Here is a 461,373-nt window from a genome sequence, read left to right as displayed (position 1 = left end):
TAAGAAATAAATAAAATAGGATGCAACCAAGCCTAAAAGTAGCAGTAAACGGCGCACCATACCTTTGGTAAATACCGCAATGACACTGATACAAATAATCGTGATTAACGCCATCCAAGAGTCAAACTGATTGGCTGACACACTTTTGATCGCAACTGGTGCGAGGTGTAGCCCAATAATCATCACAATGGCGCCTGTCACAATAGGTGGCATCAACTTTTCAATCCATGCCGTACCAGTGCGTATCACAATTAAGCCAATTAACGCGTACAACACTCCACACGCAATGGTTCCACCCAGTGCTAAAGAAAGATTTGGGTTTGCTCCAACACCTGTATAACCCGTAACAGCGACCACTACTCCAATGAAGGCAAAGCTGGACCCCAAATAACTTGGCATACGTCCACCGGTCATGAGGAAGAAGAGCATCGTACCAATGCCTGTAATGAAGATCGTTAGATTCGGATCAAAGCCCATCAACAATGGGGCAAGTACGGTTGCGCCGAACATGGCAAAAGCATGTTGCAACCCCAAAATAATGCTTTTTCCTGCGGGCAAGTATTCATCTGTTTGCACAGGCGTTGTATCTAAATCGCCTTGATAAGGCTTAAATTTTGGAAACCACGATTCTTTTGTTTGCATGGGTTTCCCCTCCTTGTAAAAGTAGGAATTTTTGAATTAGCACATTGGTAATGGCTCACAGTAACCACGGTTAAAATACATCAGCGCATTTAGTCCATAACTTTGCTTCATGGCTTTGACTTGACAAAACAACACATCGTGACTGCCTACAGACATAGTCTGTACAACTTCACAATCAAAGCTTACCAAGGCATCCTCCAATACTGGTGCATTGGTCAAAAGTGTGGACCATGTTCCTTGAGCAAAACGTTCAGGCATTGGGGTTTTCCCCCCAAACAAATTAGATAAATGTTGTTGCTGACTCGACAACGTGTTTACACATAACACTTGATTGCTTTTAAATGTCTCAAACACAGAGGCTGAACGGTTTAAACACACCAACAACGTTGGCGGTGTATCGGTCACACTGCATACTGCCGATGCAGTAAAGCCTGCCTGACCCGCCCCCCCATCTGTTGTAATCACATTGACAGCAGCTCCTAGATTCGCCATACCTTGACGAAATGTGTGTTGATCCAACATTGCCTCACCCATTGCCTCTGGTGCTTTATGATTCAGCAAGGTTTCAACTTGATCTTGATTCATCAGTTTTGCATTCATCGTATTCTCCATGCCCTAAAAAAATCGTATATCAGGGCATTAAAATTTGATTATTCCACTTAAGCCACATGTGCAACCGAAGCGATTTCAACCAAAGCCTCTGGCTTGACCAGTCCAGTCTGTACGCAATAGCGTGCAGGTTTATCGTTTGGAAAATACTCGGCATATACAGCATTAATCGCGCCATAATCGGCCCAATCTTTCACAAAAACATGATTAAAAGTGACGTCATCCATTGTGCCACCTGCGGTTGCAAGGACTCGTTTAATGGTTTCTAAAATATGTCTAGTCTGTGCTGCTGCATCACCAACGTGAACAACGTTGTTGTGTTCATCAAAGGCCAAGGTGCCTGATACATAGACGATATTGTCAGCCTTAGTTGCAGGTACAAATGGTGCAAGTGGTTTCGCTGTGCCTTCAGGCACAATAATTTCTTTAGGCATGAGGTTTCCTCTATCTTTCGTATGTATGACTTATGCTGTTTTTACCAGTGTTTGACTGCTTGAAGTTTGAAAGGTGTTCACAAAACTTTGTGTATCAGACACCCAACCAAAAAAGGTTTTGATGTTATAGAGACTTGCTTCTTGCGCCTCGATAGGCCCAGCTTGATAGCACGCATCCTTAAGAGCGACCCCAAAATACTCCAAGAAAAAACCATCCCTTAAAGTCGACTCGACACAGACATTGGTCGCAATACCGACAAAAACTAAATTTCGGATTCCTCGCACCCGCAACATACTGTCCAACGCAGTATTAAAGAATCCACTATAGCGAGGCTTTTCTATGACTAAATCTTGTGGTTCAGGCTTGAGTGCATCAATCAACTCAAAATCCCAACCACCTTTTGCCAGTAGCTTTCCCTGCAGCTCTGGATTTTTGCGCATGGTTTTTAAAGCATTCGACTTATGGAAGTTTGGTGAATCACTCCCTCCTGCTTCACGGTACTGGTCATCCCAACCATTTTTAAAGTAAATCACCTGAATGCCAGCTGTATGTGCAGCAGTAATGGCTTTTTGAATGTTTTCAACCACAGGTTTGGTTTTAGATACATCAAACCCAGCCAAGTCCAAATAACCACCTTCTGAGGTATAGGCATTTTGCATATCAATCACAATCAATGCAGTGTGTTCAGGTGCTAAAGCAATCTGTTCGGGTTCTGCTTTTAATGTTTTTGCGTACAGGCTTTGTTTAGTAAATTCTGCACAGACTATAGATTCATTCATGCGCTTTTCTCCAAAACAACGCGTGGCGCATCCGCTTCAACCACGATATGTTCACGGCATTTCATCAAAGGTTGTATACGCTGACCAAAGTCTTCGACCCCTTGAACAAAGTCATCAAAGGTAAGCAAAATACCTTCAGTCCCCTGAATTTCACCAATTTCATCTAACATGTGTGCAACATGTTCAAAAGAACCGACTAACGTTCCCATATTGATATTCACAGGCGAAACCGAAGATGCCATTTGGCGAATATTGGTATCTGTTCCAGATTTGGTATCTTTACCGCCTTGATTCATCAGCCAATTAATCGCCTCCATATCCGCACCAGCGTTATATGTTTGCCATTTCGCATGCGCCTCTTCATCTGTTTCTGCAGCAATCACCATAAACAACACATAGGTTTGTACATCACGCCCTGTTTTATCGGTTTGCTGTTTTAAACGCTCATTGATTTCTGCATAGGCTGTCGGTGTATTCAGCCCTTTACCGAAAACAAAGTTGTAATCGGCATATTTGGCAGAAAACTCAAGCCCTGTATCAGACTGACCCGCACAAATAATTTTCATATCCGCTTGTGGACGTGGGCTCACACGGCAGTCCTGCATAGTAAAATGCTCTCCTTTAAAATCTGAACGACCTGTCGCCCAGAGTTCACGCAAAATTTCTACATATTCAGAAAGATATTCATAGCGCTGTGCAAAATATTCATCTCCTGGCCACATCCCCATTTGTGTATATTCGGGTGCTTGCCAGCCTGTCACGACATTTAAACCAAAACGACCATTTGAAATGGAATCAATGGTTGATGCCATACGTGCCACAATTGCAGGCGGCATCACCAACGTCGCTGCTGTTGCATAGATTTGTATTTTACTGGTCACCGCAGCGAGCCCAGCCATCAAGGTAAATGTTTCTAGGTTATGATCCCAAAACTCTGTTTTCCCGCCAAAGCCACGCAGTTTGATCATCGACAAAGCAAAGTCAAAACCATAATGCTCAGCACGTTGAACAATTTTTTTATTTAGTTCAAATGAAGGCATGTACTGTGGCGCGGTTTCCGAAAGCAGCCAGCCATTATTTCCAATCGGGCAAAATACACCTATTTTCATCTCGTTTATCCTCTACACTTATTTCATTATTTGCAGAACATCAAAGGCTAAATACAGCAAGACTTTTGACCTTTAGTTTGATAAAAAAATATTTGCACAAGCCATGCCAACTATTATTTATTATTATTTTTCAATATATTGAATATTATTACTTAATTTTATTTTTTACCAAAAAGTAAAATTAGTTTTTATTTTATGCACTATCTCTGTGAGGAGTGATCAATGATTGTGCGGTAAATGATCCAAACTAGAGTTTTTATATTTTTAGCCTAAATAAAAAAGGTGTATAGATTTCAAAACCCATACACCTTCAATTTATAAAGCTAAATTAAACAATCGATAATCTAAACTAAACTTTCCAGCACTGTTAAAAAAGCCAACATTTCCTTATTCATCACGACTGTTTCGGTTACAGTCGCTGCATGAGCGCCCTGCTTTAAAAGAGTCAACTGTGCATGCGGAAACAACCGTTTTAGGTTTTGTGAGCGTTGGTAAGGCACAAGGAAATCATCTTGGTTTGCAATCAAATGCATCGGTATATTCTGTAAAGCGGCTCGTATCTCCTCGCTCAGTTGAAAGCCCATTAAAACACTTAGCCGTCGCAATACATTTTCATGCGGTGGAAAGTTTTGAATTTGTAACTGTTCTTGTTTTTGAATACTTTCTATATTTGCTGAAATCCAAGCTGGTGGATATAAAAACAAGGCCTGTGCTTTGACATAAGCCTCAGTGCCAGTGAATGTTAAAAGGTTAATTCGGGTTTCAAAGCATTTATAGGTATGCGCATCTAACGTGTCCCAACCATTTAAAATCGTGATTGACAACATCTGATACTCGGTCGATTTGCACAAGTAAGCCAACTCCGCACCAATAAAACCGCCTAGTGCATGACCGATAAAATGAAAGCGTTGAATATGTTGTTGCTTTAAAATCAGCAAAAGCTGCTGCCCCAAATCGCGTATGCAATAATCTGGTTTTAATAATGTACTGTTTTCATGGCAACCTTCTTGATCGTAAGTTAGGACATGAAATTTGGTTTGTAGGTCTTGAATTTGTGGCTGCCAAAACTGCGCATGTCCACCTAAACCCGACGACAAAACCACATAATCAGCATCTTCTATATGGGATGGAAAAATTTGTACATTCATCTCAAAGTTTACTTTTTGGTCAAAAATATTATCTAGCAATAATTATGCCTTTTAATAAATGTTTGTATTTTTTAAATTTATAATGAATTTTTTAAAAAGCTCTGTAATTATGATTTTAATGCTCTCTATATGATAAAATATTCAAAGCTTATTATAAATAATCATAAAGAATGAGAGTTTGATTTAAAAAATCGGCTTAAATTATATAAATATCTAGAACTTAAGTAACATTTTGAATAACTAATTTTGATGTAAATATTAAGTATATATAACTTTAGCTAATATTTTATTTCACTAAAAGCCATGCATATTGGACTTGAAAAGACAGCATTATGAACGGCTTGGTTTTATACTAAGCGCACAGTTGTTTTGTTTTATGAGTAGGTTTTAAATGAACACAGGACTTGAAATAACGTCTATGCGCGACTCTGCTGAAGTTGTTGTGAGTATTTTAAAATCTCTAGCCAATACTGATCGTTTATTAATTTTGTGTCATTTGTCGCAACAAGAACTTAATGTTTCTCAAATTGAAGAAATTACCGACATCAAACAGCCGACTCTTTCTCAACAATTAATGATGCTACGTAAAAGTGATGTGGTAAATACGCGCCGTGATGGTAAACAAATTTATTACTCCATTAAAGATGAATGCATGATTGAAGTTTTAAATACTTTGTATAGCTTGTACTGCCCAAAACCACGTCTCTAAACCAATCACTGCTATATTTTCTGTGCTATGAAAACGAATGCTAAGACTTCTTAGCATTTTTTATGCATAATATATCTAAATTTGTGATTTAGATTTTTTTATGTCTGATTGGAATCGTCGTCTAAGCCATTATCTACCCGCATGGCAATGGCTTAAGCACTATGACACGCCTACGTTTAAGTCAGATTTACTTGCATCTTTTATCGTCATTGCCATGTTGGTTCCTCAAGGCATGGCCTATGCCATGTTGGCAGGCTTACCGCCAATCACTGGGCTATATGCCAGCATTATCCCAATGATTATTTATGCCATCGTTGGCGGCAGCCCGACGCTTTCTATTGGCCCTGTTGCCATCATTTCGATGATGACCTTTGCGACTTTGAACTCGATGTTTGAAGTTGGTTCACCTGTTTATATACAAGCGGCATGTTTATTAGCCCTAATGGTCGGTGTCATTTCCCTGCTGTTGGGTTTATTTCGCTTTGGTTTCCTCATCCAACTGATTAGCCACCCCGTCATCCAAAGTTTCATTATTGCGTCTGCTTTGCTGATTGCGTTGGGTCAGTTGAAGTTTATTGTCGATCTGCCTTTAAAAGCCAATAATATCCCCGAGTTTGTGGTAAGTGTTTGGCAATACATCAGTTTGACTCATATAGGTACACTGCTGTTTGGACTGTGCGCAATCGTATTTTTAATTTATGTACCAAAGCTGCTGAATACTAATACCTTAAAAGGTTGGTTCGGATCGACCGTATTACTTTCGCGTACCATTCCTTTATTTTTAGTGGTTGCCTCGATTGCCTTGGTCTATTTTTTCCAACTGCAAACGCTTGGAATTAAAACCGTCGGAATCATTCCATCTGGTATGCCTCCACTCGATATTCCGTATTGGAACTGGACTTTAGTTCTGCAACTTTTGCCAGGTGCAACCATGATCGCGATGATCAGTTTTGTTGAATCACTTTCCATTGCTCAAGCCACTGCTTTACAAAACCGAAGTCAACTTAATAGCAACCAAGAACTTATCGCTTTGGGGCTAGCCAATATCAGTGCAGGTTTCAGTTCGGCCTTTCCTGTAACAGGCAGCCTTTCTCGTACTGTTGTAAATGCAGATGCAGGCGCTCAGACCCCTATGGCGGGTGTGCTCTCTTCGCTGTTGATTATTGTAGTGAGCTTATACTTTACAGGTTTCTTTCAGGACCTTCCTTTAGCTATTTTGGCTGCAACGATCATCGTCTCCATATGGAAACTTGTGGACTTTAAACCCTTCATCGAAGCATGGAAGTATTCCAAAGCAGATGGTATCGCGATGTGGATTACCTTTTTTGGTGTTGTCTGTATCGATATTTCAACTGGCCTGATCATTGGCATGATCTCAACCTTTATTTTGTTGCTTTGGCGGATTAGCCGGCCACATATTGCTGTGATTGGCTTGGTCGAGGGGACTCAACATTTTCGCAATGTTGAACGCCATCAAGTTCAGACGACGGCACAAGTACTGTCAATGCGTATAGATGAAAGCCTAACCTTCTTAAATGCCAACATATTGAAAGGTGAACTGATCAATGCCGTGAGCCAACAACCTGAGTTAGCCCATGTGGTGATTAATTGCTCCAGTGTGAGTAGTATCGACTTGAGTGCTTTAGAAATGCTGGAAGATATTAATCTAGAATTGGCCAAGCAAAACATTCAGCTGCATTTGTCCGAAGTTAAAGGCCCTGTGATGGATCGACTGCAAAGCTCAAAACTATTGAAACATTTGAGTGGGAATGTCTTTTTAACTCACTATCAAGCCATTCAGACCCTTTCACCTCAGCTGCTTAAAACTTCATAAGAGACCGAATGTCTGCTTGCACTTTTTCAATATAGTGAGAAATATCAAGCAGGCATTTATGATAAAAATCCATTAAATATGTCATTTTTATGAATTAAAATGAATAATAAAAACTGGAATTACAATAACTTAATTTTTATATCTAAATATTTTTCAGTCAGTTAGCAAATTAGGTATAAAATGGCGCACTTAAAATCCGTATTTTGTCCTCGTAATTTCAACAAGGCGCCTCTATGTTTTCTGTTTTAGCGCGAATGAGTCTAGTTACTCGAATTATTATTGCCATTATTTTGGGTATTGGTGTAGCCCTTGTTTTCCCAGGCGTTGCACCTTATTTGAGCCTGCTAGGCGACTTATTTATTAAAGCGTTAAAATCTGTCGCGCCTGTACTTGTATTTGTCTTGGTTCTTGCTTCTATTGCAAATTTTAAAGTAGGTCATAGTGCGAATCTACGTCCTATCATCATCATGTATGCCGTGGGTATGTTACTGGCTGCTTTTTCAGCAGTTGCTGTCAGCGTCATTTTCCCAAGTACTTTGTTCTTAAATTTACCTGCAAATACTGACTTACAACCACCAAGTAGCTTGATTGAAATCTTTAAGAACCTACTGCTGAGCTTTATTGCTAACCCTGTAACTGCCATTAGTGAAGCAAACTTCATTGGTATTTTAGCGTGGGCTGTGGCCTTGGGTGCTGCATTCCGTCATGCCAAAGACTCAACCAAAGACTTACTCAATGATACTGCACACGCAGTAAATAGCGTGATTCGTTTGGTGATTAACTTTGCGCCTATCGGTATTTTCGGTCTAGTGGCGGTAACCTTTGCAGAAACAGGTTTAAGCACATTAGTAAGCTATGCACACTTATTGGCTGTCTTACTCGGCACAATGGCTTTCGTTGCCTTAGTCATCAACCCACTTATGGTTGCTGTGGTAACACGTAGCAATCCATATCCATTGGTATTTCAATGTTTACGTGAAAGTGGTATCACTGCTTTCTTCACGCGTAGTTCTGCTGCGAACATTCCTGTGAACTTAGATCTTGCCAAACGTTTGGGAGTACCTGAATCTACAGCGAGCGTAGCCATTCCACTCGGTGCGACCATTAACATGGCTGGCGCCTCAGTGACGATTACGGTGCTTACACTGGCAGCAGTCAATACACTAGGTCTTAATGTTGACTTTACCACCATGATGATTTTATCTGTGCTTGCAACAGTTTCAGCTTGTGGTGCTTCTGGTGTTGCAGGTGGTTCTTTGCTGTTGATCCCTGTTGCGTGTGGCCTATTTGGTATTTCATCTGATATTTCAATGCAAGTGGTTGCAATTGGTATGGTGATTAGCGTACTACAAGACTCTACTGAAACCGCATTGAACTCATCAACTGACGTATTATTTACTGCAGCAGTTGACCGCGCTTCAAAATAATATATTGTAGAATCAGTATATTATTTCTTTTTTGAAGTTATGCCATTTCAACACTTACCACTTTGGATTCAACTGGGGGCATTCTTTCTTGCAGTCAATGCAGGAATGATTAATGTCTTAGGACTGGTGACTGTTTTACACCAGTCTGTTTCCCATATGACTGGTAATGTAAGTGTTTTGGCGATGTCACTTGTACATTGGCAACCCGAAAGCATTTTATATTTGCTATTAGTAACTGTCTGCTATGTCATCGGTTCATTTTATAGCGGTGTAATTCTGGGAAATAGTCACTTTCGATTGGGACGCCGCTATGGCGTACCACTCACGTTAGTGGCTTTTTTTATTTTTCTGTGTTGGTTCTTTCTGCCTTATTTTCCACGCTATGCTTTACTCTGGGCCTGCGTCTCAATGGGTGTGCAAAATGCCATGGTGAGCCATTATAAAGGCACTATCATCCGCACCACACATTTATCGGGTGTTCTTACCGATCTCGGCTTAGCACTTGGTTATCGTGTGCGCGGACTCGTGGTTGAGCGTCGGCGTGTAGTTTTACATCTTTTGATTTTAAGTGGCTTTTTAATCGGCGGACTCTGTGCAAGTTGGATGTATCCCTATTTAAAACTCAATTCTTTTTTAGTTCCAACAGCATTAAGCTTGATCCTTAGTGTTGTATATTGGATCATTTACTTTCGTTATCGTCGTTTTTAAACGCAGTTGTGGAATTCGCTATGGTAAAAAATGCATTACAGGCTCAGTTACTCAAAGCCGGTTTAGTTGACAACAAAAAGGCCAAAAAACTTTCTAAACAAGCAGTGCATGAGCAAAGAACAGGTCAAAGCAGTGAAGCTGAGATCAAGGCAAAAATTGCACAAGACAAACAGCAGAAACAGGCCAAAGATCAAGCCATTGAACTTGAAAAGAAAGCGATATTGCAAGAAAAAGAGCTCAAAGCGACGATCATTCAAATGATCACGCAGCATAAAATCCGTGATACCGATGGTGACGTGGCCTATCAGTTTATTGACGATGGCAAAATCAAAAAACAATACATCAATCAACAAATTTATAATGCCTTGGTTGCTGGTAGCCTCGTGATTGCACGCGATAATGAAAGTTATGCCTTCTTACCTAAAGCTTTAGCTGATCGTATTAATGCCAAACTTGAAGGCTTTATTATCGTAAATACCTCAGAGAAAAATGAGGCAGTCACCGATGAGGAAGATCCATACGCTGCGTACGTGATCCCTGATGATCTCATGTGGTAATTTGAACCATCATAAGCTTCCATATAGGAAGCTTCTTTTTTCGAATCTATTAATAAGAATAAATTTACCATTTCATTGGCCTGACATATCCCGCGACCATCAACGATCTATACTTCACGACATCCAAATAATGACTTAAAAGCTGAATCTAAGAGAGTAAATAAACAAGTCGTTGATAACATGTATAAACTTAGTGACACAATTTGCTTAATTCGTATAGCTGATTACACTATTTGCAGTGTTTTAATCAAAAGAAGATCGCATTTTGGATAATTTTCATTTTATACAGAGTTTAAAAGACTGGTCAGATCAGTATCCTTGGATCGAAATGCTGACAGGATTCTGCATACTCATTCTAGTGGCCATACTGGCATATATTATTGCCAAGCATGTTGTCGTTCGTGGTATTCGGCATCTCATCACTAAGCTAAAATTTGCCAATCACGACATCATGTCGCAACATAGCGTAATTCGTCGAATTGCGAACATTGTCCCAGCAATTGTCATTATGAATGGTATCGTTACCGTTCCTCACCTGTCTGCGAAAATGGTCAGCTTTGTCCAAATGGCGGCACAGGCCTTTATTTTCTTAACCATTGCGCTCGCGATTGGTGAATTACTGAATATCTTCAATTTGGTTTATCAACGTAATCCAAAGTCTAGAAATAAGCCCATCAAAGGCTATTTACAGCTGATCAAACTGATTATTTTCATCGTTTGTGGCTTGATGATCTTAGGGACTTTCCTGAAAAAAGATGTCTTTACCTTGCTGGCGGGCTTCGGTGCTATGGCGGCAGTGCTGATGTTGGTCTTCCAAAACACCATTTTGTCTTTGGTGGCTTCTGTTCAGATTTCATCCTATGACATGGTCCGTATTGGAGATTGGATTGAAATGCCATCTCTGAATGCAGACGGTGATGTCATTGATATGTCATTACATACCATCACCGTACAAAACTTTGATAAAACCTTTACCACGATTCCAACCAACAAATTGGTCACTGATACTTTTAAAAACTGGCGTGGTATGTCACAGGCAGGCGTACGTCGTATCAAACGCTCACTTTATATTGACCAAAGTAGCGTTCACTTTATGTCTGAAGCAGAACAAAGCAAACTTAAAGAGTTTTTATTATTAGACCAATATCTAGATCACAAGAGTACAGAGCTGATTGAGTTTAATCAGAAATTGAGCAATACATCTCCTTGTAATCAGCGACGTTTAACCAATATTGGGACCTTCCGTGCGTATGTTGAGCTGTACCTTAATCAGCATCCGAACATTTCAAAACACCAATCTTTAATCGTACGTCAGTTACAACCGACTGAAAAAGGCTTGCCACTGGAAATTTATGCATTTAGCAATCAAATTGCATGGAAAGATTATGAAGCGATTCAGTCGGATATTTTCGATCATTTAATTGCCATTCTTCCCGAATTTGGTCTCAAAATTTATCAAGCACCATCGGGATATGACATGCAAATCGCAATGTCAAACCCGTAATTTTTTCACTTTGGTATGCTAAAAGCGCTCTAGTTTTAGCATATCAAGGTCTTAAAAACGTAGAATAGGCATTTTAATATACGTTCTAAATTACCAACTATAGAATAAAAATTATAAAAATACATAACATTAGTTTCTCAACAACTGTGTTATTTACGTTGTGTATTATGTAAGTTAATTATGTGATTATTTACATGAAACATACCGCAATATCACAATATCAACCTTTTCTCTTCATTAAATTAGCCACTCCTTTTCACTTTGTAAGACTTTCTAAAATGAATACTTTAAATAAATCTTTATGTGCTGCCCTTTTAGCTGTAGCAGCGACATCTTCTTTTGCAGCAGAAACTCAAGCTGTAGAAACCACTCAAGCTGCTGTTGCAACTGAAAATGCAACACCTGCTTCAGAAGCTGCTGCATCTGATGCGGTTGCGACATCAGAAACTCAAGCAAACTAATGCTTTAAGCATCTTGGGGGATTCATTTGCTTGGATTCCCTTTTATCACTCTTCTCTATATCAGACTTTTATATCTATTCATCTACATTTCTTGCTATCAATACTGCTACAACAACGTTTAGTCTCTCTCAATTTACACAGACCACTATGGTCTTTTCATGCTAAAATTTTCAAATTCTACTTATTTATAAAACAAGTCATTACCTCATAAATGACTTATTTTTAGAAGGTTTTATTCATGTTCAAATGGTTTGAAAAACGTGTTGATCCCTATCCAGAAGAAGGTTTAAACCAACCTTTACCGACCACGTTCTTTCCGTTTGTATGGCAGGCCGCTAAAGGTGTACGTGGCTATTTGTTGATTTTGATTTTATTCACGGCTGGTGCTGCTAGCTTTGAAGCCTTGTTTTATGCCAAAATTGGTGACTTAGTAAACTGGCTCAGTAAAAGCCAGCCAGAAACATTTTTAGCAGAACATGGTTCAAATTTAGTCCTGTTATTCTGTATTTTATTGGCCAATATTTTATTTGCCAGTTTACAGTCGATTATTAAACATCAAATATTATTTAGCACTTTTCCGATGCGTCTTCGCTGGCGCTTTCATAATTTACTGCTGAAGCAAAGTCTCGACTTTTTTCACAATGACTTTGCAGGACGCCTCTCCGCAAAAGTCATGCAAACCGCACTGGCGATACGTGAGTTCTGGGTTATTTTGGGTGACATGTTAGCTTATGTGCTGATTTATTTTGTCACGGTCAATTTGGTGCTTGCCGCTATTTCCCCACTCCTAATATTGCCTTTACTGGTCTGGTTGGCGTTGTTTATCTGCGCAGCATATTACTTCATTCCACTTTTGAGCAAAGTTTCAAATGAACAAGCTGATGCCAGAGCTGTGATGACTGGCCGTGTTACCGATGCTTATACCAATATTCAAACAGTGAAGCTTTTTGCCCATGCAGGACGTGAAAGCTTATATGCCAAAGCCTCGATGCAAGAGTTCATGGTCACCGTTTATAAACAAATGCGTTTGGGTGCTAAATATGAAATCAGCATCCTGTTTTTAAACATAGTGCTTTACGCGGGTGTACTGGGCACTGCAGTTTGGTTATGGATGAATGGGCGAGTTGAACTCGGTGTTATTGCTGCTGCAACGGCTATGATTTTAAAACTGAGCAGTATTGCTGAATTTATCATGTGGCAAACCTCAGCACTTTTTGAAAGTGTCGGCACCATTCAAGATGGCATGAAAACTTTAGGTCGTTCGATCACGATTCAAGACAAACCTGATGCCAAAGACCTTGAAGTTAAACAAGGCATGATCGAATTTAAAGACGTCACTTTTGCGTATAACAGTAAAAATGTCATCGACAATTTAAACCTACGCATCCGAGCTGGTGAAAAAATTGGGATCGTAGGTCGCTCTGGTGCAGGCAAATCAACACTGATTCAACTATTGCTACATTTTTATCAATTGAAACAGGGTGAAATTTTAATTGATGGACAGAATATAGAAGATGTCACCCAAGACAGCTTACGTCGTAATATTGCCTTAGTGACTCAAGATACCTCCCTGCTACACCGTAGTGTCGCAGAAAATATCAAATATGGCCGCCCCAATGCCAGTGATGAAGAAATGTATGCTGCTGTACGTAAAGCCAAAGCCGAAGAGTTTATTCCTCAGCTGACTGACTTACGTGGTAAATCAGGTTATGAAGCCTATGTTGGTGAGCGTGGAGTGAAACTTTCAGGTGGCCAACGTCAGCGTATCGCCATTGCTCGTGTTTTCTTGAAAGATGCACCAATCTTAATTTTAGATGAAGCCACCAGTGCCCTAGACTCAGAAGTTGAAGCTGCAATTCAATCTAGCCTTGATGACTTAATGCAAGATAAAACGGTGATTGCGATTGCTCACCGTCTTTCAACCATTGCTCAAATGGATCGTTTGATTGTGCTTGATGAAGGTCGTATTGCAGAACAAGGGACACATGAAGAACTGATTCAAAAAAATGGTATCTATGCGCACCTTTGGCAGCGTCAAACAGGTGGATTTTTAACGGAACAACATCCGATCAAAAAGAAAGAAGCCTAATTTTTCTTTCCATTTTCAGCACGCTTAGATCATTATCATCAATGATTTTAGCGTGCTGATTTTGAAAAGATTTTACTTAATTTCTAGCATCATTTACTAAGTGCTGATTTTTATCGAGAGTGTTATATTTTTGCTCAGAAATTTATGATATTTATAATATCGTTCCACTAATTAAAAAATGAAAAGGATACTGAATTGCTAAGGCTCGGAGTATATTGTCCAACAATATGCTCCATGAATTTAGAATATTCATGCCAATATAACTTCAGTCAGAAAAGAAAGAAAAATGCAATGGATCGCGCATGAAAACAGTTTCACTTCGCCAAGATCAAGGAATTCCTGGTGTTTATGGCTTATTGTTGTTAGATGTAGTGTCTCGTTGGGGCTATAACGCAGAGACCCTATTTTCCCCTTTTCAACTCACGAGCGAACAACTCGCAGAGCCTGAGTTCCGCATACCCGTTCATACTGCCAATGAACTTGTGAAGTTGGCCAGTCGTCTCACTGGTGAGCCTACGCTTGGCTATCATCTGGGCACGCAAATGCGTATTTCAATTCATGGCTTCATTGGCTATGCCATTATGACAACTCATGATATTGGCGAAGCCTTGGTACTCGCTAACCGTTTTATTCAACTGCGCATGCCTTTTTTGCAGCTTTTTTTTTCCACCTTTGGCGAAAAAGCGACTTTACAATTACGCTGTGATGTCGATATAGAACCGTTGCGTACCGATATTGCGATCAGTATTATTTTTGGCATTGTTTCTATGAGTAAGGCGCTCACTGGCATTGAAAATCTGGCTGGGGAAATTGATTTCGATTTTCCAGAACCCGAAGGCTTTGATCGCTATCGTGCAAAGCTACCTAACCATAGTGTTCGCTTTGATCAACCACATTTACTTTTGAGTTTTGATAAGCATTATCTCGGTTTTAAAATGGTCAATGCTGACCCACTTGCAAGCCAAATAGCCATTAATCAATGTGAAGCTGAACTCTCAGCCATGGGTGAACGCCGAAGATTATCGATGCGTGTACGTGACATTTTGACGCGCTCAGAACAACACTATTTAAGCATCGAGCATGTGGCTGACCTCTTACACATGTCTGATCGAACACTGAAGCGCCAATTGGCTGCTGAAAGTACGTCCTTTTCAACCATTGTGGATGAAGTGCGTTACCGTCATGCCACGTCACTTTTGTCACGTACAGACTATAGCTTAGAGCAAATCGCGGATGAACTGGGATATAGTGATGTGGCAAATTTCAGCCGAGCATTTAAGCGTTGGAGTGGACGCAGCCCGAGTAATTGGCGTAAAGATCCGTATTTATAGATCTTTTGTTTTGATAGAAAAGCATGTATAAATCATGCGAAAAATGATTTTTGTATTTTAAGGAGTTATTCATGAATCATCCTTCAGAATTGAAGTATGCGAGTACACATGAATGGGTGCGTATTGAAGGTGATCTTGTTGTAACTGGTATTTCAGACCATGCACAGGATGCTTTAGGCGATTTAGTCTATGTTGAAACACCAGAAGTTGGTCAACAAATCACTGCGGGCGAACAAGCGGGTGTGGTTGAATCTGTAAAAACAGCTTCTGATATTCATGCACCAGTTTCTGGCACCGTGGTAGAAATCAATCCCAATCTGGAAGATGATCCTGACTTCGTCAATGATGACCCCTACGGCAAAGGTTGGATTTATAAAATCAAACCAGACAATATCGCAGATGTAGAACAACTCCTTTCAAGCACAGCCTATGAAGCGGGTCTATAAGCCTAGTATTCATATTTACGGCTCAAAAAATCAGTCTACGGACTGGTTTTTTACATCTATCCTCTTATTTTGATAAATTAAATCAATATTTATAAATTTATCTCGCTTAAACACCAGTATTTATTACTATAATTATACTTTTCACGTGCATTATCTTATAATTTGATTGTTCTAATTTCACAGCCGTGACCTAGCTTCTGCATAAAATAATAACAACAGTTTACGTCCTGTAGCCTCATCTTCGAGCCAAGGGTTCTGCATGTCTGCTCTCAATACATCATCACTATGGAATAAGTCTTTTATTCTTTGCTTAGCGAACAATCTGTTTTTGTTCATCTTTTACTTTGCACAGACCTCAATCCTCCCAATCTATATTTTGAATGATTTGGGTGGAAGCCTTGCACAAGCAGGCTTAGCCATGACTTTGTTCATGGCATCGTCTATCGCAGTTCGTCCTTTTAGCGGACTCATTATTGAAAAATTTGGCAATAAGAAAACGCTTTTTATCGCGAAAGCCCTATTTTCTTTGTTTTCCTTGGCCTATTTATTTGCTGATAATTTACAACTGTTGTTACTGATTCGTTTTCTACATGGCATTTGGTTCAGTATAGTCACTACAGTTGCCGTACCTATCGTCAATGAGTTTATTCCAGAAAAACGTAAAGGCGAAGGCATGGGCTATTTTGTCATGTCGATTAATCTGGGGATTGTACTTGGGCCATTCCTCGGTTTAACCCTGATCCAGTCTGTATCCTATCCAATGGTCGCAGGGATTTTAGCGTTTAGTGTCTGTCTCGGTTTCTTGTTTTGCTTCTTTATCCCAATTCAGCAGACCACTCAAAAATTGACACCCGCCGTGAAGCGCAAGCTCAGTATCCATGACTTTGTTGAAACTAAAGCCTTGAATATTTCAATTATGGGCATGATCGTTTCTTTTTCCTATGCCAGTATCATGTCGTTCATTTCAACTTATGCAGAGTCTAAACATCTGCTGAACTACGCGAGCTTGTTTTTTATCGTCTTTGCGATTTCCATGATGAGTCTACGCCCAATTACAGGCAAAATTTATGACCGTCACGGAGCAAGCTATGTGATTTACCCAGCAATTATATTATTTAGCTTAGGGCTTGTGATTCTCAGTCAGATTCAATCTTTGATGGGTTTATTGGTTGCGGCAGTATGCGTTGGCATGGGCTTTGGTTCTGCACAGCCTTGTCTACAAACTCTCGCTATTCAAGGTGCTGAAAAGCATCGGATTGGCCATGCGACCTCTACATTCTTTACAATGTATGACTTAGGTATTGCTCTTGGCTCTGTATTGTTGGGTCTACTCATTTCTAAGCAAGGTTATAGCTTTACCTATTTATTCTGTGCACTGACAACCGTTTTAAGTTTATTTTTCTATGCCTTTATCGCGAATAGAAAGAAAACCGCTTAAAACATCAATCCGTATGCCCATAGTAATGAACATACGGACTCAGAAAATTAAGCGTCGTCTTTCTCTTCTTCAGCTTCTTTGACCTTTTCAGCAACCGCTTGATCAAAAGACAAAGCACTATTTGAGTTTAACTGTGGGTTAGCACGACTACTTTTTAACTTAATCTGTAGACGTAATTCATTGACCGAGTCTGCATTTCGTAGTGCTTCTTCATAAGCGATTGCACCTTGATTGTATAAATCAAACAAAGCCTGATCAAAAGTCTGCATGCCTAGCTCACGCGACTTTGACATCACTTCTTTGAGTTCATGGAAATTCCCTTTAAGTATCAAGTCTGACATCAACGGCGTATTGAGCATGATTTCCACTGCTGCTCGGCGACCACGCCCATCTTCAGTTCGCACCAGACGCTGTGAAATAATCGCCTTCATATTGGAAGATAAGTCCATCAAAAGTTGATTGCGACGTTCGTCTGGGAAAAAGTTAATAATTCGATCTAAAGCCTGATTTGCATTATTAGCATGTAATGTGCCTAGGCATAAGTGGCCTGTTTCTGCAAAAGCTATGGCATGCTCCATAGTCTCCGTGTCACGAATCTCACCAATTAAAATGACATCAGGTGCTTGGCGCAAAGTATTTTTCAAAGCATTGTGCCAAGAGTGACAGTCCACACCCACTTCCCGATGAGTAATCATCGATTTCTTATGTTTATGTACATACTCCACAGGATCTTCAACCGTAATAATGTGCCCTGCCGAGTTTTCATTTCGATGATCAATCATGGCTGCTAAAGACGTAGATTTACCTGACCCTGTACCACCGACAACGAGTACTAAACCACGTTTTTCCATAATCACGTCTTTTAAAGACGTTGGAAGTTGTAATTTAGTAAAGTTAGGAATTTCCGCTGTAATCGTACGAATCACCATACCTACATGTAGTTGCTGCTGAAAAACATTGACACGAAAACGCGAAACATTGGGAACGCTAATTGCAAAATTACACTCCAGCTCAGTTTCGAACTCTAATCGTTGCTTTTCGTTCATTAAGCTATAAGCAAAGAGCTTAGTCTGATCAGATGGCAAATTTTGTTGACCCAATGGCTTCATAAGGCCCTGATGCTTAATACTTGGCGGAAAGTCTGCAGATACAGATATAAATAAGTCTGAGCCACCATACTCAACCACTTTGCTGAGCATGTGAAACATCATCCGACGGGCTTCTTCTAAAAGTTCTGCAGAATACATAGTGTTCTCTAAAAATTAGTGCAAATAGCTGACTTTAAAAAGCATTTCTTTTATTCAAAATACAATTTTTATCGTGTTGTTTCAGGCTTCTGATTTTGCATAAGTTTATGCTCTAGCTCAACCTAATTTATCGTTTGATAAATAACTTTTAGCTTATTTTTCAATTTATTATCTTCATTTATTGAACTGCATCACAAAAAAAAGACCTTTCATTGAAAGGTCTTTTTGGCTGCGTTGATTAAGCACTACGTTGAACAGCGTGGCTGCGTAATGTATCAGCAACCTCTAAAAGTACTTGCTCGGTTTTTTCCCACCCTAAACAGCCATCGGTAACAGACTGACCATAGACCATATCATCTGAAATTTTCTGATTACCATCAACCAAGTGACTTTCAAGCATGACACCACACACATTGCTTTGCGTGCGTTCTGCAACAATGCTACGCAGTACATTGGGTTGATTAAGTGGATTTTTACTACTGTTCCCATGACTACAGTCAATCACCAAAGCGGGTAATTCACCTTTGACTTTAACTTGCATATGACGAATATCTGCTAAAGCATAGTTAGGCCCTGAGTTTGCCCCACGTAAAATCAAATGTGGCTTCGGATTTCCTTGCGACTGAAGCATACATGCCATGCCTTGCTGCCCAATTCCCATGAACTGGTGAGGGTTTGATGCAGACTGAATCGCATCTAGAGCAATTTGAATTGAACCATCTGTGCCATTTTTGAAACCAATGCTGAATGGCATATGACTCGAAATTTCACGATGAATCTGCGACTCGCTGGTACGCGCACCAATAGCTCCCCATGCCAACAGATCGTCGAAATAAGCAGTCGCCATTGGGCTTAAAATTTCTGTAGCAATCGGCAAACCCGTTTCAATAATCTCTAAATACAATGCTCGAGACTGCTCTAATCCCAACTGCATATTGGAAGATCCATCAAGTAAAGGATCGTATAAAAAACCTTTCCAACCCACTGTTGTCCGTGGTTTTTCAATATAAGCACGCATTACGAAGAAAATCTGATCTGAAACTTTAGTTTGTAATTGTTTTAACTTTTCAGCGTATTCTAAAACCGCAATAGGGTCATGAATGGAACACGGGCCAGTAATGACCATTAAACGATGGTCTTTGCCTTCTAATATATTTTGAATGGTTTGACGCTGTTCAACAATTTGTAGTTTTAATGGCGCTGAAAGTGACAACTGCGCTTTGAGTTGCTGCGGCAAACTTAAAAGTGTTTCTTGAACTGTCGTTTGAGTACTTTGTAGTGCAGTATTTAGAGCATTCATTGGTTTGTATCCTCTGGACTGTGGTCTTCAGTCCGATCTTTTATTTGAGCGTTATGGGTCTAATGGATTGCTGGGCTAAAGTCATAAATTGACTAAAGTAAAACCAATAAAAGTTGCTAAAGTATGAATAGTTAGTTGTTTTCATGAAGTACTCCAAAATTTATTAAAACAGCAGATATAAAAAAACCTGACCAGGGTTGCCGATCAGGTATTAACTAGGTGGGCAACCTTTTGATGCCCGAACGCGTTCAGGCAATTATCTAAATTGCCAAAAGTAATAATTTGCGTTAGAGATTACAGGTTGCTTTAACATTTTTATATCTTCAAAAATATGTTATCTGAAATTTAAAATACGCTGATTTTTTTGCTTTTACAACACTTTTTTATGCAAAAATTCAGTTCTATCCCGTTTAAGCCACTGCCTTCGCCTTTAACTCAATGGCCTAATCATGTTTGAGTTCATGAGAACAATCGCTATATAAAGCCATGCCTAGTGTAGTTTCAGCAACTGCATTCTGCCTGCTGAGCACAAACAGGTGGACTAAATAAATAGCCTTGCCCAATATGGCACCCCATATCTCTTAAAAGCTGCAATTGCGTTTCAGTTTCAATCCCTTCAGCAACGATATCCATTGATAAAATCGGGCCAAGTTTGGCTAACCCTTCGACAATGGCATAAATTGATTTATCATCACTTAAACGTTGCACAAAAGAGCAGTCAACTTTAATAATATCAACAGGATAGTCACGTAAATGAGTAAGAGAAGAATGCCCTGTACCAAAATCATCCAGTGCTATTCGCACACCATTTGCTTTGAGTTTTTTTAAAGCACGAACCACATATTCATAGCCGCGTTCAGCCAAATGATATTCAGTAACCTCAATTTCAACAAATTTTGAGGGTATGCGGTAGGATTTGAGACGTTTTAAAAAGATCTCCGCAAAATTATCACGCATAAACTCAACAGGTGCTGCATTAATTGAAATGGGTACAATGTGTAAGCCTTTTGCCCACCATTCAGTAATCTGCTTGAAAACCTGATGCTGCATAATCTCACCAATACGGCTGGATAACTCATAATCATTAAAAGCTGCTGCGATTCGTGCAGGGCTTTGAATGTTATTTTGATCATCACGCCAGCGTAATAGCGCTTCATAACCAATAATTCGTTCTGAATCTAAACAGACTTTCGGTTGAAAGAAAGCCTCGATGGCAACATTACGAATAATTTGATGCGCACAATTAAGTTGTTCAGATTGCTCCCGTACCGCATTAAACATATCCTGATCAAACATGCGCATACCACCGCGGCCTTGTGCTTTAACATCATTGAGTGCTGTGTCAGCACACTTGAGTAACTCACTGAGGTCATTGGCATCATCTGGATAGAGGCCACATCCAATGCTCATACCACCATTGATGTAGTTACCCGAAAACGTAATGGGGATCTCGAGTTGTTGCAAAATCTGCTGGGCAATTTGATTGAGCTCACCTATATCCTGCACATGTGGAATAATCACACCAAACTCATCCCCACCAAGACGTGCCAAGAAAGCACGTCCTTCTAAAATTTGTTTTAAGCGTTTCGATAAAATTCTTAAAAGGTGGTCACCCGCTGCATAGCCCAGTGTGTCATTGATGGTTTTAAAGTGATCTAAATCCATCAGCATGACGGCTAACTTTTGTTTTTTATCACGTGCGCTGTTATACAGTTTTCTGATTTTTTCTTTAAACGCACGCCGGTTATTTAAACCGGTTAATTCATCACGTTCGCTGCCTTGTTTTAATTTTTGTTCAGTCAAATATTGCAGCGTGATATCACGTGAAACACATAAAATACTCTGGGTCTCTCCGTCAACATCAAGTACAGGTGTCAGAACATTATCCCAATAATAAACTTTACCGTCCGATAAACTCATGCCGTTAAAACGGGAAATTTGGCCTTGGCCTGCATCATGCAATGCTTTTTTGGCTTTTTTACGCACCGCAGGAGGCAAAAGTTCGACCCAAGACATACCAAAGTCCTTAACATCTGCACTTCCCAATAACATGACACATGCCGACTTATTCATATGTGTGACCGTGCCATCTGGCTCAACCGCAATAATGCAGTCTACGCTGGCATTTAACATATCCGAATGCGCACGTAACAGCGCCAAAGACTCGATATAAATTTTCATGCCCTGATGAATATCAGTGCAACTCAGCTGAAATCCAGCTGTCGAGCGATCCATTTCACCTTGGACTAAGAACCAATGATACTGGTCCTGATGATTACGAATCCGACAGGTTTTTTCAAATGTGAGCTCGGCAATTATCGGTTGATGCAAAAATTCATCTAATGCTGGTACATCTTCTGGATGAATATATTCGACCAAATTGAAGCTATCTGCAGATAAATCCATTCCTCCTACATACTGACGTAAGGGTAAATTTATATATTTGCAGAGGTCATTATGAATCCAAAAAAGCTGAGGAATAATATCAATCAGATGGTGGTCTTTTTTTGAAGTAGAACTCATTCCTGCCTGTTGATCATAAGCAATCTTTTTAGATTTATTCTTAGGCTGTGAATGGGTTCGAGACATAATAATTATCTGCAACTTAAACTTGCTGGTTTAGTCCATAACCAGACATATTGTTTAAAAAAGAAATCAAGCAAAGTCATGAAAAACAATGAAAAACAAAAAAGTAAATATAAGTATAATGACGCTGCGTGATTACCATCACAATATGCATCATATACAACTTATATAAGCGTATACCAATGAAAAATTGCAACTATTACACAAATTAGACAAATAACTGAGAGCCGTTTTCAATAGCAAATGAGTATTCATTTGAGCGACATAGCAAAGCTAAACAACTTTCACTGAAAAACCAATATTAACAATAATTTATTTTAAGTAAATACCGACTATTCACATAATGATTAAATTTAATCCGACTTACACAAAGACATCATATAGAGGGGTTTTACGCCCTACTTTTGTGCAAAAAAAAAGCAGAAACCTAATGGGTCAATATTATCCAATAAAGTTTCTGCTCTGGTACATGCTTGTGAGCTATGATTTAAAGATTTTTTTCTTCAATAAACTCAGATTGTGTTTCAGAAAAGACTGTGTAGGGTCACTTTTTTCATAACACTCATTTGGCAGTGAGTATTTAGCCAATTTCACCCAAACAGATGAAAACTGTTTGATAAAACTCGCTTCATTGTAATGAATTCCATACTCTGCGCACAGTGCTTTAATTTTGGGCGCGACTTGTGCGTAGCGATTGGCTGGCATGTCAGGGAAAAGATGATGTTCGATTTGATGACTCAAGTTCCCGCTTAAAATATGCAAGCCCTGTGTCCCACTAAAATTACTTGAGCCTCGAATTTGGCGCAGATACCACTCAGCCCGTGTTTCATTGTCGATATTGTCCATTTCAAAGTTTTCAGCGTCTTCGGTAAAGTGACCATTAAAAATCACCGCGGATGCCCATAAACTACGAATAACATTGGCTACTGCATTTCCTGCAAAGACTGGTAGTGCATTTGGCCCAGCAATGATGGGAAAAAATATATAGTCCTTAATCACTTGGCGTTTCATTTTCTGCCTAAAATCATATGACTCTACCCAGACTTCGCGCCAAGTTTTTGTTTTATAGGCCACCACATCTTCTATATGAAGATTTTGTATACCAACGTACCATTCAAAAAACACCATTAACTGTGCAGCTAAAGGTAGATTCAGTAAAAAGCGAGGTTCCCAGACCTGTGCATCGCTCACACGGACTAAGCCATAGCCGACATCATGGTCCATACCAACAATATTGGTGTAGGTATGGTGGATATAATTATGCGTATGTTTCCAGTCGGGGCCTGTGGCCATAGTGTCCCAGTCATAATTTGTCCCATTGAGACTCGGGTCATTTAACCAATCAAACTGACCATGCATGACATTATGCCCAAGCTCCATATTTTCTACGATTTTAGATACCCCCAATAAACCTGTGCCCAAAAGCCATACTGGAGGCAGCCATCCTGCAAACATAAGCAGCGCTCGTGCGCTTATTTCGCTATAGCGCACAAAATTTCGGATTTTGTAAATATACTCAGCATCTTTTTCATTGAGACTTTCCATCACTTCACGACGGATTGCTTCAACTTTCGCACCAAACTCTTCGACTTGTGCAGGACTTAAATATTTGGATTTACTGCTTTCACTAAAATAAACGGGAAGATTCATATCTATGCCTTCTTAAAGGTTGATCACAACAGGACTAACCGCCTGTGAAATGCATAATTTAATTTGTGTGTTATTGTTTTGATCAAGCTCTCCTGTGAGCAGATTCCGCACCACACCCTGAACTTTGGTACATGAACAAGTATTACAAATGCCCATACGACAACCATGTGCGGGACGTAAACCCGCCTGTTCTGCACTGTCTAATAAATTGCTTTTGGCCTGAAACTGTTGCTGAGAACGTTGAAACGTGACCACTTGAGCACTTTGGGTGTGATCGACAACAATTTGAAAGTATTCGGTATGCAGATAGTCAACTAAGTCTAGAGCCTGATAAATTTCTGTCAGGCTTTGCATCATATTGGCAGCACCACAAGCATAGCATTCACGTTGTTCAAAACCTTCAATCTTTTGGCTAAGCAACTCTTGGCTCAGATGTTGTTTATGAGTCCGTGTATTGACATGATGGTATTTAAACTGCGGATAATGTTCAGTAAGTTGTTGCAGTTCTGCATGAAAGGCATCATCCCGCGTAAAGTAAATTAAATCGATATTGGAAACTGTTTGTGGGCGTTTTAATGCAGCCTTAATCAATGCGTAAATTGCGGTAATACCACTTCCCGAGGCAATCATCAGTGCAGAGTGAGGCTGACTTTTTAAAACAAATTCGCCCTGCGGTTTGGAAATTTCAACTACACTTTTTACAGGCTGTTGAGTGAGTGCATTTGAGACTTTGCCCTGTTGTTTAACAGCAATCACAAGATTGCCATTTTCTATAATCTCGACAATTGAATAGCTGCGCTGCCAACGTACACCAGCAATGAGTACTGTCACTAAGATACTTTGCCCAGCTTGATAGTCGGTTGCTTTAAAATGATGATTTGGCTGTAACTGCATGTACACAAAGTCATCTGACAAGTGATGCTTTGCAACAATCCGCGCTTTGGCTTTTTTCCATGCCCATAGCGGATTTACTTTTTCAGTCAGAAAATCGATGAAATCTTCGCGTACCCATTCGGGACGGTATTCAACATGCTTTCCCATAGTCACCCTCTGCTTTAGTTTATTTTTATACAAGTGTGCATTATTGAGACATCAAGATAAGGTGAGAACCTATTTTCGACTATGTCATAAAAGGACAAAATCTAACGAATTGACATTTTTTATCATTTTTGTCTAACAACATGAACAGTTTTGCCAATTCACTTTTCTTCTAATCAAAAACAAAAAAACCAAGCCGCAGCTTGGTTTTTTAAACATCTTACAGCGAATTAGTCTTCAAAATGAATCACAGTACGGATTGATTTTCCATCATGCATTAAGTCAAAGGCTTCATTGATTTTGTCGAGACCCATGGTATGCGTAACAAATGGAGCTAAACGAATGTCGCCAGTCATTGCTTCTTCAACCATACCAGGCAGTTGCGAACGACCTTTTACACCACCAAAAGCTGTCCCTTTCCAGGTACGGCCAGTGACCAGTTGGAATGGACGCGTTGAAATCTCTTGGCCTGCACCCGCCACGCCAATAATCACAGACTGGCCCCAACCACGGTGTGCACATTCAAGTGCTGAGCGCATGACATTAGTATTACCAATACATTCAAATGAGTGATCAACCCCCCAACCAGTCATTTCAACAATGACTTCTTGTACAGGACGGTCATGATCTTTCGGATTTACAAAATCAGTTGCTCCGAATTCTGCTGCTAATTTATATTTGTCAGGGTTCGTATCAACCGCAATAATACGGCTGGCTTTGGCTTTTTTTGCACCTTGTACAACTGCTAGACCAATACCACCTAAACCAAAGACTGCAACGGTATCACCCTCTTGTACTTTAGCTGTATTTTTGACTGCACCTAAACCAGTGGTCACGCCGCAGCCCAATAGACAGACGTGTTCAGGGTTAGCATCTGGATTGATTTTAGCCAAAGACACTTCTGCGACAACGGTATATTCAGAAAAGGTTGAACAGCCCATATAGTGATAAATCGGTTGCCCATTATAAGAAAAACGCGTTGTACCATCTGGCATCAGACCTTTGCCCTGCGTCGCACGGACTGCAACACATAAATTGGTCTTGCCTGACTGACAGAATAAACACTCGCCACACTCAGCCGTATACAGAGGAATAACATGATCACCCGGCTGAACGCTGGTTACACCTTCACCGACCTGAACTACGATACCCGCACCTTCATGGCCTAAAACTGCTGGAAAAACACCTTCAGGATCATCACCAGATAAAGTAAATGCGTCGGTATGGCATACACCTGTATGGGTAATCTTGACTAAAACTTCACCTTTTTGCGGTGGAGCAACATCAATTTCTACAATTTCCAGAGGTTGTCCAGGTCCAAAGGCAACAGCTGCACGTGATTTCATTTTCGCTATCCTTAACAGGTCTTTAACAGATGCGCTACAGTAACCGCTCTTTATTCTCTGTTTCAACCTATAACATGTGAAATATATAACTTATAAAAATTAGGTCTTTAAAAGAAATATGGCGATACCAACTCATTGTCGACCCCTGATTTTGCTGAGCACCGTTTTAACACTCGCGGGATGCCAGCTCACCCCCAATCAGGCTAAGCCTTCAGCCCCTGTAGAGGTATATGCAGAACATTGGCTCAAGGGTCAAGATGTATCTGCACAGCAAAAACAGGGACTTACGGCTTATTTGGCGTTGGACGAAGCATTTATGAGCATTGCCTCACGCTTACACTTGATACGAGAGGCCAAGCACAGTCTAGATGTCCAATACTATATTTGGGGAGATGACTTTATAGGCCATATGATGTTGCACGAACTGCTGAATGCTGCGGATCGTGGGGTGAAAGTACGTTTATTAATTGATGACCAAAACGGCACGGCACTTGATGAAACTCTCAAAAAACTGAGCGCTCACCCCAATTTTGAAATCAAATTATTTAACCCTTACAAATACCGTCATTTACGTGTGATTGATTATGCTTTTCGCTTCAATCATATTAACCATCGTATGCATAACAAACTGATCATTGCTGATGGTGCAATTGCGGTAACTGGTGGTCGTAACATCAGCAGTGAATACTTTGATGCCAGTGAAAAATTCCAATTTACCGATTTGGACATTTTGTTTTATGGGAAAGCTGTAGAACATGCTAACAGTGTATTTCTAAATTTCTGGAATGATGATCTCAGTTATACAATTCCCCAATTAGTGGGTCTTGGAACAAAAGAAGAACTGGCTCAATTAAAACAGCACTATGAAGCGGATGCCTTAGATAAAAATGTGATTGAACGGAAAATTGATTTGGCTCGGATACAAGTCGATTCAGAACTAACTAAACATCCTGTTAACTGGGCAAAGGCTCATTTCATTGCCGATTCTCCCAATAAAATTCGCGGCGAAGCAAAGCCTGATGAAATCATTGTCAAACAAATGTTCGATTTGATGGGCAAGCCTGAAAAGCATATGGAGTTGGTCTCCGCATATTTTGTTCCAACCACAGCAGGTGTCGACTATCTCTCCAATTTGGCAAAAAATGGAACTCGAGTTCGGGTCTTAACCAATTCGTTATTGGCTAATGATGTTCCCATTGTGCATGCATTTTATAAAAAATATCGCCGTGGCTTGCTCGAAAATGGTGTCAAATTATATGAGTTTAAACCCTATATCGAACGAGAGAAATACACATGGTATGAAGTGGCAACTGGTCATGTGATTCCAGCTAAAGGTCGAAGTTCCTCACGGCTCCATGCCAAATTTTTTGATATAGATGGAAAGGTCTTTGTCGGTTCGTTTAACTTTGACCCGCGCTCAGCCCATTTAAATACAGAAGTGGGCTTAGTGGTGGAGTCAGATCAATTGCAAAATGCAATCTCACACAAGTTAGATGAATTTCTCCCGCATATTGCATATGAGTTAAAACTCAACTCTCAAGGCGATATCATTTGGCTTGAACATCAAAAAGATGGAACTGTCATTGAACATCAAAAAGAACCCGAAACTACAAAATTTCAGCGTTTTATGATGAAAGCCGTGTCATACCTCCCCATTGAATGGATGATGTAATTACAGGTGAATGACATTATCCATGTTCTCTAATACAAGATAGCTTTCTGTTTAGGCTGAGTTGGTTTGTTTTTAGGCTCAGCTTAAAAATGCTTTAGCTATTACTACTCTTAATAAACGCCATTGAATATAAGACTCGAACAAAATAATTGGATTTCATACCTAAATTCATTCAAGGGCTTGAAAGGTTTTACTCAGTACACACTTTGATTTAACATGCAGCCCTTCTTTTTATCTCTCCTTTACAAAGTTTAGTAATGCAATTTTTTGATTTAAGTCGTCAGTTTAATCTCAGCAATATTTTAACCCCCTACAAAACACTAGAAGATCTTGCACGACAAGAATGGTTTCTAAGTAAAGTGCGTGTTGAACATGACTGCTTGAGTGACAATGACATGGTTGAAGGACAAGTTGTTTTAAAATCCAATCAAAATATCCAAATCGAACTGGAGTGGCTTATCCAAGATACAGGCCATGAACTTTTGGTTCAGTTTAAAGGGATCGAAACAGCTGCAAGCGAAGAGACTTTTGTTTTGGTGAAAGGTGCACAATTGATCGATGAATCGCAACAACCACTTTCGGCAGGTGCACTCAGCCTATGGATTGATGGAACATTATTTCCTATGCTGCCACAACTACGTAAACAGATTAAAGCGCGGCTTAATCTCTGGGACTATGTTGAGTACGAAGACTAAAGTAGACCAACCATTTACGAATGCTGGAACATTCAGTTATGTGGATAATCCAAATAGTTACCTAAAGTAAGCCTATTTCAGAAAATAAGTTGTAATAAACCTCGGCTTTTTTCTCTAAAGCCAAAGGATAGGCACGAGAAGAAGATGGCATCCGATAAAGCCTCAGCTCTCGCCCAGCAAAATGTGTCTCGGACTTCATACCAATTTGTGGTTTTAACGTACCCGTAGGCATAGACAACATGAGCGTATCAGTGGCTTTATCGCCAGTGGTCATCACACTATGACATTCGGGCATTTTTTCAAGTAAATGTTGTATATTGGTTGGGGTAACAATATGCAAAAACTTATCTGAAGCATTGCCTTTTTGGCGAATCACTTCATAGGCCGTATCAAAAATCGCAATGCCCCGTTCATTTAAAAATGTACGGATCTTTTGTTCTTTAAATGTCTTCTGTTCGATATTGAGAAAATAATTTTTATCTTGGAAAAAACACAGGCCAAATATTTTCCACATATCATTTTGAAAATTTGGATAGTAAAAGTCCATTTTCCAGCGGGTCTTGGGCGGCGGAAAGCTGCCCAGCATCAATAATTTGGCATTAGCTGGGAGGAACGGTTTAAGTGGATGTTTTTCGATTTCAACTGAATGTGTCATAAGCTATAAAAAATTGTCTTTATTGCATTTTAAAAAGATTGGCGTATTTTTTCAGCCACTTGTTTACCCCAATACTGATAAATTTCTTTGCTGGGGTGGAAACCGTCTTTGGCCATAGCTAAGTTTAAAGCCAAAAACTTCTTTAGATCGTACTCTATCCACTCCATCTGTTTTTGCTGTGCGACAAATTGGCCTAATTCTAGGTTCATCGCTTTGGCATATTGACCGAACAACCATGCAAGTGGGTTTGGAAGTGCAGGAAACTGATCCATCGGCGGTACACCCGATGCAAGTGTTAGTTGTGGACTAAACTTATGTTTGAGTATGTGATAAAGCTGCTTCTGTTTTGCGATCCAAGCCTGCGGCGAAGTGAATTTTGTAATGTCATTTACGCCCACAGAAGTAATGATGACATCAAAATGCTGTGTCTCAAGTGTTTGGATGGACTGAATGACCTGATCTGTGGTGAATCCCGTCGTTGCGTGTAAATAAAATTGAATACTAAACTCAGATGACAGTTCTTTTAAAATTGAACCCAATAAGGCATCATCTTGAACATTTACACCAACACCAGCCGCCGCTGAATCCCCCAAAATGAGCAAGGAAAGCGACTTACCCACGCCTTTTTGTCCAATGCGCTCTCCTTCGGGTTCAGCCAATCTTGGTGTATTTTTTTTGACGGCATAACCTTGAAATAGAATGACTGGAATCAAAGCCAGCGTATAAATTTTTAATCGCATATTCAGTGACTGGGTCTAAGCTAGCTGAAAGATGAAAATAGTATACGTTGAATTGCACCGATACACAGACTTAAATATTCTTCAGAAATAAAGAATTAACGTTGTTCTAGCCATTTTAAGTCTTTATCTTCGGCTATTTTTCTAAGTGACAAATATAATCTACGACTTCACTTGCCATCATACTAAAGCGACTGTTGGCAGGAACATCAAAACTTTCACCTGCATGATACAGCCTCATTTCAGTCTGTAGCCCAATTTTAACTTGGCATTGACCTGAAACAATTTCAATATGCTCCGCAACATGCGTTTCAAAGGTCAGTGGTTGATCTGTAGGCAAAATAACGCCAAGGGTCTTTTGTGAACCATCTTCACATTGAATGACATGACTGATTGAGCGCCCACCAAAATGAACATTGGGCTTTTTTCTGACTGAAACAAAGTCGAATTGTGTGGACATATTGATCACCTTTTTTCTTCAATGCTACCTCGGGTTTATGACCAACTCATGAATACATTCAAATGCTCATTTGAAATAGCAGTTCTTGTTTAGAAGGCACTTGCATAGTTAAAAATAAAAAGGCTGATTCACAGCCTTTTATTTCAATCATTAGCCCAGTTTATTGACCAATTTCAGCGGTAAAATTTTCATTGCTAAACCCAGTGGTAGCCATGGCCATTTAGGAACATAGGCTTTTACAGGAGCTTTTTCAATTTCTGCGGCCAACAGTCGTGAACCTGTTTTTTCATCCACTTCAAAAGGTAGTGGTTTGGCACCCTCATTGATTTCTGTACGAATATAGCCAGGAAAAATAGTCGTGACTTTGATTGGGGTATTGAGCAGTTCTGCACGAATACCTTCGGCCATGTGTGCAACACCGGCTTTACTAGCACCGTACGCGGTCAAATGTTTTGGCATACCGCGGACTGCACTCATAGAAGAGATAACAACCAAATGTCCTGCATTTTGCTCACGGAAAATTTCAACTGCAGCTTCACACTGCGCTAGAGCTGAAATAAAGTTGGTTTCAACCGTGGCTTTATTAATCGCAAAACTGCCTTTGCCAATTCGACGCCCATCTCCAATTCCAGCATTCACAATCACACGGTCTAAATGACCAAATTCTTGTTTAAATGCACGAAAAACTTCAAACACTTGATCGTAATTGGTCACATCTAAAACTTTAGGGATGACTTTTATTCCGTACTTACTCTCAAGTTCCTCTTTTAGGCTTTCAAGGCGATCTAAGCGTCGTGCACAAATTGCCAAGTTATAGCCTTTTTGTGCAAATTCGCGTGCCATACCTGCACCAATACCAGAACTTGCCCCTGTAATTAAAATTGTTTTAGCCATGTCTTAATCCTGTCCTTAGATCCATGTCAGTAAGTTTGAGTTTTCGGCTTTAATAAAATGATGTTCATTGAGACTTAAAAGCTGCGGTTCATTGCCCACCAGTCGTAATGTGGTCATGCTGCTGTTGGCAATAGCCCAATTTAGCGCAAAAGTTTTATTTGGACTTAAACCTAACAACTTACCTGCAACCACTGAAATTACACCGCCTGAAGTAAACACCACAGCATAGCGCGGTTTGCTTTGAGCCAATTCATCACACAAATCTTGTAAAGCGACTTCAATTCGACTTTTAAATTCAGGCCATGATTCATCGTATTCATGGTGATAGTCGCCACCTGTCCAGCGTTCAATTGCCCCTTCAAATATCTTGGCCAAATAAGCACGTGGGTTCGACTCTTTAGCTACATCGGCTTTTAGTAAATGTGGCTCATTAAAACGCGGTTCGTAATGAGCAAAGACTTGCTGATGATTGAACTCATTCCATGCAGAATTTGTTAAAACATCTACTTCAGGAAAGCATTCTGCCAAAGAAATACACGCCGTTTGCTGATGTCGCTGCATAGAGCCTGACACCACCACAGGCGCTTCTTTTAAGATCTGATCAAAATATTGACCTAAAATTTTAGCTTGGAGTTCACCATTGGGAGAAAGTTGATCATAACTTTCTGCACCAAAAGATGCTTGCCCGTGGCGAATGAAATAAATAGTGGTCATTTGCCTAATATTTCCTTCATTTTAACAATGTATTTTTGAGCAACTTCATTGGCTTCAATTTTTTGTAAACCAATCGATTTAAGTGCGCGAATATGGAGAGCATGAATTAAAATCCAAAAATCTTTGAAGGCAGGGTTATTGGTCTGTTTGTGGTGATAGCGATAATAAATTTGCTGGGCAATCACGGCTAAACGGAAAATGCCAAAGACTTCATAAAAGGTCCAATTCTCTACTTCTAAACCCGTTTTTTCTAAATAATAATCGACCACTTCTTTACGTGTGAACATGCCTTTAAGATTTGTCGGTTGACGACGTGTCGCTTTAAAAAGTGCACTATCCGACTCTTCAACCCAATATGCCAAGGCCGAACCTAAGTCCATCAGTGGGTCACCGAGCGTTGCCATTTCCCAGTCTAAAACACCAATAATTTGTGTCGGATGATTCGGATCTAAAATAATATTATCAAAACGCCAATCGTTATGAATTACGCAGGTTTTTGAGTCTGCTGGAATGTTATCCTTCAGCCACTTACGTACATATTTAAATGAAGGGACGTTAATGGTTTTGGCTTTTTCAAAACGAGCGTCCCAACCTTCCACTTGACGACGGCAGTAACCATCACCTTTGCCAAGGTTCTCAAGCCCTGTGCCTTGGTAAGGCACTTGATGAAGTTCGATCAGTTTATCAATCACATTGATACACAACTCACGAACTTGGGCTTCTTTAAAATCTAGCTCTCTCGGTAAGTTGGCACTTGGAATAATGCCTTCTACACGTTTCATCACGTAGAAGTCACAGCCAAGAACAGATTCGTCCTGACACAATGCAACCATTTCGGGAAGTACAGGATAAAAAGGGGTTAAATTCTTTTGCACATGATATTCACGTGCCATGTCATGTGCAGATTTAGCTTTGGTACCTTTGGGGGGGCGGCGTAGAATTAGATCGACATTGTCGTATTTCAATCTATACGTCCAGTTAGACGCACCGCCTGAGTATTGCGTGACTTCAACCTGCCCTTGTAGATCGACACCTTGTGCTTTGAGCCAGTTTTCTACGGCTACAGCATCCAGTTCTTCACCCGCCCGAACTGTTCCACCTACATCAATCGCTGACATTCTTTTTTCCCAAACTATCAATCTTTTCTTTATAACTTAGAAGATCATCTATTCTTATTTCAACACGATGAATTAAAGAGATGATCTTCTCCTCTATTATTTTTTACGACGCGTACTATAGCCGCGTTTTGCCAGTTCTAGTTTTGCAATCATGCCTTTATGGACTTCATCTGGCCCATCGGCCAATCGTAGTGAACGTGCTTGAGCGAAGAAACCTGTCAAAGGCGTATCACGCGACACACCTGCTCCGCCGTGAATTTGAATCGCCATATCGACCACTTTTTCAAGCACACTTGGCGCAACGACTTTAATGGCAGAGATTTCAGTTAACGCTGCCATATTCCCTAAAGTATCCATTTTATACGCAGCATACAAGGTTAATAAACGTGCTTGATCAATTGCAACACGTGCATCAGCCACGCGCTCTAGGTTCCCACCTAATTTTAAAATTTCTTTGCCAAATGCAGTACGACTCATACCACGATCGATCATCAACTCTAAAGATTTTTCCGCAGCACCAATGCAGCGCATACAGTGATGAATACGACCCGGGCCTAAACGACCTTGGGCAATTTCAAAACCTTGACCTGCACCACCAATAAAGTTGGAAACAGGAACACGAACATTACTAAAGCTAATTTCACCGTGACCATGGGGTGCATCGTAGTCACCAAAGACTGGTAACATTCGTTCTATTTTGACTCCAGCCGTTTCAACAGGCACTAAAACCATCGAGTGTTGATGGTGGCGATCTTTGGTTTCATCTGGTGTATGTGCCATAAAAATAATAATTTTGGCATTGGGGTCACCTAAGCCTGAAGACCACCATTTACGGCCATTTAACACAATTTCATCGCCTTCGATCACGGCTGTTGCTTGCATATTGGTCGCATCGGATGAAGCAACAGCTGGTTCTGTCATGCAGAAAACAGAGCGAATTTTTCCATCTAAAAGCTGCGTAAGCCACTCTTGCTTTTGAGCTTCAGAGCCATAACGCCACAATACTTCCATGTTCCCACTGTCAGGCGCATTAGAGTTAAATACGGTCGGCGCAAGAAGACTACGACCTGTGAGTTCTGCAATATGAGCATACTCTTGAACCGATAGACCTTGACCCAATTCAGGACAAGGCAAAAACATATTCCATAAACCCGCAGCTTTTGCTTTGGCTTTTAGCGTTTCAAGTTGTGCGGGCCACCGCCATTTGGTCCAGTCACCACCTTGGTTCAGTTCATGTACCTCATGCCAAAAGTCAGTTTCGATAGGCTCAATTTCGTTTTGAATAAATTGTTTGGTACATTCTACATAATCTTGAGCACGTGCTGAGAGTTCAAACATGGCTACTTCCTTCGATCTATTTTGATATTTTCGCTTTACATCAACATAACCTGAAAACTAATATGAACAAAATGATTTTATTTTATAGATCAGCATGAACAACATTCATAGTAAGTCACCCATTGATATGGGCCTTTTTCATCGCATCGATATCAATTTATACCCGCTTTTTATTGCAATTTATGAGCAAAAAAGTATTTCAAAAGCAGCTCAAATCTTGTCGATTACGCAGTCTGCTGCCAGTCATGCCTTGCAGCGTCTACGTAGCCATTTAAAGGATGATTTATTTGTTCGCTCTGGCAGCCAAATGCTTCCAACACCTTTTGCAGAACAAAATTATCTGATTATTAAAAATGCTTTAATTGCAATCCAAAGTATTTCTATGCAGCAGCAAAGCTTCGACCCGAACATGGTTCAAAGCCTAAAAATTGCGATTCATGATGAAATCGAACCAATTGTTTTCCCAAAGTTAGTCGCTCACTTTCAGAAACTTGGATTAAGTATTCAGTTCATGAGTAGTAAGCTGGACCGTAAAACAGTAGATGCCGATTTAGTTTCTCAACAAATTGATTTTGTGATTGATTTGGAACAAAATTTTGGCGATAAAATTCAATTTGAGAGCTTAGTCAAAGACCAGTTTGTGGCTTGTACTCAGCTCGAGCAAATCAATGCTGAATTGTATTTGGCTGCACCGCATATTGGTGTATCTTCGCGGCGTACTGGTGTTTTGGTTGAAGATGTTCATTTAAATCGTAAGCAACTGTCTAGACAGGTTTTTTTGCGTTGTCAGCACTATTCCACTGCGCTACAAATTTTAGAGCAATATCCAAATGCAATTTTAACGATTCCTCAAAATATTTTGAGCCATTTACATGTTTCCCCTTTACTCAATATTTTTGATGTTCCTGTGAAACTGCCGCAAATGAATATTGGAATTTATTGGCATAAAAATTTAATGGAAAATAAAAGACACCATTTTTTAAGGAGTGAAATTTATAAAATTTTTGCTTAGGCTATTTTTATATCTCATAAATTTGCTTAGGCTATTTCTAAATAAACTAGCTATTTGCTTTTTTTATTTCGCCAGAACTTTGTTCCTGTTTACTTGTTTAATTAAACATCTACTTTCTTATGAAAAATAAACACTTGAGATCACTTAAAGCATTTTAAATAGTGTATCTGCCATACAATGTCTTTTTGATAATTTTATTGTCCATTGCTCTCCTCTATGTTTGATCACCTGTCCAATAGCTGGCTCATCGGTATTGGCTTCGTCCTTTGCCTGATACTGGTATGTACTTTTTATAAAATACAAAATGCTCTCAGCCAATTTCTCCATCCCTTTAAAAAAGGTAAAACCTATTGGTGTCGAATTACGGCTATAAGTGATGGTGATACGCTAACATGTTATCGGTTTAACTTTCGACGCTCAGAAACCAAATTGCGCTTTGCCTATATTGATGCGCCTGAGTCCACTCAAAGCTATGGGCCTGAGTCCAAACGCTTAATCAAAAAAATGGTTTATCGGAAAGTGGTTCGTGTTCGCATTACAGACATTGATCGTTACGGTCGTTGTGTAGGTGAAATCTACCGTTTTCGGAGAAGTATGAATGAAGAGATGGTCAAACGTGGTGCAGCATGGGTCTATGAGGACTATATTAAGGATAAAAAGCATTTGAAACATATGAATGCTTTACAAAGTCATGCGAAAAAGCATAAAAAAGGTTTATGGCGCGGCACCCGCCCTATTCGCCCGAGTGACTACCGAAAAATGAAGAAGTAGCCGATCTGTAAAAACTAAGCCGAAAAAGCCGCTCCATATAAAGCAGCTTTTTCATTGATTATTTGAAGACTTTAAAGCGTACAGCATCATCTACGAAGCCTTTTTCTTTAGCTTCGCCCTCAACTGAACCGAAGACCAGTTGCGCACGCAGCTTCCAACTGACAGGAACATCCCATTCAGCATGGACTTCTTCATCTACAATTGGATTGTAATGCTGTAAAGATGCACCTAAACCTAAAGTATGTAATGTAGTCCAAGTTGCAAACTGCGCTATTGCAGTTGAATGCTCTGCCCATACTGGGAAATTTTCAGCATAAGATGGAAATTGCTCTTGTAGGTTCTGAATTACCTCTAAATCTTCAAAAAATAAAACTGTACCTATACCTGCTGCAAAACTGGCCATTTTTGCAGTTGTTTTAGCCGTGCTTTCTTCATCCTTAGCATAAGACTTCAGTTTTTCAGCCACAAAAGTCCAGAACTTTTCATGTTGCGTATTAAACAAAATCACCGCCCGAGATGACTGTGAATTGAACGATGATGGGCTTTGTTTAATGGCAGTTTGAATCAAATCAGTTAAAAATTCAGGGCTGTGCTCGACCTTTTTACCAATAGCATAAATGGTACGACGCTTTGTGATTAAGTCGATGAACTGATTTGACATATTATAAAATCCTTACGGTTATACGGTGAATGATGACGCAATGTATTAAGCAATATTAATTCCAATATTTGACCAAATAATAAAATTTAGTGCTTTAGATGCAGTTTAAATACTTTCTTGTGCTCGCAAATACATAGTTTTGCTATCGATATAAAAAATCCTCCATTTGGAGGATTTTTAAATGACTTAAAATTTGGCTTCTAAGACTTGAGTGGAAATTTTATTTTCCCATAATTCACGAAGAATAGGTAAATAGAACTTTTCACCCAGTTCGACCAATTCTGCATCGATCAATGCATGAATCTCATGCATAAATAAATAATCAAGTTCAACTGTTTTCAACTGTTGCTGTGCTTTTGCAAAGTCTTTGCGCTTTTGTTGTGCACGTTTCACTAGAGCATCGGCAAAATCTTTATCTTTAAACTGTTTGATCGCGTTTAAACGTAGCTCAATCACGCCCCAACCACTCAACAACAGTTTGAAAAGTTCAAAGTCAGTCGTGGTCGATTCCCATGTCATTTCTTCAAGATTTTCATTTTCAGGTAGAACAGGAAGTAATAACTCCATAACACTTGGGAAAATCTTTTTGAAATTTAAAACAAATTTAACAGGATGTTCACCCGGATAATCGTTAAATTGCACGTTTTTCTGAACATCTGTCAAATAAATATCAAGCATGGTAACTCATCAGCAGTTTATCTTTAGTCGACCATTGTACCGACTTCGCCCAAAGATAAAAACTGCTGATGTTCATTTGCTCTTTAGTTGAGCATCTGGACCAAGGGCTATTTTACATTTGGGGAAATCATTTGCTCTGGACGTACCACTTCATCAAACTGCTCAGCAGTGACCAAGTTCAACTCCACAGCCACTTGTTTTAGGGTTTTGCCTTCTTTATACGCTGTTTTGGCAACTTTCGCTGCATTTTCATAGCCAATCACTGGGTTTAAAGCCGTAACTAACATCAATGAGTCATGTAAGAAGTGGTCAATTTTTTCGCGGTTTGGCTCAATACCCACTGCACAGTGATCATTAAAGCTATTACATGCGTCACCCAAAAGCTGAATCGACTGCAACAAATTAAACGCAATCACTGGCATGAATACATTCAACTCAAAGTTACCCGATGCACCCGCAACATTAATCGTGGTGTCATTGCCTAAGACTTGAGCCACCACCATGGTCATCGCTTCACTTTGAGTCGGGTTCACTTTCCCCGGCATAATACTTGAGCCTGGCTCATTTTCAGGAATACGTAACTCGCCAAAACCACAACGTGGACCACTTGCCAACCAGCGAATGTCATTGGCTATTTTGTTCAAGCTTACCGCAAGCGTTTTTAATGCGCCTGAAGCAAACACTGCTGCATCACGCCCAGCCAATGCTTCAAATTTATTTGGTGCAGTCACAAAAGGCAGTCCTGTCAACTGTGCCAGTTGCTCCGCTGATTTTTCTGCATAATCAGGATGAGCATTCAATCCTGTACCTACAGCGGTTCCACCTAAAGGCAGCTCATACAAGCCTGAAAGTGCTTGTTGTAAACGCTTTAAGCCGTGATCGAGCTGAGAAACATACCCGCTAAATTCTTGGCCTAAGGTTAAGGGTGTCGCATCTTGTAAATGAGTTCGGCCAATTTTGACGATGTCAGCAAATGCTTGAGACTTTGCCTCTAAAGTATCTCGAAGCTGTGTCACCGCAGGAATCAGTAATTCATTGATCTGAATACTTGCTGCGACATGAATCGCCGTTGGGAAGGAGTCATTGGTCGACTGAGCACGGTTCACGTGATCGTTCGGGTGTACAGGTTTTTGTGCACCTAAGGGATTGCCAAGTTTCTGATTGGCGATATTGGCAATCACTTCATTACAGTTCATGTTGCTTTGTGTGCCTGAACCAGTTTGCCATACCACCAAAGGAAACTGACTATCCCACTGCCCTGCAATCACTTCATCCGCAGCACCGACGATGTATTGCGCCAATTCTTGTGGAATTTGGTTGAGCTCAGCATTGGTCAATGCTGCTGCTTTTTTCACTAAGCCCATGGCACGAATCATTGGACGTGGTAGACGTTCACTACCAATTTTAAAGTTTTGCAAACTACGCTGAGTTTGAGCACCCCAAAGTGCTTCACTCGGTACTTCAACTTCGCCCATCGTGTCATGTTCAATACGTGTTTGCATTTTAACCTCTTCCTTTTTAAGTGAATTGCAAAATGATTATTTTGCGCTTGTTTTCCTTATCTTAATGATTAAGCAAAAATATGTAAATGATAATTGTTATCATTAAATTAATTAACGACCATCTAGACTTTGTCGGTAGAAACGCCATCCATCTTCAAGGGTTTGTTCTAAACTGCGCTTCGCTTGCCAGTGTAAAACGTTTTTCGCTTTACTACACTCGGCTGCGACCTGATCTAATTCCACGATGTTCGAATCCTTCACATCGACTGTAGCAATATCACTTTGCGTCACATTTTCAACTTTTTCAACCAACTGCTGTATCGACACACTTTGACCTGCAATATTAAAAGCATCACAAGCAAACTGTTGAGTACTTAACCATTGTAACGAAGCAGCAATCGCATCACAGGCATCGAGTATATGTAAAAAACTACGCTCTACGGTATGATCTGTGGTTTGTGCACTTTTTCTAAGTTCAATATGATCACGCTGTTTTGCAGCGACTTGCATCAACAGTGGGATAATATTTTTCGGTAAAGGCGGAAACAATTCTCCGAGCATCGCATTTTCAAATGCACCAGCAACATTGCCCATTCTTAAAATTGCAATTTTCCATTCATTATCCGTTTTTGCTGTATCTCGAATAATTTCTTCGACCATTTGCTGCGACTTGATATACGGGTTTGGATAGCCGAAATTCAGCTCCAAATCTTCTTCTAAATGTAGGCTGGATTCACCATAGACCGCAAGACTGGAAAGATGAACCAAAGTGCGTACACCTGTGCGCTGCATGGCACGCAGTAAACTCATGATACAACTGACATTGTCATTATAGTATTCCAAAGGCTTCAGTACAGATTCTTCAAGCGATTTAAAACTTGCAGCATGCACTACCGCATCGATGGAATACTGCTCAAAAACTTTGTTTAAGGCAGGGGTATTTCGTATATCAATTTTGACAAAAGGCACGTACATGCCACTAATAAATTCTAATCGTTCAAGAGTTTGTAAGTTCGCATTGGATAAATTGTCTACAATAATGACCTCTTGCCCATGCACCATAAAGCTCAAAGCAATATGAGAGCCTATAAAGCCTAAACCACCAGTCACTAAAATCATTGTATACTACCTTTTTATTATGAAGTCCGAATGTACCAAGCAAGATTTGGACATTCCTCTAGTGAAGTTTGATGAGTACTTTATTACTAATTACCTCCGCACCGAGTTCAATTCATGCATGGCATGCTCTAGGTTTAGCGCAAGCACTGCATGGGAAAAATGACCCCTTTCGAGTGTTTTTCTACCAAGATGCTGTTCAAGTTGCCAATGCCCTGCAATGGGTACCTGACGACCAACGGAATCTATGTTCTGAGTGGCAAAAACTCGCCATTCGCCTACCCGTTTGTGTAAGTGCAGCTTTGGCCCGAGGAATTACCGATGCCGAAAATGCACAGCGTCATCAGTTAGCACAGCATAATCTTGCTACAGGTTTTGACTTGGTAGGCCTAGGGGAACTAGCCGATGCCGTTCAGTCTGCAGAGCGCTTAATTCAATTCTAAGTGTTAAGTTTTCAAGAATTTGTTGCTTTTAAAAGGTATATTGTGTGAAATCTGTACTGGTTATTTTAACCCAAGCCAATTTGAACTCTTTGCAGGTACATGAAAGTCTCTCTGCAACGATGGTTCTTGCGACTTTTGGCTGTGAAGTCAAAGTCTTATTACAAGATGCTGCACTCAGCTTATTAAACAATGCTCAGTCATTTGAACCCTTAAAACATGCGTTTAAACTGGCTTCAAACATGGTTGATAGCTTTGAGTTTTATGACTTAAGCCCAATTTGGATTGAAACCAAGAATCAAGCTTCTGCTTTTGTTCAACAAACTGAGCAAGAAATTGAATGTGTTGAACTCAATGCCAATTTAATCCAGCAGTTTGACCATGTATTGTATTGGTAAGGAGACAGCTATGAGCAAAACACTTTATCTCGTGCAGTCTCCATTTTCCGCGATGGAACAAGCGCTGAGTAAATTACAAAACCTCTATCAATCAGGGGATGATGTGGTTTTAATGGGTGATGCAGCCCTGTATATACAGCATACTTTTATTCAGCAGCTAGCTTGTGTATTTGTGCTTGAACAGGATGCTGAAAATATTGCTGCTATCCATTCGAGTAACCTAGAAACCATCAGCTATGCTAGGTTTGCTGAGCTATGCTTAAACCATAGTCGTTGTATCAGTTTAAAATAATTTTGAGTGTTTAGATGAATTTAGAATTAGACCAAGATGGTCATTTGGTTGATTACACCATTTGGAATCAAGAGGTTGCAAAAGAGTTAGCAAAATCTTTAGAGCTTGAATTAACTGATTGGCACTTTGAAATCCTCATAGCAGTGCGTCAGTTTTACCAACAGTTTGGACACTCACCTGCAACACGTCCACTGATTAAGTTTTTAATGAAGACAGTCCGTGCAGACATCAATAATGCCATACTACAAGAAAAGTTTAATACTGGGCTTGTAGCGCGCCATCTGAGTCGTTTGGCAGGCGTGCCAAAACCTGCAAACTGTTTATAAACTTAAGCTTGTTTAACGTCTGATTGAACAGCTAAAGCATCGACATAAACCTGTGTCGGTATCGCTTTGATGTCTTTGGCATGTATGGCATCACTACATTCGTTACAAACCAAATGTGGCTGAATGCTATGCCCACAGGTTTTATGAATAAATTGCATGGGACGACCTAAGCCCTCGTCCATCCATTGATCGGCCCATGTTGCCATGGACATCAGCACTGGGTATAAAGCCAAACCTTTTTCAGTCAGACAATATTCAAAGCGCTCTTGGCGATCTGTATAGGGTCTTTTCTCCAAAATATCATGTTCAACCAAGCGCTTTAAACGCTCAGAAAGCACATGGCGAGTGACACCTAAGTTTTGTTGAAAACTTTCAAAACGGCGTGCACCCAAGAATGCATTTCGTAAAATCAACATCGTCCACCGATCGCCAATCACTGACAGCGTTCGTGCAATTGAACACGGTTGTTCCCCGATCTCATCCCATTTCATTGTAAAAAACCAAGTCTCTCTTAGGTCTAACGTTAAAAGATTTAAGATCATAAGAAAAGCTCTTTTTACCCAGCTTTTCTTATGTTGTTTTCACATTTTAGTCGGCCCAAAGACATCTGAACTTCATGAAGACCTAAGCACAGCTCATTTCAGTATTTTGAGGCTGGTCAGGGATCATAAAGTCTTCCATTCCCAACTCACCATTTTGATATTCATTGAGACGTTTTTGAATGACATAATACAGCGCCTTTTTGTGTGCTTTTGACAGGTTCATCTGTTGAAGTTGCTGCTTCAGATGCCCTAACAATACATCTATGGGCTGTTCCTCTTCTTCCATCAAATACAAATAGCCAAAGATCGCACCACTTAATAGCGCTTCAAAAGAAAATCCATGTGAAACATTGTATACGACCGATGAAAATACACGTTCAAATGCGCTCAGCTTACGCAATGGATCACGCCCAACCCGACTACATGGATCTTTATAGGCATACTGGCAAGACTGATCAAAACTTCGTGCTAAGCGCGTTAAATCATTTTTGCGTTTTGGCAGGTAATGCGCCAGACCCTGCGTCACTTCTGCAAGCAGTTTTTCAACATAATACTGTACTCGCGAATCGCCCATCGCTACGCCAATGGTTTGATGCCCGAGTAGGCTAGCATACCAGGCAGTCATGGCATGTACTCCATTCCATAAGCGGTTTTTAATGAGCTGAATATCTGAAATTTGATCGACCAAGATCATTTGACGCATTTTACTGAGTAAGGGACTTTTGTTTTCCACGTAGATCGGCATATCCATTTCAGCATTGAAAAGGATTAAATCCATATGCTGTAAAATATGACTCGGTTGGAAATTTTGTCTTAAATCTTCTACATATTCACTGGCACGGCGCTCTTGTTCTGCACTGAGTTTACTGACATCTTCAACCTCAATTTGATTACTCTCGTCATCAAGTTGATATTGCTTAAAAATATTGTATTTAATGCACAATTGACGATAAAGATTTTTATCGCTCAGCTTAGACACCATACGGTTCACTACCGTATCGCAGAAATAGTGTTGCTCTAAAATAAAGTCAGCTACAGCATGGTCTGTTAACTCCACCAATGCTTTACGTACTTGCTCTAGAACCAACTGCTTAGCACCAATTTTATTTAAGATAATTAACAGCGTCAGTGGAGTTTTAACTTGCTCATCTTGCGCCAGATAGCGTGCATAGAGGCCCTGTGCAATGGTTGCAGCTTCACTGGCTAATGCATTTTCAGCTAAACAAATCGCAATTAAACTCGACTCGACGTACATGGCATGCATCTGCTGTAAGTCTTCAGCATCGATAATATGCATATTTTCAATACGCTCATCATAAGACACTTGCCCATAGCGAATACAATACGCCCCAAAAGCGTTTACAGCTGAACGGTATAAACTGTTGCGTGTAGACGCATAGATTTTTTTAGGACGCGTATAGCCATCCCAATGCGACAAGATTTGTGCAATATAGCCTCCGCCAATGGCGCCAAATCCATGAATCCCCACAGTTAGTTGATTTAAAGTTTGAGGAAAGCTTTCTTGTAAATTAGGCATTTCCAGATGCGAGCTATAGATATCTAATTCCGTTAGATAATCATACATATTTTCAAAATAATAATTGGCATGTGCCAACATGCTTGCATTGGGTTCCTTAATATCTTTGAACAGTACACAGATACCACCAGCATCATGTGCCGAACGGATACCATTTTCTGAGTCTTCAAACATGAAACACTGCGCAGGTTCAAGGTTCAGTTTTTGCGCTGCACTTAAGAAAATTTCAGGATGTGGTTTCCCCTTTTCAACCTCATCACCACACACCAAGACGTCAAAAAACTTATAAACATTGGCATTGATTAAATACTCTTCAGCAATCGATCTTCGGCTAGAAGTCGCCACAGCCATACGTAATCCTGCTTTACGTAAGCGTTCTAGAACTTGTACCAAACCTTTTTTAATCGGCACACCATATTGGCGCACTGTTTCTAATTCTAATTCATCTGCCCGTTTACGAATCTCTGCATAGGGAACTTCCTGTCCATATTGCTTTTGTGCCAAGGCTTCTGCACTTCGGGCGCTTAAGCCTAAGCATGCCATAAGGTAGGCATCTGAAAACTCGACCCCAATTAGCTCTTTGGATGCCTGTTTCAAGGTTTGAAACCGTAAACGCTCGGTATCAAACATTGTTCCATCCATGTCAAAAAGCGCACCGTGCACAATATCATTCTTAAATTTAAACATTTAGCCTCCGTTTTTATGTTTGCACTTAGACTATACAAAAATCGGGCACAGAGACTTTGATCTGATTTTATGAAACATTTTTGTTTACTTATTAACCAATAAATTGGTATTTAGACATTTTTTTGTAAGCATAAGGTAACACTAGGTAATCAAAACGTAACCAGAGTGATCATTTTTTAATAAAGCGTGTCTGAAGATAAAACTTCTAAAAATGAATTTGATCTTTATATTCATCAATGATCGATAACCATGCACGTGTTGCAGGATTCATCACCACGGTTGAATTCCATGCCATATTTAAGTTCCAACGTAAGCTGGGTTGTTCCACTAAACTGACACTGAATTTTGCGCGATCTAACTGCTCACAATAAATTTGCGGCAATAAAGCAATACCGACACCTGACTCGACCATTTTGGCAATAAAGTCCCACTGGCTACTTTTGCATAACACTTTGGGTTCAAAACCAGCCGCCATCGCCGCATCTAGAATCACATGGTTTAAAGTAAAGGTGTCTGCATATAGTAAAAACGACTCTTCTTTGAGTTCAGCAAACTGCACCACATCGCGCTTTCTCCACTGTGAATCGTAGTTGGAAAGCAAACACAACGGTGAATCGATAATTTGAATACCTTGAATGCTGGGTTTTAACTCGCCCAATAGAATCCCAACGTCAATTTTTTTGGCCAAAATGGCTTCTTCAATGCCTGTCGCACCGACTTCTAAAAAGTTCAATTCAATGTTGGGGTACAATTTGTGAAATTTAACGATTAAGGAGCTCAACAATACTGAGCCTAAAGGTGGCAAACCCAATCTCAGCACACCTTGTTTCAGCCCACGAATTTGATCTGCTGCTTCAAAGATCTGTTGCTCCTGCTGCAAAATCTGCAGGGCATGCAGATAGACTTGTTCTCCCATATAGGTCAGTTTGACTTCTCGCTTGCGCCCTGCTTCGCCTTTATGAAATAGAGGCAGTCCTATCTCGTCTTCTAACTGTTTTAAAGATTTACTAATAGTGGGTTGAGTCACCGATAGTTCCTCCGCAGCAAGACTAAAACTGTGACTTTTCACCAGCTGCACAAATATTTTTAGCGCTTTAAAATCCAAAATTATTCCAATTATGCATAATTATTAATTTATTATTCATAATTATAAGATCAGGTCAAACTTAAAATAACACCAACAACTTATACCCTGTGGTCTCTTCCAATGCGTTCGTTCAAATTGCCTTATCGTTCTACTCTTCAAGTAGGTTTACTGATTGGGATTTGGTATATCGGAACGCTGATACAAGTCGCCCTGTCTTTACCGATATCAGGTGGGGTCGTGGGTCTAACGCTTTTACTTATTTCTCTGTTAGCGGGTGTATTTAAGCTGGACTGGATTAAGTCAGGTTCGGATCTACTTTTAGCTGAACTGTTGTTGTTTTTTATTCCTTGTATTATTGGCTTAATCAAATACAAACATCTTTTTCTTACCCAAGGTTGGCAACTGGTTTTCTCTATTATCCTTGGAACCATTTGCGTGATGACCTGCACTGCCTACTGTGTTTTCTTGGGCTTTAAGCTTGAAGCCAAGTTTCAAAAAAAGCCGAAGCAATCACATCAGCTGAAAAGTCAAATTTAAGGTACGATCATGCATATTCATTTCGTTGCCTTGATCTGTTTTATCGGAACGGTACTGGCCTATCTTTGGGGTAAAAAGTTTTATCAGAAACACCCGTATGTATTGCTCTCACCAGCGGTTTTTATTCCCTGTCTGATTATTATATGTCTGGTGTTTTTCAACATTCAGTATGACAACTATATGTATTACAGCAAATGGTTAGTCTGGATGTTAGGCCCTGCAACGGTCGCGTTCGCCATCCCGATCTATGAATATCGCAAAGTCATTCAACAACATGCTTTTTCGATTGCTTTGGGCATTATCGTGGGTATGTTGGTTGGCGTAGTCAGCTCTTTTTACTTGGCACGTTTATTCCATTTCGATGCTGCAACCAGTTATAGTTTGATGAGCCGCTCTATCTCTACCCCTTTTGCCATGGAAGTCACTCAAGCCGTCGGAGGCTCAGTCGAGCTAGTGATTTTATTCACTGTGATTACGGGGATCGTTGGTGGACTCTTGGCTAACAGCGTATTACTTGTTCTAAAATTGGATTCTAAATTTGCTCAAGGTGCGTCATTGGGTAGTGCCGCACATGGTTTTGGTACCAGTACTGCGTTCAGACGTCATAAAGAAGAAGGTGTCGCGGCCTGCCTCAGTATGGTTTTGGCCGGTATTTTCATGGTGCTGTTTGGCCCAAGTTTAATTCACGCTGTCGTTTATCTTCTTGGTTAAACACCATCAATAAAGGATCTCATGCCACACTACTGAGATCCTTGTTGGCTTGTATGTGTTTAAAACTAAAGTACAGCATCAGCCCCATCATCAATGCCAATAAAAAATAATAGGGTAAATGTTGATTCCACTGATATAAGCCTGTACTTAGTAAAGGTGCAAAAACGAAACTCAGTGCTTGCGTAGCTGTGCATAAACTAGCAATTTTAGTTTGTAGCGTGGTTGGTGCGGTTTGGGCTGCCCCTGTGGTAAAAGCTGGGATTAAACAGGCCACGGCGATTCCGTAAAAAATATAAGCCGCTTGGAAAGTCCAAATCTGACTGGCACTCAGTGAAAGTATTAAACCCAAAACCATCGTCACAAGACCGACCCAAAGCAATTGTTTAATCGACCACTTAAACCATTTTGAAATCGCCAATTGCATCAAAACGAGCGCTATCCCCACAATCAATGAACACTGAGAAAAATACATTGCACTCTGATAGGTATCGAAATGGAATCGATCTTGGATATAAAAACCAGCAGTTAAATTCAGGGTGACAATAGCGACATATAAGCTAAAGCCCAGCAATAACCAAATCCCTAATTTTGACCATTGCAGCTTTTCTGTCGGGTAGTCTTGTAATTTAGCTGTGGTATCCTCCCGTTCTTGTGTCTGTGATGCTTGCTTCCTTTGAAAGCCCAGTACAATCCAAGCCGCCATAGCCGTTAAAATAGCCACTGCACCCCATAACGGTGTCAACATACTCCATGTCAGCAATAATGTCGTCGCTAAAGGGCCAATCACCACACCTAAGCTGTTCAGCGCGCCAAACTTCGCCATATTCTGACTACGTTCCTGCTCACTTTGAAAAGCCGTCATAACATAACTTTGCAGCGCAATTTGTGGCATCGCCATAAAAAAGCCAGTACTGGCACGGGTCAATATCAGTAAGCTAAACAAAACAGCAAATGAAATGGCATAACTCAGTCCATAGCTGAGTACCGCCGCAAATAAGCCCCAAGTGATTGCCATACCGATAAAACCGATACTTAACAATTGATAAATGCTGAATTTTTGAGTTTGTTTAGAAATATAAATAGCTGAAATGGCCATCACCAAAGCACCAGCCGAAACCAATGCTCCACCTTGCAGTTCCGTCAGCCCCAGTTGCCGAATAAACGGTGCAAGTAAAGGTAAAATCATCGAAAAACAAGCGCCATTGGCAAGGCTGCCTGCAATAAAGATTTTGTTATTGCTATTCATTTTATTATTTAAACCATTTCTTAAAGCGAGATTACAAAGCAAAGAGGTAGCTGAAAGCTACCTCTGGTTGTGCAATTAATATTTTAATGTATAGCTCAGACCATAGGTTCGACCTTGAGCTGCTAAGCTTGAAATGGCGCCATAGGTTGGTGCGACAGCCTGACTAAATACAGTTTTATAGTCTGCATTCCATACGTTATACACACCAAAGCCCACAGTACCAGGACCTGCTTTGGCATTGGCTATAACGTCCATTGTTGCGAAACCTTTGATTTCAGCAGGAAGCGTTGAACCATACTTTACCGCATCTTTTTTGGCTTTATCTGTACCACCGATAGCAAGAGATTGAACGCGCAGGCTCATATCGTTGTTAAACTGCCACTCAGAAAATGCCGTGCCTTTCAGTGGTGCAACACGAATTGCGTCTAGCTCTTGCCATTTTCCTGCGGTATTTTTAAACTGTCCGCGGGTATAAGCCATGGTTCCACCCACTGTCCAATTCGGTTGTAGTCGATAGGATATATTTCCTTCAACCCCATAAACGCGCTCGTCCGTATCAATTACTTCAATGTTGTAGTTTGGAATACCGTTGAACTTAACCACCTTGTCTGAATCATTATAGAAAGCTGTTAGCCCTAAATTCGTACCTGATTCACCTCGAAAACGCCACCCCAACTCATAGTTGTTGACTTTAATCGGCTCAATATTATTGCTCGTTACCACGAAAGTGGCTGGCACATCACGGAGCATGCGTTGTACATCTGGTAAGCTAAAGCCCTGTGAAAAATTCGCAAAGACTTGCTGAGCATCGGTTAAATGGAAAACACCACCGATATTAAATAAAGTTGCATCGTGCTTAATCTTTCCACCTTTTAGAGCCTTAGCATCATAGTCATAACCTAATTCTGCCAAAATATCGGCAGGAATAGCTTCTCGATATGGTGTTGAATCAGAGACTTCACTATCAATTCTTTCATGGCGAATACCTGCTTGCAGGTTGAAGCGATCTGTCAGGTTATAATCACCTTGCAAGTAGAAACCGAGTTTATTATTTTCAAAATCAGGTCCAAATTTATAATCTTTGACTGCGGTATGTTTTAAACCATTGCTATTATAGAAATCATCAAAGTCGTAACGGGTTACATACGCTTTGTTTTTTTCATTTTCATAGTCCACGCCATAATTCAAGTTTAAAATACGGTCATTCAGCGTAAAGTCTTTACTCAACATCAAACGTGTACCAGCAACATCAATTTCATTAGAGGATTGCACTACACCATAGCCATAACGAATTGCATTTAGAAAATCTGGTGACCTTGGGTCTGCATAGTTCGGATAAAGTTGTGCTAATGCACCATTTAAAGAGCTATTACCAAGTGGTGAAACTGTTGGAAACCAACGGCCTTTTTCTTTACGGTAATAGGCCTCTGCATTTAAAGCATGTCCCAAGATATCCTCATTTTGATATTGAGTATTAACACCCCATCTTTCAGTCTGTGGCTGCTCAGATAATTCTAGACCTTTGACTGCTTTTAAAGACGGCGCTGTTCTAAAAATAAGATTGGCTAAATTATAAGGACCGTATGTACCATAGTCTGGCCCATATTCGCTGTCTTGTTCATCTTTAAAATATTGCGCACCAAAACTTAAGCTTTGACTATCTGAAATATTCCACGTCAAACGACCATTGAGGTCTAATGTGTCCGTATCTTGGCGGTCTGTCTGTGCAACCTCAGGTCCTATGCGATTGCCATGGCTATCCTGAATTTCACCGCGAGTGGTGTAACTTGCACCGAAAGCTCCTTGCAATGCACCTTGATTAAATAAGACACTTTGCGATGCTTCATAAGCCATTGCATCTGATTTAAAGTTATTACCCGCCGTCACCCCAACTTTAGTTTCAAAGCTAATTGGGTCTTGACCACCACGTTTGGTAATAATATTAATAATCCCGCCCGTTGCTCCCGAACCATAAATGCTGGTCGACCCCGAGACCACCTCAATACGTTCAATCATAGACGGTTGAATGCTATTTAGTTGGCGTGAACCATCACGTGAACCCGTTTGTGGCACCCCATCAATCATGTACTGCACCACACGACCACGCATGGTCATGCCATAGTTTGAGGTTGTTCCGCTACTCGGTGTAAGGGGTGGAACCAGTGTTCCCAAAATATCGGCAATGCTCTTGCCAGCATTGGCCTGTTTTTCAATTTCAGCTTGATCGATGCTATAAACGGTGCCTGCAATGTCTGCAATACTCTTTGCAGAGCGGGTTGCTGTCACCACAATCGGTGCGAGTTGTGTGGTTTCTTTTTGTTGGGCCTCAACACTGCTCGTCTGACTTACTGAATTTGTTAGAACATCATCTTGAGCATATAACTGTGTACACACAGCCAGTGTTAAACAAGTCAACTGCATAGGTAACATAAAACGGTTCATTTCTTTTTCCTTTTATTAAATTTCTTGATTCAACAGTTTTTGTTGATTTTTTTGATGACGTGCAATGATGTATTGGCTCAGTAGTACACTGACTACAGACGCAACCGCCAACACCACATAAAAACGGCCATAGCCAAGTGATTTGGCTAAAAAGCCCGATGCGGCTCCCCCGATGAAATAAACCAGTAGCTCAAAGCACACTAAAATGGTGAAATCAGTGCCTGCCTGTTCTTTGGAACTGCTTTGCATGAAATAGGCATATAACGAAGTCATCGCGACATAACGAATCGCAAGCATGACAATGACAAATCCCCCCAACAGCAAATGCCACTGGTTTAACCAGCCTAAAATCATGGCTGCACCAATCACCCCATACAACGCTGTTCGGCACCACCCCGCCCAAATGAGCAACTGCGTAGCCTGAATTTTTTTCAATAAAATTGCGGCACTCACAGCCGCCAACAAACCAACACCAGCTCCAATCACAGACATCAGTAGCCCAATTTGGGCAAGCGTCCATTTCTGGTCAATCAGCATTGGATTGAGCATTGCCATTGCTGGTGCTTCCACCACGCGATAACACAGGATCAGTGCCAAGGCAGATAAAATTTCAGGGCGTTTAAAAGCACGGACTAAGCTTGGCGCTTGTTTGACAATATTTACCTGTTCGTTTGCATTTTCTTGAATATAAAAAACAGCAAACATAGTTAAAGCGGTCATGAGTGCTAAACACACCAATGCGCTTTCCCAGCCATAGTACTGGTAGAGCCATAATGTAGCTGCGCCCCCCAACATACTCCCCAAAGCGACCCCTATACTCTGAGCCATACTGCCTAGGCGGTACTCAGACGCTGAAAAGGTTTCTACGGTATAACCATCTATGGCAATGTCTTGGGTCGCCGCAAAGCTTGAAATCCACAAGCCAATCACAACAAACACCACCTGTCCATAAGAGAACTGAGTAAATGCCAAGGCCAATACCCCAAGTGCTAGGGCTACTTGTGTAAAAAGCAGCCATGTTTTTCGTTTCCCTAACTTCTTGATATAGAGTCGGTCAATGAGTGGTGCCCATAAAAACTTAAACGCCCATGGAATATAAAGCAGCGAAAGCATTCCAATCCAACGTAAATCTACCCCCTGATGTCGCAAAATAGCGGGCAATGCCACATTGTAAAAATACAAAGGCAAGGCATGTGCCAGATATAAAACAATGACAACGGCTAAGCTCAAAGCTGAGATTTGGCGTGTTGCTCTTTGTGTATTTAGGTTTTGCATATCCACCTCTGCACTGCCCATTGCAGTGCATCAGAATGATCAAGTGTGACGTAGTAAGGCACCCGCCATGCAGCATGCAGCGAAGGTGTATTCAGTCGTTGTTGATCGGTTGGGTCTTGTGCAATTCGAACCAGACCCAAGCAGTATTGAAAAAAAAGTTGTTTATACTTTTTGTACCAAACCGCTTGCAGTTGACGGTATTCCTCAGGAAATTCCGTACCGATATCGGTTTGCATGACCAAAACAAAGTGCTGTTTCTTTAAGAAAAAACGTTCAACTTGACTGAGCCATTGTTCAAATTCGGCAACAGTGACATGCGCTGAAAAGCGCATGTCCATGATTTGTATATGTTCTGAGCTATAGCTCATGTAAGTTCCTCAGTCCTATTGAGTGGGTTATGGTTTTGCATAAATGCATTTGAATCAGTTAAATACCCTCCAAATTTTTCATAGAATTTTTGTTTAAAGCAGTAATACAACATGGCCGTTTTTTCAGGCATCGGGATCAAGCGCTGTGCCTCATAGCACATTTCTTCGACCACTGCTGCATAGGGTTTAACGGTGTGGTCAGGCTCCCCGACAATTTTGTCTGAAGGTGCATTTTCAAAAATATAGAAACCTAATAGCCGCATCACTGGACGCAAGTAGCCTTTACCGAAAGCCGACTTTTCACCAAACAGTAAGTGCCACCCAAGGTCTAAATCATCACCATCGTAATAACGTCCTAGACGGTCACGCTTACCTTCATAGATTTCGGTATAACCCACATCCTGTCCATCCACCCCAACGATCAACAAACGATGATGGTCATCGGCCAGCATTTTTTCAAAATACACAGCGAGATCAATTTCAGACTTATTCAGCTGCCACTGTGGAATAACATGAGGCTCATGCATCCATTTATGTAACAGTGCTAAGTCCTGCGGATACTGTACTTGGCGCAAGTAAAATTGCGTCTCATTCTCATAATATTGGTAAAAATCGGGAAGTTGCTGTGAAAGTGTTTTCATGTGGAAGCCTGCTAATTTTTGAATGTTTTATGATGCGATACGCTTTGTGGTTGTATCATCAGTTGATTTGGATACCTGCTCTGACCATAGTTTTAAGGTTTCAGGGCTGACAGGATTGGTAATTGGATCTAAAAATACAGGGACAGGACGTTCTGCTTCGTCGTTATAACTGGTGGTAAATAGACGCACTCGGTTTAAACAAATTTTTTCAAATTCGGCTCTAAACATGGCAAATTTTTCAATGCGTTCTGCCAACTCTGGATGCGCCTGATGAAAAGCATCAATGACCGATGAAATGGTTTGCCAAAATTCAACTTCGCTATGCTCAGGGTAGTCTTGTAGGAATACATTACAGATATAGCGGTAATGCACCATAAACAGTCCCGTGAAAATAAAATGGCTGAGTTCATGCGCAGGATGACGCAGTAAAATTTGCCCTTCGATAGGTAAACTTGCTAATTCTGGGAAGTCTTCATCAACCAAATTGATATCATCAATAAAGTCTTTCAGAACCATTTTCTGCGGTACGCCATTGGCATGAATGAGCATGGTATTTTCCCCATGTGGAGAAAAAGCCAAGCCATATTTGTACAAGCAGATTAAGAGTGGAGTGACCGATACCTCGACAAAGCGTTTTAACCACTCTAATGGACTCAAACCCGACGCCTGAATCAACACGGCTAATATCGACTGTCCGTTGATGTCTCGATGTAATAAAGCCGCTTGAGAAAGTGCCTGTTCACCTGTTCCAATCACTGGGTCTACACTTTCACGCCACAAACATCCAAACAATTCTTTAAACTGATACGGCGCACCTTCAATCTCATCAAAACATGGCTGATGAATAGTCAAAGTTGCCACTTCACCTAAGAATGCAACGCCTGACTGTTTCAAGTCTGAATCTTGAGATTGAATCTGCTTTAACCAAGCTGTGACAGCTGGAGCTGCTAAGTTTCGTTTAGACGGTAAGCCTCGATACACCGCAGTATTGAAGATACTGACAGGCAATTTGACATAATGACGCTCAGGCTGACCGATATTGCAAAGCGTGCGAATCGACTGCATAGGTACATAGTCATCTTGCCCAACGCCTAGTTCAATAATACTCTGATCCACGATTTCATTGGCATAGGTTGGCACTAACCATTGATGCCACTGCCATGCATGTACTGGAATGAGGAAATAATCACCACAAGAGCAGCCTCTCTCATGTAACTGTTGTTCAAAGCTCTCTAACTCTTCTGCATCCAACTCATATTGATAAAGTCTCCCTGCTTGCCACTCCTCAGTAGAACGGAACTCTGCCAAATCACGATGCACTGCGAGCCACAGCACTTTGACCGTTGGCGAAAGTTCTGGAGCGGCACTTAAGTAGTCGTCATAACCAAAACCCATACGACCTTTGCTCATAATCAACCACGGATGCCCACGGAGCATACCTTCAATTTCATGATGCGATGCCGTCAATGCTGCTTCACTGCTTAAACGACTTTCATCAAATAAATGCGCCTCGGCTAACCATGTATTGTTCATTTCTTTGATGAGATATGCCTTAGTAAAAGGCTTAACTTCGGTTTGATTTGAAAACGCGCGAATAAAAGTATGTAAGTTCCATGCAGGCAGGTCTTCAGCCACACTCAACTCACGTACTGAACCCTCCTCAATCTGCCAATGTCCCAATAAATAGTTTTGTGCTTTAAAAGTATAGGTTTGATCATCCAACGTCAGCTGGTAACGATTGTCCTTTAAATGGGCCACTTGAATAATTTCTTCATATAAAAATTCAGCAATCGCCATTTCAATTAAGCGCTGTCCTGCCAAACGCCACTGTTTCTGATTCACTTGAAGTTGTGCAAAGCTCATATGATTTTCTCGAATGTATAAGGCTGCATAGAGGGATGTGACCCTGTTTGTATTTTGCGCTGCTCAATATTTTTTGATTTTGAACTAAATGATGCTAAAGCTGCTGTTCGTGTAATAGATGTATCATTCTGCACATACATTTCAGGGTTCTGCTCAGCGCTGAAATGCTGAAATGTCTGTTCATTGCTGTCCAGCTCATACAGCTGATAACCCAGTAGTTGATTGGCAATGGTCGCAGCACGAAATGCGCCTAGGCCTAAATCTGGTGTACCTACGCCATGACTATGCATTTCTTGATTTTGCACATAAATTTCACCCATTGCTGTATGCTGCAAACGATAGTCTTGGCTCACCTTCCACCGCCCCGCTTGATCTGTTGCAATCAAGGGTTTTAAGTATTTAAAAAATGAAAACTCTGGGCTGTAATAACCTGTAGATGCCACTACAAAATCAGCATCTATATAAAAACGTTGCTCGGTTACGGTATGTTCAAGGCTCAAGCGAATCTGCTGACTTTCCACTAACTCAGCATTAAGCAACTGGATTTGTGCATGCAAATGTGTTGCTTGTGTAGCAGAGGCAATACTACGGTGGTAAAGTTTTTGGTAAATCTCACGTATGGTTTTGGCACTAATACCTTTGTACAGCAAGCTTTGATCTTTCAACTGCGCTGCTTTTTGTGTTTCTGAAAGTCTATAAAAATGTTGGGTATAGTTCGGACTAAAATGTTCCAATCCCAAAGGTGCATATTCCATCGGGAAAAAACCATTGGAACGCGTCAGCCAATGCAACTTAAAGTCAGCCGTTGATACACAGTCATGTTGATACTGCTGATCGAACAAATCTAAAAAGACTTCAGCAGAAGACTGTCCTGAGCCTAAAACTACGACATTGCCTTTGAGCTTGTCTTTTTTATGGGTTAAGTACTCTGCTGAATGGATACATTTTTCAGGGACTTGTTGTTGTAACTTACGTAGACATTCAGGTAAATAAGGCTGGTTGCCCGAGCCAATCACCAAGTTTCGACACAAGTAACGAATAAAACGGCCGCCTTGCTCAACAACCACCTCAAAACCTTCGCTTTTGGCATAAATGGCCTTCACCGTTGACTGGTACTGTATATGACCCAGTTGATCTGCCACCCACTGGCAATAATGATTATATTCACGGCGTGGAATATGGGGCTGCTCAAGGAAGTAGAACTTATATAAGCGCTGCTGTGATTTTAGGTAATTCAAAAAACTTAACGGACTGGTCGGATCGACCATCGACACCAAATCCGCCATGAATGGAACTTGCAAGACCGTATTGGGAAGTTGCATACCTGCATGCCAGTCGAACTGCGCTTTTTTTTCAAAAAATAGATAGTGCAAATCAGTCTTTTCATGTAACAAACTGGCTAGGCTTAAGTTAAATGGCCCAAGGCCAATCGCAATAAAATCAAGCATAGAGGGCATCCTCTTGTTTGATATATAGCGGATTGGCTAACTGAATATAGACAGACTGATTTTCAACGGGTGCAATCAATTCATCCAGTTCATATAAACGGGTCAGTAAGTTACCCTTATAAGGCAGCGTCGGTTGATACAACAGACTTTGAATCAAACTACTCTCTGGATATTGCTTCAACAGGTCAAAGAGGTGTTGCTGTAAAACAGACAGTAAATCTTGCTCACTAACAAAACCTGTTGCACCGATGGCATTGATGATGCCAAACAAGGTATTGCCAAAGAAATAATAACTAAAGCGCTCATCGACAAAAGTCTTGGAGCCTACTGCATGGGCTTTATCATGCAGTTCTGGAAATTGTTGTAAAATTTCATCTGCGAATTCTTCGATATAATAAAAACCTTGATTGTCCCGTAGCCATAGCCACTGTGGCCAGCCATCTTTCAATTCAACCAAGACATTTTGCTGATGTGACTCAAAGGCCATACCATAACGATGGTAGACGTACATGAGTGGCCTCAGACTGATGTTTAAAAAGGTCTTAAACCAATCATGAGCGATTTGTGCTTTATCATTTAACTTTTGTTGAGAAGCAATTTGATCAAATAATGCATTAAAACGATTACGTTCTTCTACGGGATGATCCTGACACAATGAAGCAATACACGTGACTTGCTGTTCGGGAATAAAAGGCTGATCACGCACAATACAAATCGTTTCATCGATGATTTCACCATCCAACTGAAGAGCAATCCACGCCGGATCATTCACCGCTTTTAGGCTTGGACATTGTTTTAAAATACTTTGCCCTAACTCACTGTGCCAAAGCCGATGCGTCATTTCACCGCGGTGACATTCTTTTGCTAAATTGACGCGGATAGAGTTGGTAATCATCACTGAAAGCGATGGTTTCAGCATCCACGGCGCGTTAAAACTCGCCAAAGTACGTACAGAAGTGGTTGGTGAAAATATCCATGCTTTTTCGCCCAAATCGATGATTTTTAGTTTAGCCTTTAAACTTTTAAACCATACTTTGCTTTGTAAATAGCGGGCTTGCCATGGATGCAGTGGTAGCAGTTTGTAATGTGCATATGCAGCTAAGATTTCAAGTTCCGATTCAGACAAATGCCATTTGATTTCTTGTTTAAGTTGTATTGAAAAAACCTGCTCAAGCGCTGTTCCTTCTGCAATATATTCAGGTGCCACCAGCCAATAATGCAGCTGGGTCTGACCACAAGCTTCAGGTGAATATTTTTGCCAGTCCTCATGGACAAAACCTGTTCGGCTTTTCGGTGCGGGATGCATGCTATGACCTAAAATCAAAGCCTGTTCAGACGCTATAAAACCTTGCTCAACCTGTACGAGCGCATCAAAATCCTCTGCCCGAATATTTAAAAACTGTTGTAATGCATCACGACTTTGAATCCAACGCTCAACCAAGGATGCAGCATCGACAAGGCCTTCGGATTGTTGCACTAACTCTTCTAGTAACAGACTGACCATGGCTGCTGCGCTAAACTTAAGCTTTTGGCCTTTTTGAAAAATTTGCGGTAAAGCCGCAATACGATGTCGCCCAACACGACTGACATAGCTTAACGGAACAAAAAGTTGTGCTTGGATTAAACTAAGCGGCAAAGATAACAGCGTCAAACCTTGGCTAAACGCGAGTTGAGTTGAATTTTGTTGATACTTCTCAAACAAGCTCGCTTGGCCTGTTTCTTGTGAGTATGCATTGACAAGATGCTGCATCGCCAAGCGATTGGCTAGCTCTTTCATCTGACCATTTCCTCTTTTTAAAGCTTATTCCAAGCTCATTTCATGTAATTATGTTTCTTAAAGATGTTCACGTTGGCCAACGGTGCAAAAAGCATGTTAATGGTAATTATTATCATTTATCTTTGCAATTTTGTTTACTTTTGAAAATATACGCACTATACCAATATATATTATTGTTTTTTAATACTTTTAAAAATTTAATCAGTTTTTCTAATAAAGCATATACGAAATTACACCATAGCTTTAAATGATAGTTTATGAATTTATAATTGATTCGAACTATAAAATTTCCCTATATTTCATAAGGAAAAGCCCATTCAGTCCCCTGAATGGGCTTTCATTTGTGCTCAAATTAATACTCAAAAGAACTCAAGACTAAATTAATATAGATAAAGCAGCGAAGACGTCACTATTCTTTATTCATCCAGTACATCAGCAAAAGTGGCTGAAAGTACTTTTGCTAAATCCTGTGGTTTTAAACCGATATCTAAGCCGCGCTTCCCCCCACTGACATAGAGTTTTTCCAACTGTACTGCGCTTTGGTCTATCACGGTTTTTAACCTTTTTTTCTGTCCAACAGGACTAATCCCACCGACCAAATAACCTGTCAGTCGTTCTGCATCTTTAGGGTCGGACATTTTTAGTTTTTTTGCCCCCACTGCATGTGCAACTTTTTTCAAGTTTAACTGATGGTGTACAGGAAGAATCGCAACAAAATAGTTTTTTTCGTCAGTCACTAACAGTGTTTTAAACACCTCTTCGACACGTAGATTTAATTTTTCTGCGGCTTCAAGCCCAAAGCTTTTTGCATTGGCATCATGTTCATATTCATGAATAGAAAAATCGATTTTATTGGCTTTTAAAAGTTTGGTTGCAGGTGTCATTTCTGTTCAATATATTCACTACATACCCAGCATTATATGCCTATTCAAAAAGAAAGTTTAGCGGTACGCCTATCATGAGCATCGAACTTACAGGCACTCAACGAATCAATGACTGTAAGTTCGATGTCAACTATGTATGCACCTTGTTATCGCTGAAATATCACAGTTTAGTCAGCACTTAATCCAAATTTCTTAAAGATTTGAGCACGGCGTTTTGGCAAAATATTGGCTTTGGTCAAATCACCTTCGTAGTGATCGAACACACGTTGATCCATCATTTTAAACCACAGCTTTGGAATTAACGCTGGAATTAACATGGTGGCATAACCACTCGGTAGCTCTGGGGCTTCATCAAAATGTCTTAAGGCCTGAAATGGGCGGGTTGGATAGGCATGATGATCTGAATGGCGTTGTAACTGGTATAAGAATAAGTTAGTCACAATGTTGTTATTATTCCAGCTGTGTTCTGGCATGGTTCGCGCATAGCTGCCATCTTCTTTTTGGCTACGCTTTAAACCATAGTGTTCGATATAATTAATAATTTCAAACAGACTCACGCCATAAAATGCTTGTGTCACCAGATATGGCGTCACTTTTTTACCAAACAACTTCAACATGGTTGCATGAAAACCAGCACTCATCGCCCATCCATGAAACAGTTCATTTTCTTTAGAGAAGAAAGACAGTCCCTTTCGTTTTAGGCGCTTATGTTCAATTTCAACAGCCGACTTCAACCCACCGAAAACGGTACGCGGCCAAAACTCATAAAAAGTCTCCCCCATTTTCGATGAAGCAGGATCTTCTGGCGTTGCAGCACGTTTATGATGCCCATAAGGGTGCTCAATGCGGAAATGGTTGTAGACCAACGGCGCTAAAGTCATATGTGACCAATAATGATCTGATTTTTTAGGACGGTGGCACAACTCATGTGCTGTATTTACCGCTACTCCATTAATTGCCCCCATGGAAACGCCCAATAATATTTGGTCGAGCATTGATACATTTTGGCGAGTCACCACATAACCTGCAAACAAATTGGCTGCCATTTGTAGCGGAATGAACAATTTCACAATACGGTCATAGTACGGGTCATTTACCAAGACCTTAATTTCATCATCCGAAGGATTATTTTCATCTGCACCGACCAGGCCATCTACCGCAGGAATAATGACATGCAGTAACAGCGGCCCACCCAAAGCGAATATTTTCTTGGTGGGTTTCGGGCCAAAATGATAGCCCGCTAAAATGCCCATGCCAATCACAGGAAGCCCAGGACTCAATAACCAGCCAAAACGCTTTTTATCGATCCCTGCTGCATTTTTGACGACCACGCTAGCATTCGTCATTTTCACTGATGCATTCATTACCATTCTTCCAATTTTTTTGTTATGCCTTTATATTTCTAGAAATGGGACATAAAGAACAGTTGCTAAAGTCCAAGAAAACAGCGTAATCGTCCTTGGCCTGAAATGACTTAAATTGACCCTAAATCAAATATTAAGCCCAAGAAATAAAGACTAGAAATCGTAAAGTATGGATGCTTTAAGTAAAATTTTTGAAGATATACATCTCAACCAATCTGAGTACCTCTACCTTAAACCGCACGGTGAGTGGGCTTTTCGCTACACCGAGCAATCCACCATGATGGCCTATGCGGTACTTCAAGGACAATTCACCATTTGTTTAGATGCTAAACAAATTATTGTTGCTGAAGTCGGAGACTTGATCTTACTCCCTTCGGGGCCAAGTCATGAGTGTCGCTCATCAACCACCGACCAACTGTTAGAAGTATTCGATATTTCTGACTTATTTGCCCAAAACCAACATAAAGAAGTCTCTTTTGGGAGTAATGTGACACAACAAAAAACCGTGATCTTGGCCTTACATGCACATATGGACCCAATTATGGCGCGTCCGTTGGTACAGGCCTTACCCGCGTTTATTCACCTTCAACACCAAGATCTCAGCACGGTTCCTGAATGGTTGCAAATTGGGCTGCAGTTTCTCGCTCTAGAAGTCCAACGCATACGCCCGGGTCGCGACAAAATTTTGGATCATTTGGTGAGTATTTTATTAATTGAATGTGTACGTGATTATATTGACGCGCTGCAAGACTCGAACAATTGGCTGAGTGCTTTATCTCATCCTGAACTCTCCAATGCCCTTGCAAAAATTCATGCGGAACCTGCACAGCCTTGGACAGTTGAGTCCCTTGCAGAACAGTGTTGTATGTCACGTTCTAAATTTGCCACATTGTTTAGCCAAATTTTAGGCACTAGCCCTTTGGCTTATTTGCAACAACACCGTCTGCGTTTAGCCGCCCAATACCTGCGTAATGGACAAGGTAGCATTCAGCAAATAGCACATAGGGTCGGATACAACTCAGAAACGGCTTTTAGCCAAAGCTTTAAACGACAGTACCAAATGAGCCCAAGCCAATATAGAAATAATCCAAACCCAACTTAAAATGCTCGTCCGTAATGGTTTAATAGCAGTCTTCTCTCAGCTTATGTCTTTGTCCATCAAGATAAATACCCTGAACTTGCAGACAAAGATTAGCATCTTGTGAAAATCACACTATAATATCCCGCATCCTTGCTAGAGATGGCTTCAAACCACTGCTTGTTTGTTCTTTTTCGCTCTAGCCACACTTTTTTAAGTCCAGTTTTCATCCGTGATTCGGCTTATTTTTCAATATTTTATCTCTTGTATGTCCATGCTGACATATAAGAAAATTTAGGTGCCAGCATGGAAATCAAGGTTAATTATCTCGATAATCTTCGCCAAGAAGCGAAGTTCGATGATTTTACAGTCATTGCCGATCAACCGATTCGCTACAAAGGTGATGGCTCTGCACCCGGTCCATTTGACTACTTTTTAGCATCTTCTGCGCTTTGTGCAGCTTACTTTGTCAAAGTATATTGTTTAGCACGTGACATCCCAACCGACAACATTCGTTTGTCTCAAAACAACATTGTTGACCCTGAAAACCGCTATAAACAAATTTTCAAAATTCAAGTTGAGCTCCCAGCGGACATTTCAGAAAAAGATCGCCAAGGTATTTTGCGCTCTATCGACCGTTGTACGGTTAAGAAAGTAATCCAAACAGGCCCTGAGTTTATTATTGAAGAAGTAGAAAACATTGATGCTGACGCTCAAGCCCTGCTTATTCCAAGCCTTGCTTCTGAAACCAGCACCATCATTGCGGGTAAAGACCTGCCTTTAGAAGAAACCATTGCCAATATGTCAGGTATTTTGGCTGGTCTAGGCATGAAAATTGAGATTGCCTCTTGGCGTAACATTGTACCAAATGTGTGGTCTTTACATATTCGTGATGCTCAATCGCCCATGTGTTTTACCAACGGTAAAGGCTCAAGCAAAGAAAGTGCATTAGCTTCTGCGCTGGGTGAGTTCATTGAACGTCTGAACTGTAACTTCTTCTATAACGACCAGTTCTGGGGTGAAGACATTGCCAATGCCGAGTTTGTGCATTATCCAGATGAAAAATGGTTCATGCCAGGTCCAAATGGTGAAATGCCAGAAGGTGTACTGGATGAGTACACCCTTGAAATTTATGACCCTGAAGAAGAACTGTTAGGTACGCATTTATACGACACCAACTCAGGGAAAACTGAGCGCGGTATTTGCGCTTTACCTTTTGTTCGCCAGTCTGATGCTGAAGTGGTTTACTTCCCATCAAACTTGATTGAAAACTTATACCTTAGTAACGGGATGAGTGCAGGAAACACCTTAGCTGAAGCACAAGTACAGTGTTTGTCTGAAATTTTTGAGCGTGCGGTAAAACGTGAAATTTTGGAAGGTGAACTGACCCTGCCAGATGTACCGCAAGAGGTTTTAGCAAAATATCCTAGCATTTTAGCGGGCATCCAAGGTTTAGAAGAGCAAGGTTTCCCGGTACTGGTGAAAGATGCCTCTCTAGGCGGTCAATACCCTGTGATGTGTGTGACGTTAATGAACCCACGTACAGGTGGTGTATTCGCCTCTTTCGGTGCACACCCAAGCTTTGAAGTTGCGCTTGAGCGTAGCTTAACTGAGCTACTTCAAGGTCGTAGTTTTGAAGGTCTGAACGACTTACCTCGCCCAACATTTAGCTCAAATGCGGTCACTGAACCCAATAACTTTGTTGAGCACTTCATTGACTCAAGTGGTGTGGTGTCATGGCGTTTCTTTAGTACCAAATCGGACTATGACTTTGTCGAGTGGGACTTTACCAATCAAGGCCAAAACTCAAATGCTGATGAGGCTGATGAACTGTTCGGTATTTTGGAAAATATGGGCAAAGAAGTCTATATGGCCATTTACCAACATTTAGGCGCAACGGCGTGCCGTATCTTGGTACCAGGTTACTCAGAAATTTACTTGGTTGAAGACTTGGTTTGGGACAACACCAACAAAGCACTGCTTTACCGTGAAGACATCCTCAACTTACACCGTTTAGACGACGAACAGCTTCAAGCGCTGGTTGAACGTTTAGAAGAATGTGAGCTAGACGACTATACTGAAATCAAGACTTTGATCGGGATTGAATTTGATGACAATACCGAATGGGGTCAATTGACTCTGCTTGAACTTAAACTACTCATCTATCTTGCATTAGAGCAGTTTGAGGAAGCGAAAGACTTGGTTGAAGCATTCTTACAATACAACACCAATACCGTTGAACGTGGTCTGTTCTACCAATGCATGAATGTCGTACTCGAAGTGATGTTGGATGACGACATGGAACTGGAAGAATATGAAGCCAACTTCCGCCGTATGTTCGGTGATGAACGTATGGATGCGGTAATAGGCACAGTTGAAGGTCGTATTCGTTTCTATGGTTTAACCGAAACCAGTATGAAACTTGAAGGTTTAGACCGTCACTTACGTTTAATCGACAGTTATAAAAAGTTACATGCTGCACGTGCCAAAGCTGTTGGACTAAAACCTTAAAATAAAAAGAAACAACCCAAATACGTTTGGGTTGTTTCTCACTGTACTATTACTATGTTTAAAAAAAAATTAATCTAAGATACTTAAAATCGCCTCAACAGGATTTTCACTATTGCCTGCAAGTAACTGTTTATGCATGGTAATGTGCTGCATGGCTTGAATCTGTGCTGTTTCTATATTCATTAATTTCTCAATTTCAGCCGCCAATTTCTCAGGCGTTGCATCTTTTTGGATTAATTCTTGTATCACTTTCTTGCCTGCAATAATATTCGGCAATGAATAATATTGAATCTTGATCAAGAATTTCACCACATGATAGGTGAACCAATTCAACTTATAGAAGGTCACCATTGGTCGGTGTAACAGCATAGCTTCTAAAGTTGCTGTACCTGAAGCCAAAGCTACAATATTAGCGGCATTCATAACTTGACGCCCAATCTTCGACTCGGTGCCTGAGTTTTCAAGCAAGTCAATTTGATCGACCAATGCTTTTGGATACTGAGTAAGCAAAGCTTCGATTTGTTGCTTACGTGCATCATTGATTGCTGGTATCACAAAGCGATAGTTTGGATATTTGGCGTAGAGCAATTTTGCAGCATCTAAAACCAGTGGACCGAGCTTTTCAATTTCACCACGTCGGCTTCCCGGCAGTAAGGCAATATGCTTTTGGGTCAGATCTAAACCCAATTCTTCTTTGGCTTGTAAAATTGGGTTTTCCAAAGGCAATTGGCTGGCCAAAGGATGTCCTACAAAAGCAGCAGGAACATCCCATTTTTTATAAAATGCTTTTTCAAACGGAAATAAACACAGTACCAAATCAATAGAAGCTTTGATGCCATGAACCCGTCCCTGACGCCATGCCCAAACGGAAGGACTAACATACTGCACGGTTTTTATGGGCAGTTGTTTTTGCTTTAAACTTTTTGAAAGGCGCAGATTAAAGTCTGGTGCATCAATCCCAATAAACACATCGACAGGATGGGCTGTCCACTTCTCTACCAGTCCATCACGTACAGCAAAAAGCTTTTTAATGTCTTTAAGAACCTCAACCAACCCCATAACAGACAAAATATCCATCGGATAAAAGCTCTTGAAACCCTCTGCAATCATTTGCGGGCCACCAATACCCTCAAATTCTGCATCAATTCCTTGCTCACGAAAACTGCGAATAAGTTTAGCACCTAAAGTATCACCCGATACTTCACCCACTACGATTCCAATTTTAAGTTTCCGATTTTGCAAAGCATTATTCCTTATTTTTCAACCCATGCATCATAACATAGCGTCTTTTAGTTTGGCGTGGGTATGTTTAAGCAACAATGATAAAGTGCCGTCAACTTACATCAGTGGCCTTCATGAACTCTTAACCACTTCATATCGCCTCAATCAAAGATAATTTTTGATTTATTTTTTCAATTGTAAATAACTTGTAAAGCACACAAATAAACAATAAACTTATTAATAATTATTCTCATTAGTATTTATTAATGCTCAACATCTCCTCTCGCGGCTTTAAGCTCTCTATCATTAGTTTAGCTATTCTTAGCGCTCAGAATAGTTTTGCGCAAGACACGCAAAACTTAGCAACCATTACCGTACAAGCAAGTGATGATCAAGCAACACAAAGCTCTGAACAGTCTAAATCCTATATTGTTCAACAGTCCATTAGTGCAACTAAACTAAATATCCCACTCAAAGAAACACCTCAAACAGTCAATGTTGTGACACGTCAACAACTTGATGACTTCGCACTAAATAGTACACGTGAGGTTTTGCGTAATATTCCTGGCGTCATTGTGAGTAATCAGGAAACGGATCGTACAACTTATCTTGCACGTGGTTTTGAAATTTCAAATGTGAACCGTACCGGGTTTGTCGGAGATTTTTTTATTTAAGTTAGGCCACCTGACCTAACGGGTTAATCTTATCATAGTACATTGCTTCAAACTCAAAAGGCGATACATAACCCAGTGCACTGTGTACACGCTTTTTATTGAACCAATATACCCAGTTTAGTGTCGCAAGTTGTACATCTGCTAAACCTTGCCAATCTGCTTTTAAATATTCAATCACCTCTGTTTTGTATAAGCCATTCACCGTTTCAGCCAGAGCATTATCGTATGAATCACCAGTTGTACCGACTGATGCTCGTAAATTTGCAGCTTCTAAACGATTGGTATAGCGAATAGAAAGATATTGAACACCTCTATCTGAATGATGAATCACATTCTTAGGCATACCTCGATCGTGCAATGCTTGCTCCAATGCATCGAGCACCATATCTGTATTCATCCGTGTAGATACTTTCCATCCAACAATTGCTCGTGAGAACACATCAATAACAAATGCGGTATATACCCAGCCTGAATGAGTTTGAATATACGTAAAGTCACCCACCCATAGTTGGTTTGGATGATCAGCATTAAAATTACGTTTCACTAAATCATCTGCCCGTTTTTGGTCATCTCGGTTACGAGTAGTTTGTTTATTCTTACCACGCCAAACACCTTGTATACCTAGCTTTTGCATCAATCGAGCAACTGTACAGCGTGCAATAATATAGCCTTCACGTTTTAATTTTTGCCAGACTTTACGTACACCATATCGACCTGAACTTTCCTTCCAAATTCGTTTAATTTGTTCAGCATGATGCAAGTCATGTAAATCTCGTTTCGCTCGATGTTCTGGATTGTCCGCGAGATCTAAAGTCCGGTAATAGGTTGAAGGTGCGATAGGTAAAATTCTACAAATCGCTTCAACACCATATCGATCTTTATTGTTATGGATAAAATCCACCATTATTTGTGTGGGCGGTCGAGCTCCGCCTGGGCGAAAAAAGCGGCTGCTTTGCGTAGAATTTCATTGGCACGTTTTAATTCTTTAATTTCACGTTCCATTTGCTTCATTTTTTCTTGGTCAGATATCTGTTGTACTTTGGCAGGATTTAGTTGATCCAGATGCTTTAAATACCAAACACGCAATGTTTCAGGAGTACAACCGATTTTAGGAGCAATAGCTGTGATTGCTGCCCAAGTAGAAGGATAATCTTTTTCAGATTCAATTAGTAATTGAACCGCTCTTTCTCTGATTTCAGGGGTATATTTTAATTTTGTCATCGGGATAGTTTCTCAGAATATTGACTCTCCGACAAACCCGGTACGGTTCAATGTGCTTGTAGACGGTGTTGGCTTTCCTCTAGAAAGTTATAATTATAATAACGACAACCCAGACAGTTTTTTGTTTGATCGAATTGAAGTGGTAAAAGGTGCAGATGCTTTAAATAATGGCGTAGGTGACCCTAGTGCAACCATTAACATGATCCGTAAACGCCCGACTCAAGACTTACAGGTTTCATTTAATGCCAGTTATGGCTCTTGGAATACGCAACGTTATGAGGCTGATGTGTCATCTGCGCTAACCCAAGATGGTAAAATTCGTGGCCGTGTATTTGGTTATGAGCAAACGGGTGATAGTTATTTAGATAACTATGAACTTGAGAAAAATGGATTTGGTGCAATCATTGAAGCAGATCTCACTGACTCAACTTTATTCACTGCGGGTTATACCGAAACCAACAATAAATCGAATGGTAATAACTGGGGCGCAAACCCACTGATTAATACTGAAGGTGAGCAGTTAGATTATTCAAGAGACTATAACTACAGCCCTGATTGGACCTATTGGGATACCAATATCAAAAATTATTTTGCCGAGTTACAGCAAAAACTTGGTGATGATTGGGTTGCAAAACTGTCTTATGATGAAAAGCATACAACACGGAATTCAAAACTTCTGTTTTTATCGGGTAACCCAAGTGCCGATGGAACTTCAGGGGTATACCTATGGCCTGGTATATATGTAGATGATAATAAAGCTCGCCAAGCCAATCTTAATTTTTCAGGGACTTATCCATTATTTGGACAACGGCATGAAGCCACTGTCGGATATTCATGGTCTGAAAACGACAGTAATGAATTAGGCTATAGTGGTAGTTATGCTAATCACCTCACTACGGACCTAACCAGCTGGACACCTCCTGAACCGACTTGGGATTTTTCTCAAACCAGTGGTGAAATGCATATGAAGCAAAAAAATCAAAGCTATTATGCGGCGACACGTCTGCATTTAAACGATGATTTAAGGCTGCTTTTAGGTGCAAACTATGTGCAAGCTGAAAGCAAAGGCACAAGTTATGGCGCAGACACTATTTATGATGAAAATAAAGTTTTGCCTTATGCAGGCATCACTTATAATTTCACTCCTGAATATACAGGGTACATGAGTTATAGCTCAATTTTCCGCCCACAAACGACTAAAGCTGTAGATGGTGGTATTAATAAACCGATCGAAGGTGAAAGCTATGAGGTTGGTGTAAAAAGTTCGTGGCTAGATGATAAATTGACTGCAACAATGGCTATTTTCCGTACTGAAGAAAGTAACTATCCTTTACGTAATTCAGATGGCTTACCAACAACACGTAAAACTCAAGTCAGTGACTTACGTTCACAAGGTTATGAATTTGGTCTTGCAGGACAGCTCACAGATCATTTAAATCTCAGTTTTGGTTATACCCAATTAAGTTTGAAAGATTTAATTAATGGTGGTGACGCTCGTACCTTTAACCCTACTCAATCTTTTAATTTATTGACAACTTATCAAATCCCACAAATCCCTAAATTAAAATTAGGTTTAGGCATCCAGTGGCAAGATAAAACTTATTTAGATGTTCCTGAAACGACTAATGCTAGCGGCGTTGTGACTCAAAAATCAGGCATTATTCAGCAAGATGCTTATGCTTTAGTCAATGTGATGGCAAGCTATGAAGTGAATAAAAATATCACCTTACAAGCCAATGGCAATAACATCACTGATGAAAAATATTTATTTAATTTCCCAGATGCACAAGGTTTTTATGGTGCACCTGCCAACTATAGTGTTGCTGTAAAATTCAAATATTGATTCAATAGCGCCTTGTTTTCTGTTATTTAACAGCACAGAAACTGAGGCGCTTTTTTCTGGGTTAAATGATTCGTCATGCATAAATTTCAATATCCCCTATCGATCTTATATCGTTTTTTGATCTCATTTGGCTTAGGCTATTTATGTACATTCATGTTATCAGAACTGCTTACCCTTAGTTTTTACCCTCACTTAGCTAAAGCAGAATCCATTTATTTGGCGGCTTTTCTATCTCTTATTTTCTTTATCATTTTTGTCATTTTGAGCTTTTGTGTTCAATCCCTGAAAAAGTTAAGCGCTTCAACTATTTCTCTTTCCCTTTGCTTTTTTCTATTGCTGAAGTTCGTAGGTTAAACCATGCAAAAATCTGTTCGCCAGTCAATGGCATGGCTACACTCTTGGCTTGGACTAACACTGGGATGGTTATTATTTGCCATTTTTTTAACAGGTGCTGCGACCTATTACCGTCATGAAATAAATTTGTGGATGCAACCTCAATTTGCCACCATGCAGGTCAAACAAGACACAGCTATGGAGTCGGCATATCAATACTTACAAAAAAATGCCGCAGATGCGCAAAGTTGGTATATCGGCATAGCTAGTCCTAATTCACCTGTCAATAAAATTTACTGGCAAAAGGCCGATGGTGGCTACGAAAATAAGACTTTGAATGCGAACACAGGTAAAGAAGTCACCTTGTCTGCAACCCAAGGCGGTGAATTTTTTTATGGCTTTCACTACCAGCTGTATGGTGTACCCTATTTTATCGGTAGGCTTTTAGTCACGATTGCGGCCTTCTTAATGTTAATCATCCTCATTTCAGGCATCATCACACACAAAAAGATATTCACCGAATTCTTTATCCTTAGAGCCTTCAAGGGTCAACGCTCGTATCTAGACTTTCACAATGTTACCTCTGTCATTGCTTTACCCTTTTTTCTGACCATTACATTCACTGGTTTAGCCATTTTCTTTTATCTCATTCTTCCCAATGGCATGAAGAAACTTTACCCAGAGCAACCGTTCCAATATTTTGATGAAATTAGAAATATTAGCATCAGCTCTGAGGCTAAACCGACACCTGCTACGATGCGACCAATTGAATACTTCATACAACAATCTGAGCAGCGTTGGGGTAAAACAGAAATTGGCAATATTACGGTCAAACACCCCAATACCAATATCGCTCAAGTGAACTTGGTTGAGTCAACTGACCGAAGCATCACGCGAAACCAAGCCCAACTCAGCTTTAACGGCGAATCTGGTGCCCTGCTCGGTGACACTCGGAATAATAGTGCAATTGCCACACTCAATAATGGAGTGTATGGTTTACATATGGCACACTTTGCGCAGCCTCTATTACGCTTTGCGTTATTTTTCTCAGGGCTTTCAGGCTGTGCCATGATTGCATCTGGGCTTTTACTCTGGAGCTTAAAACGTCAGCTGCAAAATAAGAAACAAAGTTTCCACTTTGGACATTATGTGGTTAACCGCCTAAATACGGCTGCCATCATTGGCTTGCCGATCGCCATGCTCAGCTATCTTTGCACAAACCGTTTACTTCAGTTAGAAGCTGGTCAACCCAACTACGAAATTTACGCATTTTTCGGCACTTGGTTACTCAGCTTAGTCATTGCATTACTCACTCCACAGCAACACCTTTGGAAAACTCAACTGAAAGTCTTCATTTTACTGGCTGTTTCTTTGCCTATTTTCAATCTTTACTATTTAATCAGCCATCAATATGTGCATGACTTACATGAATATTGGTTATTTTTGCGAGTTGATCTTATGATCATCATCCTTGCGATATTGGCTGTTTTCTTACATCAAAAAATCCAGCCCATTCAACAAAAAGCTGTACAAAAAATTCAGAAAAAATATACCAATACTGCAGTTCAGGAGCCCAATTCATGATCTACCTGATTACAGGACTTCTTATCACTTTCGCATGCTATGTGTTATTTCTGGTCAGCGATAAGCAGCGCCCTAAAACCCAAAAGTCACGTTGGGCTAAGTGTGCAGAACATTATCAAATCTGCCGATATTTGGCTTTTGGTGTACTGGCCACGGCATTAACTTTATTGATTCAATGCACGGGTCGCGGTGTGGGAAGTGTCAGTTTATTTGTATTTGCAACCCCGATACTTTTTATACTGATTCTGAGCATCAATGACTTAAAACCCAAAAAAACAGCTCAATCTAAGTAAGTATTTACTCTACAACTCACACACTTTTTTATTTCGATCATGAGCCAAATAAAAAGGTGTGTAAATATATGAGCCAGAACCATCTCAACAGAATTTTAGAGACTGATCAAAATCATTTAAGTTGAAGCGCCGTGAGTTTTTAGTTATAACGCGCTCAATAATAGAACTTTTACACCTCTTTTCTCAGGGCAAACATTGCGTTCAACATTAGCTTGGTTACAACAAGAAATCATTACACCCTTTCAACAGCTCTGCAGTTGGTCGAAGCATCATTTTGGCTGGACACTTTTTATTTCCCTCATTTTCAATTTGCTTGTATTTATTTGTTTCCCAAGCAGCTGGCCCCCCTCTCAAATTCAGAGCAAAACCTTTAATCAAATCACCGCCGAAGTCGGTAAAGGACGAATCAGCACGTTGAAATTTAAACAACAGCATCATTTATGGATCGCAAACTGCGTATTAATGGGAGAACCTATTGAAACACTATGTGACCAGTCATCGCATCGTCACCAATTTACGGCAAAGCAGGTCGAGGTTTACTATTTGGAGCGTATTTTTTGGAACCTAAAAAATACCAAAACGGAGGCATTTATTCATCAGATCACATTAGCTAATCCACGTCAGCAGCACTTAGATATGACCTATAGCTCGACCGCAGCGAATTTTGAGCAATGGAAAAAGCATCAGCTAGCCCCTCTTTATGTTCTACGAACACTCATAAGTCTCAATCTATGGTGGTTACTGATAATTGTGGGCATAAAATAAAAGCGCGCCTACAGCTCAAACAATAACTTCTATATCTCTTTTTAGAATAAGTAAATCAACAATCAAGACAACGACTTATATGAAAACATCATAAGATATGCACGTTTTTTGATATTTTGGCATATAACAATGTTTGGTCCACTCGAATTTATTCTCGCAGGTGTTTTAGTCGGTTTTTGTGTGGGAATTACTGGTGTAGGTGGTGGTTCATTAATGACACCGATCCTCATTAGCCTTTTCAGAATTGAACCTCACATTGCCATTGGTACAGACTTGCTCTATGCCGCAATTTCAAAATTCTGTGGTTCATTTGTACATGCCAAAAAGCTAAATATTGTGTGGCCGATTGTGCTTTGGCTTGCAATTGGCAGTATTCCTGCTTCCTTTGCAACACACTGGGTACTCGACAACTATTTGAGCCAATCTACCCACTATAAAGCCGTGCTCACCATGATTTTAGGCTTCATGTTGACCATTACAGGTTTATCCATTGTCTTCCGTAATCAAATTGAAAAATTTTTCAACAAATTACGTAAAGATGAACTCCCAGACATGACTGAAGACTTAGAAAAAGTTCAGCTTCAAACCAGCAATAAACGTAAGTACATTGTGATGATGGGTGTGGTTCTTGGGGTCTTCGTGACACTATCATCAGTCGGTGCAGGTGCTTTCGGAATCATGGCTTTGGTCATTATGTTCCCCAACCTACCGATGATTCGTATTATTGGTTCTGACGTTGTGCATGCGGTGTTATTAACTTTCGTTGCAGGTATGGGTCATATGACTTCAGGCAACGTGGACTTCCACCTCCTTATGTGGTTATTGGTCGGTTCTATTCCAGCAATTATTATTGGAACACTGATTAGTTCACGCCTTCCTGAAAAGATCATCCGTAAAGTGTTGGGTATTACCCTGTTCGCGCTGGGTGTGAACTTCATGTTGAATCCGATCAAAGCCAAACCTGTGAAGCCTGCCGAAACTGCTCAAGTTGTTCAAATTTCAACAGTTAAGAATGCCTCAGTTTAGGCATTCCGATTTAAAATAAACCTAAGATTCATCACTTTTTTTTCAAAGATTCATTCGACTTTTTTATAACCTTTTATCAGCTAAACCGTGTTATATTCAGCTTATAAAGCAACTTAATACGATCGAACCAGTGACGGCAATGAATACTCTACAGTCAAACTCTATTACCCAAAACGACATCGATGACGTGAATTTACAAAGCATTCATCCGCTAGTTACGCCAGCGGAATTAAAAACTGAATTGCCTCTCACTGAGTCTGCATATCAAACTGTACTTCACGGTCGTGAAACGATTCGCAATATTTTAGATGGTAAAGACAAACGCATTTTTGCGGTGATTGGCCCATGTTCAATTCATGACCCAGTTGCTGCTCACGAATACGCAGACCGTTTAAAAGTTTTAAGCGATAAAATTAAAGACTCAATCTATGTCGTAATGCGTGTTTATTTCGAAAAACCACGTACCACAGTGGGTTGGAAAGGTCTAATCAATGACCCTGACATGAATGACTCATTCAACATTGAAAAAGGTTTACGCATTGGTCGTAAGCTTTTGGTTGAGTTAAATGAAAAAGGCTTGCCGTGCGCGACCGAAGCTCTCGATCCAAACTCGCCACAGTACTACCAAGACTTAATCTCTTGGTCAGCGATTGGTGCACGTACCACTGAAAGCCAAACGCACCGTGAAATGTCTTCTGGTCTTTCTTCACCCGTAGGTTTCAAAAATGGTACAGATGGTGGCTTAACTGTTGCAACCAATGCCATGCAGTCGGTCAAACATGGTCACCACTTCTTGGGTCTAAACAACCAAGGCCAAGTCTCTGTGATTCGTACTTCAGGTAACCCGTATGCACACGTGGTACTTCGTGGTGGTAATGGCAAACCAAACTACGATGCAGGCTCTGTTGCAGAAGCAGAAGCAGCTTTGGCTAAAGCAAAAGTCAGCACCAAAATCATGATTGACACCAGTCATGCAAACTCGAACAAAGACCCGTTCCTTCAACCGCTTGTTCTGAAAAATATTACCGAACAAATTATTGATGGAAATAAATCTATTATCGGCATTATGGTTGAAAGTCACCTTAAAGGTGGTCGTCAGGAAATTCCTGAAAACCTATGCGATCTTGAATACGGCAAGTCTGTAACCGATGGTTGTATTGACTGGGATACCACAGAAAAGGTATTACTAGAGATGCACGAAGCACTCAAAGACGTTTTACCGAACCGTTAAGTTTTTAAAACGCCATCTTCGGATGGCGTTTTTCATTCTAAGATTAAGAAATAATTATGAACGCTATTGAAACACACTTAAGCCAAACACTTAACTTTCAATTTATCCACGAGCATTTGTTTACTTCTGGACAACCGACTGCTGAGCAATTACAGCAAATTAAAGAGTATGGCGTAAACACGGTCATCAATCTTGCGCTCAGTAATAGCAATAACTATTTAGCGAATGAAGATCAAATCTGTTTAGAGCTCGGTTTGAACTATATACATGTGCCGATTTCATGGGATACACCATCTGATGATCAATGTTTATTGGTCTTAGATATGATTGAGCATTTGGTGCAAGAACAAACCATTTGGGTCCATTGTTCAGAAAATTATCGAGTCAGTAGTTTGATGTATTTATATCGTCAATATTATATGAATATCGATATGCCAACCGCACATGAAGCCATGCATCAAATTTGGGAACCGAATGACACATGGACAGGTTTGGCGCATGCTGTTGCCTTACAACTTCAAGGTCGTAAAGCAACACAAGAATTAAAGCTGGCTATGATCAATCCTGATCATTTTGCGTGAGAAATCAGCACTGTAGCTGTAGATAAAATACCTTCCTGACGACCCGTAAAGCCCAGTTTTTCCGTGGTCGTTGCTTTGATGCTAATCTGCGTGATTTCAACATCAAGAACGTCTGCAATGCTTTGGCGCATCGCTAAATTATGCGGTGCCAACTTTGGTCGTTCGCATGCCACAGTAATGTCTGCATTATTTAACTGATAACCACGATCTAAAATAAGCTGATAGACATGTTTGAGTAATACTCGACTGTCTGCTCCTTTAAAGCGAGGATCGGTATCGGGAAAATGCTGACCAATATCCCCTAAAGCCAACGCACCCAATAATGCATCTGTTAAAGCATGCAAAACCACATCACCATCTGAATGTGCTTTTAAGCCGTGTGTATGTGGAATTTGAATACCTGCCAGTGTGACAAATTCACCCTCTTCAAAAGCATGTACATCAAGTCCCTGTCCAATTCGAATATGTGCAACCATGCTCAGTTTCCTTTAAGAAATAAATGATTGAAATCTTGTATTCACGCTTTCTCTTTCGCTATAGTTACAAGCAGCGCAACATAGTGAAAGTATAAGCGATCATGCTGTTGAAAACCGACATAAAACTTATGAAAAAATTTAGTATTTTAGTGTGTCTAAGTTGTCTTTGTACCAGCTTTAGTTATGCTCAAGTCATTAACTGTGATGATCCGACCTCGTCTAGCTTTAAAAAGATCTGTACTGATCAATTCAAGGGCATTCGACAAAAATTAGACACACAATCAATGACTGCTTTTTTAATCAGTGATGCGCCGCAGCGTTTATTGGTCGATACCCATCAGCTATGGCTAAACCGCCTACAACAGTGTAAATCCTTAGCTTGCTATCAGCAGCAGATGGACTTCCGTATTGATGATCTCAACTTCTATACATCGTTAAATCAAAGTTTGACGCAACACTATTTAAAGTTTGAACATGGGGCCATTGCCAAGCAACCTGTGCACCTACAAGTGCATCAGCTGTCTAAAGATAAAATTAAAATCGAAGGTATTGCATATCGTAGTCCCAATAATCGTATAGAAACCCAAACCATTTCATTTTTGGCCTATACCACACCCGATCAAAAGCAAAACATCACGGACAATGAAAACAACTGTCACTACCAGTTCAACTTTCAAAAAGCCATTCTTTCAGTAAAAAGTGAAAGTAAAGCATGTAATCGTTTTGTTGGTGTGTACCGTGTTTATGACTAAGCTGTCAAACAGATCAAAATAATGGACATCGGGAGGCTAAAGTGGTGCAAGTACTCAAGCAATGCTGCAACCTCCTAGAACAGAAAAAATTGACCATTGCCTTTATCGAAAGTGCCAGTTCAGGTTATCTATCCAGTCAATTTTCGATTTATAAGCATAGCGGAGCTGACATTTTACTCGGTGGACTGGTGAGTTATGACCCCAGTATCAAATGTGAAATTTTAAAGATTGATCCTGCACTTATTCAGCAATATTCAGCGGAGTCAATTGAAGTCACTGAAGCTATGGCGCTTCACGGTCATCAACTATTTCGTTATGCCGATATTATTGTCTCTTGTACGGGGCTACTCAAACCTGGTGGAAGTGCGACGCCTGAAAAACCTGAAGGCACCTTTTATATTGCCATTCATTATCAAAACAGTTTAAGTACTTACCATTATTTACTACTGGGCAGTGCGCTCGAGCGACTTGATCAACTTACGAAAAACGTAGCTCAAATGGTCATTGAACGTGTTCAAAATTCTTAAATCTTTACACTAAATTTGATTTTTCTACATTTAGAACCTTTAAACTGAACCATAATCAATAAAAATGTGAAGCGCCTCATGATGATGAAAATAATCCATCCTCTACTTTTCAGCACCTTATTTTTTTCAAGCCACAGTTTTGCAACTGTAGGTGGACCACAAAATATTGAAATTTTAGGACTTGACCAAGCTGATCAAAAAATATATGTGATGCGACATTACTTAGATGGTCGGGGTCGTTTGCCACAATTGTATTATTATCAACTCAACAGCAAAACCCCCTCCAAACTGATTGAAGTGAAATCTTTATATATCAATCCAAAAACTCAAAAAATTGACTATGATCAAGACAGTCAGAAGTTTGACCGTGACATTGCAAAAATAAAAAAACGACTCAAAGCTTTAACGCCGATTCCGCCAAAGCAGGTTAAAATTCAAGTCATCAGTAAAAAGGCTTCAAAAGAACCTTCTTGGTATGATCCTAAACTCTCCATCCTGAAATTTAGCTATCAATATCAAGTGAAATACAGCAATTTGAAAAGTCCCGTACACAAGGCGGTGGACTATAAAAATGGCCTGCACATTTCTCAAAGTTATAAAGTTCCTAATCAACCAAAAGCGCTGGTGACAGTTCAATATCTCGGGATTCCTTTTGAAACAGGTTATAACATTGAAGATCCTGTTTTATTGATGCCTAAAAAATAAAACCTCAGAAGAGGGAAAGCCAGTCAGTTAAGAAGTTGCCTGGCTTTTTTTAAAATTCATGATGTTATTCGATACACGGAAACGTCATCCGCAACTGTTCGAGGCAAAACTATTTTTAAAAAGTAAGTTTTCTGCGATTAATTAATCAATAAAAGGAATTTGGCGAGTTTTGCGGATGACAAATGCTTTTGATTACTTTGGGCTTATCCAAAGTAATAGATGAGCTCCAAGTATATGATTTAAAAATATAAGACTCCCTCGTGCATAACTAAAAAGCTAAGGGCTTTATTTCTAAAACCCTTAACTGACTGGCATTACTCCGAAGAGGCTTTATTACACATTTTTCAATTTAAGCCGCTGAACGTTCTTCAATCGGCACTACTTTACGCAGTTCAGGCCCCGTATAGTCCGCACTTGGGCGAATAATACGGTTGTCTGCACGTTGTTCCATCACATGCGCTGCCCAACCTGTCACACGGCTCATCACAAAGATTGGTGTGAATAACTTGGTCGCAATATCCATGAAGTGGTATGCCGATGCATGGAAGAAGTCTGCGTTACAGAATAATTTCTTCTCACGCCACATCACTTCTTCACAGCGTACTGAAACTGGGTACAGGACCGTGTCACCGACATCTTTGGCTAAGCGCTCTGACCAGATTTTAATGATGCCATTACGTGGGTCATTGTCTTTGTAGATTGCATGTCCAAAGCCCATGATCTTTTCTTTACGTTCTAATTTGCCCAGCATTTCTCGCTCAGCTTCTTCAGGTGACGTCCAGTTTTCAATCATTTCCATCGCAGCTTCGTTTGCTCCACCGTGCAATGGACCACGTAGTGAACCAATTGCACCGGTAATACATGAATGCATATCCGATAATGTTGATGCGCATACACGTGCGGTGAAAGTCGATGCGTTGAATTCATGCTCTGCATAAAGGATCAGTGATACGTTCATCACTTGTTCATGCAGTTCATTTGGCTTTTCACCACGCAGCAGGTGTAAGAATTGAGCACCGATTGAGTCGTCATCGGTATTTTCTTCAATACGTACGCCATCATGGCTAAAGCGGTACCAGTAGCAAATGATCGCTGGGAGGGTTGCAAGAATGCGGTCTGCAACATCTTGTTGTTCTGCAAAAGATTGTTCTGTTTCTAGGTTGCCCAGCATTGATACGCCCGTGCGCATCACATCCATTGGGTGTGAATCTGCTGGGATACGCTCAAGTACTTCTTTGAGTGCTTGTGGCAGTTGGCGCAGTGATTTGAGTTTAGCTTTATACGCGGTGAGCTGTGCTGCTGTTGGTAGTTCACCAAAGAAGATCAGGTAAGCCACTTCTTCAAACTGGCAGTTTTCAGCGAGGTCTTGGACGTCATAACCACGGTAGGTTAGACCTGCTCCGCTTTTACCTACGGTTGATAGTGCTGTCTTTCCTGCGACTTGTCCGCGCAATCCTGCGCCTGTGAGGACTTTTCCTTCAGCCATTTTTAATTCTCCTGTTTAAACAGCTTGTCTAATGTATTTTCAAAGGTGTGGTAATCGAGAAATTCGTAGAGTTCTTTGCGCTGTTGCATTTTGTCGAGGACGTTGACTTGGGTGCCGTCATTGCGAATGGCATGCATGACTTCCAGTGCAGCCTTTTGCATGGCACGAGTCGGTGACAGTGGGTAAAGCACCATCGAGATGCCTTGTTCTGCCAGTTGTTCTTTGGTGTAGTACGGGGTATCGCCAAATTCGGTAATGTTCGCCAGTACTGGAACACCGACTGCATCGCAGACGGTTTTGTACATGGTAATGTCAGTCATTGCTTCAGCAAAGATCGCATCGGCACCGGCTTCTACACAAGCACAGGCACGATCAATTACCGCTTGTAGGCCTTCTTTTTGTAGGGCATCGGTACGTGCCATCACCACAAAGTTTGCATCGGTTTTGGCATCGACTGCAGCTTTTACGCGGTCAACCATTTCTTGTTGGGTGACGATTTCTTTATTTGGGCGGTGGCCACAGCGTTTTTGTGCTACTTGGTCTTCGATGTGCACTGCGGCTGCCCCTGCGGCAATCATTTGTTTCACAGTGCGGGCAATGTTAAATGCCCCACCCCAACCGGTGTCGATATCGACCAGTAACGGAGTGTCTACACGTTCGGTAATGCGGCGTACATCTTCCAAAACATTATCCAGACTGGTCATGCCTAAATCAGGCAATCCATAAGAGTAGTTGGCTACACCAGCACCCGAAAGGTAGATGGCCTTGTAGCCCACCTGTTTCGCCATCATTGCTGCATAAGCATTGACTGTACCGATAATTTGTAATGGTTTTTCCACTTCTAGTGCTTGTCTAAATCTTAAGCCTGCAGATCTTTGTTCTGTCATCGTCCGTTCCTTGAAGCGTTATGAATGAATGCGAAATGTTGTTTATTCCACGGCAAGTAAAATTGAGCCATAGGTCGCTCGTAAATCTTTTTTCAGGACTTTGCCTGTACCACCGACAGGAATACTATCGACAAAAACCACGCGATCAGGAATTTGCCATTTTGCAATTTTGCCCGTGTAATAATCTAAGAGTTCAGCTTCAGACACCTGACTGACTGCGGTCTTTTTAGCAATGAGAATAGGTCTTTCATCCCATTTTGGATGGGTCGCGGCAATAACTGCCACCATGTCAATTTCAGGATGTGCGATGGCAATATTTTCCAGCTCAACCGAGGAAATCCACTCTCCGCCTGATTTGATCAAATCTTTAGAACGGTCACTGATGACCATATAGCCATCTGAATCAATAGTTGCCATATCACCCGTATCGAACCAGCCATCTGCGGTGAGTGCATTGCTAAATTGATCGAAATAAGAATCTACAATCCAGTGCCCTTTAATTTGCAAATGTCCTGTAGTTTGTCCATCAGTAGCCAATTCAGTACTGCCCTTTTCAGCATCACAAATTCGAATGCTGACCCCAAACGGTGGCCGGCCTTGTGCGTAACGTAAGCTCGATTGCGCCGAGTCATCCAACTGCAAATGTTTAGACTTGAGTTGATTCACCACACCCAGAGGGCTGGTTTCCGTCATGCCCCATGCATGAATAGTTTCACACTGAAAATCATCTTTAAATGTTTTCAGCATTGACGGTGGGCAAGCCGCGCCGCCGACCACATTGCGTTTTAAGCTGTCGAGTTTGCTGCCAGATTGCTTCGCTGCTGTAAGCAGCCCTTGCCAAATGGTCGGTACACCTAAAGCTGTCGTCACTTTGTATTGATCAATCAGCTGAACCAAGCTTGCTCCATCTAACATCGGCCCCGGTAGCACCATACTGCAACCAACCATTGCTGCTGCATATGGCGTGCCCCATGCGTTGACATGGAACATGGGAACAACAGGTAAAATGCAATCTTGCGCTGAAAAATTAAATGAATCGGGTAAACAGGTTGCGTAACTATGTAAAATACTTGAACGATGACTGTATAAAACCCCTTTAGGATTCCCAGTCGTACCCGAGGTATAACACAGTGAACTGGCTTTAGTTTCATCCAGTTCAGGCCACTCAAAATGTTCACTTTGCTGTGCGATTAACTCATCATAAAACAGCACTTCAGGTAAAGCTTTTTGAATGTCTTCATCATAAGCATCGAGGCAGATAAAATGCTCTACATAGGGAATGAATGATTTAATTGACAATACTAGATTTAGAAACGTTTTATCAAAAATCAGTGCCTTATCATTCGCATCGTTAATAATATAGCTGAGCTGCTCAGGAAAAAGTCGTGGGTTAATGGTGTGACAAACCAACCCACTGCCTGATATGCCATACCATGTTTCTAAGTGACGATGATTATTCCATGCAATGGTGGCCACACGGTCGCTGACTGCAAAGCCAAACGACTGCAATACATTGGCAAAACGCTTTGAGTTTTTAGCAATTTGTCCCCAGTCTGTATGCAGCATCGACCCATCAGTATTTTTAGAGATAATGGCTGTATCTGCATGATAACGAGCGGCATGTTCAATCAGGCTGCTAATCAACAAAGGTTGAAACATCATATTTCCAATCATCAGAAACTTCCTTTTTAAAATCTTTTTAGACTTATTGTTTAAGATCCGCATATGATCGGTCTTGGTCATTTGTTTGTTAAAATACTGTCTTTTCCGATCTTCATTTTGTCATTTCGTTGTGTTATTTAGTCATTTGGTCACTTATGCACAAAAAACTTAAATCTTCTAATTTATTGTTTTAATTAATTATTTATACAAATATTCAATATTATAAAAAGTGATAATTAAGTCAAAACGAATCTGTGGAACATGCACCTGATTTCATATGATTTTTTAAAACTTGAATAAAAAAACACGCTGAGCAAGGTCAAGCTGGAATAGAGGTACACTCTAGAGAATTCAAGAAAAGACGTCTTATGAGGAATTTAAGGAGATAGTGCAAATGTGGACAGATGGAATGATTTTAAGCACCCATCAAATGCCGAACGCATATTTTAAGAAATAAAAATGAAGCTTAATCTGCACACTTTAAGCATGCAGATTCATCCGTCTCCAACGCCCGGGCGTGATGCCATACCAACGCTTAAATGCGCGGGTGAAATTGGCTTGATCGTCATAACCTACTTGATTGGCCACTTCTATAATCATAAGTTTTTTGTTTTTGAGTAACTCCGCTGCAATTTTCTTGCGCGTGGCTTCAAGCAAGGCTTCAAAACTGGTCTGATGTTTATTCAAATAACGATACAAAGTAAAACGGTGAATCGAGAAATATTCAGCTACACGTTCGACATTACAACTTCGATGGGCTTTGTTGCACAAAGATTTGAAATGCAAAGTGCCCCTAATTGAGCCAAATTTAAGGCGTAACTTGGGTAAGTGGTCGACCTAATTCCGTAAATCTGTTAAGGACTGCTACACGTGCATGGATTTCATTCACTTGGCTATCAAAACTCCTTGCACTGAGTTTATCTCCTAATAATTTGATGCAATGCATCTTAGTTTCAACCAAACTTCGCCGATGATAGCCTGACCATTTTTTCCATAGTGTCCTGCCTAAACGTTTAATTGTTCGAAGTAATTCATTTCGCTCTAGCGAGCTACTCTTTGTATCTTTCCATGGTTTCGCATTTTTTCTAGGTGGAATCACCGCATGCCCTTGCCGATCTGCAATGACCTGACGGCATTGCTTGGTGTCATAAGCTCCATCGGTATAAACAGAGTCAATCCGCTCATCTTGTGGAATCTGATTAAGTAAATCACCAAGCACCTGTGAATCACTGACATTATTGGTTGTAAGCTGAACTGCTCGTATTTGTAGGGTTTTAGCATCTATACCAATATGAAGTTTACGCCATTGGCGACGATATTCAGGTCCATGTTTCTTGCGTTTCCATTCGCCCTCACCTAGAAACTTCATGCCTGTAGAGTCCATGAGTAGATGCAGCCCATCGCTACTTTTTTGGTAGCTGATTACAATATCAATATGCTTTTGTCTTCTACAAAGCGTGGTGTAATCTGGAGCTATCCAATTTAATCCGCAAAGTTTAATCAGACTTTGCACAAAGCCAGTGACCATACGTAAAGACAGACGGAATAAGGATTTAATCATTAAGCAGCATTGGATGGCTGCGTCGGAGTAGGTTTGATTTCGCCCTTGTTTGCCTTTTGATGGCGCATACCATTGCGTAGCAGGATCAAACCAAATGGCAATATTTCCGCGACTCATGAGTGCTCGGTTATATGCGGGCCAATTGGTTGTGCGGTAGATTTTGTGTGTAGGCTTCTTCATTTGAAAATTATATCGCTGAAAAACCCTTTACAGATAGGTTTGTGCAACAAAGCCGGTTCAGGTAAAACATTAACTTCATTCAAAGCCAGTCAATTGATCATACGCTTGCCTGAAGTCGAAAAAGTGCTATTTGTAGTGGATCGTAGTGATCTGGACACACAAACAGTGCGAGAGTTCAATGCTTTCAAAAAGGATAGTGTTGATACCACCAAGAATACCAATACTCTGGTCAATCAATTGGGTCAGAAACATGACAAACTCATTGTAACGACCTTGCAGAAGCTCAATATTGCGATTAGTTCTGATCGCTATGCAGATAAAATTGCCTATCTGAAAGACAAGAAAGTCGTGATTATTTTTGATGAATGTCATCGTAGTCAATTTGGTGATACGCATCGTAATATCAAACGCTTTTTCAACCATGCACAAATGTTTGGCTTTACCGGCACACCTATTTTTGAAACTAACAGCCAACTTAAAATCGATTCCAAGGCTGTTACCACCAATGCCCTATTTGATGAATGCTTGCATAAATATGTGATTACCGATGCAATCCGTGATGGTAATGTATTACCCTTCCAGATTAGCTATCTAGGTAAATACACTACAAACGGTATCGAAACCAGTCACAATTATGAAGAAGATGTTGAAGGTATAGACACCAAAGAACTGTTTGACAATCCAGAACGTCTGGAGATGATCACTCGCTATATTGTCGACAATCACCACATAAAAACCAAGAATCAGAACTTCACTGCCATGTTCTGTGTAAGTTCAGTCGATGTACTGAATCAATATTATGCGCTATTTGAAAAAGTACAGCAGCAGAAGCAACAAGAGGCAGAAGACCAAGGCCGAATCTTTAAGTCTCTCACTGTGGCAACTATATTCTCCTTTGCAGCCAATGAAGAACTCAAAGTTGAAGATAGTAATGGTTTGATTGATGAAGAATCTGCTGATATCCCAACAAGAATCAGTCAATCCAATCGTGACAAGCTCGATGGCTATATTGCGAAATATAATGCTCAATTTGGACAGAATTTTAACTCAGGTGATGAGTTTTATGCCTATTACCGAGATATTGCCAATCGGGTACGCAAAAAAGAAATCGATATTCTCTTGGTCGTGAATATGTTCCTGACAGGTTTTGATTCAAAGACTTTGAATACCTTGTATGTGGATAAAAACCTCAAATATCATGGTCTGATTCAAGCATTTTCACGCACCAATCGCATCCTGAATGCAGACAAGCCATTTGGCAACATTGTCTGCTTCCGCAATCTGAAACAAGCTACGGATAAAGCCCTAGCACTGTTTTCCAACAAGGCTGAAGCAGAGAAAATTGTATTGATTCCAAGCTTTGAAAGCATCAAGGAAAAGTACAACGCTGCTGTTGCTGAATTACTTAAGATTGCCCCTGACCCAGACAAGGTACTGGAACTACCCACAGAAGAGCAGCAATTGCAGTATGTGAAGGCTTTCCGTGAAGTCATGCGGATCAATGCACAACTGGAAAACTTTGTTGAATACGATCAGGATGACACTGACTTGAACAAAGCTGAATTTCAGAAGCATACCTCACAATACAAGTACCTCTATACCAATACTCGTGTCGTACAACCGAAAGACAAAGTTTCGGTACTGAATGATGTGAACTTCCAACTGGAACTCATTCACAAAGATACAATCAATGTCGGCTATATGAACCGTACCGGGTTTGTCGGAGATTTTTTTATTTAAGTTAGGCCACCTGACCTAACGGGTTAATCTTATCATAGTACATTGCTTCAAACTCAAAAGGCGATACATAACCCAGTGCACTGTGTACACGCTTTTTATTGAACCAATATACCCAGTTTAGTGTCGCAAGTTGTACATCTGCTAAACCTTGCCAATCTGCTTTTAAATATTCAATCACCTCTGTTTTGTATAAGCCATTCACCGTTTCAGCCAGAGCATTATCGTATGAATCACCAGTTGTACCGACTGATGCTCGTAAATTTGCAGCTTCTAAACGATTGGTATAGCGAATAGAAAGATATTGAACACCTCTATCTGAATGATGAATCACATTCTTAGGCATACCTCGATCGTGCAATGCTTGCTCCAATGCATCGAGCACCATATCTGTATTCATCCGTGTAGATACTTTCCATCCAACAATTGCTCGTGAGAACACATCAATAACAAATGCGGTATATACCCAGCCTGAATGAGTTTGAATATACGTAAAGTCACCCACCCATAGTTGGTTTGGATGATCAGCATTAAAATTACGTTTCACTAAATCATCTGCCCGTTTTTGGTCATCTCGGTTACGAGTAGTTTGTTTATTCTTACCACGCCAAACACCTTGTATACCTAGCTTTTGCATCAATCGAGCAACTGTACAGCGTGCAATAATATAGCCTTCACGTTTTAATTTTTGCCAGACTTTACGTACACCATATCGACCTGAACTTTCCTTCCAAATTCGTTTAATTTGTTCAGCATGATGCAAGTCATGTAAATCTCGTTTCGCTCGATGTTCTGGATTGTCCGCGAGATCTAAAGTCCGGTAATAGGTTGAAGGTGCGATAGGTAAAATTCTACAAATCGCTTCAACACCATATCGATCTTTATTGTTATGGATAAAATCCACCATTATTTGTGTGGGCGGTCGAGCTCCGCCTGGGCGAAAAAAGCGGCTGCTTTGCGTAGAATTTCATTGGCACGTTTTAATTCTTTAATTTCACGTTCCATTTGCTTCATTTTTTCTTGGTCAGATATCTGTTGTACTTTGGCAGGATTTAGTTGATCCAGATGCTTTAAATACCAAACACGCAATGTTTCAGGAGTACAACCGATTTTAGGAGCAATAGCTGTGATTGCTGCCCAAGTAGAAGGATAATCTTTTTCAGATTCAATTAGTAATTGAACCGCTCTTTCTCTGATTTCAGGGGTATATTTTAATTTTGTCATCGGGATAGTTTCTCAGAATATTGACTCTCCGACAAACCCGGTACGGTTCAATATCCTGAATTTACTGCAATCTGTAGTCAACAACACCGATCAGAAACAAAAGCAAAAATATCGCGCACAGGTGCAAGATCTACTGGCAAATAATCATACGCTGTACAACAAACAGGAACTGATCCAAAAGTTTCTGGATGAAAATATTCCACGCATGATCACTGGGCAAAGTGTAGAAGAAGCGTTTGCACAATTCTGGGATGTAGAAAAGGAACGAGCGATTGATGAGCTTTGTCAAAAAGAAGCAATCAAGCCTGAAGTGTTCAAACAAGTGATCGGTAAATATGAATACACCAAACGTCTGCCAAGTCGTGAAGATGTGAATGATCTACCTATTACTCGCCCCAAGATTTCAGAGCGTAAGACACTCATGAATACGCTAGTGGTCAAGACCAGACAATTCATCGAGAAGTTCTACACTGGACTGTAGTTTCCATTGCCCCTTACTCAATATACATATCTAAGCAAACTCCCCAACCAAAACTGGTTTTAGCCCTATATCATCGGGCTAAGATCAGGTAAGCATAAATTCCCCATTCCCACACTAAAACTCATTTCTCTGCTCATAGCGAAACTTGATGATCAATCTTTATGATCGTTTTTTATTCATCAATTACGATACTTACATCGAAAGTGAGAATATAGTGACATGAAAATAGGCGATGTATTTTCTGATATTTGAGTTTAGCCCATCGGATTATCGAACAAATGGACCACATACGGTCTATGAAAATCCGGTGGTCTGAAATTTTCAGGCAACAAAAAACCTCATAAACCGTAAGCGTCCGCTGAACCCCATGTCTATTTTTTAATTTGAGTTGGATTTCCAGCGGTGTGGTAGCAATTCTTCTATTTGGGTCACTTTATGGGTCGGCAATCTTTTCAGCACATCACTTAAATAGGCATACGGATCCAGCCCATTCAGCTTTGCTGACTGGATTAAAGTCATGATGTTTGCCGCTCGCTGACCACTACGCAGCGAACCTGCAAATAACCAGTTCTTACGTCCCAACGCCCAAGGCCGCACCTGGTTTTCCACCCAATTATTGCAAATCGGTAGATTGCCATCATCCAGATAGCGGCTTAAAGCTGGCCAACGCTTCAGAGTGTAATTGATGGCCTTGGCGGTTGGAGAACTCGATGGCACCGTCAGTTGATGCTGGTTGAGCCATTCATACAGTTGTTGCATCACCGGTTGACTATGCTGTTGTCGGTATTCGCGGCGCTGTTCTGCTGTACCATCGGTCTTTCTCCTGAGTTCTGCTTCTATGGCATACAGTTTCTGAATCAGCACTAAGGCCTGTTCAGCGACCTGACTTTTCTTGGTCACATGCAGTTCATGGAATTTACGACGAGCATGCGCCATGCAGCCCACCTCAATGACTTGGCCTGATTTAAAGCGTGCTTTATAACCACTGTAATCATCACAGACCAGATGGCCCTGCCAGTCTTTCAGGAACGCTTCAGCATGCTGGCCTGCACGACTATCCTGAAAGTCATAGATCACGGCTTGAATTGGATTATATTGGGTTGTTGCATAGGCCCAGACATAACCTTTCTTCGGTTTTTTCTCATCATCACCCATCCGCATGATGGTGACTGGTGTTTCATCTGCATGCAGCACCCGCTGTTGCAGCACCACCTCTTTTAAAGCATTGGCCAGAGGCTCCAGTTCTACACCGCAGCGACCTATCCAGTCAGATAAAGTTGATCTAGAAAGCTCGATTCCCGCCCGCTGATAGATCAGACGTTGACGGTACAGCGGTAAATGATCTGCGTATTTCGAGACCAACACATGGCTCAGTAGTTCAGGACTGGCAATACCTTTATCAATCACATAGGCGGGCATCGCTTGCTGAGTCAGGGTGTCACACTGATCACAGACCCATTTGCCACGCACATGCTGTTCCTTATAGAACTGTGCCGGTCTGAAATGTAGTTTTTCACTGATATCTTCGCCGATACGACGCAAGGTGCAGCCACAAGCACATTGGGTTGATGTTGGTTCATGCTCGATACGGATGGTGTGTAGATGATCGGGCAGCAGTCGACGTTTAGGTTTGTTGACTGTGGCTTTGTGTGTCGCTGCATCAGTTTTATCTGCATTCAGCCGTTCCAGTTCCAGATCAACAGCGGCAATATCTTCTTCGACCGCTTCATCCCACAGATGGATTTGTTTTGCGGTGAGATGTTCGTTTTTACTGCCAAATTTGTGCTGTTTAAATAGTGCGAGCTCATGCTCGTATTTTTGCGTGAGAATGGAAAGATGTTGAACTTGAGCATCTAATTGCAGATTGGATACTTCAAGATGCTGAACTTTGGCATCTAATTGCTGGTTTGATTGTGCCAGAGACTGATGTTGCATTGCCAACTGTCTAGTAAATTCCAGCAGTTGTTCATGGGTCAGTTGGCTTAAATCAGGCAGTGTATTCATGACCGCAGTATGCCTGAGGTCATGAGAAGAATGAAATAGAACGTTTGGAGAATAGCAGAATGGACCAAGCTAGTTTAGAGCATTGTGACCAATTGCTGTCGTCCAATGCGCTGCCAAGGCAAACCCTGGATCAGTGCCTGTAACTGTTCTGGACTGAGTGCCAGGGTTTCACCCTGATGAACTTTAGCCCAGTGAAATTTGCCCTGTTCCAACCGCCGAGCACACAGCCAGATCCCCAGTCCATCATGTACCAGCACTTTCATGCGATGGCCACGTTTATTACAGAACAGGTAAGCACAATGCGGTTTAATGTAGCCAAAGGCTCTCACCACCTGAGCCATGGCCGTATCCATACCTGCACGCATGTCCATGGGCTGGGTAGACAACCAGATTTCATCGATACGGATCATGTTGTAAGTGCCTTGAGTAATTCTGCTAAAGCAGATATTTCTGATACTTGCCATTTCAAGCCAATTTCTGCTTTTGAGTGGGGTAAAGTAATTTGAACCGTTAACATGCCAGTAGAAATAGGATCTAATGGTGCAGAGCAAGATAAGGCAATAAATGCAGGTTTATTCGGTAGTAGTGAGCGATCATTCCCTGGCTTAGCATCAATTAAGCGAATCCATTTGGATACAAGATTTGTATTCAATCCATGTTGCAAAGCGACCGAAGCAATTGAAACCTCCGATGCTTTACACGCCTGAACGATCTGCTGTTTAAATTCAGCACTATATGTTCTTCGTTTTATCGTAAGAGATGCGATGGATGTCTGGTTATTTGTAGTCATAAATTTAAGTTCCCACTTGTTTTTAAGTGAGGACTAAATTAAGGCTTATAGGACGAATTCATAAGGTGTGTTTAGCGGACGCTTACCATAAACCAAAGGTTTACGAGGTTGAATGTGGTGGGCCCAGACAGACTTGAACTGTCGACCAACGGATTATGAGTCCGCTGCTCTAACCAACTGAGCTATAGGCCCTATAAGATTGCAAAGCGATTATATTCAATAGCTTGGCAGTGCTGCAATACTATCTAACATTTTCCTATTGAGCAAGTATTTTTTACTTGTAGTCCTATAGTAGACGCTAGAAATTATTGTGCTATATTGCAAAGTATTGCAATTGGTAGTGATTCTAGCGATGTCATCATCCAGAGTAAAGCTCACAAAGACACTTATTGACCAACTCGAAATGACTCCTGCCATTTATCGTGACATTGAGCTTATTGGTTTTGCTATTCGTGTCAATTCAACCTGTAAAACCTATATCGTTGAAAAGAAGGTTCTTGGTAAGACAGTACGGTCTACAATTGGTCTACATGGCAATCTAACACTTGCTCAGGCGCGAGACATTGCCCGAGATAAGCTTGCTCAAATGACGCAAGGCATCAACCCAAACGAAATGAAACGCAAAGCTATTGCGGATGAAAAAGCTAAAACCGACCTATCAAGAAGCAAACCAACATTAAAAGCAGCTTTTGATAATTACTTATTCCATAAAACCTTAAAACCAAGAAGCATTAAAGATTACACCATCGTGATTGATGACTATTTAAAAGATTGGAATAATTTAAAGCTGGATGATATTTCTCGTACTATGATTCAGGCTAAACATACAGAGCTATCACAACGAAGTAAGGCTCAAGCTAATATGGCCATGCGCGTTTTTCGTGCCATTTATAATTATTCAGTTGAGCATTATCTAGATGAAAATGATAAGCCGATTCTTGATGCTCACAATCCTATTAAAACCCTAAATGCTAAAAATGCTTGGAACAAAATTAGACGACGTAAGACTTATATCAATGAGGATCAAATGCCTGATTGGATTAAAGCTGTATTTCAATATAAAGATCGTGGCCAACAATTAGAAACTAACCGCGATTTTTTACTGACTTTAGTTTTGACTGGCTTTAGACGTGAAGAATGTGAATCCCTCCCTTGGTCAAGTGTTGATTTAAAGTATGGGCGCATAACATCTATAGATCCGAAGAATGGCGAACCTCACACATTGCCAATGGGTAATTTTCTACTTGAATTAATGAAAAAGCGCTACTCACAGGCCACTACAGAATGGGTGTTCCCTTCTGCTAAATCATCTTCGGGACATATTGTTAATATTTCTAAAGTACGACAGAAAATTAATAAATCTTGCGGAATTGAGTTTAGTTTCCATGATCTACGTCGAACATTTGGTTCTATTGCTGAAAACTTGGATTATGGTCGATACACAATTAAGCGCTTACTCAATCATAAGGAAGAAGATGACCGCGATGTAACTGCAGGTTATGTACAAGTTAGTGAAAGAAAATTACGTGAAGCAATGAATGCTATTGAGGACATTGTTTTAGGTGAATATAAATCAACTATTTTCTCAAAGATAGAAAGCTAACGGCCTACATCACCAAAGATGGTAAGTGGCTTGCATATCGAGATGCAACACAAGAAATAACTGAATATGATGATTTTTCAGATATCCAACAGGTCTATCAACCTGAATGGTTTTGGGTTGATGATAAGGATGATGCCAAAGTATTTCATGCTGAAAGTATTGCAAGTTCATTTTTAGTGCGTCGACGTGGGGAGTTTTGGAAAGGTGCTAAGGTTGTGTCGAAATAAAGCCCTCAATAGGGCCTTCTTAATTCACACACTGAACACAAACAGTGACATGCACCTTTGTAGAAATCGAATGTGCTGTGCAGCCCGATAGCAGGATGCACAACAATAATGTTTTGATCATGATATGAACAAAGCTTTTTCTCTAGCGCGACGATTTACAAGCCCTTGCATGCGTTTACCGCCTGCATTCACCCATACATCAAACTGATCTGCAGCACCACGAATATCATTGGCATTCAACTTTTTAACCAACGTCGATTTGCTAAATGCATTAGTCCCAATGTTGTAGGCAAGTGAAACCAAAGCATCAAACTGATTTTGATTAAGAGGCACCTTCACCGTATTATTTACAGCCGATTCAAACTTCTTTAAATCATGCGCCATGTATGCCTTGGCTTGTGCTTCCGTGCAGGTATCACCTTTCTTGACTTTGATGCCGTTCGGATAAACTGTGGTACCGAAACCAATCGTCCACACTCCCACCCCATCGTCATAGGCAGTAAGTCGCTTACCCTCGAAACTATAGATGAGATCTACACCAAAAGGGCTAACGGCCATCTGGTCGATCGCAATACCCAACATATCAGCCACAACAGAATCTGTAGCTGTTGCAATCACTTGATTAGCAGCATCTACCTGTTTTTGAGTAAGTGTCCCGCCGCTGATCTTTCTTAAAAAATCAAATATCTGTTTCATTTCTCACTTACTCACTTAAACATCGCTTTAAAAGCTGACCGAATTTCAAAGATTAATTCACCAATGGTTTTACCGCGTAACAGCTGGATTGCTTGATACCAGATGCCAATTAACAACATTCCGAAAATCGCAAAGATCAACATTACAAAGCCTTGCGTCATATGTGAATAGACATGCCAACCATAATATTCAATAAATGCTGAACCACCATACAGACTAATCGCCACACTAAACGTGAACTTCATAATCACACCCATCGTGATTTTAATTCGTCCCTCAGTGTCGATATCCCCCGATAACGTCAGAGCAAAGATTGCCCCAACCACTGCAGCGATAATTTTAAAAAGCCATGGTAGGCCCTTAATGCTTAACGGGTCATTCATAGACCACTCCTAATTTTTGGCAATAAAAAAGCACCCGAAGGTGCTCTATGTTGTTTTATCCATCAGCCGTGACCTGCGTGATCTCTGCTGAGTAGTTCCATGACGTTTGTTTCCACACGTCGCGTGCAGCCACACGAATGTAGTAAATCGTGGTCGAACTTAGACCAGTGATCATGCAAGCATTCTCGGTACCAGTCCAACGTGCAGCTGTGGTCTCAGGATCAAAACCTTGTGTTGTACTCACCCAAACTTGATAGTCTTTTAAGTCTGGTACTTCACTTGGAATCCATGTCACTGTAATCGATGTTTCTGCAGCTGAGGTATAAACACTGGTCAATGCAGGCGGTGCAGCATTGCTGATATTCAACTCACTGAAACCACTGATGATTGATCCATTCTTACTTGCAACTCGAATCGTGTATGCGCGCTGAACACCGTCAATCTTCGCCTCTTCCATACTGTATGAATAATCAGTATTTGTGGTTTCAACTGTACGCAGCAACACACCACCTGAGTGGATCTGAACTACATATCCAGTTGCACCCGCTGTCGCTTGCCACTGAACCTTAAAACTAGTACCCAAGAAAGCAGATTGAAGAGATAAACCTTTCACGGATGGAGGTGTACCAACTGTGACGGTGTAATCGTATGCAGCTACTTCATCCAATGTTTCTTCTTTTTGCTCCAATCCATTGAAACTGGTGAACTTCAGATAAATCTGTTTCCCAATCATGTTTGGATTGAAATCATACTCGAAGATCGCACGATCGATACGGACAAAAGGTTCACCAGCGTTATGCGTTATCGCTTGCCCATAACGACCACGTAGTGCGCCACTTAAGGTATATAAACCTGAACCATCAAGATTGGCATCTACATAGTTAAAGAACTCTTCACCGACTCGGCAGAGTGTTGCATCCACTTCTGCCTCTTCTAAGGTACCGCTGAATAACTGACTAGAAGTATTCAGTTGAACCTGCATAGAAGATACGCTGGCATTGATTGCAGATACCAAAGTACCGTAACGCGCTGAACCATAGATCGTACCAATGGCTTCATAAGTTTCGTTGTCTAAGCTTACCCATACCGTACAACCACCCCAATTCAGTCCACCAGACGCCGCAATCCAAAGCTGGTTTTTACCCCCAGTCAAGTCAAGCGGTGGTTCAAAAATAACAGGTGCATTGACGTTACCTGGTTCTTCATTGCCACCTTGATAGCCATTCGATGATTGAAGATCATACTCAACTGCAGAACGTGAACCGACTGCAAGCTCTTCAGCTGTAATCGTCAGTAATCCGTCTTCATCTTCCTCTACACGTGTAATGCGTACAGGGAATTGATCAAGACCAAGTGATTCATCAGTAATGGTCACAATGTCCATGGGCTCAAGCAGACAGTATTTCCAACCGAGCTGGAACTCATATTCATTACGAACATATAAACGGCGCTGTAACAGCAACTGAGCTGCATGACGTGCGATTTTGGGCTCACAGAAAAAGTCATACTTAACTGGATCCTGTGTCCGCAGTCCGAACATTTCGATATTTGCCTGATCTTTGGCTTCGACCGTCTCAACGTTGTACTGATTAAAGCGGTTCGCATATTCAATCTGTACATGGTTAAAAGCATCAGTATCACGACTACGGCGTACGCGCACTGGTTCTTCTTTACCAATGAAATCATCATCAGTTAAGTGATAAACCGGTGTGAGATTTGGTGCATAGGTAAGACCATTGCCAGTGACTGCACTGTCACCAAATGAACGGATTTTTAAGCCTTCAGGACTCGGCACCACAGTGCAATTTACTGCTTCAACAATTTCAGCAATGGTTTCATGTGCTGGACGTTGTTCAGTGAATACTGGGCTAATCAGCAGACCGGTTGCAGCACAATAATCCCGAAATTCAGTCAGATCAGCCATATTTAGACCAGGTGCTGCCCCATAGCGAGGATTGGTCACATAGTCTTCAATGACGTCTGCAGGGTTAGCGTCTGGTTTTGGTAGTGCATATTGGGAGTACGCTGTAGCAACTCGGCCTTTCTCAACTTGGATATTTGAAAACCCTATATTTATATTTCTATATAGATCAAATACTACATACTTTGCTCCAACTGGAGGTCTAAACTGAGCAGGCATTCCAGATAAATTGATTAGCCCCAAAGAAGCTGAATTATCTTTATTGTCACCATAAAATGCCATGTATGGACGACTTCTATATCCACTAATGGTATACCAAACACCTGCTTCGACTGGAATAAAATCGGAGCAACCTACACCTGGATTACTTACAACACCATTCGTAGCCACTGATTTATTATGTCTAACCTTTGACACATCGAATAAGTTTTTAGATTGAAATGTAATGTCACTAATTACTTCAAAATTGTGATTCGATAATACTGCGCTGCCTCCCAACTCATAATTAGGACATGCAACATATCCTAAATAAGGATAATGCAATGCCTGGTTTGGATGCTTAGAGACTAAATAACCCCATACAGGATTATAGTCGCCATCGAACAATTCAAAGCCCAGCTGATCAATCGGCTTGATCTGAATACCATTAATTGCTTTTGTGACGATCTGCTCCTTGTCACGCCAGATCGTGCTAATATCTCGAATCTTGTTTTCACAAAGTCCAAGCATCATTGATGCACTATAGGTGTAAGTAGTGGTTTTTGTTTTGACCGAGCCACCACCTTTACCACCTGATTTTTTTGTTGTGGTATGTGCCGTTGCCAGGAAATCACCATACCAAAACATATTAGCAGCTACACGATTTTTACCATATACCAAAGGCTGACAAAGACCGTACGCTGACTGTTGAATCCGCATCGAGTTAATACGTTTGTCTGTAACACTGACCGTGCTACTACCCCCAAAGACTCCACCCATAGTGTTTACTCTTTTAGTCGCTTCATACGAAAAAACCCGGCAATTCGCCGGGCTAAACTTCCTTTTGTGCCATCCTGCAGGATGACGCCGTGGTTGATATAAGAGTGAATGATTGTTGGCCACTCTACGACAATTGCGCCATGGCTGATGCATTTGCCAAAATGATAAAGAACAATGTCACCAGGCTGTGGATCATCGACTTCAAAGCACACTGATTTAACATGCTCTAGGTATTTTTGCCCCATTTGATGAAGGTGCCAGTCAGCTGGGTATGGACGTGGATCTAAATGATCCATCAAGCCCACTTTTTCATAGACTTCACAGATCAACGTTCCACAATCCACGCCCACACCCTTAACACGCCCCTGGTGATGATAAGGAGTACCCAGCCATGTCAAAGCTTCTTGTACTGCAAGTTGACTATTCATAACTTTTCAAAATTATAAAAAAAATGCCTTAATTCTCATGTAAATTAAGGCATCATTCGAATTAACGATCCTGATTATTTTAGCACCAGTAATCACCCATAACTTTCTCTAACTCTTCTCCAAATTCTGGGTTTTTCCCCGAACCTGGTGTAAATGTCATTTCACCAAAGTAAATATTATCTTCAATGATGTACCAGTCGATACGTACATAATCAAAATCATCCATAAGAGCTTTATTGTATGGAAGAATTTTAACTAACGATTTTTTCTCATTTTCTGAAAGCTGATAATTATCTCCGCCATGATGCCAAACACAATTATCAAAGGAGTTTAAATAATATCCTCGTGATTCTGTGCCGAAACGGCCATCCACTACTTGAAGAACATATTTTATCTCACCATCTTTTTGCTTAAAACAATGGAATTTATAATCCTTCGGAACATAGCCAGCAGGTGTGATTTTTTCCTCAACAACTATCCTTGGTTCAATTGAGGCATAGTGCTGCTCATTATTAACTTTTGAAAAGTCTATAGATAGCCACTTATGAGCCTCCAAAATAATCGCCTTCTTCTCCTTCTCACTTGGCTCATTATCTATAAGTTTTACATAGCTTGCGCCATGATTCGGCTTAATTACTATTCCATTCCATTTATCCATTTTCAGAAGATCTTCTGGATTCTTAGTAGTAAATAGTAAAGGTATGAGAACATGCTCGCCCACTTTATCTGCTATATATTTTCTCACTGTGTATTTATCTGATAATTCTGCATATAAAGGATTGTTATCAAAAATAACTCTATGAGTGACTTTTTCATTAAATGTCTTAGGGTTCTTTATATTGGGAAACTTTTTGTACTGCAAAAAATAATTCAGTTTAATTTGCTGAATTACTGGCAATCCCTTAATGGCAGTAAACATAATTTTTCTCATTATCTTCTTTAACATTCTTTATCTCTCTAAAATCAGCGGCTCTAAAACCAAGTGAATATATACTTTTAACATTGAGATTTAAAGAAATCACCCCCTCTTTCCAAAAAAAGAGGGGTAGATAATTAAATTTGCTTCACAGTAATCGTTCCACTTCCTAAATCTAAAGGTACTGTACCTATATTTTTAAAGTTAATACGTACAGTGTTAGCAGCACTGGCAACTGCAGAGACCTCCATCCCAGGATCATATACACTAAATGCTGCTATAACCGGAGTGCCGATAGTCACTCCCGAAAATGTCTGGAATGTCTGGGCGCTTTCTCCAGCAGGAATAGAAGGCGGGTCATAAGAAAAACTAGCTTGTTTAGTCATCATTACTTCAGACCACACTGCGGGGGGCGTAACATTTCCTGCCGCGTCTATTATCGCAGAGGTGGAGCACGTAATTAACTTCGATATAGTCGTATCAAAATAATTAAACCCTGCCTGTGCTCTCTTTGGTCTTTGTGCAGTTGTTCCGCTAAACCGGATTATTTCACCTGCGTTAGTTGCGTCCGTAATTTTTAAGTCTTGAGATTGAACTTTTACGTTAGTTGAGCCTACATTGACCACATGACCTGTAGTAGCATCTGCTAATTTCATGTTTGACCCAATGGTGACATCAGAACTATTAACTACATAAAAAGTACGGTTAGAAGTAATAGGTAGATCCACGTTATCAATCTTTACGTTTTTACAGTTCTGCGCCGTAATAAAATCAGCAATTGTGGTGACCTGGCCAACCTCATCAATATATTTAACTTTAGGAATATATAGATTATTGACACCCTGGAAAAACCCTAATGAAATACGGTTATTGATTAACTTTGCACGAATTTCGATATCTTTGAAATCAAAATCACTGTACCCAAGATCAGATGTAAACGTACTCATTAAAGCAATATTTGAGCTACCCGCATTAGTTAGGATTAACTTGTCGATAGTCAACCCATTGATCGAGCCTTTGGTTAAAGAGGCATTGCCAGGGATATTTATCGCCGTTGTTCCAGCTCCAATAACAGTTAATTCCGCTAGAGTGATATTGATATTGCCAACAGATTTGGCAACACTAGCTGGGTTTAAAGAGATTGGACGCGATGCTTTCGAAATCAGTTTCGTAACCTTTAGCCCGCTTGAGCCGTCGGATACGAATAACCCAGCATGAATCGTACCAGTATTTAAAGGATTCGACCCATAAACCTCAATATCAGCAGTACCAATTTCGGTATCTTGGCACAGGTCTGCAACAGCATAATCCATGTTACCTCGGGCTTTAACATACTCAATCCTGTTTCTATACCCTGTAAAGATGTTGGGTTCACTCAGAACCCCAACAACACCCCATGAATCGCCAGTATCAGATATACCGTCAATATAGTCGATTGATACATCCGAAGATTGAAGCTTAACCAACCGCTTTCCAAACTCCGTACCAGTTACTTTCCCCACGGTTAAGGGGATAGATAGTCCCCCTGTTGCAACATATAATCCCGCAGTATCTTCAATAATAATTTGATCAGATGCATTAATATTATGGAAGTTCTTCACATCAATATTATCAACATTCCCACCAAGCAAGTTGGTTGCCCCGTGAATGTATAATCCGTTCAAAGAACCTGCTGAATCAGTTATAGATCCATTCCCTTTTTTTAAACAATTCTCGAAATATACCCCATCAATATCTAAAAAATTACCTACTGCTGAAACTGATAAAAGCGTTGTTGCACGAGTAGCGTCCACATCTTTAAGGTTTTTAAAAGTCGTGTTTTTGAGCCTAACAGTGCCGCAATTTGGATTATAACACACAGCAGTGAAGCAGCCTTTGCCATCAAAATCGAAACTAAGATTCTCAAATTCTAAATGCGAATAAATATCAAATAAAACCACACCAGCAGCAGTGTCCGGCTTAAAGTATGCACCCTGTTCTAATACGATCTTTTTTGGATGGATTGAATTAATCGTAATTTTTCGACTTAGAATATACTCACCTTTTGGCAAAAAGATTTCGTGAGTTACATCATCATTAAGATAATGTTCAAGTTGTGACGTAACATCTAGGAATGGAACTATCCCTAGTAATTTCCCATTAACTCTAAATATACTTTTGTTTACTACTTGCTGACTAAAACCGCTTTCATCTAGTACAAGATTAGCAAGCCATCCATTCTCTCCTGCACCCGCCGCTGCTAAATCTAACAGTAAGGCATTCATTAAATCAGAAAGTATTCCTTCATTGGCATCAATAACTAATGAATTAATATAGTTTCTTATTAACTCTATATTTTCATGTAGAAGATTCCTTTGACTCTGATCTAATAACTCAACGTATTTTTCCAGACGATCGCCATCATCCTTACTAAGTACATTCTGGACCAACTGTGCTAGTCGCATTTTCATCTGCATATTCGTTGCATTTGGATCTGTTAATTCAGCTGCAGTAGGTAAAGGCATTTTCTCACCCCATAAAAAAACCCAGCATTAGCTGGGTATGGATTAATACAAATTTGGTTAAACTGCTGTTTCTGGTACCGGTATAAATGGCGCACCACGGAAACGGCTGAAGTTATTAAAACGGTTTTGACATGTCTCAAGACGTTTATCACATCCTGGATAAACTTTGATACGCTGACCAGATTGCGGTGCTTCAAGTAGAGGCAAGGTCAGCAACAATGCACCAGACTCGTGAAGCCGTACGGTACGTTTCAAGCCAGCATTCCCACCATCTAGGAATTCAATCACGCCCTGGGTAAACCAACCTTGCGGCTGATTCACCTGACATAAGATTCGAGCTGCAGTACTGCCTGATTCAATTGTCGTTTGCACCATAAAATTTTGACGCAATAAACCGCATGCAGTATCAAATAGTGTATTAGTACAGCTTGGCTGATACAGATTTCGTGGCATTTGTACGTTCAATTCATCCAGATCGGATGCAACACTGGCTTGAATCGTATTTCGATCTAAGTCAGGCTCAATGATTCGACCTTCAAAAAGCTTGATGGCCCCGGCACTGGTGTCCGTTGGCGTATTCATATCCATAAATATGCGCTCCAACTTAAATCGAGCACCATCTAGTTGGCCATTATGAAAGGCTTGAACAACATTAATGCCATTCCATTTGTTATCGTCAATACAATCAATATTGATCGATAAATTATCGACTTCAATACCGAGTGAAAGACTGATTCCATCACGGCTGATAATTGGGCCATCTGAGTTATAAACTTGGCCCGCAACCACCAGGTCAAAATCATAATTCGTGTATCGAAAAACATCGCCCTGCACCGTTGTAATGGTATAGAGATCTGCCATCACAAACTGATCAGCATTAAGTAACGCAATTAATTTTGGAGAAGCTGCTCTCATACTTTATTTCCCAATGAGCCAATCATTTCAACTTTATTGGCTTTCCATAATTTGCTCATGAAGTTGGTGTATTGCTGTTCATCGTCAGCGAAACGACAACGATAGTAATACGTTCCTTTCACCTCAAACTTATAACCTTGTTTCAAAGGCTTTGAAAGCGTAACCATGCCTGACTTGGTGACTTGAGCAGTTGTGTCATCCCAAAAAAGATCATCGTCGTTATCACTCCAAAATTGCTGATTGTCGTTTTCATTCCAAAACGTTGGATCCACTTCAAAAACTGTTTCAGCCTTTGTATGTGCCAAAGGAATCACGGATGTATGCATCTGCTTATACAGCTGGAAACTTGTCGTACTACCATCACCACTGTAAGAACATGTGTAATCGCAATCCTCAGGCATTTTGAATAGAAAGGAATCGAATGCACCACGGCGCTCATAAAAGAAACTTTCGAGTTGCTGTAGTTCATTACGTCCTTTCGACTCACGCAGAAACCCGAATGACAAAGATATTTCATACTTGGGAACAGCCTGGTAACTTGCACGAAGTTCCCGACCGTTCACCGATTCCATGATCTTTGTATTGAAAATGGGTTTCTTGCTCAGATCCCATTCCAGTCCTGGCAATTCAGGAAACAATACATCAGACACGATTTTCTCCCTTATCGACCAAAATTACGGTTGTATCCTTTCAGACCACCAGCCAATTCACGCCCATGCTTTTCCATAAAACGGCGAACGTCTTTTGAATCCCATGCCTGAATCGTGAAATTGTTAAAGGTTTGCGCTGAACTTCCACCGCCTCCACCTATTCCTCCATCGGAGGTTAAGCTTTTACCCAAGGCACGGATCGTATTGGCATGCTGTTTAGGCAAGACCATTTCCTCTTCGTGCAATTGAGTTACTGGATTCACACCTGCAGGAATGTCGTAACCTCCTCGAGCAGATTTGATTTTGCCAGCAAGACCACCGACCAATGCCAATGCTGAAGCACCAGCCGCCACAGCAAGCACTGGACCAATGTAAGGAATGGATACCATGGCTTTAAATGCACCCGCCATCGCTTCCCAGGCATACATCATGATGGACTTGATTGCTTCACCCGCTTTGATAGCCAAACGCGCTAAAGCACCTGTACTGGTTGCCATGGTCTTGGTGGTTTCCCCCGCCACTACGGCGCCAGTCTGTGCAGCTTGACCTGCAACTTCAGCAGCGGTTTCAGTTTTGATGAATCCAAGCTTTACAGCCAATCGAGTGGCTAGGCTTGCAGCGTACTTTTTCATTGGTGCTGTAATCATGTTTTGAACAAACTCAGCAGCCAATTCAGAGAATATGGCATTCATGGCACCTTTCCAGGTAAGTGTGCCATTCAACATAGCTTGGATGCCTTTATCCCAAAGGCTAGACATACGTGAAGTTAAACCACCAAACTTTTCCTCAAAATCAGCTAATTGAGCATCATCCAACTTCTTGGGTTGATTTATATCGGAAAGGCTTTTTTGATGATCTAAAGCACCTAGGTTATTACTGGCTGTAGCAATGCCTTTTGGATCACCTGTCAGTGCACCTAATTGCATCTCAAGATCAAGTCGCTCTTCTAAGCCAATCCGTTTGACTGCAGTCAGCTTATCTTGAAGTTCTTTTTCAAGATTAACCTTGTCAACATTTGAAATTTTTCCAGCATCAAACAGTGCTTGAAGCTGAGCCATTTCAATTTCGTAAATACGATCAGCTAGGATTTCACGTCCTGATATCTCAAGCTCATTCAGGCTTAATCGGTGCTCAAGATTTTCAATATCAATTGCTTTGAGTTTGTCAGAAGCTTGCTGATTGGCCATGACAATTGCATTAATTTGTTCATCACCTGAAAGTGTCGACTTTTCAATTTCTTTAATGTCATTATCAAGATCAATAGCAATCTGCTTTCGTGCATCTGCATATTTATACTGAAGTGCAAGCTTTTGTTTTTCAGCCTCGTCAGCCTTACTAACCTGCTCCTGAAGTGTTTTTTCATACGCGGATGCATCTGTTCCCGCCTCAACACCATTAACGCCAGCCATATAGCCTTTAACATTTTTGACATATTGACGGTTTACTGGACCAATACCGGTACCACGATCAACATTCCCTTCACCTGCGTGATAAGCAGAAATAGCCTTGTTGATATCACCATGCTTATCTAGCAAGAAACGCATGTATTTGGCTGCGCCTTCAGCAGCTTGTTTTGTGTCGAATGGATCAGATACGCCAAAGCGCTTGGCGGTCATATCCAGCATTTGAAAGTTGCCTTTCGCCGTGCCGTATTTAGTCTGAACGCCTTCAACATTTCGACCCTTAGTCTCTTGCATGTTAAGAGCTGATAGCATGCCACTCGGCAAGCCATACTTGGCTTCAAAGCCTGAATAGTTAAACTTTTCAGCATTCGCTTTTACACGCGCATTGACCTGTAAAATCTGTTGCTGTTTTTCAAGCTCCTTAGTTTGACGTTTTTGAGTCTCCTCAGCTTTCTTTTCAGCCTCCTCACGTGCTTCAGCTGCCTGTTTACGCTTCCAGTCAGCTTCTTCAGCCTGTTTAACAGCTTCAGGCATTGCGCCGTCTTTAGCGGTGTATCCCATACCAGCCTTATCACGTGCATCTGCCATGTGCTCAGCACGCTCACGCGACACACCACCAACTTTCATGTTGTGTTGAATATAGCGTTCTCGTTCAGACTGTTTGTTGGATTCACGAACATACTCCATTTGCTTCGCAGTCAAATTGGCTAATGCATTTGCTTTATCATTAATCGAGTCGGTATGTTCCTTATTATCCTTAGTACCTTGTGTCACAACTTGGTTATAAGTCTTTAGAACACCCTGAGCATCAATGACTGCTTTACGCTCTTTATTAACGGCAGCAGCTTTCTCATCAATCCCAGCCTTATGTTTAGACTCAACTGTTCGTAGGTTATTAATACCTGTGGCTAGTTGATCTGCATTCAGCTTGCCTTGAATATATTGATCGTGGAGCTCTTTAGCTGCTTTTTTATCAGCATCTGATGCATCGGAATGATTAACAACCGCACGCACCAACCCAAGTAATGCAATTTCCTGTTTACGGAAACCCTGCTCAGCTTTGGATAGGTCTGCCGTGGCTTGTCGCGTCAATACACGCTGTTGAGCCTTATCAAGCTTTTCATATTCCTCACGGAGTTGAGCAACACTTTTACCTTGTGTGCTGAGTGCTGGCTCTGTCTCATCACTGCTTCGTTTCATATAGAGGAATGCAGCACCTGCCGCCACCCCTTGAACAGCTAACATTGCCAAACCTGCTGGACCACCAAGCAATGCTGACGCACTACGCAGTACACCCATCGCCGTCGCGGTACGCATTGCCTGTCCTTGAAGCGCAGACAATTGCATCTGATATGCCATACCTTGGGCCACGCCGATCACAAACTCTTTAGCCAATATGGCGCATTGAACAACTAATTTGGCTGAAATAGCTGCGCCTAAAGCGATGACTACAGCTTTGATATTGTCAAAGTTCTGTGCAATGGCAGTCACTGCAGGCGTTACTGAATTAATCAGCATTGCCTGGAAGCCTTGGAACTGAAGCTCTAGTGTGTAAAGGTTTTCTTTGGCTTTACCGAGGTTATCCACCATATCTTTAGACATGATAGTGCCAGCATTCTTGGCTTCTTCACCCCATTTTTTAAAGCCTGCACCGCCGTCTTTGAGTAGTGGAATAAGCAAACTGCCATCATTGACGATCTGCTCCATGTAGGTGATAGTTTCAGCATGCGATAAGTTGGCTTTTTCCAACCCATCGTAATATGCCTGGATAACTTCTGGACCACTTAAATCTTTGAACATATCGATGGTCACACCAATCTTAGGCGCAACATTTTCAAAGAAGTCCATCATTTCACCTTCACCACGGCGTGCTTCACCGAGACGATCCAGCGCATCCTTACCCATCATGCCGAACTGTTCTAATGACAATCCAGCTGTTTGAGCACCCTTGGCAAAGTATTGGAAGTCTTCTACCGATTCACCCAGCATGTCAGACATTTTCTGAACTTCTGAAGCGGTGCTAATGGCGTTACGAGTGAAACTGACCAATCCATCTACAGCTAGTGCTGAACCAATACCAGCAGCAATTTTTTTACCCAAGCCCAGCATTTGTGTAGAGATATTGCTTGAGAGATTATCAAAGGTCTTTTGAACACCAGATACGTCAATCTGAAAGTCCACTTTTTTACCTGTGACTTCAATCTCCTGCGCCGTATCTTTAACAATACTTTCGGCTTCATTCATGCCTTTTTTAAGTTCGGAAGTCTTCGCACCAACGTGCACTTCCACTCGATTGTTGCTCATAATTCCTATCTCACAGGCATAAAAAAACCGCCGTGAGGCGGTTGATTTCATAAAACAATTCGTTATTTACGATGCAGATTCTATTGCTGCTGTGTCCGTAACTGGATGATCTACATTTTTAATTGGTTTAGGAGATTCCCATTCTAAGTTAGGTAATTTGAACTTAAATTGTTTATTTCCTTCACGATAGAATGGCAATTCAATAATTAAATTCTTAGAGGTCTTCAACTCAGATATAAATTTATTAACGTCATTCTGATGGCTTATAAACATCACTTCGCTTGAGTGATCTGCACTGCCTGCTAGTTCTATGTTTTGAATTGAACCATCATCAAATTTAACAGATGCAAAACAGCTATCAGTGATGCTATTACAGTGAAACTGACCTTTTGAAATTGCGAACATTACATCACTAGGATTATTGTCATTTTTACGCAATGTAATTTGAAGAAAAGACCCACCGTCATATGGGAAATCAAAATCAACCCGATTATCTGATTTTAAATATGCATACTGAGCCTTAGTACCTCGCATTTCATCTTTCGATTCATCATATTCCCAAGAAGTCATATCCTCAGGTTGAGAAATTTGCGATCTTGCTTTATCTAGGTCTTCAGCTGCTGCTTGTGTTTCTTTTTCCAAAATTTCTGCTTCATTATTTTTAGCACAACCCATAAGAGCTATTGTCATCACCCCAGCAATAAACAAATTTTTCATAATAATTCCAAGTTTTTATAAAGCTTAATCAAACTTTAACCAACTCAAGTATATAAATCAATCAGGGCAGCCTTAACCACCCTGAGGAAAGTTCTGCAGATCCGCAAACAAATCATCTTCATCATCGGTTTGCGGATCGTCTGAACCTGTACTGTCATCAATCCCCATAAATGCCTCAAGGATCCGACACAGACGCTGAATGCCAACATGGCTGGGAGGACACTGCTTGTGATACGCATTCAATGCTTTGACTCTTGGGAAATCCAATTCATTACGCACATAGTCGTAATCCTTGCCCAATGTCAGCACCAAATGCGTGTACAGCTCCTCCCAGTCTATTCCCCCGAATCAGTTGCCTGCTCGTCTTCACCTGTATAAACCAGACCAGAAGCCCCCATGACCGTTTCAAATACGGCGTTCACGTGACCAACATCAAGCAGTTCATCAGCAATAAATTCACGTGTAATGTCAGGATAGTTACGCTTTAAAGAGCCATAAGCAACATCTGCCACTAAAGCAAAGTCACTTGGATCAAAGGTTTTAAGCTTTGGCATCAGCTTTTCAGCAGCACCTAATGACAACGGCGCAAAAATCCAAATCTGGCCATTAATTTTAAGCGGATTACCACGTGGGTTTTCGACCTGGTTAAATTGCATCTGGTATTACTCCGAAGTAGTCCATTTGAAGACACGGCCTAAATCATCGGCCATTGGCTGGAATTCAAACTCAGGTAGATCGTAATCATCCTGTTTTGAGCTGAACGCCAATTTGTTGCTAACACAGCGGAAGAATTCCATTCCAAAGAATTTACCTTTGTAGTCACGGAACAAATCAACACTGAATTCAGGCGTATAACCCATATCCAAGTTGCTTACGATTCCAGACTTGGCACCTGCCACTGTCGCTGTGTATTTAAAGCTGATAAATACCGTTTTACCCACATCAGCTGCTGCAAAGGTATAAACACCTGTCGCTTCATCCACACTGTATTGACCTGCAACCGGTGCACTCGCCACACGCTTTAATGGAATAGCTTTGGCATCAGTCACGCCTAAATCTTTCAAGAATGTACCGCTGTTCGGAACGACTGGTGTTACAGATGCTGCAACGACTTCACCATTGATGGTTTGAGCGACTGCAGTAATACCACCTTCAGTGACCACGCCACCAAAGAAAATGGAATTCAGCAATGCGCCATTGATACGACCCATTGTCGCTTTACACTTAATCGAACCTTTACCGCGTGCGGCATCCACGGCGAACTGACCACGGCCATAGAGTTCTTTTAAGTCATAGCTGATATCAACTGACGTTGACTGCAGTACGCCCACTTCAACTGGTGTGCCGTTGGTGATTGGATTACCGTGCACATCCTGTAATGGTGTGGCAAAGATTTTACCGGCACCAAATAAATATTGAGCCATATCGACCTCTTAAAAATGAGAAAACCGCCGTATTGGCGGTCATGGAATTTATGAATTGCTTTAGATGGTGGTGAGGATCCGAATCGGAATGATGGCAATCCCTTGGTCATAGTGCATATTTTCAGCCGCCTCGTAGACCTCGATTGTGCCCTCAATCCAACAATGCTCGACCAATCCCCCTAGGGTTTGGTATTCGCAGATATCAGGATGATCGGGTGCAAGCTTCGCTCGAAATCGATCAATCATCGTGTTTAATTGACTTGAAGGTGGTTTTGTTGGATCTTCTTCATGCACATAAATATACGCTTCCGCTGAAAGTTCAACGATGGCATCCAAGCCTTTTGTAGGTGCTTCAGATTGATTGCCTTGGGTCACGAATAATGCTGGACGCTCAGTAGGTGCAACGTCATTCCATAAACGAAGTCTACGGCTCATAGTCACAAACCCATCGATACCCGATAGACGATCAAACAATGCCTGGTAAATGACTTCACTATTCACTACTCAATCCTCTTTCAATTGCAGCATCAATATTCTTCGGCACAATCTTCGCCACTTCATCCAATGAATCACGCATAAAACGGCGCTCTTTCATATCCACTTTACGTGAATGCGCAGCAATCATCGTTTGACGTGGCGTAATTGGGCGGCCAAAGACTTTCTTAATCGTACGCAAATGCGCCTTAATCGCCATTGAGCCTTTCAAGCCAAATTCATGTGCAAAGGCATACGGTACCAAAGCACCACCTGCACCGACTGTACCCTCGATCCAGTCTTTATCCTCTTCCACCTTGGATGAAACGGATCCTCTTAAACGTCCAGATTGCACATTCAAACGCTGACCTGTCAGCATGTCTTCCTGAATAGTGCGCTGAAGTTTAAGTGTGAGTGCATTTACCGTGCGCCGTATTTCAGCACGTACACGCTCATTGACCTCGTTAAAATCAACATCAGCATCAACACGGTAATCACTCATACATTACCTACTTTGCAGTAGCAGTTTCCTTTTTAGGTTCTGCTTTGGCTTCAGGTAACACACGTTTAAAACCATGCGGTGCCAAGATGTGCGCAATATCGGCATCCGACTCGATCACACCGTCTTTAACCTTATATGTGGTACCTGCAATTTCAAGCGAAGTCGCTTTGAAATTTTCAGGCGCTTGATACTTAAATGACATGCCTTGCTCCTAAACAACGAAAGCGCCAACACCCAAACGATTGGGATTAGTACCATCATTGCCGATTGGAATTGAATTTTTTAATGCCAGGTAACGCTGGCCATAAATGCTCTGGTTATAAAACGCATCGGTACCCGAACGTGAAAAACTCACGCTCTGACCTGCAATGGTCATACTCGAAGCATCTGAAAAGCTGTTACCTGACTTTGATTTGAGTGCAACCTTGAGAATATGTGCTGCATATAGACCCACAGCACGTTCTTTCAGATCACCAAATTCAAGTGACTTCACAACGAGATCCGCTTCCTCTAATGCATCTGCAATTTCTGCATCGGGTAGATTCATCAGCGCTGTGTCGTACTTAAACTTCAACTTAAAAGCATGTGGGTCCATAGATCACCTTATTCAGTGGCTTGAGCAAGTTTTTCTTGCAGCTGTTCAAGGGTTTCGTCTTCAGCAAAGGTGATTTCAAGATCGGTTAGCGCTTTACGCACATCATCAATCGTGAGCTCAGCAGGTTTGGATTCATCCTTGCCTTTACCATCGTCAGTTTTACCTGATTGAGCGCCTTTACCACGACCTGAAGCAGGTTTTGAATCACCAACTTCTGCAATTTCCTCAATAGCAAGCTCACCTGCATCAATCAGATGCTTGGCAAACTTATTCTTTTGAAGTGCTTTGTGCTGATCGGCTTCCAGTAATACGGCGATACCTGTAGGCAAAGTCGCAATACCCGCAAAAACAAAAGCGGCATTAGAGCCGCTGTATGTGTATGAATATTTAGCCATGTGGTTTTAATCCTTATGCATGGTCAAGGTAACGAAGTGAATCAACACGCTTCAGCCAAACACCTTGGTATTTGTAGTGACCAGGTATCAGCACATCTAAGCCTTTTGGTTGCGCCGTCAAGAATTCAACGCTGTTACCCTTGAACTGGATACATGATGGATCACGGCGATAGATGATCGAACGGTCTGCATTTGCAGTGCCTTTGCCATTACCACGGCCAGAACCACGGATGGTCAATGGCTTGCCTTGAGTAGCAAAAATATTCTTTTCGGTTACCCAGTCAAGGAAAGTTTTACCACCTGAATCAGCCACAATACGGTTGGCAAGATTCGAATATTGATTCGATGCCAAGATGTATGTATCTGGTTCAATTGATGCATCACCATCAAACTGATTGGTTGCATCAGCAAGCGATTTATTGAAGTCTGAAAGGACCTGTTCAATCGTTGCGGTTGCCCAGTTGTATTGCGCTGTCACACCAGTCACACCAGTTTGATTCAGGAAGCCATTGACCTGAGTAAGCTGACCGCTTGCATTCGCTGTGGTGTAGCCATACCAAGCCACATTCGACATGTGTTTTTCAGCAGCCAAATTCGCAGCCTGAACTTTGTCAGCTTCAAGTGTAAGGCTCATTGCCTGAGCCGTTGCCAATTCTACAATTGAGTATTGGTAACCGATCGTGCCAACTTTTACAGGCAATTGCACAGTGTCATATTCCACTTCTGCAAGCGGGATATCATCACCAGTACCTGCATAGTCTTTGCCGATACCCACGCCTTTTTTACGTGAAAGAATTTCGCCACCACCGTACACCGCTTGCACATCCATCACTGGAATGAATTTGGCATAGTCCAGAACCTGCTGAAGCTGTGGAGTAATTTCGTTTTGTTCTTCAAGCTTAATGAAAAGCTGTGCCAATGCGTCCATATTGAACGCATCACCCACCTGTGCCTGAATGGCGTATGAAATCGGCGTTAAACGCGCTTTCATTTTTACTAATTTGCTCATGTTCTATTAAGCTCCACGAAGATTAAGAAGGGCTAAACCATCGGCACCAGTCACAGTTTCCCATGCTGCACCTGGTAATTCGGTACCATCAGTTGCTGAGCTCGACAAAGAACCCAACGGTGCTGCTGTGGTACCGTTTGCAGTTTTTACGTAAACCGCAGCAGTAATGTCAGTGATTGGTGCTGTAGGCTTGACCCAAATTGCACCTTCAAACATCACTGGCACCATATCAGCCGCTTTATGGGCTTCTTTGCCAGCCGCCGTTTTGCCTGATTTACCAACGCCGTGGCGTACCACGACACCAAAACGTGTTGGTGTAGCACCCGCCACAGCCGTTACAGATTTGCCATCAGTCGTGCGGACAACCACATCACCGTCATTGACTAAAGTCAGACCTGAAAGCGGTAATGACAGTACAACTTCTTTGGCAGTTAAACGGCCACGCTGACCGACCACCGCATTTAATTGCTGAACCATGATTCAAGTTCCTCTTAAATTGTTTTGTATGCAGCAGACTTGTCATAACCCTTATTTTCTTTAGGGTCTTGAGCTTGGTTTTGCTGTTGTTGCTGTTGATGTAATGCATCACCGACTGCATTGCCTGGTGTGGTCGACTTCACTGCTGACAGTGCACGGAATACCGTGTCGATCTGCTCAGGTTTAGCATCACCGACGGCGACACCACCGAGTACAGCGGTCACCAATGTGTCACCCGCTTTGGCTGCAATCACATCACGTTTGATTTGCTCACATGAACAGCCTTCAGTTTTGATACCTGGTACCAAGGCAACCGCATCTGCAACCACTGACGCACGTTCAGCTACGACTTGATCAAGTTTTTCAGGTGTAATTTGGTTTTTCTCAAGATCACCGACTTTTTGCTTAAGCTGTGCATTTTCAGTCTGCAAGGTATCAACCACTGCTTGTACAGCTGGTAATTCATCACCAATGGCAAATTGCTTGTCACCGACTTTGAGTTTTGCTGCTTTTAAGTTTTCAAGCTGGTCTTGCTGGATTTTTAAGGCATCCGCTAATGGCTTGTTATCGCCAATGTCAAAGCGAATACCGTTTACTACTACTTCCATTGTTTTCCCCTCTTTTGGGTTTGGGTTTTGGTCACCGACGCGACAATCACCGCCACAGCGACCGTATTTCACCAGCGCCACGTGATTGCCTTTAAAATTGATAAATTTGGCTTGATACGGCGTACCATCTGGCGCCGTGCCTTGTTCAAGGACAAGATCAGCCGCGTAGCCCAATGAGATCTCAACGCGCTCATTGTTTTGAATAGCATTAATACTGTTCTGATCTTTGATGATCAGATCACCCAGCATGAATTCACCCTCTTGGCGCACATTCTCACAATCGCCAATGTGGTAGTCCTTCCAGTTGGACGCATTGATTTCATTTTTAGGCGGGTGATAGTCCGTTGCATCTACGCCGTCGAAGCTCTTGATCACTTCCGGTTTGAATAGATCCTCTGCTGCCACATAGACATTGATGACCTGATCCGCTGAATAGCCTTCCAAATTTGGAAATTCATAAGCGTAGTACTGACGGACTTGAGGTGCTTTGGCCAAACGTACGTTGACGCATTTCAGATACCCTTCTTGTGTAAATGAGCGCGTACTTTCGCTTGGTGCAAAGTCACCAATTTTGAGTTGGTAAATGAGTTTCATAAATTTCGCCCATAAAAAAACCACCTTGCGGTGGTTTTGAACTAGTTAAAATTAGCTAATTATCTTTCGCTTGGGGTTTTTTCGAAAAAATGGCCATCTAAAAGCTGACTTAAATCTATTGAAGCACTAACAACACTCCAATCTATTGTGTTAAGAAATAAGATAGTCCATGTTGCCATTAAAACGAGACCACTTCTGATAGGTACACGACTTACAGAATATTTTTTCAATATCAACATATTGATTATGGAATCCATCCAACCTGAATGTTTATTTATCTTAGCAATTACTTTTGTGCTTTGTTCTTTGTGACTTTCTTGATCATCGAGATTAAAAAGAGGAATGAAAGTCTCAGATCCAATAACACCTTTTAATCGTTCTTCAATCTCACTAGTCTTTAATTCCCACCATTCTTGCCAATATTTTGCTCCCGCTGCTACACCTATTTGATGCCATGAAATAAATATTCCAGCAAAACAAATTACGAACTCTACGAAAGGCTTGCTAGCTTGATTATTAAAAACTGCTGCAAGTAATACACCTTGAAATAACATGAAGAAATTATTTCTGTTAATTAACTGATGAATCTCAAAGTTTCTTGTTTCAATTGCTAATTTATATACCGCTTTTAGCTCTGAAAGCTTTTCAGCATTGTCTTTTTTTGGGTCTATCATAATGATGATCAGTAAAATTATTTAAAAGAATCTTAAAGATAAATTTTAATTTTACAACCCAAATTATAGAATGTCTTTTTATATTAAAAACCCACCGAAGTGGGTCAATAATCAGCATTATTCAAGGCTTTAGATACACTCGGATTGAGTGGCCACCTCGAGCAGCATTATAACTATGTTCAACATCACGCACGGTACCTGAAACTTCGTCGCCGTTTTCAGTCGTACCATTAAATATTTCACCAATTCGAGGTACAACTTCCAAGTCCGCATCCATTGCTAAATGATCGTGATTAATAATTTCAACTTGCATAAGAAAATTCCTATCTAATGAGAATCAACTTTATGAAAGTTATAAAATTTAATCAATCAGGATATCCTCATAATTCGGCAACGCCGTGCATCGGCATCGAACCGGTTGACCTGGATGACCGCCTGAAGGTGGTTCATCCCAACGGAATGTTTGACCATTTTTAATCCGGTGATCTGTTCTTACACGCTCATCTTTTGCTGACTGCCATACATAAGTTTCAACACCCATCGATTCTTGACGCTTCTTATTGATCGCACCGTTGATCTTGCCCATCTGATCAGAAGCAATTAAGCGTGCTCGATAGTCCGTACTATGACCGAGCTTTTTAATTTCCTGAGCCAGTTCCTCATTGGTCTGCCCTGTTTGCAAGGCATTCATCACCAAGGCTTCAAGCTTGTCGGTGTACTGACTTGGAATAGACTTAATCAGCGAAACGTTTACAGCAATCTGAGTATCAATCTCATCCTGAATATCAGCGCCACGGAAAAACGGCGTCAAATCCACACCAAGAATGGTCTTGGTATGACTGGCAATCTGCTTATCCACTTCCTTGCTGGTATCCATCACCACCTTAGTGGCCAAAGATACCGACACTTCCATGGTGTACTTCACCATCTTTTCACGTAACGCCGTGAATAGATCCGTCACCCAGCCATCACCAATGTTCTGCCCTACGGTAGGTAAAACAAAATCCTTGGTTTGTTCTTGGCAATATTTAGATATTTCCAAAAGCTGACGTGTATAGAACAACTCAACACGTCGATTGACCTTAACAGCTTTAGGCTTAGCCTTGCGACCTTTCTTGCGTTTCTTGATCTGCTGAAGCTGAGGCTTAAGAATCTGTAGAATCGTCGTCATTGGCTACCACCATGGTTTCCAGCAATTTGATGTGATCTTCACCAATCACAGAATAAACGCCGTCGATATTAAGCTGACGTGCGATCTGAGGCTCAGTAATGATGCCCATATTGAGATACTTTTCATCACGCTCAGCATTGGCTTTTTCCACCTCTGAACGGACTTTCGCATCCAATTGCCAAAGAGGATTAAACACCACATCAAGCTCAGGAAATTGACGTCCAAACGTAGACTGACAGATCACGGCGAGGAACTTCATTAAGATCGGCTTAAGATCCCATTCCTGCTTAGTGGCAATCGAGTCGTAATAGTTACGCGTGTCATGCTCACCAGTGGCATTCATCCCTGCAGGTGATTGGCCAAACAGAATCGTGTAAGGGATATCTGCAGCTCCGGCCGTCTGAATCGAGAACTCACGCATCATGTCAGGCAAACCGCCAAAACTATACGTTTTGGATTCGTACTTTTCCTCAGCATCAAGGACCAACATGCCGTTTAAGCTCTTCATCAAGCCCACAGACATGAAACGCTCCATTACTCCTTTCATATCCTCTTTGATCTTATCGACCAAGTTAGGCGTTTGAATGACGTCAATCTTCGATTCATGAATCAGACTGGCTGAACCGCGTTTCACACTGGCATGATCAAGCAGATCCTCATAGACTTCTTGCAGGATACTTTGAGGTTCCTCATTCACCACATCAGCATGAGCAATACGAATCAAGCGTGAATGGTGAATGCGCTTCTTCGCCTCATTCCCCATTTTCATGTCGTAAAATTCAGGCTGTTTGAGTAATCCACAACATGCCGACGGCGGCAAATACGAGTTCTTATCTGGTGTGATGTATTTCTTTTTCACGACCGTAAAGAACTCTAATCGACCTTGGCCAAGCTTAGAAATATCTAAAGGCTGGTCTAAATTACCACCATCAGCAGTGCCAAGCAGAATGTACACAACGCCGTAGAGGCGAGAAAGAATCAGGCCTGATAAAAGCACATGCTCTAAGTGAAACGCCTTACACGCTTCCTCAAGCCGTTTTAGATCATCACCTTGAATGCCTTCATAGAACCAACCTGCACGAAGCATGTCCGAAGCAGGACGGTTGACGATACGCCGTGCAAGCCAGTTTTGGTACACCGCTTCAAGCTGTTCATCATCAATGTCTTTACGTACGAACTTTCCAGCACTGGATTTATCGCGCTCAGTACCAATATTCGATACCAAGTTGGTATATGCACCAGCATCACCAATGGCATTCATTGCCTGTTTTACTGCATCTGCCACAAGCGTTTTAATTTTACCGCCTGTATCAGACTTTTTATCTTTAGCCATAAATACCTCTAATCAAATACAGTCGGCTTTTTCGCAAGTGAATCATTAATCGCATCAATTGTTGGATCCCACTGGTCATCATGCTCATGTGACATGCTGGCAGTTAGCCCCTCGATCTCTTCCACATAGTTCAATAGCCACGGCGCACTCACAGGCAACATGACACGACCATCTTCAACGTAGAACACCACGTCCATGGTTCGCGTCAGCTTGTCTGTATCACGCTGGATTGCCTTAATCGGTAATGTGGTATCACGCGAAATATTTTGGATCAGCATCGTGCCAGATGCCTTGTCCTCGATGGCCATGTATCGAAGCTTGCCGATCTTGGTATTGCTCTCCTTATGCTTATTGATGAAAGCCTTAGCTTCCTTAATCAGTTCAGGTGCTTCCCATTTGCCACGGCGCACGTCGATGATGTACAGGCGATTGTCGTGACCAAGACCAGCACATAAGAACACTGAATAGTCGTTATGCTCTTTGGTTTTTTGCGCCGTATCTGCCCAGATCGCACGCCACTTGAGTGGAGGCAATTCGAGATAGCGACCAAACCATTCAGCCTTAACAAGATCACCACCGAGCTTTTTAGGCTCTTGCTGATACTGGCTGCTGAATGTGTAACGCGATACCGTAGCACCGTCTTTGTCCTGTCCACCTTTCTCTAACTGCAGCAATGACTGCAATGATTCTTTCAGTGGCCAATAGCTTTGACGGCCCTTTTCATCACGCTCAACATCTAAAGGCACTTTCTTGCGAATGTGCTCAGGTAGACGTTCTATGTAATCGTCATCGATTAATGCCGGTATCGAGATCTGATGCCATTTCCCTGGCACGTTGCCAGTCATCACAAAGTTAGTCGGATCCTCAACGTGTAAACGCTGCATAATCAGAATAATCGGTGTAGATGATTTGGCTTTACGTGAGTTGACCGTATTCAGAATCTTACGGTTTGCCTTGTTACGTGCCGTCTTACTAAATGCATCTTCAGGCTTGAGCGGATCGTCTAGGATAATCGCACCGGTAAATCCAGCATCTGCCAATGTACCTGCACGGCGGCCTGTAACCTGACCACCCATTGAAGCAGAATAAACGTGCCCTGCTTCATAGCCGTCTACGGTCGTTTTCCAACTTGCCTTAGCATCAGTACTGGTCGAAATTTTCACAGGCCATAAGCCCTGAAAATCGACCGATTTCACGATGTTTCGCGCCGTGGATGACACATCCTCTACAAGTGACTGCGAGAATGACAAATATAAGAATCGTGAACGCTGGTTTCTTGCGATACCACGTGCGATCAGATTAGTCAGTAATTCAGTCTTACCTGAACCAGGTGGAACGTTAATGACTAGGTTTTCAATGCGACCAGCAATGACTTCATCAATTGCCCATGCAATATATTCATGGTGCCAATTGACCGAAAACTTAAAGCCCATTCTTGGCATGAAAAAACGGCGTGTGAAAAACAAATGTTCACGTTCACATTTCTCACGTTCGATCTTTATCTCAAGCGGTCTAGTATTTACTTTCGAGTTCATCTAACACCTGCTTCACTAATTCAGGGCTAGCATCCACGTAGGTAACATTCTCGCTTTGTAATGGTCCGCCACCTGCGCCAGTCAATTCTGTTTTATTGGTGTACTTGCCACCAACATCTTCAGCCACCTGTTTAAGAATGGTCAGCTGTAAAATCGGATTGCGTTTGTTCTGTGGGTTATTCAGCAAGTTCTCATAATGACGTAAGCGCACGGCGAGATTCGCCAAGGGCATTTCATCTGTATTTTTACGGAACTGCTCCCGGGTTTTATAAAACTCGTCAGCTAGTGCTTTACTGAGGTTTTGCCCTGTCCGTTTGGTCGGGTCGTATGCCTCACACTGCTGACGTGAAATAGTGATGCCAAACTCTTGTTGGACAAGCTCAACGGTTTCAGTAGGTGTATTCCACTGCGCTAAGCTACGCACGATAAAGAGTTTGTGCTTTTGATTTAGCGTTGCCATTGCTCTTTATCCGTCCAACTTCGTCCAACTCAATGGACAAAAAAATTTAAACGACCTTCAGAAAGCAAGTACCGCACGCATGGTAAATATCGGCTCTTGAAATTTCAGGTCGCTGTTTCGCTGCATCAATCATGGTTTGAACTTCTTCGCTTGCACCATAACGGCGTACCACACCAGTGAATTCCTCCACGTCATGCCCTTTAATCTCAAGCTTAGGTAAGCCTGTTTCACGGTTAAATTGTGGAATACCCCATTCATCACGCTTATGTGCAATGTGATAAAGCTCATGCTCGACCAGTGCACAAAATGCAATATCATTAGCCACTTGGGCAAATTTGGCATCAATGGTAATGAGATATTCAGGAACTTGACCAAACCATTGCTCAAATTGTTCCTCTTGGCGTGCTTTCTTCCATCCACCCACATTGATCATGACTTTCTCAGCTTGACCAATGACAAAGCGCCCCTGTTTGATAAATCCGCCGTTTGCCCACATCACGGCGATCTGTGGCCAGTAAAATGAGTCCAGATGAATATGATCAGGGTTAAACACTTCGGAATGTTCATTTAGGAATACAGCTTTAATCCATGCCCACAGTTCTGGTGCTGGCATGAAGTTCGGTGTACCTAAATCGAATATTTCTTTTGGTGGGTATGGTCGAACTAGTATGGCTTGCCCGACTTCATTCATAAATTTCGCCCATTAAAAAACCACCCGAAGGTGGTTTAGTTTAAAACAACATCGACATCTGCCCAAACTCATAAATCGTTAATGCAAGGACAAAGGCCGAAACCGAGATTATAAGCACATCTTGTGAAGCCATACTTTTCTCCCTTTATTGTTCTTTTTTTATACTCTCACAATTAAAAAAATTATCAACACTAAAAGAATACATTTCTCACAATTTATAGGGATAGATATGTAAGAAATTATACAATAGTGGTTTATTTGTTAATTAATCGTACAGGCTTGTTCTTAGATTCTTAACCCGCTCTTTCAACTTAATCATGATGCCATCTATCGCCAGCATCTCATCCCGAGTCAAACCCGAACGGCTTAAGTTTTGGTACTTAGACAGTTCAGCACTACAAAATTCTAAGTCTTTTTTCGCTTGTACTTTGTCTGCCATAACACCACCCAATAAGAAAAGAAAAACCCCGCCAATAATGCATATTGAGCGGGGTTTATGTGCCGTAATACGTTCTGCAAAAATGCCACTGGAGTTGTGGCGAGGGTTTATTTATCCATTAAAAAACCACCCGAAGGTGGTTGAAATTATTAACCAATAGTATTAGTTCTAAATTTCATTGAAATAAGAGAGTGATCATCTGTTGGCCCATTTTTTTGTATTCGTTTTAATAAGCTCGTTGAAAAAGCAGTTGGTGAAGACATTGTATTAATTGAAAATTTTGGCTTCTTTTCCCAGAACTCATATGCTCCATCAGACATGATATTTAGCACAATTTCATTATTTTCATCAATTAATTCAGATAGCTCAATAAAGCTAAATTGAAATTCAAGATTGATGTGACTAGATAAAGCAGCCATCAAGATATTTTTACCAGGCATTTTTTTCAATTGACGCTCTGTAAATAGCCCAGCATCCAAAAGCTTTTGATGCTGTGTGTGATCTTTAGTCAGCTGTATAAGCTTTTGTTCCTTTTTTAAATATAATCTACTATCTCCGATATGAACTATATGAAGTCCTTTTTCATCAATATAACCCAATGTTAAAGTTGTAGCTGCTTTATAAAAATTTTGGTCCAATTCTTCAAGTGTACCTAATTTACTATTTAAAGTTTTTAATGTATTTTCTACATCCGAAAAAGGGTAATCATCAGATTTATTAAAATATTCAACGACTAGTTGAGATGCATTACTAGCTCCAGCATACGAGCCAACACCATCAGCGATAGCAAAAGCAAAACCATTTTTCTTTTTTACGGGTAAAAGTAATGAATCTTCATTTACCTTTTCATGTGATTTAGGAAGCGTGAATGCCGCTACAGTAATTAAATCAAGCATTCTGTTCTCCATTAAATATCAGCTTAAATACATCTAATAGCTGACTTACTGTCTGAAATCTATTTGCTGGAACATCTTCTCTACACTTATTAATAATTGGAAGTAGTTTCTCAGTCAAATATTCATCATTGTAACAAACGAATTGCATAAATGATCCAATCGCATAGATGTCTGTTTGATCACTAAAATGACCAAATACAGCTTCTGGGGCAACAAATCCTGGCGTCCCCATTCCTTGTCCAATCGCAGTAAGAGGAACAGAGTTTGGGTTTGGCACTGTATTTTTAACCAGGCCGAAATCAGCAATTTTATACTTATTGTCAACCTTAACCATATTGGAAGGTTTTATATCACGATGTAATAATTTGCGACTATGAATAAACTCCATCCCTAAAAGCAAATCATATATACATTTTAACCTTTCTTGTCTTGGGAAGTTTCCTTCTAAAATCAACTTCTCTACATCAGTTTCTCCCAATTCCATAACAAACCAAGGCTCTGCAGAGGAAAGATTACATATATAAATAGGCACAATATTGGAATGAATACATTTAGACTGTAAATGCCCTTCTCGCATAAAACGCTTGCGGAAATCCTCCGCTTCTCGAGCATCTGACTGCATGGTTTTCATTGCAAATTGCCCACACAAATGCATTTTTCTATTATAGACATTAACCTTATGTACAGCCCCGAATGAACCACCACCCATGTATTCAATCTGCTCAATTAGATAACTGCTATGCTCAATCATTTATGGGCTTCTCTATATTTTTTAGAAAAAAAGTCCAAAGCACTTTATATCTAATTGATTACTAGTGTAAACAACCATCTTAAATTTATTTAACTGTTGCTGTTTTCATCAATCAATAAGATATAAATCACATTTTATCAATATATTGGGGTCTGAAATAAGATTTGCATCTGATATCCACAAAAGCCGTATCATTTGACCGAGCTTTGATGTATGTAAAATCTGGGTGGCGGCATTAAAATTTAAACCACTACGAATAAAGTCAAGCCGCCATAAAAAAAGCCCTACATCACTGTAAGGCTTTTCCCCTTGGTCATGTGCGCTGATTCAAGGAATCGTTGTTTTTATTCACAACAAAATAATTAAATCATTAATCTCACAAAAAATGAAGCAAAAAAAACCTGCAACTTGGGGAAGGTGCAGGTATAAACTGATATTAACTATTCATGGAGAAGCTAATACCGAGCATTCTAGTCAGCTTTATGTGAATTGTCATGTAAGAATTTGTAATTAAAAAAATACCCAGCCTAGAGGAGCCGGGTATATAAACTTGTTTGGTCTCGGATAAACCGTAATACGACCAGTATAGTGAAACTATAGCCTAGATTCCGAAATAATGGAATCCCTAGGCCTTTAATTCCTTGTAAGTATTTTTCTTATACTTTTCAACCGCCTTTGACGCCTCATCAATTGCCGACTCCATAGCCAATGACATTAAGCTCTCATATGATTTCCATGTTTTTCGGTAATTCTCAGCTAGCATCTGAATTGAACTTATACCTGCATAATACAATCGACCTTGTGGGGTAAAATTAGCCTCAAGCTGGGGATCTAAAGAGAAATCTATAACCATGCGTGCAATTAAGTAAGCCAAGTGATTCATAGTAATTTGCTCAGGCTCCCGTTTCTTATCAGCCACGGCATTTTGAAGCATGATATTTACCAGGTGCATACGCACATATTCATAATCACTTTCACACTTACCATCAAAGACAATTAATGAAGTAACCGACTTCGCCAGTTGCGTATCCATTGTAGCAATGGCACCTAAACGATCTTCGTAATTCAAAGGTTTCTCCCCAGTGCCATGAGCTTGTGGCTCAAAGTTTGGTGACTTCGCAGTAATGCCATGAGTCAACCATTCAAATTGTTCAAATTTATCTGCCATAACTGCATTCATCCCAAATCCCCTACCATCTTCTCTATTTGCTCAATCGCTTTGCCGCTTTTCACTTGCTCGGTGCTAAACCGTATTACCTGATAACCCATCATTGTTGCTGCGTTATATTTCTCTAAGTCCCCTAAATACCCCTTACCCCTTGTATGCCTACCATTACTCCAGATCCCACCTTCCACTTCGACCAATATCTTTTTGTCCTTCAAATGAAAATCAGCTCTCCATTTGCGTGTGGGGTGAAACTTAAACTCCTGCTCAAACTCAATTTTTAAAGCTCTCAGAGCATTGGCCAATATCACCTCACCCTCACTCTGTACTTTTTCACCTTTAACCTTTGGGCGCTTAGATCCTCTTTTAGGTTTATTCGCACCGATCATCTTTTTGTATTCAGCAATGGAGTAGCTACTTGTCACCCCTTTACCTCAAATAACTGTTTGGCCTTTTCGGTAGCCTTAAGACTCATAGGGCTCTTGCTGTTTGTCTCCAAATACCCTTCTGCTAAAAGCTGATTTACAAACACATTGGCATTACGTGGTGATATTTCCATCCACTCAGTAACTTCTTTCAAACTGGTTCGCCCAGACTTCTGAATGATTTTCTTTAAAACCAGCACCATGCGTTCGCCTTGTTTCACGGCTTGTTTTGTACTGAATTTCTGCTGCTTCACACTTCGCCCCCAACACGCTCATCTGCCCAATTACACTCAACCACATCCAAACCATCATGCTGAAAACGAGACCAGAGACGATCACCAAGGTCTTGTTCCAATTCATGTGCTGTCATGTTTGAAATCAACATGGTTGGCTTGCCAGCGTCATAACGTGAGTAAAGAACTTTGTGCACCAGCTGGAGACGGTTTTCATGGCGGTCATGCAATCCATATTCATCAAGAATCAATAGATCGTATTCAGTGAAGCGATGAACAGCGTTTACTTCACTATCATCAGCCTTGGTCCATGCATTCGCTATTTCATTGGCCATGTCTTCAGAAGTCACATAGCGGGCATACTTTTGGGTCTCAAGGATGTTTCGAGCCACGGCGCAAGCTAAGTGTGTTTTCCCAGTACCGGTGCGACCAATCATGATCAAATTGCGCTTAATTCCCTTCGTGAAATCCTTCACAAACGTGACGCATTGAGTTTTTGCATTTTGCTGACCGCTATTCGCGACCAAGTATTCTCTGAACCCACTGTTCGCATGACGGGTTGGAAGTTTTGCGCCTTGAAAGTGTTTTTCACGAACCATCGCATTCACGGCGTTGTGGTGTTCTGCTTGAGCTTTGTTAAGCGCTTCCGTTGAGCATTGCTTGCAGAACGATTTACCACGGAAAGAAACCATTTGCGCCTGGTGCAACTGGCAAAATTCTGTTGATTTCTGAATATCAAAACTAAGCGGTGCGATTGCGTTCATAGGAGCCCCCTTGTATCCACATCACCTGTTGCTGGTTCATAGTTCTGAACTCCACCCCAAGGATCATTCACGTTGCGGTTATTTGGTTTTTCAGAAGATTTTTTGCGTGTTGGTTTTCTTCCTTCACGCTCTGTCTTGGTTACTTGCTTCTCAAATTCCTGCACCAACCAAGCTGCGAACTTTCTCGTTTTTTGGTTTTCGGTGAGATGGATTTTGTTTTCCCAGTGCGCATTGAAACTACCCAAGTGAAACTGGAAATCAGGCATGGTTAAAATTTCATTTACGCGATGGCTGAATTTTGTTTGAAGCAAAATTGTGCTTATGAAATTTTGATCAGGTTTCCATGAATCATCCTGAGCTGAATTTTCAGGCAATTCCTGTTGTGTGTTTATATCTGTAGTAATCTCTGTAGTAGTCTCTGTATTTGTCCCCTTTTTGAAATGGGGAGGGTCTGCCTTTTCAAATGGGGAGCCTCCCCCTTTTGAAAGTGGGAGGGTGGTCATTTCAAAAAGTACAGGTGTAATGAGCTCAATAAACAAAACATTGTTGTATTTCTGATTGTTAGCTTCAATTGTTCGGAAGTGACGTTTTAGCACCCCACATTTCTCGAGACGATCAAATGCCTCTTTGACTTGCTGTTTTGAGAAGCCATATTGATCAGAAAAACTCTGGTAAGAACGCTGCAAAAGATCAGATTTAAACTTCTTTTTAACGCGCACAACTTGGCCAGAATATTCATCACGCACCACTGTAGGTCGATGCCAATAAACGATTTCTGAAAGCACAACGATAGCGTTTAAATCGGGTTTTCCACTCTCTAAAACGAAGGTACTAAACCAACTGGTTGGTAAGATGTTACCCTCAAGGTGAACACTACCAACCTGATCCACGACATCATGGCCAGTGCTGAATAAACTCATTTAGCACACTCCAATTTGACTAAGCCGCGCTTTTCCAACTGACGAATAATTCGAGGTTCGACAAATTCGTTGTTGATTTTGTACCTCGTACGTGACTTTTCTTTCACCTGAACAAGTTGGGTACCTTCCTGCATTTGACGACGTATCGCTATGGCTTGCCCCCCCATTTGGGTTGTATGCTCAAGAATGAAATAAGCCTCCTGTGCCTCAATTGCTTTGTTCATGACTGACAAAGGCATAGCTGCAAGCTCTTTGGCTGAATAAATCGTCACTGGATCAAGTAAAGGGATGATTACTTCGATAGGTGCAGGAGCTTGAACATCTTTCTGCCCACGTTTAGCTGAATATCTCACTGAGCACCCCCTTTTTCGATATTTTTAATAAAGCGCCCAAACATAAAAATTCGACCTGCTCGATGCAGACTAGAAATGATTTCACCTGCATACCAAGCTGAAATGCGATGTTCATTGATCAGCATTTCCATAAACTCGTCTCGCGTTACGGCAGCATTCTTTACATCACCTTTGATTTTGCGTAGGTTCGCCCTACGGATCTCCAGCAATCCATCTAACGTGCGTAGTGCTGGCTCGTACCATGATTGAAGCTGCATCATCTGCTTATGCTCAGGCTTCTTTTGAAGAGCTTTGTTAGTAATCATGGAACCTCCGCTAAGGCTTGTTCAGCCTCTGATAAACGGCGTTTGGCTTGTAGTTCTGCTGTAGTGGCAGTACGAACATCATCTTGATGTACCAGTTCACCACCTTCGATCCAGTAGTACTGGCTTGGCTGAAATGCTGAGATTGTTAGGAGTTGTGGATCTGAATTTGGATTCTTTAAAACAACGACATCCCCAATTAGGAAATCTGTATTGTCTTCAAATACTTGTTGTGATACATTCGCGTCGTTCATGAAAGTGTACCCTCTGAATTGAATACTAAAGCCCGATCTCAACTCTCGGGCTTTTTTTTGCCTGTTTGGTGTGTTAGATTCAGATCTATGTTCAATTCCACTAGAATGTTTTTGAACTAGAAAGTCTGAGAGTCGAGCCTCAGGCTTTTTTTTGATTAATACTTGTGTTAAATTTGAATTGTTCATTATTTCCACCTCTAGGGTAATGAATCGAAAAGCCTGATCCCCAAGATCAGGCTTTTTCTTTGTGTGAATTCCCGTGAATCCCTTCCGATCCCTCAAGAAAGCTGACTTCGGTTGACAAGTCCCTTACTAAGGCTGCTAATCCCAAGCGCTCAAAAGATTTTGCTTGTAAATTAAGAACATGCCACTCACCCACGATTTCTTTTTCAAGTAAGAAAGCGAGGTACTGAGCAAGGTCTTTACCCTTAATTTCAGCGAGAGTTTTAGCTCGCTCATGTATTTCAGGAGACAAACGGACATGCGTAGATTTCTTTTCAAGGCTCATACTTTCACCACTTGTGTAGGTAGATCGCTTTGTTTATTCAAGCCAATTTTTAATATTTGCGACTTCGATAGCTCACCATCTGTTAATGCAGAAATTTGCTCCGCATAGTCGGTTTCGCCCTTGTAATCTGTATATGGAAGCGTGTTTCTTGCAATCCATTTATAGATTGCTCTTTCGGTGATGTTTATTGATTTAGCAACCACTTTCACGCCACCAGCGCATGTAATTGCACTTTTTATAGTAAGCATAACCCTAACCATTATTGAACCTATAGTTCAACTTTAACAAGAACTGATAGTTCTTTCAATACTTATTATTATTGAACCATTGGTTCATCGGTAATTTTAATGAATACTTCAACAGATAAAATCAAAGAAGATTTTGCTAAACGATTAAATGAAGCTATGGATCTGAAAGGCTACCCTGTTCGTGGTCGAGCAAGAATTCTCAGCAAAGAGTTTGAGATATCAGATAAAGGGGCTGGCAAGTGGATAAAAGGCGAAGCTATGCCTGAAACGTCAAAATTCCCTCAATTATCCAAATTTCTGGGCGTATCTGCTGAATGGTTACTCAATGGTGATGGAGAGCCCCCAACTCAAACAACGCCAGAATCAAGCTTTGGCAACGTTCGTCCTGATACATCACCTCTACGCAAAATTCCCGTATTGGATTACGTTCAAGCAGGACTGTTTCATGATGTTGGATATGATGGTCTCAATCCCAAAAGTGAGACTTACACTACTTATCAGAGTGCAAAACCTGAGTGTGTATTCTCGCTGGAGGTTTCAGGTGCAAGCATGACGCCAGACTTTAATCCTGGCGACAAATTAGTGGTTGATGCCTCAAAACCACCCTATCCTGGTTGTTATGTAATTGCTCAGAATGGTAGTCATGAAGCCACATTTAAAAAATACCGTGCAATCGGTTATGACGAACATGGGCGGGAGACTTTTGAGTTAGTTCCATTAAACCCTGACTTTCCAACCATGAACTCAACTCAGCAAGAGATTCGCATCATTGGAGTAGTAGTTGAACACCTAAGAAGCTTTAATAAATAAGAATAAACCTAAGCACATCAAAGCTTGGGTTTTAAGCTATTTAAAGCACACAAATATAAGGAAACAAAATACCAAACATGCAAAGAATTGAAGTAAATTCGCGCAATATCAGCTACGTGCTTTATCAGCACTTCTTGTTGACCGTGGTTCTTAGGACTGGTGAGAGATTTATTTATAGACTTCTTGAAGCCAGTACCTTTAACGATTTTATTGAAGCAATTGATAAAGATAAATTCTATAAAAGCCAAATTGATATGAATAAAAAATTTAAACGAATTCAACTTTTTGGGTAGTTGAGATGCTGAAGTTAAAGAAACTAAATTTTATTTTTGTGAGAGGATTTGGTTCTGTAATATAATGTAAATTGTATAAGGTGGAATGTGGTGCGTTTTATGGGTTTTGATGTAGATACTTTGGAGATTTTAAACCCCAAATTAAAGCCAATGAAAAAAGGCAAGCAGTCTAACTCAGCCTTATTTTCTTACTATGCTGGGTTTTCAGAAGAATTTACATTAAATTTACTGGAACAGTTGACCTATAAAAATAAACAATCAACAATTTTTGATCCTTGGAATGGCAGTGGCACTACAACATTTTCAGCGTATAAATTAGGTCAAAATGCAATTGGTAATGACCTAAATCCTGTAATGCTAATTATCGCAAAAGCTAGATTAATTAATATCTTAGACTTAAGCAGCTTAGATGCTATATGTAATACTATTTTTCATAATTCCAGTAGAGATAAAAACCATATACCTTACGAAAGCGACCCTCTTAAAACCTGGTTTTCAGAAAAAAGTTGTACATTAATAAGAAAAATCGAGAATTCAATAAATAAAAACTTTATTTCTTTTAACTCATATTCATCTTTAACAGAAAACAGTTCATTAAATAAATTAAGTACAATTGGTGCTTTTGTATATGTAGTTTTATTTAAAACTATCAAAACTTTATTAAAAGCTTTTATTCCATCTAACCCAACATGGGTAAAAAAACCAAAAAATGAAGAAGAAAAGTTAGAAGTAAGTTATAGCTATATAAAAAATACTTTTTTTAGCCTTCTTGACGATACAGTTAAATCACATGTCTTTAACGATTCCCTCAACACAGATGCAAACGTAAATTTCCATTTAAATAGCTCCACATCTCTGTCACAAACCAATCAAAGCGTAGATATTATACTAACTTCACCTCCATACTGCACCCGTATAGATTACGCTATTGCTACATCTATCGAACTTGCAACTATACGTGTTACGGACATTCGATCATTAAGAGAAAAATTAATAGGAACCTCTACTGTAAAAAAGAAAATTATGACCCCGAACCCTTTATGGGGCGAAACTTGTAATACTTTCCTAAGGAATGTCCAAGATCATACATCAATAGCGTCTTCAACCTATTATTATAAAAATCATTTGCAATATTTCGATGATATTTATAAGTCAATTGAACAAATATCACGAATATTAAAATTAAATGGGTTGTTTATATCTGTAGTTCAAAATTCTTTTTATAAAGAGATTAATAACGATCTCGCTAAAACTCTTAGTGAAATGTCTAAAAATTGCGGGCTAGACTTAATTAGAGAAGATCATTTTGAAACTAAAACAAACATGTCATATATTAATTCAAAATCAAATCGCTACATCTCTAAAAAACAAATCTCTGAATCAGTTTTAATCTTTAAAAATATTGGAAATATACAATGAGTGATAATACCGTTCCTGCTCTTATTAGTGAAATTGATGAGAATCTTAAAAATGTGCATACACAAAGCTTAGATATCTCATTTAATGAGTTATTAGATATGGTCACAAGTTCTGAATTAGATATTTCCCCAGACTACCAAAGAATATTTCGCTGGTCTGCAGGAGCGCAATCTCGTTTCATTGAATCACTTTTATTAGAAATGCCTGTACCCCCAATATATGTTGTTGAAATTGAAGATAATAAAAAGCTACTTATTGATGGTTTACAACGACTCTCCTCTTATCTTCATTTTAGAGGTGAGTTGAATGCCCCTGAAGAACCTGTGTGTATAAATAAGGGGGAAAAACTAACTCTCACCGATTGTGACATTATTGAGTCTCTTAATGGTAAAACGTATGATGATCTAGGAACTGCACTTCAAATTAAATTAAAACGGAGTTTTGTGCGGGTTGAGGTGGTTAGAAAATCTAGTAATCATAAATTCAAATACCATATGTTTAAACGCTTAAATACTGGTGGAACCTTACTCACCGACCAACAAATGAGAAATTGTACAATTAGGCTCCTAGATAATAAATTTAATGATTTTATAATTGCTCTCTCTAAAAATGAAAATTTCAAAATCACTACTGAAAATCTAACACAAGAACAAATTTTCGGTGCTTATGATCAAGAACTTGTTTTACGCTTTTTTACATTTTTAAATAATAGAGATGCCTTTAAGCACGATATACGGGATTTCATGACGGAATATATGGAGCAAGTTTCAGATCCAGATCATAATCGTGAATTTGATTTCATTGCGCAAGAGCAGATTTTTAATAAGACATTTGAAATTCTAGCAAAAGTATTAGGTAATCAAAGCTTTAGTCGGGCAAATATTAATCGTACAAAATTAGCCAGCATGTTTATTGTCTATCAATTTGAATCATTTGCATTAGGAATTCAAGATCATTTAGAGGCAATAGACATTTCTACTGAAAAAAAGTGTGAGAAACTAAAATCTTTTTTTACTGAAATAAAACTTGATGAGGACTATATAAATTTGACTACTGGCGGGGGGAAAAATACTCCAAATGCTTTAAATGCTCGAGTTAATTTTGTCTCTGATAAAATTCGAGGATTTTTGACAAATGGATATTAATGCTTTTAGGACTGAGCTGGAGGAAGATTGGGAATGGCGCTTAGACGAGTTGAGGCTTCTTAAAAATTTAAGTGCACCTTTGGATGATAATAAGGCAAATACTTATAGACGATCTCTTGTTGTATTCCTATATGCACATTTCGAGGGTTTTTTTCAATTTGCACTAAGTCACTATATAAAAACCGTTAATGATCAAAGTATTCCTTGTGCTCAAGCAAATACTCACCTTGTTAGTGCAACAATTCATGATGTGTTCAAAGCGCTGAGAGATGACTCAGCGAAGTGTTCATATTTTAAAGCTCATGCACCAGAAGATACGAAATTACATCGATTCTTTCGAGAAATTCAGTTTGTTGAGAATTCAACAGAGATTTACTCCACTAAAGTTCAAATTAAAATAACTAGTGTCGATTTAGAGTCCAACTTAAGCCCACTGGTTTTTAAGAAGAACCTATATAAATTAGGACTTCCACATGAAATCGACAGGGATATAGAAGTAAACCTAAATAAGTTATTAGGTATTAGAAATAAGATTGTACATGGTGAAAGGCGGGATGGGGTTAATCGAAATGATTATGAAGGCTTTGAGTTATCTGTTGCACAAACTGTGTCTCAAACTATGATCAATCTTACCAAATCATGTGTAGAAAAATTGTTTTTAAAAGAAGAGTTTCGATAAGATTTTAATTGGTTTGTCTGGTATTGTTTTCATCCACCTCAGCGGCGGGTTTCTCATTTCTGCAACATGCCTTTGCTATTATTTAATCAAGGTCACGTCGAAGGATGACCTGTAATAACAAAGAATGGCCTATCTAGCCTCGCATACGCGGGGTTTTCTTTTTACTAAATTTGACTATAATACAACTTCACATAAAAATAAGTACCTAAATATGAAAAGAATTATATTTGTTTCCGTTTTCTTAGCCATTTCTGTTACAGCCTGTCAAAAACAACCAGACTCAACCGATCCTGCTGAGCTAAAACAAGATCCAGCAACCATCAAGCAATTTGACGAAGCGGATACCAAGATCGGTAAATTTATAGATCAGCTAGATAGCCCAAACACATCACTTGAAGTTAAAAAGCAAATTTTATGTGTTGATTACCCAAATGTGTACATTCAGCAGTATGCCCCTGCTCTACTCAAGCTTTCACCAAATGACTACACGCCAGACAAGTTGGATCGTGATTTAGCAATTGCGCTGGATTACTACAAAGATAAATTTAATATCCAATGTCAAAAGTAGTCTTCTAACGCTCAACTAGCCCACCCCAATGGTGGGCTTTCTTTTGTCTATTAAAACACAAAATAAGAACCAATAATTCAATTATGCATATTATTGAACTTTTGGTTCTTGACAATATTGAACCATTAGTTCATATTTATCTCACAGACATTAAAAAAGCACTCAAGACTTCGAACCCTTTGAGTGCTTTTACAGAAACTGCGAGATCAATTATGAACAAAACCTTATCCCCTTTCAATACCATCAAGATATCTCTTGGTGTAGCTGCTGTAACAATAGGTGTGCTTAGCTGCGGGTTTAAAACTGCACCACAGGCTGCTCAACCTCTAGTTGCCAACGTAGCACCTTCTGAATATCAACTCCTTGCATTACGTATGACTGGTGATAACCACGGCGAAGCTGTTATTCGTTTAGATGGTTTCCGCGTTACAGCACGTTTTGAAGTTGAAGCATTTGAAGACAGCTACGGCGTACCAGGTAGTGAATTCACTGCAGTTGATGTGACTAGCCTTGATGAATTGACTGTTTCAGATGCCCTAGGCAATCCATACAACGACTTCACAAACCACATCGACCATCAGAACTTCAATGCCCTCATCAAAGGCTATATCGAGAAACATCGTTTAGTGGAGGCAGGCTAATGACTACTTCTACTAATTCACAGGAAGTTATCAAATTCGGTAAGCATAAAGGCACTGCCCTTATTGATTTGGATCGTGCATACGTACGCTGGTTGCTTAAGTTGGAAAACCTAAATGGTGATTTACGCAAAAGCTTGGAAGCTTTGCCTTGGGTTCAAGAAGAGCTAGGACGTGAGCAGGCTTTCCAACAAAGAAAAACTATGGCTGTTCGCCTTCAAAAGTCACTCACACGCACTTATCCAAAATCATTTAAACGAGCTAAAGGCTCACTGTTCTGGGCATAAGGGGAAATAATCATGGCTATACCTATTATTCCAGCAGACCAAGCGTTAAACGTAAGTGCGATTATTACTTACATTTATGCAGATCCTGGGCTTGGTAAAACGTCTTTAGGATTCACCGCAGATAAAGCCATTTCATTCGACTTTGACCGTGGTGCACACCGTACTGGTGAACTTCGTCGCGGAGCTGTTGTTCCAGTTCAGCAGTGGTCAGATATTGAAAACATTACTGAACAAGACTTAGCACCTTTCAATACTGTTGTTATTGATACCGTGGGCGCAATGCTTGAATCCATCAAGACACATTTGCTCAAAACAGCAAATAACCGTCAGCAAGATGGTGCACTCAAGTTAAAAGCCCAAGGCTTAGCAAACATGAAGTTTAAGCAGTACATCAATACGCTTTTAAGTTTTGGTAAGGATGTCGTGTTTATTGCCCATGCCTCAGAAGACCAAAGCGATGATCGGATCATCTACCGTCCTGAGCTTGGTGGTAAGAATCGTAATGAACTTTACCGTATTGCAGACATCATGGGTTATTTGACCACTGTTACTACTGGTGAAGGTAAAAATGCGAGAGTCATTAACTTCAAGCCATCCCCAACACACCATGCGAAAAATTCAGGTGCTTTAGGTGGTGAGACTGGTGAGGTTTGGGTACCTGATCTTAAGTTACACCCTACTTTTCTTGCAGACTTAATTGCAGATGCGAAGGCTCATATCAACACGCTTACCCCTGCTCAAATTGCATTAAATAAAGCACTTGAGGATTTGGATAACTGGAAACAAAGCTGCGAAGAAGCAGTTTATGCAAGCGACTTAAATCACCTGACCGAAACCCTAAAGTTGGACAAAGAACACACTTATTACCAAAACATGCGTCAAGCGATGCTTGCTCGAGCGAAAGTACTCGGCTGCACATTCGATATACCCCGCGATACATGGATAGAACCTCCTGAATTTAATGGGATATCAGAAGCTCAACGTGATGAGTTGCAAGACCTCCTTGCGCAAGTCGGCATTGATGTTATGACCTATTGTGAAGATCAAGGAATCGATAGCTTATTAGGCATTGAAGCCCAGCATTTTGAAAATGTAAAAGCTCACATCATCAATACCACCCAAGGACAAGGGAGAGCTATTGCATGAGCTACCACTACTCCACTATCACCCGGACACTTACAGTGTTCGGGGCGAAGATGACACACATTTTTAAAAATACCGGTGCTGGTGAAATTGAAGAATTAGTCACTGATGCGAAGTTTAAAGAAGCGACTTGGAGAGCTTGATGGAAATTCAAAAACAGAAGAATCTTTATTTAGCAAAATTGCTTGAACAAGAAGTCATAAAACAGGATGAGTTTGAAGACCTTGTGTTTAAGCTAGAAATCAATGCGTTTCATTCCAACTATCTATCTTCAAGATTTATGGACAACATCAACTTTGGATGGTCAGCATGGCAAGCAGCCAAAACCCAAGCGGTGCCTGAAGGGTTTGTTTTGGTTGATAAGCATCAACTTGCTCAACTTATGGCAAATATGGACAGTTTTGGTAAAAAAGCACTTGGTGACGATTATGTGAGTTTTGCAGATATTGCAGAAGTATTGGATGAAGCACGGGAGCCAGCCAATGACTAACCTCCAACACATCGCCCAAGACCTTGCTGAAGAATTCGCACCACTCGTTATAGGTCAATCAGGCACAACCAAAACATTCACGGCGGAGCAAGCCTCTGCCCTTTATCACATCCTTGTAAGTTTTGGATATAAGGATGAATGCAAGGGCTTGGATACCAAATTACCGTTTGAGTTAATTGATATTAAGAAGGAGGTGTCTTAAATGGCTCGTTTAACTAAAATCGATAAAATGTCCGCATGCGAAAAAAAAGCTGTAATTAAAGATTTTCGTAATGCGCCACCTGAAGCGGATTTTCCACCCGAAGCCATTGCACTAACCTTTCATATTTCACTGGCTTGGCTGCAAAAGAAGAGATGTGAAGGTGGTGGAATACCCTTTTCAAAACCGACAGCTAAAACAGTACTCTATCGAAAAAGTGATGTTTTAGAATTTATGGACAGCAACCGGCTCCAACACACAGCCTAATAAAAAGCCCTCAGTTGAGGGCTTTATTTTTGAATATGATTTTATATTTTAGTAAGTCTACTTAGAGTCTACAAATTGGAACCACAAGTAGACTCATTGTAGACGCTAGAGCTATTTCCGTAGATCGTAATAGATAGTCAGATATTGCAATATGCTGTAAATATAGGTGTTTGAGGATTATTTAAGATGCAGGATATTGCGAAATATTGTATGAAATTGCGAATTTTATAGGAGAATTTAGAATTATGAGTCCGCTGCTCTAACCAACTGAGCTATAGGCCCTAATATGCTGAATTTGTTATATATCAACAAGTTCAGGCGAAATGAATACTATCGAAGATTTTTTCAAAAGACAAGCTTTTTCATACATGGTTGTACACTATCCAAACAATCAGGGGAATTTACATCATCAAACTGACATATCAGGTCTTTCACGATGTTTGAGTTACATACTAAGACTCAAAAGCACTTATAAACACTACAATAATAAAATTTAATTAAATTGGATAAAAACTAAATACCGGCTTTTTCTTTTTTTCGTGACTCAATGAAAAACTCAACAATTGACCAAATAACCACCAAAGAAAAGAGAACGATTGCACATAAAAAAGTCGAAAGATAAGCCATTTTAACAATCCTGAACTTTGTTAAACCAAAGTTAAAGTGTGAAAATGCACACTTTAATCTTAGACCAAAGTCTAATCTTTCATTTCGATTATGAATAGTGGTATTTTCATTTTCACCATATTTATTTTCTATTTGATTAGATTTAAAACATCTTAATGTTCCATTTTCACCCTCCACTTCTTCAACTACTTAGGATTCAAGCCCATTCATAAAAGTGGTAAGTGCAATCAAGTAGGACTTGACTCAAACCGTAAACAAGCAGACATTAGCCTCTTTAAAAAACACTTGTATTTTTATGGTCATGTTAAAAAAATTCATTGGTGAGTCTGCGTTTAAACTCACAGGCTGGAAATATCATGTAGAACCAAACGTTTTGGAAGACAAGCAAGTCATTATTGGATTTGAACATACTTCTATGTTGGATGCTGTCTTGTCACTGGCGATTTTTCAAATCTACGATATGAAAATCCATACCCTGATTAAAAAAGAATTATTCAAAGGGCCAATGAAGCCCATACTCGAAGCCATTGGTGGCATCGCGGTCGATCGTAAGTCAAATAAAGACATTGTGTCTCAAATGGTTGAATACTTTAGCCAAAATGAAAAATTCAATTTAGTCATTGCACCTGAAGCGACACGCGCCAAAACAGGTGAAGTACGTAAACCTATTCGTACTGGGTTTTGGCATATTGCTAAAGCAGCAAATGTCCCTATTGTGCTGATGTACGCGAACTCAAAAACCAAGCAAGGTGGTATTTTTGGAAAAATCTATCCAACAGACCTAGATCATGACTTAGCGCTTATTAAAGCACTTTATAAAGAGCATGTTGGTTTAGCTATTGAGATTCCAGAACCTAAAACTGCTGCACAATAAGGTCTTTTAATTAACCTAAAAGAATGTGAAGACGCTATTCTTTTAGGTCTCTGTGAGAGTTTCCCAACAGTTAATTTTTAAAGTGAACTGCCTCACAGGGTAAATTTTAAATAACTGGCTTTATTTCAAACAATTTTAATTCTTTTTTTGTTTGTTCAGGCGATTTTCAGAAAAACACCTACTTTCGCATAAAAAAGTGCTTATGGTAGAATTTGCACAATTTGATAGGCACAAAGCCAATCTACAAGGAGCATATTTCGCATGGCGGGTCATTCCAAGTGGGCCAATATTAAGCATCGTAAAGCAAAACAAGATGCTAGCCGTGGTAAACTTTTTACCAAATTTATTCGTGAATTAACAACTGCTGCAAAGCTTGGCGGTGGTGATGCTGCAAGCAACCCACGTCTTCGTGCAGTTGTAGAAAAAGCACTTTCTGTAAATATGACACGTGATGTCATCAACCGTGCAATCCAACGTGGTGCTGGTGGCGAAGATAACGATGATTTAAAAGAAATTACCTACGAAGGTTATGGTGTTGGTGGAGTTGCAGTTATTGTAGAAACCATGACTGACAACTTAAACCGTACTGTACCGGATGTCCGTCACTGTTTCTCAAAAACAGATGGTAACTTAGGCACAAACGGTTCAGTTGCTTTCTTGTTCACAAAACGTGGTGAGATCACTTTTGAAGATGTGTCTTTAGAAGATCAAATCATGGACGTGGCACTTGAAGCAGGTGCTGAAGATATCGAAGTCGATGAAGATGAAATCTTAGTCATTACTACACCTGAATCTTTTGGTGATGTGCAAGATGCTTTGACTTCTGCAGGTTTAAAATCGGACAATGCTGAAGTGGTCATGAGCCCTTCAACTAAAGCCGAAATCACCGATATCGATCAAGCCAAAAAGATTATGAAAATGATTGATATGCTTGAAGATTTAGATGATGTACAAAACGTATATACCAACGTTGAATTCTCTGACGCGGTATTGGCAGAATTAGACGCTTAATCTACTGCTTTATAAAAATGCGTTCTCAAACATAACTTTGAGAGCGCATTTTTTATGGCTGATTGAATACACTTTCAATAAATTTGGCTTTTTAAAATCGATATTCATCCATCATTAAATGTTGGCTGTCTTGCTTTAGTTGGTTACACGCCGCCACTAATTTTTGATTTTCCAACAAGCGATCACGAAAGATCAGAAAACTTTACCACGGAGCGTTTTTCACGACCAATTGAATAGTAACATCATCCTGCTGTAGCACCTCTAACATACAGCTCATGTGCTCTTCTGGTACTAGGGCTAAAATTATGGCTGATAATATGCAAACTTTTGAAAGTAGGAAGCCTACTACTCATTAGACTCATACAAGTTCAGCGTGACTTAGACTTTGCTCAACAAACCACTACAGTTAAAAACGTTATATTCTTTAATCACAAAGCTTGAGTGCAGTGCCACCACATGTTCGATTTTACCAATGCGTTTGAGTAAAATATCACTATAGTTTTCCATATCTCTTGCCACAACTTCAACAATAAAGTCTGCCGACTGCCCTGTCACTAAAAAGGCATTGGTTACTTCAGGAATATTTTCTAGCTCTTCCAAGAACTTGGAAAAAGTGTCGGTATCATGTTTACTCAAAGATACTTGTAGCAAAACATGTAGACTAAAACCGAGCTTTTGATAATTAATATCACGCTTAACTTTGGTCATAATGTCGTTATCAATGAGGTGCTTAATACGACGATGTACTGAACTAACCGATAGATTAATACGCTCTGATAATTCGTTTAGATTGATATCTTCATTACTTAAAATTTCTAAAATTTGCTTATCAAAACGATCTAATTCCATTATTTAACTCTCATGACAACTTATGTTTATAGGTGTTTATTTCATATTAAGCATTTCAAATGAAAGATAAAGCTTATTTGCAGTTTTTTTTCATATATTTTCAGATTAATAAAAAGATATCAGCTTTTTTAGACAAAGAGTGCCATGATCTTTTACAAAGTTGCAAATCAACTGAGAAAATTTCTATTCAGCTTCTATAAATCATGATATTGAAAATACAAGAAAGGCAAAGGCTGTCTCTATCACACATCACCTTTGCCTTGTTTGGCTTAAGCTTATTTTAAACGCCGCGCCAGTCGACTCGAGCATTGCGCTCGGTTTGATAGACTCTTAAAACATACTGCCCCAAGGGTAAATTGGTTAAATAGGTTTTATAGGCACTGAATTCTTCAGATAGGCTATCCTCATGGTCTTTTTCCCAAGGAGTCCCTTTAATTTCAAGCACAGGGGCTAACATTGAACACACAGCAATATCCGCCAAACCTAAACGATCTCCCACAAAGTAACGCCCATGATTAGCAATTAACTTTTCATTCAAGACCTCAATTAAACGCTGCATTTCAACTTTCGAATGCTCTATTTTCTCTACATTCAACTCATAGCCTTTCGACATCAAAGTTTTCATTAAAGGTTTGGTGTATTTTTCAAATTTACGTAAATACCCCTTTTCACCCAACATAATCTGTAGCGATTGATCGTTATCGGACAATGCATGCGCCAATCCCCAACGACGCACATGCAATCCCAAATCATTGGCTAACGCATTAACATCTAAAGCCTCTTTACGAAGCTGTGCTTCATTACGTAACAGTCGATGTTCTGGATAACGCTCATCAAGATATAACGCAATCTCGGTGGTATCAGCGACCCATTTGTCCTGATCACGCAAAATAGGCAGTTTATTTTGCCCTGTCTTTAACTGTGCAAAAGCCCGGTGAACCCCAGGCACCACATTTTGTGCGACAAAATCTAGCTCTTTATGATCGAGCAACCAGCGAGCTTTCTCACAAAAATGAGATAAAGGAAACTGGTATAAAGTTCTCATAAATGCTCCACATTTATTTTTCTATTTTGGCTTTTCAGAAAAGCCATCTATTTCAGTTGGATACTTTAGTCACTGTATTTAGGATTTACAATGTACTTTTTACTCAAAACTGCCTAGCAAATGTTCAACAGTCTTTATCAAATTTATACATTTTTTTCTCTACAATATCTCAAATCTTGATAAGTAAGACTTTGATCATCCCATTCAGTCCTCAGTTAAATTGGTTATTCCTTATTTTTCAAATCCTTAACATATCATCTAAATGATTAAACTTAGCATATTTTATTTTTAAATTTTTAGCTGCTAAGTAATTCAAAATCCTTCATTTAATCATTCAAGCAATCCCAAGTAGCGTATAGGCATTAAGTAAAGGTGCTTTTATGTCTCATACACTCTCTAAAAATATTCACGTGATACAAAATGATCAGGATGCGATTAATGCAGCCTATCATGTCGCTGACTTTGCCTTAGAAGGTCGGGATCAACGTGATCAGAACCGTCAGCTTCCTTTTGCTGAAGTCGAGTTATTTAGCCAAAAAGGATTAGGCGGGATTCGTATTCCTCAAGCTTTTGGAGGCGCATTTGTTTCCAACAAAACCTTAGCTCAGGTTTTTCGCATTATTAATAAAGCCGACTCAAGTGTTGGCCAAATTCCACAAAACCAAATTGCGCTGCTCAACATGATTGATATCTTGGGCAGCGAACAACAAAAACAGTTTATTTTTAATGAAATATTAAACGGCAAACGCCTTGCCAATGGCGGCCCCGAACGAAATACCAAAGACACTAAAACCCTGAGTACGACATTAAGTATTGAAAATGGTCGTTACTATGTCGATGGTGAAAAGTTCTACTCTACAGGCAGTAGCTTTGCTCATTGGTTAGCCATTAAAGCCATCCACCCTGAAGGATATGTGGTACTGACGCTTGTTGATGCCACAGCACAAGGCATTGAAGTCATCGATAACTGGAACGGTTTTGGTCAGCGTACAACTTCAAGCGGCACAGTAAAATTACAACGGGTTGAAGTCGATCCACTACTTATCTTTGATGAGCGGAAACTGGCTGAAGATATCAATTATCGCGGTGCTTTCTCGCAGTTAATGCAAGTTGCAATTGATGTCGGCATAGCAGAAGCTGCATTTGAAGACACTTTGTCAGCAGTGAAAAAAGCCCGACCAATTGTCGATGCGCAAGTTGAGAAAGCCAGTTTTGAACATTACACCTTACAAGAAGTCGGCAAATCCGCCGTTCTGTTGGATGCCGCTATCCTACTGCTCGATGAAGCTGCTGAATATTTAGATGAGCTCGACCAACTGAGCGTTGTCAGTGCCGAACAAGCAGCTAAAGCTTCCATTCTAGTCGCCGAAGCTAAGGTCTATGCCAATGATGCTGCACTACAAATTTCTGAAAAACTCCTAGAGCTTGGCGGCAGTCGTTCGAGCCTAAGCCAACATAATTTAGATCAACATTGGCGCAATGCACGTGTGCATACCTTACACGACCCGATCCGCTGGAAGCTGCATGCACTAGGTAACTACTATTTAAACAACACTTTTCCTGCTCGCCACGCTTGGATTTAAGGAGAACGTCATGACTTCATTTCAACCTATTCTTCCACTTCAATCCAAAAATGCAGCGTATGCACATATTATTCAAAGCGATGCCGAAGCCTTAGAGATTGCCAAAAATTTAGCTGAGCAGTTTAAACAACAGGCTATCCAACGTGATGCGGAACGAATTTTGCCTTTTGAGGAAATCGAGACCTATAGCCAATCTGGCCTTTGGGCCATTACTGTACCGAAGGAATTCGGGGGTGCAGATGTTTCCAGCTATACGGTCGCACAAATTATCGCACTGATGAGTGGTGTAGATGGGTCTATTGGTCAAATTCCCCAGAACCATTTCTATGCATTAGAGGTTTTACGCAACAACGGTACTGAACAACAAAAGCGTAAACTCTATGCAGAAGTGCTCAAAGGGGCACGCTTTGGTAATGCCTTGGCAGAGTTTAAAACTAAAAACGCAACACAAAAACAAACTGCACTCAGCCAAACTGAACAAGGCTATGTGGTCAATGGTGAAAAGTTTTATTGCACAGGCAGTCTGTTTGCAGACCGCATCCCCACTTTAGTCAAAGATGCCGATGACAAAGAGTTTCTTGTCTTTATCCCACGGAGTAGCCAAGGACTCGAACTGATAGATGATTGGTCTGGTTTTGGTCAACGCACCACAGGCAGCGGTACAGTCAAATTCAATCATGTCGCTGTAGATGCCGAAGATATTGTTTCTTTCGATACAGCTTTTTCTAGACCGACTTTGGTTGGACCTTTTGCGCAAATTATGCATGCTGCCATTGAAACGGGTATCGCGCGTGCTGCTTTTGAGGAAACACTGGTTCGTGTGCGTCAGGCTCGTCCGTGGATTGACTCTGCTGTTGAACAGGCAACCGATGATCCTTTAACACAGTTTGAACTAGGACGCGTGGTTGCCGATGTACGCGCCAGTGAAGTCTTACTCAAACAAGCAGCTCGCTCAATCGATACAGCACGTCCTAATCCAACCATTGATAGCATTGCAAAAGCTTCTCTCGATGTAGCGAAAGTTCGTGCACATAGCACAGAAACCGCATTAAAAGCCGCTTCGAAATTGATTGAACTGGCAGGCAGTCGTGGTAGTCAGCGTGAAGATGGCCTAGACCGCTTTTGGCGTAATGCACGTGTTCACACGCTACATGATGCGGCACGTTGGAAATATTACTTCATTGCCAATTATCTTCTTAACGGTGTACTTCCTCCACGCAGAGGGACATTGTAATGACACTATCATCTCAAAATAACAAGCCGAAGCAAATCATCCTGAATGCCTTTGATATGAATAGCGTAGGTCATATCAATCACGGTTTGTGGACACACCCACGTGATGAGTCACATCGCTTTAATGAGCTCAGCTATTGGACAGATTTGGCGCAGACCTTAGAGCAAGGTTTATTTGATGGTTTATTTATCGCCGACATTACAGGTGTCTACGATGTTTATCAAAATGGTCTGGATTTAACCCTGAAAGAGTCGATTCAGCTTCCAAGCCACGACCCAAGTACCCTCGTTTCTGCCATGGCTGCCGTTACACAGCACTTAGGGTTTGGTGTCACTGTAAATTTGAGCTATGAGTCGCCTTACCAATTTGCACGACGCTTTGCGAGCCTCGACCATCTAACAAACGGTCGTATTGGGTGGAACATTGTCACGGGTTACTTAGACAGCGCAGAACGGTTAATTGGTCAAAAAGGTTTAAAAGATCACGACTTGCGTTATGAACAAGCTGAAGAGTTTATCGAACTTTGCTATAAATTTTGGGAAGGTTCTTGGGAAGACGATGCCATACAAAAAGATAAATTAAACCGTGTCTTTACCGATCCTTCAAAAGTTTATGCCATACAGCATCAAGGCAAATTCTTCCAAAGTCAGGGCATTTTTCAGGTTTCCCCATCTATACAGCGGACACCTGTACTTTATCAAGCGGGCGCTTCAAGTAAAGGCTTAGCCTTCGCAACTCAACATGCTGAAGCCATGTTTATAGGTGCTGACACGCCTGAAAAACTGAAACAGCAAGTCGATAAGATTCGTGCGCTTGCATTAAGCCATGGGCGTGATGAACAAGCCATTAAACTCTTTGTTGGCATTAGTGTAGTGACTGCAGAAACGGATGAACTCGCACAAGAAAAACTCGCCGAATATATTCGCTATGCCAGTCCAGAAGCAGGTTTGGCGCATTTTTCAAGTTCAGTTGGAATAGATTTATCACAGTTTGCAGATGATGAAGCGATTCCTTATAAACAAACCAATAGCATTGCCTCGGTCAATAACAAATTTAAAGAGCAAAAAGTTACGCGAGCGGATTTAAAAGCCCAGCATGTACTCGGTGGACGCTATCCACTGATTGTCGGGAGTGGAAAAACTGTAGCAGAAAAACTCATTCAGCTCTTAGATGAAACTGGCGTAGATGGCTTTAATCTCACACGAACCGTTGCCCCAGAGTCACATCAAGACTTTATTCGTTGGGTCATCCCAGAGTTACAAGAGCGTAGCCGTTATAAAACCGCCTATGAAACAGGTAGTTTACGCCACAAATTATTCGCTCAAGGTGACCGACTGGCCGCAAACCACCCTGTACAGCAGTATCGATGTCAAAGCTCGTGCTCTCATCCTAAAACACCGCAAAAACAAACCGCATAAATTTTAAAATACGAGAAATATCATGGCTCAAACTGCAAAAACAAAATTTACCGTTATTGGGGTAATTGTCGCTGCCATCGTCATTGCACTGGTGGCGTGGTCTTATCATAAAAAATCGAGTAACTCTGAACTGGTGATTGGGATCAGCCCACCCTTTGCCAGTCCATTAAAGGTGGCTGTGGAAGAGGCGAAACAACAAGGCATTAATGTCAAACTGGTCGAGTTTTCGGATTGGAATACCCCCAATATCACGCTCAACCATGGTGATATTGATGCTAACTATTTTCAGCATCAGCCCTTCTTAGATAACGCTATCAAAGAAACTCAATTTAAACTGAAAGCACTGGATAAAGGCGTCACCACACACGTCGGTTTATATTCAAAAAAATATGACTCGATTGATGCGATTCCTGAAAATGCACGTACAGTTATTCCAAATGATCCAGTAAATCAAGGTCGTGCGCTTTTACTGTTACAACAGGCCAAATTGATTAGCTTAAAAGCCCCAAACAATCATCTATCCAACCTGCAAGATATTGTGAGCAACCCTAAAAAGCTAAAGTTTATTGAAGTTGAAGGTCCACAAACTGCACGTGCCGTTGATGATGCTGACTTGGTCTTTAGCTATCCACATTATTTACGTCTTGCAAAAACCATCGACCCAAATGATGCGCTGATCTTAGATGACAACACCAATACCCTGTATTCGATTTTATTTGTGGTGCGTGACGACTACCAACAGCAACATCCAGAGAAAGCAGCACAGCTTGAAAAATTCATCAAGATTTATCAAACATCTGACAAAGTTAAACAGACTTTGAATAGTGAAATTGGTGAAAAACTTTGGTTCCCAGGTTGGAAGTGAGTATAAGCCATGACGCAATCTTTCACTCAAAATCGAAAAAAATGGCTGATTGGCTTAAGCATCATCATGGCAATTTTTGCTCTAGCGGGTTACCGCTATAGCAAAAGCCATGCGCAAGATGATGTCTTAACGATTGGTATTAGCCCACCTTATGCCGAATTGCTGCAAAGCGTGGCAGATGAAGTAAAAAAGCAAGGCATTCAAGTCAAACTGGTTGAATTCTCGGACTGGCATGCGCCAAATGTTGCTGTGCAAAATGGTGACATTGATGCCAATTTTTTTCAGCAAAGTGTCTTTCTGAGCAATGCGATTCGCGAAACAAATTATGATTTGCATGCATTCGCCACAGGAACAGGAAGTCATGTCGGACTGTATTCAAAAAAATATAAGTCCTTAGATGCACTACCAACTCAAGCACGTGTGGTCATCCCCAATGACCCTGTAAACTCGGCACGTGCTCTAATTTTACTGCATCGTGCAGGTTTGATTCAGCTCAAGGACATTAACAATGAACTGTCTACCGTAAAAGATATTATGAGCAATCCTAAACAGCTTCAGTTTATTGAAGTAGAAGGCCCACAAACTGCACATGCGTTTAATGATGCCGATTTAATTTTTGGCTTCCCTCATTATTTAAAAATGGCCAAGGTCACAGATCCGCATCATACCCTTTTTCTTGATCCGATGGACAAGAAATACGCCATTTTATTTGTGACACGTAAAGACTATCCAGACCAAAACCAAAAACTTGCGACTTTTGTGCAAGCATTCCAAAACTCAAAACACGTTCAAGAGATTTTAGATCGTGATTTTGGCCAAGGTCTGTGGTTTGAAGGCTGGAAATAAGGAGAAAAAGAATGGTCAGCTTTGGTTCTCATGTGGATTTTTCAATTCCACATATCAAAATTCGTAACTTAAACAAACACTATGCGGTACAAGGGCATAGCGTGCATGCTCTCAAAAATATTGACCTCGACATCCCAACAGGAAAAGTGTTTGGCATTATTGGCAAAAGTGGTGCAGGTAAATCCTCCCTGCTCCGCACCTTAAATGGTTTAGAACGTATCAGTGAAGGTCATATTCATATTCATCAGCAAGACTTGGCAGCATTGAACCACGCTGAGCTGATTCAGCTCCGCCAACGCATTGGTATGATTTTCCAGCATTTCAATTTAATGTCTGCCAAAACAGTCTATGAAAATGTTGCACTACCCCTCAAAGTGGCCAATTATCCCAAGCAAGACATCGAACAACGTGTCAACGAAGTTCTCCAATTGGTCGGGCTAAGCGATAAGGCACAGCATTACCCATCACAACTGTCTGGCGGTCAAAAGCAGCGCGTCGGCATTGCTCGTGCATTGGTCCACCATCCTGAAATTTTACTCTGTGATAAAGCGACATCTGCACTTGATCCAGAAAGCACCTCTGTGGTGCTGTCCTTACTCAAAGAAATTAATCAAAAGTTGGGTATTACCATTGTATTGATTACCCATGAAATGCAAGTGATTCGGGAAATATGCGATCAGGTCGTGGTCATTGATGGCGGTGAAATTGTGGAATCAGGCGAAGTTTGGTCTGTGTTTTCTCAACCACAGCAAGGCATTACCCAAGAACTACTGAATCTAGAACAACTCGATTTGCCCTTTCGCTTGAATGCTGAACCTACGCAGCTCGATACACATGCCATTTTCAAAATTCGCTCAACGTCAGATGCGCATCATCCCCCTGACTTAAAACATATTTTGGATCATTTCCCACAAACTGTGCATTTGTATCAAAGTCAGGTCGACACCATCCAAAACCATTTAATTGGAACATTGGTTATTGCTGTCCCCACACTGGGCTTAGAAATTCAATCACTACTACAAAAACTAAAAGCACATGTGACACATGTAGAGGTACTGGGCTATGCACGACCAACTCATTGATTTATTACTGACAGGCACTATCGACACCTTAATCATGGTCGGCGCATCTGCGTTTTTTGCCTTACTCATTGGTCTGCCAATGGCAGTGGTTCTGGTCAGTACCTCTGAGCATGGCATTTATCCTTCCAAAAGTATTAACCATAGCTTAGGCTGGTTGGTGAATATCACCCGTTCCGTTCCCTTCCTGATTTTGATGGTGGCCCTCATTCCACTCACACGTTGGATTGTAGGCACCAGTTATGGTGTTTGGGCAGCAGTTGTCCCTTTAACCTTAGCAGCAACACCCTTTTTTGCACGAATTGCAGAAGTCAGTTTACGCGAAGTAGATCAAGGGCTGATTGAGGCTGCGCAAGCTATCGGCTGTAACCGTACTCAAATCATTTGGCATATGTTGTTACCTGAAGCTCTTCCTGGAATTGTCGCAGGTTTTACCGTAACCATTGTGACCATGATTAACTCCTCTGCCATTGCAGGCGCAATTGGTGCTGGCGGTTTAGGCGATATTGCCTATCGTTATGGTTATCAGCGTTTTGATATGCAGATCATGTTGGCCGTGATTGTCGTGCTCGTGATTTTGGTGATGTGTGTGCAAGTGATTGGAGACAATCTGGCAAATCAACTCGATAAAAGGAAGGTTTAATCCCATTTCCTATATAAAGCAGAGACTATACTGTCCACTTAAGTTTTTTAGCCCTCCTTTTTCTGAGGAGGGTGTTTCAATATGAAGTTCACTACCCATTTATAATCGCTTCTGATTTATGACAGCAGTCTAATCAACATTGTTTTTCTTTGAAATTCACATAGAAAATATAGCTCTCAATATACAGATAGAAATGAATAAGCTATAACGTATCTTCAAAGCTAAATAAGAATAACTACCTCAATATGCATCATTCCCCTAAAATTAAAGTACTCGCTTTCGACATCTTTGGAACTGTTGTGGACTGGCATTCTTCAATCGTTCAAGAAGTGGAAAGTCTAGCCTTGAACATTGATGCCAACCAATTTGCATTAGACTGGCGAGCAGGCTATCGACCTGCAATGGATCAGGTTTTGTCAGGTCAGCAGCCGTGGACCTCCATTGATGATATTCACCGTCTCATTTTGGATGAGCTTTTAGTCAAATATCAAATCTCCACACTGACCGAAGCACAAAAGAATGATTTAAACTTTATTTGGCATCGTCTCAACCCTTAGCCAGATTCAGTTGCAGCACTCAATCAATTAAAACAAGATTATATTATTTGCACCCTTTCAAATGGCAACATTCGCTTATTGGTCGATCTGGCAAAGTACGCAAAATTACCTTGGGACACTATTTTCTCTGCTGAAAATTTCAAAGCCTACAAACCCTCTCCCAAAACCTATTTAGGTGTCGCAGACTTTCTCAATGTTGCACCAAATCAAGTGATGATGGTGGCCACCCATCAAGATGACCTTGCTGCAGCGCGTGGCTGTGGACTTCTGACGGCGTATATTGAACGCCCCTTTGAGAATGGTTCAGCTCAATTGAAAGACTCTAGTCCTTGCATAGACAATAATCTACATGCAACGGATCTATTAAATCTGGTTTCTTTATTAAAAGAAAAGGCTTAAAAGGCTCGTATATAGGGCTTAAATGAGGAAGTTCTGCCCACAACATGATTTACAACTTTGATTCTTCTCCCCTGAGACCTGACTTTGTCATGGCTTTCATGTAAAATCACTGGCAATTTTTATATAACACGTTGTGAGTTATTTCATGGGTTTTAATTGCGGTATTGTCGGCTTGCCGAACGTTGGTAAATCTACACTTTTCAATGCATTGACTAAAGCTGCTATTGCTGCTGAAAACTTCCCATTCTGTACCATTGAACCAAACACAGGCATCGTTCCTGTGCCAGATCCACGTTTAGACAAATTAACAGCGATTGTAAAACCTCAACGTGTGATTCCAACAACGATGGAATTTGTAGACATCGCAGGTTTAGTTGCTGGTGCATCTAAAGGTGAAGGCTTGGGAAATCAATTCCTTGCAAACATCCGTGAAACAGATGCGATTGCTCACGTTGTACGTTGTTTTGAAGATGAAAACGTCATTCACGTTAACGGTAAAATTGACCCGCTTGATGACATCGCAACCATCAATACGGAACTTGCACTTGCTGACTTAGAAACTGTGACAAAAGCAGTGACTCGTTTAGCAAAATCTGCAAAAGGTGGCGACAAAGAAGCGCTTGCAACCAAAGCGGTTTTAGACAAAATTTTACCTTTACTTGATGAAGGCAAACCTGCTCGTGCAGCTGACCTAGATGACGACGAACGTAAATTGGTTCGCGGTTTTGGCTTAATGACTTTAAAACCAACCATGTATATTGCAAACGTTGCAGAAGATGGTTTTGAAAACAACCCGCATTTAGATGCTGTGAAAAAACTTGCAGCTGAAGAAAATGCAATCGTGGTTCCACTTTGCAACCAAATCGAAGCTGAAATTTCACTGCTTGAAGATGAAGACCGTGCTGAGTTCCTTGAAGCTTTAGGCATGGAAGAACCAGGTCTAAACGTAGTAATTCGCGCGGGCTATGGTCTTTTAGGTTTACAGACTTACTTCACGGCGGGTGTACAAGAAGTTCGTGCTTGGACCGTTAAAGTGGGTGCAACTGCACCACAAGCGGCGGGGGTGATCCACACTGACTTCGAAAAAGGCTTTATCCGTGCTGAATGTGTTGCTTATAACGACTTCGTTCAATACAACGGTGAAGCAGGCGCGAAAGAAGCAGGTAAATGGCGTTTAGAAGGTAAAACATACATCGTTCAAGACGGTGATGTTCTACACTTCCGCTTTAATGTATAAGTCGTTCCGAATATAAAAAAACCCGATACCCATCGGGTTTTTTTATAAGCTTAAACCAATCTTAAAAACAGCATTAAATAACATATGAACACCTGATCCGTTTGGATCTCACACAATATTATCACTTCTATTCTTTCGTATTATCGCTAATTTAATCACAGGCACTAATGCCTTCATTGAACAAACGAAAATGAAAAAGATCAGCACATTTATTGCAGCAGGTTTATTCACAATGCTTAGCGCTACAGCATTTGCATGCCCACAAGGAACAACACTGTCGGGTGGTACAGGTGCAAATCATAAAGGTGGTAAGTGCGTCGCAACCATGAACGTGGCGAAACATGATCAGGCAATGAAACAAGACAAAACAGTCAAACACGATCCAGCCATGAAGCAAGATAAAATGGCCAAGCATGATTCAATGAAAGCCAATGATATGACTAATAAGTCCCATAAAGATGCTCATGCTCCAAGCCCGAATACACACAAAGTCGCGAAGACATCTTAAAACAGTATAAAAAAATTCAGTTAATGTGATGTCACAGAGACATGTTTATTATCCATTGCAGCACGCTGTTTGCGCGCTTCATCTAACATGCGTTGTTCGATGTCTTTTCTAAAACCAAGCATAAACACCATTTCCGCCAAAACAAATAATGGACCGATGGCGAGGCCAATCACATCATCCATAAAGGCCGGTTTTTTCTTCTCATAGAAATGCCCGACAAACTGGAACGCCCAGCCAACGACAAAAATACCAATACTGAGACCTAACCAAAGTCCCAAATCAAACTGTGCAATTTTATAAGCCAATGGATAAGCCATGACATAGATCACTAACATGATCACACCAAAAATTCGATCTAGGCTTAAGTAGTAAACAATACTCGCTAAGATCAAAACCATCGCCAAAGTAATTTCAAAACTGCCAATAGTCATGCCAGCTCTTGCGGTTAAGCACATAATTGAAAATACAATCAACGGAATACCCACAAAGTGGGTCACGATATTTTTATGATCAAGATGATAAGCTGCATACTGACTTAATAATTTTTCTAATTTGCTCATACTGTATTTCCTTATTGCATGATATTGATCACGATATAGAATAACTTTAAAGGAAAACAGCCCATAAAGTTGTCGTCGACCTGACAAGTTGCTCGATCAATCACGAAAGGACGCGGAATGCTGGAAATTCAACACCAACAACAATTACTCAATAACAATTGGTTCGCCAAATTACCACAAGCCTATCAACAGTATATTGTGCAACATGCCAAATATATTGAGGTTGCAAAAGACCAAGCTGTTTTTCGCTCTGGGGATTTATTTGATGGCATCTATGCAGTCTTGAATGGTGCCATTCGCTTAGGTCATGTCGACATTGAAGGTAAAGAAGCAGTTGCAGCAATTGCTGAACCGATTATGTGGTTTGGAGAAATTTCATTAATAGATCAGCAACCGCGTTCGCACGATGCGATTGCTATTCAAAAAAGCACCCTGCTCCATCTACCTAAACGCGATGTTGAGGCATTTATCCAAGCCACCCCAGAATTTTGGTTTCATATTGCACAGCTTGCTTCACAGAAGTTACGCCTTGCCTTTTTAGAACTGATCGCAATCCAAAGTCAAAATATCAGTCAACGACTGGCTCAACGCTTACTGTTTATTTTAAGCGGTTATGGCAACCATCTGTCGATTACAAATGATGAAATCCATTTGTCACAGGAGCAACTGGCTCAAATGCTGATGTGTTCGCGCCAAACCATCAACCAAGAACTTCAAAACTTAGAAAAACAAGGAATACTGGCAATTGCTTTTAAAAAGATTAAGATTTTAGATCCTGCAATGCTGCATAAAATGGCACATAGCTCAGAATAGACAATCATGTGTGCGCCTTAAGAGTGCAATTCACATAGAAGGAATGTATAGAAATATTGCTACACGGCCTAATGTCTTGGCTATTCGTCTCCCCGGCTTGAGACTGCTGTCACTGTGTTTGACAGGCAGCTCATGTAAACATCGCAACAACTAATTTTTTAAATGAACCCTCAAAATTCGACTCAATTCCTATATTTTAGTGCATAAGGTAATTTACTCTTTTTATTTTGTTATTGATTAAAGCCCAAACCATAAAAAAGCGAGTTTTTAAAAACTCGCCTTTGCTTATGCTATACAGGTATTAGACACCCACTTTTTTAGGGTCTGTATTGCCTAAACTTGGGTTATCAATTGCGCCCCGACATTGTGCTTTATCACGTTCATAATCGCTCTGTTTCTGTGCAACACTCGAAGAGCTATCTAAGGTCTCACGTGCCCACACTTCTAAACTGGTCAAGGCTTTACGACACAGTGCGTATTTTCCTTCGGTTACTGAGTCTGTCATTTTGACATTAATACGCCAATCCGTACTGAGTTTACGTGCAGGATGACGGACTTTAGCTTCAATTTGATCCAGTTGCTTATTATAGACCAAGCCATCTACTTCATTGATAAACACCCAAGCACGCTGGGCATATTCCGTCGCGTCATTGGTAATTTTTGGCGCAGCCTTAATTTCTACTTTTTGTTCAGGAGCTTGTTCTGACTGCCCACAAGCTTGCAAAAGTAAACTGCTTACAATGATTGCAGTCAGCCCTAAAGTACGTAATTCGAGCTTCAACATGGTTAAACGCCTCAACAAACAATTGGGCACTATGCTAGTGAATTCAGTTACAATACACAATCAATTTTGACCTATTGATAAAGTCTTCTTCAAGGTGTGTTGTGTCCGAACTTAATCCCACTCCTGCACAAGCTGCTGGCTTTTGGCAAGGGGCTAAGGATAGCCAAGCGATTATCTTTACCTATCTACCTGTTTCTTTTGCCTTTGGTGTATCTGCAACCCAATTTGGCTTTAGTGCATGGGAGGCTTTATTTTTATCCTGCTCAATGTATGCAGGAGCCAGTCAGTTTTTAGTGGTTGCACTATTGGGTAGTGGTACGTCTATTTGGATGACTGCCCTCACTGTAATCGCTCTAGATATTCGTCACTTACTCTATGGACCTGCGCTACAAAACTTAATTCAAGATAAACTGAACCTAAAGAAAACTGCTATTTGGTCATGGGGGCTAACCGACGAAGTCTTTGCCTCAGGCATGATTAAACTGTCACAACGCCGTCAAGAGTGGTCTGAGTCTTGGATGCTGGGCTTAAGCCTGTTTAGTTGGCTCGCATGGGCTACCGGTTCTTTTCTAGGTGGAATGTTTGCAGACCAAGTCAGTCATTTACCCCAGTTTTTACAAGCCGCTCTAGACTTTCTATTACCTGCACTGTTCTTAAGTTTTTTATTGGCAGCTTTTGAAAAGAAACACACTTTTGTAGTGGCTGTGACCATTCTTGTATCTGCCATTGCCTGCTATTTTATTGGCTTATCTGCTGCAATTTTTATTGGTATCAGTTCAGGTATTTTTGCAGGCTTGTTTAAGCACTATGTACTGAAAAAACCAGACCCTGAACATATGGGAGATCAAGCATGAATATCGAAATTATTTTGGTCGGCATTGTAGTGGGTATTGCAAATTTTGCTTCACGCTTTGGCCCATTCTTCGTCATTCAAAAGTTCCAGCAAGGTTCACAAAAGCGCGGTGCTCTATGGTTAAAAATTGCATTGGGTTCGATTGGTATTGCGGCGATTAGTTCAATGCTTGTGGTTGCAACTTTGCCACCACTATTAGATACACCCAATAAAAGCTTTGCCATGTTAGTCGGCTTCATCGTATTAGCTGGACTTTATTTCAAGTTTAAGCAAATTGTCCCCGCTACACTCACCGCAGCACTGAGCTATGGTTTGGTTTATACCTATATTCCTATGCCTTTTTAACCCATATCTTGCATCCATCAAAACCTGATGTGCTATTTGAAGCACTCAGCTGTGCAAGTCATTTCCAGCTTGATTGGAAAAGTTTATTTAGCATCATTTTGCATGAAAATTTTGACTTTGGAATGCGCAGCTTTATAAAAAAAATTGTTGGACAATATCATTAATTTATGTGAATGAACCCTGAACACTTTTAAGAGTTCTGCTATGCTAAAAGCCCATAAAATCAAGCATGGATGATTTACATGAGCGTTACTATTGGTACTCCACTTCAGCCTTCAGCATTTAAAGTCCTGCTATTGGGTTCTGGAGAGCTTGGGAAAGAGGTTGTGATTTCTTTACAACGTTTAGGTGTAGAAGTTCATGCTGCTGACCGTTACGATCATGCTCCTGCAATGCAAGTGGCACACTATGGCTATACTTTAAATATGGCAGATGCGACAGCGCTTAAACAACTCATTCAGGACGTTAAGCCGAATTTAATTATCCCTGAAATTGAAGCCATTGCGACACAAATATTGGTTGAAATCGAACAAGAAAATATTGCGACAGTCATTCCCTCTGCAAAAGCAGTCAATTTAACCATGAACCGTGAAGGCATCCGTCGTTTAGCTGCGGAAGAACTGGGCTTACCGACATCGGCTTACCGTTTTGCAGATACTTTAGAATCTTTCCGTGCTGCATGTGATGACATTGGTTATCCAAACTTTGTTAAACCAGTCATGTCCTCTTCTGGCAAAGGCCAATCCCGCGTAAAAGAATTCTCAGAAGTAGATGCTGCGTGGGAATATGCTCAAACAGGTGGTCGTGTAAATCAAGGGACAGTGATTGTAGAATCACAAATTGATTTTGATTTTGAAATTACGCTATTAACAGTACGTTCAAAAAACCCTGAAACAGGTGAAATTGAAACTTCGTACTGCGACCCAATTGGTCACCGCCAAGACGCAGGCGACTATGTGGAAAGTTGGCAGCCTCAAGCCATGACACCAGCGGCACTTGACGAAGCAAAGCGTATTGCCAATAAAGTCACCATCGCATTGGGTGGCTGTGGTATTTTCGGTGTAGAACTCTTTGTCAAAGGCGATAAAGTGTGGTTTAGTGAAGTATCACCACGCCCACATGACACAGGTCTTGTGACGCTTGCCTCTCAGTTCCAAAGTGAATTTGAACTACATGCACGTGCGATTTTGGGTCTGCCTGTCAATACAGCACGTCATAGCGTTGCTGCGAGTGCCGTGATCTATGCAGGTGTGGATGCAAATAACTTATCTTTTTCTGGCTTAAATCTTGCTTTGGCAAACCCAAATACTGATTTACGCATTTTTGGAAAACCAGAAGGCTTTACACGTCGCCGTATGGGCGTTGCGACAGCACGTGCTGAAACAACTGACCAAGCACGTGAACTAGCAGTACAAGCTGCTGGACTGGTTAGCGTTCATCAAAATTAAGCGTTGTTAAAATATACGGATACGGTTCATGATCAATACTTCTCCACTGCTTAACTATGTCAGCAGCAATCACGACATCAAAGCGATTAATCAATGGCGTAGTGATGTCGAAAATCAATTACAAGAAAGTTTTGATCATGGCCAATCCATCCGCGATGTCATTTTAACGCGTTCAAATATGACCGATGAAGCGCTTATTTTCCTATGGAAATATGCAAAACTCGATCAGACAGACTTAAGTTTATTTGCTGTCGGTGGTTACGGTCGCCGAGAGATGCTACCTTACTCAGATGTAGACATCATGATTTTGTCTGAGGATGAGTTTAGCGAAGAACAAGAAAATCTCATTTCTGTCTTTATTTCCTCACTTTGGGATGTCGGCAATTTCAAGCCCGGCATTAGTGTACGTACCATTGCCAACTGTGTTGAACAAGCAACCTCCGACTTAACTGTTGCTACTGCCCTCATTGAGTCCCGTTTAATTACAGGCAATGAACACTTAGCCAAATGGCCACGACGCATTGTTTCACAAACATGGACAGACAAAACCTTCTATGATGCAAAAATGGAAGAACAGGCCAAACGCTATGCACAGCATAACTTTACGGAAAGTAATCTAGAACCCGATATTAAAAATGCGCCGGGTGGCATTCGGGACATTAACCAAATTGGTTGGATTGCTAAACGGCATTTCCGCGTCAACCGTATTTATGACTTGGTGCATTTAGGCTTCATTTCGGAGTTTGAGTTAGGTGTATTAGAAGAAGCCGAAAGCTTCCTCTGGGAAATTCGTCATCACCTACACCGCCTCACTAAACGTGATGAAAACCGTTTACTGTTCGACTATCAACGTGACATTGCCGCAAAGTTTGGCTATGTGCGTGAAGAAGGTAAATCACCGAATTACCCAATTGAACAATTCATGAAACGTTATTATCGAAGCGCTCAACAAGTCACCACGCTGAATGAAATGCTGTTGGCTTATTTCAATGAATCTGTGATTACCCCACGCCTACCGAACTATGAACGTAACATTGAAGAAATCAATGAAAATTTTAAACTAGTCGACGGCAAACTAGCGGTTCAACACCATAAGATTTTCTCTGAAAACCCAAGTGCTATTTTAGAAATTTTCTATATATTGGCCAATCGACCTGAAATTACAGGCATTCGCGCGCGTACGCTACGTTTGTTAATTTTGGCGGCTAAACGCATTGACCAAAAATACAGAGATAATCCAGCGCATCAAGCCCTGTTTATGGCTATCATTCGCTCCCCGCATCGCTTATACGAAACCATGGTGGCAATGAAACGTTATGGCGTTTTAGGCAACTATATTCCTGCATTTGGGCAGATTATGGGGTTGATGCAGTATGACTTGTTCCATATCTATACCGTAGATGCACATACTTTATTATTACTGCGCAACTTAAACCGTTTCAAAGACCCTGAGTTTGCCAAAGACTTCCCTGTCGTCAGTTCAGTGTTCCAACGTCTGGCACGTCGTGACATTGTTTATTTGGCTGCCATTTTCCATGATATTGCTAAAGGCCGTGGTGGTGACCACAGTGAGCTAGGTGCAACCGATGCGATTGAATTCTGTCGTAGTCATGGTTTTACCGAACGTGAATGCAACCTTGTCGCATGGCTCATCCAAAACCATTTACTCATGTCTGTTACTTCTCAAAAGAAAGACATTTCTGACCCCGATGTGGTTAAAGCGTTTGCTGAGAAAATGGGCGACATGGAACATCTCGACTATCTATATACGTTGACAGTTTCGGATATCAATGCCACCAATCCTTCACTTTGGAATACGTGGCGCGCATCTCTGATGCGTCAGCTCTATACCCATGCACGTGACGTGATTCGCTCAGGTTTAGGCCGTCCTGTGGACTATCAAATGCTCATCGAGGACACCAAGTTTTCTGCCAGTGAACAACTAGTCGAAGAGTTTGCACTAGATGATGTCGAAAAAGTCTGGCAAGAACTAGGAGATGAATATTTCCTCAAAGAATCTGCCGATGAAATTGCTTGGCACACACGTGCTATTTTACAGCACGGTGACAACCCTGAACCGCTTGTTTTGATGCGTGCACAGCGTAAATTTGCTCAAGATGCAGTACAAATCTTTATTTATACCCAAGATCAGCCCAATCTGTTTGCAACAACGGTTGCTATTCTCGATCGTATGAATTTGGACGTACAAGATGCACGTATTATTACCGCAACCAAAGCATTTAGCTTAGACACTTATGTCGTTCTTGACCGTTTTGGTACGCTGCTAACCGACCCTGAACGTGAAGCAAAAGTGCTATCAGCATTAAAAGATGCATTAGCCAATTCAGATAAATACCCTGGGCTCATGCAACGTCGCATCCCTCGTCAGCTACGCCATTTCGACATTGAAAACACCGTTGATATTACGCTGAATGAAGCACTGCAACAAAACATGGTTGAAATTGCAACACTTGACCATCCCGGCTTACTTGCCAAAGTAGGCGGGCTGTTTATGATGCAAGGATTAGATATTCACTCTGCTAAAATTGCCACCCTAGGTGAGCGTGCCGAAGATATTTTCTTTGTCACCAAAAAAGATGGTCAACCCATGACCGAAACTGAAGCTGAAACTTTTGCTGCACAACTAAAATCAGCCTTAGATGAAGCCTCTAGTCAGGTCTGTGGTCAACATTAACAATACACACTGGTATTTTGTTTCATGAACTCGAGTTTATCCCTTTTACACCCTTATCCTTTTGAAAAGTTGAATAAACTATTTCAGGATATTACTCCCGCAGACTTACCCCTCATTCCACTCTCGATTGGTGAGCCTAAGCATCCTGCACCCGAGTTTGTGAAACAAGCCATTATCGAGAATTTTCAACATTTATCGACTTATCCAAACAGTAAAGGTATACCCGAATTACGCACGAGTATTGCAAATTGGCTGACCCGTCGTTTTCAACTCAATCAAATTAGTGCAGAAAACAATATATTGCCTGTTTCTGGCACCCGTGAAGCAATCTTTTCTTTTGTTCAAGCATTGGTAAATCGTGAAGATGCGCCTTATGTGGTTATGCCTAACCCGTTCTACCAAATTTATGAAGGTGCCGCTTTACTTGCTGGAGCAAAACCGTATTTTGTAAATTGCACCGAAGAAAATGGTTATCTCGGTGACTTTAATGCTGTGCCTGCTGAAGTCTGGGAGAAAACAGCTCTGTTATTTGTCTGTACACCGGGCAATCCAACTGGTGCGGTGTTATCAAAAGAACAATTCAAAAAATTAATCGCACTTTCAGACCAATATGGTTTTGTGATTGCATCGGATGAATGCTATTCAGAGCTTTGGTTTGATACTGCACCTGTGGGCCTACTCGAAGTTTGTGCTGAAATAGGCCGAGACGACTACAAAAACTGTGTCGTATTCCACTCACTGTCTAAACGCTCAAACTTACCGGGTATGCGTTCTGGCTTTGTCGCTGGTGATGCAGCTTTACTCAAGCCTTATTTACAATACCGTACCTATCATGGTGCGGCGATGCCTGTACAGCACCAATTGGCTTCGATTGCAGCATGGGATGACGAAGCGCATGTTGAAGAAAACCGTGTGCAATATCGTGCAAAATTTGATTTATTTCAAAAGGAATTAGGCCATATACTGCCCCTACAAAAACCAGATGCAGGCTTTTACTACTGGTTAAAAGTAGATAATGACGAAACTTTTGCAAAAATGCTCATGGAAAAAGCACATGTCAAAGTACTTCCAGGACGTTACTTGTCACGCGATACTGAGCAAGGCAACCCAGGCGAAAACCATGTGCGTCTTGCGCTAGTTGCAGATCTTGCACAGTGTGAGCAGGTGATTAAACGCTTAAAAGCGATTTTGTAAACAAGCTCATCTAAAAAAAGAAAACCTCCTATAATGGAGGTTTTCTTGTCTTTATTCGATTAAAAATCAAATGATGCACTAAGCATAAATGTCCGCGGTAAACCAGCAACTAAATAGCCATTATTAGTGTTGCTTGTATTGTTAATATTGTCATATAGACCAACAGAACCCCAATAATCCTGATCAAATACATTATTCACAAGGAAGTTAAATGTTGTTGGGGTTTGACCAAACTGAGTTCTATAACTTGCACCTAAATCAAGCGTAGTCCAATCCTTAACTTTCAAATTATTGTCCAAACTTGCATAAGTTGAACCTGTATAGTAAGCGTCCGCTGAACACACCTTATGAATTCGTCCTATAAGCCTTAATTTAGTCCTCACTTAAAAACAAGTGGGAACTTAAATTTATGACTACAAATAACCAGACATCCATCGCATCTCTTACGATAAAACGAAGAACATATAGTGCTGAATTTAAACAGCAGATCGTTCAGGCGTGTAAAGCATCGGAGGTTTCAATTGCTTCGGTCGCTTTGCAACATGGATTGAATACAAATCTTGTATCCAAATGGATTCGCTTAATTGATGCTAAGCCAGGGAATGATCGCTCACTACTACCGAATAAACCTGCATTTATTGCCTTATCTTGCTCCGCACCATTAGATCCTATCCCTACTGGCATGTTAACGGTTCAAATTACTTTACCCCACTCAAAAGCAGAAATTGGCTTGAAATGGCAAGTATCAGAAATATCTGCTTTAGCAGAATTACTCAAGGCACTTACAACATGATCCGTATCGATGAAATCTGGTTGTCTACCCAGCCCATGGACATGCGTGCAGGTATGGATACGGCCATGGCTCAGGTGGTGAGAGCCTTTGGCTACATCAAACCGCATTGTGCTTACCTGTTCTGTAATAAACGTGGCCATCGCATGAAAGTGCTGGTACATGATGGACTGGGGATCTGGCTGTGTGCTCGGCGGTTGGAACAGGGAAAATTTCACTGGGCTAAAGTTCACCAGGGTGAAAGCGTAGCCCTCAGCCCAGAACAGTTACAGGCACTGATCCAGGGTTTGCCTTGGCAGCGCATTGGACGACAGCAATTGGTCACAATGCTCTAAACTAGCTTGGTCCAAGTTGCTATTCTCCAAACGTTCTATTTCATTCTTCTCATGACCTCAGGCATACTGCGGTCATGAATACACTGCCTGATTTAAGCCAACTGACCCATGAACAACTGCTGGAATTTACTAGACAGTTGGCAATGCAACATCAGTCTCTGGCACAATCAAACCAGCAATTAGATGCCAAAGTTCAGCATCTTGAAGTATCCAATCTGCAATTAGATGCCAAAGTTCAGCATCTTTCCATTCTCAATCAAAAATACGAGCATGAACTTGCGCTGTTTAAAAAGCACAAATTCGACAGTAAAAACGAACATCTCACCGCAAAACAAATCCATCTCTGGGATGAAGCGGTCGAAGAAGATATTGCCGCTGTTGATCTGGAACTGGAACGGCTGAATGCAGATAAAACTGATGCAGCGACACACAAAGCCACAGTCAACAAACCTAAACGTCGACTGCTGCCCGATCATCTACACACCATCCGTATCGAGCATGAACCAACATCAACCCAATGTGCTTGTGGCTGCACCTTGCGTCGTATCGGCGAAGATATCAGTGAAAAACTACATTTCAGACCGGCACAGTTCTATAAGGAACAGCATGTGCGTGGCAAATGGGTCTGTGATCAGTGTGACACACTGACTCAGCAAGCGATGCCCGCCTATGTGATTGATAAAGGCATTGCCAGTCCTGAACTGCTTAGCCATGTGTTGGTCTCGAAATACGCAGATCATTTACCGCTGTACCGTCAACGTCTGATCTATCAGCGGGCGGGAATCGAGCTTTCTAGATCAACTTTATCTGACTGGATAGGTCGCTGCGGTGTAGAACTGGAACCTCTGGCCAATGCTTTAAAAGAGGTGGTGCTGCAACAGCGGGTGATCCATGCCGATGAAACGCCGGTCACCATCATGCGGATGAGTGATGATGAGAAAAAACCGAAGAAAGGTTATGTCTGGGCCTATGCAACAACCCAATATAATCCAATTCAAGCCGTGATTTATGACTTTCAGGATAGTCGTTCAGGCCAGCATGCTGAAGTGTTCCTGAAAGACTGGCAGGGCCATCTAGTCTGTGATGATTACAGTGGTTATAAAGCACGCTTTAAATCAGGCCAAGTCATTGAGGTGGGCTGCATGGCGCATGCTCGTCGTAAATTCCATGAACTGCATGTGACCAAGAAAAGTCAGGTCGCTGAACAGGCCTTAGTGCTGATTCAGAAACTGTATGCCATAGAAGCAGAACTCAGGAGAAAGACCGATGGTACAGCAGAACAGCGCCGCGAATACCGACAACAGCATAGTCAACCGGTGATGCAACAACTGTATGAATGGCTCAACCAGCATCAACTGACGGTGCCATCGAGTTCTCCAACCGCCAAGGCCATCAATTACACTCTGAAGCGTTGGCCAGCTTTAAGCCGCTATCTGGATGATGGCAATCTACCGATTTGCAATAATTGGGTGGAAAACCAGGTGCGGCCTTGGGCGTTGGGACGTAAGAACTGGTTATTTGCAGGTTCGCTGCGTAGTGGTCAGCGAGCGGCAAACATCATGACTTTAATCCAGTCAGCAAAGCTGAATGGGCTGGATCCGTATGCCTATTTAAGTGATGTGCTGAAAAGATTGCCGACCCATAAAGTGACCCAAATAGAAGAATTGCTACCACACCGCTGGAAATCCAACTCAAATTAAAAAATAGACATGGGGTTCAGCGGACGCTTACCCTGTATAAGTCAATTGGGCATTTAAAGAAATATCTTGCGGGAGTGGTAATTTCCAATTTGTGCCTAGGTTCGCCTGAAACTTTGGAACCCCTACTTCATAATTTCCATCATAAGTAGCTGAGCCAGTATTCTCTTGCGTCGCATGCATCCACGTTACACCACCTAAAACAGTCAAGGAGTCTGTAAGCTTTCCATAACTGCTCAGTTCTACCCCCCGATGAACGTATTCACCAGAATCACTAAATACACCATTTTGCATAATGCCACGTTGTTTATTAATATCAAATAAACTTAATGTCACCCCAAGATGGTCATTTTCATATTTGGCACCTACTTCTTTCTGTTCAGCCACAAACGGTTTAATCGATGTGGTCACACCACCAGTTGTATTTGTTAGACCTTTCGCTAAAGATTCAATGTAGTTGGCATAAACTGAAACTTCTGGAGTAATTTTATAGGTTACTCCAAGTGCAGGCGTCCATTTACTCTCATCATATGCCCCTGTTTTCACTTGAGAATAATTATATGTATCTTGGAGAATCTGCTGATAACGCGCACCCAACATGATAATTAATTTATCATCTAATGCAGTCAGATTATCCCCAATAGCAACACTTCTTAAGCGCGTCCGAGTGGTCAATTTCGGACTATCCATATCTCCACCTGAGAATGCTGGTGTTAAAGCAGCAGGTCGGTCATGTTGAATAGGATGATAAATATTAGAGTTCAATGGATTCCCTGAATCCATAAAATAGGCATTTCTCGTATTTAGTTGAAATGCTGATCCAGAAACAACTAAATTATGTTTAATTGAACCTGTATCGAACTTTCCACGTACCCCAACCTCACCTGTATTGACCATGTCTACACGAGCATTGTCAAAACGGTAGAGTGTACTAGCACCTGTTGAAGCATTTCTTAATGTGTAGCTTGCCAGTGAGTTTTGTTCTTCGCCACGACGGAAACCATATGCTGCATATGCAGTTAGTGCATCATTAAAATCATATTCCGCACGGTAACTTCCAAAAATATTCTCTTCATTTGAATAAGACCATTTTTGAGCATAATTACTAGAACTATCAATAGCCTTTGGTACCAACGTTAACCCAGCACCCAATGTTACATTTGGTCGCGTTGCATTTAAGCGATTGTTGCTATAGCCCATATCACCCGAAAGGCGTAGGCCCTCACCACTATAATCTAGTCCAATAGTAGCAAGCCCTAATGATTTCTTTTCATCATCAACAGACGTATTTCCATCATGGTAGGCGGTGTTTACTCGTACTCCAAATTGCTGATCTTCACCAAAACGTCGTGAAATATCATTTGAGATATAGCCACCATTAAAATCTGTACCTACAGTTACCCGATTTAATGGCTCATTTCCTGCTCGTTTTGGTAGAAGATTGATTGCTCCACCGATCCCACCATTACTTGGCATAGCACCGTTTAAAAACGATGAGGCACCTTTTAATACTTCCACACGCTCAAAAAGTTCTGTTGGAATATATTGACGCGGTAATATTGAATATAAACCATTATAAGCAGTGTCATCTGACCCTAAGTTAAAACCACGGATATAGTAGTTTTCTTGAAAATTACCATATCCTCGCCCAACACGTACACTCGGATCTGCTTTTAGCACATCCCCAACACTCTTTGCTTGACGCTCTTGAATATATTGATTGGTATAGCTAGTTAAATTAAATGGCGTATCAAGATTTTTTTGATTCCCAAAAATCCCAACTCGGCCGCCACTTGCAACCTGACCACCAGCGAAAGCTTCCATTAAACCATTTGCAGAAGCATCGGCACTTGCAACTATACGGATTGTTTCCAAAGCTGTAACATTACTCGCCTGAGATAATGAGTCGGATTCAACGACTACTGGAGCTTCGGCAGCATGTGAAATACTGTACCCAGATACACATGCCATCATTAACACCAATGGTTTCAGCTTAGCCATTTACTACCCTTTTTTATCAATCTAAAATTCGAGCCTGATAGTAAATGAGAATTGATCTTAATCAAACTGATAGGACTTACGCAGTATTATTTATAGATTCTCTGTGGTAGCAGATGATTTTTATCGAGAATAAAGTCATCAATGAAGTTTTTGATCATTGGTCTAAATAACTTCTTCTGCCAACGATATACATTTTCAAAGATCCGCTCAAACTGGTTCTTTTGTATCTCAACGTAGGCCATCAAGGCTGAAAAAATATGATTCGAAATCAGTTTAGATCGTCTTACTTGAAACTTTTCAATATGACAAACCTGTTTAATCACTCGGTGATATTGTTCTATTTTCCAATGACTTGAATGTAATTCATGAAAACCCTCAAAGGACAATAAATCATCTTCATCTTGATGCACAATATAAAACCTCTGCTGTTCTTTTAACTGAGTCTTAAATAATTGTACAAAGCCAAAATCTTTGAGCCAGACCACTTGACCCTGATGGAAATTTGGCAATAAACGCAGTTGAAACCATTGTCCTTTTTCTGGGGAAACCTTACGGTTACAGTCGATACCAAACATAAATCGAATACCATATTTTCTTATGGTTTTTAGATTTCCAGTCGATGAATACCAACTATCACCTGTAATAAATTGAATCTTTGCACCCCAACTGAGTACTTCACTTAACATATCCATAAAGTAATCATTCTTGGTTTTACTTTCAGATTTGTCATAAATTCGGAAATTAATTGGAATATTTTGACCATTCTGATCTGTCGCATACAAGGTAATGAGATTAATACCCTTGACGGATCGGTGGTGTTTGCCTGACCAAAAATAGCTAACCAAGTCCATATGTTGACTATAGGGTTTATCTAAAACAGTATCATCAATACTGACTATAAGTTTATTATTATCAATATGTTGAATTGCTTCTTGATATAGGTCGTGAGGTGTGTAGTCTTCACGTTCTAGAAAGCGATTTACACTATCATGCGAGATGTTATAAGTCTCGGCAAGTTGTGTGCAGCTAATAGAGTTCGGTTCTGTCATGAGAAAGCCCATATAAATGGGTAGTGTACAAGTTGCTGTAGAAGCATGTTTAATTCGTCTGATCACAGATACTTTATAAAGTATTTTAATACTTTTTTGAATCCGTCAATGCGTAAGTCCTAACTGATTTAATTCTCATTTAAATTGTAAATTCAAATGAGAATTAATTATTCCATTGTTATAACTTATGATGTCAGACAACTGATTGACTTTTACTTTAAGATTCTCATATTACTAGTCCATCTAATAGAAAAACGATTGCAAAAGAGGCAAAGCAGCACCCTGACATCTTATAAAGCAAATTGAGTCGCTGAGTTAAAAAATGATTCCAGCACTTCCAACTCAATAACTTAAGCACCAACAGATTCCATATCAGAACCACAGTCACCATCCAGAGACTCATTAAAAGCAAAGTATAAAAATCAAATTTTGCATAAACCAGCAATATCAAACTACTATAGAACATCATATTTTTAGGATTCAGCAAACTTGACTGTAAACCTTGAGTAAAACATAAAATTCTATTTTGATGAGGCGTGGAGTCATGCGCTTGAACTTCAACATTTTCATGATGCTTATAGCGGAAATACTGCATAGACAAATACAACAAATACGCAACACCTAATCCGTGTAGCAACATCAGAACAAAAGCATGAATATGCCCAAGCCACCCCAGTAAAGTAAAAATCAGCGCTAGAATAAAAGCATTCCCAGCCACTATACCGAAAACTGTATATCGAGCCCTTCTTTGACCACTGTTTAATGCCGTCATCAGAATCAGGAAAAAATCAGGGCCAGGAGAAAGCAAAGCCACAAAATGCGTCACAGCAATAACAATAAAAAGCTCCATCACTAATCTCTCTTTAAAAGTGAGACAAGCCTAACGATGGATGAAGATCAACTCTTGGATAAAATTGCGCGATGTTGCTTTTGATAGAGCTTAGGCGTAGTGCCCGTTAAATTTTTAAAAACACGATGAAAATGACTTTGGTCACTAAAGCCCAGCGTATAACTCAGTTGCGCTATATCCATACCTTGTTTTAAAAAGGTACGTGCATCATTAATTTTATGATTCAATTGATAAGCGTGCGGCGTCATACCTAAAGACGATTTAAATAGCCGAATAATGGCATACCGACTCAACTGGACTTCTTGCGACATTTGCTCTAATGATAAAAACACATCAGCATCCTGAATCATCGATAAAAGCTGCTTAAACTCTTGCTGTGCATAGTGTTGAGGAGCAAGAAATTCTAGCTGAATATATGGAAATAAAAGCTCAGTAAGTGTTGTGATTAAGGTTTGTTCTTTTTCCCAATAAGACAGTGCAGTATCAAATAATTGACTGTTAAGACAACTGAAGTCATGATACATCTTAGGCTGTTTATACAGCACGGGTTTGAACTGCGGTATGTCTTGATAAGCATCTTTATGTGCAGTTTCTTGTAATAACTGGTTCAACCAACGTGCATCTAAATGCATCATTTGGTAGCTCCAAGCTTGATCTGGAACAGGATTACACGCATGTTCAACATGTGCAGGAACCAATACCAAAGTACCAGCGTCTATTTGTTGCGTTCCACCAAAGTGGCTAGTGAAAATACTGTTGCCTTGATCCACCGCTCCAATTGAAAATGTCGGATGACTATGGGCTTTATAACAAGTACGAATTGCACACGCCCGACGTGTTTCCACATAAGGCATGCGCGGATCACTCCAAAATTCAACTGAAGTACCTTGCTCTTTCATCACTGACGACACATCAACCGATTATTGTTGTAATGCTTTTTCAATATCTGCCTGAATCGCTTCAGGCTTGGTGGTTGGCGCATATCGATTAATTACTTTGCCATCTTTACCAATCAAGAATTTTGTAAAATTCCACTTAATACCGCTGCCGAGAATCCCTTTGCTGTTATTGGTTAAATAACGGAATATGGCGTGGGCTTCTGGGCCTTTAACATCGACTTTGGAAAACATGGGAAAAGTCACCCCATAGTTTTTCTGACAATACGTTCCTATTTGCTCATTGCTACCCGGATCTTGCCCCCCAAACTGATTACAAGGGAAACCTAACACCTCAAACCCTTGTGCATGATATTGCTCATAAATTTTTTCTAATCCCGCAAATTGTGGTGTAAAACCACATTTACTGGCCGTATTGACGATGAGCAGCACTTCGCCCTCATAGTCAGCAAAGGATTTATTTTTTCCATCTAACAATTCCGCTTCAAACTGATAAATGTTGGTCATGGATAAGTATCCTCATCACTTTTTTCTTGTGTTTCTAGTTCTAATGAAGCCGAGTTTACACAGTAACGTAAACCTGTAGGCTCAGGTCCATCTGTAAAAACATGGCCTAAATGAGCATCACAGTGATGACATACAATTTCGGTACGCACCATGCCATGTGTTGTATCTTGATGCTCTTCTATCACAGTCGTATTGAGTGGCTTATAAAAACTTGGCCAGCCGCAACCACTGTCATATTTATTTTCAGAATTAAATAATGGCGTACCACAGCAACGGCATACATAAGTGCCGGCTTGTTTAGTATTCCAATATTTCCCCGTAAAAGCTGGCTCCGTCCCCTTTTGTCGCGTAATGCGAAATTCGTCAGGTGATAACTCTCTTTGCCATTCTCGGTCTGTTTTATTGAGTTTCCCCATGATCACGTCCCTTTCTATCTTGCTATTTAAAATAGGATAATCCTATATTTACGTGATTCATCTTAAAATTTCTAGTGTTTAGTTCACAATTTACAAAAGACCTATAATTCCAATAAAAGCAAAAAGAAAGCATTTTATAAAAGAGGTAAGCAATTTATTTTCTTTAATGCTTTTTTGTGAGCAAATTTAATGTTAGTCTTATTGACATTCTTGCTCAGGATTAAAAAAATGTCGCAAAAAAAGAGCGTTATTTTTAAACATCTACTGCCTGTGATTAAACAATATCAACAGGTGGGATTTACGCATGAAAAAATTGTTGCTTTACTTAGAGATGAACATGATCTCGATCTAGTGACAACTGAAACATTTAAAAGCTATTTATACCGTTATGCAAAAGTGACCTCCACTCTTTCCGAGAACATCAAAATGCCGAACACTCTCCACACCCCACGCGAAATAAAAAAATCGTCTAAGCTCGAGCATGTATGCTACGACATCCGTGGACCAGTGTTACGAGCGGCCAATGAAATGGAAGAAGCCGGCCATAAGATTATCAAACTCAACATTGGTAACCCTGCACCGTTCGGTTTTGAAGCTCCCCAAGAGATTATTAATGATGTGGCTTTAAACCTGCCAAATGCAGTGGGTTATACCGACTCAAAAGGGATTTTCCCTGCGCGTAAAGCCATCTGTCAGTACTATCAGCAAAAAGGCATCTTAGATATGCATGTCAATGACGTGTATATCGGCAATGGTGTCTCTGAATTGATTGTGATGGCCATGCAAGGCTTGCTAGATGATGGTGACGAGATGCTCGTGCCTATGCCTGACTACCCCCTTTGGACGGCTGCGGTCAATCTTTCAGGTGGTACAGCCATTCATTATAAATGTGATGAAGAAAACTTTTGGTATCCCGATATTGCGGATATGGAGAGTAAAATCACACCACGTACCCGTGGTATCGTGATTATTAATCCAAACAACCCAACAGGTGCAGTTTATCCACGCCATGTACTTGAGCAAATCGTCGCATTGGCTAAAAAGCATGATTTGATTTTGTTTGCAGATGAAATTTACGACAAAATCGTTTATGACGGTATTGAACATGTTTCTGTAGCAGCATTAGCGGGTGACCAACTCTGTATCTCTTTCAATGGTTTATCTAAAGCATACCGTATTGCGGGTTACCGTTCAGGCTGGATGGCCATTACAGGCGATAAGTCTCGTGCAGTCGACTATATTGAAGGTTTAGACATGCTCGCTTCTATGCGTTTGTGTGCCAACCACCAAGCGCAGTATGCCATTCAAACTGCTTTAGGCGGCTACCAGTCAATCAATGATTTAATTCGTCCGGGTGGTCGTTTATACGAACAGCGTAATATTGCTTGGCAAATGTTGAATGATATTCCAGGTGTATCGTGTGTTAAACCCGAAGGCGCAATGTATTGCTTCCCGAAATTGGACCCAGAAATCTATCCAGTTCAGGATGATGAAAAACTGATGCTTGATCTACTTCGTGCGGAAAAAGTACTTCTGGTTCAAGGCACAGGCTTTAACTGGCCAACACCAGATCACTTCCGTGTGGTGTTCTTACCTGCTGAAAATGAACTACGTGAAGCCATTACCCGAGTAGGCCGTTTCCTTGCGAAAATGCGTTAATTGATCACTTAAAAAAACCGTACTTTATGTACGGTTTTTTTATTTACAAAACTGTAATACTTCACTTTTTAAGTTTGGCATAAGTTTAAATTAAGCAGCCACATTGCTGTGATTCCATTTAAATGATGGGGAGTCGCTTATGGGGACAATTGCGGTAACATCTTGGAAATACAATGCTTCCACACGCTATTTAAAAATTTTCTATGCCGATGGTTCAGGCGAGCTGTACCACCCTGTGCCTGAATTTATTTATAACAACTTAGTTCGATGTAATAATAAAACAGCCTTTATTCATAAATATTTAGAATATGATTTGCACTTTACACGCTTAAGTATTCATTAATTTTTGAAGCTCAAACAATCAGGATTTATCCTGATTGTTTTTCATGATTGCATGTCACCATCAACAAGCCCGCACCAATCGCTAATGTAGACAAGTTAAACTGCTCGTCCTGCTGAATACGCGCGATGAAGTCCGTGACTTGATCTGCATGCGATAAAACATTATCAACCACCAAAACTCCGCGTGAAACACACATTAGTCGTTTCAAATCTGGCCAATAGTCGACATAAGCATCACGTTCAGCATCTAGCAATATAAAATCAAAGATGGCTTGCGACTGCTTCAAATATTCAGCTGCATCACCCACCCAAAACTCAACACCATTGGATAAATTGAAATCTGTAAGATGACTCGCGGCTTGTTGACTTCTGTCAGCATCAATTTCCAAAGTGGTTAATCGAGCATTTACTTGTTGCACTGCATAAGCCAACCATAAGGTTGAGTAACCTGTTGATGTTCCTATTTCTAATATCTGCTGAGGCTGCTGAATATGAACCAGTTGCGCCAAAAATTGTGCAGACTCAGGCTCAATATTGCGAAAGCGCGCAATTCGATCTGCTTGCGTACTGTCATGTTCTTGAAAGCGTTGATATAAGGCCGATACTTTACTCAAAAATTCTGCACGCATAATCAAATCCCCTCTACTTTACTAGCGTTGTTTATACTTCTTGAATCAGTTTAAAGCGCTCAACTTCACGGTCATCTTCTAGCATTACCGTTTCAGTAAACATGGCAAGTGGACGTACCCAAATCGAGTAATCACCATATAAACACTGATAAACCACCAGTTTTTCTTCGGTTTCACTATGCGTCGCTACATGTAAAACTTGATACAGTTGCCCTTTATAATGTTGATAGATACCGCGCTGTAATTGCATCACTTGCTTCCCTATTTTTTAATTGTCTTGATCATACCTAATTTATACGGCTTAAACTGCAAATCACTTGAAAAATCATTTAAATCCCCCATATAGCTTTATGAAATGATTGAAGAAAATATCTTTAAATCTATAAAACCGATTATTAAAATAAAAACAAACTGTTTTATCTATTTTTAGATTTACTCTATGATTCTTCTATCAAATAATTTTACAGACTGCTTTGGAGAGCTTAACAATGTTAGATCAAAATACTTCAGCTCAATTAAAAACACTTCTTGAACGCCTAGAAGGTCCGATTGAATTGGTTGCGACTTTGAACGGTACTGAGAAATCAGACAAAATCAAAGAATTGGTTGAAGAGGTTGCAGCACTGTCTCCACTGGTGACTGCACGTTTTGATGGTCAAAACTCACGTGCACCGAGCTTTGGTGTGGCAAAGGCCGGTGAAGAGCCGCGTGTGTTCTTTGCGGGTTTACCGATGGGGCATGAGTTTACCTCTTTGATTTTGGCATTGTTACAAACCTCAGGTTATGCACCCAAAGTATCGGATGAAGTTTTAGCTTCAATCAAAGGTTTAGGCATCCAGTCTGACTTTGATGTATTTGTCTCTTTAAGCTGTCATAACTGTCCAGACGTGGTGCAAGCGTTGAACCTGATTGCTATTTACAATCCAGGCACGACAGCAACTATGATTGATGGGGCATTCTTCCAAGACGAAGTTGAAGAACGCAAAATCATGGCTGTACCGATGGTGTTCCAAGACAACAACCATATCGGTCAAGGTCGTATGACCTTGGAAGAGATTGTAGCCAAACTGGATACCAATTCCGCAGCTAAAGAAGCTGAAAAACTCAATGCCAAAGAAGCTTTTGATGTTTTAGTGATTGGTGGTGGTCCTGCGGGAAATACCTCAGCCATTTATGCAGCACGTAAAGGCATTAAAACAGGGATCGTGGCTGAACGGATGGGTGGTCAAGTCATGGATACCATGGACATTGAAAACTATACCTCGATTCAAAAGACTCAAGGGCCGAAGTTTGCTGCTGAAATGGAAGCACATGTACGTGAGTATGGTGTGGACATCATGAACTTACAACGTGTTTCTAACATCAAAGGTGCAGATGAGACAGCAAATGGCTTGGTTGAAGTCACTTTAGAAAATGGTGCGAAGCTTGAATCTAAAACAGTCATCCTTTCAACAGGTGCACGTTGGAGAGAAATGAATGTGCCGGGCGAAGCAGAATACCGTACCCGCGGTGTTGCCTACTGCCCACACTGTGATGGCCCACTGTTTAAAGGCAAACGTGTAGCAGTAATAGGCGGAGGGAACTCAGGTGTCGAAGCCGCGATTGATCTTGCTGGGATTGTAGAACATGTGACTTTGGTTGAGTTTGATACCAAACTACGTGCTGACCAAGTGTTGCAAGACAAATTGCATAGCTTGCCTAATACCACAGTGATCCTGAACGCACTCTCAACTGAAGTTGTGGGTGACGGTAAGCAAGTGACAGCATTGAAATATAAAGACCGTGCAACCGATGTAGAACATACGGTTGAGCTTGCAGGAATCTTTGTACAAATTGGTTTATTGCCAAACACCGATTTCCTCAAAGAAACAGCGGTTGAGCTTTCAAACCGTAATGAGATTGTGATTAACGATCGCAACGAAACCAATGTCAAAGGTGTATTTGCCGCAGGTGACTGTACGACAGTGCCCTATAAGCAAATCATCATTGCCACAGGTGAAGGCGCGAAAGCATCTCTGTCTGCTTTTGATTATATTATTCGTTCTGGCGTGTAATCCTCTCAAACTCTTCTCTACTAAAGGCTTATAGGTAACTCAGCTTATAAGCCTTTTTATCACGCTGTTTTTTATAAAAATTTACATTTTTTTAACAATAATGCAGTCTGTTTTACATTCAAATTAGATTATATTTTGCCCAACCCCTACTTTTGGGTATAAAACGAAAAGGATATGAAAATGAATAAATTATTTATTGCTTTAGGTCTTGCTGCTGCTGTTGTTTTAGTGGGTTGTTCAAAAGAAAAAGCACCTGAAACAGGTGCAACGACAGGTGAACACCTTGAAAATGCTGCTGAACAAGCAGGTCATGACATTAACCAAGCTGCAAGTGAAGCTGTATCTGACACTCAAAAAGCTGCAGATGAAGCATCTGCAAAAATTGGTGCTGCCGCTGACGAAGCTGCTGCGAAAACTGAAGCTGCTGCTGAAGATGTTAAAAATGCCTCTAAAGAAGCAACAGCTCATGTTGCTGGTGCTGTAGAACAAGGCGCTGCTGATGTGAAAGAAAAAGCGCAATAATATTTCTAAACATAAAAAAGCCTCCCACTCGGAGGCTTTTTTATGGGCTATGCTATAGTAGATGAAACTTGCATTATTAAATAAATCATAACTTTAAAACTTTGAGGATGATCTATCGTCATGTCCTATTCTCACCATATTGAACCTCATTTAATTCATCGTACTGGTTGGCTACGTGCAGCGGTATTGGGTGCCAATGATGGCATCATTTCAGTGACCAGTTTAATTATGGGGATGGCGGCCAGTGGCGCAACCAGCCATACCTTACTCATCACGTGTATTGCAGGGCTCATTTCAGGTGCGAGCTCTATGGCTGCGGGCGAGTATATTTCGGTGAAGTCTCAATCGGATATTGAAGAAGCCGACTTAAAACATGAAGCTAGGGAATTAGATAAAAACCCGCACTTAGAACTTAAAGAACTGACTCAAATTTATATACAACGTGGACTAGAACCCGAACTAGCACATGAAGTCGCAGTACAACTCAGCGCACATGATGCACTGTCTGCACATGCTCGTGATGAAATAGGCATCCATGAAAATACCAGTGCCAAGCCACTTGAAGCTGCGGGTTCTTCTGCCCTCGCCTTTTCACTAGGTGCTCTGTTTCCCATGCTGGCCATTCTATTAAGCCCTCAAGGTTATCTGACTCAGTCAGTTGCTCTTACAGGGGTACTATCGTTGTTCGGTTTAGGCGCTTTATCAAGTTACTTTTCTGGGACTTCCATGTGGACAGGTGCATTTCGCGTGACGCTATGGGGGATTTTCGCGATGCTGTTTGCCAGTTGGATTGGTTCCCTATTTAATGTGCATGTTTAACGTTAACAACAGGATAAGCGTTAACAATCTACCTATTTAAATAGTAAAAAGTCCATGGATTGAATGGGCTTTTTACTATTTACAGCATCATTTATCATCAACTTTAAGCTTGCACATTTTTCTCTGAGCCACTACTCAGATGCACTATTACTGATGACTGAAGTTCCATTCTAAAGGTGCAACAGCTTATTTTTTAATTAGCATGAATTGCTTAACGTCTGTTCTCCTTCCCATAACAGCCCAAAACATCATAGAAAATGATGAGTCAATGCCTTACTTACATCTCGCTAGATTGTTTTTTCATTCATATAACGCGTAGCGTTTAGGAACATATTGCACATGTAGTTTGATATTTGCTCTTGCCTCGATGTTGATACTTTTAAAATAATCTTTCCATAACTGGTCATACAGCAGCTCATCATCATCTAATTCAACACTAAAGGACTGACTGCGTCCGACTTTGTGTGCAAGATCAATTTGATCCACATCCATTTCCACCTGATGGACGGCTGTCAAATCATAATAAAGTCCGAAATTTCTTCTTTCATCATAAATCAACCATCTTTGATCTTGATATCGGTTTCTAAAATGCCGTTCTATCAGCGGTAAAACATTAAAATCCGGCTGTACCAGACTTAAAAACAATCCATCCTGACATTTTTTAAAGCGGACAAAAGCTTCCATACGATGCTTTTCCCTGCCCACTTGTTTGGCCCACTGCGAAACAGCCAATACATCCGCATGCGCATAGTTACGATCTACCGCATGTGTATTTTTAAATACATAGCTACAGAAATTAAAAAGATGTTGATGTACCTGTTCCTGCTCAGACAGAAAGCAATAATAAAAAGATCGTAGACTCTCAGCCGTAATTTTTTGCTTTAACCCGCGCCAAACTCGCTCTGCGTGTTCGTCATTTGAAGCAACCTCAATACACTCATCAAACAAGCTGGCTTGGGAATTGTTAGATGCAAGCTTGACGTCAAAATCTTTAAACTGAAAGCTTCTATATACACAACTCAGTAGTCCAGTCATGGTTCGATCAAAGCGATATATCGACATACTAAAAACCGAAGCCCAGTTGAGGCGAAAGCTGTTTTTGATATTTGAATTGCCCCGATTGCAAAATGTGCTGCCGAATCTGGTTCGCTTGTTGTTCTTTTTTAAACTTTGGCGTATCTGCACAGCGAATAAAATACTGTGCCCGATTGTAAGCAATGCCCATATGCTTTAGTTGATCGATATGAATCTGCCCAAAACGACGAGCTTGCACAATTTTTTTAGCCGATTGAACACCTATACCCGGGACACGTAAAATCATACGATAATCTGCATGTTGAATATCAACAGGAAAATGCTCAGGGTTACGTAATGCCCAACTTAGCTTCGGGTCGATGTCCAAATCTAAATTCGGATGCTGATCATTCACGATTTCCTGCGCATCAAAACCATAGAAACGCATGAGCCAATCCGACTGGTACAGCCGATTTTCTCTTAATAATGGCGGAGCAGAACCCACAACAGGAAGCATTTTTTCCTGTTCATTGATTGGGATATAGCCTGAAAAATACACCCGTTTGAGCTGATACACTTTGTAATGATGATCTGCCATTAAAATAATATCTTTGTCTGTTTCTTGATGTGCGCCCACCACCATCTGAGTGGTTTGTCCCGCTGGTACAAACTTCGGTACATGCTGAATCACACGCCGCTCATCCGTCAACTGAATTAAGCGATCGCGTACAATGCCTAAGTCCTTTTGTACTTCTGCATGTGATTTCTCAGGTGCAAACTGTTTTAAACCAACTTCCGTTGGCATTTCCAAGTTAATACTCATGCGGTCTACATATAAGCCCGCCTCGGTAATAATTTCTTGGGAGGCACCTGGTATCATTTTTAGGTGAATATAACCATTAAAATTTTCTTCAAGGCGTAACTTTTTCACCACTTGTAGCATTCGCTCCATAGTGAAATCAGCTGATTTAAAAATACCTGAACTGAGAAATAAACCTTCAATATAATTGCGGCGGTAAAAGTTGATGGTTAAATCCACCACTTCTTGTACAGTAAAAGCGGCTCGCTTGACATCGTTAGAGCGTCTAGAAACACAGTAGGAACAATCAAAAATACAGACATTTGAAAATAGAATTTTAAGTAATGAAACACAACGACCATCTTCTGTATAACTATGACAGATACCGTTCCCTGTATTTCCCAAACCTTTTTTTTTGTTTTTACGATTGCTACCACTGGACGAACAGGACACGTCATATTTAGCTGCATCAGCTAGAATCTGTAGCTTTTCACGGATACGATCGGTCATGACGATCCTCGGTAAAATCTAAAATAAAAGTATAAAAAATTTCAGACTAAAAGCATTGCCAATACGCATACCCAACGACATGGCTTGTCGCTAAAAACCGAAAAATAAACGTGATTGATTTAGATATTTTTCGAGAAAATACTGAATATTATTTGCCAATTTTGCAGTGCTTGGGCAAAGTGTCTATATGTAAAAGGAGCAAGTACATGTCTTTATTATTAGAACGTCTTGAAATTAAACATCCTATCTTCCTTGCACCGATGGCTGGTGTTTCTACACCAGAGCTTGCGGCGGAGGTTTCAAATCAAGGCGGGCTAGGCTCACTTGGATTAGGTGCAAACACCGCAGAAACCGCACGTAGCCAAATTTTAAAAACCCAAGCACTGACCGAACAACCTTTTCAAGTTAATTTTTTCTGTCATCAAAGTGTCGAACTTGATCCAGCTATCGCACAAACATGGATTGATTTTGTAAGACCTAATTTTGAACAATACGATGCAGAACCACCCACGCAACTGCACTGTATTTATCCTAGCTTTTTGGACAATGATGACTTTTTAAATGTCGTACTTGAAACTCGCCCTAAAGCCGTCAGTTTTCACTTCGGTGTTCCGCATCCGCACCAAATACAGGCGCTAAAAGACGCTGGCATTTTAACCATGGTTTCTGCAACCAACTTAGCGGAAGCACGGGCCATTGAAGCAGCAGGGATTGATTTTATTATTGCTCAAGGCATAGAAGCAGGTGGACACCGCGGGATTTTTAATGAACATTTTGATAGTGCAATACGTACGATCGACCTCGTACAACTTCTGACGCAGCACTGTCGGTGCCCTATTATTGCTGCGGGTGGCATTATGAATGGTACACAGGCTCAGCAGATGTTAAGCCTCGGCGCGAGTGCGGTACAGTTGGGAACAGCTTTCGTACAATGCAAAACGTCGAATGCCAATGATGCCTACCGTCATGCACTTTTCCATGAGCACATCACACAAATAAGTGCCAGTATTTCAGGTCGCCCAGCTCGCGGCTTACTGGGTCACTGGCATACCCAGATTGATCTACCGAACCGCCCTGCTGTTGCTGCATATCCCTACTGTTATGATCTTGGAAAACAATTACATGCCGCAGCAAGTAAACAAGGCGATCAAGGCTTTGGTGCATTTTGGGCAGGTACGAATGTTTCGCAAATTCGTGCCATGGAAGCACCTGACTTAATTAACCAATTGTTGGTTGAAATGCAACAAGTCAGTTATTAAGTCTCATTATTCACTCAAAGCTCCATACGTGGAGCTTTGTTTATTTGGTTTCTAACAAATTGACCTGTTCAACCTGTACGTCATTCATGGTTTCACCATGTATGAGTAATTGGTCAAAGTAGTCAGCGACCACTTTAAATTGTTCAGTTGTACTTTCCACTTTGTACATGTTCTGGCGAAATTCATTACTTGAACGTAAACCTTTGGTGTACCAAGCAATATGTTTACGTGCAATTCGGCAGCCAGAGTATTCCCCGTAAAATGTGTACAGTTCAGCAAGATGTCCAAGTAGAACTTCTTTTACTTCTTGAATGCTTGGTGCTGCCAAATGTTCACCTGTCTCCAAATAATGTGCGATTTCACGAAAAATCCATGGACGCCCTTGCGCAGCGCGACCAATCATAATTGCATCTGCACCAGTATAATCGAGTACATATTTGGCTTTTTCTGGACTATCAATATCCCCATTGGCAACCACTGGTATACGAATGAGCTGTTTAACCTCTTTAATTAAATCATAACGAGCCGTGTTCAAATACATGTCTTCACGGGTGCGCCCATGCAACGCCAACGCGGCAATACCCGCCTCTTCCGCACGTTTCGCTACACGTAAGATATTTTCATGACCATTCAAAAAACCCAAACGAGTTTTAAGTGTGACAGGTACATCAACTGCAGCCACAACTTCATCCAAAATTCGAGCCACCAAGTCTTCATCTTTTAAAAGTGCAGAACCCGCCAGCTTATTACAGACTTTCTTGGCAGGACACCCCATATTAATGTCCACAATTTGAGCACCATTTGAGACCTGATATCGTGCAGCTTCCGCTAACTCTTTGGGATCTGATCCTGCAATTTGTGCTGAAATAGGCGCCAATTCACCATCAAAATTAGCACGATATAAGCTTTTTTTACTCATCCGTAACGTTTGGTCTGATGTCATCATTTCACTGACAGCATGCCCTGCACCAAAGTATTTGCACAGAGACCTAAATGGACGGTCAGTTACGCCTGCCATCGGAGCAACAATCAAATTATTTGACAGTTGATACGGACCAATATACATATGAATTCATCACTTTTTCGACTGGCACAGTATACTGCATCTACACTTTCGGCTCATCTTTTATCATGTGTTATGTGACTATGAAATACTCATAATAAAAAAGCCAGACGAATCTAAAAGGCAGCCATCAGATAGCCTCTAAATCACATCATTTTTTTAAAAAGCATACTTTTTAAGACGTTATCTTTGAAAATGAAGTGGTGAACCAATGCCGCACAGGCATGCAAACCCACGAGCGCAATAAAGAGATTCCCTAAAAATTTATGCGCATCTGCAATATAGTCACTCCCCCAAACAGTACTCAAAAGCGGTAAATTTAAAGATAAAACGTGGAAATTATCAGTAAAACTCGATAATGTCATCCACCCCGCAATTGGAACAATACATAAGCTTAAGTAAAGGAAAAATCTGACCGTTTTAAATAACATTATCTGGTAAGAATTAATTATTTCAGTTTTAGGAATACTTTTTCTATACAGAAAAACAAAACTCAATCTCAAGAAAAATAAAATAAATATTAAAATCCCACCTGCAACATAAATCTGGCCTTTCCAGTCTGTTATTGTGGGATCACCTGCAGTCAGATATACCATTGCAACTAAAGCAAAGGTAATCCAATGCATGATTATTATAGGTTTTGGATAGTTATTCTTCATCGCTTTTCCTAAGTTTTAAATATTTTTATAAAACGGAGCTGTTAAAAAAAAGCTTAAACGAAAAATGTAAAGAAAAATAGAATGCTCTGCTTTTTATTCAGGCTAGGCTTGACTTAAACCTTAAAAATCAATTGCCTGCCTATCCACTATTTCCAACATCTTGAAGATTAAAGTACTTTTAAATACAACATCCTTCATCGCTTCAAGTATTCCTTACATCCTTTGTAAAACTTCAGGTTGAACATTTGTGCTACATCATCTTTTCTAAACACTATGCTCTGCTACCTTTAATTTATTATGATGTATGTAGATAGCCCTAATATCCTTTAGAGTGTTCCATAAATTCATCGATAATTACATCTTCCAGTACATGGCAAAGGTAACCATATAAATAATTTTATAGACTATTGATTATATTGTATAAATCATAAACCAGCATTATTCATTAATTTAAAGTCTAATTTATGATATTAAGAAGAACAAGGAAAACAATAAAGAAACATAGTGATTCACTCCAATATGCCTCAATATTCTGAACACAAAAAATTAACAGCGACTGAATTCAATAGTTTAATGACTATGGCTATTCAGCAATCATTTAATGCGATCGTCATTACAAATGCCTGCTTTGAGAATAATGACCCACACATCCTTTTCTGCAATCCAGCATTTTGTGAAATGACAGGTTATAGCGAAGAAGAGTTAATTGGACAATCGCCCCGTATCTTACAAGGGCCTGAGACAGATCTAACCGTGATTCAGGAATTAAAAGATTGCATATCTAATGGACTATTTTTCCATAACCATACGATTAATTATCGCAAAGATAAAACACCGTACGATGTAGAGTGGAACATCTCCCCGATTAAAACTGAAACAGGTGAAATCACCCATTTTGTATCCGTTCAACGAGATATCACGGAAAAAAACGAAAGTCTTAAATATCAAGCGATGCTGGTTGCAGCAATCAATACAACACCCGATACGATAGTGATCACGGATGATCAAGCTAAAATTAAATTTATGAATCATGCCGCAGAGGAACTCTCGGGCTACACCCTAGCAGATTTAAAAGATGAACCTATCACAAAATTATATCCACATGATCAAAAGCTGATAGAACTACAAAGAATAAAAAATCAGGATATTGAAAATAAAGACCATGTATATGAAAAGCATTTCTTAGAGCTCGTTTCATCCCCTCTAAAAGACCGTAATGGCACAATTACACACAATGTGAGTATCGGTAGAAATATTAATCATCATATCGAGATCAAGAGTCAACTTGAAGAGTGGGCCAATTACGACAGTTTGACGAGTATTTTTAATCGTCGCTATGGTGAACATCTTCTAGATACCATTCAAAAAGACATGTGCAATGAAGATAACTCTTGCTGCGTGTTATTGGCTGATATCGATTACTTTAAAACCATTAATGATACTCATGGTCATGCATTAGGAGATAAGGTCTTACAACAAGTCATGCATGAGCTCTCCAAAAATTTACGTAGCAAGGACACTCTCATTCGTTGGGGAGGAGACGAAATATTAATCGTATTACCAAGTATCAAACGGCTTTGTTGCACAAAGATTTGAAATGCAAAGTGCCCCTAATTGAGCCAAATTTAAGGCGTAACTTGGGTAAGTGGTCGACCTAATTCCGTAAATCTGTTAAGGACTGCTACACGTGCATGGATCTCATTCACTTGGCTATCAAAACTCCTTGCACTGAGTTTATCTCCTAATAATTTGATGCAATGCATCTTAGTTTCAACCAAACTTCGCCGATGATAGCCTGACCATTTTTTCCATAGTGTCCTGCCTAAACGTTTAATTGTTCGAAGTAATTCATTTCGCTCTAGCGAGCTACTCTTTGTATCTTTCCATGGTTTCGCATTTTTTCTAGGTGGAATCACCGCATGCCCTTGCCGATCTGCAATGACCTGACGGCATTGCTTGGTGTCATAAGCTCCATCGGTATAAACAGAGTCAATCCGCTCATCTTGTGGAATCTGATTAAGTAAATCACCAAGCACCTGTGAATCACTGACATTATTGGTTGTAAGCTGAACTGCTCGTATTTGTAGGGTTTTAGCATCTATACCAATATGAAGTTTACGCCATTGGCGACGATATTCAGGTCCATGTTTCTTGCGTTTCCATTCGCCCTCACCTAGAAACTTCATGCCTGTAGAGTCCATGAGTAGATGCAGCCCATCGCTACTTTTTTGGTAGCTGATTACAATATCAATATGCTTTTGTCTTCTACAAAGCGTGGTGTAATCTGGAGCTATCCAATTTAATCCGCAAAGTTTAATCAGACTTTGCACAAAGCCAGTGACCATACGTAAAGACAGACGGAATAAGGATTTAATCATTAAGCAGCATTGGATGGCTGCGTCGGAGTAGGTTTGATTTCGCCCTTGTTTGCCTTTTGATGGCGCATACCATTGCGTAGCAGGATCAAACCAAATGGCAATATTTCCGCGACTCATGAGTGCTCGGTTATATGCGGGCCAATTGGTTGTGCGGTAGATTTTGTGTGTAGGCTTCTTCATTTGAAAATTATATCGCTGAAAAACCCTTTACAGATAGGTTTGTGCAACAAAGCCCCTTTGGAGTAGTGACTTGGAAAAGGAAAGAGCTTAAAACCAGTGTTCTACGAAGAGCAGACGAGCAATTATATCTTGCTAAAGCAAATGGTCGTAACTGTATATCTCCACACTCAGTACCTTAAGCTAAAATCCATTTAAAGCGATAAGTTACCCCAGTTAAAACTTTCTAAGCTCGATATTAAAACTCTAGATCCTAAAAAGTCGCATTTTCTAACCTTCATTAAAAAATGCGACTTCATACATTTTAAAATTTATAATTTAACGCAACTACAGCAGACCTGCCGTCTCCCATATAGCCAGTTTTGTAGTTTGCAATGATGCGGGTGTAGTACTGCTCATCAAATAAATTATTAATATTTAGTGACACACGGGTTTTCTCATTAAGATCATAAGCACCATACAAACTTGCTACAACATAATCTTCTTGTTCCGCTTTTATTAGGTTAGGCTGAGCTCGTGTTCCCATATTGATATAATCATAGCTTGAACCATACCAATTTAAACTACCGCCAACTCTCAATCCAGAAAGATCACCACTAAACTGGTAGTTTGTATTGAATTTAGCTGTTTGCTTTGGATTTGCGGTATTAATTTTTTTGCCTTTCGCATCCTCTGTGTCATTGTATGCATATCCAAATGTAAGCGTCCATGCATCCGTAAGTTGACCTAATGCTTCAACTTCAAAGCCTTTCGTTTTAGCACCTTTCACAGCTCTATAACGCGCTTCAATGCCATTTAACCCAGTCCCAGCGATTTGTTCAGCGACATTGTCTTTTTGAGCATAGAAAACTGCCGCATTGACGTCTAGCCGATCATCAAAGAAACTGTTTTTTAAACCTAGCTCTGTATTACTGCCCGTAACAGGATCCAAGAAATTATCATTAGCATCTAAACTCGACTGTGGTTTAAAGATTTCGGTATAACTTGCATAAATAGTGCTAGTTGGAAAAATGTTATACGTAGCAGCCACATAAGGCACAAAAATACTAGATTGCTTTTGCTTTGAAGTCGTACTGATGAGTTGGCCTTGATTGAAGTTACGGGTTTTAGTCTCCCAGTCAGACATACGTCCACCGGTGAAAATCTTGAACTTGTCTGCGATGTTCCATCGTGTATTAATAAAAGTTCCAAACATTTTGGTGTCTGTTGTTTTGTCTACACCCGTTCTTTCTGGTTTGAAATCAGGAGATGCATTTCCGTAGAAATGTTCAATATCATTAATTGTATTTCCTGCTGAGTAAGTAGGGTAAGTGAGTCCATATTCATTAGCTTCTCTATCCCAACCATTAAAACCAAAGACCACTTGATGTTCTCGGTTAAATAAATCGAATAGTCCATTGACTGTTAAATCATATGTATTTTGGTTCAAATCCCCTTCAGATGCCCAATGTGAATAACTTAAACCCGTGCCATCTTTGTTTAAGTTTCCATTGTATGCATATGATGTTTTAGCAAATGCATCCAGATCCTGTCGACTGAATGAAAGTTTAGCCTTCCATCTGTCATTAAAGTTATGGTCTAAATACACATAACTATTTTGTAATTCACGTTGCCATCTCACCCAGTTCATCGAACCAAAGTTATCTTCTGATGAAAAGCTAGTTTGACTCCCATCGCTATAGAAAATTGGTACACCTCCACCAAGACCGTGAGGGTCATCATCTTGGTAATCAATACCCAAAGTAAGTTGAGTTTGATCAGTGAGTTTAGACGTTAATGATCCTGAAATCGTTGTTGTATTCTTTTCATAATAATGTTTCCCTGTTCTACCGTCTGATGTCGCAACAATTAAACGTGCGTTAAGTTTATCATCAGCTAACAGCCCGCCACTAATATCTCCAGTAAATCTTCGCCCATCGAAAGTATCGTAACTTGCTCCAAGCTGTGCATTAAGCTCTTGTGTTGGTTTTTTATGGACCATATTAATTGATGCAGAAGGCTCACCCAGCCCAGTGTTTAGGCCATTTACCCCCTTTAAAACTTCAATGTGATCATAAATTGCCGTATCAAACACAGGCATAGCAATTACGGAACCACTAACACCTGAATAAGATGATGCAATACCATCAATTTGAATATTATCGACTGCAAACCCACGAACGTTGTAATTTGGGCGTTCGCTATCGTTATATCCAATACTTACACCAGCTACTTGTTGCATCACGTCTGTAACAGTCGCTAAGCCTTGATCCTGCATTCTTTGCTGTGTAACAACAGTCACTGTCTGAGGTGTTTCTTTCAATGCAATATTCATTTTGGCTGCTTGAGAAGACTTACTCTTTTTATATTTTTTACTGTTTTCCGTAGCATCCTCCTCGTCTTCAGTCTGTACCACAATAGGAGCTAAACTTGCTACTGGCTCAGATGCTGCTGCATAAAGAGATGAACTAAATAAAGGAGTTAAAAGAACGACAAGCCAAATTTTATTAGGTGGGAAATATTGCATACTACAAGCTACCATTTGCAAATGAGAATCATTGTATATTAATTATCATTTACATTTCTACACAAATAGAATATTTACTCAAAATGATTGAGTGTTTATGCGTATATTCTGTATTTATAGATTATGAGGACAGATCATACATATCCTCTCAAGTCCCCTAAAAATTTGTAGATTCGAAGTTTACAATCAGGTCTTGTAAGTTGCCTTCTCGTCGCGTGTAATTCGATGGGAAGTTAGTTTGAGGTATTAATCATAAAAATAATTCAGATGAGTAAAATTACATGAAAGCCATTCTAGTTCCATGAGCTCTAGAATGGCCTTGCATAAAATAATGATGTTATATGTTAAAACTTAGGAATTTAACTAAAAATGTTATCCCGATTATTTTAGATAGAATTAAAAAGTTCTACATAACATGCTTCAGGCACCATTAGTAATTAATGGCATAACTTAGTGCAAAAGTACGACCTTCCGCTGGGATCGCTAACAATGAGTTGGCATTGGTCACTGCTGCTTGTTGGGCGAATACAGTTTTATATTGATTACCGCATAGATTATAAACACCAAAGTCCATACGGCCTTTCGCTACTGGAAAATGTGCTAATACATCCATAGTCGTATAACCTTTAATCTCTGCTGCACTGTTACTATCACTCAGTCCAGCTGCTTTTAACTCTAAGTCATCTTTATAGGCTTTGTCAGTTCCTTTGATTGCAAGCATTTGAGCACGTACACCATAGCCATCTTCATTATTCCATTCTGCAAACAATGTGCCTTTCACTGGTGATACTGCAAAAGCGTTTAACTCATGCCAGTTATTGGCCACATCCTTATACTGGCCTCTTGTGTAACCTAAAGTGCCACCCACCTTATAATTTTCCATAAATGGATAACTTACTGTTGCCTCCGCACCATAAACTCGCTGATCTGTGTCGACAACATTTACAGAACGATTCGAGTTAAATTGAACGACTCTATCAGAGTTATTATAGAAACCTGTTAAGCCCAAATTTAAGCCTGTGTCTTGATTTAAGCGCCAGCCTAGTTCATAGCTATTCACAGTGATTGGAGCGATACCAGACGTGGTTAAAGTATATGCTGCAACGTCACGCAATACGCGTTGTACATCTGGATAACTATAGCCTTGAGAGAAGTTAGCATAAATTTGTTGTACATCATTTAGCTTATAAACAGCACCTAGATTAAACAGAAATTTCTCTGAATCTGTAGAGTCTGCCGCCATTAATGTATATGGCTTACGTGCAGTTAAATAGCTGTCTGTGTCTGCCTGAACATATTGGTAACGTACCCCAGCTTGAATATTAAGCTGATCAGTTACGGCATAGTCCCCTTGTATAAAGGTACCAATATTCTGAATTTCAGTATCTGGTCCTGAGCCTTGTTTTTCTCCAGTTGGGATATAAACTAAACCATTATTGCTTGGCGTGTAGTAGTCTGCCCACTGATGGTCTTTTTCCCAATCATAGTCTAAGCCATAAGTTAGTTTTAAATCACGGTCAGCAACTACAAGAGCAGACTGTAAAGTTGAACGAATCCCAGCATAGTCCACATTAGATTGACTTTGCTTTACATTCACGCCATCTGCTGAATAGCCATAAGGTACAAAGCGAGACTTCTCATTTCGATAGTATGCTTCAACATTCAAAACTTGCCCTAAAAAATCCTGATTTTGGTACTGCGTATTAAAAGCATAACGTTCAGTAAAAGGCTGATTATCTAAGCTCCAACCTTTGACCGCTTTGTAAGATGGATCTGTTTTTGTGAGTAAATAAGAATAATCAGGCCCATATTCTGTATCTTGTTCATCTTTATAGTACTGAGCACCAAAACTTAAACTTTGGTTGTCAGTTAAATTAAAGTTTAAACGACCATTCACATCAATAGTATCGGTATCCATGGTGCTGCCCTGCCAAGGACTTAATGAAATACGATCCCCATTACCATCAAATTGGGAGCCTCGATTGGTATAGTCTAAGCCAAGAAAACCGTCGACTTTGTCATTTGCAAATGAAGCTGTTTGTCCCACTTGATAAGCTAGGCTGTCACCGCGGAAATTATCGGCAGATGTCACACCCAATTTGGTTTGAAAACTGACTGGTTCTGATTTATCGGCACGTTTGGTAATAATATTAATAATCCCGCCTGTCGCACCTGAACCATAAATACTGGTCGCACCAGAAACCACTTCAATGTGATCAATCATATTTGGGCTAATACTATTTAACTGACGTGACACATCACGTGAACCCGTTTGTGATACCCCATCAATCATTACAAGTACATTACGTCCACGCATAGTTTGACCATAATTACTACTCGTTCCACTGCTTGGTGCTAAAGATGGAACCAGTTGCGCCAAAACATCTGCAACTTTACGACCTGGGCCAGCCTGTTGCGCAATTTCATCAGCAGAAATGGTTTGGACAGTTCCTGCAATTTCGGAAATACTTTTAGGTGTACGTGTTGCTGTCATCACGATAGTTGGAAGTTTAGCTTCAGTATTTTGTGTTGTAGAGTCATTTGTTGCTGTGTCTTCAGCATACAGTTGGGTACAAATAGCTGCCGTAAGTAGACAAAGACTAAAGTGTGACAAGCGCATTTTTATTTCTCTTCTGTAAAATATTTTCGAGAATGATAATTATTATTATCTTTATTGTAAAACTTTTTATTATATTTTTAATGCAGTAAATTCTATCTTGAATACGAAAAAGCAGCCTTCTGTTCAAACAGGTGTTGATCGTCATACGCTAGCATTTCTATACTTACTTTCAATGAGCTCCAATACGATATAGGTCATATTGTCATGCAGCAGACACCTATTATGAATTTGGTTTTTAAAAACCCATTTTCGGAAAACTTTCTGTGAACTCATTTAGGAGCGAATTGAGCTAGGAATATAACGAATAATAGGCAAAGGGCTGCATCGAGAAACCAATCATTGGAAGAAATTTGGAGATTAAGAATTCCTCGGGGACAAGCTAACAATCATTAAACCTATAATATTTATATAATAAAATGAATTTTTCTTGACATTCACAGAAGATTTTTTGCTAGGAATACTTTTTAGCTATGTCATTAAACTACTTATTAACAAAAGTATTCTGCCTGACATAGCCCTCTTCAAATTATCTAAAATAACTGTTCTATAATTCAAATAAATTTGAGGAGGAGTAATTGGGGTTGGTTAAGATAATTGTTGTATTAGTCATCACGACCAAATTAAAACTAATAACATTCAGATCAACTTGAAAATTTTATCGCTATTGAGACTTTGGAAGAACATTTCAAAACCAGGACGAATATCTTCGCCATCAACAGTGATATATCTTAAATTTGAATGCAACATTGTACTGCAAGAGTTTTTATCTACAGTTGCCTGAATAGAGTATTCAGTACCGAATTGATCTTTGACAGTAACATTTTTCTTTAACATTTTTTCTATACCTATAATATTAATTCATTTAAAAAACAATATAATCAAATATTTAGTTAGGCAACTTTATAGTTAAATTTAAATAATTGATTTAAAGCGGTATAGAATGTTCTACCATCTAAATTTAAGTCCACTTCGATTCCAGACTGAAGCAGCACACGCTTACCCACCTCAATAGATTTCAAGCCGTCACGGGTATTTTGCATTTTATTTAGAGGAATTAACGAGACTATAATTTCAGTACCATTTGAAGATTTAGCAATTAAGGTATTAAGTTTTTTCAATTTTCACCAGTTTTTTTCATATATTCCAACAAGGAATAAATATTTAATTAATAATTTTTAGTCATTAAAAAAGCACTGTTCAGTGCTTTTTTATATTTAATGCTTCTTATAAAGCAACAATATTTACAGCATTTGGGCCTTTTTGACCTTGCTCTATGCTGAATGACACTTGTTGCCCTTCATGCAATGTTTTGAAGCCTGAACTAGCGATTTCGCGAAAGTGAGCAAAAACATCTGGACCAGATTCTTGTTGAATGAAACCAAAGCCTTTAGTTTCATTAAACCATTTAACTGTACCGGTAACTGTAGTAGACATAATATATCCTGCTGAATTTTAATAATTTTAGTCAAAAATAAATGACTAGATGTAACTTTGAAAATAATAAAAGTGGAGCTTAAGATCTGAAACAACGGAGGATTATGACTAAAACTGCGATACTTAAAGAAGATTTACTAAACATTACTTTTTTCTAGTTAGGTCAAGTATACATGAAAAAAATAAATATTCAAGTTATTTATAGCTATCATAAATTTTAATTATATTAGGTGTTTCCTGGAATAAATTGAAACGTCCTTAAAAATAGAAGTCGTAGCATCTAAAAAAGCCCTAGTCGTGTGCTGAGCCTTAGAATAGCTTGAACCAAAATATTGAGGCTAGAGGTGAAATTTCAAACGTTTCGCATGAGGTATACTATGGGTTCATTCTGGATAAATAAAATAGCCTTTAAATAAAGTTTTTTAGGATCAATAATGAATAATAAAGTTAGATTAATCTTTTTGCATCGCCCTACTCTCAAATTTGGGAGCATGTGTTGGCAATATGAACCCTACAGGCGGCAATGGTAGGCCTGATTATCCTTATTACATCACGACACAACCAATGATCGTGAAAAAGATCAATGTACCTATAGGCACAAAACTAGAATATGAAGAACAACATTTTAAATCAGGCCAACAAGATTCATTACTGAACGAAAGAAAACTCATCAGGATTTCCTTCCCAAAAGATCAATCCATGAATTGGGCTGGTGTACCCATTGGTTTTATTCACAAATATTTTAACTCAGAAATGAAAGGCTTCAGCGTTTATGCACGTTTCAACCAACTCTCGAGCAATAAGCAGACACGATTTTCTCAACTTTGGCAGAAATGTAGTGATGACTTAGGCATTCGTGTTAAAAATACGGATGATTGGACATTCAATCTCAATAATATCGCCGATATCGATAGTTGTAGTGTGAATTATCAACGATACTTTAAAGATAACGTCCAACAACAACATTATCTTGATCAGCTTTACCAAGAAATGCAAAAAGCAGGAACAGTGAAATAGCTCTTGGGTATTCAAATAATCACAACTATACAAAATCCTCCATACTTAAGATTTTTAATACTCACAAAGCACTGTTTTGATTTAACTTAAATAAAGATAAAGCGCCACACGACGCTCTATCTAGACTTATGGTGAGGATAATATATTAAATATGCATCGTTATGCCTAATTGGAAAGCTCTACCTGGTAAGGGTGCAATATATTTTAATGGAGAGTTTTGTGGCCGTGCATCTTCATCCAGCAAATTAGAACCATTGATAAAAAGATCAAAACTGGCGTTTTTCAACGTCATTTTTTTACGAATATCTAAATCAAGCAAATTGTATGCAGGCAATGGTACTTCCTCACCCACATTTTTACCTAGGTAACGAGGTTTGTCATAATAAATACTAGACAGCCGCGCTGACCAATTCTCTAATGTCCACTCAATATTTGCACCATAGCGGTTGGTTGGCATATTGGGCAAATAGATTCCATCATTGGCTAAACGTAAACGATCAGGATCTGTCGCTTTATTCTTGACCAAATCTGCAAAACCACCTACTTTTAAATCCCCAAAGTTGCCGAGGGAAAACATATGGTTCATATCCAACTCAAAACCATTCACTTTTGTATCGGTTTGCTTCCAATACTTCAGTGGTAAACGGTTCCGCATAGAAGCACCTGAGTGGGACAAATACAAATAGTCCTCAAAATCCATTTGGTACAATGAAACCGCAATATTGGTCGAGTCCCAATTCAGGGTAGTTGTAAACTCTAAACCCTGCATGACTTCTTTGTTGAGTTGTTGATTTCCTTCTTCTTGGGTCATGACTGAATAGTGAGGGTTGCTGGCATAGAGCTCATTGATTTCGGGTGCTCGTTCAGACTCACTGTACTGAAGTCTGAAACCTAAAGAGTCTGTAACTCTAAACTCCGATCCGATATAAAAACTATTCAGATCAAAGGACTTATCTTCAAGCGTACTATTTGAAGCATTACGCGCCAACTTAAAGCTCTGATCCTGAATCTCATGTTTCACTTTCTCGACACGATAACCAGCATCAAAAGAAATTTTATTGAAATCTAGTTTTTCCTGAATGAATATTGCATGAGAAACTGTATTCACATTCGGTAAATAACGTTCTAAACCTGAGCCCTTAACCTGTCTGGCATTTATAGACGTTCCTATTTCGCCAGTCAGGTTTTTATAAGGCATGTGTTCAAATAGCAACTCCGCAGTATCAGTATCAAATTTATACTCATTAGCTTTACTTGCACCAATGTACTCCCCAGATGTGCTTGAAAGTCTAGATGTGAACCGTACCGGGTTTGTCGGAGAGTCAATATTCTGAGAAACTATCCCGATGACAAAATTAAAATATACCCCTGAAATCAGAGAAAGAGCGGTTCAATTACTAATTGAATCTGAAAAAGATTATCCTTCTACTTGGGCAGCAATCACAGCTATTGCTCCTAAAATCGGTTGTACTCCTGAAACATTGCGTGTTTGGTATTTAAAGCATCTGGATCAACTAAATCCTGCCAAAGTACAACAGATATCTGACCAAGAAAAAATGAAGCAAATGGAACGTGAAATTAAAGAATTAAAACGTGCCAATGAAATTCTACGCAAAGCAGCCGCTTTTTTCGCCCAGGCGGAGCTCGACCGCCCACACAAATAATGGTGGATTTTATCCATAACAATAAAGATCGATATGGTGTTGAAGCGATTTGTAGAATTTTACCTATCGCACCTTCAACCTATTACCGGACTTTAGATCTCGCGGACAATCCAGAACATCGAGCGAAACGAGATTTACATGACTTGCATCATGCTGAACAAATTAAACGAATTTGGAAGGAAAGTTCAGGTCGATATGGTGTACGTAAAGTCTGGCAAAAATTAAAACGTGAAGGCTATATTATTGCACGCTGTACAGTTGCTCGATTGATGCAAAAGCTAGGTATACAAGGTGTTTGGCGTGGTAAGAATAAACAAACTACTCGTAACCGAGATGACCAAAAACGGGCAGATGATTTAGTGAAACGTAATTTTAATGCTGATCATCCAAACCAACTATGGGTGGGTGACTTTACGTATATTCAAACTCATTCAGGCTGGGTATATACCGCATTTGTTATTGATGTGTTCTCACGAGCAATTGTTGGATGGAAAGTATCTACACGGATGAATACAGATATGGTGCTCGATGCATTGGAGCAAGCATTGCACGATCGAGGTATGCCTAAGAATGTGATTCATCATTCAGATAGAGGTGTTCAATATCTTTCTATTCGCTATACCAATCGTTTAGAAGCTGCAAATTTACGAGCATCAGTCGGTACAACTGGTGATTCATACGATAATGCTCTGGCTGAAACGGTGAATGGCTTATACAAAACAGAGGTGATTGAATATTTAAAAGCAGATTGGCAAGGTTTAGCAGATGTACAACTTGCGACACTAAACTGGGTATATTGGTTCAATAAAAAGCGTGTACACAGTGCACTGGGTTATGTATCGCCTTTTGAGTTTGAAGCAATGTACTATGATAAGATTAACCCGTTAGGTCAGGTGGCCTAACTTAAATAAAAAAATCTCCGACAAACCCGGTACGGTTCAATGCTTTGATTTGCGTGTTTAAATCTTCGGTATGATCGATAACATAGTCAGCCCCTAAAGACTTAACCCATGCTTTAGTCTCTTCCCTAGATGCTGTAGCAATAACTTTTAAATTTGTCTTCGCTTTGAGTAATTGAATCGCAATAGACCCTACACCTCCAGCGCCTCCAATCACTAAAATATTATCAAATTTGTCTAAATCAACATTGAAACGATCAAATAACATTTCCCACGCCGTAATAGCAGTTAATGGCAGTGCAGCAGCTTCAGCATCACTCAGGCTTTGAGGTTTTAAGCTAACAATACGCTCATCGACTGCTTGATACTCAGCATTACTCCCATCCCGAGTTAAATCACCCGCATACCAGACCTGATCACCGACTTTAAAGTGTTGCACGCCAGAACCGACTTCAACAATCTCACCCACTGCATCCCATCCTAAGATACGTGTATTGCCTGCTGCGACAGGATTTCGTCTAACCTTAGTATCGACAGGGTTAACCGAGATCGCTTTGACTCTAACCAACAAATCCCGATCTTTTAAGCTCGGCATCGCTTTTTCAATATCTACCAGTGGATTTTGAAATCCATGATCCATACCATCAATATAAGAAATAGCCTTCATTCACTTGTCCTCTTGTTTTGTTATTTGAGTTTACTTAATATTCTTTTTTGAGTTATACAGACAAATTCGTCTTATAGTTACCAAAAGGATACTATTGAAATGGGTAAGCTAAAACATTCGCGTTTTGATTGCACACCAGGATGTTCTGTTGAAGCTGCCATAGGCTTACTTGATGGTAAATGGAAGAGTATTATCTTATGGCATTTATTAGAAGATGATGTTTTAAGGTTTAATGAACTGAGAAAGAAAATTCCAAATGTCACTCAAAAAATGCTCACTAGACAATTACGTGAACTTGAAGAGGATCAACTGATTCTACGAAAGGTTTATGCCGTTGTTCCTCCTAAAGTAGAATACCGATTATCAACACTAGGCACTTCTTTAGCCCCTATTTTGGTTGCATTAAAACAATGGGGGGATAAAAATATTGGTTTATTTGGAAAACCCATTATGCCTTTAGAATCAGAATAAGACTTAAACCTGTTTTACGTCACTTACAACTCTGATGTTTTCTAGAAATACTGTGCTTTCACTGCTTACACACCATTCCAGTAACTTGTATAAAAGCACGTTCTTAGAAACCGCTATGTATAAAATTAACCAGCCATAAAAAAAGCCTAATCTGTGAAGACTAGGCTATAAACTTTGAATCTTTTTCGTTGGTAGCGGGAGCTGGATTTGAACCAACGACCTTCGGGTTATGAGCCCGACGAGCTACCAGACTGCTCCATCCCGCATCAACGAGTTAGCTTTATACGCCCTTAACACCTGCAAAGCAAACTTTATTTGTAATATAAGCAGTTATTACATAAGCAGCATACAAAATACTAGTGTTTAACCAATGCTTGCTTCAGTGATAAAAGCAGGATGTGAGGCTCTATAGACGCTTAATCTTGTTTTTTCACTGTCTAAAAATGACTTAGGCTCTTCAGACCATATTGATTTCCTAGAATCAAGACCCGAATGATTTAAAGCCCAATCAGAAACGGTACTATAAACAAAAGTATTATCAGCGAAAACTAATTTTGTCTTCCTTCCCACACTACTTATAAGAACTTTATGTGTAGGTAATGATCCAAATGTACTAATTTGGGTGTAAATGTATTTATAGGTTTCAGACATAGAAAAAAGTACTTAAATGACAGCGCTACTATACCATTTAAACTCTTGAAAAAGCCCACCATTTGGCGAGCTTTTTCTTACTGATCTTTATCCATGGAATGTGGCGTTGTAGTTTTATCCTGCTCTTTCGTATCTGTATCTCTTTTTTGGCATGCCGTTAATCCCAGCATTAAAACTAAACTTACTATTGCAAATATTTTCATCATTTTTGCCTAGCACGATTTAAAAATATAACTTATCAAAATCTAAAGATTTCAATGTTTAATTTATGAAACAACCTCATTCTCTTTCTTTACAGATGAGGTACTTAGCGATTTAAAGCTTTATGTGCCCAATGAATGAATTTTTCCTTTTCATGGAAATGTGGAATATTTAATAAATGAATATGAGTAACCTCACCGAAATTACCTGAAATTTTATTCGGGGCCAAAACAACAAAATCCCTCTTATCCCCTACATGTAACTCCCTAAAGAATTCCATAACTTTAAAATGAAGATTTAGAGCAGTGAATCCTTCTCTTTCAATTAGAAAGTCATAGATTTGGCTGAGTACATGTAATTCAAATTTTTTGTTCATGATCTTTTATTCTCATAATTATTTTAACAATCGGTATAATTTAACCTAATTTTATTTTTTGTTAAAGCAGATAAAAAACCCAGCCTTTGGAGAATCAATAGAGCTGGGTTAATGAAACATCATTGTCAAATTTTATTTTATTCTTGAAATTGATTCTAACGCACAAACCCAATAAATGCAAATAATTCTCAATTACAATGCAGTGATTTCAAATATCCCATGCCTAAAGATACATACAATTATCTACATCACCTATCAAACAGTGGGCTTACGATATAGATTAAGCAAAGAGAGTACGGGTATTGGCAGGTAGTTACCATTCACAGACACCTCTCCCCCATCTTTTCTGTGCTGTTCCCAGTATTCAATTAATAGTAAAGCAGCTTGTTTAATGGCAGATGGATATTCCGATCCAAAATTATCTGTAATAGATCTCTTTCATAAATCAAAAAATGACCACCTTTTTGATTGATATTTTCACTCTAATTTTCTTAGCATTCGTGCATAATCTGCGGATGAAATACATCAATTCAAAGAAGCTTTCTGAAACACAGTTTAAGCGATATACGGGCATCTCATGGTCAACCTTTTATTTAATGGTTGAGCAATTGCAGAAGCATGTTCCAGCTAAAGGCAGACAGCCCAAGTTAAGCCTGGAGGATCAGGTTCTGCTCTGTCTGAGCTATTGGCGGGAATACCGAACCTTATTTCACGTTGCGACGAGTTACGGGGTTTCAGAGCCCACAGCCTCACGAATTGTACGTCATGTTGAAGACTGCCTGATTCGCTCCAATCTTTTTAATTTACCCAAAGATTTGCCCGAAGGTGAAGGCATAGACTGGAATGTTGTGATCGTAGATGCCACAGAAATTCCAATCCAAAGGCCTAAAAAAACAGAAGAAAAGCTATAGCGGCAAGAAAAAGACCCATACCTTCAAAGTACAGGCCATGATTCACTACAAGACTCAGCAAATACTGAGTTTATGTAGCAGTCGCGGTGCTGTACATGATTTCGAGCTATTTAAAAGAAACATAAAGCTGATTCCTTCAGAAGCCTTTGTTCTTGCAGATAAAGGCTATCAGGGAATTTATGCATTGTATCCGAATAGCCTGTTGCCATTAAAAGCAAAAAGACGTTGTAAATTGGATCCTGAACTAAAAATCTATAATCAGGAAATCAATAAAAGAAGAATAGGTATTGAGCATGTATTTGGCAGCCTGAAAACCTTCAAGATCCTTGCCGAACGTTATCGAAATAGAGGGAAAATACTCGGTTTGAGATTCAATTTAATTGCTGGAATCTATAACTTGGAGCTGAGTAAAAAATGATTTATGAAAGAAGTCTAATATAATTTTTAATTATAGCGTCAGCAGCAACAATAAAGCTTTTTAATGAAACATCATTGCTATCATCGGCATAGTGTAAGTGGCGCTTCACTTCATGTAATTTAACAATACTCATAGATCACTCCATTTTTCCGAGTCAGCTTTTACACTTTCATCACTAAACTCGTTCCTAGAGTCTTTTACGGTGTCATAGCAAATATCACAATTTCACCTCATTCATATTCTTATATTGATTACTTGGCATTGAAATCCCTTTATCTAGGGATTTTTCTACTATTCTTAATAAGTCCTTCAAAAGATTTCTTATAGATCAATTAATATTTGTTCATATATTTTTTAAATAAGCCATTCACCGCTTAAAGATAGTGAGCGTACGACTCCTTAACAACTGAGTAGTAAATAAGCTGCCATTAAAAAACCCGCTAACTGAAGCGGGTTTTTTAATTCACAATATTCTTAGATTACTGTGATAGAGCTTGCTTGAGGGCCTTTCTTGCCAGCTACAATCGTAAACTGAACACGTTGACCTTCATTCAACACTTTGAAACCGTTTGATTGGATTTCGCTAAAGTGTGCAAAAACGTCTTCTCCAGTATCGCTAGAAATAAAACCAAAGCCTTTAGTTTCATTAAACCACTTAACGGTACCAGTTGTAATGTTTGACATAAATATTCTCTTAAATTTTGAAAAATATAAGAATTAATCTTTTAAATCATATACATCGGATAAACCGCAGAGTTGAATCAATTGCGAAATAACTTTAGTAAATACAATAAAATAAATAATTCTAATACACTATCACTATAAGCTTTTTAGCGTGCAATAGATAGACCTTAACATATTATTTTATTGCTACCACCCAACCTCACATGAAATGCTTTTTTATCCATATTGATAAGAAAATCTTCACTAAAAGCGAATAAAGCTTATTTGCCCGCTTCTAGCTAATTTTTCTTTCCTAAAATCAACTCAACTTGATGGGTGACATCCCATATTTTCATTTCTGCATGTCGCCAAAAATTAAAGACTTGATCGCCCTTAACATACTTTTGCTTGATATAGCTCGATGATTTATTTTGATCTATCTCTTTTGCATTAAATCGCATCTTATTTAAAATCACTACTTGACCATCCAAGTCACCACCAATACAGATATTCATATTGTTCTACCTGCTAAGTAACAATTAAACTATAGCACAAATAAGGAAGCCTACTCTTTGATAAGCTTTTGAACCGTACCGGGTTTGTCGGAGATTTTTTTATTTAAGTTAGGCCACCTGACCTAACGGGTTAATCTTATCATAGTACATTGCTTCAAACTCAAAAGGCGATACATAACCCAGTGCACTGTGTACACGCTTTTTATTGAACCAATATACCCAGTTTAGTGTCGCAAGTTGTACATCTGCTAAACCTTGCCAATCTGCTTTTAAATATTCAATCACCTCTGTTTTGTATAAGCCATTCACCGTTTCAGCCAGAGCATTATCGTATGAATCACCAGTTGTACCGACTGATGCTCGTAAATTTGCAGCTTCTAAACGATTGGTATAGCGAATAGAAAGATATTGAACACCTCTATCTGAATGATGAATCACATTCTTAGGCATACCTCGATCGTGCAATGCTTGCTCCAATGCATCGAGCACCATATCTGTATTCATCCGTGTAGATACTTTCCATCCAACAATTGCTCGTGAGAACACATCAATAACAAATGCGGTATATACCCAGCCTGAATGAGTTTGAATATACGTAAAGTCACCCACCCATAGTTGGTTTGGATGATCAGCATTAAAATTACGTTTCACTAAATCATCTGCCCGTTTTTGGTCATCTCGGTTACGAGTAGTTTGTTTATTCTTACCACGCCAAACACCTTGTATACCTAGCTTTTGCATCAATCGAGCAACTGTACAGCGTGCAATAATATAGCCTTCACGTTTTAATTTTTGCCAGACTTTACGTACACCATATCGACCTGAACTTTCCTTCCAAATTCGTTTAATTTGTTCAGCATGATGCAAGTCATGTAAATCTCGTTTCGCTCGATGTTCTGGATTGTCCGCGAGATCTAAAGTCCGGTAATAGGTTGAAGGTGCGATAGGTAAAATTCTACAAATCGCTTCAACACCATATCGATCTTTATTGTTATGGATAAAATCCACCATTATTTGTGTGGGCGGTCGAGCTCCGCCTGGGCGAAAAAAGCGGCTGCTTTGCGTAGAATTTCATTGGCACGTTTTAATTCTTTAATTTCACGTTCCATTTGCTTCATTTTTTCTTGGTCAGATATCTGTTGTACTTTGGCAGGATTTAGTTGATCCAGATGCTTTAAATACCAAACACGCAATGTTTCAGGAGTACAACCGATTTTAGGAGCAATAGCTGTGATTGCTGCCCAAGTAGAAGGATAATCTTTTTCAGATTCAATTAGTAATTGAACCGCTCTTTCTCTGATTTCAGGGGTATATTTTAATTTTGTCATCGGGATAGTTTCTCAGAATATTGACTCTCCGACAAACCCGGTACGGTTCATTTTGAGGCTTGTTATCGAGCCTTTGGCTGTACTCCATAACTCTTATTCATAGTTCATCGAAAATTAGAAACATCGTTTGATACCTTTGCAAGACGGTCACGTCCAAGGATGACTTGTAATGACAAAGTAAGGTCTATCCTATCTCTCAAGTATGTGAAGTTTTACTGTGCTATGAAAAAGCCACTTATAAAGTGGCTTTTTCTATTAGGAATTAGATGCTCTTTTAAAGTTGTCATCATTACTACAGTAATCCAAGCAATCTTTTAAAATGCCTACGGCTCTATATATGTGTTCAGGTTTATCTAAAAAAACTTGACCGTTATTTTGCACTTCCAATCCTGCCCGCTCTAACTCTTTTTTTCGATAGTCATCAATTGCTACTGCAAACTGAATGGTTGGTCTCTTACGATTTACATCATATCTAAATAACCAGCGATTATTTTTATTCTGAAACAGCACGCTAAAATAGCTTTCTGTGTCTTTAGCCACCAATTCAACTTCTGGAAAGAGCTCTGTCACAATACGACTTAACTCCTGTTCATCAACAGTAGTCACAATTCTTTCATTTTCAGAGTTAACAATGTCAGATAGTGTTGAGCTTTCGGGTACAATCTCAATAGTCTCCTCTACTTTTTGTTCAACTGGCTGGGCAGTAATAATTGTAGGCGAAGATAGTCCTTTAACAACGGTATCACTAATTGACTGCTCAACAGCTTGTTTTACAAAAGGCTGAATTGACTCTAAAAATTTAGTGTTTAATTGACGAGGAATACTTGCTTGTTGAGCCACATAGCGAACAAAATCAATATCAACTTCATTAATACTTCTTTTTATTACAGTTTTAAACTGCTGGATATATTGATTTTCTTCAGCAAAAAAGCGTAGCTTTTCTACATGAAAATTATCATGTTTAAACTCAGCTAGCTGTGTCAAATCCTCGGCTTTATTCTTCGTAAAATCAACTGTTAAAAATGGCTTATCATCCATCACATTTGGATTAATTAAATCAGTAAAAAATCTCCATTCTTTACCATTTGTGATCGTGCCAATCGTCACCCCTAAACTACTATTAAAATATCTAGATAGCTGCGGAGCATGATTCGTTAAATTAGCAACATAAGGTTTTGCTTCAATAAACATTACAGGTTGCCCATTACAGTAAAGGGCATAATCAACTCTTTCTGTAGATTTCACACCTGGAAAATCAGCTGCAAATTCTGCAAGCACCTTGGTCGGGTCATAAGGGCTAAAACCTAAAATATCTAATAGAGGAAGGATTAAAGCCTGCTTAGTTGTTTCTTCTGTAGTACAGTGGCCCCCTACTTTTTTCACATGCTCAATATGGCTTCTTAGTCTATTAATAAAATTTTCCATATTCCCCTCATTATTATTACAAGTATATTTTTTGATCTAATTTTAGATCTTAACCCTTTTACTTTATTTTTCAAATATTAATTTAAATTTGTTTTTAGAATCTCATTACAGTCTATTCGTTGGACTATTTTCTGTTTGATTTATTAAAAAAAGAAGTTCAAAAAATGGAAGAATCATAAGTTAAGTTCTCCTCAATCTATTACACTAATTTTGCGCCATCCGTCATAATAAAACAGATAACAGGCTGAATAACATTCATTATTCTTAATAATCGAACCCACCTGCCATCGGAACAACAATCAAATGATTTGACAGTTGATACCGACCAATATACATATAAATTCATCACTTTTTCGACCGACATAGTATACTGCACCTGCTGTTTCGGCTCACCTTTTATCATGTGTTCTCTGTTTATGAATAAAAAGCTGTTTCTTTCTTCTGGTTTAAAAACACTAAGTGTCTTGGCCATATCTATAGGCTTAACCGCCTGCGGTGATCGTTCATGGTGGACAGATGATGAGCCTAAGCTCAATGCTGAACAAATCGCACGCATCATTCCCGGACGCGTAAATGACCGCCGTTCATGGGCTGAAGATATTTACGATATTTCAGAGCAGTTTGGTATTCCGCAAAATAAAGAGAATATGTGTTCGATCATTGCCGTGGTTGATCAAGAGTCTAACTTTGTTGCAGACCCACAAGTTTACGGTTTAGGTGAAAAAGCGGTTAAAGAAGTCCAAGATCGCTTAGATGAAAAATTTAAAGATAAGCTCGGCGATGCCATTGGTGGCACCATTGCAGGCTATTTCCAACAGGTTTTAAAAGAGCAGCCAAGCCCTGAAGATAACTATTTAAGCCAAATGCGCCGCGTTAAAACAGAACGTGAACTGGATGAACTGTACCGTGAAATTTTTGACTATATGTCAAAGCACTATCACGTCAGTGCACTCACAGGTGCAGCCAAACTTGTGGGTCAAGACGTGGGCGAAAAAATGAACCCAATTACTACATTGGGTTCAATGCAAGTGCATATCGGTTATGCCAAAGACAATAAACGCGAAGGTGGCAGCATGGCTGGCCTACGTACCGACCTTTATAGCCAATATGGTGGTCTGTACTACGGCATCCACCGACTGATGATGTACCCTGCTGACTATGACAAACCGCTTTACCGTTTTGCTGACTATAACTCGGGTATGTACTCAAGTCGAAATGCAGCTTTCCAAAGTATGTTAAATGACTTAACTGAAGCTGAACTTGATTTAGACGGTGACTTGTTGCTTTATGGCAAAGATGGCTCACCTAAATCTGCAAAGAGTCAATCAGAGCGTGAACTCATCAGCGTTTTTGCTCAGCACAATATTTTGGTTACTCCACGTCAAATTCGCTCTGACCTGAAAAAAGAGAAAGAGAAGAAATTTGAAGATACAGCAACCTATCGCGCTGTGGCTAAGCTTTATCAAGAAGTCACTAAAAAAGAACCTTTCTATGCCATGATGCCAGAAGTCGTCATTTCTGGTCCGAAGCTCAGCCGTGACTATAATACCAACTGGTTTGCCACTCGTGTCAATGGACGTTATCAAACATGCATGCAACGTGCAAAGCGCATAAAAATCTAGCCTTATTTGACTTTGATGGCACCCTGTATGACAAAGATAGTTTTACGGGGTTCATCTTCTATGTACACTCGAAACGGCATATTGCCCTACAAGGCTTAAAAGTTCTGCCTTATATTCAAAGTTATTATTTAGGTTTTTATCCTGCGCATGATATGCGCTCTAAACTCTTCCATGCGATGTTTAAGCAAGCTGAAGTCAGCGAAATTGACGCTTATGCAAAACGCTATGCAGAACTCTTAATCAAAGGACTTAACCCAGCACTTTATAGCCAACTAAAGCAACACCAAAGTTTGGGCGATGATGTGGTTTTGGTCTCTGCTTCAATTGATATCTATTTAAAATATGTGTGTGAAATACTCTCAATTGATCTGATCTGTACCCAAGTTGAACAAGACCGGCAACGCTATACAGGGCGCTATCTGACTGCTGACTGTAGCTGTGACTACAAAGCGCAACGTATCCAAGAAAAATATGAGCTGGATAGTTATCATGCCGTTTATGCTTATGGAAATAGCATTGAAGATAAACAAATGTTGTCTTTGGCTGATTTTAGCTATTTGGTAGGGACAGATTTAAGTCTTCCTGACTTGTCAAATACATCAAATCAGCGCCAAATAAGCTAATTATTAAGTATAGGTTAATAATTAGCCATATTGAATTTTTAAAAATATTTATTATTAAAATTCAGTGTGTTTTATTTACCAAAAAATATATTTATGATAAATTTTGCCTAATAAAAATATTTTGAGAACCATTCCACTTAAATTATAAAAAGGCATCAGTATGGAACAGTTATCTCCACCCAAGTATGTCAAAGGTCTTTCGATCAAATTCGGTGAAAGTCCCTTTGTATTATTGGCGCAGTTCGCTTTTAATGCTTCAAAACAAAAATGGTTAAAACACGAAATTGAACATGTGCTCAATATCGCCAAACAAGGTGATTACCATCATCTGGTAAAGACATTACGTCAATTTAGTAAATAACAAAAAAAGCCACTTCAAATGAAGTGGCTTTTTTACTTACTTTTTAAAGGGAAACGCATATTTCACAATACGTTTGATGACGCTACCATACTGTTTTACTAGACTGGCATTGTTATAGTTAATGCCATACTTTTCACACACCGCTTGTACTTTCGGTGCCATTTTACGGTAACGACGCGCAGGTACATCTGGATATAAGTGATGCTCAATTTGATGACTTAAGTGCCCTGTCAAAATATGGAATGCTTCTGAACCGGTTAAATTCGACGAACCACGAATTTGGCGCATGTACCAGTGACCACGGCTTTCATTTTCCAGTACTTTTTTCGGGAAAACTTCGACATCTTTGGTGAAGTGACCACAGAAAATTACACTAAATGTCCACATATTACGGATACCATTTGCAACCAAATTCCCTGTAAAGACAGGCAACGCCGCAGGTCCTGCAATGAGTGGGAAAAACACATAATCTTTAAACAATTGTTTACCAATTTTGCGCTGCATAGGTTTCCATTCGGCTAAAGTCTGCGCTTTGCTTTTACGCCCCTTGAAGTATTTGCCTAATTCCAAGTTTTGGATCGCAACGCCCCATTGGAACAACAAACAAAATGGAATGCTATAAATCGGTTGTAATAAAAAGCCCGGTTTCCAACGTTGTTCAGGGAATAATCGAAGCAGACCATAGCCAATGTCATCATCCATTCCTTTAATGTTGGTATAGGTATGATGCTTGTAGTTATGGGTCTGACGCCAATTGTCTGCTGTACCTACGATGTCCCACTCATAGTTTTGACCATTAAACTTAGGGTCGTTCATCCAGTCATATTGACCGTGCATCACGTTATGACCTAATTCCATGTTTTCCATAATCTTGGCAAAACTCAGCAAGCCCGTGCCCAACACCCATGCAGGTGGGAACCAACCTGCAAATAAACATGCACGACCTGCAATAGATGCATAACGCACCGCTGCATAGACACGACGAATATATTGCGCATCTTTCTCGCCAATATCATCCAGTACTTCTTGCTTAATGGCATCTAGCTCACGTGCAAGTTCATCTAACTCAAATGTCGTTAACTCACGATTCTTCGGGTTTTTAAAATATTCAACTTTAACAGGCATATTCATTGTATTTATTCCCCTTATAAATCAACAATAAGATCGGTTTGTGCCGTATTAACACAAATTTTTAGAAAATTTCCAGGCTCAGAATTTTGTGCACCATTAACCAAGTTTTTAGTCGAACCTTCGACTTTGTTACAGGCACATTTATTACAGATTCCCATACGGCAGCCATGCTGAGGCTTCACATTTTGCTGTTCCAAACTTGCAAGAATGGATTGACCTTTTGGAATGCTTAAAATCTTCTTCGACTTTGTTAAGGTAATATTCACAAAACCAACATCATCATTTGCAAAGGGGCTCATGCTAAACGCTTCAGTTTTTAAGGTGTTGGCATGAGCGAAAAGCTGCTCAACCGTAGCCACAAACCCTGAAGGGCCGCATGCATATACCGTTGCATTTTCAATATGATCCAGTCTAGACACATGGTTTTGATTTAAACGCTCACCTTCATCTGACTCTTGGGTATAAAACATGCTAAATGTGAAGTTTGAATATTGTGTTGCCAACTGCTCAAAATATACTTTGAATGCAGCATCAGTATGCTTTTTCACCCAATACATCAAATGTACAGGCTGCTTTTTAAGCTTAGCGGTCTTTTCTAAACGTTTCAGTAAACTCAGCATGGGGGTAATACCACTGCCCGCAGCGAGTAAAATTAACTGTTGATCATTTACAGTCAATTGCATATCGCCATAAGGCTGACCGAACTCCAAAACATCGCCGATTTGAGCCTGCTCACAAAGCCAATGACTTGCCTTACCTTGGTCTACCATTTTTACATTCAGTAAGACATGTTGCACATCAATCTGGGTCAAACTATAGGTACGTTCATAACGTACGCCTTGAACCACGACATATACAGGATGGTGTTGTCCCGCTTGGCCCATTTGAAAGTGACGGTTGGTTTGCAGCGTCAAACTCACCATATCGTGTGCAACTTGCTCTTTTTTTACCACTTTACCCAAAGCTTGGTGTATCGACCAAAGTGGGTTGATTTTTTGAAGCCAAAAGTTAGCTGTGTGTCGGTCTATAACACTCTCAGCATACTCAGTTAAAGAAGATTTAGTTTTTTCAAGGATCTGCATAGTAAAGGACCACGCCATAGATTTTGAATTATTATACACATGTATATATATTTGTATATATACTCTGATTGTTTCGTTTCGTTTCACAATGCCGACCAGTGGGGCTATAATGAACCGATTGATTTAATTACTTGATAAATATGACACCGACCACCATTCAAACCCATACAACCAACACAGAGCATGAAGCTTCAAAAAAACATGCACCAGTGCTTGCACGTAGTGTTGGTCGAAAAGCAACGATTACAAAAGATGAACTGTTTCAAGCTGCTTTAAATTTGATTGGTCCTGAAAAAAGTATTGCATCCCTGAGCTTGCGTGAAGTCGCACGTGAAGCAGGCATTGCGCCGAATAGTTTTTATCGTCATTTTAAAGATACCGATGAACTTGCTATTGAATTGATTGAACGTGCAGGTGTTGTGCTACGCCAAATTTTGCATGAAGCACGGATTAAGGCCATTCTCCAAGAAAGTATTATTCGTAGCTCAGTCGAAGTTTTTATTGAACAACTAGATGCGGATGACGGCAACTTAAGCCTGCTATTACGCGAAGCATATACGGGTTCAGCATCTTATAAAAATGCGGTCGAAAGACAGTTGAATTATTTCCAGCAAGAGCTCAAAGACGATTTAATTCGTTTAGAACGTTTAAATAATAGTAAACTCTTCCACCCTGAATTGGTGTCCATGGCAATCACCCAATTGGTCTTCAATATGGGTGCCAAAGTGATTGATATGCCAAGTGTAGAGCGTAAAAAAATGGCTGAACAAACCATGATCATGATTCGCATGATTTTGGAAGGTTCACGCCATTTGGATGAAGCGATGATTCGCTAATCTGTGATTACACCCAACAGATTCGCTGAAATATCTTCTTATTTGTTTCGCTGTTGCTCTTTAATGAGCTGGTGCACAAATTCTGCGATCTGTTTCGGTTGTTCTAGCGGAAACATATGCCCACCTTCAAGCACACTATAGTCGATCGCATAGGTTTTTTTCATCCCTTGGGGTAAACCTTGCTTATAGAAATGGCTATCTTTTGCAGTCAACACATGAATCGGCATAGCAGGTGCTTTGCGTGGGGTACGCCACCACCATGCAGGCACTGTCCTGAAGATCTCAGCTTCAGTATGTTTGGGAATGGTTAACGTCACCCCATTTCGAGTCGGATCACTTTTTAAACCACACGCTATAAAGTCCGCAAAACACTGTTCATCAAAATCTTTAAAAATACGATTCGGTCTAAGCGCCTGACTGGCCTGCTCAATACTTTCCCAATGATCACGACGTTTGACGGTCACCGCAGCTGGGGTAAGTTTTTCAATGGACTTTGATCCCAGCTTTTGTAACGCTTCAAATAAAAAGGCCTTGGAACCAATCACAAACGGTGGATCCATGATAATCACTTGAGAAAACAACTGTGGTTTTTTATAAGCCGCCATAAGCGTAAGTAAAGAACCAAAAGAATGCCCTAAACCAATCACTTGTTGCCGTGGAAACTGCTGCTCAATATCTGAAATAACTTGGTCCACCAACGCTTCCCAACGGTATTCCACAGGATAGTGCGGATCTAGACCAATCATCGGGATCGCTTTGACATCAAAATCTTTATTTAAAAATTGGAAAAATTTTTGATAGCTGCCCGAGGGAATGCCGTTTGCATGGGTAAAGTGTAAGGCTGGTTTGCTCATGTCATTCAAATCTATTTTTATAGCCTATTTACCATAATCTTTTTTTAATCCAAACGAAATGGCGCAGGATGAATCCTAAGTCATGAACTTTGATCACTTCCGCCAATTTTTAAAAATATTCTGGGATTGATCTGAGATCACTTTGTAGAAACAGTTAAGTTCTGATTAGCTAAAAAAGTAGCGCCACAGTTGGTTTTGTCTCCTGCAATCACCACAGCACGCCCCAAGACCGTTGTACTCTGATCTGCTGCAATCGCAGAAACCACCATTCGACACTTTGGACAAAAGTGCTTCATTCCATTTAAATGCACAGCAATGCCATTGATCACAAAACTATTTTCACACTCAGTGACTATGCCACCATGTGTTGTTTTTGAACCCATTGCTACTAGAGCTTTAGACATAATTTATTGTTCGATACATTAGAGTTTTAATGGCGAAAATTCTAGCATAAGCAAGCGCTTAAAATTTCAATGAATTACTTTTCAAATACAACTTAGACATCCCTTTTTTAAGGATCCATTAAAAAAGCACCCGAAGGTGCTTTTCATACAGCAATTCCAATTATGGTTTAACCACAACCATCACTTGAATTGCTTCTGGTGTAACCGATAGGCCATCGAGCAAACCAAGACCTTCTTTTTGCAGTTTTTGTAGGCACGAAATTTCATCTTCACGAATACTCGGATTAAACTGCTTTAAGTAAGTCAGACGGTCAATTTCGTATTGCCACTTACTACCGTAGACTTCTTTCGCTTGTTGCACAAAGCTTGGTAAAGCTGCACGTGCAAGCTCTAATGCTTGTACATAACGCTGTTCAATCACTTCACGGCGTGCTTTCACGACTTGACGACAGCTATTACCATCCAAATGATGCAAGTACGGTTTTAAGATTTCAGGCGCAATTTTCTGCGACAGGTCTTGACCCTTTTCACTCAACAAAACGCGAACCAGCTGCTGCGGTAAGCTTGAAGGCAAATTCAATGCTTTCGGTGCAACCACATCGACCTTAAACCACACCTCTAGCAACACCGAACCTTGTGGTAAAGCAGCTGACTTCAACACTGCAACGTTGGTACTACCAAAACCTTGAGTGTTGATCATTTCCATCACACTTTCAGTAAATGGATGTTCAAGGGTTAAATACTGAGCATCTTCACGTATCTGAGCTTGATCGCGGTAGAAAGTCGCAGTCATACCTTCTTCGTCAAAGGTTAGGCCTTGAACTTGCATTTGATCGGTTGGTTTAATGATGACTGTACCGTTGCTTTGTTCGTCAAAATCAATGTTTGTCGACGCCATAAAACGCTTCATAAACATTGGCAAAGTGGTGTTGTCATCATAAGACTCAAGCGCTTGCACAATTTCTTGCGCCACAATTGGACGACAAGAGTTATATTCAAGCAAACGGTCACGACCTGATTGCAACTCTGCTTCTAAGGCTTCACGTTGTACGCTGACCGCTTCGAGTAAGTCATCAAACTGCTGACCTTTATCTGTCAGTAAACAATCTTTCAATTCAACAATAAAGTTTTCTTGTAAAGTTTGCGCCGTTGGCGAGATATTACTGAAAATATTTAATGCTTCGTTATACCAACGGAACATACGTTCTTGCGCTGTACCAATCAAATACGGCACATGAATTTGAATCCGATTTTCTTGACCAATACGGTCTAAACGGCCAATACGTTGTTCAAGTACATCAGGGTTTGCAGGCAAATCAAATAAAATCAGATCTGATGCAAACTGGAAGTTACGACCTTCAGAACCAATTTCAGAGCACAGTAAAATTTGTGCACCATAAGATTCTTCAGCAAAGTAAGCCGACGCTTGGTCACGCTCAAGTAAACTCATGCCTTCATGGAACATTGCAGTACGAATACCCGCATGTAAACGGAGTACGTTTTCAAGCGCTTCAACTACGGGACCACTACGTGCAATAAGCAACACTTTTTTGTGTTTTAAGTCTGTACGTAGTTTTTCCATGAGCCACATGACACGTGGGTCAGCTTCCATCCACGCACCGTCAAGCTGCGCTTCTTCTGGCCACATTTGTTCACGCAATTTACCATCTTTAGACCAGTTTTCTGGTGCAGGCAAAGGTGCAGGCTGACAGTCACGACCTGGGAAACCTTGAATGGCCTCACGGGTGTTACGGAACAAAATACGCCCTGTACCATGACGGTCTAAAAGCTCATGAATGGCACGGAAACGTTGTTCGGGTGCATCTTCAATGCGATGCCCTAGCAAACCTTCCAATGCAGCCAAATGCCCTTCTTCAAGTGGCATATCTGACATCAGTACTTCAGCAATTTTTGCAGTTTGTTGATACTGGGTTTCTTCATCCAAGAAACGATCCAGCGAACTAAAACGCTGTGGGTCAAGTAAACGTAAACGCGCAAAGTGACTTTCCACACCCAGCTGTTCTGGGGTTGCCGTTAACAGTAAAACACCTGAAGTTTTTTCTGCTAACTCTTCGATCAAGTCATAGCGGTCATTACCACCGTCTTCTTCATTCCACATCAAGTGATGTGCTTCATCGACCACCAACAGATCGAAACCAGCTTCTAGGGCTTGTTCACGCAAGTCATCATGATCAATCATCAAATCGATTGACGCAATAATGCATTGTTCAGTCAGGAATGGATTCAGTTCAGGATCATGTTCTTTGATTGAAGCCGTACGGGTTAAATCAAATAATGAGAAGTTCAAATTGAAACGACGACGCATTTCAATCATCCACTGATATTGCAGTGAATCGGGTACCAAAATTAGGATGCGTTCTGAACGGCCCGTTTTAAGCTGTTGATGGATGATCAATCCAGCTTCAATGGTTTTACCTAAGCCGACTTCATCAGCTAAAAGGACACGGGGTGCAAAACGTTGACCCACTTCGTGTGCAATATACAGCTGATGAGGAATCAGACCGACACGTGAACCAACCATACCACGCAGTGGACTCGACTTCATATTGGCTTGCATCAGCATCGCTTCAATACGTAAGTCGTACCATTCTTTATAGTCAATTTGGCTTGCCAATAAGCGATCAAGCGGTTTAGACAGCTGAATTTGAGCGCCAATGCGAGTCTCATTCAGTGATTTACGTTCTTCCGTGCCATCTTCTAAGCGACGAACAACGTTATAACGCACCACACCATGACGGTCTTCATGTGATTCAACCGTCCACTTGGTGCCTTCTTGATCTTGTAATTCATCGTTCACGTTAAAAATGATACGTGATAAAGGTGCATTATTCCGTGCATATACACGTGTTTCATCACTTTTAGGGAATAAGATGCTGACAGATCGCTCATCTACATCAATAAGAACTCCTAGACCTAGTTCCGTTTCAGTATCTGATAACCAACGTTGACCAATAGCAAACTGCTGCAATTTTTCCACCTTTATCTACAAGTTAGGACTGCAAATTTAATGCTCAAACATTGTTTAATATTTGAGCAAAATTATACACCTTTAAGCAATATATTTTGACATAAAGCTCACTAAAAAAGTGAGCAAATTTGATGATTCCACGTACTTAAAATGGTACTGGACAAATAAATTCGATACGTTCATCGGTTTGGGGATGATGAAAACTCAAACGCTCTGCGTGTAAACACAAACGCGGCATCAAATCTTGCTGGTCAGGCGCAGCATAAAGCGTATCTCCCACGATAGGATGACCTAAAAACTGCATATGTACACGAAGTTGATGCGAGCGCCCTGTAATGGGGGTGAGTGCTACACGAGTCACGGGCTGACCCTGTATTTCAAAATGTTCAATGGCTTTCCACTCTGTCACAGCAGGCTTGTTATGACTGAGCTCTGCAATATGTAACGGTGGACGGGACGGATCATAAATGACAGGCACATCGACAGTGCCCTGACCATGTAAATGACCAGCCACAATCGCTTGATACGTTTTATCGGTTTGACGTTCTTGAAACTGACGAGAAATGGATTTTTGTCCCCAACGACTGAGACCAAAAACCAAGATACCCGAGGTATCGCGATCGAGACGGTGGATCAGTAGTGTTTTAGGTTGTAGTCTGACTAAACGATTGATCATACAATCTTGTAAGTCTTCTGTCTTCCCCGGAACGGTGAGTATACCTGCAGGCTTATGGATGACCATAAAGTCTTCATCTCGATGAATCAGGTGTTCGGTTAGAAAATTACTCAAGGTTCCATTCCAAGCTGATCGCGAAAACAAGCGGGCAATAATAAAAAGCTTAAGCCAGAAATACAATGCAAAAATCGTTTTTTTTGATCATGAACCGATATTGATTGCATTATTTAACGTCAAATGCCGAATCACAGTCTGTATCGATAAGCGATACATAAAGATATCACGCTATTATGACAAACGATTTCGAAATAACCATGCAGCCAAAGGCAAGGTAATTATGGCTAATATCAACATCGGTACAAAGTCCCATTTCACTTGCGCAAAACTCGCACCTTCCAAATACACCCGTTGTACCAAGTCTATGCCAAAGCGTAGCGGGTTGGCATAAGTCAGCCAATTCAATACTTCAGGCATATTTTGTACAGGAGTTAGTAAGCCTGATAAAAGCGTTAAAGGCATGATCAAAAAGAAAGTATACAACATGGCTTGTTGCATATTGAGTGCAATCGCTGAAATCGACAGTCCCACCCCCACAACGGCAATATTAAAGGCAAATAATCCAAAATAAAGTAAGGTCAAAGAGCCATTCATCGGGATCTGAAACCAGAACAGAATAATCGCCAAAATAATGGAAGATTGAATAACCCCAATAATAATCGGCGGAATTGCCTTCCCGATCATAATCTGCGTCGGGGTATAGGGTGTAACTAAGAGCTGATCAAAAGTCCCTTGTTCACGCTCGCGTGCTACTGAAAGTGCAGAAAGTAACAGTGTCTGCATCATACTTAAAGTTGCAATCAGAGATGGCATGATGCCCCATCTCGACTCGACATTCGGGTTATACCATGTCCGCGCTTGTACCGTGATCGCGGAGTTGGTTCCCAAACGTTCTTGATTGACCTGCCCCACCACACTGCTGATGTAGGAGCCCGCCATACTTGCGGTCGATGAGTTTCGCTCATCTAGAATCACTTGAATCGGCGACGACTCTTGATTATTGAGCTTATCCTCAAAATCAGCAGGAATGGTGATGACCGCCAAGGCTGTTCGATCATTAATCACCTGTTGGATTTGTTGATTATTTTGCAAATCTGCTGTTCGTTTAAAAATTCCTGAACCATCTAAATGAGCTAAAACTTGTTGTGAACTTTGGCTTCGGCTTTGATCCAGCACGGCATAATCAACATGATTGACATCATAACTTGCGGCATAACCAAACAAGACCGCTTGGATAAATACAGGCGCGATTAAGGTCACTCGATTGGCAGGATCGACCAAAATGGCTAAAAACTCTTTTCGGATCAGCACCCAAGGATAACGAAACCAGCGCATTAACGTTGCCATAACACCATTTTTCCTTTCGTTAGCCCAAGCGCTTTTTCAGTGTACGCGCGGTCATTGCTGTGAGTAGCACGATATAAATCAATAAAATGCCACACTCTTTGAGCCACAAAGACCAATCATCACCACCGAGTAATAGAGTTTTAATCAAAGTCATATAGTGCGTTGCAGGTAAGACATTACTAATAATTTGCACAATTAGCGGTAAGTTTCGTGTATCAAACACAAAACCTGAAAGCATCAAAGCGGGCATAAAGCTGGCAAGCAGTGCCATCTGACTGGCTTGAAACTGACTTTTTGATAGGCCTGAAATCATCAGACCCAGCAGTAACGACACCATTAAATATAAAAAAGAGGCACTCATAACAGAGAACAGCGATGCGCGGATGGGTACATCAAATAAAACATGTGCTGCAACTAAGCACATCACAATATCGATCATGCCAATTACGATATAGGGCGCTAGTTTTGAAAGTACAATTTCTAGAGGACGTACGGGCGTAACATATAATGCTTCTAAAGTGCCACGCTCGCGCTCACGTGCAATCAGTAAACCTGTTAAAAATGCGCCGACCAAGGTCAAAATCAAGACAATTAAACCCGGTACTAAAAACCACGTACTATTGGCAGACTCGTTAAACCACATACGTTGTTCAACCGTGATAATGCCACCCACCGAAGCTGCATTGGTTCGGTCTGTTTGTATCAAACTGGTGGTATTGAGCGCACTGGTAATATAACCCTGCAAAGCCGAAGCAATACTGGTCGAACGGCCATTGGTAATGACCTGAACAGCACCCACTCCCTTTGCATATTGCTCCGCAAAGTTGCTGGGTATATTGACGATGGCATCAATTTCCGCATTGCCCATTGCAGCTTCAGCTTGGCTAAAGCTGGGATAGTGCTTGACAGTAATGTATTTAGAGCCGTTTAGCCCACTCATCAGTTGCTGACTCTGTGGTGTGGGTTGTTGCTCCACCACCCCGACGCATCCGTTGGTTAAGTCGAAAGACAGCCCATAACCAAACAACAAAATTAAAATAATCGGTAAAATGAAACCGATCGCCATACTGCTTTTATCACGAAGCAGCTGTTTGGATTCTTTACGTGTCAAGGCAAACAGTCGTGTCCAGAAAGCTGAGAAATGATTCATCTGACGCTCCTCAGTGGGCCTGCATGTCTGCACGGGACTGTTCAACGATGGCAATAAAAGCGCTATTCATATCGTTTACACCCTCTAACTGTGCCATCCCACGAATCTGTTGAGGTGTGCCAATCGCCAACAATTTCCCTGCATCTTGAATCGCAATCCGATCACAATATTCAGCTTCTTCCATAAAGTGTGTGGTCACAATTATGGTCATGCCTTGGTTCGCCAACTCTCCAATGGTGTACCAAAAAGAACGCCTTGCTAAAGGGTCAATACCACTGGTCGGTTCATCCAAAAATATAATTTCAGGCTGATGTAACAGTGCTGCTGCCATCGACAAACGTTGTTTAAAACCATTTGGTAGATCACCACTTTTAGCATGTGGCTTAAGTTCAAATTGGAGCAATGCTTTATCAATTTGCTGCTTTAACTGTTTGCCTGATAAGCCATACGCCCCACCAAAAAACTTTAGATTATCCAGTACGCTCAAACTGCCATACAGGGCAAACTTCTGCGATACATAACCAATTTTTGCCCTTGCCTGTGCACGAGCTGTGCGCAAATTCATGCCTGCCACTTCCAACACACCACTGCTGGCGGGCAGCAAACCACAAAGCATACGAAACGTCGTGGTCTTACCTGCACCATTGGGGCCAAGTAAACCAAAAATTTCGCCTCGAGATACATCAAACGAGGTACTAGCTACGGCGGTAAAGTCGCCAAAAGTGCGTACCAAATCCTTCACCACAATCACAGGTTTTTCGAGCTGCTGTTTTACATTCTGCTCTGTTTTCACTTGTGGTGGATCAGAGTTTTCTATCAAAGTTATTGAAGGGTCTAAAGCTAAATTTTCCTGTGCCAATACCGTTTTTTGAATATGTTTCGCCTCATGTAAAAGCAACATAAATGCATCTTCTAGATCTGCTGCTCTCGGTTCTGCAACAACGCCTTTGGGCAAAAGATCTGCTGGGAGTGATGGGCTTTCAGTTCGAGTAATAAAACGCACTACATCTCCTTTGGGAACTGCATCGGCAATATAATATTGATTATCGAGTAAATGTGCTTGTAATACCCGTGCCTTCATGTTGGGACTGGGTTTTACTTGCCATGTTTGTCCCTGTGCCTGAGCCGTCAGTTCATCGGGTGTACCTTGCTTTAAGACTTGCCCATCCAACATGACATAAACCTGATGACAGCGTTCAGCTTCATCCATATACGCAGTACTGAGGATGACACTTAAGTTCTCCTCCCTCACCAACTGTTCAATGATGATCCACAAATCACGGCGTGAGAGTGGATCGACACCGACACTTGGCTCATCCAACAGCAATAGTTCAGGTGAACGGACTAAAGTGCAGGCCAAACCTAACTTCTGCTTCATGCCTCCAGAGAGTTTTCCTGCGGGACGTTCAGTAAAGCGCGCCAAGTCGGTAATCTTGAGCAAACGTGCAAAACGCTCCTTGCGAACGTCCATTGGCACGCCATGCAAATCCGCATACAAGTCTAAATTTTCTTGAATGCTGAGGTCTTCATACAAACCAAACTTTTGCGGCATGTAGCTGATACGATCTTGCACAGATTGTGGATCTTTGGCGACATCCATTCCTAAGACTTTTAAGCTTCCAGTGGTTGGCTCATATAAACCTGCGATCAATCTTAAAAATGTGGTTTTACCTGCACCATCAGGCCCAACCAAAGCCGTTAGTTGTCCTGCCTTGATCTGCATATTTATGCCTTGCAAAGCCTGCACATCATCCAAACCTTTTTGTTCTGTTTTAAAGGTTTTGTTTAAATCCGTGGCAATTACAATGCTCTCTACTGACATCGACTTACTCCCATTCCTTAAGGATTGTTCGTGGCAGTTGGACGCGATGATTTGGCTATGTTCACTGTCACAGGTTGTCCCATCTTCAACTGGTCATTCGGGTCATCGACATAAATTCGGACTTCATACACCAAAGTCGTGCGAATATCTTCGGTCTGTACCGTTTTCGGGGTAAATTCTGCCACAGATGAGATATAACCAATTTTTCCTGTGATGGGCTGATTCGGTTGTGAGTCACGAATGACTTGTGCTGCTGCGCCCATGTTGATATATCCAAGATCCATTTCACTGGCATAAACACGCACCCATTTAGGGTGGATCAGAGCAATGGTATAGACGGACTTGTTTGAAGTCGTCATGTCGCCGACTTCTTGTAAACGTGCACGAATTACGCCATTAACAGGTGCCAGCAGCTTACTTTGAGTAATTTGGTAATCAATCAAATCAAGATTGGCCTTGGTCGATTCATATTGTGCTTTAGCCGCTTCACGATCTTCTGTGCGCGCACCTTTCAAAAGTAGCTCTAGGTTGGCTTTGGTTTCACCTACAGCCGCTTCCGCCATTTTCATATTGCTTTTTGCAGCATCAACCTCTTGCTTACTCACCGCTTGACCCGCAGTACTCCGATTTAAGACATTTAAACGCTGGTATTGTTTATCGGCATTTTCAAATTGGGCTTGGGCAGACTGTACTTTCGCTTTCGCTTGGGTAATCTCTTCAGGTCGATTGCCCGCAGCTTGTTCATTTAAGGTTTGCTGTTGAACTTGTAACTGTGCTTGGGCTTGCTGTGCTTGTATAGTCAGCGAGTCGGTATTCAGTTCGGCAAGAACCTGACCTTTTTGAACGCGATCACCTTCTTGAACAGCCAAGCTTTGAATACGTCCAGCCGTTTCAAATGCCAGCGAGACTTGTCGAATATCGACATTGCCATATAGCACCAGATGATCGGGATCGGCTTTGTCTCGACTGAACCACAAAAATGCAGCCGCTACAGCAATCAGCAATACCCCAACCAGCAGTATGAACTTACTTTTGTTCATGTACACCAAACCTTCGCTTAGTTTTAATACAAGTTTAAATTTAATTTAAACTATAACAATTCAATTAAGAAAGATATACTTCAAGTCTAAATTTTGATGCAGAGTAAATAATGTCTAGAGCTGGACGTAGCGATGGTGATTTAACCAAATCGAAAATTTTGGATGCTGCTGGCCGCCTAATTGCTCAGGATGGTTTTGCAAAAACCACGAGTAAAGCCATTGCCAAGCTGGCCGAAGTCGATTTGGCTGCCATTAACTATCACTTCGATGGTCGTGATGGCTTATATCGTGCCGTACTTGCCGAAGCACATACGCATTATATTGATGAACAAGAACTCTTGACCTTGCTTAACAGCTCTAAAACGCCTACTGAAAAACTGGAAGCTTTTTTTGAAAGCCTGATCGGTAAGCTGGTTGAAACCGATGTCTGGCATAGCAAGGTGTTTGTTCGTGAACTTTTTTCACCGACCACCCACCTATACACGTTTATGCAAAATGATGGTGCGCGAAAGTTTCTTTTGGTCAAAAAAATTATTAGCCAAGTTTCAGGCATTGATGAAAATCACCCTGCACTTTTGCCTTGTGTACTCAGCACAGTCGCGCCTTGTATGATGCTGATTTTGGCAGATGCAAATGGTCCAAGCCCACTTAAAAATGTCTCCAAGCTTGAACCTGCACTTTTGGTTAAACATCTCATGACCTTTTCAGTCGCAGGTTTACAAGCCGCTAAACAACTTTATCTTTGATAAACCAACTGTCCTTGCTTATAGGTTGCAAGAACTTTGATGTCTTTGATTTTAGATGGTTCAGTGGTGATTGGATTGGCACTTAAAATAACAAAGTCACCGTATTTACCTGTACTTAAAGTGCCTTTAATATCTTCTTCAAAATACTGATATGCAGCCCAGTCCGTCATCGTTTTAAGTGCGATATACGGGCTGACTTTTTGTGTCTCACCCAAAACTTTGCCTGTTCGTGTGGTGCGATTAACCGTTGCATCCAACACCATCATGCTTTTCGGTGGGATAACAGGAGCATCATGATGCTCAGTGAAAATCATGCCTTTTCTTAAGGCCGAACCTGTTGGTGAGATGTGTTCAGCACGCTTTTCACCTAAGGTTTGTGCCACATGCCAGTCGCCCCAGTAGTAGGTATGCAAAGAAAAAAATGAGGGAATCAAGTGAAGCTGTTTCGCCCGATCCAGTTGATCCTCTCGCATGGTTTGTGCATGAATAATCACATCTCGTCGCTGTGAGGCATCATATTTCTTTTGCGCATTGGCAATCACATTGAGGTATTGATCAATCGCGGCATCACCATTGGCATGTGCCAAAATGGGCCAATGCTGCCTGAAAGCCAAATCAATCATGTGCTGGACTGTTTTTTGCTCTGGAAATGCAGGATAGCCACGATAGTTCCTATCTTTCCCTTCAGGCGGAACCACATAGGGTTCAGTTAACCATGCTGTTTTACCTTGGGGTGAACCATCTAAGCTAATTTTCACGCCACCAATTCTAAAGTGATTGAGATAGTTTTTGCTTACTCCTTTTTCGAGCATATACGCCTGTTCTGAACTGATATCAGGATAAGAGACGACATCGATGGCTAATTTGTTTTGATTAGCCAAACTGCGCCAAAGTTCTGAAGTACCACGATCAGCTCGTCCTTCTTGTACCGTGGTATAACCATTTTTCATATAGGTCTGTACCGCAGTCAACGCCATCTGCTGCATCATTTCAGGTGGAACCGTTTTAAAAGCCTGTAACATGGCCTCAATCACAACACTTTCTTCCAGTACACCATTTGGAATATTTGTCCCCACTAGGCGTCGAATCACCCCACCACTAGGGTTACTACTTTTTTCATTAATGCCTAACAACTCTAACGCTTTATGATTTACAGAGGCCAAATGCCCTGACTGATGCAAAATCAGTACCGGTTGAGTCGTTGAAATCTGATCTAAATCTGTGGCTGTCGGATGAGCTTTCTCTTGTAGCTGGGCATCATCATAACCATTGCCAATAATCCAGCCAGAAGTCGCTTGGACAAAGGTTGGATTTTGCTTCGCCCACGCCTTCATTTCTTGGATAAGTGTGGCAATACTCACCACCTTGCCATCTGGCGGCGGATATAAATTTGCCACAGTTTGCTGCATACCGACAGAGTTTAAATGGCTATGGGCATCGATGATGCCTGGGATGACGGTCTTGTTATTCAAGTTCAAACGTTTAGCCTGTGGCGCAAGCTTTTCAGCCTCAGACAATGTACCTGTATAACGAATCTTTCCGTCTTGAATTAACATGGCATCGACATAGCTGGGCTGCATGCCTTGCATGGTTAAAATGGGGCCACCATAGACCAATAAGGCATTTTGCGTCTGTTGTTGTGTATTTGCAACGCTGCTAGACGGGCTGGTTGTACAACCACTCATCAGTACCACAGAGGAAGAAAGTAGCGCCGTAAGCACAAAAGAAACTTTATTAAAAAGCATGGGTTAAACACCTCATATTGTTCAATATTATATTTTGCTCCATACGAGCATTCGTTATAGGTATAAAACTTTAAATACAACACATTATCACTCTACCTTAGCACTTTAAGCCGGCTCTTGTCAGGCAGAATAAGGTGCTCAATATTCAACAGATTATTGCAATAACTTTAAGATGTGTTGCAAACGGACATTGTCTATATTTTCTTTATACACTGCATAAATCGGCGCAATACATGGGTTATTGGCCTTAAGCGTTTTATAAACAATCTGCTTATTCCAAAAGTCACGAATGGCCTCAGGCACGATGGATAAACCAATCCCCGCAGCAATCAAGTTTAAGCTTGAGGTTAAACGTGGCGCTTCTTGTACAATTTTGGGACTAAATCCAGCTTGGTAACAACTGGCCAAAATATTATCGAATAAATCTTGCCCCGCTAAACGTCGATATAACACAAAATCATGCGGTTCAAGATCTAGTAAATGAATCGGTTCAGCTTGTTCAGCCAAAGGATGATTGTTGGGTAAAGCCACAATGAGTGGTTCATCTAATACATGTAGACTGGTTAAACCAAGGCCAATGGGTGCAGGTTTACGTAAGAACACAATGTCATTTTTTTCATTACTAATGGAGTCTATCAGCGAGCTACTGCCATCTTCTTCCAGATGAATTGAAACACGTGGAAAAGTTTCCCGAAAGTTACGCAGCAAGGCCGGTAAAAATGGATGTAAGCCAACCGAGTTGGTAAAGCCAATATTAATCTGACCTTCGACCCCCAAAGAAATATCCTGCACACGTTTAGGAATCAACTGCGCATGCGCCAATATCGCAAGGGCTTCTTTGTACAAAACCTTACCTGCTTCTGTTACCTCAACACCACGCGGCAAACGCTTTAACAGCTGAGCATTCAGCTCTTCTTCCAAGCTTTTGATAATCCGTGTCAACGGTGGTTGTTGCATATTCAAACGAACAGCAGCATGCGAAATATTACTTTCTTCTACCACTGCAACAAATGCTCTGAGTTTATGGATATCAATCATGTCTGCCCCATCAAACATACTTTTTCAGTATATATAACGTCAAAAATAGCATTTTTCAATATATCTCTACAGGTTCATACTGGGCATATTCCACAAAAGGCGAAAGACATGAACACTGAAGTGCTCCCTGCTGAACAAATAACCCACCCGACTTCACGGGAACTATTTGCAGGCTTTATGAAGCTGGGACTCATGGGCTTTGGTGGCGTACTGCCACTTGCACACCAAATGGTTGTAGAAGAGCAAAAATGGCTCAACACGGAAGAGTTCACGCACTTATTGGGTGTCTGTCAAATCCTCCCTGGAGGAAACATCATTAATATGGCCGTTGCAATTGGTTATGAGTTTCAGGGGGTTAAAGGTGCGATTAGTGCAGTTCTCGGGTTGATTTTTGCACCGACGGTGATTGTGATTTTGCTGTATCAGCTCTATAGCCAATTTCAAAGTATCGCCGTGATTCAGCACATGATACAGGGTCTAGCAGCGGCAGCGGCAGGTTTACTGTTTGCGATGGGGTTAAAAATGTTGAAACCCATTCTGAAAAGTTACCTCACGATCTTTACTATCGCGCTGACCATCGTCTTTATGCTGATTATTAAGATTCCATTGGCATTAACGTTACTGATCTTAGTCAGCATCAATGTCGCAGTCTTAAGCTTGAACAAAAGAGGAAAAAACGCATGATTTTACTCACTCTAGCCATCGTTTTTACCCAGCTTTCTATACTGGCCTTTGGTGGCGGCAATGCCATTTTGCCTGAAATGCAACATCAATTGGTTGAAGTGCATCGTTGGCTTACTGCCACAGAGTTCAGCACCATGTTTGCCATGGCGCAAGCGGCACCGGGCCCCAATATGATGATTGTACCTTTAGTCGGCTGGCATGTGGCTGGACCTGCTGGACTGTTCGTGACTTCATTGGCAAAGTTTGGGCCCTCTTCTGTACTGACTGTATTTGCACTCAAGTTTTGGAATCAGTTTAAGGATCATCCACTACGCAGCATGTTTGAAAAAGCACTGAAACCAATTACTGTCGGCTTGGTTTTGGTTAGTGCATATATTATTGCCGCAGCATCTGCTCAGAACTGGTTACTTATCGCGATCGTTATCGTTGCGACGGGGTTAAGCTTAGTGAAAAAAATTCATCCACTGTGGGTAATGCTCTTTGGAGCAATATCAGGCGCACTGTTTTTATAAACGGTATGTCATAAAAGTTCATGTTCAATAACACATACTTTCTGTTCCACCGCTACTTTCAAATACATAGTATAAGCCTTGCATCTGAAAACAAAAAAGCTAAGGCTTTGCCGTTTGAGTCAATAGACATGAGAAAAAAGTAGGAGTTAGGAAATATTTCCACCCAAAGCAGTCATTAATTGCGCTGTATTTTTTAATTGCATTTGTTGTAACTCTAATGTGCTCTGTTCAGCTTGTAGCCTTAAACTCTGCGCTGTGACCACTTCCAAATAACTGACCAAACCCGCGTTATAACGTCGCATCACCACGTGTTCATTTTCTTTAGTCAGTTGCAGTAACTGAGCTTGCTCCAGTTGTTGTTGTTTCAAACTTGAAGTTTGCATTAAGGCATCATCGACTTCCTTCCAGCCCGTAAGTACGGCTTGCTTATAGGCTGCTAATTTTTCATCATAACTTGCCTGTGCTTGAGCAACTTCAGCTTGACGTTTTCCACCATCAAAAATAACCGAAGCCGCTTCTAATCCAGTAGACCATAAATATGCAGGGGGCTTGGAACAGCTGACCTAACACTTGGCTATTTAAACTCGCATTAAGACCAATATTGATATCTGGCAACCATGCCGTTTGTGCTAAACCTAACTGTGCATGTGTACTCGCAAGCTCCCGCTCTGCACGAATCACATCAGGACGTTGCATGAGTAAGCGACTGGGTAACTGTGCAGGAACAGTAGGAATACTCAGACCTTGCTGACGTTTCACCAGTTGAAACTGAACCACACTTTTACCCTGCAAGACCGCCAGCACATTTTCCTGTAAATTGCGTTCACGCTGCGTTTCGATCTGCTGTATTTGCACTTGTTTCAACTGTGTTTCTGCCTGTATCACATCTGCCCGCGCAATCATCCCTGCTGTATATTGGTTTTTTAAAATTTGCACCGAACGTAGGTAACTTTTTTGGGTTTGCTGCAGTACATCAAGTTGCGCATCCAAAACACGAATGCTCCAATAAGCCTCAGTCGCCAATAACTGTTGATTCAGTTTCACTGCGGCTAAGTCCGCCTGCACCGCTTCTAAATTTTCCTGTTGTCCCTCTATGGCTTTCGCCACACGTCCCCAGACATCGGGAATCCAGCTGGCCTGAACCCCTGTGCTAAACTGACTGTTTGGAGATGTATGCTTTGCGCCATTACGCTTGGCAGCACCTTCTAAGCTTAGACTGACAGAACGACTGGCTTTTTGCTGCTCAAGTAAAGCATTGGCTTGTCTATAACGTGCCTCGGCCTGTTTCAAATTTAAGTTTTCTGCATTTAACTGTTGCAGCAGTTGGCTTAAAACGGGGTCTTCATAAATATTCCACCATGCGACTGTCGCTCCTTTTAAGCCTGCTGTTTCTGTCCAATTGAGCGCAGCATATTTATATTGCTCATCCGCTTGAATCAGCGGTGTTTTATATTCGGGAGGGCGTACGACCGCCGTAGAACTACATGCAGTCAACAACAACACACAACTTAGGCTGAAGACATTTTTATAAACCAAACCTGACATTCTATTTTCCTATTTCTTTATCTATTTGCCTAAGCTTTGCAGCACAAATTTACGTTTAAATCTTGAACAAGATTCAGCCCATTTTTCAAAGAGCAAATACAAAACAGGCGTTGTGTACAAAGTTAAGAGCTGCCCAAGCGCTAAGCCGCCCACAATGACCACACCCAAAGGCTGACGTAACTCTGCCCCTTCACCCCAACTACAAGCCAGCGGAATTGCACCCAATAACGCTGCGGTATTGGTCATTAAAATCGGACGAAAACGTAGAGCCGCAGCAGACAACACAGCTTGATATGCCGACTTTCCTACCCGCCGTTCATATAAAGTAAAATCAATCAATAAAATGGTATTTTTCACCACGATACCAATAAGTAAAAACATGCCCAACAATGCAATCAGGGTAAACTCAAAGTTAAATATCCATAAGTTCAGCAGTGCACCCAAAGCCACAGCGGGTATGGTCGATAAAATCGTTAACGGATGAACCACACTTTCATAGGTCACCCCAAGCACGATATAAATCAATACAATCACCGCAAGAATCAGTAACGGTGTACTTAAGCCCGCTTGTAAACTTTCTGCTTCTACATCTTTATCCGTGGTCATAAAAACGTTGTTTGGCAACATTACTTCAGTTAAAACAGATCGGATCGCGGTATCGGCCTGTTCATAGCTATAGCCCTGTTTCACGACATAACCAATACCCATCGCGGCATATTGATTACGTCTATACACTCGATCATTGGTAATTCCATAAGACCATGTCGCAAAGTTACGTAGCGGCACAGTTTGTCCATCTTTATTAGGAACTTGTACATTGGCTAAGGATTCAGGATGTTCCGTGAAGTGCTTATCTACTTCCATGACCACATGAAACTGTTGGATTTGATCATAAATGGTTGAAATCTGGCGCTGTGAAAATGAGTTGTTCAGCACACTCGAAATGCTTTCAATATCAACGCCCAAACGACGTGCTGCTTCACGGTCTACATCTAGGGTGACATGCTGCGCGCCTTCATCCCCCATGGTTTCCACTTCCTCAAGTTCAGGTAGTTTTTGCATGGCCTGCGCGACTTTCGGTACCCATTGGCGTAGCTGTGCAACCTCGTCTGACTGTAGTAACAGCATATAATCTTGACCACTGCCACTTGAAAAAGGATCATCCAGTTCTAATTCTTGTTCCACACGTGCTGAGAAAATTGCCCCAGCCTGCCACGGCGCATTTTTTTTCATACGCTCGACAATGGCATGTGAACTTTGCCCCTCACGTTCCGATTTGGGTTTTAAACTCACCATGAAAAAGGAATTTGTGGTTCCACCTGCTCCGCCTGAAGTTCCAACCACATCTTTTACAGCAGGATCACTCAGCAAGCTTTGGCTAAAGGCTGCAATTTTGGGTTGCATAATTTGAAAGGAAAACCCGTCATCACCACGAACAAAAGCCTCAACCCGTCCTGTATCCTGCTCAGGCAATACCCGTTTAGGGAGGTGCTGATAAACATAGAATGAAGCCCCAATCGCACCTAACCAAAACAAAATCACAACATAGCCATGTGCTAGCATCCATTTTAAAGATGTTAAATAAGCATGATTGAACTGCTGCATGCAACGATGGCTAAATTGATATAAAGGCTGTTGTTGGTCGCTCTCTAGCGGTTTTAAACAGCGTGCAGATAAGCTTGGTGTCAACACCAAGGAAACAAAAACGGATAACACCACGGTAAAAACTAAGGTCAGTGAAAACTCGCGGAAAAGCCGCTCAATCACACCGCCCATAAACAGCACTGAAATGAAAATCACCACCAAAGCCAAATTCATGGCCACTAAAGTCAGCCCTACATCCTGAATCCCTTTAATAGCAGCCTGTACAGGAGAGTCTCCCTGCTCAATATGACGCTTAATGTTTTCCAGCACCACAATCGCATCATCCACCACCAAGCCAATAGCGACAATCACCGCCATAATGGAGAGGTTGTTGAGCGAAAAGCCTGCCAAATACACCAAACTACACGCCCCGACCAAAGTCACCAACATGGCAATACCCGGCACAAGAGCACTTTGAATATGCCCTAACATCAAAGCAACGACAATAATGAACAACAGCATGGAAAATAACAACGTATCACGGGCTTCCGCTAAACCTGCGCGAATGATTTCAGAACCATCCATCACTGTAGTCAATTGTGCGTCTGCGGGAATCAGTGATTTTAATTCAGGCAGTTTTTCTTTGATTTGATCAATGGTCGCCACGGTATTGGCATTGGGTTGACGGCTGATTTTGATAATCACCGCAGGTTGACCATTATGAAAACCGCTGACATAGCGGTTTTCAACAGAGTCTTGCACCTCAGCCACATCTTTTAAACGAACGATGGCTTGAGCATTACGATGAATCACCAAGTTGGCAAAATCTTGCGCTTGTTTTAAATCATTCGACAGTGCGACTTGCCAACGAAGTTGATCGGTTTCAACCACGCCCAATGCTTGTACTGTATTGCTTTTTTCAATTGCAGTACGGACTTGTTCCAATGAAACGCCCTGTGCAATGAGTGCATTCGGATTTAAAGTAATCCGCACCGCAGGCATAGACGCGCCATCAATTTCAACTTCACCGACGCCAGTCATCTGCGCAAGATTGGGCTAGAGTTGATTGCTGGCAATTTCATATAATTTACCCGCAGATAAATGCGCTGAACTCAATGCCAAATAAAAAATTCTATCTTCTTGGTAAATCTTTGATGAGCTTTATAAATTCGTCCGCATATTTCTCAGCTTGATCTTTTTGTTCAATCACAGTTATATTTTCATTATTAAATGATGCTTTCACAGTCCAATTAAAAGAACCCGTAATAACTTTCTTGAAATCAATAACACAAAATTTATGATGCATTAAATTATTGAAATTGCCATTTTTAGGTGAGATTTTATAGTATTCGATCTCAGCTTTTTCAAAGCGTATTCCCTTGCTTTCAGTCAAACTATCATCATTCACTATAATTCTTATGTTAACCCCTTTTTGATGTTGCCTATAAAGTGCCTCAGCTATCGGCTTAGAAGTAATCCATGCAACCGCAACCCATACGGAATACTTACTTGTTTTGATATGTTCTATTATTTCTTTCTCTATTTTTTCAAAAACAGGCTTGAGCTGTAAATCCTCTTGAGTAGATTTTCCACCAATTTTATAGATTTCATTCTCAGTTTTATAAAGCAATAAACCATCATGTTTCAGTATTTTATTGAGTTCACATGCAATCTCATCAGGATTTTGTGTTTGGCGATCATCAACCAAAATCTCGATCAAGGAAATTAATTTAAAAGTTCCATTTATCTCAGCAAGCTTTTTATTTGTGAAGTCCCTTCTACTACCAAATTCCCCTTTTTTATTCAACTCCCAATAATCATCACTGAACCCTAAATAATTAAATAGTTTTACAATATCAGAGCCCGATCTCCTCTCTGAAGAAAATTCACGCAAAATTACTGTTGTTAATTCATTTAATGATAAATCAGAAATTTGCATAATAAAAAGCCCCATTCAATGGGGCATATCTTAAGCAGCATTTAGCATTTTTGCTATCTCAGAAGCCGTTGGGTTGTAGTATGTGTTCACAAGAACCCCAATGGTTTTATGCCCAGTCAATTTAGCTAATATCTCAACAGGCAATTTTTGTTTATTCACAAAGCATGTAATGGCCTCATGACGTGAATCATGGAACGTAAATGCTCCAGCAAGTCCGACACGCTTTAAATTACGCTGCCAAAGCAATCTAAACGAATTGGAGTTGTGTTTGACCAGTAACCCTTCGCGCTTAGGCAGTAGATCTAATAGCGCTCTTGCCTTTGTCGTTAGTGGGACATCTCGTGAGGTACCATTCTTAGTATCAGGCAAATGAACATAATCAGGAAAGACATGTTGGTTCTCAATTCCTAATATCTCGCCTTTACGCATGGCAGTTTCCAATGCAAATAAGAAACTCCAAGCTACATAGTGCGCTGGTGTTTTCGGCACCATACCTTCTTCATAATTATCTAAACCCACCAAAACCATTTTGATTTGATCTTGGCTTATACGGTTCTTTCGTGCAGGTGGTTTAATTGGCTTCTTAACCAAATTGAATGGATTTGAAGGCAGTAAAAATAGTTCACGTACTGCAAATGTGAAAACAGAAGATCCAAGGCTCATTTCCTTATGAATAGTCCCTGCTTTCACATACTGCAATCGTCTTTCTCTATTTTCAGTGATTAGCTTTGGAGTGAGATCATAAATTGAGTATTCGGTGAGTTTGCCGTAATACCGTTCTAAATATTTGATGTGATTTTTGATGTAGACTTTACTTTTGGTAAACTGCCCAATTTTTTCGTAATAGATATTAAATAGCTGCTTTACAGTGTATTGGGGTTTATCTAAATTTTTGAGCTGCTTTTCATACTCAAGCTGTAACTCCATGAGTCGCTTGTGCGCCCATTGAATACATTCTTGTGAGGTATCTCTTGTTGCTGCATCACGAAGATGCTTGTATTTAACTTGGATGCGCCATGCATTGCCGCGTTTGACAGGTTTTTGCATATTAATAAACTCTCAATATTTGGTGCCGAAAACGGGCGCCATCCATCTTGAGATACATACGACCATCTCAAAACGGCGCCCGAAAGCGAAATATAAAGCAGTTTTTAATGCAAATTTTGGGTATTTTGATTACCCAAAGCTGACCTATTTGACAATAAAAACAGGGAAATATCGTTACAATACCCCCTTAAAATATTGATTTTACTCAATATATATCTTGGTAGGTATATCCAGACTCGAACTGGAGACCTCTACGATGTCAACGTAGCGCTCTAACCAACTGAGCTATACACCTGAAGTAAAAGCATAATATTCACTTTTAAAAAGTATGACAAGCGCTATTTCTTGTTTTTTAAAGCAGATGCACAAGTTTTAAGCATCTGTTTAAATTGTTGAATGCTTTTTGGGTGGTGTTTCAAAAAGTATGCTGATTATATTTTAACCACAATTGAAATCTCATAAAGCATTAAAAATATATAGGACTTACGCACTATTATTTATAGATTCTCTGTGGTAGCAGATGATTTTTATCGAGAATAAAGTCATCAATGAAGTTTTTGATAACTGGTCTAAATAATTTCTTCTGCCAACGATATACATTTTCAAAGATCCGCTCAAACTGGTTCTTTTGTATCTCGACGTAGGCCATCAAGGCTGAAAAAATATGATTCAAAATCAGTTTAGATCGTCTTACTTGAAACTTTTCAATATGACAAACCTGTTTAATCACCCGGTGATATTGCTCTATTTTCCAATGACTTGAATGTAATTCATGAAAACCCTCAAAGGACAATAAATCATCTTCATCTTGATGCACAATATAAAACCTCTGCTGTTCTTTTAACTGAGTCTTAAATAATTGTACAAAGCCAAAATCTTTGAGCCAGACCACTTGACCCTGATGGAAATTTGGCAATAAACGCAGTTGAAACCATTGTCCTTTTTCTGGGGAAACCTTACGGTTACAGTCGATACCAAACATAAATCGAATACCATATTTTCTTATGGTTTTTAGATTTCCAGTCGATGAATACCAACTATCACCTGTAATAAATTGAATCTTTGCACCCCAACTGAGTACTTCACTTAACATATCCATAAAGTAATCATTCTTGGTTTTACTTTCAGATTTGTCATAAATTCGGAAATTAATTGGAATATTTTGACCATTCTGATCTGTCGCATACAAGGTAATGAGATTAATACCCTTGACGGATCGGTGGTGTTTGCCTGACCAAAAATAGCTAACCAAGTCCATATGTTGACTATAGGGTTTATCTAAAACAGTATCATCAATACTGACTATAAGTTTATTATTATCAATATGTTGAATTGCTTCTTGATATAGGTCGTGAGGTGTGTAGTCTTCACGTTCTAGAAAGCGATTTACACTATCATGCGAGATGTTATAAGTCTCGGCAAGTTGTGTGCAGCTAATAGAGTTCGGTTCTGTCATGAGAAAGCCCATATAAATGGGTAATGTACAAGTTGCTGTAGAAGCATGTTTAATTCGTCTGATCACAGATACTTTATAAAGTATTTTAATACTTTTTTGAATCCGTCAATGCGTAAGTCCTAATATAGTGAATTTAATTTACTTATTTTCAATTTCTCTATTGACAGAATTAACTAGCATACTTTTTGAAACACCACCGCTTTTTGAATTCAACCTATTGGAATAACGCATTTGTTGATAATAATCACCCACCTGCTTAAATAAAACTTGCTGTTCAGGTTTAACGTCTTGAGCTAAACGCAACAACCATTTGTTTACCGTTTCGGCATCTTGTTTACGCTGCTCTGCTATTAGGCTTCGAGAAAAAGACTGAACGACAATGTCATATTCAGAAGTTTGAGCACGTTTACGCCAAGATATAACATACCAGTACAGTAAAACTAATCCACCGATGTTAATCATAATCAGCAATACCAATGAATAACTAGATTGGAGTCCTAGCTTCTGTAGCAAACCTCGTTGAGTCTCTGCATTATAACCAACCACCTTACTTTGCCATTGGTAACTTGCATAGTCGCTCCAAATGCGCATTTTGTTTAATACCGAATAGCGCTGTACATTCCATCGACTACTCTCACCCCAAACACTGGCATCTTGGCTCATTAAATCTTGCATACCCTGTTCAATACGCTGCGGTGCAATCATCGCTGTTGGGTCATAGCGGTTCCAACGTCCATCCACAAAGACTTCCGTCCATGCATGCGCATCTAACTGTCGAACTTCCCAACTTCTTGCATCTGGTGAAGGCTGACCACCTTGATACCCAACCACAATACGCGCTGGAATTCCAGCATAACGCATTAGCATCGCGAAGCTAGAAGCATAATGTTCACAAAAACCTTGTTTGGATTGAAACAAAAACTCGTCAATACGATGCTGCCCCAACAAGTCTGGCTGCAAGGTATAGCTAAAGCCATTGTTGCGATACCATTGCAAAACCTTTTGGATATAAAGTTTCGGGTTCTCGTCACTTTGCTTAAGCAGCTGCTGTGCCAATTGCTGCGCTTTCAAGTCCGTGTGCTCAGGTGCTTTTAAGTTTATGCTTCGTTGTATCTTAGATAATTCACTTTGGGAAAATTGAACATTTCCCATCCATTGCAATGCAATAGGTTCCACACGCTGCACTTGACGATAAGCCTGAATACTCCAATCCTGACGTAGCTGATAACGTCGCTCTAAGGGTTGTGAATATTCCAATGCCATAATCCATGGAATCGCGACATCAGCAGGCAAATATTGATAGTTCCATTTTTTGGATGTAGAGATTTGCGTTAATGTATCATCCGAAATACTTTGTTGATTAATAAAACTACTGGTCCACTTTTGCCCATCATATTGATCTAAGACCATCGCGCGCCAATAAAGCTCTGAACGATTTGGGAGTTGAGTGACATCACCAATAATACGAAAAGCCAAATGACTGGACTGGGATAATTGCGCAATATCTCCAGGTGACATACTGTCACTCATGCCTGTCACTGCTTTATTTTCAGGAATTGGAATATGCCAAAGTGGAGGTAAGCGCGGAAAAAAGATAAACAGCAGCACAAAAAAAGGCAGTGCAAGACCTACAAATTTAATAACGTGTTTTGCATCTTGCCTTAATGCCATACGATTCGAGTTTTCAGATGCAAAAGAATGGGTTTGCACTCGATACAGCCCCAAAAAACAACTCAATAAACAGAGTAAAACCATCACCGCCGTCATAAATGACTGACTATGTAAAAACATACTCGCCGCAACAAATAAAGCAAAGTTAAACAGAATGATCACATCACGCTGCGTTTTTGTTTCCAAGGCTTTCGCAAAGAGAAAGATGCTTAAAACGGCTACGCCCGCTTCCACCCCTAAAAAGCTTTGATAGCTCCAAAAAGTGACCGCTAGAGCAACAAGGGTCAAAATGTAAATTGCCCATTTCGGAAAATGGTTGCCCGTGGATTTCATGAAATACCATAGACAACCGATACAAATGGCGAAAATGACACTCAATAGCACAGGACTAAAACTTAGTTGTGTGATCCAAATCAAACTCAGTGTCAGTACAATGGCAATACGAATAGAAGAATGCATACTGTGCTCGCTATGCCTGCGCCAAAAGTAATTTGGCTTGAAGGTATTGTTCTCGTCCTATCCCTTTGGCTAGTTCAGCATGGGGTAAATACAGTGCATAAGCGTATTGTAACTGCTCACATTGTTCAACCAAGCCCATCATTAAGCTCAATTTTTCTTCATGTGAAGGACTCGGCATATGTGCATAGTGAATGTCTAAACTGTGTTGATCCTGATGTTGCTCAAAGACTTTAATAAATAAACCTTGTCCTTGTGCAACTTGTTTCCATGAAACCGCCTGTAAAGAGTCGCCCTCTTTAAAATTTCGTAATTCTCGAAATTCATCCATGTCCGGTTCAAAACTGTATTGTTGCTGTTTATTTTCAGCCGCTAAAGACTTAGCTTTAGGCGCTATCCACACAGGTGCTTGGATAAAAAAATAACTCCATGCACGAACGAGGCCAAATGGATAAGTCGAATATATTTTAATCTCTGGAAAACTAAACTGTCCGCGCTCTTTTGGAAAAAAATTAAAATCGACCACCTGATGGGTATCTTGAATAAACAACTGTTCTATATGATCAGCATAAGCGAGCCAAAGGTATCGAGGCTGTGAATGCTGTTGTTTGAAATGCATTTGTAATTGCAATGCACTCTCAACCTGCCCTATTTCAGGCAATACAAGATCAACACTTAACCCATGTAGCTGTTTAAAGGTCAAATAAAAACTCATACACAGCACGGCACTGATTAAAAAACAAAACGCTAAAATTAAGTTATTGGCATAATTCACCCCAGCAATAAAGGTGATTAAAATCAGCACCACATACAAATATCCTTGCTGATAAATAAACACCAGTACATCTTTTTGGGTCAGTTGTTTTTCAGCCTTAAATTGAAAGCGTTTATTTATCCAGTTTTGCCACAGCATGCGTCAGCTTATCCTATCAGTGAACTTTGACTTGCTTCATGAGCTGCTCAGTTTCGGCTTCACCCAGCCCTATTCGATGCGCGGTCACTGCGACAAATACAGCCTGTACATCATCGGGTGTAACAAATGCACGGGCTTTAACCAAAGCATAGGCTTGAGCTGCTTTCTTCAAAGCCAGTACACCACGAGTCGATAAACCATGTCGACCTTTACGGGTCTCAGCCGCCAAATCTAGAATATAATCCAAGACTTCCTCAGACAGATAAATCTGTGGCACCAAAGTTTGTAAGGTAAGGATATCTTGCTCTGAAAATACCGTCATCAACTGCTGAATCAAGTCATGACGGGACTGTTGCTGCAATAAAGCCTTTTCTGCCTGACGGGATGGATAACCCAAAGATAGCCGCATAAGAAAACGGTCGAGCTGTGACTCTGGTAGTGCATAAGTTCCACTTTGAAAAAGTGGGTTTTGCGTTGCAATTACCCAAAAAGGCTGCGGTAGTACATAACGACTTGCATCGATTGTCACCACACCCTCTTCCATCGCCTCTAAGAGCGCACTCTGCGTTTTCGGACTACAGCGGTTAATTTCATCTGCGAGTAAAATTTGAGTAAAAATTGGCCCTTGCTTAAACTCAAATTGATGTTCTTTTTGGTTAAACATATTCACCCCAATCACATCGCTTGCCAGCATATCATTGGTAAACTGAATACGTTTAAATTGAAGACCGGCCAAATGTGCCAAGCTACTGGCCAATGTGGTTTTGCCTAAACCGGGTAAGTCTTCAAACAAAATATGCCCACCTGCTAACAGGCTGCATAAGGCCAACTGGGTTTGTTTATTTTTATCTAAAACGATTTGATTGACTTGATTGAGGAATTCTTGGACTTTTGGATAAAAAACACTTAACTGTGATTCATCGAGCATGGCAAGTTGCTGCGTTTCTACCGTTTTTTCTTTTCCCCAAAGCACCTTATTCTCCCCAATCAAAATATAAATCAAGGTTTAACATACAGGTTTTTCAGACATACTCAAAGACGATCCTTATAAATCTTCAATGATTTGCGTATGAATGACCTACGTCACCTCAAACTATTGTTTCGCTGCAGATTTCAACTGATCTTTTAAAGCATCTGCGCTCATTGAAAATGAAGGAGATGATTTCTCTGCTTGCTTAATCAATTCTATGAGTCGTGCATTGATTGGCGCCTGTCTACCACATTGCTCTGCGAGTTTTAAAACCTCACCATTAATCCAGTCAACCTCTGTGGGGCGACCTGCAATTAAATCATCTTGCATAGACGACCGAGCCAATGGGTCAATCGCCAACATTTTACGACTTAATAATTTAAATAATGGATTGGGTAAACTCAGCAATTTGGGAATCAAATGAGTCGGAACTGCAGTTAATTTTGCAGGTGTAATTTGTGCGTAATCAAGCAGTGCTAAAGCTTCCTGCTGCGCCATTGCCACACATTGGCGATATTTACGAATCGACAATTGCTCCTTTAGTGGTTTTTTTGACAATGCATTGATTGAATTATTTAAATTAAGTAAAAGCTTGGCCCACTGCACAGCCAGCATGTCTTTTTCAGAAACAATCTCTAAACCTGCTTTTTGAAATGCATTCTCAAGCAAATTTTGATTTGGATATTGCTTAACACTTAATGCACCAGAGGTACCTTGATGATAATGCCCAGCTTCTTGCGTGGCGACGTTAAAAGGAACCATCCCCTCTAAAATCATCTGCCCTTGCAAAACTCTTTTTAAAATAGGGACATTGCTTAAGCCATTTTGAAAACTGATGATCAGCGGTGTTTTAGCCCCTAAATATTCTTTGATTTCATGTGCAACTTGTTCAGTTGCCGCTGATTTCACACAAATTAAAATAACATCGGCATCCACAACCTGAGCAGGATCAGTCGTTAGTTTGAGTTGATGAGGTGCAAGTTTGATCTTTTTGCCTAAATAATCAGTTAAGACTAAGCCAAATTGGGAAAGCTCTGCATAAATACGTGGACGCATGATAAAAGTAACATCATTACCTGCAGCAACCAATCTTCCGCCTAAATAACACCCAATGCTTCCAGCACCATAAATATATATTTTCATTCAATTTCCCTTTGCAAACATTCCAGTATTTTAAGAGCTATAACAATCAAAAGCTGTCAAATATACGACATGAACCTTTTATGCCTCACACTCCGTGTTGCGTTATGATTTAAGCCGTGATGTAACAACTTGATTCATGCAAAAAGTACACTGTCGAATCTAACACGAGCAACCGCATGTAATTGAATATTTTCACTCAATTTTTCACAAAAAAAACGGCACCGAAGTGCCGTCTTTCAACTGATTAATTATATTAACAAGGGCACTTTTTCATGCCATTCGTTGCAGATGGATAACGTGCATCCACACAATGACGATAAAAAGTTTTAGCATCCATCGCTTCTAAATCAGGATGGTGCTTTTTCATATGCTCCAAATAGTTTGGATAATCAGGCACTCCCACCATCAAGCGGAAACTTTGCTGCAAACGTTGCCACAGCGTCGCAATTCGAGACCAATTTTTAGGGTTCAGAATCAAATCTTTCTGCGACATCACGGTCATTTTAATGATTTTATAAATCATCGTTTTTCCACTTTTAGCAAATTTTAGATTCATCTGACTCTCCTTAATGCCCAGCTTTTGATGGCTGAATGTCCTCAGGATCACGATAAATGGCTTCTGCCTCATGCACAGTCGGAACTGGGCTTGCCAATGCACGACGAATCACTCTAATCGCAGCAAAGAGCATCACGATCGCCACAATCATAAAGAATCCACACAGTGCAGCATTGATCTGATTCGACATCGCAACAGTTTGCATTTCAGCAACCGTTTTTGCTGGTGCTAAAATTTCATTGTTTGCAATTGCATTGTTAAAGCGTTCAGCTTGTGCCAAGAAACCAATTTTTGGATTTTCGTGGAAAATTTTCTGCCAGCCCGCGGTCATACAGGTTACCAACAAGAATACTGTCGGGATAATCGTGACCCATACATATTTCTCTTTCTTCATTTTGAAGAGGATAACCGTACCTAAGATCAATGCCATTGCCGCAAGCATCTGGTTACCTACACCAAACAGTGGCCATAAGCTATTAATGCCCCCGAGCGGATCGACGACACCTTGGTAAACAAAGAAGCCCCACCCTGAAACCGCAACCGCTGTACCCAACAAGTTTCCGAAGAAGTTATGTGAGTTTTTCACCGCAGGAATCACAATCCCAACTGTGTCTTGCACCATGAAACGACACGCGCGCGTACCTGCATCAACTGCCGTTAAAATAAATAGTGCTTCGAATAAAATGGCAAAGTGATACCAAAACGCCATCATTTCACGGCTATTGAAAATTTCCGTAATGATGTGTGCCATACCAATAGCAAAAGTTGGCGCACCGCCAGTACGTGAAAGAATGGTACTTTCACCCACTTCTTGAGCCAGTAAAGTTAATGTTTCTGGAGTAACAACAAAACCTAAGTTACGAACAGCTTCAGCTGCGGTGTCTACACTTGTACCCAGTAAAGCGGCTGGTGAGTTAATCGCAAAATATACACCCGGATCAAGCACTGCGGCACAGATCAGAGCCATAATTGCAACAAATGACTCCATGAGCATACCGCCATATCCGATCATTCGAATATCACGTTCATTGTTCACAAGTTTCGGCGTGGTGCCTGATGACACTAAAGCGTGGAAACCTGAAATTGCGCCACAAGCAATGGTAATAAATAAGAACGGGAACATTGAACCTGCAAACACAGGGCCTGTACCATCAATAAATTGCGTGAATGCTGGCAGCTTCATTTCTGGCATTGCGAAAATAATACCGACTGCCAAACCTGCAATAACACCAATCTTTAGGAAGGTTGATAAGTAATCGCGTGGTGCAAGCAATAACCACACAGGTAGTGCTGAAGCCACGAAACCATAAATAATCAGCGCCCAAGTCAACTGAGTGCCCGACAGTGTAAAGAACGCACCCCAATATGGATGCTGTGCAATATTTTCACCGTAGACAATACCGAGCATCATCAAAACGAAACCAATAATAGATACTTCTGCAATTTTACCCGGGCGGATAAAACGCATGTAAATCCCCATAAAGAGCGCAATTGGAATCGTTGCCGCAATACTAAATACGCCCCACGGGCTATGTGCAAGTGCTTTGACCACGACCAGTGCCAGAACAGCAAGGATAATAATCATTACCCCCAATGCACCAAGCATGACCACAATACCTGCAAAAGTTCCAAGCTCTTGCTTTGCCATTTCACCGAGTGAACGTCCATCACGACGGGTAGAAATAAACAACACCAAAAAGTCTTGTACTGCACCTGCAAGCACTACACCGACAAGTAACCAAATCGTGCCAGGTAAATAGCCCATTTGCGCTGCTAAAATAGGCCCTACTAATGGACCTGCACCTGCAATCGCTGCAAAGTGATGTCCAAATAGAACACTTTTGTTGGTTGGAACATAGTCCAGACCATCATTCAAACGATGCGCGGGAGTTAAGCGACGTTCATCAAGCTCAAAAACTTTATTTGCAATAAATAAACTATAGAAGCGATAAGCAATACTATAAATACAGCCCGCAGCAAGTACGAGCCAGATGGCATTGACATGCTCACCACGACTCAGTGCCAATATCCCAAAAGAGACTGCACCGACGATGGCTACTAGTAGCCAGATGATTTTTGAAGTCAGGGTTGACTTCGGCTGAACAGATTCCATTTCAATCCCTCATATTTGTTGCATTCAATCAGCGTCTTTAATTATTCGAGGTACTGCTGTTTTCCTTTGCGACTTTACTCTGCATCTCCTTGTTTTGATCTAATACTTTGGCATAAAAAAAGGGATGATTTTCATCATCCCTTCCGATAATAGTCTACTTTTAAACCATTATGCACGTTCTAAATAATCGCCAGTACGAGTATCTACACGAACGCTTTCTTCTTGCTGTACAAATAATGGAACACGTACTACAGCACCTGTTTCCAATTTTGCAGGTTTACCACCACCGCCAGAAGTATCACCACGTACACCCGGATCAGTTTCAACAATTTTCAAAACTACGAAGTTTGGTGGGTTTACTGTTAACGGCACGCCATTGAACAACATAATGGTACATTTTTCATTTGAATCATCTTTTAACCATTTTGCAGCATCGCCCATTGCCGTTTTGTCAGCAGCGATCTGTTCAAATGATACAGGATCCATGAAATTCCACATTTCACCGTCGTTGTACAAGTATTCCATTTCTACTTCTACAATGTCAGCCGCTTCTAAAGAATCACCAGACTTAAATGTTTTTTCTAAAACTTTACCAGAACGTAAATTACGTAGTTTTACGCGGTTAAATGCTTGACCTTTACCTGGCTTTACATATTCATTTTCCATGATTGAACATGGGTTACCATCAAGCATAACCTTAAGGCCTGACTTGAAATCATTCGTAGAATAATAGGCCATGACTGGCGCACTCCAAACTAACTAACTTAAATATTTATGTCTTTATCTTAGACACCATAGCTTTGAAAAAGCAGGGCCATAATGATAGGGCATCTTTTTTGATGCCTCGTATTGTAAATGAGCAAGGTGTTATGAAGCAATGAAAATCCACTGCCTATAAGCCGAAGATCTTGATAAAATAGCCCTGTTCCGCGTGTTTTTGTGTATTGAAAAAGCCTTTTTAGACTGCATACATCCGAACAACTCGTTTCGACATCACCCGATTTGATGACCTAACTTTCTTTTGACCTAGTATTTGACCCCTTATTGCATGACTCATTATTTGTACCAAGAGCAAAATTGGCAAGCTCAACTCAGTGATTTAATTACTGACCCTTTAGAATTACTTAACATTCTAGAGCTTTCTCCTGAGCAACTGCTGTCAGGCGCACTGCTTGCATCGACCCAATTTAAACTCCGTGTTCCCCGTGCTTTTGTGACTAGAATGCAAAAAGGAAATCCGCTTGATCCTTTACTCCTTCAAGTCCTGCCCCATCATCTTGAGCTTGAAGAACATCCCGACTTTGTGACCGACCCATTGGGTGAGGAACAAGCCAACCAACAACCCGGTGTTTTGCACAAATATAAAACTCGTTTTTTACTAACACTGACGGGGGCATGTGCCGTTCATTGTCGTTACTGTTTTCGCCGACATTTCCCCTATCAAGAGAACCTGCCAAAGTCAGAAGATTGGATCAATATTCAACACTATATTCAGTCGCAACCTGACATTAATGAAGTCATTTTGAGTGGCGGAGACCCCTTAACGCTGTCTAATCGTAAAATAAAATTATGGATTGAACGCTTAGAAAGTATTACTCAACTTAAATTTTTGAGAATTCACTCACGAGTTCCCATCGTAATGCCTAACCGTGTCGATGATGAGCTAATTTCCATCTTAAAAAACAGTAGGCTGCGTATTATTCTAGTGGTACACTCAAATCATGCATCGGAATTGGATGATTTTACCTGCCGTCAATTACAGCAATTAGTCGCAGAAAAAATCACCGTTTTCAATCAGGCGGTTTTGTTGAAAGGGGTCAATGATCACGTTCAAATTTTGACAGATTTGAGCTACCGTTTATTCGATGCAGGTGTATTGCCATACTATTTACATGTTTTAGATAAAGTAAAAGGGGCTCACCATTTTGATTTAAACCCGCAAGACATTGATTTTCTATATCAAGGATTATTGGCAAATCTACCCGGCTATCTGGTTCCCAAGCTGGTCAGGGAAATTGCGGGAGAAAAGAATAAGACACCACTTTTCGGGGTTTCAACTTTTTGAGTTAAATAATAACGATGATGACGACGAGTACTTCAGATATCTTCCAAAAACCAACCGAATTAAAGTTGGATAAGCTTAGTTTTTGCCCAAGCACAGTCAAAGGCTTACAAGAATGGTTGGCAAACTTATCCATTTTACAATTGGGTGACTCTTCTCGTTCCTTATTTCAAGCATTACTTGAAGTCTCCGAGCTTCAAGTCAGCGAAACACTTCGCTTTGATTTGGTTCAAGTACTGCATCCAAATTTGGAAAATGTGCTTACCAGCTTAGAGAAACATTTTTTTAATCAGGGCCTCATCACCACTGATCGAAATGACCATATTATTGAGCTTGCCTTATTAATGCGTAGCCATTTTGCAAAAGTCTATATCGACATTGCAAAGCGTGTCTCTCAGCAAATCACTCAAAATAAGTTTTCTTTATTTGCTTTTAATCAAAAAAAGAACCTACAAACGGCTCGAACCGTATCGAGTTATTATGCTTTACAACAACTGTCACTGTTGTTGTACCAACAACACTTGCTCTATAGCTCCCCGATTCCGGGTCAGTGGCTAGCAGCTCATCAGCTCTTGGATTCTGCTATTCAAAATAACTTCTATTTGACCAACATTAATCAAATACAAGGCACGCAGCATCAACTGAACAATATTAGCCAAGCCTATGCGCAGCTCATTCTATTGGATATTTTTAATACCCACCAAATCCGTCCGGGTGAAATTCAAGGACTATTTTTGTGTAGTTTTGATTGGGCGAAACTGATTCAAATTTTACCTAAAGAAACCACCTTATCTCGCTATATTGTCGATGCATCAAAAGACTATCCACCAACTTATAATTCTCAAAAAAACAGTCACATTCAGCCGAATATTTTTATCTCGACGCAAGCCCTGCTTGATCATCTCTCAGAGATGCAAACCAAACGCGCTGAGCCACTGTCTCGCGATGAGAAGATTTTCCTTACCCCTGCTCTGCATTTTCATATTCATAACTTATTGACCAATAATATTGAACGTAAGCATGAACGTTATGAATACTCAGCCCAATTACAAATTTGTTTTGGCCTGTCAGTCGCACATTTTTATTTGTCTAAAGGCAAAAATTTTAATGAAACTTTAGAGCTAGAAGGTAACTACAACTTTCAGAATGAAAGTCACGTGATCAACTCCATGAACAGTAATATTCCTGTGGAGACGAGTTCTGCTCGTATGATTGATCGTGAATCGAAACAAATCTACCCTGCCGAAGTTTTAGATATTAGCGTGAATGGTTACCGTATTCGTTGGACTGGACCAACACCTGCACATTTAAAAACAGGTGAGTTTATTTTGGTCCAAGAAAATGCGCATAGCCAATGGCGCGGTGGTGTGATTCGCTGGATTAAACAATCAAGTGAAAAAAGCTTGGAACTAGGGTTAGAAATCTTAGCGCAAGATCTTTTCCCATGTGCCGTAATGGTAAAAACAGACCGAACCACTCAGAACTATCAACCTGCGTTATTGGTACAAACGTCCCAGCTTGATGAAGTACAGACTAGTCTTATTGTCCCAGGTTCGAATATGTACCGAGAAAAACAAACCATTCACTTACGCCTAGGTGATGAAGATCTTAAAATTTATTTCTCTGTACACGACAAAAATAGATAACTCATTGAAATAATGTCACAATAATTGTTTTCTAACGACGAATACTATGATACATCTCAATGAGTTATATCTTATCTTAAACAAATCTCTAAAATGGAACAAGTCACATTTAAAGTGCTTTGCGCTCATCATGCTTGTGATTATTTTAAAGCAAACATGTAATCTTTCTTCTGCATCTAAAGCCTTGCCCATCAAGTGCTTACCACAATCATTTTATCGACGTATGCAGCGCTTCTTTGCAGGTCAGTATTTTGATTATCGTCAAATTTCTCAGTTGATTTTCAATATGTTTTCATTCGACCAAGTGCAACTGACTTTAGATAGAACCAATTGGAAATGGGGAAAACGAAATATTAATATCCTGATGCTCGCAATCGTTTATCGTGGAATAGCGATACCTATCCTTTGGACATTGCTTAATAAACGTGGAAATTCAGATACGAAAGAGCGCATTGCTTTGATTCAACGCTTTATAGCCATTTTTGGTAAAGACCGTATTGTGAATGTGTTCGCAGACAGAGAGTTTATCGGTGAGCAGTGGTTTACATGGTTAATTGAACAAGACATCAACTTCTGCATTCGTGTTAAAAAAACTTCATTGTCACCAATCATTTAGGAAAGAATCATAAAATTAGTGATTTATTTCGCCATCTTAAAGTTGGTCAAATTGAATGTCGTAAACGACGGATTTTGGTTGGTCGGGTGAAACTATATATAAGTGCACTACAGTTAGAAAATGGAGAGCTTTTACTCGTCGTTTCTCCTCAGTTTAATGCCAATGCTATTCAGGATTATGCATTACGCTGGGAAATTGAAACCTTATTCAGTTGTCTCAAAGGACGCGGGTTTAATCTTGAAAATACGCGCTTGACAGACCCTAGACGAGTGAAAAAATTGATTGCGGTGTTAGCTATAAGCTTCTGTTGGTGTTACTTAACGGGTGAATGGCAACATGATCAAAAAAAAGCGATAAAAATAAAGAAGCATGGACGACTCTCAATGAGTTTATTTCGCTATGGTTTAGACTATGTTCAAATGGCGATTCAGCGTTTAATTGGTTTTGGGAAAAAAGAAGAGTTTAAGGAAATTTTGGCAATTTTAAGAAGGCAGAATCCTGATAGGATAAGGGTTCTGTGAAATTTGTCGTGTACAGAGAATTTATTTAGTAAAAGCACATTTAATTACACAAAGTTTTATTCGTTTTGATTATGAATTGTTGAATGACCAACAAGAACCATTGGTTCAAAGTTTTATTCAAAAGCAAATGAATGCTATTAAGAATCACGATTTATGGGAAGCATTGAAGTGAGAAATCCATTATTATCTAAAAAGTTAAAACGTACGGAAACACGTTTACTCATTATTGATGATAATCAGATCCGTTATAACCAAATTCGTGACCTTTTAACTTCTAGCGATCATCAAGTTCATGCCACTTTACTGGATGTCTTACAAAACTTTGAAAAACAGCTTCATCTGCCTTGGGATGTGGTGATTTTTGGTCGCGCTTATGACTTAAAGTATGAACAAGCACTAACTTTGATTCGCAACTCTAACCAAGTCAATTTACCGCTGATTTTATTAAAGCCCGATGAATATCAATCAACCCAATACGCAAGTTTTATTCGTAAAGGGGTCTATGATATTTTGGACTTAGAGGAAGCGGATAACTTTTACTTAGGTCTACTACGTGCGCTGTCATTAAGTCGTTTATTGCAAAGCCAACAACAACTCATGAATGAGCTTGAAACGGCTCAAAGCCAAGCACAGGCTTTAGTTGAAGAAAGTAATAAAGCCATTGCTTTAATTCAAGAAGGGATTCATGTTTCAGCCAATGCTGAATACTTACAACTGTTCGGCTTAAGCTCTGAAGATGATATTATTGGTCAACCGCTGCTTGATATTCTCCAGCCGAAAGATGTAAACGATTTCAAAATCCGTTTTAAGAAAATTTCACAAGGTCAGTTTGATTTAGGCGCTTTTGAAGTTGCTACTCTCAATAGCAATGCCCAAACTCAAAATCCTTTAAAAGTTGAGTTTTTAGCTGCACCTGAAGATGATGCTCTCCAACTGACGATTGAAGTCGAATCTGAACGCACCGCTGCTCCATCGGTCAACACTGAAAAACACGTAATAAAACCTAATACGTATCAACAAATTAACCGCGCTATGACCAAACAGCCTTCTGATCAGAATGCTTTGGTTAGCTTTGCACTCAACTCTTGTCCAGATGAAATTTTTAAAGCCAACTGGGCAACTACGCGTGATTATTTTAACAATATTTACAGCTTTTTAAATGAACAGACTCATATTCCTCTGTTTAAGGCGGGTGGGCAAACCATCGTTGGTTTATTCCAAGCAGAATCACAGGCCAAACTCGAATCTAAACTGATTGCGTTAAATGCGCTCACCAAACCGCAGCTCATCACGGTAGAAAATAATAGCTATCCCGTAAATTTACGCATTGGCTACACTCTACTGAAAGGTGAAATTTCACATCAAGATCAGTTTGAAAACTTATTGTGCTCAGCCTTTAAAACCGCTTTACCGACCAATCAAGACGATTGCGAAATTGAGCAAAAAGCCAGTATTGACATGCCTGTGATTGAGTTGATCAACCCTACTGTCAGCGATACTTTAGACACTCAAAAAACAGCAAATGAGCCTACGGTACTTAAAGCTTTACATCTAGCTTTGGAGCGTGGTGAGATTCATCTTAAATATCAACAGCTTTACGACAAAGAAGACACTAATTTATACACCTATGAGGTTACCAGTGGCTTTATTTATGGTAATACGTGGAAAGATATATCAAGCCTCAAAGAGTTAAGTGAAGACCACGAACTGTCTATTAAACTTGACCGCTGGATTTTAGTTGAGTCGTGTAAACAGCTACACAATTTTATCACTCAGTATCCTGAAGCAAAGTTGATTGTAAACTTAAACAAAGCCGTACTGTTGAATGACCGCTCTTTCCCTGAGTTTATCGCCAAACTGATTACCATTGTACGCAGTAAGTTAAGTCATCCAATTATCCTTCAGTTCTCTGAGGATGATATCAGCCAGAACATTGCTGAAGCGCAAAAATACATTGCACAGCTTCGCCAATATGGTGCTGAAGTTTCGATTCGTGACTTTGGTAATAGTATTTATAGTGAATCTATCCTACGTCAGCTCGATATCAACAATCTCACCTTACATGAAAACTTAACTCGCATGCTCAGTAGCGACGCCAACACGGAAGAGTTGCAAGAAAAAGTTGCTGTATATCATCAATTGAAAAACATTCAAATTATGCTGCGAGATCTGAATGATATGACTTCGTTTGCCAATGCGTGGAATGTCGATGCCCGCTTTATTCAAGGCGATTATTTCCAGAAGAAACTCGATCATCTGATTGATGTGCAGGATCAGTAAAGGTTAAACCTTGGATACTAGCCTCTAAATTTCAAGACCTCTATATGGGGGTCTTTTTACTATATGATCTAACTAGCAGTCCTATGACTCTGTATCAAAATCATAGGCATAAAAAAACGGGCAAATGCCCGTTTTTTTCTTTTGCTATTAGTCGCGTTTGATAGAACGTGACATGCCAGCAAAACGTTGTTTGAACTTGTCGATACGACCGCCAGTGTCAACATTCTTTTGCTTACCAGTGTAGAATGGGTGGCAAGCTGAACATACGTCTAGGTAAACAGTTTCTTTACCAAGTGCTGAACGAGTTTCGATTACGTTACCGCAAGAACATGTAGCAACTAAAGTTTGGTATTTTGGGTGAATATCGGCGCGCATCGTCGATTACTCCATAAAAATTAAAGAAGGTTTTGCTGTCATCGCAATTGATCACTCTCAAAATTGAGGAAAGGGCCACTTAATTAAATTAAGTTGCAGATCAACACCACAACAGACCATTCTTTTGGCCCACCGAGACGGATACCGTCAGAGCTAAGCACAACAAGTGGCAAATATTATACGAGATATAATATCAGATAGCCAATTATTCTTTCGTTTCAATTTCAGATTGCTTGGCCCAATAGTTGGCAATAATCCCACACACCATCAGCTGTATTTGATGAAAAATCATAATCGGTAAAACAATCATTCCCAAAGGCTGCCCAATAAAGAGAATCTGTGCCATTGGAACACCACTAGCCAAAGTCTTTTTTGAACCACAGAAAAAAATGGTTTTCTGATCGGCACGATTAAAGCCCAACCAACGTGGTAAAAACAACCCAAGTAACATAATAATCGTCAATAAGACCGAACACACAATGATCAATAGGATTAAAGTACCGACACTCACCTCTTGCCATAGACCGGCCACCACAGCACCGCTGAAAGCACCGTACACCACCATTAATATCGATCCCTGATCGAATGCTTTGACGATGCTTGGCATTTTTTGCATATACGGAAATACATATGGTCGAAGTAACTGTCCAAGGACAAACGGAACCAACAGCAATAAAGTGATTTGATGTATAGATGAGGTTGGATCAAAACCATGCTCTGACTGCCCCAAAATGAAAAAGGCCACCATCACAGGGGTAATAAACATCCCGATCAAATTTGAGAATGACGCACTACATACCGCCCCAGCCACATTGCCTTGTGCAACCGAAGTAAACGCAATTGAAGACTGTACTGTCGATGGCAAAAAGCACATAAACAAAAAACCCCAATACAACTCCTGCCCAAGTAGTGGTACCAATACAGGTTTAGCAAGCAAACCTAAAACGGGAAAAAGGATGAAGGTAAATGCAAAAACCAAAGCATGGAGTTTCCAGTGCATCATGCCCTGAATCACGGCTTCACGGGATAGTTTAGCGCCATGCAAAAAGAACAATATCGCGATCGCGACCGTCGTCAGTACACCAAATACACTGGCAGCTTGACCTGAAACAGGGACAAAGCTGGCTAAGAGCACCATAACAAATAACAATAACGTAAACCGATCGAGTGCCAATAATTTCAACATACCAACATCCTGTCATTCCTCTAAAAATGAAAAAGCCCAGTGACTAATTTACCTTTGGGTAAATTCATCTTACTGAGCTATATAAATAAAGCTAGCTTTTACAGGATATGTTCAATATTTTTTTAATTAATACTGTGCATACGCGCTGCATATGACCTAATAACGGCTTAGTTATTACGTGCATTATTATCTTGTTGAATCAGTTCAATTTTATAACCATCCGGATCTTCTACAAAGGCAATAACCGTTACACCACCCTTCATTGGTCCAGCTTCACGCACGACATTGCCACCGCGTGCTTTGATTTCCTCACAAGCTTTATATGCATCGTCTACAGCAATGGCAATATGACCATAAGCATTGCCCAATTCATAACTGTCCGTATCCCAGTTATGCGTCAGCTCTAAAACCGTATGATTTTCTTCATCGCCATAACCCACAAATGCCAAAGTAAAACGACCTTCTTCATAATCACGCTTACGAAGCAAAGTCATACCAAGCACTTCAGTATAGAACGCCAAAGATTGTTCTAAATTGCCTACACGTAGCATGGTATGTAGCATGCGCATTGGAATTTTCCTCATGATTTATTCTCAGCCCCCAATATAGGCAAAGCCGTCCTATATTTCAAACCTCAACCACAAAAAAAGCAGCCACAAGGGCTACTTTTTTCATTCGAAACAAATCGATGCTTTAACTTTGCTCAGCGGCATGCTCACGTAGAAGTTTCGCCACCCAGACCACTAAGATTAAAATTGGGATTCCAATGAGTGTGGTCAGCAAGAAGAAATTTGGATAGCCAATATTGGACACAATTGTCCCTGAATATCCACCTAGTATTTTAGGTGTCAACGTCATCAATGAACTAAAAATCGCATACTGAACAGCAGTGAAAGATACGCTGGTCAAACTTGATAGAAATGCAATAAATGCAGCACCAGCTAAACCTGATGCCAAGTTGTCGACAATAATCGCAAAATACAGCCAGTTTGAACTATATTCCTTAATCACCTTCCCTTTAAATTCTAACTGCCCATCAACTGCTTTATTCAAATTAATCGGTTGAAGATCAACATCTAAAGTTACAGATTTTGCAGCTGCGGGATCCACCTGATAATTCAGCGCAGTGTGTTGTTGCGCACGCTCATTTTGCATCAATATGGCATTCAGCTTTTTAGAGTTTGAATCAAGAAGCAGTTGAGCAGGGATTGCTGCGCTAAACACACCTTCTTTGTCTAACTTTGCATCAAAGCTTTGACCATCTAAGCTCAATTGAATCCTTTGGTTTTCAGCCAGTGTAGCAAGGTATTGACCTCGTACTACGATACTTCCTTCAGACTCTCGTTGATCAATCACATTATCAGCCGTGATCGGAAGCAACAGCAATGCCCTAGATGCACCTGTTTGGCTGATATAAGGCAATGTAACCGAGACGGGCTGTGAAGTATCATTTTGAAAACTGGCCGTTGCAGTTAGACGTTCATTTGCCTGAAGTTGCTCAACAGGAACCTTAATTGCCCATGCACCTGTCTCATCCGCTTGAGTTTTGAAACTTTGCTCACCAACATTGATCACAACATCATTTAAAGGTTGTCCTGATTTGACCAAACCAATAAAGATGAGATTGGTTGAACTGGCCAAGATTGCTCCGACAAACATCAATTTCATGATGTTCATACGCTGCGCCAGTAGTCCTCCTAAAAAACCACCAACCAAACTAAAAATCACCCCATAAACTTTCACTGCTTCAGCAATCTGCTCTTTGGTAAAGTTTAAGTCTTGATAAAACACATTGGAGATCACACCTGCAATAATGTCGGAAATACGGTAAAAACCAATCAATAATAGCAATACCAACGCCAATTTCACGCCATAACGCTTAAAGAAGTCAGCAACAGGATTCACCCATGTTTCATAGGCCATTTGTTTGTTCACAGCGCCCATTTTGACTAGGCTTGAACCCACCATAAATGCAACAGCGCCAGAGCCAATAAAACGTAAAGCTTCAAAACAAAACAGTGCAAAACTATCTTTGATCGACCAGAGCTGGATCAGCATTTCAGTTAACTTGCCTGAGTAAACATAACTCAGCACAAAACTCACCACAGATACAAAGAAAACTGCCACCAAGCGATAATAATCTACTCGTTTATATTCTTTACGTACCCGATCAACTTGTGGCTCACGTATACATAATGTGGTTGCAATCCCGACCAACATGACTGCCGCCATTGCCAAATACGTCCACTTCCATGCCTCATAAATATAGTTGCCTTTGGCTGTACCCAAATAAGCCGCTAAAAATAACGCACCCGCACCCGCAACGATCATGCCGATGCGGTAGCCTGCGTTATAGGTTGAAGCCAAAACCGTTTGCATTTGTGTTTCTGCCAACTCAATACGATAGGCATCAATCACAATATCTTGTGTCGCAGCAGAAAAACCTAAAAGCACAGCACCCGCAGCCATTTGGTAAAGATAACTCTGACCAAGAGATGGATCTGAAAAAGCCATGATAGAAATGGCACAAATAATTAAGAGTTGTGCGATCAATAACCACGCACGGCGACGACCCAATAATTTGGTCAGCACTGGTACAGGTAATTCATCGACCAAAGGAGCCCAAACAAATTTGAATGAATAACCCAGAGCTGCCCAACTAAAAAAAGTCACCGCGCTCTTATCGATACCTGCTTCCCCTAGCCATAAAGATAAGCTCGAGAAAATTAACAGGATTGGGATACCTGCTGAGAAACCCAAAAACAGCATGATCAACGCACGGCGATCTAAAAATGCAGTAAAGGCGGATTTCCATCCTGAAGATTGTGTTGTCATTACGTTTTTGTTGTCTTAAAACCAATGCTGCTATTCAAACCCTTAATACAATTTGTTTCAACCTGATTTATAAAATCAATGTTCTATTTTTGTCGACAAACACTGCGACTTTGCTTGATCTTTTGCATTAAACCTGTATACCTTTAAGTTTCTAACGCAATCTTTAGTTTCGGATTTCAAAGTGACCCAAAAACACGATCAAATGAGCTCTTCTTTATCTGTACCACCTGCATTAAATAGTCAAGAAAATCCAGAAAACAACCTTAGTTCAGCATTTGACCAACCCGAAATTCAAACGACCTTAGCAAAGACACAACTTCAAGCAGAGCAACTGACGCATACCCCTGCTCTGGATAAGATTCCAGCCTCAACGCGTCGTATTAAACCGCTCAATAATTTTTTAGGGCAAGACCGTGCACGTGCTTCAGTTGAAGCAGGCATTTCCTTACCTTATTCTGGCTATAACATTTTCGCCGTAGGGACAGCCGGCTTGGGCAAGCGCACCATGGTCAAGCGGTTACTCCAGCAACACGCCAAAAATATGCCGACACCGAACGATTGGGTTTACGTTTATAATTTTAAAAGCCCACGTCAACCGATTGCTTTAGAGTTGCCTGCGGGTCAGGCGGTAAAATTTCAAACCATGTTACATCAAACATGGCAAACCACTTTAAAGCAGCTCGAGCGTCGCTTTACTGCTGAAATCTACCACAACCATATAGAAGCCATTCGTCAACAAACGGGTGACGTTCAGCAGCAAGCCTTGATTGAATTGACCCAAGAAGGCGAAGAACTCGACCTCAAACTTGTCTCTCGGAATGATGAGCACTGCTTTATCCCTGTCCAGTATGTAGACGATAAAGTATTGGAAATGACACAGGCCGACATCAATGCGTTAAGCTCTAAAGAACGTTCTGAAATTAATGCCAATATACGCCACATGGACAAAAAACTTGAGCGTTTAGGCATGCATTTAGGCGACTTGGAGGAAGACGCCCGCGATAAAGTTCAAGTGTTGAATCGCGATATTGCCAAGCAAGTTTTATTACCTAAAGTCGAACAGTTACTGACTAAGTTTACTGAGGTTGAAGGCTTAAAAGACTATTTAAAATATTATGCTGAAGACATTATTAACAATGTCGAGGTTGTGCTCGAACAAGAAGAAGATGACTTTACCCCAGGCCTGTTTAGTCGTATCCCTTCGCGCTATCAAGCCAATGTCATTGTGTCGCATAAGCCTAATGCTGGTGCACCGGTTATTTTTGAAGACTTCCCGACTCACTACAATTTGCTTGGCCACGTAGAGCAACTGACTCAACATGGTACTATTACTACAGACTTTACCTTAATCCGCCCGGGGACATTGCATAAAGCCAATGGTGGTTTTTTAATGTTAGAAGCAGAGCAACTGCTTGAACAGCCTTATGCATGGCAAGGGCTAAAACGCGCTTTAAAATCAGGCCAGTTAAAACTTTCTTCACTTGAGCATATGCTAACGCTGACAGGAAGTATCTCAATTGAACCCGAAGCAATCCCACTGAATTTGAAAGTGGTTTTACTGGCTGAGCCTGAAATTTATTATGAAATACTTGAAGTAGAACCTGAGCTTGGCAGTGTCTTTAAAATCCGTGCCGACTTTACTGATACGTTGCAGCGTAATGAGGTGAATGAACAAGCCTATATGCAGCTGATTGCAGACTATGTACAGGCCGATAAACTACTTCCTTTCGATCGATCTGCCCTTTCTGCACTTTTGACTGATTCTAGCCGTCAAGCCGAAGACCAAAGCTCCTTATCCCTACATGCCCTCACTTTGGGTGATTTGATTCGTGAGGCGCATCATCACGCCTTCCAATCAGGCGATAAAATGGTCTCGGATCAACACATTAATATGGCATTAGATCATCGCAAATATCGCTTAGGCTATTTACGTGAGCTCTATTGGCAGGATTTATCTCGTGGTACACAGCTCATCGAAACGCGTGGACACCGCCTCGGCCAAATTAACGCACTTTCTGTCATTCACTATGCGGATGTCGAGTTTGGCTTACCGTCACGTTTAACAGCCTCCGTGTATCAAGGCGGCGGCGATATTCTAGATATTGAGCGTAGTGTCGAGCTCGGTGGCTCTCTGCATGCGAAAGGTGTGCTATTGATGTCCTCATTCTTAAAAGCACACTTCGGTCGTGAACAAACCCTACACTTCTCTGCCGCGCTTGCTTTTGAACAAAGTTATGGTCAAGTCGATGGTGATAGCGCCACGGTTGCTGAACTCTCCGCTTTAATCTCTGCAATTAGTCAGCTACCGATTGATCAGTCTTGGGCGATTACTGGCTCAATGAACCAATTGGGTCAAGTTCAACCGATTGGTGGTGTCAATGCGAAAATTGAAGGTTTCTTTGATGCATGTAAACTTCAAGGTTTAACTGGCAAGCAAGGTGTGATTATTCCACGCCAAAACATGCAACATTTAATGTTACGTAAAGATGTGATTGAAGCGGTTTCAAATGGCCAGTTCCACATTCATGCTATAGATACGATTGATCAAGCGCTTGAACTACTTATGGCTCGACCAGTCGGCACTTTAGACAAGAAAGGACGCTATACCAAGAAGTCTATTTATGCGGCGGTGATGGATCAGCTAGATTATTGGCAAGCCATTGAAGATGGTGCTGAGTTTGAAGAAGAGCCGAAGAAAAAGAAAAAAAAGAAGAAGGACAAAAAAAAGGCAAAAGCTGAAAAGAAGACAGTTGCAACTGAAAATGCAGCGGAACAAACTCCTGAAACCATAAGTACAGCAACTACAGCGGATTAACCCTTTCCCTCAAACAAAAAAAAGCGCCTCAATGGCGCTTTTTTACAACTGAAGATTAAGCTTCAGGTGCTGGACTATGCTGTTCAACTAAAGGTTGTAATTCACCTTTTTGGAACATGTCTAGAATAATGTCACTACCACCAATCAACTCACCGTTGATCCATAACTGTGGGAATGTAGGCCAGTTTGCAATTTGTGGTAACAAAGCACGAATATCTGGATTTTCAAGAATATTCACATAAGCAAACGGACGACCAATTTGACTAAGCGCTTCTACAGCACGTGCAGAGAAACCACATTGTGGAAACTGTGGGGTGCCTTTCATATAAAGAAGTACAGCGTGTTTTGCAATTTGGTCACGAATTAACGCTTCGGTATCGCGTGCTTGTTCAGTCATTGATCAATCCTCAACTAATCTAACCCGCATTATACCCAAAACGTAGAAAAACAGTATGCCTAAAGCAATATTTCGACTTTTATTTAGATTTAGGCTTTAAAACTACAAGCATAATTGCTTAATATTGGATTTCACTTCCCCTCTAACAGATAAGAGTTAGTCATGAATAACATTACCCTTGCTCCTGTACAAACTGATCAACCCTCTCATTTGATGCCAGTATTTGGCCGTCAGCCGATCAGCTTTGTCCGAGGTCGAGGCTCTTATCTGTACACAGAAGATGGTACTGAATACTTTGATGCGCTAACGGGCATTGCAGTCTGTGGTTTAGGCCATGCACATCCTGTCATTGCAGAAGCGATTGCAGAACAAGCGGCAACGCTCATTCATACCAGTAACTTGTTTGAAGTACCTTGGCAAACGGCTGCAGCACAAAAACTTGCTGAAGTTGCTGGCATGGAAGAAGTATTCTTTTCAAACAGTGGTGCAGAATCCAATGAAGGTGCAATTAAAATTGCTCGTAAATTTGGCTACATGCAAGGCATTGCCAATCCAAAAATCATTGTTGCAGAGCACTCATTCCATGGGCGTACCATGGCAACTTTATCGGCAACAGGCAACAAAAAAGTCCAAGAAGGCTTTGGCCCATTGGTTGAAGGTTTTATTCGTGTCCCATTCGGCGACATTGAAGCCATTGAAGAAGCTGCAATCCATCATCCTGACATTGTCGCAATCTTTGTCGAACCAATTCAGGGCGAAGGTGGGGTCAACACTGCTCCGCAAGGCTTTAGCTACTTGGAAGAGATTCGTCAGATCTGTAATCAGCATAACTGGCTGATGATGTTGGACGAAGTCCAAACAGGTAATGGCCGTACAGGCGAATACTTTGCCTACCAACACACCAACATCATTCCTGATGTACTCACCACAGCCAAAGGTTTAGGTAATGGTTTCCCCATTGGTGCGGTGATGACTCAAGGTCGTGGTGTAGGCGTATTGACCGCAGGTAACCACGGTTCAACGTATAGTGGCTCAGCATTGGGTTCGCGTGTGGTGTATACCATCATCGACATTATGCAAAAAGAAAACATTGTACAAAATGCAGCTGAACAAGGCGCTTACATCGTAGAACAACTGCGTAAGCAACTTGCCGATCAAAATGTGATTGTCCGTGGCTTTGGTTTGATGATTGGTGTGGAGCTACCAAAAGCATGTGGTGACTTGGTCAACATCGCTCGTGATGAATACCACACCATCATTAACGTTACTGCAGGTTCTGTGGTGCGTTTACTGCCGACCTTGAATATTACCAAAGATCAGGCGGATCAACTGATTGAACGTCTAGTGAAAATGATTAAAGCGTACTTGGCTTAAGCCAAAAAAGTCTGGTTCTAAAATTGCTTTTTGCATATTTCGGAACCAGACTTTTTGAAATGAATCGGCCAACTAAATATTAAAGTTTTGGATCACGCATTTGCACAAAATTTGCGTTGGTTTTAGTTAAGGTTTCCATCACTTTATTCATGACTGCTGGTACCAAGGCATCTGCCATTTGCGCAGCTTGTAAGCCTAACTTCTCACCTAAAGTCGGTTTCTTACGCGTTGAGATGACATAAACATCATGATCGGTCAGCAAATTAAGCAAGTAAGCATCTGAAGTTTGTAACTGATCGACCAAATTCAAATCTAAAGCATCTTGCCCATACCAATGCTCACCTGTCGCTACTTTCTCAACATTGAGTTGTGGACGGTATTTTTCAATAAAATGTTTAAACAACACATGTGTCTGTTGTAACTCTTCTTCAAACTTCGCCTTACCATCTGCTGTGTTTTCACCAAACATTGTCACTGTACGTTTATATTGGCCTGCTGTGTATAATTCAAAATCGATATTATGTTCTTTTAGCAGACGATTAAAATTAGGAACTTGCGCGACCACACCAATTGAACCGACAACTGCAAAAGGTGCAGCAATAATCTGATTGGCGATACATGCCATCATATAACCGCCACTCGCTGCAACTTTATCGACACAGATAGTGAGATTGAAACCTGCATCACGTAAACGTACCAACTGTGCAGCAGCCAAACCATAACCATACACCATACCGCCTGGGCTTTCTAAACGTACCACAACGCGATCACGCCCTGCTTTAGCTGTCGCTAAAATCAAGGTGATTTCTTCACGCAAGCTTTCTACCGCTGTTGCCGCAGTATCACCTTTAAAATCTAGAATATAAACTTTTTGATTGGCCTTTTTACGATGACGGGACTCTTTCGCTAACTGCTGAGTCAGCTGCAATAACTCCAATTTAGAGGCTGTAGTTTGCGCAATTTTTTTACGTTGTTCATTGATGCGCGCATTTAAATGTGTAATTCGAATTTCAGCGGGAAGTTTCGGTAAATGAAATAACATAGAAATTATATTCTCTAAAATAATACGTCGGTATATGACCTAGATTAGGTCAATGGCATTTTTTTTCAATAGCCATTTTTTGTTTTATTCTGTAATGCGTTATCTTTCACATTTAATCATTTATAAGATGAGTCAATATCTCAGACAGCACATCTTCGCATCTATTGTCCAATATGACTGCAATACACAATGCCCATTATCATGGCTGTTTTAGTCACTAGACTTAATATCTGCTTATAACAAAAAACAGAGCACTTAGGCTCTGTTTTTTCAAATATTTCAAGTTGTGCGTATTAACCGAAACGACCTGTAATATAGGCTTCAGTTAACTGATGATCTGGCTGAGTGAAGACTTTCTCGGTTGAGTTCACTTCAATCAAGTCACCTAAATGGAAGTAAGCGGTACGGTCTGATACACGTGCAGCCTGCTGCATTGAGTGCGTCACAATTGCAATCGTATACTGCGTTGAAAGCTCAGAAATAAGCTCTTCCACTTTCGCTGTTGCGATCGGGTCAAGCGCTGAACATGGCTCATCCATCAAAATCACTTCAGGGCTCACCGCAATGGTACGTGCAATACATAAACGCTGCTGCTGACCACCCGACAAGCCTGTGCCCGGTTGGTTTAAACGGTCTTTGACTTCATCCCAAAGGCCCGCTTTACGTAAGCTGTTTTCTACAATTTCTTCTAAGTCATACTTATCACGCGCCAAACCATGGAGTTTAGGGCCATAAGCCACGTTATCAAAAATTGACTTTGGGAATGGGTTTGGTTTTTGGAATACCATACCTACTTGAGCGCGAAGCAGTACCACATCTAGGTTTGGGTCATAAATATCTTGATTATCCAACATCACTTTACCCGTCACACGACAGCTATCAATGGTGTCGTTCATACGGTTCAAAGTACGCAAGAAGGTCGATTTACCGCAGCCCGATGGCCCAATAAATGCAATCACTTCATTTTCGTAGATATTCAAATCAATCCCTTTAATCGCTTCAGCTTCGCCATAGTAAACATGTACATCTGAAGTGCTGAGTTTGACTTGTCCTTGTGCCTGATCTTTCTTAGCAGAAGTCTGTGTATCGAACTGCGACACAAAAGAAGTACCCTGCTGACCTGAGGTCGTATTTGGGTTTGTAAATTGAGTGTGTTCTTGATTCACTGTTTGATCCTGATCTAAGGAATTTTTAACAACGGTATTCATATTTTGCCCTCACTTACCAACGGACTTCAAATTTCTTACGTAACCAAATTGCAATACTGTTGAGTCCAATCATCATTGCAAGCAGAACAATAATCGCAGCTGCTGTACGTCCTTCGAAGAAGTTACGCAGCTCATTACCTTGCCACAAGAAAATCTGTACAGGTAAAGCACTCGATTGATCAAATGGAGTTGTAGGTACACTTGCAACAAATGCACTCATACCAATTAATAACAGCGGTGCAGTCTCACCTAATGCTTGTGCTACACCAATAATTGCACCCGTTAGAATCCCCGGTAGTGCAAGTGGTAAAACATGATGGAATACGGTTTGTACACGTGAAGCACCTAGCCCTAAAGCTGCCTGACGAATTGATGGTGGTACAGCTTTCAACGATGCACGTGTCGTAATAATCACCGTTGGTAAAGTCATTAAGCTCAGCACTAAACCACCGACCAATGGCGCAGAAAGCGGTAAATGCATCCAGCCAATAAAGATCGCAGCACCGAGCAAACCAAAGACAATTGATGGTACAGCGGCAAGGTTGTTAATGTTGACTTCAATGACGTCAGTGATCCAGTTTTTAGGCGCAAATTCTTCGAGATAAATTGCAGATGCCACACCAATTGGAATCGAAATAATGATCACGATCAACATCATGAACAGCGATCCCATGAATGCCCCTGCTAAACCTGAAGTTGCAGGAGAACTACGCGAGTCTGGACTGACGAAGATGTTGGTATTGAAAGTATTTTCCATTACCCCTGAAGCTTTCATTTCATCGGCAAGTTGACGAACTTCTGGGCTCAACTGTTGCTGTTCATCAGGCAAACTACGGTCAATATTTCCTGCGAGCCACACATCAACGTTTGCATCGGCAAGTACTTTAATGTCTTCTTTTTTCCCGACTAATGATGGATCTTTCATCACCATATCACGTAAGCGATACGCTTCAGAACTGGTGTACAAAGAAGCCAAATCATCGCGTTTAGAAGCAAGTGCTGGGTCTTTTGCAATTATGGCATTCACGATTAAAGCATCCCAATCCACCATACCCATTTCAGTTTGCCAAGCAATAAAACGCTCTTCAAACTGCGCTGGAGATTCTCCTGCACGCTGTACAGGTTTTGCACCTGTCGTAATAATGGCAGGGTCAAAGTACACGGGTAAACTCATGCTACTTTGCCAAAAAGCAGGTAAGCCTTTTGATAAAATACTGCCAAAAAGTAGCGCGACAAAGAATAAACCTGCAATCACTGCCGAGAAACCAAAGAAACGAAAGGTTTTTTCTTTACGGTGACGTTTTGCCAATGAATTACTGATCGTTTGCTTACGCTTTTCTCGTAATTCTGCCGCAAGTTGTGGATCAAATACTTGATCTGCTGTGCTATTAGAAGTCGTCATTAGTCGTATTGCTCACGATATTTACGCACGATGTACAGTGCAACAATGTTCAAACCAAGCGTAATCACAAAGAGTGTCAGACCCAGTGCAAATGCCACCAAAGCTTGCGGGCTTGCAAAGTCAGTATCACCTGTCAATTGGTTTACGATGGTAATGGTCACAGTTGAAATAGCTTCAAGTGGATTGGCATGCAGTAAAGGACTGTTCCCTGCTGCAAGCACCACAATCATGGTCTCACCGATGGCACGTGATGCTGCAAGCAAGAACGCGCCGATAATGCCCGGAAGTGCTGCTGGTATCACCACCTGACGAATGGTTTCAGACTTTGTCGCACCCAAACCTAATGAGCCATCACGTAATGCACGTGGTACCTGCGTGATAATGTCATCAGACAGCGATGAAACGAAAGGAATAATCATGATCCCCATGACGAAACCAGCAGTGAGTGCGCTGGTTGCGTTGATGTGTAAACCAACGGATTCACCAAGCATTTTAAAGAATGGGCCAATGATCATCAGTGCAAATACACCGTAAACAATGGTTGGAATCCCTGCGAGCACTTCAATGGTTGGTTTTGCCCATGAGCGGAAACCAGAAGATGCATATTCAGCAAGATAGATTGCGATCATTAAACCCACAGGGACTGCAACTAAGAGTGCAATACCACTGACCATTAAGGTGCCCCAAAGTAGCGGAAGCAAACCATAGCTGCCGTCTGCACTACCTGAAGTACTAAAGCCAGGGTTCCATTCTGTACCGAAGAAAAAGTCGAGTGGACTCACAAAGTGGAAGAATCGCATCGCTTCGCTGAACATCGACATCACGATACCAATCGTAGTTAGAATCGCGACACCAGAACAGAGCGCAAGTGCAACATTGATGGCTTTTTCAACTTGGTTACGAGCGCGAAACTGAGTTGCAATGCGCTTTTTCGCAGCGACTAAACCTGCCAGTGCCGCACAAATCACCACTGCAATTTTGGCAAATGTACCAATGCTTTGAAACTTCGCCAGTTGCTCCGCAGCAGCAAGCTCATACGCGGCTGGTGTGTCTGTGACACCAAAACCTGAGGCAATCGCTTCCACACGGTTGATCAACACATCTGTACTAGCAGCATCTAAAGTTGCAGCGACTTGTGCTGGCACGTGATTTAGTACCACATGATTCAAAACATTTGGTTCAACAATATTCCAAACAATCAAAATTAAAAAAGCAGGGATACCACACCACAAAGCCACTAACGCACCGTAATACCCCGGACGTGAGTGTAATTTTGCAGAATTATTTCCCTTACCTGCTAAGTTACGGCTCTGGCTTAAGCCCATTTGATAGGCTATGGCAATCAGTGCCAATAACACACCTATAAGTAGCAGATTCATGTATTCTCCACGGTTCTTTCAATTTTCATTATTTGAAAAAACTTAATCCTAGTAAAAAACGTCAAAGGTAGGACTTGCCTACCGTTGACTGTTTCTACGCTTAATTACTTAACCGCTTTGCCTGCTTTAAAGTTCGCAAGAACTGCTGCACGCTCTTTGTCTGACATTGAGATCAAACCTGCACGCTCAAGCTTAGAGCCTTTACCTGATACTTTCTTGCTGATGAAGTATTCAGTGTATTCTTTTAAGCCTTTGATTGATTTCAAATGCTCACCCTTCACGTAGAAGAATAGTGGGCGAGAAACTGGGTATGAACCATTCAAAATAGTCTTTTCAGATGGTGCAACATTGTTCACTGTAGCTACGCGTAACTTGTCACGGTTTTGGTCATAGAAACCTAAACCAAACACACCTACTGCGCTAGGCGACGTTTTTAAGCGCGCTAAAGTTTCAGTGTAGTCACCCGCAATCTCAATCACTTTGCCGTCTTTACGGAAAGTTGAACATGCTTTCTTTTGTGCATCTTTATCCATTGCTTTGATTGCTGCATAAGTTTCGCAGCCTGCATCAACCATTTTTTCTTGGAACACTTCACGTGTACCGTGGTTTGATGCTGGAATCACTAAAGTGATTGGTTCGTTTGGAAGGCTTTTGTCAATTTGGTTCCAACGTGTATAAGGGTTTGCAACCATTTTACCGTTAGATGGTAACTGCGCTGCTAAAGCTGCATAGACGTGCTGTGGGCGTAATTTGTATGCTGCTTTGCTTGCATTTGAAGCGAACACGATACCGTCATAACCAATTTTGATTTCGATCACTTGGTTCACACCAGCTTTCTTACAAGCAGCTAATTCTGTGTCTTTAATTTTACGAGATGCGTTTGCGATATCAATTGTGTTATCACCCACACCATTACAGAACTGTTTTAAGCCACCTGAAGAACCGCCAGAACCAACAACGGGTGCTTTAAATTGTGGGAAAGTATTGCCAAACTCTTCAGCAACAATACTTGCATAAGGTAAAACTGTTGAAGAACCCGCAATTTGGATTGTGTCACGAGCTGCGTTTGCCGTGGTTGCTACAGCTGCCCCAGAAACTACTACTGCAAGTGCGATATGGTTTAAGCGCATATTTGTTATCTCACATATTAAACATTTTGGAGTACGCCACTTTTTATTCAGTCTTGTACTTTTTTGGATAACTGCATTTTGATTTCAGAATATGACAAGCAAGTTACAGCATTGTGACACTTTCATGATGTTTATTTTTATTTGTCCATGATTCGTTACACTTTGTTCAATTTCACCCAGTTTAAACACCTAAAGAATTTTTCTTATTCCGATATACCGAGAGTGCGTAATTCATTTTACATCAACATCTTTTACGCTTTTATAAAAAATAAAACACATTTAGAATCAGTACATAAAGCAAAAAAAATTCCATAGATTTTGATTTCTTTAACATTGAATAGCCCTTCTAATCTATAAAAATTTGCGTATACCCATATGCAGAATCCATATAAATTTTCGCCATTTGTCAGAATTTCATAACCTATAAATGACAAATGAGTGGTGTCATATTTAGAAAATTGAGCGTCATTTAGGTCTTAATTTTTACCTTTTATCCCCCATTTATTTCTTAGAAAATAGCATACTCATCTTGAATACGAGAGCAAATCTATGACTTTTTAGACTCAAGTACCTTTCTTATTTTTAGAAATATTTGTCCGAATAATGGGTATTTCCGAGGACACCGCTTTATCTTTTTTTCTAAAAAATTGCTTAAAGAAGGAGATTTTGGGTTTCTCCTCCCCCTTACTACCGCCTTAACCATTCATTTTTCGTAAGAAGCGTGACAAGTCATATGAGTGCGACATTTCCCATGACAGCTAGCCAAACACGTTTATTTACCCCCCAATTTTTCGGGATTATGACAAGGACTTGCCTGTCGTGCAGGTCATACCTTTAACTTGAAATTCCGTGAAGAAAATCATTTACCTGTTGAAAATCAAAAGCCCGAATATTTAGCATTAGTCTTAACTATTGAAGTTCATTTTCCTGAAAATCGTAGTTCAAGCAGATATCGACAACTACTTTATAGAAAAATAAAGCATCTCCAACATAATTAAAATTAGAAACTTAGCCAGTGATGTTATGTTCTTTAATATTTAGAACACATAAAAAAGGAGCTGATATCAGCTCCCTTTTTTACACAAACAATCGTTTAAGCAATTGCAGGTATATAGGTTCCATCCTCGATTGAACCTTTGATACGATCCGCTTCTGCAAGGACAAGACCAAGCAGGTTCTTCACGTTATCTAAAGTCGCAACTGGACTTAAAGTCGTCATTTTCAAAGATTGATTTTGACCCACTTTAGTTACACCAATATTCGCTTCACCACGTGCAAACAATTCGTCTGCAACGTTTTGGTTTAAGGTATCAAGCAATTCTACTGGGTAGCCTGCTGGAACTACACGGAACAATACAGATGCAAATTGTGGATCAACCAACATCTCTAAACCAGCAGTTGCATTGATATAATCAGCAACGTCACGAGTTAAAGTAACGCCGTGGTCAATCATAGAACCATACAGTTCTTCACCAAGCGCTTCAACAGTCATCCAAAGCTTCAACGCATCGAAACGACGTGTTGTTTGAAGTGACTTAGACACGAGGTTAGGCACACCATGCTCTTCGTCATAAGCAGAGTTTAAATACTCAGCTTCATAGTGCATGAAACGATAGTTCGCTTCGTCTTTTAACAAGAACGCACCACAAGAGATGGTTTGGAAGTAATGCTTATGGAAATCCAGCGTAATTGAGTCAGAAAGCTCAATACCATCCAACATATCGCGATGATTGTTCGATAGGATTAAAGCACCGCCCCACGCCGCATCGATGTGCATCCACGCGCCATATTTGTTGGTGATTTCACGAATTTGCTTCAGTGGATCAATTGCACCTGCATCGGTCGTACCCGCAGTTGCAACCACACACGCCACAATCTTACCTTCAGCTTGAAGGTGAGCCATGGTTTTTTCAAGTGCATCCACATCCATCTGTGCGTTCTGATTCACAGGAACGGTCACGACTGATTGGAAACCCATGCCCATCATCGCCATGTTCTTTTGCACAGAGAAGTGTGCATTTTCAGAACAAATGACTTTGACATTACGCATCGCATCGCCTGGCACGCCATCACGCTGTACAGACCACGGATTACCGTTTTCGTCTTTCCAGTTTTTCGCAATACATGCATCACGTGCAAGCAGTACACCCATCAAGTTTGACTGTGTACCACCAGAAGTGAACACACCAGCTTGACCTGCACCATAACCCACTTTTTGACGAAGCCAATCAATCAACTGAACTTCCATCAATGAACCTGCAGGACTTTGGTCCCACGAATCCATCGATTGGTTCGTTGCATTGATCAGCACTTCAGCAATTTGACTGGTCACCATAGTTGGGCAGTGCAAGTGCGCGAGCGAGTGCGGGTGATGGACTTTTAAGCTTTTGTTTAAGAAAAGCTCAACCATACGTTCAAGTGACTTTTGTACACCCAAACCTTCTTTAGAAGGATTAAATGCAATCGCACTGCGGAGCTCTTTGATGCTACCGCCCGTGTACATTTTGTCGTTTTGCAACCATGCTGCAACTGCTTTAGTCGCTTGGTCCATTGCTGACGAGTAGTCAGCAATAGATGCAGCATCATTGCAGAGTAACGCCTTACGGTGTTCTGCAAAATCAACCATGATTACGCGCCTCGAGTTGCAACAAGTGCTTCAGCAATTGCTTTCTTGAAGCGAGAAACCGCTTCAACACATTCATCATGAGTGATGATCAATGGGCAAAGTAAACGAATAACTGTGCCGTTACGACCGCCTTTTTCTAACAACAATTTGTTGTTAAAGCATGCCGCTTGAATCGCTGCTGCCAATTGACCATCTGCAGGTAAAGACCCCATATGATCCGCTAGTTTACGCTCATCAACAATTTCAACACCAATCATCAAACCACGGCCACGCACGTTACCGATACATGGGAACTCTTGGGCAAGCTTTTTAAATTCAGCTTGTAAGAAATCACCACGTTCTTGTGCATTTTGCGCAAGGTTTTGTTCTTTGATGGTCTTGATCGTTGCAAGACCAGTACCCATTGCCAATTGGTTACCACGGAAAGTACCCGTGTGACCTGCTGGCTGCCAAGCATCAAACTTACGTTTAATACCTAATACAGCAAGCGGTAAGCTACCACCAACGGCTTTAGACATCACCACTACGTCAGGTTCAATATCCGCATGTTCAAATGCGAACATTTTGCCTGAACGTGCAAAGCCTGCTTGAACTTCGTCAAGAATCAACACAATGTTGTGTTTTTCAGTCACTTCGCGGATTTTTTTCAACCATTTGGTTGGCGCTGTTACCACACCGCCTTCACCTTGAATTGCTTCAAGAATCACAGCAGCTGGCTTGGTTACACCACTTTCAACATCTTCAATGAAGTTTTCAAAGAAATACGTCAAAGCATCCACACCCGCTTCACCACCTAAACCAAGTGGGCAACGGTATTCATGCGGATACGGCATAAATTGAACGCCTGGCATTAAACCATTTACAGCATTTTTCGCAGACAGATTACCTGTCATTGCAAGAGCGCCGTGCGTCATACCATGGTAACCACCAGAGAAACTAATCACTGTGCTACGACCGGTATACGTCTTCGCTAATTTAATTGCTGCTTCCGTGCCATCTGCACCAGATGGACCACAGAACTGTAAACAATACTCTTCCTTACCGCCTGGTAATTGTTCAAGTAATGCTTCAGTAAATGCATCTTTTAAAGGTGTCGTTAAATCCAAAGTATGTAAAGGAAGACCACTTGCAAGTGTATCTTGAATACTTTGAATTACCGCAGGATGATTATGGCCCAAAGCCAATGTTCCTGCCCCAGCTAAACAATCGAGGTACTCTGTACCTTCAACATCAGTAACCCAGCAGCCTAATGCTTTGGCTATCGCTAACGGTAATTTCCGTGGATAGCTACGAACATTGGATTCCATCTGACTTTGGCGAGTCAAATAGTATTCGTTAGTAGTATTAGTGGCAGGGTTTACAGAAGAAACGCTCATATCGAATTACCATCTCTGATATGGGTTGAAAGAAATAAGTCGGGTGACTTTTGGTCCTTTGACTCGGCGCTTTATAAATCTAGTCATATGAGTTTGGATACTTCATAACTAGGAGGCGGATGATACAGAAATTTTCAATAAAATAAACAGCTTTTGGACATTATCTGCCAGAAATTTACTAAAAAAATATATCATGCCAAACCATAGCTTAAATTATCCTCTTATAGTGTGACAACGTAAAGAAAAGCCGATGAATTTATTTATTTTTCAACTTCGCCACAAAAATTCAAAATACTCACCTTGGTTGAAAAATAAGTTTTTGAAATAAATAGATTTATCTAGGTTTTTCTGAAAAATATTTTATACCTTTTTTTACAATCGAACCACAATATTTTCGCAAATTCACCACAAATTGGCTTTAAGCTTTTTACAAATGTTGCAAAACTCCTCCTAAATAAAAAAGGAATAAAAATGCGTCAATTCTTCATCCCAGCAATCGCGCTTAGTGCTTTATTTAGCTCAGCAGTTTTTGCTCAGTCTGAGAACCAATTGAACTACAATATTGTCAATGTTCAGGCCGAGGCAACACGCCAAGTATCTAATGATTTAATGAATGCAACACTTTACATTGAACGTAGTAACAAACAACCTGCCGAACTCGCTACACAAATTACGCAGCTGATGAATCAAGCCACAGCTTTAGCTCGTAAATATCCAAGCGTAAAAGTCGAAACAGGTTCTCAAACCACCTACCCAATTTACAACGATGACAACCAAAAGTTAAAAGAATGGCGTGGTCGTGCTGAAATTAATTTAGAAAGTACCGACTTTAAAGCGGCGAGCCAGTTGATTGGTGAACTACAGCAGAACTTCCAAACGCAGTCAATCGGCTTTAGTGTGTCCGACACACAACGTAAGAAAGTGGAAAATGAGCTGATTGTTGAAGCATCGAAAAACTTTCAACAGCGTGCACAATCATTAGCACAAGCATGGAGTAAGTCAGGTTATAACTTGGTTAACTTAAACATTAATACCAGCAACTACTACCCTCGCCCAGTCATGATGCGTGCAGAAAGTGCAAAATTTGCAGCAGCTGATGCACCAATGCAAGATGTAGCTGGCGGTGAATCTAAAATCACTGTGAATGCAAATGGTACTGTTCAACTTAAATAACAGATTTCATTCAAATTCATCAAAAAAGCCATGTTAATCGTGGCTTTTTTATTGTGTGTCCATCAATAAAACTTTAATTCGCCTATTAATTTTAGTGTTTTAATTGCAATAAGTGATAATGGTTATTATTTGATTTCAACAAAGTTCAGCATATGATAGCCGCGCTCTTTATTATGGATTGCGCACAAAAGAATGATTTCATCACGTCTTCATCTGCAGGATCGCAGATTATTCAAAGCCAAACAACTCAGTATTGCGATTGGACTTTCTATGAGCTGCTTGACCTATGCACAAGCAGAAGAACTCACTGAAGCAACCAGCAACAAAGTGCTTCCGACCATCAAACTTGAAGCACAAGGCAACTGGTTAGAAGATGCCAATGCAGAGAAAGTGCAAAAGCATGCAGGCGCTCGTACGATTATTACTCGCAATCGCTTAGATGAAGTTGCTGCGACTTCAATTAAAGATGCCCTCAAGCAAGTGCCTGGTGTTCAAGTCTAAGAAAATAATGGTACTGGTGGCAGTGATGTTTCACTCAATATTGGGGTCCGTGGTTTAGCCTCTCGTATATCTCCTCGCTCTACAGTACTGCTTGATGGTGTCCCGCTATCATTTGCGCCTTATGGACAGCCTCAGCTTTCTCTAGCACCAGTATCATTAGGCAATATTGAATCTGTAGATGTGGTTCGTGGTGCAGGCTCTGTACGTTTTGGGCCGCAGAACGTTGGCGGTATCATTAACTTTGCAACTCGTGCTATTCCTCAAGAGTTTGCAGGTAATGTCAGCCTAACGATCGAATATGCTTCGGGTACAGATCAAGTCAAATACAGCCCGAACTTATTTGTAGGGGAACCTTAGATAATGGTCTAGGCCTTGCTTTACTGTATTCTGGCACAAAAGGTGATGGCTACCGTGAAGCCAATAATAAAACTGACATTGATGATGTCATGTTAAAAACGGCCTATCAAATTACAGATGCGGATGCGATTGCCTTAAACCTACATCACTATGAAGGTTATGGTGAAATGCCTGAAGGCTTAACTGCCGAAAAATATGCACAAAACCCTTATCAGTCAAATAAGTCACGTAATTATTTTTCTGGTCGCCGCTCAGATGTGTCATTCCGCTATACCCATCAAGATGAAAAAAATAACTTTGAATTGCTGACCTATTATATTGACTCATTTCGCACGAGCGACTTAGAGACAGATCTTAGTGCAACGACTTCGCGTATGGACACCTCTCCACGCGACTACAAAGTTTTTGCCATTGAACCGCGCTGGTCTCGTGCATACCAATTAGGTAGCTCAAATAGCGAATTTACTATCGGCTATCGTTATTTAGATGAAGATAGTTCTGAGTTCTCAGGTCGCTCATCTACATATGCATTGAATGCACCTGTGACCGAAATTAAAGCACGTACCACAAGTGAAGGGGGCACTAAAGCACATGCAATTTATGCAGATAACCGCTTCGATTTAGGGAACTGGGTCATCACACCGGGACTACGTTTTGAATCAATTGAAACGCATAACAATTTTACTGCCTATAACCAAGGCGTAGCAGTTAATACCGTTTCTCCAAAAATTGATTCAGATGAGTTTTTACCCAGCCTATCGGTCATGTATAAAGCGACAGACAATTGGAACATTTTTGCCAATGCGGGCGTCTCATTCGGCCCACAGCAATACAACCAATTGGCACGTTTAGAAGGTGGGGTTGCGCAAAGCACAACGGATGGCTTGCATCCTGAAAAGTCCAACAACTATGAAATTGGGACGAAATATTTAGGCAATGGTCTAAATGCAGAATTAACCGCGTTTTATTTAGACTTCAAAAAAGAGTTAATTTTAGAACGCGATGCCCAGAACAATGGCATTTGGACAGACTTAGGCGCAACCAGCCACAAAGGTGTAGAACTTGGTCTGGCTTATGACTTTGCTTATTTGACCGATGCGCTTGAGGGCTTAAAACTCTATAGCAACTACACCTTCACCAAAGCTGTGGCTGAAGCAGGTGACTTTGAAGACAAAGACCTTCCTTTCTACTCACGCCATACAGCAAATGTTGGTTTAGGCTATAAAGTGAATCAATGGAGCGTCAATGCAGATATGTTTGCCCAATCTAAGCAGCATTCTCCAGGTTCGGGTGATACCTATCAAACTGACGAATCGGCTGATGGAAAATTAGGTGATATTCCTGGTTATTCCACTTTTGCCGTGCGTACAGCCTATGACTTTGGTGAGCAATTCCACGGTTTAAAAATCGCGGGTGGCGTTAAAAACGTGTTTGATAAACAATATTTCACACGTTCTACTGACTCAACAGGCGGAAAATATGTAGGGCAACCACGTACCTTCTACCTTCAAACGTCATTTGATTTCTAAAACTGAAAGCCAATTAGTTCAACTACATTGAACTGTTAAAAAAGACTACATTTTTGTGGTCTTTTTTATTTTAACAATATGACAAAATTATGACTCTCTTCCGTACTTGATAAACACAATCCACTTTCATGACTCTTTCAGAACTTAATTTATCGCTTTTTTCATGGATTAATGCTTCTCCTGAAGCCAGTAATACCAGCATTCATTTTGCCATTTTCATCGCCAATGACCTGCTCTATTGCATGATTTTACTGTTTGCTTGGTTTTGGCTACGTGGTAACTATGACACTAAAAAGCAGATATTGAAGGCGTTTATTTTTACCAGTATCGCCATTTTGATCAGTCAATGTATTTCTCATGTGTATTATCACCCAAGGCCTTTCGTCATGGAGGTCGGACGCACTCTCATTTACCATGCACGCAATGGCTCTTTCCCGAGTGACCATATGCTGATTTTTAGCAGTATCGCATTTTCTTATCTATTCTCTGCACAGCGTAAACTGGGAATTTTTCTCTTGTTCATGGCTTGGCTGGTTGCATGGTCACGCGTCTATCTTGGTGTGCACTTCCCTTTAGATATGCTCGGCGCTTTTCTATTGGCTTTTGCCTTAAACTTCTTTGGCTTAAAGCTTTGGAATCTCTATAAAGATAAAATCATGCAATGGGTACTCACCATTCACTTTTACTTATTTAAGCCACTTATTCAAAAAGACTATATCAAATAACTTTTGCTTTAAAACAAAAAATCCCGCTCGAAAGCGGGATTTCTTTAATGCGTTTAAATCAGTAGATCGCCATGTGGTTTCGATGGATCATCTCAAGTGAACGTGCTTCACCTAGGACTTGGTGAACTTTATCTGACGCCAAGCCCTTTACCAACTCCGCAGAACGCGAACTAAAGTTGACACGTCCAACCGCAACACGTCCGCCTTGGATATCAACACATTCAACCACGTCACCGCGTTCAAAATGCCCTTCCACAGCTTTCACACCAACTGGAAGTAAACTACGATGATTATCTTTAATCGCCTTGACAGCACCATCATCCAACACCAAACGACCCGCAGTTTGTAAGTGAGCTGCTAACCACTGTTGATGAGCAGTAATGCGGTCATTGTCAGTAATAAACAATGTCCCAAGCATTTCACCATCCATCAAACGTGCAAGCACATTGTCGCTTTCACCACTGGCAATCAGCGTTGGACAGCCAGACTTTGCAGCCAAGCGTGCTGCACGAACTTTGGTCAACATCCCACCACGACCAAACTTGCCGCCACCGCCAGCCATATCAAACAAGCTCTCATCTAAAGCACGCACGGTATGGAACAGTTTAGCGTCTGGATTTGAACGTGGGTCTGAGTCGAACATGCCTTGCTGATCAGTCAAAATAATTAACAAATCTGCATGCACTTGACCTGCAACCATCGCGGCCAACGTATCATTGTCACCAAAGCGAATTTCATCGGTCGAAACCGTGTCGTTTTCATTGATTACAGGAATCACATGCCATTCAATCAAGTTCTGTAAAGCGTCACATGAGTTCAAATAACGACGACGGTCTGCCAAGTCATCATGGGTTAATAACACTTGCGCAGTCTGAATGTGATGTTTTTCAAGCACACTCGACCACGTATGAATAAGGCCCATCTGACCAATGGCAGCACACGCCTGAAGACTGGGTAGATCGGTGGGTCGGCTGTCTAGCTTCATACGAACCATACCTTCAGCCACAGCTCCTGACGACACCAGAATAATCTCATGTCCGGCATTGTGTAGATCTGCAATTTGTTTCGCCCAATGCGAAATTGCATCTATATCTAGACCTTGCCCATTTGCTGTGAGTAAAGATGATCCGATTTTAACAACGATTCGTTTACAAGCTTCGAGCTTACGTTGCCCATCTACCACTTCTATCATCTTGTCCTCAGTTACTCATTACGAGCTTAACGTACGTAAAACACTTCCATTTCGCCGTCATCTTCATCATCGTCTTCATCATCATCAGCCAACAGGCCTGCAAGACGTTGTTGGCGACGCATTTCACGATATGCTTCTTTAGCGGCAATAGTTTGTTCGCGTGTTTCAGCTTCAAGCTGCTCACGGAATGCTTTCACTTCTGCTGCATAATCAGGATCTTCAAGCTCACGTTCACGTTGTTGCTCAATTTGATCCATCAGGTAATACACAACTGGTTTTGTCCCTTCAGACATCAAACCTGAAGTTTTAAATACAGGGCCATCCCACTGCATTTCATCTAAGATATGCTGACACCATTCATCACGCGTATCATCTGCAAGTTGGTCAACTTTGTTTAACACTAGAACGATAGGTAACTTTGAAAGTGTCGGAGAGAATTTCTCTAATTCACCCAAGATCGCTTTTGCATTGTATGCAGGATCAGAACCATCAATCGGCTGAACATCCACAATGTGAAGCAAAATACGCGTACGCGCCAAGTGCTTTAAGAAACGAATACCAAGACCCGCACCTTCAGAAGCCCCTTCGATCAAGCCAGGAATATCCGCCATCACAAATGAACGGTGACTGTCTGCATCAACCACACCAAGGTTTGGAACCATCGTAGTAAATGGATAGTCTGCAACCTTAGGTTTTGCTGCTGATACGGCACGAATAAACGTCGATTTACCTGCATTTGGCATACCTAGTAAGCCAACATCGGCCAGTACTTTTAGCTCTAAACGAATTTCACGGAATTCACCTTTAAAACCATGGGTACACTTACGTGGCGAACGGTTCGTCGATGATTTAAAGTGAGTATTACCCAAACCACCATCACCACCCGCTGCGACAAGCACACGCTGACCACTTTCAACCAAGTCGCCAATAATGTCACCTGAGTCAGTATCAACAATGGTTGTACCTACAGGAACCTTTAATACGGTGTCTTCACCACCACGGCCTGCGCAGTTCGCGCCACGACCATTTTTAGCTCGTTCCGCACGGAAACGGCGAGTATAACGGAAGTCTACAAGGGTACTGGTATTATCATCAGCTTCGATAAATACGCTACCACCACGACCACCATCACCACCGTCTGGACCACCAAAAGGTACGAATTTTTCACGGCGAAAACTGGCTACGCCATTGCCACCGTCGCCAGCCTCTACGGTAATGACTGCTTCATCAACAAAGCGCATGCTGCCAATCCTCTAAATACTTTAAAACCGCATATTCTGCCATATTTTACAAAATTTCTCGAATAGAATTATTGAGCGAAACATGAAATTTAGTGACAAATCACTTAAAAACGTGCATTTAGCTCTTTTTCTCTTGATTTTCTTCAGTTTTGTACCTGAAAACAATCAACCTAATCCCATGCTCAACTTACATAAATTAAGCAGCATATACTCTGTTACAAGCAAATCTATGACTTTTTGTGAAACCTATAACTCACTTAATTCAAACCATTTATTCTGCTTATTTTGATGTTAAGTCATTATTTTAAAGCTGAGACTCGCTCTTTATTTTCCAAGATCTCAGGCAAACTTTTTTCAATCCATCCAATTAGATACATGGTTTTTTCGGCCGCTTGAGAGCCAAGTATCGTCAATTGATACTCAACTTTAGGTGGAACTACAGGATAAACTGTCCGTAAAATAAAACCATCTTGCTCAAGTGTTTTAAGGGTTTGAGAAAGCATTTTCTCACTCACCCCTTCTATACGCTGTCTCAATTCACTAAAACGGTGTACGCCATCACTCAAACAACGCAACACCAGTACTGACCATTTGCTCGTAAGATGTTCCAATATGTCACGAGATGGGCACTCAGTGGATAAAACTTGACCTAATAGTTTGCTTGTTGCATAGGTGTGCATCATTTCTCTCCATTTGGTTTATTACTTACTTTTTGGTACTTACTTTCATTTAGTAAGTTATCAGATTAAGATAAAACCATCAAGTACAGAAAACAACCAATATAGGTGACTTATGAAAATTGCAATCACAGGTGCAACAGGCCAATTGGGTTCTATTGTGATAGAAAAACTTTTACTACAAACTGAGGCCAACAACATTGTTGCGCTTGTGCGAAACCCAGCCAATGCGACACATCTCACAGCACAAAATATTGAAGTGCGTGAGTTTGACTATGACCGACCTGAAACTTTAGTCCCTGCTCTATCAGGTATAGATAAATTATTACTCATTTCTGCAAATGAAGTCGGTCGCCGTACACCTCAGCACAAGGCAGTGATTGATGCTGCAAAAGTGGTCGGTGTTCCTTATCTTGCTTATACTAGCTTACTACGTGCAGATACATCGCCACTCGGCTTAGCCCAAGAACACCGTGAAACTGAAAAACTGATTCAAGATAGTGGACTACGCTACACCTTCTTAAGAAATAACTGGTATAGCGAAAACTACCTTGCAGGTGTTGCTCACACCATTGAAATTGGGACGCTTTTTGGAGCAGCTCAAGATGGTCGCATTAGCTCGGCATCACGCATAGATTATGCTGAAGCTGCAGCGAGAGTCTTAACGTCAACTGTCCATGATAATCAAACCTATGAACTAGCAGGTTCACAAAGCTTTAGCCTCTCAGAGCTTGCAACATTGATTGGTCAAGCAGCGAGTAAAACCATTAATTATCAAAACCTAAGTGCGGAAGAATACACTCAAGGCCTAATTCAGGCGAGCTTACCTGCTGGCTTAGTTGAGGTCATCGTTGATGCAGACATTCAAACTATACAAGGTGCAATGTATAGTGACAGTCAAGACCTAGAACAATTGATTGGACGTAAAACTACGAACATTCAAGATGCAATCAAAGCCTCACTTTAAGTCACTCTTTTAATCTTCACATTCAAACACCGCCAATGATTGGTGGTGTTTTTTATGGATGAATGTTCTTCACGGGTAGTGTCATATTCATCTCCAAATTCGCCGTCGTACTTCGCTCTATGTTGTACATAGTCGCATTGAAGCTTGCTATTTTTCGCATAGTCATTGGGTCATTCAAATTTAACTGTGGTGCAAACTGATGTAACACATGCAGACGCACTTGCTCATCAAACTCAAAATAGACCAAGCCATTAAACATAATTTTGATTGGGATCTGATAGTCTTGCTTTAAATGAAATGGTACAGCTAGCTTAATCGGAATATCTAAAGCGAGTGGAAATTTAGGCAACAGTTTATTTTGATAAATTAGATCTGTAGTTGTCTCCAACGGCATGTTTTGATCAATGAGTACCTCGGTTTGATAATCAACAGATACTGAAACGGGTACTTCTACTTCAAACTCTAAATTTGCCAAATATTTCCCAGTCAAAGGCAGATTGATTTTCTGATCGATTTTCAGTTGCGTATCTAAAGTCCCAACGGATTGGGTTTCTAAATAATTACCCACTTGGATTTTTGTCGGCAAGGAGTCTGATAGTTGAATTTGGGCTTCACTCGCAGACATTTGCATACTGGCTTGAATATTCATGTACAACCAAAACAGCGCACCCACTAAAATTACAACGCACACAAAACTCAGTACAAGCCGCTTCGCAGACAGGAATATCCACATACTCCCCCCTATGGCTTCACGTGTTCTTGAGGTAGAGGTTTTTCACGCAGTAATTGCAAGCTATTAAGTGGAATTTTCAACTCACCCTGCTTGATTTCAATTGGCAATGTATTTTGCACATCCACCGAAGCGTTCAACGCCGTTTTAATGGGAACGTTTAAATGTCCCTGTATTGGAATATTGGTTTTAATCACTGTATTGACTGGAATATGCAGGTTTTCTTTCAGTACGGTTTTTATAGGCGCATCAAATTTGAGGTGTACTTGCTGTTCAAGTAGCACATTGATATGAATCGGCACATCCAGCTGAATAGGAATATTACCTTTTAAAGGCAAAGTCACATCTCGCCCCATGACTTTCACCTGTACCTTGGTATCTACAGGCATATTCTGATTAATTTTCAAGGTTTCACGCACTGGAATGGTGGTTTTAATCGGAACCTGATTATCAAAATATACCCGTGGAGTCAGCGTTTGGGTCAGTGGAATATTCAGGTTTTCACGAATTGGAATTTCTGCATTGACACGCCCTGTCACATCCACATCTAAGGCATCATGAATTTTAACCTCAGCTTGTAAAGGCTCTTGCAGATCAATACTGACTTTTTGATTTTCCAAGGGAATATAAATATTAAAGTGTTTAAAAATCCAAATAGCGATAAGCACACCGCATACAGATGCCAACACAATGAATGCCAATCCACTTAGCATATGCTTCACTTGCAAATTCAAATTCCTTTTGTTTTATGTTCTTTTTATCTGACAAATATCATCCTTTTGTCAGCCTAGAAAGTCATTGGGGGCGGCATACCAACCAGACTTTTTAATTTTTATCGCCCTATTTTACACAGTACATTTTGATTATTCTAAGTAAATTACTAGGGATTAAACATTGGCAACTCTTACCACTAAAGCCAATACTTATGTCACTCCAACGCACCTGATTGGCCTCATCCACAACAACAGCGCAAAAAAAAGAGCCTCAATTGAGGCTCTTTTTAGTCGCTATTACAAATTATGCATTTGTTTCAGCTGGAATTTTTGGATAGCTTACGCCGCCCATTTGCTCTGCAATACGTAACACTTGGCAGCTATAACCTACTTCATTATCGTACCAAACATAAGCAGTTAAACGGTTACCCGAAGTGATTGTTGCTTGCGCATCAAATACACCTGCTGTACGCGAACCGATAAAGTCAGATGATACAACTTCAGTCGAGTTGGTATAACCAATCTGACCTTGAAGGCTAGAGCTGATTGAAATTTTACGAATGTATTCGTTCACTTCATCACGATCAACTTCTTTATCTAAAGTTAAGTTCAAAATCGCAAGTGAAACGTTTGGTGTTGGAACACGTACAGAGTTACCTGTCAGTTTACCTTGAAGTGCTGGAAGTGCTTTAGCTACTGCTTTAGCCGCACCAGTTTCAGTAATTACCATGTTTAACGTTGCAGCACGACCACGACGGTCTGCTTTATGGTAGTTGTCGATTAAGTTCTGGTCGTTTGTGAACGAGTGAACTGTTTCAACATGACCATTCAACACTGTATATTTGTCATGCAAAACTTTAAGTGTTGGTGTAATTGCGTTGGTTGTACAGCTTGCAGCAGAGATAATGGTATCTTCATCAAGAATGTCAGCTTGGTTCACACCAAACACTACGTTCTTCATGTCGCCTTTACCAGGTGCAGTCAAGATCACACGTGCAGCGCCTGGGCACTTAAGGTGTTGAGCAAGACCTTCAGCATCACGCCATTTACCCGTGTTGTCGATCACTAATGCATTGCTAATACCATAATCGGTATAATCAACTTCAGTTGGGTTCGACGCATAAATGACTTTAATGAATTGACCGTTTGCAATGATTGCTACGTTTTCTTCATCAACAGAAATCGTACCAGAGAATGGACCATGGATTGAGTCACGGCGTAATAAAGACGCACGTTTTTCCAAATCACCATCAGATGATTTACGAACCACAATCGCTTTTAGGTTCAAACCACGACCAAGACCAGACTGACCAATCATTAAACGTGCAAGAATACGACCGATACGACCAAAACCGTAAAGAACAACGTCACGACCTTCTACTGAAGTCGCACGACCTTCTACAGATTTAACAGCGGCTGCAACAAATGCATCAACATCGCCACCTTGCTCTTTAAACGCAACGGCTAATTTGCCTAGATCAATTTCAGCAGTACCAATATTTTCAATTTTAGCCAACGCTTCAAGAATTGGGAACGTGTGTACAACTGAAAGCTCAACGTCCATCATACGAGTGAAACGGTGCGCTTTTAAAATTTGGATAACTGAACGGTTAACTAAAGAACGTCCAAACACTGAAACCACAATATTTTTTTCACGGTAAAGCTGACCGATCAAAGCGATCATTTGTTCCGCGATTTCTTCACGGTTTTTCCAGCGACCTTGGTGTTCTGCGTGTAGGGCGATGATAGTCTCTTTGCTCACAGATACGTCCTCTAATTAATTTAATCTAAGCGTAAATTTTAAAACCCAACAATTGTAAAGGATTTAGCGCCAAGTTTGAATCGAAAGCTGTAAATGCATGATGTTTTTTGTCGTATATCCATTATTAATTTAAGAAATGATTGCATTTAGCCTTATGATTTTGCAGTATAAAAATTAAAAAAATATTTTTTTAGATAAAAAATAAACAGTTACACAAATGATGTTTTATCAAACAGTCAACTATTTTTAAAAGGCAAGAAACAAATAAGAAACATGCTTATTGCCCAAATTGCAGCGCAATGACAGCTCCGAACATCATCAAATTAGTCTGAATGTTGCTGTTTTTCAAAATGCTCAATATTTCGTTCGAGCTGTTTTTTATTTTGTTGCTTTTTATATAAATGCAACACACCTTCAATAATAAGCAATAAGACTGCGAACCAAATTGGAATATAGGTAAACCACTCACCTGCCTCTATACGCTCTCCCATGGCAACTGATGCTCCTGCCAGTAAAACAGGCTCCAAATAACTCAGCAAACCAAAGATCACAAAAGGTAAATAACGACTCGCAAGTATATAACTTCCAAGTCCCATCGCACTTAAGAATCCCAACCCAATGACCGCCAAAATCAGGTGTGGAAACTGTTGTATCAAAGCCAAACTATCGCTATGCACAAAGCCTAAATAAAACGCGACAGGTAAAATTAAAAACAGATCCCACCAGAAGCCCCCCAAATGATCCGTTTTACAAACACGGCGCAGGAAGAAATACAAAGGATAAGCCAAAGCGATATAGACTGTTTCCCATGCCATGCTACCAATACGCCAAATTTCATGTCCTACCCCTAGCACTGCAAGGGCTACCGCAGCCATTTGCCAGCGGGATAGTTTTTCCTTGTAAAGGATGCAACCAACCAACACCATGACCAAAGGCAGCAAAAAATAGCCAAGCGACACCTGTAGGCCGCGACCATTCATAGGTCCCCATAAAAATAGCCACAGCTGCGTGGTACATAAAACAGAACTAAACAATAACCAAGCAAACATCCAAGGTTGTTTAAAGATACGCTTAAACAACTCCGAAATGAGTTTTAAATCACCACTCCACCACATGAATGCGGTTAAAAAGGGTAAGGTCGAAAGCATACGCCAAGCAAAAGTTTGCTCACTATCTAAGGGCTTTAAAAAAAAGGTATAAAAATACAAAACCCCAAAAGTGACGGATGCTAAAACCGATAGTGCAACACCTTTATACATCCTTCACTCCACATTGATTTACACGATTTTAATAGGCGCCGATTATAAAGCGTTCGACTGTATAAAGCTTTATTATTCAAGTTTTAAAATACGTATATGAAACTAAAAAAGCCATGCTTCAGCATGGCTTTCAAGACTTAATAAATTTTACTTTTGCAATTGTTTGGTATGAATCAGATCATTCAAATCATAACCCACTGACTTTGCATATTCTAAGTATTCATTAATGACTTTTTGGTCTGGTTGAGGCGAGCGAGAAAGCACCCACATATATTTACGGCGTGGCTCACCCACTAAAACCGTTTCATAGTCATCATCAATTTTTAAAATCCAATAATCCCCGCGTGCCACAGGTAACCAACGCACCGCCTCAGGTAAAAAACTCACTTTCAACTTACTATTAAAAGGTGGGTTTTGTACAAATGCTTCACCTATGGACTGCATCAGCTTACCATCTTGGGCATAACAGCGGTTATCTACTGTCACATTGCCATTTTCATTCAGGGTATAGGTAGCCGAGACATTACTTCCGCATTTATTTTGGAAGTACATGGGCTTACGTGCAATTTCGTACCAAACACCCAAATAACGGTCTAATTCAACCTTATCTACCACGGCTAAGGGTTTGCTCTGGGCATAAGCCATGGTTGCCATGCCTAACCCGACTAAAACAGCACCACCTACAGCAATTTTGGCAAGCGTAAAACCCGCCTTTGGAAGATTTGCAGACATAAACTGTACCTTTAATATTTCAGAATTTATGATCTAAAAATAAACATCTCTTTAAAAAATAATGCTTTCTGCCCAAATTACTGTAGCGTTATGTAAATGCAACTTAGGTTAGAAGTTGTGCTTTTAAGCGCAAAATTTCATCTCGCAGACGCGCAGCTTGCTCAAATTGTAACTCTTTAGAAGCTTTGAGCATTTCTTTTTCCAACTTGCTTAAATGCTTGGCAAGAAGTTTCGGATCGGACAGCAAGTGCTGCTCATCTGCACTGAGCGTTTGATGTTGATCTGTGATACCACTTTCAACTTGATCATCTGTCAGCACTTCGCCTGTATCAATATCCTTTTTATTTTGTCTGATGGTGCTACGCGGAATAATGCCATGCAGCTCATTAAAGGCCATTTGTTTTTCACGACGACGGGCTGTTTCATCGATGGCTTTTTGCATCGAATCGGTAATCCGATCACCATATAAAATCGCTTTGCCTTTTACATTACGCGCTGCACGCCCAATGGTTTGAATCAAAGAGCGCTCAGAACGTAAGAAACCCTCTTTGTCTGCATCCAAGATAGCCACTAAAGACACTTCAGGCATGTCCAAGCCTTCACGTAGTAAGTTGATCCCGACGAGAACATCGTAGACACCCGAACGTAAGTCATGAATAATCTTCACCCGCTCAACAGTGTCAATATCTGAGTGCAGATAAGCAACTTTGACCCCATACTCTTTCAAATACGAGCTTAAATCCTCTGCCATACGTTTGGTTAAGGTGGTAACCAAGACACGCTCGTCTAAATCTTTACGGATATTGATCTCAGACAACACATCATCAACTTGAGTCAATACCGGACGTACTTCAATTTCGGGGTCAATCAACCCTGTAGGACGAACCACCTGCTCAGCTATTTGCTCGGCTTTTTCAAGCTCGTATTTGGCTGGTGTAGCACTGACATAAATCGTTGCTGGCGTAATCCGTTCCCATTCTTCAAACTGCATTGGGCGGTTGTCTAAAGCACTAGGAAGACGGAAACCATAATTCACCAAGTTTTCTTTACGCGAACGGTCACCTTTATACATCGCGCCAATTTGCGGCACAGTCACGTGTGACTCATCAATAATTAGTAAGGCATCATCAGGAACATAATCAAATAAGGTTGGCGGCGCTTCGCCCGCGGGACGACCGGATAAATGACGTGAATAGTTTTCAATACCGTTGGTATAGCCCAACTGCTGCATCATTTCTAAATCATAACGGGTACGTTGCTCAATTCGCTGTGCTTCAAGCAATTTGTCATGTGCACGAAAGAAACCTAAACGCTCTTTTAACTCTTCACGAATCGTGCCGATGGCGCGCTCTAAATTATCTTTCGGTGTTACATAGTGACTTTTTGGGTAAATGGTTACACGCGGAACTTTACGTACCAGTTTGCCTGTCAGTGGATCAAACCAACGAATCGAATCGACTTCATCATCAAACAACTCAATCCGAATCGCATGCTGATCCGATTCGGCAGGGAAAATATCAATAATTTCCCCACGAATACGATAGGTACCGCGTAAAAACTCAAGCTCATTACGGCTATATTGCATTTCCACCAAACGACGAATGATATCATCACGTGCAATACGATCGCCCTGTACAATATGCAGCAGCATGCTCATATAGGCATTGGGGTCACCCAAACCATAAATAGCAGAAACTGAAGCAACAATAATTGCATCGCGACGTTCTAAGAGTGAACGTGTTGCAGATAAACGCATTTGGTCAATGTGGTCATTGATCGCTGAATCTTTTTCAATGAATGTGTCTGAAGATGGCACATAGGCTTCAGGTTGGTAATAGTCATAATAACTAACAAAATATTCGACGGCATTGTTCGGAAAGAAAGATTTGAACTCACCATAAAGCTGTGCGGCTAAGGTTTTATTATGTGCCATGACAATGGTCGGACGTTGCATCCGCGCAATCACGTTGGCCATGGTATAGGTTTTACCTGAACCCGTAACCCCAAGTAACAGCTGGTCGTGATAGCCCTTTTCTATTCCAGCAACAAGCTTTTCGATGGCTTGCGGCTGATCACCTGCGGGTTGGTAATTGGTGACTAAATCAAAAGGTTGTTTCTCACTCACAGACATATCCCAAGATTTGCTTCTTCAACCGACTATTTTAACAGATTCAATCCCGAGCAATTCTTGCTTTTAGATTTTTAATGTAATTTACTGAAAATATTACAAAGATTTTTCACTTGACCCCCCCGTATTTCAAGGGCAACATGAAGTGAAGAAGAGCGAAAAATCAGAGCCTATGACTTACCAATATCATGATGAAAGCATCGTCAAAAACCTAGATGAACATACCGTATTTGTGTTTGGTAGCAACATGGCAGGTCAACATGCGGATGGCGCTGCCCGAACTGCACTTGAGCACTTTGGCGCAATCAAAGGCGTCGGACGTGGCTGGTCAGGGCAAAGTTATGCCATTCCCACCATGAACGAACATTTACAACAAATGCCGCTCTCGCAAATTCAACACTATATTGATGACTTTAAAATCTATACCAAAAATCACCCTAAAGTGACTTACTTTCTAACCTCTATCGGCTGCGGTATTGCAGGTTATAAAGTTGAAGAAATTGCTCCTATGTTTAAAGGCATTTCTCATAATGTTATTTTCCCTTCATCATTTCGCCCATTTGTGGAAAGAACACTGCCACGTCTAAGTAAAAAGTTTTTGCACACCATTTTTAACGATGCTGTGATTTTCAGTACCCAAAATGATGACATGCTGATTCAGCATTTGGCCTTAACCGATAATGAAAAAAGTTTAGCCAAAATTATCCTCAACACGCGTATGTATCCAACCGACAGTAATGGCCGTGATCGTGTTTTTGAAATTGAAGATATTTTACATGCGCTGTCTGGGAAAATATTTGATTTTGAGACCAACGCTGAAGGGCGCATGCTGTTTGGTGGCGCCATTTTAGCACTTTTGGAACTTTATAATATTAACGAGCAAGACTTCATTGAAGTTTGGCAAGGCACACGAGAAATCGCACCTCCGAAGCCTGAACATCGTGCGCGAAAAGCCTTACGTTAAATCCAGTCTTCTCAAAAAAGCCAATCTATCAGATTGGCTTTTTTAGTTAAAAATAATAGAACTGTTGAAGACTTCCCATATCCTCCAATAGCCAACTACTACAAAAAAATGTGACGGTACTGTTTCCGCTTTTCTCTTTTAGACCTTTAAAAGTTCACTTACACTCTGGATCATAATCATACTTTTCAAAAACTTAAATAAATCATGAGAACAAATAGACAGCTTGAAGCCTTAAAATCCAAAAGAAACAAGCATGCACTTTTCAGTATGGCTATTGCCGTTGTCATGCTGATTGCATTTTATCAACTGCCTCAGTTTCAGGATTTTAATTTTATAAATCTATCCCTAGTCTACTTTATCTTCATTGTATGCTTATCCTTCCTCAAAAAGACAAAGAACGAACAACCGAAAAAGAACAACCTCCTCTTAAATATTTTATTCATGACGGCACCCTTCTTCATCATTAATGTTTTTGCACTTTCCAGTCTCAGCAAATTTACTGACTATTCGGCTGTACGTATTGCAAAACATATACCTAACCCACAATACGTCGAGGGCCAAATTCTCTTAAATAGCTACACTGTGGGCTCTGGACGTAATAAATCACATTATGAAGATGTTGTGTTAAATGAGCCTTCTCAGCAGCAACCACTAAGACTGGTTTGTAATTTTATGGATCGCTTTAAGAGCTGCCCACTCTTAGAAGACTTTCAACAACAAAAAGTCAGTATCCGTTATTACGCAGACAACAGTCAGTTTATCTACCCAGAAGTTTTGGTGTTATCGGTCACAGCGGACAATACAACCATCAGCAGCCAAGACTTCCTGCAGATCTACCAACAACAACGAAACAATTTTTTGATTTATTTATTCTTCATGGTATTGATTCCAAACCTGTTAGTGATCAATTTATTTTGGCGCGACCATCAATATCAACAATCACAAACTTTTCGCTATCGACCTCAAAGCATTTAGCGCTTATCAATATCACCCTATAGGCTCTTTAGGCTCTTTAGGCTCTTTAGGCTCTTTAGGCTCTTTAGGCTCTTTAGGCTCTTTAGGCTCTTTAGGCTCTTTAGGCTCTTTAGGCTCTTTAGGCTCTTTAGGCTCTTTAGGCTCTTTAGGCTCTTTAGGCTCCAAAACCATTGGAGCTTATGCACTTTCTATGAGCAATAAATATGCATTTTTTGACTAAATCACCCCATAAACTCACATAAATTTTAAAAATAACTTTTTTTTATCACATTATTTTAAAAAGTTTTTTTAGCGCTTATACTGCTTTCAATTCCAACATAAAAACGAGATATAAATGCAATTATTGGACTCTCCTATTTTTGAATTATCTCCCATTGCCATGTGGTTAGAAGACTTTAGCGAAGTACAAAAACAATTCGATCTTTGGCGGAGTGAAGGTGTTGAAGATATTGCGTCGTTTCTGTTGGAAGACAAATCACGTATTTTAAGTTGTGCGCATAAAATTAAAGTCCTGCATGTCAACCCGCAAACCTTAAAACAATTTGAAGCCCAAAGTTTTGAAGACTTAACCGCAAACCTTGCGCAAATTTTTAAAGCAGATATGTCAAGCACTCATTTAAATGAGCTGGTCGCACTTTGGAATGGTGAAATTTTATTTGAAAATACTGCTGTAAATTATACGCTTACAGATCATCGCCTTGACATTCGCCTGCGAGGGACAGTGCTCCCCGGTCATGAACACGATCTTTCATTGGTTTTGATCACCACGGAAGACATCACGCCTTATGCCAATGCACAACGTTTAGAAGAAAAAAGTCGTTTAATTGCTGAAGCACGTTTTCAATACTCGCCTACTTCGCTTTGGGTTGAGGACTTTAGCCGAGTCAAAGCTCGATTAGATCATTTACGTCGTTTGGGGATCAGTGACTTTAAAACTTTCCTTGATGTCCACAATGACTTTATTAATGAATGCCTCAGAGACATCATGGTTACTGATGTCAACCAAGCCACACTCGATTTGTTTGCTGCACGTGACAAAGACCATTTACTTAAAAATTTGCATAAAGTCTTTCAAAACGAAACCCAACAGACCTTTCGACATCAGTTGCTCGAACTATGGGATGGCAATATTCAACATAACTGCGAAGCGGTCAACTACGCGCTTGATGGCAGTATTCGCCATGTGCTGTTACATTTTGCCGTGTTTCCAGGCTTCGAAGACGATTGGGGTATGGTTCAACTGGCGCTCACCGATATTACTGCACGTAAAAAAGCCGAGAATTATCTTGAGTACTTAGGCAAACATGATGTCTTAACCAAACTTTATAACCGCTCTTTCTACAGCACCGAAATTAATCGACTTGAGCGCAATAACCTACGCCCTGTGTCTTGTATTTTCCTAGATATGAATGGCTTAAAAGCTATCAATGACAACCTTGGTCATGATCAAGGCGATAGCTTATTACGCCGTATGGGGAATACCCTGAATCAGTTAATTGAAAATACCTAATACTCTGCTTCAAGGATCGGTGGAGATGAATTTGTGGTGCTATTACCTGCCGCCGATGAAGCCGCATTGAACCACTGTATTGAAAGTTTGCATGAGCTTTTAATGGTGGATAACCAATTTAATAATCATCAACCTATTAGTGTGTCGGTTGGCACTGCTACCAGCCAGCCAAATGAGCGGGTTGAAGATATGCTTAAACGTGCCGACACTGCGATGTATGAACACAAAAAAACCTACTATGCAGAAAATGATCGACGGGTTAGCAATTACAACCCAGCGAATGATCAATAAAAAAGCGCCCTAAATAGGGCGCTTTTTTATCTCAATGGCGAATCAACGCTTACCCATTGAACGACGGGTGCCACGTGGTGGCATCCAAGTCCGATCTGCATATTGCTCAGGTTTTGGACGAACCTGATTATGTGCAACATCGTCAGCACTTTGTTCTGCATTTGGCATTGGGAATGGGAGATTCACCAAAGGTTTTTTTGAAGTAGGCTGTTGCTTACTCATGACCATCACTCTCATCAAATTGCGCTTATTTTAAAGTTTTTTTCATAAAGATGCGAGAAACTTCCTAATTCTGTACATTTTTGAAATCATTAATTCAAAATTGAATTTTTTTTATGTTTTTTGCAGAAAATCTGTGTTTTTAAACGCCTTGCTTGAGTTTTTTAAGCTAAGATAGTGTGCTTTTTATTTTTTAAACCCTATAAGAAGGAATACTGCCGTGGACGTACGTCTCTCTGATCGTGTGAATGCCATCAAACCGTCCCCAACTCTTGCTGTTACCAACAAAGCTGCTGAATTAAAAGCGGCTGGCAAGAACGTTATTGGCTTGGGCGCAGGTGAACCTGACTTCGACACCCCACAACACATCAAAGATGCAGCAATTGCAGCGATTAACAACGGTTTCACAAAGTACACCGCTGTAGATGGTACGCCTGGCCTTAAAAAAGCGATTATTGCAAAATTCAAGCGTGACAATAACCTTGATTATGCTGCAAACCAAATTTTGGTTTCTTGTGGCGGCAAGCAGTCATTCTTTAACTTAGCATTAGCTTTGTTAAACAAAGGTGATGAAGTAATCATCCCGGCACCATTTTGGGTAAGCTACCCAGATATGGTGATTATCGCTGAAGGTGTTCCTGTTATTGTAAAATGTGGTGAAGAACAACGTTTCAAAATCACACCTGCTCAACTTGAAGCTGCGATCACAGACAAAACTCGTTTAGTTGTTTTAAACAGTCCATCAAACCCAACAGGTATGATCTACACTAAAGCTGAATTAGAAGCTTTGGCTGACGTTCTTCGTAAATATCCAGAAGTTTATATCGCTTCTGACGATATGTACGAACCAATCCGTTGGAATGACGAATTCTATAACATCGCAACTGTTGCACCAGACCTTTATGACCGCACAATCGTGTTAAACGGTGTGTCTAAAGCGTATGCAATGACTGGCTGGCGTATTGGCTATGCAGCGGGCCCTGCTAAATTGATTGGCGCAATGAAAAAAATCCAATCTCAATCAACTTCAAACCCAACTTCTATTTCACAAGTTGCTGCTGAAGCTGCGTTGAATGGTCCTCAAGACGTTCTTGAGCCAATGATTGAAGCATTTAAACGCCGTCACGATTTAGTTGTTAGCGGTTTAAACGACATCAACGGTATTTCTTGCCTACCTGCTGATGGTGCATTCTATGCATATGCAAACATCCGTCCATTAATTCGTGCGAAAGGCTTAAAATCTTGCACAGAATTCTCTGAATGGTTATTGGAAGAAACTGGCGTTGCCGTTGTTCCTGGTGATGCATTCGGCTTAGGCGGTTTCATGCGTATTTCTTATGCAACTGCAGACGAAGTACTTGTAGATGCGCTTGCACGTATCAAGAAAGCGGCTGATTCAATCGAAGGCGTAGATGCTGCGATTGCTTCAATTGCTGCTGAAAAATAATTTAACCCTTTAAAGTTAGATTAGAGAAACCCGCGAACTTCGCGGGTTTTTTATTTTTAAACAAAATCTGAAAAATTTGCTCTTAAGCCCGTTTAAATAATTTTAGAGCCGTGTAGTACCAGCAGAATCTATGGTATCTACGTCTTTATTGCGAGATGATGCCGAGATCACCAAGGCAATGCCTGCCAGAACAATCGTCGCGGAAATGATGATTCGGAAGCTCAATGCTTCACCAATAAACAATGCGCCACCCAGAATCGCCAAACATGGCACGGACAATTGCACGCTACTGGCCGTGACCCGATCAATTTTCTTCACTATGGCATACCAAAGTACATATGCCCCACTCGATGCCAAACCACCAGATAAGAGTGCCAACAGCATACCTTTTGGCTGGATAAAACTCTGTGTGTAAAACAACAAATAGACCAAGACAACAAAAGGAATCGCCATTACAAAATTTGCCAAGCTACTGGCCAGTGGATTATGCATATTTTTACCTGCGATGCTATACATCGCCCAACCTATGCCTGAAAGTACCATCAATGCAGCATAGCCTAAAGGAGGTGCCGAGGCCCCTGGTAGCAATAAAATCAAAAGACCTAAAATAGCGATCACCAGCCCCAACCCGCGTCGCAAATTGATTTTTTCACCATGACACAGGCCATAACTGACCATACTTAACTGCACTGTCCCAAACAGTACTAATGCACCTACACCCGCGTCGATATGCAAATAGGCCAGTGAAAAAGCCACAATATATAAGGCAAGAAAAAATCCATTTTTTACACTCCACTCTATTTTGGCCTTATGAGTAGAGAGCATATACAGTAGAAATAACACCATTGCACCGCTACAGACCCGAAGTAAGCTAAAACTCATCGGATCAATCTGCTGCTCAGCCAACGCTAAACGACATAGCACCGAATTGGCTGCAAAGGCCAACATTGCAATGGAAATTTTAAGCAGCATGTTTGAGCGTCCTTATTCAACAGCCTGCTTTAGATATATCGAATATTTCTTATTAAATCTAGAGAGTTTTTCTCATGAAATTTATCAGCAATATCAATGTGTAACTCAGATGATTCAGCCTGAATATCTTATTTTTTAGCATCATCTGGTGAAAATAAAGCAATCACATCCGCTTCAGTGAGCTGCTCTGTAGAATACTTAAATTGGTAAAAATCAGGCTTATTATCAATATATATTTCTGTTGTAAGCTTTAAATCTTTTGGCTGTTCTTCCATCGCAAATACATTGATATTGCAATAGCTGCCGTCCTGAGTTCGCCAAAAAAGTGACGTGCCACATTCGCTACAAAAACCACGCTCCCCCCAATCCGACGACTTGAATAATTTTAAATATTCTTGATTGTCAAACTTTAAACTACTAGGTTCGACATCAATACTCATGAGCACCCCGCTCGACTGCTGGCGGCACATCGAACAATGACAAGCATGAACATCATAATTTTTGAGTGCGGCTTGGAACTTAGTTTTACCGCATAAACAGGACACGTTCATTATGAGTTCCTTCTTCATGTGAAGACTGTGTAAAATGACTAAAACCTTGTTTATCTTATATATAAATACAAAACAAAAGAGTGTATAAATTTTGTGCACAACTTTTTATACAATGATCACATCTAGCTAGCTCAGTTCCATCAACACTCAAATCATCAAAATGAATACGCTCACACACTTTAAGTGCAATCCGTTCGCAACATCAGCTCAATCCGCGTTTATGATTTCGTTGATTTTGTACTGATCAATCCAATACTGAATATTGACGAAAAGAGTGAATTTTGTTTAATTGGATAACAAGTTTCAAAAAGGAACCCATAGATAAATATAGGAATGAACAAGATGAATCCGAAAGAAATGACAGGACTACAACTCTTAGAAGCCATGTGTACAGGAAAAATTCCACCCGCAAGTATCAGTGAAACCATTCCCATGCAGCCTTTTGAAGTTTCTGAAGGGAAAATTAGCTTTAAAGCAAAAGCGGATCATCGTCATTTAAACCCGCTTGGTGGCGTGCATGGTGGCTTTGCAGCAACAGTACTCGACTCAGTGACGGGTTGTGCCATACATACTATGCTTGAAGCTGGTGTTGGCTATGGCACCATTGATCTGAATATTAAAATGTGCCGACCGATTCCAAGAGACAAAGAACTGCTTGCCATGGGCAGCGTGATCAACATCAGTAAGAACTTAGGTATTTCTGAAGGTAAAATTGTAGATGAAGACGGTAAACTCTACGCCCATGCCACAGCCACCTGTATGATTATTCGTTCCTAAAAACGAAAGGCACTGATAAATTTCAGTGCCTTTTTTACGCCAAATTAAACTTTACTTCGGCATAACAGATCAAATTGCGGTTTTAAACGTCTTCAGCGTCTGCAATTTTGAGGCATCAGGACGCTCAACTCCTTTATAAATACAATAGTGTTTAAATGCGCTGTCTAAACTCACGTCTAAACTTTTACCTTTAGCAGCAGACCAGACTTTTGAACGATTATTAGCTGATAAAGCACTGCCTGACAACTGATACAAATACAGATCATGCTCTCGCTGCACAGTCTTTTTAAGAGTACTCGTTGATTGTTCAGAAAGGAGCTGACAAGGACTGTTGACCAGCCAACGCTCACTAAACCAAAGTTGTAATAAATCACCCAAATACAAGTCTGTACAACCGACTGGCCAAACATCAATATAGGCTGACTCTACAGGGGTATAGTATTGTTCTGGGTTTGAAATAATAGACAGATACTGATCTTGGTAATCAGCTAGGTTTGCAAAAATATCGGAAATGGTAAGCGTATTCATTCGCTTTCTCCTGTTTAGCCATTTTAGTGCTGGCAAGTTGGTTATAAATCCACACTGTTTAAGTTTTCGCTTAAACGCTCTGTTGTTGGAATCAGACTATCAACGACTTTTCAATATTGCAAGTACTTCAATACGATTTTTTTTGAAAATGATTTTTTTGTTCAAATAAAAAGCATCCAATATAAAAATGACAGCAACATGACATTTTAGACTTGACCCACTATGAAATGTCCTTATAATCGCATGCAGATTCTCCAATAGCTCAGTCGGTAGAGCGACGGACTGTTAATCCGCAGGTCCCTGGTTCGAGCCCAGGTTGGAGAGCCAAATTTAAGAAAGCCCACACTATATGTTGTGGGCTTTCTTCTTTTCTACGTCTTAAAAGTTTCGCTGCTTAAGATGTAAATCCCCCGAACTAAGTTCAACGTAAAGCTACAACAAAACTACTCTGGGAAAATAACTTATCTTAAAAACACTAAAAAATGATTCACAAGAAAAATCATGAGCACATTTAAAACACATATGGATGTTCGTTCAGATCACTTCCCGATCACAGCAACTGAAATGAAAAAATAGGAAGGATAAATTATTGGTGAACTATTAGCCCAACATCTTGCTGAACAATTCAATCAACAACAACTCGCAATCGCTGCAATTCACAATGAAGATTGAGGATACTTACTTAGTTTTAGTCATCCCACTTTATTAGATGTAATCGTTATGAGAAAAATGACAACTTATTTTTAATTTTTATTCACCCACCACAGCCAATCATTAAAAAATATTTTTTTAAGAAAATAGATCTTCAACCCAATTAAGTCATGTCTCTGAGACTTTGCGAAATACTCTTTCTGATGCAACAATTTTTCATGATGTGGAACGTGGAAGATATAAAAAAGTACAATAAATCATCGTCAAAATTCTAAGCACACCTACTCAAATAACTCATTCCACTGACTCATATTTCGCGATTTTATTGAAAGAAATTACAGCTCTCAATACATCATATCTACCCATCTTTAATTAAAAAGCCCAATCGATAAAGATTGGGCTTTTTAATGAGTTAGAATTATCTACACTGAGAATTCGCAACTTTCGAACAGTCTACAAACTGTGGCATTCACCCGCTTTATTTCTAAGCCGCTTGCACAGGCACACCACTATGGAAACGAAACACATCATCAGGCGTACTAATCAGCTCTTTTTCGACGTTACGGATATGTTCAATACGGGCTTGAATATCTTCTTTCGGATTTTTCAATTTCCCCTTTTGCGCAACCTCTAAAGCCAAAGCCAAGTAGTCTTCAAAATGGCGTGATTCAGACTTTAGCAAGTAGCGATAGTAACGACCTAATTCTTCATCTACCAAAGGTGCTAACGCGTAGAAACGCTCACATGAACGTGCTTCTACAAAAGCACCAATGATTAAAATATCAATTAAAGCCTCGGGCTCATAAGTCCGCACTTCTTTACGTAAACCACCCGCATAGCGCCCAGCACTCAGATTGCTCCACTCTAGCCCGCGCTTTTTCATAAATTCAAGCACTTGCTCATAATGCAGCATTTCTTCACGAACCAGTTGTGCCAACTTGACTTGTAAATCGGTAAAAAAGCTATAACGAAACATGAGGTTCATCGCTGTACCTGCAGCTTTTTTCTCACAATTCGCATGGTCTTGCATCAGCACATCAAGATTATTTAGTGCTTCAGTCAACCAAGCTTTAGGTGTTTCACAACCCAAGAAGTCCATGACGGGCTTCATGAGTTCATCATAATTGATATTCGACATATTCAAATCTTAAAAACTTTAAAATTAACGTGCAGCTTTAATCACTGCTTTCATTTCACGTACAGCTTGTTCCAAGCCCACAAAAATAGCATCGGCAATCAGTGAGTGACCGATATTTAATTCGTGGATCTGTGGAATTTGCGCAATTGGCGTTACATTTTCAAGGTTGAGTCCATGCCCAGCATTGACTACTAAACCCTTAGATGCCGCATATTCAGCACCTTTTACAATACGTTCAAGCTCATGTTGCTGAGCTTCAGGTGTTTCTGCATCACCATAAGCACCTGTATGAATCTCAATGGTTGGTGCACCACAAGCAACTGCTGCATCAATTTGTGCAAAGTCAGCATCAATAAACAAGGACACATCACAACCAATCTCAGACAAGGCTTGAGTTGCCGCTTTAACATCATCAAAATGTCCAACCACATCCAAACCACCTTCGGTCGTCACTTCTTGGCGCTTTTCAGGAACGAAACACACATGGTGCGGTTTAATTTCTTTGGCAAATGCAATCATTTCATCTGTAACTGCAAGTTCCAAATTCATACGTGTTTTAAGCGCTGGACGCATACGACGCACATCATCGTCCTGAATATGACGACGGTCTTCACGTAAATGCAAGGTAATCCCTTCCGCCCCTGCTTGCTCACAGATCAGCGCTGCATTGACTGGATCAGGATAAGACGTTCCACGCGCTTGTCGTAAAGTTGCCACGTGGTCAATATTTACACCAAGTAATGCAGCCATATTCATTTCCTAATTACGATTGAGTTTGAGTGTTCTGAATCCACAACTGACGGCTTTTTAACGGGCGATCGCCCAACAATGAACTGATCATTTGTCGATACAACTTGGTCAGCAATTGTAACTGTTCCAAACCAAAATCCCTACCCTTTTCATATTGGCACATGCTTAAAATTTGCTGTCCATTTAAGGTCGCTCGCGAAGCTTGTGCAGTAGGAATAAAGCCTTCATTTAGCTGGAATATATAGTTGAGTGATGCTTGAATTTCGAGTTGATTGGCATCAGTCGAAAAATCTAAGGCATAGCCCAAATCTTCCAGTAGTTCGTGCTCAAATTGTCTTAGAATTTGTTTTAAAAATTGATTGGGATCTGCTTGCTGCGCCAGTTGTTGTAATTGCGTTAGCGTATGTGCATATTGAGCAAAACTTTGCTCCATTTGTACTTCGAGCGGACATAGTCTGAGCAGAATCTCATTGAGATAAAAACCTGAAAAAAAAGCATCCCCGAAGAAAAAAATCGGCTGATTGACAATTTCAAGTTTTGTAAAATTTTTGAGTTCAGATTTACCCGAAGCTTGTAAACAAATCGGCTGATATTGTGGCGGCGGGGTTTGTCTTAGAATGCCATCAACTCGCCCATGCTCTTGGGTAAATAAATGCACAATATGACTACGTTCACGGTATTTTCTGTGGTGAATTAAATAACCATGCAGTACTTCATTGCGCATGAGGAATTAACTAATCTTTTTTATCTTTATCATTCTGTTCACTGTCTTCATCATCCCCATCTGGGATAACAGCACCAACCACCGCTGCGGTTCCTTTCACCACGCCTTTTGTGGTTTTATACGCAATCTTTACAGGAACGGTGACGATCTTGTGTATACAACCTTGCAAAAACAACATACAAGCCATTACTGCGAACACTTTGACCATAACACCATCCCTATAAAAATTTGTTTTCTTAAAACTTAGATATCGCTATAACCTAAGCTTTTCAATGCACGTTCATCATCAGACCAACCGCCTTTCACCTTAACCCAAAGTGTCAACATGATCTTTTGTTCAAACATTTTTTCCATATCGATACGGGCATCCATACCAATTTTTTTAAGCTTAGCGCCTTTTTCACCAATCACAATCGCTTTCTGGCCTGGACGGTCTACAAAAATCGTTGCATCAATGTATGTACACGCTGGTTTTGGACGACCTGTTTTTTCATTCACCGTTGCTTCTTCAGTCTTAAACGACTCAATTTGCACGGTTAAATCATAAGGTAGTTCTTCACCCAACTGACGCATAATCTTTTCGCGGATAATTTCTGATGCCAAGAAACGTTCAGAACGATCTGTCAGTTGATCCAATGAATACATCGGTGGTTGGAAAGGTAAATATTTTTCAATGGTATCGCGCAGATGGTCTAAGTTTGCACCACGTAGCGCAGAAACAGGAACAATCTCAGCAAAATTCATTAATTTTGCACGTTCTTGAATTAAAGGTAATGCATGGTTTTTATTTTCAAGTGTATCAATTTTATTGATCACAAGAATCACCGGCATCTCAGCATTTTTGAGTTTTTCCAAAACGAGCTCATCGTTTTGAGTCCACTTGTCTGCATCTAGAACAAACAATACCAAGTTGACATCACGCAATGCAGAAGACGCAGCACGGTTCATCATTTTGTTGATGGCGCGTACTTCTTTTTTATGCATCCCTGGCGTATCAACAAATACTGCTTGAGATTTTGCACGTGAATCAATTCCCACAATTTTATGACGTGTGGTTTGGGGTTTACGTGAAGTAATCGATAATTTTTGACCCAACAAATGGTTCATCAACGTAGACTTGCCTACGTTTGGACGACCTACAATTGCCACAAAGCCGCTACGAAAATCCGTTGGGATTTCTGTGCCTTGTTCGCTAAAAAACTGGCTAATTAAATCATTACTGTCGCTTTGCGACTCGTGATCAGCATCGATGTGATCGGAAGAATTTGACATGGCAGATTACTGCTCCAAAAGTTTTAAAATATCCGCCGCAGCAGCTTGTTCAGCAAAACGGCGACTGGTGCCCTCACCATTTACAACAGACAATCCATCCACTTTACATTCCACTTTGAAATGCTGATTGGGTGCATCACCTTGAATATCGACCACATCATAAACTGGGAGAGCTTTTTTTCGGGCCTGAAGATATTCTTGTAAACGAGATTTGGGATCTTTAAGTTGATCAGTTGGCTCAATATGGTCTAAATATGGCTCATACCATTTTAACACAATCGGCTCCAACACCGTTAAATCACTACAATCCACATAGATTGCACCAATAATCGACTCAACTGTATCCGCAAGAATGGACTCGCGATGATGTCCACCTGATTTTAACTCGCCTGTACTTAAAATGAGTGACTGGCTCAGTTTTAAATCATTTGCAATCTTACCTAAAGCTTCCTGACGAACCAAGGTTGCACGCATACGCGTCAAACGGCCTTCGTTTTCAGTTGGATAAGCTTTATAGAGATAATTCGCAATAATCATCCCTAACAAAGAATCGCCTAGAAACTCTAGGCGCTCATAGTTGTATTTATGGCTCACCGATCGGTGGGTCAGTGCAAGCTGAAGTAATTCAGGTTGTTTAAACTGATAACCGATACGGCTCGCTAAGCGGGCTTCACTTAGCTTGGACTGAGCTTTGATCAAAACTTTTCTCGAACTTTAATACTAAATCTATATTCAGTAAGAAGGGTTTTCTTACCTCATACTCCTTTTTCACCTGCAACCCTTCGGTATTGGTGACTTGCATAATTTCTTTAATCTTCACATCACGAATGCCATTCATATCCAAACGCTTTGAAAGCTGACTCTCAAACTCCGCGGGCTGAATATTTTTCGGGCTGCTTTGAAATACTTCCTCAATTTGGCTATTGATCATCCGATCATCAAAATAGGGAGCCCAAACTGCAATAGCCACTTTCGCCATAAATGCAAACCCCATGATTGCAAATAAAATGGCGATATAAGATGCCCCTTGTTGATTCTTACGCATTTTTTATTTTCCGAATCGATATTAGTCAATGCTACCGTTACGGTTAAATGACGGCAACTTAAAGCCAGGTTCTTTATGCATCCAAATATAAAATGCACGACCTGTTAGGTTCTGTTCAGGAACCATTCCCCAGAAACGACTGTCAGCACTTTGATCGCGATTATCCCCCATCGCAAAGTACTCGCCTTCTTTTACTTTCACTTCCCAATATAAACCATTTTCAGCAGAGTATTTACCATTTTCTACAAAGTTAATATACGGTGCTTGGCGTGCAACATTAACACCTTCTAACTCACGCATGGTAAAGGTATGCTTGCCAATCGTTTCTTTATGATATATCGAAGTAGGCGTGTCTAAACGGTCTTTTTCACGGCTAAATTCAACAGGAACTTTAGCAACTTTTTGACCATTAATGGTTAATTGCCCATGATCAAAAACAATGTGATCGCCAGGAATACCAACTACACGTTTGATATAGCTGATCGTCGGTTGCGGTGGATAACGGAAGACAATCACATCACCACGCTCAGGCTCACCCACATCAATCACTTTTTTATTCACGATCGGCAGGCGCACACCATAGTCAAACTTGTTGACCAAGATGAAGTCACCTGTTTCTAAAGTCGGCACCATCGAGTCCGAAGGAATATTAAAAGGTTCATAAAAGAATGAACGTAAGCATAGAACAATCGCAAGGACTGGCCAAAAATCATAAGCCCACGTAATGACAAAATTTTCATTTCCCTTGCCTTTTGTCGCTCGTTGTTTAAATACAAACTTATCGAGCAACCACACCAAAAAGAAAATTAGTGTGACAGGAACAAGTATCAAATTAAAATCAAAATCCATGGGCTTATATTCCTACCTTTTTATCTTTCTACTTTCAACACAGCCAAGAACGCTTCTTGTGGGATTTCTACACTTCCCACTTGCTTCATGCGTTTTTTACCTTCTTTTTGCTTCGATAGCAGTTTCTTCTTACGAGAAACGTCACCACCATAACATTTCGCCAATACGTTTTTACGCATTGCCTTTACGGTTGAACGAGCAATAATTTGTGCGCCTATGGCCGCTTGAATTGCCACATCAAACATTTGACGTGGAATTAAATCTTTCATTTTTTCAACCAATGCAATACCACGGTGACGTGCATCTTGACGGTGACAAATCATTGCCAAGGCATCGACTTTATCGCCATTGATTAGAACATCGACTTTTACCAATGATGAACTTTCAAAACGTACAAAGTTATAATCGAGCGACGCAAAACCACGTGAACACGACTTCAATTTATCAAAGAAGTCCATCACCACTTCCGCCATTGGAATTTCAAAGGTAATTGAAACTTGGTTCGCCATAAACTTCATGTCTTTTTGAACACCACGGCGTTCCACACATAAAGTCATGACATTACCCAAATACTCTTGCGGTACAAGGATATGGCACTCAGCAATCGGCTCACGTAAGTCTTCAACCGTTGAACCATCTGGCATTTTAGATGGGCTATCGATATAAATCGTTTCACCATTCTTCATCACCGCTTCATAAATCACTGTCGGTGCAGATGAAATGAGGTCTAAATCATACTCACGCTCTAAACGCTCTTGCACGATTTCCATATGTAGCATGCCTAAGAAGCCACAACGGAAACCAAAACCTAAAGCATCTGAACTTTCAGGTTCAAAGAATAACGCCGAGTCATTGATCTGAAGTTTATGCAAAGCTTCACGAAACGGTTCAAATTCACTTGAATCAATTGGGAACAAACCTGCATAAACCTGCGGCTTCACTTTTTTAAAGCCCGGTAAGGTTTTGACTTCTGGTGTGTTGGCAAGGGTAATCGTATCACCCACTGGCGCACCAAAAATGTCTTTAATCCCTGCAATTACGAAACCAACTTCACCCGCTTCAAGGATGTCTGTCTCAGTATGCTTAGGATTGAAAATACCCACAGAAGTAATGATGTGCGTTTGACCTGTTGATTTCATCAACATCTTGTCGCCCTTACGCACACGACCTTCTTTCACCCGCACCAAAGAAACAACGCCTAAGTAGTTATCAAACCAAGAGTCGATAATTAAAGCTTGTAATGGCGCATTACGATCACCAGTAGGTGCAGGAATGACATTAACAAGGGTTTCTAAAACGCTATCAATCCCAAGACCTGTTTTTGCCGAACAGGTTGGTGCTTCAGTCGCCTCAATACCAATAATGTCTTCAATTTCTTGAATCACACGTTCAGGTTCAGCCTGTGGTAAATCAATTTTATTCAATACAGGAAGGACTTCGAGACCTTGCTCAATTGCGGTGTAACAGTTCGCAACTGACTGTGCTTCCACGCCTTGTGCTGCATCTACAACCAACAATGCACCTTCACAAGCCGCCAATGAGCGTGACACTTCATATGAAAAGTCGACGTGGCCTGGTGTATCAATAAAGTTCAATTGATACTCTTGGCCATTTGGATGGGTGTAATACAAAGTAACCGACGCAGCTTTAATGGTAATACCACGCTCACGTTCAAGTTCCATGGAGTCAAGTACTTGTGCTTGCATTTCACGATCTTGCAAACCACCACAGGTTTGAATAAAGCGGTCAGCGAGCGTTGACTTCCCGTGGTCAATGTGAGCAATAATACTGAAATTACGGATATTTTTAATATCAACAGATTTTTTAGCTTGCGCCATGGGCTACCTTGAACAAAATGAAGCGTTATGCAGACAAATTTCGATGCACAACAAAAGCCGAATAGAAATTGCGAAGGATTATAACAGATGGTTTTTTTAAAGTATCCATATTAATACGCTTCCTTTTCACAACTCTGACGCTTTTTTACGTGTTTTCGCTTTTCACTGGGCTTTTTGAATAATCCATTGAAAAATCTAAGGCATTCACATCTTTTGCAAGCGGTTGGTAAGCTTGAGTAAAACTAGGTGACATACGTTTTGCACGGCCGGTTTCAATCTCTACGCAAGCCCACTTGGTTTGAGCAACAAATAAAATGCTATTGTCTTTGGGTCTATAAAACATATATTGGCGTGAAGAATATAATGCATTTATATCGTCAAACCATGTACGTAGGATTATTTCATCCTCTTCAAATGCAGCTTTTCGGTACTGCACATGATGCTCAACTGCAACCATGGCATGTTTTAACTCGATATATTCTTTTAAGCCTAAGCCCAATGCATCAATATGTGCTGTTGCGACATCCTGCATCCAATGCATATAAACCACATTATTCACATGGCCTAACTGGTCGATATGTTCTGCTTGTACCTGAAGTCTTAAGTCAAAAATACTACTCATAAACACTCTATTGAATCTAAATATCCCTATGAAGATGGCAGTGTACGCAAATAACAGACATCATCAAATTGCAAAAAATAAAAAACCACTCCGAAGAGTGGTTTTTTTCGCTTATTGGATGCGCATCCCTAAAATGGCTGGTGTGCCTTGTCGGATGATTCCAACGCGGGCAACCTGACCTTTTTTCAACTCAGACGCCGCTTGGACAAAATCATTGGTGTCTTTTACGACTTTATTATTAATGTGAGTGACCACATCACCAGCCGCCATACCTGACTGTGCTGCTGCACCGCCACGTTTCACTTCTTGAATTAACACACCACCTTTCACATTGAGCTGTGACAATTCAGCAGGTGCTAAATTTCGGATAGCAATACCTAACACAGGCCCTTTACTTTGTGTAACTGTATCTGATTTTGCAGGTGTATCATCTGGTGCTGTGGTTAATGTTGCCGATATATTACGCTTTTTATCATCACGCAGTACTTCAAGCTGTACCGTTTGATTTGGCATGGTACGATTTAAATAGTTCAACAACTCAGAGGTACGTGAAATCGGCGTTCCGTTGAATTTTAAAATAATATCGCCTGCTTTTAGTCCCGCTTTCTGCGCAGGTGAATTCGGCTGAACATTGGTAATCAATGAACCTTCAGGTTTTGGCAAATTATAAGACTCTGCCAAATTACGGTCTAAATCTTGTAGATTAAAGCCTAAATAAGAACGGGTCACTTTGCCGGTTTTCTTAAGTTGGTCAGCAATATCCATTGCGACATCAATTGGAATCGAGAAAGACAGCCCCATATAACCGCCCGTACCACTGAAGATACGCGAGTTCACCCCAACCACTTCACCCTGTTGGTTGAATAACGGACCGCCTGAGTTTCCTGGGTTGAGAGCCACATCGGTTTGAATGAAGGGTACCGATGTCTCCCCCATCATATTGCGCATTTTCGCACTCACGATTCCTGCCGAAGCCGAGTAATCAAAACCAAACGGTGAACCTATCGCAAGCACAGGTTCACCTACACGCAATTGATCAACATTGCCAGCACGGAGTGATGGAAAATTCGTACCATTCACCTTAAGCAGGGCCACATCCGTTCGTTCATCACTACCTACTACAGTTGCATCCAGTTCACGACGGTCATTAAACATAATCGTGACTTTCGATGCATCTTCTACGACGTGGTGGTTTGTCAGTAAATACCCATCTTTACTAATAAAAAATGCGCTGCCATAAGCCGTTTTTTCTTGCGGCGCTTGCTGCTGCGGAATAATGACTTGATTACCAAAAAAACGCTTCAAAATCTCAGGTATTTGCTGCTGCAGTAACTCTTCTTGAGTCATCTTTTTAACCACATTGACACTCACTACCGCAGGGCTAACTTGCTCAACTAAGTTTGAGAAATCAACAGGTGCTGCTTGTGTTTGCACCGCAGCCATTGTGCATGCAACAGCAAAAAAACCAGTTTGTATCGCGCGACTTTTCATATCAAGTATTGACCTATATGTTTGTTATCAATTTATGTATTAGCGTTTTTAGCATAATCTTTGTCTGTCTTGGGTAATAATATGTTCTATTATGTTTGTATAAACAAGAGCTTAAAATTTGCTTAAAAAATACGTTCTTTATTTATATTTCCCATCAATTGTAGAGATTTTACCCTTGCCTTTTCGTGAAAAAAGCGCTGTCATTAGCGAACTTTTTCCAAATTAGCTGATGGACATGTCTAATTTAAACACAACACATCATTTTGATGTGATTATTGTGGGAAGTGGCGGTGCAGGCCTGAGCTTGGCCTTATCGTTGCCTCAACATTTCAATATTGCTGTTCTTGCAAAATCAAACCTGACCGATGCAAGTACCTTCTATGCACAAGGTGGCGTTGCCGCTGTTTTAGATGAAACGGATTCCATCGAACAGCACATTGATGACACCATGATTGCGGGCGCTCACTTGTGTGAGACCGAAGCCGTAAAGCAAACCGTTGAAGGCGGTAAACCTTCTGTTGATTTTCTACTGAAACACGGCGTGCAGTTTACCCTTGATGATCAAGAACAATTGCATCTAACACGTGAAGGTGGACATTCTCAACGCCGTATTATTCATGCCGCAGATGCTACAGGTCGTGCCATTTCAACCACCTTAGTTGAGCGTGCGATTGAAAAAGACAACATCACCATTTTTGAGAATTACATCGCCATCGATTTAATTACCTCTCAAAAACTGGGCTTGGAAGAACAAAATCGTGCATTAGGACTCTATGCACTCGATGAAAAGACTGAAAAAGTACATACCTTTTTAGCCCCTTTTACCGCGCTGGCGTGTGGCGGTGCCATGAAAGCCTATCTGTATACCTCGAACCCAGACATTGCAACGGGCGATGGTATTGCCATGGCGTTTCGTGCGGGTTGCCGCGTGGCCAATATGGAATTTAACCAATTCCACCCAACCTGTTTATACCACCCGCAAGCACGCTCTTTCCTCATTACTGAAGCAATGCGTGGTGAAGGTGCTTATTTACGTTTACCCGATGGCGAACGCTTTATGTTGCGCTTTGATGAACGCGCAGAACTTGCCCCACGTGACATTGTGGCGCGAGCTATTGACTATGAAATCAAACGCTTAGGAATTCGTCACGTATGGCTCGACATTAGCCATAAGCCCGAAAGTTTCATTAAAGAACATTTTCCGACCTTGTACGCACGCTTACTCGAACTCGGCATCGACATTACCAAGGAAATGATTCCTGTTGTTCCTGCTGCGCACTATACCTGTGGCGGTGTAGTGGTTGATGAACACAGTCAAACTGACATTACAGGTCTCTATGCGATTGGGGAAACCTCATATACTGGCTTGCATGGCGCCAACCGTATGGCCAGCAACTCACTGTTAGAGTGTTTTGTGTATGGCATGAGTGCAGCAGAGCACATCGAAAAAAGTTTTGATTCAAATTACCAATCCCCAACTGCTCCGTCTTGGGATGACTCACAAGTGATGAATCCTGATGAAGATGTGGTGATTTTGCAGAACTGGGATGAACTCCGTCAAACCATGTGGAACTACGTCGGCATTGTGCGTACTACGAAACGTCTTGAACGTGCGCTACACCGCATTGAAATGTTGAAGCGAGAAATTACCGAGTATTACCAAGATTACCAAGTCAGCAAAAATCTGATCGAACTGCGTAATTTGGTTTTAGTCTCTGAAATGATCGTGCGTTGTGCTATGGAGCGTAAAGAATCGCGCGGTCTACACTACACTTTAGATTACCCTGAACTGTCGAATGAACTGCGTAAAACCGTACTCACCCCTTTAAATTTTAAAGTTGAAACCCCTTTAGTGAATAACTAATTTAAAAAAAGCCTGATTCGTCAGGCTTTTTTATTCAGACATTTTTTAGGATTTGGGTGGAATAGAATAAGTTCCCACCACATGTGCAATGGGTTCATCCTTACCCACTGAATACAACCACACATCCCCAACCACCAATGCTTTGCCAACTTTCATTAACTTACATTCACCGCGGATATTTGTAGATGCTGCGGGTTTACTTAGAAAGTTGACCGATAAATTGGTGGTCACGGTTAAACCGACCAACCCAATTTCCCCTAAAATAGCGATATACAATGCATAGTCTGCAAGAGTCATCATGGTTGGGCCTGAAACCGTTCCACCCGGTCGCAAATCGCGCTCATCTACCTGATACACGACTGTTGCTGCGCGCTCAGTGACAGATTCGATACGACATTTTTCTAAACTTTGCGGAAATTCCTTTTCCAAAAAAGCCACAATCTCAGTTAAGTTACTTTTCATTTTTCCTTCAACATACAGTCCTTTGTCACTGACTATAAAAGAAAAATGTATTTCACTACAGTCTGAAATAACATTTCAGGCATATTTTTAGTTTAAATATTGCAACGCTTGTGCAAAAACCTGCTCGGGTGACTGTGTTGCATCCAAGCGTTTTACTCGCTCAGGATATTGTTCCCATAACTGCTGATAACCTGCTCTGACTTTTTCAAAGAAAGTGACTTTTTCTTGTTCAAAACGATCCAAAGCCCCCCGTTCCCGCGCACGAGACATGCCTGTCTCAATCGGGGCATCGAGCCAAAATGTAATATTTGGCATATGGCTGACAAAGTTTTCATTCAGCAGTTGCAGCTTCGACTGGCTTAAACCACGTCCTGCACATTGGTAAGCAAAGCTGGCATCGGTAAAACGGTCACACAATACGGTTTTATGTTCCGTTAAAGCAGGCATGATCACTTGTTGTAAGTGCTGTGCACGAGCCGCGTACATCAGCAGCAGTTCAGTATCATTCGACATCGACTCTTCATGATTGACTGACAATAATAGTGAGCGAATTTGCTCAGCCATCGGTGTACCACCTGGCTCACGCGTTAAAACAACCTGCTGGCCTTGTTGTTCTAGATGCTCATAAATTTTGCGAATCAGTGTGGTTTTACCGACACCTTCTGTGCCCTCAAAACTAATAAACATCTATTCATCCTTCTTGGTTTTTAAAACACTGAGATATTCTTTTACAGCTTGGTTGTGCTGCTCTAAAGTCTCACTAAATGTGTGCCCACCATTGCCCGTTGCAACAAAGTAGATGTTTTTGCTGTTATCTGGGTGCATGGTAGCTTCAATGGCTTTTTTACTTGGTAAAGCAATTGGTGTAGGAGGTAAACCATTGATGGTATAAGTATTATAGGCTGTTGGAGTACGCAAGTCTTGGCGGGTAATATTGCCTGTATATTTATCGCCCATGCCATAAATCACGGTCGGATCTGTTTGCAAACGCATGCCGAGTTGAAGACGACGCGCAAACACACCCGAAACTTGCTCCAGTTCGCGGTCAACATTGGTTTCTTTTTCAATGATAGAGGCCATGATCAGGGCTTCGTATTTGTCTTTATACGGCAAATTTGCCGCACGGTTTGCCCACGCTTCATCTAAAGCTTTCATTTGGCGTTTGTATAAATCCGTTAAGATTTTTTTGTCTGACTCCCCTTTGGCGAAGAAGTAAGTATCGGGGGCAAAAAGCCCTTCAGCATGCGTATACGGAATATCTAACGCTTTTAAAAGCTGATCCATGGGTAAATTGGAGACTTCCTTTTTAACCAATGCATCCTTTTTCAATGCCTCGATCAGCTGTTTAAAGGTCGTCCCTTCAATCACCAATATACGATTCATCTCGGCATTATCGACATTGGAAATCATATCCAAAACTTGGCGAATACTCATACCTTCACGCACTTCATAAACACCGGCTTTCAACGTGTCATGAATAAATATTTTTTGATAAAGCTTTAAAATAATGGGAAAACTAGCCATGTCTTCTTTGGCTAAGCGGTCAATAAAACCGGAATAGGTATCGCCAGAGTTAATTGCCAATAACTGTTTTTTACCCTCGACAGGATAAGATTTAAACAAACTCGACCACAGTACAATCATCAATAAAACAATGATGCTCACAGCAATCAATAACAACCCTTTCATTTTTCGTTTGGGTGGTTGCGTTTTCTTTTTCGATTTGGTTTTGGCTGCGGACATACTACTGCATCTGATTAAGTTGAAGACGATGGAACAAATCTATACACGGCTGAACATCTAAATACTGATGATTCAGACTTTTGGCTATTCTCATAGGACTCAAGGCATTGCAGAAAAATAAACTTTGAAAGCGTGGAATTTCTTCCATATCAATCATTCTCAGCTCACAGCTCATTCCTTGTTGCTGCATCCGTGCCAATATTTCGGCACGCATGACACCATGCACGCCATTATAACGAAGTTCGGGACTAATCCATCGATCATTTAGCAGAATGAAACAATTACTGCTCACACCTTCAACGACAGAACCTTGCACATCTGTGACCAACGCTTCCAACCAACCGTGTTGTTCTGCTTCATGCTTGAGTAAGACTTGCTCTAAACGGTTTAAGCTTTTCACACCCACCATTTGCGGCATACTTAACCCCATCGCATGTTGCAGTACCCCTGAATCAATTTCGCTGTATGTCAAAGCCTCTGATGCTTGCGGATAGAAAAAAACCCAAATGTCAGCAGAATGTGTTGGCAAACTATAACCGCGCTGCCCTTCACCCCGACTAATAATAATTTTCAGAGTGCCGTTTAAGTGTGCATGGGTTTGTTTTAATTGCACGATGCTGTGCTGAATAAAGGCTAAATCTGCTGACAACAACAGTCTTTCACAGGCCAATTTCAAGCGTGCTATATGTAGAGACTCTAGCTCAATCACACCCTCACGGATACGCGCTGTACTAAAACAACCATCTCCATAGTGAAATGCACGATCTAATAATTCTATTTGTTTGATTTCTTGTGCATTTTTATAGCAATGCATGCCAATCTACCCTGAAACAATTTTCTGCTTTAGTTTAATGAATTCTAAGCCGAACTCTTTTTCTTTTTTATTCATATAAAATTCATTTTTTATTATTTTTTTAGCAATAAGACTCACAGTATTCTTGCCTCATGTTTAAAAACGTTTAAAATTTGAGGTCTGACATGAGCTTATCTAAATTAAAAATTGGGGTACTAGCAGCGCTAGTTTCAGTCACATCTTTTGGTATTGCAGCAAAAGATTTCCTTAACGTGTCGTATGATCCAACACGCGAACTCTATGAAGATGTCAACAAACAGTTTGGCGCTTATTGGAAACAACGCACAGGACAAGACATCAACTTCAAACAGTCTCATGGCGGCTCGGGTAAACAAGCCCGTTCAGTGATTGATGGTTTAGGTGCGGATGTGGTGACCCTTGCACTTGCAGCAGATATCGATGTGATTGCTGAAAAAGCAAAACTTTTACCGATCAACTGGCAAAAGAAACTACCGAATAACTCGACACCATATACTTCGACTATCGTGTTCCTTGTCCGTAAAGGTAACCCACAAGGTATTAAAGACTGGGGCGACCTCATTAAGCCGGGTGTTGGCATTATTACACCAAATCCAAAAACATCGGGCGGTGCACGCTGGAACTACTTAGCAGCTTGGGCTTGGGCGAAACATCAACCTGCGGGTAACGACGCCAAAGCACAAGAATTCGTACGTAAAATTTATAAAAATACCAAAGTGTTAGATTCAGGTGCACGTGGTGCAACCACAACTTTTGCTGAACGCGGTATCGGTGATGTTCTCTTAGCATGGGAAAACGAAGCACATTTAGCGATTCGTGAACAACCGGGTAAGTTTGAGATCGTGACGCCTTCGCTATCTATTTTGGCAGAACCACCCGTTGCCATTGTTGAAAAAAATGCGGAAAAAGACGGCAATCTGAATCTGGCGAAAGCATATCTCAACTATTTGTATTCACCTGCTGGACAGGAAATTGCGGCGAAAAACTTCTATCGCCCACGTAATGCAACTGTCTTGAAAAAATATGCAGCCACATTCAAACCGTTGAAGTTGGTGACCATTGATAAAGAATTTGGCGGTTGGACCAAGGTACAAAAACAGCACTTTGAAAATGGTGGTGTATTTGACCAAATTGTGAAAGCCAATACGACGAAATAAAACCGAGTCCAGTAAATAGCTGTAAGGAGCATCGACATGATTCATACTGTAATTGTACCGGGCGTGGGTGGAAGTGAACATGGCCACTGGCAATCGTGGTTACAACGTCAGCTCAAGTCATGCTCTCGTGTACAGCAGCAGGATTGGAATAAACCCGTACTCCATGAGTGGATTGAACAATTTGTCAAAACGGTTCAAGCCATTCAGGAACCGATTCAAATTGTGGCGCATAGCTTTGGTTGTTTAACGACAGTCGCTGCTTTAGCACAGTATCCTGAACTAAATCAAAACATTAAAAATTTAGTTCTGGTTGCACCGGCCAACCCTGCTCGCTTTGGTGATGCTGGTTTTGCTCGTGATAGCCAAAATGACTATCAACAGTATTTCCACCAACTCAAGCTACAAGTTCCTACCCAAATGATCATCAGCGAAAATGATCCTTGGCTCAATTTTCAAGATGCGCTGCAACTGGCAAAAGCATGGAAAATTAGGCCTAAGAACTTGGGCCAAGTCGGACATATTAATGTTGCGTCAGGTTTTGGGCCATTCCCTGAAATTTATGATTTTTTGATTTCAGAAAATGTGCTAAAAAACATTAGTTTTTACAATGAAAGCAAGTATTTATTTAAATTTGCAATTTAAACGCTGCAAATGATACTTGTGCCGAAATTCAGTTTTATTTGAGCTGACTCTTTTTAGGTCAGCTTTCTCTCTTTGAGGAGTAATCATGTCGCAGCGATCCCGAGTGCTGCCAGGATTTGGTCTTTCTCTAGGCTTTACCCTAGCATATTTGTCATTAATCGTTCTTATTCCATTGTCCGCTGTTTTTATTAAATCTTTAGGCATTGGTTGGGATGGTTTATGGGAAATTTTAAGTTCAGAACGTATTTTAAAATCTTTGCAACTCAGTTTTAGTACAGCCCTGATCGCCGCGTTTATTAATGTGGTTTTTGGTCTCCTTCTAGCATGGTGTTTGGTTCGTTATCGTTTTCCGGGTAAACGCATTGTAGATGCCTTGGTCGACTTGCCGTTTGCCTTACCCACTGCGGTTGCAGGTATTGCACTCACCTCGCTTTATGCGCCTACAGGTTGGATCGGTCAGTATCTTGAGCCTTTAGGGATTCAAGTGGCCTATACCCCAATTGGTATTACATTGGCACTGATTTTTATTGGTATTCCGTTTGTGGTGCGAACTGTACAACCTGTCCTCAGCGACTTGGAAACAGAGTTAGAAGAAGCAGCATCAGCATTAGGTGCTAACCGTTTACAGATTGTGACCAAAGTGATTTTGCCGATTTTATTTCCAGCACTCATTACTGGTTTTGCACTTGCCTTTGCACGTGGCGTCGGTGAATACGGTTCAGTTATCTTTATTGCAGGGAACCAACCGTTTAAAACAGAAATTGCGCCGCTCATGATTATTTCACGCTTAGAAGAATATGACTATGCAGGTGCAACCACAATTGCAGTCGTCATGTTGGTGCTGTCTTTTGCCATTTTATTCCTGATTAACTTGTTACAAGCATGGGCAAGCCGTCGTACAGGGAGAACAGCACGATGAATATCAACAGTAATGCGCTTGCTGAAAAGCTACAATCGCGTGATGCAACACGTGAGCCAACTTGGGTTCGCTATACCCTGATTACGATTGCCCTACTGTTCTTTTTAAGCTGTTTGATCTTACCGCTGATTTTGGTGTTCGTTGAGGCCTTTAAACAAGGGGTTGGCGTCTATGCACAAGCCTTGGTTCATCCAGACACTCTCTCCGCAGTCAAACTCACTTTATTAACCGCGGTGATTGCAGTTCCACTGAATGTCGTATTTGGTGTTGCAGCCGCTTGGTGTGTGGCCAAATTTAACTTTCGTGGTAAATCCATCTTAACCACGATTATTGATATGCCATTTTCAGTATCCCCTGTTATCGCGGGCTTAATGCTGGTACTGATTTTTGGTACGCAAGGTTGGTTCGGTAGTTGGCTCATGGATAACGACATCAAAATTCTGTATGCCGTTCCTGCCATTGTATTAGCAACGATCTTTATCACCGTTCCTTTTGTTGCACGTGAACTTATTCCGCTCATGGAAGCTCAAGGTACGGAAGAAGAAGAAGCTGCGATTGTACTAGGTGCATCAGGCTGGCAAACCTTCTGGAAAGTAACCCTACCCAACATCAAATGGGGTTTAATTTACGGCGTCATTCTGTGTAATGCACGTGCCATGGGTGAGTTTGGTGCGGTATCGGTCGTTTCAGGTCATATTCGTGGTGAAACCAATACCTTACCTCTGCATGTCGAAATTCTCTATAACGAATATACCTTCAGTGCGGCTTTTGCTGTGTCTTCACTCTTGGCGCTTTTAGCGATTGTGACCCTTGTATTAAAAACATGGGTTGAGATTCGCCAAGAAAAGCAAAACAAACATAATGATTCAACAGTTTAAAGGAATGACCTCATGAGTATTCAAGTTAAAAATATTGAAAAACACTTTGGTGCGTTCCATGCGCTGAATAACATTTCTCTCGATTTTCCTGATGGTCAATTGGTTGCATTACTCGGCCCATCAGGCTGTGGTAAAACCACCCTGCTTCGTATTATTGCAGGACTTGAGTCCGCAGATGGCGGTCAAGTCATCTTGGAAGGTGAAGATGCAACCAATGTACACGTACGTGAACGTGAAGTTGGCTTTGTATTTCAGCACTATGCCTTGTTTCGCCATATGACCGTATTTGACAATATTGCTTTTGGTCTCCGCGTTCGCCCACGTGCAACACGCCCATCTGAAGCTGAAATTAAAAAACGTGTCACGCGTTTGCTGGACTTAGTCCAATTGGGCTTCTTGGCAGATCGTTACCCAGCACAACTCTCAGGCGGCCAGCGTCAACGTATTGCACTGGCACGTGCTTTAGCAGTTGAACCACGCGTACTGTTACTGGATGAACCTTTTGGTGCTTTGGATGCAAAAGTACGTAAAGAGCTCCGTCGTTGGTTACGTACTTTGCATGATGAACTTCATATCACCTCAATCTTTGTAACGCATGACCAAGAAGAAGCTTTGGAAGTCGCAGATCAAATCATTGTGATGAATAAAGGGAATGTTGAGCAAATTGGATCACCCCGCGAAGTTTATGAAAAGCCTGCAACGCCTTTTGTGTTTGACTTCTTAGGTCAAGCAAACCGTTTCGAAGGTCAAAATAACGCAGGGACGATCCAAATTGGTGAAGACCGTATTCAATTAGACTCTTTACGCAATGCACCGTCGGGTGAAGTGATTGCCTTTGCCCGTCCAGATGAATTAAGGATCCATGCACAGCCACAAGACAACGCCATCCAAGCAACGTTCGTTCGAGAATTATGGATCGCGGGCAAGGTAGTTGCAGAGCTCCATGATCGTCAAGGCAAACTGATTGAAATATCACTGACTTCTGAAGAAGCAAAATTACACCAATTTAGACCTAATCAAACGGTATGGTTAAGCCCATCAAACTTGCATTTATTTGCAAAACCTGCGGCTTAAGACCAATTGAATGGGGCATGTTGAATGCCTCATTCATCATAAAAGAGATCCAAAACTATGAACTTTCAACAACTCAGAATTATTCGAGAAACGGTGAGACAAAACTTCAACCTCACCGAAGCCTCTGCTGCACTGTATACCTCTCAGTCAGGCGTCAGTAAGCACATCAAAGACCTAGAAGATGAATTAGGCGTACAGCTTTTTATTCGTAAAGGGAAACGCTTACTCGGTTTAACTGAACCAGGTCAAGCACTACTGGGCATTGTTGAACGCATGTTGGTCGACGCAGACAATATTAAACGTCTGGCAGATGATTTTAACCGTGTCGATGAAGGCACTTTGACGATTGCAACTACACATACGCAAGCGCGTTATGTGCTACCGCCGATTGTCAATCAATTCAAAAAAGAGTTTCCAAAGGTTCATCTTATTTTGCAACAAGCCAGTCCTGTTGAAATTACCGAAATGCTTCTACAAGGTGAAGCTGATATTGGTATTGCAACTGAATCACTGACCACAGAAGATAATCTGGCTAGCGTGCCGTTCTATAATTGGCAACACAGTATTATTACCCCACAAAATCACCCACTGGCAAGCAAACAAAATATTAGTATTGCAGACTTGGCAGAATATCCACTGATTACCTATCACGGCGGTTTCACAGGACGTTCAAAAATTGACAAAGCTTTTGAAGATGCAGGTGTGGATGTTGACATCGTAATGTCTGCTTTAGATGCCGATGTGATTAAAACCTATGTTGAACTGAATATGGGCGTTGGTATTGTCAATAATGTGGCGTATGACGTTGAACGTGACTATCGTTTAAAACAAATTCCAACTGATATTTTTGGTCTCAATACCACATGGATTGCAGTACGTAAAGGTCACCTCCTACGTGGCTATGGCTATGAATTTATCTCGCTGTGCTCACCAGATGCTGATATAAAAGCACTGAAAAGAGTGGCTTATCCAGAAGACTAAAACGCTTTTATTCTAAAAAGAGACTTCAGAGTCTCTTTTTTATTTTTAAAACCATATACTTTAAATGGGTATAGTGTATTATTTGATCAACTGATAAAAACAATAGTGAGCAATAACAGTGAGTAAAAATCTGTTGGGCTCTCCATTACTTTGTTTATGCTTCTATTCGTCGGGATCATGCTTTGCTGCTGCTTTTGAACGATCAGGTCAAACAATACAACCCTTTTTTGAACGTGGAAATTATGCAGAAATTTCTCTGGCTTATATTGATCCAGATGTTTCTGGCCAAGTTCAACAGGTCGAGACACTACAACAGTTTGGCATCACTGACTTTTCAACAGGCAATTTAAGCAATAAACAAGTAATGCTGGGAGCTGCATTAAAACTCCAACTAAATCCTCAATTCAACTTTACTGTCATTTATGACCAGCCTTTTGCTGTAGACATCGATTATCACTATCACCCAAATATTTATGGTGAAAGTCATGAAGTTGAATCTGCCGATATCGACTTTGAAAGTCATAATCTCAGCTCGCTTTTAGGCTACCAATTCAGCCCACAATGGGAAGTCTATGGCGGTTTAAGCTATCAAAGCTTTGCAGGTTCTTTAAAAGCGAAAGGTCAGGCCTATTCTGTGTTTGATGGCTATGATGCCAAGTTTAAACAAGATGAAAGCTTGGGCTGGTTAGCAGGTATTAGTTATCAAATCCCTGAATATTATTTTAGAACATCTTTGACCTATCGCTCTGCGATTAAGCATGAAATCACCACAACAGAGTCTATCGAAGTCGGCGTAGATACACCCAATGTGATGGAAGTGAAAACACCACAATCGGTAAACCTTGATTTCATGACAGGACTCCCCTATCAAAATATCTTGTATGGGACGCTACGCTGGGTAAATTGGCAAGACTTTGTCATTCAGCCACCCAAATTTAAAGCTGTGATCGATTATATTGCGATATTTTACCCTGAAGCCAAAGACGTCAAACTTATTCAGTACAATGAAGATCAATGGTCTGCAAAACTCGGCTTAGCACACGTATGGAACAAAAAGTGGCTGAGTACTATGGAACTGCTCTGGGACTCGGGGATTAATAATCCTGCATCTACCCTTAACCCAAGTGATGGGTACCAAGGTATTGGGCTAGGCAGCATATACACATATAACACTCAGTTTGATATTGCGGCTGGTCTATATTATTTACGTTTTAAGAAGTCAAAAACAGCTTACGACTCAAACCCACTGGGAAACATTACAGGACTTTCAGCGCTGAATGATAATGATGCATGGATCTTAGGACTCAAATTTGCCCATCATTTTTAAAGAATTTAGCTAAAGTCAGACATAAAAAAACGAGCCGAAGCTCGTTTTTTATGTGTTAATTACCAGTGGTAACTTACACCTAGTTTTGCAACTGGCATCCACTCGTATTTATCGTCATTCGCAATTTTACGCGCTTCATTATCAGCAGCAGTTTGACCTGAAGTTGAACCACCGACTTCTTGTAATCCTGTCGCTGTTAAATTTACAGAAGGGTTACCTGTGTAGTAAGCACCCACTTCACCAAATACACCCCAGTTTTGATTAATCTTAGGTGCTAAACCAAAACCTACATATGGAGCAATATCATTTTTATATGCTAAAGAACCATCGACAGAACCACTACCTGATGGAGCATTGAAGTTCTTACCATCAATTTTGATTGTGTCATTTGAATTATTCAAACGTTTGCTCAATGCATAATCGTTATCAATGTAACCTACACCAGCTGCAACGTATAAACCTTGAGCCCATCGATTTGTACTTGTACCCCATGGACGAATCTCAGCATTTAAATAAGCAAGGCTGTTGTCCATATCCATGTCGTATTTGGTGCCATCGATAGACAAATCATCAGACCATGAAATGTCACCACCGTTATAACCTAAAGCTAAACCCACATATGGGTTAGCTGTCCACAACAAAGCACCACCATAACCTGTTGTACCAACTTCAGCACGAACACCAGTAGGAATTAATTTATTTTGGTCAAAAGCATAACCATCTTTTACGACTGCATCATCAGCAAAAGCTGTACCTGCGACTGCTGACATTGCTGCTGCGATTGCAACTAAACGTAATGATTTCATGTTTTTTCTCCTCCAATTAAAGATTTTTATACATCATTTACAATTTTTTGATGAGCCCATCTTAAAACACCCTCTGACTGTTTTTTATTCTAGATTTGGACTGTTTTTGTTATTTTTTGATACATTTTATACTTTCTTGTTGTTGTAAATCGCAATTCTTTACTTAACACCTCTACTCAAACAGCTCTAAAAGTCTTATTTCCAATCATTCATTATTATTTCCGATCCTATGCTGTTTTTTCATCTATCCTCTGCACAATTTAGTGTAAAATCAGGAAAATTTTTTTTCTGGAAGGAAGATCATGTCTCAGCTTTCAACAATTATTGAACAAGCGTTTGAAGACCGTGCGAATTTTACAGCAGCGGACTGTCCTGCTGAAGTTCGTGCAGCAGTTGAAGAAGTCATTGCTGGTTTAGATAACGGGACATTACGTGTTGCTGAAAAAATTGATGGTGAGTGGGTTGTTCATCAATGGGTGAAAAAAGCTGTGCTTTTATCATTCAAACTAAATGACAACAAACCAATTGAGTCATGTGACCTTCAATTCTACGACAAAGTAGATACCAAATTTACAGGTTGGACTGAAGAACAGTTTAAAGCGGCTGGCGTACGTGTTGTTCCTCCTGCGGTTGCACGTAAAGGCTCTTTCCAAGCGAAAAACGTGGTGTTAATGCCTTCTTATGTCAACATTGGTGCATATGTTGACGAAGGCACCATGGTTGACACATGGGCAACTGTTGGTTCATGTGCTCAAATTGGTAAAAACGTTCACTTATCTGGTGGTGTAGGTATTGGTGGTGTTCTTGAGCCACTTCAAGCCAACCCAACGATTATTGAAGACAACTGCTTCATCGGTGCACGTTCTGAAATCGTAGAAGGCGTGATCGTAGAAGAAGGTTCTGTAATTTCTATGGGCGTGTTCATTGGTCAATCGACTAAGATTTTTGACCGTGCAACTGGCGAAATTCACTACGGCCGTGTACCAGCAGGTTCTGTTGTAGTTGCAGGTAGCTTACCTTCTAAATGCGGTACTTACAGCCTGTATGCTGCAATCATCGTGAAAAAAGTAGATGCACAAACACGTTCTAAAACGAGCTTGAACGATTTACTACGCGACGAATAATTTTTCGTTGTCGTGCGGAACTCAAGTTCCTCATCTCTACGGTTAAGACTAGCCGTAGAGATTTTTGTTTTTCTAACCTGTGGTTTAATTTTGCTATGAATACGCTTCGATCTTCTGCTATCCCTGTTTCTGATCCTTCTGCGGGTCTACGTATCACGGAGATCTTTTATTCTTTGCAAGGAGAAGCCAACACCTCAGGACTGCCAACAGTTTTTATTCGTTTAACGGGTTGTCCACTACGTTGTACATACTGCGATACGACCTACTCGTTTGAAGGTGGCGAACGCCAATCTTTAGATCAGATTATTCAAACCACACTTGATTTTAAAACCCCTTATGTCTGCGTGACAGGTGGTGAACCTCTTGCACAGCCCAATGCGTTGCCTTTAATGCAACGTCTTGCTGACCTCGGTTGTGCAGTCTCTTTAGAAACCAGTGGCGCTTTAGATGTGTCTAAGGTTGACCCACGTGTTTCAAAAGTATTAGATTTGAAAACCCCAACTTCAGGTGAAGTTGCACGAAATTTGCTTTCGAATCTCGACCATTTAACCCAGCACGACCAAATCAAATTTGTAATTTGTAACCGTGAAGATTATGAATGGTCAAAACAGCAAGTTGAAGACTATAAACTCAATGAAAAAGTCAGCACAGTATGGTTCTCTCCTGCTTTTGCGGTTGAGAAAGGTGCTGCTCGTTTACCTCAACTTGCGCGTGACTTAGCGCAATGGATATTAGAAGACCATCTCCCTGTTTGCTTCCAACTCCAACTCCACAAGTTGCTTTGGAATGACGAAACTGGTCGCTAATACATTGCCTATTCATCTTTAATTTATATTTGGAGAAAGTTGTATGCGCCCTCGTGCCATAGTTTTGTTATCTGGCGGTTTAGACTCAACAACTTGTTTAGCATGGGCGCAAGCACAGTATGACTGTACAGCGCTCAGCTTTATGTATGGTCAACGCTCAACCACTGAGCTCGATGCTGCACGCGAACTTGCGAAAAAAGCAGGCGTAGAACATCGTGTCATTAATATCGACTTAGGTAATTTGGGTGGTTCTGCGTTAACAGACCATAGCATTGATGTTCCAGATCATGAACAAGTCGGTATTCCTGTAACTTATGTTCCAGCACGTAACACGATTTTCTTATCTTATGCCCTAGCAGCAGCAGAAGTTTTAGATGCCGAAGCCATTGTGATTGGTATTAATGCTGTTGATTATTCAGGGTATCCTGACTGTCGACCTGAATTTATTGAGGCATTTGCCAACATGGCTCGCCTTGCAACCAAGGTTGGCGTTGAAGGAAAACCTCTTAAATTTGAAACACCTCTGTTACATTTATCCAAAGCAAATATTATTCGCTTAGGTATAGAACATGGCGTAGACTATAGTCAAACGGTGTCTTGCTACCAAGCAGATGACCAAGGACGTGCTTGTGGGAAATGCGACAGTTGCCGTCTTCGTAAAGAAGGTTTTGCAGATGCTGGCGTAGCAGACCCAACGCGTTATATACCGTAACGACAAGGTACAGTTTATGAAAAATTTAAAATCAAACATTTTGCTTTCTACATTGGTGTCTGCAGCTGCATTGTTCGCTACAGCTTCAAATGCTGCTGAATCGAACAAATTACAAGAAGCGTATAAAAGCAGCAATGTAAAATCGGCATTAATTAATGTTTGTAAAGAAGAAACTGCAAAAAGCAAAAAGCTTAGCGCAGCAGAAGTAAGTAAATACTGTACTTGTGCAGTTGAAGCTGATGGTAAGTTGACCAATGCACAAAAATGGGAAATCCAAAGTGCGATCAACCAAAAGAAAAGCCCATCTACTTTAGCTTTTGTACAAAAGCAAAATAAAGACTTGCAAACATGTTTCGGTCCACAGTTAACAGGTAAATTAAAATCTTTAACTGAAGAAGCAATGAAAGCTGCTCCGAAAAAATAATTCACTGAATGTGAATAAAGCCTGCTCTATGCAGGCTTTTTTATATGTTCAAAATAGATAGAATCTGAAAATATGCTCACCCAATGGAATACACGCGCCCAAAATCGCAAATTTGTTGCGTCATATAGTGGTGGAAAAGACAGCAGCCTTGCTTTATACCAAGCGATGCAAATGGGTGAACCTGTTGCATTAATTGTCATGTTAGAAGAGCAAGGTCTGAAATCACGCTCACATGGAATGTCTCTCGATATTATTCATGCACAGGCAAAAGCAATTGGACTTCCCATCTACAGTGCCTCTGCGACATGGCAAGACTATGAAAACCAGTTCATTCAACTGTTACGAAAAGCTCAAGCTCTTGGAGCAGAAAGTTTAGTCACAGGTGATATTGATTTAATGGCACATGCTGAATGGAATCAATCCGTTTGCGATAAAAGTGAGCTCAGCTTATGTATGCCCCTGTGGCAACGTCCACGTTCAGACATTGTGCATGAGCTTATTCAGCTTGGTTTTCAAAGCATCATCGTTACGGTCAACTTAAACTTAGGCATGAAGGCTGAAGACTTAGGTCAAGTACTTAGCCTTGAATATGTCGATAAACTGGTTGCAAGAGGCATTGATCCATGTGGTGAAGCAGGTGAATTCCACACTACGGTGATTGATGGCCCAATTTTCAAACATCCACTTTCAGTCGTTAAAGGTGATATTCTGTATCACGAAAATTATGCCTTTTTACCACTTGAATTAGAACACCGCGACATTTAAGGATAGAACATGACTGATACGATCCAACTTCCAAATCAGAACTTTCCAGCCACAACAGGTGAAATAAACTTAACTGAAGTGCCGACTGAGTGGCTAATTGTGTATTTTTACCCGAAAGATTCAACGCCAGGCTGCACAACTCAAGCCGTTGGTTTTTCATGTTTAAAAGATCAGTTTGATGCCTTACAAACCACGATCATTGGTGTTTCACGTGACTCGGTTAAAGCGCACCAGAATTTTACAGAAAAGCAGGCTTTAACCATTAATTTAATTAGCGACAAAGAAGAAGTGCTGTGTAAACACTTTGATGTGATTAAAGAAAAAAATATGTATGGTAAAAAAGTGATGGGTATTGAGCGCTCAACTTTTATTTTCCATAACGGTAAGCTGGTTAAAGAGTATCGTAAGGTAAAAGCTGCGGGACATGCTGAACAAGTTTTAGAAGACTTAAAAGCATTACAAGCTTAATGTACATAAGCCCGCAGATGCGGGCTTTGTTTTTTGTGATTTTTTAATTTATTGTTTTTTATTGCACATGCTTTTTATTTCGCAAGCAGTGAAATGGCGATTCCCCACATCACCAACGCGATGATCCCATCCAGTACATTCCACGCTTTCGGATTTGCAAAAATGGGGATAAGCACACGAGCACCATAGCCCAAAGCAAAGAAAAACAACCAAGATGCACACACAGCCCCTAGAGCAAAGTACGCAGGTTGCTCAAACTGTGTTGAAATAGAACCTAGTAAAATAACCGTATCCAAATACACATGCGGATTAAGCCAAGTCAGCGCCAAACACAGCAAAACAATATTCACTAGATGATGCTTTTCAATGGAACTTGCCTCCAAGCCCTGCTGTGATTTGAATGCCCGCAGTGCATGTTGGAATCCGTAACAAAACAGGAAAAGTGCCCCCGCCCATTTGGCAAACTGAATAATTTCAGGATAGTGCTGAAGCACTTTTGAAAAACCCGAAACGCCCAAGACAATTAAAATCGAATCCGACAATGCACAGACAAAACACACCCAAAAAACAAACTGCTTTTTAAGCCCCTGTTTTAGCACGAATGCATTTTGAGCACCAATGGCAATAATGAGGCTCATCCCGACTGCAAGCCCTTGTACATATGTACTTAACATTTTGACTTTTCAACTTAATTGATGATGTCAGGATTATCTTTCATTTTTAGTTAAATTAAGTATTATTTAGAAAATATCAATCTAACTAAAATATTTTTAGCTTAAAGTGAGTCCCGATATGCTGAATCATAAACAGTGCGACGCATTTTTAGCTGTGGCAGAAACAGGAAGTTTTGACCTTGCTGCTGAACAGCTATGCATTACTGCTTCAGCCGTCACTTTACGCGTACAAAGCCTAGAAAAAAGTTTGGGACATTTATTAATTGTGCGGGAAAGACCTTGCCGCCCGACACAAGCAGGTCAATCGCTGCTACATTATTTGCAACATAGCCGACTGTTAGAGCAAAGTTTCATTCAGAACCTCACGGGTCATATGAACACCTCTGCTTTTTATCAAATCAACATTGCAACCAATGCCGACTCCTTAGCGACATGGCTGTTGCCATTGCTACAGTCAACATTAATTGAACAAAAGATCGTGGTGCATTTTCAGGTTGATGACCAATCGCAAACCCATCACTTACTTGAAGCCGGTTTGGTGAATGCCTGCGTGACAGATGAATCACAAGCCATGAAAGGCTGTGTAGCCGAATACATTGGCGATATGAACTATCGTTTTGTCGCCACGCCAACTTTTGCACAGCAATGGTTTAAACAAGGCGTTAACCGAGAGTCTCTACGTGCAGCTCCTGCACTGATCTTTAACGCAAAAGATCAACTCCACACCTCGTATATCCAACAAAAGTTTGGACTCAATCCAACTCAATATCCACATCACTTTATTCCGTCTTCCAGTGCATTTTTTGATGCGGTTACGATGGGACTCGGCTACGGTTGGTTGCCCTATTACCAAGCCAAACCGCGTTTGCAGGATGGCTCATTGGTTGAGGTAGATCCTCAACTCAATATCGATTTGCCTTTGTATTGGCATCATTGGAAACAGCAGTCAATGCAGTTAAATCTGCTAACAGATCTCTTGATTGAACAGGCTCACGCAGCGATGAATTAAACAAGACCTGAATGTAGGTCTTTAAGATATGAAGCCTCTATTGCACTTTCCACTGCCCTGACAGTTGAATATTCACTTTTTCGCCTACACCTCCAATGGCTTTTTTCATGCCAAAGTCACTTCGGTTAATCACGGCGGAGGACTGGACATCCAGTAGATTGGCATTATTGGCACTCGGTTTTAGTGTGGTGCTAAAGCTAACTGGCTTGGTAATGCCGCGAAGTGTTAAGTTTCCGACAATATTATATTGACCACCACCCAAGTCTTTAAAACTGGTGCTTTTAAAATTGGCGCTTTTGTACTTAGATGCATAAAACAAATCTTCACCCAAAATCATATTTTTCAGTGAAGGCTTGCTCAAGCTTAGGCTATTTACATCCATGACAAAATTCGTCGAAGCATGCTGTGGTGCTTTGGCATCAAACTGCATGCTGGATTGCACCCGATTAAACTTAGCTCTTACAACGGTTACACCCAAGGATTTAATTTCAAAGCCTACATTACTCTGAGGCGTCAATGTCCATGACTGGGCTTGTACTTGAGTGCTGAATGCAAATGTAACACCTACAATCAGCAAAGCATTTTTAATGACTACATGACTTGCAATCTGATTCGTCTGTTGTTTTCTATCCATTGAACTTGATCCTTGTCGAAATTTTTTATTCGACTGAGAACCTTAGTCTAAATTGGATGGGTCCTGAGTTAAAAATTTGTGTTGTAACTGTTTATATATTTCACTTTGTTGGAATTTATGTAAAAACTCACTGGTTCCCAATGGAAATGCCTGCTCTAAAATTTCCCCACGATAATAAGCTTCACGAACGGGGGTTGCAGACATCGCATCTTGTAGGCTATCAAGCTCAACCATTTGCCACTCAGGAAAAAGCTGTAAATAATACGAGGAATCATCTTTAAAATGGCCAATCAGTCCAACCTTCGCCTCAGGTGTGACTACATGATTCACTAATTTTTTTACCAATTGCACCCATTTAACATCATTATAAACATCAATTACATGTACAAAGTGAATCCGTTTTTGATGTGCTTCTGAAAAGTTCGATAAAATCATTTCTTCACGTTCAGATACTAAAAATGGATTTTTCGTATTTCGTTCATTTTGCGCAGAGCCTAAAGCCAAAATGACATTTTGACTTTGCTCTAAAGCAATCTTGATGGTTTGCATATGTGCCAAGTGAAATGGCTGGAAGCGACCAATGAATACGAGATAATCAAATGTATATGGCATAAATCTTTTACTTTTTTATGAACTGGTCAGTTGTGTCGATCATAAAATTATGCGACATAATGAGTCCATAAAATTAAACCAAACTTTCTAGCAAGGATAGTACGATGACACTGAGCTGTATTCAACAACCTCATCAACATTTGAATGCAAAATTAGACAATGGCGTACTGACATTAGCCATTCACCGTCCTGAAGCAAAGAATGCGTTGTATGGCGAACTTTATTTATGGATCGCAAAAGCTTTAGATGAAGCAGATCTAGACAATAGTGTTCGTGCTGTCATTCTACGTGGTGAAGATGCGGACTTTACTGCAGGCAACGACATGCAAGATTTTATGAAATCTGCAGCGCAAAAAGGTCAAGCACCTGCGGCTGAAGGCCCTCCATTTATTTTACTTAAATCTGCGGCAAAATTTTCTAAACCGTTGATTGCGGCTGTACGTGGTGTGGCGATTGGTATTGGGGTAACGATCCTGTTACATTGTGACTTGGTTTATAGTGACAACACTGCCCTATTCCAGATTCCATTTGTTAGCCTTGGTTTATCTCCAGAAGGTGCTTCAAGCAAATTATTAGTAGAACAAGCGGGCTACCACAAAGCTGCTGAATTACTGCTGACCGCTCAGAAGTTTGACAGTGCAACGGCGGTTTCTGCAAACCTTGTGAACCGTATTGAAGATGATGTCTATGCAGCAGCTGCAAAAAAAGCGGCACAATTGTCTGCTTTACCCTTAGCCTCTTTAGTGCAGTCTAAGGCATTGATGAAGCACAATGTAAATGAAATTGTGGCTTGGATTGATCATGAAGCTGAAATTTTCATGGATCGTGTCGGCTCTCCAGAAATGATGGAAGCCGTATCAGCATTTATGCAAAAACGTAAACCTGATTTCACCCAGTTCAACTAATCCTTGAGCGCTGAATGACTAAAAACCACTGTGTTTCATATTACACAGTGGTTTTTTTATTTTCCGTCCCAACATATTTAAGAACCTATTCGGAAAACTTCTTATGTCAAACACTACAGAAAAAAAGCGTTACTTTGAGCCTGCGCCACAAGACATCGATGTCGAAAATTTTAAAAAAGTCATCCAAAGCCGCCGTTCGGTTCGCAAATTTACCAAAAAAGAAATTCCAACTGAAGTGCTTGATGACTGTTTAGATTTGGCCCTACTTGCACCAAACTCATCTAATCTACAGCCTTGGACTTTTTATGTGGTGCAAAACCCAACTAAGAAAAAACAACTGGTCAAAGCTTGCCTAAATCAGCTTGCGGCAAAAACCGCATCAGAACTGATCGTGTGTGTCGCGCGTACAGACCGTAATGATGAAATGGCAAAACGCAACATTACAGAGTTCCCTTTTCCTGAAGCGCCTGCAGCTGTACAGAAATATTATAAATTCATTCCTTATAACTATAAGACAGGTTACTTAAATGCACTGGGTAACTTTAAGAAAGTGGCTTTCAAAATAGCACGTAGCTTAGATAAACAACTGCCTGTAACCGCGTTTACTCAAGCCGATGCTAAACTTTGGGCAAGTAAAACCACAGCTTTAGCTTGCGAGAACCTAGTGCTAGCTTTACGTGCCTATGGTTTCGATAGTTGTATGATGGAAGGTTTTGATGAGCCTTTGGTACGTAAACTGTTAAATCTGAATGATCAACAATACCCTGTGATGGTGATTGGTGCAGGTGAGCGTGCAGAAGACGGTGTGTTTTTCCCGCAGTATCGTTTTGATCGTGAGTTATTTATTCAGAAGGTTTAATATGAGTTTTCTCAATGGAATCCTTTCATTAAAGTTTTAATTTCAGGATTAACCTTCGGTTCGACCTACTTTTCTTTCGGGAAAAGTAGGCAAAACCATTGTCATTCGCAAAACTCGTTCTATTCCGCCGTTTATCAATTTAGTCGCAGAAACTTTATCTGATCAATTAAGTCCTGCCTCAAACAGTTGCGAATGCCGTTAACGTGTCTCAAATATATTTTTAGATTCACCATTAAAGAACATCGACCATCTGAATAAACTCAAAAGCGGGTTCTTCATAGGGATGAATTAATTTTAAAGCCTTTGCCACAGCGACAGCTTTCTCCTCTGGAACAATGGTTTCTACCCGCCACTCTAGGACTTGCTCCAAAGCATCCACCTCACCTATAAACGGATTTGCTCCTTTTACAGGTTTAAACTGGCCTGTACCTAAGACCTGCCAAGCACAGTGTTCATAGTTTCCTATACCTCCGGCGCCTGCTTCAAAAATCGCAAGTTTAGTGTTTTCAAGATGGGATTCAGGGACATAGTAGATCAGTTTAAGCATTTCTATTTAAGTTGTATTTCATTAATATAAAAATAATAATATGAAGTGGTTAGTACAATGTCTAATAAAAATTCAAAAATAGATTTAGCTTTCACCGCAACTGAAAATCTTGCAGATGAAATACTCTTTAAAACTGCTAATACTTTTTTAGAAGATGCCGTTAAGTCCATTCCCTTTGCATCGCTTATTAGCAGTTCAATTCAGGCTTATACACAATTTCGAACGCTTAAGGAACAAAAACAGCTTTTAGCTTTTATTCAAGAAACAGAAACTAATAAACCTGATTTTATTAAAGATTTTTTTAAAGATAAAAACAATACTGAACTCGGTTTAGAAATACTAGGCATACTGGATCAAACCTAGGCGAATTCAAACATGAGGTGCGACAGTTTCAAAAGCCTTATGATAATCAACAAGCTGAGCAAATTTCTCTAATGGTGTAAGCCAATCTAACGCTTTTCTAGGACGAGTATTCAGTGACATGGCAACTTGATTTAAATAATGCTGATCTGCCTGATTTAAATCAATCCCTTTAGGTAAATATTGCCTAATTAAACCATTCATATTTTCGCATGTGCCTTTTTGCCAGGGTGAATGTGGGTCACAGAAATATACATCTATGCCTAAATCTTCTTCGAGTATTTTATGTTCTGACATCTCACGTCCACGGTCATAGGTCAACGTTTTACGCAGTTCTGCAGGTAAATATTTCAGAGCTTCAGTTAAAGCCTTGCGCACGGATTCTGCCTTTGCATCAGGTAATGTTGCCAAGATACAGAGCCGTGTATTTCGTTCAATAAGTGTTGCTATCGAACTTTTATTGTCTTTACCTTTAATTAAATCGGCTTCCCAATGACCCGGTATTTTTCTTTCTTGAACTTCGGCTGGGCGCTCATGAATAGTTTTAATATCCTGTAATATAGAATCTTTTTTAGGTTCACCGTTAGCTTTTCGCTTTTTATTTTCATGACGCAGACAGGATAATAAGTCTTTTTTCAACTCACCCTTTGGTAATGCTCGTATAGTTGAGTAAATCGTTGTATGGCTTACATTCATTGTTTGATCCAAATCAGGAAATGTCTTTAAACGCTTTGCTATTTGCTGAGGAGACCATAAACAACGGATCGCTTCAACAATAAATTTCCAAAGGATTGAATCGATTTTGAGTTTTCTATGACCACGTCTACGTCTAGCGAAGGTGTGATCAGAAGCATATCGGGCTTGATAAACGTCATTGATGCTATTTCTTTTAAGTTCACGATAGATCGTACTAGGATGTCTTTTAATAAGTTCAGCAAATTTTCTGGGTGAAAAGCCTTCTTTTCTTGATTCAAGCATTAATGCAGTACGATCTTCAAAGTTAAGATGATGGTATGACAATTTTATATACTCCATAAACCCTTTAAATTAATTAGGTGGTTTATGTCGCACTTCAAGTTTTACTCTGCCCTATTTAGAACATCAAGCTCGAATGATTGGACGTGCTACTTTATTAAAATATAATGGGAAAATATCTAAACAAGAATTTGATAAATATACTTATATTATTACCAAACTAAATAACCATTTGACCAATATCGTTGAAGAAACATACCAACTACATCAGCAACGTCTTTCAGATCCACTACAAACTCATTATCCTCCAAACTCGATTGATCTTCAGAATGCTAATATGGACTTACTTAGCTTCGGTTTTCTTATTTTCAATCAGCCACCTCATTGGGGTGATGAATACAAAAAATACTTGAAATCTCAATACACTGTTCAAGAGAAATTTCTTTACTTCTACCACAATATCTTCAAAGACTAATTCAAACACATGACCTGCGAAATGGATGTCGTTCGTTAGAGTGTGGGACAGGACGTCCCATCAGCCTAACAAAGTATTTTCATTCACTTGCAGAATATATTCTTCATACTTTAAAAGTAAATATCACCCTAATTAAAAAACCGCCTCACGACGGTTTCTTCATTCTTAAAATCACATCTGCAATGCATAACCCAAAATCAAAAAGATAAATTGCAAGCTTAAAATCACAGCAAACAACTTCCATCCTTTTTTACGCAACGCAGACTTATCGACTGCTTCGTATGTAACTGTTTTAATCATGTCATCACCTCATACATGAGTGTTGATACTGAAATTGTTTAGCAATCCATCTTTCTTCTATTTTGCATGATATTTGTGCATTTATTACACAATATCACTTTCACACAAATATAAAAGCAAAATCTAAACCAACATCAGCGGGAGAAATAAAAAATTAAAAAACAAAAAAAGATGATTCAATAAAAAAGCCACCCGAAGGTGGCTTTCAAAACACAGACTTCAGATTAACCAATGAACTTACGTGCATTGCGGAACATACGTAACCACGCACCGTCTTCTGTCCACTCTTCAGGCTTCCAAGAATGCTGTACAGCACGGAAGTTACGTTCAGGGTGCGGCATCATAATCGTTGCACGACCATCTTTCGATGTGACACCTGAAATCGCTTCTGGTGAACCATTCGGGTTCATTGGATAGTGCTGAGTTGGGTTCCCTTGGCTATCGACATAACGCAAGATTACTTGATTACCTGCATTTAATGCAGCCAAGTTATCCACGCTTGTCACTACACGGCCTTCACCATGTGCAACCGCGATAGGCAGGATTGAACCTTCCATACCTTCCAACAATACAGAGTTCGATTTTTCAACACGAACGTTAACTGCACGCGCTTCAAACATCTCAGAAGTGTTGCGATGGAAACGCGGCCAAGCTTCAGCCCCCGGAATCAGTGGCGCCAATTGCGACAACATTTGACAGCCGTTGCAAATACCAAGAGAGAACGTTTCGTCACGGTTGAAGAATTTTTCAAATTGGTCACGAAGTTTTGGGTTGAACAAAACTGATTTCGCCCAGCCACCACCAGCACCCATTACGTCACCGTAAGAGAAACCACCACATGCCACAAGACCTTCAAAGTCATCTAGGCTGATACGACCTGCGAGTAAGTCACTCATGTGCACATCTACAGTGTTGAAACCCACCTTGTCGAATGCTGCAGCCATTTCAACATGACCATTTACGCCTTGTTCACGTAAGATCACCATGTTTGGACGACGTTCGTTGATGTACGGCGCTTCGATTGGCTCATTCAAATCAAAGGTTGGTTTTGCAATAATACCAGCATGTGATTTGTCCGTGATCAATGCAAATTCTTGATCCGCTGTTTCTACGTTGTCACGTAGACGTTGGATTTGATGTGATACTTCAGTCCACGCCACTTGCAAGTCTGCACGTTCAAGTACTAAGCCATTTACCGTCAATTGATCGGTGTTGTTTACCGTACCAATGACCGCAATTGCATCGCGTAATGTAGATGCCGCAACTTCGTCTGCAAGTGTTTCCCAATCAGACGCGCTGATTTGAAGCACTGCACCAATTTCTTCTGCAAATAGACTTTCAGTTGATTGATCTGCTAAAGCTACACCAAGACGTGCTGCAAACATCATTTCCGCAACAGTTGCAAGCAAACCACCATCACCGATGTCGTGGTAAGCCTTAATTAAGCCGCGGTTGTTCCAGTCTTGAACCAATGCAAAGAAAGCTTTGAAGTCGTCAAAACTATCCACATCAGGTGTTACTGAACCAATGGCTTTATAAACCTGAGCAAGGATCGAACCACCTAGGCGGAACTGACCTTTAGAAAGATCAATACGGACAAGTACTGATTCTTCATTTTTCAATTCAGGCGTTAAGGTTTTACGTACATCAGTCACAGGCGCAAAAGCTGTGATTACACCTGACATCGGTGAAGTCACCGATTTGTCTTCGCCTTCATCATTCCAAGTCGTACGCATTGACAATGAGTCTTTACCCACTGGAATTGCAATACCGAGTGCAGGACACATTTCCATACCGATGGCTTTTACACCTTCGAATAAAGCTTGGTCTTCACCTTTTTGCCCTGCCGCCGCCATCCAGTTTGCAGACAATTTAATGTCACTGATCTGGTCGATTTTTGCAGACATAATATTTGAAATCGACTCTGCAACCGATAAACGTGCAGATGCCGCAGGATTTAACAAGGCAACAGGTGGACGTTCACCCATCGCCATGGCTTCACCTGTATAGCCTTGTAAGCTTGTTGTGGTTACTGCTGCATCTGCAACAGGAACCTGCCAACGACCTACAAACTGATCACGTGCAACCATACCTGTAATTGAACGGTCACCAATGGTGATCAGGAATGATTTCGATGCAACCGTTGGGTTTTTAAGTACACGGTAAATCGCATCTTTCAAATCTGTAACTTTAGATGCATTAAAGTCGTCGCCTTGACGTTCAATCGTTTCATACGAACGGCTCATACGAGGTGTGCCACCTAGCATGACTTGCATTGGCATATCCACGGCTTTGTTATCAAACAATGGATCGTTCACCGTCAATTGACGCGCTTCTGTTGCTTCACCTAAAACGGCAAACGGACAACGTTCACGTGCACATAATGATTCAAATAATTCTAAAGAACTTGGACGAATCGCCAACACATAACGCTCTTGCGCTTCGTTTGACCAGATCTCCATTGGAGACATGCCTGGCTCAAGCGAAGGAATCTTACGTAAATCAAGAATCGCACCCAGTTCGTGGTCATTCACCAATTCAGGCATTGCGTTCGAAACACCACCTGCACCCACGTCATGCACAGACACGATTGGGTTGAAGTCTTCCATACGCCAACATGCATCAATCACTTCTTGGCAACGACGTTCCATTTCAGGGTTTTCACGTTGTACAGAAGCGAAGTCTAGGTTTTCACCGAGTTTACCGCTGTCCACAGAAGATGCTGCACCGCCACCAAGGCCGATCAGCATTGCAGGACCACCAAGAACAATCAGCAAATCGCCCGGTTGAATCGCATCTTTTTCCACGTGGTCTGGACGGATGTTACCGTAACCGCCAGCAATCATAATTGGCTTATGGAAGCCTTTTAGATCACCATTTACATTTTGTTCAAATGTACGGAAGTAACCATTTAAAGCAGGACGACCAAATTCGTTGTTAAACGCAGCACCACCCAATGGGCCTTCAATCATAATTTGAAGCGGAGATGCCATACGAGATGGCTTGCCGTAGTTTTCTTCCCAAGGCTGTTCAAAACCCGGAATGTTCAAGTTAGACACAGTAAAGCCTGTCAAACCTGCTTTTGGTTTACCACCACGACCTGTTGCGCCTTCATCACGGATTTCACCGCCCGAACCAGTCGCTGCGCCAGCAAAAGGCGCAATCGCTGTTGGGTGGTTATGCGTTTCCACTTTCATCAGGATGTGAGCGGCTTGGCTCTTGTATTTATAAACGTGGTGACCAGTCGCTTCATCTTTCTTCGGATAGAAACGCTGAGTATCAAAACCAACAATCACCGAAGCATTGTCTTTATATGCTGACAATACGTCTGTCGGTGATTCTTTATAAGTGTTTTTAATCATTTGGAATAATGACAATGGTTGTTTTTCACCATCAATTGTCCATTCAGAACCAAAGATTTTATGACGACAGTGCTCTGAGTTTGCCTGAGCAAACATCATTAGTTCAATATCGTGCGGATTACGGCCGAGCTTGTTAAAAGCAGCCACTAAATAATCAATTTCTTCATCAGATAGCGCAAAACCAAACTCAGAGTTCGCCTTCACTAAAGCGTCTTTACCCTGACCTAATATGTCAATTGCGTTTAAAGGCTTTGGTGCAGTTTCAGAAAATAATGCAGCAGCGTCTTCAATTTGATTGAACACACTTTCAGTCATACGGTCATGTAAAACTTGTTTCACTGCATCCGATACTTCAGAAATACCTTTTAAAGTAAACAAAACACCGCGTTCTAAGCGGTGTATCGGGGTATTACAGTTGGCAAAAATATCCGTTGCCTTTGATGACCACGGCGAAATTGTGCCTACACGTGGCGTCACAAGGACTTGAACTTCATCACTTGTCGCTTGGCGAACTTGGAAGGTTGCGCCATCATTTAATAACTGCAAAGCAGATTGCTGTTGTTGCTCGTCGAGCGCTTGGTCGAAAAGGTAAACCCATTGGCTTTCTATTGATTGAACAGAACTAATAGACGATAGACGTATTAAAAGTTGTGTTTGCTTAAAAGAAGAGTGTGCAGGTGCACCGGCAACGATAAACATGCTGTTTTTGGCTCCACGGGCAGGTCTAGACAACCTACCTCAATGTGACTTGAAGAGAGCGCATATTCTACTGTGTATTGCCAAAATCAGCTAGTCGTCTACGACTTAAAAAAGTGAGATTTCTTTGTTTTAAAAGATCAATTTACTTTGACTTTAAAAATCAAACATGATTAGTAACAAATGTTTTAAGGGATAAATTTCAAAGATGCCCGACTTTTGGGCTTTTGTTGGGTTCTAAAAACCATTTTCAATTGATACTCAGGCTACAAATAAAGAAGTTGATAGCCTCCTTGAGAACAAACAAGACTGCTTTAAGATGTTCTATTTCCGAAAACTTCATACTGCGTAGATTAAAAGACAACTTATGTCGCAGCCCTCTAGAGCTCGTCACACTTTTTTGGCATGATGAAGCCAATAACTCACTGAATAACGATAAATGATGCAAATGCGTTGGTTAGAACTGCTCTCAACAGTTCGTATTGGAAGTAAAAAACAAAATACCGAATTGGCACGTAGCCCATTTCACAAAGATTATGATCGAATTATTTTTTCCCAAAGTTTTCGTCAACTGAACCGAAAAACCCAAGTCCATCCACTGACTCAACACGATGGCATTCATACTCGTTTAACGCATTCGCTTGAAGTCTCCTGTATTGGCCGCTCTCTTGGCATGCTGGCAGCGGAAAAGATCAAAGATGAACTACCAATGTGGATTTCCCCTGCCGATGTTGGAGCCATTATTCAAGCGGCTTGTTTAGCACATGATATTGGGAACCCACCGTTTGGTCATGCGGGTGAATATGCCATTCGTGAATGGTTTGACGATGCATCACATGGAAACTTTTTAGAGAAGCTTTCCGCAGAAGAACAAGCCGATGTGCGTCAGTTTGAAGGTAATGCCCAAGGTCTACGCTTACTGACTAAAATTGACTATCACCCTAATGATGGTGGCATGCGTCTGACTTATGCAACACTTGGGGCTTACTTAAAATATCCATGGTTGTCTAAAACCATCGAGTCACAAGGCAATACCCCTGCCAGTAAACGTGCCAAATTTGGCTGCTATCAAGCAGAAAAAGAAATCCTGCAACAAATTGCAGAGCAACTCGGACTGATTCAACTGGGTGAATATCACTATTGTCGTCATCCACTGACTTATTTACTTGAAGCCGCAGATGATATTTGCTACGCCCTGATTGACCTTGAAGATGGCATTATCTTAAACATGTTGTCTTATGAAGAAGTTGAACCGATTTTTTTAAGCTTGCTGGGTGAATACAGCGCACCAACTGAACTGTCGATGCCAGATACGACTTGGCAGCAAAAAATTGCAGCCCTGCGCGGACGAGTGATGAAACGTCTGGTTGAAGAAGTCACATCGGCTTTTGCTAAGCATCATTTTGAAATTTTAAACGGACAACTAGCTGGCAGCTTACTGCAATACTGCGCTGCTGATATTGAGTTAGGCATTAACCGTGCAAAGGATTTAGCCCGCGATAAAATATTTGAACACCCACAAAAAGCGGGTTTGGAAATTATTGCCCATCAAAGTTTACAAAACATTTTAGATGCCTTTATTCCGCTCACTACACCGCATAAAACATTGAGCTTTAAAGAACAACGCTTAATGGCTATTTTATGTCGTTCTGGTGCGCACTTTGGTAGCAACCACTATGAAAATATCATGCAGGTCTTAGATATTATTTCTAAATTTTCAGACCACCAAGCGTACAACTTGTCTCAAGAGTTACAAGGCAATAAGGCAGGATTAATTTAAATAAGTCATCAACATCCAGTTTGATGATAAAGCCATCAATCCGAACTCAATTTTCCGTGAGCCTTTTGCCTTTCTGCGCAATGCTCACTACTATGCAACCATTGATAAAAAAGTGAATCGCACAACATGATCGGATGTCTTATTGGTGAAGTCTTCGCACTAGAAGCACCCACCGTACTTTTAAATGTAAATGGTGTTGGTTATGAAATTGATACACCACTGACGACCTTCTGCCAACTACAAAAAGGCCAGAAAATCACCTTATGGACGCACCTTGCCGTGCGTGAGGATGCTCAACTGCTTTATGGCTTTTTGCATCAACAAGAAAAAATCATTTTTCGCACCCTATTAAAGGTCAACGGTGTCGGCCCTAAAATGGCTTTAGGTATTTTATCCACACTCAGTGTCGATATGCTCATTCATACTGTCGAACATGAAGATATCAACACACTGGTCAAAGTACCGGGGGTGGGTAAAAAAACCGCTGAACGCCTCATGATCGAATTACGTGATCGCTTTAAAGCGATGTCTTCAGGCACAGTACCAAGCAACTCAACTGTTGAACAAATCCAGTTCACAGGCAACTCTGCCGTGGCAGAAGCTGAAGCGGCCTTACAGTCTTTAGGGTACAAACCTTTAGAAGCACAGAAATTGGTCAATGCTGCAAAAGGTGATTTCACTGAAGCAAGCGACATCATCCGTGCTGCACTCAAATCGATGAATAAATAAAGCGCTTCAATCAAGACAACATTTGATACACGTAAGTGTCATTCGCAACTGTTCGAGTCAGGAGACATTTGCACATTAATGTTTCTGCGATATAGTCGATACGAACTTTCATTCGATGAGTTTTGCGAATGACGGTGGTTTTGCTTACTTTTGCCAAAACAAAAGTAAGGCGAACCGCAGGTTATTCCTGAGTTTCGCTTGAAAATGGAAAGACTCCGCCAAGGTATATACTTTCTTTTCTGACATTTTGCTACAAAGCATATTCACCTAAAGTTTAAATAATATATGCAAGACCGTCTCATCGGTGGTTCCGAAAAACCCGAAGATCATATCGACCGCGCTATCCGCCCGACCTCACTCGATGACTACATCGGTCAGCCCGTGGTTCGTGAACAAATGGAAATCTTTATTGGCGCAGCACGTGGTCGTGGTGAAGCCCTCGATCACACCTTAATTTTTGGTCCACCGGGACTAGGTAAAACCACACTTGCCAATATTATTGCCCGTGAAATGGGTGGAAACCTCAAGTCGACTTCAGGCCCCGTACTAGAACGGGCTGGGGATTTGGCAGCAATGCTGACCAACCTTGAAGAAGGTGATGTGCTATTCATCGACGAAATTCACCGTCTTTCCCCCGTGATTGAAGAAATTCTTTACCCAGCCATGGAAGACTACCAACTCGACATTATGATTGGTGAAGGTCCTGCGGCTCGTTCAATTAAGCTCGACTTACCCCCTTTTACTTTAGTTGCCGCAACCACACGTGCTGGACTCCTCACCTCTCCTTTACGTGACCGTTTTGGCATCGTGCAACGCCTTGAGTTCTATTCAGTCACTGACTTAACGCATATTGTGACTCGTTCAGCCAATTTGATGGATGTACCTATTACACGTGAAGGTTCAGCAGAAATTGCACGTCGTTCACGTGGTACACCGCGTATCGCCAACCGTTTACTACGTCGAGTTCGTGACTATGCGCAAGTCAAAGGTACTGGTGAAGTGACACAAGATATGGCTCAGCGTGCCCTCGATATGCTCAATGTCGATAAAGATGGTTTAGACACTTTAGACCGTCGTTATTTGAGTATGTTACTTGAACGTTTTGATGGCGGCCCTGGTGGTGTAGAAGCTCTGGCAGCAGCGATGGCTGAAGACTCAGGTACTTTAGAAGATGTGATTGAACCATATTTGATTCAACAAGGTTATGTCATGCGGACAGCCCGTGGCCGTATTGCCACCAATATGGCGTATTTGCAGTTTGGTATGACACCGCCCGAACCAAAAGAAAAATGATTAAAAAGGGAGTGAATCTCCCTTTTTCTTACTGATTTAAAATAATTTGAAGTCACTTAGATAAAGACATATAAGATATTAAAAATTGAATTGATGATCAGATTATCCTAAGTATGTTTATAGCTGTCATGTTATACACCGTTATAATTATTAGGTTCGACAATAAAACCCTGTACGACTTTTTTTGCTTTTAATTGAATGATTTTCCAATCCTGCAAATGAACACTTTGAAATATAGTAGTAACACGAGCTCTCATTTCAGGCTTCAAAACAAATTCCTGTTTACATTCACGTGCTATTGGATTTTCCGAATCTCCACATGTAATTAAGGTAAGTACCTTTCCTTTTTCATTTTTTTCAACATATAAATCATCTATATCGTATAAAGCATTAGACCCCGTATTTATAGCTATTAATTCCTTATTTCGTTTCACCCATTTAGGATGAGGAATATATTTCTGTAGACCATATTCATACTCATCACTAGGCAAATATATATCCCTAAAATTGAATTCCTCTAAATGTTTTTTTGATGTTATTTTTGTATCCAACGTTGAATTGATTAATTTCGTTGATAAATCGCCATTATAATGCCTATCTGCATATACACTTACACTTAGCCAATGATTATCAGGCAAGTTAATTTCTGCATTATATTGTTCGCTTGAATAAGGTGATGCTTTATAATAATCGACTAAAACCAATCCATCGGTATAACGCATATCAAACCCAAAGACCTGAATTTTAGATTGATAGGTCCGCGTCTTGCGTTTATATTTCTTACCTGTTACGAAACCTGAATTATCGTCATATTCAACCCAAGGCGCTTCTCTACCAAGGTTAACAGGCTTCCCTCCTAAATCGCCTACACTATAACGTGCGCCATATTGGTCGCGTGGTGTTATAAACTCTTGAGTTTCTAGTTCTTTATTAGAGTCACAAGCTATTAATATAAATGCGCTAAGAGTTATTCCTAAAAGCTTCTTTGCCATAAAACAACTTTCTCTTATTTTTTTATGTTAGTTAGTAAAGACTATGGACTTACCTTTTCCACTTCACTAAACAAGCTACATGTCTGATTTACATACTTCACCATGTCGAATATCGGAATTCAGAATATATCTGAATTGTGCAAGATACTTAAACTAGCCTTACTCTGAATCTTGTTCAATTTACATCACCCTCACCTCTTCGACCAGCATTAACTCACACGCCCCATTTCCTGTGTCTGTCCGACTCAGTGAACTGCGCCATGTCCAACCATCAGTCGATTTAACTTCAACCAGTTGCCCTTTTAAATAAACCATGTCGTCTACATCAATATCTGCAAGTTTTTGTGCAACAACTTTATTGGCTGGGATCAAATGCGTATTGGCACTACTCGAGGCAATGTCATTTACTGGAATGGGTGGATTGTTCTCATAACGCCAATAATACCAACGATTACTTTGTGTAATAGATAGTTGCTTGTAGACTTCAGGCTTCGCCATCTCGTTCCAACCCAAAGCAAAATCCACAGGACTTAGCTCTGCTTCACGACCCATCCTATAGTTTTCACGCGCCAACACACGAAACTCTCCCGCATATGGTTCTAAGGAAGTAATTGTGTAGCCTTCAACTTGCTGTACATTTTCAGTTGGTGAATATAACTCTAAACTTCTGCTTCCTTGCTCAGGCTTAAGCCAATATGTCCACAGCACAAATGCCACAGCCAAAATAAGCAGCAGCTTAAAACAACCATTCATTCCCTTATCCTTATATTTTTATAGCCATACAGCGCTTAACTCCCGCAACAGCCATGAATCACAATATTTGACATCTTGTGCCATTGGAGTGAAATCTCATAATGCTAAACTGCGACGCATTAGTACTTTGACGTGCACCAATTTTAAGACCCTGTCCTTAAATATAAAAGCGCCAAGTCAATCTAAATCGACTCGTACAACTGGAAAACGGAATACTCTCATGGCGAATAAATTTGAATTCAACATTCGTGTCTATATTGAAGATACTGATGCAGGTGGCATTGTTTACCACGCCAATCATATTCGCTTTATGGAGCGTACCCGTACTGAGTGGTTACGAGCTTCTGGTGTAGATCATTACTGGCATCAAAAAGACTATAACTTCGTTGTACACAAAATTAATGTGAAATATTCACGTCCAATTTTAATGGATGATTTAATTACTGTTACAGCAAGTGTTGTTTCGTGTAAGGCTACGTCATTTGTGTTGCAACAAAATATTTATCGTGGTGAAATCATGCTTGCATCTGGTGAGGTCGAATTGGCATGTATCAGTTCAGAAATGAAACCACGTCGACTTCCCGATGAAATCCGCGAACTGATTCTAAAAGAATTAGGACAAGACTAAAAAAATTATTGGCACATGTAGTAACTATGGCAACTCAACTCGAATCATCTCTTCAAGTTTCAGATCTAATATTACAAGCAAGCCCAGTCGTACAACTGGTAATGCTGGCTTTACTTTTGGCCTCGCTGTTTAGCTGGTATCTGATTGCCAAGTTACACATGAGTTATAAAAAAGCACAGGCAGACGATGACCATTTTCAAAAAATTTTTTGGTCAGGTGCTGAACTGAATACGCTGTATAACAATGCGCAACTTAACTCCAAACGTGTCGGCCTTGAGGATATTTTTTATCAAGGTTTAGGCGAGTTTTTAAAACTAAAAAAACGCAATGCTGCTCCAGCACAAACCATTGAAGGCACAGAACGTATTTTACGCGTCGGTCTAAGTCGTGACCAAAGCCAACTTGAACAAGGCTTAGGTGCTTTGGCCAGCATTGGTTCTGTGGCCCCGTATGTTGGCTTATTTGGTACCGTTTGGGGCATCATGAATGCATTCATCGGTTTAGCAGACGTAGATCAAGTCACCCTTGCAACGGTTGCACCTGGTATTGCTGAAGCCCTCATTGCTACAGCGATTGGTTTATTTGCAGCGATTCCTGCAGTATTGGCATTTAACCATTACACAGGAAAAGGTGAAACGGTTTACTCCGATCGTGCTTTATTTGCAGAAGAAATGGTTGCGTTATTACAACGTCAGTCTTTGGGTGAAACTAAGGAACATGACTAATGGCAATTCAACGTTCAGGACGCTTCGAGCGCATTAAGAAACCACTAAAAAGTGAGATGAACGTCGTCCCATATATTGACGTCATGCTCGTATTATTAGTGATTTTTATGGTCACCGCACCCATGATTACCAGCGGCATCAATGTCGATCTTCCTCAGGCCAATGGCAACCCCATTGAATCAAAAGATGCACCTGCAATGGTCAGCTTAGATAAAGAAGGTCGCTATTTCCTTAAATATAAAACACACAGTTCAGCTGAACCTTTGGCTTTATCTGAATTGACGTCTATTTTAAGTGAAGCACAGCAACAAGCTCAGGCTGAAAATAAAACTTTAACCGTTGTTGTGGAAGGTGAACAGTCACGCTCTTATGGCGAAGTCATGTCGCTCATGAACAGCCTCCAAGAAGCGGGTCTCAGCCAAGTTGGATTACTCACAGAGCCATTAAAGTAATTTATGAAAGATTTTAAAAAGCCACCTTTTAAACAAAAAGCCATCGCGCTTGGATTTACCGTTGGTGTCCATGTGATTGCTGTTGTTGGCTTACTTTATCTTGGTATGAGTAAACCACCAGAGCCACCGAAGCAAATTAGAACTGTGCTCATCAAACCTGAGGACTTAAAGCCTGTTACGCTTGAAGAAACAGAGTTTACGGAAACAGCACATGAAAATGTCGCCAAAGAAATCACACAAACTGCCCCGCCCGCTGTAGAGCCTGCACCTGTTATCCCAACAGCACCACCTATAACACCCGTTGTGCCAAAAGTCGACTCTCAAAAAGCAGCAGCGGATGCTAAAGCTGCTGAAGCGGCAGCGCGTAAAGCTGAATTACAGCAGCAGATTCAGGCACGTGCAAAGGCTGAAGCTGAAAAACTACAAGCTCAGCAAGAACGTGCTGCAGCCCGTGCAGCGGAGCAAGCTAAAAATGCTGAGAAAACCAAAGCAGATGCAGCGGCGAAAGCCGAAGCAGACGCCAAACGCCGAGCAAACTTAGAAGCATTGAAAAAAGCAGAGGCAGTACAAAAAGCGAAGCTAGAGGCACAAAAGAAAGCGGATCTCGCTAAAAAGCAGAAGCAAGACGCTGATACAAAGGCCAAAGCCGATACGGACAAAGCGAAAGCCGCCGCTGATGCAAAAGCCAAAGCAGACGCCGATAAAGCCAAGGCAAATGCCGATGCTAAAGCTAAAGCTAAAGCAGATGCAGCGAAGACCAAAGCTGACGCTGATGCGAAACGTAAGGCTGATGCGGATAAAGCTAAAGCAAATGCTGACGCAAAAGCCAAAGCTGATGCCGAAAAAGCCAAAGCCGCCGCTGATGCCAAACGTAAAGCCGATGCCGAAGCCAAAGAGCGTGCGGCTGAAGAAGCACGTGCTTCATCTGCAAAACAAGCTGCCGAAGAAGCCGCGCAAAAGAAAGCTGAAGCAAAGCAAATTGCTTCAACAGCAAAGCGCGACTTTGAAAATAAAATTAAGCGTGCTTGGGATACCCCAGCAGGTTCAACGGGTAAAACCGCGACTGCACGTGTCACGCTTTCGGATAGTGGTGCTGTACGCTCTGTGATCGTGAGCTCCAGTGACCCGGACATGAAAGCCAGCGTTGAAGCAGCTGTTCGTTCTGCTGCACCCTATCCAATGCCTTCAGATCCAGAAGCACGCCGGCAAGCACAAAGCTTTACCTCATCCTTTACTGCGAAATAACCCAAATCCCTCTGAACAGTCAGGGGGATTTTTCCAGCCATATCCACAGTATTTTTAAGTACTCAAATGACGTATTTTAAATACGTTTAATCTGTTTTAGCTTTCAATAACAATCCGTGCAATATCTTTAATTTCAGTCGATATTTCACTCCATACAAGCGAGTCGCCACTCCCCCTTATCACACATATCTACCTATGCGTTTTTGTATTTACGCTTCAACGACTTAATTCTTACTCATTTTTCACAGTGTTATAACAGATCAGTCATAATTTCATGCTTTTAATATTAGAAAATCATGCCATTATGTAGAACAATTAAACCCACAATAAAAGCCGTTTGTTTGAGTAAATAACGAATGATGGAAATGACGCGTAAACACCTTCTTAGCCTAGCCATTTTAACTGCTTTCAGCCCAGTCTTTGTGACGCAAGCGCATGCTCAGCTTCATTTAGAAATTGCAAAAGCACCTGAAGAAGCGCCTAAAATTGCAATCGTACCTTTTAGCAATGACAGCAGTCTCTATCCCATTATTGAAACGGATTTAAACCGCTCAGGGAAATTTACCAGCGCTTCAAAAAGTTTACCTGCAACGGCCAGCATGAATAATCCGAACGCAGCCAACTGGCAAGCAGCAGGTGTTCCATATGTCGTTACAGGAACAGTAAAAACCACTGAAAATGGCAGCTATGAAGTTCATTACCAGCTGTATGATGTCCAAAAACAACAATATCTTTTAAATGAATTATTAACTGTTCCAGCATCACGCGTTCGTTCTGCTGCACACATGATTAGTGATGCTATTTATCAAGCATTAACTGGTATTCCTGGGGACTTTAGCGGTCGTATTGCTTATGTGCTACGTAATCCTGCTACACCAGAGCAACGCTATACTCTACAAATCGCGGATACTGATGGTGAGCAACCACGTACAATTTTAACCTCACGCGACCCCATTTTATCGCCTGCTTGGACACCAGATGCCAAGAAAATCGCTTATGTATCGTTTGAAACCAAACGCCCTGCAATTTATGTCCAAGACCTTTCCACAGGTGCTCGCGAAAAGCTTGCTAGCTTCCGTGGTCTAAATGGTGCACCAAGCTTTTCTCCAGACGGCAAAAGTATGTTGTTCACCGCTTCTATGCATGGCAACCCAGAAATTTACCAAATGAACTTGGAAACCCGTCAACTGCAGCGTATGACCAACGACAGTGCAATTGATACTGAAGCGCGTTATGCGCCAGATGGTAAGTCATTTATCTTTACTTCTGATCGTGGTGGTTCTGCACAAATTTACCGTTATGACTTGGCAAATAGCAGTTATAACCGTCTGACCTTCCGTGGCGCATTCAATGCACGTGGTACGCTCAGTGCCGATGGCAAAAAACTGGCACTGGTTCACCGTCCAAGCGGCAGTAACTATAAAGTCGCTATTCAAGATTTAAACTCAAGTGTCACCAATATTTTAACGCCAACCAGTTTGGATGAATCACCAAGTTTTTCCCCAAATGGGCAGATGGTAGTCTATGCAACGCGTGAAGGTTCACGTGGTTTGTTGTCGATCATGTCACTGGATGGCCGTTTCCGTATGAATTTACCAAGTGAACAAGGTGAAGTCCGTGAACCTGCTTGGGCACCCAAATAACTTTTTAATGACTAGACATTTAATAATCATCAATTTTCATGGAGATGAAGAATGAAATCGATCAAACTTTTAGCCCTTCCAATCTTAGCGACTGCTCTTGTAGTTACAGGATGTGCGAGCCGTAAACCTGCTGCAACAATTGAAGCAGGTCAAAACCCAAATGGCTCAACCACAGTCAATACTCAAGGTCTAAGTGAAGATGCAGCTTTAAATGCACAAAATCTTGCAGGTGCATCGGCAAAAGGCGTAACTGAAGCCAACAAAGCATTTTTAGCAAAACGCGTTGTACATTTTGACTATGACAGTAGCGACCTCAGCAATGATGATTACCAAACGCTACAAGCTCATGCGCAGTTCTTAATGGCAAATGCAAATTCGCGTGTGGCGTTAACAGGTCATACCGATGAGCGCGGTACACGTGAATACAATATGGCATTGGGTGAACGTCGTGCCAAAGCGGTTGAAAGTTTCTTAATCACCACAGGTGTGAGTCCGAACCAGCTTGAAGCAGTTAGTTACGGTAAAGAAATGCCAATCAATGCAGGCCATGACGAAAATGCATGGAAAGAAAACCGTCGCGTAGAAATTAACTACGAAGCAGTGCCACCACTTTTAAAATAATGCTGGTATTACAACTGAAATAAAAAAAGCGCTCCTTTCGATGAGCGCTTTTTTATGACTTAAACTCGCTCAGGCTTGGGATTTTCATCAGATTCTTCAGTATGTTGCATAGATTCAATCATGTCATGTTTATTGAACTTTTTATACTCAGCCTTTGCTTCGTAATCTTGCCACGCTTTTTTCACGCTATCGTCTGAAATATCATCTAAGTTAATCCCTTCGCTCGGCGTTGGAGTCGCATCAAATTTTTGCGTTGTCATTGTTGTGCTCCTATTTTTACCTGATATTCCTTCCATCAACATAGCACTTTCCACAAGACTTGCAAGGGTAAAATCGCAGCAAATAGTCGAGTTTAATTGTTCTTTTGTCTCGTTCTCGACTAAAATATAGCGCAATGTTGATTTTGTTACGTATTCAAGTTTTAGTGGAGTCCTCCCCCTTATGTCATATCTCAATCTGTCCCAATTTTTAGAACAACAAACGGGAAATCTTACGCCTGAATTGGCACAAGTAATTAGCACCATTGCTGCTACTTGCCAAACCATCGATCAAGCTTTACAAAAAGGTGCTTTAGCTGGTGTCTTAGGTAGCGCGCAGCATGAAAACGTGCAAGGTGAAGAACAGAAAAAACTGGATGTGATTTCAAATGATTATTTGATTGATGCTCTAAAAGTCCACCCACAAGTTGGTGGCTTAGCGTCTGAAGAATTGGATGAATTCACGCCAGCTCAAGAAAATGGCAAATATTTAGTTTTATTTGACCCACTTGATGGTTCAAGCAACATCGACATCAATATGTGTGTGGGTACTATTTTCTCAATCTTGCCTGCAAAAAATGCAGTGACACAAGCTGAAGACTTTATGCAAGCAGGCAACCAGCAAGTTGCTGCGGGTTATGTACTTTATGGCCCATCAACCATGTTGGCACTAACAGTCGGCGCAGGTACGGTGTTCTTTACCTTTGACCCAGAAACTCAACAATTCTTGCTCACCTCTGAAAATATTCAAGTGGCAGCAGATACCAAAGAATATGCCATTAACTCATCAAACCAACGCCACTGGGAAAACCCAGTAAAACGTTATATTGAAGAACTTCTCGCAGGTAAAACAGGCCCACGTGAGAAAGACTTCAATATGCGTTGGGTGGCTTGTATGGTGGGCGACATTCACCGTATTCTTTGCCGTAGCGGGATTTTCATGTATCCATACGACCTCAAAGATCCGAAGAAAGCAGGTCGCCTGCGTTTAATGTATGAAGCAAACCCTATGAGTATGCTAATTGAACAAGCTGGCGGTGCATCAACAACGGGTCGCGTTCGTATTTTAGACATCGAACCAACTGACCTACACCAACGTGTCCCTGTGATTATTGGCTCTAAAAACGAAGTCGATTTAGTGACCGGCTACCACAACTAATTTTTTTAAATGCGCATAGCCATCTGAAGCGTTATGCGCATGAGTCTCTCCCATGTCAATCGTTTTTCTTGAATCAAAAGACAACCCAAAGATTAAACATCTGCGCGGTTTAATAGAGCAAAGTAGCTACCGTAAAAAGCAAGGTCAAACTGTGCTTGAAGGGACACACTTAGGCTTAGCTTGGGTTGAAAAAAAGAAGAAACTCAATTCTATTTTCACCACTGAAAATGCACTCGAACACCCTGATATTTGCGATATTCTAGATGAATATGAGGGTGCTGTTTTTGTCATTGCTGAAAGCCTATATCGTGACTTAAGCACATTAGGAACCACTTTGCCCTTCTTGGCAGTTGTAGACTTACCAAGTTCAAGCCAAAGTGTAGACTTTAGCTTGGATACCTTGATTTTGGAAAACATTCAAGATCCAGGCAATGTAGGTACACTGCTCCGTTCTGCTGCTGCAGCAGGTATTAAGCAAGTTATTTGTACCAAAGGTTCTGCTGCGCTCTGGTCACCACGTGTATTACGCGCAGGCATGGGTGCACACTTCTCACTCAACACCTATGAAAACGTTGCCATCGAAGATGTACTCGAACGTTTTGAAATTCCAGTGTATGTGACCAGCTCACATCAGGCTGAAAGTTTATATCAAAAAGATTTAACACAAGCTTGTGTCTGGATCTTAGGCAATGAAGGCCAAGGAGTTTCTGACTTTGCTTTGGCACATGCTCAAGCACTGAGCATCCCACAGCCCGGTGGCCAAGAATCTCTCAATGTCGCTATTGCGGGTTCAATCTGCTTTTTTGAAATGGTACGTCAACGACTTTAAAATCGTTAAGTTATATTAACTAAAGTCGGCTCAGCAGAAAAAATAGATTACACTAGAAAAAATAATTACTTGTGTTGTCAACCAAACCATTATTTCCAACGTTATAGGCACATGATTGAGGAAATAATGGTGGGTATCCGATGACAGGATTTTCCATCTCTATGGATTTAGCACCCAAACAGTCTAAAACGCAAGATTCTAGTACTCTTAAGAGTACCGCCGAGTCTCGCCTAAAAAACTTCATGCAAGAAGTGACTGGTCGTGCGTTAGTAATGATGGAAAGTGCCACCCAAAACCAGCAGGGTATCGCCATGGATTTGGTGCAAGAAGCCTTTATTTCATTACATAAATCTTATTCCGATCGATCTACGGAAGAATGGTATCCCCTGTTCTATACCATTTTAACCAATAAATTACAGGATTGGCGTCGTAAAGAAGCACGTCGAGCACAACCGTTTTCTTTCTTCAAAAAAGTCAGTCTTGATGATGACGATTTTGAAGTCAATGAGGTGGTCGATGAAAGAGCCCTGAATCCTTCAGACTTTTTAAGTCAAGCTGTCACTGCGGATGAAATTCAAGAAGCCATTGCTGGTCTTCCTGTTCGTCAGCAGCAAGCATTTATGTTACGTGCATGGGAAGGTTTTGATACTGCAACCACCGCACAAATCATGAATTGCTCAGAAGGCAGCGTTAAAACTCATTACCACCGTGCGATTCAAGGCTTACGCAATGCTCTCGCACATTTGAATCCACATCTAGGAGGATCATCCGAATGAAAGATGATTTCTTAAAGCAAGTAACCTCCAAACTTGATGGGCTCGCGCAACACCACAAAAACAAACCCGTGGTGATGCAACATGTTCTTGATGACATTCAAGATCAAAAGTCCTCACGTTATGGCCTTTGGAAAATGTCTGGTTTTGCTTTAGCTGCGGCTATTGCTGGCTTTGTCGTACTTCCGAACTCTGTAACCCTTGATGAAAAACCACATAACCAAGTGGTTTCGACTCCTAAACTTTCACCTCAAATGGTTGAAGATTTAGAAATGTTATTGGTTTTAGGTGAGGACACTGTTCCACATGGCAGCTAAACGTGTCGCTTTCGCACTTTGCACGCTAGGTTTTTTACAAACCAGTTTTGCAGGTTTTGATCGTTTTTGGATTTTTTCCAAAGATGCAGATACCCAAGTGTCTGAAACATGGGAATCGTTGTCTGAAGAAGAACAGCGTGCGTTGATTGGGCGTTACCAATCTCTTAAAGAACTGCCCGATGCGCAAAGTGCAGCCCTGCAACAACGTATGGACTGGTTTACTCAGTTACCTGAGCAAGAAAAGCAAAAAATGCGTGACACTTGGCAACAGATGAGCACCCAAGAACGACGTGATTTACGTGTACGCATGCAAAAAGCAGATGCAGATGAACGTGTGAATATTCGAAATGAATATATTAATAAATACATCCATAGCAACACTGCTACACATTAAGATGCTTAGCCGAATATAAATACTATAGAAACGCTCATAAAAAATGCCTCATGTGAGGCATTTTTTATACTTACATTTATATTTTTCGTCGTTGTCTAAACCACGCTAATGACAACAATCCAAGCACCCCAAGACCACCCATTGAGCCACCACCACCGCCACTCGCCTCCGTATTGGTATTTTTAGCGGTGTTCGTAAAATACATCATCGCAGATTTAGACTCTTCAGCCTCTGCATCATAGATCACATATTCAATTTCATAAGGGAATGGACTGAAATTATTGCGGACTTCAACTTCAATATTGCCACCATAACATACATATTTTTCATATTCCCCCGGACAAGAACCTGTACGTTCTGGCTTAATATTAATGCCTGCATCCTGACGTACAATACGAATAGCTAGATCCTTTCCATTCGCATCACGGTGAAATGCTGGACGCTGATGTTCTGCCGCGACTGTACTAATCGGTCCATCACCATCATCACTATCATTTGCAAGTGGATTTACATTGAGTTTTAAAGTGCCACCATAATTCAGGGTGTATTCATCCGTTTTGGCAATCGGTTGTATATTGCTAAACTCCGCTTTTAAAATCCCCGAGGAGCTTGCCTGCGTAGCCTTACTCTTCACACTATATTGGCAATAGACATATTCCGTGCTGGTTGTAGGCTTACCATCGGTGCGATAAATCATGATTTGTTTTAAATCATCCTTCCACTCACAGCGTAAAGTTGGGTCCGCTCTAAGTTTTGAGGTATCCAGCACACCGTCTTTGGCGCTGAGTATACCCACACCTAATACCTGAGTTTCTGTAATGGTGTAATTCTCAGTGTTCATTTCTTTTAAAGCCGACATTCCATCAGCAGTGTTGACCACAGCCTCATCTTGCAAAACAAACTGGAAGGGATCGACATAAATCGCTCGGTACTTTTGATGTAGTTTGGTTGCCGCTAAAAGCTCTTTATAACGCTTTAACTCTTCATTAAACTCGATCAAAAAGTCTGGATTGGTGTTTTTATTGGCGATTAATTCTTCCAATTCCTTAATATTATTCTCATACGCCTGAAGACGTTCTGCCTGCGAGCTATTTTTCAAATCAGCAATATCAGCTGCTGCTAAACGACGCAACTCAACCGATCCGATATCACAGCTGTTAGCTTCCGCAGGTGCTAACATCAATGTTCCGTCGACAATACGGTCTAGACCACGCTGGTCACTATCATTACAGCTCAATTTACTGTTGGTATCGAGTAAATCAACTCCTCCACTATTCACTTTCGGGAAATACATTGGGCGGAATAAATTATATTTTGATGGCGAAGTTAAGGAACTGAGTAGACTTCCTATAGCCACATTTTTCACATCAACATTAGTATCTGTCGTACCATCGAGTATTCGTGCACTTGCTGCCAGTTCACACTGACTGGTCACCGTATCAAACGCATTGTAACCTGCTGTCACACCTGCATCATATTTGTCGGATAGTATCTGAGAACCGACATAGCGGCATGATGTGTTTCCATTATATGCAAGTACATTGTAATACAACGACTTCGTACCGAAATCGTCATAATCCAAAACGCTCGCTGCACTGTTTTCTACAATAGTGTTATTTGACAATAAGAAATTACTTTCAAGACTCAGATTATGATCTCGAGTATTGACGGCATAAATAATGCTTCCATTTGTCGAATTTACTGTATTTTTTGCAATGGTATTATTCGCCATAGCAACTTTTGGGTTACCACAAAAATCGAATGTATTTAGATTCGATATCTGACCATTTGAAATAATACTATTCGCTCTAAACTCTATATTGGTTTTTACATCCAAGAGCCCTGCATAGCATTGCATTGCAAGAACACTACCCACAGTCGCTTGGTTGCCTTGTAATACACTATTATTTACAGTCACCTGATGCTCACCAAGACCAACGAGATAGAGTGCTCCACCTTTTTTATCAGACTTTGAGTTTAGAATTTGTGCATTATTTAAGGTTAATGCTCCACCGACCAATAAAGCACCGCCTTCATCTGCCGAATAACCATTTTCTAAAATCACATTCTCTAGCGTCAAACTGGTCTTGGTAATGGTATTAAATAAACGTGACTTTCCACCCGCATCAATCCGTGAAGTCAACTCACCTAGGGCAGGATACTTAAAAGTGATGGGATTTTTTTCACGATCTAAATATGGGCTTTTCCCAAAAACAACCACTTTAGACTCGGGAATAATTTCCTTATTCAGTTTATACGTCCCAGCTTCTAACTGAATATAATCGGTTTGACCTGAACCGGTATTCCCAGTACTACAGCCACCATAAGCCTTGTTTAAGCTGGCTGTTTTGATTGCCTCACGGAGTGAACATTGATTCATGTTTACATTATCTTCATCTTCAAATGTGTTGACATAAATTGTTCTATCTTCTGCAGCCATTAATGTCATAGCAGCTACCACCATGACACTCAATAGTCCTTTTTTAAAGTGTTTCATGTTTGCCCTTTTCTTTTATTTTCGACGCAGCAAAATTAAAGCAAATAATCCCAGTAAGCTCAGAATACCCGTGCTGCCCCCAGAAGTTTTAATTTTGTCACTTTCCATATGATTTTGCGGTTCCTGTACAATTTGTACATTCACTTCAATGAACGGAATATGTTCATCAAAACGTGTCGTGGTTGTGACCAACTGTAACCTGAATATATCAGCACCATGCCATGCTCCATTTGGCGTGTAAGTAATATTTCCTAGTTCATCAATCACCACTTTGCCTTTGGATACCGTTTGTGTCTGCTGCACCCGCATACAACCCTGCTGCCATTCTTCACCATTTGGTGCTTTAGCCGATTTGAACAAGCTTGCACATTCGGTTTTGGACAGTAGATCACTATCACCAAGCAGATCTGCAACTGAAAGTTTAGCTACTTGCCCCGCTATCAGATCTTCACCAATTAAGCTAATGGTCGTTGGGACTTCAATCTCGATTGCGCCACGGTCACAAAAGGTATTGTTCGTATTTCGATTCACACCACGCTGATCTGAATTTTCACAGCCAATTAAAGAATCCGTTGTGTTTACAACCACTTTACCCTTGTTCACAATTGGAGAATCTAACCAATGCGTCTGACTCATTAAAATGCGTGGACGGATATAGCCTAAAAATTTTTGGTTGGGAACAATATAAGGACACAATAAACTGTCAGCATCTGCAGACATGGTTTTACACTCACCCACCACATCACTGCCTGCAATCAAAGCACCAGACCAAAACTCATTCGAATAATAACTCGCACCACTGCCACAGTCACTTTGTGTGACTAAGTTGTTCTGAAGAACTGCTTTACTTAAATCCCCAGCACAGTTTTGTGTGATGGTATTTTCAGCATTCCCTAAAACGATACTATTGGCCAGATAAGCCAAGTTTGTAGATGGATTGAAATAAATCCCTTTACTGTTTCCCACCACCGTTAAGTTATTCAAAGCCATGCCATCTCGAACATTCACGACATAACCTGTATTTTTCACAAAGGTACTACTGACCAGACGTGATGCTAAACTGGATAAGGTTGTATCTTCTTTAACAGCTGCATTATTGACAGAGTAAATATTGGCACTGCTTGCATCTGTTGTTTTATTTTCTTTGAAAACTGAATTATAAATCCGAAAAGAAGGCGCGTCCCCATACAAAATAGCACCTTGTGCCGCTTGGTTTTGCTCAACCAGAGTAGAGCGAATTTCAACTAGACTACGACTGGTACCATCTTCGAGCAAGGTTGCGACATTGTAAATCGCCCCCCCTTGCCCTGCAAAACCACCTGTTAATTTGACGTATTCAAGACCTAAATATTCATTGTTATAAATTAAACCACCTTGATTCACACCGCAGTCTTTCGCACAGCCCTGTAGAGTAACCTCTTTTACTAACACACGAATTAAAGCATTCTCAGCATTATCAACCCTTAATAAGTTGTCAGAACCATTCATTTTTAAGATGGCATTACTTAAACCTTGAACAGTTTCTTCCCCCGCAGAACTGTCATAACTTGTTCTGAGTGTTAAATCTTTTTTGATCGCAAGATGGGTATTTAGCAAATAGGTTTTATTTTTCTCAAGCATGACGGTGGAAATCGCATCTTTGCCCCCGCAGCCATAATAACCCGCCTCAGGCATACCTTGATTAATATAGTCGATAGCTTCGCGAAGTGAACATTCCGTGTCATTTTTGACAATATCGTCAGTGATGGTCACCTTAATATTGTCCGAATAGGCATGACTCGCCACCAATAGCGTAGCTACACCTATGCTCTTCTTGAGCATAACGATCTCCTTGCTTTTATTTTATCTTTTCTTTTTATTCTTAGATTGCAAAATCCCTGCAATATCTAACAATTTTTCGTACTCTGTCACAGCTCGGACAATTTCTCAAGTAATATTATGATTTACCGATATTCGTCAATTAGCGCATAAATTTGTCTGAGGTTCGCATTACTCAGTTTGGTTTTCTCACCTTTTAGCAGTTGAATTAGTTGTTCTAAACTTTGCAATAATACCGAGGTTTGATGTGGCCCATGTGCGAGTAAATAATCAATAATCTGTTGATCGATATGAATCCCACGGCGCGATAAAACCGACATCACCAATGTAGAACGATCGGCATACAAACTTCCATTTGGTACTTTCACACTTACAGCCTGCGTCAGGCGAGATTGTAAATCGGGTAGTTCAAGTTTTAATTCAATCGGCGCAACACGAGAAGAGAACACCAACTGCCCGCCTTCTTCATTGTTGTAGTTGATCAGGTGAAAAACCGCTTTCTGCCAATGCGGCACACCGCTGATGGCTTCAATGTCATCTAAAGCGACAAGGTCAAAACGCTCTAAAGAAGTAATTGCTTCTGTTGGTGCATCCAGCAACTCAAGTAATGAAACCTGAATCGCTGATTTCCCCACATCTAAATAAGAATCACAAATTGCTGAAAGCAAATGACTTTTCCCAGAACCCGCACCACCATACACATAAAAACGATTCATTAAACCTGCATGTAACTGACGAATCGCATCGATAACAGGCCCCCATCCCGGCCCAGAAAAATCACTGATTCGAGCATCGAGTTGGGGTTCAATATCTAGTTGCAATTGACGCATGCTGGTTTGTGTATCCTAAAGTTCTTTATGGTCTATCTGATCAATCTTACTTGAATTTTCAGATGCTTGCTGAGCTTTTACCGCTTGATTTTTTAGTTCAATATCGACATCGACCTGATCAGTTTCAATCGTAATTGAACTCGCGGATGAATCTTGCACAACAAAAGTAGGGGTACTATACATTGGACTATTTTCATAAAACTCACGTGCATGCCTTAATAAGACCACAATCACGGCAGCCACAGGCAACGCAATCAACATGCCTAAAATACCGCCCAATTGTGCACCAGCCAGTACCGCAAATACTACAGCAACTGGAGACAAGCCAATTTTATCGCCCAACAAGAACGGTTGTAGGATATAGCCTTCCACTGCCTGACCAATCATAAAGACCACGCCAACCAAGAGTAATTGCATCCAATCAATACCAAACTGGAACAAACTTGCAATCACTGCGGCAATAATCCCGACAGCAAAACCTAAGTACGGAATGATACTGCATAATCCAGCCACCATCCCAATAATCAAACCTACTTCAAGTCCAATCAACTGTAAGCCCATTGCATAGACCACGCCCAAGAGCACCATGACCAAGAACTGACCTTTGACAAATGCACCGAGTACACTATGACATTCTTTAACAATGACTAAAGTCTGTTCTTCATGTCGCCGTGGAATAAGACGACGAAAACTGTCCAGCATGCGATCCCAATCCAATAAGAAATAGAATGCAATAATCGGGATCAGCACAACCGTTCCACCAATCTGAATAAAGTTCAGTCCAGATTGAGCCAATTTGGCAATCATGGCCTGAATACTGTCAGCACTATAATTGGTCTGTACATATTCCATAATCGCAGCTGAAATCTGGTCAACATCCAATTCCATTGGGACCAAATTAAAACTGTCAGATAACCAAGGCAGGAATTTATAATTCGCCCAATGTATACCTGAAGGAATGCTGTTCTTCGCATACATCAGCTGTTCCCACACCAGTGGAACCAAATACCAAAATGCCAACGTAATGACAACGCCAATACCGATAAAAACAGCACTAATAGATAACCAACGTGGTAAGCCAATTTTATGCAGTTTATCGACCAGTGGGCTAAATAGATAAGCGACTAAAAATGCACCAACAAAAGGTAAAACAACAGGCTTAAGTAGATACAACACCCAGAGTATGAGCGCGATTCCTGCCAAAATAAAAATACGTTTAAGTGTACGATCTTGCATGCAATCTCGCCTTTTTCAGATTTAATCGTTATTGAGAAAAATATTTTAGTAAAGATAACATTTTAGCGCAGAAATAACATATGTGTTTCGTATATTCAGGTATAATCGCCCCGCGAATGCGGAGACTTCATTATGAGCAACTCAACTTCTACCCCAAACACTGGTTTAAGCTACAAAGATGCAGGTGTCGACATTGAAGCGGGCGACGCGTTAGTCGATCGTATCAAATCTGTCGCGAAGCGTACTACTCGTCCTGAAGTAATGGGCGGATTAGGTGGCTTCGGTGCACTTTGTAAAATCCCTAAAGGTTATGAAGAACCTGTTCTCGTATCTGGCACAGACGGTGTTGGTACAAAATTACGTTTAGCATTGAATTTGAACCGTCATGACACGATTGGTCAAGACTTGGTTGCAATGTGTGTAAACGATCTTCTTGTATGTGGCGCTGAGCCATTATTCTTCCTTGACTACTATGCAACTGGCCATCTTAATGTAGATGTAGCTGCAAACGTAGTTACGGGTATCGGTACAGGCTGTGAACTTGCTGGTTGCGCACTGGTTGGTGGTGAAACTGCCGAAATGCCTGGCATGTATGAAGGCGAAGATTACGACTTGGCAGGTTTCTGTGTAGGCGTAGTTGAGCAAAGCAAAATTATTGACGGCTCTAAAGTCAAAGCGGGCGACGTTTTAATTGGTGTTGCATCAAGTGGTGCTCACTCAAACGGTTACTCTCTACTTCGTAAAATTTTAGACGTGAAAAACGTTGACTTGACGCAAATCGTTGATGGTCGTCCACTTGCTGATGTTGCAATGGAACCAACACGTATTTACGTGAAGCCTATTCTTCAACTTTTAAAAGAAGTTGATGTACACGCAATGGCGCACATTACTGGTGGTGGTTTACCAGGTAACTTACCACGCGTATTGCCGAATGGTGCTCAAGCTGTTGTGAATGAAGCATCTTGGGAATGGCCAGAATTGTTTAAACTTCTTCAACGTGAAGGTGGTGTTGAACAGTTTGAAATGTATCGCACATTCAACTGTGGCGTAGGCATGGTCTTAGTTGTTGATGCTGCTGATGCTGACCAAACAGTTGAACGACTCAATAGCCTTGGTGAAAAAGCTTTCACTATGGGACATATCGCCGACAATGCTGAGTCAGTTGAAGGCGCAGACGAAAAAATCCGCGTGACATTCGCTTAAGTCATATGATTAAAATTGCTGTTCTGGTTTCAGGAAGTGGATCAAACCTTCAAGCCTTGATTGATGCCAATCTGTCAGGGCAAATTGTGGGTGTGATTTCCAACAAACCTGAAGCCTATGCGCTACAGCGTGCTGAAAATGCAGGTATTGCGACAGCGGTCATTGAACACAAACAGTATCCTCATCGTGAAGCTTTTGATGATGTCATGCATCAACAGTTACTCGATTGGGATGTGGACTTGGTGGTTCTTGCTGGCTTTATGCGTATTTTAAGTGCGAAATTTGTCAGTGCTTGGGAAGGGAAAATGATCAACATTCACCCTTCTCTTCTACCGCATTACAAAGGTATGCATACTCATCAGCGCGTCCTGAATACTGGCGATCAACTGCATGGCTGTACCGTGCACTATGTGACGGCTGAACTCGATGCAGGTCAAGCTTTAGCACAAGGTGTACTGAAAGTCAGTTCACATGATGATGTGAACAGTTTGGCTCAGCGTGTACATATGCTTGAGCATATCATCTACCCGCAAGTAGTAGAGTGGATTTGTACACAAACGATTCAGCAAACAGACCAAGGTGTTCTGTACCGCGACACCTTGATGCACGAGCCAATTCAGTTTTGCAAATTTTGAAAATAGAAAACGCCTCCAAGGAGGCGTTTTTTTATGGTTGCTAAAAAGTACGATTAAACACTTTCTTGAATCAGCGTCTTAATCAGAGTAACCGTTTCTTCTGGTCGCTCTAAAGGAAACATATGGCTTCCCTCAACGATTTGATAAGGAATGCCAAATTTCTTCTTCACTATTTGTGGAAACCCTGGACCAATAAAAGGACCTTTTTCAGCAATCAGCAAATGCATTGGCACTTGTGGTTTGCCCTGAGGTAGCCACCATAAAGAAGGATTGGTCCTGAAGATTTGAACTTCATCCATTTTTGCAATCGCAAGTTCAACACCACCACGGACACGATCTTCCGTTAAAGCATAGTCAATATAAGCTTGAAAACAGTCTGAATCAAAGTCTTTATAAAAACCTTTTGGACGTAAAAGTTCAGCTGCTTGCTCACGGCTTTCCCAATGGTCACGACGCCGTAAAGATAGCGCTGCTGGTGACATGGTATCAACCATTTTTAACTTCAACATTTTCGCAAAGTGTAATGCAAATGAGGCTTTGCCCATGATCAAAGGCGGGTCCATCATGATGACTTGTTCAAATAAATCAGGACGCTGTAACGCCGCCTGAAACGTTAGCACTGATCCTAATGAATGTCCCAAACCAATCACTTTACGACCCTGTGCCTGACGAACAATACTGTCAATCACTTGCTGAGTTAAGCTTTTCCAATGGTTATCAATCGGGTAGTTTTTATCTGGCCCTAATAAAGGGACATAGATCACATCATACTGATCTGACAGTAAATCAAATAATTTCTGATAGACCTTAGAAGGCACGCCATTGGCGTGCGCAAAATGAATTAAAGGTTTCATTGGAGTTTCGTAGTCTGTTCAGATTGCATTTGATTTGAAAGTGAAGATGCAAAACCAGCTCCCATCGATGTACCTAAACGGCCTAATACAGCATCTAGTGGGCTATGTACCACCGTATAATCCATCGCTTTATCGGTATTTAGTTCACGTTTTAAAGTATGTAAATTACCGATACGGTCCGCAATACCCAGTTTGACCGCCTGATCCCCCGTCCAGAAAAGACCTGAGAAAAGTGCAGGATCGTTCGACTTTAACTTTTTGCCACGACCTTGTTTCACAGCATTAATAAAATGCTCATGTACATTATCAAGTACACCTTGAACATGTGCACGCTGTGCAGGGTTAACGGGTTGTGTCATTGACAATAAAGCTTTGTTTTGACCAGAGGTCATGGTGCGGTCTTCAACACCTAGTTTTTGCATGAGGCCATTCACGCCATAGTTCGGCATAATCACACCGATTGAGCCCACTAAGCTCGAAGGATTCACCAAGATTTCGTCGGCAGCAGATGCGATATAGTAAGCACCTGATGCACCTGTATCACCAATCACCGCATACAATTTTTTATCGCTATGCGTTTTTTTCAAATATTGAATTTCTTGCCAGATTTCATCCGACTGAACCGGAGAACCACCCGGTGAATTAATATTGAGCACCACCGCTTGGCTTTGTTTATTTTCAAAAGCTTTCTTTAATGACTTAATCGTGTCATCACTGTTTACGCTTTGCTCATCAGCGGCAATGGTACCAACAATATCAACTACAGCTATGTGTTTAGATGCTGTTGCATCCGTACTACTGGTCGAACAGCTCTTGGTCATGGCAAATAGAATAAACAAAAGATAGGCAAAAGTTAGACATTTGAAAAAAATGCCCCAACGACGTGCACGACGTTGTTCCTCGACGGAAGCTAAAACTGCTTTCTCTAAAAGTTTCCATTCGTTTCCTGTCGGTTGTTCATGTACAGGCTGTTGTTTCGGCGTTTCATTTTCTGGTTTTGGTGGCCAATCGGACATATAACAATCCAAACTTGAATAAAATTGCCCTCATTATATACACTGATTTGTAGAAAACTGTCGAAACAGTTTATTTTAGCCTATAATATTTTATGTTTTTATCCACATGCACCATTGACTCTAAAGAATGACTAAAGTACAAGAGCAAAACTCGACTTATCGTTTACTGCGTTTTGTAAGCAAACAACCTATTAAATTTGCACGTTTTTTTGCTAAGGGTTTAGCAGGCTTAGTCAATCTTTTAAAAATCAGTAAAAACAATGATGCCCTCAGACTCAACTTAAAAATTGCACTGCCTGAGCTGAGTGATGAGCGACGTGAAATGATTGCGAAACAAGCAGTGCGTAATGAACTGACCACCTATTTTGAGTTTTTTAGTATTTGGGGTTCAAGCAACCAAAAAAATATTGAACGCGTCCAAAAAGTACATGGCGAACATTTGCTACATGAGGCGCTTGCTGCTCAGAAAGGTTTAGTCTTAATCGTACCTCATTTTGGGACTTGGGAAATTATGAATAGTTATGTCGCCCAATTTACTGAAATGACCATTATGTATAAACCGGTCAAGGATCCTGGTGCTGACTTATTTGTTCGTGAGGCGCGCAGTCGTGAAGGCGCTCACCTTGTACCAACCGATGAATCAGGGGTACGCCAAATTTTTAAGGCGCTCAAACAAGGAGGAACGACCGTAATTCTGCCTGATCACACCCCAAAACAAGGCGGTGAAATGATTCCTTATTTTGGCTTTCCTTTAGCTTCAAGCAACCTGAGCGCCAAACTGATTCAAAAAACCAAAGCCAAGGCTCTATTACTTTATGCTATTCGTAATGATGATGGCTTTGATATGTACATTGAAGAAATGAGCGAAAGTATTTATCAAGGTACAGCCAATGATGGCACCTTCGTCATTCACCAAGCCATTGAAGACCTGATTCGTCGTCATCCAGAGCATTATCATTGGACCTATAAGCGCTTTAAAGCCAATCCTGAGCTTCGAACGCTGTATAACCTCCCTTTTAATGAGGCTGTGACGCGTTTAGAGCAACTGCGTATGGAACAACAGATTCAGTCGACTGCAACCACTGTCGAGTCTGACGTTGTGTCGTCAGTTCAATAAACCCTGTAGGCTGCGCAATAAAACCGATACTGCCTTGTCCTGCTGTTGTTAAGAATGGGATGTTTAAAGCTTTCAAACGGGCTTGCGTTACTGTACTTGGATGTCCATAACGGTTATTGAAACCTGCTGAAGCAATTGCTAATTTTGGTCGATAGTGTTTTAAAAATGCATAGGCTGAACTATGCCGACTGCCATGATGCCCTAAGACCAATACATCAACTTTTAAGTCTGGATAATCCTGCAATAATTGAAACTCGGTTTGCCAGCCCGCATCCCCCATAATCAGAAAATACTGATAAGACTGTACATCCTTCACCTGTATATAGACCACACAAGATAGCTCATTTTGCTGATATGGCACTTGTGCCAATTGATTGGCTTTCGGTGACAAAATTTTGATTTCCACTTGTTCAGACCAGTGCCAGATCTGACCTTGTTGGCAATAGTTAAAATTTGACCTATTTGCCACATCCAATTGCTGATTGGAATAGATTTGATTGATCGACAACTCATTTTTTAATGTGGCATAACTTCCACTATGATCTTGATCCAAATGTGTAAGTATCAGCTGATCTAATTGGCTCATGCCTTGCTTCGATAAAAATGGCTGAATAATCTGCTTAGCAACGCTAAACTTCGATTCATCATAGGAGCCACCAACATCAATCATGGCATACTGTTGACCATGCTGCATATACACGGCTTGTCCCTGACCTACATCCAGTACGATTAACTCAAAAGGACGGTTTTGGCTACTGAACCCCAACAAAGGAATCAAACCTAGCACCAGCCATGATTTAGGGAGGCTGGGTTTGGGCATAAAAACAATGATTAAAAGCAAAATCAGTAAAATGACTTGCCAAGTATTGAGTGCAATTGGATATAACTTAATCGGTAGTAGTGCATCCAGTACATTGAGTATGCCCAATAAAAATACCAGCACCCAATCCGCCAACTGAAACAAAAGGCTGCTCAGCGGTTCGAAAAGATAAAAAGTTAATGCTGCCAAAACCTCTAGTGGTACAACCAACAAACTGATCAGTGGAATAGCGACAAGGTTACTGATTGGACTCATCCATGAGACTTGCTTGAAGAAAATAATCACCAAAGGCATCAGAGCCACAAATATTTTCCACTGCGACTCAACCAAAAGTTTTAAGCTAAAAACGAATTTTTTCTGCCAAGACTGCGGGCGAGTCAAATCCAGCCGAATAGTGGTTTGATAAATGCGTAAAAGCACAAAGCACGCACCATAGGACAACCAAAAGGCCGCTGATAGAATTGAAAAAGGATCAAACAGTAAAAGAAGTGATGCACTCAATAAGAGTAACGTCAAAGCTGAAATTTTCTGTCTGAGCCAAATCAACACACTTAAACAGAAACAACTGAGTAAAGTACGAAGTGCAGGAATTTCAAAACCAACAAAGGCACAATACAGCAATACGCAGCAACAAAATGGCAGTAACAATGCATAAGGCCGTGGGATTTTTAGAAAAATCTGTGGCCAATAACGATTCAGCACCTTCTGTAACAGCCAACACAGCATCACGGCAAAGATCAGCACATGTGGCCCAGAAATTGCTAATAAATGGCTAATGCCAAAGCGTTGAAAAAGTGCTGTCGTCTCCTTATCTAAGAAACTTTCATCCCCAGTCAGGAGCGCTAGAATTAGACCCTTATGACTTAAAGGCTGGTTATAAATAAAATAACGAATATTTAATCGCTGTTGTTCTATACCCAGTTGAATTTTATTGAGTATGCCCTGCTGTTTTCTTAAATAATTAGTATAGCCTAATGCAGAAATTTCTGATTCAGACAAGGGTTGTATGTGCTTGAGTTTAAAACCCGACATAAGATTACGTTGCAGATACCACTGCTCAACATCGAATACACCTTGCACCGAATAACTATGTGCAGGACGTATTTCCCCTGTCAGTCGGTAGTATTTCCCAAGTTCCAAGACCTCTTGCTCATCCGAGATCCTTTTTTGAAAACTCAACCATTGCACTGGTTTCACATGTCGGTTCAAGACCTGTATTTCTTGCTGAATAGTCTCAGCACCCAGTTGGTTAATTTTTTCTATATAAACAATGACTTCAGCATCTTCAACTTTTGTTTCTTTATAGGCTAGACGCTGTTGCAAAGCTGATTGTGCATAATGATATCCCGCAGTTAAAAACAACATGGAATAAATCAGTCCACCTATAAACTGCAAAATAAAGGCGTGTTTGTGCTGAAAGAGAAAAAGCTGTAAAGGCAAAAGGACGATGACCAAAATCAGCGCTGGATAAAAAAGGTGATTTAGAATGGGAACGGTCTGCCCCATCAATGCAATTCCTACAATCCAAGCAGCAGCATATAAAAGCTTCATTCTTTTATTCAGTTATTTTTTTTATTGGTGCCATAATAAAGCCCACCGAGGTGGGCTTCAATAGATAGTGGCTTTATCTCATATTTTTATCGGTACTCAGCCTAATCATTGACCCAAAGACCATCTTGCATATGCAAAATAGAATCGGCGGACTGAGCCAGTTGTTCATCATGTGTCACGATCAACATCGCCATATTGAACTCCTGACGTAAATCCATCAGCAGCTCAAAAATTTTACTTGCTGTTTTACGATCTAGGTTGCCTGTCGGTTCATCTGCCATCATCAACGCAGGCTTGGCCACCAATGCACGCGCTAATGCAACACGTTGCCGTTCCCCACCTGAAAGCTCACCTGGTTTATGGGTTAAACGATGCGTCAATCCGACACGTTCGAGTAAATATTCGGCTTGCTTTTGTACATCTTTAAAGTTAGTACTTTGACGTAACATCAGTGGCATTGCCACATTTTCCAAAGCGGTAAACTCAAGCAACAGATGATGGAACTGGTAAACAAAACCTAAGTGTTGATTACGTAAATAACCACGTTCAGCTTCATTTAAACTGTCAAAACGACTACCCTGCAAAAAAACCTGCCCAGAACTCGGACGGTCTAAACCGCCCAAGACATGCAACAAAGTACTTTTTCCCGAACCACTCGACCCCACAATCGAGACGAATTCACCTGCTTTGACTTGTAGAGAGAGGCCTTTAATCACCTCAACAGTCGACTTACCATCGGTAAAATGTTTTTCAATATTTTGTGCTTCTAAAACAATTTTACTCATAACGTAATGCCTCCGCAGGTTGGATTTTTGCAGCACGCATTGCAGGATAAATTGTTGCAAGGAAACTTAAAACTAAAGACAGTGACACAATGGTTAATACATCTTGCCATCTTAAGTACGAAGGTAGGTAATTGATAAAGTAGGCATCAAACAAATGAAGTCCCATCACATTGTTTAACCAACCTACAAAACCACTAATTCCAGAGGCAAAAACAATGCCGAGAATCGCACCCGATACCGTACCAATCACACCAATAATCGTGCCCTGAACCATAAAAATACGGGTAATGGTTGCAGGTGAAGCGCCAAGGGTACGTAATATGGCAATATCCGATTTTTTATCGGTCACTACCATTACCAAGGACGACACAATATTAAATGCAGCCACCAAGACAATCAGGAAGAGTAATAAGCTCACCATGGCTTTTTCCATTTGGATCGCACTAAACAAATTGCCGTGAGTATAGGTCCAATTCGAGGCATAAAAACCACTTGGCAGATCCATCACAATTTCATCAGCCACTTTAGGTGCTGCAAAAATATCATCCAATTTCAAGCGAATGCCTTGTGCACCATCAGGTAGACGTAACAAAGTTGATGCATCATTTAAGGCAATGTAGCCCATCATCGAATCGACCTCAGCACCAATGCTGAAAATGCCCACAATTTTGAAACGTTTAAAACGCGGCACTACACCCGCAGGTGAAGGTGTTGCCTCCGGTAAAACCAAAGTCACACTATCATTTAAACCTAAACCTAAGGCATCGGTCATTTGTTTGCCTAAAACAATACCAAACTCACCTTTTTTTAAGTTATCAATACCGCCTTCAACCATGTGGTCTTGGATAATCGAAACCTTTTTTTCATATTGAGGTTCGATCCCCGTGACCATAATTCCAGCCACTTGGCCTTGTGCCGTAAGCATCCCCTGCAATTGAGTAAACGGTGCTACGCCTGTGACGTGTTCCTTTGTCTCAATTTTTTTTGCAAGTTCAGGCCAATCTGTTAAAATTTGTGTTGAAGAAACAGTGGCTTGAGGTATCATTCCAAGTACACGTGTTTTCAACTCTCGGTCGAAACCATTCATTACAGATAAGACTGTAATAAGTACAGCCACACCCAGTGTTAGACCGATCATCGAAACCAGTGCAATAAAAGAAATAAAGTGGTTGCTACGCCGTGCGCGAGTATATCTCAACCCTATATACAGCGAGATTGGTTTAAACATACCATCTAGTCCGAGGTCATAATTATGGAAAATTTACAGCATCAAAACGTTCAAACAGAACGTCGTGTGATGTCACGAATCGATGCGGCCTTGAGAATTAACTATCAGATCATTTCTGATGATGTTGCCCTGAATGACCCTTACGATCCTAATTTTGTTTTACCGCGCTATTTTCTACTACTCGCAGAATTAGATCAATTTGATCATGCACTAAACTACGAATTAGAACAATTATCTGAAAAAGATCAACAAATTGCTCGAATCTTATCCCTATTTAACCAGAAATTAAACCTGATCACGGGTTCTTTGTACGACACAATTGTACAAACCATGTTACCTACGCCTGAACATGTGAATTTTTCTGAAAGTGGTTTGAGTTTCTATAGCGAAAAACAAATTCAAGATGGCACCTATATCCACTTAACCTTGAGCCACCCTGAAAACTTCTTCCATATTGCCGCGATTGCACAAGTGGTGTACAGCAATGAAGAGGAAAATGGCAAGTGCCGTACTGGAGCATACTTTATTACCTTGCACCCGCAAGATCGTGTCAAATTGGCCGACTGTATTTCTTTGACGGTCGAAGATCATTAATGCCAGAACCTTGGACTAGTTTTGGCTTTTTAACTTTTGGGCAAGTTTCCGACTTGCCTGAAGATCTTTATAAAAGTAAACGAACAAACCTAACAGTAAAACCACTGCACCCAAAATAACCATCATCGAAAGTTTTTCTTGATTCAACACAGCACCTATAAATAAAGCAATCATCGGCGTCATGACGGTAGTCAGCGATAAAGTCGTGGGTTGAATTTTCTGCACCAATTTAAAATAACAGAACATCGCAATCAATGACGCCATGATGACCGTATATAGCAGCGCCAAACAAGTTTTCAAATCGGGAATTTGCTGCGGTGCATGCTCCCAAATAAAAGGCACAATACATATAGCCGCCAATGTCGACACCAAAATTGAACCTGTCGCTTGTGCAACGGGTTCAATATTCGCATTGACTTTTTTCACCCAGAAAATAGAGGCTGCATAAGAAAATACACTAAGTAACATCAGTCCAATCCCAAACGGATGGACATGCTGTTCTGTACCTGCAAGGCAAATTATCGCAAGCCCCAGCAGTGCAATACACATCCCAAGCCACTGCATCGCACTCAAATAGGTCTTAAAGTAAAAACGTCCAATCAGCCCTGCCATAATCGGTGCTAAGCCAAACATCAATGCAATCATGCCTGAACTAATATAGTTGGTGGCAACATAGGTAAAAAACTGTGAGCCAATCAAGCTAAAAGAACCAGCCAAATAGCTATGCCAAGCGACTTTATCGGTGGGGAAATGTCGCTTTAAAACCAATAACAAACAAATCGCCAAAGGCAAAGCAATGAAAAAACGTAATACCAACGCCCACAGCATATGTAAATCGGTCACACTCCACACAATCGCTAAAGGCGTTGTGGACCAAATAAAAACCAATAATCCATAGGTTGCCATCAGATTGGCTTTAGAAGACATAATCAGCTCGATGCTAAATGGCGGTTTTGCGTTTTTGCTTTTGAATGGTTTGGTCTAAAGAACTAGAAAATTCTCGTTTATCACGTTCAGAAATAGGCGGTGGGCCACCCGTGTTTACTCCTGCTCCACGTAATGAATCCATAAAATCACGTAAATGTAGGCGCGCTTTGACATTGGCTGTAGTATAGATTTCACCACGTGGATGAATTGCGATTCCACCCTTTTCAATCACCTGCGCCGCCAGCGGAATGTCTTGTGTCATCACAATATCATTCTCTTTCATGCGTTCGATGATTTCTTTATCCGCGGCATCCGCCCCACTCATCACTTGAATTGAATTAATGCGAACGGAAGGCGTAATCCCTACATTTTGATTGGCCACAAAGGTCACTTCAAGCTGATAACGATCAGAAGCACGTAAAATCACTTCACGTAAAATTTTAGGCAATGCATCTGCATCGACCCAGAGTTTAAATGGCAGCACTGCACATCCATAAACAAAAGAAACTACCTTAGTCTAACAAACTCAGTGCTTGAGCATAATAGATAAAACCGCTCAAAATCCCTAATACAAAGCTTGTGTCATACTTTATAAGTATCACAAGGAAATGCTTTTACTATTTTGTCTATCAAATAAAGTAAGGCTTTAGTCTTTTTTGATGATTTTCCAGTAAAAATAAAATATAGGACTTGAAATATAGAAATAACCCTCGATTTAATAGGGATATATAACCTCATTCAATCGTGCATATGAACAATCAAAATAGTCCAGAAATAATCACCATTGATGACCAAAACTTTGGTAGCCACGTCGAGCATTGGAATTTACTCACCGATAACCCTGCACAAGATGTCCCTAAATGGTTAGGTTTAGCTTTAAATGCACCAATCATGCCGATGGGTTTATGCCAGACTGAACAAGATATGGATGCGGGTTGTTGGCTCATTCAAGGCCCAAGTCAAGCGGCTGTTCAACTGACTCAAGTCATCGCGGTTGAAGACAATAAACCCAAGGCCGTTAAAACTGCATTTCCAAGTTTTAATAGCCCCTATAAAGTGTCTGCTGTGGTTGAACGCATCATTCGAGGTCAATCCAACACACAAGCCGTTTTACGCTTAAACTTAGGCAATAACAGCATCGTCTACGCTTATGACAGCTTATATAGCGTTAATCATGCTCAATACCAAAAAGACCAAACCTATATTGCACATCTCAATGCATGGGCATATGAACTAGAAGCGGTCGCAGAACACGAGCAACTGGTAGTTGATGACCCTGCATCGATTAAACATCATCGTGCCTTGAACGATATTTTGGCAGCAAACAACGGCATTGCTCCTGCAAACCTGCAAGAACAGATTGATGCATGGGAACCAAAGTCGGATGATGACAAAGAACCTGTGACTGTCGATTTTTCAAAAATGGTCGCTTATTTGTATGGCGAAAAGATCGGTCAGGAAGATGAAGCATGGTTCCAAGGGAATATTGTTGGCAAAACCAGCATGCAATTTATGGAACAAGACTACTCTCTGCTTGATGTTGCCTTGATTCATGAAGACAACCAACCTGCGACACTGATTCGTATTGCTACTAAAAATCCAGAGTACGCCAACTTTAATATTGGACAATACATTCGCGGCAATATTTGGATTCAAGCCAATATTTATGCATTAAATCAATAATTTATAAAAATAAGCCAATGCAAACTATACTAGATCGATGTATAGGCTGCGTTGGCTTTTTTATTTATATCAGTACGATTTATTTTAATTTGAATTCATTTGTATAAAACTTATCCACATATTTTATTATCTCTTAGTATTTTAAATTCATTTAAAAGAACTTTTATCCACAGTTTTAAATTCAATTATCTTATTTTAACGATGAATAATAAAATCCTAAGTTCTTTGACTTTCAGATAGTTAGTTATTGGTAGCTGCTGGCTTCTAGGTTAACTCAGCATAAACTTGAATATTTAAGTGATTATGTATAGTGGAGATCTGATTATTTTTAATTAGTACTTTATTTAAGCATTTTTTTATGTTAAAAATCTCTGTACACGACAAATTTCACAGAACCCTTATCCTATCAGGATTCTGCCTTCTTAAAATTGCCAAAATTTCCTTAAACTCTTCTTTTTTCCCAAAACCAATTAAACGCTGAATCGCCATTTGAACATAGTCTAAACCATAGCGAAATAAACTCATTGAGAGTCGTCCATGCTTCTTTATTTTTATCGCTTTTTTTTGATCATGTTGCCATTCACCCGTTAAGTAACACCAACAGAAGCTTATAGCTAACACCGCAATCAATTTTTTCACTCGTCTAGGGTCTGTCAAGCGCGTATTTTCAAGATTAAACCCGCGTCCTTTGAGACAACTGAATAAGGTTTCAATTTCCCAGCGTAATGCATAATCCTGAATAGCATTGGCATTAAACTGAGGAGAAACGACGAGTAAAAGCTCTCCATTTTCTAACTGTAGTGCACTTATATATAGTTTCACCCGACCAACCAAAATCCGTCGTTTACGACATTCAATTTGACCAACTTTAAGATGGCGAAATAAATCACTAATTTTATGATTCTTTCCTAAATGATTGGTGACAATGAAGTTTTTTTAACACGAATGCAGAAGTTGATGTCTTGTTCAATTAACCATGTAAACCACTGCTCACCGATAAACTCTCTGTCTGCGAACACATTCACAATACGGTCTTTACCAAAAATGGCTATAAAGCGTTGAATCAAAGCAATGCGCTCTTTCGTATCTGAATTTCCACGTTTATTAAGCAATGTCCAAAGGATAGGTATCGCTATTCCACGATAAACGATTGCGAGCATCAGGATATTAATATTTCGTTTTCCCCATTTCCAATTGGTTCTATCTAAAGTCAGTTGCACTTGGTCGAATGAAAACATATTGAAAATCAACTGAGAAATTTGACGATAATCAAAATACTGACCTGCAAAGAAGCGCTGCATACGTCGATAAAATGATTGTGGTAAGCACTTGATGGGCAAGGCTTTAGATGCAGAAGAAAGATTACATGTTTGCTTTAAAATAATCACAAGCATGATGAGCGCAAAGCACTTTAAATGTGACTTGTTCCATTTTAGAGATTTGTTTAAGATAAGATATAACTCATTGAGATGTATCATAGTATTCGTCGTTAGAAAACAATTATTGTGACATTATTTCAATGAGTTATCTATTTTTGTCGTGTACAGAGGTTAAAAATACAAGCATGCAATAGGATTTTAACGATAATTAAATCGGAATAAAAACTTCCATGAAAATTATGCAAGAAGAAAATATACAGCATGTTGAACATCAATTAGAAAAGCGTTATCAGCTTGACGCTTATTCGTGCATGTTTTTTGTGTTAGGCATGATGATTTCTGCCTACTTCTTACATCAGTTCATCCTGTAACTGATTTCACGTCGCAGCCCAATTCAAAAAGCCAACTTTGTTGGTTTTTTTATGTCTAAAAATATCTGCTATGCCGTATCACTGGATCATTCTTTCCATGTCCTACGCTAAGAAACATGGCATCCACAAAATTACTGTATCTCATAAGCAAAGTTGCTCCCTCCCCCCTTACTTGTCACACTCACCTACCACCGCACAAATCGTTAAAAAGTTTTAGGCATTTAGATATGCCTGCAATTACAAATTAGCAATTTTAGGTATAAAAAAACCTGCAAGTCTAAACTTACAGGCCTCTGAAAATAGTATAAAAATTAGAACAAACGGTTCATACCATTTAAGGTCGCTACACGATACGCTTCAGCCATCGTTGGATAGTTAAACGTCGTTTCTACGAAATAATTGATGGTATTGTTTGGACTATTCATCACCGCTTGACCAATATGAATAATTTCCGAAGCGTTATTACCGAAGCAATGTACACCCAGCACTTCCAAAGTTTCACGGTGGAATAAAATTTTCAACTCACCCACTGTGTCACCTGTAATTTGCGCACGCGCCAAATGACGGAACGAAGCCTGACCGACTTCATACGGAATTTTTTCTTCAGTTAACTCTTGTTCAGTTTTACCAATTGAAGAAATTTCTGGAATGGTATAAATGCCTGTCGGAATATCAACCACAGGTTCTACACCCACTTCACCGCTCATGTTTGCACCTGCGCAACGACCTTGGTCATATGCAGCAGAAGCCAGTGAAGGCCAACCAATCACATCACCCGCAGCGTAAATGTTTTCCACTTCGGTTTGGTATTGATCATTGACTGTAATCTGACCACGGCTGTTTGGCGTAATACCCACATTTTCTAGACCTAAGCCATCCGTATTTCCAGAACGACCGTTACACCACAAAATAGCATCTGCTTTAATTTTCTTACCACTTTGCAAATGTAGCACCACGTGATCATCATACGTTTCAAGATGATCAATCTGCTCATTATGGCGAATCAAGACCCCTTGTTGACGTAAGTGATAAGACAAAGCATCAGAAATTTCATCGTCTAGATAACTCAGCAATTTATGCTGTGTATTAATCAGATCAACTTTGTGATCTAGTCCAATGAAAATAGACGCATATTCGCAACCAATTACACCTGCACCATAAATGATGATTTTTTGGATCGAATAATCGAGGTCTAAAATTTTGTCCGAATCGAATACACGCGGATGATTAAAATCAAGCGCCGCAGGACGGTATGGACGGCTACCCGTTGCGATCACGATTTGTTTGCACATGATCGTTTCTTTGATGCCTTCAGGGCTAAATACTAAAACCGTATTTTGGTCTTGAACATAGGCACGACCATGGTAAATATCAATTTTATTGCGGTCATAAAAACGTGAGTGTGTATCAACCTGTTGTTGAATCACTTTATGTGCATTTTGAAGCACTTGCTTCATTGTAAACTGACGCCAGTCACCCATTTTTTTAAACATCGGGTCGCGGCGATAACGGATAATACTCGATACCGTTTGACGTAAAGCTTTACTTGGAATGGTCCCCACGTGGGTACAGTTACCACCGAGCTGCTCACGCACATCCACAATCGCAACACGCTTTCCAGATTTGGCAAGTTTCATTGCCGCGCCTTCACCCGCAGGGCCTGAACCTAGAACGACCGCATCGTACTTAACGAAAGTTCCACCAACGACCTCTTTTTTACGTGGCATTCAACGCTCCTTCTTCAAAAACTTATTACTTATCTTGGGCATATTATGACGTAATTGCAGGCAATTTGCTGTATTTAGCTTACATATATTAAGTGATAACCACATTTAGTAAATGAATAGTATTTCCGCCCTATCAATTCGCATTTCCGCTATACTAATACTGCTATTTTTAGCATCTCCCCCGTCAAAAACAGTGGAATAGTTGAATATGTCTGAAAACCGTAAACCTGAGCAGGGTATCAAACTTCGTGGCGCAGAAAAGGTCGCGCGTATACCTGTAAAAGTTATTCCTACGGTTGAAACGCCACGCAAGCCGGATTGGATTCGCGTGAAAATGGCAGCACCCGAAGAAGTGCAACGCATTAAATCAACCCTACGTGAACAAAAACTACATACCGTTTGTGAAGAAGCTGCGTGTCCAAACCTACCTGAATGTTTTGGTGGAGGTACTGCAACCTTCATGATTATGGGTGACATTTGTACACGTCGTTGCCCTTTCTGCGACGTGGCACATGGCCGTCCAAATGCACTTGACGCAGACGAACCACGTCATATGGCTGAAACAATTTCAAACTTAGGTTTAAAATATGCCGTGATCACTTCTGTAGACCGTGATGACTTACTTGACGGTGGTGCACAGCACTTTGTTGATTGTATCAAAGAAGCACGTGCATTAAGCCCGAATACTTTACTTGAGATTTTGGTACCTGACTTCCGTGGTCGTATGGACATTGCTCTTCGCATTATGACTGAGTGTCCACCTGATGTATTTAACCACAACATTGAAACTGTGCCGCGTTTATACAAAGCGATGCGTCCAGGTTCAGACTACCAACACTCTTTAAATCTGTTGAAAATGTTTAAAGAATATTGCCCTGACGTTCCAACCAAATGTGGTTTAATGGTCGGTATTGGTGAAACTGAAGAAGAAGTCATTTCACTTTTAGATGACTTACATGCACACGGCGTTGACTATGTAACGATTGGTCAGTATTTACAGCCTTCTAAAGAGCATGCGCCGATTGACCGCTTCGTTACACCAGAAGAATTTGAACGCTACACTGCGCATGGTCAAAAGCTGGGCTTTAGAAATATTTGGGCAGCGCCGATGGTTCGTTCAAGCTACTTCGCTGACCGTCAATACTATGGCGAACCTGTACCAGCAGTACGTCGCAAAGCAGATCCTGCGAAAAAGATTGCTGTTCAAACGATTGAAGCTTAATTTGCTGTGGTGTTAAACAGTTAAAACGCAAAAATTAAAAGCCCTCATAGGAGTAATGCCAGTCAGTTAAGAAATTGACTGGCATTTTCTTGGGTACTTTTGAGGCTTTATTTTGACGACTCTAGGGCATTGCCTTGATCTTCTTTCAGGCAAAACAAACATTTTAGACTGTTCCAGCAAACGCTCTAAATGCTTGGGCAAATTCCCTGCCGATTCCAGCGGAGTATGCCTTAATATATTGATAATGCTGATTGAAGCAATATGGAAACTGATACGCAAAGGGCTGACTTTCGCCCGTTGAGCCATAAATTTCATTTGCCTTCTAAGAATATTATAAGCAATCAATACACCCCATAATTCCTGATACACCAATTCAGGCTGCTTGCTTCTTAAATGCATCCCATCTTGCAGGTCGCTCTTGATTTCACGGTAGCACATCTCGATTTCCCAGCGCTGAGCATACAGCGTACTGACCTCTTCCAGAGGATAAGCCTTTGAATCTAATAATGATGTAACGTATCGTCTAACCCTTCCAGACTGTTCAGTTTCAATCAGGCGGGCTTCCCAATAGTCACCTAAATCCGGATTCAGTTTCTTCGCTCTTGGAGAAACAGGCATTCTGATTTGAAAGTCATGCGCTGAGTTTTTCCTGATAATTTCATAGCGCAGATTGTCTTTAGCCCGCATAAGCCAATGGCAGTTTTCCCGAGACTGCCACCCTGATAAGAAATCAGCAGAGAAGTAGGCCCGGTCAAATAAAGTCAGGCTATTTGCAGGCACTTTCAATTTCTTCGCTAAAGTCAGCTCGCCTTGATCCATACTTCCAATCCCGGCATCAATCACTTCATGAGTATTGGTGTTAATCAGGCAAACCGCTCTGGCTTGCGGCCAAGGTGCTGCTATCGTTTTGCCTTTGGAAGAACCGAAGTGCCTGAAGTTCTCATCTGTGTGGGGCATGGACCAGACGGCTCCATCTACAGCGCAGATGCTTAGGCCATGAAAGGCGGAATATTGCGGCTGAGAATCTTCAAACCATGTCTGACTCAGTGTATTGAACAGGACATTTAAAGGCTCCAGACCCAAGCGCTGTCTGGCCTGCACTGATGCGCTTGGGGCGCAGCTTTCAGCCGTGCCAAAAACCAGCTGCAGCTGCTGAACAACATACCAGATGGGCTGGTCGCGGAACAATGCAAGTCCAATAACTAGCCATACAGCATGCTCTGCGGGGAGTTTTCTTTTTCTGACCGATGCTTTCCCGGTCCGTTTTAAACAGTCTTCAATCCAGTTTAAATCAATTAATTCGCTAAAATTAGAAAGTGAAGGAGCTGTCTGCTGAAATGCTGAACTTAAATTCTGAGAAAAAGTCATAAAAAAATGAGCGTATCTGGATACGCTCATTTTTACCGCATTTCAGCTATTTTGTCTTAACTGATCAGCATTACTCATAGGAGGGCTTTTTTTATTACGATCTTCGTTCTTTATATTTTTCAATTACGTATTCATACATTTCTAACACAGTCATTGCTCAATAAACATCCTAATCTAATTCAAAGTCTAAAATAATCGTGATGCTAGACATCACATCAAATTCATTTTATTACACCTTTTTAGTCTACGTTTTGCCTTATTATCCGTGGAATTCTATAAAACGTATGACTCACCTCACGGTGTAAATAACGGGAGGTTTCAATGGGTTTCATTTTCGCCATTCTGTTTTTAATCTGTATCCTCTGGGCTATTTTTTATTTTGAACTCAGTCGCTTAATGGCAACTGCAATGATTATTTTTGCATCCCTCTTCGCTGCTATTTTTATCAGTCCGTGGTCATTACTTCTAGGTCTGCCCTTAATTATTCTCAGCCTGATTGTGGTTATTGATCCATTACGAAAGTCTTTAATCACTCAACCTGCCTATAAAGCTTTAGCCAAAGCCATGCCGAGTATGAGCAGTACCGAACGCGAAGCATTGGATGCAGGCACCAGTTGGTGGGAAAAAGAATTATTTATGGGTGCGCCTGATTGGAAAAAATTTGATGGTTATGTCTACCCAACTCTGTCTGCTGAAGAGCAATCCTTCTTAGATCATGAAGTTGAACACCTTTGTGGTTTACTGAATGAATGGGAAATTCATCATCACTTAAAAGATCTTCCTGTTGAAGCATGGCAATACATCAAAGAACAAGGCTTTTTAGGTTTAATTATTCCCAAAGAATACGGCGGTCGTGCCTTTAGCTCCTTTGCACAAAGCCGCATCATGAGCAAAATTTCTTCACGTTCACTAACCACTGCAGTCAGTTGTATGGTGCCCAACTCGCTAGGGCCAGGTGAATTACTTTTACATTATGGAACTGAAGAACAAAAACAACGCTACCTACCAGGACTCGCCAAAGGTGAAGAAATCCCCTGCTTTGGTTTAACCAGTCCCGAGGCGGGTTCAGACGCGGGTGCAATACCGGATACAGGCGTGGTCTGCTATGGTGTGTTTGAAGGCCAAGAAGTACTCGGTTTACGTATGAACTTTTCAAAACGCTGGATTACACTGGCGCCTATTGCGACTGTGATTGGTCTCGCTTTTAAACTCTATGACCCTGATGGACTATTAGGCGATGCAAGCAAAACTGAATATGGCATCACCTGCGCCTTATTACCTGCCAGTCATGACGGTGTCCAAGTCGGTGCACGACATAATCCTGGTTCACCCTTTATGAATGGCACGGTCGATGGACAAGATGTTTTTATCCCACTCGACTGGATTATTGGTGGGGTGGAAAATGCAGGTAAAGGTTGGCGCATGCTGATGGAATGCTTAGCTGTAGGTCGTGGGATTTCCCTGCCAGCGCTCTCCACTGCTTCAGCTGAAATGGCCTATTTAAGCGTCGGTGCTTTTGCCAAAGTCCGCCAACAATTTAAAATTTCTGTGGGACATTTTGAAGCCGTGCAAGAAGCCACCAGTGATATTGCCAGCGGTGCGTATATGTTAGAAGCTTTTCGCTATATGGTGACTTGTGGTTTAAATGAAGGTGGAAAACCTGCTGTGATGACAGCTATGGCCAAATACTACGCCACCGAAACCATGCGTAAAATTGTCAATCATGGGATGGATGTCGTTGGCGGACGGGCAGTACAAATGGGGCCGCGCAATTTTTTAGCACTGAATTATCAGGCCATCCCCATTTCAATTACTGTCGAAGGCGCCAATATTTTAAGTCGCTCTTTAATGATTTTTGGTCAAGGCTCCATGCGTTGTCATCCCTATCTATATGAAGAGCTTCAACTCCTTCAAGCAGAAGATACAAAGACAGCTCTAGCGCCTTTCGACACGCTACTTTTTAAACATTTGGCTTATACCTTTAACCGCACAGCCCGTTCATTCAGTTATGGCATCTTCGGTGGTCTTTCAGATGCTTCCGCACAGACAGATGCTTTTTCACGTCCTTTTTACAAAACCATTAACCGTTACAGTGCAAACTTCGCCTTAACCGCAGACCTGTGTTTAGGCTTACTTGCAGGCGATATTAAACGCAAAGAAATGCTTTCAGGACGTTTGGCTGACATTCATGCCCATCTATTTATCGCGAGCGCTATTTTGAAGTTTTATGAAAAAGGACAACGTAGTGAGGCGGAACAACAACATGCTCAACTGGCTTTAGAAAAAGCATTTGTCCAAATTCAGGATGCATTTGATGGACTATTCGCAAACTTTCCTATGCGAGCCGCTGCTTGTGTAGTCAAGTTCATCTGTTTCCCTTTTGGTCGTGTTGCCCAGCAACCAAGTGATCAGCTAAAAACGCTATTAGGACTTTCGATCATGGAGAATAACCCTTTCCGTGAACAACTGAAGCAGCATGTTTTTTACAATACCGATCCCAAAGACGTCTTTGGGCGTATGGAAAATGCCTTCCAAGCAGCATTGAAAATTGATCCGCTGTGGATGAAGTTTAAAAAAGCGGAGTCCAAAGGACAATTTGAAGGCTTAGATTTTGAATCACATATTCAACATGCACTTGAAACAGGATTCATCAGCCCTGAGGAAGTGGATCAGTTGATTCATTACAATGCTCAACGCTTCGATAGTATGCTCACCGACATTTTCGACCATAAGCTTGAACAGACACTAGATTTAAAGAATCCCTACCATAAAAAGGCTTCCGATATTCAAGCATAACCCTCTCATCGGTTTTCGAAACTCCTAATAGATAAAAGTCCGTTTACGGGCTTTTATTTTATCCACACAATATAAACCAAGACCTCAAAGCGAAGTTTTAAATCCAATACACGTTTAAACGATAGTAGAACTCTTCCACTTCCAAACGGACTTGATATCCCAGTTGGGTAAGTTCTGCTGAAAGATGACGAATATCTTCTAAGGGTAAATGTTTTGGCAATACGGTAAATACCGCAGTATTTCCCTGTTTCGCACTCTCCTCTATTAGGGATGCTAAACGTAATTTATAGACTTCAATATCTAAATACGCTTGGTTGGACATAATTTTTGCCTGTTCGGCATTAATAAAAGCAGCCATCTTTTCCTCCAAATTCGCCCAAGTATTGACTATGAAACTAACGCAGATCAAAACAGCGTATAACTTGATTTGGTAACACTGTGTAGCCATTCCTTAAAGAAATAACAATAAGAATCAAATCGATTTAAAAAGGCAGCGACTACAATCCAAATTTTTCTGTTCACCAAACTCACTTACCGTTACAGAAAAAATAAATAAAGTTACCATCTATTTTATTTAAATAATAATTGTTATCATTTGCAATATTGTTTACTAATATACCACCTCTCTTTCATGAATAGCACCACACAAATTGATGCCTTGGTTCATTCGGAAAAAGTCCATCCGAAGCCTGCCAAAAAGAAGAAAGTCGACACACCACTTAGCTACCGTCTGATGGTGTTGTATCGATTTGCACTTGCATTGCTCGGAGGTTATCTCCTTGCTGCACTCTCTGCATTAACCATTGCTAAAGTCTTTATTGCAAATCCTGTGAATGCGTCCATGAGCGCCACACTCATTGCATTTTGTCTTAACTGTGCTGCCTTTATTTGGGTCTTTATGGTTCAAAAAACCTTAAAAGCAACACTCGGCATTGCTGTGCCATGTATTGCACTGTATGCCCTACTCAAATTTCTAGGATAGTTTTTCAATGCGTGTTGATCAAAAAGCGGAAGGACCGCGCCAATCCATGTCATGGTTGCATACATGGGCCAGTCTCATTTTAGGGTGGCTGCTGTATGCAATTTTTGTGACTGGAACCCTGAGTTTTTTCCAAAATGAAATTTCTACTTGGATGAAACCAGAAACACATCAATCTATACCTGCGCAGTCTCAAGTGCAACAAATGCAGGTCGCGCTCAACTATTTACAGAAAAACCACCCTGATGCAGGCAGTTGGAACATCCAACTGCCCAACTCACGCCAAACCACAACTGAAGTAACTATTCGTGCCGTTGGTGAAGACCCGAAAGCACGTCGTGGTGGAACACGCATCACCTTAGACAGTGCGACTGGTGAAGTGATTGAACCACGGGATACGCGTGGTGGTGGATTCCTATATCGTTTCCATTTTGAATTGTACGGTTTACCCCGCCTGTGGACGCGTTGGTTGGTCGGGATTGCCACCATGTTCATGTTGGTCGCAATTGTTAGCGGCATCATTACCCATAAAAAAATCTTTAAAGATTTCTTTACCTTTCGCTCTGGCAAAGGTCAACGCTCATGGCTAGATGCACACAACGCAACCGCTGTCTTTGCATTGCCTTTTCATCTAATGATTACCTTTAGTGGCCTACTACTGCTCATGTTTATGTTCATGCCTTGGGGGATTAACCAAGCTTATGAAAATCGACAACAGTTTTTACGTGACCAACAGGCCAGCATGATTGAGCAGCCCCCAAAAGCTGAAGATGTGCAGCGCGAAGGTCGAAGTCAACGCGAAGGTGAAAGAACGGCTCGTGGAGAACGCGGACAGCAACGTGGTGAACATGCTCAAGGTCGTGGTGAGGAACGTCCAAAACCCGAACTCCGCCCTGCACCACTGACAGACTTAGCGCCAATTATGGCAGCGGTACAACAACAGTGGAAAGACAATCCAATTGCTTCAATTAATATTATTTCACCCAATACAGACCAAGCCAAAATTGAGTTCCGTGCTCTGCGTGCTGAAAGTGTCGCGCATCGCAATGTGTATGCAACACTCAACTATAATGGGGTCACGGGTCAAGACGAAACGGATAAAAATATACGAATCAAAAATCCATCGATTCCAAGTGGCATCTATAACGTGGTCACCGTCTTACACGAAGCACGTGGCCTCGACTTGGCTCTTCGCTGGTTATTATTCTGCTCGGGTATTTTAGGCACGCTCATGGTGGCTACAGGTCTGATCCTTTGGTGTGTAAAACGTGCACCCCAACAGCAGAAACAAGGCTATAAATCGTTTGGTTTCCGACTGGTTGAAGTCCTGAATATTGCGGCCATTATTGGCTTGCCTTTGGCCTGCGCGGCATATTTTTATGCCAACCGTTTCATTCCAGCAGACGTAGAAATGCGCCTAAACTGGGAGATTCGTAGCTTCTTTACCGTATGGTTACTCGCGCTGATATATGCCATTTTCCGTACCCACCGCCAAGCGTGGTTAGACTTACTTTTATTGGCAACACTCGCTTTCGTACTGCTACCAGTGGTCAACTTGATGACAGGCGGTCAGGCTTTGTGGAACAGCATTGCGCAGGGTCAATGGATGATTGCATCGGTTGATTTAGCCATGTGGGTAATGGCAGTGATCTTCTATTTCGCTTATGACAAAGTGAAAAAACATCAAGGTTTGCCGAATAAAAAAGTGAAAGCACCTGTTCAGGAGGCTGAAGCATGATTTGGTTTCTGATCATTTGGGCTTTAGCGACCTTAGGTTTTTTTGCCCTTGCCAGCAGTATGTCTAAGCACCAAAAGCAAATCTTTGCTAAAGAACTGACACTTCAGCAAACACGCTTAGCAACCACTGTGGGTTGGTTACTGTTAATTGTTTCTTTGCTCATTTGCTTAACACAAGGACATTGGAGCACCGAAATCAGTTATTGGGTCGGCGTAATTAGCTTCGCTGCACTGTTTGTTGGACTTTGCTTAAGTTATTTTGAACAAAAAATTAAGAATATCGCTGTTTCAGTTTTACTCTTATTTATATTCAGCCTAACTTTGCACCTGATCTGAGCGTAAAAGCCAATCTTCGGATTGGCTTTTTCACTTGAAAGCATTAGGCTATCCACAGTTTAAATCTTTGGTTATTTGTATGCCTAAATCTCCTAAAATTCCTGCTGAATTGGTCAATCTTGCAACAACAGGTAATAGTGACGCTCAATTTGAACTTGCTGAACTGTATATGCAAAGTGAAAATGAAGATGACATTACGCTTGCAGAAGAATGGGCGCTCAAAGCAGCAGCATTGGGTCATGTAGAAGCCATGTATTGGCTGGGTGAAGGTTATGCTTTTTATGCCAAAGAACTTCGCGAAGAAGATCCAAGCGAAGCTGAAACCTACTTTGGACATGCACATCACTGGTTAAAACAAGCCGCTGAACTCAAACACCCTTCTGCAATATTAGAATTGGCTGGTTTTTACCGTCGTGGTGATGTGGTTGAAAAGGATGGCGCTAAGTCGATTGAACTGGTACAACAAGCAGCGGAACTGGGTGAAGCTCAAGCCATGCGTGACTTGGCATTCATTTATGAAAATGCGCTAGGTGTCGATGCTGATGAAGCAAAAGCCAAATACTGGCACGACAAAGCAGATGCCGCAGAGCAAGAATAAGTAAAAAGCCCATCCTTTGATGTAATGCCAGTCAGTTAAGAAATTGACTGGCATTTTCTTGGGTACTTTTGAGGCTTTATTTTGACGACTCTAGGGCATTGCCTTGATCTTCTTTCAGGCAAAACAAACATTTTAGACTGTTCCAGCAAACGCTCTAAATGCTTGGGCAAATTCCCTGCCGATTCCAGCGGAGTATGCCTTAATATATTGATAATGCTGATTGAAGCAATATGGAAACTGATACGCAAAGGGCTGACTTTCGCCCGTTGAGCCATAAATTTCATTTGCCTTCTAAGAATATTATAAGCAATCAATACACCCCATAATTCCTGATACACCAATTCAGGCTGCTTGCTTCTTAAATGCATCCCATCTTGCAGGTCGCTCTTGATTTCACGGTAGCACATCTCGATTTCCCAGCGCTGAGCATACAGCGTACTGACCTCTTCCAGAGGATAAGCCTTTGAATCTAATAATGATGTAACGTATCGTCTAACCCTTCCAGACTGTTCAGTTTCAATCAGGCGGGCTTCCCAATAGTCACCTAAATCCGGATTCAGTTTCTTCGCTCTTGGAGAAACAGGCATTCTGATTTGAAAGTCATGCGCTGAGTTTTTCCTGATAATTTCATAGCGCAGATTGTCTTTAGCCCGCATAAGCCAATGGCAGTTTTCCCGAGACTGCCACCCTGATAAGAAATCAGCAGAGAAGTAGGCCCGGTCAAATAAAGTCAGGCTATTTGCAGGCACTTTCAATTTCTTCGCTAAAGTCAGCTCGCCTTGATCCATACTTCCAATCCCGGCATCAATCACTTCATGAGTATTGGTGTTGATCAGGCAAACCGCTCTGGCTTGCGGCCAAGGTGCTGCTATCGTTTTGCCTTTGGAAGAACCGAAGTGCCTGAAGTTCTCATCTGTGTGGGGCATGGACCAGACGGCTCCATCTACAGCGCAGATGCTTAGGCCATGAAAGGCGGAATATTGCGGCTGAGAATCTTCAAACCATGTCTGACTCAGTGTATTGAACAGGACATTTAAAGGCTCCAGACCCAAGCGCTGTCTGGCCTGCACTGATGCGCTTGGGGCGCAGCTTTCAGCCGTGCCAAAAACCAGCTGCAGCTGCTGAACAACATACCAGATGGGCTGGTCGCGGAACAATGCAAGTCCAATAACTAGCCATACAGCATGCTCTGCGGGGAGTTTTCTTTTTCTGACCGATGCTTTCCCGGTCCGTTTTAAACAGTCTTCAATCCAGTTTAAATCAATTAATTCGCTAAAATTAGAAAGTGAAGGAGCTGTCTGCTGAAATGCTGAACTTAAATTCTGAGAAAAAGTCATAAAAAAATGAGCGTATCTGGATACGCTCATTTTTACCGCATTTCAGCTATTTTGTCTTAACTGATCAGCATTAATCCTTTGATGGGCTTTTTACTACTTAAAACCTACGCACAAAAATAATATCTAAATCCTGCTTCGGCACAAAATTCTTTTCTGTCATTTGAAATTGTGTCGAACTGATCTTTTTCACCTGACCCTTCCAACAAAATGAAACCAGCTCATTCGGGTCACGCTCAATGGTCAGTTTAAAACTTTGAATAGGTTTCGCCCAATTTGCACCCGTTTTTAAGATATAGCCTAAAGCTTGATAAGGTGCATATTGCGACTTGGCCTTTTTCAAACCCGCTTTGAAGTTTTGATCCATACAATAGGTTTTTTCATCCTCTTCAGGATATAAAGAGACCGAACCACCAACCAATGGCATGTATTCATGTTGTACATGGGTCAACGCATTGGCCTTAAACTTCTGCTGCCAACTATAAATAATTTGCGATTCCCAATATATTTCACCATCCGCTTGATACGGTTTTAAAAGCTGCTGTACCGTTTTGTCCTGACAACGATACAAACGCTGATTAAGCGTAGAGTCTTGTTGCAATAACCACGGATACATCAAATCTCAATCGGAAAAACCACATTTTTTCAAACCCGTAGTCACATCGACAACTTCGCCATTGGAATTGAAGTCCCCACTTGCTGTTAAAGCGGGTAAAAATGCACGCACATGCGTTTCTGGCTGAATCTTTTGTGCATTCGCTTGTACTTTAAAGCTTTGAATCAATTGTTCGGTATGCGCAAAATCGCTATCACGCGAACTGCCCACACGCGGCAAGGGAAATAAAACAGTTCCCGTAATATCTTGAGCGGTAAGATTTTTAAATTGGTAATTCACCCGAATGATGTTTTTACTGATAAACAAATCTTCACTTTGCATACTGATTTTTGGATTTTTCAGATATTGCACACCGCCCGTTGCCACAAAACCCGTGCTGTCATTCGCACTGATCTGCATAGAGATGAACACGCATAGTCCAAGGATCTTTTTCATTTAACGTCTTCTTTTCATGTTTATTGTGCTGTTTCCATGCGAGCACTTGAATGATCAAGCACGATCACTTGTCGGCAGATGCCCTCGACTTGACGTTGCTGTTCAAATACAGATGCAGGCATCGCATCAAAACTGTCAAAGAAACAGATTTCCTGCTCATCTATAGAATAAACCAGTGAATGGTTTCCGACGCCTTCTAAAGTATCGTAATAGACAATGATAAATTTATTTTGCTCAAATGCCTGTTGAATTTGTTGGTAATTGATGGCCGCTAAAACTGGCAGTTTTAGTTGCTCAGCTTCTGCATAACTCAATTTTTCTTGTGCTTGAAGCTCTGGGTCTTCATCAGTATAAAATTGAACATCAAAGCCAAATTTCTTTAATCCGACTGCCAAGCCAATGGTTGTCGTTCCGTTTTCTGCATCATAACCACAGACCTCTATCAACTGTTCAATATCCGCATCGATATATAAATGCTGGAGTAGCATCCATACCGCATAAATACCGCCATTAGCTTCAAGGTTCATTAAGGATTCAGGGATATTCACGGCCATAACACAATTCGAAAAAGATGATTGTGTTGATAATAAACAAAACATCGTTGGAACTGAATCAATTTCCAAGTACAATACTTCGCTAGTCGAGGGATGCTGCGACTTTTTCACAGGTACATAAATGTGAAATCGCTAGGCTCGACGATCCGGTTCAAATCCCTTTTGAATCAACAACGGCATCCGCGAACTGAATGATCAATTTTTTATATTAGGAGATCGTGATGAACGCGGTTACTGCTTCATTTACAGATTACAAAGTTGCTGATATTTCACTCGCTGACTACGGCCGTAAAGAAATCAAACTTGCTGAAGCAGAAATGCCAGCACTTATGGGCCTACGTAAGCGCTATGCTGCTGCAAAACCACTTGCTGGCGCAAAAATCCTTGGTTGTATTCACATGACCATTCAAACTGCGGTTCTTATTGAAACTCTGGTTGAATTAGGCGCAGAAGTTCGTTGGACTTCATGTAACATCTTCTCGACTCAAGACCACGCTGCTGCTGCAATTGCGGCTTCAGGTGTACCTGTATTTGCTTGGAAAGGTGAAACAGAAGAAGAGTACATGTGGTGTTTAGAACAACAAATCAATGTAAATGGCACGCCTTGGGATGCCAACATGATTTTGGATGATGGCGGTGATTTAACCCTCCTTGTTCATGAAAAATACCCTGAAGTGATTGCAAAAATTCATGGCGTAACTGAAGAAACGACAACAGGTGTACAACGTTTGTATGAAATGCTTCGTGACGGTACTTTGAAAGTTCCTGCAATCAACGTCAACGATTCAGTAACTAAGTCTAAAAATGACAACAAATATGGTTGCCGCCACTCACTGAATGATGCCATCAAACGCGGTACAGATATGCTTTTATCTGGTCGTCGTGCACTTGTGATTGGTTACGGTGACGTAGGTAAAGGTTCTGCACAATCACTTCGTCAAGAAGGCATGATTGTACGTGTCACTGAAGTTGATCCAATCTGTGCGATGCAAGCATGCATGGACGGTTACGAAGTTGTATCTCCATACAAAAATGGCGTACAGACTGGTAAAAAAGAAGACATCAATGTTGACCTTCTTCAAAATACTGACCTGATCGTAACAACAACAGGTAACTACCACGTATGTGACGCTGCAATGCTTGATTCATTAAAAGCAGGTGCAGTGGTATGTAACATTGGTCACTTCGACACTGAAATCGACACCAACTACTTACGTGGTTACAAGTGGGTTGAAGTGAAGCCACAAGTTCACCAAGTTTACCGTTCTGAAAATGATAGCGACTACTTGATTCTTCTTTCTGAAGGTCGTTTAGTTAACCTAGGTAATGCAACGGGTCACCCATCACGTATTATGGATGGTTCTTTTGCCAACCAAGTACTAGGTCAAATGCACTTGTTCGCTGAAAAATTTGCGGATCTTGCTGAAGATCAAAAACAAGCTGCGATTCGTGTAGAACTGCTTCCTAAGAAATTAGATGAAGAAGTTGCTGCGGCAATGGTTGTTGGTTTTGGTGGTGTCTTGACTCAATTGACTCAAGAGCAAGCAGATTACTTAGGTGTAGCTGTTGAAGGTCCATTCAAGTCGGATGCTTATAAATACTAAGTTTCAAGCCTCTCCTAACCTCTCTTGCGCTGAACTTTAAAGCAGTGCTTAAAGTCTGCTCAGGAGAGGGACTTTCATTACAGAATGAGGTTGGCAGTGAAATCTTGTTATCTCTATTTAATGTAATGAATCTCCTTCTCCCTCTGGGAGAAGGGTGGGATGAGGTTAAGCACAAAAAATAGCATTTATAAAAAAGGATTTGAACATGTCGAAACACATTCCTATTTCTTTTGAGTTTTTCCCGACCAAAACGGATGCGGGCGCAGAAAAACTGAAAGTTGTACACCAAGAATTACAGCTGCTCAACCCAGAGTTTTTCTCAATTACCTATGGTGCAGGCGGTTCAACCCGTGAACGCACCTTAGCAGCCATTGCAGAATTTAATGGTAAAGGCACACCTGTTGCCCCTCACTTGTCTTGTATTGGTGATGACAAAGCACGTATTGCTGAGTTACTCGACATTTATAAAGATCAAGGCATTGACCGTATTGTGGCGCTGCGTGGTGACTTACCTTCAGGTCAAGTTGGCCTAGGGGAACTACCTTATGCTACGGATTTGGTACGTTTTATCCGTGAACATTCGGGCGATCACTTCCACATTGAAGTTGCCGCTTATCCAGAAATGCACCCTCAAGCAGATAGTTTTGACCTAGACATTCAACGTTTTTGCGACAAAGCAAATGCAGGTGCGAATGCGGCACTGACTCAGTTCTTCTTTAATCCAGATGCCTACTTCTACTTTGTAGATCGCATTCAAAAAGAAGGCGTGAACATTCCAGTTGCACCAGGCATTATGCCAATTACCAATGCCAGCAACTTGATTCGCTTTGCAGATGGTACAGGCGCTGAGATTCCACGTTGGATTCGTAAGCAACTGGCAACCTATGGTGATGACACTGCCAGCATCAAAGCATTTGGTCATGAAGTGATTGTTAAACTTTGCGAACGCCTGATTGCAGGTGGCGCACCGAGTTTGCACTTCTACACCATGAACACGACTGATCCAACCCGTCAGCTTGTACTAGACCTCGGTTTAGCATAAGTATTTAAACACGATTCACCCTATTTGAGAGTAAAACCGAATGCCTCGTTTTTTTATGGAAGCAGAACTCAATGTTGATCACACTGTCGAACTGACTGAAACTGTGTTTCACCACTGGGTAAAAGTTTTGCGCGCTCAAGTCGGTGAAACGGCTACTTTGTTTAATGGACAAGGCGGCGAATATGAAGTGACCTTAAGTGACGTTGCTAAAAAGTCAGCATCAGTTCAGGTCACCGCATTCAATCCAAGCAATCGTACACCTGCGTTTAACACTTTACTCGGTCAAGTCATGAGTAAAGGTGATCGTATGGACTATGTCATTCAAAAGGCAGTTGAATTAGGCGTTTCCGAAATTCAACTATTAACGTCTGAACGTTGTGAAATGCGTTTGAAATATGACCGCGACCAAAAGAAGATTGATCATTGGCAAGGCATTGCTATCGCGGCATGTGAACAATGTGGCATGAACATTGTTCCTACCATCCATGCTCCAGTCAGCTTAGACAAATGGCTCGCATCTAAATTACCTGCGACGCGACTTGTACTCGCCCCGAATAAAGAAAAAATCGACGTTTTAGCACATGCGACACCAAACATTGCATTACTCATTGGGCCTGAAGGTGGTTTAAGTGAGGCTGAAATTACAACAGCCAATGAGCACGGTTTTATCAACTGGTGTATTGGTGAGCGTGTATTACGTACAGAGACAGCACCAGTCGTCGCTTTGTCAATCCTCAACTACAATTTAGTGATTTAAATCACATAAACAGCAGAGTCACCCTTTTGTTCTGTTAATATATTGATTATGATGTACAACAATATTACCCTTGACTTATATCAAAATATAAATTGATTGTGTTTTACACAATGTATTTAAATTTGAAAAAAGACACAACACAACGCCATTGGGTCATAAAAAAAATAAGGTTTCGCGATTCATGCCAGATATTTCTACAGAAAATCTTGATCGGCACTTGCAGACTGCGCAAATATCGCATTCCATTAGCCATCTTCGTTTCCTCATCAGTAGTTTACTGATTCTAAATTTTTATATTTTCTGTGCATATCACTATAATTTTTCTCAAGATTCTTTTTATTTTAACCTGTGGTTTTTTGTTTCTGAGTTTATTCTCAGCATTTTTTGGCTCGTGAACACCGTGTATTTCAACCCGAAAAATCACTCTGCCAAACATGCGCACCGCTGGATTCAAGGCATTTGTTTAAGTATTGGTCTTTTGGTTGCAACAGGCGTCGTCTGTATCTACTACTACTTACCCAGCCTATCTGGCAATTTTAACTATACAAATGCCCTACTCTTATCTGCACTTTTAGTGATTGTCACACAGACCGTTTGCCTCACCTATTTAACGCAGCGCATTAGTTATTTTTGTTTGGTTTTTATTCCCTCCATTAGTCCTTATGTCCTCTCGCAATTTATCAACTTCGATGCCAATCACACTCTTTTTTACCTCACTGTAAACTTTATTCTGATTGTGATTTTGCTTTGTGCCAATGCCACCAACCGTATTAATCAGCACTTATCCCGCCTCTCAATTAAAAATCGAGAGTTGAAAAAAGAAGCTGAAAAACAAGTCGCTTGGACCGATGATTTATGCAAACAGCTACAAAACGAAATGAATAAATCCAAAGAAATTAAACAACAGTTACAACTGAATAATCAATTACTTGAGCAAAAAGTACGTGAACGAACCTTTGACGTAAATCAAATCAATAAAGACTTAAAAAATAAGCAAGAAAACCTATCGCTTGCCCATGAAATTTCAGGTATTCGTCCTTGGGATTGGAATATTAAAGATCGGCTCATTTCCCTGACCAATCACAAACAAGAAAAAGTACTTAAAAATTCCACAGAGCATCAACTTCAGCTTCAGTATCTGATTCATCCAAATGATATTGCCCCGTTTAAATCTGCAATGAAAAGTCATTTGCGGGGTCATTCAGATCGTTATGAAGCCACTTATCGTGTGCAACATAACAACGGGAAATGGTACTGGGTACATGACACTGGGCGTGTCATTGCTCCCGATCCAATCAATCAAAAACCGTTACAAATGGTCGGTATTCGACGAGATATTCAACATGAAAAAAGCAACCAAGAACGTCTGCGACTAGCAGCAAGCGTACTTGAACAAGCTGAACAAGGGATTTTCATCTTAGATGAAGACCTGCGTTATATCGACGTAAATCCGTTCTTTGAACGTTTGGCTGGCTTTGAAGCTGCACAAATTAATGGCAAGCATCTGTTTGATATTGTTGCAAACTATAAGTCGCATCAACGCAGCACACATAACCAAATCATTGGACAGCTCCTAAAAAAAGGCGAATACGACGGTGAACTGAATGAAAAGTTCCTATCAGGCAAAGAGCTGTGTATTTGGATGCATCTGAATGCCATTACCGATGAGCGAGATCGTGTCACGCATTATATTGGTATCGTATCCGATTTAACCGAGCGCAAACTGCAAGAACAGCGTCTGTCTTATTTAGAAAACTACGATACGCTGACCGACTTACCCAATCGTTTTTACTATAACTATCAGTTTCATCAGTATTTGGTTTCTCAACAAGACAGCATTAAACAACTGGCAATTATTCGGCTCAACATTGACCGTTTCCGCCCATTGAATGAATTCTTAAGCAATAATGGCGGCGATGAACTTCTGCGCCAAGTTGCTCAGCGCCTTCGTTTAACCAATGCTGAAGCCTTGATGGTGGCTCACTTAAATGGTGACGATTTTGCAATTGTATATGAGGTCTCTCATATTCGCCCCTCAGTTCAGGAACATATCGATCGAATTAACAAAGCCTTTAGCCTACCTTTTGATATTTTTGGTCAAGAACATATTATTACGCTTTCAATGGGGATTTCGCAGTACCCTGAACATGGTCGTCAACTGGACTACTTAAACAACTGTGCAGAACAAGCACTGAGTGAAGCAAAACGTTTAGGTGGAAATGCGACCAAGTTCTACAGCCTGAGCAATACCGTTGCATTAGAAGAAGGGATTTATTTAGAACGCGATTTAAGACTAGCCATACAAAACAATGAGTTAGTGGTTTATTACCAGCCCAAAATCAACTTTCACAATCAGAAAATTTATGGTTTTGAGGCGTTGGTACGTTGGAATCATCCAACTAAGGGTATCGTACCGCCAGATCTGTTTATTCCTATGGCAGAAAAAACCAGCTTAATTTCAGACATTGGCCGCATTGTAATTTTACAAACCGCTAAGCAAATCAAAGAATGGAATAAATTGGGTTTTGATAATATCTGCGTTTCGGTCAATGTGGTTGCCCAACAATTACAACGTGGACAGCTTTTAAAGGACTTAGATGAAGCCCTTGATCGATATAAAATCAGTGGTAGTAGCCTCGAATTAGAAATTACAGAATCCACTTTGGTTGAAAATTCGGAAGCAGTGAAAAACCTCCTCGAAACCATCAAATTGCGTGGCATTCATATTTCTTTAGATGACTTTGGTACAGGTTATTCATCACTGTCTTACCTAACTGACTTCCCTATCGATACTTTAAAAATTGATCGAAGCTTCATTTCAAAAATTGGACACTGCAAACAAGAAGCCATTGTGAGCGCCATGATTGCCATGGGGAAAGCCATGGGTATGACCGTGGTGGCGGAAGGAATTGAGACCGAACAACAACTGAGTTACCTACAAAACTTAGAATGTGATATCGTGCAAGGTTATTTATTTTCCAAACCTCTTCCGAAACTCGATGCTACCCAATATTTAAGAGATCATCTTGATACGCCCTCATATACATACTCAATATAAATCAGACTGTTTTAGCTCTAAGTTTGCTTAAAAAGCACCGGCTATCACTGGGATATGCCTGCAACTAATGGTATATTCGGTCTTGTCTACTAAAAACTACCAGCTCCGCTGGCTAACCCACGCTACAAAGAGATTCAGATGGACGATCAATCATTAAAACAGCAAGCTTTGTATTATCACGAATTCCCAACCCCAGGGAAAATCAGCGTTACACCTAGCAAGCAGCTGGTCAACCAACACGATTTAGCCTTGGCGTATTCACCTGGTGTCGCAGCACCATGTCTTGAAATTGAAAAAGATCCTTCAAAAGCAGCGCTTTATACTGCACGTGGGAACCTTGTTGCTGTAATCACAAATGGTACTGCCGTTTTGGGTCTAGGTAATATTGGTCCACTTGCGTCTAAACCTGTCATGGAAGGTAAAGGCGTTTTATTTAAAAAATTCGCAGGTGTTGATGTATTTGACATCGAAATTGCAGAAAATGATCCTGACAAAATTGTCGATATTATTGCTGCATTAGAACCGACTTTTGGTGGTATCAACCTTGAAGACATCAAGGCACCAGAATGCTTCTATATTGAACAAAAACTTCGTGAACGTATGAATATCCCTGTGTTCCACGATGATCAGCATGGTACATCCATTATCGTTGGATCTGCTTTACTGAATGCTTTGCAATTGAACGGCAAAAAAATTGAAGAAATTAAAATCGTCGCTTCAGGCGCAGGTGCTGCAGCTCTGTCTTGCCTAGATTTACTTTGTGCCATTGGTGCAAAAAAAGAAAATATTATTGTTGCAGACTCACGAGGTCTACTTACAACAAAACGTGAAGGTCTAGACGACTCTAAAAAACGTTATGTACAAGATGTTGAAGGCACTCAACTGGCTGACGTGATTGCAGGCGCAGACATGTTCCTCGGTTTATCTGCTGCGGGTATCTTAACCAAAGAAATGGTTAAGCTGATGGCGAAAGATCCGATTATCTTCGCACTTGCCAACCCAGATCCTGAAATTCTGCCTGAACATGCACACGAAGTTCGTGATGACGTGATCATGGCGACAGGTCGTTCAGACTATCCAAACCAAGTAAACAACGCACTTTGCTTCCCTTACATTTTCCGTGGTGCTCTTGATGTAGGTGCAACCACCATCAATGAAGAGATGAAAATTGCATGTGTCTATGCAATTGCGCGTATGGCACACATTGAAGCAGATGCGGCATCTTATGGTGAAAAATCTGCATCCTTTGGTCGTGATTACTTAATTCCACGCCCACTTGATCAGCGTCTGATTTTAGAAATCGCACCTGCTGTTGCACAAGCGGCCATGGATTCAGGTGTTGCAAGTCGTCCAATTCAAGACTTCTCTGCATATCGTCAACGTCTTTCTGAGTTTGTTTATAACTCAGCACTGATGATGAAACCAATTTTTGCACAAGCAAAATCTGATCCGAAACGTATCGCTTATGCTGAAGGTGAAGACCTACGCGTACTTCGTGCAGTACAAATTGCGGTCGATGAAGATCTTGCAAAACCAATCTTAGTTGGTCGTACTGCGGTTATTGAAGCGAACATTAAAAAATTAGGCTTACGTCTTGAACATAGTGTGAACATCACGATTGTCGATCAAGAAAAAAACCCTGACTACGAACTGTTTGCAGATGACTACTACACACTTATGCAGCGTAAAGGTGTAACACCTGAATATGCACAACGTGAAGCACGTCGTCGTTCAACCTTGATCGCATCGATGTTAGTGAAACATGGTAAAGCAGACGGTATGCTATGTGGTACGTATTCAAGCTACGACATTCACTTAGACTTCGTTAAAAACATCATTGGTAAAAAAGAAGGTCACAACTCTTTCTTTACATTGAATGCTTTAATGCTTGAAGACCGTAACCTGTTCATTGCTGACACTTATGTCAACACCAACCCAACAGCTGAACAGCTGGCTGAAATGACAATTTTAGCTGCTGAAGAAGTACGTCGTTTTGGTATGACACCACGTGTTGCTCTACTTTCTCACTCAAGCTTTGGTTCAGATCAAACTGATCCAAGCGCGCAAAAAATGCGTAAAGTGTTTGAAATTTTGACGCAAATCGCGCCAGAACTTGAAGTTGAAGGTGAAATGCATGCGGACGCGGCATTGGATGAAAACATCCGTAACTTTGCATACTCAAATTCGCGCTTCAAAGGTTCTGCGAATCTATTGATCATGCCAAACTTGGATGCAGCCAACATTTCATTTAACCTGTTGAAATCAACTTCAGGTAATAATGTCACCATTGGCCCTATCCTACTCGGCGCAGCGAAACCAGTTCATATTCTTACCCCGACAGCAACAACACGTCGTTTAGTGAATATGACTGCGCTGACTGTAGCAGAAATTCAAGAAGCGGAGAAAAACGGCGAATAATTGTTTGTCGTTATACTCGTATCTTCTGACTTGAGAAAACCTCTATTCTGTAGCATGATGGCTGCAAGAATAGAGGTTTTCTCATGCAAGTTTATTTAGTAGGCGGTGCGGTCCGAGATCAGCTTCTGGGTCACCCCTATCACGAAAAAGATTATGTAGTTGTCGGTGCAACGCCTGAACAACTGCTTGCCCAGGGTTTCCAACCTGTAGGTAAAGATTTTCCTGTTTTTTTACATCCTGAAACCAAAGATGAATATGCACTTGCCCGCACCGAACGTAAGTCGGGACAGGGTTATCATGGCTTTGAGTTTTATACCGACAGTACCGTTACCTTAGAACAAGATTTAATTCGACGCGACCTTACCATCAATGCCATCGCCATGGATGCGGAAGGTACACTGTATGACCCCTATGGCGGCCAACGCGATTTAGAGCTCCGTGTTTTAAGGCATGTTTCTGATGCTTTCGTAGAAGACCCGCTACGTGTCCTCCGTGTTGCACGATTTGCTGCACGTTATAAAACCCTAGGATTTACGGTGGCCAAAGAAACGTTGGCACTAATGCAGCAACTCGCAGACTCAGGTGAACTGGAAGCACTGACTCCTGAACGTGTTTGGAAAGAAACCTCTCGTGCTCTGATGGAAGATCATGCCGATGAATACTTTGAAGTACTACGTCGCTGTGGTGCTCTAAAAGTGCTTTTTCCAGAAATCGAGGCCCTTTACGGTATTCCACAACGCCCTGAGTATCACCCTGAAATTGACTGTGGTATTCATACCATGATGTCCTTACAGCAAGCCTGTCGTGCCAACTATGCACTGGATGTTCGTTTTGCTGTTTTAGTGCATGACTTAGGCAAAGCTCTGACACCTGTGGATGAGCTACCGCGTCATATTATGCATGAAGAACGTGGGGTCAAACCTGTGACTGAGATGTGCGAGCGTCTAAAAGTCCCAACGCAGATGAAACAGCTCGCAATTACAGTCTGTAAAGAACATTTAAAATGTCATCAAGCCCTGACCTTAAAGCCAGGCACTTTATGGCGCTTACTGCAACGCCTAGATGTACTACGTCGTCCAGAACGGGTTGAAGCCTTTGTACAAGCTTGTGAATGTGACTCACGTGGTCGTTTAGGGCTTGAAGATCGTGAATACCCACAGTCTGCATATATTTTAAAGGTGATGGATGTGGTGCGAAATATCAAAGCACAAGACCTGCCTGCGGATATCAAAGGCCCTGATATTGGTGAAATGCTGATTGAACGTCGAATACACGCAATTGGAGAGCTGAAGTCTCAATATAGTTAAACCTTGATCGACTCAAATAAAGCGCCACAATCGGCGCTTTATTTAATTTCACTTAAGAAATGGATGCGGGAAAGGTAATCACCTTTTCCAACTGCATGTGTTCTGTTGCAATCATTAACAAACGATCCACACCTAAAGCAATACCTGCACATGCGGTCATTTGAGGCAAAGCAGCCAATAAAAACTCATCGATCGGCATCACATGTAAGCCTAATTTTTCACGTTCAGCATTATCTGCTTCAAAACGCGAACGCAACACCTCCGCGTCAATCAATTCATCATACGCATTGGCGAGTTCCAAACCTTCAATATACAGCTCAAAACGTGCTGCAACCCATTCACCGTCTTCATCCGTTTTAGTTTTGGCAAGTGAGGCTAGCTCTGGTGGAAAATCGGTTAGAAACACGGGCGTATCAAAACCTAGGCTTGGCTCTACAAAATGTGAAAAGAGCAAATCGATATAGCCAAGTCGGTCATCACCCAAGTCCAAATTTAAACCCACGCGATTACAGCAGTCTTTTAACTCCTTCAAACTGGCTTGCAGTGGGTTCAAATCCAAGCGATCCATAAACGCATGCTTATAGCTCAAAATGGTAGGGCGAACTTCACCAAAACGCTGCGTTAATGTGACATTCAATAAGTCTGTCACTTCAAACATTAAATCTTTCAAACTGAAATTCGGTCTATACCATTCCAGCATGGTAAATTCACTATTGTGTTTACGACCATGTTCATCATCACGGAAAACTTTACAGATTTGATAAATTGGCCCACTACCGCTGGCCAATAAGCGCTTCATGGCAAACTCAGGTGAGGTCTGCAAATAATGTGTTTGTTGCTTACCTTGGACATGGCGCTGTGCTTGAACCGAAGCCAAATGCACATCGGTCACCCCAGCCTGAGATAAAATCGGGGTTTCAACCTCAAGCACTTCACGTTCAGCAAAAAACTGGCGAATTTGGCTATACATTTGCGCGCGAGCACGCATGGCTTTTAAGTCACAGGTTGGCTGATAATGGATCACGACCTGACTCATGCTTTCGGCCCTCCATGTGCAGCCCATTCACGGCGTAACCGATAGGTCTTTCTTAAATGATCAAAGGCTTTTTGGTCAATCATTCCCTCTTTTAAGCAAGCACGTAAGGCTTGGTCATCTCGTGCAATCGGGTAGATTTCCCTTAAATGCTTATGAAGTGTAGATTTCAAATCTTGCCCTTCAAAATATTGAGCACATACAGGTAACTGTGACTCGAAGCTTTTATCTGCTTCAAACTGAAAGGTCTTACAAAAGGCTTCATAAATCATTTGTGTACCACGCGCTTTACCTTCTAAGCTATAACCTGCGATATGTGGCGTCACTAGACTCACAGCTTTCAACACTTGTTCAGAAATCACAGGCTCATGTTCAAAGACATCTAATACCACTTTGCGCTGTGTTTTTTCGATGTCGGCCAATAAAGCCTGCTCTTCAATTACAGGCCCACGCGCAGAATTAATCAATATTGCTGTCGTTTTCATCGCAGCGAAAGCTTCGGCGTTGAACAAATGGTAGGTTGGATGTGATCCTGTTTTGGTTAAGGGCACATGCAATGAAATCGCATCAGCAGTACTTAATAAGGCATTTAAATCGACCTGCTGAATCGCATCTTGCTGTACAAAAGGATCATGACCGATCACATTCCAGCCCAATAGTTTGGCCATATAAGCTAAGCGAGAACCGACATTTCCTAGGCCAATAATGCCCAAAGTAAAACTTTCTTTAGCGTTCAGCAATACTGGATTGAGATGGAGTAAAGCCGTAATTACATATTCAGCCACCGCCTGCGCATTACAACCTGCGGCATTCGCCCATTGAATATTCTGCTTTTCAATAGCTTCAATATCTAAATGGTCTGTACCAATAGTTGCACTACCCACATATTGAAGTGTGGTGTTATTGATTAATGCTGGATTGACTTGAGTTACGGAACGCACCAACAGTGCTTTGGCATCTACAACATCGGCATGTGTTAAAGTACGCCCTGCTTTGTGCTCAATTTCACCAAATTCGGCAAAAAAATAATCGGTAAATGCGAGATTTTCATCTGCCACGATTTTCATAATGTCTTCCAACGCTTTGTTGACTCTATGATAACCGTTGCACAAGCTCAACACTATGTTGCTCTGCAATACATCTGAATAAACAGTCACGATATTTCATCTTCATGGTAAAAAACCGAATACTTTAAAGAATTGTTTAATATAGATTTACTTCGTTCAAAATACTGAAAAATATAAAGTCAACTCCGTAAACGCTATGATAGTACAAACAACTAGACAAATAATTTAATACTGTTATAAAAAAACCTTCTCCCAACATTTCAGAGAGAAGGCAAAACCTCAAGCAAGTAATAAGCGAGATAATTATTTAGATTTATAAGAGAGTTTCATCCCCACGATATAGCCTGTATTGTCCTCAAACTCGCCAACAATACGACGATCCGAAGTTTCACCTTCCGCATCACCAAACCACATATAGCGACCACCTACGCTGAAAGCCATTTTTTGACTAATATTGTATTTAGCAGCCAAACCCGCACCCCAATAACCCTTCACAGGACCTAAAGTTGGTGCGGGGTCACCTGCACCTGAGTCCCATAAACCAGAGACTGCAATTGCTAAATTTGGCGACAATTGTCTGCCTAACTCCTAAAAGTTGAGACTTTCAATCACACGGCTATTTTTTTATCAGTAATATGGATTAATTTGTGAGAAAAATATGAAAAAAAAGCCCCCTGTAACTACAGAGGGCTTTTAAAATTTGGCGGAAGCGGTGAGATTCGAACTCACGGAGGGGTATAAGCCCTCGTCGGTTTTCAAGACCGGTGCATTAAACCGCTCTGCCACGCTTCCATGTGCGCCATCATACGGAGCTTTTGTTTTGATGACAAGTAAAACTTACTGTCAAAGCAACCAACTGCATATTGTTTCATCAAAAACTTATAATTTCGAAGCGATTTCTGCACCTTCGCGAATCGCACGCTTCGCATCTAACTCAGCCGCCAGTTTAGCACCACCAATAATGTGATAATTCGCGAGTGTATTTTGCTCAGCGCTTGGCATTAAGTCTTTCACTGACTCCTGCCCAGCACACACGACGATAGTATCGACACGGAGCAATTGATCTTGTCCTGCCATATCGACCCAAAGCCCTTCATTAGTCACAGCTTTGTACTGAACCCCACGCAACATACGTACTGCATGCTTTTTCAACTGTGCGCGGTGTACCCAACCCGAGGTTTTACCCAAACCTGCTCCAAGTGCAGAGGTTTTACGTTGTAATAAATAAATCTCACGAACAGGCGGATGAACTTCTGCGGCTTGCGTGCCTCCTTCAGAAACATAATTCGGGTTTGGATCTACACCCCATTCACGTTGCCAATCTGCAAGCGGTTGTGGCTGAGGTTGATGCTCTGGTTTCAATAAATACTCAGACACATCAAAACCAATCCCTCCAGCACCAATCACCGCAACTTTTCGACCGACAGGTGCGCCGCGTAACACTTCTGCATAAGACAAGACTTGCGGTGAATCACTCCCTTCGATACGTAATGCACGTGGCACAACGCCTGTGGCAATGATAATTTCTTCAAAGCCTTCACGCTCAAGCTGCTCACGATTCACCTTGGTGTTTAAACGTAAGTCGACGCCAGTTTTTTCAATCTGTACTTTGAAATAACGAATAGTCTCATGAAACTCTTCTTTACCGGGTACAACTTTTGCCAAGTTGAACTGCCCACCCACCTCATGACTTGCTTCAAACAGAGTCACTTGGTGTCCACGACTGGCTGCAACCGTCGCTGCAGACATACCTGCGACACCACCACCAACAACTGCAACTCGTTTCGGTTGTTTCGCTTTCAAATAAACCAACTCTGTTTCAAACGCTGCACGTGGGTTAACTAAACAGGTTGCACGCTGATTTTTAAAAGTATGATCTAAGCATGCTTGGTTACAAGCGATACACGTATTGATCTCGTCTACACGATTGGTTGCTGTTTTATTCACCCAAAAAGCATCGGCCAATAAGGGACGCGCCATTTGCACCATATCAGCTTTGCCAGATGCCAAAATCTCTTCTGCCGTGTCTGGCATATTGATACGGTTTGAAGCAATCACTGGCACAGCCACGTGCTTTTTCACTTCCGCAGTATAGTCAACAAAAGCAGCACGCGGCACCGAAGTCACAATGGTTGGAATACGTGCTTCATGCCAGCCAATCCCTGTATTCAACAAGGTAATGCCTGCTTTTTCTAGTGCTTGCGCAATAGTAATTACTTCCTGCATAGTGTTACCGTCATGCACCAAATCCAGCAATGACAAACGGAAGCAAATAATAAATTTCTCACCAACTTGTGCACGTATCCCTTTGACGATTTCGACCGCAAAACGCATACGGTTTTCAATCGGCCCACCCCAACGGTCTTCACGTTGGTTCACATGACGGCTTAAGAATTGATTCAGTAAATAACCTTCTGAACCCATAATTTCCACACCGTCATAGCCCGCCTTTTTGGCAAGACTGGCACAGTTAACATAGTCATCAATGGTATTCAAAATTTGTTTTTCAGACATTTGACGCGGTTTAAAAGGCGAAATTGGCGATTTAATTGGGCTGGCAGAAACCACAAAGGGTTGGTAGCCATAACGTCCAGCATGCAAAATTTGCATGAGAATTTTTGCACCATGCTTATGTACGGCATGGGTCACTAAACGATGCGGAGCAATATCCCCCAGCGTATTCATCGTTCCACCCGCAGGAAGGAGCCAACCTTGACGGTTTGGAGAAATCCCACCTGTAATGATCAGGCCAACACCGCCTTTAGCACGCTCACCGAAGTATGCTGCCAATTTTGGATAATTATAAAAACGATCTTCCAAGCCCGTATGCATGGAGCCCATCACCACACGGTTTTTAATGGTGGTAAAACCCAAATGTAAGGGTTTTAAAATATGTGCATAGCTATTGGTTGTCATCATGAATCCTTATCTTTGGCTTTGCAACTTGTTGCATACTACTTTAGCTGTTTTTTAAATTATTGGGATGACAATTTATAAAAAATTCTTGGCATCTACGGTCAATCCGACTGAACTCTCAAAAACATACGACAATAAAAAAACCAGTGACGTTGCCCTCACTGGTTTATTTTTTTAGACCAAAGCCCTTTACTGCCAATGCTTCAGCTTACTGGTTTGACCAATGCCCACATTAAAACTATTGGTAGGATCAAGCTTTTCATAATGCGTTCGTAGTGCAGGTTTTGCTACATATAAATGTCCGACATTATGTTCGGCTGGGTATTCTGCCCCACGAGCATCCAGTAAATGCCACATTTGGTGTTCCATCGCCAAAGGATCTACGCCTTTTTTCACAATATAGTCCTGATGAAACACATGACATAAAAAGTGACCATAATAGAGTTTATGAACAATCAGATCATCCATCTCTTTGGGCAAGGTTTCCACCCACTCGCGATCATTACGACGTAATGCAATATCCAGAGCCACAATATCTTCAACTTCTGAACGGTGCGTATCCCGATAGCGAATCGCTGCACCAGCAACAGCAAAGCGATGTAAAAATGCTTTACGTCCTTCTTCCTCGCTACAGTGGAAAAAATCACCTGAGGTTTTGTCTTGGAAATAACGTTTTAAAAAGCTTTCAACTTGCTCGACATCTTGATTTTCAATTCGGATAACCAAATGATGTTCATACAAATCACGGAAGGCATTCATCCGTTTCGGTAAATGATTGGGCAGAAATTTGGTCACCAGCTGCAAAACTTTATCTGACAGTCCTTTCATACCAAATTTTTCTAAGTACGCATCGACCTTATCTTTCATTGCAAATGCAGCAGGTACTTTGGCTGTGCCGAGTTTTTCAATGAACATGAAGGTGTCTTTACCGTACTCTGCCCCAATATCATAAGCCACACGGTGGATGTATTCCCCTGCAATCGGCAATCGCGGCAAATCTTTTAGTAAAAAACGGCGGATTTCAGTCAAATCATCATGTGAGTTTGTACCGACATAGAATACTTGACTTGGAATTTTTTCAAAGGTATCCAAACGTACTGCAAAAACACACACTTTACCTGCCGAACCCGATGCTTCATATAAACGAGACGGATCGGCATTAAAACGTGCAGGTGTATTTTCATCAACTTGTTTAACATCATGTCCATAACGATGGTCCGATGCGCAGCAGCCTGAGTTATTGATAATATCGCCGATTTGATAATTTTTCGTTTCAAGCTTGCTTAGAATTTCTTCAGGTGTTTCTCCGAGATTTACCCCTAGATGATTCACCAACTCTAACTGACCATCATCATTGACACGAGCATACAATGCCAGCTCAGTATAAGCAGGACCACGGCGCACCAAAGCACCGCCTGAGTTATTACAGACGCCACCTAAAACTGAAGCTCCAATACACGATGAACCAATCACCGAGTGTGGCTCTCGATTAAAGGGCACCAATTCTTTTTCAAGTCGATCTAGTGTTGCACCAGGTAGACAAATCACTTGCTGACCGTCATTAATAACCTGAATACCAACCAAACGACGCGTGCTGATCAGAACCACAGGACGGTCATAGTCATCGCCAAAAGGCGTTGAACCACCGGTCAAACCTGTATTAGCTGCTTGCATAATCACAATACAATCTGCATCAACAGCCGCTTGTAGTACTTGCCACTGTTCCAGTAATGACCCTGGTGCAACAACAGCCAGTACTTTCCCTGCACCGTAACGACGACCTTGGCGGTATAAACGTGTGTCTTTATCGTCAGTTAAAACGTGTTGTTTACCAACAATGGTGATGAGTTTTTGAATAGTTTGCGGTGCGTCTAAATTGGATTGCATTTTATATCCTGCCCATTAGTTTTTTGAGCTTTTCAATAAAGCTAGATTATGAAATAACACATTCATTTTTTAAGCGTATTAATCACGGTATTCGATGTCGTGTGGCGGCATGGATACCGGCGTTGGGTCGGTGAGGAGTACAACTCCGCAAGAGGACGTCTTGCGAAGCTTCGCTTCTCACACCCAACAAAAGATTTTTGTTACTTTTCATCTTTGAAAAGCAAGGTATCGCCTACACAATTGAACTTAAATTTTTTAATTCAAAATGAGGCAAAGGACGCTTCTTTATATTCATTCGCTTTTATTAGAGAGTTTTACTCAGCCAACTCTCGTTCTAACTTCACTAAACAGTCAGACGTAATATCAGCAATGGTTTTTGCACCTGTTAAAGTCATTGCCACACGCATTTCTTTATCAATTAAATCAAGCAGATTTGAAACACCCTCACCGCCTGCCGCACCTAAAGCATAAACAAAGGCACGACCGAGCATACACGTGTCAGCACCCAACGCCAGCATACGTACCACGTCTAAACCATTACGAATACCCGAATCCGCGAGGATTTTAATATCACCCTTCACTGCATCGGCAATCGGCGGCAAGGCACGTGCAGAAGATAAAACACCATCGAGCTGACGACCACCATGGTTTGAAACCACAATCCCATCTGCACCAAAACGCACTGCATCTTTGGCATCTTCAGGATCCAAAATTCCTTTAATGACCATTGGCCCATCCCAAAACTCACGAATCCACTCAAGGTCTTTCCACGAAATAGACGGATCGAAGTTAGAACCTAACCAACCAATATAATCTTCTAGACCTGTAGGCTTACCTAAGTATTTGGAAATATTGCCCAAGTCATGCGGACGTCCCATCATGCCGACATTCCACGCCCAGTGTGGGTGGAAACACGACTGCATATAACGGCGCATTGCTGCATTTGGGCCACTCATACCCGAGTGGGCATCACGGTAACGCGCGCCCGGAACAGGCATATCCACGGTAAACACCAACGTTGAACATCCTGCTGCTTTAGCACGTTCCAAGGCATTTTTCATAAAACCACGGTCACGTAGTACATAGAGCTGGAACCACATTGGACGCTGAATCGCAGGTGCCACTTCCTCAATTGGACATACTGAAACGGTAGACAGTGTAAATGGAATACCCTTTTTATCTGCAGCGACCGCAGCTTGAACTTCGCCGCGGCGTGCATACATGCCTGTTAAACCTACAGGAGATAATGCAACAGGCATCGACAAAGTTTCATCAAACAGTTTGGTCTCTAAACTTAACTGTGACATGTCGTTCAGTACACGCTGGCGCAAAGCAATTTTTGATAAATCTTCTACATTACGCTTCAGGGTATATTCTGCATACGCACCACCATCGATGTAATGGAATAAAAATGGCGGTAAACGACGTCGTGCCGCTTCACGGTAGTCATTGGCAGAAGAAATAATCATGCTTATATCCTGTTTAATCGACTGGCGCGCTGACGACGAGCTTCTTCTTCATCAATCATTCGCACCTGTTGTACTACAAACTCAATGTGTCCACAGACTGCTTTACGTGCAGCTTCTGGATCACGACGTTCAATTGCATTCATGACTTGAAAGTGCTGATCATGCAATTGATCAAAACGGTGTGCTTCGCTATAGACTTTTCGACGTCCCAAAGCGACGTTGAACTGCAACAAATCAAACAAACCACGCATCATCTGAATCAAGACCAAATTATGAGATGCTTCAGCAATCGCCAAATGAAATTTAGCATCTGCACGAGCCGCCTCATCATCATTTCCCAAAGCCTGAAAATGGTTAATCTGATCATAATGATTTCGGATGTTCACCAGATCTTCTTGGGTTGCGCGTTGTGCTGCATACCAAGTTGTTCCACCTTCTAAAATAATGCGCGCCTCTTGCACATCAAATCGGTAGGCAGGATCCTCACTCATCAAATTACTAATCGGTTGTACGATTTGATAACTGGACCAAGTTGCTGGTAATTGTTTTAAAAAAGTCCCCGCCCCCACTTTGCTGACCAACATACCCATGCTGGTCAACTGCGAAATGGCCTCTCTTAAAGAAGAGCGAGAGACTTGAAGCTGTTCACACAGTTTTCTTTCAGCAGGCAGACGGTCTCCAACTTGCATATTGCTTTGTTCAATCAATACACGCAGGCTTTGTACAGCTTTATCGGAGACTTTCATCTGCTTTCCTTAACGTTGATACACAATTTGTGTTATGGAATCATCCATGGGAACACATAGGCTTGTAGAGTAATCATAATACCCATCATAATTGTGAACGTTATACTGTGTTTTAAGGTAAAACGGAATAAATCAGACTCTTTACCAACCAGTCCTACCGCCGCACACGCAATCGCAATCGATTGAGGTGAAATCATCTTACCGGTCACACCACCACTGGTATTTGCTGCCACCAGTAAAACTTCTGGCACACCAATTTGCTGAGCCGTAGTGGCTTGAAGTGCTGAAAACAGTGCATTGGCAGAAGTATCTGAACCCGTGAGGAATACACCCAACCAACCCAAGAAAGGCGAGAAGAACGTAAATGCTGAACCTGTATGTGCAAGGGCCAAAGCCAAGGTCGAAGACATACCCGAATAGTTTGCGATAAAAGCAAAAGACAACACCATACCAATTGAATAAATGGGAACTTTCAACTCATTCAGAGTTTCACCAAAAGTTACCACAGCATCTTTCGGTTTCATCTTCAAATAGGCAATGGTGATCAATGCTGCAATAAAGATCGCAGTTCCTGTTGCCGAGATCCAATCAAACTTGTAAATCGCGTCATAATCTTTAATTTCAGCAACCACTGGTGGCATTTTTTGAATCATTTGATGCAAAAATGGCACTTTGATTGAAATCACTAAATCATGCAATGCACCGTCTTTGGCAAATAAGTCCTTAAACGGTTTCACACTCCAGATCGTCACCATCACAGTTAAAATCGCGAAAGGAGACCATGCTTTTGCAATTTGTCCTACAGTGTATTTTTGCTGTTTTTGTGCAGCCACATCTTCACTCATCGTTGCGTCTTGATCTGCAAAACGGAAAATGTGCTTCGGCTGCCAGTATTTAAACAAAATTGTTAAAGAAACCAAGGATGCAATTGCAGCCGTAATATCGGGTAATTCTGGACCAACAAAGTTAGAAGTTAAGTATTGTGCAATTGCAAAGCTACTTGCACCTACCACAACTGCTGGCCATGTTTCTTTAACACCGCGCCAGCCGTCCATGATTGCCATAATCCAGAACAACACGATTGGCACCATAAATGGTAACTGACGGCCCACCATTTGGCTGATTTCCATCGTATCGACACCAGAGACTTGTCCAGCAACGATAATTGGAATACCCATCGCACCAAAAGCCACAGGTGCTGTGTTTACGATTAGACAGAGACCTGCTGCATATAACGGTTTAAAGCCTAAACCGACTAATAATGCTGCGGTAATCGCCACAGGAGCACCAAAGCCTGCAGCACCCTCTAAGAAAGTACCGAAAGCAAAACCCACCAACAGCATTTGTAAGCGCTGATCTTCAGTAATTGAGAGAATAGAAGAACGAATGATGTCAAACTGGCCTGTCTTCACTGAAATTTTATACAGGAATACCGCACCAATAATGATCCATGCAATCGGCCATAAACCGTAGAGGAAACCATAAGCCATCGATGCGAATGCCATCAGCACCGGCATCTTATAGGCAAATAAAGAGACAAGAAGTGCAAGTACAACAGTGATCGTACCTGCCACACTGCCTTTTAAACGAAATACCGCGAGCGCCAAAAAGAAAAAGATAATCGGAATCAGTGCAATTAGACTTGAAATCCAAATATTCCCCATAGGGTCATACATTTGCTGCCATTGAAGCATTGTCATCTCCTTGAAATGCTTACTAAGATTTAATTTTGAGCATATTATTGGTACTTTTACTCATATTGGACAGACCAATATAAGCAACTGTAAAGAGAAACAAACCAATAATGACTTATACTTGGCTTATTTTGATTTAAAACGAAGTAAAACTTCAATTAAAAGTTGATTTTGGTATGACCAATATTTTCAACTTTTACAAACACGATCATATTTCAATCAAATCCATATTATTGTTTTTACTTATTTTTTTATGAAAATATAGCCAATTATAGACTTTAGTCTAATAATATAAAAAATAATCACCCCACTAAAACCTAGCTTAATGCACAAAAATTGGAAAAATCACACAATATTGGTAATACCAATTTAAAATCAAACTAACCAAACCCCGTTATTGATTAATTTATAGCCCAAACACTTTCTAGAAAGACAAAAATTAAGCACACAATATAGAAACCGATTTTATCCAGAATTTTTTCAGCAGTATCAATATGTACATGAGCTTTAATATTTTTAAAGCATTATGATTTTTTAGAAAAACCATTTGGAAAAGTGCTACAATCGCGGACATATGTATTCTTTCAGGCCACCCATTCTCGGTGCCTATATTTATATCGTTAGGATTAACAATGACTGATAATGCAACTATCTTGCAGAATGTCCCAGTTGGCAAAAAAGTTGGTATTGCCTTCTCTGGTGGTCTAGATACTTCAGCTGCACTTTTGTGGATGAAACAAAAAGGCGCAGAACCTTATGCTTATACAGCAAACTTAGGTCAGCCTGATGAAGACGACTACGATGCGATTCCAAAAAAAGCGGAAGCGTATGGCGCAGTAAAAGCTCGCTTAGTTGACTGCCGTTTACAGCTTGCACTTGAAGGTATTGCTGCAATTCAATGTGGTGCATTCCACATTTCAACTGGCGGTGTACCGTATTTCAACACGACGCCGTTGGGTCGTGCAGTAACAGGGACTATGCTTGTTACCGCAATGAAAGAAGATGATGTCAACATCTGGGGTGATGGTTCAACATATAAAGGAAACGATATTGAACGTTTCTACCGTTATGGTTTATTGACCAACCCTGCACTTAAAATCTATAAGCCTTGGTTAGACCAAACGTTTATTGATGAATTAGGTGGCCGTGCTGAAATGTCGCAATTCTTGATCGACAACGGCTTTGACTACAAAATGTCAAAAGAAAAAGCGTATTCAACTGACTCAAACATGTTGGGTGCGACCCACGAAGCAAAAGATCTTGAATACCTCAATGCAGGGATCAAAATTGTTGACCCAATCATGGGCGTTGCATTCTGGAAAGACGACGTAGAAGTTAAAGCTGAAGAAGTATCGATTACTTTTGAAGAAGGCTTCCCTGTTGCAATCAATGGTCAACGTATCGAAGACCCTGTTGAGTTCATTCTTGAAGCCAACCGTATTGGTGGTCGTCATGGTCTAGGTATGTCTGACCAAATCGAAAACCGTATTATTGAAGCAAAATCTCGCGGTATTTATGAAGCACCGGGTATGGCACTTCTACATATTGCTTATGAGCGCTTGGTTACAGGTATTCATAACGAAGACACGATCGAACAGTACCGTATCAACGGTCTACGTTTAGGTCGTTTACTTTACCAAGGTCGTTGGTTCGACTCTCAAGCATTAATGCTACGTGAAACCGCACAGCGTTGGGTTGCGAAAGCCATCACTGGTACTGTGACTTTAGAGCTTCGTCGTGGTAATGACTACACCATCATGAACACAGAGTCTGAAAACCTCACTTATGAAGCTGAGCGCTTGACGATGGAGAAAGGTGATTCAATGTTTACGCCAATGGACCGTATTGGTCAGTTAACTATGCGTAACTTGGACATTACCGATACTCGTGCGAAACTTGGTATTTATACCAATACTGGTTTGCTTGCAGTCGGTACGGGTTCTGCTGTTCCACAGTTAAAAGACAAAAACAAATAAGTTTGTTGAATGTCAAAAAAACCGCTCATAAGAGCGGTTTTTTTATTTCAGTGATTTATTCCGTACAAGTCGATGTGGTTAAAGGCTGATAATAAATCTGATTACGCCCCAATTGCTTGGCACGGTATAAAGCCTGATCTGCGATCCCCAGTAACTCGACTTTGCTCAAATCGACCTCGCCTTTAAAGACTGTAATCCCTAAACTAATGGTGACAAATGGAGACACTTCAGACATTTCATGCGGAATTCCCAAACGCTCAATCGCTCGGTAAATATTTGAAGCCACCGCATAAGCGCCATGTGCATCAGTTTCAGGTAATAACACCACAAACTCTTCGCCGCCATAACGCGCCACAAAATCCATATGTCGAATCGCATTTTTAATAGATTTTGCAATCGATGAAATCACATCATCGCCCTTTTGGTGACCATAACAGTCGTTATATTTTTTGAAAAAATCAACATCGATAAACAAAATCGATAAGGGTGTTTCATCCTGACGTGATTGCTCATAATAGGTATCCATCATTTCATCAAAATTACGCCGATTTGATATCTTCGTCAGCTCATCATTCTGACTCAAATGCAGCAGTTCTGAGGTATGTATTCGATGTATTTTTTCACTGATTTTAGCACGGCGAATATTTAAAAAAATGATACGCTCACGGGCGTAAATCATACGACTGATGATAAACCCCAGTAAACAACTACCAAACATCACACGCCCCATCACGATCGCATCAAACTTGACCAAAGTCGAAATCAGGACTAAAAATGAAACCCCAGCGGCTGCTATACCAGTCATAAAAACATATCCCGGCTTTACCCCAGTCAGCAAATACCCCAAGACATAAATCATGCAAATGATCATCATCGCTTGATGACGCAAAGCTTCGGTATGCACCGACATGGTCAACCAAGTCGTCGAGACCACAGCCCAAAACACAGCAAACATGGCAGCATAGGCAAAAAAAGCCTTCAGCTTGGTAAAATGTGAAAAAATATAAAGGAACAAAAGACAGACAGCACCATTCAGCAACCCAAGTAAGCAATGAATAAAATCTTGTTTAAAATGAGACTGTTCAATAATCCAGTAATCCCCTGGAATCGTTAAAATGGCAAAAATAAAATAAGCCAAAACACCAGACCAAAGAAAGTCATTAATATTGCGACGCGCGCGCTCTAAGTTTAATCGCCAAAACTCTTGTTCTAATTTCTGAGGAAAAACCTGACCAATACGACGGTTGTGTCGTGTAATCAGCTCTTCCATTTTTTCTTTATCGTACTGAAGTTTGGCGAGGTTGTATTTATATTCCATACCAGACCAGATTTAATTCTTGTAGTTGCCTAAAAATAACACAAAATTACAAAGATAAATCATAATAATCAGACAAGATGCCTTTATTTGTCATTACCATTTTTGGCGCATATGCATTATCATCTGTTTTATTTCTTTGACAGAAATCGCCTTGAATACGATTACGATTCTCCAGCCAGATGACTGGCACGCTCACCTTCGTGATGGTCTTGCATTACAACGTACGGTTCCCGATTTAGCCCAACAGTTTTCACGCGCTATTTGTATGCCAAATACCGTACCTCCTGTTAAAACGGTTGAGGAAGCGAATGCGTACCGTGAACGCATCATGGCGCACGTACCAAAAGGCAATGCCTTCGACCCACGTATGGTGTTGTATTTTACTGACACAACTTCGCCTGAAGAAGTCAAAAAAATTAAAAACTCTGAGTTTGTAAATGCCATTAAACTCTACCCTGCTGGCGCGACCACTAACTCAGATAATGGTGTAAGCGACATTCGTAAAGTCTATGCCGTTATTGAGCAACTTGAAGAACATCAGGTTCCATTACTGTTGCATGGTGAAGTCACACATAATCATGTCGATATTTTCGATCGTGAAAAACGTTTCTTAGACGAAGTTCTTTCTCCGTTGCTAAAGCAATTTCCAAAACTGAAATTGGTTTTAGAACACATTACGACCAGTGAAGCAGCTAACTTTGTTTTAGAACAAGACCGCAATGTGGCTGCAACCATTACTCCGCAGCATCTACTGTTTAACCGTAATGATATGTTGGTTGGTGGCATTAAACCGCACTTCTATTGCTTACCCATTTTAAAACGTCAAACCCATCAGCAAACTTTGCTCGAAGTTGCGACCAGTGCCAACCCTAAGTTTTTCTTAGGCACAGACAGTGCACCACACTCTAAAAATACCAAAGAAAATGCATGTGGATGTGCAGGTTGTTACAGCGCACCAACGGCAATTGAACTTTATGCTCAAGCATTCGATCAAGTGGGTAAACTTGAACGCCTTGAAGGTTTTGCCAGCCACTTTGGTGCAGACTTCTACGGTCTACCGCGCAATACTTCAACAATTACACTCGTAAAAGAAGACCAAGTCATCCCTGAGAGTTTAGACTATTTGGATGGTGAACAAATTATTCCGCTGTATGCGGGTAAAACCATTCAATGGAGAAAAGTGTGACAAATGAAACATTGCCAATAATTGGTCAGCGTTTCCGTGGTTTTCTACCTGTTGTTGTCGATGTCGAAACAGCAGGTTTTAATGCACAGACCGATGCCTTATTGGAAATTGCTGCAATTCCGATTATTTATAATGAAGAAGGTCAATTTGTACCGGGTCCTGCACATCACGCGCATATCAACCCCTTTGAAGGTGCAAATCTAGACCGTCGCTCATTGGACTTTATTGGTATTGATCCCTTTAACCCCATGCGCATGGCCATGGCTGAAGACGAAAAAACAGCATTAAAACGTATTTTTAAAGCCGTTAATGAAGTTCGTCGCCAACAAAACTGTACACATGCAGTCTTGGTCGGTCATAACGCCCACTTTGATTTAGGCTTTGTACAAGCAGCGATTGCACGTACAGGAACCAAAAATCAAAACCCATTTCACAGTTTTTCTGTATTTGACACCGTCACCTTAAGTGCTGTGATGTTTGGCCAAACCGTTCTTGCGAAGTCATGTATTCAAGCAGGGATTGAGTTCGATGGTAGAGAGGCCCACTCGGCTTTATACGACACTCAAAAGACCGCCGAACTGTTCTGTTATATTTTGAACAAACTCGCGCCACACCTACTTGACACTCTGGTGGCGGATCAATAAGATACCGCCATCCTCGCAACGTCCCTATCGTCTAGAGGCCTAGGACATCGCCCTTTCACGGCGGTAACCGGGGTTCGAATCCCCGTAGGGACGCCATCTTATTCTATTTCTAGAACACATCACTTTTCATTTAATCGGTTCTGATTGACCACCGATATTTCATTTCAATTTTAACCATACGCTCGCTATACGATGCTTCGTATTTTTCAAGGTTGATTGCTATGCTTAAGAAATTTTTAATCTTTTTATTGATTCTATCGCCTTCTATTTTTTATCTATGGTTTGTCCAACAAGGGACCAATAACACCAAACAAGACCCTGTTGCACAAGAAATCCACTCAAGTGCTGAAAACAGCTCTTCTTATCCAACACCCGACCACTAAAAAATAGTCTTTAAGCATTTGTTTTTTAAATTGATACCGATAGTTCATCAGAAAATTTCAATTCACGTGATTTTTCATCTTATTAAAAACTAGAATATAACTTTAAGCCCATTGTTTGATTTTCTATGCAATCTGCAACGCCGCCTTCGCAATCCTCAACTGATTCATCGCAAAATACCTCATTAAAACGTGCCATGAGCACACGCCACCTGATCATGTTATCGCTTGGTGGTGCCATTGGCACAGGCCTGTTCATGGGCTCAGGCGAAGTGATCTCTCAAGCAGGCCCTCTGGGAGCTGTGCTGGCTTATATTATTGGCGGGTTGATCGCATATATGGTCATGCTTTGCCTTGGAGAGCTTGCAGTACATTTACCTGTTTCTGGTTCATTTGGAGCCTTTGCAACACGTTATATTGGCCCTGGCACAGGCTATATGGTGTCGTGGATGTATTGGCTCGGCTGGTCGGCAACACTCGGTACCGAATTTACCGCAGCAGCCATTTTGGTACAGGAATGGTTCCCACAAACGTCGATCTGGTTATGGACCCTGATCTTTGCCAGTGGCGTCCTGATTTCAAACCTCAGTTCAACCCGAGCTTTTGCAGAGTCTGAGTTTTGGCTGTCCATGATTAAAGTCGCAACTGTACTTATTTTCATTCTATTAGGCTTTGCCTGTATCTTCGGTATCATCCCTTTTCAGGGGTATGAGTCTGCACCCTTATTTAACAACTTGACTGAGCAAGGCTGGCTACCGAATGGTCTTATTCCTTTGTTTACCACCTTATTAATTGTGAATTTCGCTTTTAATGGCACAGAAATGATTGGTATTGCCGCAGGTGAAACTGAAAACCCAGAAAAAAATGTACCCAAAGCCATTCATGCCGCGGTTGGGCGCCTGATTATTTTCTTTGTTGGTACCATCATTGTCATCAGTTCGCTACTTAGCTACACCAACACAGGTTTGCAAGTAGGTGGACATGGCGGCTTAAGCAGCAGTCCATTTGTGACTGTATTCACCCAAATGGGCATTCCCTATGCCGAAGACTTTATCCGTTTTGTGATTATCACGGCATTATTATCAACCGCGAACTCAGGCTTATATGCTGCATCTCGTATGATGTGGGCCCTGTCCTCACAAAACCAACTCCCCAAGCTTTTTGCCAAAGTAAGTAAATCTGGGGTGCCTTATATTGCCATTTGGGTCACCATGATTGGTGGCTTACCAGGCTTGCTCTCTGAGCAGTTTGGTGCAGATGTCATTTTTAAGAACTTGATGGGTGTTGCAGCATTCACTATGGTGATTGTCTGGATGAGTATTTGCTGGAGTCAGTTTAACTTCCGTCGCCAATGGTTAAAGCAAGGTCATGCTTTATCGGAATTGAAATTCCGTACCCCGTGGTATCCGTTGGTTCCGATTTTAGGTTTTATCTGCTGTACTGCGACAGGTTTAAGTATGGCGGCAGACCCTGAAATGCTTTCAGGTTTTATTGGCTGCTTGCTCTTTATGGCCGCTTGCTATGCCAGTTACTATTGGCTCTATCACAATAAAAACTAAGCATCTTCAGCAAAGTGAGCTCAAGCTTATTTTTTGAGCTTACTTTTGCAACAATAAAAAATTCATTCAATTTAATTACTTGTTTTGCCTAATGTTTGAACTTTCAACCATCACAGAGCAAAAACCCTTTTGACAAATAGGCCTTTAATCCTTAATATACGCATCACCTCGCAACGTCCCTATCGTCTAGAGGCCTAGGACATCGCCCTTTCACGGCGGTAACCGGGGTTCGAATCCCCGTAGGGACGCCATATCTTGATCTTATCCGATCAACACTTATTCATAATTACTATTATTTCATTGCAGATTTGCAGTTTTTCACTACAATAGCCCGCTTCATTCCTGAACTTATTAACGCTTATGCACTCATCTCCGAATGATGCTTCGCATCAGGGCAATTCTGCGCCTTTAAAACGCGCTATGAGTACTCGACATCTGGTTATGATTTCGCTTGGCGGCGCAATCGGGACTGGCCTATTTTTAGGGTCGGGTGAAGTCATTGCACAAACGGGGCCTGTAGGTGCCATTATTTCTTATTTCCTCGGCGGGATCATTGCATATATGGTCATGCTGTGTTTAGGGGAACTTGCTGTTCATATGCCTGAGTCTGGCTCATTTGGCGCCTATGCCAAACGCTATATCGGACCAGGTACAGGTTATACCATCACATGGCTGTACTGGCTGACGTGGTCCGTCACGCTAGGCACCGAGTTTACAGCTGCTGCACTTCTCATGCAGGAGTGGTTTCCAGATAGTTCAATGTGGATGTGGACTCTAATTTTTGGTGCTTTTGTATTTAGTTTAAATATGATCTCGACCAAATGGTTCGCTGAATCTGAGTTTTGGTTGGCTTTAGTCAAAGTTATCACCGTTGTTATTTTTATTTTATTGGGTCTACTCGCTATTTTTGGCGTGATTGGCTACAGAGGCTATGAAGCTGCGCCTTTATTTAGCAACTTAACGGCTCAGGGTTGGTTCCCAGAAGGCTTGTTCCCTATCTTTACCACCATGTTGATCGTGAACTTTGCATTTTCTGGTACAGAGCTTATTGGTGTTGCTGCGGGTGAAACCAAAGATCCTGCTAAGAACGTACCCAAAGCCATCAATACCGCGATTTTCCGTTTATTGATTTTCTTTGTGGGTACCATTTTGGTCGTGACTTCACTCCTTCCGCATCAAGAGGCAGGTTTAGCGGCTGAAGGCGTGAGTAGTAGTCCATTTGTAACCGTATTCCAACACATTGGCATTCCTTATGCTGAAGATATCATTCGTTTTGTGATTATCACTGCGTTGCTATCTGCTGCGAACTCGGGACTATTTGCCGCTTCGCGTATGATGTGGTCGTTGTCTTACCAAAAACAGTTGCCAGCAGTCTTCTCAAAAATCAATGCACGTGGTGTCCCTTATGTGGCAGTCATCGTGACTATGATCGGGGGTATGCCGGGTTTACTGTCTGAACAGTTTGCACCTGAAGCTATTTTTACCAATTTACTGGGTATAGCAGCGTTTACCATGGTCGTAGTTTGGATGAGTATTTGCTTAAGCCAATTTAACTTCCGTCGCCAATGGTATAAACAAGGACGTAAAAAAGAAGAATTAGGTTTTGCAGCACCCCTGTTTCCTATTTTGCCAATCCTTGGCTTTATCTTCTGCTTTATCACCTGCGTTAGTATGGTGTTTGATCCAAGTATGCGTATTAGCTTCTTTGGTTGTTTACTGTTTATTGCCGTATGTTATGCTAGTTATTACACCTTTTATCACAAGAAATCTTAATCCTTACTGTTAAAAAGAGCGACTTCGGTCGCTCTTTTTTTATACTGTTTTTATCGAGTACATCATCGGTGCATGCACGATGAATATTGTATGGATTCATGGGATGAATCAGCAGCATAAGACTGCGCGTACCCTGCTTCAACATTGGCTTGTGATCTTACAACAGGTACTGAGCGAACTTGGCTACGCATATGACCTAACTTATCTTCAGCGGCACAGTCGGCTGGCCTTTTATGGAGAACTTCTAACACGGCAGCATTTAGAAAACACCCTCAACGCCAGCACCCTCATGCCACAGCATTGGTCTCCTTTTTCCTTTTTGTAATCCTATTCCTGACGCACACCGCCGCACCCAATATCGAACATCAAGCTGAAATTTCTAAAAACCCTCAGCTCACCATTTCAGATGAACTCTCATTCAATAATAAAATTAAATACATCAGCCTCCTCGGCAAAGATCTGGCCTTACGTGACTTAGCCAGTTTAATCAACCACTTTCCGGAGTTGCATAGCAGCTTTATTCATCGTTTTTTGATGGAAGCGTATCTATATTTATCCAATCCACACTTCATCCACACAGTGCATACGCGTCTGCATGAGCACTTATACGGTACGAAACCCAATATTGTGATTGCCCACTCTCTAGGCAGCGTGATTGCCTATAATTATTTAATTCAACACCCTGAACTTAAGATTCAAACACTGATTACCCTCGGTTCACCACTTGCCTTTCGCGTTATTCAGTGTCATTTGCAGCAACCCATTCAACGGCCCGCTGCTTTATATGGCGATTGGATCAATTTTTATTCAGATGCTGATTTTCTAAGTGCTTTTCCACTGAACCAAAAACCGTTTGCTTTTACTCCCGCGATTATCAACAAGAAAATCACCACTGATATTGCTCATCCTCATCTGATCGAAGGCTATTTACACCATCCCGAGTTCATCAACAACTTGCTAAGTTTGCTTAAAAAATCGGCTTAAATCATATGATTTTTAATCATTTTATCTAGATTGTTTTAAATTTACGCACTCAACACTTAAAACTGGAATTATTTAGAGAAAAGCGTTTGACACCCCTCTATTTTCGCCCTAATATACGCCCACCTCTGAAACGTCCCTATCGTCTAGAGGCCTAGGACATCGCCCTTTCACGGCGGTAACCGGGGTTCGAATCCCCGTAGGGACGCCAATTTCAGAAGTAAAGTTTTATTAAGTCCCTATCGTCTAGAGGCCTAGGACATCGCCCTTTCACGGCGGTAACCGGGGTTCGAATCCCCGTAGGGACGCCATTACTTAAGATCAAAAGTAATCGGTTTTAAAACATCACTTCTGTACTGTCCCTATCGTCTAGAGGCCTAGGACATCGCCCTTTCACGGCGGTAACCGGGGTTCGAATCCCCGTAGGGACGCCATATTTGAGATTGATTTTTTCTAAAGTCATCTCATAAAAAAGCCCAAGCATTATGACTTGGGCTTTTTTATTGCCGGTCTATTTACGATCAACTTCAATTAAAGCGGTCGAGGCAAAAATAGCCTGTGGTGCAATCACAGTTTCCTTCAAGGGAATGTTTTGCCCATATCGCTGTTGCATGAGTTGCTTGACTTCAGACGAACTTAAATCAAATTGCTTCAGTTTGGATAACGGAGCCAACTCAATATCTAATGCATCATGATAGGCCTTCCAGACTATTTCTGAGCAATATAGCGCACGATTGTCCCACTCAAAATAAAGATCATAAGGCTGACCTAAGTATTGTTCTGCGTTTTTGATCAGTTGCTGCTTTTGCTGAACAGTCAAATTCGCTTTAAAGCGTTTCACCACATAATGCCGCTCAACCCCGCGATCAATCCACTGCTGAAGTGCCGTATATTTTACAGGCTGAACTGCCTCTAAAACCCATACTTTTCCATTTTTATGAACAATTAAACCCATATGGCTATAACTAGACTTGGTCGCTTTTTGTATCCCTAAACTTTGTTGAGACTTCGAGACGTGAAAAATAATATCCCCTGTTTGATAGGATATATTCGCCCATAGCAGTTGAGGACTTACCAACAGTGAAACAGCACTTAAAATCACAACATTTCTATTTTTCATCCTAGATTTCCTTTATTCTTCTTTTTATAGATAAGATCAATCACTTAAAACTAAAAATATTTATGATCTTACATCATCTTCAAAACTCACGTTCACAGCGTATTCTTTGGTTACTTGAGGAACTTGAGCTGTCTTATGAAATCAAACTATATGATGCAACACAAGCCAAACAAACGAAGCTCAAGTTTCCGACCCTCGACATTCCACATCATGCTCATACGATACGACTGACGGAAAGCAGTGCAATCGTAGAATATTTATGCCAACTGCACCAGAAGTTGATTATTCCTCATGACCATACACAGTATTGGAACTTCTGTTTTTATAGCCATGCTAGTCTCATGCCCAATTTGGCATTGAAACAAGTTTTCCAACACATTAAGCAACAAACACCTTTGGTTGTGCGCTTTGTGAGTTTGGCTTTTCAAAGCGCGTTCAATCAGGCTTATTTAAATCCTGAACTACACCGACAACTTAAAAAAATTGATACCCACTTAAGCACGCATTCATACTTTGCAGGCGATGTGTTTAGTTATGCCGATATCTTGATGTGGTTTCCACTCTATGCAGCCAGTTATGCCACACCGCAGTTTGCTCAGTATAACGCCATTCAACACTATTTCACCCAAATACAAAGCAGACCTGCCTTCAATGCTGCAATGGCACATGGGCAATGGTCTGCTTCCTATTTTGAACACTATTGGTCTATCACGCAGTGAGGCTATGCTTAAGCTGACTTTCTAGAGTTGACTTGCCCTTTAATCACGGCTTTCACATTGCCTTTTAAATAATTAAAAAACACTTTAAGAGGTGACAGCTTCGGATTCGGCTGTTTACCTTCTGCGATATCCTTAAATTGCGCGGCATACCAGATCACTTCCATAATCGCCATTTTATCGATCATTGAAATGCCTGTTTTGATCTTATCGACTGCATAACGCACATCTTGACCTGCAATTAAGCGGTTGGTTACGTCAGGTTCTACCGCAAATGGACGCGCCATCCCAATAAAGTCACACGCGCCACTTTCTAAGGCTGCATTCATACCCGCAGCCGTACGAAAACCGCCTGTCACCATCAACTTACACTGGACTTGTTCACGAATTTTTTCAGCAAATTCTAAGAAGTAAGCCTCACGTGCAATGGTCGACGCTTTACGTTTTTCTTGCTTCACCCCAGCCATGGCAGGTGCTTCATAGCTACCACCTGAAATTTCAATCAAATCAATCCCAGCCGCATCAATAGCTTTAAATGTCGCAATGACATCTTCTTCCGAGATTCCACCACGCTGAAAATCTGCCGAGTTGAGTTTGACCGAAATAATAAACTGCTCTGAAGTCACTGCACGTACTGCTTTATAAATTTCTAATAAAAAACGCATACGGTTTTCAGAAGAGCCCCCCCATTGATCTTGGCGTTTATTGGTCAATGGCGATAAAAACTGACTGATGAGATAGCCATGTGCACCATGTAATTGCACGCCTTCAAAGCCCGCTTTCTCACAAATGGCAGCTGAAGTTGCAAAACGTTGGATAATATCAAGGATTTCATCTTCAAGGAGCGCTCGTGGCGTTCCAAAGCTCATTGCTAAAGCAGGGCTAAACGGTACTGCTGAAGGTGCAACCGTTTCCTTATTTAAACCCTTAGGACATTGACGGCCCGGATGTGACAACTGTACCAATTGCACCATGCCATGTTTTTTACCAATCGCAGCCCATTGTTTTAGTGGTTCTAAGTCACGCTCGGTTTCAATCACCACCACGCCTGGCTCATTTTTAGCTCGGAAGTCCACCATCACATTACCTGTAATGGCACAGCCTAGGCCTCCTTTTGCCCAAGCCTCATACAAGCCTAAGTGCAAATGATTCGGCTGGCCAGCATGATTGGCCAGTGCTTCACTCATTGCCCCTTTAATCATCTTATTTTTAAAATGGACCTGCCCAATGTCGATTGCGCTTGCAAGCTGGCTCATGAAAATTCATCCTTTAATATTTTTTAGTGTTTTTACTCTATGTATTTTTTGGCTACAGTCAAGAGAATTTGACAATTCATTTTGTCAAAATTTCTGATCTTTTATTTAGAAAATGATTTTACTGATACTGACTGGCTTGAATCAATTGACGCGTATAGTCAGACTGCGGTTGTTCAAAAAGTTGTTCAGTGGCTTGCAACTCCACCACTTTGGCATGTCGTAAGACCAAAACTTGTTGGCAGAGTGCCCGTACCACTTGTAAGTCATGACTAATAAACAAATAGCTCAGACCCTGCTCGAGTTGTAGACGGCGTAATAACGCCACAATCGAACGCTGCGTACTTCGGTCTAAGGCCGAAGTTGGTTCATCTAAAATCAATAGTTTAGGTTGAAGTACCAAGGCTCGTGCCAAAGCCACACGCTGTCTCTGTCCACCGGATAGCTCATGTGGATAATAGCTTTTAAATGTGACAGGCAACTCCACCTGAGTTAAGACATTCTCAACATGTTGTGTCCTCTCAAACAAAGACAAAGGCTTTAAAGCCAAACCTTCTGCAATGATTTGTTCAACACTCATGCGTGGGTTCAAACTTGCGAACGGGTCTTGAAACACGATTTGAAAATCACCGCGAAGCGGACGTAATGCCTTTTGCGAGAGTTGGTTTAAATCATGTTCTCCAAACTGGATCTTTCCTCGACTTTCAATCAGCCTTGCTACGGCCAGTGCCAAAGAACTTTTGCCTGCACTACTTTCCCCCACCACTCCCAAAGAATGCCCTTGAGCCAAGCTCAAGTCCAAAGCTTCAACCGCAGCAAGATACTGTGTCGTGCGATTAAACCAGCCTTTTTTAATCGGAAATTTAACCTCAAGTTGTTTTAAGCGGAGCAAAGGTGCTGCATCTTGTACATTAATGGCTTGACCAAAAGAATGATTGAGTAAGTTTTGAGTATAAGTAGACTGCGACTGCTCAAAAATCTGCGCAACCGCCCCTTGCTCTACGACCTTACCTTGATGGATGACCACGGCATCATCAGCATAGTGTTTCACCAAGTTGAGGTCATGGCTAATCAAAATCATGGCCATGTTATGGCGCTGTTGTAAAGACTTCAGCAAGTCTAAAATTTGAACTTGCAGCATGACATCTAGTGCCGTGGTGGGCTCATCAGCAATCAAAATATCAGGCTCTTGCACCAGTGCCATGGCAATCATGACCCGCTGGCGTTGGCCGCCAGACAGCTCATAAGGAAAACGCTGCAACACACTTTCAGGATTTGGAATACCCACATCTTCTAACAAGGCAATTACTCGTTGCCGCGCTTGTGTTTTAGACCAACCCTGTAACCATAAAGTCTCGGCAATGATCTTTTCCACCCGATGCAAAGAATTTAAAGCGGTCATTGGCTCTTGAAAAACCATCGCGATTTTTTGCCCACGAATCGACCTAAGTTGCGCATCGCTCAACTTTAAGAGATTTTTTCCGTCTAACAGTACTGAGCCTTGCACTTGTAAAACTTTCGGCAACAAACCCATCAAGGATAAAGCACTGACCGATTTTCCTGAACCGCTCTCTCCAACCAGCGCCAAAGTCTGCCCAGCACGCAGTTCAAAACTGAGCTGATCGACTAATACCCGTTCTGAGCTGTGAATGCTCAGGGCATTCACTTCAAGTATCGGAGCTGTTCTATTGGCGTCTAGGGTCAAATGCATCGCGCAAAGCCTCCCCGATATACATCAGCAACGCAAGCACAATAGCCAAGCTAAAAAAGCCAGACAGAGCTAACCATGGTGCATTTAAATTATTCTTGCCTTGTAACAAAAGCTCACCCAATGATGCCGCATCAGGCGGTAAGCCATAACCCAAGAAATCCAGTGCTGTTAGCGCTGTAATATTGGCAGTTAAAATAAAAGGCAGTTGTGACAGGCTAGAGCTGATTGCATTGGGTAAAATATGCCGAAAGATAATAGCTCGGTTGGTGACACCTAAACTTCGCGCGGCACGGACATAGTCTAGCTGACGGGCCCTTAAAAACTCAGCACGTACCAGTGGAACTAAAATTGTCCAACTGAATAACAGCATGATTAAAAACAGCCAGTAAATATTTGGGCTAAACATACTGACTAAAATCATCACCATGAACAGCATGGGTAACCCGCCCCACACTTCTAAAATGCGCTGCCCGATTAAATCGATCCAACCACCGTAATAACCTTGTATTGCTCCAATCACTATGCCCAGTACAGCTGAACTGAAAGTCAAAATAAAACCGAACAGCAATGAGACACGTAAACCATACAACACGCGTGCCAAGACATCACGACCTTGGTCATCTGTCCCGAGCCAATTTTGCATTGTGGGTGGTGACGGTACAGGGACTGTCAAATCTACATTGGGGGTTTGATATGAATATCGAATCAACGGCCAAACAACCCAACCTTTTGCTTGAATCAGCTGCTGTACCACTGGATCTTTATATTCAGTTTCAGTTTCGAAAACACCGCCAAAAGTCGTTTCAGGATAGTGTTTCAATACAGGGAAATATAAGGTCTGATCATACTTAACCAATAGTGGTTTATCATTCGCGATTAGCTCTGAGGCTAAAGACAGTACAAAAACACAGATAAATAAAATACTACAACTAAGACCGAGCTTATTTTGCTTAAATCGTTTGAAACCTGCCTGTAAAATGGGTGACATCAGCCTCTCCCTTGCGAATCAAAATGTATTCGCGGATCAATCAGCTGATACAACACATCGCCAATCAGACGCAGCAGCAAGCCCAACAAAGTAAAAATGAACAATGTGCCAAAAATCACAGGATAGTCTCGTTGCACAATCGCCTCAAAGCCCAATAGGCCTAAACCATCCAGATTAAATATGATCTCAATAAATAAATTGCCCACAAAGAAGTAAGCGATTAAAGCTTCAGGTAAGCCTGCTACCACAATCAATATTGCATTACGAAACACATGACCATACAACACTTGAGACTCAGTCAGGCCTTTGGAACGTGCCGTCAGCACATAAGGCTTGCCTAGCTCTTCCATAAACGAATACTTGGTGAGATAAGTCACTGTGGCAAAGCCACCAATCACCATCGCCAAAAGCGGTAAAGCCATATGCCAAAAATAATCTTTAATTTTGCCCCATAGCGACAAGTCCGCAAAATTTTCCGAGACCAAACCTTGTAGAGGGAACCATTGGAAATAAGAACCGCCTGCAAAAAAGACAATCAGGAGAATTGCAAAAATAAACGCAGGAACCGCATAGGCCACTGCCAACAGTAGCGAGGTCGACTGATCAAACAACGTGCCGTGCAATCGGGCTTTTTTGATGCCCAAAGGAATGGAAATCAGATAAATCAGTAAAGCACTCCACAGCCCTAAGGACAAGGATACAGGTAATTTATCCTTAATCAGTGCTGTAACAGGTTGGTCTTTAAAAAAGCTCGTGCCGAAGTCTAGTTGCGCATAATTTTTCACCATTTCAAAGAAACGTATATGCATGGGCTGATCAAAACCATAATGTGCTTTGATCTTTGCGAGCATTTCATCACTGAGTCCTTGCGCGCCTTGATAGACATTTGAGCCTCCACCTGCACCGCCCAAATTACCCAAAGTTTGCATAGCTTCCGCTTGTTGAATGGCTTGCTCAACAGGCCCACCGGGTGCAATTTGAATCACAGCAAAATTGATCAGCAAAATCAGAAATAAGGTCGGAACGATCAGCAACAGCCTTTTGAATATATACATACGCATCTCACCCCCTATGCCAGCTTATGGCTTGGCTGCCTGACCTAAGTACTGACTCACCTTTTTCGCCTGTTTGGCATCACTCCACCAATAATCCAAACCGACATGCAACTGTGGACTCCGTGCCGGTTTTTGATACATGTTCCAATAGGCATACCATTGATCCGCTTTACCATAGGTCGGTATTTGATAATAACCTGCACGCAACAAGCGATCTAAAATACGCGTTTGCACCACCACTTGCTTACGATCAGGCGCTTGAATCAACTGTTGGATCATCTGATCGATCACCGGATTTTGAATACCCGAATAATTATAATTTCCCACCTGATGGGCTGAAGCACTGCCCCACAGTTGCACCTGTTCTTTGCCCGGTGTCAAAGACTGTGGCATCGTTTGTAGGGTCATATCAAAATCTTGAGTCCGCATACGCTCATAGTACTGCGGTGTATCAACCTGTCGAATGTTCAGCTGTATTCCTAGGCGCTTTAGATGGCGAACAAAAGGCGTAATTTCACGTACAGCATCACTCGGCTGAATCAGAAACTCAAACTGAATCGGCTTATTTTTCCGATCTAACAGTTGACCTTTTGCATTATATGTATAGCTATTTTTTAATAAAATCTGTCGTGCGATGAGTAAATTATTTCGATTATAGCCCGATCCATCTGAAGCTGAATAACGCCAATTTTTTAAAACACCATCTCGCTGCACGGGATGCAATTTTGCCAAATAAGGCTTTAAGATTTTGATTTCAGCAGCCGAAGGTAGACCCTTCGCCTCTAGTTCGCTGTTAGAAAAATAACTTTGCAAGCGTTGATATTGCCCATAGAACATCGCCTTGTTTTGCCACTCGAAGTCGTAGGCATAGGTTAAAGCTTGGCGAAAATAAATATCTTGAAAAGGCTGACGACGGGTATTAAATACAAAACTTTGCGTTGGAATTGGATTGAAATGCTTAAAGCGATATTTTTTAACGAGACCTTGTTTCGCTGCGGGAAAGTTATAGGCTGTCACCCATTGTCGTGCAGACTCTTCCTCATGCAAGGTATATAAACCCGCCTTAAACGCAGTAAAAGCAATATCTTTGCTGCGGTAATACACATAACCCACGCGGTTAAAATTATAGCGTCCTTGGTTGACCTTTAAATCTCTGGCCCAATACTTTGGATTACGCTTATAAACAACCCGCTGCCCTGCATTGATTTTCTCTAAGAGGTAAGGGCCTGAACCTAAAATCGGTTTGACCGAAGTTTGACTGAAATCTTTGCCTTGCCAGTCTTTTTTGGAATAAATTGGCATTCTGGCCACAATCAAAGGCATTTCCACATTATTTCGTGTTTTAAAATGCATTTTGACGCTGTATTTGGACAATACTTCGGTCTTGGCTAAATCCGACAAATACATCTGTAAGCCGAAATTGGACTTGCTTTGAAAGATATCAAAACTGAACTTTACATCGGCTGCGGTAACAATACTGCCATCACTGAAGCGTGCTTTTGGGTTTAAATGAAAAATGATCGCGTTAAAGTTTTTCGGGTCATAGCTGACCTTTTCTGCCAGCAATGGATACATCACCGCAGGCTCATCCAAAGAACTACTCATAAGTGAGTCAAATAAATAATTGGTTCCCTCAACCGCAGTACCGCGACCATTCATGCTGTTTAAGTTATCAAAACTCCCAATGACTGCACGTGTTAATTCGCCACCCTTTGGCGCCTGCACATTGGCATAAGGCAGATGATCCAATTGGCTGTATTTAGGCGTACCATAAGGTGCAATAAAAGGCATGGTCTGCACTGCAGACCATGCCTTTAAAGGTATCGTTACAAGGCTGAACAGCAAGAGTGTTGTTCTAACCTTCATCGGGGCTTTCTCTGAAATTGCATTTCAACTCAATATTAGTTCGGCACCTTAATTACATCGCCAATGCGCAACTGCGTATTCGGTTTTATATCATTGAGCTCAGCCAATTGCGAGGTGTCCATACCATAACGACTTGCCAGTCCAATTAGGGTATCACCACGTTTCACTGTGTACTGCGTAATCAGTTTTGGGATTTGAATGGTCTGCCCAACTTGTAAGCCCGCACGTGCACTGAGGTTATTTAAAGCAGCAAGCTCTGACACTGACATCCCAGCACGGCTTGCAATTGAGTTTAACGACTCGCCTGACTTCACTTTATAAGCTTCAGTTGCCCGACCTGAAGTTGCTTGTGGTTTTGCTGCCACTGTTTCTGTTTTGATTGGAGTTGAATCAACATCACCTTCAATTTTCAAACGCTGACCCACACGAACATTCGCAGTACGGCTCAGGTTGTTCAATTCAGCCAAATAGTTCAGTTGCAAGTGATATTTACGCGCAATGCTATTTAGGGTTTCACCCGATTTCACAACGTGAATATCCGTTGAGTTATTACTTGCAGTAGTTTGTTTTTCGACTGTTTTCGGCGTTTCAACAGCAGGCACTTCACCCGTTAATTTGAGCTTTTGACCCGCACGTAAGCCCGCTGTACGACTCATATTGTTGAGGTCAGCAATATAATCCATACCCAAATTATATTTCGAAGCAATTGCAGTTAATGAGTCCCCCGACTGAACGGTGTAAGTATCTGGCACGGTTGAACCCGCAGGGATCTTAATACTTTGACCCACTTGCAAGCCGCTATTGCTTGAAAGATTGTTGAGATCAACCAGCTCCGACAGGCTCATCTTCGACTGTGATGCAATGCTATACAATGTATCACCACGTTGTACTTTATAGCTTTCAACTTTGAACTGCGGCTCAGCTTTAACTGAAGGCATTTTAGCACTACTTGTCGCTAAGCTTTTAACATCATTAAGTGGCACATTAATTTTTTGTCCAACTAACAGGTTGCTGCCCGCATTTAAACCCGGTGTTAAATCTGCCAATTCTTGATTTGACAGCGCATAGCGGTCTGCAATCAGTTTCAGATATTCACCACGTTTCACTGTATAAAACTGGGTTGCTACTTTGGTTTGGTTAGTAGCTTTCTCATCATTGATTTTAGCACGGGATTGAGCCGTTTCTTTTAAAGAAAGCTTTTGTCCCACACGTACACCACTCGTCACGCTTAAACCGTTATAGTCGGCCAACTGTTTTAAGCTTAAACCGAACTCATCCGCGATACCGGTTAAGGTATCATTGGCACGAACAGTATAACTCTCGGGTTTAGTCTCAGCTTTCACGGTAGAACGAGCTTCGACTTTTTCAGCTTGTGGTTTTGCATCATATAAATAAATCGATGTACCGACATAAAGTGTGGCATTGGCATCCATTTGGTTCCACTTCGCCACATCACGCCAGTTCACCCCATTTTTGGCAGCAATCAGCGCCAAAGTATCGCCCGGTTGTACGGTATAAGTTGAACGTTTACCTTTTGGCGGCACAATTACGATTTCAGAGTCAGTCTTAACAAAGTTTTTGCCTTGATTACGTTTCACTTCATCTGAATCTAAGCGGGTATTGTCAGCCACAGATTTTGGATAAGCAAAACCTTTGGTTAACTCTTTGCCTTGCAGCTCAGCCACAGACTGACTGGTTTGAATTGCGGTGAGCTTAATTTTACCATCTAAAGGATCCACAATTTCTGTGCCTTGAGGGGCCAAAGCTTGAATTTCAGCTACCACTTCAGCTTGCTCTGCTTTCGTCGCAACTGGTTTCAGAACTTCATCGACAGTTTTGCTTTGACCTTCGGCTTGAATTGCCGCGGTTAACTGCTCACGCTCTGCTGCTGAAATTGGTGGTTCAACGGAAACAGGTTTCACTGGGGTCGCTGGCGTAACCGCAACTGGAATACGCGGCGCACTTGGAATATCACTATTGGCAGCAAAAGCAGCCAGGGCATTAGAACCCTTAGGCGTTGAACCACGAGACGGCGTCGCAATAGCAGTACTGCTCGACGACGTTACTGTAGACGAAGTGGCAGGCTTTCCTGTTGTGGTTTTTGTTGTTGTCGTCGCTAAAACAGGTGGTGTAGTTTTCGACGGTGTGATCGCTTTGGTGTTCAACGTTGGCGGTTCGATTTTGCTTGGTTGAATCGTTTGGTTATTTTCAGGCAGCTTGGTATTTGCAGATGCCCATAAGCCACCAGAACCACCCTGTAATTTCTTCAAACGTACATCAACAGAAGGACTCAAATCCGCAGGAATTAAAATCCGCATTGGACTTGCACCATCAATCCATTCACCGCGGTGTCCCGGGTTTAACTGATACAGCTCGGCACGACTTAAACCGGTAATCGACGCAACTTCATTTAGACTCACCGCGCCCACAGTAACTTCTCTAAAGTGTGGACGGTTGGCAATCGGTGGTAAATTGATGTTGTAGGCATTTGGATTTTTAATGATCTGCGCAACCGCCAAGAACCGTGGCACATAGTTCATGGTTTCTTCTGGCAGTTTTAACGACCAATAATCCGTTGGTAAGCCCGCTGCTTTATTACGGTTAATTGCTTGTTGAATACGGCCCGGACCTGCATTATAAGCTGCTAGCGCAAGTTCCCACGAACCAAACTGGTTATATAAACTGCCCAAGAACTCATACGCAGCACGCGTTGACTCGACCACATCACGGCGTCCGTCATATTGGCTACTTTGTTTTAAGCCATAAATGCGGCCCGTACTTGGAATAAACTGCCATAAGCCCGCAGCAGCAGCACTACTGGTTGCAGCAGGGTCATACGAACTTTCAATCACAGGCAGTAGAGCCAGCTCTGTTGGTAAACCGCGACGCTCAGCTTCTTTAACGGTGTGATACAAATAACGTGAAGCACGTGCACTTAAACGATCCAAATACGGTTGACGTGAAATGAACCACCCGCGCTGTGCATCAATACGCGGATTCCAATGATCGCTGTTCATTTTAAAGCCCACGGTCATACGCTTCCAAACGTCACCGTGCTTTAACACCAACAGGCGATCCCCTTCCACCGCACGCATGTCGGTTGCAGAAAGTAAATCTTCTAAAGAATCTAGACTATTTGCGTCTAAGTAGTTTGATCCGACTTGTTTGGATTTAGATGTTTGCGTTGCACTTTGCGTCGAGGAGCAACCAGCCAGTCCAAGTGTCGCGAGAGCTGAACCGAGTACTGTAATTTTAAATAATGTCGGTAACATCGGTTGGCCAAAAATGGCAGCTGACTTATACATAAGAAAATCCAAACAACTCGTATAAAATTTATTTTTTAGATCTGCCATTGTAGTAAAGCACGCCGCAGACACAAGGCGTTAATTTAACTTGAAATCAGTATAAATGTTACAAGAAATTAAAAAAGCTGCATCTTATACACTTCTCTAGTGCATTTGCGTTATACAATGGTGCCCGCTTAGTTTTAATTTTCAGTTTACGGAAGTTGTGTATGTCACAAACAATTACCCTGTATGTCGATGGTGCTTGTCGTGGAAACCCTGGTCTTGGGGGATGGGGCGCCTACATTATTACAGAAACTGAAGAACATAAACTGTGTGGCGGTGAAGACAACACCACCAATAACCGTATGGAACTGACCGCGGCCATTGAAGGCATTCTTTTCTGCCCAACCGACGCGAAGTTGGTAGTCTGGACAGATTCAACCTATGTCAAACGCGGCATTACCGAGTGGATTACAGGTTGGAAAAAGAAGAACTGGAAAGATGTTAAAAATCCAGATTTGTGGAAAAAACTCGATGCAGCCTGCCAAGGTCGTGATATCGACTGGCACTGGGTCAAAGGCCATGCAGGTCATGAAGGTAACGAAATGGCAGATCAATTGGCGAACCTCGGTGCTGATCAAACACAGGCTCAACATCGTCAGTCTAAAACAGTGACAATAGAACCGTCTGTAGATAAAAAAAAAGTTGAGCCAGACTGGTTATTAAACGATCCTTTTGGTTTGGGTTTCGATGACGAAGAAGCCGATGACAGCGAAGATTTAACCGAAAGTGAAATACACGTTGCAGAACAAGAACCAAGTTTAGTCGCTGAACCAGAACTGGATACAACGGTGCCTTCTATTGAACAAACGCCTGAAGTTGCAACAAGTGTCGATTTAACACAACTCAAACAACATCCACAAATTGTGATTACTCCACGTAAAGTTGAGGTCTTTGGACCTCGACAGCTCATCCTCGATACAGAGACCACCGGTTTCTATTATCAAGATGGCGATCGCATTATTGAAGTTGGTGCGATTGAAATGGTGAACCGGAAGCTCACAGGCAGCTCTATTCATATCTACATCAACCCGAAAAAACCTGTGGGCGACTCTGAAAATGTCCACGGGATCTCTGATGACTTTTTAAAAGATAAACCGCTATATCAAGAGATTGCCGACACCTTATTTGCCTATCTCAAAGGTGCGGAAATCATTGCGCATAATGCAAGCTTCGATATGAACTTCTTAGACATGGAGTTCAAGCGTGCAGGATTTGTTGCGCTTTCTGAAGTTTGTGCGGTGACAGATACCCTCGCGATGGCAAAATCTAAGCATCCGGGGCAAAAAAACTCACTCGATGCCTTAGTTCGCCGTTACGAAATTCCGCAGCGTGACCGTACCTTCCACGGGGCCTTACTGGATGCTGAAATTCTAGCCGACGTTTACTTGGCTATGACAGGTGGTCAGGTTTCCTTTGATATGGATGCCCTGTCACATAGTGAACAACAAAATGGGCAAAGTCAGCGTCAAGCACTGGATATTGAACTGGCGGTAATTCAGCCTTCAGCCGAAGAACTTGAAGCACATGAGACTTGGGTCAAACAATACCAAGAAAAACATGGCACACCCTGCCTTTTTGCCAAATAAATTCTAAAGTTTTTGTTAACTTTTGTATTACAAGATTTTTCAGTTAGGCTATAGTGATGAACAAGTTGCTATGCCTTCTTTGGGCCGCATATAAACACGATAAAACACTAGGATAGGTGCAGATCAATGTCTTACCAAACCTCTATTCATTTTGATCCAACGGCGCTGCTGATAATAAAAAATGAAGTGGATAACTCCATTAAGCTGGTTGAATCAGCTGTGAGCACCTTAGCAGAAGATCAGACTTTACCTTTTGGGATTGACGATGCATTAAACCAATTTGAGCAATGCGCTCAAGTGCTTGCATTGATTGATATGTCGAGCTTGGCCAAAATTGCTGAATATTCCGCAGAGCTTATGCGCAAGATCATAGGGAATCCTGCACAGATTAATACGCCAGATGTGATTGCACTCAGCGAAGGCACGACCATGCTGAAGCGCTATATTGAGTTCATTTGCTTAAGAGAGGTGAAAATTCCACAGTTTTTACTCGATACCTTAAACCGTCTTGAAATTGCATTAGCAAAGCCTTTAACGCAAGAAGGTCAGCACATCGAGTCCTTACTAGACTGTATCACCCCAGATTTCAACCTCCCTCAAGCGCCAAGTCTTGAAAAATCTCAATATGTTCACCGCCTGTACAAGCTGTCTTTAAGTCAAATGTTGAAACAAGAAGAAAGCGAACTTGATTTACAAGCAATGAAATTGGTGGGAACTTATTTAGCGGGTCTAGCAGAACAAACGCCGAGTAAACAGTATTGGAACTTGGTCTATGTTGCACTCAATCAAATTGAACAATTGCTCATTAATGAACCACGTTTACGTACTTTGATTAGCATCGAACGTAACATTGCACAGTTCTTTACTGCGCCTGAACGTTTCAAAGCCAGCCTCACCGATCTTGCCAACATTCTCAGCTTATGTATCAGCCAAGAAGACGAAGTATCCCAACACATCCGTGGCAAACTCAATATTGGCGATGACTTACTCACAGATACGCAGCTGCAAGTTTTCAGTCGTCATCTGTATGGCCCAGATTTCGACACGATGCATACCATCAGTGATTTGGTAACCACCGAAATGTCGCAAATCCGCAATGACATTGAGTACAACTACCAAAACATGACCCCTGAAAAGACCCAAGAGCTCCAAGCAAAACTGATCGATTTGGCGAACATCTTCAAAGTGTTGAACTTAAATGAAGCGCATAATGACTTAAACCGTCAAGCAGCATCACTTAGTCAAGCAGATATGCTGAAAGATGAAGGTTTTGCGCAGCAGTTGATGAACGTGATCTTGTCGGCAATGAACTCGATTGGAGTGTTAGAACGTCACCATACTTCAAGCCGCCTACAGCTTCGTGTGAACAACATGAATATTTCACTAGACCGTTTAGATGAAGCCCATGCTGCTTTATTGACTGAGGCTAAAACGTCTATTGACTTAAGTAGTCAAGCGTTGGCGCAATATCAGCAAGAACAAGATTTAAGTGCTCTTGAGAATACTCCTGCGCAACTACGTGAAGTTGCGGGCGCAATGTTGTTCTTAGGTGCAGAAAATGGTCAAACCGCCCTGAATATTTCAGCAGATTTTGTGCAACAACAAATCACGGCTGAAACTGCGCTCACTGCTGCTCAGGTGAATCATGTACTTGATGCACTCGCAAGTGCAGATATGCTGATTGATAACTTAAAAAACAAACAGCCTGTATTACACAGTATGTTTGATGTAGCATTGAACAGTAGCCAAAAACTAAAGACTGTTGCCTAATGTCAGAACTTTCACTTGCTTATATTTTCCACCAACAGCAATTGTTGGTGGACCATAACTTTCAATTGCCTCGTGTAGAAAAGCTAGCAAGTGATTTAAGTTTTCACTCGGGTGATCAAGTGATTGCCCGAGACCTGCTAGACAATGAGCCGATTCCTGAAGGCTTAGAACTCATCCCAATTCGCCAGTTGCTTCCACTCTGGAGCACCAAACAATTCGAACAGGCCAGCCGAGCTATTCAACTGCTAGAATGGCGTCGCAATCATAAATTTTGTAGTCATTGCGGCCACGCCACAGAAGCACATGCCAGCGAATATGCCATGATCTGCCCTGCCTGCGGTTATCATCAGTATCCACGGGTACAACCCTGTGTCATCACCGTCATTACACGAGGTGAAGATGAAATTTTGTTGGCAAAAAATGCACGGAATACCCGTAGCAATATGTATGGGTTGATTGCAGGTTTTGTTGAAGTCGGTGAAACATTAGAAGAAGCTGTACGCCGCGAAACATTGGAAGAAGTAGGCATTCAAGTTAAAAATGTTCAATACTTAGCGAGTCAGCCTTGGCCTTTCCCAAGTAACTTAATGATTGCGTTTAAAGCAGAATACGCGTCGGGTGAGCTTTGCTTACAAGAAGAAGAAATCAGCGATGCCCAATTCTTCAAGTTTGATCAATTGCCTGAAATTCCGTTCAAAGGCAGTATTGCACATGCCATGATCATGCATGCGACAGAAGGCACAACAGTCGCAGATGATACACGTGAGTGGCTGTAAGCTCACTCACCATCTCTACAACAAATACACCTTAAAACCCAATTAGTGCTTAAGCGCATCCTCGAGCGCCTGCATAATTTTTTGCTTGGTCGTGAAGTAACGACTAAATAAACTCGATACTGAACCAATCATTGAAATATGGCCGATGCGCGGCACCGTCCAAAGTTGACTGTAGTTGCCTTTTTCTTTCAATCTACGATCCAAATCAACAGCATTGCTCAACCCGACTACATCATCATTCTCTGCAACCAACAGATAATGTTTAACTGTATTCGACTCGACGAAATAATACGGCATCACTTCTTGATAAGGTCTGTTCTGATCAAAAGCATCTGCACAAATTGGATCGCCTTTATAGTCGAAATGATAAGGTCCTGCCAAACCAATAATGGCGGTAATTTGACTACGGCATTGTATTTCATACGGTTTCGGATGATAAAGCGCAGACATCACATTAAACGCACCAGCAGAATGCCCCATCAATACCACTTTTTCAGTCAAAATTTGATACTTCAGCTGATGTACATTGAGATAATTTAAAGCCAAGCTAAGATCATCAATTGAGGCAGGAAAAATATGCTCAGGCGCTAAGTGATAGTTAATCACCGCCACATCAAAGCCTTCTTTGGCAAAGGCTTCGCCAATAAAATGATAATCTTTTTTATCACCATGCATCCACGCGCCGCCATGCACAAATACAATCAGAGGCCGATGTTCACGCGGTGTTTGTGTACAAAACAGATCTAAACGGTGTCGCGCGCGTAACCCATAGGCCACATTTTCTTGGACCGAATAACCCTTACGCGGTGTTAAGCGGTTTAGGGCATAACTACCGACATCATAAATACGAAAGTCACGATACAGTAATCTTGCATACTCTACCGAACGATTCAGTCTTTGAACAAAAGGCTGAAGCTTATTGAACATTATTTGGCTCAACTTGGTCTGGGTCTATCGCAACAGGCGTTTGCTCTGTCGGTGTTGAATTAATCATTGGTGATGCAAATGCACTGGTCGTTTGCGTCTGTTGCTCTATATTATCCACCAGTGTGATAATTTTAGTCACATTCCCCACTTGCTGTAACACTTGGTTTAAATCGGTAATTTCAGCACCATTTAAACGTCCCATCACATATAACACGCCATCTTCAGTGTGAATACGCACTTTCGCATCTGAAACAACAGCAGCTTTCATGATCAAGCCACGTGTATTTGCCGTAACTGAGGTGTCTTGCATGATGGTGCTATAACTAATTTGGTTTCCAACTGTAATGTAGTTATGCACGGTTTTGACATCCGACATCGCACGTACATTGTCTTCAGCCAACTGACGTAAGTGTTGATCGGGTACTTGTCCTGTTAATAAGACATTGCCATGAAAACTTTCGATATTGACGCGTGACTGTTTAAAACGACTGTCCAATTTATATAAGTTAATTTTTGCAGTACGCTCAATTGAAGAGTCAATAAAGACCTGCCCTAATGAACGTGCACCGCTTTCTGTTCCTACAGCGGCTGTTCCTGTCCCACCCGAAATGAAACTTGCACATCCAGATAAACTTGCGACGCATAATACGGTCATTGCAATACGATTGAACACTCAGCAAGACTCCTCAACTTTTCAAACTATTTTAATTCAGCATTTCAGCTTTGATTTTGTTCAAAGATTAATAAAGTCTTGATCAAAAGTAAAAGCATTTTCTATCCATTGCTGATCATAAGTGAATTTTGAAAAATCTTGCTGTATGGTTTTTGCAATTTCTTTAAAAAAATCAAAACAAATCACATCAAAGCGGCAATAATATTGCTGGAAATGTGGATGATCTTGTAAAAATAACATGGCCGTTTTTGCTATTTTGCGTTGTTTTGAATAGGAAATTGTTTCAATAGCCTGCGCAAAACGCGTTTTTGAGCGTGCTTTGACCTCAACAAAAACCAATTCCTGCCCTTTTTGTACAATCAGATCAATTTCTCCAAAGCGCGAGTGATAATTGGACTGCACATGAACATACCCCTGTTCTTCTAGCACAGTCAAAGCTTGTTGCTCTGCCCATTGTCCCAGCTTCATCTCTTTATCTTCCCCCATTTCGTTTTTTATTTTTTAATCATCACATTTCGAAAAACTCAATTTCGATCAAAAATTTTACGTCTTGATGTTTAAAACCACTGCTGTGAGTCTCTCGAACCAAACAATTCATTTCATTTTACGTTTTAAAGCCTTCTTGGCGTTTAGATTTCAATCGAATGTCTTCCCGACTCCTGCAAATCCATCGCCGACAACATTCTAGCTCACGCCACGACGGACAATTCAGGTAGAATGCTTATCGCGGTATCGGTTGAATGCGACACAGCATCCAACCTCACCCATCATTTTATTATTTTGCAACGCGGAGAAAACCCATGAGTGCCCAGTTATTTGTAGTCGCAACCCCTATTGGGCACTTAGATGACATGACTTACCGCGCAATTGATGTACTAAAATCAGTCAAAATCATTGCTGCTGAGGATACACGAACTTCAGCACAATTACTGAAACACTTTAATATTCAAACTCCACTTACTGCATGCCACGAGCATAACGAAAGCAACAAAATTGACATCCTTATTCAGCGTTTGTTGAACGGTGAAGATATGGCGCTTATCAGTGATGCAGGAACGCCTCTTATCAGTGATCCAGGTTTTAAATTGGTTCGTGCGGCACAAGAGCATAATATCCGCGTAATCCCTGTACCGGGCGCATGTGCTGCCATTGCAGCTTTAAGCTCAGTGGGCTTACCAAGTGATCGTTTCAGCTTTGAAGGTTTTTTGTCTTCTAAACAAACCCAACGACTGGCAAGTTTGGAAAAGCTCAAAGACGAAACGCAAACCCTGATTTTTTATGAAGCACCACATCGTATTTTAGACAGTGTCAGTGACATGGCTAAAGTCTTTGGTGCTGACCGCCCTGTCGGTTTTGCCCGTGAAATTACCAAAACCTTTGAAACCATCAAGAAGATGACATTAGGTGAGTTGGTTGAATTTATTGCAAACGATCATCATCAACAAAAAGGTGAGATTGTATTGGTTGTTGGTGGCGCAACCACTGAAAAAGATATGGCACAAGAAAAACTCGACCAGCTTTTAACGCGTCTCTTACAAGATTTGTCAGTGAAAGCTGCATCACAGTTAGCGGCTGATTTGACCGGCATTAAAAAGAAAATTGCTTACCAACGTGCTTTAGAATTAACACAAGATCAGGCTGAATAAGCTTAGATAGCTTGAAATAAAAGTATTGCTATTCTTTTTGAATGAAAAAAATAAAGAGCAACAGATGTAAGTGCTTTGGCCTTTCTCTGCTGCTCTCCATGTTAAGCAGTTCCATGTGAACCGCTTAACTCAAATTATGTAGTTATGTCATTTAAAATTTATAAGCATGTGTATGGGTTGACTGATCGTCAGTTACAATCTCTATCGAATTAGCTTGCTTCTTGGTAAATACGACCGCCGGGTAGTTGGCAAAAGTATTGTTTCAATGCATCCAGACAACGATGGATCTTCATCGGCTGTTGTTCATGCTTTGAAATGATGGCATATAGCGTAAAGTTAGGGAGCTTCCACTCTGGAAGAACTTCCACTAAAGAACCGTTAACCAATTCTTTTTGCACATCCAAATATAAAATACGTGCAACTCCATGCCCATGTTGGCATAAAGTCTTTGTCACTAAAATATTATTACTGGCTACTCTTGATTTCATCTCAAGTTTAACCGCATCACCTGTCACCACATTTTTAAAATCAAAATCATGATTGTTCTTCATAATCGTGATCGGAATAAGATCATGATTTTTCAAATCTTCAGGTCGTGAAATTGGTGCAGACTGATTCAAATAGCTCGGTGAAGCAACCAAAATCTGTTCCACGCGCGCCAATGGCACGACATGTACGCTTTGATCGTCAACCGTTGGGCTCATTCTTAGGGCAATATCAATTCGCCCATTCATCAAATCCACATAATGATTATCTGCTTCAATATGAATAGATAATCCACGATGTGCAGACATCCAATGCGACAAAGCAGGAATCACATGATTGGCACCTAACTCTGGCGTAGTGGCTATTCGCAGCTCACCCACGAGATCATCGCGCAATTCATTAATACGTATTTTGCCACGTTCAGCAGCGGCGAGCATTTCTTGACAGCTGTGGAAAAAAGCCTGGCCTGCTTCAGTTAAATTCAACTTTCTTGTTGAGCGATGTAAAAGAACAACTTCCATCTCTTGCTCTAAAGAACGAATTTGCTGACTCACAGCACTTGTAGTGATGCCTAACTCACGCGCAGCACCACTAAATGAACTCTTTTCGACAACACAAGCAAAAACACCCATTGCCCGTAGTTGATCTAACATAAAATTCTCTCTGGATTCATGAGAAGTTTTCATCTATTTGATAAAAACAACTCATTGTATTATACGGTGAATTTTTTGCGTTGCATCCAGATTTTTTAATTTAATGGTAAAACTATAGTCGGATTGATTGGCTTGCCATCTAAGCGTACTTGGAACTCTAACATGGTGCGCGTTGCACCTGTGGATCCCATTTCAGCAATTTTCTGTCCTGCCGTCACATTTTGACCGCTCTTCACATTCATCGCACTGTTGTGTGCATATGCTGTGATATAACCATCAATATGCTTAACCAAAATTAAGTTCCCATATTCTTTCAATCCGTCTGCTGCATACACCACTTGGCCATCTGCTGCTGCATAAATTGGATCACCTTGGTTACCAGCATAGCGAATACCTTTCACATTATTTGCTAAATTATAACCTTGCAAAACAGCGCCATTACTTGGTTTTACCCAGCGTAAAGTTGAACTTTTCGAGCTCACAACAGGTGCGGTCGGTACTTTAGCAGGAGTTGTTGTGGTTGTGGTGGTCGTATTTTGACTCGGGAGACCAATATTTTGACGTTGAATTGGAGCGGTTTGTGTAATAGGTTGCGTCGTAGTTGTACGTGGGCTACCCGAGCCTTTTAAACGTAATGACTGCCCCACATAAATACGATACGGCGCAGCAATATCATTCATGTCTGCAACAGAGGTATAACTCAGCCCATAACGAGTTGCAATACCGCTCAGCGTGTCGCCTGAACGAACTGTATAATAGTCTGGTGCTTTCGCAAAACGTGTTGCATTGTTAACCTGTGGTTTAGAAGCACAACCACTCAAAATAACAGTTGAAACTACAGCTGTGGATAACACGACAGTTTTCAGTAGTGCTGTAGGAATTGCAATGAAACGAATTTGAGACAACACAGACATTTATCTTACTCTCTAAAAATACAAAAATTAATCAGTTTAATTTGCGCTAAGATTAGCAAAAAAGTATGTGAAAATAGTATCTCTGCGCGTATTTTCACAAAGTTATAACAAACAGCTGAATACATTCCTTGTATTGCTCAGCTGTAGCGACTTTTACGCACTTATTTGCCCTTGTAATGCATGCAAAACTTCATAGTTGGTTGCATCCATCTGAATAGGCGTAATACTGACAAAACCATTTGCCACAGCGAAAAAGTCTGACTCTACCTCATCATAGCCTCTTTTCGGTTCTGCCACAGCTTCACCTGCAAGCCCAATCCAGTACACTTGACGACCACGTGGGTCAACATGACTGGTAATCGGCTTAGACTGACGACGACGTCCTTGATAAGTAATTTTAGCGCCCTGTAACTCAGCAACATCTGGAATATTAATATTTAAAATATGGCGTGGTGGCAATGCAGGCAAACCTTGCTTCACAAAATCATGCACCCACTGTGCGGCATGATGATAATCTTCTGGGCTGTTGTACGAACGCACTTCAGGGCCCGCAAGTGATACCGCAATGGCTGGCTGTTTCATTAGACGCCCTTCAAATGCTGCTCCAACTGTACCTGAGTAGAGTACATCATCACCCAAGTTTGCCCCGCTATTGATGCCACTAACAACCAGATCAAACTCAAAGTCAAATAAGCCATTCATGGACAAATAGACACAGTCGGCGGGTGTTCCATTGACTGCCCACATGTCGGGTGCAATTTCGATTGGGCGTAAGGGTCGATCTAAAGTCAAAGCACTGGAAAAACCACTGCGTTCACTTTCGGGTGCTACAATCACCACGCGACCTAATGGACGTAAAGCATGTGCGAGCGCTTGAATACCTGGTGCAAAAACACCATCGTCATTAGCTATTAAAATATTCACTGATGGATCTTCTTAAATCTATATGAGTCGGTAAAAGCCTTATACATCTATTTTGCACTCGTCTTCGTCTTTTTAATCTGCAATTCATACAGGTAGATTTGGGGGTAGCTTTAAAAAAAACTAAATCTTTAAAGCGAAAAGAAAAGCTATAGAGTCCTCGATGCAGAACGACTATACATTGAGATCAGGCAATCTGAAAAGATGAAATCATTGATCTGGGTGAGTACTTTACTCTTGCATGAACAGAGTACAAAAGAGAGAGCTTAAAAATAGAAGAAGCTAAGCATAGGTTTAAAGTGTTTACTGGAGAGTACGCCTTCAAAAAGATAACATATAGATCTCTTGATTCTATAAAACTACTCTTCTCTTACATAAACAAATAAATATAAAGCAATGAGTTAAAAATATTTAAGAGAGCAATTCCAGCTATGACTCACTATTACAAAACATGCTTTTAAGTGTTTGGATATTGAGACAAGTTATTCGCGTTTTTTACTCATTTCGGATAACAAATCCAGTTGTATTTCTTGTATTTGGGCTAACCTATTCCACTGATGCATCAACAAATGATCTAGTTTTTCATTTAAATGTTGAATTTCTAACTCTGCCTTTAAATTAATTTTATAATCGTTTTGCGAACGCAATCTGTCTTTAGCTTCCTGTCTATTTTGGCTCATCATAATCACAGGAGCTTGAATCGCTGCAATACAGGATAAAATTAAATTTAATAAAATAAAGGGATACGGATCGGCAGGATGCGTAACCATGACTACTGTATTTACAATAATCCAAATGGCTAGGAAAGTTGCAAAGCACATGAGAAAAGCCCAACTACCGCCAAAGGTCGCAATTTTATATGCCAGCTTTTCCCCTAAAGTCCAATTTTGATCCAACTGCTTTTCAACATTTTTGGTGATCACTTCATGTTGTTGCAAACTTTTAATCACCTCATATTCAAGATCAGTCACTTCGCCCTTTTCCGACTTTAACAGTGAATGAACATACTGAATTCGATATTTGGTTAAGTCTGCTTGGCAAATATAACTTTGAGGCGACCATTCTGGAAAATCATGTGAAATTTCTTCGGTAATAGATTTTCGTATTGCCCCCATAGGAATGAGGTTTTTAATGATGAATTTCTACCCACAGACTAAACATTCATGACTTTGAGTTTTTTCGCTCATGCTCGTTCTCTTTTATAATCATTATTGGTTTTGGGGAGATAAACATCATCGAACAAATTTTAAACCAATGTCAAATTTTCAGCATCACTCAGCGTAGCTCCTCATTAAGTTTTTTCTAGACAGTAGCCATGAATAAAAAAATGCCACAGATATAATCATGATTCTGTGTCTTAAATACGGTTAAACAAGTTCATATCATCAGGCTAAAAATTAAAAAAAATCCAGCTTTAGAGCAAGGAGACAATCAATGCCTAACTCCGCAAGACCTATGCGTTTAGGTCTACTTTTTCATACCATATTGCTCACAGGTATCACCGCTAACGTAGAAGCGAATACACTACCTGTAATGTTGACTTCTCCTAAAGATTTTATATACCCAGATGTAGATCATGCTCTAAGTGAAAGTCTTTATCCAAATGAGGCCGCCACTGCTAAAGAAATCGCGAACATCATTGAAATGACGATCCGAAAACAATATGCCACAGATATCGCACTACGTGATGCGCACCCTAAAGCACATGGTTGCGTACGCGCAGAATTTAAGATAAACGAAACATTGCCTCAAAACATGGCTTATGGTGTTTTTATTCCAGGAAAAACTTATCAAGCGTGGATTCGTTTTTCGAATGGATCGAGTAATGCAAAACAGGCAGATATAAAAAAAGATGCACGCGGCATGGCGATCAAACTTTTAGCCGTGCCTCAGAAAAACCTTCTAGATGAACCTGCGGCTACGCAAGATTTCATTATGATCAATCACCCTGTATTCTTTACCAATGACCCCGCTCGTTATCTATCATTTATGCAAGATATCAATAGCGATCGATTGCTAAAAAAACTGCATGTCCCTTTTGCATTAGGAGCCAAAGGAACTTGGATTGCCTTAAACACTAGAAATAAAATTTCAAATCCACTGCAAACCAGATACTGGTCTATGGTGCCCTATCAGTTAGGAGTCGGCACGCGTCGTCAAGCAGTAAAGTACTCTGCTCGTGCATGTTCAAGCGTTGTTAGCCCGATTCCAGTTACTCCTCAAAAGGACTTTTTAAGAGCGGCTCTTCGAACGACGTTACAAGATCGTGATGCCTGCATGGAATTTCTAGTACAACCCCGGACATCCAGCACAATGTCTGTTGAAGACTCAATGACTGAATGGAAAGAAGACCAAGCTCCTTTCTATAAGGTGGCCACAATTCATATTCCTCAACAAGTTTTTGATACCACTGAGCAAAATAAGTTTTGTGAAAATCTATCCTTTACACCATGGCATGCATTAGCTGAACATAAACCACTGGGTGCGATAAACCGAATGCGCAAAGTCATATATGACCAGATTAGTCGCGTCAGACATGAGATGAATTCGGCTAAACAAACAAACGCTAACAATGTCGAAGATCAATAAGGAGTCCTATGGTTAAACTCAATGGCCTATTAATCTGTATGTCTAAAGAAGAAGTCCGTATGGTGATAGAACTCCTTCCAGCACATATTGAATTAACTCATCAAGAAGAAGGTTACATTTCTTTTGAGGTCAAGCAAAGCCACGATCCTTTTATCTGGGAGGTGCAGGAAGTGTTTGATAGCATGAAAAGTTTTAAGCATCACCAAAGTAGAGCGGCATCTTCTGTTTGGGGAGTAAAAACGCAAAATATTAAACGGCAATACGAAATATCTGAAGGTGAATAAGGTTTAAGTTTTTAGCTATAAAATGACACTTCAATGACCAGAACTTGAAATAGCCCTCAAACGAAAGCTCTCTCTATTCAGACCTTAAAATTTAAAAATGTTCTGCACTAAAAAACATGATGAAGAATAGCGGTTTTTGTATTAATCATCTTGCATTGAGCAAGTGTTAAAGCTAAGAGCTTTTTTAGTGAGCAATCGCTGCTGCTTTGGGTTTAAAAGCCACCAAACAAAAGACTATAAAACCACATAGAACAAAGGATGCGCCAAATCGACTCAGATCCAACCCTCCGTGACTAATGGGCTTATCTAGGAAATCCCCTAGTACGGCACCTAATGGTCGCGTGAGTACAAATGCAGCCCAAAATAAGAAAGTTCTAGAGATTTTGGTCCACATATAAAGCATGGTCAGCAATAAAAGTAAACCGCCAAAGATAAGTGCGGCACTGGTATAGCCCAGCCCTTGTGTATCTGCTGTCCAATCCCCTAGCGCTGTGCCCAATGTTTGGGAAAACATGATGGTCAGCCAATAAAACGCTTCACTATTGGAAGATTGAATACTTTGTACCGCAATTGACCCGCTGCTGTAGTACCACGCCAATAAAGATAAAATAAGTAAGTCGAATAAGATTAAGCTGCCACCTAAATAGCCCAGTCCTAAGGTACGATCAACATAGTCCGCTATAGTTGTCCCTAGAGTTGTTGTTGCAATAATTGTAGACCAATAAAAAAATGCATTATATTTTTTGGCCTTAATCTGTGCTGCAACGAATATTGCAAAAATAACGGCGAAGATACCCGTACTTACGATATATCCCAGATTAAGCGACATGGATAAGGCATCCCCCGCTGTTTCACCCAGTGTTGTTGCCGCAATTTTAATGATCCAAAACAACAAAGTGACTTCAGGCACCTTGCTCAGCACCTCATGCAATGTTTTTTCTTCAGTCATGATACGCACCCAAACCTTATTCTTTGTCTATGCTGAATAATAGTGCTCACAACTGAAATCAATCTTAAATTTCAAAGACCTCGCCCATAGAGGCTGTTTATGGCTTTCAACACCACAACATCTATAGACTTTTCATTCGCTTTCTAAATCGATTTAAAACCAAGCTGAGCTGAGTTAAACAGCTAAGCTCATGTTGTCGCTCGCTAGCTGTAAAGACAGCTGTAAAATAAGCCATAACAAATGTTCTATTCGCATCAATTTATTTGCGATATTTTTGAATTCACCTGATTGACCCGTCTATAAGTAAAGGGTTTAGCTTAATGGAACAATGAACGAATGATGGAAACTATGCTTACTGTATCTCGCTTAGCGAAAAAACTCGGGTTATCCAGAACGACTATTCTCTATTATGAGAAACAGGGTTTATTAAAACCAAGCTTAATCGCTGAAAATGGATACCGGTGGTACGGTGAAAGTGAAATTGAGCGTCTTAAAAGCATCATCTCTTACCGTTCTTACGGACTATCCATTTCAGATATTCGTTTGCTTTTAGAACCATTTAGCATATCCCAAGGGCAGATCTTGGAAAATCATTTTCGGGCATTGGAACAAGAGATCAATAACTTACGAGCTCATCAAAAAGCTATCATTGAGTTATTGAAAAAGTCCATTTTATTAAAGGAAAAGTTCGTGAATAAAGCCAAATGGGTAGAGATTATGATCGCAGCAGGTTTATCAAAAGAAGATATGATTAAGTGGCATCAAAAATTTGAAGAGATGGAACCTGAGGAGCATCAAAAATTCTTAGAGTCACTCAACATTACACAAGATGAGATTACGGCTATTCGAAGCTTATAGTGCTTTTTAGCTCTCAATATTTGATCATTTGAACATCAAACCCAATAGCTCTCATCTAAGGGCTATTGAGTTCACTGCTTACCTATCGTAAGCATTTTTTATCCCTAAATATTATTCCTGCACCAACAAGCAGATCATCCTAAAGACTGCCAAAACTGAAGATTAGAAGTCGTTACGATGATCATTGGCGATTAAAAAGTCCAAAACAAAAAACTTTATTAAAAAATGACTGGTCAGAACTTTTCATTGAATTCTAATTGAAAATATATATATTGAGTCTCCGCATCCACCATAAATATGTGATTTTAAAAATGATTAAAAGCTTAACATTACGTAATTTCTTCGGATTAGGCATGGCTATCATGATTTCTCAATCTGCTTTTGCACTAGAGGGATTAAGCACAGAAGAAGCCAACACCATCGTGAAAGAAGATATTGCAGCAGCGCAAGTCATGACCGAATTTTGCCCTGCTTTGGTGGGTCAAGGCCCTAAAATTGAAAGCAACATTCAAACTTTAATTCAAACCTATTTACAAGACTACTCAGATAAGTCGATGACCTATGCAAAATTACAGTCAGACAGCGAATACCAGTCGATTCTGAAAGAAGCTCGTACAGATGCAAATGGTACTGACAAAGCAGAACAAAAGTCAGTATGAACCGTACCGGGTTTGTCGGAGATTTTTTTATTTAAGTTAGGCCACCTGACCTAACGGGTTAATCTTATCATAGTACATTGCTTCAAACTCAAAAGGCGATACATAACCCAGTGCACTGTGTACACGCTTTTTATTGAACCAATATACCCAGTTTAGTGTCGCAAGTTGTACATCTGCTAAACCTTGCCAATCTGCTTTTAAATATTCAATCACCTCTGTTTTGTATAAGCCATTCACCGTTTCAGCCAGAGCATTATCGTATGAATCACCAGTTGTACCGACTGATGCTCGTAAATTTGCAGCTTCTAAACGATTGGTATAGCGAATAGAAAGATATTGAACACCTCTATCTGAATGATGAATCACATTCTTAGGCATACCTCGATCGTGCAATGCTTGCTCCAATGCATCGAGCACCATATCTGTATTCATCCGTGTAGATACTTTCCATCCAACAATTGCTCGTGAGAACACATCAATAACAAATGCGGTATATACCCAGCCTGAATGAGTTTGAATATACGTAAAGTCACCCACCCATAGTTGGTTTGGATGATCAGCATTAAAATTACGTTTCACTAAATCATCTGCCCGTTTTTGGTCATCTCGGTTACGAGTAGTTTGTTTATTCTTACCACGCCAAACACCTTGTATACCTAGCTTTTGCATCAATCGAGCAACTGTACAGCGTGCAATAATATAGCCTTCACGTTTTAATTTTTGCCAGACTTTACGTACACCATATCGACCTGAACTTTCCTTCCAAATTCGTTTAATTTGTTCAGCATGATGCAAGTCATGTAAATCTCGTTTCGCTCGATGTTCTGGATTGTCCGCGAGATCTAAAGTCCGGTAATAGGTTGAAGGTGCGATAGGTAAAATTCTACAAATCGCTTCAACACCATATCGATCTTTATTGTTATGGATAAAATCCACCATTATTTGTGTGGGCGGTCGAGCTCCGCCTGGGCGAAAAAAGCGGCTGCTTTGCGTAGAATTTCATTGGCACGTTTTAATTCTTTAATTTCACGTTCCATTTGCTTCATTTTTTCTTGGTCAGATATCTGTTGTACTTTGGCAGGATTTAGTTGATCCAGATGCTTTAAATACCAAACACGCAATGTTTCAGGAGTACAACCGATTTTAGGAGCAATAGCTGTGATTGCTGCCCAAGTAGAAGGATAATCTTTTTCAGATTCAATTAGTAATTGAACCGCTCTTTCTCTGATTTCAGGGGTATATTTTAATTTTGTCATCGGGATAGTTTCTCAGAATATTGACTCTCCGACAAACCCGGTACGGTTCAGTATGTGATGACGTTGTAAACTTTGAAGGTTAATTCAAGTTCTACATCTATATCGCAAAGAAAGGATGAATAATGGGGTTATTCATCCTTTTTTGTTGGACTGAAAAATGTAAAAACGATGAAGCGACTTCAACAGCTTCTATACATTTTTGCGCTTACATTTACTTAAAATTTGTTTAAGCTCATCCTATTATGGCAACAACATGTATGCACTTAGGGTTTAGAATGAATTTAAATGTAATGAAAAAAGTGATTTTGGCAGTTTGTGGCTCTTCTTTAATTGCCATCAGTTCGGCTCATGCAGCCAATAAAGACGAAAATATTGAAGTAACTCCATTGCAACAAGTGACGCAGCAAGAGTTGGCTGCAATTTATGTGTTATCCGAAGTTTGTCCAAGTCTCGTTTCAGACCAGAGTCAGTTTGAAAATGGATACAATACTTTGGCCAAAGAGTATCTACCGCAACAGAAAAACCCGACTGAATACCTTAAAAGCCTCAGCAAAGAGAAAAAATTTAAGCCTATTTTAGCCGAAGCTCAAGCCGATGCGAAAAAAGCAGGTAAAGCGAAAAACCAAGAAATTTGTAACGAATTGAGCACTTACAGCAAATAATACCAATTGGTTACAATATCTTTGAAATAAGCCGATTTCTCCCGTAGAAGTCGGCAGAACTTTGTCCTAAAATGCAAAGCTCTCGTGCTTATACTAAAGAAATCGGAACCCCTTAGAATGATTCAAAAAAGCGCCCTTGCTGCGGCATTACTCGTACCAAGCATTTCATTTGCAGCAACTGTCTTATCCTCACCACCAGAACTAAATAATAAATCATATGTGCTGATGGATTATGAGACTGGGCAAATCCTCGCATCTAAAAATGAAAATGAAAAATTAGCACCAGCGTCAATGACAAAAATGATGACGAGTTTCATTATTGAGCAAAAGTTGTTGGCGGGCGAGCTAACCGAAGATGAAAAAGTTCGGATGAACGAGTCTGCTTGGTGTCGTGGTAGTAGTTCGGAATCATGTATGTATGTGCCATTAAATGGTACTGCGACTGCATTAGAGATGTTACACGGCATTATCATCCAATCGGGTAATGATGCATCTAAGGCTATGGCTGAGCACATTGCTGGGAACGAAGGCACTTTCGTTCACATGATGAACACTGAAGCAAAACGTATCGGCATGACCAATACCAGCTTCATGAACTCAACAGGTATGCCTGCTGAAGGTCACTACTCCACTGCTAAAGACATGGCAACGCTTGCACAGCACATCATTCACGACAGTTCAAAATATTATCCGATTTATTCTGAAAAAGAATTTACTTTTAACGGTATCAAACAAGGCAACCGTAATGCCTTGCTTTATACTGACCCAAGTGTCGATGGTTTAAAAACTGGTCATACTGACGAAGCGGGTTATTGCTTAACAACTTCGGCTAAACGTGGCCCAATGCGTTTGATTTCTGTGATTTTTGGTGCGCCAAGCATGCAAGAACGCGCAACGCAAACACGTGAAATTTTAGCGTGGGGTTATGCAAACTTTGAAACTAAAAATGTTCAAGCTGCGAACCAAGTTTTAGCAAAATCAAAAGTGTGGTTTGGTAAAGAAAGTGACGTACAAATTGGTTTAGCTGAAACCTTTAATGTGACTATGCCTAAAGGTCAAGCCAACGCAATCAAAACACAACTGGTGGTTCAACCAAAACTGACTGCACCGTTGAAAAAAGGACAAGTGGTTGGTAAATATGTAGCAAGCCTTGATGGTAAAGTGATTGCTGAAAAACCACTTGTGGCGCTAAAAGATGTTGAAGAAGCAGGTTTCTTTGCACGTATGCTTGACCACATCAAACAATTCTTCTCAAACTTATTCTAAGCAGCAACATTTAGACTTAAGTTAAAGCATCCACACCTCGGTCTGGGTGCTTTTTTATTTTATAATGGACACCTACATAAAAGCAGAACACCAACATGGCTAAAAATATTCGCCCTTATTTGAACAGCACGCCACAGCTTGGCAACAACTGCTATATCGATGAAATGTCGGTAGTGATTGGTGATGTCATCTTGGCTGAAAATGTTTCTGTATGGCCTTTTGCCGTAATTCGGGGTGATGTAAACCATATTCGGATTGGTAAAAACTCGAATGTACAAGACCATGCAATGCTGCATGTTAGTCATAAAAAAGCGGACAAACCAAATGGCTCGCCTTTAATCATTGGTGAAGATGTCACCATTGGTCACCATGTCACCTTACATGGCTGTACCATCGGCAACCGTGTTTTGATTGGTATCAATAGCATTGTTTTGGACGATGTCATCATTCCTGACGATGTTATGATTGGTGCCGGAACACTGGTTTCCCCAGGTAAATTGCTTGAAAGTGGCTATTTATATGTCGGTAGTCCTGCCAAAAAAGTTCGCCTTCTGACAGAAACAGAATTAGCATTCTTACCATATTCAGCACAAAACTATGTCAAAGTATCGGGACATTATTTAGAGCCATGATCATTGGGAGCATTTTGCTCCCCTTTTCATATCAGATCAAATAACAAGCATCACCTTCAAAAATGCTGAATCTGCGGATTAATACTTCTCAAACTCAGTCACTAAAAAATCAATTAGTGCTTTTACCGATGGTAATAAACCACGTCGAGAGGTATAAGCCAGATGAATCAGTTCGGGTTTTGGCTCCCAGTTTGGAATCACTTTGACCAAACGGCCTTCTTTTAAATCATTATGAATAATCAGCTCTGGTAACTTGGCAATCCACGCCCACCACAATACCTGTATAGCCTAGCGGATGAAGAAGATACCAAAAGCGTGGAACTAAGCTACTAATTTTATATCCATAACATAGCCACCACCGCCTAAATTTTGTAGAATACTCCTTTTACCCCATGGTGCTTTTACATGACCGCTTGGACAGCTCACGTCACCGTCGCAACTATTGTTGAAAAAGACGGAAAATTTCTATTTGTAGAAGAGCATACTGCGGGTGTGACACACACTGTATTTAACCAGCCTGCAGGCCATGTTGAATCAGGTGAAACACTCATCGAAGCTGCCATTCGTGAAACTATGGAAGAAACTGGACATGAAGTGTCTATAGATGCGTTATTGGGCATTTATACCTATACACCACCTATGTTTCCAGATCGCACGTATTATCGTTTCTGCTTTTTAGCGCAGTCACTTCATCACAATCCAACGGCCGAACTCGATACAGGTATCGTGGGTGCAGTATGGATGACTTTAGATGAGCTGCTCGAAACGGCTCGTGCACGTAGTCCATTGGTGATTAAAGCGGTTCAAGATGCACTCGCGGGGCAAAAATATCCTTTATCGCTCGTTTATGAGCACCAAAATTCTCCCCTTATTTCAAGTTTGGATGCCTAGTCCTATGCAACAACGTGTCATCGTCGGTATGTCGGGTGGTGTAGATTCATCTGTTTCTGCTGCTCTTCTTCTTCAACAAGGTTATCAAGTTGAAGGTCTTTTCATGAAGAACTGGGAAGAAGACGACGGCACGGAATACTGCACGGCGATGGAAGACTTAGCCGATGCTCAAGCCGTCTGTGACAAACTAGGGATTAAACTACACACCGCCAACTTTGCTATGGAATATTGGGATCGTGTATTTGAGCATTTCTTAGCGGAATATGCTGCAGGCCGTACTCCAAACCCAGATATTTTATGTAATAAAGAAATCAAATTCCGTGCGTTCTTAGATCATGCTATGCAACTGGGCGCAGACTTTATTGCGACTGGTCACTATGCACGTCGCGGCGAAACTATGACCAACTCTAAAGGTGAGGAATACGCACCTTTACTGCGTGGTTTAGATAAAAACAAAGACCAGACCTATTTCTTACATGCTGTGCATGGCCGTGAAATTAATAAGACGTTGTTCCCTGTAGGGGAAATTGAAAAGCCTGAAGTACGTAAAATTGCGGAACAATACGACTTAGTCACAGCGAAGAAAAAAGACTCAACGGGCATCTGTTTTATTGGTGAACGTCGTTTTAATGACTTCTTAAAACAATACTTACCTGCACAAGCTGGAAAAATCGTCTTAGATGATGGCAAAGAGGTTGGTGAACATCACGGCTTAATGTACTATACGCTCGGTCAACGTGGTGGTATTGGTATTGGTGGTTTGAAAGGTGTAGCTGAAGGCGCATGGTTCGTTCTACATAAAGATATTGAAAACAACCGTTTGGTGATTGGTCAAGGTCATGAACATCCACTGATGCAAAGCACTGCGCTTTGGAGTGAAACGATTGACTGGGTCGCAGGTGAAATGCAGATTCCTGAAACAGGTTTCCGTTGTACCTCACGGACGCGCTATCGCCAAGATGACCAAGATTGTGTGATCTTTAATGATCCGACTACCCAAGGTGGCGTACGTGTTGAGTTCGATGAACCCCAACGTGCCGTGACTCCGGGTCAGAGTGTCGTATTCTACTCAGGTGAAGTTTGTTTAGGCGGTGGCGTGATTCATCATACCAATGCTCCTAAACCTGATTTTATTTAAAGGATTTTAAGACATGGCTGAGTTACCGTTTCAACAGCCTCAAACTTTGAACGAACGCCAAAACCGAGCTTTAGCGTTGGCGGCTGTTTTTCAGTCCGCGCAACTGACGCATATGACCGCCTTGAGCGGTCAGCAAAGTATTGGGGAAAGCGGTAACTTCTATTTAGAGCAGTTGATTAAAGCCAGTTTAAATATCCGACCAAAGGGCAACCAAAGCTGCCAAACTTTAGACTTCTTTCATCAGCTGGCGGACATCTCCTTAGGACTAAAAACCTTAGAAAGTAGCATTACCCAGCCCTTTAATACCTCACCCAAAACTCGAATTCCCAAATTATCCACTGCTAAACTTCCCATGACTTATGCCATGGCACTCTTACAACTCGAAAAGAAAGTGTATAGCAACCCCAAATTCGTTGAAATTATTGAACAGTCCCAACAAAAAATCTTAAGACAACTTTCTTTTTTCGATAATAACTATTTACATCCAAGCATTATTGCCAACTTAGCGCAAACCTACGTCGACACCGCAGGGCAAATTAACCCACGCATTATGGTGCGAGGTAATGCAGAAGCATTTAAAGATTCATCGCATACCAACCGCATTCGTGCTTCCCTCTTCACTGGCTTACAAATGGCACATTTATGGCGTCAGCTCGGTGGAAGTTCATGGGGCATGGTGTTTAGCAAACGCAAGTTGCTTAAAGATATTCAAGATCTCGCTCGTTTACAGTATCAGGTGATTTAACACATGATCGACGGGCTTTTTAGTTTTACGTTTAATTCCAAAGTTTAAGGAATCGCTATGAACGCTTTAACCGCACTTTCTCCATTAGATGGACGCTACGCTAGCAAATGTGATGCGCTTCGTCCTTTCCTCTCTGAGTTTGGTTTAATCCATGCTCGTGTGACTGTTGAAGTGCGTTGGTTACAAGCGCTTGCAAACCGTCCAGAAATCACTGAAGTGCCTGCTTTCAGTGCTGCGACCAATGCTGCACTTGATGCAATTGTTGCTGACTTTTCTGAAAACGACGCCAACCGTATTAAAGACATCGAACGTACTACAAACCATGACGTCAAAGCGGTTGAGTACTTCCTGAAAGAAAAAATTGAAGGCATCGAAGAGCTTAAAAATGCGGGTGAATTCATTCACTTTGCATGTACGTCTGAAGACATCAACAACTTGTCTCATGCATTAATGCTGAAAAGTGGTCGTGATGTATTGGTTGCATCTATGCAGCAAATCATTGACTCAATCGTGGCATTGTCTGAAAAGCATGCTGACCAACCTATGTTGTCTCGTACACATGGTCAGACGGCAAGCCCAACCACTTTGGGTAAAGAAATGGCAAACGTAGCATATCGTCTTGCGCGCCAAATTAAACAATTCAAACAAGTTGAGCTTTTAGGCAAAATTAACGGTGCAGTGGGTAACTATAATGCTCACCTTTCTGCTTACCCAGACATCAACTGGCCTGCACACTCACAAGCATTCGTTGAGTCTTTAGGTCTAAGCTTTAACCCGTACACCACTCAAATTGAGCCGCATGACTACATGGCGGAACTGTTTGATGCTTTACGTCGTTTCAATACGATTTTGATCGACTTTAACCGTGACGTTTGGGGTTATATCTCGCTTGGTTTCTTCAAGCAAAAACTCAAAGATGGTGAAGTTGGTTCTTCAACGATGCCACACAAAGTAAACCCTATTGACTTCGAAAACTCAGAAGGCAACTTAGGCTTAGCCAATGCTGTACTTGCGCACCTTGGCGAAAAACTTCCAATTTCTCGCTGGCAGCGTGACCTAACGGACTCAACTGTACTACGTAACATGGGTGTTGGTTTTGCACAAAGCTTGATTGCTTTTGAAGCTTGTTCAAAAGGCATTGGTAAACTTGAACTGAATGCTGCACGTATTGATGAAGACTTGAACAATGCGCAAGAAGTTCTCGCTGAACCAATTCAAACTGTCATGCGTCGTTACAACGTTGAAAAACCATATGAAAAACTAAAAGCATTAACTCGTGGTCAAGCCATGACACGTGACATGATGGTTGACTTCGTCAATGGTAATGAACTTGAAGCTGTCCCTGCTGCTGACCGCGCACGTTTAGCGGAAATGACACCTGCAACCTATACAGGTAACGCAGCTGAACAAGCAAAACAAGTTGCTGACTTAATTTCTAAAATCTAATTTTTAGAAATTGAAAAAAAGCGGAGCTTCGGCTTCGCTTTTTTATCTATAATGCAAACAAGAATCTCCTATATGCATAATTGAAAAACCAATAAAAATGATGACAATCTTGAAAAGTACAACAACGAAAGCTCACTTTGACTATCAACTGAAAAAGCCGCATTGGATTGCGCTCATTGTACTCGCTATCGCCATTGCTTTCGCATCGATCCACCCCCTTGAACTCAGCTCTTATATTTTGCATCAGGTCGGAACCGTATTCATGTTGGTTACGCTGATCATTTGTCTTTATAAAATGGGGCTCAGCTTAATCAGCTTTATACTTTATATTGGGTTTTTGCTGATTCATATACTCGGTGCGCATTATCTATATTCTTATGTGCCCTATAATGAATGGTCGATGCAGTATTTAAACTTCGACCTCAACCAGAGTTTAGGTTGGACGCGGAATATGTATGATCGCTTCGTACATTTAGCGTATGGTCTACTGCTCTACCCGTTTTTCTATCGTCTGTTTCAAGTGTGGCTGCCTCAACTTTCTAAACTCACCCTATTCTTGCTGGTCATTCAATTTGTGATGGCAAGTAGCCTCATTTACGAATGGATTGAATGGTTTATTGCGATGGGCTTATCACCTGAAGATGCTGAAAACTACAATGGGCAACAAGGTGATATCTGGGACGCACATCAAGACATGCTTTTAGCCACAGTTGGCGCGATCATCACAGGCATAGCCTGTCTATTGAAAAAGTAGTCCTTTGCTGCCATCCCTATAACACAACAAATCACGACTATTACAGGAATCATTTAAGCATAAGTAACTTGTACATCAGCTTTAAAAACACAATAAAAAAAACACCACGTCAGGCGTGGTGTTTTTAACTCTGTTAGTCTTTCGCAGACTCATCTGTTGGCACTTCAGTAATTCGGCCACCACGAGCAAGGAATGCAGCAACTTCGTCTTCAAGTGCTTGGCGTTGTTTTAATTTTGCAGTCACCGTAAGTGTTTCAGCTTCGGCAACATCACCATCACTTGCAGCATTATCAGAAGAATCTGATGCTCCTTTTTCCGCTGCTTGAGCTTCGTCTTCATCGACTGCTGAGTCTTCTACATCATCATAATCATTTGAATCAGTCATCTTAATCTCCCCACAAATGACATTTTAAGTTCCCATGAATTACTGGTTTCCAATTATGTTGAAATTTAACAAGCTCTCAGCTTTTCGCATAGTCTTATTCAACGGAAAATCGAATCTTTTTTAATCAAAATCGTAATCTTATTTTACGACTGCCTAAAAATTAACACTTCCGTTCTTATACTGCATAACGCGTCTCTTTGAGCAACCCTAAACCATTGGCCTGTGCCATAAAAGCATCTTTTAATACAGGCAGTTTTTCAACCTGTTTCAAACCAAAGTTTCGTGCCCACACCACAGGAAAGAGTTGTGTGGTTTCCATCCAACCGATGGCAGACATGCTATGCATCATGGCATCATTTTGTCCTTTACGGCGGTGTTCATAACGCTTCAGTGTTTGCTCATGTGCCCACACGCCACGCGCTAGATCATGTAGTAATACATCACACAGTACAGCCGCATCAAGACAACCAATATTCACACCTTGCCCCGCCAACGGATGAATCACATGAGCCGCATCACCAATTAAAGCCAAGCCCGCTTTAACATATTGTTGTGCAGCACGTGCTTTGAGTGGGAAAGTGGCACGTGGTGTCGCTTCTAACACTTCGCCTAACATGTGATGACTTTCTCGCGTTAATAGCTGGGTAAATTCAGCATCTGAAAGTGCAGCATATTCTTCTGCATAATCATCAGGAAGCGTCCATACGATAGACTGCCAATGCCCTGCTTGCTCTGGTTTTAAACTCGCCATTGGTAAAAATGCCAAAGGTCCCATTTCTAAAAAAATCTGACGTGCAACGTGTTGATGAGGCTGTGCAGTACGAATGGCGCAGCTTAAACCAGCTTGTTTGTAGTCCAGCACATCGATATCGATAAACGCTTGTTCCCGTACAAAAGAGTTTGCACCATCTGCACCAATCACCAGTTTGGTTTTCAACACCGTACCATTGGCCAAATGGATATACCATAGCCCAACACCTTCTTCGACACGAGCAACTTTAACCTGAGTTCGGTAATCGTTGAGTACAGCAAGCATCTGCTGTTGAATCGCTAAATTAAGTAAACTTGGTTCAACCATAGAACCGAGGGCTTGTTCGCCTTGTGGTTCCTGCTTGGACTCATGACCAAAGTTAATTTCACCATATCCATTTTTATTCCACACCTGCATGCCACTATACGGCATCTGGCGGGTAATCTTGTCCCAGACATCAACGGTTTTAAGCAAGTGTATCGTCGCTTGACTGAGTGCCAAGACGCGTGGGTTTGCAACACTCAAAGTTTTTTGTTCATCTAAAATAGGTGCAGCATCCAGTACGGTAGCTTGCACACCGCCTTGCGCCAAAAGCAAGGCAGTCAGTCCACCCACCAAACCACCACCAATAATCACGACATCTAAAACATCAGTTTGAACATGACTCATGCTTTTAGCCCCATGGCATAGTTGGCAACGAGTGGTTTAATGCCCGGAATCGTATCAAATGCGACCAGACCAGTATTCCGAATAAACTTTAAGATTGGATTGCTATTGCTAAAGCCTCGTACCACCGAATCACAGAACTTAATTACGCGTTGTTGATCGGTCAAACGTGAAGCCTCATAGGCTTGTAACATCTCAGCATCGCCCAAGTCGGCATTTTGCGCAATTTGCTCTGTTAAATAACGGACCAAAACGTGCGCATCTCGCATACACAGGTTAAAACCTTGCCCCGCGACGGGGTGAATGGTATGCGCAGCATTACCCATTAAGACCACCCGTCCTACGGCCTGCTTTTCGGCTAGCACTTGTGACAATGGAAAACTAAAACGCTTACCTGTTTTTTGGAACTTTCCTGCACGGTCGCCATAGGTTTCTTGCAAAGCATTTAAAAAGTGTTGGTCATTTTCATCACCCAACCATTCACCTTCAGTGCCTTTTTTCACAGGCCAAACTACTGAACGACGGTATTCTCCTGGAAGCGGCAACAGTGCCAATGGTCCTAAACTACTAAAGCGCTCGAAACCCACATGGTTGTGCGGTTTTGAAGTTTGCACTGTAGTGACGATAGCGACCTGATCATAATCATGTTCTGAAGCACCTATTCCTAAGGCTTTACGGCAGAATGAATCACGCCCATCTGCAGCAATGACAAGTTTTGCTTGCAGTGACAGTTGTTCTTCTCCACGACTCGCTTTTATGTAGGCCATATCGGCATCTTGGGTCAGTTGGGTGACTTGTAAACCATCAATCAGCTCAATGAACGGTTGTTTTTGGACTTCCGTCAGTAGTACACGACCGAGCCATGCGTTTTCGATGACCTGCCCGAAGCTTTCGACTTTTTCTTGTTCTGCTTTGAGTCGAGCTTTACCAAAGCTACCTTGTTCGGTGATATTTACTTCAAAAATAGGCGTTGCATGTTCTTGTAAAGCGCTCCATAAACCCAGTTCTTGGTAAATTTGAACTGTACGACGAGACAGTGCGCTGTTTCGTGCATCAAAACTAGAATGGTATGGCGCAAGGTTTACATCATCATAATTTGGGTATTTGATCGCCTCTAAAAGTTTCACCGCAATGTTTTGTTTGGCTAACATCAACGCCAGACTCAGTCCGACCATACCACCACCGACTATGATGACTTCTTGTTGCATGCTTCTATCCTTTTTATGGCGTACCTAAAGTCAAAAACTTCAAATACCTATAAGTTTTAATGGATTTATATTACATCAAAGATTTTCTTTTTTATAATGAAATGGATGTTTTTACGTACTTTCACCGTAAAGTGTCATGTCATGATTTCTGAAAAGACAGTCTTTTAAAGTTCCCTCAAAACTTCTTCAGGACACTGTTTAAACAGACTTATAAGAAATGTGCAACTTTAAACAAATAATGATCATGAAAAATGAATAATACATAAAAAAGCCCAACCACTTCAGATTGAGCTCTTCAATAAAACATAAGCAATTGAATTTAAAATGTAATTTAAAGGATTACGTATAAGGTGTATTATGTTAATTTTAGAAAAATTTAACATTATTGACATGACTTTATAGCCTCTTCTCTGTCCTTAAAATTTATTAAGTTATTATTTTTCAAACAAAAAAAGTTTATAAATTCATATTGTCTGAAATTTTTTTCACTTTTTAGTTCAATTCTAATTTGTGTCTCTAAAAAATCTGATTTCAAACTATTTTTTGAAAAGCAAAAAACATGTTTACTTTCTTTTTGGCTGATGTTTTTTAGACTTCTTTCATAAATTTGTTTTGATAATTCATCATTAAAGTTTCCGTTGATACTCTTAAAAGACGTATCGAACATGGAAAAATCGATAGCCTCTTTAATTTCTTCAGTTTTCAATGCACAAATATTTATGCCATCTACAATTTCGTATTTGAAATAGTCCACACGTTTTTCTTTACAACCAATTAATGATAATGATGAAAACACTAGGCTTAAAAAAATTATATATTTCATTAGGATAAAGTTCAGTAAATTAAGAAAAGTAATGGAACTACCGGAATTAAAGTAATATTTGAGACTAATTGATATCCTACAGGATTATTAATGATTGGTTGCATAACCTGTCTTATGTATTGTGCGTTATTACTTCTGTGATTCCGCCAAGCGATACTAAAATTGATTTCCTTATAACCTTCAATTATTCCAAAATAATCAGCGACTATATTCGCTTGTTGTTCAGGATTCAATTTTTTAAAGTCAGTATCTTTTGTTAAGCTATAGTCATAAGGATCATATATTGAGTCAGGTAAAGTCCACTCTAATGTTTGTAATACTGCTCCTCTACTCAGTACATTCATGCCTTTTTGAAATTGCCAAACATGAGTCATTTCATGAATGAAAGTGAGTTTGGCTCTTATTCTTAAATCACTACCATTCACTCTGATTGGATTTTCTTGAAATTGAGGATTGGAAAAATCGTCTTGATAAATATCAGATCCTGTTAATCCATCAGGATAGTGAGCATGCCCTCTTGGTGTCATAGGAACTTGCTGCTTAGGTAAAAATGCTTTGTTTATTATTTTAACCTTACTATAATCCATTGAATCTTTAAATATTTTTCTGCACATAGCTATTTCGCCAGCAGTCATTCCTCTATATTTCTTTGATTTATCTTCTCGAATAACAACTTTAGATTTTACCGTTTTATTTGTTATGATTTTATCAGTTACGAACCTAATTACTGATTTCCCCGATGGTAAATCGGGCATATTAGGCAATTTAAATCCTGGAATTTCCGGTAAGTGTAAATCAGGTACAATTTTAAAATCCATTTATTATGCTCCACAAGAACAAGATTCGTTACAATTACTATCAACAATTAGATCGATAGAAACTATTGCTAAAGCTGATTCAGTTTTTAATCTTTCAGTATTGCCATTTCTATCTGTCATACCATTGAGCGTAGAACCATCTTCAAACGTGACTAAATACTCAACATTTGCATATGGTTCACCGTTAGCATTTTCTAATTGTATTTGTTCATCATAAAAATGATTTTTATCATCAATAAAACTACTCGAGAGAGGTGCTGTTGTGTTTAAACTGGATCCACCACTCCCTAATCCATTACTCATTACAGCTAAATCAGAAATTTTTAAATATTTTGATCCACAAGTAGAGGTATCACCAACAGCAACAATACTTTTTCCACCAACAATCATAAAACCTTGATTGGAAGCAATTGCACGTGATTGAACCTTACATTTAGGGCAAAAATGAGTCATACCATCAAGATGTACTGCCTTACCTTCGACTAAAAAAGATGAGTCACCTAAAACAATGATTCCACCATGATCTGTTTTACAACCTACTGTGATTAATGCTTTCATTTATAATTTGATTATTTATTAATAATGATCACATTAAAGCATAAGAATTAAACGATACAAAATTCCAATAAATACCCTGAATATAGAGTCTACTTAACATAATGGCGCTTATACGCAACAAGAGTATTAGAATTCAATCAAAGTACCTCTAGCTCCGTTAACGCAAGCCTCAGTGTCCGAATTGCGGAAGTGCGGAAAATAGTATTAGTTCCGTCTAAAGACGGATTTTTATCTGTCCAAGCAATTGCCGCAAGACATTGAATGCCAACATAGAATAGTAATTTTATTTGAGGCACTGTCTGCTTATATGTACACTCCCAACCTTCTAAAAAAGCATTCCGTAATTCTAAATCAGAGAAATCTATATCCACCCAAACAATTTTGGCTAAATCATAAACCGCATCTCCAATACGAGCAGCGTCAAAGTCTATAATACCCGAAACCCGATTTTCACTGTCTACAAGGATATTTCGACCAATATAGTCACAATGCAGTAAATGAAGCTGTGTCGGCTCATATATCGCTTTACCGTATTTTCGTATCTCGTTCAATTGGTCACAAAATTCGTGATAATCAGATGACAATGGATTTATACGAGACATCCATTTTGAGATCATTAATTCCAATTGTTGCTTCCACAATACCCAATGTGTTGATAAGCCATCTCGATCTTGCCAAAACCTCATATTCAATAAGCGAGTCTGTGGGATTGCACGATGAAGTTCGCCCAAAGCTCGTCCTGCATTCCCAAGCAAAGAAATTTTCTGTACCCGCGTACAATTCTTTAATACTTGATCGACTTGCCTACCTTCTATGGCACTCATGACAAGGATAGAAGAACCTTCCCATTCAAACTTATTTAATACATTTGGCGTTAGTGGAAATTCTTTGAGAGCGTCTAAGATTTCACAGTAACGATCATTAGCCGTTTGATTATTTGCTATTTTGATAAAGACTTCTCCTTGAGAGGATTGCCCTTGATAAACTGAAACCCCATTTCTCTGTGTAACTAAATTTAACGTCTTTGCCTGAATCCTATGTTTTAAATCAGATAAATCCTTCATGCCGCCTAATTTCTGTTGTGAATAAAAATGATGATGAAATAATTAAGGTTTTTTATTGATAAATATTATAGGTCTCTATTCAACATAAATACCTTATAAAAAATAAAAGCCGATCTCATGATCGGCTTTTATACAGTAAATTATATTTATCGCGCCATTAACGCTTCAATCTCTTCTACCGACTTCACCACTTTCGTAGTCAAATTCAGTGGACCGCTTTTGGTTGCTACGATGTCATCTTCAATACGAATACCAATGCCACGCCATTTCACATCAACCGTTTCATCATCAGGTGCAATGTACAAGCCCGGTTCAACCGTCACTACCATACCTTCTTCATAGGTACGCCACACACCTTCTTGCTTATATGAACCGACATCGTGCACATCCATACCGAGCCAGTGTCCTGTACCATGCATATAAAACTGACGGAAACTTTCCTTTTGGATTATCTCTTCAATATCACCTTGCATAATCCCCAGATCAAGTAGACCTTGGACTAAAATGCGCACAGCAACATTATGTGGTTCCTTATACGAGTTCCCTACACGCACTGCATCAATGGCAGCAAGTTGTGCATCAAGCACTACATTATAAAGTGCTTTTTGCTCAGGGCTGAACTTTCCATTGACAGGAAAAGTACGGGTGATGTCTGAAGCATAATATTCATATTCACACGCTGCATCGATCAACACCAAATCTCCATCTTTCAGCTCTTTGTTGTTCTCTACATAGTGCAAAATGCAGGCATTTTCACCACCACCGACAATACTGTTATACGACGGCACGCAGCCATTCTGACCAAATACATAATTCAGCTCAGCTTCTAGAGCATATTCCATCATACCCGGCTTAACGGCTTGCATGGCACGAGTATGCGCTTGTGCGGAAATATCTGAAGCTGTTTGCATCAATGCAATTTCTTGTTCTGACTTAAACAAACGCATTTCATCTAAAATACGGTCTAGCTGTATCAATTGTGCAGGTGCAGCAGTCCCACGACGTGACTCACCATTGGCAGTCGTGATCCATTTTGCTACACGCGCATCAAATTCAGGCTGTTGCCCAATACGATAGAATAATTTTTCTTTGCTTAAGAGTTTTTCAATGATTTCTTCATCTAACAAATCTATCGCATACGCTTCGTCAGCTTCATAGTCTTCTACCGCCCCATCCACACCTGTGCGGTAACCATTCCAGATTTCCATCTCGCGGTCACGTTCACGGCAGAACAAACTGTAGCTATAACCATCTTCATCGTCTTCGGCAAAGGTTTCGATGACCGCCACGGCTTCGGGCTCAGCAAAACCGGTCAGATAAAAAAAGCTGCTATCAGTACGGTATTTATAGTCTGCATCACGATTACGCATCGCCACCGGGCTAGTTGCAATAATGGCAATACTGTTCGGACCCATTTGTGCAGCCAAACGGTCACGGCGTTCCTGAAAATCCACTTGCGTTAGTTTCATGTTTGATCTGTCTTTTTTATACCAGAGAATATAAGTGCCACGCGCACTCTATCATGTACGCGCAGCAAGTCTTATGCCAATCAGCTTGGGCGATGCGGCGTAAACATTTCTACAACATTGTTCGCTTCTGTTACAGAACGATCGATTTGTTGCTTGTTATGAAAGTGTTTAAGCAGAGAACTTTCCTCAACCGCAATCTTTTTGCGGCCTACAGATAAGCTCACAGGAATTAAACGTACAAACTCGTATAACTCTTGATAGCTCTCTTCACCCTCTTCATCATCATCAGTTTCTTCAAACTCAACTGCCGCCACATCTTGTAAATGTTCGATCAGTTCCATTTCATCTGGACGAATATGACCAGACGCTAAACCAAAGCCCAGCACTACGCCTGCGCACCAATCAGCCAAAGCTTGTACACGGTCTGCGAGCGTATGAGTGTCATCGGGAAGTAACGGTAAATAGTCCAACTCATCATCAGAAAGTGCATGTGCGACATCTTCTGCTTCATCGGCTAACAAAGCCAAAGCTTCTTCGCTTAACTCTGGAATTTCCAAAGTCGTTAGGATGTGTTGCCACTCTTCACGGCTCGGTGCCTGAGTTACACAAATGATACCTGTGAGTAAACCATGTAACTCACTTGGGCTAGAAATCTCTTCAATTTTAGAAAAATTTGGCTGCCATTCTGACCAACCTGAAATATCGTCTTGCATTCGTTTATCCAATCTCTATACTTCTTATATATTACCTTTGTTTGCAGCACTGTGCGACCACGATATGTTAGAAGAATTACAGCGTCTACAGGCGCATATTGGCGTTTTAAAAACGCGACTTGCTCATTTTGAAAGTGAAAATAGCACTTTAAATGCAGCTAAACTGGATGCTGAAGAACAGCACCGTTCTCAAGTTGTGCAAAAAAATAGCTTAATTACCCAGAAGCAAGAACAAATTGATGATTTAACTGAGCAATTAAGCAGCGCTCAGACCCAATATCAGCACTTGAACACTGATGCGACTGCTTTGGCCGATCGTTATAGTCGTTTGGAAAAAAGTTGTACGGATTTAAAAAATCGCTTTCAGGAAATCTTGGCTGAACGTAATGAATTACGTGCAATTAAAGAAAAAATGAACAATGATCAGCGTCAAGCTCAGCAAGAAATCCAAGCACTTCAGCAAGAACGTGAAAGATTGTTACAAAAAAATGAGCATGCCAAAGCTAAAGTCGAAGCCATCATCCAACGCTTGGCTGTTTTAGGCACAGAGCAAGATCATCACGCGCAAGAAATTCAACAACTTGCCCACCCTACTGAAGCTGGCGAGGAAGTTTAATCATGAGCGAACCAATTACCGTTGAATTACGTGTCTTAGGCCATAGCTTTCGTTTAGTCACAACGGAAAAAGAAAAAGCCGACCTTGAACGTGCAGCTCTGCTTTTAAATGATAAATATGATGAGTTTCGCCGTAAAGCGCCACGGGTAGAACCCAGTAAAATTATCATTATGGTGGCACTAGAGTTAATGCAAGAAGTGTTGTCGATGAATAAAACACTACAAGAGTATGCACACGCAGAACGATTACTGGCAAATATTATCGATGACGTTGCGGAACTTGTTTAAACTCGACTTAATTGAATAAAGTATCAACACTTACTCCAGTTGTTTACAGTTCGTAGCGGTGTATGAGTTGCCATCAGCGTGAGATTCGTTATACTTAAGGCAACTCTGAGGTGTTCGCCAGCGGGTCTATTCCCCTGCCGATACTTAAACTTATGGATGTGTTCTGTATATTTAGAGTGTATGCCCACTTTCATGTGGGAAACCCAGCAAGTATACGTCGCGTCCACCTTGAACTCATCGGGTTCAGGGTAACGACACATGCAGCGGCATCTTCGGAGTACTTTATTTATTTTAATAACAATAAGCTTATAACTGAACTCCTCCCTCGCTCTGTTCACTTCAATCCGCATAAATCATCAAAAGTAGGCATTACGGTAGGCTCTAAAATTATTGTGCTATATTTCTATGTATTGTTTCAATCAGTTAAAAAGTGCAATGGGGCAAAGACATAAGCTGATAAAAACATTTATTGATAGTCTCCCTCTAGAGATATCAGGGAAAAAGTTTTTTTATCGTGACTCTATTACCATTAGCTTTAGTGTTGTTGTTACCCAATCTAAAATCTACTTTATTGAAACACTCATGCCGAATGGCCTAAATAAAAGGAAAACTATTGGTAAGCATGGTGTGTACACCCTAGAACAAGCACATACAAATGCTAAACGTGTATTATTTCGATCAAGATATTGAACCTGTTGCTCAAAAAGAGCCATTGAAACGTAATTTCATGCAAGCAAAGAAAATAGATGAATTAATCCCGAGTTTAGATGACGCTTATAACCCAAAAAATATCCCTCACTACTCATCAAAGGTCATCAGCGATTTTGTAATCCAGTAGGTCAACATCGTATCAGTAATGAATTCTGCAAGAATGGTGTAGTTGATTCAAAAAGTGTTGTTCACTTCATATCACCTCGACATGATCTTAAGAACTTTATTTAAGAAGCAACTAAATGCTTGGAAGCTAAAATGGCACGAGATGACATTAAGTTGAATAAACTGGTTCTATCAATCGTAAAACGTACCTATACTCCGACTTCTGATAGATATCGACACGAAGTTTTTCAGTCAAGTAGAACAACATGATGAAGACCTATATTTAGCCATTAATAATATTTAGCCATTAAGAATATTAATCACATAAAAACGAAAGCAGCAACCCTCAAATATATGTAGGTTGTGAACGTTTCCATAAAACGTTTCAAGGAAAAATGTGCTGTAGACGAACACTATTTGAAACGTTTCTTGATAGAAAGAAAATTTAGGCTAAAAAGAATTTAGTTCAAATTTAACCAGACAGACATATGAAAGAATGAGTAACTGCCAGCTCAGGTTTGAGCTAGTACATAAAATTAACTTTCAATACGATATTGGAAGGTATTTTTAACATTCGACACACTGGTCGGTTTGCCATCGACGAGACGAGGCTGATATTTAAAAGTGAGTGCAGCCTGTATCGAAGGTCGTACAAACATCGGATGACAATCGCCTTGTGCTTTAGGATTTTCTACCCGTCCTTTTTCATTTACGCTATACATCACTGTGCAATCCCCCTCAAGTTTACGATCCAAAGCTTGTTCAGGATAGGCTGGTGCTATTTTTGCAACAGGTTGGTAATTTTTAACATCAAATGTTTCAGGATGAGTTTGTGCTTTAGGTTCTACTGATTTCTGGGTCTTCGTCTGAGTTGGTATATCCGCCTTAGACTGCGTATCTACTGTTTTCTGAGATTCCTCTGTTGCCGTTTGCTTTTCCTTCACGACTTGCTGGGTCGGTTTAACCACTGTAGGTACAATTTTGTTGCTCTGCGACTCTACAAACTTCTTGGTGGTTTTCGGTTGGGCTTCAGCAGGTTTCTCAACCTGTTTTTTGACAGGCTCATGTAGCGGCTTTTCTTCGACTATCGGTTCAGGCTTTTTAGGTTCTGGTTGCTGTTTGGCTGGAGGTGGTATTTGCACAAATTGTAATTGAATGGTTTTCGGCTTAGGTTCCACCAATGTTTCATGCATCTCAACCGTACATAACCATGCAATTAGCGCAATATGTAATCCAGCCGTGACCGAAAGCGCTAGACCTTGATCACGAAACCTAATTTTGGAAACGGTTGCCATCATGATTGTGGTTCCTCTGTCACTAGCCCCAAGTTCGTTACCCCACTTTTTTGCAAGGATGCTATGGCCTGTGCAACCAGTTGATAATCAGCATCCTGATCGGCACGTACATAAAACTGTAAGCTTTTATCTTTTTGAATAATCGGAACGAGCTTTTGTTGCATAGTGGCTAAATCAATGGCCTGATCCGTGACTTTTTCGGTATTCACTTCCGGACCAATATTCCAGTAATACTGACCATTGGCTTGAATAGACAGAGTGACAATACGCTGCTGTTGTGACGCGGGCATGACATTGGCATCCACTTTAGGCAAATCAATTTGAATGCCTTGTGTCAACATCGGTGCAGTCACCATAAAAATCACCAATAGCACCAACATGACATCAATATAAGGAACCACATTCATTTCAGCATTGAGTTTTAATTTTTGAGGACGCTTAATCATGGCTGTTGCTCCTTAACGCGAAGCGCGCTCAGTGTGCCCCAACAAACGATAAATACGCGTTTGCAACTCATTGGCAAAACCGTAATAACGACTGGAAAGCTTGTCAGCACGTGCCGAAAAGCGGTTATACGCGACTACCGCAGGAATAGCGGCAAATAAACCAATGGCTGTTGCAATCAGCGCTTCTGCAATTCCTGGTGCAACTGTATTGAGGGTTGCCTGTTCAACGGCAGACAGTCCAATAAACGCATTCATAATGCCCCAAACCGTTCCAAATAAGCCTATATAAGGGCTGACTGAACCAACTGTTGCAAGAAAGGTGAGATTTTGCTGAAGCTTTTCTTCTTCTTCACTGATGCTGCTGAGCAAACGGCGTTCTACCCCATCAATTACATCACTTGTAGTAAGTTGCTCATCTTTGATCAATTGATGGTATTCATCAACCCCATGTTGAAAAATGCTGACAACTCCTTTTTGTTGTTCAGGCTGTTGGTAGTCTTGCTGTAAAAGATTGAGATCTTTTTGCTGTCTAAAATTCTTTAAAAAGCGGTTCCAAAGCTGCTCTTGTCCACGAAGTAACATACCGTGACGCACGATTAAATACCAACTTACTACTGAGGATAAAACCAAAATCAACATCACTACTTTCACCAACACACTGGCATGGCTAATCAACATCCAAACCGACATTTGATCCATTGTTGCTTGCATAACGCACTCCAATTTTTTTACTGCATGGTGCAGTACATATATATTTTTAAAATGGGCTGTGATTCTTTAGCAGCCCATGTACTCACTCAGGTACTAAAGCGCTATTTAGTCCAAATGCAGGGCTTGAGCGATTTTTTCCCACGGCACATATTTAAAGTTCTGATTGGTTTCAGGCATACGTTTACGTCCATCTTGCACCACCAACATGCCTTGCTTCCATTTGCCACCAAAATTTAGGGAACTCACATCTAGTCCATCTGTTTCAGACACAGCGTCAATGCCTTTGTCGATATTGATGCCTACACGAAATGCGCCACGAACCTTATAAGGTGCTGCGGCATCAAGCACCACAAAGCTGTCATTGCCTTGGCTTGAAACCACCAAATAACTTTGGTTTTTGCCGTGATAAAGTCCCATTCCCTCAATGTCATCATGCATCACCTCTCCTACTCCAATCACCTGCTGCATAGGGAGCTGAGTTTTTGGGTTGAGATCTTTTACCCACACTGCGACATCTTCTTCACCCAAGAAAATACGCCCTGTGGCATCGTCTACGACACAGCCTTCCGGTTGGGTTTTCACTGAAAAACGTTGTACTTCTTCAGCCCGTAATTTTTGCTGTGCAGCCGTGATGTGGTATTGAACAAAAGTCCCGTTTTTATCGTTGGGAATGGCATAGATTTCCCCTTGAGCGTCGCGGTACATGCAAATGCCATAAATATCATCCAATGTAGTTGCTAGCTCGCCAAGCACAGAAACCTTGCCCGTTTTAGGTTGAATCGCAAAGAGATGCAGGCTGTTATGATCTCGGTTCGATGCCACAGCCAAATCGACTGTCTGATTGCCCCATTTAAAACCGTGGCGTACATCAACATTATTCAATCGCCCTACTGGCAAATACTGCACGGTTTTGCCCTGTAAATCGTTAACCTGTAAACCACCTTGTTTATCTGTCGCTAAAATGCGGGATTGACTCGGTTGTGTAGCGTTATGCCAAATCGCAGGATCATCAGCCGCGTCACCTGTACTTGGCACACCCTCCGTCTGCACTTCTGCTGGAATGGTGATGATATTCTGAGCTTTGGTCTGGGTCTGAGTTTCCCATTCCGCATCCGTCACTTTTACGGTTTTATCATCTAAAATCAGCAAGGATTTATCGGTTAAATTACCTTGAACACTCAAAGTCTCTGCTTCTTTCACCATATCTAGTTGTAAAGGTGGCTGTGCTTTCCATTGCTTATCTTGCTTTTGATAACGATAAAGCAAAGGTTTTTCTGCGCCGAGTACAGCGATATGATCATCTACAATCGCAATTGTAGAGGGTGAACCTTGCATCGAACCAAAGGGTTGTACGAGATCCACCGCTTGACGCACCATGTCAGCTTCAGAATGAGCTGGATATACCCAAACCCCAACATTCTCTTCATTAATGAACAGCTCTGCGGTGCTATCATTCACTTTGCATACACTGCTGGCAGGTGGAAAACTGAGACGACGTACCAACTGTGGTTGAACCAAAGCCTTCTCATGCTGAGCCACCAACCATTGCTCACCAAGCCCCTCTTCACCCACTAAAAAAGCAAAACTCAACCCTTGATCGTCGGTATATAGACAAACATCTTCAGACTTAAATGAACGCTTTGGAATAAAGCTAGGTTTGTCCCATGCTTTATTTTTTAAGTTCATGCTCATCAGTTGAATTTGCTGTTGTTGCACATTTGACGCAGCAATCAATAAATGCTCCGAACCAATCCGATAATCAAAACGCCCAAACTGACCTTGAATTTGATGTAGTACATTTTGTTGATCATCTAAAATTTGTAGCCCTTTATTTTTACTGCTCAACAGTGCGGCAACTTCAGGCCATGCATTCAAGGTTAACCATTGCACATCCTCAGTTTTCGCCCCATTCATGTCGACTTCACGTAGTTGCAACTTCGCTGCCATGGGCTGATCTATTGGTATTTCAACTGGGCTTAACAATTGGCTACTCTGCGTAGGCTGAAGCACACTGTGTTGACTACATGCTGTCAGTAACAGTAAGCAACTGCTTAAGGCTGACAATTTAAAAGATGAAAATTTCATAGAGACACTCAAAATTGGGCAAGGAACCTCAGGTCTGCTTCTGCTGAGCAAACCTGGGAACTAAATTTAATTCGACTTAAAAGTGGGTGTAGGTCAGTGCAAGTTTGTATGCTGGGCCATATTCTTCATATTGCGCGTTATAAGCCTTAGAACCTGCATAGTTGTAATAAGTTTCATCGGTGATGTTTTGCACATCAAACTTCAATTGTAAGTTTTTAGATAAATTCACATGACTACTGAAATCAAGGAAGATTTGGTCGTCGGTATAAATGTCTTTTTCTGGTGTGTCGATATCACCTAATGCATACAAATAGTTCGATTTATAATTTGCTGAAAGTCGTACACCAAAGCGCTCATTTTCCCAACCAATCATGGCATTACCGACCACATCCGACTGGTTTGGTAAATGAATACGACGGCTCAGAAGTTCGCCATCTTTCATCGAATCAATATCTGCTTCTGACTTACTGAAGGTCGTATTAAAGCCCAACAAGAACCCGTTCCATGGTGCTCCTAGATGGTCAAACTTTTGTGAGTAGGCAAACTCCATCCCGTACAGTTTTGCTTCATTACCATTTTTATAGGTTATAGCTTCATCAAAGTCAGCCCATTGCCCTGTTCCTGCAATATTGGTGTTATAAATAAAGTTATCGATATCTTTATAAAATGCGTAGAAACCCACCATACTGGCTTTGCCAAAATACTTTTCCACCCCCAAATCAAAGTTAGAAGATTCTAAAGGCTTTAACATTGGGTTACCAAACTCAGCTTCATCGCCATCGATATAAACACCTGGTGCACTTTGCGCAAAGTTTGGACGTACCACACTATTGGTCCAAGCGGCACGGAGGTAAGCGTTATCGGCCAATTGATAACGTAAATGTAGGCTTGGCAACCAATGATCATAGTCATTTTTATATTTAGTCGCAGTGATCACATCATCGTTGAACTCAAAACCACGTGCTTCAAAGTTGGTATTTTCATAACGTAATCCTGCAATCACACGCAGTTGATCAATATCTATCGTATTCATGACATAAGCCGCTTGTATGTCTTCATTCGACTTAAAATCATTAATGATTGAACCGTCAGCAACCACATAGTCAGCAGCGTTTAGTCCACTAATTTTGTCCTTAATGGCGTTTTCATTAATGGTTGGACCAAACTGACCCAGTTCATAATGGCTGTTTGAATTGAAATCTGAACTTGACGTACTGAGATCTTCATATTTCCATTCATCGGTATTGTTGGTTTTTTCACGTTGACTGATTTTTCCGCCGAACTTCAATGCAGCAGCATAATTCCCCAGCATATAGTCTTTCAAAAAGTCTAATTTACCGTTGTATTCTTTATCGGTGGTTTTAGATTTTTCCCACGACACCGAATCTAACTCATAGTTGGCCGCATCATAAAAATCTTGGTCTGCCGTAATTACAGGTTTTTGCGTACTATTAAATCCAACATTACTAAAATCACCTTGGTATTTTGCCCCCGAAATTCCCCCTGGATTTTCCTCCGATGCTTCGCTATAACCGAGCTGACCTTCCACCGTCCACGTGCCAAAACCTTGCTTACCACCGAGGACAAAAGACTGTATTTCTTGTGTTTCTTCACGGCTCTTCAGTGAACGAGTCACTTCTGCATCACCACGCTGGCCTGCAAGTTGTGGATCAGAAAATTCAGCCGCCACTTCCTGACGTGATTCAGTGTCTTTAAAGCGACTATATAAAGTTCTTAAATAGTATTCGCCTGTGTCATTCGGACGGTAATCAAAGTTTAAACCCGCACCAATACGCTCACGCTCGATGTCATATTGACGCATTGCGGTTTCTTCAAGTGCGTCACCATCCCAAGCCCCACCCGTTTCAACATTGTCCGAGCCAAATTTTCGGTTTTGATAACTCAGTGCCAGTGCCACCCCAAGGTTGTCTTGCCGCTCACCAACACTGAAACGATTACTGATAGCACCAGATGCTTTAGGGCTATATTTTTCCCGTTTTTCATCATAACCACCTTCAACCGTTCCCGTATAAAACAAACCGTCATGGTCAAAAGCCGATAAACTTTCAACCTGCACCGTACCACCTAATGAGTTGGCATCCATGTCTGGTGTCAGCGTTTTCACCACAGCCAATGACTGTACTAGCTCTGAAGGTAAGACATCCAATGCTACGCCACGGCGATCGCTTTCAGGCGCGGGAACCAAAGTGCCATTGATGGTTACTGCATTTAAGTCAGCGCCTAAACCACGAACGGAAACAAAACGTCCTTCGCCTTGGTCACGCTCTGTAGATACACCTGGTATCCGTTGCAACGCTTCTGCGGCATTGTCATCGGGTAATTGTCCAATGCCATCGGCATGTACCACACTGCTGATTTGGTCGGCACGTTTTTGTTCTTTGAGTGCTTTATCCATACTTGCAGCTTGACCAATGACCTGTACATATTCCACCGTGTTATCTTCGGCATGTAGATGCGTCATGCTCAGCATTGACAGGACCAGTGTGCTGAGCTGAAAACCCGCACGCTTATGTTTCATGAAACGGCTCTGATTATTTTGCATTATGTTCTTCCCCTCAAGCCAAAGTGGCATGGTTTGAACGCACAATAGAAATTGAATGTGAACATGATGTGACAGTCTTTTTTTCTGCCTGTCCTTTTTATTTGTTTTTGGCCATTTTCAGCAAAAAGTGAGCTAATTTGATCTGTATAGAGAAAATACTGAGCATACAGAATGATGCATATTCACCTCAAAGATAGGGTTTTTCAGCATTTTTATTCTCAAAAATCAAAAATACACTGATCTATTTTGACTCTAGCCTTTGCCATCAAACTGTCATCTAAATCTGTTTAGCTTGGGCGAAAATAAATCATTTCAAAAAATGCTATGCCTAAATACTTTGCTTACTACCGCTGGCCTTTATTATGTGTAGCGACTGCCTGTAGCTTATCCCTGTGGTTGTTTATCTTACTTGGACAGAGCAAGTCGTTTGCTGAATGGAACTGGGTCGATATTTTAGGTGAAGGGGGAGCAACTGTTTTTATTGGTATTTGGATTTTCTTTATTATTAAAAGCCGTCCTTTGGGCCGTGTAACTAACTATATCTTTTATGGACTGTGTTTTATTTTTTTCCATATGTGGATGGACAGCTTAGATGAGTTTATTCGCCTACCTAAAGAAATCATGTGGGATGCATGGCTTGAGTCCATTCCTTTTCCAATTGGACTGTGCCTATTTACCATCGGGATTTATTTTTGGCATCAAGAAGAACTGGCGATTTCTAAACACATGCAAAAACGAGAACGTATTTATCGGGATCACCGTTTATTCGATGCACTCACCCCTTTGGCCGATGCGCATTACTTTAAAACACAGCTAAAAGCTGCAATTGAGCAAAACTTGCATGAACCCAGCGACATGTCCGTCATATTGTTAGATATGCATAATTTTAATCAGATTAATCAAACACATGGTTTTGATGAAGGCACATCTATTTTACAGCATGTTTCACAATTGATTAGCTTAAACTTACGACCACAAGACCTGCTCTGCCGCTTCGCAGGAGATCGTTTTATTATGCTGTTACCAGAGACGAAGCTACAACAGGCTGAAAAAATGGCAGCTCAGCTTGAGCGCATGCTTATGGTCAGTGCTTATTATCAACGTGATTTGTCCGTGCATATTCCTTTAAAAGCACTCACGACCTGCTGTTCAGTCGGGCAATACCAAACTGCTCAGCAACTTTTGAGTGCCTTAAATCAGCAATTGCTCCAAGTGAAGCAATACTACTCACCAAAGCGAGTCACCGTATGAGCTTTGAATGCGACTACAGCTACATTCCTGCGCATCATCAATTGTCTATTTTAATTGATTTAGCAGTCAGCCATGAAGTCGAACATCACGTCCTACTCAGTGGTAGCGGTATTTTCTTGGAAGATATCTTTTCAGGGCAAAAGCTGATTAGCCAGCAACAGTTACAACAGGTTTTAACAAATGCAGAGCAGTGTTTTCGCAATCAGGACATCAGTTTTTTATTCGGTCAACGCAGCCTAACCACCCCCTTTAATGACGCCATTAAATCCATGCTGTATGCATCGACCTTTGATGAGGCGCTTAGCCGTTATTTAACATTTTCCGCATCTGTTTCACCGTGGTTATGCCCTCGACTCATGTATAGTCAAAGCCATATTCATATTTATTGGTTAGATGAAAACAAGCTTGAAAATCGCTTTTTAATCGAAAGCGCAATGAGTGCAATACAAGCATTTAGCCGTCAACTGTATCAAACCAAGTTAGCGTGGAAATTCGAATTTAATTTTTCTGAACCGGATTATATTGAACAATATTGGACGCATTTAGGCAGTGCTTTAGAATTTAATCGCCCGATCAACATGATGAGCCTGCCTCGTGACTTGGTCCATGAAAAACTTCCCAATGCCTCTTCGACCTTAGCTTCAATCAGTTATCAATATGCGCTGAAAGAAATGACAGCTCAAAATATTCAACAGAGTTTTTTGCTCAGTTTGCACCAATATTTAATGCAGAATATTCAAAATAATATTCAACTTGAACAAACCGCTGACTATTTTCAAATGAGTTCTGCCACCTTAAAACGTAAACTGAAAAAGCATCAGACCCATTTTCAGGCGCAACTCGATCAAAGTCGTTTGCATACTGCCATCATTTTATATCGTGTACATGGTTTTAAAACTGAACAGATTTCTCAGTATTTACAAATTAACGATGCCACTAATTTTCGACGTGCGTTTAAGCGGTGGAGTGGTTTAACCGTACAAGCGGCACAGTCCTAAGCGCTTATTTTTCCCAAAAAAATCACGGGTATTTCTATTGTAACGTCGAAATTAAAAGTCAAAAACTCATCGGCTAATCACTAAAGTCCGCATAGTCACGTTCGCTGTATTTTTCTGTTTGTGTCCAAGGTGTAGCAACATGTTGGCCAATTTTGCGCACGGTAAAGGTTTTGGCATAGCCTGAGGTCGGTTTGAGCAATTCATATTTTTGAACCAGTTGATCCTGTTCACTCCATATAATATTCAACGTTTGCCCAGCACTGCGTATTTGATAATGCGCTAACTTCGGATCACGTTGAATCAATTGTGCTCGCTTTAAAATGTCAGGATGAATCAAACTATATTCACAGCGCCAACAGTTTTTCATCCCTAGCATTTCTTGATCGACATCCTGCAATTGCACCCGCATTTTTTCATCTGGCAAAATATAAAAACGCTGAAACGGACTTTCTACGTTTGCTTGCCCGACTACATCTTTGCGCTGCATCCACTGAATTGCACTGTCAAAACTCACATGCTCATGGGTGTCTGTTTTGGCAGACACATGAGTGTTGCTATGTGTCTGGGCTTCGTCAGCATGCGTTTGTGTGTTTAAACGTTCAATCCAAATATTTTGCTCATCTCGAATTATTTTCTCACTGTATTTTTGAATGGTCGTGACCCCATTGGCATTCAACCGTTCAATCTGATAATCAATACGATATTCATCGGCCGACCATACCCATGGACTGAGCACACTTAAAGAGAACGCCACAAACAACGTTTTGAGTTTTAAAGGTCGTATTAATGTTGTATCCATTAAAATCCAAACGCCTTTTTCAATTGCTCAAATACCCATGTATTTTCTTGTGTGCCTTTGAATAGGTTTGAATTCTTTCCTTCAGCAAACAGCATCACATCTCCACCACCATGCGTTTCGCTTTTCGTCAGTTGTACCCCGACTTCTTGTTTATAGTCGTCAGCAAAGGCTTGCTCGTTGCTAATACTGTCACGAATATCTAAACGTTTACCCGTACCATTTCCAAAAACAAGCGTCGTTCCTGTTGCCCCATTTACATCGCGGTATGGATTATGTACTTGGCCATCAGCCAGCACTTTGCTGTAAGCATTTTGCTCTTTTGCAATATTATAATCATAGCTCAGCCCCAAAATACCTGGATTAGTTTCCGTCGTTTGACCCGTTCGTGCGGCATAACCATTAAAGGTCATCACATGGTCATGGTCTGCCGTCACTACAATCAAGGTATTGCTCAAATCCACTTTATCCAGTGCAGTTTGAATTGCATCATTAAATGCCTTGGTTTCCTGCAATGCCCGTTTGGCATTATTGGCATGTAGCGCATGGTCAATACGCCCACCCTCAACCATCAAGAAATAGCCTTGTCCATGACTCTGTGCTTGCAGTGCATCAATCGCTTTACTGGTCATCGCCGCCAGACTCGGTTCAGTCTCTATATTCTTCTTGAGTCGGTCCAAATCAAAATTTAAATGCGACTGTGTGGAGAATACGCCGAAAATTTTCTGAGTATTGACCGTCTGTGCCAAATCACTTTGGCTTAAAACGGTTTGATAACCCTGCTGTTTAAACTCTGCCAATAAATCACGACCATCCAAGCGCCCTTTGGGGTTAGAGACTGCATCATAAGGCGTCCAATGATTTAAGCCGCCTCCCATAAGGACATTAATGCCATCCAATAAGTTTGGATTATAAGCTTTACCTTTTGGAACAGCTTGAAGCGCGATATCGTATTGCGCATCACGGTGACAGATATGTGCATAGGTTGCCGCAGGTGTGGCATGGGTGAGTTCGGTCGTCGTCACTACGCCAACCGCTTTACCCTGCTTTTTTGCCAGTTCTAAAATACTTAACGCAGGCATCCCTGCGACCATACTACTGCCCTGTTCTGGACAACGGTTGATGGCTTTCGCTAAGCTTTTGCCATTCGGCAATTTTCCTTCTTCAGGTTCGACCGCAACCGTTCCTGTTGTCATGGCAATCACTTCATTTTTATTTTTCTGCCCAGTCATATAGGCGCCCATAGAGGGAGCGCTATCTGTGGTTTGACCATCCTCAGAATAGGTTTTAATCCGTGCTGCGTGCTTCATGCGGTCCATGGCCAGTTTGCCATTTTCCCCCACAGCATAAATACGACTTGCCGTCACTGTGGTTGGCCCCATGCCATCGCCTAAAAAGAATATAACGCTTTTCGTTGGTGTAACTGTGGTGTCCGCAGCATACAAAGCACTTGAAGAAATCGACGCTGTAAGCAGAAGCATCATGTATGGGAGGGTTTTTAAAGTATGTTTCATGTAATATCCCTCTGCTATAAGCCTGTGATCTTACGAATGAGGTGATTGACCTCAATATTTTCAAGGCTACCTGAGAACTGATCGGCTCCCTGACCAATCGCACCTAAAAACACATCTGCACCGCCATGCGTTTCTTTATCTTTATAGCCCGTTTGAATCACAGCTTCTTGTTGGAAATCATCCGCAGCAGTGCCCGTACACCAACCCGTTTCAGCCAAAGGATAGGTGAAACTATATTTTTCACCTTGTGGTGCCTTTGGCCCTTGTACAGGATGACAGACATCAGTGTCTTTTAAGTTCAGTACCAAGTCATCCATACGGTTTTGAGTGGGGCGTTTTTTGCCCGTACCAAAACCGATAATCGGATAAGGTTGACCATGAATATCTTGAGCAAAGCCCGCTTGATCATAGTTTTTTACCAATCCAAGCACACTGGTTTCCTTACCTTCGACGTATTTTCCTGTACGCTTGGCATAACCATTTAAAACCAAGGTGTGATCATGGTCGGCTGTGATTACAATCAGTGTATTTTTAAGTTCAGGATCACTTTGTTTAAGCTTTTGAATGGTTGCTTCTAAAGCATCATTTAAGGCAATCGTGTCTTGTAAAGCACGTTTGGCATTGGTGTCATGCAGCGCATGATCTATACGCCCGCCCTCCACCATCAGGAAAAAACCTTTTTTATTTTGCGTCAGGATGTCTAAAGCAGACAGCGTCATTTGCTTGAGACTCGGCTCTGCCAAGTTTTTCTTGGTGCGATCCAAGTCGTAATTTAAATGGCTGTGATTAAATAAACCCAATAATTTTTCATTTTTCGCCAGTTGCACTTGGGACAGTTGGTTTTCATCAAAAACCACGCGGTAGCCTGCCTTTTGCATCTCGGTAATTAGATTGCGCCCATCAGTACGTTCTCCACCTGCATCTTTAGGCAAAAATTGACGCTTACCTCCACCTAAAACCACATCGACTCCATCTTTGAGTTTGAGGTTATAGCGTTGATAATCATCGCCTTTTGAACTCGGGACCAACTGTGATGCAATGTCATTTTCAGCATCACGGTGGCATATATGCGCATAAGTCGATGCTGGTGTGGCATGCGTGATCCGCGTTGTGGTCACAACCCCTGTCCCCCAGCCCTTTGCTTTGGCTAACTCAAGTAAAGTCTGTGTGTTTTGCTTATTTTTGTTTTGTGGGTTACTAGCGCACTGGTTATTCCCTACTGAGTCAGGTTCAACCGCAATTGTCCCTGTCTGCATCGAGATCACCTCGTTTTTCATCTTCACACCGGTCATGTACGCACCCATCGAAGGTGCGCTGTCCGTGACTTGCACATCTTCAGAAAAGGTACGAACAAAAGCAGACTCAGGCAGCCGATCAATCGCCAACTGACCATCTTCACCAACAACATAAATACGTGAAGCGGTAAGCGTGGTGATGCCCATACCATCACCCAAAAAAAAGATCACACGTTTCGGTTGTTGGACTTTTTCTTGTTGGAGCTGTTGCTCGGTATTGGCTTGTTGATTTCGCGTTATCTTAGTAGTTTGACAAGCGGTAAGCAATAAAGCGCTGAAACTTATACATACCACGCTGATTGTTTTTAATTGGAATTTTTCAAGAGAACCGAGCATGGCATCAACCCATCTAAAGATGGCTGAACCATACACTTCGGATATTTAAATCCGATGACATTTAAGCATCAATATTAATCGTCAAATTTGTAACGCAATCCAACGTCTTTATTCTCATTTGACAATAGTTATTATTTACTTTTTGGTAAAATTCAATCAAAATCCCCAGCCTTCTACAAACCAATCTTTTGAATTACTGCTAAAAATGAAATAGTTAAGCTTTTTTATAACGTATCTTATTAACTTTATGCACTTTTTTACAATAACCACCAATCTCGGGGATCTTAAATGAAACGCTCTTCCATGTTACTTGCTATGGGGCTCTTGATAACCACTCTTTCAGGCTGTGCTACATCACGCGGACTGATTCAAGTTCCTGCGCCTAATACTTCAGCATCCTCTCATCTAAGAAAGCAATTATCGCGCTGGTCGAAGATAATAGAACATTCCAAGACAAACCCACCACACCTGATATTCCGTCTTTAAAGGATGGTTTAGCCAAAGCAACTGCTGAAGAAAAAGCGAAAGCTGTTGCGCGTAAAAGAAATGGCTACGGAAAAGCATTAGGCGATATTCTTTTAGAAAAAGAGACCGTGTCTGAGTTATTACAAAAACGTACAGCTCATGCACTTAAACAATCAGGTTATGAAGTCATTGCAGACAATCAACTCAATCGAGCAAATGCCGATCTAATCCTCACCATTAAAATTAATAAATTTTGGTCATGGTTCCAGCCTGGATTTGCATCAATCAAAATTCACTCAGAAATAGATACAAATGTCGTGAATGCGAAAGACTTGAATACAGCCCCTCTCCACATTTATAGCAAGGTGACAAAATCAGCTCAAATTGCCAATGGTACGAAATGGGTAGAAAACATTGATGGGGTGCTTGATGATTATGAAACTAAATTAATTTCTGCATTGCCAAAAGCAAATCCGTAAATAGCTATAAAGTAAAAAAAGCCCTCTGTAGAGGGCCTTAAAAGCTAACGAATGCTATACGTTACAACATGGGCCATTCTTTAATGCCCCATGTTTTTTTAACCACAAATAAAGATAGGTACTACCACTTATGACTATAAGAAAC

At 41.0% G+C, this 461,373-nt stretch carries 431 protein-coding genes, 10 tRNA genes, 1 other RNA gene, 18 pseudogenes and 5 other annotated features (2 of these 465 cut by a window edge); of the genes and pseudogenes, 194 read left to right on the top strand and 266 right to left on the bottom strand.

Annotated features, from left to right (window positions below; translation table 11 throughout):
• The 6 genes from rutG to rutD form a co-directional block, all read right to left on the bottom strand.
• Positions 1-642, bottom strand: partial view of a pyrimidine utilization transport protein G gene (gene rutG / locus AC4CVD_RS07670; RefSeq protein WP_490752729.1) — the start only. 714 nt of this gene lie to the left of the window's left edge; only the first 642 of its 1,356 coding nucleotides appear in the window; it begins with the start codon at positions 640-642; its stop codon lies beyond the left edge, outside the window.
• Between the two features lie 36 nt (positions 643-678).
• Entirely contained in the window at positions 679-1,176 is a 498-nt protein-coding gene (gene rutF / locus AC4CVD_RS07665) for an NADH-dependent FMN reductase RutF (protein WP_228128112.1), read from the bottom strand.
• A gap of 125 nt (positions 1,177-1,301) precedes the next feature.
• Complete coding sequence (gene rutC, locus AC4CVD_RS07660; RefSeq protein WP_004979782.1) at positions 1,302-1,685, bottom strand: pyrimidine utilization protein C; 384 nt, start codon at positions 1,683-1,685, stop codon at positions 1,302-1,304.
• A gap of 30 nt (positions 1,686-1,715) precedes the next feature.
• Positions 1,716-2,465, bottom strand: coding sequence for a pyrimidine utilization protein B (gene rutB, locus AC4CVD_RS07655; protein ID WP_490752727.1), 750 nt, complete (start codon positions 2,463-2,465; stop codon positions 1,716-1,718).
• Positions 2,462-3,574, bottom strand: a complete 1,113-nt coding sequence (rutA, locus tag AC4CVD_RS07650; protein WP_062034820.1) for a pyrimidine utilization protein A — start codon at positions 3,572-3,574, stop codon at positions 2,462-2,464. Before rutA ends, rutB begins: the two co-directional genes overlap by 4 nt.
• A 344-nt stretch (positions 3,575-3,918) precedes the next feature.
• Positions 3,919-4,722 (bottom strand): pyrimidine utilization protein D, encoded by an 804-nt coding sequence (rutD, locus tag AC4CVD_RS07645; RefSeq protein ID WP_490753502.1) that lies wholly within the window; start codon positions 4,720-4,722, stop codon positions 3,919-3,921.
• A 391-nt stretch (positions 4,723-5,113) separates the two neighbouring features.
• Here rutD and AC4CVD_RS07640 point away from each other — a divergent pair, with 391 nt between their 5' ends.
• The 11 genes from AC4CVD_RS07640 to AC4CVD_RS07590 all read left to right on the top strand — a co-directional run bounded on the left by AC4CVD_RS07640 (position 5,114) and on the right by AC4CVD_RS07590 (position 17,226).
• Entirely contained in the window at positions 5,114-5,431 is a 318-nt protein-coding gene (locus AC4CVD_RS07640) for an ArsR/SmtB family transcription factor (protein ID WP_490752724.1), read from the top strand.
• A 100-nt stretch (positions 5,432-5,531) separates the two neighbouring features.
• Positions 5,532-7,265, top strand: coding sequence for a SulP family inorganic anion transporter (locus AC4CVD_RS07635; protein WP_490752722.1), 1,734 nt, complete (start codon positions 5,532-5,534; stop codon positions 7,263-7,265).
• Positions 7,266-7,498: 233 nt separating this feature from the next.
• Positions 7,499-8,692 carry a serine/threonine transporter SstT gene (sstT, locus tag AC4CVD_RS07630; protein WP_490752720.1) on the top strand — a complete coding sequence of 398 codons (1,194 nt, stop codon included), beginning with the start codon at positions 7,499-7,501 and terminating at the stop codon, positions 8,690-8,692.
• Between the two features lie 39 nt (positions 8,693-8,731).
• Positions 8,732-9,400, top strand: a complete 669-nt coding sequence (locus AC4CVD_RS07625) for a YoaK family protein (RefSeq protein WP_126036374.1) — start codon at positions 8,732-8,734, stop codon at positions 9,398-9,400.
• 20 nt (positions 9,401-9,420) lie between these two features.
• Complete coding sequence (locus AC4CVD_RS07620) at positions 9,421-9,957, top strand: DUF2058 domain-containing protein (RefSeq protein ID WP_184118537.1); 537 nt, start codon at positions 9,421-9,423, stop codon at positions 9,955-9,957.
• Positions 9,958-10,222: 265 nt separating this feature from the next.
• The gene (locus AC4CVD_RS07615; protein ID WP_010326650.1) at positions 10,223-11,461 is read left to right on the top strand and encodes a mechanosensitive ion channel family protein; all 1,239 of its coding nucleotides are present in this window, start codon (positions 10,223-10,225) and stop codon (positions 11,459-11,461) included.
• A 278-nt stretch (positions 11,462-11,739) separates the two neighbouring features.
• Positions 11,740-11,922, top strand: coding sequence for a hypothetical protein (locus AC4CVD_RS07610; protein WP_162494659.1), 183 nt, complete (start codon positions 11,740-11,742; stop codon positions 11,920-11,922).
• Positions 11,923-12,160: 238 nt separating this feature from the next.
• On the top strand, positions 12,161-14,011 hold the full coding sequence (locus AC4CVD_RS07605) for an ABC transporter ATP-binding protein (protein ID WP_490752717.1): 1,851 nt from the start codon (positions 12,161-12,163) through the stop codon (positions 14,009-14,011).
• A 302-nt stretch (positions 14,012-14,313) separates the two neighbouring features.
• Complete coding sequence (locus AC4CVD_RS07600) at positions 14,314-15,342, top strand: AraC family transcriptional regulator (RefSeq protein WP_004693238.1); 1,029 nt, start codon at positions 14,314-14,316, stop codon at positions 15,340-15,342.
• A gap of 71 nt (positions 15,343-15,413) precedes the next feature.
• Complete coding sequence (gcvH, locus tag AC4CVD_RS07595) at positions 15,414-15,788, top strand: glycine cleavage system protein GcvH (RefSeq protein WP_332477888.1); 375 nt, start codon at positions 15,414-15,416, stop codon at positions 15,786-15,788.
• A 259-nt stretch (positions 15,789-16,047) separates the two neighbouring features.
• Complete coding sequence (locus AC4CVD_RS07590; protein ID WP_490752714.1) at positions 16,048-17,226, top strand: MFS transporter; 1,179 nt, start codon at positions 16,048-16,050, stop codon at positions 17,224-17,226.
• Positions 17,227-17,273: 47 nt separating this feature from the next.
• Here the strand turns inward: AC4CVD_RS07590 and AC4CVD_RS07585 are convergent, their stop codons facing one another.
• Positions 17,274-18,473 carry a PilT/PilU family type 4a pilus ATPase gene (locus AC4CVD_RS07585; protein WP_490752712.1) on the bottom strand — a complete coding sequence of 400 codons (1,200 nt, stop codon included), beginning with the start codon at positions 18,471-18,473 and terminating at the stop codon, positions 17,274-17,276.
• Positions 18,474-18,711: 238 nt separating this feature from the next.
• Positions 18,712-19,773 (bottom strand): 3-deoxy-7-phosphoheptulonate synthase, encoded by a 1,062-nt coding sequence (locus AC4CVD_RS07580; RefSeq protein ID WP_490752710.1) that lies wholly within the window; start codon positions 19,771-19,773, stop codon positions 18,712-18,714.
• On the opposite strand from AC4CVD_RS07580, the gene AC4CVD_RS07575 reads away from it, so the two are divergent.
• Complete coding sequence (locus AC4CVD_RS07575; protein WP_171254088.1) at positions 19,719-19,865, top strand: hypothetical protein; 147 nt, start codon at positions 19,719-19,721, stop codon at positions 19,863-19,865. The two genes, AC4CVD_RS07580 and AC4CVD_RS07575, sit on opposite strands and share 55 nt — an antisense overlap.
• 409 nt (positions 19,866-20,274) lie before the next feature.
• Here the strand turns inward: AC4CVD_RS07575 and AC4CVD_RS07570 are convergent, their stop codons facing one another.
• The 4 genes from AC4CVD_RS07570 to AC4CVD_RS07555 all read right to left on the bottom strand — a co-directional run bounded on the left by AC4CVD_RS07570 (position 20,275) and on the right by AC4CVD_RS07555 (position 26,393).
• Positions 20,275-22,362 carry an EAL domain-containing protein gene (locus AC4CVD_RS07570; protein ID WP_490752708.1) on the bottom strand — a complete coding sequence of 696 codons (2,088 nt, stop codon included), beginning with the start codon at positions 22,360-22,362 and terminating at the stop codon, positions 20,275-20,277.
• A 477-nt stretch (positions 22,363-22,839) separates the two neighbouring features.
• Positions 22,840-24,009, bottom strand: a complete 1,170-nt coding sequence (locus tag AC4CVD_RS07565; protein WP_078390192.1) for a fatty acid desaturase family protein — start codon at positions 24,007-24,009, stop codon at positions 22,840-22,842.
• Positions 24,010-24,021: 12 nt separating this feature from the next.
• Positions 24,022-25,050 carry a flavin reductase family protein gene (locus AC4CVD_RS07560; RefSeq protein ID WP_490752706.1) on the bottom strand — a complete coding sequence of 343 codons (1,029 nt, stop codon included), beginning with the start codon at positions 25,048-25,050 and terminating at the stop codon, positions 24,022-24,024.
• Between the two features lie 227 nt (positions 25,051-25,277).
• A complete protein-coding gene (locus AC4CVD_RS07555; protein WP_087013053.1) occupies positions 25,278-26,393 on the bottom strand; it encodes an S-(hydroxymethyl)glutathione dehydrogenase/class III alcohol dehydrogenase in 1,116 nt (371 codons plus the stop codon).
• A gap of 118 nt (positions 26,394-26,511) precedes the next feature.
• On the opposite strand from AC4CVD_RS07555, the gene AC4CVD_RS07550 reads away from it, so the two are divergent.
• Together AC4CVD_RS07550 and AC4CVD_RS07545 are read left to right on the top strand one after the other, a co-directional pair.
• Entirely contained in the window at positions 26,512-28,065 is a 1,554-nt protein-coding gene (locus tag AC4CVD_RS07550; RefSeq protein ID WP_490752703.1) for a phospholipase D family protein, read from the top strand.
• Between the two features lie 257 nt (positions 28,066-28,322).
• Positions 28,323-28,760 (top strand): hypothetical protein, encoded by a 438-nt coding sequence (locus AC4CVD_RS07545; RefSeq protein WP_035326816.1) that lies wholly within the window; start codon positions 28,323-28,325, stop codon positions 28,758-28,760.
• Positions 28,761-28,821: 61 nt separating this feature from the next.
• Here the strand turns inward: AC4CVD_RS07545 and AC4CVD_RS07540 are convergent, their stop codons facing one another.
• The 7 genes from AC4CVD_RS07540 to AC4CVD_RS07510 all read right to left on the bottom strand — a co-directional run bounded on the left by AC4CVD_RS07540 (position 28,822) and on the right by AC4CVD_RS07510 (position 34,676).
• Complete coding sequence (locus AC4CVD_RS07540; protein ID WP_490752701.1) at positions 28,822-29,415, bottom strand: uracil-DNA glycosylase family protein; 594 nt, start codon at positions 29,413-29,415, stop codon at positions 28,822-28,824.
• 29 nt (positions 29,416-29,444) lie between these two features.
• Positions 29,445-30,155 carry an SGNH/GDSL hydrolase family protein gene (locus AC4CVD_RS07535; protein WP_287167127.1) on the bottom strand — a complete coding sequence of 237 codons (711 nt, stop codon included), beginning with the start codon at positions 30,153-30,155 and terminating at the stop codon, positions 29,445-29,447.
• Positions 30,156-30,288: 133 nt separating this feature from the next.
• Positions 30,289-30,612: a pyrimidine/purine nucleoside phosphorylase gene (locus AC4CVD_RS07530; protein WP_004693265.1), complete on the bottom strand. Its 324-nt coding sequence runs from the start codon at positions 30,610-30,612 to the stop codon at positions 30,289-30,291.
• Between the two features lie 150 nt (positions 30,613-30,762).
• Positions 30,763-31,506, bottom strand: a complete 744-nt coding sequence (locus tag AC4CVD_RS07525; protein WP_490752699.1) for an SDR family oxidoreductase — start codon at positions 31,504-31,506, stop codon at positions 30,763-30,765.
• A 15-nt stretch (positions 31,507-31,521) separates the two neighbouring features.
• Positions 31,522-32,220, bottom strand: a complete 699-nt coding sequence (locus AC4CVD_RS07520) for a histidine phosphatase family protein (RefSeq protein ID WP_078425610.1) — start codon at positions 32,218-32,220, stop codon at positions 31,522-31,524.
• Complete coding sequence (locus tag AC4CVD_RS07515) at positions 32,217-33,338, bottom strand: phosphotransferase family protein (RefSeq protein ID WP_490752697.1); 1,122 nt, start codon at positions 33,336-33,338, stop codon at positions 32,217-32,219. The genes AC4CVD_RS07520 and AC4CVD_RS07515 overlap by 4 nt, the downstream gene beginning before the upstream one ends.
• Before the next feature lie 96 nt (positions 33,339-33,434).
• Positions 33,435-34,676 carry an acyl-CoA dehydrogenase family protein gene (locus AC4CVD_RS07510; RefSeq protein ID WP_490752695.1) on the bottom strand — a complete coding sequence of 414 codons (1,242 nt, stop codon included), beginning with the start codon at positions 34,674-34,676 and terminating at the stop codon, positions 33,435-33,437.
• A gap of 94 nt (positions 34,677-34,770) precedes the next feature.
• On the opposite strand from AC4CVD_RS07510, the gene AC4CVD_RS07505 reads away from it, so the two are divergent.
• Positions 34,771-35,688: a LysR family transcriptional regulator gene (locus tag AC4CVD_RS07505; protein ID WP_004979846.1), complete on the top strand. Its 918-nt coding sequence runs from the start codon at positions 34,771-34,773 to the stop codon at positions 35,686-35,688.
• Between the two features lie 144 nt (positions 35,689-35,832).
• On the opposite strand, the gene AC4CVD_RS07500 is transcribed toward AC4CVD_RS07505, so the two are convergent.
• Positions 35,833-36,006: a hypothetical protein gene (locus tag AC4CVD_RS07500; protein WP_236769554.1), complete on the bottom strand. Its 174-nt coding sequence runs from the start codon at positions 36,004-36,006 to the stop codon at positions 35,833-35,835.
• Here AC4CVD_RS07500 and AC4CVD_RS07495 point away from each other — a divergent pair.
• Positions 35,935-36,459: a thermonuclease family protein gene (locus tag AC4CVD_RS07495; RefSeq protein ID WP_236769542.1), complete on the top strand. Its 525-nt coding sequence runs from the start codon at positions 35,935-35,937 to the stop codon at positions 36,457-36,459. The genes AC4CVD_RS07500 and AC4CVD_RS07495 overlap by 72 nt on opposite strands.
• A 58-nt stretch (positions 36,460-36,517) precedes the next feature.
• Here AC4CVD_RS07495 and AC4CVD_RS07490 read toward each other — a convergent pair whose 3' ends face one another.
• The 4 genes from AC4CVD_RS07490 to AC4CVD_RS07475 form a co-directional block, all read right to left on the bottom strand.
• Complete coding sequence (locus tag AC4CVD_RS07490; RefSeq protein ID WP_236769472.1) at positions 36,518-37,120, bottom strand: nitroreductase family protein; 603 nt, start codon at positions 37,118-37,120, stop codon at positions 36,518-36,520.
• Positions 37,121-37,306: 186 nt separating this feature from the next.
• Positions 37,307-37,798 (bottom strand): hypothetical protein, encoded by a 492-nt coding sequence (locus tag AC4CVD_RS07485; protein WP_062034841.1) that lies wholly within the window; start codon positions 37,796-37,798, stop codon positions 37,307-37,309.
• Positions 37,799-37,905: 107 nt separating this feature from the next.
• Complete coding sequence (fumC, locus tag AC4CVD_RS07480; protein ID WP_004979849.1) at positions 37,906-39,300, bottom strand: class II fumarate hydratase; 1,395 nt, start codon at positions 39,298-39,300, stop codon at positions 37,906-37,908.
• 111 nt (positions 39,301-39,411) lie between these two features.
• Positions 39,412-40,419: an NAD-dependent epimerase/dehydratase family protein gene (locus AC4CVD_RS07475; RefSeq protein ID WP_279692152.1), complete on the bottom strand. Its 1,008-nt coding sequence runs from the start codon at positions 40,417-40,419 to the stop codon at positions 39,412-39,414.
• Positions 40,420-40,490: 71 nt separating this feature from the next.
• Here AC4CVD_RS07475 and tusD point away from each other — a divergent pair, with 71 nt between their 5' ends.
• From tusD to AC4CVD_RS07455, 4 genes are read left to right on the top strand one after another with little or no spacing between them, the layout of a single operon-like run.
• Complete coding sequence (gene tusD / locus AC4CVD_RS07470; RefSeq protein ID WP_490752692.1) at positions 40,491-40,859, top strand: sulfurtransferase complex subunit TusD; 369 nt, start codon at positions 40,491-40,493, stop codon at positions 40,857-40,859.
• Between the two features lie 44 nt (positions 40,860-40,903).
• Positions 40,904-41,254, top strand: coding sequence for a hypothetical protein (locus AC4CVD_RS07465; RefSeq protein WP_010326623.1), 351 nt, complete (start codon positions 40,904-40,906; stop codon positions 41,252-41,254).
• Positions 41,255-41,264: 10 nt separating this feature from the next.
• Positions 41,265-41,546: a DsrH/TusB family sulfur metabolism protein gene (locus AC4CVD_RS07460; protein WP_428853584.1), complete on the top strand. Its 282-nt coding sequence runs from the start codon at positions 41,265-41,267 to the stop codon at positions 41,544-41,546.
• 14 nt (positions 41,547-41,560) lie between these two features.
• Positions 41,561-41,872, top strand: coding sequence for a TusE/DsrC/DsvC family sulfur relay protein (locus AC4CVD_RS07455; RefSeq protein ID WP_490752690.1), 312 nt, complete (start codon positions 41,561-41,563; stop codon positions 41,870-41,872).
• A 2-nt stretch (positions 41,873-41,874) separates the two neighbouring features.
• Here AC4CVD_RS07455 and AC4CVD_RS07450 read toward each other — a convergent pair whose 3' ends face one another.
• From AC4CVD_RS07450 to AC4CVD_RS07440, 3 genes are all read right to left on the bottom strand, one after another.
• Positions 41,875-42,363 (bottom strand): winged helix-turn-helix transcriptional regulator, encoded by a 489-nt coding sequence (locus AC4CVD_RS07450; RefSeq protein ID WP_490752688.1) that lies wholly within the window; start codon positions 42,361-42,363, stop codon positions 41,875-41,877.
• A gap of 133 nt (positions 42,364-42,496) precedes the next feature.
• On the bottom strand, positions 42,497-44,638 hold the full coding sequence (gene mtlD, locus AC4CVD_RS07445) for a bifunctional mannitol-1-phosphate dehydrogenase/phosphatase (protein WP_490752686.1): 2,142 nt from the start codon (positions 44,636-44,638) through the stop codon (positions 42,497-42,499).
• Between the two features lie 205 nt (positions 44,639-44,843).
• Positions 44,844-45,743, bottom strand: a complete 900-nt coding sequence (locus AC4CVD_RS07440; RefSeq protein ID WP_004693316.1) for a LysR family transcriptional regulator — start codon at positions 45,741-45,743, stop codon at positions 44,844-44,846.
• Between the two features lie 102 nt (positions 45,744-45,845).
• On the opposite strand from AC4CVD_RS07440, the gene AC4CVD_RS07435 reads away from it, so the two are divergent.
• Entirely contained in the window at positions 45,846-46,262 is a 417-nt protein-coding gene (locus tag AC4CVD_RS07435; protein WP_490752684.1) for a CidA/LrgA family protein, read from the top strand.
• A 9-nt stretch (positions 46,263-46,271) separates the two neighbouring features.
• A complete protein-coding gene (locus AC4CVD_RS07430) occupies positions 46,272-46,973 on the top strand; it encodes an LrgB family protein (RefSeq protein ID WP_490752683.1) in 702 nt (233 codons plus the stop codon).
• A 19-nt stretch (positions 46,974-46,992) separates the two neighbouring features.
• On the opposite strand, the gene AC4CVD_RS07425 is transcribed toward AC4CVD_RS07430, so the two are convergent.
• From AC4CVD_RS07425 to AC4CVD_RS07380, 10 genes are all read right to left on the bottom strand, one after another.
• On the bottom strand, positions 46,993-48,219 hold the full coding sequence (locus AC4CVD_RS07425; protein WP_490752681.1) for an MFS transporter: 1,227 nt from the start codon (positions 48,217-48,219) through the stop codon (positions 46,993-46,995).
• 75 nt (positions 48,220-48,294) lie between these two features.
• Positions 48,295-50,661: a TonB-dependent receptor gene (locus AC4CVD_RS07420; protein ID WP_490752679.1), complete on the bottom strand. Its 2,367-nt coding sequence runs from the start codon at positions 50,659-50,661 to the stop codon at positions 48,295-48,297.
• Between the two features lie 15 nt (positions 50,662-50,676).
• The gene (locus AC4CVD_RS07415; protein WP_490752677.1) at positions 50,677-51,936 is read right to left on the bottom strand and encodes an MFS transporter; all 1,260 of its coding nucleotides are present in this window, start codon (positions 51,934-51,936) and stop codon (positions 50,677-50,679) included.
• A complete protein-coding gene (locus tag AC4CVD_RS07410) occupies positions 51,924-52,304 on the bottom strand; it encodes a hypothetical protein (RefSeq protein WP_004979960.1) in 381 nt (126 codons plus the stop codon). Before AC4CVD_RS07410 ends, AC4CVD_RS07415 begins: the two co-directional genes overlap by 13 nt.
• Positions 52,301-52,945: a GNAT family N-acetyltransferase gene (locus AC4CVD_RS07405; protein ID WP_125273640.1), complete on the bottom strand. Its 645-nt coding sequence runs from the start codon at positions 52,943-52,945 to the stop codon at positions 52,301-52,303. Before AC4CVD_RS07405 ends, AC4CVD_RS07410 begins: the two co-directional genes overlap by 4 nt.
• Positions 52,946-52,972: 27 nt before the next feature.
• Entirely contained in the window at positions 52,973-54,808 is a 1,836-nt protein-coding gene (locus tag AC4CVD_RS07400; RefSeq protein WP_490752674.1) for an IucA/IucC family protein, read from the bottom strand.
• Positions 54,805-56,256, bottom strand: coding sequence for a lysine N(6)-hydroxylase/L-ornithine N(5)-oxygenase family protein (locus AC4CVD_RS07395; RefSeq protein WP_490752672.1), 1,452 nt, complete (start codon positions 56,254-56,256; stop codon positions 54,805-54,807). The genes AC4CVD_RS07400 and AC4CVD_RS07395 overlap by 4 nt, the downstream gene beginning before the upstream one ends.
• A complete protein-coding gene (locus tag AC4CVD_RS07390; protein WP_490752670.1) occupies positions 56,249-58,033 on the bottom strand; it encodes an IucA/IucC family protein in 1,785 nt (594 codons plus the stop codon). The genes AC4CVD_RS07395 and AC4CVD_RS07390 overlap by 8 nt, the downstream gene beginning before the upstream one ends.
• 416 nt (positions 58,034-58,449) lie before the next feature.
• Positions 58,450-58,917: a Cys-tRNA(Pro) deacylase gene (ybaK, locus tag AC4CVD_RS07385; RefSeq protein WP_004979971.1), complete on the bottom strand. Its 468-nt coding sequence runs from the start codon at positions 58,915-58,917 to the stop codon at positions 58,450-58,452.
• Positions 58,918-59,084: 167 nt separating this feature from the next.
• Positions 59,085-60,281 carry an alkane 1-monooxygenase gene (locus AC4CVD_RS07380; RefSeq protein ID WP_419276155.1) on the bottom strand — a complete coding sequence of 399 codons (1,197 nt, stop codon included), beginning with the start codon at positions 60,279-60,281 and terminating at the stop codon, positions 59,085-59,087.
• Positions 60,282-60,450: 169 nt separating this feature from the next.
• On the opposite strand from AC4CVD_RS07380, the gene AC4CVD_RS07375 reads away from it, so the two are divergent.
• Positions 60,451-61,383, top strand: coding sequence for a helix-turn-helix transcriptional regulator (locus AC4CVD_RS07375; RefSeq protein WP_490752667.1), 933 nt, complete (start codon positions 60,451-60,453; stop codon positions 61,381-61,383).
• A gap of 282 nt (positions 61,384-61,665) precedes the next feature.
• Positions 61,666-63,870 (top strand): OsmC domain/YcaO domain-containing protein, encoded by a 2,205-nt coding sequence (locus tag AC4CVD_RS07370; protein ID WP_490752666.1) that lies wholly within the window; start codon positions 61,666-61,668, stop codon positions 63,868-63,870.
• A 69-nt stretch (positions 63,871-63,939) separates the two neighbouring features.
• Here the strand turns inward: AC4CVD_RS07370 and lpxB are convergent, their stop codons facing one another.
• Positions 63,940-65,112 carry a lipid-A-disaccharide synthase gene (lpxB, locus tag AC4CVD_RS07365; RefSeq protein ID WP_490752664.1) on the bottom strand — a complete coding sequence of 391 codons (1,173 nt, stop codon included), beginning with the start codon at positions 65,110-65,112 and terminating at the stop codon, positions 63,940-63,942.
• A 245-nt stretch (positions 65,113-65,357) separates the two neighbouring features.
• Between lpxB and AC4CVD_RS07360 the strand changes: the two are divergent.
• Positions 65,358-65,729 (top strand): annotated as a pseudogene (locus AC4CVD_RS07360) (TonB-dependent receptor plug domain-containing protein); the annotation flags it as partial.
• Between the two features lie 37 nt (positions 65,730-65,766).
• On the opposite strand, the gene AC4CVD_RS07355 reads toward AC4CVD_RS07360, so the two are convergent.
• Positions 65,767-66,986, bottom strand: a protein-coding gene (locus tag AC4CVD_RS07355; protein ID WP_490752243.1) for an IS3-like element ISAba19 family transposase whose coding sequence is annotated in 2 segments (ribosomal slippage) — positions 65,767-66,710 and positions 66,710-66,986 — 1,221 coding nt in all. Because the reading frame shifts where the segments join, the coding sequence is not laid out codon by codon here.
• Positions 66,595-66,711, bottom strand: a sequence feature (AL1L pseudoknot). It overlaps the preceding gene by 117 nt.
• 49 nt (positions 66,987-67,035) lie before the next feature.
• Here AC4CVD_RS07355 and AC4CVD_RS07350 point away from each other — a divergent pair.
• The 7 genes and pseudogenes from AC4CVD_RS07350 to AC4CVD_RS07320 form a co-directional block, all read left to right on the top strand.
• Positions 67,036-68,829 (top strand): annotated as a pseudogene (locus tag AC4CVD_RS07350) (TonB-dependent siderophore receptor); the annotation flags it as partial.
• A 357-nt stretch (positions 68,830-69,186) separates the two neighbouring features.
• Complete coding sequence (locus AC4CVD_RS07345) at positions 69,187-70,746, top strand: PepSY-associated TM helix domain-containing protein (protein ID WP_490752662.1); 1,560 nt, start codon at positions 69,187-69,189, stop codon at positions 70,744-70,746.
• The gene (locus tag AC4CVD_RS07340; RefSeq protein WP_490752660.1) at positions 70,743-71,039 is read left to right on the top strand and encodes a hypothetical protein; all 297 of its coding nucleotides are present in this window, start codon (positions 70,743-70,745) and stop codon (positions 71,037-71,039) included. The genes AC4CVD_RS07345 and AC4CVD_RS07340 overlap by 4 nt, the downstream gene beginning before the upstream one ends.
• 195 nt (positions 71,040-71,234) lie before the next feature.
• Positions 71,235-71,804, top strand: a complete 570-nt coding sequence (locus AC4CVD_RS07335) for a hypothetical protein (protein ID WP_335997277.1) — start codon at positions 71,235-71,237, stop codon at positions 71,802-71,804.
• A 129-nt stretch (positions 71,805-71,933) separates the two neighbouring features.
• Positions 71,934-72,830 (top strand): sulfite exporter TauE/SafE family protein, encoded by an 897-nt coding sequence (locus AC4CVD_RS07330; protein WP_490752658.1) that lies wholly within the window; start codon positions 71,934-71,936, stop codon positions 72,828-72,830.
• Positions 72,831-72,969: 139 nt separating this feature from the next.
• Positions 72,970-74,061, top strand: a complete 1,092-nt coding sequence (locus AC4CVD_RS07325) for a 3-deoxy-7-phosphoheptulonate synthase (protein ID WP_490752656.1) — start codon at positions 72,970-72,972, stop codon at positions 74,059-74,061.
• 56 nt (positions 74,062-74,117) lie between these two features.
• Entirely contained in the window at positions 74,118-74,642 is a 525-nt protein-coding gene (locus AC4CVD_RS07320; RefSeq protein ID WP_490752654.1) for a protein tyrosine phosphatase family protein, read from the top strand.
• On the opposite strand, the gene ispF is transcribed toward AC4CVD_RS07320, so the two are convergent.
• The gene (ispF, locus tag AC4CVD_RS07315; protein WP_004979990.1) at positions 74,630-75,118 is read right to left on the bottom strand and encodes a 2-C-methyl-D-erythritol 2,4-cyclodiphosphate synthase; all 489 of its coding nucleotides are present in this window, start codon (positions 75,116-75,118) and stop codon (positions 74,630-74,632) included. The genes AC4CVD_RS07320 and ispF overlap by 13 nt on opposite strands.
• Before the next feature lie 101 nt (positions 75,119-75,219).
• Here ispF and AC4CVD_RS07310 point away from each other — a divergent pair, with 101 nt between their 5' ends.
• The 3 genes from AC4CVD_RS07310 to AC4CVD_RS07300 all read left to right on the top strand — a co-directional run bounded on the left by AC4CVD_RS07310 (position 75,220) and on the right by AC4CVD_RS07300 (position 77,102).
• Positions 75,220-75,870, top strand: coding sequence for an A1S_1983 family putative colistin resistance protein (locus AC4CVD_RS07310; RefSeq protein WP_490752652.1), 651 nt, complete (start codon positions 75,220-75,222; stop codon positions 75,868-75,870).
• 44 nt (positions 75,871-75,914) lie between these two features.
• Positions 75,915-76,397 (top strand): CinA family protein, encoded by a 483-nt coding sequence (locus AC4CVD_RS07305; protein WP_490753501.1) that lies wholly within the window; start codon positions 75,915-75,917, stop codon positions 76,395-76,397.
• A gap of 78 nt (positions 76,398-76,475) precedes the next feature.
• Positions 76,476-77,102 (top strand): aminotransferase, encoded by a 627-nt coding sequence (locus tag AC4CVD_RS07300; protein WP_490752650.1) that lies wholly within the window; start codon positions 76,476-76,478, stop codon positions 77,100-77,102.
• Positions 77,103-77,451: 349 nt separating this feature from the next.
• Here AC4CVD_RS07300 and prpC read toward each other — a convergent pair whose 3' ends face one another.
• The 5 genes from prpC to AC4CVD_RS07275 all read right to left on the bottom strand — a co-directional run bounded on the left by prpC (position 77,452) and on the right by AC4CVD_RS07275 (position 82,878).
• Entirely contained in the window at positions 77,452-78,588 is a 1,137-nt protein-coding gene (gene prpC / locus AC4CVD_RS07295) for a bifunctional 2-methylcitrate synthase/citrate synthase (protein ID WP_004696709.1), read from the bottom strand.
• Between the two features lie 2 nt (positions 78,589-78,590).
• Positions 78,591-79,475 carry a methylisocitrate lyase gene (gene prpB / locus AC4CVD_RS07290; RefSeq protein WP_004696708.1) on the bottom strand — a complete coding sequence of 295 codons (885 nt, stop codon included), beginning with the start codon at positions 79,473-79,475 and terminating at the stop codon, positions 78,591-78,593.
• Positions 79,476-79,517: 42 nt separating this feature from the next.
• Positions 79,518-81,149 (bottom strand): long-chain-fatty-acid--CoA ligase, encoded by a 1,632-nt coding sequence (locus AC4CVD_RS07285; protein WP_005399568.1) that lies wholly within the window; start codon positions 81,147-81,149, stop codon positions 79,518-79,520.
• Positions 81,150-81,617: 468 nt separating this feature from the next.
• Positions 81,618-81,923 (bottom strand): helix-turn-helix transcriptional regulator, encoded by a 306-nt coding sequence (locus tag AC4CVD_RS07280; RefSeq protein ID WP_490752648.1) that lies wholly within the window; start codon positions 81,921-81,923, stop codon positions 81,618-81,620.
• A 22-nt stretch (positions 81,924-81,945) separates the two neighbouring features.
• Positions 81,946-82,878, bottom strand: a complete 933-nt coding sequence (locus AC4CVD_RS07275; RefSeq protein ID WP_081405714.1) for an IS5 family transposase — start codon at positions 82,876-82,878, stop codon at positions 81,946-81,948.
• Between the two features lie 54 nt (positions 82,879-82,932).
• On the opposite strand from AC4CVD_RS07275, the pseudogene AC4CVD_RS07270 reads away from it, so the two are divergent.
• Positions 82,933-84,582, top strand: a pseudogene (locus AC4CVD_RS07270) (type I restriction endonuclease subunit R, EcoR124 family); the annotation flags it as partial.
• Between the two features lie 37 nt (positions 84,583-84,619).
• On the opposite strand, the gene AC4CVD_RS07265 reads toward AC4CVD_RS07270, so the two are convergent.
• Positions 84,620-85,839 (bottom strand): IS3-like element ISAba19 family transposase gene (locus AC4CVD_RS07265; protein ID WP_490752243.1). Its coding sequence is split into 2 segments (ribosomal slippage): positions 84,620-85,563 and positions 85,563-85,839, totalling 1,221 coding nucleotides; the frame shifts between segments, so codons are not numbered across the junction.
• Positions 85,448-85,564 (bottom strand) — a sequence feature (AL1L pseudoknot). Its footprint overlaps the gene before it by 117 nt.
• On the opposite strand from AC4CVD_RS07265, the gene AC4CVD_RS07260 reads away from it, so the two are divergent.
• The gene (locus AC4CVD_RS07260) at positions 85,808-86,320 is read left to right on the top strand and encodes a type I restriction endonuclease subunit R, EcoR124 family (RefSeq protein ID WP_490753500.1); all 513 of its coding nucleotides are present in this window, start codon (positions 85,808-85,810) and stop codon (positions 86,318-86,320) included. The genes AC4CVD_RS07265 and AC4CVD_RS07260 overlap by 32 nt on opposite strands.
• Positions 86,321-86,698: 378 nt before the next feature.
• Here the strand turns inward: AC4CVD_RS07260 and tnpC (AC4CVD_RS07255) are convergent, their stop codons facing one another.
• The 4 genes from tnpC (AC4CVD_RS07255) to AC4CVD_RS07240 form a co-directional block, all read right to left on the bottom strand.
• Positions 86,699-88,324 (bottom strand): IS66 family transposase, encoded by a 1,626-nt coding sequence (gene tnpC / locus AC4CVD_RS07255; RefSeq protein ID WP_490752646.1) that lies wholly within the window; start codon positions 88,322-88,324, stop codon positions 86,699-86,701.
• A 74-nt stretch (positions 88,325-88,398) separates the two neighbouring features.
• The gene (gene tnpB / locus AC4CVD_RS07250) at positions 88,399-88,734 is read right to left on the bottom strand and encodes an IS66 family insertion sequence element accessory protein TnpB (protein WP_275284931.1); all 336 of its coding nucleotides are present in this window, start codon (positions 88,732-88,734) and stop codon (positions 88,399-88,401) included.
• Positions 88,731-89,114, bottom strand: coding sequence for an IS66-like element accessory protein TnpA (gene tnpA / locus AC4CVD_RS07245; protein WP_490752644.1), 384 nt, complete (start codon positions 89,112-89,114; stop codon positions 88,731-88,733). The genes tnpB (AC4CVD_RS07250) and tnpA (AC4CVD_RS07245) overlap by 4 nt, the downstream gene beginning before the upstream one ends.
• 115 nt (positions 89,115-89,229) lie before the next feature.
• A tRNA-Ile gene (locus tag AC4CVD_RS07240) sits at positions 89,230-89,306 on the bottom strand.
• A gap of 160 nt (positions 89,307-89,466) precedes the next feature.
• On the opposite strand from AC4CVD_RS07240, the gene AC4CVD_RS07235 reads away from it, so the two are divergent.
• The gene (locus tag AC4CVD_RS07235) at positions 89,467-90,717 is read left to right on the top strand and encodes a site-specific integrase (protein ID WP_026056451.1); all 1,251 of its coding nucleotides are present in this window, start codon (positions 89,467-89,469) and stop codon (positions 90,715-90,717) included.
• A 344-nt stretch (positions 90,718-91,061) separates the two neighbouring features.
• Here the strand turns inward: AC4CVD_RS07235 and AC4CVD_RS07230 are convergent, their stop codons facing one another.
• From AC4CVD_RS07230 to AC4CVD_RS07030, 41 genes are all read right to left on the bottom strand, one after another.
• Positions 91,062-91,640, bottom strand: coding sequence for a lysozyme (locus tag AC4CVD_RS07230; protein ID WP_490752642.1), 579 nt, complete (start codon positions 91,638-91,640; stop codon positions 91,062-91,064).
• A gap of 11 nt (positions 91,641-91,651) precedes the next feature.
• Positions 91,652-92,023 (bottom strand): hypothetical protein, encoded by a 372-nt coding sequence (locus AC4CVD_RS07225; protein WP_087010935.1) that lies wholly within the window; start codon positions 92,021-92,023, stop codon positions 91,652-91,654.
• Positions 92,024-92,078: 55 nt separating this feature from the next.
• Positions 92,079-94,922, bottom strand: a complete 2,844-nt coding sequence (locus AC4CVD_RS07220; protein WP_490752640.1) for a phage tail protein — start codon at positions 94,920-94,922, stop codon at positions 92,079-92,081.
• A 5-nt stretch (positions 94,923-94,927) separates the two neighbouring features.
• Positions 94,928-95,350 (bottom strand): NlpC/P60 family protein, encoded by a 423-nt coding sequence (locus tag AC4CVD_RS07215; RefSeq protein ID WP_490752638.1) that lies wholly within the window; start codon positions 95,348-95,350, stop codon positions 94,928-94,930.
• Positions 95,351-95,429: 79 nt separating this feature from the next.
• Positions 95,430-96,269, bottom strand: a complete 840-nt coding sequence (locus AC4CVD_RS07210; RefSeq protein ID WP_490752636.1) for an ATP-grasp fold amidoligase family protein — start codon at positions 96,267-96,269, stop codon at positions 95,430-95,432.
• Positions 96,270-96,403: 134 nt separating this feature from the next.
• Complete coding sequence (locus AC4CVD_RS07205) at positions 96,404-98,770, bottom strand: hypothetical protein (RefSeq protein WP_490752634.1); 2,367 nt, start codon at positions 98,768-98,770, stop codon at positions 96,404-96,406.
• A gap of 57 nt (positions 98,771-98,827) precedes the next feature.
• On the bottom strand, positions 98,828-99,685 hold the full coding sequence (locus AC4CVD_RS07200; RefSeq protein ID WP_490752632.1) for a DUF2163 domain-containing protein: 858 nt from the start codon (positions 99,683-99,685) through the stop codon (positions 98,828-98,830).
• Positions 99,682-100,335: a DUF2460 domain-containing protein gene (locus AC4CVD_RS07195; RefSeq protein ID WP_490752630.1), complete on the bottom strand. Its 654-nt coding sequence runs from the start codon at positions 100,333-100,335 to the stop codon at positions 99,682-99,684. Before AC4CVD_RS07195 ends, AC4CVD_RS07200 begins: the two co-directional genes overlap by 4 nt.
• 11 nt (positions 100,336-100,346) lie before the next feature.
• Entirely contained in the window at positions 100,347-104,042 is a 3,696-nt protein-coding gene (locus AC4CVD_RS07190) for a lytic transglycosylase domain-containing protein (protein WP_490752629.1), read from the bottom strand.
• Positions 104,043-104,108: 66 nt separating this feature from the next.
• Positions 104,109-104,759 (bottom strand): hypothetical protein, encoded by a 651-nt coding sequence (locus tag AC4CVD_RS07185; RefSeq protein WP_490752627.1) that lies wholly within the window; start codon positions 104,757-104,759, stop codon positions 104,109-104,111.
• A 72-nt stretch (positions 104,760-104,831) separates the two neighbouring features.
• Positions 104,832-105,068, bottom strand: coding sequence for a hypothetical protein (locus tag AC4CVD_RS07180; protein WP_168387090.1), 237 nt, complete (start codon positions 105,066-105,068; stop codon positions 104,832-104,834).
• Positions 105,069-105,094: 26 nt separating this feature from the next.
• On the bottom strand, positions 105,095-105,415 hold the full coding sequence (locus AC4CVD_RS07175; RefSeq protein ID WP_286715898.1) for a hypothetical protein: 321 nt from the start codon (positions 105,413-105,415) through the stop codon (positions 105,095-105,097).
• Between the two features lie 6 nt (positions 105,416-105,421).
• Complete coding sequence (locus AC4CVD_RS07170) at positions 105,422-106,183, bottom strand: hypothetical protein (protein WP_490752625.1); 762 nt, start codon at positions 106,181-106,183, stop codon at positions 105,422-105,424.
• Between the two features lie 60 nt (positions 106,184-106,243).
• Positions 106,244-106,684, bottom strand: a complete 441-nt coding sequence (locus AC4CVD_RS07165) for a hypothetical protein (protein WP_279692028.1) — start codon at positions 106,682-106,684, stop codon at positions 106,244-106,246.
• The gene (locus tag AC4CVD_RS07160) at positions 106,677-107,159 is read right to left on the bottom strand and encodes a hypothetical protein (RefSeq protein ID WP_270429395.1); all 483 of its coding nucleotides are present in this window, start codon (positions 107,157-107,159) and stop codon (positions 106,677-106,679) included. The genes AC4CVD_RS07165 and AC4CVD_RS07160 overlap by 8 nt, the downstream gene beginning before the upstream one ends.
• A gap of 7 nt (positions 107,160-107,166) precedes the next feature.
• Entirely contained in the window at positions 107,167-107,361 is a 195-nt protein-coding gene (locus AC4CVD_RS07155; RefSeq protein ID WP_490752622.1) for a hypothetical protein, read from the bottom strand.
• 9 nt (positions 107,362-107,370) lie between these two features.
• A complete protein-coding gene (locus AC4CVD_RS07150) occupies positions 107,371-107,754 on the bottom strand; it encodes a DUF4054 domain-containing protein (RefSeq protein WP_484459958.1) in 384 nt (127 codons plus the stop codon).
• Between the two features lie 8 nt (positions 107,755-107,762).
• Complete coding sequence (locus AC4CVD_RS07145; RefSeq protein ID WP_490752620.1) at positions 107,763-108,149, bottom strand: hypothetical protein; 387 nt, start codon at positions 108,147-108,149, stop codon at positions 107,763-107,765.
• 13 nt (positions 108,150-108,162) lie between these two features.
• The gene (locus AC4CVD_RS07140) at positions 108,163-109,158 is read right to left on the bottom strand and encodes a DUF2184 domain-containing protein (protein ID WP_490752618.1); all 996 of its coding nucleotides are present in this window, start codon (positions 109,156-109,158) and stop codon (positions 108,163-108,165) included.
• Between the two features lie 6 nt (positions 109,159-109,164).
• Positions 109,165-109,635 (bottom strand): structural cement protein Gp24, encoded by a 471-nt coding sequence (locus tag AC4CVD_RS07135; RefSeq protein WP_490752616.1) that lies wholly within the window; start codon positions 109,633-109,635, stop codon positions 109,165-109,167.
• A gap of 14 nt (positions 109,636-109,649) precedes the next feature.
• The gene (locus AC4CVD_RS07130) at positions 109,650-110,837 is read right to left on the bottom strand and encodes a DUF2213 domain-containing protein (RefSeq protein ID WP_490752614.1); all 1,188 of its coding nucleotides are present in this window, start codon (positions 110,835-110,837) and stop codon (positions 109,650-109,652) included.
• A 59-nt stretch (positions 110,838-110,896) separates the two neighbouring features.
• Positions 110,897-111,511, bottom strand: coding sequence for a RipA family octameric membrane protein (locus AC4CVD_RS07125; protein WP_151836690.1), 615 nt, complete (start codon positions 111,509-111,511; stop codon positions 110,897-110,899).
• 121 nt (positions 111,512-111,632) lie between these two features.
• The gene (locus AC4CVD_RS07120) at positions 111,633-111,824 is read right to left on the bottom strand and encodes a hypothetical protein (RefSeq protein WP_151836689.1); all 192 of its coding nucleotides are present in this window, start codon (positions 111,822-111,824) and stop codon (positions 111,633-111,635) included.
• 48 nt (positions 111,825-111,872) lie between these two features.
• Positions 111,873-112,682 carry a phage head morphogenesis protein gene (locus AC4CVD_RS07115; protein ID WP_201951294.1) on the bottom strand — a complete coding sequence of 270 codons (810 nt, stop codon included), beginning with the start codon at positions 112,680-112,682 and terminating at the stop codon, positions 111,873-111,875.
• A complete protein-coding gene (locus AC4CVD_RS07110) occupies positions 112,657-113,943 on the bottom strand; it encodes a DUF1073 domain-containing protein (protein ID WP_490753499.1) in 1,287 nt (428 codons plus the stop codon). The genes AC4CVD_RS07115 and AC4CVD_RS07110 overlap by 26 nt, the downstream gene beginning before the upstream one ends.
• Positions 113,944-114,023: 80 nt before the next feature.
• Complete coding sequence (terL, locus tag AC4CVD_RS07105; protein WP_490752611.1) at positions 114,024-115,550, bottom strand: phage terminase large subunit; 1,527 nt, start codon at positions 115,548-115,550, stop codon at positions 114,024-114,026.
• Positions 115,528-116,010 (bottom strand): DUF2280 domain-containing protein, encoded by a 483-nt coding sequence (locus tag AC4CVD_RS07100; protein WP_168396906.1) that lies wholly within the window; start codon positions 116,008-116,010, stop codon positions 115,528-115,530. The genes terL and AC4CVD_RS07100 overlap by 23 nt, the downstream gene beginning before the upstream one ends.
• Positions 116,011-116,056: 46 nt before the next feature.
• On the bottom strand, positions 116,057-116,701 hold the full coding sequence (locus AC4CVD_RS07095; RefSeq protein ID WP_279044311.1) for a putative metallopeptidase: 645 nt from the start codon (positions 116,699-116,701) through the stop codon (positions 116,057-116,059).
• 265 nt (positions 116,702-116,966) lie between these two features.
• Complete coding sequence (locus AC4CVD_RS07090) at positions 116,967-117,140, bottom strand: hypothetical protein (RefSeq protein WP_490752609.1); 174 nt, start codon at positions 117,138-117,140, stop codon at positions 116,967-116,969.
• Positions 117,141-117,289: 149 nt separating this feature from the next.
• On the bottom strand, positions 117,290-118,036 hold the full coding sequence (locus tag AC4CVD_RS07085) for a PP2C family protein-serine/threonine phosphatase (RefSeq protein ID WP_287167318.1): 747 nt from the start codon (positions 118,034-118,036) through the stop codon (positions 117,290-117,292).
• Positions 118,029-118,787, bottom strand: coding sequence for a protein kinase domain-containing protein (locus tag AC4CVD_RS07080; RefSeq protein ID WP_287167317.1), 759 nt, complete (start codon positions 118,785-118,787; stop codon positions 118,029-118,031). Before AC4CVD_RS07080 ends, AC4CVD_RS07085 begins: the two co-directional genes overlap by 8 nt.
• Before the next feature lie 625 nt (positions 118,788-119,412).
• Positions 119,413-119,967, bottom strand: coding sequence for a hypothetical protein (locus tag AC4CVD_RS07075; RefSeq protein ID WP_178905234.1), 555 nt, complete (start codon positions 119,965-119,967; stop codon positions 119,413-119,415).
• The gene (locus AC4CVD_RS07070; protein ID WP_490753498.1) at positions 119,964-120,341 is read right to left on the bottom strand and encodes a DUF559 domain-containing protein; all 378 of its coding nucleotides are present in this window, start codon (positions 120,339-120,341) and stop codon (positions 119,964-119,966) included. The genes AC4CVD_RS07075 and AC4CVD_RS07070 overlap by 4 nt, the downstream gene beginning before the upstream one ends.
• 32 nt (positions 120,342-120,373) lie before the next feature.
• Positions 120,374-120,631, bottom strand: a complete 258-nt coding sequence (locus AC4CVD_RS07065) for a hypothetical protein (protein ID WP_160362308.1) — start codon at positions 120,629-120,631, stop codon at positions 120,374-120,376.
• Positions 120,628-121,374: an ATP-binding protein gene (locus AC4CVD_RS07060; RefSeq protein WP_348958673.1), complete on the bottom strand. Its 747-nt coding sequence runs from the start codon at positions 121,372-121,374 to the stop codon at positions 120,628-120,630. Before AC4CVD_RS07060 ends, AC4CVD_RS07065 begins: the two co-directional genes overlap by 4 nt.
• On the bottom strand, positions 121,371-122,294 hold the full coding sequence (locus AC4CVD_RS07055; protein WP_490752607.1) for a hypothetical protein: 924 nt from the start codon (positions 122,292-122,294) through the stop codon (positions 121,371-121,373). Before AC4CVD_RS07055 ends, AC4CVD_RS07060 begins: the two co-directional genes overlap by 4 nt.
• Entirely contained in the window at positions 122,291-122,647 is a 357-nt protein-coding gene (locus AC4CVD_RS07050) for a hypothetical protein (protein WP_317455341.1), read from the bottom strand. The genes AC4CVD_RS07055 and AC4CVD_RS07050 overlap by 4 nt, the downstream gene beginning before the upstream one ends.
• The gene (locus AC4CVD_RS07045; protein WP_490752605.1) at positions 122,644-122,952 is read right to left on the bottom strand and encodes a hypothetical protein; all 309 of its coding nucleotides are present in this window, start codon (positions 122,950-122,952) and stop codon (positions 122,644-122,646) included. Before AC4CVD_RS07045 ends, AC4CVD_RS07050 begins: the two co-directional genes overlap by 4 nt.
• Positions 122,949-123,203, bottom strand: a complete 255-nt coding sequence (locus AC4CVD_RS07040; protein WP_078425842.1) for a hypothetical protein — start codon at positions 123,201-123,203, stop codon at positions 122,949-122,951. The genes AC4CVD_RS07045 and AC4CVD_RS07040 overlap by 4 nt, the downstream gene beginning before the upstream one ends.
• A gap of 232 nt (positions 123,204-123,435) precedes the next feature.
• Entirely contained in the window at positions 123,436-123,711 is a 276-nt protein-coding gene (locus tag AC4CVD_RS07035; protein ID WP_130234757.1) for a hypothetical protein, read from the bottom strand.
• The gene (locus AC4CVD_RS07030; RefSeq protein WP_242760359.1) at positions 123,708-123,959 is read right to left on the bottom strand and encodes a helix-turn-helix domain-containing protein; all 252 of its coding nucleotides are present in this window, start codon (positions 123,957-123,959) and stop codon (positions 123,708-123,710) included. Before AC4CVD_RS07030 ends, AC4CVD_RS07035 begins: the two co-directional genes overlap by 4 nt.
• A gap of 99 nt (positions 123,960-124,058) precedes the next feature.
• Between AC4CVD_RS07030 and AC4CVD_RS07025 the strand changes: the two genes are divergently transcribed.
• The 12 genes from AC4CVD_RS07025 to AC4CVD_RS06970 all read left to right on the top strand — a co-directional run bounded on the left by AC4CVD_RS07025 (position 124,059) and on the right by AC4CVD_RS06970 (position 131,897).
• The gene (locus AC4CVD_RS07025; RefSeq protein WP_242760358.1) at positions 124,059-124,769 is read left to right on the top strand and encodes a LexA family protein; all 711 of its coding nucleotides are present in this window, start codon (positions 124,059-124,061) and stop codon (positions 124,767-124,769) included.
• A 77-nt stretch (positions 124,770-124,846) separates the two neighbouring features.
• Entirely contained in the window at positions 124,847-125,062 is a 216-nt protein-coding gene (locus tag AC4CVD_RS07020) for a hypothetical protein (protein ID WP_490752603.1), read from the top strand.
• 99 nt (positions 125,063-125,161) lie between these two features.
• A complete protein-coding gene (locus AC4CVD_RS07015; protein WP_078425846.1) occupies positions 125,162-126,481 on the top strand; it encodes a site-specific DNA-methyltransferase in 1,320 nt (439 codons plus the stop codon).
• A complete protein-coding gene (locus AC4CVD_RS07010) occupies positions 126,478-127,626 on the top strand; it encodes a DUF262 domain-containing protein (protein WP_078425847.1) in 1,149 nt (382 codons plus the stop codon). Before AC4CVD_RS07015 ends, AC4CVD_RS07010 begins: the two co-directional genes overlap by 4 nt.
• Entirely contained in the window at positions 127,616-128,305 is a 690-nt protein-coding gene (locus AC4CVD_RS07005; RefSeq protein WP_078425848.1) for an MAE_28990/MAE_18760 family HEPN-like nuclease, read from the top strand. The genes AC4CVD_RS07010 and AC4CVD_RS07005 overlap by 11 nt, the downstream gene beginning before the upstream one ends.
• A 211-nt stretch (positions 128,306-128,516) precedes the next feature.
• Positions 128,517-128,873 carry a hypothetical protein gene (locus AC4CVD_RS07000; protein ID WP_078425873.1) on the top strand — a complete coding sequence of 119 codons (357 nt, stop codon included), beginning with the start codon at positions 128,517-128,519 and terminating at the stop codon, positions 128,871-128,873.
• A gap of 83 nt (positions 128,874-128,956) precedes the next feature.
• A complete protein-coding gene (locus tag AC4CVD_RS06995; protein ID WP_490752600.1) occupies positions 128,957-129,514 on the top strand; it encodes a hypothetical protein in 558 nt (185 codons plus the stop codon).
• On the top strand, positions 129,514-129,798 hold the full coding sequence (locus AC4CVD_RS06990) for a hypothetical protein (protein ID WP_490752598.1): 285 nt from the start codon (positions 129,514-129,516) through the stop codon (positions 129,796-129,798). Before AC4CVD_RS06995 ends, AC4CVD_RS06990 begins: the two co-directional genes overlap by 1 nt.
• A 12-nt stretch (positions 129,799-129,810) precedes the next feature.
• On the top strand, positions 129,811-130,944 hold the full coding sequence (locus AC4CVD_RS06985) for an ATP-binding protein (protein ID WP_490752596.1): 1,134 nt from the start codon (positions 129,811-129,813) through the stop codon (positions 130,942-130,944).
• Positions 130,945-131,083: 139 nt separating this feature from the next.
• Positions 131,084-131,431, top strand: a complete 348-nt coding sequence (locus tag AC4CVD_RS06980; RefSeq protein ID WP_178905333.1) for a hypothetical protein — start codon at positions 131,084-131,086, stop codon at positions 131,429-131,431.
• The gene (locus AC4CVD_RS06975) at positions 131,424-131,633 is read left to right on the top strand and encodes a hypothetical protein (protein ID WP_171263857.1); all 210 of its coding nucleotides are present in this window, start codon (positions 131,424-131,426) and stop codon (positions 131,631-131,633) included. Before AC4CVD_RS06980 ends, AC4CVD_RS06975 begins: the two co-directional genes overlap by 8 nt.
• Positions 131,634-131,897, top strand: coding sequence for a hypothetical protein (locus AC4CVD_RS06970; protein ID WP_004693415.1), 264 nt, complete (start codon positions 131,634-131,636; stop codon positions 131,895-131,897).
• Between the two features lie 513 nt (positions 131,898-132,410).
• Here AC4CVD_RS06970 and AC4CVD_RS06965 read toward each other — a convergent pair.
• Positions 132,411-132,701, bottom strand: a complete 291-nt coding sequence (locus tag AC4CVD_RS06965; protein ID WP_490752594.1) for a hypothetical protein — start codon at positions 132,699-132,701, stop codon at positions 132,411-132,413.
• 124 nt (positions 132,702-132,825) lie between these two features.
• Between AC4CVD_RS06965 and AC4CVD_RS06960 the strand changes: the two genes are divergently transcribed.
• Positions 132,826-133,398 (top strand): 1-acyl-sn-glycerol-3-phosphate acyltransferase, encoded by a 573-nt coding sequence (locus AC4CVD_RS06960; protein ID WP_490752592.1) that lies wholly within the window; start codon positions 132,826-132,828, stop codon positions 133,396-133,398.
• 261 nt (positions 133,399-133,659) lie between these two features.
• The gene (locus tag AC4CVD_RS06955) at positions 133,660-134,409 is read left to right on the top strand and encodes a YebC/PmpR family DNA-binding transcriptional regulator (RefSeq protein ID WP_490752590.1); all 750 of its coding nucleotides are present in this window, start codon (positions 133,660-133,662) and stop codon (positions 134,407-134,409) included.
• A 378-nt stretch (positions 134,410-134,787) separates the two neighbouring features.
• On the opposite strand, the gene AC4CVD_RS06950 is transcribed toward AC4CVD_RS06955, so the two are convergent.
• Both AC4CVD_RS06950 and AC4CVD_RS06945 read right to left on the bottom strand, forming a co-directional pair.
• Positions 134,788-135,258: an Lrp/AsnC family transcriptional regulator gene (locus AC4CVD_RS06950; protein ID WP_004693423.1), complete on the bottom strand. Its 471-nt coding sequence runs from the start codon at positions 135,256-135,258 to the stop codon at positions 134,788-134,790.
• A 280-nt stretch (positions 135,259-135,538) separates the two neighbouring features.
• Positions 135,539-136,303, bottom strand: coding sequence for a glutathione S-transferase family protein (locus AC4CVD_RS06945; protein ID WP_490752587.1), 765 nt, complete (start codon positions 136,301-136,303; stop codon positions 135,539-135,541).
• Positions 136,304-136,683: 380 nt separating this feature from the next.
• Between AC4CVD_RS06945 and AC4CVD_RS06940 the strand changes: the two genes are divergently transcribed.
• The 11 genes and pseudogenes from AC4CVD_RS06940 to AC4CVD_RS06890 all read left to right on the top strand — a co-directional run bounded on the left by AC4CVD_RS06940 (position 136,684) and on the right by AC4CVD_RS06890 (position 146,672).
• On the top strand, positions 136,684-137,886 hold the full coding sequence (locus tag AC4CVD_RS06940; RefSeq protein ID WP_490752586.1) for an SfnB family sulfur acquisition oxidoreductase: 1,203 nt from the start codon (positions 136,684-136,686) through the stop codon (positions 137,884-137,886).
• 10 nt (positions 137,887-137,896) lie between these two features.
• Positions 137,897-139,120, top strand: a complete 1,224-nt coding sequence (locus tag AC4CVD_RS06935) for an SfnB family sulfur acquisition oxidoreductase (protein WP_490752584.1) — start codon at positions 137,897-137,899, stop codon at positions 139,118-139,120.
• On the top strand, positions 139,120-140,538 hold the full coding sequence (locus AC4CVD_RS06930) for an LLM class flavin-dependent oxidoreductase (protein ID WP_490752582.1): 1,419 nt from the start codon (positions 139,120-139,122) through the stop codon (positions 140,536-140,538). The genes AC4CVD_RS06935 and AC4CVD_RS06930 overlap by 1 nt, the downstream gene beginning before the upstream one ends.
• A gap of 22 nt (positions 140,539-140,560) precedes the next feature.
• Entirely contained in the window at positions 140,561-141,403 is an 843-nt protein-coding gene (locus tag AC4CVD_RS06925; RefSeq protein WP_490752580.1) for a MetQ/NlpA family ABC transporter substrate-binding protein, read from the top strand.
• A 9-nt stretch (positions 141,404-141,412) separates the two neighbouring features.
• Entirely contained in the window at positions 141,413-142,249 is an 837-nt protein-coding gene (locus AC4CVD_RS06920; RefSeq protein WP_490752578.1) for a MetQ/NlpA family ABC transporter substrate-binding protein, read from the top strand.
• An 11-nt stretch (positions 142,250-142,260) separates the two neighbouring features.
• Positions 142,261-143,331: a methionine ABC transporter ATP-binding protein gene (locus AC4CVD_RS06915; RefSeq protein WP_490752576.1), complete on the top strand. Its 1,071-nt coding sequence runs from the start codon at positions 142,261-142,263 to the stop codon at positions 143,329-143,331.
• Positions 143,312-143,971 (top strand): methionine ABC transporter permease, encoded by a 660-nt coding sequence (locus AC4CVD_RS06910; RefSeq protein ID WP_490752574.1) that lies wholly within the window; start codon positions 143,312-143,314, stop codon positions 143,969-143,971. The genes AC4CVD_RS06915 and AC4CVD_RS06910 overlap by 20 nt, the downstream gene beginning before the upstream one ends.
• A 245-nt stretch (positions 143,972-144,216) precedes the next feature.
• A complete protein-coding gene (locus AC4CVD_RS06905) occupies positions 144,217-144,528 on the top strand; it encodes an HAD family hydrolase (RefSeq protein ID WP_490752572.1) in 312 nt (103 codons plus the stop codon).
• A 12-nt stretch (positions 144,529-144,540) separates the two neighbouring features.
• A pseudogene (locus AC4CVD_RS06900) lies at positions 144,541-144,927 on the top strand (HAD-IA family hydrolase); the annotation flags it as partial.
• 145 nt (positions 144,928-145,072) lie between these two features.
• Positions 145,073-146,164, top strand: coding sequence for a redox-regulated ATPase YchF (ychF, locus tag AC4CVD_RS06895; RefSeq protein ID WP_004693442.1), 1,092 nt, complete (start codon positions 145,073-145,075; stop codon positions 146,162-146,164).
• Positions 146,165-146,354: 190 nt separating this feature from the next.
• Positions 146,355-146,672 (top strand): hypothetical protein, encoded by a 318-nt coding sequence (locus tag AC4CVD_RS06890; protein WP_005399604.1) that lies wholly within the window; start codon positions 146,355-146,357, stop codon positions 146,670-146,672.
• Positions 146,673-146,692: 20 nt separating this feature from the next.
• Here AC4CVD_RS06890 and AC4CVD_RS06885 read toward each other — a convergent pair whose 3' ends face one another.
• Complete coding sequence (locus tag AC4CVD_RS06885; protein WP_490752570.1) at positions 146,693-147,232, bottom strand: Mpo1 family 2-hydroxy fatty acid dioxygenase; 540 nt, start codon at positions 147,230-147,232, stop codon at positions 146,693-146,695.
• Positions 147,233-147,349: 117 nt separating this feature from the next.
• On the opposite strand from AC4CVD_RS06885, the gene AC4CVD_RS06880 reads away from it, so the two are divergent.
• On the top strand, positions 147,350-148,045 hold the full coding sequence (locus AC4CVD_RS06880) for a Crp/Fnr family transcriptional regulator (RefSeq protein WP_490752568.1): 696 nt from the start codon (positions 147,350-147,352) through the stop codon (positions 148,043-148,045).
• A 301-nt stretch (positions 148,046-148,346) separates the two neighbouring features.
• Here AC4CVD_RS06880 and AC4CVD_RS06875 read toward each other — a convergent pair whose 3' ends face one another.
• Entirely contained in the window at positions 148,347-148,829 is a 483-nt protein-coding gene (locus AC4CVD_RS06875; RefSeq protein ID WP_087014998.1) for a hypothetical protein, read from the bottom strand.
• Between the two features lie 101 nt (positions 148,830-148,930).
• On the opposite strand from AC4CVD_RS06875, the gene AC4CVD_RS06870 reads away from it, so the two are divergent.
• From AC4CVD_RS06870 to dapC, 5 genes are all read left to right on the top strand, one after another.
• Positions 148,931-149,683 (top strand): AzlC family ABC transporter permease, encoded by a 753-nt coding sequence (locus tag AC4CVD_RS06870; protein WP_490752566.1) that lies wholly within the window; start codon positions 148,931-148,933, stop codon positions 149,681-149,683.
• Positions 149,680-150,027 (top strand): L-valine transporter subunit YgaH, encoded by a 348-nt coding sequence (ygaH, locus tag AC4CVD_RS06865; protein WP_004980107.1) that lies wholly within the window; start codon positions 149,680-149,682, stop codon positions 150,025-150,027. The genes AC4CVD_RS06870 and ygaH overlap by 4 nt, the downstream gene beginning before the upstream one ends.
• A gap of 233 nt (positions 150,028-150,260) precedes the next feature.
• Complete coding sequence (gene purT / locus AC4CVD_RS06860) at positions 150,261-151,475, top strand: formate-dependent phosphoribosylglycinamide formyltransferase (RefSeq protein WP_490752564.1); 1,215 nt, start codon at positions 150,261-150,263, stop codon at positions 151,473-151,475.
• Positions 151,476-151,503: 28 nt separating this feature from the next.
• Complete coding sequence (gene glnD / locus AC4CVD_RS06855; protein WP_490752562.1) at positions 151,504-154,170, top strand: [protein-PII] uridylyltransferase; 2,667 nt, start codon at positions 151,504-151,506, stop codon at positions 154,168-154,170.
• Between the two features lie 24 nt (positions 154,171-154,194).
• Positions 154,195-155,364 (top strand): succinyldiaminopimelate transaminase, encoded by a 1,170-nt coding sequence (dapC, locus tag AC4CVD_RS06850; RefSeq protein WP_490752560.1) that lies wholly within the window; start codon positions 154,195-154,197, stop codon positions 155,362-155,364.
• 59 nt (positions 155,365-155,423) lie between these two features.
• Here the strand turns inward: dapC and AC4CVD_RS06845 are convergent.
• Positions 155,424-155,702: pseudogene (locus tag AC4CVD_RS06845) on the bottom strand (TonB-dependent siderophore receptor); the annotation flags it as partial.
• 71 nt (positions 155,703-155,773) lie between these two features.
• Here AC4CVD_RS06845 and tnpA (AC4CVD_RS06840) point away from each other — a divergent pair.
• The 3 genes from tnpA (AC4CVD_RS06840) to tnpC (AC4CVD_RS06830) all read left to right on the top strand — a co-directional run bounded on the left by tnpA (AC4CVD_RS06840) (position 155,774) and on the right by tnpC (AC4CVD_RS06830) (position 158,189).
• On the top strand, positions 155,774-156,157 hold the full coding sequence (gene tnpA, locus AC4CVD_RS06840) for an IS66-like element accessory protein TnpA (protein ID WP_043974824.1): 384 nt from the start codon (positions 155,774-155,776) through the stop codon (positions 156,155-156,157).
• Entirely contained in the window at positions 156,154-156,489 is a 336-nt protein-coding gene (tnpB, locus tag AC4CVD_RS06835) for an IS66 family insertion sequence element accessory protein TnpB (protein ID WP_473827493.1), read from the top strand. The genes tnpA (AC4CVD_RS06840) and tnpB (AC4CVD_RS06835) overlap by 4 nt, the downstream gene beginning before the upstream one ends.
• A gap of 74 nt (positions 156,490-156,563) precedes the next feature.
• The gene (tnpC, locus tag AC4CVD_RS06830; protein WP_201949790.1) at positions 156,564-158,189 is read left to right on the top strand and encodes an IS66 family transposase; all 1,626 of its coding nucleotides are present in this window, start codon (positions 156,564-156,566) and stop codon (positions 158,187-158,189) included.
• A 30-nt stretch (positions 158,190-158,219) separates the two neighbouring features.
• On the opposite strand, the pseudogene AC4CVD_RS06825 reads toward tnpC (AC4CVD_RS06830), so the two are convergent.
• The 6 genes and pseudogenes from AC4CVD_RS06825 to msrB form a co-directional block, all read right to left on the bottom strand.
• A pseudogene (locus AC4CVD_RS06825) lies at positions 158,220-160,187 on the bottom strand (TonB-dependent receptor); the annotation flags it as partial.
• Positions 160,188-160,273: 86 nt separating this feature from the next.
• A complete protein-coding gene (locus tag AC4CVD_RS06820) occupies positions 160,274-161,302 on the bottom strand; it encodes an IS701 family transposase (RefSeq protein WP_490752267.1) in 1,029 nt (342 codons plus the stop codon).
• 160 nt (positions 161,303-161,462) lie between these two features.
• Entirely contained in the window at positions 161,463-162,086 is a 624-nt protein-coding gene (locus tag AC4CVD_RS06815; RefSeq protein WP_490752558.1) for a LysE family translocator, read from the bottom strand.
• 47 nt (positions 162,087-162,133) lie between these two features.
• Positions 162,134-162,985 carry an AraC family transcriptional regulator gene (locus AC4CVD_RS06810; protein WP_490753497.1) on the bottom strand — a complete coding sequence of 284 codons (852 nt, stop codon included), beginning with the start codon at positions 162,983-162,985 and terminating at the stop codon, positions 162,134-162,136.
• Positions 162,986-163,006: 21 nt separating this feature from the next.
• The gene (locus AC4CVD_RS06805) at positions 163,007-163,489 is read right to left on the bottom strand and encodes a glutathione peroxidase (protein ID WP_004980122.1); all 483 of its coding nucleotides are present in this window, start codon (positions 163,487-163,489) and stop codon (positions 163,007-163,009) included.
• The gene (gene msrB / locus AC4CVD_RS06800) at positions 163,486-163,905 is read right to left on the bottom strand and encodes a peptide-methionine (R)-S-oxide reductase MsrB (protein WP_005399615.1); all 420 of its coding nucleotides are present in this window, start codon (positions 163,903-163,905) and stop codon (positions 163,486-163,488) included. The genes AC4CVD_RS06805 and msrB overlap by 4 nt, the downstream gene beginning before the upstream one ends.
• Positions 163,906-164,133: 228 nt before the next feature.
• On the opposite strand from msrB, the gene AC4CVD_RS06795 reads away from it, so the two are divergent.
• Positions 164,134-165,564, top strand: coding sequence for a pyridoxal phosphate-dependent aminotransferase (locus tag AC4CVD_RS06795; RefSeq protein WP_005399616.1), 1,431 nt, complete (start codon positions 164,134-164,136; stop codon positions 165,562-165,564).
• A 139-nt stretch (positions 165,565-165,703) separates the two neighbouring features.
• On the top strand, positions 165,704-165,907 hold the full coding sequence (locus AC4CVD_RS06790; protein WP_490752556.1) for a KTSC domain-containing protein: 204 nt from the start codon (positions 165,704-165,706) through the stop codon (positions 165,905-165,907).
• Positions 165,908-165,932: 25 nt separating this feature from the next.
• On the opposite strand, the gene AC4CVD_RS06785 is transcribed toward AC4CVD_RS06790, so the two are convergent.
• Both AC4CVD_RS06785 and AC4CVD_RS06780 read right to left on the bottom strand, forming a co-directional pair.
• Entirely contained in the window at positions 165,933-166,535 is a 603-nt protein-coding gene (locus AC4CVD_RS06785) for an O-methyltransferase (protein WP_490752554.1), read from the bottom strand.
• A gap of 31 nt (positions 166,536-166,566) precedes the next feature.
• On the bottom strand, positions 166,567-166,785 hold the full coding sequence (locus AC4CVD_RS06780; protein ID WP_004693482.1) for a DUF1653 domain-containing protein: 219 nt from the start codon (positions 166,783-166,785) through the stop codon (positions 166,567-166,569).
• 238 nt (positions 166,786-167,023) lie between these two features.
• Between AC4CVD_RS06780 and ahpF the strand changes: the two genes are divergently transcribed.
• From ahpF to AC4CVD_RS06765, 3 genes are all read left to right on the top strand, one after another.
• Positions 167,024-168,589 (top strand): alkyl hydroperoxide reductase subunit F, encoded by a 1,566-nt coding sequence (gene ahpF, locus AC4CVD_RS06775; protein WP_490752551.1) that lies wholly within the window; start codon positions 167,024-167,026, stop codon positions 168,587-168,589.
• 180 nt (positions 168,590-168,769) lie between these two features.
• Positions 168,770-169,111, top strand: a complete 342-nt coding sequence (locus tag AC4CVD_RS06770) for a hypothetical protein (RefSeq protein ID WP_348958569.1) — start codon at positions 168,770-168,772, stop codon at positions 169,109-169,111.
• Between the two features lie 120 nt (positions 169,112-169,231).
• Positions 169,232-169,930: a VIT1/CCC1 transporter family protein gene (locus tag AC4CVD_RS06765; protein WP_058869488.1), complete on the top strand. Its 699-nt coding sequence runs from the start codon at positions 169,232-169,234 to the stop codon at positions 169,928-169,930.
• A gap of 287 nt (positions 169,931-170,217) precedes the next feature.
• On the opposite strand, the pseudogene AC4CVD_RS06760 reads toward AC4CVD_RS06765, so the two are convergent.
• Both AC4CVD_RS06760 and AC4CVD_RS06755 read right to left on the bottom strand, forming a co-directional pair.
• Positions 170,218-170,992, bottom strand: a pseudogene (locus AC4CVD_RS06760) (TIGR03915 family putative DNA repair protein).
• Position 170,993: 1 nt separating this feature from the next.
• On the bottom strand, positions 170,994-172,253 hold the full coding sequence (locus AC4CVD_RS06755; RefSeq protein ID WP_490752549.1) for a putative DNA modification/repair radical SAM protein: 1,260 nt from the start codon (positions 172,251-172,253) through the stop codon (positions 170,994-170,996).
• A gap of 206 nt (positions 172,254-172,459) precedes the next feature.
• Between AC4CVD_RS06755 and AC4CVD_RS06750 the strand changes: the two genes are divergently transcribed.
• The gene (locus AC4CVD_RS06750) at positions 172,460-173,512 is read left to right on the top strand and encodes an NAD(P)H-dependent flavin oxidoreductase (RefSeq protein ID WP_279683650.1); all 1,053 of its coding nucleotides are present in this window, start codon (positions 172,460-172,462) and stop codon (positions 173,510-173,512) included.
• A gap of 40 nt (positions 173,513-173,552) precedes the next feature.
• Here the strand turns inward: AC4CVD_RS06750 and dusB are convergent, their stop codons facing one another.
• Together dusB and AC4CVD_RS06740 are read right to left on the bottom strand one after the other, a co-directional pair.
• Positions 173,553-174,578: a tRNA dihydrouridine synthase DusB gene (gene dusB, locus AC4CVD_RS06745; protein ID WP_490752547.1), complete on the bottom strand. Its 1,026-nt coding sequence runs from the start codon at positions 174,576-174,578 to the stop codon at positions 173,553-173,555.
• A 143-nt stretch (positions 174,579-174,721) separates the two neighbouring features.
• Entirely contained in the window at positions 174,722-175,234 is a 513-nt protein-coding gene (locus tag AC4CVD_RS06740; protein WP_490752545.1) for a cytochrome b, read from the bottom strand.
• A gap of 519 nt (positions 175,235-175,753) precedes the next feature.
• Between AC4CVD_RS06740 and AC4CVD_RS06735 the strand changes: the two genes are divergently transcribed.
• Positions 175,754-176,830: a sensor domain-containing diguanylate cyclase gene (locus AC4CVD_RS06735; protein ID WP_490752543.1), complete on the top strand. Its 1,077-nt coding sequence runs from the start codon at positions 175,754-175,756 to the stop codon at positions 176,828-176,830.
• 29 nt (positions 176,831-176,859) lie between these two features.
• On the opposite strand, the gene AC4CVD_RS06730 is transcribed toward AC4CVD_RS06735, so the two are convergent.
• The 6 genes from AC4CVD_RS06730 to AC4CVD_RS06705 form a co-directional block, all read right to left on the bottom strand.
• Positions 176,860-177,792 (bottom strand): IS5 family transposase, encoded by a 933-nt coding sequence (locus AC4CVD_RS06730; RefSeq protein ID WP_081405714.1) that lies wholly within the window; start codon positions 177,790-177,792, stop codon positions 176,860-176,862.
• 301 nt (positions 177,793-178,093) lie between these two features.
• Entirely contained in the window at positions 178,094-180,295 is a 2,202-nt protein-coding gene (locus AC4CVD_RS06725) for a TonB-dependent siderophore receptor (RefSeq protein ID WP_490752541.1), read from the bottom strand.
• A 430-nt stretch (positions 180,296-180,725) separates the two neighbouring features.
• Complete coding sequence (locus tag AC4CVD_RS06720) at positions 180,726-182,915, bottom strand: TonB-dependent receptor (protein ID WP_490752539.1); 2,190 nt, start codon at positions 182,913-182,915, stop codon at positions 180,726-180,728.
• Positions 182,916-183,551: 636 nt separating this feature from the next.
• Complete coding sequence (locus tag AC4CVD_RS06715) at positions 183,552-183,749, bottom strand: hypothetical protein (protein WP_005399626.1); 198 nt, start codon at positions 183,747-183,749, stop codon at positions 183,552-183,554.
• A gap of 56 nt (positions 183,750-183,805) precedes the next feature.
• Entirely contained in the window at positions 183,806-184,033 is a 228-nt protein-coding gene (locus tag AC4CVD_RS06710; protein ID WP_004980159.1) for a hypothetical protein, read from the bottom strand.
• 106 nt (positions 184,034-184,139) lie between these two features.
• Complete coding sequence (locus AC4CVD_RS06705) at positions 184,140-184,349, bottom strand: cold-shock protein (protein WP_004693506.1); 210 nt, start codon at positions 184,347-184,349, stop codon at positions 184,140-184,142.
• A 504-nt stretch (positions 184,350-184,853) separates the two neighbouring features.
• Here AC4CVD_RS06705 and AC4CVD_RS06700 point away from each other — a divergent pair.
• Positions 184,854-185,366 carry a hypothetical protein gene (locus AC4CVD_RS06700; protein ID WP_005399627.1) on the top strand — a complete coding sequence of 171 codons (513 nt, stop codon included), beginning with the start codon at positions 184,854-184,856 and terminating at the stop codon, positions 185,364-185,366.
• 145 nt (positions 185,367-185,511) lie between these two features.
• Here the strand turns inward: AC4CVD_RS06700 and AC4CVD_RS06695 are convergent, their stop codons facing one another.
• Positions 185,512-186,693, bottom strand: coding sequence for a TonB-dependent receptor (locus tag AC4CVD_RS06695; protein WP_490753496.1), 1,182 nt, complete (start codon positions 186,691-186,693; stop codon positions 185,512-185,514).
• A gap of 19 nt (positions 186,694-186,712) precedes the next feature.
• On the opposite strand from AC4CVD_RS06695, the gene AC4CVD_RS06690 reads away from it, so the two are divergent.
• Positions 186,713-187,932 (top strand): IS3-like element ISAba19 family transposase gene (locus tag AC4CVD_RS06690; protein WP_490752243.1). Its coding sequence is split into 2 segments (ribosomal slippage): positions 186,713-186,989 and positions 186,989-187,932, totalling 1,221 coding nucleotides; the frame shifts between segments, so codons are not numbered across the junction.
• Positions 186,988-187,104: a sequence feature (AL1L pseudoknot), on the top strand. It overlaps the preceding gene by 117 nt.
• A 37-nt stretch (positions 187,933-187,969) precedes the next feature.
• On the opposite strand, the pseudogene AC4CVD_RS06685 reads toward AC4CVD_RS06690, so the two are convergent.
• A pseudogene (locus AC4CVD_RS06685) lies at positions 187,970-188,596 on the bottom strand (zinc-binding alcohol dehydrogenase family protein); the annotation flags it as partial.
• Between the two features lie 99 nt (positions 188,597-188,695).
• Between AC4CVD_RS06685 and AC4CVD_RS06680 the strand changes: the two are divergent.
• Positions 188,696-189,067: a winged helix-turn-helix transcriptional regulator gene (locus AC4CVD_RS06680; RefSeq protein WP_004693511.1), complete on the top strand. Its 372-nt coding sequence runs from the start codon at positions 188,696-188,698 to the stop codon at positions 189,065-189,067.
• A 189-nt stretch (positions 189,068-189,256) separates the two neighbouring features.
• On the opposite strand, the gene AC4CVD_RS06675 is transcribed toward AC4CVD_RS06680, so the two are convergent.
• The 4 genes from AC4CVD_RS06675 to AC4CVD_RS06660 all read right to left on the bottom strand — a co-directional run bounded on the left by AC4CVD_RS06675 (position 189,257) and on the right by AC4CVD_RS06660 (position 190,295).
• Positions 189,257-189,333, bottom strand: a tRNA-Met gene (locus AC4CVD_RS06675).
• A gap of 97 nt (positions 189,334-189,430) precedes the next feature.
• Positions 189,431-189,718 (bottom strand): hypothetical protein, encoded by a 288-nt coding sequence (locus AC4CVD_RS06670; RefSeq protein WP_125273367.1) that lies wholly within the window; start codon positions 189,716-189,718, stop codon positions 189,431-189,433.
• A gap of 77 nt (positions 189,719-189,795) precedes the next feature.
• Positions 189,796-189,921: a hypothetical protein gene (locus AC4CVD_RS06665; protein WP_017397253.1), complete on the bottom strand. Its 126-nt coding sequence runs from the start codon at positions 189,919-189,921 to the stop codon at positions 189,796-189,798.
• A 104-nt stretch (positions 189,922-190,025) separates the two neighbouring features.
• The gene (locus AC4CVD_RS06660; RefSeq protein WP_087014309.1) at positions 190,026-190,295 is read right to left on the bottom strand and encodes a hypothetical protein; all 270 of its coding nucleotides are present in this window, start codon (positions 190,293-190,295) and stop codon (positions 190,026-190,028) included.
• 515 nt (positions 190,296-190,810) lie between these two features.
• On the opposite strand from AC4CVD_RS06660, the gene AC4CVD_RS06655 reads away from it, so the two are divergent.
• Both AC4CVD_RS06655 and AC4CVD_RS06650 read left to right on the top strand, forming a co-directional pair.
• The gene (locus AC4CVD_RS06655) at positions 190,811-191,206 is read left to right on the top strand and encodes a transposase family protein (RefSeq protein ID WP_078390473.1); all 396 of its coding nucleotides are present in this window, start codon (positions 190,811-190,813) and stop codon (positions 191,204-191,206) included.
• A complete protein-coding gene (locus AC4CVD_RS06650; protein ID WP_490752535.1) occupies positions 191,154-191,624 on the top strand; it encodes a transposase family protein in 471 nt (156 codons plus the stop codon). Before AC4CVD_RS06655 ends, AC4CVD_RS06650 begins: the two co-directional genes overlap by 53 nt.
• 1 nt (position 191,625) lies before the next feature.
• Here the strand turns inward: AC4CVD_RS06650 and AC4CVD_RS06645 are convergent, their stop codons facing one another.
• The 5 genes from AC4CVD_RS06645 to AC4CVD_RS06625 all read right to left on the bottom strand — a co-directional run bounded on the left by AC4CVD_RS06645 (position 191,626) and on the right by AC4CVD_RS06625 (position 195,555).
• Positions 191,626-191,757: a head-tail connector protein gene (locus AC4CVD_RS06645; RefSeq protein WP_490752533.1), complete on the bottom strand. Its 132-nt coding sequence runs from the start codon at positions 191,755-191,757 to the stop codon at positions 191,626-191,628.
• Positions 191,758-192,098: 341 nt separating this feature from the next.
• Positions 192,099-192,308, bottom strand: coding sequence for a cold-shock protein (locus AC4CVD_RS06640; RefSeq protein ID WP_004693516.1), 210 nt, complete (start codon positions 192,306-192,308; stop codon positions 192,099-192,101).
• 278 nt (positions 192,309-192,586) lie between these two features.
• On the bottom strand, positions 192,587-192,802 hold the full coding sequence (locus tag AC4CVD_RS06635; RefSeq protein WP_004693517.1) for a hypothetical protein: 216 nt from the start codon (positions 192,800-192,802) through the stop codon (positions 192,587-192,589).
• Between the two features lie 108 nt (positions 192,803-192,910).
• Positions 192,911-194,130, bottom strand: a protein-coding gene (locus AC4CVD_RS06630) for an IS3-like element ISAba19 family transposase (protein ID WP_490752243.1) whose coding sequence is annotated in 2 segments (ribosomal slippage) — positions 192,911-193,854 and positions 193,854-194,130 — 1,221 coding nt in all. Because the reading frame shifts where the segments join, the coding sequence is not laid out codon by codon here.
• Positions 193,739-193,855, bottom strand: a sequence feature (AL1L pseudoknot). It overlaps the preceding gene by 117 nt.
• Before the next feature lie 255 nt (positions 194,131-194,385).
• Positions 194,386-195,555 carry a type I restriction endonuclease gene (locus tag AC4CVD_RS06625; RefSeq protein ID WP_490752532.1) on the bottom strand — a complete coding sequence of 390 codons (1,170 nt, stop codon included), beginning with the start codon at positions 195,553-195,555 and terminating at the stop codon, positions 194,386-194,388.
• A 416-nt stretch (positions 195,556-195,971) separates the two neighbouring features.
• Here AC4CVD_RS06625 and AC4CVD_RS06620 point away from each other — a divergent pair, with 416 nt between their 5' ends.
• The 3 genes from AC4CVD_RS06620 to AC4CVD_RS06610 all read left to right on the top strand — a co-directional run bounded on the left by AC4CVD_RS06620 (position 195,972) and on the right by AC4CVD_RS06610 (position 198,161).
• Positions 195,972-197,177, top strand: a complete 1,206-nt coding sequence (locus tag AC4CVD_RS06620) for a DUF1615 family protein (RefSeq protein WP_490752530.1) — start codon at positions 195,972-195,974, stop codon at positions 197,175-197,177.
• Entirely contained in the window at positions 197,144-197,800 is a 657-nt protein-coding gene (locus tag AC4CVD_RS06615) for an HAD-IB family hydrolase (protein ID WP_078389685.1), read from the top strand. The genes AC4CVD_RS06620 and AC4CVD_RS06615 overlap by 34 nt, the downstream gene beginning before the upstream one ends.
• A 160-nt stretch (positions 197,801-197,960) precedes the next feature.
• Complete coding sequence (locus tag AC4CVD_RS06610; protein ID WP_004693524.1) at positions 197,961-198,161, top strand: hypothetical protein; 201 nt, start codon at positions 197,961-197,963, stop codon at positions 198,159-198,161.
• A 36-nt stretch (positions 198,162-198,197) separates the two neighbouring features.
• Here the strand turns inward: AC4CVD_RS06610 and AC4CVD_RS06605 are convergent, their stop codons facing one another.
• Positions 198,198-199,292 carry a fatty acid desaturase family protein gene (locus tag AC4CVD_RS06605; RefSeq protein ID WP_078389684.1) on the bottom strand — a complete coding sequence of 365 codons (1,095 nt, stop codon included), beginning with the start codon at positions 199,290-199,292 and terminating at the stop codon, positions 198,198-198,200.
• Positions 199,293-199,306: 14 nt separating this feature from the next.
• A complete protein-coding gene (locus tag AC4CVD_RS06600) occupies positions 199,307-200,374 on the bottom strand; it encodes a ferredoxin reductase (RefSeq protein WP_490752527.1) in 1,068 nt (355 codons plus the stop codon).
• Between the two features lie 140 nt (positions 200,375-200,514).
• Here AC4CVD_RS06600 and fabR point away from each other — a divergent pair, with 140 nt between their 5' ends.
• Complete coding sequence (gene fabR / locus AC4CVD_RS06595) at positions 200,515-201,210, top strand: HTH-type transcriptional repressor FabR (RefSeq protein ID WP_490753495.1); 696 nt, start codon at positions 200,515-200,517, stop codon at positions 201,208-201,210.
• A 38-nt stretch (positions 201,211-201,248) separates the two neighbouring features.
• Here the strand turns inward: fabR and AC4CVD_RS06590 are convergent, their stop codons facing one another.
• The 8 genes from AC4CVD_RS06590 to AC4CVD_RS06555 form a co-directional block, all read right to left on the bottom strand.
• Positions 201,249-202,064: an alpha/beta fold hydrolase gene (locus tag AC4CVD_RS06590; RefSeq protein ID WP_490752525.1), complete on the bottom strand. Its 816-nt coding sequence runs from the start codon at positions 202,062-202,064 to the stop codon at positions 201,249-201,251.
• 137 nt (positions 202,065-202,201) lie between these two features.
• Positions 202,202-202,468 carry a PAAR domain-containing protein gene (locus AC4CVD_RS06585; RefSeq protein WP_490752523.1) on the bottom strand — a complete coding sequence of 89 codons (267 nt, stop codon included), beginning with the start codon at positions 202,466-202,468 and terminating at the stop codon, positions 202,202-202,204.
• 160 nt (positions 202,469-202,628) lie between these two features.
• Entirely contained in the window at positions 202,629-205,466 is a 2,838-nt protein-coding gene (gene rapA / locus AC4CVD_RS06580; RefSeq protein ID WP_490752521.1) for an RNA polymerase-associated protein RapA, read from the bottom strand.
• Positions 205,467-205,602: 136 nt separating this feature from the next.
• A complete protein-coding gene (locus AC4CVD_RS06575; protein WP_490752519.1) occupies positions 205,603-206,247 on the bottom strand; it encodes an RluA family pseudouridine synthase in 645 nt (214 codons plus the stop codon).
• A 174-nt stretch (positions 206,248-206,421) separates the two neighbouring features.
• Complete coding sequence (locus tag AC4CVD_RS06570; protein ID WP_490752517.1) at positions 206,422-207,537, bottom strand: ABC transporter permease; 1,116 nt, start codon at positions 207,535-207,537, stop codon at positions 206,422-206,424.
• Positions 207,538-207,556: 19 nt separating this feature from the next.
• Positions 207,557-208,687, bottom strand: a complete 1,131-nt coding sequence (locus AC4CVD_RS06565) for an ABC transporter permease (RefSeq protein WP_490752515.1) — start codon at positions 208,685-208,687, stop codon at positions 207,557-207,559.
• 10 nt (positions 208,688-208,697) lie between these two features.
• Complete coding sequence (locus AC4CVD_RS06560; RefSeq protein ID WP_490752513.1) at positions 208,698-210,509, bottom strand: ATP-binding cassette domain-containing protein; 1,812 nt, start codon at positions 210,507-210,509, stop codon at positions 208,698-208,700.
• Between the two features lie 17 nt (positions 210,510-210,526).
• A complete protein-coding gene (locus tag AC4CVD_RS06555) occupies positions 210,527-211,549 on the bottom strand; it encodes an HlyD family secretion protein (protein WP_004693545.1) in 1,023 nt (340 codons plus the stop codon).
• A gap of 110 nt (positions 211,550-211,659) precedes the next feature.
• Between AC4CVD_RS06555 and AC4CVD_RS06550 the strand changes: the two genes are divergently transcribed.
• Positions 211,660-212,295, top strand: coding sequence for a TetR/AcrR family transcriptional regulator (locus AC4CVD_RS06550; RefSeq protein WP_004693547.1), 636 nt, complete (start codon positions 211,660-211,662; stop codon positions 212,293-212,295).
• Here the strand turns inward: AC4CVD_RS06550 and AC4CVD_RS06545 are convergent.
• Both AC4CVD_RS06545 and AC4CVD_RS06540 read right to left on the bottom strand, forming a co-directional pair.
• Entirely contained in the window at positions 212,286-214,040 is a 1,755-nt protein-coding gene (locus AC4CVD_RS06545; RefSeq protein ID WP_490752511.1) for an amidohydrolase, read from the bottom strand. The two genes, AC4CVD_RS06550 and AC4CVD_RS06545, sit on opposite strands and share 10 nt — an antisense overlap.
• Positions 214,041-214,193: 153 nt before the next feature.
• Positions 214,194-215,078, bottom strand: a complete 885-nt coding sequence (locus tag AC4CVD_RS06540) for a LysR family transcriptional regulator (protein ID WP_078389689.1) — start codon at positions 215,076-215,078, stop codon at positions 214,194-214,196.
• Positions 215,079-215,186: 108 nt separating this feature from the next.
• Between AC4CVD_RS06540 and AC4CVD_RS06535 the strand changes: the two genes are divergently transcribed.
• Complete coding sequence (locus AC4CVD_RS06535) at positions 215,187-215,762, top strand: chromate transporter (protein WP_078389673.1); 576 nt, start codon at positions 215,187-215,189, stop codon at positions 215,760-215,762.
• On the top strand, positions 215,759-216,274 hold the full coding sequence (locus AC4CVD_RS06530) for a chromate transporter (RefSeq protein WP_490752508.1): 516 nt from the start codon (positions 215,759-215,761) through the stop codon (positions 216,272-216,274). Before AC4CVD_RS06535 ends, AC4CVD_RS06530 begins: the two co-directional genes overlap by 4 nt.
• 146 nt (positions 216,275-216,420) lie before the next feature.
• Here the strand turns inward: AC4CVD_RS06530 and AC4CVD_RS06525 are convergent.
• The 13 genes and pseudogenes from AC4CVD_RS06525 to efp form a co-directional block, all read right to left on the bottom strand.
• Positions 216,421-217,819, bottom strand: a pseudogene (locus tag AC4CVD_RS06525) (efflux transporter outer membrane subunit).
• A 21-nt stretch (positions 217,820-217,840) separates the two neighbouring features.
• Positions 217,841-220,534 (bottom strand): annotated as a pseudogene (locus AC4CVD_RS06520) (efflux RND transporter permease subunit); the annotation flags it as partial.
• 1 nt (position 220,535) lies between these two features.
• A complete protein-coding gene (locus AC4CVD_RS06515; protein ID WP_490752506.1) occupies positions 220,536-221,342 on the bottom strand; it encodes a phospholipase D-like domain-containing protein in 807 nt (268 codons plus the stop codon).
• A gap of 30 nt (positions 221,343-221,372) precedes the next feature.
• Positions 221,373-222,389, bottom strand: coding sequence for a tyrosine-type recombinase/integrase (locus AC4CVD_RS06510; RefSeq protein WP_490752504.1), 1,017 nt, complete (start codon positions 222,387-222,389; stop codon positions 221,373-221,375).
• A gap of 218 nt (positions 222,390-222,607) precedes the next feature.
• Positions 222,608-222,684: transfer RNA gene (locus AC4CVD_RS06505), tRNA-Val, on the bottom strand.
• 198 nt (positions 222,685-222,882) lie between these two features.
• On the bottom strand, positions 222,883-223,911 hold the full coding sequence (locus AC4CVD_RS06500) for an IS701 family transposase (RefSeq protein ID WP_007116247.1): 1,029 nt from the start codon (positions 223,909-223,911) through the stop codon (positions 222,883-222,885).
• A 72-nt stretch (positions 223,912-223,983) separates the two neighbouring features.
• Positions 223,984-225,975, bottom strand: a complete 1,992-nt coding sequence (locus AC4CVD_RS06495; protein ID WP_490752502.1) for a transglutaminase TgpA family protein — start codon at positions 225,973-225,975, stop codon at positions 223,984-223,986.
• 10 nt (positions 225,976-225,985) lie between these two features.
• A complete protein-coding gene (locus AC4CVD_RS06490) occupies positions 225,986-226,885 on the bottom strand; it encodes a DUF58 domain-containing protein (RefSeq protein WP_490752500.1) in 900 nt (299 codons plus the stop codon).
• A gap of 16 nt (positions 226,886-226,901) precedes the next feature.
• Entirely contained in the window at positions 226,902-227,858 is a 957-nt protein-coding gene (locus tag AC4CVD_RS06485) for an AAA family ATPase (RefSeq protein WP_490752498.1), read from the bottom strand.
• Between the two features lie 120 nt (positions 227,859-227,978).
• On the bottom strand, positions 227,979-228,998 hold the full coding sequence (locus AC4CVD_RS06480) for a 2-dehydropantoate 2-reductase (protein ID WP_490752496.1): 1,020 nt from the start codon (positions 228,996-228,998) through the stop codon (positions 227,979-227,981).
• Between the two features lie 253 nt (positions 228,999-229,251).
• Positions 229,252-229,554, bottom strand: a complete 303-nt coding sequence (locus tag AC4CVD_RS06475; RefSeq protein ID WP_004693572.1) for a YbdD/YjiX family protein — start codon at positions 229,552-229,554, stop codon at positions 229,252-229,254.
• A 10-nt stretch (positions 229,555-229,564) separates the two neighbouring features.
• A complete protein-coding gene (locus AC4CVD_RS06470) occupies positions 229,565-231,667 on the bottom strand; it encodes a carbon starvation CstA family protein (RefSeq protein WP_087011009.1) in 2,103 nt (700 codons plus the stop codon).
• A gap of 168 nt (positions 231,668-231,835) precedes the next feature.
• Entirely contained in the window at positions 231,836-232,405 is a 570-nt protein-coding gene (gene efp, locus AC4CVD_RS06465) for an elongation factor P (RefSeq protein ID WP_004693574.1), read from the bottom strand.
• Between the two features lie 310 nt (positions 232,406-232,715).
• Between efp and epmB the strand changes: the two genes are divergently transcribed.
• From epmB to AC4CVD_RS06445, 4 genes and pseudogenes are all read left to right on the top strand, one after another.
• Positions 232,716-233,732, top strand: coding sequence for an EF-P beta-lysylation protein EpmB (gene epmB, locus AC4CVD_RS06460; RefSeq protein WP_490752494.1), 1,017 nt, complete (start codon positions 232,716-232,718; stop codon positions 233,730-233,732).
• Between the two features lie 17 nt (positions 233,733-233,749).
• Positions 233,750-235,354 (top strand): annotated as a pseudogene (locus tag AC4CVD_RS06455) (cyclic-di-GMP receptor FimW-related protein); the annotation flags it as partial.
• A gap of 67 nt (positions 235,355-235,421) precedes the next feature.
• Positions 235,422-236,512 (top strand): IS4-like element ISAba1 family transposase gene (locus AC4CVD_RS06450; protein ID WP_100607965.1). Its coding sequence is split into 2 segments (ribosomal slippage): positions 235,422-235,962 and positions 235,962-236,512, totalling 1,092 coding nucleotides; the frame shifts between segments, so codons are not numbered across the junction.
• Between the two features lie 153 nt (positions 236,513-236,665).
• Positions 236,666-238,792, top strand: a complete 2,127-nt coding sequence (locus AC4CVD_RS06445; RefSeq protein WP_490752493.1) for a sensor domain-containing phosphodiesterase — start codon at positions 236,666-236,668, stop codon at positions 238,790-238,792.
• Positions 238,793-238,939: 147 nt separating this feature from the next.
• Here the strand turns inward: AC4CVD_RS06445 and rpmE are convergent, their stop codons facing one another.
• The 4 genes from rpmE to AC4CVD_RS06425 all read right to left on the bottom strand — a co-directional run bounded on the left by rpmE (position 238,940) and on the right by AC4CVD_RS06425 (position 243,188).
• Positions 238,940-239,167: a 50S ribosomal protein L31 gene (rpmE, locus tag AC4CVD_RS06440; RefSeq protein WP_004693579.1), complete on the bottom strand. Its 228-nt coding sequence runs from the start codon at positions 239,165-239,167 to the stop codon at positions 238,940-238,942.
• 205 nt (positions 239,168-239,372) lie between these two features.
• A complete protein-coding gene (locus AC4CVD_RS06435) occupies positions 239,373-240,353 on the bottom strand; it encodes a bile acid:sodium symporter family protein (protein WP_490752491.1) in 981 nt (326 codons plus the stop codon).
• Between the two features lie 167 nt (positions 240,354-240,520).
• Positions 240,521-240,922 (bottom strand): lactoylglutathione lyase, encoded by a 402-nt coding sequence (gene gloA, locus AC4CVD_RS06430; RefSeq protein WP_004693583.1) that lies wholly within the window; start codon positions 240,920-240,922, stop codon positions 240,521-240,523.
• 124 nt (positions 240,923-241,046) lie between these two features.
• The gene (locus AC4CVD_RS06425) at positions 241,047-243,188 is read right to left on the bottom strand and encodes an AmpG family muropeptide MFS transporter (RefSeq protein ID WP_490752489.1); all 2,142 of its coding nucleotides are present in this window, start codon (positions 243,186-243,188) and stop codon (positions 241,047-241,049) included.
• Between the two features lie 181 nt (positions 243,189-243,369).
• Here AC4CVD_RS06425 and AC4CVD_RS06420 point away from each other — a divergent pair, with 181 nt between their 5' ends.
• Entirely contained in the window at positions 243,370-246,003 is a 2,634-nt protein-coding gene (locus AC4CVD_RS06420; protein ID WP_490752488.1) for a Lon protease family protein, read from the top strand.
• Positions 246,004-246,058: 55 nt separating this feature from the next.
• Here AC4CVD_RS06420 and grxD read toward each other — a convergent pair whose 3' ends face one another.
• Positions 246,059-246,400 (bottom strand): Grx4 family monothiol glutaredoxin, encoded by a 342-nt coding sequence (gene grxD, locus AC4CVD_RS06415; protein ID WP_004693588.1) that lies wholly within the window; start codon positions 246,398-246,400, stop codon positions 246,059-246,061.
• Positions 246,401-246,562: 162 nt separating this feature from the next.
• Between grxD and AC4CVD_RS06410 the strand changes: the two genes are divergently transcribed.
• On the top strand, positions 246,563-247,774 hold the full coding sequence (locus tag AC4CVD_RS06410; protein ID WP_125273105.1) for an aspartate aminotransferase family protein: 1,212 nt from the start codon (positions 246,563-246,565) through the stop codon (positions 247,772-247,774).
• Between the two features lie 79 nt (positions 247,775-247,853).
• Here AC4CVD_RS06410 and sohB read toward each other — a convergent pair whose 3' ends face one another.
• From sohB to AC4CVD_RS06375, 7 genes are all read right to left on the bottom strand, one after another.
• Positions 247,854-248,825 (bottom strand): protease SohB, encoded by a 972-nt coding sequence (sohB, locus tag AC4CVD_RS06405; RefSeq protein WP_490753494.1) that lies wholly within the window; start codon positions 248,823-248,825, stop codon positions 247,854-247,856.
• Between the two features lie 284 nt (positions 248,826-249,109).
• Complete coding sequence (gene pstB, locus AC4CVD_RS06400) at positions 249,110-250,024, bottom strand: phosphate ABC transporter ATP-binding protein PstB (RefSeq protein ID WP_004693593.1); 915 nt, start codon at positions 250,022-250,024, stop codon at positions 249,110-249,112.
• A 13-nt stretch (positions 250,025-250,037) separates the two neighbouring features.
• Positions 250,038-251,426, bottom strand: coding sequence for a phosphate ABC transporter permease PstA (pstA, locus tag AC4CVD_RS06395; RefSeq protein ID WP_490752486.1), 1,389 nt, complete (start codon positions 251,424-251,426; stop codon positions 250,038-250,040).
• Positions 251,426-252,805 (bottom strand): phosphate ABC transporter permease subunit PstC, encoded by a 1,380-nt coding sequence (gene pstC, locus AC4CVD_RS06390; protein ID WP_178927876.1) that lies wholly within the window; start codon positions 252,803-252,805, stop codon positions 251,426-251,428. Before pstC ends, pstA begins: the two co-directional genes overlap by 1 nt.
• A gap of 104 nt (positions 252,806-252,909) precedes the next feature.
• Positions 252,910-253,935, bottom strand: coding sequence for a substrate-binding domain-containing protein (locus tag AC4CVD_RS06385; RefSeq protein ID WP_004693599.1), 1,026 nt, complete (start codon positions 253,933-253,935; stop codon positions 252,910-252,912).
• 1,093 nt (positions 253,936-255,028) lie between these two features.
• Positions 255,029-256,561 (bottom strand): pyridoxal phosphate-dependent decarboxylase family protein, encoded by a 1,533-nt coding sequence (locus tag AC4CVD_RS06380; RefSeq protein WP_490752484.1) that lies wholly within the window; start codon positions 256,559-256,561, stop codon positions 255,029-255,031.
• A gap of 2 nt (positions 256,562-256,563) precedes the next feature.
• Entirely contained in the window at positions 256,564-257,937 is a 1,374-nt protein-coding gene (locus AC4CVD_RS06375; protein WP_490752482.1) for a diaminobutyrate--2-oxoglutarate transaminase, read from the bottom strand.
• A 471-nt stretch (positions 257,938-258,408) separates the two neighbouring features.
• Here AC4CVD_RS06375 and AC4CVD_RS06370 point away from each other — a divergent pair, with 471 nt between their 5' ends.
• From AC4CVD_RS06370 to AC4CVD_RS06360, 3 genes and pseudogenes are all read left to right on the top strand, one after another.
• Positions 258,409-259,110: an SIMPL domain-containing protein gene (locus AC4CVD_RS06370; protein WP_004693610.1), complete on the top strand. Its 702-nt coding sequence runs from the start codon at positions 258,409-258,411 to the stop codon at positions 259,108-259,110.
• A gap of 192 nt (positions 259,111-259,302) precedes the next feature.
• Positions 259,303-261,497: pseudogene (locus AC4CVD_RS06365) on the top strand (TonB-dependent receptor family protein).
• A gap of 128 nt (positions 261,498-261,625) precedes the next feature.
• Positions 261,626-262,222 (top strand): phosphatase PAP2 family protein, encoded by a 597-nt coding sequence (locus tag AC4CVD_RS06360; protein WP_490752480.1) that lies wholly within the window; start codon positions 261,626-261,628, stop codon positions 262,220-262,222.
• Between the two features lie 58 nt (positions 262,223-262,280).
• On the opposite strand, the gene proB is transcribed toward AC4CVD_RS06360, so the two are convergent.
• From proB to AC4CVD_RS06345, 3 genes are all read right to left on the bottom strand, one after another.
• Complete coding sequence (gene proB, locus AC4CVD_RS06355) at positions 262,281-263,414, bottom strand: glutamate 5-kinase (protein WP_005399671.1); 1,134 nt, start codon at positions 263,412-263,414, stop codon at positions 262,281-262,283.
• A 26-nt stretch (positions 263,415-263,440) separates the two neighbouring features.
• Entirely contained in the window at positions 263,441-264,655 is a 1,215-nt protein-coding gene (gene cgtA / locus AC4CVD_RS06350; protein ID WP_004980365.1) for an Obg family GTPase CgtA, read from the bottom strand.
• A 299-nt stretch (positions 264,656-264,954) separates the two neighbouring features.
• Positions 264,955-265,335 carry a winged helix-turn-helix transcriptional regulator gene (locus AC4CVD_RS06345; RefSeq protein WP_004693624.1) on the bottom strand — a complete coding sequence of 127 codons (381 nt, stop codon included), beginning with the start codon at positions 265,333-265,335 and terminating at the stop codon, positions 264,955-264,957.
• A gap of 112 nt (positions 265,336-265,447) precedes the next feature.
• Between AC4CVD_RS06345 and AC4CVD_RS06340 the strand changes: the two genes are divergently transcribed.
• Positions 265,448-266,299, top strand: coding sequence for an SDR family oxidoreductase (locus AC4CVD_RS06340; protein WP_490752477.1), 852 nt, complete (start codon positions 265,448-265,450; stop codon positions 266,297-266,299).
• Positions 266,300-266,351: 52 nt separating this feature from the next.
• Here AC4CVD_RS06340 and AC4CVD_RS06335 read toward each other — a convergent pair whose 3' ends face one another.
• From AC4CVD_RS06335 to uvrB, 6 genes are all read right to left on the bottom strand, one after another.
• A complete protein-coding gene (locus tag AC4CVD_RS06335) occupies positions 266,352-267,032 on the bottom strand; it encodes a hypothetical protein (protein ID WP_490752476.1) in 681 nt (226 codons plus the stop codon).
• An 8-nt stretch (positions 267,033-267,040) separates the two neighbouring features.
• Positions 267,041-267,742 (bottom strand): MFS transporter, encoded by a 702-nt coding sequence (locus AC4CVD_RS06330; protein ID WP_490753493.1) that lies wholly within the window; start codon positions 267,740-267,742, stop codon positions 267,041-267,043.
• 304 nt (positions 267,743-268,046) lie between these two features.
• The gene (locus AC4CVD_RS06325) at positions 268,047-269,504 is read right to left on the bottom strand and encodes a glyceraldehyde-3-phosphate dehydrogenase (protein ID WP_490752474.1); all 1,458 of its coding nucleotides are present in this window, start codon (positions 269,502-269,504) and stop codon (positions 268,047-268,049) included.
• 323 nt (positions 269,505-269,827) lie between these two features.
• A complete protein-coding gene (gene rarD / locus AC4CVD_RS06320) occupies positions 269,828-270,763 on the bottom strand; it encodes an EamA family transporter RarD (RefSeq protein ID WP_490752472.1) in 936 nt (311 codons plus the stop codon).
• A 147-nt stretch (positions 270,764-270,910) separates the two neighbouring features.
• Positions 270,911-271,495 carry a lipocalin family protein gene (locus AC4CVD_RS06315; protein ID WP_078389000.1) on the bottom strand — a complete coding sequence of 195 codons (585 nt, stop codon included), beginning with the start codon at positions 271,493-271,495 and terminating at the stop codon, positions 270,911-270,913.
• A 103-nt stretch (positions 271,496-271,598) separates the two neighbouring features.
• Positions 271,599-273,620, bottom strand: coding sequence for an excinuclease ABC subunit UvrB (gene uvrB / locus AC4CVD_RS06310; RefSeq protein WP_078389012.1), 2,022 nt, complete (start codon positions 273,618-273,620; stop codon positions 271,599-271,601).
• A gap of 175 nt (positions 273,621-273,795) precedes the next feature.
• Between uvrB and AC4CVD_RS06305 the strand changes: the two genes are divergently transcribed.
• Both AC4CVD_RS06305 and AC4CVD_RS06300 read left to right on the top strand, forming a co-directional pair.
• The gene (locus AC4CVD_RS06305) at positions 273,796-274,587 is read left to right on the top strand and encodes an A1S_2505 family phage non-structural protein (protein ID WP_490753492.1); all 792 of its coding nucleotides are present in this window, start codon (positions 273,796-273,798) and stop codon (positions 274,585-274,587) included.
• Between the two features lie 267 nt (positions 274,588-274,854).
• On the top strand, positions 274,855-275,562 hold the full coding sequence (locus tag AC4CVD_RS06300; protein WP_227555137.1) for a hypothetical protein: 708 nt from the start codon (positions 274,855-274,857) through the stop codon (positions 275,560-275,562).
• Positions 275,563-275,574: 12 nt separating this feature from the next.
• Here the strand turns inward: AC4CVD_RS06300 and AC4CVD_RS06295 are convergent, their stop codons facing one another.
• Complete coding sequence (locus AC4CVD_RS06295) at positions 275,575-275,733, bottom strand: hypothetical protein (RefSeq protein WP_490752470.1); 159 nt, start codon at positions 275,731-275,733, stop codon at positions 275,575-275,577.
• 163 nt (positions 275,734-275,896) lie between these two features.
• Here AC4CVD_RS06295 and AC4CVD_RS06290 point away from each other — a divergent pair.
• Positions 275,897-277,363: pseudogene (locus AC4CVD_RS06290) on the top strand (sensor domain-containing diguanylate cyclase).
• Between the two features lie 42 nt (positions 277,364-277,405).
• Here AC4CVD_RS06290 and AC4CVD_RS06285 read toward each other — a convergent pair.
• Positions 277,406-277,585 (bottom strand): hypothetical protein, encoded by a 180-nt coding sequence (locus AC4CVD_RS06285; protein ID WP_004693646.1) that lies wholly within the window; start codon positions 277,583-277,585, stop codon positions 277,406-277,408.
• A 217-nt stretch (positions 277,586-277,802) separates the two neighbouring features.
• Between AC4CVD_RS06285 and AC4CVD_RS06280 the strand changes: the two genes are divergently transcribed.
• Positions 277,803-279,029 (top strand): pyridoxal phosphate-dependent aminotransferase, encoded by a 1,227-nt coding sequence (locus AC4CVD_RS06280; protein WP_436905195.1) that lies wholly within the window; start codon positions 277,803-277,805, stop codon positions 279,027-279,029.
• Positions 279,030-279,131: 102 nt separating this feature from the next.
• On the opposite strand, the gene AC4CVD_RS06275 is transcribed toward AC4CVD_RS06280, so the two are convergent.
• Positions 279,132-280,001: a DMT family transporter gene (locus tag AC4CVD_RS06275; RefSeq protein ID WP_490752467.1), complete on the bottom strand. Its 870-nt coding sequence runs from the start codon at positions 279,999-280,001 to the stop codon at positions 279,132-279,134.
• A 128-nt stretch (positions 280,002-280,129) separates the two neighbouring features.
• Entirely contained in the window at positions 280,130-280,552 is a 423-nt protein-coding gene (locus AC4CVD_RS06270) for a GFA family protein (RefSeq protein ID WP_490753491.1), read from the bottom strand.
• Between the two features lie 342 nt (positions 280,553-280,894).
• On the opposite strand from AC4CVD_RS06270, the gene AC4CVD_RS06265 reads away from it, so the two are divergent.
• Complete coding sequence (locus tag AC4CVD_RS06265) at positions 280,895-281,329, top strand: PaaI family thioesterase (RefSeq protein WP_490752466.1); 435 nt, start codon at positions 280,895-280,897, stop codon at positions 281,327-281,329.
• A 69-nt stretch (positions 281,330-281,398) separates the two neighbouring features.
• Here the strand turns inward: AC4CVD_RS06265 and AC4CVD_RS06260 are convergent, their stop codons facing one another.
• Positions 281,399-281,857 (bottom strand): hypothetical protein, encoded by a 459-nt coding sequence (locus AC4CVD_RS06260; RefSeq protein ID WP_490752464.1) that lies wholly within the window; start codon positions 281,855-281,857, stop codon positions 281,399-281,401.
• Positions 281,858-282,108: 251 nt separating this feature from the next.
• Here AC4CVD_RS06260 and AC4CVD_RS06255 point away from each other — a divergent pair.
• Positions 282,109-282,184: transfer RNA gene (locus tag AC4CVD_RS06255), tRNA-Asn, on the top strand.
• Between the two features lie 808 nt (positions 282,185-282,992).
• Here AC4CVD_RS06255 and AC4CVD_RS06250 read toward each other — a convergent pair.
• From AC4CVD_RS06250 to AC4CVD_RS06200, 11 genes are all read right to left on the bottom strand, one after another.
• Positions 282,993-283,646, bottom strand: a complete 654-nt coding sequence (locus AC4CVD_RS06250) for a MiaE family protein (RefSeq protein WP_490752462.1) — start codon at positions 283,644-283,646, stop codon at positions 282,993-282,995.
• Between the two features lie 24 nt (positions 283,647-283,670).
• Entirely contained in the window at positions 283,671-284,396 is a 726-nt protein-coding gene (gene pdxJ, locus AC4CVD_RS06245) for a pyridoxine 5'-phosphate synthase (RefSeq protein WP_490752460.1), read from the bottom strand.
• A gap of 13 nt (positions 284,397-284,409) precedes the next feature.
• Entirely contained in the window at positions 284,410-285,120 is a 711-nt protein-coding gene (recO, locus tag AC4CVD_RS06240; RefSeq protein WP_004980401.1) for a DNA repair protein RecO, read from the bottom strand.
• 10 nt (positions 285,121-285,130) lie between these two features.
• Positions 285,131-285,328, bottom strand: coding sequence for an NF038104 family lipoprotein (locus tag AC4CVD_RS06235; RefSeq protein ID WP_004693662.1), 198 nt, complete (start codon positions 285,326-285,328; stop codon positions 285,131-285,133).
• A 35-nt stretch (positions 285,329-285,363) separates the two neighbouring features.
• On the bottom strand, positions 285,364-286,392 hold the full coding sequence (era, locus tag AC4CVD_RS06230) for a GTPase Era (RefSeq protein WP_004693663.1): 1,029 nt from the start codon (positions 286,390-286,392) through the stop codon (positions 285,364-285,366).
• Positions 286,393-286,398: 6 nt separating this feature from the next.
• The gene (gene rnc, locus AC4CVD_RS06225; RefSeq protein ID WP_004693665.1) at positions 286,399-287,091 is read right to left on the bottom strand and encodes a ribonuclease III; all 693 of its coding nucleotides are present in this window, start codon (positions 287,089-287,091) and stop codon (positions 286,399-286,401) included.
• Positions 287,063-287,437, bottom strand: coding sequence for a DUF4845 domain-containing protein (locus AC4CVD_RS06220; protein WP_004693667.1), 375 nt, complete (start codon positions 287,435-287,437; stop codon positions 287,063-287,065). The genes rnc and AC4CVD_RS06220 overlap by 29 nt, the downstream gene beginning before the upstream one ends.
• A gap of 21 nt (positions 287,438-287,458) precedes the next feature.
• Complete coding sequence (lepB, locus tag AC4CVD_RS06215) at positions 287,459-288,286, bottom strand: signal peptidase I (RefSeq protein ID WP_004693669.1); 828 nt, start codon at positions 288,284-288,286, stop codon at positions 287,459-287,461.
• Positions 288,287-288,306: 20 nt separating this feature from the next.
• Positions 288,307-290,124 (bottom strand): translation elongation factor 4, encoded by a 1,818-nt coding sequence (gene lepA, locus AC4CVD_RS06210; RefSeq protein ID WP_005399692.1) that lies wholly within the window; start codon positions 290,122-290,124, stop codon positions 288,307-288,309.
• A gap of 145 nt (positions 290,125-290,269) precedes the next feature.
• Positions 290,270-290,746 (bottom strand): acyl-CoA thioesterase, encoded by a 477-nt coding sequence (locus tag AC4CVD_RS06205; protein WP_490752458.1) that lies wholly within the window; start codon positions 290,744-290,746, stop codon positions 290,270-290,272.
• Between the two features lie 111 nt (positions 290,747-290,857).
• A complete protein-coding gene (locus AC4CVD_RS06200; RefSeq protein WP_004980546.1) occupies positions 290,858-292,237 on the bottom strand; it encodes a Do family serine endopeptidase in 1,380 nt (459 codons plus the stop codon).
• A 229-nt stretch (positions 292,238-292,466) separates the two neighbouring features.
• Between AC4CVD_RS06200 and nadB the strand changes: the two genes are divergently transcribed.
• The gene (gene nadB, locus AC4CVD_RS06195; RefSeq protein WP_017397087.1) at positions 292,467-294,101 is read left to right on the top strand and encodes an L-aspartate oxidase; all 1,635 of its coding nucleotides are present in this window, start codon (positions 292,467-292,469) and stop codon (positions 294,099-294,101) included.
• 45 nt (positions 294,102-294,146) lie between these two features.
• Here the strand turns inward: nadB and AC4CVD_RS06190 are convergent, their stop codons facing one another.
• From AC4CVD_RS06190 to pabC, 4 genes are all read right to left on the bottom strand, one after another.
• Entirely contained in the window at positions 294,147-294,563 is a 417-nt protein-coding gene (locus AC4CVD_RS06190; protein WP_010326437.1) for a PaaI family thioesterase, read from the bottom strand.
• A gap of 87 nt (positions 294,564-294,650) precedes the next feature.
• Positions 294,651-295,250: a dTMP kinase gene (gene tmk / locus AC4CVD_RS06185; protein ID WP_183176178.1), complete on the bottom strand. Its 600-nt coding sequence runs from the start codon at positions 295,248-295,250 to the stop codon at positions 294,651-294,653.
• Entirely contained in the window at positions 295,251-296,252 is a 1,002-nt protein-coding gene (gene mltG, locus AC4CVD_RS06180; protein WP_394804229.1) for an endolytic transglycosylase MltG, read from the bottom strand.
• A gap of 55 nt (positions 296,253-296,307) precedes the next feature.
• Complete coding sequence (gene pabC / locus AC4CVD_RS06175) at positions 296,308-297,120, bottom strand: aminodeoxychorismate lyase (RefSeq protein WP_490752455.1); 813 nt, start codon at positions 297,118-297,120, stop codon at positions 296,308-296,310.
• Positions 297,121-297,284: 164 nt separating this feature from the next.
• Here pabC and AC4CVD_RS06170 point away from each other — a divergent pair, with 164 nt between their 5' ends.
• The 7 genes from AC4CVD_RS06170 to AC4CVD_RS06140 all read left to right on the top strand — a co-directional run bounded on the left by AC4CVD_RS06170 (position 297,285) and on the right by AC4CVD_RS06140 (position 304,116).
• Positions 297,285-298,295, top strand: coding sequence for a sulfate ABC transporter substrate-binding protein (locus tag AC4CVD_RS06170; protein WP_490752453.1), 1,011 nt, complete (start codon positions 297,285-297,287; stop codon positions 298,293-298,295).
• A gap of 36 nt (positions 298,296-298,331) precedes the next feature.
• Complete coding sequence (locus AC4CVD_RS06165) at positions 298,332-298,937, top strand: RBBP9/YdeN family alpha/beta hydrolase (RefSeq protein ID WP_114837095.1); 606 nt, start codon at positions 298,332-298,334, stop codon at positions 298,935-298,937.
• Between the two features lie 85 nt (positions 298,938-299,022).
• Positions 299,023-299,856 carry a sulfate ABC transporter permease subunit CysT gene (gene cysT / locus AC4CVD_RS06160; protein WP_004693816.1) on the top strand — a complete coding sequence of 278 codons (834 nt, stop codon included), beginning with the start codon at positions 299,023-299,025 and terminating at the stop codon, positions 299,854-299,856.
• Positions 299,853-300,734, top strand: coding sequence for a sulfate ABC transporter permease subunit CysW (gene cysW / locus AC4CVD_RS06155; RefSeq protein WP_004693818.1), 882 nt, complete (start codon positions 299,853-299,855; stop codon positions 300,732-300,734). The genes cysT and cysW overlap by 4 nt, the downstream gene beginning before the upstream one ends.
• A 12-nt stretch (positions 300,735-300,746) precedes the next feature.
• Positions 300,747-301,808 (top strand): sulfate/molybdate ABC transporter ATP-binding protein, encoded by a 1,062-nt coding sequence (locus tag AC4CVD_RS06150; protein WP_490752450.1) that lies wholly within the window; start codon positions 300,747-300,749, stop codon positions 301,806-301,808.
• Positions 301,809-301,865: 57 nt separating this feature from the next.
• Positions 301,866-302,789, top strand: coding sequence for a CysB family HTH-type transcriptional regulator (locus tag AC4CVD_RS06145; RefSeq protein ID WP_114837097.1), 924 nt, complete (start codon positions 301,866-301,868; stop codon positions 302,787-302,789).
• Between the two features lie 118 nt (positions 302,790-302,907).
• Positions 302,908-304,116 (top strand): outer membrane protein transport protein, encoded by a 1,209-nt coding sequence (locus tag AC4CVD_RS06140; RefSeq protein WP_490752448.1) that lies wholly within the window; start codon positions 302,908-302,910, stop codon positions 304,114-304,116.
• Between the two features lie 59 nt (positions 304,117-304,175).
• Here AC4CVD_RS06140 and carO read toward each other — a convergent pair whose 3' ends face one another.
• The gene (gene carO / locus AC4CVD_RS06135) at positions 304,176-304,922 is read right to left on the bottom strand and encodes an ornithine uptake porin CarO (RefSeq protein WP_078425991.1); all 747 of its coding nucleotides are present in this window, start codon (positions 304,920-304,922) and stop codon (positions 304,176-304,178) included.
• Between the two features lie 302 nt (positions 304,923-305,224).
• Between carO and dapD the strand changes: the two genes are divergently transcribed.
• From dapD to AC4CVD_RS06105, 6 genes are all read left to right on the top strand, one after another.
• On the top strand, positions 305,225-306,046 hold the full coding sequence (gene dapD, locus AC4CVD_RS06130) for a 2,3,4,5-tetrahydropyridine-2,6-dicarboxylate N-succinyltransferase (RefSeq protein ID WP_004693827.1): 822 nt from the start codon (positions 305,225-305,227) through the stop codon (positions 306,044-306,046).
• Between the two features lie 95 nt (positions 306,047-306,141).
• Positions 306,142-306,852 (top strand): 7-carboxy-7-deazaguanine synthase QueE, encoded by a 711-nt coding sequence (gene queE, locus AC4CVD_RS06125; RefSeq protein WP_004980577.1) that lies wholly within the window; start codon positions 306,142-306,144, stop codon positions 306,850-306,852.
• Between the two features lie 43 nt (positions 306,853-306,895).
• Complete coding sequence (gene queC, locus AC4CVD_RS06120) at positions 306,896-307,564, top strand: 7-cyano-7-deazaguanine synthase QueC (RefSeq protein WP_004980579.1); 669 nt, start codon at positions 306,896-306,898, stop codon at positions 307,562-307,564.
• 16 nt (positions 307,565-307,580) lie between these two features.
• Complete coding sequence (locus tag AC4CVD_RS06115) at positions 307,581-307,988, top strand: hypothetical protein (RefSeq protein WP_004693833.1); 408 nt, start codon at positions 307,581-307,583, stop codon at positions 307,986-307,988.
• Positions 307,989-308,060: 72 nt separating this feature from the next.
• Entirely contained in the window at positions 308,061-308,753 is a 693-nt protein-coding gene (locus AC4CVD_RS06110) for a Dph6-related ATP pyrophosphatase (RefSeq protein WP_236769983.1), read from the top strand.
• A gap of 9 nt (positions 308,754-308,762) precedes the next feature.
• Complete coding sequence (locus AC4CVD_RS06105) at positions 308,763-309,221, top strand: peroxiredoxin (protein WP_058869344.1); 459 nt, start codon at positions 308,763-308,765, stop codon at positions 309,219-309,221.
• A 74-nt stretch (positions 309,222-309,295) separates the two neighbouring features.
• Here AC4CVD_RS06105 and AC4CVD_RS06100 read toward each other — a convergent pair whose 3' ends face one another.
• The gene (locus AC4CVD_RS06100) at positions 309,296-309,895 is read right to left on the bottom strand and encodes a LysE/ArgO family amino acid transporter (RefSeq protein WP_490752445.1); all 600 of its coding nucleotides are present in this window, start codon (positions 309,893-309,895) and stop codon (positions 309,296-309,298) included.
• 118 nt (positions 309,896-310,013) lie between these two features.
• Here AC4CVD_RS06100 and AC4CVD_RS06095 point away from each other — a divergent pair, with 118 nt between their 5' ends.
• Entirely contained in the window at positions 310,014-310,904 is an 891-nt protein-coding gene (locus AC4CVD_RS06095) for a LysR family transcriptional regulator ArgP (protein ID WP_490752443.1), read from the top strand.
• A 37-nt stretch (positions 310,905-310,941) separates the two neighbouring features.
• Here the strand turns inward: AC4CVD_RS06095 and AC4CVD_RS06090 are convergent, their stop codons facing one another.
• Both AC4CVD_RS06090 and AC4CVD_RS06085 read right to left on the bottom strand, forming a co-directional pair.
• Positions 310,942-311,538, bottom strand: coding sequence for a YceI family protein (locus AC4CVD_RS06090; RefSeq protein ID WP_490752441.1), 597 nt, complete (start codon positions 311,536-311,538; stop codon positions 310,942-310,944).
• A gap of 42 nt (positions 311,539-311,580) precedes the next feature.
• On the bottom strand, positions 311,581-312,150 hold the full coding sequence (locus AC4CVD_RS06085) for a nicotinate-nicotinamide nucleotide adenylyltransferase (protein ID WP_490752439.1): 570 nt from the start codon (positions 312,148-312,150) through the stop codon (positions 311,581-311,583).
• Positions 312,151-312,254: 104 nt separating this feature from the next.
• Here AC4CVD_RS06085 and AC4CVD_RS06080 point away from each other — a divergent pair, with 104 nt between their 5' ends.
• Both AC4CVD_RS06080 and AC4CVD_RS06075 read left to right on the top strand, forming a co-directional pair.
• Positions 312,255-313,055: an enoyl-CoA hydratase-related protein gene (locus AC4CVD_RS06080; protein WP_176537493.1), complete on the top strand. Its 801-nt coding sequence runs from the start codon at positions 312,255-312,257 to the stop codon at positions 313,053-313,055.
• A gap of 103 nt (positions 313,056-313,158) precedes the next feature.
• Positions 313,159-313,914, top strand: a complete 756-nt coding sequence (locus AC4CVD_RS06075) for a nitroreductase family protein (protein WP_490752437.1) — start codon at positions 313,159-313,161, stop codon at positions 313,912-313,914.
• Positions 313,915-314,146: 232 nt separating this feature from the next.
• Here the strand turns inward: AC4CVD_RS06075 and AC4CVD_RS06070 are convergent, their stop codons facing one another.
• Entirely contained in the window at positions 314,147-314,461 is a 315-nt protein-coding gene (locus AC4CVD_RS06070; protein ID WP_490752435.1) for an NGG1p interacting factor NIF3, read from the bottom strand.
• A gap of 57 nt (positions 314,462-314,518) precedes the next feature.
• Here AC4CVD_RS06070 and AC4CVD_RS06065 point away from each other — a divergent pair, with 57 nt between their 5' ends.
• The gene (locus tag AC4CVD_RS06065; protein WP_490752433.1) at positions 314,519-314,824 is read left to right on the top strand and encodes a hypothetical protein; all 306 of its coding nucleotides are present in this window, start codon (positions 314,519-314,521) and stop codon (positions 314,822-314,824) included.
• Between the two features lie 6 nt (positions 314,825-314,830).
• Here the strand turns inward: AC4CVD_RS06065 and AC4CVD_RS06060 are convergent, their stop codons facing one another.
• Entirely contained in the window at positions 314,831-315,856 is a 1,026-nt protein-coding gene (locus AC4CVD_RS06060; RefSeq protein WP_201702131.1) for an IS30-like element ISAba125 family transposase, read from the bottom strand.
• Between the two features lie 76 nt (positions 315,857-315,932).
• Here AC4CVD_RS06060 and AC4CVD_RS06055 point away from each other — a divergent pair, with 76 nt between their 5' ends.
• Positions 315,933-316,271: a hypothetical protein gene (locus AC4CVD_RS06055; protein WP_234951554.1), complete on the top strand. Its 339-nt coding sequence runs from the start codon at positions 315,933-315,935 to the stop codon at positions 316,269-316,271.
• A 171-nt stretch (positions 316,272-316,442) separates the two neighbouring features.
• On the opposite strand, the gene AC4CVD_RS06050 is transcribed toward AC4CVD_RS06055, so the two are convergent.
• A complete protein-coding gene (locus AC4CVD_RS06050; RefSeq protein WP_490752431.1) occupies positions 316,443-316,571 on the bottom strand; it encodes a KGW motif small protein in 129 nt (42 codons plus the stop codon).
• 224 nt (positions 316,572-316,795) lie between these two features.
• Positions 316,796-320,632, bottom strand: coding sequence for a phosphoribosylformylglycinamidine synthase (gene purL, locus AC4CVD_RS06045; RefSeq protein ID WP_490752429.1), 3,837 nt, complete (start codon positions 320,630-320,632; stop codon positions 316,796-316,798).
• 436 nt (positions 320,633-321,068) lie between these two features.
• On the opposite strand from purL, the gene AC4CVD_RS06040 reads away from it, so the two are divergent.
• The 3 genes from AC4CVD_RS06040 to ruvB all read left to right on the top strand — a co-directional run bounded on the left by AC4CVD_RS06040 (position 321,069) and on the right by ruvB (position 324,431).
• Positions 321,069-322,409, top strand: coding sequence for a deoxyguanosinetriphosphate triphosphohydrolase (locus tag AC4CVD_RS06040; RefSeq protein WP_058869335.1), 1,341 nt, complete (start codon positions 321,069-321,071; stop codon positions 322,407-322,409).
• Positions 322,410-322,535: 126 nt separating this feature from the next.
• Entirely contained in the window at positions 322,536-323,138 is a 603-nt protein-coding gene (gene ruvA, locus AC4CVD_RS06035; RefSeq protein WP_125280477.1) for a Holliday junction branch migration protein RuvA, read from the top strand.
• Between the two features lie 285 nt (positions 323,139-323,423).
• The gene (gene ruvB, locus AC4CVD_RS06030; RefSeq protein WP_087010806.1) at positions 323,424-324,431 is read left to right on the top strand and encodes a Holliday junction branch migration DNA helicase RuvB; all 1,008 of its coding nucleotides are present in this window, start codon (positions 323,424-323,426) and stop codon (positions 324,429-324,431) included.
• A 131-nt stretch (positions 324,432-324,562) separates the two neighbouring features.
• Here the strand turns inward: ruvB and AC4CVD_RS06025 are convergent, their stop codons facing one another.
• Complete coding sequence (locus tag AC4CVD_RS06025) at positions 324,563-325,423, bottom strand: hypothetical protein (protein WP_490752428.1); 861 nt, start codon at positions 325,421-325,423, stop codon at positions 324,563-324,565.
• Positions 325,424-325,603: 180 nt separating this feature from the next.
• The gene (locus AC4CVD_RS06020) at positions 325,604-326,176 is read right to left on the bottom strand and encodes a hypothetical protein (RefSeq protein WP_490752426.1); all 573 of its coding nucleotides are present in this window, start codon (positions 326,174-326,176) and stop codon (positions 325,604-325,606) included.
• A 220-nt stretch (positions 326,177-326,396) separates the two neighbouring features.
• On the opposite strand from AC4CVD_RS06020, the gene ybgC reads away from it, so the two are divergent.
• The 6 genes from ybgC (at position 326,397) to pal (ending at position 331,490) form a co-directional block, all read left to right on the top strand.
• Positions 326,397-326,804 carry a tol-pal system-associated acyl-CoA thioesterase gene (ybgC, locus tag AC4CVD_RS06015; protein ID WP_004693869.1) on the top strand — a complete coding sequence of 136 codons (408 nt, stop codon included), beginning with the start codon at positions 326,397-326,399 and terminating at the stop codon, positions 326,802-326,804.
• 26 nt (positions 326,805-326,830) lie between these two features.
• Complete coding sequence (gene tolQ, locus AC4CVD_RS06010; RefSeq protein ID WP_004693871.1) at positions 326,831-327,529, top strand: protein TolQ; 699 nt, start codon at positions 326,831-326,833, stop codon at positions 327,527-327,529.
• The gene (gene tolR, locus AC4CVD_RS06005) at positions 327,529-327,981 is read left to right on the top strand and encodes a protein TolR (protein WP_004693872.1); all 453 of its coding nucleotides are present in this window, start codon (positions 327,529-327,531) and stop codon (positions 327,979-327,981) included. Before tolQ (AC4CVD_RS06010) ends, tolR begins: the two co-directional genes overlap by 1 nt.
• Before the next feature lie 3 nt (positions 327,982-327,984).
• The gene (tolA, locus tag AC4CVD_RS06000) at positions 327,985-329,226 is read left to right on the top strand and encodes a cell envelope integrity protein TolA (protein ID WP_490752425.1); all 1,242 of its coding nucleotides are present in this window, start codon (positions 327,985-327,987) and stop codon (positions 329,224-329,226) included.
• Between the two features lie 359 nt (positions 329,227-329,585).
• Positions 329,586-330,869, top strand: coding sequence for a Tol-Pal system beta propeller repeat protein TolB (gene tolB, locus AC4CVD_RS05995; RefSeq protein ID WP_490753490.1), 1,284 nt, complete (start codon positions 329,586-329,588; stop codon positions 330,867-330,869).
• A 51-nt stretch (positions 330,870-330,920) separates the two neighbouring features.
• A complete protein-coding gene (pal, locus tag AC4CVD_RS05990; protein WP_004693879.1) occupies positions 330,921-331,490 on the top strand; it encodes a peptidoglycan-associated lipoprotein Pal in 570 nt (189 codons plus the stop codon).
• Positions 331,491-331,549: 59 nt separating this feature from the next.
• On the opposite strand, the gene AC4CVD_RS05985 is transcribed toward pal, so the two are convergent.
• Positions 331,550-331,750 (bottom strand): NF038105 family protein, encoded by a 201-nt coding sequence (locus AC4CVD_RS05985; protein WP_490752424.1) that lies wholly within the window; start codon positions 331,748-331,750, stop codon positions 331,550-331,552.
• Positions 331,751-331,931: 181 nt separating this feature from the next.
• Here AC4CVD_RS05985 and AC4CVD_RS05980 point away from each other — a divergent pair, with 181 nt between their 5' ends.
• The 5 genes from AC4CVD_RS05980 to AC4CVD_RS05960 all read left to right on the top strand — a co-directional run bounded on the left by AC4CVD_RS05980 (position 331,932) and on the right by AC4CVD_RS05960 (position 335,219).
• A complete protein-coding gene (locus AC4CVD_RS05980; protein ID WP_062034683.1) occupies positions 331,932-332,906 on the top strand; it encodes a class 1 fructose-bisphosphatase in 975 nt (324 codons plus the stop codon).
• A gap of 52 nt (positions 332,907-332,958) precedes the next feature.
• Positions 332,959-333,735: a TrmH family RNA methyltransferase gene (locus tag AC4CVD_RS05975; protein ID WP_078425975.1), complete on the top strand. Its 777-nt coding sequence runs from the start codon at positions 332,959-332,961 to the stop codon at positions 333,733-333,735.
• Between the two features lie 161 nt (positions 333,736-333,896).
• Positions 333,897-334,511, top strand: coding sequence for an RNA polymerase sigma factor (locus tag AC4CVD_RS05970; RefSeq protein WP_004693886.1), 615 nt, complete (start codon positions 333,897-333,899; stop codon positions 334,509-334,511).
• On the top strand, positions 334,508-334,825 hold the full coding sequence (locus tag AC4CVD_RS05965; protein WP_004693889.1) for a hypothetical protein: 318 nt from the start codon (positions 334,508-334,510) through the stop codon (positions 334,823-334,825). Before AC4CVD_RS05970 ends, AC4CVD_RS05965 begins: the two co-directional genes overlap by 4 nt.
• Complete coding sequence (locus AC4CVD_RS05960) at positions 334,815-335,219, top strand: DUF3106 domain-containing protein (protein ID WP_490752422.1); 405 nt, start codon at positions 334,815-334,817, stop codon at positions 335,217-335,219. Before AC4CVD_RS05965 ends, AC4CVD_RS05960 begins: the two co-directional genes overlap by 11 nt.
• Before the next feature lie 76 nt (positions 335,220-335,295).
• Here AC4CVD_RS05960 and AC4CVD_RS05955 read toward each other — a convergent pair whose 3' ends face one another.
• From AC4CVD_RS05955 to cxpE, 4 genes are all read right to left on the bottom strand, one after another.
• Complete coding sequence (locus tag AC4CVD_RS05955) at positions 335,296-337,716, bottom strand: CSLREA domain-containing protein (protein WP_490752421.1); 2,421 nt, start codon at positions 337,714-337,716, stop codon at positions 335,296-335,298.
• Positions 337,717-337,731: 15 nt separating this feature from the next.
• The gene (gene rbtA, locus AC4CVD_RS05950) at positions 337,732-339,537 is read right to left on the bottom strand and encodes a rhombotarget A (protein ID WP_490752419.1); all 1,806 of its coding nucleotides are present in this window, start codon (positions 339,535-339,537) and stop codon (positions 337,732-337,734) included.
• A gap of 122 nt (positions 339,538-339,659) precedes the next feature.
• Entirely contained in the window at positions 339,660-340,364 is a 705-nt protein-coding gene (gene hda / locus AC4CVD_RS05945) for a DnaA regulatory inactivator Hda (protein WP_005399729.1), read from the bottom strand.
• Positions 340,365-340,379: 15 nt separating this feature from the next.
• Entirely contained in the window at positions 340,380-341,600 is a 1,221-nt protein-coding gene (cxpE, locus tag AC4CVD_RS05940) for a chloramphenicol efflux transporter CxpE (RefSeq protein WP_279670325.1), read from the bottom strand.
• Positions 341,601-341,732: 132 nt separating this feature from the next.
• Between cxpE and purM the strand changes: the two genes are divergently transcribed.
• Both purM and purN read left to right on the top strand, forming a co-directional pair.
• Positions 341,733-342,803: a phosphoribosylformylglycinamidine cyclo-ligase gene (gene purM, locus AC4CVD_RS05935; protein WP_490752417.1), complete on the top strand. Its 1,071-nt coding sequence runs from the start codon at positions 341,733-341,735 to the stop codon at positions 342,801-342,803.
• A 5-nt stretch (positions 342,804-342,808) separates the two neighbouring features.
• Entirely contained in the window at positions 342,809-343,438 is a 630-nt protein-coding gene (gene purN / locus AC4CVD_RS05930) for a phosphoribosylglycinamide formyltransferase (RefSeq protein ID WP_490752415.1), read from the top strand.
• Positions 343,439-343,491: 53 nt separating this feature from the next.
• Here purN and AC4CVD_RS05925 read toward each other — a convergent pair whose 3' ends face one another.
• Both AC4CVD_RS05925 and sppA read right to left on the bottom strand, forming a co-directional pair.
• On the bottom strand, positions 343,492-344,292 hold the full coding sequence (locus AC4CVD_RS05925; protein WP_490752413.1) for an alpha/beta fold hydrolase: 801 nt from the start codon (positions 344,290-344,292) through the stop codon (positions 343,492-343,494).
• Positions 344,289-345,308: a signal peptide peptidase SppA gene (sppA, locus tag AC4CVD_RS05920; RefSeq protein WP_039889714.1), complete on the bottom strand. Its 1,020-nt coding sequence runs from the start codon at positions 345,306-345,308 to the stop codon at positions 344,289-344,291. Before sppA ends, AC4CVD_RS05925 begins: the two co-directional genes overlap by 4 nt.
• 127 nt (positions 345,309-345,435) lie before the next feature.
• Between sppA and AC4CVD_RS05915 the strand changes: the two genes are divergently transcribed.
• Entirely contained in the window at positions 345,436-346,425 is a 990-nt protein-coding gene (locus AC4CVD_RS05915; RefSeq protein ID WP_490752412.1) for a lysophospholipid acyltransferase family protein, read from the top strand.
• Here the strand turns inward: AC4CVD_RS05915 and AC4CVD_RS05910 are convergent.
• From AC4CVD_RS05910 to AC4CVD_RS05900, 3 genes are all read right to left on the bottom strand, one after another.
• The gene (locus AC4CVD_RS05910; RefSeq protein WP_490752410.1) at positions 346,325-348,796 is read right to left on the bottom strand and encodes a DNA internalization-related competence protein ComEC/Rec2; all 2,472 of its coding nucleotides are present in this window, start codon (positions 348,794-348,796) and stop codon (positions 346,325-346,327) included. The genes AC4CVD_RS05915 and AC4CVD_RS05910 overlap by 101 nt on opposite strands.
• A gap of 101 nt (positions 348,797-348,897) precedes the next feature.
• Positions 348,898-349,581: a lipoprotein-releasing ABC transporter ATP-binding protein LolD gene (gene lolD, locus AC4CVD_RS05905; RefSeq protein ID WP_490752409.1), complete on the bottom strand. Its 684-nt coding sequence runs from the start codon at positions 349,579-349,581 to the stop codon at positions 348,898-348,900.
• On the bottom strand, positions 349,574-350,809 hold the full coding sequence (locus AC4CVD_RS05900; protein WP_004980646.1) for a lipoprotein-releasing ABC transporter permease subunit: 1,236 nt from the start codon (positions 350,807-350,809) through the stop codon (positions 349,574-349,576). The genes lolD and AC4CVD_RS05900 overlap by 8 nt, the downstream gene beginning before the upstream one ends.
• A 24-nt stretch (positions 350,810-350,833) precedes the next feature.
• Between AC4CVD_RS05900 and AC4CVD_RS05895 the strand changes: the two genes are divergently transcribed.
• Complete coding sequence (locus AC4CVD_RS05895; protein ID WP_004693916.1) at positions 350,834-351,403, top strand: PilZ domain-containing protein; 570 nt, start codon at positions 350,834-350,836, stop codon at positions 351,401-351,403.
• 15 nt (positions 351,404-351,418) lie between these two features.
• On the opposite strand, the gene AC4CVD_RS05890 is transcribed toward AC4CVD_RS05895, so the two are convergent.
• Positions 351,419-352,330 carry a DMT family transporter gene (locus tag AC4CVD_RS05890; protein WP_490752407.1) on the bottom strand — a complete coding sequence of 304 codons (912 nt, stop codon included), beginning with the start codon at positions 352,328-352,330 and terminating at the stop codon, positions 351,419-351,421.
• 13 nt (positions 352,331-352,343) lie between these two features.
• Positions 352,344-352,814, bottom strand: a complete 471-nt coding sequence (locus AC4CVD_RS05885; protein WP_004693920.1) for a YaiI/YqxD family protein — start codon at positions 352,812-352,814, stop codon at positions 352,344-352,346.
• A gap of 266 nt (positions 352,815-353,080) precedes the next feature.
• Here AC4CVD_RS05885 and AC4CVD_RS05880 point away from each other — a divergent pair, with 266 nt between their 5' ends.
• Positions 353,081-354,013, top strand: a complete 933-nt coding sequence (locus AC4CVD_RS05880; RefSeq protein WP_281963417.1) for a hypothetical protein — start codon at positions 353,081-353,083, stop codon at positions 354,011-354,013.
• 387 nt (positions 354,014-354,400) lie between these two features.
• Here the strand turns inward: AC4CVD_RS05880 and AC4CVD_RS05875 are convergent.
• Positions 354,401-355,491, bottom strand: a protein-coding gene (locus AC4CVD_RS05875; protein WP_100607965.1) for an IS4-like element ISAba1 family transposase whose coding sequence is annotated in 2 segments (ribosomal slippage) — positions 354,401-354,951 and positions 354,951-355,491 — 1,092 coding nt in all. Because the reading frame shifts where the segments join, the coding sequence is not laid out codon by codon here.
• Positions 355,492-355,622: 131 nt separating this feature from the next.
• Here AC4CVD_RS05875 and AC4CVD_RS05870 point away from each other — a divergent pair.
• The gene (locus AC4CVD_RS05870) at positions 355,623-355,763 is read left to right on the top strand and encodes a hypothetical protein (RefSeq protein ID WP_004693924.1); all 141 of its coding nucleotides are present in this window, start codon (positions 355,623-355,625) and stop codon (positions 355,761-355,763) included.
• Positions 355,764-356,074: 311 nt separating this feature from the next.
• On the opposite strand, the gene sthA is transcribed toward AC4CVD_RS05870, so the two are convergent.
• Positions 356,075-357,490 (bottom strand): Si-specific NAD(P)(+) transhydrogenase, encoded by a 1,416-nt coding sequence (gene sthA, locus AC4CVD_RS05865; protein WP_004693926.1) that lies wholly within the window; start codon positions 357,488-357,490, stop codon positions 356,075-356,077.
• Between the two features lie 208 nt (positions 357,491-357,698).
• On the opposite strand from sthA, the gene lipA reads away from it, so the two are divergent.
• A complete protein-coding gene (gene lipA, locus AC4CVD_RS05860; RefSeq protein ID WP_004693928.1) occupies positions 357,699-358,712 on the top strand; it encodes a lipoyl synthase in 1,014 nt (337 codons plus the stop codon).
• Positions 358,713-358,778: 66 nt separating this feature from the next.
• Here the strand turns inward: lipA and AC4CVD_RS05855 are convergent, their stop codons facing one another.
• Positions 358,779-360,080 (bottom strand): IS4 family transposase, encoded by a 1,302-nt coding sequence (locus tag AC4CVD_RS05855; RefSeq protein WP_039891156.1) that lies wholly within the window; start codon positions 360,078-360,080, stop codon positions 358,779-358,781.
• Between the two features lie 321 nt (positions 360,081-360,401).
• On the opposite strand from AC4CVD_RS05855, the gene AC4CVD_RS05850 reads away from it, so the two are divergent.
• Positions 360,402-362,876 (top strand): acyl-CoA dehydrogenase, encoded by a 2,475-nt coding sequence (locus AC4CVD_RS05850; RefSeq protein WP_490752405.1) that lies wholly within the window; start codon positions 360,402-360,404, stop codon positions 362,874-362,876.
• A gap of 97 nt (positions 362,877-362,973) precedes the next feature.
• Here the strand turns inward: AC4CVD_RS05850 and AC4CVD_RS05845 are convergent, their stop codons facing one another.
• The gene (locus AC4CVD_RS05845; protein ID WP_004980661.1) at positions 362,974-363,234 is read right to left on the bottom strand and encodes a hypothetical protein; all 261 of its coding nucleotides are present in this window, start codon (positions 363,232-363,234) and stop codon (positions 362,974-362,976) included.
• Between the two features lie 273 nt (positions 363,235-363,507).
• Here AC4CVD_RS05845 and AC4CVD_RS05840 point away from each other — a divergent pair, with 273 nt between their 5' ends.
• The 4 genes from AC4CVD_RS05840 to AC4CVD_RS05825 all read left to right on the top strand — a co-directional run bounded on the left by AC4CVD_RS05840 (position 363,508) and on the right by AC4CVD_RS05825 (position 366,526).
• Positions 363,508-363,858, top strand: coding sequence for a hypothetical protein (locus tag AC4CVD_RS05840; protein ID WP_490752404.1), 351 nt, complete (start codon positions 363,508-363,510; stop codon positions 363,856-363,858).
• 7 nt (positions 363,859-363,865) lie between these two features.
• Entirely contained in the window at positions 363,866-365,593 is a 1,728-nt protein-coding gene (locus tag AC4CVD_RS05835) for a PepSY-associated TM helix domain-containing protein (protein ID WP_490752402.1), read from the top strand.
• Positions 365,590-365,928, top strand: a complete 339-nt coding sequence (locus AC4CVD_RS05830) for a DUF3325 domain-containing protein (protein ID WP_178928072.1) — start codon at positions 365,590-365,592, stop codon at positions 365,926-365,928. The genes AC4CVD_RS05835 and AC4CVD_RS05830 overlap by 4 nt, the downstream gene beginning before the upstream one ends.
• Positions 365,929-366,007: 79 nt before the next feature.
• Positions 366,008-366,526 carry a tetratricopeptide repeat protein gene (locus AC4CVD_RS05825; RefSeq protein ID WP_490752400.1) on the top strand — a complete coding sequence of 173 codons (519 nt, stop codon included), beginning with the start codon at positions 366,008-366,010 and terminating at the stop codon, positions 366,524-366,526.
• A 35-nt stretch (positions 366,527-366,561) separates the two neighbouring features.
• Here the strand turns inward: AC4CVD_RS05825 and AC4CVD_RS05820 are convergent, their stop codons facing one another.
• The 3 genes and pseudogenes from AC4CVD_RS05820 to AC4CVD_RS05810 form a co-directional block, all read right to left on the bottom strand.
• On the bottom strand, positions 366,562-367,863 hold the full coding sequence (locus tag AC4CVD_RS05820) for an IS4 family transposase (protein ID WP_039891156.1): 1,302 nt from the start codon (positions 367,861-367,863) through the stop codon (positions 366,562-366,564).
• A 97-nt stretch (positions 367,864-367,960) separates the two neighbouring features.
• Positions 367,961-368,911, bottom strand: a pseudogene (locus AC4CVD_RS05815) (DUF4424 family protein).
• A gap of 20 nt (positions 368,912-368,931) precedes the next feature.
• Positions 368,932-369,465, bottom strand: a complete 534-nt coding sequence (locus tag AC4CVD_RS05810; RefSeq protein ID WP_490752399.1) for a cysteine peptidase family C39 domain-containing protein — start codon at positions 369,463-369,465, stop codon at positions 368,932-368,934.
• Positions 369,466-369,686: 221 nt separating this feature from the next.
• Between AC4CVD_RS05810 and ahcY the strand changes: the two genes are divergently transcribed.
• The 6 genes from ahcY (at position 369,687) to AC4CVD_RS05780 (ending at position 379,651) form a co-directional block, all read left to right on the top strand.
• Positions 369,687-371,069, top strand: coding sequence for an adenosylhomocysteinase (gene ahcY / locus AC4CVD_RS05805; RefSeq protein ID WP_490752398.1), 1,383 nt, complete (start codon positions 369,687-369,689; stop codon positions 371,067-371,069).
• 205 nt (positions 371,070-371,274) lie between these two features.
• Positions 371,275-372,111 carry a methylenetetrahydrofolate reductase [NAD(P)H] gene (gene metF, locus AC4CVD_RS05800; protein ID WP_490752396.1) on the top strand — a complete coding sequence of 279 codons (837 nt, stop codon included), beginning with the start codon at positions 371,275-371,277 and terminating at the stop codon, positions 372,109-372,111.
• A gap of 40 nt (positions 372,112-372,151) precedes the next feature.
• Positions 372,152-372,868, top strand: a complete 717-nt coding sequence (locus AC4CVD_RS05795) for a 16S rRNA (uracil(1498)-N(3))-methyltransferase (protein WP_490752395.1) — start codon at positions 372,152-372,154, stop codon at positions 372,866-372,868.
• A gap of 181 nt (positions 372,869-373,049) precedes the next feature.
• Positions 373,050-375,926, top strand: coding sequence for a bifunctional diguanylate cyclase/phosphodiesterase (locus AC4CVD_RS05790; protein ID WP_490752393.1), 2,877 nt, complete (start codon positions 373,050-373,052; stop codon positions 375,924-375,926).
• Between the two features lie 138 nt (positions 375,927-376,064).
• On the top strand, positions 376,065-378,344 hold the full coding sequence (locus tag AC4CVD_RS05785) for an NADP-dependent malic enzyme (RefSeq protein ID WP_490752392.1): 2,280 nt from the start codon (positions 376,065-376,067) through the stop codon (positions 378,342-378,344).
• Positions 378,345-378,427: 83 nt separating this feature from the next.
• Positions 378,428-379,651, top strand: coding sequence for a multifunctional CCA addition/repair protein (locus tag AC4CVD_RS05780; protein WP_490752391.1), 1,224 nt, complete (start codon positions 378,428-378,430; stop codon positions 379,649-379,651).
• Between the two features lie 52 nt (positions 379,652-379,703).
• Here the strand turns inward: AC4CVD_RS05780 and epmA are convergent, their stop codons facing one another.
• The 9 genes from epmA to lldP all read right to left on the bottom strand — a co-directional run bounded on the left by epmA (position 379,704) and on the right by lldP (position 390,469).
• The gene (gene epmA, locus AC4CVD_RS05775) at positions 379,704-380,687 is read right to left on the bottom strand and encodes an EF-P lysine aminoacylase EpmA (protein WP_490752390.1); all 984 of its coding nucleotides are present in this window, start codon (positions 380,685-380,687) and stop codon (positions 379,704-379,706) included.
• Entirely contained in the window at positions 380,684-381,751 is a 1,068-nt protein-coding gene (locus AC4CVD_RS05770) for a 4-phosphoerythronate dehydrogenase (RefSeq protein WP_490752389.1), read from the bottom strand. The genes epmA and AC4CVD_RS05770 overlap by 4 nt, the downstream gene beginning before the upstream one ends.
• 303 nt (positions 381,752-382,054) lie before the next feature.
• The gene (locus AC4CVD_RS05765; protein WP_005399757.1) at positions 382,055-382,324 is read right to left on the bottom strand and encodes a hypothetical protein; all 270 of its coding nucleotides are present in this window, start codon (positions 382,322-382,324) and stop codon (positions 382,055-382,057) included.
• 128 nt (positions 382,325-382,452) lie between these two features.
• Positions 382,453-382,543 (bottom strand) — tRNA-Ser (locus AC4CVD_RS05760).
• An 87-nt stretch (positions 382,544-382,630) separates the two neighbouring features.
• Positions 382,631-384,667, bottom strand: coding sequence for an FAD-dependent oxidoreductase (locus tag AC4CVD_RS05755; protein ID WP_279671060.1), 2,037 nt, complete (start codon positions 384,665-384,667; stop codon positions 382,631-382,633).
• Positions 384,668-384,856: 189 nt separating this feature from the next.
• Entirely contained in the window at positions 384,857-386,554 is a 1,698-nt protein-coding gene (dld, locus tag AC4CVD_RS05750) for a D-lactate dehydrogenase (RefSeq protein ID WP_114837000.1), read from the bottom strand.
• Between the two features lie 314 nt (positions 386,555-386,868).
• Positions 386,869-388,023, bottom strand: a complete 1,155-nt coding sequence (gene lldD, locus AC4CVD_RS05745) for an FMN-dependent L-lactate dehydrogenase LldD (protein WP_005399760.1) — start codon at positions 388,021-388,023, stop codon at positions 386,869-386,871.
• A gap of 2 nt (positions 388,024-388,025) precedes the next feature.
• Complete coding sequence (lldR, locus tag AC4CVD_RS05740; RefSeq protein ID WP_078388886.1) at positions 388,026-388,769, bottom strand: transcriptional regulator LldR; 744 nt, start codon at positions 388,767-388,769, stop codon at positions 388,026-388,028.
• A 32-nt stretch (positions 388,770-388,801) separates the two neighbouring features.
• Positions 388,802-390,469: an L-lactate permease gene (gene lldP, locus AC4CVD_RS05735; protein WP_171054209.1), complete on the bottom strand. Its 1,668-nt coding sequence runs from the start codon at positions 390,467-390,469 to the stop codon at positions 388,802-388,804.
• A 626-nt stretch (positions 390,470-391,095) separates the two neighbouring features.
• Between lldP and argG the strand changes: the two genes are divergently transcribed.
• Positions 391,096-392,439, top strand: coding sequence for an argininosuccinate synthase (argG, locus tag AC4CVD_RS05730; RefSeq protein ID WP_004694013.1), 1,344 nt, complete (start codon positions 391,096-391,098; stop codon positions 392,437-392,439).
• 55 nt (positions 392,440-392,494) lie between these two features.
• On the opposite strand, the gene AC4CVD_RS05725 is transcribed toward argG, so the two are convergent.
• Complete coding sequence (locus AC4CVD_RS05725) at positions 392,495-393,757, bottom strand: GGDEF domain-containing protein (protein ID WP_490752387.1); 1,263 nt, start codon at positions 393,755-393,757, stop codon at positions 392,495-392,497.
• 151 nt (positions 393,758-393,908) lie between these two features.
• Between AC4CVD_RS05725 and pyrC the strand changes: the two genes are divergently transcribed.
• The 11 genes and pseudogenes from pyrC to AC4CVD_RS05670 all read left to right on the top strand — a co-directional run bounded on the left by pyrC (position 393,909) and on the right by AC4CVD_RS05670 (position 400,714).
• Positions 393,909-394,943: a dihydroorotase gene (pyrC, locus tag AC4CVD_RS05720; protein ID WP_078388916.1), complete on the top strand. Its 1,035-nt coding sequence runs from the start codon at positions 393,909-393,911 to the stop codon at positions 394,941-394,943.
• The gene (gene rnt / locus AC4CVD_RS05715; protein WP_005399764.1) at positions 394,928-395,587 is read left to right on the top strand and encodes a ribonuclease T; all 660 of its coding nucleotides are present in this window, start codon (positions 394,928-394,930) and stop codon (positions 395,585-395,587) included. The genes pyrC and rnt overlap by 16 nt, the downstream gene beginning before the upstream one ends.
• Before the next feature lie 20 nt (positions 395,588-395,607).
• Positions 395,608-395,683: transfer RNA gene (locus tag AC4CVD_RS05710), tRNA-Glu, on the top strand.
• 125 nt (positions 395,684-395,808) lie between these two features.
• Positions 395,809-395,970: a hypothetical protein gene (locus AC4CVD_RS05705; protein WP_171263853.1), complete on the top strand. Its 162-nt coding sequence runs from the start codon at positions 395,809-395,811 to the stop codon at positions 395,968-395,970.
• A gap of 125 nt (positions 395,971-396,095) precedes the next feature.
• Entirely contained in the window at positions 396,096-397,526 is a 1,431-nt protein-coding gene (locus AC4CVD_RS05700) for an amino acid permease (RefSeq protein WP_490752386.1), read from the top strand.
• 175 nt (positions 397,527-397,701) lie between these two features.
• A tRNA-Glu gene (locus tag AC4CVD_RS05695) sits at positions 397,702-397,777 on the top strand.
• A 109-nt stretch (positions 397,778-397,886) separates the two neighbouring features.
• Positions 397,887-399,299 carry an amino acid permease gene (locus AC4CVD_RS05690; RefSeq protein ID WP_058869294.1) on the top strand — a complete coding sequence of 471 codons (1,413 nt, stop codon included), beginning with the start codon at positions 397,887-397,889 and terminating at the stop codon, positions 399,297-399,299.
• Positions 399,300-399,378: 79 nt separating this feature from the next.
• Positions 399,379-400,283 (top strand): annotated as a pseudogene (locus AC4CVD_RS05685) (alpha/beta fold hydrolase).
• Positions 400,284-400,415: 132 nt separating this feature from the next.
• Positions 400,416-400,491 (top strand) — tRNA-Glu (locus AC4CVD_RS05680).
• Positions 400,492-400,515: 24 nt separating this feature from the next.
• Positions 400,516-400,591 (top strand) — tRNA-Glu (locus AC4CVD_RS05675).
• Positions 400,592-400,638: 47 nt separating this feature from the next.
• Positions 400,639-400,714 (top strand) — tRNA-Glu (locus tag AC4CVD_RS05670).
• 77 nt (positions 400,715-400,791) lie between these two features.
• Here AC4CVD_RS05670 and AC4CVD_RS05665 read toward each other — a convergent pair.
• Positions 400,792-401,400: a YiiX family permuted papain-like enzyme gene (locus AC4CVD_RS05665; protein ID WP_490752384.1), complete on the bottom strand. Its 609-nt coding sequence runs from the start codon at positions 401,398-401,400 to the stop codon at positions 400,792-400,794.
• A gap of 62 nt (positions 401,401-401,462) precedes the next feature.
• Between AC4CVD_RS05665 and AC4CVD_RS05660 the strand changes: the two genes are divergently transcribed.
• Complete coding sequence (locus AC4CVD_RS05660) at positions 401,463-402,119, top strand: glutathione binding-like protein (RefSeq protein WP_490752382.1); 657 nt, start codon at positions 401,463-401,465, stop codon at positions 402,117-402,119.
• 8 nt (positions 402,120-402,127) lie between these two features.
• On the opposite strand, the gene AC4CVD_RS05655 is transcribed toward AC4CVD_RS05660, so the two are convergent.
• The 6 genes from AC4CVD_RS05655 to AC4CVD_RS05630 all read right to left on the bottom strand — a co-directional run bounded on the left by AC4CVD_RS05655 (position 402,128) and on the right by AC4CVD_RS05630 (position 412,294).
• A complete protein-coding gene (locus AC4CVD_RS05655) occupies positions 402,128-403,372 on the bottom strand; it encodes an NADH:flavin oxidoreductase/NADH oxidase family protein (RefSeq protein WP_490752381.1) in 1,245 nt (414 codons plus the stop codon).
• Positions 403,373-403,490: 118 nt separating this feature from the next.
• The gene (locus AC4CVD_RS05650) at positions 403,491-405,080 is read right to left on the bottom strand and encodes an ABC transporter ATP-binding protein (RefSeq protein WP_490752379.1); all 1,590 of its coding nucleotides are present in this window, start codon (positions 405,078-405,080) and stop codon (positions 403,491-403,493) included.
• Positions 405,055-406,068 (bottom strand): ABC transporter permease, encoded by a 1,014-nt coding sequence (locus AC4CVD_RS05645; protein ID WP_490752377.1) that lies wholly within the window; start codon positions 406,066-406,068, stop codon positions 405,055-405,057. The genes AC4CVD_RS05650 and AC4CVD_RS05645 overlap by 26 nt, the downstream gene beginning before the upstream one ends.
• Positions 406,068-407,129: a microcin C ABC transporter permease YejB gene (yejB, locus tag AC4CVD_RS05640; RefSeq protein WP_490752376.1), complete on the bottom strand. Its 1,062-nt coding sequence runs from the start codon at positions 407,127-407,129 to the stop codon at positions 406,068-406,070. Before yejB ends, AC4CVD_RS05645 begins: the two co-directional genes overlap by 1 nt.
• 18 nt (positions 407,130-407,147) lie before the next feature.
• Entirely contained in the window at positions 407,148-408,989 is a 1,842-nt protein-coding gene (locus AC4CVD_RS05635; protein WP_490752374.1) for an extracellular solute-binding protein, read from the bottom strand.
• 35 nt (positions 408,990-409,024) lie between these two features.
• Positions 409,025-412,294 carry a LysM peptidoglycan-binding domain-containing protein gene (locus tag AC4CVD_RS05630; protein ID WP_490752372.1) on the bottom strand — a complete coding sequence of 1,090 codons (3,270 nt, stop codon included), beginning with the start codon at positions 412,292-412,294 and terminating at the stop codon, positions 409,025-409,027.
• Between the two features lie 209 nt (positions 412,295-412,503).
• Between AC4CVD_RS05630 and dnaQ the strand changes: the two genes are divergently transcribed.
• The 3 genes from dnaQ (at position 412,504) to nudC (ending at position 416,471) form a co-directional block, all read left to right on the top strand.
• A complete protein-coding gene (gene dnaQ / locus AC4CVD_RS05625; protein WP_279740100.1) occupies positions 412,504-413,925 on the top strand; it encodes a DNA polymerase III subunit epsilon in 1,422 nt (473 codons plus the stop codon).
• A 126-nt stretch (positions 413,926-414,051) separates the two neighbouring features.
• Positions 414,052-415,695 carry a chemotaxis protein gene (locus AC4CVD_RS05620; protein WP_490752370.1) on the top strand — a complete coding sequence of 548 codons (1,644 nt, stop codon included), beginning with the start codon at positions 414,052-414,054 and terminating at the stop codon, positions 415,693-415,695.
• Entirely contained in the window at positions 415,695-416,471 is a 777-nt protein-coding gene (gene nudC, locus AC4CVD_RS05615; RefSeq protein WP_087010659.1) for an NAD(+) diphosphatase, read from the top strand. Before AC4CVD_RS05620 ends, nudC begins: the two co-directional genes overlap by 1 nt.
• 42 nt (positions 416,472-416,513) lie before the next feature.
• On the opposite strand, the gene AC4CVD_RS05610 is transcribed toward nudC, so the two are convergent.
• From AC4CVD_RS05610 to AC4CVD_RS05600, 3 genes are read right to left on the bottom strand one after another with little or no spacing between them, the layout of a single operon-like run.
• On the bottom strand, positions 416,514-417,398 hold the full coding sequence (locus tag AC4CVD_RS05610) for an alpha/beta hydrolase (protein WP_490752369.1): 885 nt from the start codon (positions 417,396-417,398) through the stop codon (positions 416,514-416,516).
• Positions 417,388-418,071: a BON domain-containing protein gene (locus tag AC4CVD_RS05605; protein WP_010326352.1), complete on the bottom strand. Its 684-nt coding sequence runs from the start codon at positions 418,069-418,071 to the stop codon at positions 417,388-417,390. The genes AC4CVD_RS05610 and AC4CVD_RS05605 overlap by 11 nt, the downstream gene beginning before the upstream one ends.
• A gap of 60 nt (positions 418,072-418,131) precedes the next feature.
• Positions 418,132-418,539, bottom strand: a complete 408-nt coding sequence (locus AC4CVD_RS05600) for a YraN family protein (RefSeq protein ID WP_005399780.1) — start codon at positions 418,537-418,539, stop codon at positions 418,132-418,134.
• 332 nt (positions 418,540-418,871) lie between these two features.
• Here AC4CVD_RS05600 and rsmI point away from each other — a divergent pair, with 332 nt between their 5' ends.
• Positions 418,872-419,717 carry a 16S rRNA (cytidine(1402)-2'-O)-methyltransferase gene (gene rsmI / locus AC4CVD_RS05595; protein WP_242760290.1) on the top strand — a complete coding sequence of 282 codons (846 nt, stop codon included), beginning with the start codon at positions 418,872-418,874 and terminating at the stop codon, positions 419,715-419,717.
• 209 nt (positions 419,718-419,926) lie between these two features.
• Here the strand turns inward: rsmI and AC4CVD_RS05590 are convergent, their stop codons facing one another.
• From AC4CVD_RS05590 to AC4CVD_RS05575, 4 genes are all read right to left on the bottom strand, one after another.
• Positions 419,927-420,856 (bottom strand): LysR family transcriptional regulator, encoded by a 930-nt coding sequence (locus AC4CVD_RS05590; protein WP_010326350.1) that lies wholly within the window; start codon positions 420,854-420,856, stop codon positions 419,927-419,929.
• 95 nt (positions 420,857-420,951) lie between these two features.
• Positions 420,952-421,770: a peptidoglycan DD-metalloendopeptidase family protein gene (locus AC4CVD_RS05585; RefSeq protein ID WP_005399783.1), complete on the bottom strand. Its 819-nt coding sequence runs from the start codon at positions 421,768-421,770 to the stop codon at positions 420,952-420,954.
• A gap of 153 nt (positions 421,771-421,923) precedes the next feature.
• The gene (gene surE / locus AC4CVD_RS05580) at positions 421,924-422,694 is read right to left on the bottom strand and encodes a 5'/3'-nucleotidase SurE (RefSeq protein ID WP_005399784.1); all 771 of its coding nucleotides are present in this window, start codon (positions 422,692-422,694) and stop codon (positions 421,924-421,926) included.
• A 479-nt stretch (positions 422,695-423,173) separates the two neighbouring features.
• A complete protein-coding gene (locus AC4CVD_RS05575; RefSeq protein ID WP_228128214.1) occupies positions 423,174-423,827 on the bottom strand; it encodes a DUF1003 domain-containing protein in 654 nt (217 codons plus the stop codon).
• Between the two features lie 298 nt (positions 423,828-424,125).
• On the opposite strand from AC4CVD_RS05575, the gene AC4CVD_RS05570 reads away from it, so the two are divergent.
• Together AC4CVD_RS05570 and AC4CVD_RS05565 are read left to right on the top strand one after the other, a co-directional pair.
• A complete protein-coding gene (locus AC4CVD_RS05570; protein WP_005399786.1) occupies positions 424,126-425,280 on the top strand; it encodes a catalase family protein in 1,155 nt (384 codons plus the stop codon).
• Positions 425,281-425,318: 38 nt separating this feature from the next.
• Positions 425,319-425,564 (top strand): putative quinol monooxygenase, encoded by a 246-nt coding sequence (locus AC4CVD_RS05565; protein ID WP_490752367.1) that lies wholly within the window; start codon positions 425,319-425,321, stop codon positions 425,562-425,564.
• A gap of 184 nt (positions 425,565-425,748) precedes the next feature.
• On the opposite strand, the gene AC4CVD_RS05560 is transcribed toward AC4CVD_RS05565, so the two are convergent.
• Positions 425,749-426,513, bottom strand: a complete 765-nt coding sequence (locus tag AC4CVD_RS05560) for a COG4705 family protein (RefSeq protein WP_490752366.1) — start codon at positions 426,511-426,513, stop codon at positions 425,749-425,751.
• 336 nt (positions 426,514-426,849) lie between these two features.
• On the opposite strand from AC4CVD_RS05560, the gene AC4CVD_RS05555 reads away from it, so the two are divergent.
• Together AC4CVD_RS05555 and AC4CVD_RS05550 are read left to right on the top strand one after the other, a co-directional pair.
• On the top strand, positions 426,850-427,371 hold the full coding sequence (locus AC4CVD_RS05555; protein WP_490752364.1) for a MerR family transcriptional regulator: 522 nt from the start codon (positions 426,850-426,852) through the stop codon (positions 427,369-427,371).
• 311 nt (positions 427,372-427,682) lie between these two features.
• On the top strand, positions 427,683-428,030 hold the full coding sequence (locus AC4CVD_RS05550; RefSeq protein ID WP_490752362.1) for an MCR_0457 family protein: 348 nt from the start codon (positions 427,683-427,685) through the stop codon (positions 428,028-428,030).
• A gap of 36 nt (positions 428,031-428,066) precedes the next feature.
• Here the strand turns inward: AC4CVD_RS05550 and AC4CVD_RS05545 are convergent.
• Positions 428,067-429,286 (bottom strand): IS3-like element ISAba19 family transposase gene (locus tag AC4CVD_RS05545; protein WP_490752243.1). Its coding sequence is split into 2 segments (ribosomal slippage): positions 428,067-429,010 and positions 429,010-429,286, totalling 1,221 coding nucleotides; the frame shifts between segments, so codons are not numbered across the junction.
• Positions 428,895-429,011: a sequence feature (AL1L pseudoknot), on the bottom strand. It overlaps the preceding gene by 117 nt.
• Before the next feature lie 275 nt (positions 429,287-429,561).
• Here AC4CVD_RS05545 and AC4CVD_RS05540 point away from each other — a divergent pair.
• The 3 genes from AC4CVD_RS05540 (at position 429,562) to AC4CVD_RS05530 (ending at position 431,846) form a co-directional block, all read left to right on the top strand.
• Positions 429,562-429,948, top strand: coding sequence for an MCR_0457 family protein (locus tag AC4CVD_RS05540; RefSeq protein WP_490752360.1), 387 nt, complete (start codon positions 429,562-429,564; stop codon positions 429,946-429,948).
• Between the two features lie 117 nt (positions 429,949-430,065).
• A complete protein-coding gene (gene dacC, locus AC4CVD_RS05535) occupies positions 430,066-431,214 on the top strand; it encodes a D-alanyl-D-alanine carboxypeptidase PBP5/6 (protein WP_490752358.1) in 1,149 nt (382 codons plus the stop codon).
• Positions 431,215-431,309: 95 nt separating this feature from the next.
• Positions 431,310-431,846 (top strand): gamma carbonic anhydrase family protein, encoded by a 537-nt coding sequence (locus AC4CVD_RS05530; RefSeq protein ID WP_490752356.1) that lies wholly within the window; start codon positions 431,310-431,312, stop codon positions 431,844-431,846.
• Positions 431,847-431,924: 78 nt separating this feature from the next.
• Here the strand turns inward: AC4CVD_RS05530 and AC4CVD_RS05525 are convergent.
• Positions 431,925-432,107: pseudogene (locus tag AC4CVD_RS05525) on the bottom strand (LysR substrate-binding domain-containing protein); the annotation flags it as partial.
• A gap of 144 nt (positions 432,108-432,251) precedes the next feature.
• On the opposite strand from AC4CVD_RS05525, the gene AC4CVD_RS05520 reads away from it, so the two are divergent.
• From AC4CVD_RS05520 to AC4CVD_RS05500, 5 genes are all read left to right on the top strand, one after another.
• A complete protein-coding gene (locus AC4CVD_RS05520; protein ID WP_490752354.1) occupies positions 432,252-432,737 on the top strand; it encodes an NUDIX hydrolase in 486 nt (161 codons plus the stop codon).
• A 4-nt stretch (positions 432,738-432,741) separates the two neighbouring features.
• Entirely contained in the window at positions 432,742-433,875 is a 1,134-nt protein-coding gene (gene mnmA, locus AC4CVD_RS05515; protein WP_010326338.1) for a tRNA 2-thiouridine(34) synthase MnmA, read from the top strand.
• A 13-nt stretch (positions 433,876-433,888) separates the two neighbouring features.
• A complete protein-coding gene (gene hflD, locus AC4CVD_RS05510) occupies positions 433,889-434,620 on the top strand; it encodes a high frequency lysogenization protein HflD (protein ID WP_490752353.1) in 732 nt (243 codons plus the stop codon).
• 57 nt (positions 434,621-434,677) lie between these two features.
• The gene (gene purB / locus AC4CVD_RS05505) at positions 434,678-436,066 is read left to right on the top strand and encodes an adenylosuccinate lyase (RefSeq protein ID WP_005399801.1); all 1,389 of its coding nucleotides are present in this window, start codon (positions 434,678-434,680) and stop codon (positions 436,064-436,066) included.
• 97 nt (positions 436,067-436,163) lie between these two features.
• Positions 436,164-436,820: a DUF2238 domain-containing protein gene (locus AC4CVD_RS05500; RefSeq protein ID WP_201706242.1), complete on the top strand. Its 657-nt coding sequence runs from the start codon at positions 436,164-436,166 to the stop codon at positions 436,818-436,820.
• A gap of 133 nt (positions 436,821-436,953) precedes the next feature.
• Here the strand turns inward: AC4CVD_RS05500 and AC4CVD_RS05495 are convergent, their stop codons facing one another.
• From AC4CVD_RS05495 to AC4CVD_RS05455, 9 genes are all read right to left on the bottom strand, one after another.
• Positions 436,954-437,205: a hypothetical protein gene (locus AC4CVD_RS05495; protein WP_004694228.1), complete on the bottom strand. Its 252-nt coding sequence runs from the start codon at positions 437,203-437,205 to the stop codon at positions 436,954-436,956.
• A gap of 175 nt (positions 437,206-437,380) precedes the next feature.
• On the bottom strand, positions 437,381-438,625 hold the full coding sequence (locus AC4CVD_RS05490; RefSeq protein WP_490752351.1) for an FAD-dependent monooxygenase: 1,245 nt from the start codon (positions 438,623-438,625) through the stop codon (positions 437,381-437,383).
• Positions 438,622-439,830 carry a 2-octaprenyl-6-methoxyphenyl hydroxylase gene (gene ubiH, locus AC4CVD_RS05485; RefSeq protein WP_490752349.1) on the bottom strand — a complete coding sequence of 403 codons (1,209 nt, stop codon included), beginning with the start codon at positions 439,828-439,830 and terminating at the stop codon, positions 438,622-438,624. Before ubiH ends, AC4CVD_RS05490 begins: the two co-directional genes overlap by 4 nt.
• Before the next feature lie 382 nt (positions 439,831-440,212).
• Positions 440,213-440,653, bottom strand: a complete 441-nt coding sequence (locus AC4CVD_RS05480; protein ID WP_234303834.1) for a hypothetical protein — start codon at positions 440,651-440,653, stop codon at positions 440,213-440,215.
• A gap of 11 nt (positions 440,654-440,664) precedes the next feature.
• Positions 440,665-441,471, bottom strand: a complete 807-nt coding sequence (locus tag AC4CVD_RS05475) for a hypothetical protein (RefSeq protein ID WP_490752346.1) — start codon at positions 441,469-441,471, stop codon at positions 440,665-440,667.
• A 3-nt stretch (positions 441,472-441,474) separates the two neighbouring features.
• Complete coding sequence (locus tag AC4CVD_RS05470) at positions 441,475-442,029, bottom strand: PAAR domain-containing protein (protein WP_234951481.1); 555 nt, start codon at positions 442,027-442,029, stop codon at positions 441,475-441,477.
• A gap of 137 nt (positions 442,030-442,166) precedes the next feature.
• Entirely contained in the window at positions 442,167-443,093 is a 927-nt protein-coding gene (locus AC4CVD_RS05465; RefSeq protein ID WP_490752344.1) for a phosphotransferase family protein, read from the bottom strand.
• Positions 443,094-443,239: 146 nt separating this feature from the next.
• Complete coding sequence (gene pepP / locus AC4CVD_RS05460; RefSeq protein ID WP_490752342.1) at positions 443,240-444,562, bottom strand: Xaa-Pro aminopeptidase; 1,323 nt, start codon at positions 444,560-444,562, stop codon at positions 443,240-443,242.
• A gap of 80 nt (positions 444,563-444,642) precedes the next feature.
• Positions 444,643-445,275, bottom strand: a complete 633-nt coding sequence (locus tag AC4CVD_RS05455) for a UPF0149 family protein (protein WP_004980864.1) — start codon at positions 445,273-445,275, stop codon at positions 444,643-444,645.
• Positions 445,276-445,339: 64 nt separating this feature from the next.
• Here AC4CVD_RS05455 and AC4CVD_RS05450 point away from each other — a divergent pair, with 64 nt between their 5' ends.
• The 4 genes and pseudogenes from AC4CVD_RS05450 to AC4CVD_RS05435 form a co-directional block, all read left to right on the top strand.
• A complete protein-coding gene (locus tag AC4CVD_RS05450; protein WP_183173965.1) occupies positions 445,340-445,891 on the top strand; it encodes a hypothetical protein in 552 nt (183 codons plus the stop codon).
• Between the two features lie 2 nt (positions 445,892-445,893).
• Positions 445,894-446,178 (top strand): cell division protein ZapA, encoded by a 285-nt coding sequence (locus AC4CVD_RS05445; RefSeq protein WP_004694243.1) that lies wholly within the window; start codon positions 445,894-445,896, stop codon positions 446,176-446,178.
• Positions 446,179-446,277: 99 nt separating this feature from the next.
• Positions 446,278-446,461, top strand: a non-coding RNA gene (gene ssrS / locus AC4CVD_RS05440) — 6S RNA.
• Between the two features lie 738 nt (positions 446,462-447,199).
• A pseudogene (locus AC4CVD_RS05435) lies at positions 447,200-447,443 on the top strand (hypothetical protein); the annotation flags it as partial.
• Between the two features lie 87 nt (positions 447,444-447,530).
• Here AC4CVD_RS05435 and AC4CVD_RS05430 read toward each other — a convergent pair.
• From AC4CVD_RS05430 to AC4CVD_RS05410, 5 genes are all read right to left on the bottom strand, one after another.
• Positions 447,531-448,292 (bottom strand): energy transducer TonB, encoded by a 762-nt coding sequence (locus AC4CVD_RS05430; protein WP_419275001.1) that lies wholly within the window; start codon positions 448,290-448,292, stop codon positions 447,531-447,533.
• Positions 448,289-448,735: an ExbD/TolR family protein gene (locus tag AC4CVD_RS05425; RefSeq protein ID WP_490752339.1), complete on the bottom strand. Its 447-nt coding sequence runs from the start codon at positions 448,733-448,735 to the stop codon at positions 448,289-448,291. The genes AC4CVD_RS05430 and AC4CVD_RS05425 overlap by 4 nt, the downstream gene beginning before the upstream one ends.
• 12 nt (positions 448,736-448,747) lie before the next feature.
• Positions 448,748-449,446: a protein TolQ gene (gene tolQ, locus AC4CVD_RS05420; RefSeq protein ID WP_004694253.1), complete on the bottom strand. Its 699-nt coding sequence runs from the start codon at positions 449,444-449,446 to the stop codon at positions 448,748-448,750.
• Positions 449,447-449,551: 105 nt separating this feature from the next.
• On the bottom strand, positions 449,552-451,531 hold the full coding sequence (locus tag AC4CVD_RS05415) for a phytase (RefSeq protein ID WP_490752336.1): 1,980 nt from the start codon (positions 451,529-451,531) through the stop codon (positions 449,552-449,554).
• Between the two features lie 76 nt (positions 451,532-451,607).
• A complete protein-coding gene (locus AC4CVD_RS05410) occupies positions 451,608-454,094 on the bottom strand; it encodes a TonB-dependent receptor (protein WP_490752335.1) in 2,487 nt (828 codons plus the stop codon).
• 324 nt (positions 454,095-454,418) lie between these two features.
• On the opposite strand from AC4CVD_RS05410, the gene AC4CVD_RS05405 reads away from it, so the two are divergent.
• Together AC4CVD_RS05405 and AC4CVD_RS05400 are read left to right on the top strand one after the other, a co-directional pair.
• Positions 454,419-455,345, top strand: coding sequence for a diguanylate cyclase domain-containing protein (locus AC4CVD_RS05405; RefSeq protein ID WP_131276292.1), 927 nt, complete (start codon positions 454,419-454,421; stop codon positions 455,343-455,345).
• Positions 455,342-456,343 carry a helix-turn-helix transcriptional regulator gene (locus AC4CVD_RS05400; protein WP_490752332.1) on the top strand — a complete coding sequence of 334 codons (1,002 nt, stop codon included), beginning with the start codon at positions 455,342-455,344 and terminating at the stop codon, positions 456,341-456,343. The genes AC4CVD_RS05405 and AC4CVD_RS05400 overlap by 4 nt, the downstream gene beginning before the upstream one ends.
• Positions 456,344-456,416: 73 nt before the next feature.
• On the opposite strand, the gene AC4CVD_RS05395 is transcribed toward AC4CVD_RS05400, so the two are convergent.
• The 3 genes from AC4CVD_RS05395 to AC4CVD_RS05385 are packed head-to-tail and all read right to left on the bottom strand — an operon-like array spanning position 456,417 to position 460,284.
• Positions 456,417-457,142: a hypothetical protein gene (locus AC4CVD_RS05395; RefSeq protein WP_490752330.1), complete on the bottom strand. Its 726-nt coding sequence runs from the start codon at positions 457,140-457,142 to the stop codon at positions 456,417-456,419.
• Entirely contained in the window at positions 457,142-458,653 is a 1,512-nt protein-coding gene (locus AC4CVD_RS05390) for an alkaline phosphatase (RefSeq protein WP_490752328.1), read from the bottom strand. The genes AC4CVD_RS05395 and AC4CVD_RS05390 overlap by 1 nt, the downstream gene beginning before the upstream one ends.
• A gap of 14 nt (positions 458,654-458,667) precedes the next feature.
• Positions 458,668-460,284, bottom strand: a complete 1,617-nt coding sequence (locus AC4CVD_RS05385; RefSeq protein ID WP_490752326.1) for an alkaline phosphatase — start codon at positions 460,282-460,284, stop codon at positions 458,668-458,670.
• 303 nt (positions 460,285-460,587) lie between these two features.
• Here AC4CVD_RS05385 and AC4CVD_RS05380 point away from each other — a divergent pair.
• Positions 460,588-461,228 (top strand): annotated as a pseudogene (locus AC4CVD_RS05380) (YajG family lipoprotein).
• 121 nt (positions 461,229-461,349) lie between these two features.
• On the opposite strand, the gene AC4CVD_RS05375 reads toward AC4CVD_RS05380, so the two are convergent.
• Positions 461,350-461,373, bottom strand: the end of a protein-coding gene (locus AC4CVD_RS05375) for a TonB-dependent receptor (RefSeq protein WP_490752324.1). 2,196 nt of this gene lie beyond the right edge of the window; the window shows 24 of its 2,220 coding nt (coding positions 2,197-2,220); its start codon lies off the right edge, out of view; the stop codon is at positions 461,350-461,352.

Source organism: Acinetobacter sp. LipI_23 (assembly GCF_058243045.1).
The sequence above is the reverse complement of the archived record's forward strand: the minus strand, read 5'-3'. Positions and strand labels throughout refer to the sequence as shown.

What these genes read in the sequence shown, in the direction of transcription:
- AC4CVD_RS05400 (WP_490752332.1), top strand. Translation starts at nt 455,342, where the DNA reads ATGAGCTTTGAATGCGACTACAGCTACATTCCTGCGCATCATCAATTG.
- AC4CVD_RS07545 (WP_035326816.1), top strand. Translation starts at nt 28,323, where the DNA reads ATGCAATTTTTTGATTTAAGTCGTCAGTTTAATCTCAGCAATATTTTA.
- lldR (WP_078388886.1), bottom strand. Translation starts at nt 388,769, where the DNA reads ATGAAAGTCTCCGATAAAGCTGTACAAAGCCTGCGTGTATTGATTGAA.
- AC4CVD_RS06680 (WP_004693511.1), top strand. Translation starts at nt 188,696, where the DNA reads ATGGGTAAGCTAAAACATTCGCGTTTTGATTGCACACCAGGATGTTCT.
- glnD (WP_490752562.1), top strand. Translation starts at nt 151,504, where the DNA reads ATGATCAATACTTCTCCACTGCTTAACTATGTCAGCAGCAATCACGAC.
- cysW (WP_004693818.1), top strand. Translation starts at nt 299,853, where the DNA reads ATGAATATCAACAGTAATGCGCTTGCTGAAAAGCTACAATCGCGTGAT.
- AC4CVD_RS06950 (WP_004693423.1), bottom strand. Translation starts at nt 135,258, where the DNA reads ATGGAATTAGATCGTTTTGATAAGCAAATTTTAGAAATTTTAAGTAAT.
- sppA (WP_039889714.1), bottom strand. Translation starts at nt 345,308, where the DNA reads ATGTCCGATTGGCCACCAAAACCAGAAAATGAAACGCCGAAACAACAG.
- AC4CVD_RS06880 (WP_490752568.1), top strand. Translation starts at nt 147,350, where the DNA reads ATGCTGGAAATTCAACACCAACAACAATTACTCAATAACAATTGGTTC.
- pepP (WP_490752342.1), bottom strand. Translation starts at nt 444,562, where the DNA reads ATGAAACTAACGCAAGTGGATTTTCAGGAACGCCGTGACCGTTTGGCT.
- AC4CVD_RS07375 (WP_490752667.1), top strand. Translation starts at nt 60,451, where the DNA reads ATGGATGCTTTAAGTAAAATTTTTGAAGATATACATCTCAACCAATCT.
- AC4CVD_RS07460 (WP_428853584.1), top strand. Translation starts at nt 41,265, where the DNA reads ATGAGCAAAACACTTTATCTCGTGCAGTCTCCATTTTCCGCGATGGAA.
- AC4CVD_RS06295 (WP_490752470.1), bottom strand. Translation starts at nt 275,733, where the DNA reads ATGGTTTTGGAGCCTAAAGAGCCTAAAGAGCCTAAAGAGCCTAAAGAG.
- AC4CVD_RS05385 (WP_490752326.1), bottom strand. Translation starts at nt 460,284, where the DNA reads ATGCTCGGTTCTCTTGAAAAATTCCAATTAAAAACAATCAGCGTGGTA.
- dusB (WP_490752547.1), bottom strand. Translation starts at nt 174,578, where the DNA reads ATGTATATTGGTCCGTATCAACTGTCAAATAATTTGATTGTTGCTCCG.
- AC4CVD_RS07160 (WP_270429395.1), bottom strand. Translation starts at nt 107,159, where the DNA reads ATGAGTGATTACCGTGTTGATGCTGATGTTGATTTTAACGAGGTCAAT.
- AC4CVD_RS06270 (WP_490753491.1), bottom strand. Translation starts at nt 280,552, where the DNA reads ATGAACGTGTCCTGTTTATGCGGTAAAACTAAGTTCCAAGCCGCACTC.
- AC4CVD_RS05490 (WP_490752351.1), bottom strand. Translation starts at nt 438,625, where the DNA reads ATGAGTCATGTTCAAACTGATGTTTTAGATGTCGTGATTATTGGTGGT.
- AC4CVD_RS05495 (WP_004694228.1), bottom strand. Translation starts at nt 437,205, where the DNA reads ATGACTGATTCAAATGATTATGATGATGTAGAAGACTCAGCAGTCGAT.
- AC4CVD_RS07550 (WP_490752703.1), top strand. Translation starts at nt 26,512, where the DNA reads ATGGCGATACCAACTCATTGTCGACCCCTGATTTTGCTGAGCACCGTT.
- AC4CVD_RS06020 (WP_490752426.1), bottom strand. Translation starts at nt 326,176, where the DNA reads ATGAATGGTTGTTTTAAGCTGCTGCTTATTTTGGCTGTGGCATTTGTG.
- AC4CVD_RS06480 (WP_490752496.1), bottom strand. Translation starts at nt 228,998, where the DNA reads ATGAAAATATATATTTATGGTGCTGGAAGCATTGGGTGTTATTTAGGC.
- lipA (WP_004693928.1), top strand. Translation starts at nt 357,699, where the DNA reads ATGTCTGAAAACCGTAAACCTGAGCAGGGTATCAAACTTCGTGGCGCA.
- AC4CVD_RS07155 (WP_490752622.1), bottom strand. Translation starts at nt 107,361, where the DNA reads ATGTCATTTAAGTATCAAGCGCCTGAAAATTTCAAAGCGACTTCGCTT.
- ychF (WP_004693442.1), top strand. Translation starts at nt 145,073, where the DNA reads ATGGGTTTTAATTGCGGTATTGTCGGCTTGCCGAACGTTGGTAAATCT.
- AC4CVD_RS06910 (WP_490752574.1), top strand. Translation starts at nt 143,312, where the DNA reads ATGCACGACCAACTCATTGATTTATTACTGACAGGCACTATCGACACC.
- AC4CVD_RS06070 (WP_490752435.1), bottom strand. Translation starts at nt 314,461, where the DNA reads ATGCTTAAACTGATCTACTATGTCCCTGAATCCCATCTTGAAAACACT.
- AC4CVD_RS06510 (WP_490752504.1), bottom strand. Translation starts at nt 222,389, where the DNA reads ATGCAAAAACCTGTCAAACGCGGCAATGCATGGCGCATCCAAGTTAAA.
- AC4CVD_RS05480 (WP_234303834.1), bottom strand. Translation starts at nt 440,653, where the DNA reads ATGAAATATATAATTTTTTTAAGCCTAGTGTTTTCATCATTATCATTA.
- AC4CVD_RS06550 (WP_004693547.1), top strand. Translation starts at nt 211,660, where the DNA reads ATGTCTAGAGCTGGACGTAGCGATGGTGATTTAACCAAATCGAAAATT.
- AC4CVD_RS07420 (WP_490752679.1), bottom strand. Translation starts at nt 50,661, where the DNA reads ATGAACCGTTTTATGTTACCTATGCAGTTGACTTGTTTAACACTGGCT.
- AC4CVD_RS05970 (WP_004693886.1), top strand. Translation starts at nt 333,897, where the DNA reads ATGGATTTAGCACCCAAACAGTCTAAAACGCAAGATTCTAGTACTCTT.
- AC4CVD_RS05700 (WP_490752386.1), top strand. Translation starts at nt 396,096, where the DNA reads ATGCAATCTGCAACGCCGCCTTCGCAATCCTCAACTGATTCATCGCAA.
- AC4CVD_RS06945 (WP_490752587.1), bottom strand. Translation starts at nt 136,303, where the DNA reads ATGAGAACTTTATACCAGTTTCCTTTATCTCATTTTTGTGAGAAAGCT.
- AC4CVD_RS06890 (WP_005399604.1), top strand. Translation starts at nt 146,355, where the DNA reads ATGAAAAAGATCAGCACATTTATTGCAGCAGGTTTATTCACAATGCTT.
- dacC (WP_490752358.1), top strand. Translation starts at nt 430,066, where the DNA reads ATGATTCAAAAAAGCGCCCTTGCTGCGGCATTACTCGTACCAAGCATT.
- AC4CVD_RS06635 (WP_004693517.1), bottom strand. Translation starts at nt 192,802, where the DNA reads ATGAATATCTGTATTGGTGGTGACTTGGATGGTCAAGTAGTGATTTTA.
- metF (WP_490752396.1), top strand. Translation starts at nt 371,275, where the DNA reads ATGTCGAAACACATTCCTATTTCTTTTGAGTTTTTCCCGACCAAAACG.
- AC4CVD_RS06380 (WP_490752484.1), bottom strand. Translation starts at nt 256,561, where the DNA reads ATGGTTGATTTTGCAGAACACCGTAAGGCGTTACTCTGCAATGATGCT.
- cysT (WP_004693816.1), top strand. Translation starts at nt 299,023, where the DNA reads ATGTCGCAGCGATCCCGAGTGCTGCCAGGATTTGGTCTTTCTCTAGGC.
- purN (WP_490752415.1), top strand. Translation starts at nt 342,809, where the DNA reads ATGATTAAAATTGCTGTTCTGGTTTCAGGAAGTGGATCAAACCTTCAA.
- AC4CVD_RS05835 (WP_490752402.1), top strand. Translation starts at nt 363,866, where the DNA reads ATGCGTGTTGATCAAAAAGCGGAAGGACCGCGCCAATCCATGTCATGG.
- AC4CVD_RS06385 (WP_004693599.1), bottom strand. Translation starts at nt 253,935, where the DNA reads ATGCGCTTAAACCATATCGCACTTGCAGTAGTAGTTTCTGGGGCAGCT.
- AC4CVD_RS05610 (WP_490752369.1), bottom strand. Translation starts at nt 417,398, where the DNA reads ATGTTCAATAAGCTTCAGCCTTTTGTTCAAAGACTGAATCGTTCGGTA.
- AC4CVD_RS05855 (WP_039891156.1), bottom strand. Translation starts at nt 360,080, where the DNA reads ATGACTTTTTCTCAGAATTTAAGTTCAGCATTTCAGCAGACAGCTCCT.
- rutB (WP_490752727.1), bottom strand. Translation starts at nt 2,465, where the DNA reads ATGAATGAATCTATAGTCTGTGCAGAATTTACTAAACAAAGCCTGTAC.
- cxpE (WP_279670325.1), bottom strand. Translation starts at nt 341,600, where the DNA reads ATGCAAGATCGTACACTTAAACGTATTTTTATTTTGGCAGGAATCGCG.
- AC4CVD_RS06445 (WP_490752493.1), top strand. Translation starts at nt 236,666, where the DNA reads ATGGGAAGCATTGAAGTGAGAAATCCATTATTATCTAAAAAGTTAAAA.
- AC4CVD_RS05955 (WP_490752421.1), bottom strand. Translation starts at nt 337,716, where the DNA reads ATGAAACACTTTAAAAAAGGACTATTGAGTGTCATGGTGGTAGCTGCT.
- ybgC (WP_004693869.1), top strand. Translation starts at nt 326,397, where the DNA reads ATGGCGAATAAATTTGAATTCAACATTCGTGTCTATATTGAAGATACT.
- AC4CVD_RS05890 (WP_490752407.1), bottom strand. Translation starts at nt 352,330, where the DNA reads ATGTCTTCTAAAGCCAATCTGATGGCAACCTATGGATTATTGGTTTTT.
- lepB (WP_004693669.1), bottom strand. Translation starts at nt 288,286, where the DNA reads ATGGATTTTGATTTTAATTTGATACTTGTTCCTGTCACACTAATTTTC.
- AC4CVD_RS06265 (WP_490752466.1), top strand. Translation starts at nt 280,895, where the DNA reads ATGAATCCGAAAGAAATGACAGGACTACAACTCTTAGAAGCCATGTGT.
- AC4CVD_RS05820 (WP_039891156.1), bottom strand. Translation starts at nt 367,863, where the DNA reads ATGACTTTTTCTCAGAATTTAAGTTCAGCATTTCAGCAGACAGCTCCT.
- AC4CVD_RS07570 (WP_490752708.1), bottom strand. Translation starts at nt 22,362, where the DNA reads ATGTCTCGAACCCATTCACAGCCTAAGAATAAATCTAAAAAGATTGCT.
- AC4CVD_RS05410 (WP_490752335.1), bottom strand. Translation starts at nt 454,094, where the DNA reads ATGCAAAATAATCAGAGCCGTTTCATGAAACATAAGCGTGCGGGTTTT.
- AC4CVD_RS06915 (WP_490752576.1), top strand. Translation starts at nt 142,261, where the DNA reads ATGGTCAGCTTTGGTTCTCATGTGGATTTTTCAATTCCACATATCAAA.
- AC4CVD_RS05585 (WP_005399783.1), bottom strand. Translation starts at nt 421,770, where the DNA reads ATGTCTGTGTTGTCTCAAATTCGTTTCATTGCAATTCCTACAGCACTA.
- AC4CVD_RS07080 (WP_287167317.1), bottom strand. Translation starts at nt 118,787, where the DNA reads ATGATTGAGCATAGCAGTTATCTAATTGAGCAGATTGAATACATGGGT.
- AC4CVD_RS06090 (WP_490752441.1), bottom strand. Translation starts at nt 311,538, where the DNA reads ATGGATAGAAAACAACAGACGAATCAGATTGCAAGTCATGTAGTCATT.
- AC4CVD_RS05785 (WP_490752392.1), top strand. Translation starts at nt 376,065, where the DNA reads ATGGACGATCAATCATTAAAACAGCAAGCTTTGTATTATCACGAATTC.
- AC4CVD_RS05895 (WP_004693916.1), top strand. Translation starts at nt 350,834, where the DNA reads ATGGAAAATTTACAGCATCAAAACGTTCAAACAGAACGTCGTGTGATG.
- AC4CVD_RS06795 (WP_005399616.1), top strand. Translation starts at nt 164,134, where the DNA reads ATGTCGCAAAAAAAGAGCGTTATTTTTAAACATCTACTGCCTGTGATT.
- AC4CVD_RS07095 (WP_279044311.1), bottom strand. Translation starts at nt 116,701, where the DNA reads ATGAATGAAGTCGGGCAAGCCATACTAGTTCGACCATACCCACCAAAA.
- AC4CVD_RS07450 (WP_490752688.1), bottom strand. Translation starts at nt 42,363, where the DNA reads ATGAAATGGGATGAGATCGGGGAACAACCGTGTTCAATTGCACGAACG.
- AC4CVD_RS07060 (WP_348958673.1), bottom strand. Translation starts at nt 121,374, where the DNA reads ATGAACGCAATCGCACCGCTTAGTTTTGATATTCAGAAATCAACAGAA.
- AC4CVD_RS06920 (WP_490752578.1), top strand. Translation starts at nt 141,413, where the DNA reads ATGACGCAATCTTTCACTCAAAATCGAAAAAAATGGCTGATTGGCTTA.
- AC4CVD_RS07090 (WP_490752609.1), bottom strand. Translation starts at nt 117,140, where the DNA reads ATGGCAGACAAAGTACAAGCGAAAAAAGACTTAGAATTTTGTAGTGCT.
- AC4CVD_RS05555 (WP_490752364.1), top strand. Translation starts at nt 426,850, where the DNA reads ATGATGGAAACTATGCTTACTGTATCTCGCTTAGCGAAAAAACTCGGG.
- AC4CVD_RS06925 (WP_490752580.1), top strand. Translation starts at nt 140,561, where the DNA reads ATGGCTCAAACTGCAAAAACAAAATTTACCGTTATTGGGGTAATTGTC.
- AC4CVD_RS07230 (WP_490752642.1), bottom strand. Translation starts at nt 91,640, where the DNA reads ATGAAACAGATATTTGATTTTTTAAGAAAGATCAGCGGCGGGACACTT.
- AC4CVD_RS07175 (WP_286715898.1), bottom strand. Translation starts at nt 105,415, where the DNA reads ATGCAATTTAACCAGGTCGAAAACCCACGTGGTAATCCGCTTAAAATT.
- AC4CVD_RS06980 (WP_178905333.1), top strand. Translation starts at nt 131,084, where the DNA reads ATGGAAATTCAAAAACAGAAGAATCTTTATTTAGCAAAATTGCTTGAA.
- AC4CVD_RS07620 (WP_184118537.1), top strand. Translation starts at nt 9,421, where the DNA reads ATGGTAAAAAATGCATTACAGGCTCAGTTACTCAAAGCCGGTTTAGTT.
- mltG (WP_394804229.1), bottom strand. Translation starts at nt 296,252, where the DNA reads ATGAAAGGGTTGTTATTGATTGCTGTGAGCATCATTGTTTTATTGATG.
- rarD (WP_490752472.1), bottom strand. Translation starts at nt 270,763, where the DNA reads ATGTATAAAGGTGTTGCACTATCGGTTTTAGCATCCGTCACTTTTGGG.
- AC4CVD_RS05985 (WP_490752424.1), bottom strand. Translation starts at nt 331,750, where the DNA reads ATGACAACGCAAAAATTTGATGCGACTCCAACGCCGAGCGAAGGGATT.
- AC4CVD_RS07045 (WP_490752605.1), bottom strand. Translation starts at nt 122,952, where the DNA reads ATGATTACTAACAAAGCTCTTCAAAAGAAGCCTGAGCATAAGCAGATG.
- AC4CVD_RS06730 (WP_081405714.1), bottom strand. Translation starts at nt 177,792, where the DNA reads ATGAAGAAGCCTACACACAAAATCTACCGCACAACCAATTGGCCCGCA.
- AC4CVD_RS07285 (WP_005399568.1), bottom strand. Translation starts at nt 81,149, where the DNA reads ATGATTGGAAATATGATGTTTCAACCTTTGTTGATTAGCAGCCTGATT.
- AC4CVD_RS06285 (WP_004693646.1), bottom strand. Translation starts at nt 277,585, where the DNA reads ATGAGTAAGCAACAGCCTACTTCAAAAAAACCTTTGGTGAATCTCCCA.
- AC4CVD_RS07395 (WP_490752672.1), bottom strand. Translation starts at nt 56,256, where the DNA reads ATGCTTGATTTTATTGCGATTGGCCTTGGGCCATTTAACTTAAGCCTA.
- AC4CVD_RS06750 (WP_279683650.1), top strand. Translation starts at nt 172,460, where the DNA reads ATGTCTTTATTATTAGAACGTCTTGAAATTAAACATCCTATCTTCCTT.
- AC4CVD_RS07150 (WP_484459958.1), bottom strand. Translation starts at nt 107,754, where the DNA reads ATGGACCCACATGCTTTTAAGTTGAAGTTTAAGTACGACACAGCGCTG.
- AC4CVD_RS05880 (WP_281963417.1), top strand. Translation starts at nt 353,081, where the DNA reads ATGAACAATCAAAATAGTCCAGAAATAATCACCATTGATGACCAAAAC.
- AC4CVD_RS05780 (WP_490752391.1), top strand. Translation starts at nt 378,428, where the DNA reads ATGCAAGTTTATTTAGTAGGCGGTGCGGTCCGAGATCAGCTTCTGGGT.
- AC4CVD_RS07125 (WP_151836690.1), bottom strand. Translation starts at nt 111,511, where the DNA reads ATGATAGACCCAAAAAAAGACAATGCTGAAAAGCTTTCAGAGCTAAAA.
- AC4CVD_RS06495 (WP_490752502.1), bottom strand. Translation starts at nt 225,975, where the DNA reads ATGCATTCTTCTATTCGTATTGCCATTGTACTGACACTGAGTTTGATT.
- AC4CVD_RS06060 (WP_201702131.1), bottom strand. Translation starts at nt 315,856, where the DNA reads ATGGAGTATATAAAATTGTCATACCATCATCTTAACTTTGAAGATCGT.
- gcvH (WP_332477888.1), top strand. Translation starts at nt 15,414, where the DNA reads ATGAATCATCCTTCAGAATTGAAGTATGCGAGTACACATGAATGGGTG.
- mtlD (WP_490752686.1), bottom strand. Translation starts at nt 44,638, where the DNA reads ATGTTTAAATTTAAGAATGATATTGTGCACGGTGCGCTTTTTGACATG.
- AC4CVD_RS05965 (WP_004693889.1), top strand. Translation starts at nt 334,508, where the DNA reads ATGAAAGATGATTTCTTAAAGCAAGTAACCTCCAAACTTGATGGGCTC.
- AC4CVD_RS07430 (WP_490752683.1), top strand. Translation starts at nt 46,272, where the DNA reads ATGCATATTCATTTCGTTGCCTTGATCTGTTTTATCGGAACGGTACTG.
- AC4CVD_RS06670 (WP_125273367.1), bottom strand. Translation starts at nt 189,718, where the DNA reads ATGTCTGAAACCTATAAATACATTTACACCCAAATTAGTACATTTGGA.
- fumC (WP_004979849.1), bottom strand. Translation starts at nt 39,300, where the DNA reads ATGCAAACACGTATTGAACATGACACGATGGGCGAAGTTGAAGTACCG.
- AC4CVD_RS06170 (WP_490752453.1), top strand. Translation starts at nt 297,285, where the DNA reads ATGAGCTTATCTAAATTAAAAATTGGGGTACTAGCAGCGCTAGTTTCA.
- AC4CVD_RS05415 (WP_490752336.1), bottom strand. Translation starts at nt 451,531, where the DNA reads ATGAAATTTTCATCTTTTAAATTGTCAGCCTTAAGCAGTTGCTTACTG.
- AC4CVD_RS05690 (WP_058869294.1), top strand. Translation starts at nt 397,887, where the DNA reads ATGCACTCATCTCCGAATGATGCTTCGCATCAGGGCAATTCTGCGCCT.
- AC4CVD_RS07515 (WP_490752697.1), bottom strand. Translation starts at nt 33,338, where the DNA reads ATGTCAGCGATTGATGTAGGTGGAACAGTTCGGGCGGGTGAAGAACTG.
- AC4CVD_RS07220 (WP_490752640.1), bottom strand. Translation starts at nt 94,922, where the DNA reads ATGGGTGGAGTCTTTGGGGGTAGTAGCACGGTCAGTGTTACAGACAAA.
- AC4CVD_RS06565 (WP_490752515.1), bottom strand. Translation starts at nt 208,687, where the DNA reads ATGAATCATTTCTCAGCTTTCTGGACACGACTGTTTGCCTTGACACGT.
- AC4CVD_RS06780 (WP_004693482.1), bottom strand. Translation starts at nt 166,785, where the DNA reads ATGCAATTACAGCGCGGTATCTATCAACATTATAAAGGGCAACTGTAT.
- AC4CVD_RS06055 (WP_234951554.1), top strand. Translation starts at nt 315,933, where the DNA reads ATGATTGGACGTGCTACTTTATTAAAATATAATGGGAAAATATCTAAA.
- AC4CVD_RS05845 (WP_004980661.1), bottom strand. Translation starts at nt 363,234, where the DNA reads ATGGCTGCTTTTATTAATGCCGAACAGGCAAAAATTATGTCCAACCAA.
- AC4CVD_RS06305 (WP_490753492.1), top strand. Translation starts at nt 273,796, where the DNA reads ATGACTTACCAATATCATGATGAAAGCATCGTCAAAAACCTAGATGAA.
- AC4CVD_RS06765 (WP_058869488.1), top strand. Translation starts at nt 169,232, where the DNA reads ATGTCCTATTCTCACCATATTGAACCTCATTTAATTCATCGTACTGGT.
- rbtA (WP_490752419.1), bottom strand. Translation starts at nt 339,537, where the DNA reads ATGCTCAAGAAGAGCATAGGTGTAGCTACGCTATTGGTGGCGAGTCAT.
- ahpF (WP_490752551.1), top strand. Translation starts at nt 167,024, where the DNA reads ATGTTAGATCAAAATACTTCAGCTCAATTAAAAACACTTCTTGAACGC.
- AC4CVD_RS05390 (WP_490752328.1), bottom strand. Translation starts at nt 458,653, where the DNA reads ATGAAACATACTTTAAAAACCCTCCCATACATGATGCTTCTGCTTACA.
- AC4CVD_RS06940 (WP_490752586.1), top strand. Translation starts at nt 136,684, where the DNA reads ATGTCTCATACACTCTCTAAAAATATTCACGTGATACAAAATGATCAG.
- tnpA (WP_490752644.1), bottom strand. Translation starts at nt 89,114, where the DNA reads ATGACTACAAATAACCAGACATCCATCGCATCTCTTACGATAAAACGA.
- AC4CVD_RS07205 (WP_490752634.1), bottom strand. Translation starts at nt 98,770, where the DNA reads ATGCCTTTACCTACTGCAGCTGAATTAACAGATCCAAATGCAACGAAT.
- AC4CVD_RS06955 (WP_490752590.1), top strand. Translation starts at nt 133,660, where the DNA reads ATGGCGGGTCATTCCAAGTGGGCCAATATTAAGCATCGTAAAGCAAAA.
- AC4CVD_RS07525 (WP_490752699.1), bottom strand. Translation starts at nt 31,506, where the DNA reads ATGGCTAAAACAATTTTAATTACAGGGGCAAGTTCTGGTATTGGTGCA.
- AC4CVD_RS07590 (WP_490752714.1), top strand. Translation starts at nt 16,048, where the DNA reads ATGTCTGCTCTCAATACATCATCACTATGGAATAAGTCTTTTATTCTT.
- AC4CVD_RS05470 (WP_234951481.1), bottom strand. Translation starts at nt 442,029, where the DNA reads ATGAAAGCATTAATCACAGTAGGTTGTAAAACAGATCATGGTGGAATC.
- AC4CVD_RS06065 (WP_490752433.1), top strand. Translation starts at nt 314,519, where the DNA reads ATGTCTAATAAAAATTCAAAAATAGATTTAGCTTTCACCGCAACTGAA.
- proB (WP_005399671.1), bottom strand. Translation starts at nt 263,414, where the DNA reads ATGATAGAAGTGGTAGATGGGCAACGTAAGCTCGAAGCTTGTAAACGA.
- AC4CVD_RS06260 (WP_490752464.1), bottom strand. Translation starts at nt 281,857, where the DNA reads ATGAATACGCTTACCATTTCCGATATTTTTGCAAACCTAGCTGATTAC.
- AC4CVD_RS07435 (WP_490752684.1), top strand. Translation starts at nt 45,846, where the DNA reads ATGCGTTCGTTCAAATTGCCTTATCGTTCTACTCTTCAAGTAGGTTTA.
- AC4CVD_RS06600 (WP_490752527.1), bottom strand. Translation starts at nt 200,374, where the DNA reads ATGCAGATCCTTGAAAAAACTAAATCTTCTTTAACTGAGTATGCTGAG.
- AC4CVD_RS05960 (WP_490752422.1), top strand. Translation starts at nt 334,815, where the DNA reads ATGGCAGCTAAACGTGTCGCTTTCGCACTTTGCACGCTAGGTTTTTTA.
- AC4CVD_RS06250 (WP_490752462.1), bottom strand. Translation starts at nt 283,646, where the DNA reads ATGTCGAATATCAATTATGATGAACTCATGAAGCCCGTCATGGACTTC.
- AC4CVD_RS06875 (WP_087014998.1), bottom strand. Translation starts at nt 148,829, where the DNA reads ATGTTGAAGCTCGAATTACGTACTTTAGGGCTGACTGCAATCATTGTA.
- AC4CVD_RS06785 (WP_490752554.1), bottom strand. Translation starts at nt 166,535, where the DNA reads ATGCGTGCAGAATTTTTGAGTAAAGTATCGGCCTTATATCAACGCTTT.
- AC4CVD_RS06050 (WP_490752431.1), bottom strand. Translation starts at nt 316,571, where the DNA reads ATGATTAAAACAGTTACATACGAAGCAGTCGATAAGTCTGCGTTGCGT.
- AC4CVD_RS06815 (WP_490752558.1), bottom strand. Translation starts at nt 162,086, where the DNA reads ATGGAGCTTTTTATTGTTATTGCTGTGACGCATTTTGTGGCTTTGCTT.
- AC4CVD_RS06700 (WP_005399627.1), top strand. Translation starts at nt 184,854, where the DNA reads ATGAACCCTACAGGCGGCAATGGTAGGCCTGATTATCCTTATTACATC.
- AC4CVD_RS07185 (WP_490752627.1), bottom strand. Translation starts at nt 104,759, where the DNA reads ATGAAAAATTTGTTTATTGCTGGGGTGATGACAATAGCTCTTATGGGT.
- hflD (WP_490752353.1), top strand. Translation starts at nt 433,889, where the DNA reads ATGGCTGAGTTACCGTTTCAACAGCCTCAAACTTTGAACGAACGCCAA.
- era (WP_004693663.1), bottom strand. Translation starts at nt 286,392, where the DNA reads ATGTCAAATTCTTCCGATCACATCGATGCTGATCACGAGTCGCAAAGC.
- AC4CVD_RS07410 (WP_004979960.1), bottom strand. Translation starts at nt 52,304, where the DNA reads ATGAGCTATAGCTCAGAACATATACAAATCATGGACATGCGCTTTTCA.
- AC4CVD_RS06990 (WP_490752598.1), top strand. Translation starts at nt 129,514, where the DNA reads ATGACTACTTCTACTAATTCACAGGAAGTTATCAAATTCGGTAAGCAT.
- AC4CVD_RS07040 (WP_078425842.1), bottom strand. Translation starts at nt 123,203, where the DNA reads ATGAACGACGCGAATGTATCACAACAAGTATTTGAAGACAATACAGAT.
- AC4CVD_RS07530 (WP_004693265.1), bottom strand. Translation starts at nt 30,612, where the DNA reads ATGTCCACACAATTCGACTTTGTTTCAGTCAGAAAAAAGCCCAATGTT.
- AC4CVD_RS07490 (WP_236769472.1), bottom strand. Translation starts at nt 37,120, where the DNA reads ATGTCAAATCAGTTCATCGACTTAATCACAAAGCGTCGTACCATTTAT.
- sthA (WP_004693926.1), bottom strand. Translation starts at nt 357,490, where the DNA reads ATGCCACGTAAAAAAGAGGTCGTTGGTGGAACTTTCGTTAAGTACGAT.
- AC4CVD_RS05430 (WP_419275001.1), bottom strand. Translation starts at nt 448,292, where the DNA reads ATGATGGCAACCGTTTCCAAAATTAGGTTTCGTGATCAAGGTCTAGCG.
- AC4CVD_RS06145 (WP_114837097.1), top strand. Translation starts at nt 301,866, where the DNA reads ATGAACTTTCAACAACTCAGAATTATTCGAGAAACGGTGAGACAAAAC.
- hda (WP_005399729.1), bottom strand. Translation starts at nt 340,364, where the DNA reads ATGCGTCAATTGCAACTAGATATTGAACCCCAACTCGATGCTCGAATC.
- AC4CVD_RS05850 (WP_490752405.1), top strand. Translation starts at nt 360,402, where the DNA reads ATGGGTTTCATTTTCGCCATTCTGTTTTTAATCTGTATCCTCTGGGCT.
- AC4CVD_RS06300 (WP_227555137.1), top strand. Translation starts at nt 274,855, where the DNA reads ATGGCTATTGCCGTTGTCATGCTGATTGCATTTTATCAACTGCCTCAG.
- AC4CVD_RS07200 (WP_490752632.1), bottom strand. Translation starts at nt 99,685, where the DNA reads ATGAGAGCAGCTTCTCCAAAATTAATTGCGTTACTTAATGCTGATCAG.
- AC4CVD_RS06165 (WP_114837095.1), top strand. Translation starts at nt 298,332, where the DNA reads ATGATTCATACTGTAATTGTACCGGGCGTGGGTGGAAGTGAACATGGC.
- AC4CVD_RS06645 (WP_490752533.1), bottom strand. Translation starts at nt 191,757, where the DNA reads ATGAGTATTGTTAAATTACATGAAGTGAAGCGCCACTTACACTATGCC.
- carO (WP_078425991.1), bottom strand. Translation starts at nt 304,922, where the DNA reads ATGAAATCATTACGTTTAGTTGCAATCGCAGCAGCAATGTCAGCAGTC.
- AC4CVD_RS07510 (WP_490752695.1), bottom strand. Translation starts at nt 34,676, where the DNA reads ATGTTTGAACTCTCAGCACGTGCTCAAGATTATGTAGAATGTACCAAA.
- AC4CVD_RS07110 (WP_490753499.1), bottom strand. Translation starts at nt 113,943, where the DNA reads ATGAATGCCATTGGTGATGCTGGTGCATATACCAACTTGGTATCGAAT.
- tmk (WP_183176178.1), bottom strand. Translation starts at nt 295,250, where the DNA reads ATGTTTATTAGTTTTGAGGGCACAGAAGGTGTCGGTAAAACCACACTG.
- AC4CVD_RS06110 (WP_236769983.1), top strand. Translation starts at nt 308,061, where the DNA reads ATGCTCACCCAATGGAATACACGCGCCCAAAATCGCAAATTTGTTGCG.
- AC4CVD_RS06220 (WP_004693667.1), bottom strand. Translation starts at nt 287,437, where the DNA reads ATGCGTAAGAATCAACAAGGGGCATCTTATATCGCCATTTTATTTGCA.
- AC4CVD_RS06805 (WP_004980122.1), bottom strand. Translation starts at nt 163,489, where the DNA reads ATGACCAACATTTATCAGTTTGAAGCGGAATTGTTAGATGGAAAAAAT.
- AC4CVD_RS06360 (WP_490752480.1), top strand. Translation starts at nt 261,626, where the DNA reads ATGACTCTTTCAGAACTTAATTTATCGCTTTTTTCATGGATTAATGCT.
- mnmA (WP_010326338.1), top strand. Translation starts at nt 432,742, where the DNA reads ATGCAACAACGTGTCATCGTCGGTATGTCGGGTGGTGTAGATTCATCT.
- ruvB (WP_087010806.1), top strand. Translation starts at nt 323,424, where the DNA reads ATGCAAGACCGTCTCATCGGTGGTTCCGAAAAACCCGAAGATCATATC.
- AC4CVD_RS07535 (WP_287167127.1), bottom strand. Translation starts at nt 30,155, where the DNA reads ATGCGATTAAAAATTTATACGCTGGCTTTGATTCCAGTCATTCTATTT.
- purL (WP_490752429.1), bottom strand. Translation starts at nt 320,632, where the DNA reads ATGTTTATCGTTGCCGGTGCACCTGCACACTCTTCTTTTAAGCAAACA.
- AC4CVD_RS06435 (WP_490752491.1), bottom strand. Translation starts at nt 240,353, where the DNA reads ATGTTGAAATTATTGGCACTCGATCGGTTTACGTTATTGTTATTTGTT.
- AC4CVD_RS06075 (WP_490752437.1), top strand. Translation starts at nt 313,159, where the DNA reads ATGTCAAACACTACAGAAAAAAAGCGTTACTTTGAGCCTGCGCCACAA.
- AC4CVD_RS07400 (WP_490752674.1), bottom strand. Translation starts at nt 54,808, where the DNA reads ATGAGCTTTGCACAACTTCAAGTGAATCAGAAACAGTGGCGTTTGGCA.
- lolD (WP_490752409.1), bottom strand. Translation starts at nt 349,581, where the DNA reads ATGAGTAAAATTGTTTTAGAAGCACAAAATATTGAAAAACATTTTACC.
- epmB (WP_490752494.1), top strand. Translation starts at nt 232,716, where the DNA reads ATGACTCATTATTTGTACCAAGAGCAAAATTGGCAAGCTCAACTCAGT.
- AC4CVD_RS07100 (WP_168396906.1), bottom strand. Translation starts at nt 116,010, where the DNA reads ATGGCAACGCTAAATCAAAAGCACAAACTCTTTATCGTGCGTAGCTTA.
- recO (WP_004980401.1), bottom strand. Translation starts at nt 285,120, where the DNA reads ATGCGCAATGAAGTACTGCATGGTTATTTAATTCACCACAGAAAATAC.
- AC4CVD_RS05520 (WP_490752354.1), top strand. Translation starts at nt 432,252, where the DNA reads ATGACCGCTTGGACAGCTCACGTCACCGTCGCAACTATTGTTGAAAAA.
- purT (WP_490752564.1), top strand. Translation starts at nt 150,261, where the DNA reads ATGATTTACATGAGCGTTACTATTGGTACTCCACTTCAGCCTTCAGCA.
- AC4CVD_RS05560 (WP_490752366.1), bottom strand. Translation starts at nt 426,513, where the DNA reads ATGACTGAAGAAAAAACATTGCATGAGGTGCTGAGCAAGGTGCCTGAA.
- yejB (WP_490752376.1), bottom strand. Translation starts at nt 407,129, where the DNA reads ATGCGTATGTATATATTCAAAAGGCTGTTGCTGATCGTTCCGACCTTA.
- AC4CVD_RS07145 (WP_490752620.1), bottom strand. Translation starts at nt 108,149, where the DNA reads ATGGCTAAATATTCATACACATACAGCGGCTCTAATGCCGCTTTTGTT.
- ruvA (WP_125280477.1), top strand. Translation starts at nt 322,536, where the DNA reads ATGATCGGATGTCTTATTGGTGAAGTCTTCGCACTAGAAGCACCCACC.
- AC4CVD_RS07585 (WP_490752712.1), bottom strand. Translation starts at nt 18,473, where the DNA reads ATGTATTCTGCAGAACTTTTAGAAGAAGCCCGTCGGATGATGTTTCAC.
- lldP (WP_171054209.1), bottom strand. Translation starts at nt 390,469, where the DNA reads ATGACAATGCTTCAATGGCAGCAAATGTATGACCCTATGGGGAATATT.
- AC4CVD_RS06585 (WP_490752523.1), bottom strand. Translation starts at nt 202,468, where the DNA reads ATGTCTAAAGCTCTAGTAGCAATGGGTTCAAAAACAACACATGGTGGC.
- AC4CVD_RS06790 (WP_490752556.1), top strand. Translation starts at nt 165,704, where the DNA reads ATGGGGACAATTGCGGTAACATCTTGGAAATACAATGCTTCCACACGC.
- AC4CVD_RS06725 (WP_490752541.1), bottom strand. Translation starts at nt 180,295, where the DNA reads ATGCAATATTTCCCACCTAATAAAATTTGGCTTGTCGTTCTTTTAACT.
- rutF (WP_228128112.1), bottom strand. Translation starts at nt 1,176, where the DNA reads ATGGGTGAGGCAATGTTGGATCAACACACATTTCGTCAAGGTATGGCG.
- AC4CVD_RS05980 (WP_062034683.1), top strand. Translation starts at nt 331,932, where the DNA reads ATGTCATATCTCAATCTGTCCCAATTTTTAGAACAACAAACGGGAAAT.
- AC4CVD_RS05755 (WP_279671060.1), bottom strand. Translation starts at nt 384,667, where the DNA reads ATGACAACCAATAGCTATGCACATATTTTAAAACCCTTACATTTGGGT.
- AC4CVD_RS06885 (WP_490752570.1), bottom strand. Translation starts at nt 147,232, where the DNA reads ATGAGCAAATTAGAAAAATTATTAAGTCAGTATGCAGCTTATCATCTT.
- AC4CVD_RS06640 (WP_004693516.1), bottom strand. Translation starts at nt 192,308, where the DNA reads ATGTCAAACATTACAACTGGTACCGTTAAGTGGTTTAATGAAACTAAA.
- prpC (WP_004696709.1), bottom strand. Translation starts at nt 78,588, where the DNA reads ATGGCTGAAGGAAAAGTCCTCACAGGCGCAGGATTGCGCGGACAAGTC.
- ispF (WP_004979990.1), bottom strand. Translation starts at nt 75,118, where the DNA reads ATGGTTGCACATATTCGAATTGGACAGGGACTTGATGTACATGCTTTT.
- grxD (WP_004693588.1), bottom strand. Translation starts at nt 246,400, where the DNA reads ATGACTGAACAAGCACGCGATACCGAAGCGTTAATTCGTGACCAAATT.
- AC4CVD_RS07485 (WP_062034841.1), bottom strand. Translation starts at nt 37,798, where the DNA reads ATGCTTGATATTTATTTGACAGATGTTCAGAAAAACGTGCAATTTAAC.
- AC4CVD_RS06705 (WP_004693506.1), bottom strand. Translation starts at nt 184,349, where the DNA reads ATGTCTACTACAGTTACCGGTACAGTTAAATGGTTTAATGAAACTAAA.
- AC4CVD_RS07225 (WP_087010935.1), bottom strand. Translation starts at nt 92,023, where the DNA reads ATGAATGACCCGTTAAGCATTAAGGGCCTACCATGGCTTTTTAAAATT.
- AC4CVD_RS05620 (WP_490752370.1), top strand. Translation starts at nt 414,052, where the DNA reads ATGTCTTACCAAACCTCTATTCATTTTGATCCAACGGCGCTGCTGATA.
- AC4CVD_RS06615 (WP_078389685.1), top strand. Translation starts at nt 197,144, where the DNA reads ATGCATGCAACGTGCAAAGCGCATAAAAATCTAGCCTTATTTGACTTT.
- AC4CVD_RS06985 (WP_490752596.1), top strand. Translation starts at nt 129,811, where the DNA reads ATGGCTATACCTATTATTCCAGCAGACCAAGCGTTAAACGTAAGTGCG.
- tolQ (WP_004693871.1), top strand. Translation starts at nt 326,831, where the DNA reads ATGGCAACTCAACTCGAATCATCTCTTCAAGTTTCAGATCTAATATTA.
- AC4CVD_RS07020 (WP_490752603.1), top strand. Translation starts at nt 124,847, where the DNA reads ATGCAAAGAATTGAAGTAAATTCGCGCAATATCAGCTACGTGCTTTAT.
- AC4CVD_RS05465 (WP_490752344.1), bottom strand. Translation starts at nt 443,093, where the DNA reads ATGAAGGATTTATCTGATTTAAAACATAGGATTCAGGCAAAGACGTTA.
- AC4CVD_RS06535 (WP_078389673.1), top strand. Translation starts at nt 215,187, where the DNA reads ATGAACACTGAAGTGCTCCCTGCTGAACAAATAACCCACCCGACTTCA.
- AC4CVD_RS06545 (WP_490752511.1), bottom strand. Translation starts at nt 214,040, where the DNA reads ATGCTTTTTAATAAAGTTTCTTTTGTGCTTACGGCGCTACTTTCTTCC.
- AC4CVD_RS05455 (WP_004980864.1), bottom strand. Translation starts at nt 445,275, where the DNA reads ATGCAAGACGATATTTCAGGTTGGTCAGAATGGCAGCCAAATTTTTCT.
- AC4CVD_RS05975 (WP_078425975.1), top strand. Translation starts at nt 332,959, where the DNA reads ATGTCAATCGTTTTTCTTGAATCAAAAGACAACCCAAAGATTAAACAT.
- AC4CVD_RS07005 (WP_078425848.1), top strand. Translation starts at nt 127,616, where the DNA reads ATGGATATTAATGCTTTTAGGACTGAGCTGGAGGAAGATTGGGAATGG.
- AC4CVD_RS07055 (WP_490752607.1), bottom strand. Translation starts at nt 122,294, where the DNA reads ATGAGTTTATTCAGCACTGGCCATGATGTCGTGGATCAGGTTGGTAGT.
- AC4CVD_RS07170 (WP_490752625.1), bottom strand. Translation starts at nt 106,183, where the DNA reads ATGGCTCAATATTTATTTGGTGCCGGTAAAATCTTTGCCACACCATTA.
- AC4CVD_RS05870 (WP_004693924.1), top strand. Translation starts at nt 355,623, where the DNA reads ATGAAAATTATGCAAGAAGAAAATATACAGCATGTTGAACATCAATTA.
- AC4CVD_RS07625 (WP_126036374.1), top strand. Translation starts at nt 8,732, where the DNA reads ATGCCATTTCAACACTTACCACTTTGGATTCAACTGGGGGCATTCTTT.
- AC4CVD_RS05450 (WP_183173965.1), top strand. Translation starts at nt 445,340, where the DNA reads ATGTTAGAAGAATTACAGCGTCTACAGGCGCATATTGGCGTTTTAAAA.
- AC4CVD_RS06340 (WP_490752477.1), top strand. Translation starts at nt 265,448, where the DNA reads ATGAAAATTGCAATCACAGGTGCAACAGGCCAATTGGGTTCTATTGTG.
- dapD (WP_004693827.1), top strand. Translation starts at nt 305,225, where the DNA reads ATGTCTCAGCTTTCAACAATTATTGAACAAGCGTTTGAAGACCGTGCG.
- rpmE (WP_004693579.1), bottom strand. Translation starts at nt 239,167, where the DNA reads ATGCGCGCCGATATTCACCCAAAATACCAAACTTTAGTTGCTACATGT.
- tolB (WP_490753490.1), top strand. Translation starts at nt 329,586, where the DNA reads ATGGAAATGACGCGTAAACACCTTCTTAGCCTAGCCATTTTAACTGCT.
- AC4CVD_RS06085 (WP_490752439.1), bottom strand. Translation starts at nt 312,150, where the DNA reads ATGCCATATACATTTGATTATCTCGTATTCATTGGTCGCTTCCAGCCA.
- queE (WP_004980577.1), top strand. Translation starts at nt 306,142, where the DNA reads ATGAATACGCTTCGATCTTCTGCTATCCCTGTTTCTGATCCTTCTGCG.
- argG (WP_004694013.1), top strand. Translation starts at nt 391,096, where the DNA reads ATGACTGATAATGCAACTATCTTGCAGAATGTCCCAGTTGGCAAAAAA.
- AC4CVD_RS07370 (WP_490752666.1), top strand. Translation starts at nt 61,666, where the DNA reads ATGGAAATCAAGGTTAATTATCTCGATAATCTTCGCCAAGAAGCGAAG.
- gloA (WP_004693583.1), bottom strand. Translation starts at nt 240,922, where the DNA reads ATGCGCATGCTACATACCATGCTACGTGTAGGCAATTTAGAACAATCT.
- AC4CVD_RS05900 (WP_004980646.1), bottom strand. Translation starts at nt 350,809, where the DNA reads ATGTTTAAACCAATCTCGCTGTATATAGGGTTGAGATATACTCGCGCA.
- lldD (WP_005399760.1), bottom strand. Translation starts at nt 388,023, where the DNA reads ATGATTATTTCTTCTGCCAATGACTACCGTGAAGCGGCACGACGTCGT.
- AC4CVD_RS07390 (WP_490752670.1), bottom strand. Translation starts at nt 58,033, where the DNA reads ATGAAAGAGCTAGCCAATCGCTTGGCGATGCAGCATCTTGTCAATGCA.
- AC4CVD_RS06100 (WP_490752445.1), bottom strand. Translation starts at nt 309,895, where the DNA reads ATGTTAAGTACATATGTACAAGGGCTTGCAGTCGGGATGAGCCTCATT.
- tnpC (WP_201949790.1), top strand. Translation starts at nt 156,564, where the DNA reads ATGAATACACTGCCTGATTTAAGCCAACTGACCCATGAACAACTGCTG.
- AC4CVD_RS05725 (WP_490752387.1), bottom strand. Translation starts at nt 393,757, where the DNA reads ATGGAATATAAATACAACCTCGCCAAACTTCAGTACGATAAAGAAAAA.
- AC4CVD_RS07635 (WP_490752722.1), top strand. Translation starts at nt 5,532, where the DNA reads ATGTCTGATTGGAATCGTCGTCTAAGCCATTATCTACCCGCATGGCAA.
- AC4CVD_RS05405 (WP_131276292.1), top strand. Translation starts at nt 454,419, where the DNA reads ATGCCTAAATACTTTGCTTACTACCGCTGGCCTTTATTATGTGTAGCG.
- AC4CVD_RS07380 (WP_419276155.1), bottom strand. Translation starts at nt 60,281, where the DNA reads ATGAATGCATCAGTGAAAATGACGAATGCTAGCGTGGTCGTCAAAAAT.
- AC4CVD_RS06375 (WP_490752482.1), bottom strand. Translation starts at nt 257,937, where the DNA reads ATGAGCGTTTCTTCTGTAAACCCTGCCACTAATACTACTAACGAATAC.
- AC4CVD_RS06605 (WP_078389684.1), bottom strand. Translation starts at nt 199,292, where the DNA reads ATGAATATGCCTGTTAAAGTTGAATATTTTAAAAACCCGAAGAATCGT.
- AC4CVD_RS05650 (WP_490752379.1), bottom strand. Translation starts at nt 405,080, where the DNA reads ATGCATTTGACCCTAGACGCCAATAGAACAGCTCCGATACTTGAAGTG.
- AC4CVD_RS05655 (WP_490752381.1), bottom strand. Translation starts at nt 403,372, where the DNA reads ATGAGCCAGCTTGCAAGCGCAATCGACATTGGGCAGGTCCATTTTAAA.
- AC4CVD_RS06190 (WP_010326437.1), bottom strand. Translation starts at nt 294,563, where the DNA reads ATGAAAAGTAACTTAACTGAGATTGTGGCTTTTTTGGAAAAGGAATTT.
- AC4CVD_RS06590 (WP_490752525.1), bottom strand. Translation starts at nt 202,064, where the DNA reads ATGAGCAAACCAGCCTTACACTTTACCCATGCAAACGGCATTCCCTCG.
- AC4CVD_RS07580 (WP_490752710.1), bottom strand. Translation starts at nt 19,773, where the DNA reads ATGAATGCTCTAAATACTGCACTACAAAGTACTCAAACGACAGTTCAA.
- AC4CVD_RS07475 (WP_279692152.1), bottom strand. Translation starts at nt 40,419, where the DNA reads ATGATTTTAGTGACTGGTGGTTTAGGCTTTATAGGCTCTCATATTGCT.
- AC4CVD_RS05645 (WP_490752377.1), bottom strand. Translation starts at nt 406,068, where the DNA reads ATGTCACCCATTTTACAGGCAGGTTTCAAACGATTTAAGCAAAATAAG.
- prpB (WP_004696708.1), bottom strand. Translation starts at nt 79,475, where the DNA reads ATGACAGAACAAAGATCTGCAGGCTTAAGATTTAGACAAGCACTAGAA.
- AC4CVD_RS06335 (WP_490752476.1), bottom strand. Translation starts at nt 267,032, where the DNA reads ATGTGGATATTCCTGTCTGCGAAGCGGCTTGTACTGAGTTTTGTGTGC.
- AC4CVD_RS05770 (WP_490752389.1), bottom strand. Translation starts at nt 381,751, where the DNA reads ATGAAAATCGTGGCAGATGAAAATCTCGCATTTACCGATTATTTTTTT.
- AC4CVD_RS06370 (WP_004693610.1), top strand. Translation starts at nt 258,409, where the DNA reads ATGCGTCAATTCTTCATCCCAGCAATCGCGCTTAGTGCTTTATTTAGC.
- ahcY (WP_490752398.1), top strand. Translation starts at nt 369,687, where the DNA reads ATGAACGCGGTTACTGCTTCATTTACAGATTACAAAGTTGCTGATATT.
- sstT (WP_490752720.1), top strand. Translation starts at nt 7,499, where the DNA reads ATGTTTTCTGTTTTAGCGCGAATGAGTCTAGTTACTCGAATTATTATT.
- tnpC (WP_490752646.1), bottom strand. Translation starts at nt 88,324, where the DNA reads ATGAATACACTGCCTGATTTAAGCCAACTGACCCATGAACAACTGCTG.
- AC4CVD_RS07540 (WP_490752701.1), bottom strand. Translation starts at nt 29,415, where the DNA reads ATGACACATTCAGTTGAAATCGAAAAACATCCACTTAAACCGTTCCTC.
- rutC (WP_004979782.1), bottom strand. Translation starts at nt 1,685, where the DNA reads ATGCCTAAAGAAATTATTGTGCCTGAAGGCACAGCGAAACCACTTGCA.
- dld (WP_114837000.1), bottom strand. Translation starts at nt 386,554, where the DNA reads ATGCAATCCAATTTAGACGCACCGCAAACTATTCAAAAACTCATCACC.
- AC4CVD_RS06625 (WP_490752532.1), bottom strand. Translation starts at nt 195,555, where the DNA reads ATGGAAAATTTTATTAATAGACTAAGAAGCCATATTGAGCATGTGAAA.
- tnpA (WP_043974824.1), top strand. Translation starts at nt 155,774, where the DNA reads ATGACTACAAATAACCAGACATCCATCGCATCTCTTACGATAAAACGA.
- AC4CVD_RS07215 (WP_490752638.1), bottom strand. Translation starts at nt 95,350, where the DNA reads ATGAATAGTCAACTTGCAGTACAAGAAGCTTTGACATGGCTGGGTACT.
- AC4CVD_RS06475 (WP_004693572.1), bottom strand. Translation starts at nt 229,554, where the DNA reads ATGAATCTAAAATTTGCTAAAAGTGGAAAAACGATGATTTATAAAATC.
- dnaQ (WP_279740100.1), top strand. Translation starts at nt 412,504, where the DNA reads ATGTCACAAACAATTACCCTGTATGTCGATGGTGCTTGTCGTGGAAAC.
- AC4CVD_RS07000 (WP_078425873.1), top strand. Translation starts at nt 128,517, where the DNA reads ATGAAAAGAATTATATTTGTTTCCGTTTTCTTAGCCATTTCTGTTACA.
- AC4CVD_RS05910 (WP_490752410.1), bottom strand. Translation starts at nt 348,796, where the DNA reads ATGAAGCTTTTATATGCTGCTGCTTGGATTGTAGGAATTGCATTGATG.
- AC4CVD_RS06540 (WP_078389689.1), bottom strand. Translation starts at nt 215,078, where the DNA reads ATGATTGATATCCATAAACTCAGAGCATTTGTTGCAGTGGTAGAAGAA.
- AC4CVD_RS06425 (WP_490752489.1), bottom strand. Translation starts at nt 243,188, where the DNA reads ATGACAACACAATCTTCAGGATGGAAATCCGCCTTTACTGCATTTTTA.
- AC4CVD_RS07190 (WP_490752629.1), bottom strand. Translation starts at nt 104,042, where the DNA reads ATGAGCAACAATCGAGTGGAAGTGCACGTTGGTGCGAAGACTTCCGAA.
- AC4CVD_RS06560 (WP_490752513.1), bottom strand. Translation starts at nt 210,509, where the DNA reads ATGTCAGTAGAGAGCATTGTAATTGCCACGGATTTAAACAAAACCTTT.
- AC4CVD_RS07115 (WP_201951294.1), bottom strand. Translation starts at nt 112,682, where the DNA reads ATGACGACGATTCTACAGATTCTTAAGCCTCAGCTTCAGCAGATCAAG.
- AC4CVD_RS05705 (WP_171263853.1), top strand. Translation starts at nt 395,809, where the DNA reads ATGCTTAAGAAATTTTTAATCTTTTTATTGATTCTATCGCCTTCTATT.
- rnt (WP_005399764.1), top strand. Translation starts at nt 394,928, where the DNA reads ATGGAGAAAAGTGTGACAAATGAAACATTGCCAATAATTGGTCAGCGT.
- AC4CVD_RS05565 (WP_490752367.1), top strand. Translation starts at nt 425,319, where the DNA reads ATGTCTAAAGAAGAAGTCCGTATGGTGATAGAACTCCTTCCAGCACAT.
- AC4CVD_RS07415 (WP_490752677.1), bottom strand. Translation starts at nt 51,936, where the DNA reads ATGCAAAACCTAAATACACAAAGAGCAACACGCCAAATCTCAGCTTTG.
- AC4CVD_RS05550 (WP_490752362.1), top strand. Translation starts at nt 427,683, where the DNA reads ATGATTAAAAGCTTAACATTACGTAATTTCTTCGGATTAGGCATGGCT.
- AC4CVD_RS07325 (WP_490752656.1), top strand. Translation starts at nt 72,970, where the DNA reads ATGAATACTCTACAGTCAAACTCTATTACCCAAAACGACATCGATGAC.
- AC4CVD_RS06650 (WP_490752535.1), top strand. Translation starts at nt 191,154, where the DNA reads ATGCCACAGAAATTCCAATCCAAAGGCCTAAAAAAACAGAAGAAAAGC.
- AC4CVD_RS07600 (WP_004693238.1), top strand. Translation starts at nt 14,314, where the DNA reads ATGAAAACAGTTTCACTTCGCCAAGATCAAGGAATTCCTGGTGTTTAT.
- fabR (WP_490753495.1), top strand. Translation starts at nt 200,515, where the DNA reads ATGACACCGACCACCATTCAAACCCATACAACCAACACAGAGCATGAA.
- ygaH (WP_004980107.1), top strand. Translation starts at nt 149,680, where the DNA reads ATGAATATCGAAATTATTTTGGTCGGCATTGTAGTGGGTATTGCAAAT.
- pstB (WP_004693593.1), bottom strand. Translation starts at nt 250,024, where the DNA reads ATGAATACCGTTGTTAAAAATTCCTTAGATCAGGATCAAACAGTGAAT.
- AC4CVD_RS05630 (WP_490752372.1), bottom strand. Translation starts at nt 412,294, where the DNA reads ATGTATAAGTCAGCTGCCATTTTTGGCCAACCGATGTTACCGACATTA.
- AC4CVD_RS05795 (WP_490752395.1), top strand. Translation starts at nt 372,152, where the DNA reads ATGCCTCGTTTTTTTATGGAAGCAGAACTCAATGTTGATCACACTGTC.
- AC4CVD_RS07605 (WP_490752717.1), top strand. Translation starts at nt 12,161, where the DNA reads ATGTTCAAATGGTTTGAAAAACGTGTTGATCCCTATCCAGAAGAAGGT.
- AC4CVD_RS05840 (WP_490752404.1), top strand. Translation starts at nt 363,508, where the DNA reads ATGAATAGCACCACACAAATTGATGCCTTGGTTCATTCGGAAAAAGTC.
- AC4CVD_RS05790 (WP_490752393.1), top strand. Translation starts at nt 373,050, where the DNA reads ATGCCAGATATTTCTACAGAAAATCTTGATCGGCACTTGCAGACTGCG.
- tolA (WP_490752425.1), top strand. Translation starts at nt 327,985, where the DNA reads ATGAAAGATTTTAAAAAGCCACCTTTTAAACAAAAAGCCATCGCGCTT.
- pstA (WP_490752486.1), bottom strand. Translation starts at nt 251,426, where the DNA reads ATGACGACTTCTAATAGCACAGCAGATCAAGTATTTGATCCACAACTT.
- AC4CVD_RS07320 (WP_490752654.1), top strand. Translation starts at nt 74,118, where the DNA reads ATGAACGCTATTGAAACACACTTAAGCCAAACACTTAACTTTCAATTT.
- AC4CVD_RS07520 (WP_078425610.1), bottom strand. Translation starts at nt 32,220, where the DNA reads ATGACCACTATTTATTTCATTCGCCACGGGCAAGCATCTTTTGGTGCA.
- AC4CVD_RS05570 (WP_005399786.1), top strand. Translation starts at nt 424,126, where the DNA reads ATGCCTAACTCCGCAAGACCTATGCGTTTAGGTCTACTTTTTCATACC.
- AC4CVD_RS06115 (WP_004693833.1), top strand. Translation starts at nt 307,581, where the DNA reads ATGAAAAATTTAAAATCAAACATTTTGCTTTCTACATTGGTGTCTGCA.
- AC4CVD_RS07300 (WP_490752650.1), top strand. Translation starts at nt 76,476, where the DNA reads ATGATGATGAAAATAATCCATCCTCTACTTTTCAGCACCTTATTTTTT.
- AC4CVD_RS07010 (WP_078425847.1), top strand. Translation starts at nt 126,478, where the DNA reads ATGAGTGATAATACCGTTCCTGCTCTTATTAGTGAAATTGATGAGAAT.
- AC4CVD_RS06995 (WP_490752600.1), top strand. Translation starts at nt 128,957, where the DNA reads ATGCATATTATTGAACTTTTGGTTCTTGACAATATTGAACCATTAGTT.
- AC4CVD_RS07140 (WP_490752618.1), bottom strand. Translation starts at nt 109,158, where the DNA reads ATGAGCAAATTAGTAAAAATGAAAGCGCGTTTAACGCCGATTTCATAC.
- ubiH (WP_490752349.1), bottom strand. Translation starts at nt 439,830, where the DNA reads ATGCAACAAGAAGTCATCATAGTCGGTGGTGGTATGGTCGGACTGAGT.
- AC4CVD_RS07340 (WP_490752660.1), top strand. Translation starts at nt 70,743, where the DNA reads ATGATCTACCTGATTACAGGACTTCTTATCACTTTCGCATGCTATGTG.
- AC4CVD_RS07425 (WP_490752681.1), bottom strand. Translation starts at nt 48,219, where the DNA reads ATGAATAGCAATAACAAAATCTTTATTGCAGGCAGCCTTGCCAATGGC.
- AC4CVD_RS06735 (WP_490752543.1), top strand. Translation starts at nt 175,754, where the DNA reads ATGCCTCAATATTCTGAACACAAAAAATTAACAGCGACTGAATTCAAT.
- tnpB (WP_275284931.1), bottom strand. Translation starts at nt 88,734, where the DNA reads ATGATCCGTATCGATGAAATCTGGTTGTCTACCCAGCCCATGGACATG.
- AC4CVD_RS06740 (WP_490752545.1), bottom strand. Translation starts at nt 175,234, where the DNA reads ATGAAGAATAACTATCCAAAACCTATAATAATCATGCATTGGATTACC.
- AC4CVD_RS06330 (WP_490753493.1), bottom strand. Translation starts at nt 267,742, where the DNA reads ATGCTAAGTGGATTGGCATTCATTGTGTTGGCATCTGTATGCGGTGTG.
- AC4CVD_RS07275 (WP_081405714.1), bottom strand. Translation starts at nt 82,878, where the DNA reads ATGAAGAAGCCTACACACAAAATCTACCGCACAACCAATTGGCCCGCA.
- AC4CVD_RS07310 (WP_490752652.1), top strand. Translation starts at nt 75,220, where the DNA reads ATGCTGTTGAAAACCGACATAAAACTTATGAAAAAATTTAGTATTTTA.
- AC4CVD_RS07505 (WP_004979846.1), top strand. Translation starts at nt 34,771, where the DNA reads ATGAACAACATTCATAGTAAGTCACCCATTGATATGGGCCTTTTTCAT.
- AC4CVD_RS06515 (WP_490752506.1), bottom strand. Translation starts at nt 221,342, where the DNA reads ATGCAAATTTCTGATTTATCATTAAATGAATTAACAACAGTAATTTTG.
- AC4CVD_RS05600 (WP_005399780.1), bottom strand. Translation starts at nt 418,539, where the DNA reads ATGAAGCTGGGACAATGGGCAGAGCAACAAGCTTTGACTGTGCTAGAA.
- rutA (WP_062034820.1), bottom strand. Translation starts at nt 3,574, where the DNA reads ATGAAAATAGGTGTATTTTGCCCGATTGGAAATAATGGCTGGCTGCTT.
- AC4CVD_RS06810 (WP_490753497.1), bottom strand. Translation starts at nt 162,985, where the DNA reads ATGAAAGAGCAAGGTACTTCAGTTGAATTTTGGAGTGATCCGCGCATG.
- AC4CVD_RS06610 (WP_004693524.1), top strand. Translation starts at nt 197,961, where the DNA reads ATGGAACAGTTATCTCCACCCAAGTATGTCAAAGGTCTTTCGATCAAA.
- AC4CVD_RS05540 (WP_490752360.1), top strand. Translation starts at nt 429,562, where the DNA reads ATGAATTTAAATGTAATGAAAAAAGTGATTTTGGCAGTTTGTGGCTCT.
- AC4CVD_RS06235 (WP_004693662.1), bottom strand. Translation starts at nt 285,328, where the DNA reads ATGGTCAAAGTGTTCGCAGTAATGGCTTGTATGTTGTTTTTGCAAGGT.
- AC4CVD_RS05830 (WP_178928072.1), top strand. Translation starts at nt 365,590, where the DNA reads ATGATTTGGTTTCTGATCATTTGGGCTTTAGCGACCTTAGGTTTTTTT.
- AC4CVD_RS05395 (WP_490752330.1), bottom strand. Translation starts at nt 457,142, where the DNA reads ATGGATACAACATTAATACGACCTTTAAAACTCAAAACGTTGTTTGTG.
- AC4CVD_RS06200 (WP_004980546.1), bottom strand. Translation starts at nt 292,237, where the DNA reads ATGAAAAGTCGCGCGATACAAACTGGTTTTTTTGCTGTTGCATGCACA.
- AC4CVD_RS06960 (WP_490752592.1), top strand. Translation starts at nt 132,826, where the DNA reads ATGTTAAAAAAATTCATTGGTGAGTCTGCGTTTAAACTCACAGGCTGG.
- AC4CVD_RS07345 (WP_490752662.1), top strand. Translation starts at nt 69,187, where the DNA reads ATGCAAAAATCTGTTCGCCAGTCAATGGCATGGCTACACTCTTGGCTT.
- nudC (WP_087010659.1), top strand. Translation starts at nt 415,695, where the DNA reads ATGTCAGAACTTTCACTTGCTTATATTTTCCACCAACAGCAATTGTTG.
- lepA (WP_005399692.1), bottom strand. Translation starts at nt 290,124, where the DNA reads ATGGCGCAAGCTAAAAAATCTGTTGATATTAAAAATATCCGTAATTTC.
- pdxJ (WP_490752460.1), bottom strand. Translation starts at nt 284,396, where the DNA reads ATGGCTGCATTACTTGGTGTAAATATTGACCACGTGGCAACTTTACGA.
- AC4CVD_RS06770 (WP_348958569.1), top strand. Translation starts at nt 168,770, where the DNA reads ATGAATAAATTATTTATTGCTTTAGGTCTTGCTGCTGCTGTTGTTTTA.
- AC4CVD_RS07610 (WP_162494659.1), top strand. Translation starts at nt 11,740, where the DNA reads ATGAATACTTTAAATAAATCTTTATGTGCTGCCCTTTTAGCTGTAGCA.
- AC4CVD_RS06490 (WP_490752500.1), bottom strand. Translation starts at nt 226,885, where the DNA reads ATGCTGTGGCAAAACTGGATAAATAAACGCTTTCAATTTAAGGCTGAA.
- AC4CVD_RS06205 (WP_490752458.1), bottom strand. Translation starts at nt 290,746, where the DNA reads ATGAGTAGTATTTTTGACTTAAGACTTCAGGTACAAGCAGAACATATC.
- msrB (WP_005399615.1), bottom strand. Translation starts at nt 163,905, where the DNA reads ATGGGGAAACTCAATAAAACAGACCGAGAATGGCAAAGAGAGTTATCA.
- AC4CVD_RS07075 (WP_178905234.1), bottom strand. Translation starts at nt 119,967, where the DNA reads ATGAATGCAGTTATGGCAGATAAATTTGAACAATTTGAATGGTTGACT.
- ybaK (WP_004979971.1), bottom strand. Translation starts at nt 58,917, where the DNA reads ATGACACCTGCAACCAAACTTTTAAAAGCCAATAAAATCGATTTTTCT.
- AC4CVD_RS06410 (WP_125273105.1), top strand. Translation starts at nt 246,563, where the DNA reads ATGAATAACATTACCCTTGCTCCTGTACAAACTGATCAACCCTCTCAT.
- purB (WP_005399801.1), top strand. Translation starts at nt 434,678, where the DNA reads ATGAACGCTTTAACCGCACTTTCTCCATTAGATGGACGCTACGCTAGC.
- AC4CVD_RS06315 (WP_078389000.1), bottom strand. Translation starts at nt 271,495, where the DNA reads ATGTCTGCAAATCTTCCAAAGGCGGGTTTTACGCTTGCCAAAATTGCT.
- AC4CVD_RS07120 (WP_151836689.1), bottom strand. Translation starts at nt 111,824, where the DNA reads ATGCAAGTTGAAATTATTAATCACGATCATTTAGCAATGGATGCGGAC.
- AC4CVD_RS06150 (WP_490752450.1), top strand. Translation starts at nt 300,747, where the DNA reads ATGAGTATTCAAGTTAAAAATATTGAAAAACACTTTGGTGCGTTCCAT.
- AC4CVD_RS07555 (WP_087013053.1), bottom strand. Translation starts at nt 26,393, where the DNA reads ATGAAATCACGTGCAGCTGTTGCCTTTGGACCTGGACAACCTCTGGAA.
- AC4CVD_RS07085 (WP_287167318.1), bottom strand. Translation starts at nt 118,036, where the DNA reads ATGCTTGATTTAATTACTGTAGCGGCATTCACGCTTCCTAAATCACAT.
- AC4CVD_RS05425 (WP_490752339.1), bottom strand. Translation starts at nt 448,735, where the DNA reads ATGATTAAGCGTCCTCAAAAATTAAAACTCAATGCTGAAATGAATGTG.
- tolR (WP_004693872.1), top strand. Translation starts at nt 327,529, where the DNA reads ATGGCAATTCAACGTTCAGGACGCTTCGAGCGCATTAAGAAACCACTA.
- rutD (WP_490753502.1), bottom strand. Translation starts at nt 4,722, where the DNA reads ATGAATGTACAAATTTTTCCATCCCATATAGAAGATGCTGATTATGTG.
- AC4CVD_RS07030 (WP_242760359.1), bottom strand. Translation starts at nt 123,959, where the DNA reads ATGCTTACTATAAAAAGTGCAATTACATGCGCTGGTGGCGTGAAAGTG.
- AC4CVD_RS06720 (WP_490752539.1), bottom strand. Translation starts at nt 182,915, where the DNA reads ATGCGCTTGTCACACTTTAGTCTTTGTCTACTTACGGCAGCTATTTGT.
- AC4CVD_RS07135 (WP_490752616.1), bottom strand. Translation starts at nt 109,635, where the DNA reads ATGGTTCAGCAATTAAATGCGGTGGTCGGTCAGCGTGGCCGTTTAACT.
- pal (WP_004693879.1), top strand. Translation starts at nt 330,921, where the DNA reads ATGAAATCGATCAAACTTTTAGCCCTTCCAATCTTAGCGACTGCTCTT.
- AC4CVD_RS06555 (WP_004693545.1), bottom strand. Translation starts at nt 211,549, where the DNA reads ATGAACAAAAGTAAGTTCATACTGCTGGTTGGGGTATTGCTGATTGCT.
- AC4CVD_RS06905 (WP_490752572.1), top strand. Translation starts at nt 144,217, where the DNA reads ATGCATCATTCCCCTAAAATTAAAGTACTCGCTTTCGACATCTTTGGA.
- AC4CVD_RS06570 (WP_490752517.1), bottom strand. Translation starts at nt 207,537, where the DNA reads ATGGCAACGTTAATGCGCTGGTTTCGTTATCCTTGGGTGCTGATCCGA.
- AC4CVD_RS06470 (WP_087011009.1), bottom strand. Translation starts at nt 231,667, where the DNA reads ATGGAATCTGTTCAGCCGAAGTCAACCCTGACTTCAAAAATCATCTGG.
- AC4CVD_RS05530 (WP_490752356.1), top strand. Translation starts at nt 431,310, where the DNA reads ATGGCTAAAAATATTCGCCCTTATTTGAACAGCACGCCACAGCTTGGC.
- AC4CVD_RS06095 (WP_490752443.1), top strand. Translation starts at nt 310,014, where the DNA reads ATGCTGAATCATAAACAGTGCGACGCATTTTTAGCTGTGGCAGAAACA.
- AC4CVD_RS06660 (WP_087014309.1), bottom strand. Translation starts at nt 190,295, where the DNA reads ATGAACAAAAAATTTGAATTACATGTACTCAGCCAAATCTATGACTTT.
- AC4CVD_RS05925 (WP_490752413.1), bottom strand. Translation starts at nt 344,292, where the DNA reads ATGAAACCTTTAATTCATTTTGCGCACGCCAATGGCGTGCCTTCTAAG.
- AC4CVD_RS06975 (WP_171263857.1), top strand. Translation starts at nt 131,424, where the DNA reads ATGACTAACCTCCAACACATCGCCCAAGACCTTGCTGAAGAATTCGCA.
- AC4CVD_RS07455 (WP_490752690.1), top strand. Translation starts at nt 41,561, where the DNA reads ATGAATTTAGAATTAGACCAAGATGGTCATTTGGTTGATTACACCATT.
- AC4CVD_RS05635 (WP_490752374.1), bottom strand. Translation starts at nt 408,989, where the DNA reads ATGAAGGTTAGAACAACACTCTTGCTGTTCAGCCTTGTAACGATACCT.
- AC4CVD_RS07405 (WP_125273640.1), bottom strand. Translation starts at nt 52,945, where the DNA reads ATGAAAACACTTTCACAGCAACTTCCCGATTTTTACCAATATTATGAG.
- AC4CVD_RS07640 (WP_490752724.1), top strand. Translation starts at nt 5,114, where the DNA reads ATGAACACAGGACTTGAAATAACGTCTATGCGCGACTCTGCTGAAGTT.
- AC4CVD_RS06345 (WP_004693624.1), bottom strand. Translation starts at nt 265,335, where the DNA reads ATGCACACCTATGCAACAAGCAAACTATTAGGTCAAGTTTTATCCACT.
- AC4CVD_RS06665 (WP_017397253.1), bottom strand. Translation starts at nt 189,921, where the DNA reads ATGAAAATATTTGCAATAGTAAGTTTAGTTTTAATGCTGGGATTAACG.
- AC4CVD_RS05665 (WP_490752384.1), bottom strand. Translation starts at nt 401,400, where the DNA reads ATGAAAAATAGAAATGTTGTGATTTTAAGTGCTGTTTCACTGTTGGTA.
- AC4CVD_RS07025 (WP_242760358.1), top strand. Translation starts at nt 124,059, where the DNA reads ATGAATACTTCAACAGATAAAATCAAAGAAGATTTTGCTAAACGATTA.
- pabC (WP_490752455.1), bottom strand. Translation starts at nt 297,120, where the DNA reads ATGCATTGCTATAAAAATGCACAAGAAATCAAACAAATAGAATTATTA.
- AC4CVD_RS07235 (WP_026056451.1), top strand. Translation starts at nt 89,467, where the DNA reads ATGTCATCATCCAGAGTAAAGCTCACAAAGACACTTATTGACCAACTC.
- AC4CVD_RS05825 (WP_490752400.1), top strand. Translation starts at nt 366,008, where the DNA reads ATGCCTAAATCTCCTAAAATTCCTGCTGAATTGGTCAATCTTGCAACA.
- purM (WP_490752417.1), top strand. Translation starts at nt 341,733, where the DNA reads ATGAGCAACTCAACTTCTACCCCAAACACTGGTTTAAGCTACAAAGAT.
- AC4CVD_RS06025 (WP_490752428.1), bottom strand. Translation starts at nt 325,423, where the DNA reads ATGGCAAAGAAGCTTTTAGGAATAACTCTTAGCGCATTTATATTAATA.
- tusD (WP_490752692.1), top strand. Translation starts at nt 40,491, where the DNA reads ATGAGTACTTTATTACTAATTACCTCCGCACCGAGTTCAATTCATGCA.
- AC4CVD_RS06970 (WP_004693415.1), top strand. Translation starts at nt 131,634, where the DNA reads ATGGCTCGTTTAACTAAAATCGATAAAATGTCCGCATGCGAAAAAAAA.
- AC4CVD_RS07210 (WP_490752636.1), bottom strand. Translation starts at nt 96,269, where the DNA reads ATGTTTACTGCCATTAAGGGATTGCCAGTAATTCAGCAAATTAAACTG.
- queC (WP_004980579.1), top strand. Translation starts at nt 306,896, where the DNA reads ATGCGCCCTCGTGCCATAGTTTTGTTATCTGGCGGTTTAGACTCAACA.
- AC4CVD_RS06105 (WP_058869344.1), top strand. Translation starts at nt 308,763, where the DNA reads ATGACTGATACGATCCAACTTCCAAATCAGAACTTTCCAGCCACAACA.
- nadB (WP_017397087.1), top strand. Translation starts at nt 292,467, where the DNA reads ATGGACATGTCTAATTTAAACACAACACATCATTTTGATGTGATTATT.
- cgtA (WP_004980365.1), bottom strand. Translation starts at nt 264,655, where the DNA reads ATGCGCTTTGTTGATGAAGCAGTCATTACCGTAGAGGCTGGCGACGGT.
- AC4CVD_RS07330 (WP_490752658.1), top strand. Translation starts at nt 71,934, where the DNA reads ATGTTTGGTCCACTCGAATTTATTCTCGCAGGTGTTTTAGTCGGTTTT.
- AC4CVD_RS07015 (WP_078425846.1), top strand. Translation starts at nt 125,162, where the DNA reads ATGGGTTTTGATGTAGATACTTTGGAGATTTTAAACCCCAAATTAAAG.
- AC4CVD_RS07560 (WP_490752706.1), bottom strand. Translation starts at nt 25,050, where the DNA reads ATGGGAAAGCATGTTGAATACCGTCCCGAATGGGTACGCGAAGATTTC.
- AC4CVD_RS06755 (WP_490752549.1), bottom strand. Translation starts at nt 172,253, where the DNA reads ATGACCGATCGTATCCGTGAAAAGCTACAGATTCTAGCTGATGCAGCT.
- AC4CVD_RS06930 (WP_490752582.1), top strand. Translation starts at nt 139,120, where the DNA reads ATGACACTATCATCTCAAAATAACAAGCCGAAGCAAATCATCCTGAAT.
- AC4CVD_RS05500 (WP_201706242.1), top strand. Translation starts at nt 436,164, where the DNA reads ATGATGACAATCTTGAAAAGTACAACAACGAAAGCTCACTTTGACTAT.
- AC4CVD_RS05915 (WP_490752412.1), top strand. Translation starts at nt 345,436, where the DNA reads ATGACTAAAGTACAAGAGCAAAACTCGACTTATCGTTTACTGCGTTTT.
- epmA (WP_490752390.1), bottom strand. Translation starts at nt 380,687, where the DNA reads ATGAGTCAGGTCGTGATCCATTATCAGCCAACCTGTGACTTAAAAGCC.
- AC4CVD_RS07565 (WP_078390192.1), bottom strand. Translation starts at nt 24,009, where the DNA reads ATGAATCTTCCCGTTTATTTTAGTGAAAGCAGTAAATCCAAATATTTA.
- AC4CVD_RS06275 (WP_490752467.1), bottom strand. Translation starts at nt 280,001, where the DNA reads ATGCTGCTTAAAATTTCCATTGCAATGTTGGCCTTTGCAGCCAATTCG.
- AC4CVD_RS06655 (WP_078390473.1), top strand. Translation starts at nt 190,811, where the DNA reads ATGAAATACATCAATTCAAAGAAGCTTTCTGAAACACAGTTTAAGCGA.
- AC4CVD_RS05660 (WP_490752382.1), top strand. Translation starts at nt 401,463, where the DNA reads ATGATCTTACATCATCTTCAAAACTCACGTTCACAGCGTATTCTTTGG.
- tolQ (WP_004694253.1), bottom strand. Translation starts at nt 449,446, where the DNA reads ATGCAAGCAACAATGGATCAAATGTCGGTTTGGATGTTGATTAGCCAT.
- AC4CVD_RS05590 (WP_010326350.1), bottom strand. Translation starts at nt 420,856, where the DNA reads ATGTTAGATCAACTACGGGCAATGGGTGTTTTTGCTTGTGTTGTCGAA.
- AC4CVD_RS06040 (WP_058869335.1), top strand. Translation starts at nt 321,069, where the DNA reads ATGATGCAAATGCGTTGGTTAGAACTGCTCTCAACAGTTCGTATTGGA.
- efp (WP_004693574.1), bottom strand. Translation starts at nt 232,405, where the DNA reads ATGGCCTATTATTCTACGAATGATTTCAAGTCAGGCCTTAAGGTTATG.
- AC4CVD_RS07035 (WP_130234757.1), bottom strand. Translation starts at nt 123,711, where the DNA reads ATGAGCCTTGAAAAGAAATCTACGCATGTCCGTTTGTCTCCTGAAATA.
- AC4CVD_RS06530 (WP_490752508.1), top strand. Translation starts at nt 215,759, where the DNA reads ATGATTTTACTCACTCTAGCCATCGTTTTTACCCAGCTTTCTATACTG.
- pstC (WP_178927876.1), bottom strand. Translation starts at nt 252,805, where the DNA reads ATGAATCTGCTACTTATAGGTGTGTTATTGGCACTGATTGCCATAGCC.
- AC4CVD_RS07130 (WP_490752614.1), bottom strand. Translation starts at nt 110,837, where the DNA reads ATGAAACTCATTTACCAACTCAAAATTGGTGACTTTGCACCAAGCGAA.
- terL (WP_490752611.1), bottom strand. Translation starts at nt 115,550, where the DNA reads ATGAACTCGAAAGTAAATACTAGACCGCTTGAGATAAAGATCGAACGT.
- dapC (WP_490752560.1), top strand. Translation starts at nt 154,195, where the DNA reads ATGAACTCGAGTTTATCCCTTTTACACCCTTATCCTTTTGAAAAGTTG.
- AC4CVD_RS06715 (WP_005399626.1), bottom strand. Translation starts at nt 183,749, where the DNA reads ATGTTAAAGAAAAATGTTACTGTCAAAGATCAATTCGGTACTGAATAC.
- AC4CVD_RS05445 (WP_004694243.1), top strand. Translation starts at nt 445,894, where the DNA reads ATGAGCGAACCAATTACCGTTGAATTACGTGTCTTAGGCCATAGCTTT.
- AC4CVD_RS05475 (WP_490752346.1), bottom strand. Translation starts at nt 441,471, where the DNA reads ATGGATTTTAAAATTGTACCTGATTTACACTTACCGGAAATTCCAGGA.
- AC4CVD_RS06935 (WP_490752584.1), top strand. Translation starts at nt 137,897, where the DNA reads ATGACTTCATTTCAACCTATTCTTCCACTTCAATCCAAAAATGCAGCG.
- AC4CVD_RS06080 (WP_176537493.1), top strand. Translation starts at nt 312,255, where the DNA reads ATGACACTGAGCTGTATTCAACAACCTCATCAACATTTGAATGCAAAA.
- AC4CVD_RS07070 (WP_490753498.1), bottom strand. Translation starts at nt 120,341, where the DNA reads ATGATCGGTGCGAATAAACCTAAAAGAGGATCTAAGCGCCCAAAGGTT.
- AC4CVD_RS06620 (WP_490752530.1), top strand. Translation starts at nt 195,972, where the DNA reads ATGAATAAAAAGCTGTTTCTTTCTTCTGGTTTAAAAACACTAAGTGTC.
- rsmI (WP_242760290.1), top strand. Translation starts at nt 418,872, where the DNA reads ATGAGTGCCCAGTTATTTGTAGTCGCAACCCCTATTGGGCACTTAGAT.
- AC4CVD_RS05810 (WP_490752399.1), bottom strand. Translation starts at nt 369,465, where the DNA reads ATGGCCGTGAATATCCCTGAATCCTTAATGAACCTTGAAGCTAATGGC.
- tnpB (WP_473827493.1), top strand. Translation starts at nt 156,154, where the DNA reads ATGATCCGTATCGATGAAATCTGGTTGTCTACCCAGCCCATGGACATG.